This window comes from Microbulbifer variabilis (genome assembly GCF_052467165.1).
The window spans coordinates 1,744,214-2,205,586 of sequence record NZ_CP174301.1 but is presented as its reverse complement, the minus strand read 5'-3'; the positions used below and the strand labels follow the sequence as shown (position 1 = coordinate 2,205,586).

368 protein-coding genes, 5 tRNA genes and 16 pseudogenes (1 of these 389 running past the window's edge) are annotated in these 461,373 nt (G+C 47.7%); 154 read left to right on the top strand and 235 right to left on the bottom strand.

Features of this window, described 5'->3' with window-relative positions:
* Window positions 1-147 precede the first annotated feature (147 nt).
* A complete protein-coding gene (locus tag ACJJIP_RS09810) occupies window positions 148-636 on the top strand; it encodes an SRPBCC family protein (protein WP_444946786.1) in 489 nt (162 codons plus the stop codon).
* A 339-nt stretch (window positions 637-975) separates the two neighbouring features.
* Here the strand turns inward: ACJJIP_RS09810 and ACJJIP_RS09805 are convergent, their stop codons facing one another.
* The gene (locus ACJJIP_RS09805; RefSeq protein ID WP_444946785.1) at window positions 976-1,749 is read right to left on the bottom strand and encodes an SDR family NAD(P)-dependent oxidoreductase; all 774 of its coding nucleotides are present in this window, start codon (window positions 1,747-1,749) and stop codon (window positions 976-978) included.
* Window positions 1,750-2,183: 434 nt separating this feature from the next.
* Here ACJJIP_RS09805 and ACJJIP_RS09800 point away from each other — a divergent pair, with 434 nt between their 5' ends.
* Entirely contained in the window at window positions 2,184-3,401 is a 1,218-nt protein-coding gene (locus tag ACJJIP_RS09800) for a M12 family metallo-peptidase (protein ID WP_169337102.1), read from the top strand.
* A 227-nt stretch (window positions 3,402-3,628) separates the two neighbouring features.
* On the opposite strand, the gene ACJJIP_RS09795 is transcribed toward ACJJIP_RS09800, so the two are convergent.
* Window positions 3,629-6,361 (bottom strand): cation-transporting P-type ATPase, encoded by a 2,733-nt coding sequence (locus tag ACJJIP_RS09795; protein ID WP_444946784.1) that lies wholly within the window; start codon window positions 6,359-6,361, stop codon window positions 3,629-3,631.
* Between the two features lie 113 nt (window positions 6,362-6,474).
* The gene (locus ACJJIP_RS09790) at window positions 6,475-7,197 is read right to left on the bottom strand and encodes a hypothetical protein (RefSeq protein WP_444946783.1); all 723 of its coding nucleotides are present in this window, start codon (window positions 7,195-7,197) and stop codon (window positions 6,475-6,477) included.
* Between the two features lie 538 nt (window positions 7,198-7,735).
* On the opposite strand from ACJJIP_RS09790, the gene ACJJIP_RS09785 reads away from it, so the two are divergent.
* Entirely contained in the window at window positions 7,736-9,088 is a 1,353-nt protein-coding gene (locus tag ACJJIP_RS09785; RefSeq protein WP_444946782.1) for a hypothetical protein, read from the top strand.
* A 184-nt stretch (window positions 9,089-9,272) separates the two neighbouring features.
* On the top strand, window positions 9,273-9,842 hold the full coding sequence (locus tag ACJJIP_RS09780) for a carboxymuconolactone decarboxylase family protein (protein ID WP_020412778.1): 570 nt from the start codon (window positions 9,273-9,275) through the stop codon (window positions 9,840-9,842).
* A 3-nt stretch (window positions 9,843-9,845) separates the two neighbouring features.
* Here the strand turns inward: ACJJIP_RS09780 and ACJJIP_RS09775 are convergent, their stop codons facing one another.
* The 13 genes from ACJJIP_RS09775 to ACJJIP_RS09715 all read right to left on the bottom strand — a co-directional run bounded on the left by ACJJIP_RS09775 (window position 9,846) and on the right by ACJJIP_RS09715 (window position 21,954).
* Window positions 9,846-10,478: a LysE family translocator gene (locus ACJJIP_RS09775; RefSeq protein ID WP_020412779.1), complete on the bottom strand. Its 633-nt coding sequence runs from the start codon at window positions 10,476-10,478 to the stop codon at window positions 9,846-9,848.
* Window positions 10,479-10,523: 45 nt separating this feature from the next.
* A complete protein-coding gene (gene hypE, locus ACJJIP_RS09770; protein ID WP_026305020.1) occupies window positions 10,524-11,561 on the bottom strand; it encodes a hydrogenase expression/formation protein HypE in 1,038 nt (345 codons plus the stop codon).
* Window positions 11,524-12,654: a hydrogenase formation protein HypD gene (gene hypD / locus ACJJIP_RS09765; protein WP_444946781.1), complete on the bottom strand. Its 1,131-nt coding sequence runs from the start codon at window positions 12,652-12,654 to the stop codon at window positions 11,524-11,526. The genes hypE and hypD overlap by 38 nt, the downstream gene beginning before the upstream one ends.
* Window positions 12,651-12,899, bottom strand: coding sequence for a HypC/HybG/HupF family hydrogenase formation chaperone (locus tag ACJJIP_RS09760; protein WP_020412782.1), 249 nt, complete (start codon window positions 12,897-12,899; stop codon window positions 12,651-12,653). Before ACJJIP_RS09760 ends, hypD begins: the two co-directional genes overlap by 4 nt.
* Before the next feature lie 5 nt (window positions 12,900-12,904).
* A complete protein-coding gene (hypF, locus tag ACJJIP_RS09755) occupies window positions 12,905-15,211 on the bottom strand; it encodes a carbamoyltransferase HypF (RefSeq protein ID WP_444901577.1) in 2,307 nt (768 codons plus the stop codon).
* Window positions 15,201-15,473, bottom strand: a complete 273-nt coding sequence (locus ACJJIP_RS09750; RefSeq protein WP_282953498.1) for a hydrogenase/urease maturation nickel metallochaperone HypA — start codon at window positions 15,471-15,473, stop codon at window positions 15,201-15,203. The genes hypF and ACJJIP_RS09750 overlap by 11 nt, the downstream gene beginning before the upstream one ends.
* Window positions 15,455-15,958, bottom strand: coding sequence for a hydrogenase maturation protease (locus ACJJIP_RS09745; protein ID WP_444901576.1), 504 nt, complete (start codon window positions 15,956-15,958; stop codon window positions 15,455-15,457). Before ACJJIP_RS09745 ends, ACJJIP_RS09750 begins: the two co-directional genes overlap by 19 nt.
* Window positions 15,936-17,246 carry a Ni/Fe hydrogenase subunit alpha gene (locus ACJJIP_RS09740; RefSeq protein WP_444946780.1) on the bottom strand — a complete coding sequence of 437 codons (1,311 nt, stop codon included), beginning with the start codon at window positions 17,244-17,246 and terminating at the stop codon, window positions 15,936-15,938. The genes ACJJIP_RS09745 and ACJJIP_RS09740 overlap by 23 nt, the downstream gene beginning before the upstream one ends.
* A 15-nt stretch (window positions 17,247-17,261) precedes the next feature.
* Window positions 17,262-18,086 (bottom strand): NADH-quinone oxidoreductase subunit B family protein, encoded by an 825-nt coding sequence (locus ACJJIP_RS09735; RefSeq protein ID WP_444946779.1) that lies wholly within the window; start codon window positions 18,084-18,086, stop codon window positions 17,262-17,264.
* Window positions 18,062-18,868: an FAD/NAD(P)-binding protein gene (locus tag ACJJIP_RS09730; RefSeq protein WP_444946778.1), complete on the bottom strand. Its 807-nt coding sequence runs from the start codon at window positions 18,866-18,868 to the stop codon at window positions 18,062-18,064. The genes ACJJIP_RS09735 and ACJJIP_RS09730 overlap by 25 nt, the downstream gene beginning before the upstream one ends.
* The gene (locus ACJJIP_RS09725; RefSeq protein ID WP_444946777.1) at window positions 18,865-19,347 is read right to left on the bottom strand and encodes a cyclic nucleotide-binding domain-containing protein; all 483 of its coding nucleotides are present in this window, start codon (window positions 19,345-19,347) and stop codon (window positions 18,865-18,867) included. The genes ACJJIP_RS09730 and ACJJIP_RS09725 overlap by 4 nt, the downstream gene beginning before the upstream one ends.
* A complete protein-coding gene (locus tag ACJJIP_RS09720; RefSeq protein ID WP_444946776.1) occupies window positions 19,344-20,519 on the bottom strand; it encodes a 4Fe-4S dicluster domain-containing protein in 1,176 nt (391 codons plus the stop codon). Before ACJJIP_RS09720 ends, ACJJIP_RS09725 begins: the two co-directional genes overlap by 4 nt.
* 343 nt (window positions 20,520-20,862) lie before the next feature.
* On the bottom strand, window positions 20,863-21,954 hold the full coding sequence (locus ACJJIP_RS09715) for a hypothetical protein (RefSeq protein ID WP_444946775.1): 1,092 nt from the start codon (window positions 21,952-21,954) through the stop codon (window positions 20,863-20,865).
* A 454-nt stretch (window positions 21,955-22,408) separates the two neighbouring features.
* Here ACJJIP_RS09715 and ACJJIP_RS09710 point away from each other — a divergent pair, with 454 nt between their 5' ends.
* Together ACJJIP_RS09710 and ACJJIP_RS09705 are read left to right on the top strand one after the other, a co-directional pair.
* A complete protein-coding gene (locus tag ACJJIP_RS09710; RefSeq protein WP_020412792.1) occupies window positions 22,409-22,825 on the top strand; it encodes a YbaN family protein in 417 nt (138 codons plus the stop codon).
* Between the two features lie 406 nt (window positions 22,826-23,231).
* Window positions 23,232-23,663: a hypothetical protein gene (locus ACJJIP_RS09705; RefSeq protein ID WP_444946774.1), complete on the top strand. Its 432-nt coding sequence runs from the start codon at window positions 23,232-23,234 to the stop codon at window positions 23,661-23,663.
* 78 nt (window positions 23,664-23,741) lie between these two features.
* Here ACJJIP_RS09705 and ACJJIP_RS09700 read toward each other — a convergent pair whose 3' ends face one another.
* Window positions 23,742-24,887 (bottom strand): hypothetical protein, encoded by a 1,146-nt coding sequence (locus ACJJIP_RS09700; protein WP_444946773.1) that lies wholly within the window; start codon window positions 24,885-24,887, stop codon window positions 23,742-23,744.
* A 459-nt stretch (window positions 24,888-25,346) separates the two neighbouring features.
* Here ACJJIP_RS09700 and ACJJIP_RS09695 point away from each other — a divergent pair, with 459 nt between their 5' ends.
* Both ACJJIP_RS09695 and ACJJIP_RS09690 read left to right on the top strand, forming a co-directional pair.
* Window positions 25,347-27,005 carry a VRR-NUC domain-containing protein gene (locus ACJJIP_RS09695; protein WP_444946772.1) on the top strand — a complete coding sequence of 553 codons (1,659 nt, stop codon included), beginning with the start codon at window positions 25,347-25,349 and terminating at the stop codon, window positions 27,003-27,005.
* Window positions 26,996-29,521, top strand: coding sequence for an ATP-dependent DNA helicase (locus ACJJIP_RS09690; RefSeq protein ID WP_444946771.1), 2,526 nt, complete (start codon window positions 26,996-26,998; stop codon window positions 29,519-29,521). Before ACJJIP_RS09695 ends, ACJJIP_RS09690 begins: the two co-directional genes overlap by 10 nt.
* A 53-nt stretch (window positions 29,522-29,574) precedes the next feature.
* Here ACJJIP_RS09690 and ACJJIP_RS09685 read toward each other — a convergent pair whose 3' ends face one another.
* From ACJJIP_RS09685 to ACJJIP_RS09675, 3 genes are all read right to left on the bottom strand, one after another.
* Window positions 29,575-31,542, bottom strand: a complete 1,968-nt coding sequence (locus tag ACJJIP_RS09685; protein ID WP_444946770.1) for a hypothetical protein — start codon at window positions 31,540-31,542, stop codon at window positions 29,575-29,577.
* A 362-nt stretch (window positions 31,543-31,904) separates the two neighbouring features.
* Window positions 31,905-35,015 (bottom strand): efflux RND transporter permease subunit, encoded by a 3,111-nt coding sequence (locus ACJJIP_RS09680; protein WP_444946769.1) that lies wholly within the window; start codon window positions 35,013-35,015, stop codon window positions 31,905-31,907.
* 9 nt (window positions 35,016-35,024) lie between these two features.
* Window positions 35,025-36,137, bottom strand: coding sequence for an efflux RND transporter periplasmic adaptor subunit (locus tag ACJJIP_RS09675; protein ID WP_444946768.1), 1,113 nt, complete (start codon window positions 36,135-36,137; stop codon window positions 35,025-35,027).
* Window positions 36,138-36,241: 104 nt separating this feature from the next.
* Here ACJJIP_RS09675 and ACJJIP_RS09670 point away from each other — a divergent pair, with 104 nt between their 5' ends.
* Together ACJJIP_RS09670 and ACJJIP_RS09665 are read left to right on the top strand one after the other, a co-directional pair.
* Window positions 36,242-36,808 carry a TetR/AcrR family transcriptional regulator gene (locus tag ACJJIP_RS09670; protein ID WP_444885122.1) on the top strand — a complete coding sequence of 189 codons (567 nt, stop codon included), beginning with the start codon at window positions 36,242-36,244 and terminating at the stop codon, window positions 36,806-36,808.
* Between the two features lie 19 nt (window positions 36,809-36,827).
* Window positions 36,828-37,727 carry an ABC transporter six-transmembrane domain-containing protein gene (locus ACJJIP_RS09665; RefSeq protein ID WP_444946767.1) on the top strand — a complete coding sequence of 300 codons (900 nt, stop codon included), beginning with the start codon at window positions 36,828-36,830 and terminating at the stop codon, window positions 37,725-37,727.
* 1,067 nt (window positions 37,728-38,794) lie between these two features.
* Here the strand turns inward: ACJJIP_RS09665 and ACJJIP_RS09660 are convergent.
* On the bottom strand, window positions 38,795-39,280 hold the full coding sequence (locus ACJJIP_RS09660; protein WP_444924944.1) for a hypothetical protein: 486 nt from the start codon (window positions 39,278-39,280) through the stop codon (window positions 38,795-38,797).
* Window positions 39,281-39,740: 460 nt separating this feature from the next.
* Between ACJJIP_RS09660 and ACJJIP_RS09655 the strand changes: the two are divergent.
* The 3 genes and pseudogenes from ACJJIP_RS09655 (at window position 39,741) to ACJJIP_RS09645 (ending at window position 43,527) form a co-directional block, all read left to right on the top strand.
* Window positions 39,741-41,981, top strand: a pseudogene (locus ACJJIP_RS09655) (ribonucleoside triphosphate reductase).
* A 2-nt stretch (window positions 41,982-41,983) separates the two neighbouring features.
* Entirely contained in the window at window positions 41,984-42,610 is a 627-nt protein-coding gene (locus ACJJIP_RS09650; RefSeq protein ID WP_444946766.1) for an anaerobic ribonucleoside-triphosphate reductase activating protein, read from the top strand.
* Between the two features lie 128 nt (window positions 42,611-42,738).
* A complete protein-coding gene (locus tag ACJJIP_RS09645; RefSeq protein ID WP_353376189.1) occupies window positions 42,739-43,527 on the top strand; it encodes a CLCA_X family protein in 789 nt (262 codons plus the stop codon).
* Here the strand turns inward: ACJJIP_RS09645 and ACJJIP_RS09640 are convergent.
* Window positions 43,454-44,227, bottom strand: coding sequence for an FMN-dependent NADH-azoreductase (locus ACJJIP_RS09640; protein WP_444946765.1), 774 nt, complete (start codon window positions 44,225-44,227; stop codon window positions 43,454-43,456). The genes ACJJIP_RS09645 and ACJJIP_RS09640 overlap by 74 nt on opposite strands.
* A 121-nt stretch (window positions 44,228-44,348) precedes the next feature.
* Here ACJJIP_RS09640 and ACJJIP_RS09635 point away from each other — a divergent pair, with 121 nt between their 5' ends.
* A complete protein-coding gene (locus ACJJIP_RS09635; RefSeq protein ID WP_444946764.1) occupies window positions 44,349-45,227 on the top strand; it encodes a LysR family transcriptional regulator in 879 nt (292 codons plus the stop codon).
* A gap of 85 nt (window positions 45,228-45,312) precedes the next feature.
* Here the strand turns inward: ACJJIP_RS09635 and ACJJIP_RS09630 are convergent, their stop codons facing one another.
* The 4 genes from ACJJIP_RS09630 to ACJJIP_RS09615 all read right to left on the bottom strand — a co-directional run bounded on the left by ACJJIP_RS09630 (window position 45,313) and on the right by ACJJIP_RS09615 (window position 48,977).
* On the bottom strand, window positions 45,313-45,522 hold the full coding sequence (locus tag ACJJIP_RS09630) for a cold-shock protein (RefSeq protein WP_020412807.1): 210 nt from the start codon (window positions 45,520-45,522) through the stop codon (window positions 45,313-45,315).
* Between the two features lie 300 nt (window positions 45,523-45,822).
* Entirely contained in the window at window positions 45,823-46,650 is an 828-nt protein-coding gene (locus tag ACJJIP_RS09625) for an SDR family NAD(P)-dependent oxidoreductase (protein ID WP_444946763.1), read from the bottom strand.
* A 1-nt stretch (window position 46,651) separates the two neighbouring features.
* Complete coding sequence (locus ACJJIP_RS09620; protein WP_020412809.1) at window positions 46,652-47,620, bottom strand: SDR family oxidoreductase; 969 nt, start codon at window positions 47,618-47,620, stop codon at window positions 46,652-46,654.
* A gap of 13 nt (window positions 47,621-47,633) precedes the next feature.
* A complete protein-coding gene (locus ACJJIP_RS09615; protein WP_444946762.1) occupies window positions 47,634-48,977 on the bottom strand; it encodes a flavin-containing monooxygenase in 1,344 nt (447 codons plus the stop codon).
* Between the two features lie 117 nt (window positions 48,978-49,094).
* Between ACJJIP_RS09615 and ACJJIP_RS09610 the strand changes: the two genes are divergently transcribed.
* The 3 genes from ACJJIP_RS09610 to ACJJIP_RS09600 all read left to right on the top strand — a co-directional run bounded on the left by ACJJIP_RS09610 (window position 49,095) and on the right by ACJJIP_RS09600 (window position 55,522).
* A complete protein-coding gene (locus ACJJIP_RS09610; RefSeq protein WP_444946761.1) occupies window positions 49,095-50,099 on the top strand; it encodes an AraC family transcriptional regulator in 1,005 nt (334 codons plus the stop codon).
* 294 nt (window positions 50,100-50,393) lie between these two features.
* The gene (locus tag ACJJIP_RS09605; RefSeq protein ID WP_444946760.1) at window positions 50,394-52,877 is read left to right on the top strand and encodes a radical SAM protein; all 2,484 of its coding nucleotides are present in this window, start codon (window positions 50,394-50,396) and stop codon (window positions 52,875-52,877) included.
* Window positions 52,878-53,284: 407 nt separating this feature from the next.
* The gene (locus ACJJIP_RS09600; protein WP_444946759.1) at window positions 53,285-55,522 is read left to right on the top strand and encodes a multicopper oxidase family protein; all 2,238 of its coding nucleotides are present in this window, start codon (window positions 53,285-53,287) and stop codon (window positions 55,520-55,522) included.
* A gap of 216 nt (window positions 55,523-55,738) precedes the next feature.
* Here the strand turns inward: ACJJIP_RS09600 and ACJJIP_RS09595 are convergent, their stop codons facing one another.
* The 4 genes from ACJJIP_RS09595 to ACJJIP_RS09580 all read right to left on the bottom strand — a co-directional run bounded on the left by ACJJIP_RS09595 (window position 55,739) and on the right by ACJJIP_RS09580 (window position 59,419).
* A complete protein-coding gene (locus ACJJIP_RS09595) occupies window positions 55,739-56,173 on the bottom strand; it encodes a MarR family winged helix-turn-helix transcriptional regulator (RefSeq protein ID WP_282953471.1) in 435 nt (144 codons plus the stop codon).
* A 258-nt stretch (window positions 56,174-56,431) separates the two neighbouring features.
* Complete coding sequence (locus tag ACJJIP_RS09590) at window positions 56,432-57,241, bottom strand: MipA/OmpV family protein (RefSeq protein ID WP_444946758.1); 810 nt, start codon at window positions 57,239-57,241, stop codon at window positions 56,432-56,434.
* Window positions 57,242-57,566: 325 nt separating this feature from the next.
* A complete protein-coding gene (locus ACJJIP_RS09585) occupies window positions 57,567-58,631 on the bottom strand; it encodes an FAD-dependent oxidoreductase (protein ID WP_282953469.1) in 1,065 nt (354 codons plus the stop codon).
* A 242-nt stretch (window positions 58,632-58,873) separates the two neighbouring features.
* On the bottom strand, window positions 58,874-59,419 hold the full coding sequence (locus tag ACJJIP_RS09580; protein ID WP_444901558.1) for a MarR family winged helix-turn-helix transcriptional regulator: 546 nt from the start codon (window positions 59,417-59,419) through the stop codon (window positions 58,874-58,876).
* A 486-nt stretch (window positions 59,420-59,905) separates the two neighbouring features.
* Between ACJJIP_RS09580 and ectA the strand changes: the two are divergent.
* From ectA to ACJJIP_RS09525, 11 genes and pseudogenes are all read left to right on the top strand, one after another.
* A pseudogene (ectA, locus tag ACJJIP_RS09575) lies at window positions 59,906-60,355 on the top strand (diaminobutyrate acetyltransferase); the annotation flags it as partial.
* 42 nt (window positions 60,356-60,397) lie between these two features.
* Window positions 60,398-61,693, top strand: coding sequence for a diaminobutyrate--2-oxoglutarate transaminase (gene ectB, locus ACJJIP_RS09570; protein ID WP_413665775.1), 1,296 nt, complete (start codon window positions 60,398-60,400; stop codon window positions 61,691-61,693).
* 111 nt (window positions 61,694-61,804) lie between these two features.
* Window positions 61,805-62,209, top strand: a complete 405-nt coding sequence (locus ACJJIP_RS09565) for an ectoine synthase (protein WP_444927789.1) — start codon at window positions 61,805-61,807, stop codon at window positions 62,207-62,209.
* Window positions 62,210-62,233: 24 nt separating this feature from the next.
* Window positions 62,234-63,151 carry an ectoine hydroxylase gene (thpD, locus tag ACJJIP_RS09560; RefSeq protein ID WP_444946757.1) on the top strand — a complete coding sequence of 306 codons (918 nt, stop codon included), beginning with the start codon at window positions 62,234-62,236 and terminating at the stop codon, window positions 63,149-63,151.
* Window positions 63,152-63,213: 62 nt separating this feature from the next.
* Window positions 63,214-64,644, top strand: a complete 1,431-nt coding sequence (locus tag ACJJIP_RS09555) for an aspartate kinase (RefSeq protein ID WP_444946756.1) — start codon at window positions 63,214-63,216, stop codon at window positions 64,642-64,644.
* Window positions 64,629-65,546: a TPR end-of-group domain-containing protein gene (locus ACJJIP_RS09550; protein WP_444946755.1), complete on the top strand. Its 918-nt coding sequence runs from the start codon at window positions 64,629-64,631 to the stop codon at window positions 65,544-65,546. Before ACJJIP_RS09555 ends, ACJJIP_RS09550 begins: the two co-directional genes overlap by 16 nt.
* Window positions 65,547-65,612: 66 nt before the next feature.
* A complete protein-coding gene (locus ACJJIP_RS09545) occupies window positions 65,613-67,031 on the top strand; it encodes a sodium/proline symporter (RefSeq protein ID WP_444946754.1) in 1,419 nt (472 codons plus the stop codon).
* A 528-nt stretch (window positions 67,032-67,559) separates the two neighbouring features.
* Window positions 67,560-69,023, top strand: a complete 1,464-nt coding sequence (gene betB, locus ACJJIP_RS09540; RefSeq protein WP_444946753.1) for a betaine-aldehyde dehydrogenase — start codon at window positions 67,560-67,562, stop codon at window positions 69,021-69,023.
* 12 nt (window positions 69,024-69,035) lie between these two features.
* Complete coding sequence (betA, locus tag ACJJIP_RS09535; protein ID WP_282953462.1) at window positions 69,036-70,709, top strand: choline dehydrogenase; 1,674 nt, start codon at window positions 69,036-69,038, stop codon at window positions 70,707-70,709.
* A 123-nt stretch (window positions 70,710-70,832) separates the two neighbouring features.
* Window positions 70,833-72,050 (top strand): BCCT family transporter, encoded by a 1,218-nt coding sequence (locus tag ACJJIP_RS09530; RefSeq protein WP_282953461.1) that lies wholly within the window; start codon window positions 70,833-70,835, stop codon window positions 72,048-72,050.
* A gap of 63 nt (window positions 72,051-72,113) precedes the next feature.
* Complete coding sequence (locus ACJJIP_RS09525; RefSeq protein WP_282953460.1) at window positions 72,114-72,827, top strand: TorF family putative porin; 714 nt, start codon at window positions 72,114-72,116, stop codon at window positions 72,825-72,827.
* 56 nt (window positions 72,828-72,883) lie between these two features.
* Here the strand turns inward: ACJJIP_RS09525 and ACJJIP_RS09520 are convergent, their stop codons facing one another.
* A complete protein-coding gene (locus tag ACJJIP_RS09520) occupies window positions 72,884-74,515 on the bottom strand; it encodes a BCCT family transporter (protein WP_444946921.1) in 1,632 nt (543 codons plus the stop codon).
* A 317-nt stretch (window positions 74,516-74,832) separates the two neighbouring features.
* Between ACJJIP_RS09520 and ACJJIP_RS09515 the strand changes: the two genes are divergently transcribed.
* The 3 genes from ACJJIP_RS09515 to ACJJIP_RS09505 all read left to right on the top strand — a co-directional run bounded on the left by ACJJIP_RS09515 (window position 74,833) and on the right by ACJJIP_RS09505 (window position 79,341).
* The gene (locus ACJJIP_RS09515; protein ID WP_282953459.1) at window positions 74,833-75,777 is read left to right on the top strand and encodes a M15 family metallopeptidase; all 945 of its coding nucleotides are present in this window, start codon (window positions 74,833-74,835) and stop codon (window positions 75,775-75,777) included.
* Window positions 75,778-75,998: 221 nt separating this feature from the next.
* Window positions 75,999-77,300 (top strand): diaminobutyrate--2-oxoglutarate transaminase, encoded by a 1,302-nt coding sequence (ectB, locus tag ACJJIP_RS09510; protein WP_444946752.1) that lies wholly within the window; start codon window positions 75,999-76,001, stop codon window positions 77,298-77,300.
* A gap of 64 nt (window positions 77,301-77,364) precedes the next feature.
* Window positions 77,365-79,341, top strand: coding sequence for an acylphosphatase (locus ACJJIP_RS09505; protein ID WP_444946751.1), 1,977 nt, complete (start codon window positions 77,365-77,367; stop codon window positions 79,339-79,341).
* An 87-nt stretch (window positions 79,342-79,428) separates the two neighbouring features.
* On the opposite strand, the gene ACJJIP_RS09500 is transcribed toward ACJJIP_RS09505, so the two are convergent.
* Both ACJJIP_RS09500 and ACJJIP_RS09495 read right to left on the bottom strand, forming a co-directional pair.
* Window positions 79,429-81,126, bottom strand: a complete 1,698-nt coding sequence (locus ACJJIP_RS09500) for a BCCT family transporter (RefSeq protein ID WP_444946750.1) — start codon at window positions 81,124-81,126, stop codon at window positions 79,429-79,431.
* Window positions 81,127-81,418: 292 nt separating this feature from the next.
* Complete coding sequence (locus ACJJIP_RS09495) at window positions 81,419-82,480, bottom strand: DNA-binding protein (protein ID WP_444946749.1); 1,062 nt, start codon at window positions 82,478-82,480, stop codon at window positions 81,419-81,421.
* A 193-nt stretch (window positions 82,481-82,673) separates the two neighbouring features.
* On the opposite strand from ACJJIP_RS09495, the gene ACJJIP_RS09490 reads away from it, so the two are divergent.
* The 5 genes from ACJJIP_RS09490 (at window position 82,674) to ACJJIP_RS09470 (ending at window position 89,093) form a co-directional block, all read left to right on the top strand.
* Window positions 82,674-83,681, top strand: a complete 1,008-nt coding sequence (locus tag ACJJIP_RS09490) for a site-specific integrase (protein WP_020412830.1) — start codon at window positions 82,674-82,676, stop codon at window positions 83,679-83,681.
* A 335-nt stretch (window positions 83,682-84,016) separates the two neighbouring features.
* A complete protein-coding gene (locus tag ACJJIP_RS09485; RefSeq protein ID WP_282953453.1) occupies window positions 84,017-84,715 on the top strand; it encodes an SDR family NAD(P)-dependent oxidoreductase in 699 nt (232 codons plus the stop codon).
* Between the two features lie 69 nt (window positions 84,716-84,784).
* Window positions 84,785-85,531, top strand: coding sequence for a flavodoxin family protein (locus tag ACJJIP_RS09480; protein ID WP_444946748.1), 747 nt, complete (start codon window positions 84,785-84,787; stop codon window positions 85,529-85,531).
* Window positions 85,532-86,198: 667 nt separating this feature from the next.
* On the top strand, window positions 86,199-87,905 hold the full coding sequence (locus ACJJIP_RS09475; RefSeq protein ID WP_444946747.1) for a thiamine pyrophosphate-dependent enzyme: 1,707 nt from the start codon (window positions 86,199-86,201) through the stop codon (window positions 87,903-87,905).
* A 342-nt stretch (window positions 87,906-88,247) separates the two neighbouring features.
* Window positions 88,248-89,093: a mechanosensitive ion channel family protein gene (locus ACJJIP_RS09470; RefSeq protein WP_020412834.1), complete on the top strand. Its 846-nt coding sequence runs from the start codon at window positions 88,248-88,250 to the stop codon at window positions 89,091-89,093.
* A gap of 68 nt (window positions 89,094-89,161) precedes the next feature.
* Here ACJJIP_RS09470 and ACJJIP_RS09465 read toward each other — a convergent pair whose 3' ends face one another.
* Window positions 89,162-90,049 (bottom strand): LysR family transcriptional regulator, encoded by an 888-nt coding sequence (locus ACJJIP_RS09465; RefSeq protein ID WP_444946746.1) that lies wholly within the window; start codon window positions 90,047-90,049, stop codon window positions 89,162-89,164.
* Window positions 90,050-90,186: 137 nt separating this feature from the next.
* On the opposite strand from ACJJIP_RS09465, the gene ACJJIP_RS09460 reads away from it, so the two are divergent.
* The gene (locus tag ACJJIP_RS09460) at window positions 90,187-90,915 is read left to right on the top strand and encodes an SDR family oxidoreductase (RefSeq protein WP_444946745.1); all 729 of its coding nucleotides are present in this window, start codon (window positions 90,187-90,189) and stop codon (window positions 90,913-90,915) included.
* Between the two features lie 91 nt (window positions 90,916-91,006).
* Window positions 91,007-91,504, top strand: a complete 498-nt coding sequence (locus tag ACJJIP_RS09455) for a DUF1097 domain-containing protein (protein WP_083922701.1) — start codon at window positions 91,007-91,009, stop codon at window positions 91,502-91,504.
* Here the strand turns inward: ACJJIP_RS09455 and ACJJIP_RS09450 are convergent.
* The gene (locus ACJJIP_RS09450) at window positions 91,501-92,427 is read right to left on the bottom strand and encodes a LysR family transcriptional regulator (protein ID WP_282953446.1); all 927 of its coding nucleotides are present in this window, start codon (window positions 92,425-92,427) and stop codon (window positions 91,501-91,503) included. The genes ACJJIP_RS09455 and ACJJIP_RS09450 overlap by 4 nt on opposite strands.
* Window positions 92,428-92,530: 103 nt before the next feature.
* On the opposite strand from ACJJIP_RS09450, the gene ACJJIP_RS09445 reads away from it, so the two are divergent.
* The gene (locus ACJJIP_RS09445) at window positions 92,531-93,124 is read left to right on the top strand and encodes an FMN-dependent NADH-azoreductase (protein WP_444946744.1); all 594 of its coding nucleotides are present in this window, start codon (window positions 92,531-92,533) and stop codon (window positions 93,122-93,124) included.
* Window positions 93,125-93,202: 78 nt separating this feature from the next.
* Here ACJJIP_RS09445 and ACJJIP_RS09440 read toward each other — a convergent pair whose 3' ends face one another.
* A complete protein-coding gene (locus ACJJIP_RS09440) occupies window positions 93,203-96,373 on the bottom strand; it encodes an efflux RND transporter permease subunit (RefSeq protein WP_444946743.1) in 3,171 nt (1,056 codons plus the stop codon).
* An 11-nt stretch (window positions 96,374-96,384) separates the two neighbouring features.
* Window positions 96,385-97,560: an efflux RND transporter periplasmic adaptor subunit gene (locus ACJJIP_RS09435; protein WP_444946742.1), complete on the bottom strand. Its 1,176-nt coding sequence runs from the start codon at window positions 97,558-97,560 to the stop codon at window positions 96,385-96,387.
* A 249-nt stretch (window positions 97,561-97,809) separates the two neighbouring features.
* On the opposite strand from ACJJIP_RS09435, the gene ACJJIP_RS09430 reads away from it, so the two are divergent.
* Window positions 97,810-98,493 (top strand): TetR family transcriptional regulator, encoded by a 684-nt coding sequence (locus tag ACJJIP_RS09430; protein ID WP_353376214.1) that lies wholly within the window; start codon window positions 97,810-97,812, stop codon window positions 98,491-98,493.
* 1,139 nt (window positions 98,494-99,632) lie between these two features.
* Here ACJJIP_RS09430 and ACJJIP_RS09425 read toward each other — a convergent pair.
* From ACJJIP_RS09425 to ACJJIP_RS09350, 16 genes are all read right to left on the bottom strand, one after another.
* Window positions 99,633-99,977, bottom strand: a complete 345-nt coding sequence (locus tag ACJJIP_RS09425) for a hypothetical protein (RefSeq protein ID WP_020412844.1) — start codon at window positions 99,975-99,977, stop codon at window positions 99,633-99,635.
* 211 nt (window positions 99,978-100,188) lie between these two features.
* Window positions 100,189-100,539, bottom strand: coding sequence for a hypothetical protein (locus ACJJIP_RS09420; RefSeq protein WP_444946741.1), 351 nt, complete (start codon window positions 100,537-100,539; stop codon window positions 100,189-100,191).
* A gap of 646 nt (window positions 100,540-101,185) precedes the next feature.
* A complete protein-coding gene (locus tag ACJJIP_RS09415) occupies window positions 101,186-101,434 on the bottom strand; it encodes a hypothetical protein (RefSeq protein WP_353376218.1) in 249 nt (82 codons plus the stop codon).
* A 1-nt stretch (window position 101,435) separates the two neighbouring features.
* The gene (locus ACJJIP_RS09410) at window positions 101,436-108,467 is read right to left on the bottom strand and encodes an RHS repeat-associated core domain-containing protein (protein ID WP_444946740.1); all 7,032 of its coding nucleotides are present in this window, start codon (window positions 108,465-108,467) and stop codon (window positions 101,436-101,438) included.
* Window positions 108,468-109,336: 869 nt separating this feature from the next.
* Window positions 109,337-110,311, bottom strand: a complete 975-nt coding sequence (locus ACJJIP_RS09405; protein ID WP_282953438.1) for an isoaspartyl peptidase/L-asparaginase family protein — start codon at window positions 110,309-110,311, stop codon at window positions 109,337-109,339.
* 68 nt (window positions 110,312-110,379) lie between these two features.
* A complete protein-coding gene (locus tag ACJJIP_RS09400; protein ID WP_444946739.1) occupies window positions 110,380-113,139 on the bottom strand; it encodes a TonB-dependent receptor in 2,760 nt (919 codons plus the stop codon).
* Window positions 113,140-113,302: 163 nt separating this feature from the next.
* Complete coding sequence (locus ACJJIP_RS09395; protein ID WP_444946738.1) at window positions 113,303-113,998, bottom strand: gluconate 2-dehydrogenase subunit 3 family protein; 696 nt, start codon at window positions 113,996-113,998, stop codon at window positions 113,303-113,305.
* Window positions 113,998-115,794: a GMC oxidoreductase gene (locus ACJJIP_RS09390; RefSeq protein ID WP_282953435.1), complete on the bottom strand. Its 1,797-nt coding sequence runs from the start codon at window positions 115,792-115,794 to the stop codon at window positions 113,998-114,000. Before ACJJIP_RS09390 ends, ACJJIP_RS09395 begins: the two co-directional genes overlap by 1 nt.
* A gap of 266 nt (window positions 115,795-116,060) precedes the next feature.
* Entirely contained in the window at window positions 116,061-116,975 is a 915-nt protein-coding gene (locus tag ACJJIP_RS09385) for a sugar phosphate isomerase/epimerase family protein (RefSeq protein WP_444946737.1), read from the bottom strand.
* Window positions 116,975-117,190 (bottom strand): twin-arginine translocase TatA/TatE family subunit, encoded by a 216-nt coding sequence (locus ACJJIP_RS09380; protein WP_020412851.1) that lies wholly within the window; start codon window positions 117,188-117,190, stop codon window positions 116,975-116,977. The genes ACJJIP_RS09385 and ACJJIP_RS09380 overlap by 1 nt, the downstream gene beginning before the upstream one ends.
* A 4-nt stretch (window positions 117,191-117,194) precedes the next feature.
* Window positions 117,195-117,908, bottom strand: coding sequence for a 3-keto-disaccharide hydrolase (locus ACJJIP_RS09375; protein WP_353376224.1), 714 nt, complete (start codon window positions 117,906-117,908; stop codon window positions 117,195-117,197).
* 79 nt (window positions 117,909-117,987) lie between these two features.
* Window positions 117,988-118,998, bottom strand: a complete 1,011-nt coding sequence (locus ACJJIP_RS09370; protein WP_444946736.1) for a LacI family DNA-binding transcriptional regulator — start codon at window positions 118,996-118,998, stop codon at window positions 117,988-117,990.
* A gap of 56 nt (window positions 118,999-119,054) precedes the next feature.
* Entirely contained in the window at window positions 119,055-120,374 is a 1,320-nt protein-coding gene (locus ACJJIP_RS09365) for an MFS transporter (RefSeq protein WP_353376225.1), read from the bottom strand.
* Window positions 120,375-120,430: 56 nt separating this feature from the next.
* Window positions 120,431-121,492, bottom strand: a complete 1,062-nt coding sequence (locus tag ACJJIP_RS09360) for a sugar phosphate isomerase/epimerase family protein (protein ID WP_444946735.1) — start codon at window positions 121,490-121,492, stop codon at window positions 120,431-120,433.
* Window positions 121,493-121,715: 223 nt separating this feature from the next.
* Window positions 121,716-122,885, bottom strand: a complete 1,170-nt coding sequence (locus ACJJIP_RS09355) for a Gfo/Idh/MocA family protein (protein ID WP_444946734.1) — start codon at window positions 122,883-122,885, stop codon at window positions 121,716-121,718.
* A gap of 275 nt (window positions 122,886-123,160) precedes the next feature.
* The gene (locus ACJJIP_RS09350; RefSeq protein WP_444946733.1) at window positions 123,161-124,417 is read right to left on the bottom strand and encodes an FAD-dependent oxidoreductase; all 1,257 of its coding nucleotides are present in this window, start codon (window positions 124,415-124,417) and stop codon (window positions 123,161-123,163) included.
* 268 nt (window positions 124,418-124,685) lie between these two features.
* On the opposite strand from ACJJIP_RS09350, the gene ACJJIP_RS09345 reads away from it, so the two are divergent.
* From ACJJIP_RS09345 to arsJ, 7 genes are all read left to right on the top strand, one after another.
* Complete coding sequence (locus tag ACJJIP_RS09345; protein ID WP_444946732.1) at window positions 124,686-125,228, top strand: lipocalin family protein; 543 nt, start codon at window positions 124,686-124,688, stop codon at window positions 125,226-125,228.
* Between the two features lie 785 nt (window positions 125,229-126,013).
* The gene (locus tag ACJJIP_RS09340) at window positions 126,014-128,113 is read left to right on the top strand and encodes a carboxy terminal-processing peptidase (RefSeq protein ID WP_020412860.1); all 2,100 of its coding nucleotides are present in this window, start codon (window positions 126,014-126,016) and stop codon (window positions 128,111-128,113) included.
* A gap of 85 nt (window positions 128,114-128,198) precedes the next feature.
* On the top strand, window positions 128,199-129,014 hold the full coding sequence (gene xthA / locus ACJJIP_RS09335; RefSeq protein ID WP_020412861.1) for an exodeoxyribonuclease III: 816 nt from the start codon (window positions 128,199-128,201) through the stop codon (window positions 129,012-129,014).
* Window positions 129,015-129,118: 104 nt separating this feature from the next.
* Window positions 129,119-129,538: an arsenate reductase ArsC gene (locus tag ACJJIP_RS09330; protein WP_353376228.1), complete on the top strand. Its 420-nt coding sequence runs from the start codon at window positions 129,119-129,121 to the stop codon at window positions 129,536-129,538.
* Between the two features lie 19 nt (window positions 129,539-129,557).
* Window positions 129,558-129,902 (top strand): metalloregulator ArsR/SmtB family transcription factor, encoded by a 345-nt coding sequence (locus tag ACJJIP_RS09325; RefSeq protein ID WP_020412863.1) that lies wholly within the window; start codon window positions 129,558-129,560, stop codon window positions 129,900-129,902.
* Between the two features lie 85 nt (window positions 129,903-129,987).
* Window positions 129,988-130,995, top strand: coding sequence for an ArsJ-associated glyceraldehyde-3-phosphate dehydrogenase (locus tag ACJJIP_RS09320; protein ID WP_282953424.1), 1,008 nt, complete (start codon window positions 129,988-129,990; stop codon window positions 130,993-130,995).
* A 57-nt stretch (window positions 130,996-131,052) separates the two neighbouring features.
* Window positions 131,053-132,297, top strand: coding sequence for an organoarsenical effux MFS transporter ArsJ (arsJ, locus tag ACJJIP_RS09315; protein ID WP_444946731.1), 1,245 nt, complete (start codon window positions 131,053-131,055; stop codon window positions 132,295-132,297).
* A gap of 457 nt (window positions 132,298-132,754) precedes the next feature.
* Here the strand turns inward: arsJ and ACJJIP_RS09310 are convergent, their stop codons facing one another.
* Window positions 132,755-133,360 (bottom strand): cytochrome b, encoded by a 606-nt coding sequence (locus ACJJIP_RS09310; protein ID WP_444946730.1) that lies wholly within the window; start codon window positions 133,358-133,360, stop codon window positions 132,755-132,757.
* Window positions 133,361-133,598: 238 nt separating this feature from the next.
* Between ACJJIP_RS09310 and ACJJIP_RS09305 the strand changes: the two genes are divergently transcribed.
* The 3 genes from ACJJIP_RS09305 (at window position 133,599) to ACJJIP_RS09295 (ending at window position 136,918) form a co-directional block, all read left to right on the top strand.
* Window positions 133,599-135,038, top strand: a complete 1,440-nt coding sequence (locus ACJJIP_RS09305; protein WP_444946729.1) for an alpha/beta hydrolase family protein — start codon at window positions 133,599-133,601, stop codon at window positions 135,036-135,038.
* Between the two features lie 92 nt (window positions 135,039-135,130).
* Window positions 135,131-136,186: a sensor histidine kinase gene (locus tag ACJJIP_RS09300; protein WP_444946728.1), complete on the top strand. Its 1,056-nt coding sequence runs from the start codon at window positions 135,131-135,133 to the stop codon at window positions 136,184-136,186.
* A gap of 15 nt (window positions 136,187-136,201) precedes the next feature.
* Window positions 136,202-136,918, top strand: coding sequence for a LytR/AlgR family response regulator transcription factor (locus ACJJIP_RS09295; RefSeq protein WP_282953420.1), 717 nt, complete (start codon window positions 136,202-136,204; stop codon window positions 136,916-136,918).
* Between the two features lie 118 nt (window positions 136,919-137,036).
* On the opposite strand, the gene ACJJIP_RS09290 is transcribed toward ACJJIP_RS09295, so the two are convergent.
* The 6 genes from ACJJIP_RS09290 to ACJJIP_RS09265 form a co-directional block, all read right to left on the bottom strand.
* Window positions 137,037-138,440 (bottom strand): FAD-binding oxidoreductase, encoded by a 1,404-nt coding sequence (locus tag ACJJIP_RS09290; RefSeq protein WP_444946727.1) that lies wholly within the window; start codon window positions 138,438-138,440, stop codon window positions 137,037-137,039.
* 214 nt (window positions 138,441-138,654) lie between these two features.
* Window positions 138,655-139,308: a DUF6962 family protein gene (locus tag ACJJIP_RS09285; RefSeq protein ID WP_444946726.1), complete on the bottom strand. Its 654-nt coding sequence runs from the start codon at window positions 139,306-139,308 to the stop codon at window positions 138,655-138,657.
* Between the two features lie 313 nt (window positions 139,309-139,621).
* The gene (locus ACJJIP_RS09280) at window positions 139,622-140,047 is read right to left on the bottom strand and encodes a hypothetical protein (RefSeq protein WP_020412873.1); all 426 of its coding nucleotides are present in this window, start codon (window positions 140,045-140,047) and stop codon (window positions 139,622-139,624) included.
* Window positions 140,048-140,136: 89 nt separating this feature from the next.
* Window positions 140,137-141,426: a DSD1 family PLP-dependent enzyme gene (locus ACJJIP_RS09275; protein WP_444946725.1), complete on the bottom strand. Its 1,290-nt coding sequence runs from the start codon at window positions 141,424-141,426 to the stop codon at window positions 140,137-140,139.
* Window positions 141,427-141,524: 98 nt separating this feature from the next.
* Window positions 141,525-142,916 (bottom strand): FAD-linked oxidoreductase, L-gulonolactone oxidase family, encoded by a 1,392-nt coding sequence (locus tag ACJJIP_RS09270; RefSeq protein ID WP_444946724.1) that lies wholly within the window; start codon window positions 142,914-142,916, stop codon window positions 141,525-141,527.
* Between the two features lie 6 nt (window positions 142,917-142,922).
* The gene (locus ACJJIP_RS09265) at window positions 142,923-143,312 is read right to left on the bottom strand and encodes a c-type cytochrome (RefSeq protein ID WP_282953413.1); all 390 of its coding nucleotides are present in this window, start codon (window positions 143,310-143,312) and stop codon (window positions 142,923-142,925) included.
* Window positions 143,313-144,336: 1,024 nt separating this feature from the next.
* On the opposite strand from ACJJIP_RS09265, the gene ACJJIP_RS09260 reads away from it, so the two are divergent.
* Window positions 144,337-144,750, top strand: a complete 414-nt coding sequence (locus ACJJIP_RS09260; protein WP_353376238.1) for a hypothetical protein — start codon at window positions 144,337-144,339, stop codon at window positions 144,748-144,750.
* 485 nt (window positions 144,751-145,235) lie between these two features.
* On the opposite strand, the gene ACJJIP_RS09255 is transcribed toward ACJJIP_RS09260, so the two are convergent.
* Window positions 145,236-145,805 (bottom strand): DJ-1 family glyoxalase III, encoded by a 570-nt coding sequence (locus tag ACJJIP_RS09255; protein WP_353376239.1) that lies wholly within the window; start codon window positions 145,803-145,805, stop codon window positions 145,236-145,238.
* Between the two features lie 241 nt (window positions 145,806-146,046).
* On the opposite strand from ACJJIP_RS09255, the gene ACJJIP_RS09250 reads away from it, so the two are divergent.
* Entirely contained in the window at window positions 146,047-146,952 is a 906-nt protein-coding gene (locus ACJJIP_RS09250) for an aldo/keto reductase (protein ID WP_444901532.1), read from the top strand.
* A gap of 14 nt (window positions 146,953-146,966) precedes the next feature.
* Here ACJJIP_RS09250 and ACJJIP_RS09245 read toward each other — a convergent pair whose 3' ends face one another.
* A complete protein-coding gene (locus ACJJIP_RS09245) occupies window positions 146,967-147,263 on the bottom strand; it encodes a hypothetical protein (RefSeq protein WP_157533442.1) in 297 nt (98 codons plus the stop codon).
* A 262-nt stretch (window positions 147,264-147,525) separates the two neighbouring features.
* A complete protein-coding gene (locus ACJJIP_RS09240; protein ID WP_444901531.1) occupies window positions 147,526-148,353 on the bottom strand; it encodes a S1/P1 nuclease in 828 nt (275 codons plus the stop codon).
* A 239-nt stretch (window positions 148,354-148,592) separates the two neighbouring features.
* On the opposite strand from ACJJIP_RS09240, the gene ACJJIP_RS09235 reads away from it, so the two are divergent.
* Entirely contained in the window at window positions 148,593-151,730 is a 3,138-nt protein-coding gene (locus ACJJIP_RS09235) for a TonB-dependent receptor (protein WP_444946723.1), read from the top strand.
* A 79-nt stretch (window positions 151,731-151,809) separates the two neighbouring features.
* Here ACJJIP_RS09235 and ACJJIP_RS09230 read toward each other — a convergent pair whose 3' ends face one another.
* The 16 genes from ACJJIP_RS09230 to ACJJIP_RS09155 all read right to left on the bottom strand — a co-directional run bounded on the left by ACJJIP_RS09230 (window position 151,810) and on the right by ACJJIP_RS09155 (window position 167,439).
* Window positions 151,810-154,020 (bottom strand): hybrid sensor histidine kinase/response regulator, encoded by a 2,211-nt coding sequence (locus tag ACJJIP_RS09230; RefSeq protein ID WP_020412886.1) that lies wholly within the window; start codon window positions 154,018-154,020, stop codon window positions 151,810-151,812.
* A gap of 45 nt (window positions 154,021-154,065) precedes the next feature.
* Window positions 154,066-154,269, bottom strand: coding sequence for a DUF2788 domain-containing protein (locus ACJJIP_RS09225; protein ID WP_020412887.1), 204 nt, complete (start codon window positions 154,267-154,269; stop codon window positions 154,066-154,068).
* Window positions 154,270-154,378: 109 nt separating this feature from the next.
* Complete coding sequence (locus tag ACJJIP_RS09220; protein WP_020412888.1) at window positions 154,379-154,651, bottom strand: hypothetical protein; 273 nt, start codon at window positions 154,649-154,651, stop codon at window positions 154,379-154,381.
* Window positions 154,652-154,855: 204 nt separating this feature from the next.
* A complete protein-coding gene (locus ACJJIP_RS09215) occupies window positions 154,856-155,341 on the bottom strand; it encodes a type II secretion system protein M (RefSeq protein WP_020412889.1) in 486 nt (161 codons plus the stop codon).
* A gap of 45 nt (window positions 155,342-155,386) precedes the next feature.
* Entirely contained in the window at window positions 155,387-156,721 is a 1,335-nt protein-coding gene (gspL, locus tag ACJJIP_RS09210) for a type II secretion system protein GspL (RefSeq protein WP_444946722.1), read from the bottom strand.
* Between the two features lie 17 nt (window positions 156,722-156,738).
* Entirely contained in the window at window positions 156,739-157,728 is a 990-nt protein-coding gene (gene gspK / locus ACJJIP_RS09205) for a type II secretion system minor pseudopilin GspK (RefSeq protein WP_444946721.1), read from the bottom strand.
* Between the two features lie 22 nt (window positions 157,729-157,750).
* Window positions 157,751-158,464, bottom strand: a complete 714-nt coding sequence (gspJ, locus tag ACJJIP_RS09200) for a type II secretion system minor pseudopilin GspJ (RefSeq protein ID WP_444946720.1) — start codon at window positions 158,462-158,464, stop codon at window positions 157,751-157,753.
* A gap of 5 nt (window positions 158,465-158,469) precedes the next feature.
* On the bottom strand, window positions 158,470-158,853 hold the full coding sequence (gene gspI, locus ACJJIP_RS09195) for a type II secretion system minor pseudopilin GspI (protein WP_020412893.1): 384 nt from the start codon (window positions 158,851-158,853) through the stop codon (window positions 158,470-158,472).
* Window positions 158,843-159,430 carry a type II secretion system minor pseudopilin GspH gene (gene gspH, locus ACJJIP_RS09190; protein ID WP_020412894.1) on the bottom strand — a complete coding sequence of 196 codons (588 nt, stop codon included), beginning with the start codon at window positions 159,428-159,430 and terminating at the stop codon, window positions 158,843-158,845. Before gspH ends, gspI begins: the two co-directional genes overlap by 11 nt.
* A gap of 21 nt (window positions 159,431-159,451) precedes the next feature.
* A complete protein-coding gene (gspG, locus tag ACJJIP_RS09185; RefSeq protein ID WP_020412895.1) occupies window positions 159,452-159,880 on the bottom strand; it encodes a type II secretion system major pseudopilin GspG in 429 nt (142 codons plus the stop codon).
* A gap of 187 nt (window positions 159,881-160,067) precedes the next feature.
* Window positions 160,068-161,285 (bottom strand): type II secretion system inner membrane protein GspF, encoded by a 1,218-nt coding sequence (gspF, locus tag ACJJIP_RS09180; protein WP_020412896.1) that lies wholly within the window; start codon window positions 161,283-161,285, stop codon window positions 160,068-160,070.
* 2 nt (window positions 161,286-161,287) lie between these two features.
* Window positions 161,288-162,784, bottom strand: coding sequence for a type II secretion system ATPase GspE (gene gspE, locus ACJJIP_RS09175; RefSeq protein ID WP_444946719.1), 1,497 nt, complete (start codon window positions 162,782-162,784; stop codon window positions 161,288-161,290).
* Window positions 162,781-164,808: a type II secretion system secretin GspD gene (gene gspD, locus ACJJIP_RS09170; RefSeq protein ID WP_020412898.1), complete on the bottom strand. Its 2,028-nt coding sequence runs from the start codon at window positions 164,806-164,808 to the stop codon at window positions 162,781-162,783. The genes gspE and gspD overlap by 4 nt, the downstream gene beginning before the upstream one ends.
* Before the next feature lie 58 nt (window positions 164,809-164,866).
* Window positions 164,867-165,550 (bottom strand): type II secretion system protein N, encoded by a 684-nt coding sequence (locus ACJJIP_RS09165; protein ID WP_353376246.1) that lies wholly within the window; start codon window positions 165,548-165,550, stop codon window positions 164,867-164,869.
* A gap of 210 nt (window positions 165,551-165,760) precedes the next feature.
* Window positions 165,761-166,690, bottom strand: coding sequence for an electron transfer flavoprotein subunit alpha/FixB family protein (locus tag ACJJIP_RS09160; RefSeq protein WP_444901527.1), 930 nt, complete (start codon window positions 166,688-166,690; stop codon window positions 165,761-165,763).
* Window positions 166,690-167,439 carry an electron transfer flavoprotein subunit beta/FixA family protein gene (locus ACJJIP_RS09155; RefSeq protein WP_444901526.1) on the bottom strand — a complete coding sequence of 250 codons (750 nt, stop codon included), beginning with the start codon at window positions 167,437-167,439 and terminating at the stop codon, window positions 166,690-166,692. Before ACJJIP_RS09155 ends, ACJJIP_RS09160 begins: the two co-directional genes overlap by 1 nt.
* A gap of 353 nt (window positions 167,440-167,792) precedes the next feature.
* On the opposite strand from ACJJIP_RS09155, the gene ACJJIP_RS09150 reads away from it, so the two are divergent.
* Complete coding sequence (locus ACJJIP_RS09150) at window positions 167,793-169,430, top strand: electron transfer flavoprotein-ubiquinone oxidoreductase (protein WP_444946718.1); 1,638 nt, start codon at window positions 167,793-167,795, stop codon at window positions 169,428-169,430.
* Window positions 169,431-169,564: 134 nt separating this feature from the next.
* Here ACJJIP_RS09150 and ACJJIP_RS09145 read toward each other — a convergent pair whose 3' ends face one another.
* From ACJJIP_RS09145 to ACJJIP_RS09125, 5 genes are all read right to left on the bottom strand, one after another.
* Window positions 169,565-172,294, bottom strand: a complete 2,730-nt coding sequence (locus ACJJIP_RS09145) for a TonB-dependent receptor domain-containing protein (protein ID WP_444946717.1) — start codon at window positions 172,292-172,294, stop codon at window positions 169,565-169,567.
* Between the two features lie 121 nt (window positions 172,295-172,415).
* Complete coding sequence (locus ACJJIP_RS09140) at window positions 172,416-174,065, bottom strand: beta-helix domain-containing protein (RefSeq protein WP_353376250.1); 1,650 nt, start codon at window positions 174,063-174,065, stop codon at window positions 172,416-172,418.
* Window positions 174,066-174,532: 467 nt separating this feature from the next.
* Window positions 174,533-175,096 (bottom strand): DUF1285 domain-containing protein, encoded by a 564-nt coding sequence (locus ACJJIP_RS09135; protein ID WP_353376251.1) that lies wholly within the window; start codon window positions 175,094-175,096, stop codon window positions 174,533-174,535.
* A complete protein-coding gene (locus ACJJIP_RS09130) occupies window positions 175,089-175,772 on the bottom strand; it encodes a TetR/AcrR family transcriptional regulator (RefSeq protein WP_020412906.1) in 684 nt (227 codons plus the stop codon). Before ACJJIP_RS09130 ends, ACJJIP_RS09135 begins: the two co-directional genes overlap by 8 nt.
* 541 nt (window positions 175,773-176,313) lie before the next feature.
* Window positions 176,314-176,799 (bottom strand): hypothetical protein, encoded by a 486-nt coding sequence (locus tag ACJJIP_RS09125; RefSeq protein WP_444946716.1) that lies wholly within the window; start codon window positions 176,797-176,799, stop codon window positions 176,314-176,316.
* A 346-nt stretch (window positions 176,800-177,145) separates the two neighbouring features.
* On the opposite strand from ACJJIP_RS09125, the gene ACJJIP_RS09120 reads away from it, so the two are divergent.
* The 6 genes from ACJJIP_RS09120 to ACJJIP_RS09095 all read left to right on the top strand — a co-directional run bounded on the left by ACJJIP_RS09120 (window position 177,146) and on the right by ACJJIP_RS09095 (window position 181,089).
* Window positions 177,146-177,994: an acyl-CoA thioesterase gene (locus tag ACJJIP_RS09120; protein WP_444946715.1), complete on the top strand. Its 849-nt coding sequence runs from the start codon at window positions 177,146-177,148 to the stop codon at window positions 177,992-177,994.
* 72 nt (window positions 177,995-178,066) lie between these two features.
* Window positions 178,067-178,143 (top strand) — tRNA-Pro (locus ACJJIP_RS09115).
* Between the two features lie 232 nt (window positions 178,144-178,375).
* Window positions 178,376-178,825 (top strand): phosphate-starvation-inducible PsiE family protein, encoded by a 450-nt coding sequence (locus tag ACJJIP_RS09110; protein ID WP_020412909.1) that lies wholly within the window; start codon window positions 178,376-178,378, stop codon window positions 178,823-178,825.
* Between the two features lie 306 nt (window positions 178,826-179,131).
* Window positions 179,132-180,346, top strand: a complete 1,215-nt coding sequence (locus ACJJIP_RS09105) for a hypothetical protein (protein WP_444946714.1) — start codon at window positions 179,132-179,134, stop codon at window positions 180,344-180,346.
* A 491-nt stretch (window positions 180,347-180,837) separates the two neighbouring features.
* Window positions 180,838-180,911 (top strand) — tRNA-Cys (locus ACJJIP_RS09100).
* Window positions 180,912-181,002: 91 nt separating this feature from the next.
* Window positions 181,003-181,089: transfer RNA gene (locus tag ACJJIP_RS09095), tRNA-Leu, on the top strand.
* A 360-nt stretch (window positions 181,090-181,449) separates the two neighbouring features.
* Here ACJJIP_RS09095 and lepB read toward each other — a convergent pair.
* Together lepB and ACJJIP_RS09085 are read right to left on the bottom strand one after the other, a co-directional pair.
* Window positions 181,450-182,100: a signal peptidase I gene (gene lepB, locus ACJJIP_RS09090; RefSeq protein WP_282953392.1), complete on the bottom strand. Its 651-nt coding sequence runs from the start codon at window positions 182,098-182,100 to the stop codon at window positions 181,450-181,452.
* A gap of 194 nt (window positions 182,101-182,294) precedes the next feature.
* Complete coding sequence (locus ACJJIP_RS09085) at window positions 182,295-182,843, bottom strand: NADPH-dependent FMN reductase (protein WP_282953391.1); 549 nt, start codon at window positions 182,841-182,843, stop codon at window positions 182,295-182,297.
* Window positions 182,844-183,090: 247 nt separating this feature from the next.
* Here ACJJIP_RS09085 and ACJJIP_RS09080 point away from each other — a divergent pair, with 247 nt between their 5' ends.
* The 3 genes from ACJJIP_RS09080 (at window position 183,091) to ACJJIP_RS09070 (ending at window position 185,463) form a co-directional block, all read left to right on the top strand.
* A complete protein-coding gene (locus tag ACJJIP_RS09080; protein WP_020412931.1) occupies window positions 183,091-183,630 on the top strand; it encodes a Dps family protein in 540 nt (179 codons plus the stop codon).
* Between the two features lie 523 nt (window positions 183,631-184,153).
* Window positions 184,154-184,696, top strand: coding sequence for an RNA polymerase sigma factor SigZ (gene sigZ / locus ACJJIP_RS09075; protein ID WP_444946713.1), 543 nt, complete (start codon window positions 184,154-184,156; stop codon window positions 184,694-184,696).
* Window positions 184,697-184,761: 65 nt separating this feature from the next.
* The gene (locus ACJJIP_RS09070; protein ID WP_444946712.1) at window positions 184,762-185,463 is read left to right on the top strand and encodes a glutathione S-transferase family protein; all 702 of its coding nucleotides are present in this window, start codon (window positions 184,762-184,764) and stop codon (window positions 185,461-185,463) included.
* Window positions 185,464-185,545: 82 nt separating this feature from the next.
* Here the strand turns inward: ACJJIP_RS09070 and ACJJIP_RS09065 are convergent, their stop codons facing one another.
* Together ACJJIP_RS09065 and ACJJIP_RS09060 are read right to left on the bottom strand one after the other, a co-directional pair.
* Entirely contained in the window at window positions 185,546-185,965 is a 420-nt protein-coding gene (locus ACJJIP_RS09065; protein WP_353376256.1) for a GFA family protein, read from the bottom strand.
* A gap of 148 nt (window positions 185,966-186,113) precedes the next feature.
* Complete coding sequence (locus tag ACJJIP_RS09060; protein WP_502914806.1) at window positions 186,114-187,277, bottom strand: dipeptidase; 1,164 nt, start codon at window positions 187,275-187,277, stop codon at window positions 186,114-186,116.
* A 187-nt stretch (window positions 187,278-187,464) separates the two neighbouring features.
* Between ACJJIP_RS09060 and ACJJIP_RS09055 the strand changes: the two genes are divergently transcribed.
* Window positions 187,465-187,938 (top strand): LEA/WHy family protein, encoded by a 474-nt coding sequence (locus ACJJIP_RS09055; protein WP_353376258.1) that lies wholly within the window; start codon window positions 187,465-187,467, stop codon window positions 187,936-187,938.
* 116 nt (window positions 187,939-188,054) lie between these two features.
* On the opposite strand, the gene ACJJIP_RS09050 is transcribed toward ACJJIP_RS09055, so the two are convergent.
* From ACJJIP_RS09050 to ACJJIP_RS08995, 12 genes are all read right to left on the bottom strand, one after another.
* Window positions 188,055-189,011 (bottom strand): lipid A-modifier LpxR family protein, encoded by a 957-nt coding sequence (locus tag ACJJIP_RS09050; RefSeq protein WP_444946711.1) that lies wholly within the window; start codon window positions 189,009-189,011, stop codon window positions 188,055-188,057.
* Window positions 189,012-189,067: 56 nt separating this feature from the next.
* A complete protein-coding gene (locus tag ACJJIP_RS09045) occupies window positions 189,068-190,777 on the bottom strand; it encodes a sulfatase-like hydrolase/transferase (protein ID WP_444946710.1) in 1,710 nt (569 codons plus the stop codon).
* A gap of 257 nt (window positions 190,778-191,034) precedes the next feature.
* Window positions 191,035-191,601, bottom strand: coding sequence for a CDP-diacylglycerol--glycerol-3-phosphate 3-phosphatidyltransferase (gene pgsA / locus ACJJIP_RS09040; protein WP_020412939.1), 567 nt, complete (start codon window positions 191,599-191,601; stop codon window positions 191,035-191,037).
* A 104-nt stretch (window positions 191,602-191,705) separates the two neighbouring features.
* Window positions 191,706-193,520 (bottom strand): excinuclease ABC subunit UvrC, encoded by a 1,815-nt coding sequence (uvrC, locus tag ACJJIP_RS09035; RefSeq protein ID WP_444946709.1) that lies wholly within the window; start codon window positions 193,518-193,520, stop codon window positions 191,706-191,708.
* A 41-nt stretch (window positions 193,521-193,561) separates the two neighbouring features.
* Window positions 193,562-194,215 (bottom strand): response regulator, encoded by a 654-nt coding sequence (locus ACJJIP_RS09030; protein WP_026305042.1) that lies wholly within the window; start codon window positions 194,213-194,215, stop codon window positions 193,562-193,564.
* Window positions 194,216-194,816: 601 nt separating this feature from the next.
* Window positions 194,817-195,833 (bottom strand): UDP-N-acetylmuramate dehydrogenase, encoded by a 1,017-nt coding sequence (gene murB / locus ACJJIP_RS09025; protein WP_353376262.1) that lies wholly within the window; start codon window positions 195,831-195,833, stop codon window positions 194,817-194,819.
* A 12-nt stretch (window positions 195,834-195,845) separates the two neighbouring features.
* Window positions 195,846-196,613 (bottom strand): 3-deoxy-manno-octulosonate cytidylyltransferase, encoded by a 768-nt coding sequence (kdsB, locus tag ACJJIP_RS09020; protein ID WP_353376263.1) that lies wholly within the window; start codon window positions 196,611-196,613, stop codon window positions 195,846-195,848.
* A complete protein-coding gene (gene lpxK, locus ACJJIP_RS09015) occupies window positions 196,603-197,637 on the bottom strand; it encodes a tetraacyldisaccharide 4'-kinase (RefSeq protein WP_282953383.1) in 1,035 nt (344 codons plus the stop codon). The genes kdsB and lpxK overlap by 11 nt, the downstream gene beginning before the upstream one ends.
* A 9-nt stretch (window positions 197,638-197,646) precedes the next feature.
* Window positions 197,647-199,476, bottom strand: a complete 1,830-nt coding sequence (gene msbA / locus ACJJIP_RS09010; RefSeq protein ID WP_020412946.1) for a lipid A export permease/ATP-binding protein MsbA — start codon at window positions 199,474-199,476, stop codon at window positions 197,647-197,649.
* Window positions 199,477-199,564: 88 nt separating this feature from the next.
* The gene (locus tag ACJJIP_RS09005) at window positions 199,565-199,984 is read right to left on the bottom strand and encodes an ExbD/TolR family protein (protein ID WP_020412947.1); all 420 of its coding nucleotides are present in this window, start codon (window positions 199,982-199,984) and stop codon (window positions 199,565-199,567) included.
* A gap of 15 nt (window positions 199,985-199,999) precedes the next feature.
* A complete protein-coding gene (locus ACJJIP_RS09000; protein WP_020412948.1) occupies window positions 200,000-200,623 on the bottom strand; it encodes a MotA/TolQ/ExbB proton channel family protein in 624 nt (207 codons plus the stop codon).
* A 79-nt stretch (window positions 200,624-200,702) separates the two neighbouring features.
* A complete protein-coding gene (locus ACJJIP_RS08995; protein WP_444946708.1) occupies window positions 200,703-203,156 on the bottom strand; it encodes a DNA internalization-related competence protein ComEC/Rec2 in 2,454 nt (817 codons plus the stop codon).
* Between the two features lie 372 nt (window positions 203,157-203,528).
* On the opposite strand from ACJJIP_RS08995, the gene ACJJIP_RS08990 reads away from it, so the two are divergent.
* Window positions 203,529-204,467, top strand: coding sequence for a porin (locus ACJJIP_RS08990; protein ID WP_282953379.1), 939 nt, complete (start codon window positions 203,529-203,531; stop codon window positions 204,465-204,467).
* Between the two features lie 133 nt (window positions 204,468-204,600).
* On the opposite strand, the gene ACJJIP_RS08985 is transcribed toward ACJJIP_RS08990, so the two are convergent.
* Window positions 204,601-206,085 (bottom strand): bifunctional 2-methylcitrate dehydratase/aconitate hydratase, encoded by a 1,485-nt coding sequence (locus ACJJIP_RS08985; protein ID WP_444946707.1) that lies wholly within the window; start codon window positions 206,083-206,085, stop codon window positions 204,601-204,603.
* A 342-nt stretch (window positions 206,086-206,427) separates the two neighbouring features.
* Here ACJJIP_RS08985 and ACJJIP_RS08980 point away from each other — a divergent pair, with 342 nt between their 5' ends.
* From ACJJIP_RS08980 to ACJJIP_RS08925, 12 genes are all read left to right on the top strand, one after another.
* Complete coding sequence (locus ACJJIP_RS08980; RefSeq protein ID WP_020412953.1) at window positions 206,428-207,045, top strand: Crp/Fnr family transcriptional regulator; 618 nt, start codon at window positions 206,428-206,430, stop codon at window positions 207,043-207,045.
* 118 nt (window positions 207,046-207,163) lie between these two features.
* On the top strand, window positions 207,164-207,724 hold the full coding sequence (locus ACJJIP_RS08975) for a cytochrome P460 family protein (protein ID WP_444946706.1): 561 nt from the start codon (window positions 207,164-207,166) through the stop codon (window positions 207,722-207,724).
* A gap of 188 nt (window positions 207,725-207,912) precedes the next feature.
* Entirely contained in the window at window positions 207,913-209,244 is a 1,332-nt protein-coding gene (trhP, locus tag ACJJIP_RS08970) for a prephenate-dependent tRNA uridine(34) hydroxylase TrhP (RefSeq protein WP_444946705.1), read from the top strand.
* A 497-nt stretch (window positions 209,245-209,741) separates the two neighbouring features.
* Window positions 209,742-210,992 carry an efflux RND transporter periplasmic adaptor subunit gene (locus tag ACJJIP_RS08965; RefSeq protein WP_444946704.1) on the top strand — a complete coding sequence of 417 codons (1,251 nt, stop codon included), beginning with the start codon at window positions 209,742-209,744 and terminating at the stop codon, window positions 210,990-210,992.
* A 35-nt stretch (window positions 210,993-211,027) separates the two neighbouring features.
* Complete coding sequence (locus ACJJIP_RS08960; RefSeq protein WP_020412957.1) at window positions 211,028-211,744, top strand: ABC transporter ATP-binding protein; 717 nt, start codon at window positions 211,028-211,030, stop codon at window positions 211,742-211,744.
* Window positions 211,741-214,176: an ABC transporter permease gene (locus ACJJIP_RS08955; protein WP_444946703.1), complete on the top strand. Its 2,436-nt coding sequence runs from the start codon at window positions 211,741-211,743 to the stop codon at window positions 214,174-214,176. Before ACJJIP_RS08960 ends, ACJJIP_RS08955 begins: the two co-directional genes overlap by 4 nt.
* 93 nt (window positions 214,177-214,269) lie before the next feature.
* A complete protein-coding gene (locus ACJJIP_RS08950; RefSeq protein ID WP_444946702.1) occupies window positions 214,270-215,169 on the top strand; it encodes an alpha/beta fold hydrolase in 900 nt (299 codons plus the stop codon).
* A 51-nt stretch (window positions 215,170-215,220) separates the two neighbouring features.
* Window positions 215,221-215,496, top strand: coding sequence for a TehB family protein (locus ACJJIP_RS08945; protein WP_444946701.1), 276 nt, complete (start codon window positions 215,221-215,223; stop codon window positions 215,494-215,496).
* Between the two features lie 204 nt (window positions 215,497-215,700).
* The gene (locus ACJJIP_RS08940) at window positions 215,701-216,159 is read left to right on the top strand and encodes a nuclear transport factor 2 family protein (RefSeq protein ID WP_020412961.1); all 459 of its coding nucleotides are present in this window, start codon (window positions 215,701-215,703) and stop codon (window positions 216,157-216,159) included.
* 546 nt (window positions 216,160-216,705) lie between these two features.
* Window positions 216,706-217,314, top strand: a complete 609-nt coding sequence (locus ACJJIP_RS08935; protein ID WP_444946700.1) for a hypothetical protein — start codon at window positions 216,706-216,708, stop codon at window positions 217,312-217,314.
* A gap of 50 nt (window positions 217,315-217,364) precedes the next feature.
* Complete coding sequence (locus tag ACJJIP_RS08930) at window positions 217,365-217,862, top strand: arsinothricin resistance N-acetyltransferase ArsN1 family B (protein WP_444946699.1); 498 nt, start codon at window positions 217,365-217,367, stop codon at window positions 217,860-217,862.
* A gap of 84 nt (window positions 217,863-217,946) precedes the next feature.
* On the top strand, window positions 217,947-218,264 hold the full coding sequence (locus ACJJIP_RS08925) for a heavy metal-binding domain-containing protein (RefSeq protein WP_444946698.1): 318 nt from the start codon (window positions 217,947-217,949) through the stop codon (window positions 218,262-218,264).
* Between the two features lie 93 nt (window positions 218,265-218,357).
* Here ACJJIP_RS08925 and ACJJIP_RS08920 read toward each other — a convergent pair whose 3' ends face one another.
* Window positions 218,358-219,419, bottom strand: a complete 1,062-nt coding sequence (locus ACJJIP_RS08920; protein ID WP_444946697.1) for an FAD-dependent oxidoreductase — start codon at window positions 219,417-219,419, stop codon at window positions 218,358-218,360.
* 523 nt (window positions 219,420-219,942) lie between these two features.
* On the opposite strand from ACJJIP_RS08920, the gene ACJJIP_RS08915 reads away from it, so the two are divergent.
* Together ACJJIP_RS08915 and ACJJIP_RS08910 are read left to right on the top strand one after the other, a co-directional pair.
* Window positions 219,943-221,058, top strand: a complete 1,116-nt coding sequence (locus ACJJIP_RS08915) for an agmatine deiminase family protein (protein WP_444946696.1) — start codon at window positions 219,943-219,945, stop codon at window positions 221,056-221,058.
* An 18-nt stretch (window positions 221,059-221,076) separates the two neighbouring features.
* Window positions 221,077-221,598 carry an EamA family transporter gene (locus ACJJIP_RS08910; RefSeq protein ID WP_444946920.1) on the top strand — a complete coding sequence of 174 codons (522 nt, stop codon included), beginning with the start codon at window positions 221,077-221,079 and terminating at the stop codon, window positions 221,596-221,598.
* A gap of 119 nt (window positions 221,599-221,717) precedes the next feature.
* Here ACJJIP_RS08910 and ACJJIP_RS08905 read toward each other — a convergent pair whose 3' ends face one another.
* From ACJJIP_RS08905 to ACJJIP_RS08875, 7 genes are all read right to left on the bottom strand, one after another.
* Window positions 221,718-221,963, bottom strand: a complete 246-nt coding sequence (locus ACJJIP_RS08905) for a DUF2164 domain-containing protein (RefSeq protein WP_020412969.1) — start codon at window positions 221,961-221,963, stop codon at window positions 221,718-221,720.
* A 173-nt stretch (window positions 221,964-222,136) separates the two neighbouring features.
* Window positions 222,137-224,764, bottom strand: coding sequence for a TonB-dependent receptor (locus tag ACJJIP_RS08900; protein WP_444946695.1), 2,628 nt, complete (start codon window positions 224,762-224,764; stop codon window positions 222,137-222,139).
* 444 nt (window positions 224,765-225,208) lie between these two features.
* The gene (gene prpF / locus ACJJIP_RS08895; protein WP_444946694.1) at window positions 225,209-226,387 is read right to left on the bottom strand and encodes a 2-methylaconitate cis-trans isomerase PrpF; all 1,179 of its coding nucleotides are present in this window, start codon (window positions 226,385-226,387) and stop codon (window positions 225,209-225,211) included.
* Between the two features lie 3 nt (window positions 226,388-226,390).
* The gene (gene acnD / locus ACJJIP_RS08890; RefSeq protein WP_444946693.1) at window positions 226,391-228,988 is read right to left on the bottom strand and encodes a Fe/S-dependent 2-methylisocitrate dehydratase AcnD; all 2,598 of its coding nucleotides are present in this window, start codon (window positions 228,986-228,988) and stop codon (window positions 226,391-226,393) included.
* Between the two features lie 128 nt (window positions 228,989-229,116).
* On the bottom strand, window positions 229,117-230,244 hold the full coding sequence (gene prpC, locus ACJJIP_RS08885) for a bifunctional 2-methylcitrate synthase/citrate synthase (protein WP_353376279.1): 1,128 nt from the start codon (window positions 230,242-230,244) through the stop codon (window positions 229,117-229,119).
* A gap of 84 nt (window positions 230,245-230,328) precedes the next feature.
* Window positions 230,329-231,207: a methylisocitrate lyase gene (prpB, locus tag ACJJIP_RS08880; protein ID WP_020412974.1), complete on the bottom strand. Its 879-nt coding sequence runs from the start codon at window positions 231,205-231,207 to the stop codon at window positions 230,329-230,331.
* A gap of 3 nt (window positions 231,208-231,210) precedes the next feature.
* Entirely contained in the window at window positions 231,211-231,876 is a 666-nt protein-coding gene (locus ACJJIP_RS08875; RefSeq protein ID WP_026305046.1) for a GntR family transcriptional regulator, read from the bottom strand.
* A gap of 319 nt (window positions 231,877-232,195) precedes the next feature.
* Here ACJJIP_RS08875 and ACJJIP_RS08870 point away from each other — a divergent pair, with 319 nt between their 5' ends.
* Window positions 232,196-232,720 (top strand): DUF2062 domain-containing protein, encoded by a 525-nt coding sequence (locus tag ACJJIP_RS08870; RefSeq protein ID WP_020412976.1) that lies wholly within the window; start codon window positions 232,196-232,198, stop codon window positions 232,718-232,720.
* Here ACJJIP_RS08870 and ACJJIP_RS08865 read toward each other — a convergent pair.
* From ACJJIP_RS08865 to ACJJIP_RS08840, 6 genes are all read right to left on the bottom strand, one after another.
* Window positions 232,713-233,126: a hypothetical protein gene (locus tag ACJJIP_RS08865; protein ID WP_157533447.1), complete on the bottom strand. Its 414-nt coding sequence runs from the start codon at window positions 233,124-233,126 to the stop codon at window positions 232,713-232,715. The two genes, ACJJIP_RS08870 and ACJJIP_RS08865, sit on opposite strands and share 8 nt — an antisense overlap.
* A gap of 11 nt (window positions 233,127-233,137) precedes the next feature.
* Entirely contained in the window at window positions 233,138-234,397 is a 1,260-nt protein-coding gene (locus tag ACJJIP_RS08860; protein ID WP_444946692.1) for a lipoprotein-releasing ABC transporter permease subunit, read from the bottom strand.
* A complete protein-coding gene (gene lolD, locus ACJJIP_RS08855) occupies window positions 234,390-235,142 on the bottom strand; it encodes a lipoprotein-releasing ABC transporter ATP-binding protein LolD (protein ID WP_444946691.1) in 753 nt (250 codons plus the stop codon). Before lolD ends, ACJJIP_RS08860 begins: the two co-directional genes overlap by 8 nt.
* Before the next feature lie 72 nt (window positions 235,143-235,214).
* Window positions 235,215-236,456: a lipoprotein-releasing ABC transporter permease subunit gene (locus ACJJIP_RS08850; RefSeq protein WP_020412980.1), complete on the bottom strand. Its 1,242-nt coding sequence runs from the start codon at window positions 236,454-236,456 to the stop codon at window positions 235,215-235,217.
* Between the two features lie 51 nt (window positions 236,457-236,507).
* A complete protein-coding gene (locus ACJJIP_RS08845; RefSeq protein WP_444946690.1) occupies window positions 236,508-238,145 on the bottom strand; it encodes an alpha/beta hydrolase in 1,638 nt (545 codons plus the stop codon).
* A gap of 131 nt (window positions 238,146-238,276) precedes the next feature.
* Window positions 238,277-239,911: an alpha/beta hydrolase gene (locus ACJJIP_RS08840; RefSeq protein ID WP_020412982.1), complete on the bottom strand. Its 1,635-nt coding sequence runs from the start codon at window positions 239,909-239,911 to the stop codon at window positions 238,277-238,279.
* A gap of 174 nt (window positions 239,912-240,085) precedes the next feature.
* On the opposite strand from ACJJIP_RS08840, the gene ACJJIP_RS08835 reads away from it, so the two are divergent.
* From ACJJIP_RS08835 to asnS, 3 genes are all read left to right on the top strand, one after another.
* Window positions 240,086-240,382: a hypothetical protein gene (locus ACJJIP_RS08835; protein WP_020412983.1), complete on the top strand. Its 297-nt coding sequence runs from the start codon at window positions 240,086-240,088 to the stop codon at window positions 240,380-240,382.
* A gap of 417 nt (window positions 240,383-240,799) precedes the next feature.
* On the top strand, window positions 240,800-241,273 hold the full coding sequence (locus tag ACJJIP_RS08830) for a L,D-transpeptidase family protein (protein WP_444946689.1): 474 nt from the start codon (window positions 240,800-240,802) through the stop codon (window positions 241,271-241,273).
* 156 nt (window positions 241,274-241,429) lie between these two features.
* Complete coding sequence (asnS, locus tag ACJJIP_RS08825; protein WP_020412985.1) at window positions 241,430-242,836, top strand: asparagine--tRNA ligase; 1,407 nt, start codon at window positions 241,430-241,432, stop codon at window positions 242,834-242,836.
* A gap of 60 nt (window positions 242,837-242,896) precedes the next feature.
* Here the strand turns inward: asnS and ACJJIP_RS08820 are convergent, their stop codons facing one another.
* Window positions 242,897-244,858, bottom strand: coding sequence for a GMC family oxidoreductase (locus ACJJIP_RS08820; RefSeq protein WP_444901516.1), 1,962 nt, complete (start codon window positions 244,856-244,858; stop codon window positions 242,897-242,899).
* A 709-nt stretch (window positions 244,859-245,567) separates the two neighbouring features.
* On the opposite strand from ACJJIP_RS08820, the gene ACJJIP_RS08815 reads away from it, so the two are divergent.
* From ACJJIP_RS08815 to ACJJIP_RS08805, 3 genes are all read left to right on the top strand, one after another.
* On the top strand, window positions 245,568-245,951 hold the full coding sequence (locus ACJJIP_RS08815) for a hypothetical protein (RefSeq protein ID WP_282953349.1): 384 nt from the start codon (window positions 245,568-245,570) through the stop codon (window positions 245,949-245,951).
* A gap of 287 nt (window positions 245,952-246,238) precedes the next feature.
* The gene (locus ACJJIP_RS08810) at window positions 246,239-246,880 is read left to right on the top strand and encodes a hypothetical protein (RefSeq protein ID WP_020412988.1); all 642 of its coding nucleotides are present in this window, start codon (window positions 246,239-246,241) and stop codon (window positions 246,878-246,880) included.
* 183 nt (window positions 246,881-247,063) lie between these two features.
* A complete protein-coding gene (locus ACJJIP_RS08805) occupies window positions 247,064-247,333 on the top strand; it encodes a DUF1330 domain-containing protein (RefSeq protein WP_444946688.1) in 270 nt (89 codons plus the stop codon).
* Between the two features lie 134 nt (window positions 247,334-247,467).
* On the opposite strand, the gene ACJJIP_RS08800 is transcribed toward ACJJIP_RS08805, so the two are convergent.
* The 13 genes from ACJJIP_RS08800 to ACJJIP_RS08740 form a co-directional block, all read right to left on the bottom strand.
* Complete coding sequence (locus ACJJIP_RS08800) at window positions 247,468-248,340, bottom strand: alpha/beta hydrolase (protein ID WP_444946687.1); 873 nt, start codon at window positions 248,338-248,340, stop codon at window positions 247,468-247,470.
* A gap of 182 nt (window positions 248,341-248,522) precedes the next feature.
* Window positions 248,523-249,875 carry a M23 family metallopeptidase gene (locus ACJJIP_RS08795; RefSeq protein WP_444946686.1) on the bottom strand — a complete coding sequence of 451 codons (1,353 nt, stop codon included), beginning with the start codon at window positions 249,873-249,875 and terminating at the stop codon, window positions 248,523-248,525.
* Window positions 249,876-249,893: 18 nt separating this feature from the next.
* On the bottom strand, window positions 249,894-251,390 hold the full coding sequence (locus ACJJIP_RS08790; RefSeq protein ID WP_444946685.1) for a peptidoglycan DD-metalloendopeptidase family protein: 1,497 nt from the start codon (window positions 251,388-251,390) through the stop codon (window positions 249,894-249,896).
* A gap of 21 nt (window positions 251,391-251,411) precedes the next feature.
* Window positions 251,412-251,789, bottom strand: coding sequence for a BlaI/MecI/CopY family transcriptional regulator (locus ACJJIP_RS08785; RefSeq protein ID WP_020412993.1), 378 nt, complete (start codon window positions 251,787-251,789; stop codon window positions 251,412-251,414).
* A 461-nt stretch (window positions 251,790-252,250) separates the two neighbouring features.
* Window positions 252,251-252,415, bottom strand: coding sequence for a GNAT family N-acetyltransferase (locus ACJJIP_RS08780; RefSeq protein ID WP_083922707.1), 165 nt, complete (start codon window positions 252,413-252,415; stop codon window positions 252,251-252,253).
* Complete coding sequence (locus ACJJIP_RS08775; protein ID WP_444946684.1) at window positions 252,416-252,601, bottom strand: hypothetical protein; 186 nt, start codon at window positions 252,599-252,601, stop codon at window positions 252,416-252,418. It abuts the gene before it with no gap.
* Window positions 252,602-253,087: 486 nt separating this feature from the next.
* Window positions 253,088-253,681: a L,D-transpeptidase family protein gene (locus tag ACJJIP_RS08770; RefSeq protein ID WP_444946683.1), complete on the bottom strand. Its 594-nt coding sequence runs from the start codon at window positions 253,679-253,681 to the stop codon at window positions 253,088-253,090.
* 513 nt (window positions 253,682-254,194) lie between these two features.
* The gene (locus ACJJIP_RS08765; RefSeq protein WP_444946682.1) at window positions 254,195-257,323 is read right to left on the bottom strand and encodes an efflux RND transporter permease subunit; all 3,129 of its coding nucleotides are present in this window, start codon (window positions 257,321-257,323) and stop codon (window positions 254,195-254,197) included.
* Window positions 257,320-258,681 carry an efflux RND transporter periplasmic adaptor subunit gene (locus ACJJIP_RS08760; RefSeq protein WP_353376291.1) on the bottom strand — a complete coding sequence of 454 codons (1,362 nt, stop codon included), beginning with the start codon at window positions 258,679-258,681 and terminating at the stop codon, window positions 257,320-257,322. Before ACJJIP_RS08760 ends, ACJJIP_RS08765 begins: the two co-directional genes overlap by 4 nt.
* Window positions 258,671-259,363 carry a TetR/AcrR family transcriptional regulator gene (locus tag ACJJIP_RS08755; RefSeq protein WP_444946681.1) on the bottom strand — a complete coding sequence of 231 codons (693 nt, stop codon included), beginning with the start codon at window positions 259,361-259,363 and terminating at the stop codon, window positions 258,671-258,673. Before ACJJIP_RS08755 ends, ACJJIP_RS08760 begins: the two co-directional genes overlap by 11 nt.
* Window positions 259,364-259,652: 289 nt before the next feature.
* Complete coding sequence (locus ACJJIP_RS08750) at window positions 259,653-261,050, bottom strand: tryptophanase (RefSeq protein ID WP_020412999.1); 1,398 nt, start codon at window positions 261,048-261,050, stop codon at window positions 259,653-259,655.
* Window positions 261,051-261,881: 831 nt separating this feature from the next.
* Window positions 261,882-262,247: a VOC family protein gene (locus ACJJIP_RS08745; RefSeq protein WP_020413000.1), complete on the bottom strand. Its 366-nt coding sequence runs from the start codon at window positions 262,245-262,247 to the stop codon at window positions 261,882-261,884.
* Between the two features lie 107 nt (window positions 262,248-262,354).
* Window positions 262,355-263,578, bottom strand: a complete 1,224-nt coding sequence (locus ACJJIP_RS08740) for a CaiB/BaiF CoA transferase family protein (RefSeq protein ID WP_444946680.1) — start codon at window positions 263,576-263,578, stop codon at window positions 262,355-262,357.
* A gap of 143 nt (window positions 263,579-263,721) precedes the next feature.
* Here ACJJIP_RS08740 and ACJJIP_RS08735 point away from each other — a divergent pair, with 143 nt between their 5' ends.
* Window positions 263,722-264,039, top strand: a complete 318-nt coding sequence (locus ACJJIP_RS08735) for an Mpo1-like protein (RefSeq protein WP_353376295.1) — start codon at window positions 263,722-263,724, stop codon at window positions 264,037-264,039.
* A gap of 7 nt (window positions 264,040-264,046) precedes the next feature.
* Here the strand turns inward: ACJJIP_RS08735 and ACJJIP_RS08730 are convergent, their stop codons facing one another.
* Entirely contained in the window at window positions 264,047-265,471 is a 1,425-nt protein-coding gene (locus tag ACJJIP_RS08730; RefSeq protein ID WP_444946679.1) for a TyrR/PhhR family helix-turn-helix DNA-binding protein, read from the bottom strand.
* A gap of 195 nt (window positions 265,472-265,666) precedes the next feature.
* On the opposite strand from ACJJIP_RS08730, the gene phhA reads away from it, so the two are divergent.
* From phhA to ACJJIP_RS08715, 3 genes are all read left to right on the top strand, one after another.
* Window positions 265,667-266,473 (top strand): phenylalanine 4-monooxygenase, encoded by an 807-nt coding sequence (gene phhA / locus ACJJIP_RS08725; protein ID WP_020413004.1) that lies wholly within the window; start codon window positions 265,667-265,669, stop codon window positions 266,471-266,473.
* A 302-nt stretch (window positions 266,474-266,775) separates the two neighbouring features.
* Window positions 266,776-267,252 carry an Lrp/AsnC family transcriptional regulator gene (locus ACJJIP_RS08720; RefSeq protein ID WP_020413005.1) on the top strand — a complete coding sequence of 159 codons (477 nt, stop codon included), beginning with the start codon at window positions 266,776-266,778 and terminating at the stop codon, window positions 267,250-267,252.
* 86 nt (window positions 267,253-267,338) lie between these two features.
* The gene (locus tag ACJJIP_RS08715; RefSeq protein WP_020413006.1) at window positions 267,339-268,508 is read left to right on the top strand and encodes a cation:proton antiporter; all 1,170 of its coding nucleotides are present in this window, start codon (window positions 267,339-267,341) and stop codon (window positions 268,506-268,508) included.
* A 21-nt stretch (window positions 268,509-268,529) separates the two neighbouring features.
* Here ACJJIP_RS08715 and ACJJIP_RS08710 read toward each other — a convergent pair whose 3' ends face one another.
* Genes ACJJIP_RS08710 through ACJJIP_RS08700 form a run of 3 tightly spaced genes read right to left on the bottom strand, consistent with a single transcriptional unit; the run spans window position 268,530 to window position 274,342 of the window.
* Window positions 268,530-271,685, bottom strand: coding sequence for an efflux RND transporter permease subunit (locus ACJJIP_RS08710; protein ID WP_444946678.1), 3,156 nt, complete (start codon window positions 271,683-271,685; stop codon window positions 268,530-268,532).
* A complete protein-coding gene (locus tag ACJJIP_RS08705; RefSeq protein ID WP_444946677.1) occupies window positions 271,678-272,907 on the bottom strand; it encodes an efflux RND transporter periplasmic adaptor subunit in 1,230 nt (409 codons plus the stop codon). Before ACJJIP_RS08705 ends, ACJJIP_RS08710 begins: the two co-directional genes overlap by 8 nt.
* Window positions 272,897-274,342 carry an efflux transporter outer membrane subunit gene (locus ACJJIP_RS08700; RefSeq protein WP_444946676.1) on the bottom strand — a complete coding sequence of 482 codons (1,446 nt, stop codon included), beginning with the start codon at window positions 274,340-274,342 and terminating at the stop codon, window positions 272,897-272,899. Before ACJJIP_RS08700 ends, ACJJIP_RS08705 begins: the two co-directional genes overlap by 11 nt.
* A 320-nt stretch (window positions 274,343-274,662) precedes the next feature.
* Between ACJJIP_RS08700 and ACJJIP_RS08695 the strand changes: the two genes are divergently transcribed.
* The 4 genes from ACJJIP_RS08695 to ACJJIP_RS08680 all read left to right on the top strand — a co-directional run bounded on the left by ACJJIP_RS08695 (window position 274,663) and on the right by ACJJIP_RS08680 (window position 279,389).
* Window positions 274,663-275,847 carry an acyl-CoA dehydrogenase gene (locus ACJJIP_RS08695; protein ID WP_020413010.1) on the top strand — a complete coding sequence of 395 codons (1,185 nt, stop codon included), beginning with the start codon at window positions 274,663-274,665 and terminating at the stop codon, window positions 275,845-275,847.
* Window positions 275,848-276,068: 221 nt separating this feature from the next.
* Window positions 276,069-276,686 carry a trimeric intracellular cation channel family protein gene (locus ACJJIP_RS08690; RefSeq protein ID WP_020413011.1) on the top strand — a complete coding sequence of 206 codons (618 nt, stop codon included), beginning with the start codon at window positions 276,069-276,071 and terminating at the stop codon, window positions 276,684-276,686.
* A gap of 60 nt (window positions 276,687-276,746) precedes the next feature.
* Window positions 276,747-278,426 (top strand): alpha/beta hydrolase, encoded by a 1,680-nt coding sequence (locus tag ACJJIP_RS08685; RefSeq protein ID WP_444946675.1) that lies wholly within the window; start codon window positions 276,747-276,749, stop codon window positions 278,424-278,426.
* A gap of 129 nt (window positions 278,427-278,555) precedes the next feature.
* A complete protein-coding gene (locus tag ACJJIP_RS08680) occupies window positions 278,556-279,389 on the top strand; it encodes a sulfurtransferase (protein ID WP_444946674.1) in 834 nt (277 codons plus the stop codon).
* Window positions 279,390-279,540: 151 nt separating this feature from the next.
* Here the strand turns inward: ACJJIP_RS08680 and ACJJIP_RS08675 are convergent, their stop codons facing one another.
* Both ACJJIP_RS08675 and msrA read right to left on the bottom strand, forming a co-directional pair.
* Window positions 279,541-280,281, bottom strand: a complete 741-nt coding sequence (locus ACJJIP_RS08675) for a YopT-type cysteine protease domain-containing protein (protein WP_444946673.1) — start codon at window positions 280,279-280,281, stop codon at window positions 279,541-279,543.
* Between the two features lie 325 nt (window positions 280,282-280,606).
* Window positions 280,607-281,230 carry a peptide-methionine (S)-S-oxide reductase MsrA gene (gene msrA, locus ACJJIP_RS08670; RefSeq protein WP_020413015.1) on the bottom strand — a complete coding sequence of 208 codons (624 nt, stop codon included), beginning with the start codon at window positions 281,228-281,230 and terminating at the stop codon, window positions 280,607-280,609.
* Window positions 281,231-281,394: 164 nt separating this feature from the next.
* Between msrA and ACJJIP_RS08665 the strand changes: the two genes are divergently transcribed.
* Window positions 281,395-281,922 carry a DnaJ domain-containing protein gene (locus ACJJIP_RS08665; protein WP_282953331.1) on the top strand — a complete coding sequence of 176 codons (528 nt, stop codon included), beginning with the start codon at window positions 281,395-281,397 and terminating at the stop codon, window positions 281,920-281,922.
* On the opposite strand, the gene ACJJIP_RS08660 is transcribed toward ACJJIP_RS08665, so the two are convergent.
* Genes ACJJIP_RS08660 through ACJJIP_RS08650 form a run of 3 tightly spaced genes read right to left on the bottom strand, consistent with a single transcriptional unit; the run spans window position 281,923 to window position 283,763 of the window.
* Complete coding sequence (locus ACJJIP_RS08660; protein ID WP_444946672.1) at window positions 281,923-282,717, bottom strand: methyltransferase domain-containing protein; 795 nt, start codon at window positions 282,715-282,717, stop codon at window positions 281,923-281,925.
* Window positions 282,707-283,045, bottom strand: coding sequence for a nucleotide pyrophosphohydrolase (locus ACJJIP_RS08655; protein ID WP_444946671.1), 339 nt, complete (start codon window positions 283,043-283,045; stop codon window positions 282,707-282,709). The genes ACJJIP_RS08660 and ACJJIP_RS08655 overlap by 11 nt, the downstream gene beginning before the upstream one ends.
* Window positions 283,032-283,763 carry a DUF599 domain-containing protein gene (locus ACJJIP_RS08650; RefSeq protein WP_444946670.1) on the bottom strand — a complete coding sequence of 244 codons (732 nt, stop codon included), beginning with the start codon at window positions 283,761-283,763 and terminating at the stop codon, window positions 283,032-283,034. Before ACJJIP_RS08650 ends, ACJJIP_RS08655 begins: the two co-directional genes overlap by 14 nt.
* 175 nt (window positions 283,764-283,938) lie before the next feature.
* On the opposite strand from ACJJIP_RS08650, the gene ACJJIP_RS08645 reads away from it, so the two are divergent.
* From ACJJIP_RS08645 to ACJJIP_RS08630, 4 genes are all read left to right on the top strand, one after another.
* Window positions 283,939-286,848, top strand: a complete 2,910-nt coding sequence (locus tag ACJJIP_RS08645) for an insulinase family protein (protein ID WP_444946669.1) — start codon at window positions 283,939-283,941, stop codon at window positions 286,846-286,848.
* 119 nt (window positions 286,849-286,967) lie between these two features.
* Window positions 286,968-287,711 (top strand): carboxy-S-adenosyl-L-methionine synthase CmoA, encoded by a 744-nt coding sequence (gene cmoA, locus ACJJIP_RS08640; protein WP_353376307.1) that lies wholly within the window; start codon window positions 286,968-286,970, stop codon window positions 287,709-287,711.
* A gap of 6 nt (window positions 287,712-287,717) precedes the next feature.
* Complete coding sequence (cmoB, locus tag ACJJIP_RS08635) at window positions 287,718-288,695, top strand: tRNA 5-methoxyuridine(34)/uridine 5-oxyacetic acid(34) synthase CmoB (protein ID WP_444946668.1); 978 nt, start codon at window positions 287,718-287,720, stop codon at window positions 288,693-288,695.
* 187 nt (window positions 288,696-288,882) lie between these two features.
* On the top strand, window positions 288,883-290,268 hold the full coding sequence (locus tag ACJJIP_RS08630) for an L-serine ammonia-lyase (protein ID WP_353376309.1): 1,386 nt from the start codon (window positions 288,883-288,885) through the stop codon (window positions 290,266-290,268).
* A gap of 121 nt (window positions 290,269-290,389) precedes the next feature.
* Here ACJJIP_RS08630 and ACJJIP_RS08625 read toward each other — a convergent pair whose 3' ends face one another.
* The gene (locus tag ACJJIP_RS08625; RefSeq protein WP_282953325.1) at window positions 290,390-291,289 is read right to left on the bottom strand and encodes an NAD(P)/FAD-dependent oxidoreductase; all 900 of its coding nucleotides are present in this window, start codon (window positions 291,287-291,289) and stop codon (window positions 290,390-290,392) included.
* A gap of 116 nt (window positions 291,290-291,405) precedes the next feature.
* On the opposite strand from ACJJIP_RS08625, the gene ACJJIP_RS08620 reads away from it, so the two are divergent.
* Window positions 291,406-291,819 carry an Rrf2 family transcriptional regulator gene (locus ACJJIP_RS08620; protein ID WP_282953324.1) on the top strand — a complete coding sequence of 138 codons (414 nt, stop codon included), beginning with the start codon at window positions 291,406-291,408 and terminating at the stop codon, window positions 291,817-291,819.
* A 302-nt stretch (window positions 291,820-292,121) separates the two neighbouring features.
* Here ACJJIP_RS08620 and ACJJIP_RS08615 read toward each other — a convergent pair whose 3' ends face one another.
* The 10 genes from ACJJIP_RS08615 to ACJJIP_RS08570 form a co-directional block, all read right to left on the bottom strand.
* Window positions 292,122-293,045, bottom strand: coding sequence for a DMT family transporter (locus ACJJIP_RS08615; protein ID WP_282953323.1), 924 nt, complete (start codon window positions 293,043-293,045; stop codon window positions 292,122-292,124).
* A 173-nt stretch (window positions 293,046-293,218) separates the two neighbouring features.
* Window positions 293,219-293,422: a Sec-independent protein translocase family protein gene (locus tag ACJJIP_RS08610; RefSeq protein ID WP_020413028.1), complete on the bottom strand. Its 204-nt coding sequence runs from the start codon at window positions 293,420-293,422 to the stop codon at window positions 293,219-293,221.
* A 276-nt stretch (window positions 293,423-293,698) separates the two neighbouring features.
* Window positions 293,699-294,352, bottom strand: a complete 654-nt coding sequence (locus ACJJIP_RS08605) for a hypothetical protein (protein ID WP_020413030.1) — start codon at window positions 294,350-294,352, stop codon at window positions 293,699-293,701.
* A 1,027-nt stretch (window positions 294,353-295,379) separates the two neighbouring features.
* Window positions 295,380-295,838, bottom strand: a complete 459-nt coding sequence (locus tag ACJJIP_RS08600) for a hypothetical protein (protein WP_020413032.1) — start codon at window positions 295,836-295,838, stop codon at window positions 295,380-295,382.
* A gap of 218 nt (window positions 295,839-296,056) precedes the next feature.
* Window positions 296,057-296,527, bottom strand: a complete 471-nt coding sequence (locus tag ACJJIP_RS08595) for a DUF3592 domain-containing protein (RefSeq protein ID WP_444946667.1) — start codon at window positions 296,525-296,527, stop codon at window positions 296,057-296,059.
* Window positions 296,528-296,675: 148 nt separating this feature from the next.
* Window positions 296,676-297,008 (bottom strand): hypothetical protein, encoded by a 333-nt coding sequence (locus ACJJIP_RS08590; RefSeq protein WP_282953322.1) that lies wholly within the window; start codon window positions 297,006-297,008, stop codon window positions 296,676-296,678.
* A 125-nt stretch (window positions 297,009-297,133) separates the two neighbouring features.
* Entirely contained in the window at window positions 297,134-297,337 is a 204-nt protein-coding gene (locus tag ACJJIP_RS08585) for a hypothetical protein (protein ID WP_444946666.1), read from the bottom strand.
* Window positions 297,338-297,691: 354 nt separating this feature from the next.
* Entirely contained in the window at window positions 297,692-298,156 is a 465-nt protein-coding gene (locus ACJJIP_RS08580) for a DUF2489 domain-containing protein (RefSeq protein WP_282953321.1), read from the bottom strand.
* Complete coding sequence (locus ACJJIP_RS08575) at window positions 298,156-299,085, bottom strand: AEC family transporter (RefSeq protein WP_444946665.1); 930 nt, start codon at window positions 299,083-299,085, stop codon at window positions 298,156-298,158. Before ACJJIP_RS08575 ends, ACJJIP_RS08580 begins: the two co-directional genes overlap by 1 nt.
* A 6-nt stretch (window positions 299,086-299,091) precedes the next feature.
* Window positions 299,092-300,468, bottom strand: coding sequence for a DNA recombination protein RmuC (locus ACJJIP_RS08570; RefSeq protein WP_353376320.1), 1,377 nt, complete (start codon window positions 300,466-300,468; stop codon window positions 299,092-299,094).
* A gap of 228 nt (window positions 300,469-300,696) precedes the next feature.
* Between ACJJIP_RS08570 and murI the strand changes: the two genes are divergently transcribed.
* From murI to ACJJIP_RS08555, 3 genes are all read left to right on the top strand, one after another.
* On the top strand, window positions 300,697-301,530 hold the full coding sequence (gene murI / locus ACJJIP_RS08565; RefSeq protein WP_413665597.1) for a glutamate racemase: 834 nt from the start codon (window positions 300,697-300,699) through the stop codon (window positions 301,528-301,530).
* A 98-nt stretch (window positions 301,531-301,628) separates the two neighbouring features.
* A complete protein-coding gene (locus ACJJIP_RS08560) occupies window positions 301,629-304,328 on the top strand; it encodes a PD-(D/E)XK nuclease family protein (protein ID WP_444946664.1) in 2,700 nt (899 codons plus the stop codon).
* Entirely contained in the window at window positions 304,325-307,783 is a 3,459-nt protein-coding gene (locus ACJJIP_RS08555; protein ID WP_444946663.1) for a UvrD-helicase domain-containing protein, read from the top strand. The genes ACJJIP_RS08560 and ACJJIP_RS08555 overlap by 4 nt, the downstream gene beginning before the upstream one ends.
* Window positions 307,784-308,170: 387 nt before the next feature.
* On the opposite strand, the gene ACJJIP_RS08550 is transcribed toward ACJJIP_RS08555, so the two are convergent.
* Both ACJJIP_RS08550 and ACJJIP_RS08545 read right to left on the bottom strand, forming a co-directional pair.
* Window positions 308,171-309,274 (bottom strand): nucleotidyltransferase family protein, encoded by a 1,104-nt coding sequence (locus ACJJIP_RS08550; protein WP_444946662.1) that lies wholly within the window; start codon window positions 309,272-309,274, stop codon window positions 308,171-308,173.
* A gap of 1 nt (window position 309,275) precedes the next feature.
* Window positions 309,276-309,884, bottom strand: coding sequence for a Cap15 family cyclic dinucleotide receptor domain-containing protein (locus ACJJIP_RS08545; protein WP_444946661.1), 609 nt, complete (start codon window positions 309,882-309,884; stop codon window positions 309,276-309,278).
* 660 nt (window positions 309,885-310,544) lie between these two features.
* Here ACJJIP_RS08545 and csrA point away from each other — a divergent pair.
* Complete coding sequence (gene csrA, locus ACJJIP_RS08540) at window positions 310,545-310,733, top strand: carbon storage regulator CsrA (RefSeq protein WP_444946660.1); 189 nt, start codon at window positions 310,545-310,547, stop codon at window positions 310,731-310,733.
* Window positions 310,734-310,921: 188 nt separating this feature from the next.
* Here csrA and ACJJIP_RS08535 read toward each other — a convergent pair whose 3' ends face one another.
* Window positions 310,922-312,472, bottom strand: a complete 1,551-nt coding sequence (locus tag ACJJIP_RS08535; protein WP_444946659.1) for an MAC/perforin domain-containing protein — start codon at window positions 312,470-312,472, stop codon at window positions 310,922-310,924.
* Window positions 312,473-312,937: 465 nt separating this feature from the next.
* Between ACJJIP_RS08535 and ACJJIP_RS08530 the strand changes: the two genes are divergently transcribed.
* Together ACJJIP_RS08530 and ACJJIP_RS08525 are read left to right on the top strand one after the other, a co-directional pair.
* On the top strand, window positions 312,938-313,477 hold the full coding sequence (locus ACJJIP_RS08530; RefSeq protein ID WP_444946658.1) for an IS5 family transposase: 540 nt from the start codon (window positions 312,938-312,940) through the stop codon (window positions 313,475-313,477).
* A 571-nt stretch (window positions 313,478-314,048) separates the two neighbouring features.
* A pseudogene (locus tag ACJJIP_RS08525) lies at window positions 314,049-314,258 on the top strand (IS481 family transposase); the annotation flags it as partial.
* A 138-nt stretch (window positions 314,259-314,396) separates the two neighbouring features.
* Here the strand turns inward: ACJJIP_RS08525 and ACJJIP_RS08520 are convergent.
* From ACJJIP_RS08520 to ACJJIP_RS21810, 4 genes are all read right to left on the bottom strand, one after another.
* The gene (locus ACJJIP_RS08520) at window positions 314,397-314,780 is read right to left on the bottom strand and encodes a hypothetical protein (RefSeq protein ID WP_444946657.1); all 384 of its coding nucleotides are present in this window, start codon (window positions 314,778-314,780) and stop codon (window positions 314,397-314,399) included.
* A 796-nt stretch (window positions 314,781-315,576) separates the two neighbouring features.
* Complete coding sequence (locus ACJJIP_RS08515; protein WP_444946656.1) at window positions 315,577-315,966, bottom strand: GFA family protein; 390 nt, start codon at window positions 315,964-315,966, stop codon at window positions 315,577-315,579.
* 90 nt (window positions 315,967-316,056) lie between these two features.
* Window positions 316,057-316,500, bottom strand: a complete 444-nt coding sequence (locus tag ACJJIP_RS08510) for a hypothetical protein (protein ID WP_444946655.1) — start codon at window positions 316,498-316,500, stop codon at window positions 316,057-316,059.
* 956 nt (window positions 316,501-317,456) lie between these two features.
* The gene (locus tag ACJJIP_RS21810) at window positions 317,457-317,810 is read right to left on the bottom strand and encodes a DUF6559 family protein (RefSeq protein WP_507016621.1); all 354 of its coding nucleotides are present in this window, start codon (window positions 317,808-317,810) and stop codon (window positions 317,457-317,459) included.
* Window positions 317,811-318,536: 726 nt separating this feature from the next.
* Between ACJJIP_RS21810 and tnpA the strand changes: the two genes are divergently transcribed.
* Both tnpA and tnpB read left to right on the top strand, forming a co-directional pair.
* Entirely contained in the window at window positions 318,537-318,827 is a 291-nt protein-coding gene (gene tnpA / locus ACJJIP_RS08505) for an IS66 family insertion sequence element accessory protein TnpA (RefSeq protein WP_444946654.1), read from the top strand.
* A 5-nt stretch (window positions 318,828-318,832) separates the two neighbouring features.
* Window positions 318,833-319,251: pseudogene (tnpB, locus tag ACJJIP_RS08500) on the top strand (IS66 family insertion sequence element accessory protein TnpB).
* A 468-nt stretch (window positions 319,252-319,719) separates the two neighbouring features.
* Here tnpB and ACJJIP_RS08495 read toward each other — a convergent pair.
* The 4 genes and pseudogenes from ACJJIP_RS08495 to ahpF all read right to left on the bottom strand — a co-directional run.
* On the bottom strand, window positions 319,720-320,235 hold the full coding sequence (locus ACJJIP_RS08495; RefSeq protein WP_444946653.1) for a MaoC/PaaZ C-terminal domain-containing protein: 516 nt from the start codon (window positions 320,233-320,235) through the stop codon (window positions 319,720-319,722).
* Between the two features lie 14 nt (window positions 320,236-320,249).
* Window positions 320,250-321,101 (bottom strand): HpcH/HpaI aldolase/citrate lyase family protein, encoded by an 852-nt coding sequence (locus ACJJIP_RS08490; RefSeq protein WP_444946652.1) that lies wholly within the window; start codon window positions 321,099-321,101, stop codon window positions 320,250-320,252.
* An 8-nt stretch (window positions 321,102-321,109) separates the two neighbouring features.
* Window positions 321,110-322,423, bottom strand: a complete 1,314-nt coding sequence (locus ACJJIP_RS08485) for an acetyl-CoA hydrolase/transferase family protein (protein ID WP_444946651.1) — start codon at window positions 322,421-322,423, stop codon at window positions 321,110-321,112.
* A 422-nt stretch (window positions 322,424-322,845) separates the two neighbouring features.
* Window positions 322,846-324,094, bottom strand: a pseudogene (gene ahpF, locus ACJJIP_RS08480) (alkyl hydroperoxide reductase subunit F); the annotation flags it as partial.
* 680 nt (window positions 324,095-324,774) lie between these two features.
* Between ahpF and ACJJIP_RS08475 the strand changes: the two are divergent.
* Window positions 324,775-325,656 (top strand): SDR family oxidoreductase, encoded by an 882-nt coding sequence (locus ACJJIP_RS08475; RefSeq protein WP_444946650.1) that lies wholly within the window; start codon window positions 324,775-324,777, stop codon window positions 325,654-325,656.
* Here ACJJIP_RS08475 and ACJJIP_RS08470 read toward each other — a convergent pair.
* Window positions 325,651-326,556 (bottom strand): LysR family transcriptional regulator, encoded by a 906-nt coding sequence (locus ACJJIP_RS08470; RefSeq protein WP_444946649.1) that lies wholly within the window; start codon window positions 326,554-326,556, stop codon window positions 325,651-325,653. The genes ACJJIP_RS08475 and ACJJIP_RS08470 overlap by 6 nt on opposite strands.
* Window positions 326,557-326,657: 101 nt before the next feature.
* Here ACJJIP_RS08470 and ACJJIP_RS08465 point away from each other — a divergent pair, with 101 nt between their 5' ends.
* The gene (locus tag ACJJIP_RS08465) at window positions 326,658-327,092 is read left to right on the top strand and encodes a PACE efflux transporter (RefSeq protein ID WP_444946648.1); all 435 of its coding nucleotides are present in this window, start codon (window positions 326,658-326,660) and stop codon (window positions 327,090-327,092) included.
* Window positions 327,093-327,187: 95 nt separating this feature from the next.
* On the opposite strand, the gene ACJJIP_RS08460 is transcribed toward ACJJIP_RS08465, so the two are convergent.
* Both ACJJIP_RS08460 and ACJJIP_RS08455 read right to left on the bottom strand, forming a co-directional pair.
* On the bottom strand, window positions 327,188-327,526 hold the full coding sequence (locus ACJJIP_RS08460; protein ID WP_444946647.1) for a hypothetical protein: 339 nt from the start codon (window positions 327,524-327,526) through the stop codon (window positions 327,188-327,190).
* Window positions 327,527-327,640: 114 nt separating this feature from the next.
* Window positions 327,641-328,549: pseudogene (locus tag ACJJIP_RS08455) on the bottom strand (IS1595 family transposase).
* Window positions 328,550-329,138: 589 nt separating this feature from the next.
* Here ACJJIP_RS08455 and ACJJIP_RS08450 point away from each other — a divergent pair.
* The 6 genes from ACJJIP_RS08450 (at window position 329,139) to ACJJIP_RS08425 (ending at window position 342,488) form a co-directional block, all read left to right on the top strand.
* On the top strand, window positions 329,139-329,495 hold the full coding sequence (locus tag ACJJIP_RS08450) for a hypothetical protein (protein ID WP_444946646.1): 357 nt from the start codon (window positions 329,139-329,141) through the stop codon (window positions 329,493-329,495).
* Window positions 329,496-329,892: 397 nt separating this feature from the next.
* Complete coding sequence (locus tag ACJJIP_RS08445) at window positions 329,893-330,330, top strand: hypothetical protein (RefSeq protein WP_444946645.1); 438 nt, start codon at window positions 329,893-329,895, stop codon at window positions 330,328-330,330.
* A gap of 1,096 nt (window positions 330,331-331,426) precedes the next feature.
* Window positions 331,427-334,315 (top strand): hypothetical protein, encoded by a 2,889-nt coding sequence (locus ACJJIP_RS08440; RefSeq protein WP_444946644.1) that lies wholly within the window; start codon window positions 331,427-331,429, stop codon window positions 334,313-334,315.
* A 2-nt stretch (window positions 334,316-334,317) separates the two neighbouring features.
* Window positions 334,318-334,566: a hypothetical protein gene (locus ACJJIP_RS08435; RefSeq protein ID WP_444901463.1), complete on the top strand. Its 249-nt coding sequence runs from the start codon at window positions 334,318-334,320 to the stop codon at window positions 334,564-334,566.
* A 193-nt stretch (window positions 334,567-334,759) separates the two neighbouring features.
* The gene (locus ACJJIP_RS08430; RefSeq protein WP_444901462.1) at window positions 334,760-335,242 is read left to right on the top strand and encodes a hypothetical protein; all 483 of its coding nucleotides are present in this window, start codon (window positions 334,760-334,762) and stop codon (window positions 335,240-335,242) included.
* 121 nt (window positions 335,243-335,363) lie between these two features.
* Window positions 335,364-342,488, top strand: coding sequence for a hypothetical protein (locus tag ACJJIP_RS08425; protein WP_444946643.1), 7,125 nt, complete (start codon window positions 335,364-335,366; stop codon window positions 342,486-342,488).
* A gap of 72 nt (window positions 342,489-342,560) precedes the next feature.
* Here ACJJIP_RS08425 and ACJJIP_RS08420 read toward each other — a convergent pair whose 3' ends face one another.
* Window positions 342,561-343,235 (bottom strand): hypothetical protein, encoded by a 675-nt coding sequence (locus ACJJIP_RS08420; RefSeq protein ID WP_444901460.1) that lies wholly within the window; start codon window positions 343,233-343,235, stop codon window positions 342,561-342,563.
* A gap of 260 nt (window positions 343,236-343,495) precedes the next feature.
* Window positions 343,496-345,283, bottom strand: a complete 1,788-nt coding sequence (locus ACJJIP_RS08415; RefSeq protein WP_444946642.1) for a C1 family peptidase — start codon at window positions 345,281-345,283, stop codon at window positions 343,496-343,498.
* An 840-nt stretch (window positions 345,284-346,123) separates the two neighbouring features.
* Between ACJJIP_RS08415 and ACJJIP_RS08410 the strand changes: the two genes are divergently transcribed.
* Both ACJJIP_RS08410 and ACJJIP_RS08405 read left to right on the top strand, forming a co-directional pair.
* Complete coding sequence (locus ACJJIP_RS08410) at window positions 346,124-347,491, top strand: hypothetical protein (RefSeq protein WP_444946641.1); 1,368 nt, start codon at window positions 346,124-346,126, stop codon at window positions 347,489-347,491.
* Window positions 347,491-347,940 (top strand): hypothetical protein, encoded by a 450-nt coding sequence (locus ACJJIP_RS08405; protein WP_444946640.1) that lies wholly within the window; start codon window positions 347,491-347,493, stop codon window positions 347,938-347,940. The genes ACJJIP_RS08410 and ACJJIP_RS08405 overlap by 1 nt, the downstream gene beginning before the upstream one ends.
* A gap of 3 nt (window positions 347,941-347,943) precedes the next feature.
* Here the strand turns inward: ACJJIP_RS08405 and ACJJIP_RS08400 are convergent.
* Window positions 347,944-348,807: pseudogene (locus tag ACJJIP_RS08400) on the bottom strand (IS30 family transposase); the annotation flags it as partial.
* A gap of 18 nt (window positions 348,808-348,825) precedes the next feature.
* Window positions 348,826-350,166 carry an IS4 family transposase gene (locus ACJJIP_RS08395; protein WP_444946639.1) on the bottom strand — a complete coding sequence of 447 codons (1,341 nt, stop codon included), beginning with the start codon at window positions 350,164-350,166 and terminating at the stop codon, window positions 348,826-348,828.
* Window positions 350,167-350,619: 453 nt separating this feature from the next.
* Between ACJJIP_RS08395 and ACJJIP_RS08390 the strand changes: the two are divergent.
* Window positions 350,620-350,937 (top strand): annotated as a pseudogene (locus ACJJIP_RS08390) (transposase); the annotation flags it as partial.
* A gap of 140 nt (window positions 350,938-351,077) precedes the next feature.
* On the opposite strand, the pseudogene ACJJIP_RS08385 reads toward ACJJIP_RS08390, so the two are convergent.
* Window positions 351,078-352,171: pseudogene (locus ACJJIP_RS08385) on the bottom strand (IS5 family transposase).
* 195 nt (window positions 352,172-352,366) lie between these two features.
* A pseudogene (locus ACJJIP_RS08380) lies at window positions 352,367-352,501 on the bottom strand (helix-turn-helix domain-containing protein); the annotation flags it as partial.
* A gap of 321 nt (window positions 352,502-352,822) precedes the next feature.
* On the opposite strand from ACJJIP_RS08380, the gene ACJJIP_RS08375 reads away from it, so the two are divergent.
* The 7 genes from ACJJIP_RS08375 to ACJJIP_RS08345 all read left to right on the top strand — a co-directional run bounded on the left by ACJJIP_RS08375 (window position 352,823) and on the right by ACJJIP_RS08345 (window position 358,721).
* A complete protein-coding gene (locus ACJJIP_RS08375; RefSeq protein WP_444946638.1) occupies window positions 352,823-355,078 on the top strand; it encodes a hypothetical protein in 2,256 nt (751 codons plus the stop codon).
* 242 nt (window positions 355,079-355,320) lie between these two features.
* Window positions 355,321-355,956, top strand: coding sequence for a hypothetical protein (locus tag ACJJIP_RS08370; protein ID WP_444946637.1), 636 nt, complete (start codon window positions 355,321-355,323; stop codon window positions 355,954-355,956).
* 27 nt (window positions 355,957-355,983) lie between these two features.
* The gene (locus ACJJIP_RS08365) at window positions 355,984-356,655 is read left to right on the top strand and encodes a hypothetical protein (RefSeq protein WP_444946636.1); all 672 of its coding nucleotides are present in this window, start codon (window positions 355,984-355,986) and stop codon (window positions 356,653-356,655) included.
* 25 nt (window positions 356,656-356,680) lie between these two features.
* A complete protein-coding gene (locus ACJJIP_RS08360; protein WP_444946635.1) occupies window positions 356,681-357,349 on the top strand; it encodes a hypothetical protein in 669 nt (222 codons plus the stop codon).
* Between the two features lie 369 nt (window positions 357,350-357,718).
* Window positions 357,719-358,048 carry a hypothetical protein gene (locus tag ACJJIP_RS08355; RefSeq protein ID WP_353376361.1) on the top strand — a complete coding sequence of 110 codons (330 nt, stop codon included), beginning with the start codon at window positions 357,719-357,721 and terminating at the stop codon, window positions 358,046-358,048.
* Window positions 358,049-358,103: 55 nt separating this feature from the next.
* On the top strand, window positions 358,104-358,478 hold the full coding sequence (locus tag ACJJIP_RS08350; RefSeq protein WP_444946634.1) for a YchJ family metal-binding protein: 375 nt from the start codon (window positions 358,104-358,106) through the stop codon (window positions 358,476-358,478).
* Between the two features lie 105 nt (window positions 358,479-358,583).
* The gene (locus tag ACJJIP_RS08345; protein ID WP_353376364.1) at window positions 358,584-358,721 is read left to right on the top strand and encodes a transposase; all 138 of its coding nucleotides are present in this window, start codon (window positions 358,584-358,586) and stop codon (window positions 358,719-358,721) included.
* Window positions 358,722-358,853: 132 nt separating this feature from the next.
* Here ACJJIP_RS08345 and ACJJIP_RS08340 read toward each other — a convergent pair.
* From ACJJIP_RS08340 to ACJJIP_RS08330, 3 genes and pseudogenes are all read right to left on the bottom strand, one after another.
* Window positions 358,854-359,227, bottom strand: a pseudogene (locus tag ACJJIP_RS08340) (IS30 family transposase); the annotation flags it as partial.
* Window positions 359,228-359,249: 22 nt separating this feature from the next.
* Window positions 359,250-359,906 (bottom strand): N-acetylmuramidase family protein, encoded by a 657-nt coding sequence (locus tag ACJJIP_RS08335; RefSeq protein ID WP_444946633.1) that lies wholly within the window; start codon window positions 359,904-359,906, stop codon window positions 359,250-359,252.
* A gap of 109 nt (window positions 359,907-360,015) precedes the next feature.
* Window positions 360,016-360,267: a winged helix-turn-helix domain-containing protein gene (locus ACJJIP_RS08330; protein WP_444946632.1), complete on the bottom strand. Its 252-nt coding sequence runs from the start codon at window positions 360,265-360,267 to the stop codon at window positions 360,016-360,018.
* Window positions 360,268-360,502: 235 nt separating this feature from the next.
* Here ACJJIP_RS08330 and ACJJIP_RS08325 point away from each other — a divergent pair.
* A pseudogene (locus ACJJIP_RS08325) lies at window positions 360,503-361,730 on the top strand (IS256 family transposase).
* A gap of 115 nt (window positions 361,731-361,845) precedes the next feature.
* Window positions 361,846-362,109, top strand: a pseudogene (locus ACJJIP_RS08320) (transposase); the annotation flags it as partial.
* 273 nt (window positions 362,110-362,382) lie between these two features.
* Here ACJJIP_RS08320 and ACJJIP_RS08315 read toward each other — a convergent pair.
* Complete coding sequence (locus ACJJIP_RS08315) at window positions 362,383-363,210, bottom strand: hypothetical protein (RefSeq protein ID WP_444946631.1); 828 nt, start codon at window positions 363,208-363,210, stop codon at window positions 362,383-362,385.
* A 126-nt stretch (window positions 363,211-363,336) separates the two neighbouring features.
* Entirely contained in the window at window positions 363,337-364,656 is a 1,320-nt protein-coding gene (locus ACJJIP_RS08310; protein ID WP_444946630.1) for a helix-turn-helix domain-containing protein, read from the bottom strand.
* A gap of 520 nt (window positions 364,657-365,176) precedes the next feature.
* On the opposite strand from ACJJIP_RS08310, the gene ACJJIP_RS08305 reads away from it, so the two are divergent.
* Window positions 365,177-365,647, top strand: coding sequence for a helix-turn-helix domain-containing protein (locus ACJJIP_RS08305; protein ID WP_444946629.1), 471 nt, complete (start codon window positions 365,177-365,179; stop codon window positions 365,645-365,647).
* Here the strand turns inward: ACJJIP_RS08305 and ACJJIP_RS08300 are convergent.
* From ACJJIP_RS08300 to ACJJIP_RS08270, 7 genes and pseudogenes are all read right to left on the bottom strand, one after another.
* Window positions 365,552-365,994, bottom strand: a pseudogene (locus tag ACJJIP_RS08300) (integrase core domain-containing protein); the annotation flags it as partial. The gene ACJJIP_RS08305 and the pseudogene ACJJIP_RS08300 overlap by 96 nt on opposite strands.
* 42 nt (window positions 365,995-366,036) lie before the next feature.
* Window positions 366,037-367,263, bottom strand: a pseudogene (locus ACJJIP_RS08295) (IS256 family transposase).
* A 267-nt stretch (window positions 367,264-367,530) separates the two neighbouring features.
* Window positions 367,531-368,055, bottom strand: coding sequence for a hypothetical protein (locus ACJJIP_RS08290; RefSeq protein WP_444946628.1), 525 nt, complete (start codon window positions 368,053-368,055; stop codon window positions 367,531-367,533).
* A gap of 74 nt (window positions 368,056-368,129) precedes the next feature.
* Window positions 368,130-368,552 carry a hypothetical protein gene (locus tag ACJJIP_RS08285; protein WP_444946627.1) on the bottom strand — a complete coding sequence of 141 codons (423 nt, stop codon included), beginning with the start codon at window positions 368,550-368,552 and terminating at the stop codon, window positions 368,130-368,132.
* Between the two features lie 588 nt (window positions 368,553-369,140).
* Window positions 369,141-369,593 carry a hypothetical protein gene (locus tag ACJJIP_RS08280; RefSeq protein WP_444946626.1) on the bottom strand — a complete coding sequence of 151 codons (453 nt, stop codon included), beginning with the start codon at window positions 369,591-369,593 and terminating at the stop codon, window positions 369,141-369,143.
* Complete coding sequence (locus ACJJIP_RS08275) at window positions 369,580-370,242, bottom strand: response regulator (protein ID WP_444946919.1); 663 nt, start codon at window positions 370,240-370,242, stop codon at window positions 369,580-369,582. Before ACJJIP_RS08275 ends, ACJJIP_RS08280 begins: the two co-directional genes overlap by 14 nt.
* 11 nt (window positions 370,243-370,253) lie before the next feature.
* A complete protein-coding gene (locus ACJJIP_RS08270; protein WP_444946625.1) occupies window positions 370,254-371,525 on the bottom strand; it encodes a sensor histidine kinase in 1,272 nt (423 codons plus the stop codon).
* A 189-nt stretch (window positions 371,526-371,714) separates the two neighbouring features.
* Between ACJJIP_RS08270 and ACJJIP_RS08265 the strand changes: the two genes are divergently transcribed.
* Window positions 371,715-372,542: a DUF2306 domain-containing protein gene (locus tag ACJJIP_RS08265; RefSeq protein WP_444946624.1), complete on the top strand. Its 828-nt coding sequence runs from the start codon at window positions 371,715-371,717 to the stop codon at window positions 372,540-372,542.
* 357 nt (window positions 372,543-372,899) lie between these two features.
* Here the strand turns inward: ACJJIP_RS08265 and ACJJIP_RS08260 are convergent, their stop codons facing one another.
* The 3 genes from ACJJIP_RS08260 to ACJJIP_RS08250 form a co-directional block, all read right to left on the bottom strand.
* Window positions 372,900-373,664, bottom strand: a complete 765-nt coding sequence (locus ACJJIP_RS08260; protein WP_444946623.1) for a hypothetical protein — start codon at window positions 373,662-373,664, stop codon at window positions 372,900-372,902.
* A gap of 90 nt (window positions 373,665-373,754) precedes the next feature.
* Window positions 373,755-374,261: a GNAT family N-acetyltransferase gene (locus ACJJIP_RS08255; RefSeq protein WP_444946622.1), complete on the bottom strand. Its 507-nt coding sequence runs from the start codon at window positions 374,259-374,261 to the stop codon at window positions 373,755-373,757.
* Window positions 374,262-374,393: 132 nt separating this feature from the next.
* On the bottom strand, window positions 374,394-374,636 hold the full coding sequence (locus ACJJIP_RS08250; protein ID WP_444946621.1) for a hypothetical protein: 243 nt from the start codon (window positions 374,634-374,636) through the stop codon (window positions 374,394-374,396).
* Between the two features lie 684 nt (window positions 374,637-375,320).
* Between ACJJIP_RS08250 and ACJJIP_RS08245 the strand changes: the two genes are divergently transcribed.
* On the top strand, window positions 375,321-375,815 hold the full coding sequence (locus ACJJIP_RS08245) for a DoxX family protein (protein WP_020413077.1): 495 nt from the start codon (window positions 375,321-375,323) through the stop codon (window positions 375,813-375,815).
* Between the two features lie 437 nt (window positions 375,816-376,252).
* On the opposite strand, the gene ACJJIP_RS08240 is transcribed toward ACJJIP_RS08245, so the two are convergent.
* The 14 genes from ACJJIP_RS08240 to ACJJIP_RS08175 form a co-directional block, all read right to left on the bottom strand.
* Entirely contained in the window at window positions 376,253-376,645 is a 393-nt protein-coding gene (locus tag ACJJIP_RS08240; protein WP_444946918.1) for a VOC family protein, read from the bottom strand.
* Between the two features lie 986 nt (window positions 376,646-377,631).
* Complete coding sequence (locus tag ACJJIP_RS08235; protein ID WP_020413079.1) at window positions 377,632-378,078, bottom strand: GNAT family N-acetyltransferase; 447 nt, start codon at window positions 378,076-378,078, stop codon at window positions 377,632-377,634.
* A gap of 46 nt (window positions 378,079-378,124) precedes the next feature.
* Complete coding sequence (locus ACJJIP_RS08230) at window positions 378,125-378,760, bottom strand: LysE family translocator (RefSeq protein ID WP_444946620.1); 636 nt, start codon at window positions 378,758-378,760, stop codon at window positions 378,125-378,127.
* A gap of 76 nt (window positions 378,761-378,836) precedes the next feature.
* A complete protein-coding gene (locus ACJJIP_RS08225; RefSeq protein ID WP_020413081.1) occupies window positions 378,837-379,301 on the bottom strand; it encodes a thioesterase family protein in 465 nt (154 codons plus the stop codon).
* A complete protein-coding gene (sthA, locus tag ACJJIP_RS08220) occupies window positions 379,298-380,755 on the bottom strand; it encodes a Si-specific NAD(P)(+) transhydrogenase (protein WP_444946619.1) in 1,458 nt (485 codons plus the stop codon). Before sthA ends, ACJJIP_RS08225 begins: the two co-directional genes overlap by 4 nt.
* 84 nt (window positions 380,756-380,839) lie before the next feature.
* Window positions 380,840-381,082 (bottom strand): (Na+)-NQR maturation NqrM, encoded by a 243-nt coding sequence (gene nqrM / locus ACJJIP_RS08215; RefSeq protein ID WP_020413083.1) that lies wholly within the window; start codon window positions 381,080-381,082, stop codon window positions 380,840-380,842.
* A complete protein-coding gene (locus ACJJIP_RS08210; protein ID WP_444946618.1) occupies window positions 381,082-382,140 on the bottom strand; it encodes an FAD:protein FMN transferase in 1,059 nt (352 codons plus the stop codon). The genes nqrM and ACJJIP_RS08210 overlap by 1 nt, the downstream gene beginning before the upstream one ends.
* 14 nt (window positions 382,141-382,154) lie before the next feature.
* On the bottom strand, window positions 382,155-383,378 hold the full coding sequence (gene nqrF / locus ACJJIP_RS08205; RefSeq protein ID WP_020413085.1) for an NADH:ubiquinone reductase (Na(+)-transporting) subunit F: 1,224 nt from the start codon (window positions 383,376-383,378) through the stop codon (window positions 382,155-382,157).
* 17 nt (window positions 383,379-383,395) lie between these two features.
* Window positions 383,396-384,004: an NADH:ubiquinone reductase (Na(+)-transporting) subunit E gene (nqrE, locus tag ACJJIP_RS08200; RefSeq protein WP_020413086.1), complete on the bottom strand. Its 609-nt coding sequence runs from the start codon at window positions 384,002-384,004 to the stop codon at window positions 383,396-383,398.
* A gap of 3 nt (window positions 384,005-384,007) precedes the next feature.
* On the bottom strand, window positions 384,008-384,664 hold the full coding sequence (locus ACJJIP_RS08195) for an NADH:ubiquinone reductase (Na(+)-transporting) subunit D (protein ID WP_020413087.1): 657 nt from the start codon (window positions 384,662-384,664) through the stop codon (window positions 384,008-384,010).
* Between the two features lie 2 nt (window positions 384,665-384,666).
* A complete protein-coding gene (locus ACJJIP_RS08190) occupies window positions 384,667-385,449 on the bottom strand; it encodes a Na(+)-translocating NADH-quinone reductase subunit C (RefSeq protein WP_020413088.1) in 783 nt (260 codons plus the stop codon).
* Window positions 385,442-386,653 (bottom strand): NADH:ubiquinone reductase (Na(+)-transporting) subunit B, encoded by a 1,212-nt coding sequence (locus ACJJIP_RS08185; RefSeq protein WP_020413089.1) that lies wholly within the window; start codon window positions 386,651-386,653, stop codon window positions 385,442-385,444. The genes ACJJIP_RS08190 and ACJJIP_RS08185 overlap by 8 nt, the downstream gene beginning before the upstream one ends.
* Window positions 386,654-386,655: 2 nt before the next feature.
* Window positions 386,656-387,996 (bottom strand): Na(+)-translocating NADH-quinone reductase subunit A, encoded by a 1,341-nt coding sequence (locus tag ACJJIP_RS08180; RefSeq protein ID WP_026305059.1) that lies wholly within the window; start codon window positions 387,994-387,996, stop codon window positions 386,656-386,658.
* Between the two features lie 394 nt (window positions 387,997-388,390).
* Window positions 388,391-389,854, bottom strand: a complete 1,464-nt coding sequence (locus ACJJIP_RS08175; protein WP_040628710.1) for a glyceraldehyde-3-phosphate dehydrogenase — start codon at window positions 389,852-389,854, stop codon at window positions 388,391-388,393.
* Window positions 389,855-390,156: 302 nt separating this feature from the next.
* Here ACJJIP_RS08175 and mfd point away from each other — a divergent pair, with 302 nt between their 5' ends.
* Together mfd and ACJJIP_RS08165 are read left to right on the top strand one after the other, a co-directional pair.
* Entirely contained in the window at window positions 390,157-393,636 is a 3,480-nt protein-coding gene (gene mfd / locus ACJJIP_RS08170) for a transcription-repair coupling factor (RefSeq protein WP_444946617.1), read from the top strand.
* A gap of 130 nt (window positions 393,637-393,766) precedes the next feature.
* Window positions 393,767-394,738 (top strand): CsiV family protein, encoded by a 972-nt coding sequence (locus ACJJIP_RS08165; RefSeq protein WP_444946616.1) that lies wholly within the window; start codon window positions 393,767-393,769, stop codon window positions 394,736-394,738.
* Window positions 394,739-395,361: 623 nt separating this feature from the next.
* Here the strand turns inward: ACJJIP_RS08165 and ACJJIP_RS08160 are convergent.
* The 6 genes from ACJJIP_RS08160 to ACJJIP_RS08135 form a co-directional block, all read right to left on the bottom strand.
* Entirely contained in the window at window positions 395,362-395,577 is a 216-nt protein-coding gene (locus ACJJIP_RS08160; RefSeq protein WP_020413094.1) for a cold-shock protein, read from the bottom strand.
* A 299-nt stretch (window positions 395,578-395,876) separates the two neighbouring features.
* A complete protein-coding gene (locus ACJJIP_RS08155; RefSeq protein ID WP_020413095.1) occupies window positions 395,877-396,959 on the bottom strand; it encodes a mechanosensitive ion channel family protein in 1,083 nt (360 codons plus the stop codon).
* A gap of 112 nt (window positions 396,960-397,071) precedes the next feature.
* Window positions 397,072-398,088 (bottom strand): beta-N-acetylhexosaminidase, encoded by a 1,017-nt coding sequence (gene nagZ, locus ACJJIP_RS08150; protein ID WP_444946615.1) that lies wholly within the window; start codon window positions 398,086-398,088, stop codon window positions 397,072-397,074.
* 41 nt (window positions 398,089-398,129) lie between these two features.
* Window positions 398,130-398,762, bottom strand: a complete 633-nt coding sequence (locus tag ACJJIP_RS08145) for a TetR/AcrR family transcriptional regulator (RefSeq protein WP_020413097.1) — start codon at window positions 398,760-398,762, stop codon at window positions 398,130-398,132.
* A gap of 277 nt (window positions 398,763-399,039) precedes the next feature.
* Window positions 399,040-400,602: a class I adenylate-forming enzyme family protein gene (locus ACJJIP_RS08140; protein ID WP_444946614.1), complete on the bottom strand. Its 1,563-nt coding sequence runs from the start codon at window positions 400,600-400,602 to the stop codon at window positions 399,040-399,042.
* 324 nt (window positions 400,603-400,926) lie between these two features.
* Complete coding sequence (locus tag ACJJIP_RS08135) at window positions 400,927-401,565, bottom strand: LOG family protein (protein WP_020413099.1); 639 nt, start codon at window positions 401,563-401,565, stop codon at window positions 400,927-400,929.
* Between the two features lie 164 nt (window positions 401,566-401,729).
* On the opposite strand from ACJJIP_RS08135, the gene lexA reads away from it, so the two are divergent.
* Window positions 401,730-402,335, top strand: a complete 606-nt coding sequence (gene lexA, locus ACJJIP_RS08130; protein WP_444946613.1) for a transcriptional repressor LexA — start codon at window positions 401,730-401,732, stop codon at window positions 402,333-402,335.
* A gap of 77 nt (window positions 402,336-402,412) precedes the next feature.
* Here lexA and ACJJIP_RS08125 read toward each other — a convergent pair whose 3' ends face one another.
* From ACJJIP_RS08125 to ACJJIP_RS08110, 4 genes are all read right to left on the bottom strand, one after another.
* The gene (locus ACJJIP_RS08125; protein ID WP_020413100.1) at window positions 402,413-402,670 is read right to left on the bottom strand and encodes a hypothetical protein; all 258 of its coding nucleotides are present in this window, start codon (window positions 402,668-402,670) and stop codon (window positions 402,413-402,415) included.
* A 105-nt stretch (window positions 402,671-402,775) separates the two neighbouring features.
* Window positions 402,776-403,264, bottom strand: a complete 489-nt coding sequence (locus ACJJIP_RS08120) for a DUF6586 family protein (protein ID WP_020413101.1) — start codon at window positions 403,262-403,264, stop codon at window positions 402,776-402,778.
* Window positions 403,265-405,949 carry a type I DNA topoisomerase gene (gene topA / locus ACJJIP_RS08115; RefSeq protein ID WP_444901443.1) on the bottom strand — a complete coding sequence of 895 codons (2,685 nt, stop codon included), beginning with the start codon at window positions 405,947-405,949 and terminating at the stop codon, window positions 403,265-403,267. It abuts the gene before it with no gap.
* Window positions 405,950-406,164: 215 nt separating this feature from the next.
* Window positions 406,165-406,689, bottom strand: coding sequence for a hypothetical protein (locus ACJJIP_RS08110; protein ID WP_444946612.1), 525 nt, complete (start codon window positions 406,687-406,689; stop codon window positions 406,165-406,167).
* 143 nt (window positions 406,690-406,832) lie between these two features.
* Here ACJJIP_RS08110 and ACJJIP_RS08105 point away from each other — a divergent pair, with 143 nt between their 5' ends.
* Window positions 406,833-407,276 carry a universal stress protein gene (locus tag ACJJIP_RS08105; protein ID WP_020413104.1) on the top strand — a complete coding sequence of 148 codons (444 nt, stop codon included), beginning with the start codon at window positions 406,833-406,835 and terminating at the stop codon, window positions 407,274-407,276.
* A gap of 40 nt (window positions 407,277-407,316) precedes the next feature.
* Here ACJJIP_RS08105 and ACJJIP_RS08100 read toward each other — a convergent pair whose 3' ends face one another.
* Window positions 407,317-409,188, bottom strand: a complete 1,872-nt coding sequence (locus ACJJIP_RS08100; protein WP_020413105.1) for an ATP-binding cassette domain-containing protein — start codon at window positions 409,186-409,188, stop codon at window positions 407,317-407,319.
* Window positions 409,189-409,346: 158 nt separating this feature from the next.
* Here ACJJIP_RS08100 and ACJJIP_RS08095 point away from each other — a divergent pair, with 158 nt between their 5' ends.
* Window positions 409,347-411,359, top strand: a complete 2,013-nt coding sequence (locus tag ACJJIP_RS08095; protein WP_444946611.1) for a transglycosylase SLT domain-containing protein — start codon at window positions 409,347-409,349, stop codon at window positions 411,357-411,359.
* Here ACJJIP_RS08095 and ACJJIP_RS08090 read toward each other — a convergent pair whose 3' ends face one another.
* Both ACJJIP_RS08090 and ACJJIP_RS08085 read right to left on the bottom strand, forming a co-directional pair.
* Entirely contained in the window at window positions 411,360-411,617 is a 258-nt protein-coding gene (locus ACJJIP_RS08090; protein ID WP_020413107.1) for a glutaredoxin family protein, read from the bottom strand. It lies immediately after the preceding gene.
* Window positions 411,617-412,480, bottom strand: a complete 864-nt coding sequence (locus tag ACJJIP_RS08085; RefSeq protein WP_444946610.1) for an FHA domain-containing protein — start codon at window positions 412,478-412,480, stop codon at window positions 411,617-411,619. Before ACJJIP_RS08085 ends, ACJJIP_RS08090 begins: the two co-directional genes overlap by 1 nt.
* Before the next feature lie 334 nt (window positions 412,481-412,814).
* On the opposite strand from ACJJIP_RS08085, the gene ACJJIP_RS08080 reads away from it, so the two are divergent.
* Both ACJJIP_RS08080 and ACJJIP_RS08075 read left to right on the top strand, forming a co-directional pair.
* Window positions 412,815-413,747 carry a PP2C family protein-serine/threonine phosphatase gene (locus ACJJIP_RS08080; protein ID WP_444946609.1) on the top strand — a complete coding sequence of 311 codons (933 nt, stop codon included), beginning with the start codon at window positions 412,815-412,817 and terminating at the stop codon, window positions 413,745-413,747.
* A gap of 17 nt (window positions 413,748-413,764) precedes the next feature.
* On the top strand, window positions 413,765-416,143 hold the full coding sequence (locus ACJJIP_RS08075) for a bifunctional serine/threonine-protein kinase/formylglycine-generating enzyme family protein (RefSeq protein ID WP_353376401.1): 2,379 nt from the start codon (window positions 413,765-413,767) through the stop codon (window positions 416,141-416,143).
* 82 nt (window positions 416,144-416,225) lie between these two features.
* Here ACJJIP_RS08075 and rlmKL read toward each other — a convergent pair whose 3' ends face one another.
* Window positions 416,226-418,415: a bifunctional 23S rRNA (guanine(2069)-N(7))-methyltransferase RlmK/23S rRNA (guanine(2445)-N(2))-methyltransferase RlmL gene (gene rlmKL / locus ACJJIP_RS08070; RefSeq protein WP_353376402.1), complete on the bottom strand. Its 2,190-nt coding sequence runs from the start codon at window positions 418,413-418,415 to the stop codon at window positions 416,226-416,228.
* 447 nt (window positions 418,416-418,862) lie between these two features.
* Here rlmKL and rmf point away from each other — a divergent pair, with 447 nt between their 5' ends.
* Window positions 418,863-419,114, top strand: a complete 252-nt coding sequence (rmf, locus tag ACJJIP_RS08065; RefSeq protein WP_020413112.1) for a ribosome modulation factor — start codon at window positions 418,863-418,865, stop codon at window positions 419,112-419,114.
* 128 nt (window positions 419,115-419,242) lie between these two features.
* Here the strand turns inward: rmf and ACJJIP_RS08060 are convergent, their stop codons facing one another.
* Window positions 419,243-420,283, bottom strand: a complete 1,041-nt coding sequence (locus ACJJIP_RS08060) for a quinone-dependent dihydroorotate dehydrogenase (RefSeq protein ID WP_020413113.1) — start codon at window positions 420,281-420,283, stop codon at window positions 419,243-419,245.
* Window positions 420,284-420,399: 116 nt separating this feature from the next.
* On the bottom strand, window positions 420,400-425,316 hold the full coding sequence (locus ACJJIP_RS08055; RefSeq protein WP_444946917.1) for an NAD-glutamate dehydrogenase: 4,917 nt from the start codon (window positions 425,314-425,316) through the stop codon (window positions 420,400-420,402).
* Between the two features lie 316 nt (window positions 425,317-425,632).
* Between ACJJIP_RS08055 and ACJJIP_RS08050 the strand changes: the two genes are divergently transcribed.
* The 6 genes from ACJJIP_RS08050 to ACJJIP_RS08025 all read left to right on the top strand — a co-directional run bounded on the left by ACJJIP_RS08050 (window position 425,633) and on the right by ACJJIP_RS08025 (window position 432,865).
* Complete coding sequence (locus ACJJIP_RS08050) at window positions 425,633-426,604, top strand: AAA family ATPase (protein ID WP_020413115.1); 972 nt, start codon at window positions 425,633-425,635, stop codon at window positions 426,602-426,604.
* On the top strand, window positions 426,604-427,575 hold the full coding sequence (locus ACJJIP_RS08045) for a DUF58 domain-containing protein (RefSeq protein ID WP_353376406.1): 972 nt from the start codon (window positions 426,604-426,606) through the stop codon (window positions 427,573-427,575). The genes ACJJIP_RS08050 and ACJJIP_RS08045 overlap by 1 nt, the downstream gene beginning before the upstream one ends.
* A gap of 85 nt (window positions 427,576-427,660) precedes the next feature.
* Window positions 427,661-428,212: a DUF4381 domain-containing protein gene (locus ACJJIP_RS08040; RefSeq protein WP_020413117.1), complete on the top strand. Its 552-nt coding sequence runs from the start codon at window positions 427,661-427,663 to the stop codon at window positions 428,210-428,212.
* A complete protein-coding gene (locus tag ACJJIP_RS08035) occupies window positions 428,205-429,245 on the top strand; it encodes a vWA domain-containing protein (protein WP_020413118.1) in 1,041 nt (346 codons plus the stop codon). Before ACJJIP_RS08040 ends, ACJJIP_RS08035 begins: the two co-directional genes overlap by 8 nt.
* Entirely contained in the window at window positions 429,242-431,113 is a 1,872-nt protein-coding gene (locus ACJJIP_RS08030) for a VWA domain-containing protein (RefSeq protein ID WP_020413119.1), read from the top strand. The genes ACJJIP_RS08035 and ACJJIP_RS08030 overlap by 4 nt, the downstream gene beginning before the upstream one ends.
* A gap of 72 nt (window positions 431,114-431,185) precedes the next feature.
* Window positions 431,186-432,865, top strand: coding sequence for a BatD family protein (locus ACJJIP_RS08025; protein ID WP_444946608.1), 1,680 nt, complete (start codon window positions 431,186-431,188; stop codon window positions 432,863-432,865).
* A 537-nt stretch (window positions 432,866-433,402) separates the two neighbouring features.
* Here ACJJIP_RS08025 and ACJJIP_RS08020 read toward each other — a convergent pair.
* From ACJJIP_RS08020 to cysC, 6 genes are all read right to left on the bottom strand, one after another.
* The gene (locus ACJJIP_RS08020; RefSeq protein ID WP_026305068.1) at window positions 433,403-434,278 is read right to left on the bottom strand and encodes an NAD(+) kinase; all 876 of its coding nucleotides are present in this window, start codon (window positions 434,276-434,278) and stop codon (window positions 433,403-433,405) included.
* Between the two features lie 245 nt (window positions 434,279-434,523).
* Window positions 434,524-435,510, bottom strand: a complete 987-nt coding sequence (locus ACJJIP_RS08015; RefSeq protein ID WP_444946916.1) for a 1-aminocyclopropane-1-carboxylate deaminase/D-cysteine desulfhydrase — start codon at window positions 435,508-435,510, stop codon at window positions 434,524-434,526.
* An 871-nt stretch (window positions 435,511-436,381) separates the two neighbouring features.
* Window positions 436,382-436,458: transfer RNA gene (locus tag ACJJIP_RS08010), tRNA-Asp, on the bottom strand.
* 27 nt (window positions 436,459-436,485) lie between these two features.
* A tRNA-Val gene (locus tag ACJJIP_RS08005) sits at window positions 436,486-436,561 on the bottom strand.
* A 98-nt stretch (window positions 436,562-436,659) separates the two neighbouring features.
* Entirely contained in the window at window positions 436,660-439,029 is a 2,370-nt protein-coding gene (locus ACJJIP_RS08000; protein ID WP_020413123.1) for a DUF6351 family protein, read from the bottom strand.
* A gap of 219 nt (window positions 439,030-439,248) precedes the next feature.
* Window positions 439,249-439,878, bottom strand: coding sequence for an adenylyl-sulfate kinase (gene cysC, locus ACJJIP_RS07995; protein WP_020413124.1), 630 nt, complete (start codon window positions 439,876-439,878; stop codon window positions 439,249-439,251).
* Window positions 439,879-440,228: 350 nt separating this feature from the next.
* On the opposite strand from cysC, the gene ACJJIP_RS07990 reads away from it, so the two are divergent.
* The 3 genes from ACJJIP_RS07990 to nhaA all read left to right on the top strand — a co-directional run bounded on the left by ACJJIP_RS07990 (window position 440,229) and on the right by nhaA (window position 443,603).
* Window positions 440,229-440,807: a DJ-1/PfpI family protein gene (locus ACJJIP_RS07990; RefSeq protein ID WP_444946607.1), complete on the top strand. Its 579-nt coding sequence runs from the start codon at window positions 440,229-440,231 to the stop codon at window positions 440,805-440,807.
* 391 nt (window positions 440,808-441,198) lie between these two features.
* Window positions 441,199-441,540, top strand: a complete 342-nt coding sequence (locus tag ACJJIP_RS07985) for a DUF805 domain-containing protein (protein ID WP_353376416.1) — start codon at window positions 441,199-441,201, stop codon at window positions 441,538-441,540.
* A 623-nt stretch (window positions 441,541-442,163) separates the two neighbouring features.
* Window positions 442,164-443,603, top strand: a complete 1,440-nt coding sequence (gene nhaA, locus ACJJIP_RS07980) for a Na+/H+ antiporter NhaA (RefSeq protein ID WP_444946606.1) — start codon at window positions 442,164-442,166, stop codon at window positions 443,601-443,603.
* A 303-nt stretch (window positions 443,604-443,906) separates the two neighbouring features.
* On the opposite strand, the gene ACJJIP_RS07975 is transcribed toward nhaA, so the two are convergent.
* The gene (locus ACJJIP_RS07975; RefSeq protein WP_020413128.1) at window positions 443,907-444,302 is read right to left on the bottom strand and encodes a universal stress protein; all 396 of its coding nucleotides are present in this window, start codon (window positions 444,300-444,302) and stop codon (window positions 443,907-443,909) included.
* A gap of 1,964 nt (window positions 444,303-446,266) precedes the next feature.
* Between ACJJIP_RS07975 and ACJJIP_RS07970 the strand changes: the two genes are divergently transcribed.
* The 4 genes from ACJJIP_RS07970 to ACJJIP_RS07955 all read left to right on the top strand — a co-directional run bounded on the left by ACJJIP_RS07970 (window position 446,267) and on the right by ACJJIP_RS07955 (window position 449,316).
* Window positions 446,267-446,590 (top strand): hypothetical protein, encoded by a 324-nt coding sequence (locus tag ACJJIP_RS07970; protein WP_353376417.1) that lies wholly within the window; start codon window positions 446,267-446,269, stop codon window positions 446,588-446,590.
* A gap of 1,626 nt (window positions 446,591-448,216) precedes the next feature.
* On the top strand, window positions 448,217-448,552 hold the full coding sequence (locus ACJJIP_RS07965) for a hypothetical protein (RefSeq protein WP_444946605.1): 336 nt from the start codon (window positions 448,217-448,219) through the stop codon (window positions 448,550-448,552).
* Between the two features lie 53 nt (window positions 448,553-448,605).
* A complete protein-coding gene (locus ACJJIP_RS07960) occupies window positions 448,606-448,935 on the top strand; it encodes a hypothetical protein (protein ID WP_282953242.1) in 330 nt (109 codons plus the stop codon).
* A 75-nt stretch (window positions 448,936-449,010) separates the two neighbouring features.
* Window positions 449,011-449,316: a hypothetical protein gene (locus ACJJIP_RS07955; protein ID WP_444946604.1), complete on the top strand. Its 306-nt coding sequence runs from the start codon at window positions 449,011-449,013 to the stop codon at window positions 449,314-449,316.
* A 200-nt stretch (window positions 449,317-449,516) separates the two neighbouring features.
* Here ACJJIP_RS07955 and ACJJIP_RS07950 read toward each other — a convergent pair.
* The 5 genes and pseudogenes from ACJJIP_RS07950 to ACJJIP_RS07930 form a co-directional block, all read right to left on the bottom strand.
* Window positions 449,517-449,849, bottom strand: a pseudogene (locus tag ACJJIP_RS07950) (IS3 family transposase); the annotation flags it as partial.
* Window positions 449,850-449,988: 139 nt separating this feature from the next.
* Window positions 449,989-450,180 carry a hypothetical protein gene (locus tag ACJJIP_RS07945; protein ID WP_353376419.1) on the bottom strand — a complete coding sequence of 64 codons (192 nt, stop codon included), beginning with the start codon at window positions 450,178-450,180 and terminating at the stop codon, window positions 449,989-449,991.
* Between the two features lie 24 nt (window positions 450,181-450,204).
* Window positions 450,205-450,354, bottom strand: a complete 150-nt coding sequence (locus ACJJIP_RS07940) for a transposase (protein ID WP_020411064.1) — start codon at window positions 450,352-450,354, stop codon at window positions 450,205-450,207.
* Between the two features lie 79 nt (window positions 450,355-450,433).
* Window positions 450,434-450,856: a YwqG family protein gene (locus ACJJIP_RS07935; RefSeq protein ID WP_020411225.1), complete on the bottom strand. Its 423-nt coding sequence runs from the start codon at window positions 450,854-450,856 to the stop codon at window positions 450,434-450,436.
* Between the two features lie 488 nt (window positions 450,857-451,344).
* A complete protein-coding gene (locus ACJJIP_RS07930; RefSeq protein WP_245556637.1) occupies window positions 451,345-452,217 on the bottom strand; it encodes an RbmA family biofilm matrix protein in 873 nt (290 codons plus the stop codon).
* Window positions 452,218-452,672: 455 nt separating this feature from the next.
* Here ACJJIP_RS07930 and ACJJIP_RS07925 point away from each other — a divergent pair, with 455 nt between their 5' ends.
* Complete coding sequence (locus tag ACJJIP_RS07925) at window positions 452,673-452,981, top strand: hypothetical protein (protein WP_444946603.1); 309 nt, start codon at window positions 452,673-452,675, stop codon at window positions 452,979-452,981.
* A 393-nt stretch (window positions 452,982-453,374) separates the two neighbouring features.
* On the opposite strand, the gene ACJJIP_RS07920 is transcribed toward ACJJIP_RS07925, so the two are convergent.
* Window positions 453,375-453,746, bottom strand: a complete 372-nt coding sequence (locus ACJJIP_RS07920; protein WP_444946602.1) for a hypothetical protein — start codon at window positions 453,744-453,746, stop codon at window positions 453,375-453,377.
* A 358-nt stretch (window positions 453,747-454,104) separates the two neighbouring features.
* On the opposite strand from ACJJIP_RS07920, the gene ACJJIP_RS07915 reads away from it, so the two are divergent.
* The gene (locus tag ACJJIP_RS07915; RefSeq protein WP_353376423.1) at window positions 454,105-454,785 is read left to right on the top strand and encodes a hypothetical protein; all 681 of its coding nucleotides are present in this window, start codon (window positions 454,105-454,107) and stop codon (window positions 454,783-454,785) included.
* A gap of 311 nt (window positions 454,786-455,096) precedes the next feature.
* Here the strand turns inward: ACJJIP_RS07915 and ACJJIP_RS07910 are convergent, their stop codons facing one another.
* From ACJJIP_RS07910 to ACJJIP_RS07875, 8 genes are all read right to left on the bottom strand, one after another.
* Window positions 455,097-455,225 carry a hypothetical protein gene (locus ACJJIP_RS07910; protein ID WP_020411232.1) on the bottom strand — a complete coding sequence of 43 codons (129 nt, stop codon included), beginning with the start codon at window positions 455,223-455,225 and terminating at the stop codon, window positions 455,097-455,099.
* A gap of 100 nt (window positions 455,226-455,325) precedes the next feature.
* Complete coding sequence (locus ACJJIP_RS07905) at window positions 455,326-455,553, bottom strand: D-Ala-D-Ala carboxypeptidase family metallohydrolase (protein WP_444946915.1); 228 nt, start codon at window positions 455,551-455,553, stop codon at window positions 455,326-455,328.
* Window positions 455,554-455,681: 128 nt separating this feature from the next.
* Window positions 455,682-456,434, bottom strand: coding sequence for a hypothetical protein (locus ACJJIP_RS07900; protein WP_020411233.1), 753 nt, complete (start codon window positions 456,432-456,434; stop codon window positions 455,682-455,684).
* A gap of 371 nt (window positions 456,435-456,805) precedes the next feature.
* On the bottom strand, window positions 456,806-457,000 hold the full coding sequence (locus ACJJIP_RS07895) for a S24/S26 family peptidase (protein WP_353376425.1): 195 nt from the start codon (window positions 456,998-457,000) through the stop codon (window positions 456,806-456,808).
* Window positions 457,001-457,102: 102 nt separating this feature from the next.
* On the bottom strand, window positions 457,103-458,065 hold the full coding sequence (locus tag ACJJIP_RS07890; RefSeq protein WP_444946601.1) for a hypothetical protein: 963 nt from the start codon (window positions 458,063-458,065) through the stop codon (window positions 457,103-457,105).
* A 1,012-nt stretch (window positions 458,066-459,077) separates the two neighbouring features.
* Window positions 459,078-460,055, bottom strand: a complete 978-nt coding sequence (locus ACJJIP_RS07885) for a hypothetical protein (RefSeq protein ID WP_444946600.1) — start codon at window positions 460,053-460,055, stop codon at window positions 459,078-459,080.
* Between the two features lie 393 nt (window positions 460,056-460,448).
* Window positions 460,449-460,865: a hypothetical protein gene (locus tag ACJJIP_RS07880; RefSeq protein ID WP_444946599.1), complete on the bottom strand. Its 417-nt coding sequence runs from the start codon at window positions 460,863-460,865 to the stop codon at window positions 460,449-460,451.
* A 281-nt stretch (window positions 460,866-461,146) separates the two neighbouring features.
* Window positions 461,147-461,373, bottom strand: partial view of a ribonuclease E inhibitor RraB gene (locus ACJJIP_RS07875; RefSeq protein WP_353376429.1) — the 3' portion only. It continues 217 nt past the right edge of the window; the window shows 227 of its 444 coding nt (coding positions 218-444); its start codon lies off the right edge, out of view — the gene reads right to left on this strand; the stop codon is at window positions 461,147-461,149.

Sequence of the window (461,373 nt, the reverse complement as noted above, 5' to 3'; positions counted from 1 at the left end):
CAAAATTAGGTCAACATGTCACTATTTACGGCCGAATATAGGAGGATAAGCCCCAAGTAGCCATGATATCTCTGGAGCGCAGTAAAGATATGTTTTAGTGTTAACAGAAAGCAGGCCCCCCCCTGATAAAAAGAACAAGGTATCATCGTGAGCGATTTTTCCTATCAAGCGGGTATTCGAACCAAACCTATCTCCTACACGGTCAGGGCAACACCGGAAGCGGTCTTTACTGCCTGGGTTACGCCGAGCATGGTTGAAAAATGGTGGGGCCCCGACGGTTTCACTACGCGCGTGCTCAATCTCACGGCAGAGGTTGGCGGGAGTTTTGCTTTTGAGATGACAGCTCCAGACGACAGCTCTTGCGTAATGTCTGGAGTATATCGTTGCGTCGACAGACCGAAGTTACTGAGCTTTGAGGTCCATGAACATTGCAATCTCAGCTTGCCACATGGCACCGAACCGCAAAAGAATTCGTCATTGGTCGAAGTTGTGTTCAGAAGCAGTGAACTTGGCACTGTCGTTTCGCTTACGCATACACTTCTTAACCCTGACTACGCAGAGTTGGCGGTGGTCAGCTGGGCCCAATCACTTCGAAGTATGGACGCCCAATTTTCCGGATCGGTAAATCTGATCTGAGATGGCAAGGTATATTGATGGCAGTCATGAGTCTGTACACAACTTACCACGCTCACTAATTCTTAGACTAAACGCAAGTCAGCGTACTGCAGTGGTCAGTTTACACAATTGTTCAGCCGTTCTTACTTTCCATCCCTACGGCTGGAATTAAGGTTGGCTGTCTCTCAGCACATTGAAAAGAGCTAATAGCTTTGACTTCTTGTAATGTTCCCACTTTGGGCATCATTTCTAAAGGGCCCTTAGTTTTGGGTTAACTGGTTCGGTTCCACTTTATTTCGATCTCAGCGCCCTATCCATCACAATAGTGAGTAGCTAGCATCAGACTCAACTTAATTGCTTTCAAGTATTAGAAAGAGCATTAAAAGCCGGTATTGAAAGGCCAGCACTATAACCACCATCTACATTAATGGCTTGACCATTTATAAATCCACAGTCACTTGCTGCTAAGAAGTGTATAAGCGCTGCGATTTCTTCAGGTTTTGCTATGCGTTGCAAAGGAACCGCGGTTTTTTCCATTGCAAGCTGTTGCTTCCCTCCTCTTGCATGAGCCATTGGTGTATCAACTGAAGTAGGGCATATTGCATTAACTCTAATATTCCTGTCTCCCAATTCGAGCGCTGCCGTTTTGGTAATACCAATGATCGCCGACTTTGAAGCAACATATGGCCCCAAATAAGGTACTCCTGATATTCCGGCAACTGACGCGATATTAATAATTGCCCCACCTTTTTTCATATATGGCGCGGAATACTTAATACTATAGAAAACCCCTAAAGTATTAACCTTAAAATTCTTCATAAAATAGCTATAACTACTATTGCATAGTGAACCGTAGCCCTCATTAATTCCTGCGCAATTAACTACGATATCAATCCTCCCATATTTCTTTTCTGTCATTTTCATTAGCTCTTCAACTTGGGGCTCTATAGAAACATCTGTTTGTATATAATGCCCTCCCCCAACCTCCTGCAATACTTCTTCTCCTCTTCTGCGTGCTGCAATAACAATTGTTGCGCCTGCCAAATAAAAACGTTTTGCTGTGCTCAAACCTATCCCAGAGCTTCCTCCCGTAATAACAGCAACTTTATTCTCCAAGCTAAAAAAATTACTCATAATGTTTGGGTCCTACCAAAATATAATTTCAGACACATTAATCGAGAGCAGCTCGAATATATATGTTCAGTATTATTGATCAAGCAGAAATTCTGAGGTGCCTCTTAATTAAATTCATTTGAAAAATAAGTGGTTGACCTATCATATGCCAATAAGCTTCACGTATTAAACTAAGTGCATTCAAGTCTGGCCCTGTGTGACTTAGCGAATCACCTCAATTGACATAACCCTATAAAGATGATGGCAATATAGGGCTGACTATAAAATTGGTTCACATTAAGAAGCATGTGGCTCTATGCTTTTTGGGAATTTATTGCAATTTTATATTGCGATTCATAATATCTGGTGAGGCTTAATGCCGGACTGAAAAATAAAACGACAACACGAACCACCTATAAATATTAAACATTATTAGAATAATGTGGAGAGGACCTGTGAGAAGTTATTTAATATCCATTTTTTGTTTGCTGTTAACGTTACCTCTTTATTTGCCGGCAGATGACGGTAGAAAATATCGTTTGATGGAGGAAATCAATTCCGATCAAGTAGATTTCAAAGATTCTCAGAAAAATAGAAAATCAATAGTAAAAAGAGGAAGGTTTAATGGTGAGTTGCGAAAAATAGTAACTGGTGATGAGTTGGAGGTTCTCATAGATGGTAAGTTATCACGATTTAAAACCAAGAATGTTAATAGGAAAAAAAATAGAATCTCTTTTGCTGCATTTGGTCAGAGGAAAGGGGATTTTGTAACGATTGCTGAGAATAATGGTAATGTTGTAGGGTCTATACAAATGTCCGGAAAGCTATACAAAGTTAGGCCGGGTGAAGGTAATACTACAGATATCATAGAGGTGCCTACCGCTACCCTGATTGATCACGATATTAATTATTACGAAGATTTCCCCATGGATGTAGGCGAAAGACCTTCAAATATTGATTCTAGCTTGGGGTCTTTGGATTCAGCCGAAAAAATTACTGTTATTGTCGCATATACCAGTAATTTTGAGAGTGACGCTGGTGATGTTGTCGCTTATATGGATCTATTGGAAGAGGAAACAAATATTTCCTTCTTAAATAGTAATGTAAATACATCCGTTGAAATTGTACACTCATACAAAACAAGTTATGAAGGTAGTGGTGACTTTTATGTTGATAGAGATTTTTTCTCTAACTCAGAAAACCCAGAAACATCTGAGTTACTTCGCCTGAGAGAAACATATAAGGCGGACATCATGATGGTATTGACCGGGAACTCTGGTTATTTCTATTGTGGCGTAGCCAGAGAGATTGGTGCAACCGAATCTACAGCTTTAGCCTTAGCCAGAGAAGGATGTGCAGCTGGATACTTCAGCTTTGCACATGAGATTGGCCATCTATTCGGAGCAAGGCATATTATAACACGTGACCCCAGTATGGAGCCTTTTTCATATGGCCACGGATATTGCAACTCTACGCCATCTACATGGAGAACAGTAATGGCTTATGGTTGCCCATCAAATACTGGAGGTCCAAGGATCCAGCAGTGGTCTAATCCAGGTGTATTTATCAATGGTGAAACCACTGGTTCTATTAATGTGGAAGATAATGCCCGGGTTTTAAATGAACGAGCATTAGAAGTTGCTAACTTCAGGGTATCTGAGGCTTCTGAGTAATATCTAAAGCGTTCAAAGTTATTTTCGCGGGTAGTTTGGCAGCTCGGTTTGTATTTTCAATGAGAACTGAGCTGTCATATCCTACCCTCTCCTATCCCACCTGAGCTGGATGGAGATAAGCATCACTCAGAGAAAATTACTGCATATACATTGACCATATCAATCAATTCCAATCGAAAGCAGATTTTAGATAAGATAAAGCCCATTGACCAACGTCATTTCTGATATCACGATTCGAGCTCGGGTCCTTGATGAGAACCACCGGTATCCAAGGGACGGGATAGGCGTATTCGAATCTGTTTCTCAATCTCGATAATTGCAAACAGCGCAACACCTACACTAACGATAAGTATCCCATCCTGTAGAGATACGGCTTCGGTGGAGAAGATGCCTTGCAAAGGCGTGAAGTAGGTGATGGCGAACTGACCTATGGTAACTACGATCACCGCTAACCATATGACCCTGGTTCCGCATACCGCTTTCCATGTTAAGGAAGTACCGTACATATTGCGGATAAAGAAAAGGTGGAATATTTCCATTACCACCAGTGTATTCATTGCCATAGTACGAGCTAGGTCGAGGGAATACTGCCGCTCAATTGCATAGGTGTAGACCCCGAATACGCCGCAAAGAAACAGGATGCTCACCAGTGCGATATGCCATATCAGTACGCCTGTGAGCAGTGGCTGGCTGCGAGGACGAGGTGGGCGGCACATGGTATTTTCTTCGGTCGGCTCGAAAGCGAGGGCAATACCGAGAGTGACCGCAGTGATAAGGTTCACCCACAGAATCTGAATAGGTGTTATCGGCAGCACCATACCAAACATCAGCGCCACAATAATGGTTGAGGCCTCCCCAGCGTTGGTTGGAAGGGTCCAACTGATTACCTTTTTGATATTGTCATAAACCGTACGCCCCTCACGTATGGCGGCGTCAATTGAAGCGAAATTGTCATCGGCCAACACCATTTCCGCAGCTTCCTTGGCTGCCTCACTCCCTTTTTTGCCCATCGCAATGCCGACTTCGGCACGCTTCAGTGCGGGCGCATCGTTAACACCATCACCGGTCATGGCAACGGTCATTCCGTGGGCCTGCAGGGCAGTTACCAGTCGCAATTTGTGTTCGGGACTGGTGCGGGCAAAGATGTCGACGTTCAACACTTCTGTTCCCAGTACCGTATCGTCGAGATTATCAATATCCACACCGGTCAGCGCATTTTCAGTGTTTTGCAGACCTATCTGTTGCCCAATAGCTATGGCGGTCGCCTTGTGGTCACCAGTGATCATCTTCACTCGGATACCGGCCCCTTGGCATTCCGCTACTGCCAGAATCGCCTCCTGGCGGGGTGGGTCAATCAAGCCAACCAGGCCGAGAAAGATCAGCGCATTATCCAGGTCAGTTTGTTCCAATACGGTATGTTCAGGTTTTACGGGCTTGGTGGCCAAGGCCAGCACCCGATAGCCTTGTGCTGCAAGTTCATTTACCCATTCCTGCCAATAAGCCTCATTCAGCGGAGCAGTGCCTCCCTCAGCGGTACGACTGCTTTCACACATCCCCAGAATCTGTTCTGGTGCCCCTTTTACTGCGATTAGCGCATGGTTTTCATGGTTATGGTCCAGGGTGGCCATGAACTTGTGTGCGGAATCAAAGGGAATGATATCTGTGCGAGTCCATTGATGGCGCGCCTCCCCGCCATCCATTCCTGCCTTGGCGGCAAACGCCAGAAGCGCACCCTCCATAGGGTCACCTTCAACAGTCCAGACACCTTCGAGTTTTCTAAGCTCTGCGTCGTTACATAGGGTTGCTACGCGGGCCAACTCGAGCAAAGGCGAAGGGCCTGATATGGAGGTCGGACTATTCTCGTTTGAGATATCCCCTAGTGGCTCATAACCAACGCCCTCTACGGTATACCGGTGCTGAAGCGTGATCACCGATACGATGTTCATCTCGTTGCGTGTAAGGGTTCCGGTTTTATCTGTGCAGATCACCGAAACCGAGCCCAACGTCTCAATGGCTGGAAGACGGCGGACGATGGCATTTCGTCTCGCCATGGCCTGCACGCCAACTGCCAGCGTAATGGTCAATACTGCCGGCAGGCCCGCCGGTATGGCTGCCACCGATAGACTCACGACGGCCATAAACAATTCGGAAAAATCGTGATGTAAAACAAATAGCCCGAAGGCGAAGATGAGCGCGGCAACTGCCAGGATAAAGAATGCGAGCCATTTGGCGAATATTCCCATCTGCTCCACTAATGGGGTTGTCAGGGTTTCGACCCTGGCAAGCATACTGCTGATACGCCCGACTTCAGTTTGGGCTCCGGTCGCTACTACCACGCCCATGCCCTGCCCGCTGGTAACATTGGTACCGCTGTAGGCCAAACAGGTACGATCACCTAGTGCAGTTTCGATGCCAACCGGATTGGTTCGTTTTTCTACGGCGAGAGACTCCCCTGTCAGTATTGCCTCCTGGATCTGCAAACCGTGAGTCTTCAACAGCCGAAGATCCGCTGGTACTTTATCACCAGCTTCAAGTAATACTATGTCGCCGGGAACCAGCTTCTCGCTATCAACGGTATATCTCTGGTTACCACGCAATACCCCGGCCCGCGGTGCCAGCATATGCCGGATAGCATCCATCGCCTTTTCAGCCTTGCCTTCCTGAATAAAGCCGATAATGGCATTGACGACAACCACGGCGAGAATTACCCCGGTATCCACCCAGTGTTGAAGCAGGCTGGTGATAAACGCCGCCCCCAGAAGGACGTAGATCAGTATATTGTCGAAGTGCGAGAAAAAACGTCGCAGCAGCCCCTTCCTCGGTGGTGCTGGCAAGCGATTGGCCCCATAGATTTTGAGCCTTGCGAGTGCTTCACTTTCGCTAATACCTGCTGAAGTCGTCTTCAGTTCGGAAAGGACTTCATTTTGTGGCAACGCATGCCAATTCTTCTCAGGTCTCATCTCGAATCCCTGGTGGATTCCATTTTATCTCCGGCTGAGAATAGCAATAACCTGAAGCCTTCTGGGCTGTGCAACATACAGGGTGCATGAGCTAGAGTTGTCTATCTGCAGATTTAAGGAATTCCATATTTCTCTGCCAGCCGATCAATTTCTGCCTTGGACCTGGAATTATCGGGGCATTTAGCCCGAAACCATGGATTTAAGTCGCTATTTGTGTTTCCAGGTGGCAAGTCTTTAACATTAAAACATCGGTCCCCAACCTCAACAAAAGTGCCTGTAGTCGTTGTATACATGGCTTCTGTGCGTTCAAGCCGCCGAACTCTATTGCGTTGCTGCGCTAACTTTCTCTCTAAAACCGGATCAAAAACTGCGGGTTGGCTTCTGGTTTCAGAGTCGCCAGATGCTTCTAATGTTGGCGTCGGCTTTTCCATACCTAGGTGATCAGGATTCTGCGGCTGATCGATTTGCTTACTGATTGTTGAAGAGGAATCTGCATTGGTTATTGATCCGCCATTGATATTAGGTGTCGAAGGCGCTTCCTCTATTACATTGTTGCCGATTGTTTCCGCGGTATAACCCTCAAGCTCCTGGGATTTTATATGGGAAGGAGGTAGTTCGGTGTCATCCGTTCTGGGTACTTCTATTTTCTTATTCACCGACAAGTTGATTTCAAGCGGAGATGCAATGCCTGGTGACGTATCTGGTGCAATTGACATCGGTATAATGAGCAGCCCTATATGCACAGCAACAGCAATAACCAATGATATAGCCAGTCGCCGGACATTTATTGTTGTCTTGCTATTGCTGCACAAAGAAGCCGTTATGTTTAAATCCATTTACTTCGTGGACCAAATACTCAGTAAATTTGATCAAAATCCTTGTTTCAAAAGGCAACTGATGATCGGTAAGCTTGGAGATAGGACTCTTTAAAGGCTCGAAAGTTCTAACTCTAATTATAAGATTACAATTTGCCTGCCGACAAAACTAATGTTCAACCTTACGTTCAACCACTATTTACTTATTGAGAACCAAAGACTGAGTGATAGAGGGAAGGCTTTCCAGATTAGACTGACGGAGAGTTTTTATTGAAAGCGAAGCTTGGTTATTACTCATATTCTCTTTTTATATATTAATTTTGCGAAATAGTTCTCACGAAAACCTAAAAACCTTCCAGGGTGAGTTAATCTTTTTGCAGACTCTTTTAGATATTATCTCAGTTGTAGGTATCGACTTGTTAAGGCAGTTGTACTTTCGGTCATACAGTATGACATTTCGAATGTTACCGATAGCAAATACCTATAAGCATTTAATAGTCATATGAGACAGCACAGTAAGAGCTGTTTAGAAATTACTAATAAAATAACAGGAATAATAATGAAAAATATCCGCATAATATGGTTGTTTCGACGCTTGCAATCGGTTTGCTTGGCATTAATGGTCAGTACTGTTTTTATGGGTTCGCCACTTGTAGCGGAAACTGATCCGTACACAATGTTGGTGCAGTTCAATCTCTATTACGATTATGAAACTGAACAACGCACCGATGATCATGCTAAATACGCCTTAGAGCTTCAGCGACGTCTTACATACTCAACACCCATTCGCTACACCCAGGTATTGGCGACACATAATAGTTATAACTCTGATGCTTATGGTGCAATCTGGGTCGGTGCAGAACAATCCCTTAGGGTAAAAGATCAGATTGATGTTGGGGCGGAAATTATAGAATTGGATTTACATCAATTCAGTGGTGAACAGGTTTTTTGTCATGGATCATTTTATTGTAACTTCTGGTTCGACCCTCAGCGTGTCCCCATTGCAACAGTACTGGGAGATTTGAGAGACTGGGCCTATAAGCAAGATCAACACGGCACTAATCGAACAGTAATAGTACATATAGAAAATGCAGTATCATCTGGTGCTCAAACCACTTTTAAAAATCATCTTATCAGCCAAATTGGCCTGGATTATATTTACACACCGGAAGACTATAAAGAGGACTTTCCCAACGGCCTTGAAGTGGCTAAATACAAGCGAACCTCACTTCCTTCCCGTGAGTTATCAAGAGAAAAAATTCGGCAGCATGATGGTCTGAATGGCAAGAAAAGATTCGTATTTTTCTGGACAAAAAATGACAGCGATACCGATGATAATCATGAAACATTCGATGTAGTATTTGATGGCTGGGGCGGATTGAACCGGCACTGGAAAAGTGGCGACGATGATAGCCTGGACAATTGGGATGATGGCATCAACACGGTAGAGCACTACGATGTCAGTGCCACAGATAGCCGGTTTCAAAATAAAGGCCTATGGTCTTGGGGCGAGGGTGAGCCCAATGACCATGGCACAGGTGAGGACTGCGCCGCTATTAGAAGTGATGGGCGCTTCAATGACCGCCGGTGCGACCGAACCAGTGTATTTGCCTGCAAAAGACGTTTAAATGGCGCCTTGCATGCAGACGATCTAAAGGATGATGGTGCCGCAGACTATCCCCTTATGTGGTCACTGACAACAACAAAAGGCGCATGGCCAGATGGAGAGAGTGAGTGTCAGGCACTGGGCTCCCAATGGCATTTTGACGTGCCGCGCAATATGGTGGAATCCCTAACATTAAAGGATAAGTTAGCGGCTGCTGGTGAAACGGTTGCCTGGATTGCTTACACCGACCAGGATAGCGAGGGTACGTCGGAAGGTGACTTCGTTATAACAACTGTCGACTACTAATAACTTTATGTTCTTCGCCTAGCCACCACCATGTGGTTAGGCTCTCTAACCCCTCCCCCCTTCTTTCACCCTCATATGCGAGAGAGTTAAGAGGCGAGATATTTGTCGTTATCCTTAAAATTCGCCAGCTAGACTTTATCCAATCAAAATTAAGGACTAGGCACGACTTCTAAGGAACTCATCTATGCGTATTCCCGCTATCTCTCCAGATGATCTTAACGAAGAGCAGATACCTCTCTACGACGACATGAGCGATGAAATGAGTGGCTACTTCTCTGGATTCGTCAAAAAACGTAGGGATGGTGCTCTGCTTGGCCCTTGGGCACCGGCTCTCTACTATCCGCAATTTGGCAAACCCTGGTGGGAAAATATCAAAGCCATTGCCGCTAAACCCAAGCTTCCAAAGTTGGCTCGGGAAGTTGCCATCCTAGCCACCGGCGCTCACTTTAAGGCGGGATATGAACTCTATTCTCACACTGCTATCGGTGAAAGCCTTCACTTGGATTCGGATAAAATTGCCACCATTACTGCAGGGCAGCGTCCCCACGACCTGACCCGGGATGAAGGGATCGCCTACAGCATTGCTACCTCGCTTGCCTCTGGAGGCAGGCTTCCTGAGGCCACCTGGATAATGGCAGTGGACGAATTTGGGGAAGATGGGGCTGCAGAGCTGATCTTCCTGATAGCTGGATATCACCAGTTGTCAGCGATTCTAAATGGCTTTGATGTTGCTATTCCCAGTGAAGATACTTAGGTCTTAGCCTCTGGCTGCAACAAAAATTCCACTACTAATCAATAAAGCTCCTGAACCACACTTCAGAGCAGGCGCCTTGTTTGAATTTCCGAATGAGAGCTTTGCCTTGATGGAAAAGTAGGCATAACCTGCCATAACACTGCCCACTGACAATGTTGCTATCGTGAAGATAGCGAAGATATCGGTTGAAGTAACACTGGTCAGGTCGAGAAATGCTGGGAAAAAGCTCGCATAGAAAAGGATAGCCTTCGGGTTGCCCAAGGTTGTTAGCAGGCCTAACAAAAAGCTCGAAAAGATACCGCCACCACTTGATTCTGGTACTTTCTCTTCATTTTTGATGGCCTTCCCTTTACCAGAAGTGAGAATCAGGTTCACTCCGAGCCAGATAAGGAATGCCGCTCCCGCATATTTAATGATGACAAAGAGGCTACCCATGGCCTCGGCCAATGTGCTTAGCCCTAGTAGAGCCAATAGGATAAATAAATAATCGCCTGCAACAATTCCGGCTGCAGCGATCAGGCCCTGACGCAGGCCTAATGTAAGGCTGCGGGATATCACTGCCAACACGCCAGGCCCTGGAATAAGGGCTAGCACCAGCATTGAAGCGAATAAAGCAAAGGAAGCTGAGATAGTCATTGTGCGTTATCAGTTGGCAATTTTCCCTGCCAGCGATTCTAGCGTTTAACAAATCCTCGGCAACTGTTCTCCGGGTAATCGCTGTAACAAACGGTCACAACCCAGGCTGTTCCGCAGTATTACCTGGGCGTAGCCCTCGCCTTCAACACGACCTATGATTTCGCAAGACGTACCCACGTCAGTTTCCCGCAGGGTTGCGATAGCCAATTCGGAAGCGCTTTCGGGAATGATGGCTACAAAGCGCCCTTCATTGGCAACATAAAGTGGATCTAACCCCAGTATTTCACAGGCTCCCTGCACTGCCTCACTAATGGGGATGCTGCTTTCCTCCAATACAAAGCTCCTGTTGGAACTCTCCGCCAATTCAACCAGTGCAGTAGCCAATCCGCCACGAGTAAGATCCCTCAGGCAGTGGATTTCAACCCCGGCCCGCAGCAGTTTGGATACAGCGCCGTTGAGGGGAGCACAATCACTCGCCAGGCTGCTTTCGAATTCAAGGCCTTCGCGGCTGGCCATTATGGAGATTCCATGACGACCAATATCTCCCGAAAGCAGAATCAGATCCCCACTGCGGATACGACTGGGGTCTATAGATTGATTGCTCTCCAGGACGCCGACTCCACTGGTATTGATGTAGATACCGTCACCTTTGCCTCTTTCCACCACTTTGGTATCGCCGGTAACCAGCTTCACTCCGGTTTTACTGGCTGCTTCTGCCATTGATATCAGCACCCTTTCCAGTATTGCCAATGGCAGTCCCTCTTCCAAAATGAGCCCACAGCTGAGGAACTTCGCTTCAGCTCCTCCCATTGCCAGGTCATTTACGGTGCCATACACCGCTAGCTCACCGATGTTGCCGCCGGGGAAAAATAGTGGAGTGATTACAAAGGAATCGGTGGTAAAGACCAACCTATCGGCATCCCAGGGAAGAGTTGCGCTGTCATGGGCTTGCGATACCCAGGAATTATTAAATAATGGCTGGATATAGTTTTTAAGCAGACGCTGCGTCATCTCTCCGCCACTGCCGTGGCCAAGCTTGACGATCTCATCCGTTTTTGTGGGCAACGGACACTGGATGTTCACGGGGTTTTTCCTGTTGGCTGTAGCGATAATAGGCGGAGCAGGCGCCCTCTGAAGAGACCATTGGAGCACCCAGAGGCTGCTCCGGGCGGCACCCCTTTCCAAAGTGGGGGCAATCTTTGGGTTTTTTCTGGCCCAACATAATTTCGCCACTGATACATTGATGACACTCGGCAGTGCTAATGCGTATGAGATCAAATTTTGACTTGGCATCCAGTGCGGCGAACGCATCATTAAACACAAGGCCGCTCTGGGGAATCCAGCCAACACCACGCCATTGCTGCGCTGAAACCTTAAAAACTCTCCTTATCAGTTCCTGTGCTTGCCGGTTGCCAGCTTGCTCTACCGCGCGCAGATATTGGTTTTGTACGCGGTAAGCACCCTGCTCCAGTTGGCTGATGCACATCAGGATTCCCTCAAGGATATCAAGAGGTTCAAATCCGGTAACAACAATGGGGATATGGTGCTTCTGTACGAGTGGCAGGTATCGCTCATAACCGGTGATTGAGCAAACATGGCCCGCTGCGAGAAAAGCCTGCACACGCGATTCTGGTGAGGAGCAAATGGAATCAATTGCTGGTGTAACCAGAAATTGCGACACAAGCATGGAAAAATTATCCAGTGCTTTATGTAGGGCTTGGGAAGCCGCTATCGCATTGGCTGCTGCAGTGGTTTCAAATCCTACCGCGAAAAAGACCACTTCCCTGGATGGATTTTGCTCGGCAATCTGCACTGCTTGTAGTGGTGAGTAGACAATTCTGACATCGCCACCCCGGGCTTTGACTGCAAGCAGATCACTTTCTGAACCCGGCACGCGCAACATGTCTCCAAATGAGCAGAAGATAACTTCAGGTATGGATGCAATGGCAATTGCGCGATCGACCATTTCAAGAGGGGTCACACAAACCGGGCAGCCGGGACCATGAACCAGCTCCAGCTCTTTGGGGAGTAGTTGGTCCAAACGATGTCTGACGATCGCATGGGTCTGGCCACCGCAGACCTCCATTAGCGTCCAGGGCTTTGTGGTGACTTTGCGGATTTCTGTAGCTATTTTCCGAATGTTATCGCTTTGGCGATACTCATCAAGGAATTTCATGGCCTCTCCAGGGTGCCTGACTCGTCCAGAGCATCCAGGTAACGAAACACCCGCTCGGCTTCTGCTTCCTGAATCTGGCTGATAGCGATTCCCACATGGACAATCACGTAGTCACCGACTTGTGCATCGGGCACCAGCGATAAGTTGATTTCCCGTGCTATACCGCCGAATCGTACCTTGCCCATGCGTTCCAGCGGCGAGTTGCCGGTGATTGCTTCTACCAGGCCGGGGACTCCCAGGCACATAGTGCTTAACCTCCCAGTGGTTGGCCGGCAGCGGCCATACAGTGGGCGTAGTACACCTGGCCAAGGGCAATACCTCCGTCATTTGGAGGTACCTGGCTGTGTGAGTGCACCGTAAAGTTGTACCGCTGAAGCAGAGAGGTAACCGTTTCTGTCAGCCGCTTGTTTTGGAAAACCCCACCCGACAAAAAAATTTGCGGCTCAGCAACTTCTCCAGCTACAGACAGGATCATCTGGGCCAAGGTATTGTGAAATGCCACTGCGCGCTGCGGTAAGGATCTTCCTTCATCATAAATTAACGCACTGACACTGGGTGCCCAGTCTAGTTGCCAGCGGTTGCCCCGTTTTTGCAGGTCAAATGGATAGGCATCCCGGCTTTGGATACCGCGAGCCGAGTGCTCCAATGCCTGTGCAGCCTGCCCTTCATAACTGGTATGGCTTCTGAGACCAAGCAGAGCGGCAACAGCATCAAATAAACGGCCGGCACTGCTACATTGTGGGCTGTTAATTTCCCCTTTCAACATAGTGACCAGGTTTTGCCGCTCACCGCGGGAAAAACAACGTTTGATTAAATCGTGCTGCAGGGCCACGAAGCCGGATATTTCGTACAATAGCCCGGCTGCGGACCGTCGTGGTTCACGTACGGCTTTCTCACCACCAGGCAAAGGAAAAGTCCGCAGGCTGGCAATATTTTTGACGTCAGAATCGCCATTCCAGTAAAGGAACTCGCCTCCGCGAACCACACCGTCAATATCATAACCAGTGCCATCCCAACAAATACCAAGTGCGGGGCCACTGTGGTTATGCTCTGCCATACAGGAGAAAAAGTGCGCAATATGATGTTGCACACCGAGTTTTGGGGTTGGCTTACTAAGCGCCCAGCGATGAGAGTTAAAGCCGGGGTGCAAGTCGTGAACCAGGGTATGTGGCTCGCACTGCTGAAAGGCAGTCAGATCCTCGATGGTTTTGTCGAAGCGCTCAACACTGGTGGCGTTCTCCAAGTCACCAATGTGTTGGCTGGAATAGATCCAACCGGAATGAGATAGGGCCACTGTATTTTTTTGATCTGCTCCCAACCCCAGATAAATGGCTGGGTGCTCAGTACTTTCCTGCGTAATTTGTGGGCGCATGAGTGGAAGAGGCGCAAAACCACGGGCTCGGCGCAGCATGACAGGACGATTATCAATCACCCTGAGTACGGAATCATCAAGGTGGCGCAAAATCCCGCGATTATGCATAAGGAAACAATCGGCAATTTTGCCAAGCCGGGTCAGTGCTTCATTATTTTCAGTACAGATTGGCTCATCGGCCAGATTTCCACTGGTAGCAACCAGCGGTGCACCATATGTCTGGACCAAGAGCTGATGCAAAGGCGAAGCAGGAAGCATCACCCCCAATTCTGGGGAATCAGGAGCTACCAGGTTATGTATTCGCTGCCCGGCATCAGCTTTTGCCGCTAGTAGAACAATCGGCCTTTCGGGAGACGTAAGTAAGTCGGCTTCCACTTTGGAAACCTCGCAATCCCGGTGTACGGCTTCCAGTGAAGGATATAAAAGCGCAAAGGGTTTGTGTGGACGCTGTTTCCTTTTACGCAGCTTCTCCAGTGCTGCGCCATCAGCTGCATCTACAAGCAATTGGAAGCCACCAACACCTTTTAACGCAACGATCTGTCCGCTGGATATCTCCGTCACGGCTCGTTCCAGAGCGTGCTCATTTGGAGCCAGCACTTTGCCTGTGCCATCAGATAATTCCAGTTGCGGGCCACATTCCGGGCAGGCATTGGGCTCAGCATGAAAACGGCGATCGGAAGGGTCTGTATATTCTTTGTGGCAACTGTGACAAAGGGGAAATGCAGACATGGTGGTATTGGCCCGATCATAGGGGAGCTTATCGATAATACTGAAGCGTGGGCCGCACAGGGTGCAGTTGATAAACGGATAGTTATAACGCCGGTCGTTGGGGTTTGCCAATTCGGCCAGGCAGTGATTGCACGGCGCTAGATCCGGAAGGATAAGGGTGGACTTTTCTGCATGCTTTGCACTTGCACGTATCTCAAACCCGCTGTCCCCTTTTATAGGAACGAGTTTGGTGAGGACACTAAGGATTTGACTGTGAGGTGGTTTTTCCTCCGGGACCCTGCGCAAAAAATCCGCTATATTCAGGGGATCGCCTTCTACCTCTAGCCGTACGCCACCACTATGGTTGACCACCCAACCATTGAGTTTACATTCCCTGGCCAAGCGATAGATAAATGGACGGAACCCAACCCCCTGCACCAAACCTGTAATTTCTACTTGCTGGCGTTCATTGTCCATCCTTGGCCTCGAACTGAAGATTCTCCAGGATAATGTCCTGGGCCTCGGCATGATGGATATCAGTGAGTACTTCAATTTCCAGGCGCAAACCTTCCAGGGCAGTACCGAAAATTTCCTGCTCGAAGTGCTCGCGAAGGTGTGTTGGTGAAATATGTGCCAGTGCCCCAAGGCGCAACTTAGCCCCAACGACCTTGCCATCTTCATCGGCGGAAAGCTGTTGAATCTTTTCGATCAAGTTCTTAATCAGTGATTGTTCGTGCATTGCTGACCTCCATTGTCAGCCTGTACAAGTTCAGTGATTTGTTGCTCCGCCAGAACTGCCCCCCTCTTTACTTCAGCCGAGAGGCGATTACCGCAGGTAAAGTTCTCTGCGCATATAGCGAAAATCTCCAGCCGTCGGGGCAGTAACCGCACATTCTTTCCCAGCTCTATGGCCTCTTTCAGGTTGAAGCCATGACTGGAGGTATTGCACAAGCTGGGGGCCAGCAAGTCTGCCAATCCATTGGCACGGATTAAATCTCCCTGCTTCCGCCCACTCACTTGAACCGCATCTACCAGACAAACCCGGCGATCTTTCCACTGCCCCAGTAGACCAACCATATCCCCGCCGCTTTCATAGAAATCTGCAGCATGGCCTAGGGATGCTTTTAACTTTTGAAGTAAAAAGGGCCCTACTCCATCATCACTGCGAAAGCGATTGCCCAGGCTGATGAGTAACCAGCGTTCAGAGACTTCCTGGTTGGTCATGTTGCAAATGTAGCTGCAGGAAGTGGGTTGAGCAGGAAATACAGGGGTCATAGTTACGAATGGCGCGCTCACATAAACCTTGTAACTGGTCCTCGGGCAAGTGCATAAACTTTGGCAGCATCAGGCGCAGGTCTTGCTCGATTGTTTTCTGGTTTTGTGAAGTGGGAGCAACAATTTTTGCGTGGGTTATCTTGCCCTGTGCGTTGATGCCGTAGCGGTGGTACAAAAGTCCACGTGGAGCTTCGGTAGCGGCGCAGCCACTGGCCTTCCGTGGTTTGACGGTGAGGTAGGGATGGGCTAGAGGCTGGTAATTCTCGATAATCCGCAGTGCCTCATCGAAGGCATAAAGCACTTCCAGGCAACGCACCACAATGCTCTTGAATGGGTTGGTGCAGGGCGGCCTAAAATCCAGCTCTTCTGCCACTTGCTTGACCCTCGAAGAGAGGCGGGAATAGTTAAGGTTGAAGCGCGCCATTGGCCCGACCAGGTAGGCGCCGCGTTCGATCAGAATACTGTGAAGAGCGGTGCTGTGCGGTACCTGCTCTTCACGAAAATATTGCTCATAGTCACCTGCTGAAATATCCAGTCCTCTACTCGATTGAATGCGACCTTCATTCATCGGGTATTCGTCTGGATTGACTAAGGAAACAAACTCAAACTCCTGGTTGTTTTCCGGGAATGGCAATCTAGCTGACCATCGACACATTTGCTCGGCTAAATCACGAGCGGCCAATAGCTGCTCGCGCAAGCTCTCGAATTGCTCCGGAATAGGTGTTCGATAGAAGCCTCCAACCCGGACATTGATCGGGTGGACCTCCCGCCCTCCAAGCAGTCGCAGCAGCGCATTGCCTGCTTTCTTTATCTCGAGAGCTTGGCGGACTATCTCCGGGTGATCCTTGGCCATAGCTACAGCACTGGGGTAACCGAGGAAGTCTGGCGCATGCAGCATACTGACATGCAACATGTGGCTCTCAATCCATTCCCCGCAGTAGAGCAACCGGCGCAGGGTCCTTAGCTCTGGCGTGGGCACCAAGTCCAGAGCATCTTCCATAGCATGTAGGGCACTCATCTGGTAGGCCACTGGGCAGATGCCACATATGCGGGCAGTAATGTCGGGAGCCTCAGTGTAATCACGTCCGCGCAAGAAGGCTTCAAAAAAACGCGGAGGCTCAAAGATCTTCAGCTGAACATCGTGCACTTGATCATCATCGTATCGAATAAAGAGCGCCCCCTCGCCTTCAACCCGCGCAAGATAATCAACTTTGATGGTTTTGCCTTTACCCGACACTCTTCATAAACTCCTTTAAGTAGTACGTTTTTTATTCACTTCCAGAATTTCACCTATTTTCTTAAAAGAACCTGCTAATGCATTGTAATTTCTAATATTTTCAATAATTGTTGCTTTGTCTGTACCCAGTTTTTCTGCCCACCAGTGGCAAAGAGATTCTCCATTAGGGTTTTCCTTTGGGCCATAGCAGGCATAGCAGCCACGGTTATAGCTTGGACATAGCGCGCCACAACCTGCATGGGTGATTGGCCCCATACAGGGGGTACCGTGAGCCACCCAGACACAGACATTGCCTTTCAACTTGCACTCAATACAAACGGAGTGTGCAGAAACCTGCGGTGCCCGTTGATTCAAAAATGCACTGATTACTTCCAACAATTGGAGCTTGTTGATTGGGCAACCCTGTAACTCAAAGTCCACCGGAACATGCGCAGAGACAGGTGTGGAATCTTTCAGGGTTGCTATGTAATCAGGCCGGGCATACACAACGGATGTAAATTCAGTGACATCGGCAAAATTGCGCAGAGACTGGATGCCCCCAGCTGTGGCACAGGCGCCAATAGAAACCAGGAACCTGGATTGCTTTCTAACCTTCTGAATCCTTTGTACATCATCAGGTGTGGTGATTGAGCCCTCCACCAGGGAAATATCATAGGGTCCCTCTTCCACCTTGCTGGACGCTTCCAGGAAGTAGGCAATCTCCACTTCCTCAGCAAGCAATAGGAGTTCGTCTTCACAGTCAAGCAGACTCAGTTGGCAGCCGTCGCAGGAAGTAAACTTCCATACCGCCAGCTTGGGTTTCCCCTTTTCGGTTGCTATAAGCCGTGGATCTGGAACCATGCGCGGATATCCTGGTAGCAGAATACGGGGCCGTCCTTACAGATAAAGTTTGGCCCCCATTGGCAGTGTCCGCAGAGACCAATGGCGCATTTCATATTACGCTCCATAGAAAGGTAGATAGCAGATTCAGGAACCCCTTTGCGCAGCAGCACCTGAATGCAAAAGCGCATCATAATTTCCGGCCCACACAGGAAAGCGACCGTATTGGCGCCGTCGATATCAGAAGCCTGTAGAGGATCAGTAATGACGCCAATATGCCCAGGCCAGGCGTTGTCGCCGTGATCAACAGACATCACCACATCCAGCTTTGCTATCCAGTGTGGAATTTCATCTCCATAAAGAAGCTCTGTTGGGCGACGTGCACCGTAGAAAAGCCGGGCCCGACTGGCCTTCAGTTTCCCTTGCCAAGCCCTGTAAACGACAGGTCGCAAAGGTGCCAGGCCCAGGCCACCTGCTATAAGCAGCAGCTCCTTGCCCTCAATGCCCTGTAGTGGCCAACCTCTTCCAAACGGGCCGCGAACTCCCAGTGAATCCCCTTTCTTTAATCGCTCCAGTGCTCGAGTCACAGTCCCTTGTGCCCGAATGGTATGAACCAACAGACCCTCCTCCACTTCCAGACCACTGAATGAAATAGCAGATTCACCAGTACCAAAGGCATAGAGCATATTGAACTGGCCTGGCCCATAGACCATGGGGGGTGATGCCGGACTTTCTAGATGCAAGGTGAAGGTTCCCGGGTACTCTTCCTGCCTGTGAATCACCTTGTAGACTTCGGGGATCACGGAGTCTTACCCGGCTCAGGTGGGGTGGAGCCATAGATATCGAGTAATTGAATACGAGCGGACTGCAATCGCTCGGTTGCAATCCGGGCAAAGCGCTTCATCAATTCGAAGCCGAGACGAGGTTCTGTTTCGCACTTTTCCCGCAAGCAGGCGCCACCGAGGCGTATGCTGCGAACTTCCTCCAGAGCACGTGCATCGAAGGCTGAAATGTAAGGTGGAAAGAGCCAGGACCAGCCGAAAATATCGCCGCCGTGTAGGGTCAGCAGGCATAAGGCGCCGCGGTTAGGCACAAAGGTTTCTACCGCCACCCGCCCACTGCGGATCAGAAAGAAATGATTGGCCGGCGTATCCTCCTTAGCGAGATGTTCTCCCTCGTGGTAGACGCAGTTTTCCGCACATGAGGCAAGAAACTGCAGATCGCTTTCTGGCAAACCATGAAAGAAAGGGTGCTCATGCAGCAGGTTGGCAATAGTCTTCATGGCTGTTCCAGGTTGCGAATAGTCCTGACTTCCTCTGTCAGGTCGATACCCACCGGACACCAGGTGATACAGCGGCCGCAGCCTACACACCCAGAGCTATCAAACTGGTCATGCCAGGTAGCAAGCTTATGTGTCATCCACTGCCGATAGCGTGAGCGCGTGTCTGCGCGCACCGAGCCCCCGGTGATATGGCTGAAGTCCGACGTAAAGCATGAGTCCCAGCGCTCCCAGCGCTCGGCATTTTCTCCGCTGAGGTCTGTAGTATCTTCAACGGTAGAACAGAAACAGGTAGGGCAGGCCATGGTGCAGTTGGCACAGGATAAACACCGTTCTGCCACTTTATCCCAACTGGGGCTCTCAAAATTGCGGTACAGTAACTCCTTTAGATCAGAGCTATCGAAGTGACGCGGTCCCTGTCGCATTTGAGTTTCAGCGCTTTCTATGCCCTTCTGTGCCTGCTGCTTCTCCTCTACCGTGGAGGGCTTGAGTGGTAACTGCGCCAGGATCTGCGCTCCTAACTCGGTACCGCTTTCAATCAAAAAGAAGTGGCGCTTACCATCCAATACTTCTGTCATCGTTAGATCACTGGTAAGAGTCACGGCAGGACCTGTTTGCATAGCCGTGCAAAAGCATGTGGGAGCCGCAGTGGTACAGTTTACTGCTACGGTAAATAGCCCTTTTCTTCTGTCTCGATAATTACTGTTGGGGTAGTCACTCTCTATCAGGACACGATCTTGGATAGCAATGGCATGTAGCTCGCAGCTACGCACACCGAGGAATGCCAGCTTGGGGACGTCCTCCTTGATTTCGATAATTTGAACTTCTTGTTCCTGACGAGAGGATTTCCAAATGGGTCGATGAGGTAATTGCAGGTATTTTTTCCACGAGTGGGGCCCCACGACATAGCCAAAGTAGGCATTGTCCGTACGGCGCTTTACCCGGTAATGCCCCCCTTCTTGTTCATCAGTCCAACCTTGGGGTAGATCGGCCGACGAGAGAATCTTGCCATAAGTGATGGCCTTATCGACCAATGTAGGACCATACACCTCATATCCATGCTCAAGGATCGCTTGAATTAAGTCATCCAGGTCGGCAGCTTGTAACAGGTGTTCATAGCTATCCATATTTGCTGAATCAATTTGGCCCAGGTTAGCCATGCTGCCAACTCTCATCTTACTCACCACTGAAGCGAATAGCGCTTAGGCTTGCAATTGAGAGTAGATTGATAAGGAACTCAGCTGAACAGCTAATTAGGCGGAGAATGCTTTCAAATCTTTGTCGTTAAAGTTGAAGTGGAGTCACCTCTACAGCATTTCATCCTTAGAGAGTTCCTACTGCTTGTCTGGCTTTCTAGGTAAAATAGAGGTGACACTGGAAGTATAGCGCTGGGTTGCGGAAGTTATCTTTAGGAAGAAGGTCTCAAAAAGCTGGGAATAAAGTTTAAACATATAGGGGTAACCAGCTTAGTAAGAAATTCCTATATTTCTATTGTTCATAGTTAACTAAATAATACTGCTATTGCGAAACTACGATGATATTTCCCGTTCCATCCTGAGTAGTGTAAACAGTATTACCATTAGTAGCCTGGTTGATATTTAATGCATTCGATGCGCCAGCCTGAATGGCCACTACAACATTCGATGCTCCAAGCTGGTTAATTGTTGCCGTATTTAGCGAACCGGTTTGGTTGGCTACGACAGAATGAGAACTCCCTACCTGGGTGATAGACAAGGAATTATTTGCACCTTCTTGGCTCAAATAAGCTTGAATGTAGGAACCTGTTTGTAAGAGTGAGACAACATTTGTATCACCAGCTTGATTAATCTCAGCAATACCGTTGGAAAGTAGTTCCTGCTCGATTATCGCGGTGTTTGATTGTCCGGTTTGTGTCGTTGAGGCAACGCTGTTAGAAATAGACCTTTGTGACGTTGTTGCGTTATTGCTGTCTCCATCCTGGCTAATTGACAACGTATTCGCTAGACCCAAGGTTTGCAGAAACTCTGCTGAATTGGAGTTACCTTTTTGAGAGACCGCCACTTTACTGGAGCTTTCTTTTATCTGGCCTCCTTCTGCACTATTGTTATTCCCATGCTGATTAAATACGATCGTATTGTTTGTTGTCGTTTTCTGAACAACTGAAACCAGGTTCGAGGATTCCTTTTGACTGATTAGTAGACTGTCATTATTTGAATTTACCTGCGAGCTATAAGATTGGTTTCCACTTCCCTCCTGTAAAAAAGTTATTGAGCTGGATACAGTATTATTTTGTAGCGTTTCTGCCAGATTGTCGTCACCAACTTGATGAATTTTAACTGAAGCTTCATTACTACTGTTTTGCTCAATGACTGGAATCAAATTACCAGTTCCGCTCTGTGTAGTGGAAATTGTATTATTTAAGCTGTTATTCACTTGATAAGTGGTAACAGAGTTACTGGTCCCGTTTTGGATTAATGTACTGATATTTCCATTTGTATTTGCGCCCGTTTGAATAGAGCTTGCAATATTCTCCCATCCGGTTTGATACAGATCTACCGAATTGTTAGCGGCAAAAACATTTCCATTGAACATAAGTGCGGCTATAGTCAGGAATTGAGCGTGAGATTTCATATTAACGACCTTTGTATAAAAGGGCTTTGTTTGTTCTGGCATGCTTAAAGCAAGTTCTAAAATCTGAAATGCAGCCGAATGGGTAATCGGGCGGGAAATACTTTGTAAATTTCCTTAAGATCGATCAGGAACTTCCATGCCGATTGACGCATAATGGCATTAATTCGTTAGGTATGGAGACAATAAATAAAGATTAGTGCCAGTGGCGCTTGTATGCTGTAGGAAGAAAATCCTATTTACATGAGAAGAAAGTTTGGAAATAAGAAATGACTGATAGGCCGCCCTGGATCCTGTATTGAGCTGGATTGTAGCGCCACTCTCCCTTAGTATTGGGTCAATCAAGGAGGTGGAGGTCCTATTTAATACTGGGCTTAATCAGGAAAAATCAGGGTTCTATTTGAATAGACACCTGGATTATCTTCCTTGTTCAAAATAGGGGTCAGGAGATATAACTTTGAAACAGAGCAGCGATGATATCGCTTATACATCGACGCCCCCATTGGCTAAAGGGTGGCTGCGCTGGTTGTGGGGTGCCCTAGCCTGTTTCTTTTTGATAGTGGGGATAATTGGGGTTATATTGCCGGGCTTGCCTGCAGCCGTTTTTATTGTTCTAAGTGCCTGGGCAGCTTCACGTAGCTCAGAGCGTTTGCATCAATGGATTGAGGATCACCATCTATTTGGGAACCTGATAAAAACCTGGCGGAGCGGCCATATCAGTCGTAGAACCAAGTGGCTGGCAACATTAACAATGCTATTGTCCATGGCCGTTGCCCTTCATCATTTCAGTAATCTCTACTTATTAATCTTTATCGTGGGTGGCATTGGTTGCGCAATGCTTTGGATATGGACGAGGCCTGAACCCAAAAAGTGAACAAGCATTATTCAGTGGCCTTTATAGTTTTTGGTTTCCTAACTTGTAAATGGGATATTTGTACCGAATAGATTGTGACACCTGACTCTTTATGACAAATAAAATCTTCAACTTATTACCATTAGGCGACTACCCCAAAGTAGGTATTTACCTCGTCAAAAACCACTTCAAACAGTATGAATTTGAATAAAAACAACAAAGTTAAAGATTAATGTCTCAATGTGGTTAAATTGGTGTTGTAAGCGGTTGACATTGACGTTGAGAGGAATATCCTCTGCGCCCTTCTGTTGATTGGGACGCCTGGTGTGCCCCGGCGCTCTTTATAATGGAAAAGCATCGAGAAGATCTGGCTACAAGAGCAATTTAATAAACTTTGCTCACTAGGCAATAACAACAAGGATGTTTTATGCAGGATGTGTATCAGGCAACGGAAAATACTCTGAGTGATGAAACATATATCTATAAATCCAGTTTCACCTGGAAGATATTGTTTTTTTTGCTGCTACCTATTGAAATCTTGTCTCAATATGAAGCATTCGTACTGAATGAATACAATCAATCGGTTTGGTGGTTGATTGCCAGCTTCATTATCTATAGCACCTATTTTGTTGGCTTTTATGGTTTGGCCTTTGCAAGGCGAATCGCCACACCGAGATTTTGGGGGTTCTTTCTGCCACTCATAATGGTGACAGATATTTATGAAATAGGGACGGTAGTTGCCACTATGAATATGGCAGTGTTGAGAAACCAGTTAATCCTGTTGTGTATTTCCCCAATTGTACTTTTTTTGTGGTTTATTATTTTTAGGTATCGCAAAGTCCTACGATACATGAAGTAAAAGCCAGCGCGTATAGTCACAAATGTCTTAGTGATTACATGGCTGGCTATTATTCAATAATAGAAACGTGGCACAAAGCTATTGCAAGTGCGTTCCCATATTGCCGGTGCCAAGTTGAGTAACGCTGATTGATTCATTTGTACCAGATTGCACGGCTGTTTCCATATTGGATGTGCCAATTTGTGTAACTATAAGACTGCTGCTAACAGTACCATTCTGGGAAAGGCTGACATCATTGAGTTCACCAATCTGATTTGCGATTAGCACACTAAAAAAGACAGAATCTGATATGCCTTGATCCACGTCTGCTGTATTTGAGGTTCCAGTTTGAGCCAAGGACGCAAAACTAGAAAGGGTTGTTAATGGCACATTTTCATTGCCCTGATCCAGGTCGGCAAAGTTAGAGGTCCCAGATTGAATAATCTGGCTTGTCGAGGAAGTTGTTGCCTCCTGGTCTACGCGTCCAGTGTTTGAATCTCCAGTTTGCACCACTACCGCCACACTGGAAACTACGGCACCCTGATCGCCCTCCTGTTCTATATCCCCAAAGTTTGATGTGCCATTCTGGTCAATGATTGCAATACTGGAAGTAACGATTTCATCCTGTTCCATGGAAGCACTGTTTGAGCTACCGACCTGGGATACTGATGCCAGGCTTGTGGTTACATCCCTGTCCTGGTCAAAATTTACAAAGTTTGAATCACCGATTTGATTCACAATAGAGATACTACTATCCACCCTTTGAAGCTGGTCTAGAAATATGTCGTTGGAATTGCCTTGCTGATTGATAAGGATAATGCCTCCGTTTATATCGTCATTTTGATTTACGACTGCACTATTCATTTCGCCACCTTGGATAATTGTGGCTGAGCTCAACGTGGCATCAGCTTGCAAAAAATCCAGGATATTGTTGTTTCCAGCCTGAGTGGCAATTACTGTACTGGTAGTTGTGCCATCTTGCTGAGTAGACACTACTGTATTCAGTGAGCCAATCTGGGTTAGGAAGGCAGAACTTCCGTTAGTATTAGTTGTTTGGGTTGCGGTAGAGGTATTGCTATTACCAATTTGGGTTTGAACAATCAGGCTATTGCTGACAGTAGGATCACTTTGATCGGGAGTTGCGGTATTTCCATTACCTATCTGGTTAATAATGGAAGTGTTGGCGACTGCAATATTGCCAACAGCGAATAGTACTGTGGCTGCGATCGGTCTTAACGTCTTCATAGTAACTCCTTTTACAATATTTTGACGCTAATAAAGGGGATACCAATCAAAAGGGGTGGACTGACCGGTGAATTGGGGCTGGTGGTAACTCCAGATTCTGAATTCAATCAGGAATAGAGCTTTCAATGGATGGGTGGCTCCCGTAACTGCTAACTTCTTGAGGCATTAGATTTGCTCAAAGCCGCACGTACAGCAGAACCATTGCGAATTTGTTTATAAATCGTGCAGTAAGCCTGGACGATCTCACCTCTCCCGACCATAGGAAAGAAGGACCGTTTTACTGAGAAAAAAGCCTGGAGTTTGGCAGTTAACCCCCTTGGACACAGCTTGACTCTAAACCCTCTCCAAATAGCTATGCGCATGTGGTGAACGGATGGTGATTGGTGGGTCAGCCGAGGGATTTGTCCATCCAATCAACTTGCTGTATAACCATACAGTTTTTTGGTTGCCCATATCCCGATGACTGTCGCCGCAGAGCTTCCTGCTGATTACTACTTGACCAACTTCTTAACCTTGATGAAGTTTGTCACAGCCCGTTATAAATCATTGCTGTCAGCAGAAGAGGATCAATTTTACGAGCGCTTTATGTCACTTGGCATCAATGGCCAAAAACTATATGTAAGACTTTTGCCTCGCAAAGGTGCCCCCTCATCAGCTGGGGCCTTGTTCCGTCTCAGTAAACTGCAATATGCAGAAATAGAAGATCTGGAGCATGCATGTCGGGAACTGGAGGTAAGTGGATTATTGCGACTAAACCCTCAGATATCTAACCAGGAGTTGTTACCTCTTTTCACCAAGCCTGAACTATTCAGAGCGAGTAACAAGCCTCTACCAAAAGCACTTAAGCGAGCTGACCTGATAGCTGCCCTCATGGAACAGGGCGTGGATTCTGGCCTACATAAATTATTGGCCGCTGATACTCTATTAGCTGTTCAGCACGCCAGTTGCTTCGAAACCTTCAAGCTTTGCTTCTTTGGCAATCTTAACCAGGACCTGACAGATTATGTTCTGCGGGATCTGGGGCTTTTCCGTTACGAAGATTATCCATTGGATCGACAAAATCTGCCTTTCCAGAACCGGGAACAGATAGATCAGCACTTGAACTATTACCATTGTCTGGATCTGGCCGAACAGGCGTTGACAGGCGAGACATCTGATATCCTCACCCTGGCAGAGCAGCTGCCATCAGGAATAACGGGGGATGCAGCGCTTCACCGGCGCCTGGATCGCCTGCGTTTAAAACTGGCCCGTCAGCTAGAGCGTATGGGTGAACTAGCGGCAGCAGATCGGCTATACAAAATGTGCCAACGGCCACCGGCTAGAGAGAGGCGCGCACGTATTGCAATTAAGAATGGTGATACTGGCAAAGGGCTTGGACTTTGTCAGCAGATTCTTGAAGCGCCTCTGGATGAAGCAGAAAAAATATTTGCCGAGAGTTTTGGCCACCGTACAGCCAAAGACCTGGATTGCGCTAAAGAATGGCCAGCGCCGAAGCGCTATCGCCCTCCTACGGAAACGATAGTCCTGCCCCAGAGTCCTGAGCGAGTTGAGATTCAGGTTGCCTTACATCTGGAACAGTTGTCAGAGGGCAATTGTTACTATGTTGAGAACTGCTTGCTAAACGGCATTCTTGGTCTCTATATCTGGGACATCTTGTTTGCATCGATACCAGGGGCTTTCTTTAACCCCTTCCAGTCTGCTCCCAGTGACTTCAGGACAGCTGACTTCTATCTTTCCCGCCGTACCCTACTTGATCAGAGGTTGGCTGAACTAGATAAAGATACCCTGCGAGAGAGGGTATGGTGTAGCTATCGCGATAAGTGGGGGATTTCCAATCCGCTGGTTGCCTGGGATGCTCTGCCCAAGGAATTAGTAACTACCGCAATGGAAAGAATACCAACCTCCCATTGGCGCTCCCTCTTCCAACGGATACTGAGTGATATTGCCCATCACCGCAACGGACTGCCGGATCTTATCCTGTTTCCTGCAGCTGGGGACTACGAACTGATAGAAGTGAAAGGGCCCGGAGATCGGCTGCAACAAAACCAGCAACGCTGGCTTACATTTTTTGCCAGCCAGCGGGTGCCCCATAGGGTAATTCACGTGGAGTGGCAATAGTCTTGAATGAAGCGGCCACAGAACTCCACTCAACGACAACCATTAGTGCTACTAAACAGGCCTCGTTCCTGCGCCTTTCGGTTGGTGAGCTGGTCGCATTTTCCTGTCGTAGCGGCGACCTGATTAATGACGCAGGTTCCGGCCCCTCCGCCCAAGAGGGCATTCGCACACACCAGAAACTGCAAAAGAAGCGCCCCAAAGGCAGTGAAGCTGAATATCCATTGCAAGTTCAAGTACGATGTGAAGGCTATGATGTGGTTCTTACTGGCAGGGTGGATATCTTTCACCCGCAGGCAGATCTGCATACCCCTGTACAGATCGATGAGATCAAAACCACTTACTGCCCTCCTTCCAAATTACCAGAGGCTATTCGGCAGTTGCAGTGGGCTCAGCTAAAAGTCTACGGATTCTGTTACCTGTTCCAGCAAAGGCATGGGCAAGGAGGCACCGGTGAGGGCAGCGATCGTGTGGCACTGCAAATGCTCTGGTACAACCTTAAAGAGAAGAAGCCTTACCCGGAATTGCAGGAGTTCAACTGGGAAGCACTGGAGAGTTTCACCCTCGCTGCGCTTGCAGATTATATCCAATGGCACAAGAGCTGGCAGGAACATCGTCAACAGGTGGCTACCAGTGCCCAAGCCCTGGCATTCCCCTTTCCCAAGTATCGGCCAGGCCAACGTCAGCTAGCCGTAGCCACCTATCGTTGTTTGAGAGATGGTGGCGAGTTGGTCGCAGAGGCGCCCACGGGAATCGGTAAAACCATCAGTACCCTATTCCCTGCCATCAAGGCCCTGGGAGAAAAGCAGCTAGACCAGCTGGTTTACCTTACTGCAAAAAACTCAGGGCGGCAGGTGGTCAGGGAAACCGTAGAGAGCCTACATAAGCGTGGCCTAGAGTTATCCCTGCTGGAAATACAGGCCAGGGATAAAACCTGTGCCTGTAGTCTTGGTATGTGTAGCCGCGACCAGGAGGGTGTTTGCCCACGCACAATAGGTTTTTTTGACCGATTGCCGGCTGCGCGCAAGAAACTTCTAGGCTCACCTCTTCTCTCTCCGCAAGTGCTGGCAAAAGTCGCAGAAGAAATGCAGCTGTGCCCCTTCGAGCTGTCCCTGCAAATGCTGCCTTGGGCAGACCTCATAGTATGCGATTTCAACTATGTATTTGATCCCCTAGTGCGACTGACGGCTCTACAGGAGCAGAGCCAGCGCCGTGCGCTACTTGTGGATGAAGCCCACAATCTCAGTGACCGCGCCTGTGATATGTACAGTGTGACCCTGAGCCGCAAGGAAACCCGCCGTGCCGCGGCAAGCTGTAAAGGAAGTCACCCCAAGCTGCAGCGCAGCATCCAGGCACTGGTGAGGGCGATTGACCGGTGGGTTAAACAGCTTAGAGATCCTGAAGCCACCAGCAAAAGCCACGCTCAATTAAACAAATCAGGCTCCGAAGTGTGGGTGACTTCTCTCACATCGCCAGAAAACCAGCCGGTGACCGTTTCCAGGGCAGCCCATAAAGTGCTCTTAACAGTCAGTGAGCTATGGGAGAGCTCTCAATCGCCGCCAGAGGAAATTAGCGAATGGCTAAAGTCCATTTACCGCTATGTATGTATTGAGCAAGACTTATCTGAACAACATCAAGCTCTCACTCGGGTATTTGACGCGGGCACGCCCTGGCAGGAGCAGCAGTTCAAGCTGCTTTGTTTGAATGCCGCTGGATATATCCAGCAAACTATTCGCCAGTTTCATGGAGCTATCTTATTTTCTGCCACCTTGCGCCCGGCAAATTATATCTTTCAGCAACTGGGGGTGAACAGCTCGGCTCCATACATGAAGCTACCCTCTCCCTTTCTTCCATCACAGCAAGGCGTCTTCCTCTGTCCATATGTTGATACCCGCTATAAATCACGTAATCAGGCTACAGAAAACTTGGTAGAGATCATCGCTCGTACTTACCAGGGCCATCCAGGTAACTATCTGGTGTTTTTCCCCTCGTATCGATTCCTCCAACAAGTGGCAGTCGCATTTGAGCAAAGCTTTCCTGAAGTGGATTTATTGCAGCAGGAACCTGGGGCCAGTGAAAGCCAGCGCGCAGCATTCCTGGCAGCCTTCACTGAAGGTTCCCGTACTTTGGGCTTTGCAATTATGGGGGGAGTTTTTGGAGAAGGCGTAGACTATGTGGGTAATAAACTGATCGGTACCATCATTGTGGGTACCGGCCTGCCACAAGTTAATGAAGAGCAGGAGTTGATCCGCAAGGGTTTTGATAATGGAACCCCAACCACGGTGGGTGCTGGTTTTGATATTGCCTACCGCTATCCAGGGTTAACCAGGGTTTTGCAAACAGCAGGGCGAGTAATTCGCTCAGAATCGGATCGTGGAGTGATTGTCCTGGCTGATTATCGCTTCACTGACAGGTTTTATCAGTCACTTTATCCGGAACACTGGAATCTCGAAATATGCAGTAACGGTACAGCACTTTCGAAAAGTCTGGAGGCTTTTTGGCATAGCTGGCTGAAATAGGCAGTTTCACGAAAAAACTGGGGCAAGTAAAACCTTGCCCCAGCCGATCAGGACTAGTTCACACTTTTTGAGTGGTAAACAATCGCTTGCCAGACGTTCTGCTGCCCGCCGATGTAGTTCTCAAAGGTGGGGTTCTTGATATAGTTCCAGGCAACTTTACCGTTACCCAGATACATTGGCTCATCCAGTCCGCCCCACCCGTAATCGGTGAGTTTTACCGGCCCCTCGAGCACATTCAAATCCGCATCAATCTCCATCACATAGTAGGCTTTAGGTACCAGCATACGCATGGCCTCGCCTTTCTTGTTATAGCTACGATTGTATGGGAGGTTATCGGAAATACACTGGAATTGTGCATAGCCAAACAGGTAGCGTCCATTCTTCAGGTCGACCAGTTGCGGGTCGCTAATCTGGCAATCTGAGTCTTCAGCCAGCCATTTGATACCAACCCCCTCAATATTGCCTTCCCAATCAACCTTGGCGATACCCACGCGAGTTAAGGAAGATTTATCCAGGGCGCCGCCAGAATAGAGTCCTTGCCTTGGTATCAGTGAATAGTCACCCTCATCATATTCGATTTCCTCGAGATACGAGAAGAAGCAATTCTTATTGGCCTTATCAGCACATTGATCATCAAAGGGACCATCTCCACTGGTATCAATACCGAGTGTATCCTGTAAGAACCTATCCATATCCTCATCTTCGATGTACTTCGGTGAAACGATAACAGATAAATTAGTATTAGCATCAACTGGGACTACTGTGTGCCCTCCCCCGTTGGAAATCATTGCACTTGTTGTAGGAACCACGTGATTGTAGGTTCCTTCAAGGACAGAGGAGCCATCATCTTCCATTTTGATGGCAATTGCATTCAAGCCAGGAGAGGGATGATATTTATTCCCATCACTGGTACAGAGCGCACCAAACATTTCGTTGCCAGGGTTATAGAAAGCCCGGATATTCAGTACATGACCATGTCCACATAGCCAATACCACCCCCTACGCTCGTCCCCCGTCATGGTCATTGACCAGTCATCCCGGTCGATCACTGTAAGTCCCGCAGAATAGTGAGAACCGCTAACCAGTACTCGAGCAGTCACGGAAAATGCATAACTGGTTCGTCCCTTACTGTCATCCTCAACATATAATAGTTCTTGGGTGCCAAGATGAGTGCCACCATGCATTTTATTAACGACGTAAGCATCAGGTACTTCGGACAAAGGCTTGTTATCCCACTCCATCAGCCAAATCTGATCGTTATACTTCTTCTCATTATCGGTACCTGCAACAGCGTCAAGATTGTCCTCAATCTTCATCCAGCCAATACCGTGCTCTTCAATTAGATCTTTCTTAACATCGTATCGCTCACTAGCCTTATATTCTGTGTTACACAAAACAGCAACCCTGGAGCAGTCTGCGCTAGCGGTTATACCGTGAGACTCATAACACTGTTTCAGAATCGTGGTATTGCCAGTTTGATCAAAACTTGAAGTTTCAGGGTTGTATTGGAGTTCATAGACGGAGCCATAGGTTGGATTTGAGGCACTTTGTCCTTCAGATAAGGTCGTGGATACAAACATCCTAGGCTTATCTGTATCAGTCGCGCAGGTCGCAGTGTAGCTACGAATAGGGATATCGATATTTTCTTCATCTTGCTCACTATCAGTTCGGCCAATATAGTGTGCAAGCTGGTAAACTTCCTGGGCGTTTACCATTGCATCAGGCAGGGTGATATCTGTAGCAGTTATTGTGGCAAACCCCAGATCGGAAGTAGAAACATCTCCGACCGTTACGGTTGAGGGATCATTATCTGGAGGCGGAGTGTTACTCCCAGTATCGCCGGACCCACTACCACCTCCCTGGTCTCCGCTACCCTGATCACCACCATTGTTGCTGCCACCATCCCCTACGGCTGGTGTCTCAGGTTCGGGGTCTGAAGAGCCCCCACCCCCTCCACCGCAAGCTGCCAACGCCGCGGTTAATGCCAGTACTAATAGTTTCTTGCTAAATAACTTGTCCATAAACGCCTGAGGTATCGTGTTTTTTTGATTTTGAAGTTAGGTGGAGATTAAGAGATTAGTTCCAGTTAAGTCGCGAAATGAAAATACGAAAATAATTTTATTTTTTCGTGAATTATTTTCTGTGTCGCATTTAAAAAAATGAAGAAACTAAAGCCTGCCTATATCGGTGCTTTTCTGACGATATTTGTCACCTATATACAAATTGGGTGAAAAATGCACTCCGCTAACAAAAAGGCTCATGAAAGCAGCTGATCATACTCACGTAGCTACTTTCCAAAGTTGACCTAAAGGGATTCCAATTTTGATTCTTACCAAGTAACCGGTAAGCTTAACGGTCAGACAATGAGCATTTAGTGATGGATCTAATAAGCACTTAGTAATGAAGCGCTATCACTCCTAGGTGTATTTTTGTACTGCCCAAAAGAAAGCAACAAAGGGATTAAGATTAGGGTAATCGGTGTAGCAAATAGCTCTCCGAATACCAGGGATATAGCCGCTGGCTTTAAATATTGGGCTTGCTCGCTGGTTTCGGCTAATAAGGGTAGCAACCCACAGATAGTAGTCACCGTAGTTAAGAAAATTGCTCTTACGCGACTTTTCCCAGCTTGAAGTAGCGCTGTTTTTACTGGTACGCCCTGCGCGTAGAGCTGATTAAATCGGCTCATTAATACCAGGGAATCGTTAATCACTACCCCAGTCATTGCCATCATTCCAAATAGGGATAATAAGCTTACTGGGAAGCCCAACAGGCCGTGTCCAATAATTGCCCCTGCAAAGCCCATTGGAATCACCGACATAATAATCAAAGGTTGCCAATAGGATTTTAGTGGTATCGCCAACAAAACGTAGATAAGTAAAAGCGTCAGCAACATGGACTTTTTAAATCCAGCCTGTACTTCTACTATTTCGGCGAATTCACCAACGGCTTTAATTTGGACACCCGGATAAAGGCGCTCCAGCTCTGGCACCAGCTCTTCTTTTAACCGCTCCCAGTTTTTTTCCGGTGAACTGACAGAGCGATTCTGACGCCAGTAGATACTGACCACTTCATCGCGATTACGTCGATAAATAACCTCGGGTTCACGCTCATACTTAAGCTGGGCGATTTCGCCTAAGCTTACGTAGCTGTTGTTATCCAAGTTAATAGGAGTAGCTTTTAACTGCTCAAGTGTTTTAGTTTCTGTTTGAGGAAAGCGAGCCAACACTAGAGTTTCTTCACCTTTATCCAACAGACGATGTATCTCAATCTGACCGAATGCTCCCCCTATCAGCACTGCCAGATGACTTTGATCAATTCCCAGGCTGGCTCCCCGCTCATTGACCGTAATTTTCAGCTGTCTTTTGGCAAGTTGGCTATCATCGTATACATCGTTCACACCGGGTAACTCTGCGAGTAGAGCCTTGAGGCGGCCAGCCACTTGTTTCGCCTGATCTCGATTGCTGGCAGAAACCGCAATGGCAGTATCCCCCGCCGGCTCTTCCGTAAGGCTAAACTTCACTGCATAGCTTCCCTCCAGGATACCTGTTTGCAGCCGCAGCTCCTCTAAAAAGCGGTTGCTCTCTACTCTGGCCAGGGCATCATGTGTTAATTCCGCTGTCAACTCTATGGTCTTGGTGCCTTCCTTTGACACGATATACTTGCTAACAGGTGACTCCGGCAACCCATACTCCTGTTGCAACCTATTTGCGGTGCGCTTGATGGCCTGTTCAAGTTGATCGGTATTACGTTCCGTTAAAGTACTTGCAGCTCCATGCTGCATAGTGACTTTAACCGTGGCATAGCGTCCTGGAATTTCAGGGAAGAATACTGAGGCGATATGCCCCTTGAACATAGCGCCATAGGCCAGCAGCAGAAAGGTGGCAAATAGACTAATGCTTATTTTCCGGTTTGCCAGGCTCAATGACAAAAGCGGAATATATATCTTATCCGAAAATCGATTTAATAAACGGTTAAATTTCTCTCTGGCAATCTCAATCCATCGTTTTATTGCGCCACTAGTTTGAGTATGTGTATTTGGATAGCTTAAATGCGCAGGTAATATAAATTTGCTCTCAATTAATGAAAATATCAGTGCAAATATCACTACAGCAGAGAATCCTGACAGCACCTTTGCCAACTCATTTTCAATCCATAGCATCGGTGAGAAGGCCGCGATTGTAGTCAATACGCCAAAAACTGTGGGCACGGCTACGGCTTCAACCCCCTTCCAGGCAGCTTCTTTGGTGTCAGTTGTATTTTGTCTCGCCTGGTGAATACTTTCACCGACCACAACGGCATCATCTACCAATATCCCCAGTACCAAAATCATACCGAATAAAGTGATATCGTTGATGCTGTAATCCAGGGAAGGAAAACCCATCAATGTAATCGCACCAGCCAGGGATATGGGAATACCTAAGGCAACCCAAAAGGCCAGCCGCGTATCTAAAAAAAGCACCAATAGCAATAAGACGATTAATAATCCCTGCAAGGCGTTGGAACTTAGCAAGTCTAATTGCTCGGAAATATAGGGAGACATATCCGCCATTACATCCAACTGCATGTTCCTGGGTAATGTCGATTCCAATGATTCTAATACTGATTTTGTGGCTTCATGGATATGAAACAGGTTGTCTTTTTGGCTGGTGGATACCATCAGTGCGACTGCAGGTTGCCCTTGATATCGAACAATACTGTCGGTTTGCTCATAATCTCGCTTAACAGTAGCGATATCACTGAGTCTCACTCGTGCCGTCGATGTAGTGATAATGGGGATATTCCTCAGTTCCGCCAAGTTGTCAGCCAGGGAACTGCCCTGCAGCACAATATTTCCATTGGCCGTTCTTAATTCACCACTGCGATATTCCACTGACCACTGGCGAATACGTTCCGTTAGGTTCTCAAGAGACAAACCGTAGCGTTGAAGTTTCCTGAGGTCTGGCTCTATAGCCAATAGTTGCTTTCTTTTCCCCAGATTTGTCACTTTGGAAATAGCAGGATGTTTCTTAAGCACTCGCTCTACTCGTGAGGATACCTGCTGAAGCGAATCATTATTGTCACCACCGTAGACCATGACAAACGCCGCAAGATTCGTATATTCACTGCGATAAATACGCGGCCGCTCCGCCAATGCGGGAAAGCCTTCGATACTTTCAACTTGATTGCGAATATCTTCAATCAAACGATCCAGCTTCACATTAGTATTTTTTTTCACTACCAATGAAGCGTAACCTTTGCTTGATTGGCTGGTTATGCGCTTTATTCCTGCAACACCACTAATAGCTTCCTCAATACGCTGTGTAATGCTCTCATCGACCTGGCGGGCAGTGCCGCCGGGGTAGACAACGGAGATTTCGACTTCCGTAGGTGGAATTTGTGGAAAGCTTTCCACCCGCAGATTTTGAAAGGTCAGCAAGCCTGCAACCAGAATGAAAGCCATGAGAAGGTTAGCGGCAACTGGGTTATCCAGGAACCAGCGTGAGAGTGTTTTCATTTCCAGGCCTTAGTGGATAGTCATTGCAACCGCTTGACCTTCTACAAAGTTGGTCAAAGGAAAGCGAATAAGCTGACGATTCTGCTGGGGTCGATTCTTGTAACGAAATAGAACCGAATCCGGCCGCATATCCAGTAGCTCTATCTCTTCCAAAAGGAGTGATTGTTCAGAAACGCTCCATACTTTCCCATCTTCTGTAAGAACCGATGCTGGTGCACTGACAACATAGCTCTGCGTGTTGCCTCCAAACACTACATCGACCTGTTGATCAGCAAGCAAAGGGGCCTCGCGCTGAAAGGGGTTAGCCACCTGCAACATAAGGCTGCGCTGACGGGTGTCCGCATTCATAATTGGGCTTAGGTAACGGATCGAGGCCTGCCATTGTTGTCCATCAGGCGCCTCTATTGTGATTTTGTCGGGGCCTTGCTGAAGTCCGTTTAAGCGCTGCCAGGTCTGCTCGGAAAGCTCAACTTTGACATCCAGGTAGTCACTGGCTGCTACTCGAAAGAGTACATCCCCCTCATTTATCCATTGGCCAGGATGGATTAAATCGGCAATAACCACCGAGTCAAAAGGTGCTTTAATTTGTGTATCAGCCAGCCTCCGCTGGGAGGATGCTAGAGCTCCCCTCGCCGCTTCTCGATTTGCCTCTGCGGCTTTGACATGCGGCTCCAGTCGGCCAAATGATGACTTCGCTTTATCCCCGCGTTTTGCCACGTATTGACGCATGAGTATTTCGGCCAAGTTGAGTTCAGCCTCTGACACTCTGGCTTGAGCAGCACGGATTTCAGCCTGGTAAAAAGTATCCTGTAGCGACGCCAGTATTTCTCCCTTCCTAATGAGACTGCCCGGCATTACGTGGTTAGCAATATGGGTGACACGCCCGCTCACTGATGCGATAACCTCAGTCGCCCAGCGGGGTTGTGTTATGCCTGTTGTTTTGACTTCAAGCTGAGCATCCGCCGGTACTGCCTCCACGACAGTAACAGTAAGGCCAGACTCTTTGGGCTTTTCCACCATGGCTGCAGGCTGCTGCTCAGCCATAAGCCACAGCCCTACCAAGACCAGCAAGCTGGTGGCAACAATACCTGCAGCCCGCCGCTTTAACCAGATTCCCGCCATTTTCATCATGCCTAGGCAACTTACATTTTATGGAACACACTTGAACCATAACTAATAGCAGATTATGATACAAGCATGTTCCATAAAGTTCAGGTAATAACTCCATGGCAGATCACCTAGATGCGCGTATTCAGAAGTCACAAACTGCGATCATGAAGGCGGGTATGGAACTCCTGAGCAAAAATAGAGAGGCATCCTTTAGCGATATTGCCCGGGCGGCCGGAGTTGGGCGCACTACCCTTTACCGTCTTTATGACACGAGAGAAAAGCTGATTAAGGCGGTTGCGATTCACTGCCTGGAGGCATTTGATAAAGCCACCGAACACTTGGAAAGCGAGGCTGAATCGGCTCTGCAAGCCTTCCACCTGATGTTCAAAGCGATTTTTCCGCTGTCGGCCGAAATGGAGTTTTTAATGAAGTTGGGAGACTTTGATGAAGATGACCCAGAGCTCACCGCTATCTATGAGAAACAAGAGAGTGAAATCGCTACATTGGTGGAATACGCAAAATCTGAAGGCAGCCTGTCCAAGAAACTTCCTACTTCCTGGGTGGTAAACCTGGTGGAGGGCCTGCTTTATACATCCTGGCTAACAAAAAATGCAGAATCCATAGATCACGATACGCTGGCCGATTTAGCGTTTCACACATTTTGCAATGGCGTTGCTCGTTAAGCATTGAGAGAGTTGTTAAATGACTCAGCCAGTTACCACTGTTTCAAAATCAACAGATGATGATTATACGAAAGGCAAGCACAAACATTCTTTACTTTCGATTTTTACCCGATTTAAGTGGCGAGTATCTCTGACCCTATCGCTGGTCGTTATTGAAACACTCCTCGAACTACTTTTTCCACTTGCCATCGGCTGGGCTATCAATAGTCTATTAGAACAGTCCTATGATGGCATTTATTTATTGGCAATCTTGGGCACTATCTCTGTCCTCATGGGAAGTGTTCGAAGGTTTTACGATACACGAATCTATGCACATATTTACCAGGTAGTTACATCGGAAATGGTGGCCCGTGAAAAAGCAAAGAAACAGTCTGTATCGACTATTACTGCGCGCTCCAGTTTATTAACTGAAATTGTCGAATTCTTTGAAAATAGCCTGCCAGAAGTTATTACCGTTTCTATTGGTATGGTGGGTTTGCTCATTATCATCAGTGCTATCAATCTCAACGTCTTTCTGGCTTGCCTGGCAATTCTCGCTTTGATTATCCTGATCTATTGCGTAATCGGAAATACCAATTACCGGCTGAATGAATCTTATAATAATGAGCTGGAATATCAGGTTGATGCGCTTAAACAACCAAATGTTGAGCATGCAAAAGCACACTTCCGGCGCCTTATGCGGTGGAATATTGAATTGAGCGACCTGGAAACAGGCACCTACTTTATATTGTGGGCTGGCATAGTCGCTTTGTTTGTTTACGCTCCCATAGCAGCAATCGATGGGGGCCTGGTTAACTATGGATTGATCGTTGCCTTATTAATGTACGTTTTCGACTTTATTGGGAAGGTATCTGCGTTACCACTCTATGTTCAGCAGGTTATTCGTTTGAAGGAGATTTCTAATCGGGTTGGATCATAAGGAATAGGAGACCATTGGCCTCCTCTTTCTCCTCATGATCGGTTACAAAAAAGCATATGCAAAAAATCTGGTTTGGATTTGGGTTCTCCAATCACTGGGCCTCCAGAAATGAATCTAATGTAATGGGATTTACCTTTGGATATTAACTCTTTCTCAGCTGCATCGGTGAAATCTGCCTTAGGCAGCTGCGGGGGTTAGCGAAGGTGATGGCTTTTATCTGTTTGTGAGTTTACAGACGTCAGAGGTGGTATTGGCTGTATTATTATAGAGGCTTTCTTTTTTACCTTTTGCTTTCTAGCTAGGGTTGGTCAGTTGATGCTAGGTGCTTTTTGATCTTTTTTATGCGATGCGGTCTTGGTAACTGGCCACTATTCCTGATTACTTTTCTATTTACTATCAGTAACAGGAAAGAGATAACCAATAGAGCCGGTGTGCGATCTTTTTTGTTGCGGTGATCATTTTGGAGTTAGAGGGCCGGGGTGGCCGATATTTGGGGCTCGGAAGGTGAGGTTTTATTGCCGAAATCGCCTCCCCTATTCTATAAAGCTGAGCGACTCACCCAATACTGATTTTATCTCAGGTGAAAATTTAAAAGATGCTTTAAAGGCTTAGAGGAGTAAGCGGCGGCTGTAAGACATACCTGTTTCCAACTCGACAAACGCTGGGTACACGGCATAAGCGACTGTCGACACTACCTTTCTGCCATACCCTGCTATTTCCTACCCATTCTCTCGATACTACTTTCCACTTTTTCTCCAAAGTCACAGTTTTCTAAGCCCAAGCATAGATATTCAGCATTGCACTTCCCCTTAACTATAAAGTAGAAAGAAATCGTACCGAAACTAGCGCCAGTAACGCTGGCTATCGCCTCTTTCTAATCTATGGATGTCCTAGATTGAGGACCTTGAGCCTGTACCGACCTCTGTCAACATTTAACGCTGGCCGTTACCGAACAACGCCCATGACTCGGGATCCCAGCGGCTTGCTAAACCTTACCGGACAGAGGGCTTTCACCTCCATTTTTTTGTCGATTTAGCTCGGCGCACTAGGTGTTCAGAATTTTATTCTTAAAACATACCAGCAAGAAATGCACAAAAGAAAACATACCAAATAGCTAAAAGCCCTGAGAAAAATCTATTGACTACAGTCCTAACACCAGAAATAAACATCCACTTAAAAACCACAACCGAAACCATGCGATAAATCACTATTTCTCCAAAGTTCAAATCACCATAAGAGACATTGCTATTTCTATCTGCCTTCTCTATAAAATCGCTAAAACAGTTCACCACACATACAAACCCAACCAATAGAAAAAACCAAAGCCATCTCTCTACGGGAGAGGTTATCGACATAGACATAAAGTAGAGAATTGGCTGAAATAGCAACCACAAAAGTGGAGCAGCCAATATTGAAACCGATAATAAAAATGCCGTCCAAAATGTCGACGCGACATTAAAATGTATGTGATTTTTATGCCAAACACTTTGTGGTAGCTTTTTCTCCTGAATAATCGCTAAAACTGCACGTCTAACCGCATCACCAAATCTCACTTATGCCCTCCAAATCACAACCAGGCATATCTACATCCCCTCCAAAATAAACTCGCATAATCATCATATTTGGTTTTTGAAAAAATGGAGCCCAAATAAAATATTGACATAAAAATAACATCCTTGTGGCTCCTCAGAAAGAGCAAAGGCTCAGCATTCTAGTCATTTTCTTATAGTGCCAATCACTTGATATGAAAATATCAATGACATATTGATATCTGGCGCCAAGTACCAAATAGATTATTTCTTATACGAAGCATCTGAAAATCCTATGCTCCTACCCCCATTACCCCTGTGCCGACATCTTGAAGACACAGTATTTTTCAGCTAGGCACCCCAGCCAATAGATACAATATAATGTGCCAGGAATTATCGGAAGACACTATATATAGTGATCCAGATCAAGTGCTTCTCCCCTGGACTTTTATAAGCTTCCCGCACAATCTGTGAAGGAAAGCCCATGACCAGTACCTCTACCCCAGAAATTGACAGTGACGCATCTCCTACTCAAAACCTAAGCAGTTTTCTGGTACGAAAGCGGGATGGTCGCGCTGTGGCTTTTGATCCTCAACGTATTACTTCGGCACTTGTGCGGGCCGGGCAGGCTACTGGTGAATTTGGTGAGGATGAAGTTGATTGGCTAACCCAGGGCATCTTGAAGGTGATTAATCATCGCTTTGATGCAACGACACCAGTCGATATTGAGGAAATCCAAAATATCGCCGAGCAAATATTAATCAATTGCGATTATATAGATACTGCTCGGGCCTATATCGCCTATCGTGAGCGACATGCGCGCATACGCAATGACCGACAAACTCTGGTAGATGTTGGGGCTTCCATTGAAGAATATCTGGAGCAGGCGGACTGGCGTGTCGCTGCCAATGCCAACCAGGGCTACTCCCTCGGCGGCCTGATTTTAAATAGTGCCGGTAAAATGATTGCCAATTACTGGCTAAATCATGTCTATTCCCCGGAGATTGGTGCAGCCCACCGGGATGGCGATTTACACATCCATGACCTGGATATGTTGGCCGGCTATTGCGCAGGCTGGTCACTTCGCACCCTGCTGCACGAGGGGTTGAATGGGGTTCCCGGCAAAGTGGAGTCTGCACCGCCCGCCCACTTGACCAGTGCAGTTGGGCAGATCGTTAACTTTCTTGGCACATTGCAAAACGAATGGGCTGGGGCCCAGGCATTTAGCTCCTTCGATACTTATCTCGCACCCTTTGTACGCAAGGATCAGCTGGATTACGCCAGTGTGCGCCAGTGTATGCAAGAGCTGATTTTTAACCTGAACGTGCCATCCCGCTGGGGCACCCAGACCCCCTTTACCAACCTCACTTTCGATTGGGTTTGTCCTCAAGACTTGCGAGAGCAGGTGCCGGTGATTGCCGGCAAAGAAATGCCATTCACTTATGGTGACCTGCAGGTGGAAATGGACCTGATTAACCGCGCCTATATTGAGGTGATGAGTAAAGGGGACGCGCGCGGCAGGGTCTTCACTTTCCCAATTCCAACTTACAATATCAGTGAGGACTTTCCCTGGGAGAGCGAAAATGCGGAGCGGCTATTTGCCATGACTGCCCGCTATGGACTGCCCTACTTCCAAAACTTTATTAACTCAGACCTCAGTCCAAACATGGTGCGCTCCATGTGCTGCCGCCTACAACTGGACCTTCGAGAGCTGCTTAAACGTGGCAATGGATTATTTGGCTCCGCGGAACAGACCGGCTCTCTCGGTGTAGTAACGATCAACTGTGCACGTCTGGGCTATTTGTATAAGGGGGACTGGGACCTCCTGCTCGCCCAGTTAGATAAACTACTGCTACTTGCACGGGATTCCCTGGAAGTGAAACGCAAAGTGATTCAGCGGCATATGGACGCCGGCCTGTTTCCCTACACGCGTCGATATCTTGGTACTCTGCGTAACCACTTCTCCACCATTGGCGTTAACGGCATTAATGAAATGCTGCGAAACTTTAGTGAAGACCGTGAAAGTATCGTCACAGAGCCTGGTAAAAAGCTTGCCGAGCAGTTGCTCGATCATATTCGTTTGCGAATGACAGAGTTCCAGGAACAAACCGGCCACCTCTATAATCTCGAAGCCACACCGGCTGAGGGAACTACTTACCGTTTTGCCCGCGAAGACCAAAAGCGCTATGAGGGCATTATTCAGGCTGGCAGCACGGAAGCACCTTACTATACCAACTCATCCCAGCTGCCAGTCGGCTTTACCGATGATCCTTTCGAAGCGTTGGCTCGGCAGGAATCCCTACAATCCCGTTATACGGGTGGCACTGTGCTGCACCTATACCTGGGCGAACAACTGCCAGATGCCGATAGCTGCCGCCGCTTATTACAGCGCGCCCTGAAAAATTATCGGCTGCCCTATATCACAGTAACTCCCAGCTTTTCTATATGCCCAGTACACGGCTACCTGAGCGGCGAACACGAATTCTGTCCCCGCTGCGATGAGGCTCTGCTCGCTCGTGAGCAATCTTGCTGCAGCGATTAAAACCAACCACCAAGGAGAAACATCATGAATAAACCAACCTCACCACTCAAAAATGAAGAGCGCACCCGCTGTGAAGTCTGGAGCCGGGTGATGGGCTATCACCGCCCAGTTTCCTTCTGGAATCCAGGCAAACAATCGGAACACAAGGAGCGCCGCTTTTTTGTTGCTGGTAGTGACAAATAACCATGGCTGAAAAGCTGCGCATTGGCGGTTTTACACCATTTACCGCTATCGACTTCCCTGGTGAATTGGCCGCGGTGGTCTTTTGCCAGGGATGTCCCTGGCGTTGCCGCTACTGCCATAATGGTGATCTGTTGCCGGCCCGCGCGCCCAGTACCTACGACTGGGACCAGATATTGGGGTTCCTCGCCAGCCGGCAAGGACTGCTGGATGCGGTGGTATTTTCTGGCGGAGAGCCAACTGCCCAAGGGGCACTGGAAGCAGCCATTGCCCAAGCCCGAAGCCTGGGGTTTAAGATAGGTTTACATACTGCCGGGATCTACCCTCGGAAACTGAGTCGCTTGATCCCCAGTTTGGACTGGATTGGGCTGGATATAAAAGCGTTGCCGGAAAATTACCCTGCCATTACCGGGGTAGATGGTAGCGGTACAGCACCCTGGCAATGTGTAGAGCTACTAGTCGAGGCGGGAACAGCAATGCAAGTACGCCTTACCAGGCATCCTCGCCTCACCAGCGATGAGGAGCTAGCTCAAATTCAGGAGAAGCTTCGCAAATGCGGTGTTCATCATTTAGAGGTGCAGCGCTGCAATACCGAGCAAGCGCTTGACCAAACTCTGAAGTTTATTTCATAGGGCTAACAAGTTTGGCAGGCGCTTGCTGAATTGGCCTGACCTGACAAGCATCACTCGCTGCCTTGTTGATGGAACAGAGGCTGTATTAATATCCAAACTTCCCCAATAGACCCCTGCCCTAATCCACTATGGTGTTGTCCCGACAGTTCTATCGCCAAGGCCCCAGCCGGCGGGATAATTCACTGGTCTCTTTTGCCGATGTCAGAAGGCGCTTTGGCTTCAGATCTATAGCAGTTGGGCGCTGGGTAACCGATAAAGAGCGAGATCGAGCTGCGGGCCTATTTTACGATGCCCTTGTTGATTTAATGGCCATCCTCAAGGGGCCAGAAGCACTTATATCCCTAAGAGGCAGCTTGTCTTTTCAATATGGAATCGGCGGTCGGCCAGGCATGTCGGCTTTTTATGACCCTTCTGCACGTAGCTTTTCACTAGCTAAAAACGCCGGACCCGGATCTATCGCCCACGAATGGTTCCACGCGCTGGATCACTACCTTGCCCAGAAGGCATTCAGTGATACTTCTCAAAGTATGTATGCCTCAGACGCCTGGCTCCGCGGTGCGACTCCCGAACCCCACCCGCTAAATGATCTTCTTTTCGCATGCTTTAAAACCATTATGTTAGACGAGGAAGGCAGCAATCCCAGCGATCTGGTTACTGCATCCGTAAAGGCTGATAAGACAAACGGTTCCATCTATTACAGTGAGCCAGTTGAACTTTGTGCCCGTGCCTTCGAGGCCTTTATCCAGGATTCCAGTATCAGCAACAACTTTCTGGTGGCGGGCTCAAAGGCCAGTAAAGAGGCCAAGCTTGGCCTCTACCCGATAGGACACCAGCGCCAGCAGATCAATCTTGCATTTGAGCAATACTTTGCTTTCTTAGGGCGAGCGCTTTGGGCTGAGTTGAATGAGAGTGAGTAAGTTGGCTTTTGAGTTTAGTAGCAAGCTCTTCGGCCAATGACTGACTTTGCAATAAAGCCTGGTTTACCGAATTTCGATGCCGTTCATCCGCAAACTCCTGGAATTCCGCATTGATTTCATGGATTTGATCGACCCCCAGGTAATGGCTCAGTGTCCTGATATGAGGACCCAAGTGATTCATGTTCTCGCGTATTCCCCCCTCTGCAAAGCCAAACTCTCCGGCAGAAGTAATTAGCACCAGAACCTTCCCCGACATAATGGGCTCAAGCGGATAGTCTCCACGGGCCAAGTCAAAGGTGAAGGTCTTGTTGATGCGTATCACCTGGTCGAACCAGGCTTTTAAAGCCGCCGGCATACCGTAGTTATACATTGGGGAGGACATTACTATGACATCCGCCTGGTCGAGTTCATTGATCAAAGTATCCGATAATGTAACCAACGATTTTTGCTCTTCACTACGCTGATCTTCTGGAGTGAATACAGAGGCAATCCAATCCTGGGTAATGAATCCTGGCGGGGTCTGGCCAACATCCCTATAGATGAGTTTATCTTTTGGTCTTAGCCCAAGCCAACGCTTCACAAAACTTGCGGCAACGGCCTTGGAGATAGAGGAGTGTTTTGGTATGTCCCTATACTCCTCCGGTACCTGAATAGTCCCGAAAATCTGGGCGCTGGCTTCAATATGAAGAAGGGTTTTCATTTACTAGACCTCGAAAAATTCATCATTTGGTCCAGCGATAGTGCAGTCTACAAGCATTCTTGACAAATGAGATATTTTTCCTTATAGATGAATTAATTTCATCTATAAGGAAGAGTAGTCCATGTATCCAAGCCTACCCTCCCTCAATTCCTTAAAGGTTTTTGATGCAGCTGCGAGGCTCGGTAGCTTCAAGAAAGCTGCAGAGGAACTCTTTATCACTCCTACAGCAGTATCCCATCAGATAAAAAGCCTGGAAGAAACGCTAGACAGCCAGCTGTTTGAGCGTAAAACCCGCGCAATACAATTAACAGAAGAAGGAAGGCTACTCGCAGAAACAACTTCACGAGTTTTTCAGCAACTTGCCGCAGCAATAGGTGAAATCGCTAACTCAAATAGTGTGATTGCTGTCAGTACAACTTCATCTTTTGCTGCACTGTGGCTGGTTCCCCACCTGGAGCGCTTTTATCAGAAGTATCCTGGTATCGAGATATCCATTTCGACCGGTGAACAGATAGATGATATTGAGCGCGACCGACACATTGATGTAGCTATTCGCTATGGTGAATTTGATCCAAAAGCCAAAAATAGCACAAGGCTTATTACTGAATCAGTGGGTATGTATGCTACGCGGAACTACTTATCAAACATAACCGACCTCGAGCAGGCGCAGCTATTAGAAACCAAATGGATCAACCAATCTTTAACCCCATTCAGTTGGAAATCCTTACTTGGCGACTTCAATAAAAACCTTACCATTCGTCAATATGATCAGGAGTATCATGTCATACAAGCCGCACTAGCGAGCCAGGGGATTGCATTAGTCAGTTCCCTACTGATTCAGAATGCCTTACAGAACGAATGGTTGGTGCCATATAAAAGCGCAGCAGCTACAAAGCAAAAGGCTGAAGGGCTTTCATACTGCGCAGTAATCCCAGACCGCAATATAAATAACAAGCAGGTTAGTGTGTTTCTTGATTGGCTACTTGAAGAAATAGAATAAACTATGTATACGATATCGCCCTTACGAGCAAAGCTCGAAAGGGCGATAAACAAGCCATCACTAAAAAGCAATAAGACTTAAAAATTTAGAGGCAAATAATATTTTCTGCCTGAGGGCCCTTGGCACCCTGGGTAACTGTAAACTCTACAGCTTGCCCTTCCTGCAATGTTTTAAAGCCACTGCTGGCAATGTTGCTGAAGTGTGCAAAAACATCGGGGCCGGATTTTTGTGCAATGAAGCCAAAACCTTTGGCTTCATCGAACCACTTAACAGTACCAGTCGTTGTGTTAGACATAATAAATATCCTGAGAAAATAAATTGATCATAGTTGACCTGTTGGTCGAGCGGGCAAAAACTGAGAATTTAAAAGAGACAGAACGAAGGATTATGACTAAAACCACGAGTTGAACTAAAATAAAAACTGGGCGTTTATACCAGCTATCGGGATAGTAGCACCTAGAGCTAACTCGTGTCTATAAAAATAGAAATTAAGGATAGGAATGAAGCAGATAACTCAATAACTGTATTATAAATGGCCTATTTTAAAGATTTTCCGCTCTAGCTATAGTTCACTCAGTGTCCTAGAGAGCTCTCACTAGGGAGTGCTACCTAGCTCCATACGAAAACGCCTTCTTAATTGTTTGAGAAAGGTCATCGGGGCCAGCCTGTACAAGTAGGCTCCAATCAGGCTTATATCTTTTGGAAACCAACGCTCCCTGCCCTTTTCCAATGCCGTCATAATCTGATTGGCCATCCACTCAGGGCTACGCACCGCTCCCACGGTGCTCCTTTGGTGCCGCGCCTGCCCACCATCTCCAGCTAAAGCGTTCTGCTCAATCGTTGTAGCCAGGAAACTTGGGTAAACCATTAATACACTAACTCCATCGTTCCGCACTTCCTCACGGAATACCTCAAAATACTGGTGCAATGCACTCTTGGCTGCGCAATAGCCCGCCCGCCCCAATACCGGCATCCATCCAGCCATTGAACTGATATTTACCACACAGCCTGATGCCGCTTTTAGCTCCGTAAACAAGCCTTGAGTAAGCTCTACCGGGACATGGTAATTCACCGCCATCACCTTGCGAATAACCGCGCTGGACGTCTGTGTAGAGAGGCTTCGGTGTGTAATGCCAGCATTGTTTACCAGCAGATCGACTCTTGAATGCTCATTCCGTAAGGATTGAGCCAGCTCCTCTAATGCCAAGCAGTTTGATAGGTCAACGGTATATATCCTGACTCGAACATCGATAGCCCTGAGTTGGGCCTCTCTTTGACGAAGTTTTTCAGCTGAAATATCGACCAGAACAAATTCAGCTCTATATTTTTTTGCAAGGCACAGGGTAATCGCCCAACCCAAGCCTTCGGCAGCCCCTGTAATCACAAAAGTCTTCTGTAAATTTTCCGACTGATTTGTGTCCATCTCAACTCTCCTCCACAGACAAGGGAGTTTTACTGGAGAGTGCTACTATGCCGAGTGCCCTTTCTGCAAACAGGTGAAAAACCTCTTTTGAAGTCTTCTCCGGAATAAACCCCAACTCTTCTTTTAAACGGCGATTATCCAGTACCGGCCTGTATTGCAAAAATGCCACGTGGTCTGGGTGGGTATCCGTTAGGTGGAGGCTGTAACCCAGCCAGAGAACCGCTTTTATCAGCCATACTGGTGGTCTCATCAGTGGTTTGGACAGAATTTGACCTATTTCCTTGGGGCTGAGACTGCCATCACCGGTTAGATTGAATATGCCACTGTTCCCAGTACTCACACCAAGCGTGAGTGCGCGGATCACATCCTGGTCCCAGATAAAGACAAAGGGGGAATTATGCCCACCGGGGTCCAGAAGTACTTTTCGGCTAAAGAGTGCGCTGATCTTATTATTGGTGTTGGCACCTAAAACGGAAGACACGCGAAATACCAGTTGCTTGAGATACGGATACCGCTCACGGTATTCAGCCAGCAGCTTCTCAACTTTGCGCTTGTTATTGGAGTATCCAAATTCAGGGTTCCCCCTCAAAGGGTGATGCTCCTCGAGTTTGGGTGGATTATCCGGATAATAACCATAGGCGGCGCCACTGCTTGTTACAGTGATATGTTCAACTCCCGCGTAGAGACAGGCCTCCAATACATTTCTTGTGCCTTCCACATCTATACGGTATTCAGCAGCGTGGTCACGTCCCGCAGCCATCACTGATGCTAGATGAATCACATGGGTTATAGATTCGTTCTGAATTATCTTACCCAGGTCTTTATCACAGATATCATGAGCAAGAATTGGAAAACTCGCGATTCTAGTTCGGATATCAATCCCGGTCACAGGAAAAGTCTTACTCAACTGCTCCCCAAGCTGGAGACCTATATATCCCGCCGCCCCAGTAATCAAAATCCGCTTGTTCATTCTGAGGCTCCTATCAGGAAGTTGCTTCTGGCCTGCTTGTGCAGAAAACCTCATCTTGTGGTAGGAGATCTTTTTGTAAATCTGCCTTATGTGTTCTGAGTGCCCTTAAATAGGCGTCTTTGTGTACATAATACGCCATGCGCTCAAGTTCCAGATAACGTATACCGCCGTTTACACGTTTTGCCGATCTCTGCTGGATGATTTTCCTAAATCTACTAGCAGACGGTGCGCCAGAAATTAACTGACGAATAAAAAGTGCAACAAGTTCCGCTTGCTTATTGCGTCCTTCCCATCCCAATCCAGCCGCCTCTACCATACCCATCATAAAGAGGTTGTCGGACTCCGGATGGAATACATTCAGATACAGGCTTGGTGCATGACCACCCCAGTTCAGCTCGCTGCTATCCAAGAACGGGTAATGCAATTTGTAACCGGTAGCTTGCACGATCAGGTCATACGCTCCGCAACTTCCATCTGCGAATCTCACCTTATTCTCATTGACTGATTTGATATCAGGCCTGGGATTGATATCTCCATGGCCAATATGATGCAGGAGCAAGGAGTTGACTACTGGGTGAGATTCAAAGAATTGATAATCAGGCTCTGGCAAGCCGTATTGAGATGGGCGACCCAATGAAAATTGGGTCAACGCCTTTGTAAGGCGCCGCTTAACAAAGAGAGGTAACTGTAGTTTGCCGCCCAGCTGATCGATAGGTTTGCCGGCAATGTACTTCGGCAGAAAGTAATAGCCACGGCGCAAGCTGATATCAACGCTTTTCGCTCTATGTGTTGCGTCTACAGCAATATCCGCCCCACTGTTACCACAGCCAATCAACAGGACTTTTTTCCCGGCAAAGATTTCAGAGGACTGATATTGCGCAGAATGTAGTAACTCTCCAGCAAATTGGCCCGGAAGTTCAGGCTGGTTGGGGTGATGCAATGTTCCGCTGGCAATGAGTAGTCCGCTAAACTCCCGAGTTCTTTCTTGCCATTTTCTACGAGTGGTAATCAGCCAGTTTGGCCCGCTACGTTCACATCTCAAGACTTCTGTGTCGAACTCGTAATGGCCATAAAGACCAAATTTTCTCGCATAGGATCGGAAGTAATCACGCATCTCCCTGTGACTTGGGTAGTCAGCGACGCCCTCCCCCATCGGAAACTCAGCAAATTCGGTCATCTTCTTGGAGGAAATAAGGTGCGCCGATTCATACATTGTGCTGGTGGGGTTATCGATATCCCATAACCCCCCGACATCACTGTGCAGCTCAAAGCCAATACAAGGAATTCCATGCTTGAGTAAATTTCGAACGGTACAAAGGCCCATAGGACCGGCACCAATCACTGCATAGGGTTTCACGGTAGCTCCCTTTCCCTGTTTATTCGTTATAGCGCCAAGATAAAAGGAATATACCGTGACAAATCAATTACAGATCGTCATTATCGGGCATGTACTGGTTAATTTGGGACATTTTTGATGGATTTGACCGACACCAGAAGTGTAAACCTTCACTATACCAGGGCCTTATTCGAGGCCCTGACCAGCTTGGGTCTCACCATACCAGAGGGAGCGAGCAACTTACTGTCCCAAATAAACCAGGAAGAACGTATTCCAATTTACCTGCAGGACCTGTTGTGGGAGTCGGTAATCGAGAGTTATCACGACCCTTTATTGGGGGTAAGGCTTGGGCTTGCCATGCAAGCGAGCCAAATCGGCATAGTGGGTTACCTCCTGATGACCCAAAAAAATTTGGGAGAGGCGATAGAGCAATTGATTACCTACCATCCGTTGCTGGGCGAAGGTGGTCACTTTGAAATGCGTCGCGATGCATTTGCTGTAAATCTGTGTTACCACCCCAGCTTTTTAAGCTTTGCAAAAATCCGTGTAGAAACAGTGCTCACTGCTTGTATTGCTCAAACACGAATCTTGACTGGCGGAAAGTTTCAACCCCTCAAACTACTTCTCTCGTACCCTGCGCCTAGCCTTGCCCTACAGCAATGTTATCAGGAACTTTTACAACTACCGCTTGAGTTCAATGCCAAGGTATCAGCGATTCAATTCACAGCTAAAGACTTAGCTCTACCGTTAATCGCGGCGGATAAAGAAGTCGTGGCTTGCTTAAAACCCAAAGCAGATGTTCTCTTACAGACGTTTGCCGCAAAGACCCTACACCGAAAGGTAACACTTTTACTTCAGCAGGCCCCAGGTTTAACACGTGAGAAAGTCGCCAAGCATCTTTGCCTAAGCCCTAGGCATTTGGGTCGTAAGCTGCAGGAAGAACAGATCAGCTTTCGTGCTCTTCAGGATGAAGTGCGTAGTCACTATGCGAAACAATGGCTTAAAGAAGGGGAAAAAACAATTGTCGAAATTGCCTCGACCCTAGGATACTCCGATGAAAGTGCCTTCGGTAAAGCATTCCGGCGCTGGGAGAGCATTTCTCCTGGCTCTTATAGACAGAGTCTTAAACACAAGACAATTTGATTCTTCAATAGTAGAAGCCGATCTGTTCACTAATACTGGCCTTCTTGTAGCCAATTTCTTCCTCATACTCCCTCAAAAGTAAGGGCGCGCTCCATATTTGGGCGGCTATATCCCGATCATTCCGTTTAACCAGAGCAGGCGCTACAAACATCTCCATTGAAAGCGCTAAATCTAACCTCCCAAGAATAGTTAATAAACACAAGCGGCACTTTATCCGACAAAGACCCGGCCACTACACAGAGGCTATGATCAAAATTCGAACACTAGATTTTTTTTGTAAGGAGTTCGATATCAATGAAAGGCGGAATTTTTTCTAGGGCGCAATTTAGCAACTTAGGTGATTACAACTCAACTGATCCTTTTATTAAACGATTTCATGCCATCAATAAAGATATTCGGACCAGAACTTATGGCAATTTTCCACCCTTGAGGGGAAATTACGAAGACTGGAAGAGCTTTATTGAGGACGCTGTGGCCGAGGATGCCAAAGCAAGTTTTGAATTGATTGAAGCCAACCAGATACTTGCGGCCTGGGAAACTGCACTGGGTATTGGAAAAGTTTCATCATTTCCAATCAGTATCAGTGCGAGTATTACTGACATCTGTAACGCCCGGTGCAACTTTTGTGCATACCTGCCTGAACGGGTATCAAATCAGAAACTGTCATTTGATCAATTTCAAAAAGCCAACTGGCTTAAATTTTGTCGTGCTTTCAGGCCCAATGGCGGAGGACTTGGTGAACCTTTTGCCCACCCAAAAATTCTGGAGATACTGGAACAGCTTAGGGAAACTGCACCATATTTGTCTCTAGGGTCTGTCACTAATGGCTCAATTATGCGTCCAGAGGTGGCAGATATTGTCGCGCAGTATTTTTCATACCTCTATGTATCGGTAAATGCCGCGCGCAAGGAAACTTATGAATGGACCATGGCCCCATTAAAGTGGGAGCGGTTCGTAGACAATATGGATCGACTTAATGACTTAAAGCAACGACACGGCAGAGAGCGCCCATGGCTAAGGGCTGGATATGTTGTTCATAGCGGCAACCTTGATGAACTTCCGGAATTACCAGCTTTGCTACGCAGGTTTGGCTTCAAGGATTTGAACGTTAATCCAATGGTTCCGCCACCCCAGTATGGCCGCAACCAATTGCTGACTGAGGAAGCCAGTATTTTCAAGATTCCTCATAGGGCAGATCATGTTTTCCGGCAGCTTGAACAAGAGTGCGCTATCCACGGCATTGCACTTTCAAAAGCTCTTCCTAGTTTGAAGAAACTGCTTGGTGCGGCAGAAGGCGATAGAGTATGTCCACAGCAGAATAACCCCTCAATCGTAGCTACTGATAGAGAGTATCACATCACACCCAGCAGTCATAAAGTACCAGGCATGCTGAGCAATACCCCAAAGCCGCTAGTAATAACCAACAGGTTATCCAAGAAACCGATTGACAAGAAAGTTAATACTGCCAATGCCGCATTGAGAGCGAGTAAACCCAAAATCAGGCCAGTCATGGTCTCCATGCCTCAGGCGACAGGCTTAAACCTAGCAAAGGTAGTGGTAAGTAACAGTGACCTGGAGGCTATGGCGGAGACTGGTGATGGTGTGTCCTACAGCTACGAGTGGTCTGTTTTTGAGAACCAGAACCTAATTCCTATCTGCTGGGCCCCATGGAGAGCTCTCAAGATAGATATCTTTGAACGTACTCAAGTCTGCTGTAACTTTTTCCGGAAATTACCAAAATTTAAATGGACCAACGCCAAGGACTTCCATAGCGAAAAAAACATGTGGAATCACCCTTATATGCAGCATCTGCGAGAAACAATGGGTACACCTGAGGAGGTACCTTTTTGCACATTATGCAAGTCAACTGATAAAAGGCATTTAAAGAACGACAAAGAAAAACGTTCAATAATGCTGAAAAGCCAAAAAAAGTATTATGAGATTGTAGCCAAAGTATCTGGTGTAGAGCTATGTGGCAAACTTGACTCTGTAAAGTCTCCACTACCTGATTGGAGCATCAAAAGTTCATTGCCCGATCAAAGGCCAATTTCACCATACACAAAGGGGATTGATTATTACAGGTACTCAGTCTTTCAACATGGATTCCATAACATTGGTAAAGTGTTGATGCTTGCAAGAGTCCCTGCAGTCTGGGCCCCCTTTCTCGCAGAAGTCAATGAATCGGTACATATCCTAAGCCCGCGACGAGGCCAGTGTGTTATCGCTGAGGATGTGTTAAAAGCATTTCAATTTAGTAATTACAAATTCACTTGTCTCGAGCAGCAACTTCTCGTAGCTGCCCCAAGTAAGTTAGATTTGTATGATGCGGTCTGGCTTGATGGGCTTATTTTTGAAGCCTTCAGCCGTGACGAGGTACTCTTGTGGGTACGTAAGATGCTAAAAAATGGCGGGAGACTTAGAGTAATTGGAGCTCCAGGCATTGGCAAAGTTGCAGAATCAATTCTTTCTAATCCTGAAAGCTCATCAGGAAAATTAGAAACGTTACGAGCTGGCATCCAGTTTTCTGGTAAGGGCAGCTATTTCACTCAGGATGGTGTTCTAGGTGCACTCAAAAAGTATAATCTTGCTCTAGATCGCCTGATGCCGCCCTCTGGTAGCCGTATTGTGCTTGCAGATGGTGTAAAAGGCACCGAAAAACTGAGTGAAACAGAGTTGATCAAAAAACTGGAGCTATTTGTCAGCGGCGGTGAATTAAGCCCCCAAAAGTACTTGGCAGGTATGGACCGAACAGTATCTTTTGCAGCACTAGCGGTCTAACTGCAGAAAAACTGACCTGACAAAGGCCGCCTAAATAGCTGTAAAGAGGCGGCCTTTTTCAACCGCTAGAGATTGGCAATACTGACATGCATCTGGATTAATGATGCGAATTTTTTAATGACATATTATAGGGTGACAAATTAGGTGAAATTACTTAATTTTTTTCTTTTCTTTTAAAGAAAATTTCAGATTTAGAATTTCTACTGCTAGTGTTATTCATAAACCTGAGAACCATAGAGATCACCAATTTGAACCATGGATACGTCAGGGTCGAAAATAGACGAAGTTAATTCGTCAGGTTTTACCTGCACATGAAAAACAAAGGGCCTTATAGGTAATTAAGGGAACAACGCATTAAACACCGGCGCCAACATTGTACATAGAATATGGATATTGAGAGGCAATTCATGAGACGAGGAAATATACATTTACTGATGGTAGCCGCTGGGGCCTGCTCACTCTTGGTCAGTAGTCTCGGGGCTGCGAATGTGGATGAGAGTGACGGCGATACGAGTAACGAAGTCACTTATTTCCAGACTAAGCTGGTAAAAGCCGAAAAAGTTTGCAAATTTGAGAATGATCTACCAATCCCAGCCACTATTGATGTTCGTGACGCTATACCGCCTTTCAATAGAGTCAACCTTACCGTTGAAAAGACTCAGGCTGATTTGGGGCTAAAATATTGTGATGGCTCCAATCAGGTGTTCCCCAAGGCAACAGTCTACGGTTTCAGATTGGAGGGAGAAAGTGAGGTACATTCCCCTGGCCCAACATTTCTAGCGAAAGAAGGTTACCCTATTTCTGTTGCCTTCGATAATAAATTGCAAGGGCCCCACTTATTCCCTGTTGACACTTCCATACATGTTCCATATGTAGTCCGGAAAGATCCTGATGCGCGCCCCATTGTAATTCATCTACATGGTGGGCATACAGAACCTCGCAGTGATGGTCATCCTGAAGCTTGGTACACAAAGAATTTTGCATTTACAGGGAAAACATTTGATCTTGATAACTTCCGCTACAATTATTCGAATACTCAGGATGCCACAACATTATGGTATCACGATCACACAGTTGGGCTCACCCGACTCAATAATTATGCGGGTACTGCTGGCTTCTATCTAATTACAGATGACAATGAACAGGAGTTGATTGCCGAAGGAAGGCTTCCAGACGATAAACATACTATCCCAATTATGGTGCAGGACAAACTGTTTAGCACTGACGGACAACTCTACTACCCAGGGGTACATGGTGAACCCTTATCACCGTTTCCCAATGTTGACATACGGCCGGAATGGCCCAACCCAACGATTCTCGATGAATTCTTTGGCAATATTATCTTGGTAAATGGGAAGGTATGGCCGAAGCACCAGGTAAGCCCTACGGTATACCGACTTCGCTTGCTTAACGCATCAGATACGCGAACCTATGTGTTTAAGTTTGAAACTGAATCCAATGATGCGGTGGAATTTTATGTAATTGGGTCTGATGGAGGGTTATTAGAGCATCCTACTAAGGTCGATCAACTGGTGATGTCTCCAGCTGAGCGGTATGATATTTTGGTGGATTTTTCGCCTTATAAAGGCAGTCGTGTTTTCTTGCGCAATGAGGGGGCAGATAGCATGTTTAAGGGATATTTTAATCCCGAATTGCCAGCTCCAAACGGCCAGACCGAACTGCTGGTCTTTAAGAAAGATGAAAGCTGGTTCTTGCTTAGGAAAGACGATGAAATAGCTCCGCCTACAGAGGTTGCCAGGGATATCTTGCGCTTCGATGTAGGAAATGATCTTGATCAGAGAGACCGTTATTTTGAAGAAGACTGTAAGCCTAACTGCATAGGGAATTTAAACCTATCCGCTGACACTCAACTAGGCAACCCGCCAATCCTGCCTCAAGTAGTCGACCGGCGCCGGAGACTATCTCTATTTCGAGTTTCGGACAACGAGGGGGACACATTAGATCACGGCCGCAGCTTGCTTATGCTAGGTACTTTTGAATTTGGCAGCCTCTCTTTTCAGGATCCGCTAACAGAGATCGTCCAGGTAGGTGCAACAGAAATCTGGGAGTTCCACAATACTACTCGCGCAGCACATCCGATTCATGTACATCTCGTAGAGTTCAATATACTGAACCGGCAGCAAGCTCTTTACGAGCTGATTGATAGGCCGCAAGTGGACCCCTCTGATCCTTTCGGACAATTAATTACTGGCGCGATTATCAACCCATCAACATTCAAGCTTACGGGGGACGAGGTGCTGCCCCAACCCAATGAGTCCGGCCGTAAAGACACTGTCATCACTCTTCCTGGCTATGTTACTCGGATCAAAGCAAATTTTGACTGTACGGGAATCGATTGTACTAACGGAGAGTATGTGTGGCATTGTCATTTGCTGTCCCATGAGGACAGCGACATGATGCGCCCTATGAAAATGTATGGCAGAACTTTAGGAGATAAAAAAAGACCTACTCCTTATCCGCTGAGTTCGAGAGAGCAGGATTCAAACTTCAGCTTTCTTGAAACTCTCTTAGGTAAAAATGACGAGCCGACCTGGCCTTTCTACACCAAGAGTTTCAAGCAAAGCTTGAAAACCAGCGATGCAGGCAGCCACCTCACCTGTGAACTCACCAAGAGAAAGATGTAAGAATAGATCAATGGATGGCGGTCACGTGGCGTTCCGACTGACTGATAAATGAGACTGACAAGCATGATTTCTTAAGTATATATTATTAAGCAATATACAAACACTTTTTACATAGTGAGCGTCGCAATTGTGACGCTCTTTTTTAGAAATCCCGCTATTTGGAGCGGCACTCAACCCCACAATCAAGCAAGTCTTCCGTAAGAACAAATGACATGCTTAACCCACATTGCATAAATTTTCTGAAAGTTGATCAGCTACTGAGAAGAATACTTTCAAGTCTTCCTTGCTAATACCTTTAGTTAATTGCTGTGAGAATTCAGCTTCTATTTCTTCTATGGTTTCGAAGAATTTGTAACCTTTCTTGGTAAGTTTTAGCAACTTACTGCGACCATCATTAGGGTTGGGTACTCTCTTTACCATATCCAAACTACAAAGTTCATCTACAAGTCGGGTGACCTGTCCTTTGTCGCGTTTCAGCGTAGCACTCAGTTCAGCCAGGGTGGACTCTTCCTTAGTCCAAATTTGCCGCATGGCCCTCAGTTGTTGGGGAGCAAGCTTCATGCTCAGGCGGCCAAGTTCTGGGGCTATCTGCAAGCTTAAGTCATAGCTCAAACGAAATGCAGCTTCATGAACCGTTCTGTTTTTTGCCATTGGCACAACTCCATATTCAATGGTGAGTACAGCAGGTGCGAAGCACCCGGCTCCATTATTCCTTAACTCCGTTCGTTGACAAGCAGCAATCGCTTCAATATAGATGACATATATCAACCAGATTGATTTAGAGAAGATATTGCAGAGTAAAACACCAGTAAATTTGCAGGAAGTATTAGCGGCCGTATAATCAGAATCTGACCCTCCTTCAAAGAGGTGGTTAGTTAGATAGCACTAATATGCCCCGGAAGAGTATGGCTAAAACCAGTAGTTCAACATAAGTGAAACCTGGCTCGCACTGTTCACTGCCACTATAGGGCTATTACTAATCTCATCACCATACCAAGCATGTTGAACTCTCCCCAATAGCATCAATCTGGGAGTAAAGCCATAGCCGACTTGCAAGCCTAATTTAGAGACAATGCCGGCATCCGCTTTATATGCAGCCCTATTTAAAGTGGCTTCATCGGTATTCACGCCATAGTAATAATCCAAGGTCTTCTCACTCTGCCAACTGGTATTTAATTCAGGCTTGATAATCCAATTTCCATGCTTATAAGGTAGGCTGTAGCCAGTAGATAGACTGTATCCGTCGTGGATACCGCTAATATCCTGAGACAATCCCACCTTCCAAAGACCCACTGAGCCGCGGTACTCCATAGACAAACGCGCAAGGATAGCGATATCCAACTCCTCCATATCAGCGAGTTCATCACTATCACCGCGGTCTTTATCGCCTACAAAGTCGCCCCCAACCCCGAATTTCACATTAATTCCGTGATTGCGATACAAATTAGCTCCTAGCTCAAAGCCCTGGAAATAAAAACGTTTATAATGGGCGGAAAGCAAAGGAAATATGCGATTTTGGCTCTCGCCCCCTACGTAGATAGACTCTGAACTAAAGGCACCAATCCCCAGCGAATAGCCAGCTTCAGCCTGCCTTGGGGACTGTTCAACTTCTTCTTTGGCCCAAACGGACTGTGACAGAATCGCGCTACAAAGTACGAAGCAGGTCCGAAAGGCCGGCGAAGTTGAAAAATGTCTGCACTTATCTCGCGTAATTGTCATGAGTTGATACCTTAATTATTATTAGTTGCAAACCCTTGTGAGCATTGTATCCATGGCAAGTGAACATTTCACAACCAGCGTCACTTCCAAGGCAAGTTCATCGTTAAGAATTGTTTACCTGAATACGAGTCCAATACCTATTTTTGCTGATTATTGATATGGGCAGGTCCAGATGCACTTAGCATATTAAATTGTGTATAGGTTGATCTTTAGCGGCCTTCACAAAAGTTGGCAACCCAAACAGGCAAAATTTAAATTTTTTTCAGCAAATCTTAAGGCTGGCTGGCATATTTACTTAACCTTCGCACAATCAGAGAACTGCTACTTAAACTGAAGTCCACTGCTTCATAAATGCGCGATGGAGAGGAGGTATAGATGATATGCATTTGGCGGAGAACCAAAATAAAGATTTTGCCAGCGGGTTCTCAGAGGATATCAGGTATCTTGCGATTTCTGTTTTCTTAACAACAGAAGCGCCCACCTTACGACGCGTATAAGAATATTGATCAACATTTCCATAGACTATAGACATTGCGGCAGCAATAGCATCTGCCATACCCAGGTTCATCCCTTTCCCGCCTACTGGAGAATGGCAGTGGGCAGCATCGCCAGCCAATAGAACACGGTTTTTACGATAGGTTTCCGCCTGCCTGATAGAAATTTGAAAGGTTCCGGTGCGCCGGACACTGCCAATATTCAGCGGTAATCGCATATTTCCCAGAGCGTCCTCAGTTGATGAGGCAATACGGGCACGATACTTCTCAATTGGCAGGATTAATGTAAATTGGCAATCTCTACCATAGAGATCAAGAGTAATCTCCTCGGAATCAAAATCTCCAACAATATCTACATCCGCAATAGACCACTTTCCTGGTAGATCTATTCCAGGGTATCCGATCTGTAGCTGCTCCCGGACGGTAGACTGGATACCATCTGCCGCAATAACCCAGTCAAACTCACCGCTGGTATTATCTGAAAAATGCACTTCTGCTTTGTCTGCACTGGTAGAGATTTTCGTTACAGAAAGATCATATTCCACCTGTACACCTTTATCCATCAAGGCATCCCTTAAAATACCCTCCGTTCGATTCTGAGGCAGCCCCAGCGGAACCCGGTCTCTATATTCGTTTCCACTATTATCCAGATAAACCAGAGTCTTCTCATCGCGCAGGACATGCATCTTTCGCAATGGCATGGCTTCTGCCAGAAACGCATCTGCAACTCCCAGGGATTTCAAAGCATCAATCGTTACCGGCATTATGCCAACGGCACGAGACAACTCTGAGGGCTCACTTTTACGCTCTACAACACGACAAATGATTCCCTTGGAGGCCAAAGCTGTCGCAGCTGTTAACCCGGTGGGACCCGCACCTATAATTAATACGTCCATATTCACGATTTTCAACCGGAAAAGTCTAGAGAAAAGGTAAATGGAAAGGATCGACAGGTATCAAGTTCGACCCGCTCTAAGAGGTTCTAGTTGAAAGCTTAGACGAATGTCCATGGGGAGTTACAGCCATAATAAGATCCATGGTTATCTATAAAATCTTGACCAGTTGCTACGATCAACCGGCAATTTCCTGATTCAAAGTAAGGCTAACTGTGCGAAACAAGAGTTTCGCACAGTTAGCCTTACTTTTTATCTTCGGATTCATTAGAAGCTTCACTGTAGCCCAGTGCAACCCCCTGCTTATCCAAAGCTGCTCCCTGCCGATCCAATACGCCGATATCCAATACTGGTGAAGCATCGATATGTTGCGCATCCATCATTTGAGCAACTCGCTGCAGCGATGCGATGATCATGCTTTGCTCCCAATCCTTCAGGTCACCAAACTGGCGAGCAAACTGGTCTTGGAGTGGGATGGGGGCATCGCGCAAAGTTTCGGCAGCCTCTTCTGTAAGGTAGGCATGCACTTTGCGCTTATCTGCTTGAGAGCGCTGCCGGTATACAAACCCCCTCTTCTCCAAGCGATCCAATATATTAGTCACTGTGGCCTGACTGAGGCTGACTTCATTCGCAAGCTCGCCAATTGTCACCTCACCCTTATTTCGAATGGCTTGTAGCAGTAAAACTTGTGGAGCGGTCAGACCTGTGGTTTTAGCCAAGTGCTTAGAGTGTAAATCTGTTGCTCTTATCACGCGCCGCAAGGCCACTAACACTTGTTCAATACTGTTCAAAGCTACCTCTCAATCTCAGAGTTAGGGTAATCCGGCAGATTATATAGGTCCGCACCATATTCACTAAGAACTTCTGATATTGCAGCGAAATGGCATCTTCTCAACATGGAGAAAACTATAAGACCGCTCCTTTCGTGTTCATTTTTTATACAAAACTGATTTCACTTGGAACTTTTCATCGCTAATCGATGGGATAAATTGAAGTCAATTTCGCACAGCAATAGGCCAAAAATCCCAAGAAACTGCACTTTCTTAGGGTAAATATTGTGACCAGCTTCGCTAAAGCAGCCCTAGACTTTAAATTTAATTTGTGTACGATGTTTAGCACTCAAAACAATTTAATCTAGATTTTGAAGAAAAAACACCGATATAGAGTGATATATAAACAAGTTGAGTAATTTTCAAGCAAATAAATATTTAGAAGTGAAATTATAATTTACTGGTAGGGAAGGTTTTTTGTCTACTCCAGAAAGTATTTTGTTAAGAATGCCATCCCTTGAGGATGGAATGGATGTTCATCGGCTGATTGAGAGCTGCCCACCATTAGATACCAACTCCAGCTATTGCAACCTTCTTCAGTGTGATCACTTTGCCAATACCTCGGTGATCGCAGAGATAGATGGAGAAGTGATGGGCTTTATTTCGGGATATATCATTCCCGACCGAACAGACACTCTTTTTGTTTGGCAGGTTGCGGTATCCCAAGTAGCGAGGGGGTTGGGGCTCGCCTCCCGTATGCTGAGAGATATTGTCGATCGCCCCCAATGCGAGTCGATTAAATTTATCGAGACAACAATCACGGAGCACAACCTACCCTCCTGGGCTCTTTTTCAGAGTGCAGCAGAGAATCTCTCTACCAATCTCCATTCCTCACCCTGGATGGACTCTATGGCTCACTTTGATGGGCAGCATGATTCCGAAATCCTCGTCCGCATCGGACCCATTACTCGAATAACTAAACTTCACAAAGAGAAGAGAATGAAAATTTTTGATGAGATTGAATCAGAAGTGCAAAGCTATGCCCGCTCCTTTCCGCGAGTTTTCAATCGCGCAAAAGGCGAGCTGATGTGGGATGAGGAGGGAAATCAGTATCTGGATTTCCTGGCGGGTGCCGGCACACTCAACTACGGGCACAACAACCCGCTGTTCAAGCAAGCACTGCAAGATTACATTGAGGCCGATGGAATTACTCACGGCCTCGATATGCACACCAGGGCCAAGGGTGAATTTCTACAGGCACTGAATGAGAAAATTCTCAAGCCGCGGAATATGGAGTACGTGGTGCAGTTTACCGGTCCGACTGGGACGAATGCGGTAGAGGCGGCGATGAAAATTGCCCGCAATGTAACCGGGCAGCAGAACATCGTCACCTTTACCAACGGTTTCCATGGCGTAAGCCTTGGCTCGCTGGCCGCCACCGGCAACTCGCATCACAGGGATGCTGCCGGTGTCAGCCTCAATGGTACGCACCGCATGCCCTTTGACGACTACCTGGGCAAAAATATCGATACCACAGAATACCTCGATAAAGTCCTCTCAGATTCCAGCAGCGGTATTAATTCTCCCGCAGCAGTGATTGTTGAGACAGTTCAAGGGGAAGGTGGTATCAATGCGGCCAGTATCGAGTGGCTAAGAAACCTTCAATCCGTCTGCAAAAAACACGGCTTACTTTTTATTGTCGATGATATCCAGGCTGGCTGCGGCCGCACGGGCAACTTTTTCAGCTTTGAAGAGGCCGGTATCGAACCCGATATCATTACGCTATCCAAATCCCTTAGTGGCTATGGGCTGCCATTTGCGCTGGTGCTAATGAAACCAGAGCTGGATCAGTGGAAGCCCGGTGAGCACAACGGCACTTTCCGTGGCAACAATCTGGCTTTTGTAACTGCGAAAGCCGCTATCGATCATTACTGGTCTGACGAAAACTTCTCACGGGAGATTAAACGCAAGGGCAAATACATTTCCGAGCGTTTGAATGAAATTGTCAGCCGATATGGTGAGGGCAACTTCACCACCAAAGGCCGGGGTATGTTTCAGGGTATCGACTGCATCAGCGGCGAACTTGCAGGAAAGATCACCAAACTCGCATTCAAGCAGGGGCTGATTATTGAAACCAGCGGAGCCGATGACCAGATCGTTAAGCTCCTTTGCCCACTGATAATCACCGATCAAAACCTTAAAAAAGGGATCGACATTATTGAATCCGCTATCCGGGAAGTCTGTGCCGGAGAGCGGGATATGCCTGAGGAAAGAGTCTTTTTTGAAGCCTGCTAGACTTTAAGGGCCTCTGAAAAGGTTCACGCAAAAGATCCAACTGTGCAGGCTGCAAACTAAGAATATTGCTGACCAGCCAGACTCGAACACACACGAAACAGCGAAATACTAATGATTGTCAGAAGTTTACAGGAAGCTAACAAATCCGGCCGCCGGGTTGTTTCACCGGATAACAACTGGGAGAGCACCCGACTCCTGCTTAAAGATGATGAAATGGGTTTTTCTTTCCATATCACCACTATTTATGCCGGTGCTGATTTCCAAATGCACTATCAAAACCACTTGGAAGCGGTTTACTGCATTTCCGGCAGAGGTGAGGTAGAAACTCTTGAGGATGGCAAGAAGCATCCTATCGAACCTGGAACTATCTATATTCTCGATAAGCATGACCGGCACATTTTAAGAGCCTTTGAAGAAATGACTATGGCCTGTGTATTTAACCCCCCTTTGAATGGCAAGGAAGTACACAATGCTGAGGGAGCCTACGAACTTGAAGCTGACAAGATTGATGAATAACTAGTCAGTCATAGGGCAGTATCCATGAAGTACCTTCCAGATAGCTCAAGTGTTACCAGGGAAGACTGCTACCCCTCCCGAAAACCGGGCCTTCTGGGTGGTGCCATGGTGCGCAAAGATCCAATTGTGTATGGGGACTGCCAGCCCCTCTCCCCACTGACACCATCGAAACTCAAGCGCTACGCAGAACAGGGCTTTGTTGTACTGGAGAATTTGTTTTCCCAGGCGGAGATTAACTTTTTTACGCAAGAGTTGGCGGAGATTAAACAACGCGGTCACACTGACAAGTCGGAAGAAATTATCACCGAGCCTGAAAGTAACGAAGTGCGCTCAGTCTTTCGTATCCACAAAAGCAGCCAAATTTTTAACCGGCTTTCCAGGGATCAGCGGCTATCAAGTATTGCGAAATGTATTTTGGGTGATGAGGTTTATATCCATCAGTCTCGCGCAAACTACAAACCTGGTTTTCGCGGGAAAGATTTTTATTGGCACTCCGATTTTGAGACATGGCATGTCGAGGACGGCATGCCCCGTATGCGGGCACTCAGCATCTCCATTACCTTAACAGAGAATCATCATTTTAATGGTCCGTTGATGCTGATTCCCAAGTCCCACCGCCATTACATTGCTTGCGATGGGGAAACACCAAAAAAGAACTACCTCAGCTCACTGAAAAAGCAAGAGCTTGGTATTCCCTCAGATAGCCAATTGAGGGCTCTGGTATCCAATGGTGGGATATCAGCTATTACAGGCAAGCCCGGCAGCATTGTTGTGTTTGACTGCAACTTAATGCACGGCTCCAGCAGCAATATCAGCCCCGATCCGAGATCTAATTTGTTTTTTGTTTTTAATGCCTTGAGCAACAAGGTGGAGGCTCCGTTTTGCGACTTGCCTCCCAGGCCAGAATACATCTGTGCGAGGAAATCAATTTCTATTATCTGAAGCAAATCTCAACTCAAAACACTCACCCAGTTTTTAAAAGAAAGAAGGACCATTAAGAGACGATGCATACGATAGAAAAGATTGGCGGCACCTCTATGACGGACTACGAAGCGGTCCGGGATAATATTATCAAAGGTGACTCCAAGGGGATCTACAATCGTGTTTTTGTAGTCTCTGCCTACGGCGGTATTACTGACCTGCTTCTAGAGCACAAGAAAAGTGGCCAACCCGGCATCTATGCCCTCTTCTCCAGCAGTATTGAGGACGATAGCTGGCTGGTTAAGTTTGATGAGCTTCGAGCAGCACTGCGGCAAATCAATGAGCGCCTTTTTGGGCATGGTGATCTTCTCGCGGAAGCGAACCTGTTTTTGGATGAAAGGCTGGAGAGCGCCAAAAAGTGCCTGAGAGACCTGCAAAGCCTCTGCCAGCACGGCCACTTCGCCCTCGACGCCCACTTGGGTACGGTAAGGGAGATGTTAGCCAGCCTCGGTGAGGCCCACAGCGCATGGAATACTTCGAAACTGTTGCAGCGGGATGGTGTAAATGCCTGCTTTGTCGACCTGACTGGCTGGCGCACCAACAAGCACATTCCCCTGGATGAGCGTATCCGGGATGCCTTTGCCACTATCGATTTAAGCAGACAGCTGCCTATTGTTACCGGCTATGCCCATAGCGATAAGGGCCTGCTGATCTCGTTTGATCGGGGCTATAGCGAGATGACTTTCAGTCGTCTCGCCGTCCTCACCGGGGCAAAGGAGGCGGTGATTCACAAAGAGTTTCACCTGAGCAGTGCAGACCCCCGCCTGGTGGGAGAGGGAAATGCAGTGCCCATCGGCCGCACCAACTACGATGTGGCCGACCAGTTGGCCAATCTGGGGATGGAAGCGATTCACCCCAAAGCCGCCAAGGGGCTGCGCCAGCAAAATATCCCTCTCAGGGTAAAAAACACCTTCGAGCCTGAGCACGCCGGCACCCTGATTACCGGTGACTACATCAGCGATTCTCCACGAGTGGAAATTATTGCCGGCTGTAAAGGGGTTTACGCCCTGGAGTTGTTTGACCAGGATATGGCGGGCAGCATCCACGATTACGATCGCGAAGTGCTATTGGTTATCAAGCGCTTCAAAGCCCATATTATTTCCAAAAACACTAATGCCAATACCCTTACCCATTTTCTATCCACCAACCTGAAAACAATTAAGCGGATTCAGGCTGCTTTGGAAGAGCATTTTCCCGAAGCCGAATTGAACCAGCGCAAAGTCGCCATAGTTTCTGCCATCGGTAGCGATATGCAAATCCCCGGCGTGCTGGCCAAAGCGGTGCAGTCGATGTCCAAAAGCAATATCCGCGTGCTCGCCATGCACCAGTCCCTGCGTCATGTGGATATGCAGTTCATCGTTAACGAGCCAGACTATGATGCAGCTGTTCGTACGCTACATGAGGCACTGGTAGAGATTTACAATCACGGGACGGCGATATGCCTCGCATCCTGAGCCTTTGTGCCCTTCTCTTTTTATTTACTTCCGCCACCTCTATTTCCCAGGAAGCGGAAGAAAAGAAAAAAGACAGTGCGCAAAGCGAGGTCGACACCCTTGAGAAGCCCTTGTACACACCCTTCGTCGAGCGCTATATGCTCGACGAAATTAAGCAGCTGCGAATCGATCAGGCTAATGCCAAGCAGGAATTGATTCAGCAAATTGTTGATCGTGAACACAACTCTGTCGATCGGGCCGTAGCCTACGCAACCGATACGGTTACCTACTTTTTCTACTTGATAGCCGCCGCCACTTCAATTTTGGTTTTAGTTGGCTGGCGGTCATTCCAGGACATTAAAGAGCGGGTGCACTCCCTGGCCGATGAGGAGATCTCAAAGCTGGTCCAGGAATACGAAAAGCGCTTGGAAGTTATAGAGAAGCAGCTTCAGCAGAAAACACAGCATATTGAAGAAAACCGCGAGGAAATCGAGCTAACCCAGGAAGTGCAGTCCCTGTGGCTGCGCGCCCAACAGGAATCCTCAGTGGCAAATAAAATTGCCATTTACGACGAGATTCTGCGCCTCCGCCATGAAGATGTAGAAGCTCTTACCTATAAAGCTGATGCAGTGCTGGAGCTTAATGAACCCCAGTGGGCCGCCAATCTTTGTCACCAGGCCCTGGGTATTGATCCAGATAACAGCCATGCCTTCTACCAACTGGCATGCGCCCATACTGCCATGGGTCAATTTGATGAAGCGCTGCGTTATCTGGCCGAAGCCATCAAAAGGCGGGAAAGCTACCGCGATGAGATCCTGGTTGATAGCGCCTTACAGCCTTTAGCGGAAAGTGAAGTTTTTGAGGAGCTCGACCAGGTTATTGCCAATACCCCCTCGCCGCAAGGTGGTGGCAAGGGAGGCTAGAAATATTCGGATAACCTCTGAAGACCAACCCATTAAATAATACGGGATAAAAATAATAGGATTGCCATGATCTATTCATTTCTTGGTTTTTTACTTTTGTTCACTCTAGTCGGTCTCTCTTCTGCGATGTTCAGCCGTCAAACCAAAGCCGACTATTACCTTGCCAGCAGTGGCGTCTCCCCTTGGCTGGTAGGCTTGTCTGCCGTGGCAACGAACAATAGCGGTTATATGTTTATCGGGGTTATCGGCTATACCTACACCACCGGGTTGGCCTCCATCTGGTTGATGGTGGGGTGGATTGCCGGTGATTTTCTGGCTTCCCTCTATGTACACAAGCGATTGAGGACCGCTACCAGTTCAAGTGGTGAAGTCAGCTACGCAGGTGTTCTCAGTAACTGGCACGGACAGAAGTACTCAGCCCTGCAGCGCCTGATCGGCATCATTTCCCTGCTGTTTTTACTAACTTATGCCTCTGCCCAAATGGTTGCCGGAAGCAAAGCCCTGCACGTACTGCTGGATTGGCCTCTCTGGTCCGGTGCAGTAGTTGGAGCTGTGCTTGTATGCCTTTACTGTTTAGCTGGCGGCATCCGCGCGTCCATTTGGACTGATGCGGCCCAATCCATCGTTATGATGGGGGCTATGGCAGCACTTCTAGCCGTCGCCCTTGCCAACTTGGGCGGCATCACCAGTGCGGCGATACAAATGCAGGCTATTGAAGGTTTTACCCATTGGTTTCCCGAGGGGCTCGCGTTTGCGGGCTGGGGCGGGGTGATACTCTTTGTGATCAGTTGGGGGTTTGCCGGATTGTCTGTGATTGGACAGCCCCACGTTATGGTTCGATTTATGACCCTGAGGGATTCCAGCAAGATGAACCGGGCGAGGGCCTGGTACTATCTGTGGTTTATCCTTTTCTATTGTATGGCCACCGGGGTCGGCCTGCTATCCAGAGTGTTTATTGCTGACACAGGGAGCTTTGATGCGGAGCTTGCTCTTCCCACCATGGCTATGGATTTGTTGCCCCCTGTTTTTGTTGGGCTGATCCTGGCTGGTATCTTTGCCGCAACCATGTCCACCGCAGACTCCCTGCTTCTCAGCTGCTCCGCAGCCATTACCCACGATATTCTTCCGCAAAAGATTGAAAAAACCTGGTTCCTCAAGCTTGTCACAGTTGCCATAACCGGCGGCGCATTGCTACTGGCGCTCGCCAATAGCCAAAGTGTGTTCAGCCTAGTTATTTTCGCATGGTCGGGACTTGCCAGCGCATTTGGCCCCCTACTCCTGGTATTGTGCTTTGGGGGCAAGCCATCCCAGTCAACCTCTATCGCAGCAGTAATTATCGGCTTTACAGCAGCGATTACCTGGCGGCTACTGGGGTATCACGGCGTGATCTATGAGGGATTGCCGGGTATTGCAGCTGGGTTAGCAGTGCTATATCTGGCCAGCCTGAACCGCCAAACCTCCACTTTACGCGAGGCAAACAGTTAAATTCACTCAAAGTAATTCTGGGGAGGTAGAGCCTCCCCACCTGCCAGACCTTCACCAGCTAGAGCCTCCTCCCCCAAAAGCGACAAATTCTATCTCCTGCCGCCCAAAGCCCCTCCTTACGGGCACCTGACTTGATCCCGAGATCGTCAGATTGAGCAAAATTCATACAGTACTTTTTATAGAGTTCAAATGAGATTTTTGGCCCAACCCAGCCCACTTTTAACCTTTGAAAATGCGGATTAACTCTGTAGTCGCTGAAAAATAAATCCTCCTACGAATCCGCCAGCTTTGTTGCATTGAGTGCTAACAATTAGAGTTCAAATTAAAAATATGTTACATTTTGTGTCATATCGCTCGATAAACGACTATCGAGCCTGGGCTGGAATCTGACGATTAGGGACAAATGTCTTCGTCAGACCGGCCCTTTTTTATGATGACTGGACCTTCACGATCGGCCCATTGCGCCCTTCAAGTCCATCGCCAATGAACAACCGACTGACCCTCTGTTAAAGCAGTATGGAGAGACAGATGTCACTGGACAAGCAACGGAATTTTGTAGACGGCCGCTATCTGTCGAATGAGAGCGGCGAGTGCTTTGATGTATATAACCCGGCTACCAACGAGGTCAGCTATCAGGTTGAGGTTGCCGACGAAAAGGTACTCGCAGAAACCATCGAGAGCGCCAAGCGTGGTTTTGCCCAGTGGTCAGCGATGATGCCGGTCGAACGCGGTCGCATCCTGCTGAAAGCAGTAGCACTGTTGCGCGAGCGCAACGACGAATTGGCAGCTATCGAAGTGGCTGATACCGGCAAGCCCTGGCAGGAAGCCAGTGTTGTCGATGTGGTGACTGGGGCCGACTCTATCGAATTCTTTGCCGGCCTGGCCGCAGGCATTGAGGGCAATCAACAGCAAGTCGGTGAGGACTTTTACTACACCCGCCGCGAGCCCCTGGGCATCTGCGCTGGAATCGGTGCCTGGAACTACCCCTTACAAATCGCCTGCTGGAAAGCCGCCCCGGCCCTGGCCTGCGGTAACGCCATGATCTTCAAACCTTCCGAAGAGACCCCCAAAGGCGCTTTGAAGCTGGCTGAAATCTTTATTGAAGCGGGCATGCCCCCGGGTGTTTTCAACGTAATCCAGGGCGATGGCGCCGTGGGTGCCTGGCTCACTAACCACCCGGATGTCGCCAAGGTTTCCTTTACCGGCGAAGTGGGTACCGGCAAGAAAGTAATGGCCGCAGCGGCTTCCAACCTGAAAGAAGTCACCATGGAGCTGGGAGGCAAGTCCCCGCTAGTGATTTTTGATGATGCCGACATGGAGCAAGCCGTTTCTGCTGCCATGCTGGGCAACTTCTACACCCAGGGCGAAATCTGCACCAACGGCACCCGGGTATTTGTACACCGCAGCATCCACGATCAGTTCCTCGCTCGCCTGAAAGAGCGTGTTGAGCAAAACATTATTGCCGGTGATCCGATGAATCCGAACACCAACTTTGGCGCGCTGATTTCTGCCAAGCACCAGCAACTGGTGATGGACTACATCAGCAAGGGTAAAGAGGAAGGCGCGACTTTGTTCTGCGGCGGCCACACCCTCTCCCCGGAGAATTCACCTAACGGTTACTTCGTTGCTCCCACCGTATTCACCGACTGTCATGACGATATGACCATCTGCCGCGAAGAGATCTTCGGCCCGGTAATGTCGGTACTGGTTTTTGATGATGAAGACGAAGTGATCCGCCGCGCTAACGATACCCGTTTGGGCCTCGCCGCCGGCGTATTTACCCGTGATATCACTCGCGCCCACCGTGTGATCCACCAGATGCAAGCGGGTATCTGCTGGATCAATGCCTACGGTGCTTCGCCGGCAGAAATGCCGGTGGGCGGATACAAATTGTCCGGAATCGGACGCGAAAATGGACTTGCGACCCTGAATCATTACACCCAGCTAAAAGCGGTGTATGTGGGCCTGGCACCACTGGAAAGTCCATTTTAAGCGGTACCCTGTATGAGTGAGTTTGACTATATCATTGTCGGCGCCGGGTCTGCCGGCTGCGTTCTGGCCAACCGCCTGTCTGCCCAGGAAGATAAAAAAGTCCTCCTGGTAGAAACCGGCGGTAGCGATCGCAGTATCTTTATCCAGATGCCCACCGCACTATCCATTCCGATGAATACCGACAAGTATGCCTGGCAGTTTATGACTGAGCCAGAGCCGTACCTGGACAACCGCAGCATGCATTGCCCCAGAGGCAAGGTGCTCGGGGGTTCATCCTCGATTAACGGGATGGTTTACGTGCGCGGGCACGCCAAAGACTTTGATGAGTGGGCACAGCACGGCGCCGAAGGCTGGGACTACGCGCACTGTCTGCCCTACTTCAAACGCTCTGAGACCTGGGCTTTCGGCGGTGACGATTACCGTGGCGACGAAGGTCCACTGGGGGTCAATAACGGCAATGAAATGGCCAACCCCCTTTATGGAGCCTTTATCGAAGCTGGCAAAGAAGCTGGCTACGACTACACCGCAGATTACAACGGTGAGCAGCAAGAGGGCTTTGGTCCCATGCATATGACGGTAAAAGATGGAAAGCGCTGGTCTACCGCCAACGCTTACCTGAAACCGGCCATGCAGCGCCCCAATTTGACGGTATTGACCCACGCCACTGTGCATAAGGTGATTCTGGAAGGTAAACGGGCAGTCGGAATCAAACTTGAACGCAAGGGAAAGATCCTGGAATTCAAGGCGCGGCAGGAAGTCATCCTCAGCGCAGGTCCCATCGGCTCCCCTCACCTTCTTCAGCTCTCCGGAATCGGAGACCCCGACACACTGGCAGAAGCCGGTATCGAACTCCAACACGAACTCCCCGGCGTCGGCCAAAACCTGCAGGACCACCTGGAGTTCTATTTCCAGTTCCGCTGTAACCAGCCGATTTCCCTGAATGGCAAGCTCGACCCCTGGAATAAATTCCTGATCGGCGCTCGTTGGATACTGAAGAAGGATGGCCTTGGAGCCACCAACCATTTCGAGTCCTGCGGTTTTATTCGCTCCAAGGAAAACGTGGAGTGGCCGGACCTGCAATATCACTTCCTGCCGGCAGCCATGCGCTATGACGGCCGCGAAGCTTTCGATGGCCACGGCTTCCAGGTACATATCGGGCACAACAAGCCCAAGAGTCGCGGCAGGGTCAAAGTGGTGAGCAGTGATCCCAGGCAATCCCCTTCCATCCTGTTTAATTATTTACAGGAGAAAGAGGATATCGAGGGTTTCCGCGCTTGTGTGCGACTGACTCGCGAGATTATCAATCAGCCGGCTTTCGACGAGTACCGAGGCGATGAAATCCAGCCCGGCACCGATATCCAGACTGATGAACAAATTGACGCTTTCGTACGGGAATCCGTCGAGAGTGCTTACCACCCATCCTGCTCCTGCAAGATGGGCACTGATCCAATGGCAGTGGTAGACCCGGAAACCCGTGTACACGGTTTGCAGGGTTTGAGAGTTGTAGATTCCTCCATCTTTCCAACCATTCCCAACGGCAACCTGAATGCGCCCACCATTATGGTGGCGGAGCGGGCTGCTGACCTGATTTTAGGGCGCCCCGTATTGGCGCCCTCCGAGGCACCGGTAGCGACCAAGGCTACCAGCACTCAGCGACCTGGCCGCCCTGCGCGCTCTGTGAGCTGAATTTACGTCGGCGCTCTGGCAGAGATTTGACTGCCCCCTTCAAACGCGACGGGGATATTCAAATCTCGCACAGCAATGCCCTTTGGGGGCGCCGGCATACCAATAACTAGCTGGAGACTCAGCATGACAGCTTGGCTTTCCGCGGGATTATTGTTTACCTTCACGGCAATAATTTTCTCGCTGATTAAATGGGGAAATGTGAAGATGGTCGGGGTAACCCCGGTCAAAACCTTCACTTTTATAGCGATCCTTTTCACCTCCGGCCTTGATGTAGGCCTGATCATGTTCCCCCTCACCGAGTTCGGTGGCTACGCAGACTTAGCCAATAGCCCAGAATATGGTTTCACCAACCCACTCGCGATTGAGTTTGGTTTTTGGGCCTTCCTGATCTGGGGCTTCTACTTCCTCACCTGTTTTTACTTCTGCATTATCGAGCCCAAAGTTAAATTCTTTGAGTTGGGCCCAGTAAAGCTGATCAACAATGTGGTGATTATCGGAACCTGTGCTTTTACCGCCTACTTGCTGCTCAGCAACCTGCCCTGGTACCTGCCGCAAGTTGGCGATGGTGAAACCATTGTTGGCACCTTCTACCTGATCGTCTTTGCAGTGATCGCCGCTGCGGTCTACTCATCCACTAGCCTGCGCTATGTACGCTTCCTCAGCCTGGCGACTACCTGGATGTTTATTGGCCTGATCGCGGTCATGTGGGTAGGCGCCTTTACCGGTGAGAATGGCAACGTTGGAGACTTTGCTTCCACCTTTGCACTGCTCGGCGGTTACTTCGGCAATATCCACCAGTTCGTGCTGCCGTTAAATGACTACCACGAGTTCTACCTGTTCTGGTGGTTTGCCTGGAGCATTATGATTGGCCAGTTTACCTCCCGCTTTGTGGGCGGCCTGCGCACTTACCAAGTACTGGCGGCGATGCTGATCTTCCCATCTATCCCCATCGCGCTCTGGTTCACCGTGCTCTACTACTACTCCAGCCAAGGCCTGGATACCAGCGGCTTCTACAACCTGGCTATGGTGATTGTGGGTATTACCTTCGTGATCAACTCGCTGGATTCCCTGATTCGCCTGTACACCGATAATCTGGGCATGACCGTTGCGCGCCTGGGCAAGTGGAAGTACTTCGTGCTGAACCTGGCTGCAATGAGCCTGCTCACCCTATTGTTCAAGCTGGACTTCCTGCAAATCCAGTGGATCGGCGCTCTGGTGATCGGCATCTTCTTCTGCTGTCTGGGTTACATCCTGGTGAAGCGCTTTAGAGCGGTAGCAGCTATCGACTCCTCGCCTAAAGAAAATAAAGTCGACTTTAACAAGATCGAACTGGCGAGCTAACTGTTGAAATCCCCCGCCTAGTTTGGCGGGGGCTACAAAATATAAATAAGTGGTAATTGAACAATGAAATCGACGTTGAAACTTTCTGCACTCACTTGTGCTTCCCTACTGGTACTTGCTCAGCAATCCCAAGCGGAGCTGTCTTCTACTGTAAATCTGACCACCGACTACACCTTTAACGGTGTTAGCCAGACCCAGAATGACCCAGCACTGCAGGCTAGCCTGGACTACGGCTTTGATAACGGTTGGTATATTGGTACCTGGGCTTCCAACGTGGACTTTGGCAAAGGTGATGACACTAACCTGGAGTGGGACTTCTACGCAGGTAAGTTCATGCAACTTACCGACAAAGTGAGCCTGGACACCGGAATCGCTTATTACACCTATCACGGTGATAATGATTTCTCTGAAGAGTACGCTTACCCGGAAGCTTATGCCAAGTTTGGCTACAGCTCTGCACTGGGCGATTCCGAAGTCAACGGTTGGTACAGCTGGGATTACTTTGGCCAGGGTGGTGGCCACTACATTATGATGCTGGCCCATACCTTTGAGCTTGCAGAGGGTCACAATATTCGCTTCAGTGCTGACCGCTCCACCAGCGTCAATAAAGATAACTGGACCTGGGAAGGTAAAAAAGCCTACAACCACTACCGTGTAGAGTACATGACCTCCCTGAACGGCTTCGACCTCAATGTTGCAGCAGAAAACACTACTCTCGATTCTGAGAATGCCGACGAACGTATTGTTTTCTCTGTTGCCCGCACCTTTAACTTTTAAGTTAAGAATGCAAGCCGGGGCCTAAAACGGCCCCGGGGTTCCTCGCCAGGCAACTCCTAAGGCAACTCCCCTTCACTTCCCTTGCCGAGCTTCTCAGCAGATTTCATCATCACTTGTTCTTGCGCAGGCGCCCCATTTGAGTTCCGGTGTTCTTCTTTTGGCAGGCCCTCTAAAACGATTTCCTTTTCAGCCAAGGCCGGATGTAAAGCCAAGTCGTGCCGGGCAACTTTGACGATTGAGATACAAAGTAAAAGTGCGATTAGCAGTAAAGGTACACCGGCAATAATACTTGCGGCCTGCAGTGCTTCGAGCCCACCGATAAACAGCAAGGCGATTGGCATTACTGCCAGAGCAAATGCCCAGAAAATTCGATTCCACCGAAGAGGCTCACCATCGACCTCCTTCTGCACAACGGCCGCAAGAATGTGAGAAATGGAGTCAAAAGTAATAACCGTGAAGACCAGTGCGATCAGTGTGTATAGCAACACAACCAACTGGCTTGCCGGGAGCGTATCCAAAATCGCAAAGATCGTGCTATTAGCACCTTGCTGATTCAGCATTTGCACCAAATCCAACTGACCCGAGAAATGCAGGTAAACCCCGTAGTTGCCCAGCACCATAAAGAACAAGAAGCATCCGAGAGTACCAAATAATATTGAACCAAGGATCATTTCCTTGATGGTCCTGCCTCGGGAAATACGCGCAATAAAAAGGCCAATACTCGGCGCAAAAACCAGCCACCAAGCCCAATAGAAAACGGTCCACTCCTGGGGAAAACGGGTGTTGGGAAACTGCTGGAAATGAGAGAAGGATTCAGTCCAAGTGGCCATCTGCAAAAAGTTATGCAGGGCCCTGCCCAGAGAGTCCAGCCCGCTGTTAAGCATAAATAGCGTTGGGCCAACGACAAATACAAAGAATAGCAGTGCAAGGGACAGAAAAATAGTGAAGTTCGAGAGTGCGCCAATTCCCCGTTTCAAACCTGCAAGGGCACTGTAGCCAAACAACAGTGCACATATCACAAGTACGCCAACCTGAACCCCCAGTCCGGTAGGCATGCCAAATATCTTATAAAGCCCCAAAGTAATCAGCGGCGCAGCAATACCAAGTCGCGTAGCGGCACCTCCGAGCATCCCAAACACCAGGGAAATATCTATAGCCTTGCCAATGGGCCCATTTGCTCTCCCCTCTCCCAGCACAGGCGCAAGTGCTTGGCTAAATTTCAGGACTTTACGCTGGCGTACATAATAGAAGTAAGCAATAGGCACCGCAGGGATCAAATAAATGGACCAGGCTAATGGCCCCCAGTGAAAAATTCCGTAAGAAACGGCCCAACGGGCGGCTTCGACTGAGCTCGCTTGAACTTGGAACGGCGGCTGTTGGTAGTAGTAGATCCATTCAACCATCGACCAATATAAAATCGAAGCGCCAATGCCAGAAGAAAACAGCATGGCAGCCCAGGACACAGTTGAGAACTCTGGAGCTTCCTTTTGGCCTCCCAGTTTTATCCGGCCGATATCGCTAAATGCGACATATAGCACAAACAGCATCGCCCCTATGCCAAGTAGAAGATAAAAAACACCTAACTTTTCTGTTACCAGGTCTTTCACTGCCAAGAGCCACATAGAGCCAGCCTCGGGATATAAGATCAGAGGCAGTGTTGTCACTAGCAATATTGCCAGAGCGCCCAAAAAGGTGGGCCAGTCTATTAGATCTTCCGATCCCCTATTCAATAAATCTCTCCGTATTAATTGATATTGGTGGTCAAAAGAAAAATAACATACACCAGTATCACTATTATGACTTGAGCCTTTTATAAACCCCCTACGCAACACTACCGAACATTAATACGCCAATCTTTTAGGAAGACAATGTGATGCCAAAAAGTATACTGATATGACATTCATATGGCGAAATTCACTACTAACTTTCCTTACCAAACACAGATCGGCACATATTCAAACAGCTTTGAAAGTTAAAAATTTCAAAATAAAAGAGAAGGATCGATATGTATAAATTGGCGATCACCATTCTATTTGGCTTAGCTCTGTGGGCGTGTACAAAAAGTCCTTTAAGCGATATTGATATCTATGACTTCAGGCCTGAATCCGAAATAGGTGTTTATGATGTCTCCCAAAAGGATTGTGAGCTAATGGGATATAGGCAAGTTATCAGAAGTGATTCTCCTATCGGCTGTGGACGTCTAAAGAGAGTAGTTTTTAATTTCTATCCACTCTTACCTAACCCGACAGAAAAAAGTAATGCAACCAGTAGTAATAAAGGTGCCACAAGTATCAATCAAACAAGTACTATTAAGACCCCTGAAAAAGGGGCAATTATTGTACTTGATGTCGTTGCCGCTGAAGTATTGGATCTTTTTACAGAGCTATACCAATTGCATTTTCCGATAGAATCAGCAATACCAATTGAGTATTTCACGAAGAAAGAGCGTCTTGCAGATGATATGAATAACACGCTCGCCTTTGATTCCCGGCCCATCACCGGCGGAAATAAGTGGTCTGAGCATGCTTATGGTGTTGCCATTGATATCAACCCCCTACAGAATCCCTATCTACATATAGATAAACACTCAAAAGCAGTGGTAATCCCGAAGGATGCAGCAGAGGGTTATTTAAACCGAGCAAAATACCGGGCAGGAAAGCCGATACGCAAAGGAATGTCTGAAGATATAACTACAGTTTTTGCCAAGCATGGCTTTGCTGTCTGGGGAGGAGATTGGAATGCTCCGATTGATTATATGCACTTCCAGGTTGGTACCCGCCAGTTTATTAACCGGCTCGTTTCTTTACCGGTAAAGGAAGCAAAGCTGCTATTCAACCAGTATGTGAGCCTGCTTAATCAGTGTTTCAAAGAGAACACGCTTATCAATAACCCCACTCACCTCAGAAAATACTGTGTAGATCGGGTGACGCCTGCATTTGGTTCTCAATAATGTAACTGTGGTAAATAGCGGCTAAATTGGCGCCATATTTTTAGTAGCATATCTAAGACGTCATCTTAGAGGTACGAATCGCAAAATATCACGCCTTTATAATACAAGCTAGAAGATCCAGGCAGCGTTGTATCAAATGGCAATTTTAGCTCCCATATAAGTACCCTATTTGGGATACCACTACACTCATTTAAATAGCCAAACTTCATTAAGAGTACAGAATGAAGATTTTCGATGAGGTTGAATCGGAAGTGCAAAGCTATGCACGATCCTTCCCAAAGGTGTTCTGTCGCGCAAAAGGTGAATTATTGTGGGACCTGGATGGAAACCAGTATTTAGATTTTCTGGCTGGAGCAGGTGCACTCAATTATGGGCACAATAACGCACTATTCAAAGGGGCTCTATTGGATTACATCCGGGCCGACGGTATTACACACGGTCTGGATCTACACACCAAGGCCAAGGGAGAGTTTCTCCAAACCTTTAGTGACAATATCCTTGCCCCCAGGGGCATGGAATACATCATCCAATTTACAGGACCTACAGGTACTAATGCAGTAGAAGCCGCCATGAAGGTTGCCCGCAAGGTCACTGGACGGCAAGCCATTATTGCCTTTACCAATGGTTTTCATGGTGTAAGTCTTGGTTCCCTCACAGCAACGGGAAACTCCTATCACAGAGATGCGGCAGGTATTCTACTAAGTGGTACCCATCGAATGCCTTATGACGGCTACTTGGGGAACGGCATTGACACAACGGAGTACCTGGATAAGGCACTATCGGACTCCAGTAGTGGTATCGGCTCACCAGCTGCCGTTATTGTGGAAACAATTCAAGGTGAAGGCGGTATTAATAGTGCCAGTATCGGATGGTTAAGAAATCTACAGAGTGTTTGCAGAAAACATGAATTGCTTTTGATAGTTGACGATATCCAGGCTGGCTGTGGACGAACAGGCGATTTCTTCAGTTTCGAAGAGGCGGGAATTGAGCCCGATATTATCACTCTTTCCAAGTCGCTTGGAGGTTATGGATTACCGATCGCACTAGTCTTAATGAAACCCAAGCTGGATCAATGGAAGCCAGGGGAACACAATGGTACCTTCCGCGGTAACAGCCTGGCATTTGTAACCGCAAAAGCGGCAATTGACCACTACTGGTCAGACCCTAGCTTCTCTGAAGATATAAAGCGAAAAGGCAGCTATATCTCCTCACGTCTTAACAGCATTATTAATCAATACGGCGAGGGCCTACTGAAAAGTAAAGGCCGTGGTATGTTTCAAGGCATCGACTGCGTAACAGGCTATCTGGCCAAAAGGGTATCCGAGTATGCGTTTGAACATCAGCTGATTATTGAGACCAGTGGCGCCGATGACCAGGTTCTTAAACTGCTTTGCCCCCTAACTACCAGTGATCAAAACCTTCAAGGCGGTATCGATATTATTGAAAAAGCACTTCAGGAAGTCTTTGCCAGGGAAGAAAATATACTGCAGACAATGACCAACATTGACACCTGCCGAATATAATTTATCCAGCGGACCAAGAATAGAAAACACCTAGAGCCTATAACATACATGGATGTATATATTTATGTTGAATGAGAAACAGATAAATTTAAGTAATATTCTCACTGAAGAGAATGACTATTCCAACTCCCCTTTTCTTAAAGTAAAGGAGAGAGATCTTAGCCTGCCAATAATAACTGCAGAAGCTGAAAGGTTAGGATGCACTTTCAAGTTTCATGAAAAATCTATTTACGAGATCATCAATGGGGACCTGCGAGTCCCATTCTTGAGCAACTCCCCATCAAGCTCCTGTGTTCATAGCTACTGTGCAAGAATCAAGAACATTGCAAAGAAGATGTTAACTGAGAATGGAGTGCCGGTTCCGGAGGGGAATGTTTTCAAGGATATTAAGAGCGCTCTTGCCTATTTCAAGAACTTTAATGGCAAGGTTGCCATCAAACCAAACAATGCTTCCATGGCCAGAGGTGTTACCACCGGTATTTGCACCGAAGAAGAATTCATTAGCGGCTGGGAATTTGCAGCAAAGTACAGTAAGGAAATTATTGTTGAGAAAAGCATTGACGGATATGATTTAAGGGTCTGGGTAATTGGAGGCAAAGCCGTAACAGCATTTGTTAGAATTCCTGCAAATGTAGTTGGCGACGGAATAAGCAGTATCAGGCATTTGATAGAAAAGAAAAATGAACGCAGAAAGCTCAATCCTAATCTGATTCATGACCCGATCAATCGGTTTGACTTGATCGATAGGAAGGGCCTCACTTTAGATTATGTCCCCGAGCATAATGAGCGAGTATGGCTTACAAGCGTAGCAACAGTTGGGGGGGAAATAGTCAATTTTATTGACCACGTAGATAAGGCAACACTTGAAATTGCAGAGAGGGCAGCCGCTACTTTTCCTGGAATTATACAGGCAGGCGTTGACTTGATTGTGGATACAGAAAAGGAAAATGCCAGGGCCGTTGTCCTTGAGGTTAACTCCAATCCAGATATATCTTCCCCTACATTTCCGGGATACGGCGATCAGATTAACACCCCTAAAGCACTACTTGAATATGTTTTAAAACACCCATCTGCGGCCACTGGAAACAAAAAGGCTAGCTACAATCCAGCCCCTCAATACTCTTACACCATAAGTGATAATGCATCACTTAGAGAGCTTGGAAACTCAATAAAATTTATCAAACAGGCTGCCCTAAGGAAAGGAATCAAAACTGAGGATGTAGATGACAATGTGTTTATTGCCAAAAATAAAAAACAATCGCACCTATTTCTTGGCTGCATGCCAGAAAGCACATCTTTAGTATCGCGAATAATATGCAATGATAAAAGTTTTCTCTCAAGCTTCCTGAAGTACAAAAAAATACCTTACTTCAGTAAAAATGATGTAGGTGAAAAACTAAAGATATACAGGCTGGTACTAATAGATGGTGCGGTAGTGTCCGTACTTCATAGCATTCATGAAGGATACAAGCTAAATACAGAGCTTGGAGTAAACCATAGATGGCAGGAAGTAACCAGGGAGATACATTGCAAATTCACGGAGATTGCGAGTCATGTTATATCAGAGTTGTTCCACCCCTACCTTTCCGGGGTAACTATTATTGCCGAAGATATATCTGCATCTCCTAAAGACCAGGAATGGGCAATTAGAGATGTCACATACAAGCCCTTTCTGGCTTGGCATCACCATCCAGATATTGGTATTGGTCGAGATGTAGCTGGCGCTTTACTGGACTCTTTATTTGAAAGTGAAGATCAAACTATAACCATTCAAAAATCTATACATATCCAACTAGGTAAAGAGGTATCTTTTAAAGATCTTGCTGAAAAAATACAAAAAAGTGCGGCAAGATTTGGCATTTCAGGGTGGGCGAAAAACACCCAAAATGAAACCTTGGAAATGCTTTTAGAGGGGGCGCCCAGAGCTCTTAATGACTTTCTTACCACCTGCCAAGACCTCATGAGAGCAAACTATGGAGATATAATTCGAATTGAAGAATATAGTAAAATTCAACATTCAAGCTTTGTGGTGGTTAGCTAATGGCAACTCCTTGATTTTTTAAGAGTGATCTAGAAGGCACCTCTAGAAAAAAGTGCCTTAGAGCGCTCACCAGGGCATTTCCTGTTCTTATAGCCTGGACGGATGGCTTCCAGGGTCACCTTCAATATGGGGCTTATCGTCATGTGATATCCCATGGGTGCCATGACTGGGTATCTCCCAGTCCCCTTCCTTAGTCCAGGGGTCTTCCTTCGGGAAGTCTTCGATATAAATTTCCTTTTCCTCATAATCAGGCTGGTAGCGCAAATCATAATCAGCAGCTTTAACGATCGATATGCAAAGCAGGAGGGCAACAATAAGCAATGGGACTCCACCAATAACGCTGGCAGTCTGCAGAGTGTCTAATCCACCGAGAAACATCAAAGTCACCGGCATCACAGACAAAGCAAAAGCCCAAAATAGGCGATTCCATCGCGCTGGTTCCTCATCTACTTCCTTCTGCACCACAGCAGCGAGAATATAAGAGATGGAGTCAAAGGTAGTTGCTGTAAAGATAAGCGCGAGTATGGTGTAAACCAGGATGACCAGCTTACTGGCGGGAAGTGTTTTAAGCGTAGCAAAGATAGCCTCTGTAGCCCCCTGCTCATTTAATATCTGTACAACATCCAATTCACCGGAAAATTGAAGATAAACTCCGTAGTTACCCAACACCATAAAGAACAGAAAGCAACCCAGGGTACCAAAGAAGATAGAACCGACTACCATCGTCTTGATAGTCCTGCCGCGAGAAATGCGAGCAATAAATAAACCAACACTGGGTGCAAAAACCAACCACCAGGCCCAGTAAAAGATGGTCCAGTCTTGCGGGAAGTGTGTATCCGGGAACTGCTCAAACCTGGCAAATGGCTCAGTCCAGGATGCCATATGGAAGATGTTGTCCAGCACACGGCCCAAGGCATCTAACCCGGTATTTAGCATAAACAGGGTTGGACCAACAAGAAAAACAAATACCAGCAGAGAGATCGAAAGCCACATGTTCACATTGGAAAGCGCCCGAATACCCTTCTTCAGGCCTACAAATGCGCTATAGCCAAAGATCAGCGTACAGATCATTAGTACGGTTACCTGGGTACCCAGCCCGGTTGGCACACCTAGCAATTCATGAGCGCCTTGGGTAATCAAAGGAGCGGCAATCCCTAAGGTAGTGGCACCACCTCCAAGCATGCCAAACACAAACAAGACGTCAATCAGCTTGCCAATACCCCCTTGTGCCCGCTGTTCCCCCAAAACCGGCATCAGTGCTTCACTGATCTTCAATACACTGTGATTGCGTACATAGTAGAAATAGGCAATAGGTAGTGCCGGTATCAAATAAATAGACCACGCCAAGGGCCCCCAATGAAATATGCCGTAAGCGACCGCCCAGCGTGCAGCCTCAGGCGTTCCCCCTTCAACCTGAAAGGGCGGAGACTGGTAGTAGTAGATCCACTCGACCATGGACCAATAGAGGATTGAGGCCCCAATGCCCGCGCAAAAAAGCATGGAAGCCCAGGATAGTGTTGAAAATTCAGGGTTCTCTTCAGGGCTACCCAGTTTGATCTGACCTATATCGCTAAATACGATGTAGACCATAAACAGAATCGCCCCAACTCCCAGCAGCAAATAAAAGACCCCTAATTTGTCAGTAACAAAATTCTTAGCCACCAGTACCCAGGCTGCACCGACCTCAGGGTAAAGCACCAAAGGCACAGTCACCGTTATCAGCAGCGCCAGCGCTCCAAAGAAAGTGGGCTTATCAATAATCTCTCTAAAGTTACTGGACAACACTTGCCTCCTGTTTGCCATAAAAAACTGCGGCAAAATAAAAGCAAGTGAGACTGTATATAAAGAACTGAAAATAAGGCGATGTTATTGAGCTAGAACTTATATAGAAGAAGGAATCAGAATGAATTGCTTTTTAGTTTTGCTTTTATGTTGGTGGATTTTATCAACATCTCACTGAAGTTCAATGCAGACTCCACTTTCTCCTCGTATATATAATCTGGACCACGAGAGCCAACGCCTGTTTTCAGCCCGCTTCTCTCATAACCTCAACGACTTAATCGTTGCCACAAGACTTTCACTTCTGAATCTTCAGGGAGTTCTCCAGCTGGGTGAACTGCCCTTGTATCATCGCCTTTTCCTGCAGCAGGATACGATTTTCATCCGCCAGCTGCTCTATGCGGTCCTTGGATAAAGTCAAATCTATTTCGAGCTTTTCCATGGACTGATATTGTAACTGTGCCTCTTTGGCGAGAGCTGAGTAGTCACTTTGCAGTTGGGCTAACTGGTTCTGTAAGCTGGTTATCTCCGTAGCTCTAGCTATATCCAGCTTGCCCTGATCTTCAGCCTGCCTTCTAAGCACTTCCACTTCCGCTTGAGATGCTCCAATCTGTTCACATAGATCATGCTTTTCTCGATTAACTTCTGCCACCAGTGCCTGCCCGTGTTTATTCAGCAGCTCCTGCTCACTTAACTTGCGCTCGGTCAGTGCCAACTGCTCAGTAAGTATGGCGACTTGACCTTTCAACTGCTCATTTGCGGAGCGGAACTGATCCCTTTCATGCTGACGATCGCTGGCAGTTCGTTGCTGGAAATGCTCGAAGTGCTCACGAATATCACGGTTCTCGAGCCTCATTTCCTCAATGGACTCTTTCTGCTCCTGAATGCGGCCCAAAGCCTCTTCACGTTGAAATTCGCTCTTCTCAACCGCTTTCTGCGTATCATCCAGAGCCCGCTTTAGCTGGCGCTTTTCGGTTTCCGCAATCGCCAGCTTCCGCTCCAGCTCACAAACACTGGCCGCCTGCTTGGAGTTTTTCTCCTGAACCTCGCTGAGTTGGGCGGCTATTGATTCTTCCTGGGCACTAAATTCCTGCTGAACCTCTTCAACTCTTTGGTCCGCCTGCCCCTGGATGCGCTGGTGTAACCCTTTGAGAGCCTCCACCAGGTCCCTAGGGAGGCCGCTAACATCTGTGTCATTGGCAATCTCGCTACGCCAACGCTTTAACAGTGGCGCGATAGTGCTTTTGCTGCCAGTTCCCAGGTGAGATCGCACCCGATCTACCGTTGGCTCTTCCCCCAGGGCCTTTACCGCTTTCGCAGCCTCAACAATATCGAAATAAGTAACCCCTGCACGTGCCATTAGCCTTTCCTTAGATTATTTCGTTACAAATTACGTAATACGTAATATTACATAATAATTTACAATTAACCAATTCTTGAATTTACCTTTATAACCTTCGATAATGATTCTTATCGAAGGTTATATTCATAAGAAAGCCCGTATTTCCCGTACCACCAGTACAAACAATACTTCCTAAGGTGTCTTGAAAATCATGGGAATCCAGCCCTCCCCGCCCGGGATACCCCCGCTAAAAACCAGCTCTCTTAGTACAACTGGACAGGCTGACGCTCTGCTATCAGAGGAGGACATCCAGAAATACCTGCGCGCGGCCACCTCTGACAGCACGCGCAAGGCTTACCGCTCAGCCATCCGCCAGTTCGAACGCTGGGGTGGCAGGCTGCCTACCGATGGCCACTCACTAGTGAGCTATCTGATGAGCCGGGCAGACAAGTTGAACCCTCGCACATTGGATCTGCACCTTACCGCCATTGGCCAATGGCATCTGTATCAGGGAATTCCAAATCCAGTCACCGAACCCTTGGTACAAAAGACTATGCGCGGCATTCGCCGCACGCATGGCAAGCCCAAACAAAAAGCCAAGGCTTTGAGCCTCCAACACATTGCCACTATGGCTAATCAGTTGCGCTCGCAACCGGATTCAAATAAGAAGGCAAGGGATCTCGCTCTGATTCTAATTGGCTTCTTTGGGGCATTTCGGCGTAGCGAGCTGGTAGCGATCCAGGTGGAAGACCTGGTCTGGGAAGAGGAAGGCCTGATTGTGCGTCTACCTAAATCCAAAACAGATCAAAACGGTCAAGGAATTATGCGTGCCCTCCCCTTCGGTAAACCAGAATCCTGCCCAGCTCAAGCCCTCAAAACCTGGCTAAAAGTAAGTGGTATTGTTCGTGGGCCGGTATTCAGAGCGGTTAACCGCTGGGATACAGTTCAGGACCGGCAATTAAATCCCACTGCCATCAATGACCTACTGAAGAAGCTTGGGGCAGATTGTGGATTTGACTTCATCAATGAACTCAGCAGCCATAGCTTCCGCCGCGGACTGTCTACATCTGCAGCCCGGGAAAAGGTTGGTTTTGAGCTGATCAAAAAGCAAGGTGGCTGGAAAAGTGATGCCACAGTTTGGGAGTACATTGAGGAAGGGCAACAATTCACCGAAAACGCCTCAGCAATTCTTATGAAGAAGATGGCAGAATTACTTTAGCTGCTATGGGAGCCCGGAATCTGCCTCAGGCTCCCGAAAAAAAGCCTGCTAAATCTGTAAGCTTGAGTTGAATCGCCCTATGGGAGCACTAATACCTACCCTGCCGATCCACTTTCCATCTATCTCAGGCTGTCTACACTGACAAGCTCATAAAATCAGCCACGCTCACCAATAAACACCTGGGACCAACTAAACTCTCCGGGCAGCAACGGGCAATATCTACTAACTAACCCTAATTACCACAGCACTCTTGTACCCAGGCGCCAAAATAGTTCTTTTTGAGCCGTAAATTGGCCCGGGTCAGGACTCACCAGCTTTTCCTGGAGACACCAACCATGGCTAAACACACCTGCGTCGTTGTAGGCGTCGGGCCTGGAAATGGGGCCGCCTTTGCCAAGAAGTTTAATCACGAAGGCTACCAGGTGGCGCTTCTTGCCCGAAATAAAAGTTACCTAGATAAATTGCAGGCTGAGCTGCGCCAGGCAAAGAGTTACATCTGTGACGTTACCAAACCTGATCAAATTGCCGATGTATTCAGCCGTATCCAAGCTGAAATGGCCCCAATCGAAACATTGATCTACAACGCTGGCTCTGGCCACTCCTGCACCATTGAAAATCTCGATATCTATGAATATGAATCGGATTGGAAGATAAATTGCCGGGGCTGCGCTCTATTCGGCCAACTGGTGACTACTGAGATGATCCAGCATGGCAAAGGAAACATCATTATTGTGGGGGCAACCGCCTCCCTCCGCGGCGGAGCGAACTTTGCTTCTTTTGCATCAGCAAAGGCTGCGCAGCGCAGTCTTGCCCAATCGATGGCCAGGCATCTTTGGCCCAAAGGGGTACATGTAGCCTACCTGATCATTGATGGGCCGGTAAGTAAAAGTCGCACACTAGATGGAAGCACAAGAGATAATCAAACATTTTTGCAGCCACCAGATATCGCCGACACGGCCTTTTTCCTGACAACCCAGGCCAAATCCGCCTGGACTTTCGAGGTGGATCTTAGGCCCCATGTGGAGAAATGGTAACAACTATCAGCTAAGTTAAAACTGCTCATTCTGATTTGCCGGGAACCAGATTTTGCAAGGAGGCCAATAATGACCCTTAACAAGAAACAAATTGAAGAGTGTGAATCCAGCCGTTGGGACTTTTCTGACCTGAAAGCTGTATTTCTTAACTGCACTCTGAAGCCTACGCCGGAACTATCCCATACGGATGGACTGGTTACTATCTCCCGAGAAATCATGCAAAGAAACGGTATATCGGTACAGGTACTGAGACCAGTTGACCACGATATTGCCTTCGGCGTTTACCCAGATATGACTAAACACGGCTGGGAGAACGATGACTGGCCACAGATATTTCAACAAGTGATTGAGGCCAATATCCTGGTTATAACAACACCTATTTGGCTGGGGGAAAAATCATCCGTATGCACCCAGGTTATAGAAAGGCTTTATGCCAATTCATCTGATCTGAATGACCAGGGACAATACGCCTATTATGGGCGAGTCGGGGGCTGCCTTATTACTGGCAATGAAGACGGAGCCAAACACTGTTCGATGAATATCCTCTACTCCTTGCAACATCTTGGCTATGTTATCCCACCCCAAGCAGATGCGGCCTGGGTTGGTGAAGCAGGCCCTGGCCCCTCATATCTGGACCCAGGTTCTGGCGGCCCGCAAAATGACTTCACCAACCGCAACACCACCTTTATGACATGGAATTTGATGCACCTTGCGAGAATAATAAAAGATGCCGGTGGTATCCCCGCCCATGGAAATCAGCGCTCGGCATGGGATGCAGGCTGCAAGCCCGATTTTCCCAACCCCGATTATCGATAGGGACGCCCTCCCCCGTTGATCAATCTGTGTCCATCGATTGGCGGGGAAGTGTAAATAAATCGAAGCATGATGTATCAATGCCTTACCTTGGCTCTAAGTCAGAAAGTAATAGCCTTTTGCTGAGGATATATCTAACCATTTCGTATCTCTATTGATCGGCACTATTGAAAGTTGCCCTCAGAACTTGCCACATAGAAACCAGATAGCGGTACTGCCAGTCTTATGACCAAGAAACCCAATGTGTCTGCTTCATGTCATAGGTAGTTTCACGCGCAAAAGCCAGTGGTCAATTTGCGCATTATCCATTTCGCGCTGGAGCATTCATTCTCGAAACTTAATACCATCATACTAAATATCTAACGCTCATCGCCTTAGCCTCAGCCAAATCACTCTTTCAGGAGCTCATCACTGCCCATAGAAAACTCAATCGGACACGACTCACTGACTGATAAAAAGGCACTCACAAGCAGGTGCTATTTGAAAAAACAATAGTGTAAAGCCCCAATAAAAATAACAGTTACTTTCTTTGAATTAAGGTTCATAACCATGATGGCCTATTAGCCTTTATAGCAACTTAAAAATAGAAACGAACTAAGCTATAAGAAACAAACGCAGAAAATCGATCAATATGAACATGCAAACAGGGATATAGAAGGCAAACTTATTTATGAGCCATTCTACAACACATCCAATATACAATGGCGCTTATGCCATAATTGATCAATTAGATGCAAACAAAGTAGATTGTATTTTTGCCTCGCCCATCGCCATTATGGCGCCAGTGTGGGAAGTATTCGCTGCTAGAGAAAATAAAATAAACATACGCTATTTTCGTTGTCGTCATGAACTATTGGCTGTCAGCCTTGCCTATGGATACTTTAAGGTTAAGGGAAAGCCGCAGGCTGTTTTTCTCCCTTCCAGTCTGGGAGTATTAAACGGCTCTATGGCACTAAGGTCCTCATTACAAGAACGAATCCCGATGCTCGTTATATCACCTGATTCATTAACCTACGGTGAGGATGCTACAACCGATCCAGGTCCGGAATGGCCCTCTTTACTTGTTGATTTTGCAGGCCCAGCAATAGAGGGAGAAAGAGTCGTCAAATGGTCAAAAAAAGCAATAACTTCTTCTGATCTAGTACAAGAGCTTAATCGGGCCCAATTTATTGCAAATGCTGTCCCGCGAGGGCCCGTTTTACTTGAAGTATCTTTCGATATATTACTACATGAAGCACCCAAGTCTCTGCCTCCCATTCTGGCTTCAAGTCCGGTAGTGGCTACAAAAAGCCAAATAGAAGAAATAACAAATCTGTTAGCAAGTGCATCATTACCTATTATTATCACAGAATATGGTGGACGAACAAAAGCTGAAAAAGAACAACTAATCCATATCGCTGAAACTCTTGCAGCTCCTGTTTTCGAGTTCATGATGCCTGCGTATCATAACTTCCCCAGGTCTCACCCGCTGTATGGGTTTGAAATTACAAGTGAAATCCTCAATAAAACTGACGTCATTCTGCTCATTGGCTGTAATGCCCCCTGGCATCCTCCCCACCGGGCATTAATGCCTGATTGCACTGTCATTCATCTTGAAGAAGATCCATTAAGGCCTCGTGCGCCCTATTGGGGTTACAAAACAACCCATACTATTGCAGGTGACCGCTTTCTCAATATGAAGCAAATATCAGCCTCACTGGAAGACAAAAAAATTGATAACAAAAAGCGTGCTAATGATTGGTCACGTTATTCAAACTCAATACGGGAAAAAAACCGTAAAGATGCACAAGAAGTGTTACAAGCAACGAAACAAGGTATTCCGGCTTCAGAATTATTCCGAGTTTTACATGATACTTTACCCGAAAACTGCGCATGCATCGATGAGATTGTTGCCCAGGTTCCTCAGATGCTGAATCATTTGTACAGTGCTAAATTATTTCAACAATTTAGAGGCTGGTGTGGTGCATTAGGAACCGGACTGGGCACAGCATTAGGGGTAAAACTTGCGAGCCCCGACAGGCTCGTCGTTTGTATTATTGGTGATGGCGCCTGGCACTATAATCCTATTCCCGCTGCGCTGGGATTCTCTCAGGAATATGGATTACCGCTTTTCATCGTCTTATGTAACAACAACCAGTACTTATCGCAAACTTGGAATATACAAAAGTACTTCCCAAATGGTGCAGCAGTTAAAAATAATCATTTTGTTGGCAATCTTATACAGCCTGAACCTGATTATTGTAAAACGGTCGAATCTTACGGAGGGCAAGGCCTGCGAGTAAAAGAGATAAGCGAGTTAAAAAAAGCTATCAACAAAGGATTGCAAAGTATTCAGACCGGGAAAACATTTTTGCTCGATGTTAAAGTTGTGCCATAAACTAGAGAACCTGTATCAACTCAGACCTGGACATGTGTCTAATTCATCTAATAATGTTAACCAACGGATGAGATGTTTCGATAACTCTCCCCGACTCTAGCTATCGATAGAGATATCCTATACTTGGTCTTTTTTGGGTGTCTATAGCCTAAAAATATGGGTATTTGGCCAATCCTATCCACACTTTTAGCAAGCTATTTACAAGATTCACAACCAAGGATAGATTGCCCGCCTTCGTGATTTTTACCAGTCCCCACCACTATGACTTTGTATGCCCGCCTTCATCGAGAAGTCGAGCGTTGATATGGTGGCTTACCCATCTCCGTGAGGTCCCTTTTCCGAATGAAACCAGAGTTCTTGGAACACATCCTGGATAGCAAACTATTTGTCACTGTATGCCTAGTTACAGCCATTATGCTGTTGCGCGGCTTGCTTACGCTAGCCATTGCCCGAAGTAGCTGGCAGAAAGCTGATAAACGTCGCCGCATCAATACTGTACATAATATCGGCAACTTATTGCTGGTAGTCGGTTTAATGGTGATTTGGGTAAGTGAACTTCGGGATTTTGCCCTGTCTATTGCCGCTTTCTCTGTGGCAATTGTTCTGGCACTTCGTGAGGCTGTACAGTGCTTGGTTGGCGGTCTATATCAAGCCAATATGCGCTCTTTCACCGTTGGGGACTGGATTAAAGTTGGCGACCAGTTTGGTGAGGTCACCGACAGTGATTGGTTAAGCACCACACTTTTGGAAATCGACCCTCACGGACTTGGCAATGGTTATACTGGAACCACCCTTTACATTCCCAATAATGCGTTCTTCACCCAACCGGTAAAGAACCTGAACTTCATGCGTCGCTATATCGAGCACACTTTCTCAATAACTCGCGAACGCAGTGAAATAAACCCTTTTGAGGCCAAGAAGTTTATTGCAGAACGCTTGAAGGAACACTGCGATTCATTCCGGGAAGTTGCCGAGCGCTACTGCAAGCTGATTGAGAGTCGTATGGGCGTGGAGCTATCTGGCCCTGATGCGAAAGTGAGTGTTACAACCAATGATCTTGGTCATGATGTGATCACCGCTACAATATTTTGCCCTCGTGAAGAGGCAACAAATATCGAACAGCTAGTGACCGAAGATTTTTATAATTTCTGGTTTGAGAAAACAAAAAATTTGAAGGCTGGAAACTAACAGCGGCATTCTATCTCAAGCGCTGGTGGATAGCTTTTCCCAGTGCTTGGGTTGCTCCCACCTACGTCCTAATGATCAGCAAAAATTTCTGTTAGCCATTCAATAAAAGTCCTGACTCTAGGCGACAGGAAACGATTCTGAGTAAAAACTACAGAAACCGGTTCACTTGGTGGGCGAATGTTAGGTAACACTTCTATTAGATTGCCCTCAGTTAGATCCTTTTCAACATGAAACCTGGGGAACTGGGCCAGGCCAATCCCTAATTTAACGGCATCCCGATAACTCTCCGTACCCGTTACCGTGATAGGCGCTATAGCTTCCATGGTTTCAACCTTGTCCCCGACGCAAAATGATAGCGGCGTAGACTTCCCCGTTGTTATCGAGCGGAGGGCCACTGCCCGGTGATGGCTCAAGTCACGTAGGGATTTCGGGGTGCCGTAGCGCTCAAGATAACCCGGTGAAGCACAGGTGAGTCTGTCCAGCATTGTCAGACGCCTCGCGATCAACTCACTATCGGCTAAATGACCATATCTGATCGCACAGTCCACTCCTTCCTGGACCAAATCAACCCAGCGATCCCCTTCGCTCATCACCAAAGTAATATCGGGGTAACGTTCAAAAAATTGCGGAAGCTTAGGCATAACGAAGTGGCGAGCAATTGTTCCCTGTACATCGACACGAACCTCCCCTTTCGGCAACGAGCCCTTAAATGCACCTTCCGCTTCTTCTACATCCGAAAGTATCGATAGACATCGCTGGTAATACAGCTCCCCATCCAGCGTTGCTTTTACCTTGCGTGTAGATCTCTGTAACAACCTCACACCAAGCTGCTTTTCAAGCTTATTGATCACTTGTGTAGAGGTAGATCGGGGAATGTCCAAGTCGCTAGAGGCCGCGGTAAAGCTGCCACGCTCAACGATTCGAACATAGAGTCGCATTGCATCCAGCTTATCCATATTAAGCCCATTGTTTATCTAGTTAGAACAATAGGTTCCATTTTAGCTAGATTATCTACTCAAACCACGAGCTTATTCTCTTCGGGAACATTACTCATAGAGTCACAGCTGTGACTCCAATCAGCTTGGAGGTCATTTTGGAAAAAGTTGCACTAGTCACCGGCGCTTCCAGAGGCATAGGTGCGGCTATTGCCACCCGACTGGCAAAGGACAACTTCACAATCTTGGTTAACTTCGTTGGCAGCTTCAATGCCGCTGAAAAGCTGGTCAATCAGATTGAAGCGGCCGGAGGAAAGGCCGTCACTGTTCAGGCAGACGTCAGTGATTCCAACGCAGTTACTAGATTATTTGAATCTGTGGAAGCCACCTTTGGTGGTATTGATGCTGTTATCAATAGTGCTGGCATCATGAAGTTAGCGACTTTAGCCGAAAGTAAAGAAGAAGTCTTCGACACCATGGTTGCAGTCAACCTTAAAGGTACATTCAACACAATGCGGGAGGCCAGTAAACGCCTTAGACAAGGTGGGCGAATTATCAACTTGTCCTCAAGCGTTGTAGGCCTATATATGCCCACCTACAGTATCTACGCAGCAACCAAAGCAGCCATTGAGGCGATGACACAGGTAATGTCCAAAGAGATGCGAGGACGAAATATTACCGTTAATGCTGTTGCCCCGGGACCAACAGCAACCGAACTTTTCCTGGATGGCAAAACTGATGAGATGGTGAACAGCCTCGCCAACTTGTCTCCACTGGAGCGACTGGGAAGCCCGGAAGATATTGCAAACACGGTCGCCTTTTTGGCCGGGGAGCAAGGGGGATGGATCAATGGGCAGGTGATTCGGGTTAATGGTGGGATTATATAAATCCACCCCTAAGCCCGGCTCATTACTCGCAGCAGTTTAAGAAACTTTAGCTGCTGCTATTGGTTATTTTTCTGACTTGGAAAGAAAGCCGATGTCCTCACTAATCCAGGCGTTAAACCTAAAGCACAGCAGAGATACCTTTATTGCTGCAACTATTGCCAGTGCCGCCGCCTTTACCTGCCTTGCAACAAATTTACCTCCGTGGGCAATGTTTGTCGGCTGGGTTGTCTTTTTCACCAGGCCCACCTCTATATCGAACACATTAACCAGTAGTATTTGTGTCACTTTGGGAATTTTACTCGGCGTAATTGCTTCTGTAATAAACAGTGTGTTACTGCCTGTAATGGGTAAGGCTGCCTTCGCTGCGACAGTATTTATTGTAGCTTTTATCGTGGTTTTCCTCAGAGGAAAGCCCATTATCGGCAATATTGCCGCTTGGTTTCTGGGGTTAATTACCTTTTTTGCTGCACATGCCGAGACCACTTATATAGGAATAGCCTCACTGATCGCCCCTGTTCTCCTGGGAATATCCTCAGGCCATTTATGTACCTATACACAATCCCTACCAGGAAAAAATAAAGCGGATTAATCTGCTTCCAATTCTCTTAGGCGCAGGCGAATAATTTCAGCCAGCCTTCTTGCTCCTGGGCCTGTAGTCTCGCGATCGGCAAATATCAGGTACATAGACACCTGCCTTTCATTGCCACCGCGTAAGGGCAGTGGCTTCAAGGTGCCCTCTTCCAGTTCCTGTCTAATTTTCTCCTCCGGCAGCCAAGCAAAACCATAGCCACGGCAGGCCGCGCCAATGGAGGTGGCCATATTGCTGACAGTCCAGCGTTGGGCCACATCTACCGTATGGGTCCGACTGGTTCTCTGTGAGCCTGTATCCCGCACCACCAGGTGGCGATGATTGCGTAAGTCTCGCAAGGTCAGCTCTCGCCCCAATTGGTGTAAAGGATGATCCGGGTGGGCAACGGGAATGATTCGTACCGGGCTGTAGAGCAGCTCACCATTGAAGCCTTTGGGAATATGTGGGCTGATAGCGAAGTCGATCTTGCCCTGCTGCAGTGCTTCAGGCCCACCGCCGATAACGGTTTCATAAACTTCAATACGGGTCTGCGGGCTTTCCTCGCCAAACTGGTCAAGGCACTCCAATAATAACCAAGTGGGAAAAAAGACCTCTATGCCGATAGCAATTTCTGACTCCCAGCCAGCAGAAGCCTTACAGGCTGCAGCCTCTAAAGATGCGGCATCCTCCAGCAGCTGCCGTGCATGGCGGTACAGCATATCGCCCGCTTTTGTCAGCACTGCTTTGCGGCCACTGATAGTGAATGCGGCCACACCCAGCACAGACTCCAGTTTTTGCACCGCATAGCTTACGGAGGACTGGCTCTTATGCAGGCGTTCCGCCGCCTGGGCGTATCCTCCGCCCTCAACAACCGCTACCAAACACCGCCATTGCTCGAGCGTAATTTTCGGGTTTGAAGATGATCTGGCAAACTGATTAGTCATAAATCGGATATTTCGATAGATTTCAGTGAAATTTTCTAATTTTTAATCGATTTAACCAATGTTTCAATAGTGTTCAAGCTAATTGATTCACTAGGAACCAGTCATGACAAAGTTGCTCAATATCCAATCCAGCATGTTCCAAGCCGGAGGACAGACCTCCCAGCTGGCTGCAAAGTATATCGAGAGCTGGAAAACGAATAATCCGGATGGCGAAGTAATTCAGCGTGATCTGGTGGCAGAGCCGGTGCCCCACCTGTCTCTGGAGCGCTTCCAGGCCTTCACTACCCCGGCTGAGCAGCGCACCGCAGATCAGCAAGCTATTGTTGATTTTTCGGACAAACTTATTGAAGAGATTACTTCGGCAGATGTGCTGGTACTGGGTGTACCTATGTACAATTTCACAATCCCCTCCACCCTGCACACCTACTTCGACCATATCGCCCGAGCCGGCATCACCTTCCGCTACACAGCGAATGGTCCTGAAGGATTGCTGAAGAACAAGAAAGCAATCGCCTTTGTCGCTCGAGGTGGCTATCACGGTGACGATCATGCGCAGAGTGCCTTTCTACGTCAGTTCCTCGGCTTTGTAGGTATCACCAATGTTGAGCTTGTTTACACGGAGGGGCTTGCGACCGGTGAAGAGGCAAAAGAAAAAGCCGTCGCAGCTGCAAATGAACGTATTACTGAGCTTGCTTAAACCTGCAAGTACTACCGCATTCATTGGAAATAAAAAAGCCAGGCCCTATTATCCGGCCTGGCTTTTTCAGATATAAATTTATACAGCTTCTACAGCCTCAGTCTCATTGCGTTCAGGAGCATCAGCCTGAGATGACTCTTTATTATTAGCCTTTCTCCCAAACAGCCTCTGCACCACCACAAAGAACAAAGGAATAAAGAAGATTCCCAGCAGCGTGCCCACAACCATTCCCCCCAGTACCCCGGTTCCAATTGCGCGTTGCGCGCCGGAACCTGCACCAGTGGCTATCGCCAGTGGAAGAACTCCCAAACCAAAAGCCAAAGAAGTCATCAGGATAGGACGCAGGCGATCGCGTACTGCACGCATAGTAGCCTGCACCAGCTCCATACCATCCTCTAAGTTTTGCTTGGCAAACTCCACAATCAAAATGGCGTTCTTACTGGTTAAGCCCACAGTGGTCAACATGGCCACCTGGAAATAGATATCCCTTTCCATCCCCCGCAAGCTATTCGCCAGCACCGCGCCAAGAATACCTAGAGGCGCCATTAACAATACGGCTGTTGGTACTGTCCAGCTCTCATAAAGTGCGGCAAGGCACAGGAAAACAATCAGTAATGACAGGGTATAAAGCAGTGGTGTTTGTGCTCCGGCGGCACGCTCCTGATAAGAAAGGCCACTCCACTCAATACCAACACCCGCCGGCAACTGAGCTACCAGTCTCTCCACTTCTGCCATGGCCTCACCAGAGCTGACTCCTGGAGCTGCCTGGCCGTTGATTTGCATGGATGGCACGCCGTTGTAGCGCTCCAGGCGAGGAGATCCGTACTCCCAGGAGAAGCTGGCAAATGAAGATAGAGGCACCATATCGCCTTTATCATTGCGCACAGACCAAAGCTGGAAGTCTTCCGGCACCATGCGATATGGCGCATCCGCCTGCATATAAACCCGCTTCACCCGGCCGCGGTCGATAAAATCATCGATGTACGAGCCTCCCCAAGCGGTACTTAATGCACTGTTAATATCGGCGATAGACAAACCTAGTGCCGCAGCCTTGGCGTTGTCAATTTTCACCCGGAACTGCGGCGTATCCTCCTGGCCATTGGGTCGCACGTTGGACAGTAATTTGCTCTGTCCAGCCATTCCCAAGAATTGGTTGCGCGCAGCGGTCAGCGCTTCGTGCCCCAGGTTGCCGTTATCTTTTAAGTAAAAGTTAAAGCCACCAGAAGAACCCAACTCTGGCAGAGGCGGCGGCGCAAAGGCAAAAGCCATGGCATCTTTGATTTGCATCAGCGCGCCCATTGCGCGCATGGCTACCGCTCCGGCACTTTGCGATTCCTCTTCCCGGTCGGACCAGTCTTCCATATTTACAAAGGCGATACCGGTATTCTGGCCGCTACCGGCAAAACTAAAGCCCTGTACCGAAAATACCGACTTCACGATACCCTGCTCGTTGTCCAGAAACTGATCTTCCACTTTGCGGATAGATGCCATGGTGCGTTCCTGGGTCGCGCCCACGGGTGCCTGCACCATAGAGAAGAGCACGCCCTGGTCTTCATCCGGCAGGAAGGAGCTGGGTAAGCGCAGAAACAGGAAGGCCATCACGGCCGAAAGGGCCACAAACAACAGCATAAAACGGCCGCTGCGTTTTAGAATGCCCTGCACTCCGCCCTGGTAACGCTGGCTGCCGCGCTCAAAGTTCCGATTAAACCAACCGAAGAAGCCTTTCTCACCGTGGCTTTCCCCTTTTGAAAGTGGTTTCAGCAAGGTGGCACATAGTGCGGGGGTCAGGATAATCGCCACTAATACGGACAAGGCCATGGCAGCAACAATGGTTGCTGAGAACTGCCGGTAAATTACGCCAGTGGCGCCATCCATAAATGCCATAGGCACAAACACTGCCGAGAGCACCACGCCGATACCTATCAGTGCCGCAGTAATCTGCTTCATGGATTTTTTAGTTGCTTCCTTTGGTGACAACCCCTCTTCACGCATCACCCTTTCTACGTTCTCCACAACCACAATGGCATCGTCCACCAGCAGGCCGATGGCCAACACCATGGCGAACATAGTGAGCATATTGACCGAAAATCCCAATGCCGCGAGAACCGCAAAGGTTCCCAGCAGTACTACTGGCACTGCAATCGTGGGAATTAAGGTTGCACGGAAGTTTTGCAGGAACAGATACATCACCAGGAAGACCAGCACAATGGCTTCAATCAAAGTACTGATCACACCTTTGATGGAGACCTCAACGAAGGGCGTGGTATCAAAAGGTACGACCGAGGTAAGTCCCCGCGGGAAGAAAGGCTCCAGCTCCTTGAGCTTTGCTTTAACGCCCTCTGCGGTATCTAACGCATTGGCACCAGTAGCCAGGTTAATGGCAATACCCGTTGCCGGTTGGCGGTTGTAGCGGGAGATAAACTCGTAGTTCTCTGCCCCCAATTCAACACGGGCGATATCGCCAAGCCGCAGCAGGGAGCCATCATCATTGGCACGGACCACAATTTCCCGGAATTGCTCCGGGGTTTGCAGGCGTCCCTGTGAGGTAATGGAGGCATTGAGTTGTTGCCCCGGCACTGCCGGCGCACCTCCAAGGCTGCCCACGGTAACCTGGGCATTCTGTGCCCGCACTGCTGCGGCGACATCATTCGGTGTCAGGTCGTAAGTGGTCAGCTTATTGGGGTCAAGCCAAATACGCAGTGCATACTTGGAGCCGAATACCTGCACGTTTCCAACGCCCGGTACCCGGCTAACCGGGTCCACAATGGCTGAATTAATATAATCGGCAATATCGTTGCGATTCATACTGCCGTCTTCAGATACAAAGCCCGCAACCATCAGGAAACCGCCGCGGGACTTACTGACGTTGACCCCCTGTAGCTGTACCTCTTGGGGCAACAATGGCATTGCCAACTGCACCTTGTTCTGGACCTGTACCTGCGCGGTATCTGGATCGGTACCATTCTCAAATGTCAAAGCAATGGAAGCACCACCGTTGGATTGACTGGTAGCAGACATATATAGAAGGCCATCCAGGCCTTTCATATTCCGTTCCAGGATCTGTGTAACGGAGTCCTCGACCACCTTGGCAGAAGCGCCCGGGTAGTTCGCCTCAATATTGATAGAGGGCGGTGCAATATTGGGATAACGCTCCACCGCCAGCTTGCTGATGGACAATGCACCAGCCAGCATTGTGATAATTGCCAGAACCCAGGCAAAGATGGGTCGGTTGATAAAGAAACTCGCCATAACCCCTACCCTCAGGAACCCTGCTCAGCTGTGGTTTTTTCATCGCCAATTGCTGCAGGTGGCTGTTTGTCCTCACGCTCACTCGGCTGCACCGGGGCGCCGGGGCGGATTTTCTGCAATCCAGCCACCACGACACGGTCGCCGGGCTCAAGCCCCTCTTCTACCAGCCATCGATTGCCAACTGTGCGGCTTACCCGTACTGAGCGCTGAGCAACGATATTCTCTTCATTGACCACCATGGCTGACGTATTGCCTTTCGGGTCCCGCGCAATACCTTGCTGAGGCACCAAAATAGCGTTATCGCGTACACCGCTGCCCACTATTGCACGCACATACATGCCCGGCAGCAACATATTATCCGGGTTGGGTACAACTACCCGTAGCAATACGCTACCAGTTGAGGGATCAACACTTGCTTCGGCAAACTCGAGTTTGCCCTGGTGTTCAAACTCACCGCCATCTTCCAGCAGGATCTTGACCGGCAGATGAGTGGCATCTGCCAGTGTGCCGGCCTGGAGAGCCCGGCGAAGGCTTACCAACTCCGCAGCCGACTGAGTAACATCCACATAGATGGGGTCCAGCTGTTGCACTGTGGCCAAAGTTGCGGCCTGATTGGCCGTCACTAGTGCCCCCTGGGTCACAGAGGATTTACCAATTCGGCCCGTAATCGGGGAAGTAATTTGGGCGTAGTCCAGCTGGATCTCAGCCCGGTGCAGCTCCGCTTTAGCCTCGGCTACATCTGCACGAGATTCCTGCAAATCCGCCTCAGCCGCATCATTTTCCTGCTTGCTAACGGCTCCATTACTTATTAAGCCTCTAGTCCGTACCGCCTTCAATCGCGCGATATTCATGGCGGCGTTGGCACGCTGTAACTTCGCGCGGGCACTGTCCACATCCGCTCGGTAAATGGCATCATCCAGCTGATAGAGCGGCTGATTTGCATCGACACGGCCACCTTCACGGAACAATTGCTGTTTTATGATGCCATTAACTTGCGGGCGAACTTCCGCCACCTTGAAAGGGGAAGTGCGCCCCGGCAACTCCCTTGTGAGGGTCACTGGCTCAGATTCCAGCGTGACAACTGTAACCTGAGGCGCCATCATCGGCGGTGTAGCGGCCTTTTCATCGCAGGCCGCAAGAACAGAGGATGCGACCAGAAGACTGATTAGCGCTTTTTTATTGAACATGGTTACCTCAATAAGGGCTGACTACCGGTATTGCGGGTCAGTTGCGGGGAAACATGAAAAGAGACAGGAAAGTCTAGTTCTAGTTGCTTGACATTTTATGTGCACGCATGAAATTCAATCAACTGTTCATCAGCGCGTAATAATCGACTAAGATGCACTTTCACCCAGTGTTTTCAAGGGTTTGCACGAATATCTCATTTAGCTACCGTGCGGCGAAATGCGGTGAGTATGCGGTCAGATGAGACAAACATGATTAGAAAAGAAGCTGCAGTCCCCATGACCAAACTCAGAAAAGAGCAAACAGCGGCAACTCGTGAGCGTATTCTGGACGCCGCGATGAATGTATTTCATGAATTCGGGGTATCACATGCCTCCCTTGCAGAGGTGGCTGAACTGGCCGGGGTAACCCGTGGCTCGATCTACGACCATTTCCGCAGTAAAGCTGGATTGCTTAATGCCTTGACAGAGCGCATGGAACTTCCCGGTGAGAGACTATGTGAGACTGCCGGGAAAGAGCTGAAGGAAAACCCTTTGGGAACCTTGCGTACCCGCTGGGTTTGGTTGTTCCATGATATTGCCTGCAATGAACAGTGGCAGCGGGTCCTCGAGATTATCTTCCTACCATGTGAGGCTGTCAGTGAAGTGTGTGAATCAACCCAGCGTATCAAGCAGGGCCGTACTGCTGGCTTAGAACGCATGGCCAACTTAATGAAGATGGCAGTTACTGCAGGGCAGTTGCCTACAGATTTAGATGTAGATCTGGCGCAACAGATGCTACATGGTGGTCTTTTTGGTGTATTGGAAGACTGGCTGCAGTCTCCACGAATTGAGGATTTGGGTGAACTGGGCGAGCGTTACATCGACACGCTACTAGATATGATTCGCTTTTCTTCTACTATGCGTTTGGACAGGCAGCAGCGAACCTTGCACTGATCCTGCCTTAAATACTATAAGTTTTATGCGGTTTTTAGCTGCTAACCACATGTAGGCAGATTCCCACACCATGATTGCAAGTATCATTTCTCCTTTCCCCCCGTGAGTAGTTAAATAGCAGCCCGGTACTCTCCGGGTTTGCACACATTAGTAGAGTGAGTTTCTAAGCTTCCTCAGTGGCAGAGTCTTTAAATATTCTTGATAAGAAATAAATAGGGTAAATATCATCTCCAACAATTTCGACGGATACTTGAGTAATACCGCAATGTTCTTTCCTAGTAAGCTCAAGAAGCCTTGAGTGTAGTCGTCAACTGTTTTCTGACAGTAAGTTAAGTTTTTCTTCCGCCTTTGCGAGAGGTAAATCATAGTGATGTTGGTGAGGGCGCTCTCCTTTGTTGATGGGAAGGGTCAGAAATGCATAAAAACCCGGAATCTTTTTTGAGTTAGTTCAGGCTTGATCTTATAGGCAGTGTAAGATCGTATTGAAACCTTGAATCAGAACTAGCCTTTAAGTCAGTGATCAACCAAATCAATCTTCAACTCTCTCCTCTCAGTCAAGAGCAAATTATGTGCCCACAGGGTTTACTCTTGACTGAGAGGGTTGAAGCTGGAACCCACTGCAGAAAGATTCAAATGTTAAACCTAAGCCAATCTGAGCGACTACGCATTATTACTACCAAATGATTTCAAAAAGTGCCCAGAATTCTGAGAATAATAAACGCTGGGTGTATGGTTTGCATGATTGTCAGCAGTTGCTTTCTCCTAATTACAACTAAACTGAAATTCATAGAATTACCTGCCGATTTTCTCCCTACCTAGATATAGAATCGGTCCAATATTGTTAGACAATCAGCACAGGTTCCCTCTCCCTCCCTTCTTCTGACCATAAGCCAAGTATAAAGACAATCACTGATCTGCTTTTGATTCACTTCTTAATATATGGGTGTCCTGGGTTCTCTGTTTGAGCCTACCACCATAATTAGCATAGCGCCTCTGGGGAAGCTGCTTGAAGATTACCAAGTTTATCTGCTATCACAGAAAATATACTTGTAGAACCTCCACCCATTTTTTCCGCCAAGATAACTATAGTTCGATTTGCTGTACACGCCTGGGAATTATGGCTAACCCCTTTGTCCCAACTAATTCGAAAAGAGAGGTGGATGACTTTCAGGATATTCCTTTTTTTCCAAAAACTGCTCTGCATACCCCATTATCACTTTAGCCCAAGGGCTACTACCCAACCCTTCAAAGTTAGCGGATTGGTTTTCCGGTGTGGCGAACTCACTAGGATAACCACATGTATCAGACCACAACATCGTAGGTATGTATTGATACTTAGCATTTAACTTATCAAAATTAAGTTCACCTAATGATTGCCAGACTTTGTCCTGATTACGTTTATTGAAGTCAATTGACTGGACATCGTAAATAGCTTCTTCCTGTGCATCGTAAGTACGTATCAATCGTAGGTGAACAAGACTCATATTAATTCCTTATACTTGGGTGAAACAGGTCCAGGGATTCAACATTTCGCCACTTGAGTGCTCTTTCGTGAGCAGGCATCAACTCTCCAGTTTTTCTAAACTGTGCAGACTCTTTCAGCTCATGTAGATAAAATTCAATATCATACTTAGTTGTATTTCCATTTTGCAATCGTTCAAGCATTGATCGTTCCCATTTCTGAAATTCAAGTTGTTACTTTCGAGTAAATTCTGGAAACTGATCCTTTAAAACACTATCCAAGTGACTTTCAACACGATTCAGACCCTTTTCTGTTATTCTCGGTATCCCCTTTGTAGCATCAAGTGCATCCTCTACCTTATCCTCAAGAGTCTTTCCTCCAGGTACCCTACGCGCAAGAATGCCAACAACAGCCCCTGTGACATCACCATCCAAAACATCTCCTACAGAATCTACAACTCCGCCAGGAACATCAGCATACTCAATCAATGCTTCACCGAGAGTACTATCCCCCAAATATTGTTCATTAGTCTGCTGTTTAGATAGATCCCATAGGTCACCCATGTTGTTATACGTATAGGTCATGAAATCCCAAAAAGTAAAGTCTCCTGGCCCGTAACAAACTACAGCCACACCGGAGCAACTTTCTTGTGATCCAATACCTAAAACGATAACTTCTTCAACTTGTCTCTATTTGATTGAGCCGTCCCCAGTGTCACACTCCTAAAGTTGGCACCTACTGTATTTCAAGTACTCTACAATAACTAGATCTTAACCCTATTCTCAAACGACTGAGCTTCTCACCAAAGCTTGAGCCCTATCTCAACTAAAATATTGAAAGCCACTTTTAAAGTTTGGCAGATTCAATAGAAGCTATACGACAAGCCAGCGCACCACTGAAAAGTGCTAGACACACGGTATTAGCGACTCGCCTTCCTTCTAAAAACATGCTCACTCCCACCCAACTTCTTAGTACTATTTCTTTCGGCTTTTATCAAAAATCAATATTTTGAAACTCCAAGCATCATTTCTCAGTGCATCAAAATTCCTCAGCATTATTCCAGAAAGCAACTCCGCTAGAGCGAGTGCCAGCACCGCTGCTAACACCTCAAATCTATGGGTTTTCTGAATTAGTTTCTCCCTAAGATTGAGGTTTCAAGCGGCCAGCTGGCATTGATCGCTGAGCAAAAAACGAATAGCCCCCAACAGCATTAGCTAACCGGGAGTATAGTCACATATCAATCGAGGTATTAACAACTTCTCTCTTTGCAATTTCAATTGCTTTTTCCATGTCTTCTAATGTTATCGCAACATGGTTTTCATTAGAAAAAAAGCGAAACCATTGCACACCATTTTCATCAACTCTAACCTCAAGGAAAGCTGGCTCCTCACCTTTGGAAATCTCTAAAACCAGTCCTTCACTATCCGGCACAGAACACAATTGAAAATTTGCTTTTTCTATAATCTCTGTATTTTTCAATTTACAATCCTCTACCTAAAAATCCGATAAATTCATTCGTATCCGAGTTAAAACGTGCTCCTATTCCATTATCTAATTTAAACTCCGTAACATTACCATAAGCCTTGTGTGGCTTATCAGACCTAGTGCCATTGCGCATAATATTTTTAAGAGCATCTGCCGCAGCCCGGTTCACACCTGCTTGACTACCAAATTTCTCAATCAAAGCCTTTTGAACCTGAGCTTTTGGTACATTAACTCCTAAAACATTTGGATGTTTGGTTGCGGCTCTTCCTGCATGTGTCCACCCCGCACGCTTAAACTGTGATACTGCATGCTTAAACATTGGGTTTCCAGCTAATCCACTTGTAGCTACTGTAGCTCTGCTGACAAATAAGAAAGTCCCAACTTTGATTGCCCCCCCAACAATTTGACCTTCACCGGGTATCGCTTGGAGCAATTTTAAAACTTCCCTACCGGTATTTTTTAATGCGTACCTTGAGTAATCTATAGTGCTAGGTTCATTGCCCGTAGGTAACGTAGGAATATCATCATATGGAGGGCCATCATTTAGGTAGATGGTGTCATTAATACCACCATTCTGTTCAGATAAACTAATCTGCCCAGATGAGCTAATCTCCCCCCAACCTCCACCTCCTGAAGAAGCAAACCCAGATGCACTAGGCGACTGACCCAATGAAATTACTGAATTAATATAAGTCTGGCCAGTGAAAGTTCTTCCACCCGGTCCGGTTGGGCAGGACCCGCCTTCAGCACAGGGTGGTAGACAACCTCTACTTTCTAGATTACACCTACTTCCGAAATTTACGGACATATACCCTGTCGGGTCTACAAGAGAAAGAGGGTTATTTAAAACGTAAGAATAACGGTTATAACTTTGCGAATTTTTTGGGCTTTGAATAAATGGATCAGGACTCAAAAATCTGCCAAGACTTGGATCATATACACGCCCATTCATATGAATGAGCTGAACACCATCCAAATGCTCATGATCCGTATAGCCTCGAGCCGTAACAAAGGGCACATAGTCTTCACCCTCTTCTGCGCCATTCCATAATGTATCACGCCTCTTTCCCCAGGGGCCATTTGACATCCACTGCACATCATCATTACTGTCAGCGTTAGCTCCAGATTTTGCCACTATAGAGCCAATGTGATCACGATGTTGGTAAAGGTAATAACCAGATGAAGCATCACCTTCTTGTATATATAACGCATAATCCCCTACATAATGAATTTTTTGCAGGATTCCGTTAAAGGTGGTTTCTTCATAAACACCGAGGCTCGCATAGATAGTTGAGCGGCCGCTACTATCAGTACGCTTAACACGACTCTGATCTGGGCCATACGTGATTTCGGACCAACGGGTTACACCATTAACAGTATTTTCTATGCGGGTAGGCTTGTTAAATGCAGCATAATCTACAGCACGGTGATTGTTACTGTCCTTAATTGAGCTGGTCAAACTACCATTCTGATTATAATAGTTGGTATATCCACGAGCGCTGGTTACCGCATTAGGACCCGCCCCGTTTTGACCGTATTGATAAATATCAGAATTATCATACAGTGTTTTTACATTACCCAAAACATCATAGCTAAAGTCGTTGGGTGCGCCAATACAATTGGTAAAACATGATTTTGACAGGCGATTCACAGAGTCATAATAAAAGCTCTGGGTTAAGCCGTTCTTATTATCTCTGCGCTGGTCCAGATTACCTAAACTATCAAAATCATACTCATGACTCTGAATAAGGAAACTCCCCTTTTTTGCTACAACACTATCAATATATCCATTCGTTGGCTTGTATATTTGCTTGGTTACAACTCCGTTCCCTAAGGTGAACTCTGTTAGGTTTCCGCGAGCATCTTGCGAGTTCGCACTCCATAACACTTGACCATCCTGAGCATTTTTTACTTTAACCATATGTCCATGGCTATTGTAATGATTTGCGATCGTATATCCTGTTGGATAGGTGGTAGCAAATGCCCTATTAAATGAATCATAGTGTTGACGAGTTATATAGCTTTTACCGTCAATAACCTGTTCAACTGACTCTGGTTGTGAAAAAGACGAATAACTATAATTTTCTGTATAGGCCGAGCCGTCTGAATTATAGCCACTGAGCGTTCCCAGTAGCCCAATACCATAAAGTTTATCGTCATAGGTCCAGCTGTGAGTAAGACCTGATGAGCCGTGAACCGCTGTAGCATTGTCAGTTCGCGCAATAGTACGCTCCAATTTATCGTAACTAAACCGAGTAACATAGCCTTCTGCATCAGTTTGAGCTGCTATTAAACCTAGCGGGTTATAATCATATAAGACTGTACCTGTGTTCGGATCACTCAGTAATGTTTTTCGCCCCAATATATCGTACTCAATATTAATCAGAGTGTTATTATCATTATCAACCTTGGTTGACTGTAAATCTCCAAATGGCCAATAAGTATAGTCAACTTGAGTTCCTGCATTGTCCAAAGTTTTCATTGTCCAACCAGCGCCATTCACAAACAACTTGGTTGTTTGTACTTCCGACAGACTATGCTCTGATAGAACAGTTTTGGCAACTACTGTTTCAAGACCTTTATAGGTTGTTTTAACAGTGGATGAGTCCGCTTTTGTCTTTAGTTCTTCTCGGCCAAGCAAATCATACTTAGTGCTAACTTTATACTGTGGATCGTTATTATAAAAGGGAGCAATCTCAGAAGTAATGAGTCCTTGCCCATTATAGGCCTGATAACTGTAAATAAAAGCGCCCAGCATATCCTTTGTTCTGTTCCCTAGCTCTCGCTCGAAACTGTCAAAGTATGTCCTAACAGAAGGCGACCCTGTCGTTTTGCTTTGAATATAAAACTCAACATTTGGGTTATAGCTAAAACAGCTATTGCCACAATTTCGATAATCAAAGTCTGTACGAGTATTATCAGGATGATCTATATGGTCCACCCGCCCAACACTATCATATGATATTTTTGTAATAAGATTATTTAGATCCTGAATTTCAAATGGCAAACCAAAATCTGCACTAAATTTAGTGATTACACTTTGGCCTTTAGGGTTGGTATGGGTTACTTTGCGTATACCATTGGCATCAAAGTTTTCAATATAACTCTCCGCACGAACGGTAAAATTCAGACCATCATAAGCGAAGCTATTAAAGCTTTCAGCGATACTGCTTATGGAGCCATAGTTGTTATAACCATACGTTGTAATTAGTTTTAATGAAGCAGAGCCCTCAGGTTCAATTGTTTTTGTTTTTATTGTTCCGTTGTTATTATAGGAGTAATCCGTAGTTCGTTTTTTGCTGCTAACTGAAGTGCTACTGGCACCCACTGATGCAGTATCCTCTACTCTCTCAGGCAAACCCAGTATCCAGCTATCGTCTGACTTTGTACTGAATATTTGGCTTTTTTGTTTATGATGTGCAGTCACACTAGCCTGGCTAGCATAGGTATCACAGATTACCTTATGGGAATTGAGCAACACACCATCGGTATGATAATCCACATCACTAGTTGTAGTGAGTACAACATCAATATTTTCTACAGGACTACAAGAAAAGCTTGCAGAATTATGGTTTCGAATAATTGTATCGGAAATTTTACTACCATTATATAGGCTATTTCTTACCGTACTTTGCTCGTATACATAAGGAAAATAATGCGGACTACTAAAACCAGCATCCACATCATCACTATAGGTACGAATTTTCCACCGATACTTAGTGTCACTTAGCACATCTAACGTACAAGTGGAAGTATCAGCGGAATTAGAGCAGTTCTTGAAACAGTCTACATAGGAGCCATCTACCGCACAGACTTGCTGTCTTTTAAGTTGACCGGCCAAAAGATAATTATCTTGAGCCACCTGATGGAATTCTGACACTGTACGTATTTTTTTAGCCTGCCCCTCGTGGCTCACAGTTTCTATAACTCTGGAAAAACCCAAAGAACCATAGCCTGTGCGGTGCCTAACAGGAGACTCATATTTATATTCTGCGACTGTGGTACCACCAATACCATTACTTTCCTCTAGTATGGTTACAACATACGGTAAACTAGACACGGGGACTGTATTTTTGGGGCCAGCACCATCAGGCGCTATATCCTCATTATCGTGAGAATCGTAAACTTGCCTAATACCCAGCAAATTACAGGAGACATTCCCTTTGATCGCCAGATCACACGCTGTATCTAGAGGTCGATATTGAACCTCCAATTGTTCGCGGCCATCAAAATTAACACTTTCAATACGAGGCTTTCGAATATTATTGCTAGTAGTAGTTAGCCCCTGTGTATCATTAGCAGTAGAGCTACCATCATGATCAGCAAAAAAATCGACCATACCGTCACGGTCTAGATCCAGCCATGCGCTAGTTCGCCAATCGGGAACGGCATTAATATGTTCGTAGTTTTTAGGTGAGCTATGAAGTAATTGACAACTGGAGAAAGATTCTCCCTTATTAAAGCGCACAGCTAAGTATGCAGATTTTTTATCTTCTCGCTCAGTGAGATATTCACAATTAGCATTAACTATATACAACTTATCAGTTAACCCGTCACCATTATAGTCAACGAGAAATCTTCCAAGAGTGCTCTTACGTTGCTCTTTGGGTACTTGAGTTGTTGCGCTCTCAATTCCGGGGTCTGCCGGAGCAGCAACCCAATCATCCCCTGTAGAATACAGGATCCGATTGTAACTAAACACCATATCTGCCAAGCCATCCCCATTCATATCCTGCAGCTGCAGGTTATCTATTATATCGGGAAAAGGCTGAGCGGGTCCAAAGCGGGTAAACTCACCATCATAAGAATAGTCTTCTGGTGATTTTAAAATAAATCCATTACCGGTATTAATCGAGACATTTCCCAATACATCAGCCATATCGGGTAAGCCATCACCATTAATATCCCCTATCCGTGTTGAGGGGTGAGATGACTCTCCATGCCACCATTGCGCAAACTCCGAAAATCCACTACCCGTATTCAAGGCTACCGAGCGATCTTTTAATGGACCCTTTAAATAATTTCGATAACGCCCGTCAGTCGATAAAGTGTAACGACCAATACCGTATCGAAAAACATCAACCAAGCCATCACCATTCATATCCTTAAATACTAGGCGATAAGGCTCAGGGGCTGTGACACTTTGTATTAATGTTTCTGGCCAAAGATGCGATTGCGAACCTGGACTTCCTGTATGCAGGGTGATTTGCTCAGAAGTAAGGGAGTAAGCTCCACTATAAACGTAACCACTACCAGTATTGAGAAAAGCTTTAGTGCCAGCAAGCCCCATCCAAGAGTTTGCTATGAGATCAAGTTTACCATCTCCGTTTATATCCAAAGGGATGAAACCAAAATATCTTAGATCTCTTGTTGTCGGGATAAGTGACTCCGAGAAACTTCTATTATATTGATAATAAGTAATAGTTCCCGGTGAGCTTACATCACCTACTTTCACCAAAGTGCCCGTTGCATCTTTAACGTAAAGAGTGTCATTTCGGACAACAGGGTAATCTACTTTATAATCGCCATTAAAGTCAGCTAACCATTCTGGAAATACTACTTCATCAAGAACCCAGCGATATTCACTACCCAAAGGTTTATTGGCATATGTGCTACTCGATGAGGAACTCCAATCAAAAGATAACGGCTGCCCGCAATCTGTGGTCGACCCTCCATAGCATAATGTGACATTTTGCAGCTTACTGGTACTGGTTGGATCAGCATTGATATTTCCATCAACAGCTTGGTAGTTGAGACTATAACGGCGAACTATATGACTGGCGCTACTCTTTACTGTTATAGTTTTTAGGCGCTTATCTACTCTATGCTTTCTACCTGCTATATAGCTTTCGCGAACATCTACTCTGGGTTCATAGGTGAAAATCAGCGCATTATTAGTCCCTTGTGCAACATTGTGCTTGGTATAATCAATCTGACTGATTCGATGGACACCTGCAGAGGTATCTTTTTCATAGGTATACACCATGTAATTGCCGAAGACGTCCTCACGCTTAGCAATCCGCCAGTGAAGTGTTTTATTATAACCGTCTTCAAATTCAGTATTGGCCGAGCCCTTCGCACCATAATGAATTTTTCCCCCATCCCTTGACTCAACTCGCCAATAGTCTGGTACCGCAGCCTCCCCCCCATAAGCTCTCAGGCGCTGAAATGACTCTGATTCGGTACGATATTCACGATAACTTATTCCCCCGTGAGAACCTGAACCAGTCTGAACAAGACGGTGTCCATCCAGACAGAATTTATAAGCATCTCCCTTATTAATGCCGCTTATCGCACCATCTCTCACTTTACTAGCGCGACATCGTGATATCTTTGACTGGCCACCAATATCCCATCCCCAACCCACTACGCCATTTCGACGATTACTGTTGTAATTCAAATTGACTTGGGGCTGCAGGCCATTAATACCAGGTGGAACCTCAATAGGGATCGTATAGTTAAACGATCCATCTTTACCCACCAAATGCTGACCGGTGAGTTTACCTCTGTATAAAGATTCGGTCATCAGGTCATTCGCCGGGTCTGTCTGCGTGATCGATAGATTACCTATCTTATCAATGAAGACATTGGTAGCGATTATATCCGGCGTAATTGCATCGCCCCCTGCAATTACAGCGTTATATAGCATACTGCCAACCTTGGCAATATAAAGATCTGTATTACCATCGCCACTGTAGTCCAGATATTGCAAACTTGTCGGCGGTACTTTTTTCAGTAAACTGATATCAATATTTTCACTGACAACCGGAGAGCCATAACTACCGCCTTGAGAAGCATATAAATAACTAGGGTTTATCGGGGGCAGTACGAGAGGTACAACAACCTCTCCATGGATCATTACATAAAGGTCTCTGGCTTTGAGATAAATATCATCTACCCCATCACCATTGACATCACCATAGTAAACATCGTAGTACGAATCATCGATATTCTCCGCAATTAAACTTCCTGCTGAGAATAGTAAAATAAGCAATAAAAGCCTGGATACTAAAGGAACACCCTTCATATAACATCCTAATTATAATCTTATATAATAATTTTTATGTCTATACGCACAAATGAAGCTTAATATTCAGCACCTAAACTAAGCTTTCCCTAAGCTGTATGCTCGCACCATCTAACTCTTAGCCGAAGTAATAACGTGGGTACGCATTCTACACGGCAACGTCAAAATTATCGTTTTGCACCACCAAACACCTCCCATCATTTTCGCTGTTATGACTTCACTTTGGAAGCCCTCCATGTCAATAAGTTAACAACTTCAACTGAAAATTCAGCTTAACTAGCACTACCCTTCCAACTACACATTTATCCAAGCTCTTTCCTGCTAAAGAGTAGCCATCAAGATGCAGACTATGCGTTTACTTGAAACTACGCGAAAGATGCAATTAGGCATACGATGTCAGTGTTGCTTTCACTCACAATAGAAAGAATGGAACTTTTTTCACACCTTACTCATAGCCCATAAAAAGCTAGCAGATGTCAAATACAACTAGGCACTAAAACCAATTAAAGGGGCATAGAGGGGCGAGGCATCATAAGCCTAAAGCTTAAATAACGATCGCTTAATAAAAATATGAATTAAGAGGTACAAAAGTACATAAATACTATACGTTGGGCAGGATACTATTTGCCTTGTTTAGTAACAGGTTTAAGAACTCGGCTTGACTAGTTCCAATATCACCCAAAAGCCTACCAAGAAAAATCCTCTAAGTTTTAGTATCACATTGATGAGCGACCAGCTTTCTGAGAGCCATTATTACTAGCTTTAATAGCCAGTGATTTACAGCACCCAGCTATAGTTTGGGTTTTTCTGCCGCAAGAAATGACCGGCAAATCAGAACGAAGTTAATATAGGCAGCTTATTTCAAAGAGTCACCCTAACTTACTTTCTGAGTCAATCATTCGCGCACCATCCACATCACGCACCGCATAATTAAAACCCGGGTGAATACAGTGAGCACCATAATTACCGGCTTTATCTAAAGCCAGGAAACCCACCTGGAACTTCTTATAGTCCCCAAGCTTGCGTGCAATACGCTCCACCGCCTCACGACAGGCTTCTTCCGGTGTATAGCCATGACGCATCAGCTCCACCACTTGATGGCAACCGACAGTTTTGATCATTAGCTCACCCATGCCGGTGGCGGTAGCCGCACCAACTTCATTGTCGACATAGAGCCCGGCACCAATAATTGGTGAGTCCCCTACCCTCCCATGCATCTTGAAAGCAGCGCCGCTGGTAGTACAAGCACCTGAAAGATTGCCGTCCTGATCCAAGGCTAAGATGCCGATAGTATCGTGGTTTTCAATGTTGATTACCGGCTGGTAACGGGACTCGCGCTTCCACTCACGCCAGGCGGCTTCGGCTTTCGGGGTTAGCAGGTTCTCAATTTCAAATCCCTGTTCAACGGCAAAACGTTGCGCACCCTCTCCAACCAACATCACATGTGGAGTTTCCTCCATCACCTTTCGCGCAACCGAGATGGGATGCTTGATACCCTGTAAAAAAGCCACTGAACCACAATCTTGTTTGTCATCCATAATGCAGGCATCAAGAGTCACTACACCATCGCGATCGGGAAAACCACCATAGCCAACGCTGGTTACCTCAGGATCACCTTCCGGCACTCGCGCACCGGCCTCGACGGCATCCAAAGCCCTGCCACCCCCAGTGAGAACCTGCCAAGCTGCCTCATTGGCAGGGCCCCCATGGTTCCAGGTTGATATGACTACCGGCTTTTTTCCCTTCTTCGTATAACGCCTTGCCATAGCTGCCACTGAAGATGTTGCCAGAGCACCAGCAGTGCCCAGGAAGGAATATTTCAGGAATTTTCTTTTGCTGATCACGATAATTTATCTCAAATGGAAAGCGCACAGATACAGTAATGTATCTGTGCGCCGTAGTTATGGCGAGATCAGAAGCTGTAAGTCAGCCCCATGTAGGCGCGGCGGCCTGAGTAGGAGGAACCCAAGACCCTGTTTTCCTCGCCCCAATACCTATCCACCTTCTCTTCGGTGAGATTAATAATGGAGGCAGTGAGAGTAAGATTTTCCATCAAACTATAAGAAGCATTTACATCAAGTTGATCATACTCATCAGTAAATGTATTCACGCCGTTGCTATAGCCATCCGCATAGGCGCTGCGATAGTTGTAGGAAGCTCTCACACTGAAAAGGTCATTCTCGTAGTACACCGATAGGTTGTATTGATCTTTAGAAGTGCCCGCAATTTCTGTTTTGATTGTTTCACCGCTTTCGAGGTCGAGGTTGGCCAGTTCGGTATCCGTATAGGTGTAGTTGGCTAAAACCCCAAAACCGTTATCAAAGGCATATTGCACAAACAGCTCGGCACCCTGGGCGGTGGCATCGGTGCCATTAACAGGCATCGACATGTTGACATTCCAAGTGTCACCATCGATTTCCCTGGTAACCAGGGAGCTGCCGTTAATTACGAATGATGCAATATCCTTCCTGAACAAGGTCACTCCCATTGCGGAAGCATCGTCAAAGTACCACTCCAGGCCTAAATCAAACTGATCTGCCTTATAGGGTTCTAATTCGGAGTTCCCCGCAAATCCATCTCTCACAGTCGCTCCTGGCAATGGAGCGTGTATGGATTCAGAGCCACCGAGGTCATCATAATTCACTCGGGCAACAACCCTTGCGAGGGCTGCACGCATTACCAAATCATCGTTAATATCCCAAGCAATATTGGCGCTTGGCAGAAAATCGGTGTTACTGCTGTCGCGAATATTGGGCTCATCTTGCAAAACCCCGTCAATATTGTCATAAGTGCGGGCATATTGTTTGGTTTTTACCGCGCGAACACCAAAATTACCGCGCAAAGTGGCAGAGGTAAAATTCTGCTGTACATAGGCTGCAATAACTTCCTCACCGATACGATAATCCTGGTCCCGCTCTACGATAACTGTAGGATCACCATAAGTCTCATAGAGAAACTCTTTTAGCTTCTCAAACTCCAGGTAGGCAAAGTTGGGCACTTTTACGCCACCAATAATATTGTCGAGTGGGCCACTGGAAAGGATATCAATCGTATCCGGAACGCCATTAGGGTCAGTGTGGAAAGAATCATCCGGCCACCAGGGATAACAGGCCCCCTCAACTCCGCCCCAATTAATAGTAGGGCACGGTAGGTTATCGTCGTCCCAGGATTGTTTGGTGATCCTACGATTAATTTCGTGATCGCGGTATTTAAGTCCTACATCAAGGGAAGTCAGCCAGCCGTAATCCATATCAATAGAAACATCTAGCTGGTAATAGTTTTCATCATCCTCACTGCTGGTCCAATGAGAAGAGAACCAGTCGTATAAGGGGTAAGTATTGGGATCTCCCAGATCCGCACTGGTATCAATCTCTGCTGTACCACTGCTTAGATCCCAGCTCCAGTCAGTCACAGTGCCATAGCGAGAGTTTACTGAGGCAAACAATTTCTCGGAAGGGCCGCCTTCCGCACTTGTGCTGCCCACAACCATTCGCACGCTATAGCCATCCCCTTGGTAAATAGCATTAAAGTCCAAGGTATCTGATACATACTCTGCTCGCGTGTAGTCACCGGCTACCTGAGGAGACTGCAATTCTGCCTGCCCTCTATCCAGCATACCAATACCGAGTAAGGTATCGCCATCTTCATCAAATTTAAGGCTGCCGGGAGCAATTGCATTACCGTAGTTCCACTCAGGAAAAACAATACGATAATTCTCCGAATTACCACCCTGTTCAAAGCGAAAATAATTGACACCAAGCTCAAGTTGCTCAACCGGACGCCACTGGGCACTGAGCTGAATTCCCTCTCGGGTACGCTCCTCCTCAAAGACACTACCTACTACTGCTCTGGGTGCATAGAAATCTCGGTACTCATTACCATCGATATCTACCATAGCCCCCCTGGCCTCTACGCCATCGTGCGGCTTTTCATCACCTTGCCATCCCCAGTTTTCTGTAGTGGTGCTAATCACCCGGTTCTGACGATCCTGCTTGGAATAACCGACTAATACACCAAAGGTTTCCTGATCATTTTTCCATGAGTAAAAGCCGGTGTATTGTGGCTCATACTTTTCAGTGACATCCGCATAGGTTGTCTCAACTGATAGCATGCCCTCCCCCGCATCTAGATCCAGAGGTTTGCGGGTGTGCAAAATGACAGTCCCGCCGATTCCGCCTTCATCCAGCTTTGCCTCAGGGCTCTTATAAACATCTGTACGAGCAATCATTGTTGCTGGCAACAAAGAATAATCTAGTGAGCGTGACGGCTCATCTCCCGGAGTGGCAATGTAGTTACCATTAAGTTGAGTAAAAGTAAGTTCAGGGGCCGTACCACGAATACTTACCCGGGCACCCTCACCGCCACTACGGACAATAGAAACTCCCGGCACTCGCTGCAAGGCATCGGCTACGTTTTTATCGGGGAACTTGCCAATATCCTCAGCAGTAATTGAATCCACCACAGCATTAGAAAAACGCTTCACATCGAGGTTTTTCTCCATACTCTGGCGAATACCCATCACCTCTACTTCTTCGAGAACCAAGCTTTCCTCTTTTGCTTGCTCCGTATTCTGTGCTTGCGCCATACCAACAACACTAAATAACACCAGTGCGCTGGCAGATGTGCGTAATAGTTCCGCCCTACGATTTGTATAAAGGGTTTTCTCTTTCATTGCTGAGCATCTCTTTTATTATAATTCTCGAGCTTTCCGTACACCCTCTTGACTCGGCATATCCACATACCAAGCTCTCGGAATAACCCGGGTTTTAGGTCTGCCTGTCCCTGGCTTATTTTTTTGAGCCCCCTTCCCTAGGGGTTAAGGCCATGTACCGCTATCAGCTATCCAGGCCAAGTCGCTTTAGTACTTCAGGCGGTGCTCCAGGGAAGCTGGCCATAGGTCTGTTACCCACATAGCCGATATCCGCCATACCTTCCTCGGTGGTATAGAAAGCGGTAGATGCAAGAACCCTCACTTTGGCAAAGAAACGCGCACCGGCCTGGTATTCTGGCTTCGCGGTGCGAGTCCATTTGATGTCCTCACAGATGGCCGTTTTTTGAGATTCATTCAACTCGACAAATGAGCCTTGAAATCTGCGCCTGGACTCTCCCTCGAGCCAGACAATCCCACCGCGAATCGTGACAAGATCTGCTTTATTATTGGAATAAGGCGCACTCACGTATTCATTGATGTAATGCTGAGCACCAACAGAAGAGGCGCTCGGGGAAATTGCATCCGCGGGAATAATGACATCACAGAGCGCAGCCAGTACCGCTAATTCATTCTCATCTAGCTGCATTTCCCAAGGCACAACTGGATTAAGAAGATCTGGATCCGTGGGCGTCCCCCTGGCTAGCGTTTGTTTCGGAGCATCCAGGTTTTTAACTGCAGGCTTTGCCGCAGGTTTGTCCTCCCTCACTACAACCTTTTCAGCAACTTTCTCAGAGCAGCCAATTACCGGAACTGCAGCGGCGGTGGTAGCAATCAAACGCAGGGCATTACGGCGACCAAGGTTGGTTTTTTCCTCGCTCATCAGATATTCCTCTTCTTGAATTGGTCCACGATGTAGTCACAGGTACGCCAAGCCAGGGCCATAATGGTCAGGGTTGGGTTTTTATCGGCATTAGAAACAAAGGGGGCGCCGTCAGTTAGGAAGAGGTTGGGAACCTCCCAGGACTGGCAGTAAGGGTTGAGCACAGAATCTTTTGGGTTGGAGCCCATGCGCGCGGTGCCGACCTCATGAATGATGGCACCACCGTTGATAATTGCCTTGGCACCATCAGTCTGTACAGTTGTGGTCACATTGCCGCCCATACCTTCGATAATTTCGGCAAAGGTTTTGTGCATGTGGGCAGCCTGATTAAGTTCCTGGTCACTCCATTTCCAGTGGAATTTCAGAACCGGGATACCCCACTGGTCGACCTGGTCCTTATCAATTTCACAGTAGCTGTCATCATTGGGGATCATTTCCCCACGACCGTCGAACCAGACAAAGGAACCGTAATAGCGTCGGCAGGCCTCTTTTAAATCCTTACCGTAGGCACCTTCGGTGAAATCACCCATACCGCCGAAGGCACCAGCTCCAGGCATACTGCGGCCACCACCGAATTCAATGTGATAACCCCGAGCAAAATCCAAGTCTCCGCGCAACTGCTCTTTGTACAGCCACCAAGGCATATACATATGCATTGCCGACGCGCCATCTTCGTTATGAGCGGGCATGTTTTCCAGGGCTGGAATCTGGCCACCTACTCCCGCGCCCACAGTATCCATCAGGTATTTGCCTACAACACCACTGCCGTTGGCGAGACCATCTGGGAATAAAGTGCTTTTTGAATTGAGAAGAATGCGTGATGTCTCGGCGGCACTGGCCGCAACGACAACTGCGCGGGCACTGGCAAACTTTTCCTGACGGGTGTTTTTATCAATGTAAACAACCCCGTTGGCTTTGCCTTTCTTATCAACGGTAACTTCGCGCACCATTGCGTCAGTTATGATGTCAAGGTTGCCTGTGGCCAACGCAGGAGGCAGCAGTACTGTGGTGGACTGGAAGTTCGCCTTAATGGAACAACCGCGACCACAGGGCGTGGCCCAAAAACAGGCAGCACGGGATTTCATCGATTCACGGGTTACATCCTGGGCAAGCTTGTTATCGGGGAACAGTTTCTGCGGAATATTTTCATGGTCGAGGCGCTCACTGAGAATGGCCAAGTGTGAAGGGATCACGGGGATACCCAACTTGTCACAAGCTTTTTTCGCTAGCAGTTCATAAGCGCGAGGGTTGGGGGGCGGCAATAATACGCCGTCGGAAGAATCCGGGGTATTTTCCAATCCCTCATTGGTGCCGTAGACACCAATGAGCATCTCGGTTTTATCGTAGTACGGAGCCAGATCTTGATAGCTGATAGGCCAGTCAAAACCGAGTCCATCCCTTGAGTACGGCTTAAAGTCGTATTCCCCCATGCGCAGCGAAATACGCCCCCAGTGGTTCGTGCGGCCACCTAGCATACGCGCTCGCCACCAGTCGAAACGCCGGCCTCTCTCCCGGGATCCCTGGGTATAGGGCTCGCCTGGCACCTGCCAGCCACCATCCACTGTCGCATCGTAAAAACCGAATGGTTTTTCCGGCGTGCTACCACCGCGCAGGGGGGCGTCTTTGGGCAGATTAAACATAGGGGTTTCCTTGACCGGGTCATAGGACCGCCCCGCTTCCAGCAAAAGTACCTTTAAACCTGCTGTGGCCAGCACATAGGCAGCCATACCGCCCCCTGCACCAGAGCCGACTATTAAGGCGTCGTACTCTTTATTCTCAATATCTTCACTCGCCATAACATCTCTCCTGCATGACCATTTATTTTTCTTCTGACCGGCTAAATTCCATCAATTGGGAACATTTTCCTGTAACCGGTTACATTATTAGAATATTTTTCTCTTTGGATGAACAACTATCAAGTCTGAATTTTTAATTTATCGGTGTTAAAGACTGATTTCTTGAAGAAAGCAGACATTAAAGTACATATTTTCAGGTTAGGTAAAATTAAAAATATGTAACCGGTTACATCTGTAAGTAAATTTTATCAATTATTTTCATTTAATTACGTGGACACCTCCATCTTCCTACCAAGATGTTCTAGCAACTGTTTTGTTGCCATAATTCCGTGGTCCTCATCTCCCGGCCCTTCAAATTCAATCCCAACATAACCCCGATAACCCGCATCGCGAATGATCCGTAACATTCGAGCAAAGTCCGTGTTGATTTCACTTCCCGCTGAATCGAACTCAAAGCTTTTGGCACTGATACCCTGGGCAAAGGGCATAAGTTGCTGAACTCCCAAATAGCGATCGTAATCTCCGAAGTTTCCAAAGTCCGGCAAACTGCCACAGTTGGGCATATCTACACGGTGAAGGACCTGTGACAGCCACTCCCCGTTAGATGAGTAGCCACCATGGTTCTCAACAATCACATTAATATTAAAATCCTGGGCAAATTCCGAAAGCGCGCGCAGCCCCTCAACAGATGCTTTAGCCACCTCTTCGCGACTCCCCTGTCCCGCGGCATTTACTCGTACAGAATGACAATCGAGATGTTTAGCCGCTTCGATCCATTTGTAATGGTTCTCTATCGCCTGCTTTCTCCTGCCTTTATCAGGATCACCCAGGTCGCCCTCTCCATCAACCATAATTAACAGACTGCGAACATTATGGTCTTCTGCCCTAGCCTTCATTGCGGTGAGAAACTTCAAGTCCTTTGCCTGATCTTTAAAGAACTGATTTACATACTCAACCGCTCCAATTCCAAAGACTTTGCGCGTTTTAACCGGAAAGTCCAGAACCTTGAGAGTACCACTTCGCAGTTGCCGATGCAGGGACCACTGAGCCAAGGAAATCTTAAAAAATCTTTCACTTCCCGCGCTGTGGCTACGACCAACAAACCCCATAAAAGGGGCAGCCAGTCCCAAAGCTGCCAGCCTTGTGCTATTTGCCAAAAACCGCCTTCTATTGATAGTCATTACCGCTCTCCTATTTGGGAAAACTCTGCAATGGGTTTCGAGGGGTTATCGGTTGAAGCGCTACCCTCCCGGTTTCCTTGCAAAGAACGGCGAAAGCCACTGATTGCTCCCCCCAGATCTTCGCCCAAACGGCGAATCTTGCCGCTGCCAAACAATAAAACTGCAAGCACCAGTACTATCAGGATTTGCCAGAGACTGATTCCTGAAATACCCATTAGCTTATAGCTCCCGGATTTTTATATTGCGATACCAGACTTTATCGCCATGGTCCTGCAAAGCGATATAGCCACTTTCAGACCGCGCAAAATCAGGATAATTTGAGAACTTGCTGCCCGCCAAACGCTTGCCCCAATCTTCTGACCAAAGCTCGTAGCTAACAATCTTGTTGCCATTTAACCAATGTTCTACCTTGCCGTTCTCTACACGAATACGAGTTTGATTAAACTCTCCCGCAGGCTTAACGCTCTCTTCACTGGGCGCATACATATCAAATACTGAGCCGGCGCTGTGGCTTGGCTTTTCCAGATTGGGAAACGCGGCATTGTCCAACACCTGGTATTCCATGCCACTCATCCAAACTGGTGCATCTCCATCAGCGACGCGATAAATAATGCCGCTGTTACCGCCCTCAGAAATTTTCCACTCCAGCTGCAATTCAAAATCTGCAAACTGCTCAGCGGTTACCAGGTCCCCAGCCCCTCCCGCGGTCAATACCAGATTGCCATTAACAACCTGCCAGGCACCGCCAATCTGTGAGCCATTTGTTCCAGTCCAACCCTGTAATGTCTCACCATCAAACAGGTAACGCCACTCTCCATCCGCTTGTTGGATGCTCGACTCGGGCACCCGCTCGCAACCTGCAGCACCCAGCATCACTGCTGCTGCAATCGCTACGGATATTTTGGATCTGGTTTTAGTAAAGTTTTTCATCATTATTATCTCCACACCTATTGGCTGTTATCTAATCAGTGCCATACTTTTCAGGGCAACGGTCCTTGGGAGCCTGCAATTCTCAGTTGTCCCGACAAGAGGCTGTGCTTTCCCGCTCCACTAGCTCAAATGGCAAAATAGTCCGGCTGGATTTCAATGGCTTACCATCGATAATCAATCGCAGCGTTTCCATTGCGTAGCGGCCTAACTCCTCCGCGGGCTGGTTAATCGTGGTCAAAGGCGGATCTGTAAATTGGGAGAATTCAATATTATCGAACCCGGTAACAGACACATCTTCCGGCACCCTGAGGCCCATCCTCTTCACCTGATGCACTGCACCAATAGCCATCTCATCGTTCATACAAAAAATGGCAGTTGGCCGACGGGGAGTAGATAGCAAAGTCTCTGCGCCTTCCTGTCCAGATGTCATAGTGAATTCCCCATGAACAACCATTTCAGGATCAAGTCCTAACCCACGTTTTTTTAGTGCATCAGAAAACCCAGACAGTCTGTCTCGGACTATGGGGCTTTGCGAGGGCCCGGTAATAACCCCGATGCGGCGGTGCCCCATCTCCATCAAGTGACGCGCAACCTCCTGTGCCGCGCCATGGTTATCCAACTCCACCACCGGATACCGATCATCTTCTACTATGCGCTCACAGGCATTCACCAACGGAACAGATGCAGCCAGGTTCGCATCCTTCTCTGCAAACGGATAACGACTACCAAGCTGGATAACACCGTCCGCTTGGTTGGTTAACGCCATACCTGCATAAAATTGTTCATTGGTGGAATCCCCTTTTGTATCCCCCAGCAGCACCGAATAGCCTTGATCCTGCGCCGCTTTCTCAATTCCGCGAATGACCCGGGAAAAGAATGGATTGGCTATATTGGGAACTAATACCATCACTGCGAATGACTTTCCCGAACTGAAGTTCCGCGCAAGGAGGTTCGGCCGGTATCCGGCCTCCTCCACGGCTTTAAGCACCCGCTCTCTGGTTCGCGGAGAAACCATCTGCGGATCTTTTAACGCCCGGGATACGGTCGCGACCGATACACCGGAGCGACGTGCAACTTCGCGAATATTTGACATAGTTTCCTGCTAATTTCTTATTAGTAGGGGGTTATTTTCGCACAGACGGATATCATCTACTGGTTACCCGTAACTGCTGCTTCCGTTTTATTGGCTGTTTGCCTTCGATCCCACAGCCAAATAAAGGCAAAAATAGGGAGCAGGATAAGTGGGACTACTGCCAAAGACTGGAATGACTCTACAGAAGCGGTTGCCAATACCGCATCCAACTCATCCCCACTCAGCTTTTCAAAGGCCTCCAAGCCCCCCGCTGCCTCAATCTTGGCATTGTCAAAAATAGCTCCAAGCTTTGGCAGAACAAATTGGATAGACATACCACCGGCAAAACCCAGCAACCCCAGAAACAATGCCCCTCCGCGCACAAAACGCTCGGAGACTGTGGCCAGCATAGTGGGCCACATATAACAAACACCAATGCCCCAGACAGTCGCTGCCAAAAATGCAGTTACTGGCGTCCTAGCCATACCCAGGCAATAGAGCCCAATTGCGGCAAGGAGACTGCTTAACCATAGAAGTCCGATAGGAGACAGTTTCTTTGCCAACTGCCCTGCAAAGTGGCGCATCACAAACATCAACATACTGACATAAACAAGGATAAGGATACCCTTCATGCCAACTACTCGGGATAGGGTCAGGTCTACCCACTGCCCAGGGGCCAGCTCGGTTGCGGCGGTCAGCCACATACACACCCACAGCAGGATAAACATCGGCTGCTTGAATACCTCTTTAAACATTTCGCCATAACTGATACCGGAAGAAACCCGTTCAGTAACTGGGAAATCTGTTTTAGCCACAAGCCAGGCCATAACAACAGCCGGCAGTGCCAACACGACAAGGTTCAACTGCCAGGGAAGCTCGAGGGCAGAGATTGACAACCCCAGTAATCCTCCAACCACAATGCCCGCAGGCCACCAGGCATGTAGTACGTTTAAACGTTGCGTTTTATTATCTGGGTCGACTGCAGCAACCATAGGATTACTGGCTGCCTCCACGGCACCCCAGCCCAAGCCTGTCAGTAACAGGCCAGCTAGAACCAGACTCTCTACCCCCTCCCCTGGAGTCACCATAGATGCCGCAATAATAAGCAAACTGCCCAATACATAACCTATAGATGAGAGCATCAACATTCGCTTGATGCCGACCAAGTCCACAAGTGCGCTTCCAAATAGAAGTGTGAAAGCAAATCCAGCAAAGGTAATACCAATTGCTTCACCGAGCATAGTGGTGGAGTTAGCTAGGTCTATATGGTTATAGATATCTTCCTGCAAGTTAGTGGCTATCACCGTCCGCACAGCCATGCCCAAGCCAATCATAAAAATGGAGAGATTACCCACCAAGAATATTCTCTTGTTCTGGGGCGTTATCATCGTACTCATCTATCCAGTCTCCGCATGATTTATTGTTATTAATTGTTCACTTGGTTTGGCAAAATTTAATCCAACCCCAAAATCCGACGATTTCGCGCGCGATCTGTTTCTGCACCAGCAAAATCATCAAAGGCCTTCCCTGCCACAGTAATCAGGTGATCCTGAATAAATGGTGCACCCTCACTGGCCCCCTGCTGTTGATCCTTAATACAACACTCCCATTCAAGTACTGCCCAGCGATCGTAACCGTATTGGGTCAAGCGGCTGAAAATCCCGCGGAAGTCCACCTGACCATCGCCCAGGGAACGAAAACGGCCAGGTCTTTCAATCCAGGGAGCATACCCACCATAAACTCCAGCCCTACCACTCGGATTGAATTCAGCATCTTTCACGTGAAACGCCTTGATTCGTTCGTGATAGATGTCGATAAAAGCCAGGTAGTCCATCTGCTGCAAAAGCAGGTGACTGGGGTCATAGAGAATATTCGCTCTTGGATGGTCCTCCACTTCGTAGAGAAAACGTTCAAAAGTCAGCCCATCGTGCAGATCTTCACCGGGGTGGAGTTCATAACAAACATCAACCCCAGCACTGTCAAACGCATCCAATATGGGGCGCCACAGCCGACCCAATTCGCGAAAACCTTCTTCAACCAGCATTGTCGGGCGCTGGGGCCAGGGATAAAAAGTATGCCAAAGCAGTGCGCCAGAAAATGTAGCATGGGACTTTAGCTTTAGGTTCGCACTGGCCCGAGCAGCCAACATCAGTTGATTGCTTGCCCACTCGGCACGGGCTGGCAAGTTGCCTCGCACTTCCTCCGGGGAAAAAATATCCAGCATCTCTTTATACGCGGGATGCGCTGCAACCAGCTGGCCCTGCAAATGCGTGGACAGTTCTGAGATTTCCACCCCCGCCTTCTCACAGACCCCCAGAATATCGTCACAGTAAGCCTGACTATCGCTGGCCAGCTCGAGATCAAAGATGCGCTTGTCCCAAGTGGGAACCTGAATGCCTTTGTAACCCAGATCCGATGCCCAGCGGGCCATGGACTCCAGCGAAGCTGGTTGATCGCTCGGAGGGAGGAACTGGGCGAGAAATATTCCGGGCCCCTGAATTCTGGGTGCCTTCATTTATTCTTATCCTTTTTACTGCTGTACTTATTTACCTCTGCAACCAATCAATCCTTCCTGGGTGATCAGCTTGCTCCTTTTGAAAAAACACAGTGCTGCCTTTTCAAAAGTGGACTGGCACTGGGCCGACATCGACACCTCCCTGTGCCGTACTAACTGCCGGACTTCCACCCTGCCAGAGGCTCCTAACTTGTTTGAAAATGAATCGGTACGATTTAGCTGTCTATTCCCAATACGGTGCCAGAGACACCCAAGAAGAGTTCGCGCGACTGCTTTCCAATGCACCGCGTACAAATGCCATAGCTCGGACACCCGCATCAATATTCCCAACGACAGAACTATTTTTAATGGGCAGTTCTTGCCGGCGGCATCGAACCTGGGCTGCAAAGTCGCGGTAAATATTCGCAAAGGCCTCTATATAACCTTCGGGATGCCCCTGCGGGGTACGGCAAAGAGCTCGGACATCGTCATCCAGATATTCACAGTCAGCACCAGCCTTCAAAAAGGCCACTGGCTGACCCCTACGCTTTAACTGCAATTGGTTAGGAGATTCCTGCTCCCAGAACAGTGAGCCATGTTCGCAATAAACACTGATATTCAGGTTATTCCCTTCCCCACCACAGACTTGGCTGGCTGTAAGGGTGCCGCGCGCACCCTGATCTAATTTAAATAGCGCCGCGCCATCATCATCCAGCGCCCTTTTGTCGACTACCGATTGCAAGTCCGCACAGACCTCAGAGATACGCTGACCGGTAAAAAATTCGACCAGGTGGTGAGCGTGGGTACCAATATCGGCAAAACAGCCACTTTCTCCCGAGCGTGTGGGATCTGTTCGCCAACTGGCTTGTTTACTTCCGCTGGAGTCACCAGCCAATGCCAACCAGCCTTGTGGATAGGCAACAGTTACCCGGCGGACTTGCCCAAGCTCTCCCCTGGCTAAGATTGCCCTGGCCTGCGTCACAAGAGGATAAGCTGCATAGGTATGAGTCAAACCGTAGAGATGGCCACTCCGCACGACCTCGTTTTTGAGCGCAAGAGTTTCCTCAAGAGTGGAAGCGGCCGGCTTATCGGAAAGAACATGAAACCCCGCCCGCAGTGCAGCAATAGAGACTGGTAGATGTAAATCATTGGGTGTTACCACGGAAACAAACTCTATGCGCTCATCAACAGCACGCTGGGATTCCTCCAGAAACATCTGCTCATAACTCTGGTAAACGCGCTCGGGGTTAAGGCCCAACTTCTCTCCGCTGCTACGGCCACGCTCGGGATTACTGCTAAAACATCCCGCCACCAGCTCTATTTCACCGTCAAGGGAAGCAGCCATACGGTGGATTGCGCCAATAAAGGCACCCTCTCCACCACCAACCATGCCCATTCTTATTTTTTTTCCCATACCACTTCCCATATAGCTGCCTCTGGCAACCTGGTTCTTATTGTTTTGGGTTTCTACCCGGCCAAATACCTTGCCTCCATACTCAGGTCTTGTACTTCTTCCAAGAACCCTTTCAGAAAATGTAACCGGTTACATTTGTTTTTAAGATACAGAAAAAACTTACAGTTGCAAGCGACAGTTTCATTGCATGTTGTTTATTTTCCCCAGAGATCAGGGTACCAATATCCACGAGTGCAGAGGAGTTACACTGGTTTACTCATTCGAGGTGTTAATAATCAGTCGTGGTAACCCACTTTTCGGGCGAAGTCTTCCCAGGATTGCCAATTAAGCTCCTGGCTCTGCCACCTATTCTCTATCGGGTGGCCGATCCCCGGGCCTGGGGGTAATCCACTATCGGCGCCCGGCTGGGGGTGGCAGCTTTTGAGCTTGGTACGCACCCACCTCCCAGCATCTTCAGCGACGTTAGCGGCCAATCCCCAATGGTTTGGCCACACTGCAAGGAAGTTTTGCAGACCAAAATCGTCCAGTTGATACGGAGTGGGATACTCCAACTGCACCAACAGATCACCATCTGGCCCTGGTGCATCAGTTTTCCAGCCTGCATATACCGACCACTGGCAGCCCTGCGCCCAGGCCTCAAAGGCCACCATCGCACTGGAAAGGCGCTCAAAAGATGCACAAAGTAGATCATTCTCTATTTCTGGTGGGATGCACATATCGACAACACCCGCTTTGAACTTGGGAACTTCTGGGTTAAGTGTAAGAACCCAAAGCCCCTCCCCACCTTCCAGCGGGTGGTACATCACTATCAAGTCGATCAAGAAAGCTGAAACCGGGGGAATATTGGGACCGCGAGCCAAAAGCATATGCAGAGGCCGTACTAGCTGCGCATTTTGTACCTGCTCTTCTGCCACACCCAACTGCCGAATCACCTCTGCATTGCCCGCACCGCAGGCGGAAATCACAAGCTCTGGCCTTACTTCGCAAGAGCGGCCACCGATATCCAGGGTTACCTGTTCAATACCTGAGCCCGCGAGCTGAAATGATGCCAGCCGTCCACTATAAATATGTTTTCTCATGGGCTCGCTGACACTGAGGTAGGCTGCGGCTCCATCGAAAACAAGATCATCAGGAAATCTGAACCTGCGATTTGGTGGTAAACCGTCCGGATCAAAGATCTCCGGCAATTCCACCTCCTCTGAGGGAATAGCCGCTCCAGCCCAGTTACCTTCAACTGTCTTTAGAAAGTCTGGAGTCAGCGCTGCATGGAAATCTGTTATTCGACTATTCACACCGCTATTAGCAAGTTCTTTGTGCCAATGCTGCGCGGCTGTCCTATAAATCTCAGCAGCTTGGGGGTTCGCGGCGTTCCAACCAGAGGAGAAATAACCGTGGAAATGCAGAGATTCGGCATCACCCAACTCGTCATCGACCAGTATCACCGAATACTCTGGTATCAGCTGTCTCATCAGGGTTACTCCCTGAATCCCTCCACCAAGAATCAAAACATCAACAGGGATAGTCTGTGACATAGGTGAATCCATTTGAGTTGAAAGGAGTGGCCTCAATAAGCCTTTTAAACTCTCTGTTGCTGGGTAAATAGTAGCCTGCCCCCTCCCTATCAATACTGAGTTCCCGCCCTTCTTTCGGCCTATTACGAAGAATCTGTGAACTTAATGTGAAAAGTTCACCCCACTAGCAAATTAGTTAATCCGTTCCAGTTAACCCTCCGTAAAGAGGGGGTCGCTACGGCACTACAGCAGTAGTGACTGAACAAGCAATCAACAAGGAAGCGTAACTATGAATGGCTTTGCAAAAGGTTTGGGAATCGCTCTATTGGCTTTTGCTGCTCAGCTCTCTTGGGCAGAGGGGGATTCAGAGCTTGAGACAGTACCCTACGTGGATGTTCATCAGTATGTCGGTAAGTGGTACGAAATTGCCAGGCTTCCCCAGATATTCCAACCCGCATGCACCGCTGTAACCGCGGACTATGGGCTGAATGATGACGGCAGTATCAGCGTGTTCAACTTCTGTCGAATCCTGCACCCGAAATACGGGTTCCCTATTAGCGTGCAAGGTACTGGTGTTCCTATTGATGAAACCAATAGCAAACTTGCCATCTCATTCTTTAACGGCCAGTCCACTGGCGACTACTGGATATTGGAGCTGGACCCGAATTATCAGTGGTCACTGGTAGGTGATCCCGATCGCAGCAGCCTTTATCTCCTGAGTCGATCTCCCCAGCTGGATGAATCAATTATTGATGAGCTGCTTGATCTTGCTGTCACTAAGCATGGCTACAACATCGATCACATCATAATGACTAAACAGCCAGCACATTAGGCTCTCTTTCATTAGCGCGTGGGCTTCTCCTGCTCACGCGCCCCATTAATTTAATAAATTACATTAACTTTATTTAATTTATAATATTCATATAGTTACGATGTATATTGAAAGTAATTTATAGAAAATAAAGGCTTAATTTTCCCTGGCTACCAGACTGACAGGTGGCACCCTACCCCCAGGAAATAGTCCTCCCCCCCTGCAGAGAAGACAAACTTCCCGACTAAAAAATGATCAACCAAGACCCATCCTGCGGATAGCCGTATGGCTCATCAGCTGCCAATCGACTGGAGTTCTGTGGGTGCACTAAAACTGGAGCTCGAGAGGGGTGGCAGCAATCGCTGTCAGTTCAACACTATGTTTTACGCCCCAGTGCCCAGTTCCACTGGACACCCGCGCACCAGAAGATGTATCAGAGCGGGACTATTAGCTGATCAACCCTGCGGCTCTTTTCTGACGCCTCCCGGGAGTTACTCCAGTTGACGTTCAGCGTGTACAACCGGGCGGTCAGATAGATCAGATTGACTATTTAGTGGTCGAAGTCAGCAGTGATTATGGTGATGACCATACATATCTGTTGTTCATAATTGAGAAAAAATGCCCTACGCGACAAGAAAAAGGGAAATCTATTTTGCTAAATCTGCCCAAAGCGGGAAGGATCCATCTCTGAATAGAGGTATTTCATGCCCTTCGGAGCTTTCAGCCTTTATACTTGTCCTAAGCTATAGGTCGCCAAGCCATAAAGGCTGGCCTCCTATGAAGTAGGACGTATAAAGAGACTCCCTATGCTTACCAATCGGATCGCCGCACTATTTTCCGGCTTCTTGGTCATTGGCCTGCTTTCCACAACCGCTCTGGCAGAGGCCGAGCGCCTGGCTCCAGAAAAGGACCAGGGCAGCACCGCCAGAGAGATAGTCAGCAAACTCGAAATGCTGCACTACAACAAAATAAAGGTCGGAGACGAAATGTCAGAAGACCTCTGGAATGAATACATTGATGCTTTGGACCCCACCAAAAGCTACTTCCTCAACTCAGACATCAATGAGTTTCGTGAGTGGCAAACCAGGATGGACGACCAGTTGCGCGCTGGTGACGTAAAAGCGGGCTTTGAGATTTACAATCGCTTCCGCCTGCGCATGGGCGATCGCCTCGACAATATTTTGTCCCAACTGGAGAAAGGCCTCCCAGACTTTGACTTCACTCGCGATGAGTCACTGGAGCTTGATCGAGAGAAAAGTGAATGGCCGAAATCAATCAGCGCTGCCGATGACCTGTGGCGTAAACGCCTGAAAAGCAGCGTTCTGAACCTGCGTCTCACAGGAAAAACCGACGAGGAGATACGCGATCTTCTGGAGCGCCGCTATAAAGGCCAGAAGAAGCGTCTCGAGCAGCAGAATAGCGATGATGTATTTGAGCTCTATATGAACTCACTCACACGCCTCTATGATCCTCACAGTAATTACCTGTCCCCGCGCTCATTGGAAAACTTCAATATGAGCATGTCCCTCTCGTTGGAGGGCATCGGTGCTGTACTTCAGGCAGACGAGGAGTACACCAAGGTGGCCCGCTTGGTTGCAGGTGGCCCGGCTGATCGCACTGGCAAAATAAAGCCCAACGACAAGATCGTGGGTGTTGGCCAGGACAAAGAAGGTGAGATGGTCGATGTCGTAGGCTGGCGCCTGGATGATGTGGTTGACCTGATCCGCGGTAAGGCCGGCACTTTTGTTCGTCTCGAAACGATCCCGACGGGCGGTGACGGTACTCACAAGACCATCCTGATCAAACGCAGCAAAGTGAAGCTCGAAGATCAGGCGGCTAAGAAAGCTGTGTTTGAATTCTCCGACGGTAGCCAAAACTACAAGATTGGCGTGATCAACCTGCCGACCTTCTATATAGACTTTGATGCCTATCGCCGCCGTGACCCCAACTATAAAAGTACCACTCGTGATGTGGCCAGGCTGTTGAGTGAGCTGAAAGAGGAGAATGTCGATGGCATTATCCTCGATCTGCGCAACAACGGCGGTGGCTCGCTGCAAGAAGCCACCATGCTCACCGACCTGTTTATTGACCAGGGACCGGTGGTGCAGATCCGCCATGCCAATGAGCAAATTTCGCGGCATAACCGCTCACGCTCCCGTGCTATGTACCGCGGCCCGCTGATGGTATTGATCAACCGCCTGTCAGCTTCTGCCTCTGAGATTTTTGCCGGGGCTATCCAGGACTACAACCGCGGCCTGGTTGTCGGCAACCAGTCGTTCGGTAAAGGTACGGTTCAAACCATGGCACCTCTGAAAGAGGGACAGCTCAAGATTACCCAGTCCAAGTTTTACCGCGTATCCGGTGACAGCACCCAACACGCCGGGGTAAAACCGGATATCCCCATGCCACAGCTGATTGACGCTGAAAGCGTTGGGGAGAGCGCTTACGATACCGCTCTACCCTGGGATCGCATCCATGCCGTGCCTCATGCAAAGTACTTCAACCTGAAGACTCTGATTCCAAATTTGATGACCAAGCACAACAAGCGTACGGCATCTGATCCGGACTTTATCTTCCTGCGCGACCAGTTCGAATTTGAGAGCGAGCGCGCTGATAAGAAGTACCTTTCTCTCAATGAGGTAATGCGCGAACAGGAACGTGAGAACGTAAACCAGCGCCTGCTCTCTATGGAAAACCGCCGCCGCAATGCGAAGGGTCTTGAACCCTACGAGAATTTCGAAGCTTACGAAGAAAGTGAGTCAGAAGATGTCGCAGCTATCGGTGGTCCGGTTGAGATCAAGCTCGAAAAAGATCCAATCTTGAATGAAGCCGGCTATATAATGGCGGACTTTATCGGGCTAGCCACTAAGGCCAGCAAGGCCCCGCCTCAAGTAGCGAACTTCTAATTTGTAGCAGGTGCGCCTTGCGTGCCTGCTCCGCTAGTAACTCCAGGTCGGGCAAGCCCGGCCTTTTTTATTTTTGGGGGAATAAATGAAAGTCGTTTCCTTTAACGTCAACAGCATTCGTACACGCCTGCATCAGATGGAGGCACTGGTAGACAGCCATAAGCCGGACATAATCGGCTTGCAGGAAACCAAAGTTACCGATGAAGATTTTCCGGTAGATGCGATCCGGGACCTTGGCTATGAGCTGATCTACTTTGGCCAGAAAACCCACTACGGCGTCGCCCTACTCTCACGCCTTCCCTTTGTCGATCGAGAGTACGGCTTCCCCACTGATGATGAAAATGCCCAACGCCGTATGGTTATGGGTAAATTTGATATCGGTGGCAAGGAGCCGCTGACAGTGATTAATGGCTATTTTCCCCAGGGTGAAAACCGCGAGCATCCGGTAAAATTCCCGGCCAAGCAAAAGTACTACGCAGACCTTGATACCTTTTTGCAGACCACCTGCAAACCCAATGCTCCAGTACTGGTAATTGGAGATATGAATATTTCCCCCAGTGATCTCGACATCGGTATTGGCGAGCCCAATCGCAAGCGTTGGCTTCGCGACGGCAAGTGCAGCTTTCTGCCAGAGGAGCGCGAGTGGCTGCAGAAAATCGAGGCATGGGGATTGGTGGACACTTTTCGTGCACTTAATCCAGAAACTAACGATGTGTTTAGCTGGTTTGATTACCGCAGCCGCGGGTTTGATCGCGATCCCAAGCGTGGTCTGCGTATCGACCTGATCATGGCTAGCAACCCTCTCATGGAAAAGTGCATCGCTACTGGAGTAGATTACGATATACGCGCTATGGAGCGCCCTTCTGACCACGCCCCGGTTTGGGCCGAATTTAAGCTCTAACCACCTTCTAATGAAAACCGGGATCTGTTCCCGGTTCTTTTCCTCTTTGAATATATGATTTTCCATATATAATAGAAAGAGATAAAGCTGGCAGGTGCAACGCTGTGAAGAAGCGGGTTTTGTTTATCTGTGCTGGGAACTCAGCCCGATCGATTATTGCTGAGGCGCTACTGCGTTATCACTCCGGGGTCTTCTTCGAAGTTGCTAGTGCAGGTACCAGCCCAGAACCCGTGGATATTCGGGCAATCAGCGCCTTGAAACGCTTTGGGATACCCATACAAGGATTGTATTCCAAGTCTCTGGATGAAGTATCCAACCAGAGTTTTGACTTGGTGATTACCCTGTGTGACAAAAGCCAAAGAGAGTATGTACCTTCGCCCACCCATAGCAAAATAATCGCTTGGGACTTTGAAGACCCGGCCACGCGCCATTGCTTCAAGCCATTTTACACAACGGTGAGAGAGCTAAGCACTCGCATTAAATTGTTTGCCTTGGTGCAAACCAAAACTGCCAAAGCGGCCTGACAGAAGCCCGGGGAAAACTTTGAATCCAGTTCAGTTTTACAAGTGCCTTGCTGACGATACCCGCCTTCGCACCCTTCTATTAATCGCTTATGAAGGTGAGCTTTGCGTGTGTGAGTTGACCGCTGCCCTAGGCCTTAGTCAACCGAAAATTTCCCGGCACCTGGCCCTTTTACGCAGCGCGGATCTTTTACAAGACCGGCGTCAGGGACAGTGGGTTTTCTACCGTATCAATCCAGCTCTAAGCGACTGGACAAAAAATATCCTTCAAGACACTTTACAAGCAAACCAGCAGTTCATCGCCAAGGATCTACGGAATCTGTTCCAGATGGGGGAAAGGCCCGAACGTGCGAGTCTGTGTTGTTGATGGCCCTAACAGTACCCTATTAACTGTAAAAATTTGTCTGTATATATATGAATTTCCATATATATGGATTCAAGGAGAAATATAGATGACGATAAAAGTCGGAATCAATGGTTTTGGCCGTATTGGTCGATTGGTACTGCGCGCAGCATGGGACTGGCCGGACATAGAGTTTATTCAGATTAATGACCCCTCAGGCGACGCCCATACCCTGGCCCACCTCCTGAATTTCGACTCTGTCCATGGCCGCTGGCACAACACAGCGAAATCCACTGATCACACTATTGAAATAGATGGCCTCAAAGTAGCGTGCAGTGCGAATACCGAAATCTCCAAGACCGATTGGAGCCGCTGCGATCTTGTCATTGAAGCCTCTGGTAAAATGAAAACCTCTGCAATTTTGCAAGCGTACCTTGATCAAGGCGTAAAACGGGTGCTTGTCTCCGCTCCTGTTAAAGAGGCCGGTGTGCCCAATATTGTCCTGGGGGTGAATCAGCATATTTACGATCCCGACAAACACCCTATTGCTACTGCCGCTTCCTGTACCACTAACTGTCTAGCGCCAGTTGTGAAAGTCATTCACGAAAACCTGGGTATTAAACATGGCTCCATCACGACCATTCACGATATTACCAATACCCAAACAATACTTGATGCCCCCCACGCAGATCTGCGCCGGGCCAGGGCTTGTGGAGCCAGCCTGATCCCGACAACTACAGGATCAGCCACAGCTATAACTGCGATTTTCCCTGAGTTGACTGGCCGGTTAAATGGCCACGCCGTACGTGTACCCCTGGCAAACGCCTCGTTGACCGACTGCGTTTTCGAAGTCGAACGCCCCACCACAGCCGAGGAAGTTAACCTGTTACTGCAAACCGCCTCGAAAAGAGAGCTGAAAGATATTCTCGGCTATGAGGAGCGCCCTCTGGTATCGGTGGATTACAAAACCGACCCACGCTCCAGCATTGTCGACGCTCTCTCGACCATGGTGATCAATGGTACCCAGGTTAAAATTTATACCTGGTATGACAACGAGTGGGGGTACGCAAATCGTACCGCGGAACTAGCCCGGATGATCGGAAACATGGATCGCTGATTAAATCTGGGGAGCCTAGAAGCCAGCAATATTACAATATTGGTAAAGTTCATTTCGATGCAGTTACTTTCCTCTTTGCCCCTGCCAGTTCGCCAGTATTTGCTGGTAACTGGCAACTATTGGTCATTTACCTTGACCGATGGCGCCCTGCGAATGCTGGTGTTAATGCATTTCCACAAATTAGGCTATGCCCCGCTGGAAATCGCATTGCTCTTTCTTTTCTATGAATTGTTCGGGGTGATCACCAATCTTGTTGGAGGTTGGCTGGGTGCCCGCCTCGGCCTCAACCGCACCATGAACACAGGGTTAATGCTGCAGGTAATAGCTTTACTAATGCTGCTGGTACCCTCAAATCTGCTCTCTGTCCCCTGGGTGATGGGTGCCCAGGCCCTGTCAGGCATCGCCAAGGACCTCAACAAGATGAGTGCGAAAAGTGCTATCAAGTTGTTGCTCCCGGCACATGCCCAAGGTCCGCTCTACCGTTGGGTAGCCCTGCTTACCGGCTCCAAGAACGCCCTTAAGGGATTGGGATTTTTTCTGGGTGGGGTCCTGCTCGCTCTGGCGGGATTTCGCGGTGCTATCCTGATCATGGCCATATGCCTGGCAGGGGTTTGGATTCTCAGCAAGAAATTTCTACGCAGGGATTTAGGAAAGGCTAAAGCCAAGAAGCGCTTTCGCGACGTATTTTCCAAGAGCCGAGCAGTAAACGCCTTAGCTGCCGCTCGGCTATTCCTTTTTGCTTCCCGTGATACCTGGTTTGTCATTGCCCTGCCAGTTTTCCTGGCGAGCCAATTTGGCTGGGGGCATTGGCAGATAGGCACTTTCCTAGCGGTCTGGATAATCGGCTATGGAGCTGTACAAGCATTAGCCCCAAAAATCACAGCCAGTATTTCCCCGAAAGCCCCAGATGGCAGGACCGCCTTATACTGGTCAGCTGCACTGGCAATGGTCCCAGCAACAATAGCCTTGGCATTGCACTCCGGTATTCATCCCCTGCTTACAATCCTGTCGGGACTGATGGTTTTTGCCTTCGTATTCGCAATCAATTCCTCACTACACAGCTATCTGATTGTCTCCTATGCGCGAGAAGATGGAGTTTCAATGGATGTAGGCTTCTACTATATGGCAAACGCCATGGGGCGCCTACTTGGAACCCTATTGTCCGGGTGGATTTTTCAGATAGCAGGAATTGAAGCCTGCCTGATAATTTCTTCTATATTCTTAATGGCAACTGCGCTGATATCCCTGGCTCTGCCAAAACAGGGAGATGAAGATAGCCCTGCCGCCACTGTTGTCAGCTAAGTGCAAATTGATTCCTCAAAGCCGACTAATTCAGCAACGGGATAGATCCTTCCCGCTGAATCACAGCCAGTGATCATCACCAAGGCACCAAACAAAGTAACTTTTGATGTTATCTGGATCCAACTCCACATACATCCCCCTGCAAAACACAAGCTCCAGACTTGCTCTGGGCAAAATCAATCCATAAATCCGCAACTCTCCCAACGGATACCTAATCCATGGAAACTTTATTCATTAAAAGCCATTGAGCCTAAAAGGAAAGGACTTTATCGGGGCCAATTCTGACCAAGGAACAGTTGCCCCAACAGGCAATAAACCTGCAAGAGGGACACCTGGCGGATAAAGCTTCCACGTGTAGGGTAGGAAATCGGCCCGTATCTTTCCATGCCAAGTTAGCACCAATTTCTGCCATTGGCGGACATCAGCCTAAACTTCCCAAATCATCTACTCAGTGGGACTACTCCCTTCCCCGGCTATCTCTATCAATCGTCATACGTAATAGAGTTCGATCTTTCTTGATAAAGTGATGATACAAAGCGGCCAATACATGCCCGAGGATTAGCAGCCAAACCAGCCACTCACCCAAGACCTCCTTATGGATAAAGTCCACGGGCTCCTCAAATTGTTCAAAAGTCATACCAAGACCATTCTGTACCCATGAACCAAAGAGCCAAGTATCAGCAAACTTGGGGATTTCAAACAAGAAGAAGTAATCCGTGTTGACCCCCGTACCCAGATAGCCGGTCAATGGAGTGATGATCATTATCAGATATAAAGCAAAATGGCCAATATGTGCTGCTACATGTTCCAAGCGAGAGCCGGGCTCCAGTAATGGTGCTGGATTCATCAACCTCCATAAAATACGGAGAACAACCAGTGTACCTATGGTTACTCCAATAGACAGGTGAAACTGCAAAGCGACCAAGTTCTCAGGGGTTTCCTCTTGAGTGAACCATTGTCGATAGTAAACGCTGATATAGGAGCCAAGGAATAAAAGGGCAATGGACCAGTGAAGCCACTTGGCTATTGAGCCGTAGCTATGATCGCTGTTTCTAAGGGGCATCAATCACTACCTATCACAGAGTAATTCTCACAAGATAGTAGTTCGTACTACCCAATAGCAACTGGAGAATTTAGGACAAGATATTCAAATTTTTGAATAGATAGGAGCATCCAGTTCCTTCCCCACTCCCTGTTACCGTTCGCCAGCTATATAAGCCATTCATCCTACTTTTATCACAGGAAAAAAATCCGCCCCTAGAATGCCACTCATTCAGTGAAACAGCACAGGCAAAACACTTATGCAAATTCTGCAATCTGGAATAAATAGCGTTAAATTGGGATTAAAATCTCTTATCCTCGCTACAAGCCTATCTTCCACTTACGTCATGGCTGGAGGTATCGATGGTATCTGGAAAGCAACTTTTCAGATTGCTAATGAAGAAACGCTACCAGTAGTAATTCATATTGACCAAGAAAATGGCGATTGGACAGGCGTATTGGATAGCCCCTCCCAAGGTAAATATGGAATGGAGATGTCTACGTTAGAGATAAGATCGAATAGTATCGCATTCGAAGTGGAAGACTTACATATCAAGTATGAAGGTGCATACAATAATGACGTTGACCTGATCTTTGGTACCCTCACTCAAAGAAAATCATTGCCTCTAAACTTTAGAAGGGCAGCTGACGGTACCAGTGATACACCTAAAAACCGTCCCCAGACACCAAAACTTCCTTTTCCATACGCTGTCGAGGAGGTTAGTTTTAAAAATAAAACTGCCAATATCACCCTGTCTGGAACACTGACAAAGCCTACATCCACTGTTAAAGCAACTGCGGTTCTTATTAGCGGTTCCGGCCCCCAGGATCGGGACGAAACTCTATTCGGGCATAAACCATTTGCAGTAATCGCCGATTACTTGACACGCCAGGGTTACGCAGTCTTAAGGTATGATGACCGTGGAATTGGTGAGTCTACCGGGGATTTTTTTACGGCAACTAGCGCAGACTTCGCCAGCGATACCAGCGCTGCAGTTGACTACCTCAACAGCCGCAGCGATCTTCCCAAGGGCAAAGTCGGTTTAATTGGACATAGCGAGGGAGGCATGATAGCTCCCATTGTTGCCAGCAACCGTGAAGATATCGCATTTGCTATCTTGCTTGCCGGCCCAGGTGTTAAAATACCACAACTTCTCGTGGATCAGTGGTATAAGGATAGGAAATTTAATGGTTTAGATAAACAAAAGCTCAAAAAACTCCGCGAGTTAGACAAAGAAATTTTCAGCCTGATTAGCCAGCTAGAGGAGAAAGAGACTATCAGCGGGGAGATTCACCAACTCCTCCTCAAGAGCGCCAGACTCAAGGGAAACCAGGATGACGAACTGGAGGCAGAAGTTGAGCAATTAAAGAGGCAATACTCTACACCTTGGTTTCGGTATTTTCTCAAGTTCAACCCTGAGCCCTATTTAGAGCAAACAAAGGCCCCATTACTGGCTCTCAATGGCTCTCTGGATTTTCAAGTAAATGCGAAGATGAACTTGAACAATATGCATAGAGTTTTAAGCAGGACAGGTCACCCCGACTTTCAAACTTTCGAGCTCGAACAGATGAACCACCTGTTTCAAATTGCAAATAAAGGCTCCTCTTCTGAATATGCTGAAATAGAGGAAAGCTTCTCTCCAAAAGCCCTGAAGATAATGTCTTCATGGTTAAACGAGCGCTTTGGCTTAAATCCTTAGTAGTAAAATGCGGCTCCTGCTTAAGGAGCCGCATTGCCAATATGTAAAATTTTATGAAATTTCTCAGGTCCCCTACTCCAACAGCAAAATTTTTGACCTACCACTTTGGTGGCTGGTTAATATTCGCTTTGGTAAATACTTTTTCACTTGGATTACTTACCCAGCACAATTTTGAAAAAAATGCCATACAAGTAGCGACTGTAGTAATAAGCCTTGGCTTATCCACTTTATTCATCCGAGAAATCATATATCGTTTCGATCTTATCAATACAAGCTGGCGTAAGCAGTGGATATATTTCCTCACCACTTCAATCCCTCTTGGGTTCATATGCGCCTTTATTGCCATTGGCTTTGTATATGCATATTACATCCATGCCGGATACGCAGTTCCGCCATCTTTCTGGGGAACTGTTCTTGACAACTGGCTTTTCCTTGTCCTTCTTATGATCGCTTGGACTTTTATTTACATTACAACTGTTAATAAAGATCGATTACACAAAGCTGAGCAGGAAGCTATACAGCTCAAACTGCAGCTCAATGAAGTCAAAATGAGTGCCCTAATGGGACAGCTCAACCCCCACTTTCTTTTTAATGGCTTAAATAATATCCGCGCATTAATCCTAGAAGACGCTGCGAAATCCAGAGAGATGCTAACAAACCTATCTGGCTTGTTACGTTATACGTTAGTGGCTCATAAACAGAAAACGGTACCCTTAAGAGATGAGCTGGAAATTGTATCCCAGTACGCTGAGCTCTTAAAAATACAATATGAAGATCGTCTACGCTTCAACCTGGAAGTTGATCCGGCTTTAATGGAAGAGTCAATACCGCCACTTTTAATACAGTTACTTGCTGAGAATGCAGTGCGCCATGGAATTGATAAATCCAGGATGGGAGGTGAACTATTGATTAAAATTTTCAAAGAGAAAGACCATATATCGATCACAGTAACGAATCCTGGAACTTTAGAAAACCTTAACTCTGAAGTAACAACAACCGGTGAAAGGAAAGTCCAAAATACCGGACTTGGATTGATCAATATTAAAAAACGTCTATCTCTACAATATGGAAATAGAGCCTCCTTTAATCTACAACAACAAGGTTTACTAGTTGTTGCCCAATGTAGCATACCCTCTTCTGCTTTTTAACTGACGGTATAAGAAGTGAAAGCCATTATCATTGAAGACTCACGACTCGCACGTAACGAATTGAGAGAATTACTTAAGCCCTATAAAGATATTAATTTGGTTGCAGAGGCCCAAGATTGTGAGCAGGCCGTTACACTTATTTCCAAGGAACAGCCAGATTTGATTTTTCTGGATATCAACTTACCGGATGGAAGCGGTTTTGATATCCTGGATAAACTAGACTCTATCCCTAATATCATTTTTACAACGGCCTACGACGAATATGCAATTCAGGCTTTCGAAGTAAACGCTCTGGATTACCTGCTGAAACCAATTCATCCGGAGAAGTTAGAACGCGCTATCAATAAGGCCGTAAGTGATACCTTACCAGCTGCCAGCTCCAGCCAGGAAACCTATTTAAACACTAACAATAAAATCTTTATTAAAGACGGCGAGCGCTGCTGGCTTATTGAGCTTGGACGTATAAGATACTTTGAAAACTGTGGCAATCATGCACAGGTCTTCTTTGATAATGATAAGGCTTTTATCTATAAGTCACTGGTTAAAGTTGAACAGCGCCTAAACCCGGAAACCTTTTTCCGCGTAAATCGACAACAAATTATCAATCTTAACTTCATTAAGGATATTCAACCCTGGATAAGTAACGGACTACTTGTAACCATGACAGATGGGAAAGAAGTAGAAGTCGCCAGGCGTCCCGCTACCCGCTTAAGGGATATGTTAAGTTTTTAGTCAACTTTTAACATATCCCACTTTAGAAGCAGGTGTTTCAGGTTATGGCAATATCAAAGTTAAATTTTTACTTTACTGTGATGTTGCCGTATTCGAACTCTTAATTTGTAAAATAGCCCTATGCTCTTTCAATACTCTGTGGATAGTTAAACCGATTACCTGGATCAAGTACACTTTTTAAACGCTGTAATCGGTCATAGGAATCCCCATAGTAGGCATTTTCATAATTCTTGATATTAATATCAGGATAATTCACATAGTGCTTAGTTATACCACTTTTGTGGAGCAACTCTTGAAGGTGAGCCATACTCTCCAGTCTTTGCACTTCATCAGCAGGTTTTTCCCAGTAACACTGAGCTTCTCCCAAATAATTGGCGTCCCTATGGACATAGGCCCCCTCATTTTCTTGGTGCAAACGACTTATCTCACCCCCCAATGTATTAATTTGAAAAACCGCTCCGGGGGTTTTACCCACGAGGGTAAAAATTTCCTCTATAGACCTACTGATATCATTAAAGCCACTATAATAACCAGCACTAAAATTCTTAAAGTACATAGCATTGGAACGGCCATAGTAATACTGAATACCCACCTCCAGAGGATCCGGCTTTAACTGGGCATTTTCATCCATTCTTTGGTCAAATGTTGACAAGATCCTTGTCATTACTCGATCATGATCTGTCGATGTTAGCATTACTGTCAATGTATTGCGGTTCAAGACAAAGGCAGAAAAGGCGTGGTCTGGTAATAACTCACACTGGTCAAACCAAAATCTTGCCAAATCAGCTGCGGCTCTCGGCGAGAGCTTATAAGACCTAAATCGGTGCTGATAAAGTGTTGTTGGTGCGGGAACCGTATCAAAACGCATTTCCGTTATCACGCCAAAATTACCATTACCACCTCCACGACAAGCCCAAAGCAGTTCTGGAACCTCATCTGAATCTACGGCGATACCCTTGGCATCTATCAGGCGCACGCCTTTCAAGTGGTCACATGTCAGCCCAAACTCCCGCGCAAACAGCCCATAACCCCCACCTAGCGTGATACCTGAAAGCCCTACTGTCGCACAAGAGCCCGATGGAAGCAGGCGTCCCTTTGGTAGGCAATAGCTATATAATTGAACAAGCCTAACTCCAGGACCCGCTATCAACCTATTATCCGCTCTCAGCTCCAACCCACTCATAAGGGAAACATCAATAACCAAACCATCATTATTTAAAGAAAAACCCTCGAAACTATGGCCTCCACTTTTGATATTGATGTCCAGGCTGTGTGTATTTGCGTAATGCACCGCTTGCTGAACACCCTTCTCGTTTTTGCATAACGCAATAATTCTTGGAAGGAAATCGATTCGCTTGTTAAATAGGCGTCGATAGAGATCAAATACAGCACTATCTCGCTGGAGGAACTCTACATCATCTTTAGAGTAATCCCCATATACAGTTCCAATTGGCAGGTACCCTGCAGGAATGCCCATTCCCAAGGTTTTGACAAAGTCTCTGCGGCCTATTGTTTGCTTCATTCTATTTCCAACGACGTTCATGGGCTCTGCTACTTATGCCGTATAATACAGAGATCAACTTCAACAGGAAACTTTAGCTGTTAACATACGAAGCACCTAACCTCTTGAGCAATAGGCCGCTATACATAGAGACAATATCAACCAAAACGGTATCTCTTCCAAAGCTCTGCTCGCTCAAATAAGGCAATCAACTATATACAATACTTTGAAGAACCTACTGGTTATTTAGGAGTGCCCTTCTAACACCTAAAAAGAAGAGAATAACCGCTACGCTTTGCACCATATGATAAATCCCATTATGGTCAAAATCCCAGATTAACGTAATATATAGTGAATCTTTTGTTTGAATATATATGGCAATTAATGAAAGCAAGCCACCCAGTGCCATATACCAACTTCCATTTAACTTATTCAGCCAGGCTAACCTGCCATATCCAAATATAATAATAAATGTAATAGAGAATTGATAAATCACGTAAGCAAGAAACCCTTCAGGCCACAATAAAGTAACAACATAGAAGGCAATCCCGATGAGCGGAATATAAGGTAAAACTTTTTGCGTTGCCTTCTCGCCTAATAGATCAAAGCAAATTGCAGTGGTAAATGCTATTAGAAATAAACCAAGAAAGAAAAATAAGACTCTCCAGAGCCTCTGACTTAGCTGCACCGACAACTCTAAACCATGAATTGTTGCGGCCAATACAGTGACAACAATTGTCAGAAAGAAAAAAAATTTCCAGGCCAGATACTTCCTACCGCCCTTTGGGCTATATCGAACCAAATAAATCAGTGCCACTAATGCGATCAGGGCCAATATAATGTCCGTTGCGGCCGACGTCAGCTCTGTTTGCAGACTACTCAGTTTCATTGCTTTCTCAGGGCCCACTGATACCCATAGTTAATGATATATTGAACGGAAGATTAGTGATCCTAAGACTCTATATCACAATTCAAGATTATAGGTTGATACTGGTATGACTTTGGCCATACTGGCATCAATTACGACAGCTATCCAGTAGCTTTTCTCGGTTTAATAGTGTCACACTCATATCCCTGATCCATGACCCATAGTTATTCTATATAATCTAACCAACCGTATATTTACCAGAATTAGGAACTACAACTCCTCCGTTAATAGAATCTCATCCAACAAGAAAACCTCCTTTACTCAAATATACAAGTTATAAGTAATACCAAATCGCGACAAAGAAGTTTAGCAGCATCATTAGAAAGTCAACAATAAAAATAAAGCGCATTACCCCTTTAACCTGCCAGGCTCCTCCACCACTACGATTTTGAAGAGCAACAGGCACGTTATAAATAAACTGTGAGCCATGCGTGACTGCAAAAGCAAGTAACAGTACTGCCCTCTGAATATCACCTGAAAAAGTAGAGAGATTAATTAACAACAAAATATTGAGAAAGGCCAGGGAAAAGTTGAAACCACCGAGAAACTTTCCAGATTCAGCTAAGATACCAAAGACGGGGGTATCCCTATGCTCCCTGGGCACTACCAGCTTGGCAAAGATCTTTCCTCGTAATGAAAAAACATTAAATCCCATAAGAAACCAGATGGTATTTAATACTAAAACTATTACAAATATCATGTAAATTCTCCGATAATTATTTTTATAAAGATCTGCTAAAAATTAGCTATCTACACATAGCTAAATATATTCTAATCAATTATTAAGGTTTAGCTGTTACTCAATACAGGCCAGCGATCCACTATCTCTCCCCTGTCATATACTGCAATATCACCGAACTGAAGAAATACTGATTCACTTTGAGTTGGGCGCAGGAAAACCCAGTCATCTTCCACTAAGGTCACCCTGTCAGAGGCATTTAGCATTTCCTGATTTGTAGAGCGGCCATAAATAGGGTTTATTGATAATCCAGCAGGAGACTCAGGTAGTGCTTTCCAGTAACCCCCCGAAATAAAAAAGGTCTGAGCACGATTTGGGTTCAACCAACGCATTGCACCGGTAAGGTTTTCTATTCCCGGTATCTGGGTATGAGGTAACCTTTTGAGCACTGGGCTCGCAATAAACGCTGCAGGGATATGATCCGATAGTGTGGGAATATCAAAATCCGTTGGCTTGACCAGACAAGAGCCAGCCGCAAGCTCGGTGCAGGGAGCAGTATTTCTTCTGGACTTGTACAGCTGGTAAGTCGGACTCCCCGCGCCATTTAACGTGAGTTCCGATGGAAATACAGCACCTAGCTGCCGTTTTGCTTGCTCCAATCTCTGCGAGTAGATATTGAGCCCCCGATCTATTGCCTTATCAGGGCCACCCAGTAAACCCGGCATCTTGGCAGCATGGGCGTCATAGCCCATAAACCCCGCAAGCTCCAATCCCTGCTCTATCTGGATAATATTGAGCATTTCAGTAAGAGCTTGATCACTAGAAACCCCTCCCCTGTGCAAGCCAACGTCCAGTTCAATATTGATACGCAGTGATTGCCCAAGGCTATTGGCCAGCTCAGCATACTGCTGTAATCGGCGGGGGCTATCAATCAACCACTGCAACTGTTTACTAGGATCAAAACTGTTGCCTGTCGGTTTCGCATAAAAATCCTTGGCAGCAGCTATCGGTAAGGGTTTACCCAGCAGGATATCCGCCGATGGCTGGGCCTGAGCAAGCTGCCGTAAGAATGGCAAGTGAAATACCATGATCCGCTGTGTACCGGTTCGCCTGGCTACTGTTTCCAGTAAGCCAAGTGCGGGCAATGACTTTGCAACAATACGGAAATCATAATTCCCCTGAAGGTGGCTCGACAATGTATCGGCATTGTTCTTTAATCGATCGAGGTCAACCACCATGGTCGGACTCGACATGCCAGCTTTGTGCAGGGCTCTGGAAATTGATTCGAAATACTCACTATGCCCACCCTGCCCCAAGGCTTTTGGCCGCAACATGGGTACCGCTGCGGCAGCTCCCAGAACCACTCCCCCAAGCAACAATTTTCGGCGCTTGCTATCCAAAATATTTTCCTTTTGGGCTTTAGGGCAATCGCTACAAGATCATTTAATAAAAATAATTTATCAGCATTTTGCCCGAATAGAAGAGTTGTCAAAAAACATCAAGCAATTAGTGATTTTAAGTAGGAATTCAGGAACTTTCCGCTGGGGTCCAATTCTTGGCGAACTTTCATAAAGTCCTGCCAGCGTGGATAAAGCTTAGCGAAGTCCCCCCCCTCCAAAGTGTTTAACTTTCCCCAGTGCGGCCTGCCCCCATACTTACGCATAATTGGCTCCAGCACTTTGAACAGTGGCTGGTGATCCTCTTCAAAGTAACGGTGAACGGCTATCGAAATAGAATCCTGCTGATAGAAAGGACTCAGCCAGATATCATCCTGCTTAACGAAGCGGACCTCGATAGGAAAGAAAACATTAAGGTTGTTTTCTTCGATAGAGCTTTGAATCTCAGCAAATGCCGCTAAGCCTGCCTCCCTGGGCAGGTGGTATTCCATCTCATTAAAGCGGACATTGCGTTCGCTAGCATAGTTACGCCAGGAGGACTCCACTACTACTTCCTTTTCAATGTCTTCCATGGCGGACTGCAAGGCAAATCGGCGCAACTTGGGGGACCAGCCCAGCCAGTCTCTTACACTCTTAAGAGTCATCACTGCTTCATTGGTATCCTCACGCTCAGTGGAAAAGATATCCTCTTCTGTGAGCTGATGAGAATCAGCCATGCACATCCCGGAGAAAGGGATGTAATAGAACTCAAAGTTTCGATTAGAGTTCGCCAGCGATTCAGCTTGATCCAAAATCTCTTGCATAGGCGCCACCCAGGACTCACGGCGTAAGCGATAGCTGGGCTGATTTTGCATACGCACCTTGGTCACCAAGCCAAGGCACCCCAGGGAAACCTTGGCCGCAGAAAACACCTCCGGGTTATTCTCTGCATCGCACCAGAGGATATCACCATCGGCCATTACCATTTCCAGACCAGTAACATTACTGGACATGCAACCCAAATTCGCACCGGTGCCATGGGTGGCGGTTGCCAGGCATCCGCCAAGGGTTTGCTCATCGATATCTGGCTGGTTAATCAAGGCCTGCCCTACTTCCTCCAGAGGCTGGCCAATATCTGCTATCCGTGTGCCCGCATAGACCGTGGCTTGGGAGTTTTCGGCATTGTGGTCAGATAGTCCGCTAATACGACCGAGAGAAACTATCGTATCTTCTGTTGGCACCAGCGCAGTGAAAGAGTGACCAGCACCCACTGCACGCACAGTACCACTAGCCTCCGCCACTATTTCCTGTAATTCAGTAATATTTTTTGGTGCCAGGCGCCTATCGGGTATGCACTCCTGGGACCCCGACCAGTTTCGCCAGCGAATCTTACGGGGTTTAGCAGCATCAGCTGCCTGGACTAAAGTACGCGCTATTGATGATATTGGGGATGCTGCAAAAGCTGCAGATCCGGCAGCCAGGGTAGTGACGAAACGGCGACGTGATTGATGCATACTTCCCTACTCCGCCGTAGCCATAAAAGCGATCAACTGCTCAAACTGCTCTGGTGAGCATTCAAAGCAAAGGCCTAGCGGGGGCATCCCCTGAAAACCATTGATAGCATTATCTACCAATATATCCATTCCCTTATCCATACGTGGCTTCCAGTTATCCAAGTCGCCGGTTAAAGGCGCGGCACTAGCGCCGGTACCATGACAGCTACGACAGGTCCGAATATATATTTCTGCAAGATCAGAATCAGCTGGTGTCAGGGAAAGTGCGCGCTCACCCAGAGCTGCACGATTGGCAACTGTGCTCTCTGGTGATTTAGAGCATCCACTTGTAAGGAGGGCCAAAATTAGAAAGATGCCGACTAACCCAAGGCTTCGGCGCAGGCTTACCAATTCCATGTATGTACACCGACTACATTATTGTTAATTATCACTCAGAGATATAAATCTGAGAGGGTTTGTGTACTTAATTTTGTCACCATTGTTAAACAGACTGACCTCTAAAACAACTAGCGGAACTGGCCGGTCTGATAAGGGGGCGTTAGCCCAATTTTGTTGCGTACCAATTAAAGAAACTTTTACCGCTAGATATCATTACTCTCGCAACTTATCAAACCCCAATCGATACCTCACGGGTTTGTGCCCTTTCAAGAGGTCAGAAGTACTGGAACTTAAGTTGCCATAACCTCACGGTTTTTAGTGAAGCTCCTGAAAGCCAAGCAAAATAATTATTATTGAAAGAAATTCCTGTGCAAAATTATAACCATACCAAAATTAAAATACCGGGAAAGCAACCATTCATTTATAGCCTACATAAATAAGCTTTTAACTATTTTGAATCCACTGATAGGAACCTGCCTCTAGAACCACCTACCTATACAAAAAGATAGAAACCACCTAGCAACTACCTCAAAATTGACCTTTTGGTCAAGCCAGGCTTTGAACGCAAACAGCAATATGTGGCAAGACTACACTCTACTGACTACACATCCATCGTTATCCCAAACACCTTGTTTGTTACAACAAACGAAAACGGTAAGAAAGCCCTTAAGATTTTAGTTGACATATATCAACCTTATGTCTTTAATGGGGCTCTACAGTACAGAAGACAGCCATGAAAATCTTGGGGTCCATCGATATAGAACGTATTAACAAAGAGAATTCAAAAAGTCTTCGCCAAGGTTTTTAGCCATGGCAAAAAATTACTGAGTATTATTTATGTTCTCTTATTGTGAGCGGCGAAAGCCAAATCAGCCAGCCAAGTATCCGTCATTTTTTAGATACGCTATTTGTACAGTAAGAACACGTGGCCCGCACCAACACTGCACAAGAAACATGAAGGAACTCAATATTTATACTTAAGGAAAATAACAGACATAGCAGACCAAGTCGTTTTTCGTTTACATACTATAAAGGAAGCACCGTGATACGCTTTGCACAAATAATTTCTACAATTTTTGTTTTTATCTTCACCTCTGCAGCTATAGCCTGTATATTTTTTCCCGGCTCAATTAGCGAAGCCAGTGGGTTTAATGCCGTCTCAGACTATGGCCTGACTAATGTGCGCACACTCGGTGCTCCTCTACTTATGTTAGCTGTGGTTACGGCAATAGGAACTTTCCGCCGGGATTGGATAATTCTTGTACCAGCCTCACTTTATTTCCTCTTTAATGGGCTAACTCGTGTTCTCTCTCTTTTCCAGGAGCAATACGATCCTATTATGATACGAGGGCTGATACTGACCTTTGTATTATTTTCTCTCTCTCTGGTTGTTATTTATATTTTCCGAAAATCAAAAACTAACTTAAAGCAAACCAACCAATTAGTCTCAGCATAAAGGGACGGGAACACAGAGTCCTTCAGGGGTTTTCAATGGGAGGATTTGGGGCAACGAAAATTGGTTTCAAATTTCTGAGTATTTCTCTAAGATAATCTCCTGGGATGGCGCCATCCACAGCCGAAGTACCCTTAAGAGCACCCGCCCCAGCATCGTCGAGCAAATGTTTGTCTCTGAAACTGACTTCAACAGCCACTCCCCTGGTTCCAGGTAAGCCAGTGGTCTAAAAAACGCGAAGAAATGCCTATGGATTTAGTATTCTTTACAGGTACCATGGATGCACCTGCAAATTACACCACTAGCTTTCTGCGAGAATTACAAAGCCTGGATATCCCTTTTCAGCACATTGAAACCAGTTGTCTCCACAGCCCTTTCTGCTTTTTTAGTGAAGACCGCATAAAAATAGCGTATGGCAGCAAGTAATCATGAGATACGAATATACCATCTCAATAAAAAGCTATGTGCACAAACTAAAATCGATGCAGTTATTCCGGCGGTAGATAAACATTCACAGTTTGAGCAATCGATTTTGATTGCTCCTCCCCAAACAAGCAGGTGACTAGTTGAAAAGCAAACTCTATCGCAGTACCTGGAGATTGACTAGTGATTAGATTTCGATCAACCACCACTCGTTGGTCGCTAGTCTCCCTCACATATTGACTGAGTTCACGACGGAAAGTCCTATAACAAGTTGCTTTGAAATCAGTTATTAGGCCATGTCTACCAAGTACGATTACAGGAGCGGTACAGATTGCTCCTAACCAGCGCCCAGACTCAATTTGCTTTTGGATTAGCCTCATTAGAGGCTCCGAGTCATGCATATGCTCCGCCCCCTCCTTGCCTCCCGGTAGCGCAATTAAATCCCAAGTAGTATCCAGGCATTCCTCTAGGCTGCTGGGTGCCTCAATGACAAGGTCACGCAGGGTGGTTACACGCCTACTCGGCATAATTGATGCCAAAGTCAGTTTCGCGTCAGTTCGGCTCAAAATGTCGTAGATGGCAATAGCCTCGATATCTTCGTTACCATCAGCGATTGGAATCAGTATTTTTGACACAGTTACAGCTCCCATAAATACAGGGCTTAAGTATTTATAGACCTAACGTTTACAATCCACACACTTGAACCAACTCTTGACCATAAGGCTACTCCCGGTTCTCCAGATGTACGCAGTGGCCTACTCTACCGATGGGAAATTGTGCCCTGGTGACACTACTGGCTTAATGCCGCTCTGGATTCCTGTTAAGCATGCATAGTTCAGGCATAATCAAGATTTTTGATCTTTGACAGGAATGCTGATGGCTGAAAGTATCACACGCCCCCAGGGCCCATACCTCTCCGAACTGGTTCAGGGCTATTGGAGATTGGCTGACTGGGAAATGAAACCCCAGCAACGCCTTAGCTTCCTTGAACAACACGTAGACTTGGGAATTACTACCATAGATCACGCCAACATCTATGGTGACTATGAATGTGAGCAACTCTTTGGCGAAACATTAAAACTGCAGCCGGGTATGCGAGGGCAGATTCAAATAGTGACCAAGTGCAATATCAAGTTGTGCTCAGCCAAATTCCCCCTTCGAAAGGTTAACCACTACGATACCAGCTCTACACACATAATAGAGTCCGTTGATAACTCCCTTTCCCTACTGGGGACAGACTACCTTGATGTTCTTCTGCTCCACCGACCGGATGTCTTGATGAAAGCTGAAGAAGTTGCAGAAACTTTTACCAAGCTCCGAAAAGCTGGCAAGGTCCTGCATTTCGGAGTATCCAACTTTTCACCGAGCCAGTTTGCCTTGCTGCAGTCACGGCTGGAAGTGCCATTAGTAACCAATCAGGTTGAAATAAATCCGCTTAACTTTTCCGTGGCCCATGATGGCACCCTGGATCAATTGCAAATGCATCGGATACGCCCTATGGCTTGGTCCTGTCTCGCAGGGGGACGATTACTCAGTGGAGGCGATATACAGGCTCAAAGAGTGCTTAGTGAACTTGAATTACTCAAGGAAGAAATTGGTGCCAAAAGTCTCGACCAGGTGATTTACGCCTGGGTTAGACAACTGCCAGCCAATCCATTGGTTATTATCGGCTCAGGAAAAATAGCTCGCTTGAAAGCTGCTGTGGATTCACTAAAACTCGAATTATCCCGGGAACAGTGGTATCGGATATGGGTTGCATCCAAGGGACATAATGTCCCCTAGTTAAAAAGGGGCGCCTAACTATCCCCTTCTCCTGCAGCACGAGACTTACGCCACTCTGAGTGTGCGGCAAGTATTGCGATGAGAATGAAAATGTTGATCGCGATCATCACCCATGGCCGGACTGCCAACGGAAACCAACTTGCGACAAATGGTATTAGGGGTATCGAAAAACCTATGGTGGCAAGCAGGGCAAAGCAATAAAAGACAAGGAAACCCCACCCCTTGTATGCCAGTAGGCCCACAGCGCTAAAGATAGCGAGTGCCAGCAGCAGTAACCCCAAACTGGCCACGCCGGGTGATGTTCCGAACATACTGATGCTTATGAAAAAAGACTTCCAGTGCACGATCGAAGTTAAAATAACAAGTACCCCGACTATTCGGGCCAGGTTTCTCGCCTGAGTTTTCATAATCACTTTAACTCCACCTTGTTGTGCTTGGCCAGCTCCCCAGCTGACAATTGCAGGGGAGCTGTATTACTAGATTATTAGCATAATCAAACAGGAACAATCAGTTCACGATCAAAACTAAGGCAATGGGAAGTGCTGATAGCCAAGCTTTACAACATTTCAAGCATTAATTGTCTGCGATGTTAATACCTCTCTCACCAAGGGCTTTATTCAACACTGCGGCCAAACGCACTCCACCTTGTTGCAAGCGCATTTCCACAGATTCCTGGCAACGCAGGAAGTACTTTTCTCCTAATTCGTATTCACTCGTATAAGCGAGTTTGTGGGCTAACTGGTGGGATTCCCGAGCCCACTGGGCCTCTGTTGTGGATTGCCACAAGTGGCGCTGGGCTGCGCTTATCTTTTCTGTTTGCTCTTTTGCATAACTGTGCCAATCGGAAACTATCCTGGATACTAAATGTATGTCCCATAGGGCATGTAAATTAGTGTCAATACCTAAAAACCGGACTTGGACATCATTGCCACCTTTATCTGAATACAGGCCTGTATGGAGTGGCTGATGCAGATCGCCGACAAAGTGAGCGATAAACATTAAGGCTTCTGCACGCTCCTCTGGTTTTCGGTTTCGATCACCCAAAATCTGCGAGAACTGCTTGATTGCCTTGAGGATGCAGCCCGCAGGCGGGCAATCCCTGGCCTCAACATAACTGGTCCACTCTTTGGACAAATTAATGTAGTGCATTGGAGCGGCCCAGTCGTATTGTTCATTAGAGCGGATACGATCCGCCCAAGTTGCTGACTCAGCCAAGTCCGGCTCATTTGCTCTTTGCAAAAGCAGCTGAACTTCACCAGCCACCTGTGGCTCCAGGTAGTGCCAGGCAATCTCACCCACTACCCGATGCCCATCATCCCCCCAGGCAACAGCCTTATTATTCAGCCCGAGAGTACTGAGCAGGAGTAGCGCTACTCGAAAGACATTAACCAGCCCGTTCATTGATTTTTCCATTGCAGTATTTTGTCGCTAACTTTAATGAGAGTTTGTGACAACTTGGCATCTATAGCCAACCTCTTCCGTAATCGTTACAGAACTGCAACAAATCGTTAACCAGTCCTTAAATATCACCCGCTAAAAAGCTCACTGGCCGGGACCTGGGGAAAGTGTCTCGGGAGCCGATTACAACCAGTACTCTCAAAGCCACTTTGTTGGCTCTTTTTTAAGACCAGGACTTAGTTATGAAACCTTCCATTTTCCGGCGCATGTGCCTATCCGCTGCAATTATCTCCGCGATTGGCACTTCACATGTTTCCCATGCACAGGAAACAGCCGCAGCTATTCGCGGCTCTATTACTGGCAGCGGTGGCGAAGTAATAAGCGATGCGAAAGTAACGGTGATTCATACTCCGTCTAACAGCCGTCGCGTAGCGCAAGTGGGGGAGTCCGGTCAGTTTAATTTGAGTGGTCTGCGTGTTGGCGGCCCTTACACGGTGACCGTTGAATCCGGCCAAGGCAAACGGGTACTCGAGAACATTTACTTATCGGTAGGCGATACCCTGCCGCTAATGCTAACCCTGGGTTCATCCAATCTTGAGGAGGTGAGCGTGCTTGGCCAAGCTTTGAGCAGTTCACGGCTTGCAGTAGGTCCCTCTTCCCACTTCAACAGCGACGACCTGAAAAGTGCGCCTGCTGGCGGTCGTGACATCAAGGACCTGCTGCGCCTAGACCCTCGTGTTTATATAGACGAGGCCAACGCAGATTCAGTCCAATGCGCCGGCGCCAACCCACGCTTCAACAGCCTGACTGTTGACGGCGTGCGTATGAATGACAATTTCGGCTTGAACAGTAATGGCTACCCAACCGAGCGCATGCCCTTCTCCTATGACGCTATCGACCAGGTGGCCGTAGAGCTCGCACCGTTTGATGTACAGTACGGAGGCTTCAGCGCTTGTAACATTAATGCTGTGACCAAGTCTGGCACTAATGAATGGCACGGTTCCTTTTTCTATGACTACACCGATGATGGCTTTCGTGGGGACTCCCTGGAAGGTGAGGACATTAACGTAGCCGAGTTTGATGAGAAGCGTTACAACGCTACTCTAGGTGGCGCCATTATTGAGGACAAACTGTTCTTCTTTGCTGCTTATGAGAAGCTTGAAGGCGTAGCTACTTTTGACCGGGGGCCCGCTGGAAGCAGTGCCGCAACTGAAGTCCAGGGCGTATCCCAAGCCCAACTGGATGAAATTGTGCGTATATCCAACGAAGTCTACGGCTACAACCCAGGTGGTCTGCCCAGCAGCCTTCCAGAGGAGGACGAGAAGCTGCTGGTTAAGTTCGACTGGAACATCTCTGAAAACCATCGCGCAGCATTTACTTACAACTACAACGATGGCTTTTCTATCGCTGAGGCCGATGGAGATCCAGATGAGCTGGAGCTGTCCAATCACTACTATGAGCGCGGCGCAGAGCTGAACGCCTATGTAGTACAGCTCTTCTCAGACTGGAGCGATATCTTCTCTACTGAAATGAAGATTGGTTATTCCGAACTGGATAACCGCCAAAATTCCCTGGGAGGTACCGATTTTGGTGAAGTACAGATCAGCACCTCCTATGACCATGACAACGATGGCAGTGATACAGATGCAACCGTTTATCTGGGTGCTGATGATTCCCGCCACGCAAATAAACTGAGCTATGACAACTTGACCTTTAAGCTCGCCGGCAAGCTCCTTTTAGGTGAACACAACCTTACAGCTGGCTACGAGCACGAAAACTTCGATATTTACAACCTGTTCATCCAGGAGGCCGCTGGTGAATATCGCTTCAGTAGCATTGAAAATTTTGAGCAGGGCGTTGCCGACTTGATCATCTACGAGAATGCCACGGGTACCAATAATATCTTGGATGCCGCAGCTGAATTTGCTTACAGCATCGACACTCTCTATGTGCAGGATGAATACACTTTTGCTGACGCTGACCTCACAGTTGTAGCCGGCCTGCGCTACGATCGCTACAGTAGTGACGACAGACCTGTCGCTAATACAGATTTCGCAGCAGCCTATGGCTTTTCCAACCAACACACCATGGACGGCCTCGACCTTCTGCAACCCCGACTGGGCTTGAGCTGGAATGTTGATGATAACCTGGAGCTACATGGTGGAATTGGCCTTTACTCTGGCGGCAATCCGAATGTATGGATTTCCAATAATTACTCCAACAATGGCGTTATACAAATTGAAGCGAGTGATGGCAGCGGCACGCCATTATTTGATATGGACTGGGCTGGCAACGGCGCCCCAATTTTTGATGTACCACAGTCCCTATATGATCAGGTAGCCAGTGGAGATGGCACTTTAGGTGGTGTGAATATGATGGATCCGGATTTTGAAGTTCCATCGGTTTGGAAATATGCAATTGGCGGTAGCTATGAGTTTGAATCTGGCTATTTGCTCTCTGCCGATTACCTCTATAGTGATTATAAGGATGCAGCCATTATTCGGGACCTGTCACTGGAGCAGGTGAGTAGTACCGTCGATGGCCGTGCGGTTTACGCTAACACCAATGGTCGCAGGGGCGACTATATGCTCACCAATGTTGACGGCGATTCTGGCTACTCCAGCGTCTTCTCATTAGGACTCAGTAAATCTTTCGATTTCGGCCTGAATGTAGCAGTGGGTTACGCCTATACCGATGCTGAAGACGTAAACCCCATGACCAGCTCTGTAGCCTACTCAAACTACACCACCATCGCCACGGTAGATGCCCAGGACCCGGGTACGGCTACTTCAAACTATGTAGTTCCGCACCGATTCACTTTGAAGCTGGATTACGCCCAGGAGTTTTTCTCTGGGTATGAGACTCGCTTTACCCTCTTCGGTAGCGCTAACGAAGGTGTGCCCTATTCCTATACTTTCTCTGACCGTATCTTCGGTGATGGCGGCAGGGGCCGTGGGCTACTCTACGTTCCAACAGGCATGGGCGATGCGAATGTTGTCTTTGGGGATGACTTCGATACAGAGGCATTCTTCGCCTGGGTCGACTCTGAAGACCTGGACAGCGGTACTATGGAGCGCAACTCCCTCAGCAGCGATTGGTGGACTAAGTTCGATCTGCGTATTGACCAGGAGTTGCCTGGCTGGCGCGCTGACAACCGACTCAATGCTTTCTTTGTTATCGAGAACCTGGGCAACTTACTGAACGATGATTGGGGAGTAATGTACGAGGGTGCCTTCCCCCGCTTCCAAGCTGCCGTTGATGCCAGCATAGATGATCAGGGGCGTTTTGTTTTCAATGAATTCAATGATCCTGCTGGCCAAACCCGAGTCGCCGACGCCTCGCTGTGGAGTGCACGCATGGGAATTCGCTACGAATTCTAATCATAAAAAAGCCGCGGCAGTTGCCGCGGCTTTTTTACTTCCAGCCTGCTTAACAAACCGCAGCTGGATTTTTTTAGACTTACGCACTCCCAAGCCAACGGGCTAAGGTTTCTCTCAGTAAATCTTTACTTAAAGGCTTTGTCAGGTAGTCGTCCATTCCGGCGGCTAAGCAGCGCCCTTCAAACTGCTCTTCAGTAGTACTGGTCAGGGCAACAATTGGCAATCGATCGTCGGGCCGGTGTTCAGTTTCCCAGCGGCGCAACATCTCAATAATTTCCGCGCTGTGGTCAGTATTTTGCTGGCAATCTACCAACACCAGGTCATAGTGGCCTTCGGAGAGGCGAATAAGGGCCTCATCCCCATTGCCTGCAACATCCACCTGATAGCCTAAGGCCTGCAGCATTTCCTCTGTCACCCACTGGTGTGGACGGGACTCCTCTACCAATAACAGTGAATATTGACGTGGCTGATCAGCCCCCCCAGTTACTACTCTGCGTGTAGTTTTTTTAATTCCACCAAATATGCGCTCGACAATTACGTCATGTAACTCTTTGCGAGTCACTGGACGGCCGAGGTACTGAGCAGCAGGTACTGCGTGCTGTAGCTGGGCAAAGGAGGACTTCTGGCCAAACCCACCCAGGCAGATCACCGGACACTCCTTGCCTTCAGTGTGTGCCTTGTACATATACGGCGTTAACGAGTTAAAGAGCGTGTCATCTCCCATCGCCGGCACCAGGATTACCAGCTGATTGCGCTCCAAAGCCAGCTTAAGCAGCTTCTGTACCTCGCACTCGCAACCTTCACACCAACGCAGGGATTTCACATCCATACCAAACGAGCGCAATACCTGCACCAGCCCGGAAATAAACAGGCCCTTCTGGTGAATCAGCAATACTTCGCTATCCTGCAGACGGCGATCCGGGGTCAGGTAAGTGCGCTGGTTCGGCTCCATATCGAATTTGATTACCACTTGATAGCGATTGCCATCGGGAGTCGAGTGCAATTGCAGGTAGCCTCCCATCGCTTCTGCCAGCCCTTTGGCAATCGATAAACCCAGGCCGGTCGTAACCTGAGTGGTGTCCATTCGTGAGAAAGCACCGAACAATTCGCTTTCATCAGGGAGAATCTCACCACGCCCGTCATCCATCAGGGTAATATTCAACTGGCCTTCCACTGTCGTGATTGGCGTAAAGCTAACTTCCCCCCATAACTCACCGCGCTGGGCAATACCTGTTGCTGAATCTACCAAATTACGAATTAGCTGGGCCGTCTTGCGGTTATCCCCGGTAACCATTACTGGCAGATTGTCATCAATCTGGAAATTGAACTCCAAATCCTGGCCGTGGGCGGAGCGGGCGGCAAACTTAAAAGATTTCTCGATGGTTTTGACCAGATTAAAAGGTCCCTGGCGCAGGCGGATATCCTTTCGCGCCACTCGAGTGAATAACCCAACATTATCCACCAGCTTGAGCTGCTGACTATTGGCGGTTTTGGCAAGCTCAACCCACTCCCGCTGGCGGTCGCTGAGAGGCTCCGCTTCCAATAATGCCATTGCGCCAAGAGCATCTGATAGCTGGCTGCGAAACTCCTGACCGATATTAACGATAAACTCGTTAGTCAATTCCACCGCAGCTTCTGAGTGCTTGCGCGCGGCAGCCAGACTGCTGGCACGCTGCTGTAGCTCCTGCATGGCCGACAGTCGCTCCCAGTAATTTTCTGATTCGCGCCGCCCCTGGTGTGCAGTAAGCCAAATAAAAGCAAGGGTCAGGGTGCCGTAAATTGTGCCGAGGACCATTCCCGAGAACAGAGCCATCAGAGCGGCCGGCAGCAGAGAAGTGGCTGTAAACCAGGTGAGAAAACGATGATATGGAGAAAATACCGTAGTCACACTTGAGCAGAATATAACCGAGTAGATCCACAGAAAGTGCGTTTCAGGCGCAAAGCCCATCAGGTAGACAAAGTAAAACAGTGTCAAACCCCACCAAATGGAGCCAAGAATAGAGACGAAGAAATAATGGTTTCGCCAGCGGTTCGGTCCCGCGCTGTAAAGGGAGTCGAAGCGGAATACGTAGTAGCCCCTGATCAGGGTGAGTATCACCAAGCCCCCACCCAGGATCAGTAAAAGGCGCGGTGCTTCCAGGCGCATATCCCCGATTGTGGCGGCAATCAGGAAGGCACAGAGGGAGAGCAGCATACCCCGCCGGCTGTATTTAGCGATACGCATATCAGTGGCGCGACAAATACGTCGGTCTTTCTGAACCTTCAGTTCAGGGCGATCAAATAGTGGCATTGCGACCTTCCCTGGGAGATTGGGTATATAGTGACATAAAAGTCCCTACCCTATCCCAAGCACTTCAACCAGTACTGTTTTTATAATAAATCCAAGCAATCCGAGACCCAGTGCCAAAAACAGGATAAAGGTTCCGAACCTCCCCGCCTTGGAATCCTTAGCGAGGTTCCAGACGATAAACACCATAAACATGATAAGTGCGCCGATTCCCAACCACAGGGAATACTCTTCAAACTGCTCAAAAGTCATGCGGATCTTCACTTAAAAAATTGGCGCGCATTGTACAGTGCTTAGTGACTACTGGTAAGGCTTGCCAGAATACGGTCAGCCGGCGCTCCCCCCGGACATGACTAACTATTCACGCCCCTTGATAGTAGTCACCATCCTCCTGGGCGTGAGTGCCACAGCGCAAACGGCGCACCTCCTTCTCACGATAACGACTATCGTGCCAGCAACGAGGCAGCGGCTCACCAGACAGAAAGCACAGGTCAGTTTTGTCGAAAACCTCTGGATCCTGGATCTCCTCACCCCAGAGATAGCGGCCAACCACAGTTAACTCATAGGGATTTGAAAGCGTGACAACGTCAGCCACCTCAACCAAATGCTTGGTAGTTACATCTTTAAAAAGCATAGTGGCACCTATTTCCTCTTCCACACTTCAGTATAGGGCCTTTAGCGGCTATTCCGGCTAAATCTATATGCTTGTGGGCCGAAAATCTGGGATGAGGAGCAGAGCGCCCTACCCAAAAGGTATTCATTACAGAGGTATGCTGGGAAAGTCTTCCCGCTAAAAACCGACAGTGATCACTGGCAGCTTAAGCGGGAGCAGATAGGATTACCCTTCTATTGTCAGGCGAGCGGAGACCATACCTTGCTCAGCGAGCGCATCCAGATTGATAGTACGCACCGATAGCTTCTCTTTCATCAGCTGGTTGAGCCATGGCTGCAGATCCTGGTAACGCACCTCCTCAATCCAGAGGCGGATACGATTCTCCCCCTCCGGCTCAAAGCGCTTAATGGTAATCCGGTTGTTCTTTGCCGCAGTGGTCACCCTTTGCAAAAGAGTGCCCGACGCATTGCCAGCGGAACTATTAGGCTTGATCCGGGCAAGTACCGGACGCTGGGACTCCATCCATTGCACTAGCTCCTGGGCTTCTTCAGCGCGACTGCGAGACTCCTCAAAAAAGCCCTTGGCAGGACTGTAGAGGCCATAGACTATAAACAGGCCCCCAGCAAAAACAGCGAGAAGAGCGAGAGCGCGCTGGTCACTGGAAGACAGTGCCTGCCACTTCTGTTTCCACTGTTCAATTTGTTCTTTCATGCTTCAATAACTACCAATCTTATTCTGCACATCAATATGTCACTATCAGCGCACGCGCACCCGTCCGGATACACCTTTCTTCAGTTCATTGGCCCCGAGTAAGTCAGCTTTTAAGCCGTTACCAGACAACTTACTAACAAATGTATCAAGATCCGCCAGGTTAGAGGCCTGTAACTGCAACACCATTTCACCCCGCTGGCCATCAAAACGCAGGGATTGCAACTTGAGTTCCTTACCCCGTTGCTCTGTCCACACCTTACTCAGCTGTTGCATCTGTGTGGTAAAGGCGCCGCCTTGACTGCCCGCACTCTTAAGAAAACCATCCAACTGACGGCGCATTTGCGCGGAGGGTCGGGTATTGGGAAACAATTCAGTAAACATGGTGCGCGCCTGCTCTTCGGCCTTCCCAGCCTGCCACTGAAAATAAGCCCCTGCCCCCACAAAGAACAGCAGTTGGGCGGCAAAACAAAAAGTGGCAACTTTTGCTGGTTTCAGCCACCAGGCTCCTTCAACTTCTCCCCCTGAAAGCTGGTAGTCGCCGCTCAATAAACTACTGAGCTTGCCAGCTTTAAAGCGCTCCAGAAAAAGCTCTTCCGGGGCTCGCTGGTTGCGCTGTAGACGATCAGCAAATAGCGTCTCCAGTTCGCCTACAATCAGGTTATCACTCTCTTGCGCTCCCAAGAGCAGCAGGCTTTTCTCCTCAGCTTCATCCTCTACCTGCTCAGATTCTTCTAAGGTTTCGCTTTCCCCCAGTAAGGAACTGAGCATCGGCTGCAGGTATTCACGGCGAATTGAAAGCCCCTGCCCACTGTCTTGCCAGATATGCGCCTGTTCTCCATCTAGCCATAGAGCAAGATCGCCCTCGAGCAGACCGAGTAGCTGATATTCAGCAACCGCAGCCACCAGCGGCCACTGCAAGCGCTCAACCTGGCTGTGCAGCGCTTCCATTTTATCTTTGGCTATGGCATAGACACTGCAGAGATCACCATTCTGTGGCGTACAGACAAAATGCAAATCTTCAACGTCCTCCGCCAGATGCTCTTCCACCATATAGCCAATAGCATTGGCCTGCCGTCGTGCAGCTTTGGGAATAGTTTCCACACCGCTCCACACCCAGTTGCCAGGTAATAACAACAAGGCCTTGGCCCCATCGGCAAAGCTCAAGGGAGCAGTTTCCTGAGAGAACTCTGAAGTTTCAAATTCAGGGGTAAAAGCCGCAATAAATTCATCATCTAATGCAGCAGGCTGCCAGGCACCCCCCTGCCACTGATGGAGTGTGAGCTTTCTATCCGCATTTTCAGTGAGTCTCAGCATTACCAGCGATGGCTTTGGTGGATCCGCAGGCATGCCTATTTCATTCAGGCTTTTCTTTTTAAACATACGATCTTATTGACTACCTACTCTCGTTCTTCTGCCGTGCCGTCATAGTCGAGTAGCTCCTGCATCATTGCACCGGAAAATGTCCGGCGTTGGCGCTGCACTACTTTCACCGTTACTTCTCCGCCTTCCTCAAGCCGGAGCACAGTCTCCCAGTACTGGCGGTGGTCTTCGCCATCTCCCAATTGGACAGCGATACGCGCCAGAAAGTGCTGACTATGGAATACAAACGAATCTGTCTTGGTGATATTGATTGAGGATAAGTCCCCAGAGTTACTAAAGACCTCTCCCGATTCACGAAGCTGTTCCAGTTTCGAAATACTTGCTGAAGGGTCAATCGCCTCTACCAGTTCTTGGGAGGCAAAATTGATATTGATCTTGGATCCGGTTTCCGGCAATGCACATAGAAAAGGAGCAAGTTTTTGCCAATCCTCGGCTTCTATTCCCTGTACTGAAGACAATTCAGAAACATCACTGATCGAGGTATCCGGAGTACGGTGTGAGATATCCCTACCGAGATAGCCGTCATCTTCGGTTGCGGATGAGCGCGGTGTATCGTCGTCATCCACCCAATCGGCAATAATCACCGCCAACTCCGGTTTACCAGTGACATTACTCACCAATCTACGAAAAATATCAAACTGGTCATTAGCCGACCTATCAACAAGATTATTGACATTAAAACATGAATTTAAGCCTTTGATATTAATACGAATTTTTCCGTTATCGGGATTGAATTGCAACGCTGGAGAAGCCCAGGCCTCCAGAGCGTGGTCCGCTGCTTCCTCGGCTTCCTTATCCTCTTCAAAGTCTTTCAGCAGTGCCACTCGGCTCCAGGCTTCGGCCCCCTCAACAAACTCGGCCAGCTGGGTATTGGCAAGCAATGCGCCACTGCGATTAATGGATATTTGATCTCGAACGATCGCATGAGAGACCAAGGCAATAGCAATCACCATCACCAACAAGACAGTAATAAGTGCAACACCTCGCTGGCCACCAAGGATCTTCACAGTCGCCTCTCTTCGCACATGATTAATCGCCTCTACCAGGTTGAGAACCAGGGGGCTCTACGGTGGAGAAAGGAAATATCCGGCGAATCTCACCGTACTGCCTGGTGAGTAAGACAAACTCAATGGCCTTAGGTAAGCGGGGGTCTGCGCCATTAGGTGGGTTATTGTCATTGGAAGCCGGGGGCCATTGCGAAACCCACGCTTCGCTCTCTGGGTCGAAATAGCGCAGAGTAAGGCTCTCAACCCCCATCATCAGGGGCTCAACAATAGGCTCGGAATCCGGCCCCCGATCCAGCACCTGCCAGCGGCTTCGCAGCAGTAGCGCGCCTGGATCTTCCTCCTCCGCAGTGCTGAAAGAATCGCGCTCATCGGATTCCGGGTAGCCAATGCTGTACCCAAGGCGCTGCAGTTCCCCTCTGGGCTCAGCAGTCAGGTTGGCCGCGCCCAGTCGGGTAAACTCGAATTCATCTTCATCCCCGCGCAGTGCTGGCTCATAGCCACTGTAGGCATTCTTGATCGGCCTTGCCGTCAGCTGGCGAAGATCATCTTCCAGGCGGTATAAAGCCATAGAAAAGCGGCGTAATTCCTCCGCACGCTGCTCAACTACATGGTCTGTACTTCTAAAAATATCCAGCAGGGAGAAGGAGCCGACGCTGATAATAGCTACCAATACCAGCACAACCATTACTTCGACCAGGGTGAAACCAGACTGCGCTTTTAGTTGGCGGATCATCATTGCAGCTACTCCTGTGCCGCCCAGGCATCCAGTGTCAGAGTCGGGTTCTCCGCATCGGGATAGCCCACTTCGATGGTGATATGGCGAAGGCGCTCTTCACTGGTTGCTTCAACTCTTGCGGTCACTTCCCATTCCCGCTCAGCAAAGGTCACCTCCTCCTTTTGCTCACCGACGGGTGGCCAGGGTGTTTGCAATCGCACTTGGGAAAGTATTTGTTGTGCCACCCAGTTGGCAGCGAGCCGCTCTTCCATAATGCGTTGCTGGCGCACACTGCGCTGCATGGCCTGCAACACACTGGCTGCGATTACCCCAAATATCACTAATGCAACCAGGACCTCCACCAGGGTAAATCCCCGCTGGGCAGAAAATCGTTGCGCACTAAAATTCATCAGCCTGCCATTCCAGCTGTAAACCGTAGAGGCTGTTGTAAGTAATTGTCGCGCCACGAGCGAAGTCACCCTCATCAACCAGGTACATCACCAGTTCCACAGGCAGGACCTCACCACTGGACAAGGCGACAAAATGTGGCTTCGCGCTTTCCTCATCCGAACTCTCCTCCTCGGCAAACTCGGTAGACTCTGTCGATGGAAGTTCTGCCCCGGCAATCACCTCAAGGCGTACATTGGGAGGGAGCTCGTGAAGCGCGAAGCGCTGGCTGCGCTTACCGGCAGCAGCATCCGGCGCCTGCCAGGTCATGGTGGCGGGATTAAAGCGCACCACAGTGTAGGATTCCGGTTCCAAAACCACGCCATAGTGGCTCTTATCGATCAAGGCGCGATCTGAGATCAACTGTAGCAAAGCGGAGAGACGCCTAACCTCACCTTCCCATACGCGCACGCCGGAGCTACCCAAAGACATAACCGCCATCCCGGCAAGAGAGGCGATGATCACAATCACCACCAGGATCTCCACCAGGGTAAAGCCCCGGTTACGCGTGAATTTCAGTTGATTTTTCCGGCTGTACATCAGTTGTCGCTTGAACCGGATTTACAGGTCAGCGGCAAAAATATCAGCGTACTCACCTTCACCACCCGGTTTGCCATCGGCACCCAGGGAGAACAGGTCGAAGGGACCAGAGCTGCCGGGGCTGATGTACTGGTATTCATTACCCCAAGGATCTTTCGGCGATTTCTTCAGGTAAGGCTCAGTCCAGTTCTTGGCCTCCGGGAAACCTGACGGACGGGAAACCAGTGCCTGCAAGCCCTGATCAGAGCTGGGGTAAACGAAGTTATCCATACGGTACATATCGAGCGCTGTCTCGATTGCTCGCAGATCAACGCGAGCTGCTTTCATACGCGCCTCACCAGTCTTGCCGAGTACACTGGGCACGACCATGGCGCCAAGGACACCGAGGATTACGATCACTACCATGACCTCAATCAGAGTGAAGCCGCGATTTTTGCTTAGGTTTTGCATTTTTTTCTCCAAGTTCAGCCGTAAGCTGGGAACCCCAAGGGCCACAATATCCTTCGTGACCCCACTCTAAAATATTGACTCACTTCAAGGAAGGCATCCCCCTTCACCCGAGTCAGCAGGTATCAGAGAAACCCCGACAGAATCAGGATTAACAGGAGACACTGCCCCTAAGGCTTCTCTTTGAGCCTTACATGGCCAGTTCGTTCATGCCCATAATCGGCATCATAATAGCCATCACGATAAATAGTACGATAGCGGCCATCACCAGCAACATCAGGGGCTCGAACAAACTCACAAAAGCGGTAACCGCACCCTGTAAATCCTGCTCCTGGGACTCTGCCGCCCTTTGCAGCATCTCATCGAGGGTACCGGAGGATTCACCACTGGCAATCATGTAAACCATCATTGGTGGGAAATACCCGATATCTTCCAGCGCTCTGTGCAGGCTACCACCCTCGCGCACAGATTTCTGCGCGCCTTCCAATCTATCTTTCAGAAAATCATTGCTCATTACTCCGCCGGCAATGCCCATGGCCTGTACCAGCGGTACGCTACTCCCCGTTAAGATGGCCAGGGTTCCCACGTAGCGAGCGCTCTGGGCACCACGTACCATCCACCCTATTACCGGTAAATCCAGTAAGCGATGGTGGAAACGGTAACGTATTGCCGGGCGCTTGAGCAGAAAGACTATGCCTATGATGATGGCGCCTAATACCGGGGGCACCAACCAGCCCCAGGCAGAGATGAAGTCACTCAGGGTAACCAGGATTCTGGTAGGTACTGGCAATTCCTGGCCGGTACCAGTAAATACCTCGATCACATCGGGTACCACATACACCATCAGGCCGGTCACCACCAAGACACAAATAAACACCAGCACCGCTGGGTAGATCAGTGCCAGCTGAACTTTTTGCCGAAACTGCTGCTGGCCTTCCGTGTAGTCACCGAGGCGCTCCAGAACTGCATCGAGATGGCCAGAGTGTTCACCAGCCTCTACCGTGGCGCGGTAGAGCTTTGGAAAAGCGCGTGGGAAGCTCGCCAGGGCGAGAGCAAAACTATGCCCCTCAAGGATCTTGCCTCGAACCGCCAGAACAACCCTGCGAATTTTTTGGTTACGAGTTTGATTGGCGATTGCCCCGAGCGTCTCCTCAAGGGGAATACCGGCACGCAGCAAAGTGGCAATCTGACGTGTTAGCAGCGCCAAATTTTTAATGCTGAGGCCTGGGCTACCAGACATAAGTCCACCGGCACTCTTTTCAGATTGCTCAGTAGCAGGAGCCACATCCAGGGGTACCATCCCCTTGGCACGCAATTGTTGGCGCGCGGAACGGGCACTATCCGCCTCAAGGGTTCCCTTGCTCTTCCGACCGGATGCCGCAAGGGCTGTATACTCAAAAGCTGCCACTTTCAGGACTCCTGGGTAACTCGCATCACTTCCTCAAGGGAAGTCCTACCCGCCAGAATCTTGGCGATACCATCATCACGGATGCTCGGCCCCAATTTACGCGCTTCGGCCACCAGTTTGCTTTCCGACGCACGATCGTGAATAAGCTGGCGCATCACCTCATTCAACGGTACCAGCTCATAGATGCCAATACGGCCGACATAACCGCTATGGTTACACTCCTCACAACCGTTGGGGCGATAAATAATGGTTTCCGCATTTGGGTCCACACCGAGCACTTGCCGCTCGTTTTCATCGGCCACATGGGGCTGCTTACACTCTGGGCAAAGTACCCGCACCAAGCGCTGCGCGAGCACACCAATCACGCTCGATGACAGCAAAAAGGGCTCGATTCCCATATCCACAAGTCGGGTCACTGCGCCAAGCGCGGTATTGGTATGCAGCGTGGATAATACCAAGTGGCCAGTCAAACTTGCCTGAATGGCGATTTGCATTGTTTCGAGGTCACGGATCTCACCCACCATCACCACATCGGGATCCTGGCGCAGAATTGCCCGCAAACCGCGAGCAAAAGTCATATCCGCCTTGGTATTCACCTGGGTTTGGCCCACACCTTCCAGGTTGTATTCCACTGGGTCTTCAACCGTAAGGATATTTTTCTCACGGCTGTTAATACTGCCAAGGCCAGCATATAAGGTTGTGGTTTTACCTGAGCCTGTAGGTCCGGTTACCAAAATAATGCCGTGGGGATGGGAAAGCAGTTCCGACATTACACTGAGATCGCGCTGCGCCATTCCCAGCTTGCTCAGGTCCATCTTACCAGCCTGCTTATCCAGAAGACGCATAACCACACGCTCCCCCGCAGAAGAAGGCATGGTGGATACACGTACATCCACTTCGCGTCCAGCCATCAAAAGAGAAATACGGCCATCCTGGGGAACACGCTTTTCCGCGATATCCAGCTTGGCCATAACCTTAATCCGGGAGACCAGTAAAGGCGCTAGTGCACGGCGAGGCTGCAGTACCTCCCGCAGAACGCCATCAACCCTAAAGCGCACAACCAGCCGCTTCTCAAATGTCTCAATATGGATATCCGAGGCGCCCTGTTTAAGCGACTCGGCGAAAATTGCGTTGATCAGCTTAACGATAGGTGCATCGTCTTCCTGCTCCAACAGATCTTCAGTTTCCGGCAACGAATCTGCAACCGCGGCAAGATCCAAATCCTCACCAAGCCCCTCCACTTCCGAGAGGTTTCCTCCTTCACGGTTTTCATACAGTCGCTGTAGAGCAACCTGGAAAGCCTCTTCCTCGACGGCCTCCAGGCTCACCACAGCACCATTGATTCGCTGTACCTCGGCAACAGCCGAGGGATTCAACGGGGCCACATACTGGCATATAGGCTGGCCTTCCTGCTCCACTAACAGAACCCTGTGACGCTTGGCGAAAGCGTATGGAAGGCGGCGAATTATTGGAGTTCCTGTTCCTAGTTCAGCCGTCATTTAGATTCTTCGACCTCCAGCACCTCAACATCAACCTCACCTGGCACCCCCTCCAGGGCTTCCTCCAGGTTATCAACGGCATTGATAGAACCATCTACCGGGGCCGGGCTTTCGTTATAGGTTCCTGTTGGCGGCATTAAGTCAGGCAATGCATCTCCACGGTGCCAATCCCACAGCAGGCTTGTACGATCTTTGATATAGATCTGCTTCTGCTGCAGATCCATGTAACGTTTGCGGGTCTCCTCGTAACCTGCCACTTGCGTACTCAGGATCTTCGGCTTCAGGAACACCATCAAATTAGTTTTGAAGACTTCCTTTTTATTATTGCGGAACAGGCGGCCTATCCCTGGGATATCCCCTAACAGGGGTACCTTTTGCACAGAGTCTTTAACGGTATCTTCAATTAATCCACCCAGTACAAGTATTGCACCATCGTCGATGAGTACCTTGGTGCGTATTTCCCGCTTGCTAGTAATAATATCCGAAGCCCCGACAGCAGCATCAGCCGCGGCCGAAGCAAGGTTTTCAACTTTTTGCTCAATTTCCAGGGTTACAGAGTTGTTATTATTTACCCTTGGAGTCACTTTGAGTGTGGTACCAATATCCTCACGCTGAATGGTGGTAAAGGGATCATCATTACTACCCGACAACAGCTGTTCACCGGTGATAAAAGGCACATTTTGACCAACGAGGATCTCAGCCTCCTCATTATCCAAAGCCATAATTGTTGGAGTGGAGAGGATATTCGTGTTGCCTGCAGTGGCAAGAGCATTCACTGCGACACGAAGGTCGGTGCCACTCAGGTAACCTAAATGTAATGCATTCGCCCCAGTTAGACTTTCAAGAGGTAGTGAGAAAGGGTTGATATTTCCATCGGCATCTTTAGCCGGAAGGTTATTCCAGCCGGCAACAACATTATCATCCGCCCCAGCAATCCAGCTGATACCCAGCTCGTTATTGGTATTTTCATTAACCTCAACAATAATCGCTTCGATCAACACCTGAGCACGACGCACATCCAGACGAGCGATAACACCTTTCATGGTTTCCAGCAGTGCTGGAGGGGCAGTAAGAACCAAAGCATTGAGTGATTCATTGACTTGGATACTGACTTCAACATTCGCCGCCTGCTGATCTTTCTCAGTGTTCTGAATACTGCCACTCATACCTTCCAGGATTGGCTTGAGGTCTGCAGCATTAGAGTACTGGATATAAACCACCGCAGTATTGCCATCTCCATCCAGCGGCTGGTCAAGGCGAGCAATAACAGACCTGATCTGCTGGCGAGTTACCGGGTCACCGGTCAACAAAATACTATTGGAGCGTTCATCCACGGCAATACGCAACGGTTGTACTTCCTTACCAGCCCCTTTACCACCACCCGACTGCAAAAGATCGGTGAGAATCTGCTTGACCTCTTTTGCGGAGGCAAACATCAAGGGCACGACTTCAATATCAATTGCACCAGCACGGTCCAATTGATTAACCAACCTTACGATCTGGTCAATATTAGCTGCGCGATCCGCAATAATCAGGGTATTGGTATCAGCGTAAGCCGCTAGATGGCCAGTCTGAGGAATCAGGGGGCGCAGCATGGCAATCAATTGCGATGCGGAAATATTTTCCACCCGCACAGTACGGACTACCAGAGACTCAGCCGGCGCACGGGTGTTGGCATCAGCTACAGGAATCGCTTGCTGTTTTGCTAATGCATCAGGCACTACTTTCCAGGTTCCGCCCTGCTCTACAAGACTAAAACCATTTACCTGAAGCACCGACATAAAAACATCGAAGGCTTCTTCATGGGTCATGGGATCACCGGCAACAACGGTGACTTTTCCCTTGACATTGGGGTGAACAATAATATTTTTTCCGGTGAAATCCGCAGCCCAGTTAATCAGGTCACGAACATCCGCATTATCGAGAGAAAGGGTTACCCTCTCCGGGCCTTGAGCCAGCGTTGCAGTAGACACAAAAAAACCAAATCCGACCGCAATCAGCCGTCGATAAAACATCTTCATCATTATTTATCTGGCTCTAGTAAATGTTCAAAAAACTCAAAACAATCTAGGTTGACAGTTTTTATTGGGGCTGACGTTGCGCTCGCCGTTCGCGAGCAAGTTCACGCAGCTTTTCCATCCGCTCCCGAATACTCTGCTGATTTTCTCCACGCTGCGCAGTATTACTGCTTCGGCTACTCTTGCGAGCAAGGCTGGAGTAATTCTTAAGCGGAACATTCGGTCGACCATCCACTTCTGGATAGGTCAGTTTTTCCATCCTGCCATTACGACGAAGAACTACATGATCTACCTCAACAGAATAAAGTTCTGCGCCACCCGGCAGAGAATCCCCTACATACAAACGCTTCGCAGGTTTTCCTTTTTCGGCCACAAGTGCGCTAGCTTTTTTCTTGTCACTACTGTCTAAAACGCCAGATAAGACAATATTCAATTGGGTGATAGGGAGATTGGAAAGATCGACTTCAGGGACGTCTACTTTTTCCTTGGCATCGGCGAGGCCAAAGAAAGGGGTATTTGGTATCGAAGCGGCCTGGGGCGCACTCACTCTGGAGTTCTTGCGCTCAGCCAGCAGAGATTCTTCAGTTTCTGCAGGAATAAACAGGGAACCATAGGCGAACAGGTTGCCAGAGACCCAAAGCAGACCCACTGCGGATGCCGCCATGGTGCCGCGGGAAATCGCCTTTCGCGACTCACCCTGGCCAAAACCGGTGCCAACTGAGCCAAAGGCTCGCTTTAATGGGGACATGAACATACCCACATACAAGTTCAACTTTTTTTAGGTTATTGGTTTTTGACGCCTATTTTGTTGCCTAAGTCTTTGAAAGGCAACGCTCCTGCCCAGTTAAACGCTGCAAACCTTAAATTCGTCCCCGAAATTGCACACTAGTTCCGCCTCAAATAAAAAAGGCGGCTACCCGCCGCCTTTTCCAGTACTGGTCAGTATAGTAATCAAGGATTACAGCTTTGCTTCAAGCTCGGGAACAGCTTCAAACAAATCAGCGACCAGACCGTAATCGGCAACGGAGAAGATCGGGGCTTCTTCGTCTTTGTTGATCGCAACAATAACCTTGGAATCCTTCATACCTGCCAGGTGCTGGATAGCGCCGGAGATACCGACAGCAATGTACAAATCGGGAGCGACGATCTTACCGGTTTGACCAACCTGCATATCGTTGGGAACAAAACCGGCATCTACCGCAGCGCGAGAGGCACCAACGGCTGCACCAAGCTTGTCAGCCAGCTTGTACAACATCTCAAAGTTGTCACCATTCTGCATTCCGCGCCCACCAGAAATGACCACGCTAGCGGCAGTTAGTTCCGGACGATCGGATTTGGCGAGCTCTTCGCCGACAAAAGTTGAGACACCGGCATCATCAGTAATATCAACTGACTCAACGGCCGCACTACCACCTTCTACTGCAACAGCATCAAAAGCAGTGGTGCGAACAGAGATCACTTTGATAGCATCTGAACTCTGAACGGTTGCAATAACATTCCCTGCGTAGATCGGACGCTTGAATGTGTCAGCACTCTCTACAGCGATAATGTCGGAGATTGGCTGAACATCCAGAAGTGCGGCAGCACGCGGCAGCATGTTCTTGCCAGTGGTGGTGGCGGGAGCCAGGATGTGGCTGTAATCCTTACCTAGATCAGCTACTAATTTGGCAACATTTTCAGCCAGTTGGTGCTCATAGGCGGAATTATCAGCCAGCAGCACTTTACTTACACCTTCTACCTTTGCTGCAGCTTCTGCTACGGCAGCACAACCAGCGCCGGCAACCAGCACTGCGATATCACCACCAATGGCTTTGGCTGCGGCTACAGTGTTCAGCGTAGCGCCCTTCAGCTCGGCGTTGTCATGTTCAGCAATAACCAGGATGCTCATCAGATTACCTTCGCCTCGTTTTTCAGTTTCTCTACCAGTTCCGCAACGTCGGCTACTTTAACGCCTGCCTGACGCTCAGCCGGCGGCTCAACATTCAGGGTTTTGGTGCGAGGAGTAATATCTACACCCAGCTCATCTGGAGTAGTAGTATCGAGGGGCTTCTTCTTGGCCTTCATGATATTCGGCAGAGAAGCGTAGCGCGGCTCATTCAAGCGCAAGTCGGTGGTAACGATCGCAGGCAACTTCAGTTCAACCGTCTGCAGCCCGCCATCAATCTCACGGGTAACCTTAACGGCATCACCCTGCACAGTCACTTCAGAAGCGAAGGTGCCCTGCCCCATTCCAGTCAATGCGCCCAGCATTTGCCCGGTCTGGTTATTGTCACCATCGATGGATTGCTTACCCAGGATGACCATTTGAGGCTCTTCCTTATCAACAATCGCCTTCAGGCACTTGGCCACGGCCAGAGGCTGCAGCTCGGCATCGGTTTCTACCAATATGCCGCGGTCAGCACCCAGGGCCAGCGCAGTACGAATTTGCTCTTGGCATTGCTTGGAGCCCATGGAAACGGCGACTATCTCGCTGACAACGCCTTTTTCCTTCAAGCGTACCGCCTCTTCAACTGCGATTTCGCAAAAGGGGTTGATAGACATTTTGACGTTGGCTGTATCAACGTCAGTGCCGTCCGCCTTAGGGCGAACCTTGACGTTGTAGTCAACAACGCGTTTCACAGCTACAAGAACTTTCATGGAAATCCCGTCTTAAATAAGCTTTTTAACAGCCGCGACTGACGATTCACATCGCGAACGGATACGGTGTTCTGGTCAAACAAGTGTTTGAACGGCGTGTATGGTGGCGGTTCTATACGGCAAAATCAATAGTCAAATAGAAGTCATCACTGCCATTCACAAAATCTATTTCCAACCATTGGGGTAGTCTATCCCCTATTCCTAACCTGTTGAAATACAGCGCATTTGCCATAGCAAATGAATAGTCATGCAATTGGTAGGGTTGATTAAACGCCTATATAATCAGCCACCAATATAAATGATAAGGCCGGAATGGCCGCAAAAAGTTGAATGCAACTGCTGAGGAGAGTGCCGTGGAACGCGAATCAATGGAATACGATGTAGTGATCGTGGGTGCCGGCCCCGCCGGATTGGCAGCGGCCTGCCGTATTCGCCAGCTCAATGAAGACATCTCAGTATGTGTCGTGGAGAAGGGTTCCGAGGTCGGTGCCCACATTCTTTCGGGCGCAGTTTTTGAACCTACTGCCCTGAATGAACTTTTCCCTGATTGGAAAGAGCGCGACGCCCCACTGAACACCGAAGTCAAGGGCGATGACATCTACGTCCTGCGCAGCGATGAAAACTCCATTAAAGTGCCCAATATGTTTGTGCCCAGCACCATGCACAACGAAGGCAACTACATCATCAGCCTTGGAAATCTATGCCGCTGGCTGGCGGAGCAAGCAGAAAATCTGGGAGTGGAAATCTTCCCTGGGTTCGCCGCATCTGAAGTGCTTTATAATGAAGACGGATCCGTAAAAGGCATTGCTACAGGTGATATGGGAATCGGCCTGAATGGGGAGCAGAAAGACTCCTACATGCCCGGCATGGAACTGCACGCAAAGTACACACTTTTTGCCGAAGGCTGCCGTGGCCACCTGGGCAAACAGTTGATTGAGCGCTTCAAACTGGATGCCGATACCGACCCACAACACTACGGCATAGGCATAAAGGAAATCTGGAAAGTACCTGCTGAAAAACACCAACAGGGCTTGGTAGTTCACACCGCAGGCTGGCCTCTGGATCAAAGCAACACCCACGGTGGCGGCTTCCTTTACCACCTCGAGGACAACCAGGTAGTGGTCGGCCTGATTACTGATCTGGCCTACAGTAACCCACATGTCAGCCCCTTTGATGAGTTCCAGCGCTACAAGCACCACCCGGTGATTAAGCAATACCTGGAAGGTGGCGAGCGCGTGGCCTATGGCGCCCGAGCTATTGTTAAAGGCGGCCTACAGTCTCAGCCAAAAATGACTTTTCCCGGCGGGCTTCTAATAGGAGATAACGCCGGCACCCTGAACTTTGCCAAGATCAAGGGAAATCACACTGCGATGAAGTCTGGCATGATTGCTGCAGAATCCGTAGTGGAAGCTATTGCCGCAGACCGCAACAGCGAGGAGCTGACCGATTATACCTCCAGGTATCGTGAAAGCTGGGCCTGGAAAGAGCTACATATGCAGCGCAACTTCGGCCCTGCCCAACACAAGTGGGGCAACATCCTTGGCTCCGCTTATGCCTTTGTGGATATCAACCTGTTCAAAGGCAAGTTGCCCTGGACCTTGCGCGATACTAAGGCAGATCACGCTCAGCTCAAACCCGCAGCAGACTGTGCAAAAATTGACTACCCCAAACCCGACGGTGTACTTAGTTTTGATAAGCTGTCCTCTGTATTTATTTCCAACACAAATCACGAGGAAGATCAGCCCTGCCATCTGATCCTGAAGGATGCGGAGATTCCGCTGAACCACAACCTGCCAATCTATGACGAACCGGCACAGCGCTACTGCCCCGCCGGCGTATACGAAGTTGTTGAGGATGCCAACGGCAAGCGATTCCAGATAAATGCACAGAACTGTGTTCACTGTAAGACCTGTGACATTAAAGACCCAACCCAGAATATTGTTTGGGTTACTCCGGAAGGTGGCGGCGGTCCCAACTACCCAAATATGTGAACCCATCGACTTAAATGGCGCCTTCCGGCGCCATTTTTATATCTACTTTTTCACTTGAACTCTCTGCAACGTGAAAAAGTAGAGAAAATTCCTGCGGGCGAAAAAGAGGCAGCAGAAATTATTGAGAGAGAAGATCAGAATTTATATTGAGCGTTTATGGCAAAGGTCTGGCCCGGCTTTTCTTCAAAGACAATAACGCCATCTCGCTCAATCTCAATTGATTCATCCAGAAGGTTTTGCATCTTGGCCTTTATCGTCACCTCCTCAGTAGGGTGCCAGGAGTAAGTTAGGTCAAGCGAATGGAAAGGTTGCTCGTAAGAATCTGGATCCAAGTTACGGCCAGCCAGATGCAGGCGCTCTCCAAAAACGTTGTAACCCAGCGTCGCAGAGTGATTGCCATCAGGGCTGTCGAAACCCATCAACATATTCACAACGTATTCGGATGCTCCTGTCATTTCACGCACCGGATTCGTCGGAGCATCAGCCTCATCTCCAGCAACCAACTCGGTTTCCTGCAAGGTTACATTGCCCTGCACAAAGAAGCTCTCCATATTATCGCCAAGGAAACCAAGTTGCTTCATGCCTTCGATTTCAATACCGATAATCTTTCCAGACTCGGCATTAATAATCTCGCGAGCCACATTGGTATCACTGGAGGCAGCCTCGAAAAACTCAATTGGGTCAACCACATCCTTATAAAAAGCAGAAACTGTCAAACTGTCCCCGCTGTCAAAGAACCACTCAGCACGTAAATCATAATTGTTGATTTCTGAAGGCCTGACATCGGGGTTCCCTTTCACCTGCTCATCGGTAATAGGGTCAATATAGAACGCATCGGTAATTTCGCGAAGATCAGGCCGCACGGCTGTTTTTGAAACCCCCAAACGAAGCTGGAACGTCTCCGCCCAAAAAGACCCCATATAAGTCAGAGAGAAAGATGGGTAAATGTCATCTTCAGCATAAACAGCCTCCAGCAACTCATCCGGGTCAGGTGTTACTTGCGGGTCATCTATCGTGTAGCCATATGGGTTCCACTCAAGTGCCACCTGGCTGTAATCCTCCCAGCGTGCCCCTGCCGAAATTCGCCAAGCTTCATTGAACGTCCAATCGAATTTACCAAACACTGCATCTGTTGCCGTTGCAGCTAAATAGCTTTGCTTGTTGCTCCCCGCCAAGTCAAAAACAAAGTCATTATCGCCGCTGATAATATTACCATCACTAAATACTTCATCTAGGGGGCTGCCCAACACATCCTCATCGTTCACACTGAAAATATCCAAGCGTAGCTCAGTTTGCCTGTATGAGCGTCCCTTCTCTATCCTGGCAAAACCACCGCTTAACTCCAGGCTGGAAGTGGAAAATTCCAAAGGTAAGGTGGCCGACCAACCATAATTTTTAACGTCATCCTCAAGCTCTGTGAAGCGGAACCCCGCGCTTCGCGAGCCTGTACTGACCTTCGAACTCAACACTTCGCCTGTCGCAGGATCAGTAACCGTATCGGAAATAACATCCACCTGATTAGGAATATCCGTGGTCGCTGTCGCGTCCGAATAGAACCAGTCGAAAACCACCTCTTCCGGAACCCAGTTGAAAAAATCAAAAGGAAGGATAGCTTTGGTCTCAGGCCCCAAGGAGTGGCTACCCTTGACCTGATTCAGGGCCAACTCCCTCTCTTCATATTTCAACAAATACTCACGATAGCCAGAACCATCTGATACCTGACGATTTTCATTAAAGTAATCGGTGATAGAAGTTTCATCATCAGTGTTACGTAGAAAGAGGCTTGTATTTTCGATTACATGCTCATCCGCAAAACGCAAACCTAAATTTAAGTTTCCGCTGATATCCACTGAGTATGTAGACTTGCTACGGTTGTTTAATTGCTCATTGGGAGCCCCGAAATTGCGCAGAGTTCTCTCAGACTCTCTCCACTCGCTTTTATATGAGGCACCAGCCAGAAGCCCCAACTCCCATTTATCACCGAGATAAAAACGATTACCTACACTCGCTTTCACATCACCATCAGGATCGCTGGACTCCTCTTCGATGGCAATATCACGATTAAGGTTTAGGGACAGCTCACGATTTAGCCCCCGGGCTGCAGCATCAGCTTCCTGCGCACTGGAATACTGCTTTCCTTCCTCAATCAGAATTTTTCTAATATCAGAAATTCCCAAACCACCCCTGAAGCGCTTTAGCGCAACAGAGATTTCGCCCGGTAGCGCCCTGGTTCCGTCATCGGTTCCGAAGTGATCATTACCCCCTCCCCGATAGCTCAGAACTTCACCGCTGGTTTCTGAGTTGGCTCCTGTCCCCAATTCAATTGAATACGTAAGATCATCTGGAATCCCCTTTGTCCGAATATCCACATTTCCACCGCCAAAACTCGCGGCCTGGTCAGCAGAGTAACTTTTCTGTACAGCCAGCGAATCCACGATAGAGGTGGGAAATAGATCGAGGGGAATCACATTTCTCGTCAAGTCCGGTGAAGGTACCGTAGCGCCATTCAGCGTGGTACTGGAGTAACGCTCTCCCAATCCCCGCACATAAACAAATTTATCGCTCACTAGCGATAGTCCCGACACCCTGCGTAACGCCGCAGCCACCGTTGAGTCCCCTACCCGACCAATCATCTCAGCACCGAGGATGTCGGTGACCACCTCCTCTTCCAGGCGCTCACTAACCAGAGATTCCGCCGAGTCCCTTAAACGCCCCTGGACCATTACTTCTTCAAGACTTTGTATCGAACCGGTCTCTTTTTCCACAAGATCTGCATCCTGGGCAATTACACCAGGAGCAATAGCAGTGGCCGCGGCAATAGCCATTACCAGCGGCACCCTCTGAAAATTTTCATATTTAGCCATCACATAGGCCTCTTATCATTCCCATTATTGGGTGTCTAAACCAAGCAGGGCGCCGACTCCATCAGCGAAGGCGGCGCCCTGCAAGATCAGGAGAGCTTCCCCTAACCACATCTTTGGCTAATTATTCAAACCAGAGAGGCTGTGCACGGCTGCCTTGATGTAAGCCATAAGTCCAGCCTTGAGTCCAATCAGTACCGTTGATATCAAGTGCACCCAAATAAGCACGCTCAAACGCGGTGACAGCGGGTTCCGCGTCGTTGATTCGCTGCTGGTCGGCGCCCACGGTATAGATTGCTGGAGTGCCGTCTAGCAGAATAAAGTTAGTATCAATGCCGATAGTTGGGCTCAACGCTCCTGAAATTGGAGCAAACTGATTGCCGCTATCTACAGCCCACGCCTCCAGATCAAAGGTATCTTCATCTGTCTTGGTGCGATCCTCACAAGCAAAGATGTTGGAGGTCAGGGCTACTTCCGTACCAGAGGTTGCTTCATTGCGCGTTTGAACACTCTCCATACGCAGACAGTAATTGCTACCATCATCTGACGTTTCATCAGCTTTAAAAGAAGCAACAATTATGGAATTGGTAATCATCGGATAGATACCTTCACGCAGACGCCAACCTGCACCCGGATCGTGAGTACCTTCTTTTTGAGCAGAAACGATACAAGTCAGGCCATCAATTATTGGACGGCTGTTCAGACCCTGATCAATCAGAGCGGTATAATCAATCGTATCTTTGTAAGAACCGATTCCATCTGCCTCAATACAGTGGTTCCCATCATTTTCACTCTGTACAACCAAGGCATTGGTGATCCTTCCACGATAACCTTCATCAATATCGATTGAATCATCTCGCACATAGAGAGCAACATAATTGCTAACGTCTACTGCACCACCAAAGAACTCAATTCCATCATCAAAAGTGGAATAAGTTTGCAGGTTATTTATCACTGTGCCGCTGCCAACTGCATCAAAAGAGATGCCATTTAATTCATCACCACTAGCAACCAGGGCACCCGTGTGCTTTACAACAACATAGGAAAGCTCGCCAGAGTTATCTCCATTGTTGTCTCCACCGTAGTATGAGGTGTTATCGTCAGTGGAACCTTCAGCGGCAACATGACACTCGCCATCCAAAGTGAGATCTCCACCGGCAATTGAGCCTGAGTATTTGCACTTATTGGTTACACCAAAACCGTTGATAACCATTCCACCCCACTGGGATACGGCATCTGCAGTTACAGTGCCGCGGACATCTGTTTCAGAGGTAAATGTAATTGGTGCGGATTCAGTACCACGGGCAAAAACCTGTGAACCACGATTTACAACCATAAAGGCTGAGTTATCCTTAAAGGCAACGGTTGCACCGGCTTGTATTTCCAATTTGACGCCATCACCGCCCTGGGCAACACCGGCAGCCTGTAAGTCAACATCACTGGAGTAGTTTTCACCAACAAAGAGACTACCGTCAAAAATGTGCGCGCCATCATCTGGAAGCGCAGGAAGATACAAGTCCTCGGTTAAAGGATTAGACGCGGAAACAAAGTCGGCTCCATATCGACAGTTACCGCTTTCAAAAGAGCCTTGTACCCCCGTACTTTGGATCGCTGCGCAGGGATTTTCAGAAGATCCACCACCAGAATTATCGACAGAGTTGTCTACTGAATTATCAACAGTCTTAGGCTCAACACTCACTCCACCACCGTCACAACCCGCCAGTAAAGCTGTAATGGCGGCAGCCAGAATGATCTGATTTTGTATGCGTTTCATATCTCCCCCCACAGGAATGTAATCCTTGAAAAACAGTCAATCAGCACGAAAAGCTATTGGAGAGCCCTACTAAGCCAAACAACACACTGTTGACTGCCTAAATTTCTGTTTAATTTATTCGCCTAAGCGGTTAGGACGCGGGGGAGTGTAGAAACGCCGTGTTGCGAACTTGTTAACTTTTTGTATATTTTCAGTAATTTTTGCAATAAAACATCCAGCTTTACACTTTTTGGAATGTTTTATTGCCTTCAAATTTCATTCAGCTTTCAAGCAAATGAATAAAATATGGATATTTAATAAATCCGTATCAATTAAGTAATACGTGCAACATTCAGTACATATAGAAAACCAGCAAGGAGAGAAATCAGGAAAAGCCATCCCGCTTAATATAAGACTAAGTAATAAGGCAAAGAAAAGAAGCTTAGAGCCAGCAGAACGCTGGCCCTGAAATGGCAGTTTTTCAAAAATCAATTATAAGAACCGAGCAGAAAATCCTTACCGGCACTACGCACAAAAAGTTTCCCGGTATCACTGGGGCCATGATTAGCTTCTTGAGCCCAATCGACCAGCTGGTAGAACACATCACGGGAAACCCTGGCTTGAAGGCCACCACGAAGCTCCAGGTAAGGAATTAGTTGCGGGGGGGCGCCAAACTCCTTTAAGTGCCAATTGCGGTCTTCGTCTAGCGCGATCACATCACCCACATTGGTTGTGAAAAGTAAGGTCTGAGCATCACTATTCGGATTACGTGCCACCTGTGTCGCCACAAAAGGTACATCTTCCACCAGTATGCGCAGCTTCTCCACTGGAGTCACCAGGAAATATTCATCCCCTTCCCGCTTGAGGATGCTCGCAAACAGCTTAACCAGTGTGTGCCGCTTTATTTCTGTCCCTTCATGAATCCAGCGACCATCATGCTTGATGACCATATCCATGTCGCCACAGAGGTCTGGGTTCCACTTTTCAACCGGAGGATATCCGTGGAACTCCCTCTGTAGTTTTTGCAGCTGCTCGAAAAGTGGCTCAGCCAAAGGACGGCCCCGCAGCTTGACCAGTGGTATGACTGCTTGCCGGTGGCTTGCGGGAGGAAATATCTCCGATATGGACCCCCACGTCCATGATGAACTCCATCAGGCCCTCTCGGTCCTCAATCACGTCAGCAAACGACTTGGAGTGATAAAGCTCTACTGCACCCTGAACCAGGGCCCAATAGGTTGAATAGTAATAGTAGGCAGGCACCTTCTTCAGCATGCCCTGCTCCATCCTTCGTTCAAACACCCGGTTCAGGGCAGAAGCATTGGAGTTGCGAATGGCATGTAGCTCAGAAATCATCTCCGGAGCTAAATTGAGGGTGATTATTTTCTCTTCCAACCGCTGGAAGAGCCTGTCCTTGCCCGGATCAGCCATACGGGACTCAAAATAGGCTCTGGCTGGAGCTGTGATATCGCCTTTTTCTTCAGCATTCTCAACAGCTACCTTCAGGCGTTCAGCGAGGGACCTCTCGTAGTCCATCAGCAAACGCATGTAAATCTCTGTCTTTGAAATGAAGTGCTTGTAGATGGTGCCCTTACCAATATCTACCCGCTCGGCGATCTGCTCTACCGTGACCTTTTCTTCACCGTGCTCCAGCAGAAGCTCCAGAGCCGCATCCAGGATGCGCTGCTCTCTCGCGCGAAACCTCTGAACCTTCTCTTTTGCCTTATCCATACTTCCGACCTTCTCTGCCCGTAATAATGGGGACTGAAATTGACTATTCATTCATGAATGATAGGCAATTCAACTCGGTTGGAAAAGTGAATCGAGAAATTAGACACTCAAATATTAAAAATTTTAGCCTATTTTGCTCAATTTTTGTGCTATTAGTGCAAGATACAGAGTGTGGAGGGGAACGTCACCCGAAAAAGTTGGCGCCAGTTATCGAAGACCTAGAATTCTCAGAGTAGGAGCTTACGGGAATAAAAAACGTTGGAGCTATCAAAAATTTTGGCAGGTAGTCCATTACCCACCCGCAAGCAGGTGCTTTCCCAAAACAGCGCTTTAAGCACCTGCCCCCTAAACCGACTTCATCTTAAGCTCCAGTAAGGGAGCTACGACATCGTTGTCCTGAGTACGAATCCAAAGCATCTCTTCCTCACTATAAAGCTCCGCCACAATAGCGTTTGCCAACTCACAGTCATGGGATATGAGGTGCTGAGCCAGCCATTCGGCGGCAAATGTGCGCTTCTTGCCAAGAGTCCCTTGGGCGCGCTTATATAGATTCTTTATCGCTTTGCGGCTGTACTCTAAAGTGGAAACTCCCCGGGGTGGCTTCTACCATCTTGCGGTGCAGCTTTTTCGTCTTTTGCTCAATAATATAGGGCAGTACCTGCCCCGAAATATAATCGTGTGCAACAGAGCCCTTACATGTACATTCAAAAGATTTTCTTTCTTGAAAGATCTTTTTAAGACCATTGAGGTGGTTGTGAGTTTTGTATGCTGACCTGGCGGCCAAGCCAGCGTAACCGACAGAGAGCGCCGTCCCGGCAACGATTAAGCCTACGCCCGTAGCCGAAGTGGCTACAGCAGCCCCGGTTGCAAGGCCTGTAAGTGTTGCACCCGTAGCGGTTTGTGCACCCCAGGTGCCATAGTAAGCTGCGGACCCTACCACTCCAGCCACCGCCTTTGCAGTACGATGTCTGCTAACTACCTTGCCAAAGTTTTGCGGTGGACGAATATCAATATCGTGATGTGGCATCTGGCAACATTCCTTTCCCGTTATTGCATTTTTATCGGTAATTAATCGGCCGGGGTTACGCCTCAAGACATCTCTCCCAGGCACTATATGGCGCGTTATATCACATCAATAAGCACACAATCGACAAATTGAAAAAATCAAGAGCATATTTTTTCAAATTTAATGGGTTATATGATTTGGCCATACACAACTGCGATTCGGTATTGGAGTGACCAGTCGATCGAATTCGTTCAAAATGTGAATGGAGATAGTACATTTGGCTGCTATCATCGCCGCTTCGGGCAAGATTGAAATGCCTGCCCGGATTATTCCGACTATCACTATTAGGTAACAGGTAGAGTCGTCCATGTTGGAAAAGCTGAGCAAACTACTCGACGTAGAAGAGCTGGATCGCAATCTCTTTCGCAGTCGTCACCACGTCGAAAATTATCGAAAAGTACTATTTGGAGGCCAGGTGCTTGGGCAAGCACTGATGGCCGCTACACGCACTGTTGAAGATCGTTTGCCACACTCCCTGCACTCCTATTTTTTGCGCCCCGGCTCCAGCGAACTACCGGTGATCTATGAGGTGGACCCTATCCGCGATGGAGGTAGCTTCACCACTCGCCGCGTTGTCGCAAAGCAACGAGGTCGGGCAATTTTCAACATGTCTGCTTCGTTCCAGATCAAGGAGCCCGGATTCGATCACCAGGCTGATATGCCATGCGAAGGGATTCCTGCCCCAGAGAACCTAAAGAATACGCAGCAACTGGCGCTTGAGGCAGGCTTAGTCAGCCCACAATATGATCAGCGCCGCTATATGATTGACTTCCGCCCGGTAGATCCTAAAAGCTACTTTGGTGCCGAGCTAAGTGAAGCGAAGTGCATGTTCTGGCTCCGCGCCGAGGGTGAGATGTCTGATGACCCTATGGAGCACCGCGCTGCGCTCTGTTACGCATCGGACATGGGATTGCTTGGAACCTCCTTACAGCCACACCATATTTCTTTGTTCGACCCCCACTTAATGCCGGCCAGCGTCGATCATGCGATGTGGTTCCACCGGGACTTCCGCCTGGACCAATGGCTCCTCTATGTAACCGACAGCCCTTCCGCTACTGGCGCACGCGGATTTGCCCGTGGCCAGATTTTTACCCGCGACGGCGTACTGGTAGCCTCCACTGCGCAAGAGGGCCTAATTCGAAAAATTAAAAGTTAAATCAATGGTTTACAGTAAAAAAAAGGTTGCTATAATGCCGCCCACTTCGCTGATGAAGCGAGACCAATAAGTCGGTGAGTAGCGCAGCCTGGTAGCGCACTTCGTTCGGGACGAAGGGGTCGGAGGTTCGAATCCTCTCTCACCGACCAGATCTCAAAACCCGCACTAAGCGGGTTTTTTTGCGTCTGGATGACATCTATTTTCATCGCATAGTGGATTGATAGCTCTTTTCATCCAGATAACTCTTCTACCCACAACTTCCTGCTATTTTTCAACCACTCTCCCTTCAATCCACTGAAGTAGTCCAAATAGCTGACCTGGTGGTTTTGACATATATTCAAGCTAAAGCATCACCCTGCCACCAGGGAAAGAGAAAGGCCCATGAAATACGAAGAAATTCATGAGGAACATGACGACCCCCTGATCAATCAGCTGCACCGGGCGATCAAGGCCGCGGTTAGATTTCTAGCCATTCTTATGGTCATGGTTATTTTTTGGACCATTGCCGATGTGATTTATGTGCTTTATGAGAAACTCAAGTCTCCCCCATTCCTCCTGCTCGACATGGAGGACATCCTCGCAACATTCGGAGCCTTTCTGGCTGTCCTGATCGCAATCGAGATTTTTACCAATATACGCTTGTATCTGGGCACCAATGTCGTACCCGTTCAGTTAGTTCTGGCTACTGCCCTTATGGCTGTGGCCCGTAAAGTAATTGTTCTCGACCTTGGCCTGGTAAGCTCTGAACAGATCATAGGTATCGCCATGGTCACTATCGCACTGGGCGTTTCCTATTGGTTAGTACAGGAAAAAATCAAACGTTCAGCGTAAAACCCACTACCGGTTCCTTTACACACATGGTTCAAGACCTCGTTAATCAGGGCTCATAGCCCTTCTCCCCCCGTTATTGATTAACAAAGAATGGGGTTATTTCTGGTGTTTGAAGATTTTTATATTGATAACGACTTTATAAGTGTATACTTTTTATTAGTGTTTAATGCTAATTGATAACTTCAGTCACCGGGAGCTGGTAGACACAGGTGCCTTACTCTCGCCAATTTGCTTGAAGGTGACACTTGGGCACCTGTAGGCTTGGAAGCTGTCCAAATCTCAACTTGTTGGATTTCCTGCCAAAAAATGATGCTTACAAGACTGTTTACTCTCTCCATACTCCTCCTTTCTATCACCCCGGCCACCTGGGCTTATGACTTGCTTTACACAGCGAAAATAGACCCGGAAACCAAACTCGCACGGGTGGAATTGGCACTTAGCGGGAAGAGTATCCCCAGTAAACTCACGATCAATTTAAGTTCGGGTCGCTACAAAGATCTTAAAAGTACAGACCCTCTTGAGATTAAAGGTGACAAGGCAGTCTGGCGCCCTAAAGGCCGTCAGGCAAAGCTCAGCTACAGCTTTGTGATAGACAACCAGAGGAGCAATGGCGGGTATGACTCCAGAATTACCGAAGACTGGGCAATCCTCCGCAGTGACAAGTTAATAGCCCCCATCTCTGCGACCAGCCGTGGACGTTCAAATGCACGCCTAAAGCTAGACATGCCCAAAGGCTGGTCATCTGCCCTGCCCTATCCAAAGATTGAAAATAATCTATACCGGCTATCTGATCCTAAACGTCGCTTTGTAAGGCCCAAAGGGTGGATGATCGTGGGCAAGATTGGCAGCCGCCAGGATATCATCGCGGGAACCGAAACCCGGATTTCCGGCCCCAAAGACCAAAATATACACCGCCAGGATATCCTCGCCTTCCTTAACTGGAACCTGCCGGAGTTAAAGAAAATTTTTCCGCTTTTTCCCGATCACTTATTGATCGTTACAGCAGATGATCCAATGTGGCGTGGCGGCTTATCAGGTACCCGATCATTATTTATGCATGCTGATCGACCACTAATCAGTGGAAACCGTACCAGTAGCATGATCCATGAGCTGGTACACGTCGGTACAGGCATCCATGGGGACGATCGGAGCGATTGGATTGTTGAAGGCTTGGCTGAATTTTACTCGCTTGAAATCCTGCGTCGCACCGGCGGAATTAGTGAGGATCGCTACCGGGAGGCTATGGATAAACTAGCACGCTGGGGCAAAAAGGCCCCCTCTCTTTTGGTTAAACGCTCTTCGGGCCCAGTCACTGCCCGTGCTGCCGTAGTTATGCTGGAGCTGGATAATGAAATTCGAAAGGCTAGCGGCGGAAAAGCCAGTATTGATAATGTAGCGCGGGAGCTGGCAAGCACCCGGGGAGAAGTGACCCTGGAACGATTCCGTGAGCTATCCGAACAAGCTGCGGGCCAACCTATAAAAACCCTGGCGGTGGAAAACCTTACCGACGAGGGTCGGTAAAACGCCAAAACGCAAATAAAAAAAAGCCCTGACGACGGGGGGGGAGAGCGTCAGGGCCAAGACCATTAGGAGTGAAACTTGGAGGATTTCATCCTTGCTACACAGAGAGCAAGCCATTTCAGTCTGCTCTACCGGCGCTACTAAACACGTTTTGGGGGAGACGTGCTAGCCAGATAAAGACAGTATCGAACACACATGAAAGATTGCCAGCAACGCTGAAAATAAATTTAGAACAAATGGAAATAGGTTCATTGGGAGCAGTGCTAAAAGTTATTACGCCTTCTGCCTAACCGTTCCACAGGAACTTTCCCGACTTTTTCACCTTTCTTTTTCACAATGTTGAAATCAACGCTTGACTAATCTCCGGGAGTCCATAGAATAGCGGCCTCTTACGCAGCCAAGTGCACGTAAGTATAAGAAAACGCTAGGATTTTTCAGATTTATCAGATAGAATTCGCAGCGTTCCATTTCGCACTAAGTGTGAAATAAAAGGCTAGGTGGCAGAGTGGTCATGCAGCGGACTGCAACTCCGTGTACGCCGGTTCGATTCCGACCCTAGCCTCCATTTTCCTTTTCATCGCAAAGTCCTGTGAATTGCGCTGGAAGTGAGGATGAAGGACAGAGCAAAAAGCTATGGTCCCCCTCGCAAAGGAACTGCCCGGGTGGTGGAATTGGTAGACACAGGAGACTTAAAATCTCCCGGCTTCACGGCCGTGCCGGTTCAAGTCCGGCCCCGGGCACCACACAGCACTTCAAAGTTAGATAGTTATTGTCCCCTCTAGTAGAAACGCTTCTCTATATTTTTTTCCTCAGAATTTGAAGCCCCAGCCCCACTTCAACTCAGTTTTAACTGGATCAAAAAGTTGGCAGCTTACATAAGAAACTCATCACTCAATGAAGAGTCAAGCAACCCTTCGGTAGATCCGGCCATACCAGTCATAAATTCCCTCAAGTGATTTACTAAATATGACCCAACAATACGCATTGGGGTTAAGTTACTGGCGAACCCCTACTCCACGCACTTACTAATTACGATTAAATATACTCCTCAGTTCCAAACCCCTCCCTTGAAGTTTATGCCTCTTCCAGGTTGCCCTTAAAATTTACAACGACTTCAAAAAACGCGCTTCACGAGGAAGAAAGCGATTCTCATAGTCCAGAGAAAAAACAACACGACTTGCCCTGCCGACTATTTCCTTTCGGGGAATAAGACCTATGACCCTGGAATCAGCGCTGTTATCTCTGTTATCCCCAAGGGCTAAGTAATGACCTGAGGGGATAGTGCCAGCGCTAAAACTCGACATTGGGGAAGAGTGTTTGTCAACTCTGACGAAGTGCTCAACACCTAGCAGATTTTCTATTTTATCCAGGCTATCACCATCAGCTTTAACAAGCTCATAATCAAGCCGCCGCCCATTAATTGTTAAAATATTATTTTTCATCCTAACATTATCCCCTGGAACACCAACAACACGTTTTACTAGCCTCTTTCCGGAAACTTTAGAATCAAAAACTACTATATCCCCCCTATCTGGGTTGGAAAGTTGATAAAGGGAAAAATGTGTAAACGGTACACGAACATCGTAAGCCATTTTATTGACAAGGATTCGATCACCTTCAACAATTGTCGGCCTCATAGAACCTGTTGGCACATCGCTCCAATCAGCTACAGCACTTCTGAAAATTAACATTAAAGCCAAAAATAATAAGATTGATTTATTCGATCCCCAAGCTCTAACCATAAAATTCTTCATCGCAATTCCTTTTTGCCTGACTCACATAATATCTAGCATCCAGAGACTAGAGATGATAAATATCGAATGCAAGACACCCCATCGCAATAGGCATATCTACTCAGCGCAAATCAAGATAATATCTATCTAAATGGATCATATTTATGAATGTATGTAATTCTTATAAACGAAGACGGAATTTACCACCCTGCTCCTCATCCCCGGTGGACCATTCTGGATAAGTTCTGCATCTGGCTTTGCACGAGCTTTTCAACCCTATCATCGACCAATCGCCCATACTGATCGAAAGCCCTGGAGGCATCACTTACCATAATTTCTGGCTCATTGAGAACCCACGCTTTCAAAAACACCATCACCTGCCGCAAATGATACTGACACCGACAAGTACCCATACGGCCAGGGCTAGCCCCCATGATTGCAACCGGCTTATTATAAAACCCTTGTGGTTCATACCGAGACAACCAATCAATCGTATTCTTTAACACCCCAGGCATTGAATAATTATATTCTGGCGTGACAATCAGCACGGCATCAGAAGCAAAGAGAAGCTGATTTAATTGATCAACACTTTTTGGAAAACCAACATTCTTTACATCTTCATTGTACAAAGGAATATCATCAATTTTCCTAAGGTAAAATTCTAATTCCTTCGGCGCTAACTGAATGGCTTGATGCATCAGCTTTTTATTAAAAGATTCTGTTCTGAGACTACCACACAAAGCCAACACATTGATGGGAGCCATATAAATTCCTCTAACAGCCTTCTTGTGCCAACCTTAACCAGAAGATCGATACCTTTTAATATACTATAGGTACCTTGCACTACTGTTATTAACGCTTAGGATTTGACACCCGCCCAGATACCAACCTGCTTCTTGAATATCGCGAATGGCTAGTCACGTCACCACTGTCTACCCTTAGCCTGATTGGCATATTTTTCTTCATTTTGGTTTCTCTCCTTTTCTGAACGTGAAAGACACGAGGTTTACTATGAGGAAGTCAGCAAGAGAAACGCTGCGTACTAAAGAGCTCGCACAACTCAATACCCCAACAGACTTGAGTGAGAGCGCGCGTGAAGACATTACCAGCGCAGTGAATACATTGCTGGCAGATACCTTCGGGCTGTTTATGAAAACCAAGAATTTCCACTGGCATGTGAGCGGCCCACACTTTCGCGACTACCACTTGCTGTTCGATGATCAGTCAGAAGAAGTATTGGACATGACCGACGCGCTGGCTGAACGTGTGCGCAAGCTGGGAGGCACCACATTGCGTTCCATAAGTCATATCGCCAAATTGCAACGCTCAACTGATAACAACTCCGACTTTGTAGACCCACAAGACATGCTAGCGGAATTATGCGAAGACAATCAGGAGCTTGTTGCTTTTATGCGTGAAGTGCATGAGTTGTGTGATGACCATCATGATGTTGCAACAGCGAGTTTACTGGAAGAATTTATTGATCAGTCGGAAAAACGGGCTTGGTTCCTGTTTGAAGCAAGCCGGAGATCAGGTCTAACACGGCATTAGATTTCTCATGTCCCTAGACTTTAGAGCGGATTACATCCTATGGCACTTTAGGAAATATATCGTATTACAGGCCCGCTAGGATTAACATGACAACTTCAGTTCATAATCGGCGGGTCTCCAACCTATCAAGCTCATCATTATCCAGAAAAAGAAGAATTAGATTAAGATCATCACTTCTGTAAAATGCTTTACTTTTATACACCGCGCTTTGCATTTAGCATTTAGGAAAGTCACATTTCTAAATGCGCTCTCAAGACATTATGCTACTATCCCCCACCACCCCAAACCGCATGCCTTCCAATAATTGCTGACACATAGGATTCTAATATTGTTTGCAATCGAGAATACGAACGGCGGCTACCAGTTTCACTAGGCTATATGGCCTTTAAATATGATTGACAGCGTAACATTGCTAAAATCATATGGTTCAATTAAATGCCGCTAGTATTGCGGCAACTATAATTTTTATTGCTCCGTGAAGCTTATGACCCTCTGCGGAGAGACTGAAAAGCAGTAATGAAATATGACCATTGATTCTATCTGGAAGAAATACAGCGCAGCCCTCAAAGCTTTCCTCCATTCCAGGATCTCATCACCCGATATGGTGGATGATATTCTTCAGGAGATTCTGATCAGAACCCACAAGAATATCCATACGATCAGAGACCAAAAGAGTATCAAGTCCTGGTTATTTCAGGTCGCCAATCACGCGGTGATTGACTTCTATCGTAAGAAAGGAAGAGTAAAAGAGGTGACCCTAGACGATTCTTTTACGATAGAGGAAGACACCAATACACAACAAAGTTTATCGGCATGTATAGAACCCTTCATTAAAGGGCTGCCACCTCAATCGGCAGAACTGCTGATAGCAATCGAGCTAAATGGCCAGTCGCAAAAGACTTATTCTGAGGAACATGGGATCCCCTACTCTACTGTCAAGTCCCGGGTACAAAAAAGTAGAAGGGAACTGCGCAGTCTATTTGAGGATTGCTGCCACCTGACACTCGATAGTCACGGAGCCGTGATTGACTACGTTCCTAAGTCCAATAAATACAGAAATTGTTGAAATCTTATCGTCCTTTTTAAGAGTGGCCCGTCTTATAGATATATACACTAGAGATGAGGATCAAAATGCTTGAGGTCATTAGCTTTAAAATTTGCCCCTTTGTACAACGGGTGACCGCTCTTCTTGAGGCCAAAAAGATTCCCTACAAAATCCAATACATCCGGCTTAAGGACAAACCACAGTGGTTCCTGGATGTGTCTCCGAACGGGCAAGTGCCAGTACTCATAACGGAAAGTGGCATAGCTCTATTTGAGTCCGACGCAATCGTTGAATACCTAAATGACATCTACCCCCGCCTGGAACCAGACATCAGCCCTGAACAGCGCGCTCTTGATAGGGCCTGGAGTTACCTGGCCGCAAAGCATTACCTGGTGCAATGTTCAGCTCAACGTAGCGCCGATAAGCAGACCTTGGAGGAACGTAGCAACAAACTTGACAAAGCCTTTGAGAAAGTCGAAAAAACTATTGGAAATGGGCCTTTCTTTAAAGACGCAAGGCTAAGTGACGTCGATATCGCATGGCTACCAATACTACATCGTGCCGCCATTATTGAGCTCCATTCGGGATATGATTTCCTGGCGGACTTTCCGAAAATGAAGGCTTGGCAGGCCAAGATGCTGCAGACGGGGCTCGCAGAAAAATCGGTGCCTGAAGATTTTGAGCAGCAATTTGTAGATTTCTATCTATCAGAAAATACTTACTTAGGTACTGGTAAAATTAGTATCAACAATCAAGATAACTCCTGCGCGAATCGCAGTTGTTGTTAAAGAACTTTGTTGTGCCCCCTTCTTGGGGGCACAGACAATCGCTAATCAGCCTGACCCCTAATATCAAAGTAATGGATGTATTCTAATCTGCCCCTCCCTTACGTCTACTCGGCTCATGGGCCTCATAGCGAGGCAAGATATCCAGACTGTCCCAGTTTGCCCTTGAAGTTACAAAGTTGTGAGAAATTGGGCGCTCCTGAATATCTGAATCAAGAATGCCAAGGCGAAGGCGGAACCTTGAAGGGTCTTCAGAATTTGAGCTGTAGATCGGCGATGCACATACCTTACAAAAGTGCCGACTCTTTCCCGGGCGAAGCTCGAATGAGCCGATCAGCTGCCTCCCTTGATCAATTGTTAATCCGCCTGCGTCTACGAAGCCATTGGTAGCAAAGGCAGTTCCGCTAGACTTACGACAAAGGGAACAATGGCAGTGAATAATATCCTTCACTCCACCACGGATAGAAATCTTAACGCCTCCACAAAGGCAGCTCCCTTTGTACATAACATCTCCATTAGTTATTAATAGAATTGACCATACGTGCCGAAAGGACAACCTGAAGCCATTGCACACATCTTCCACGTGTAATAAACACACAACTTCGCCATTACACCCCACCCTATAGCCACTTCAGGAAGCAAATTAAAACGCTTTAGGGCAGATACTTCAGGAAAAACTCTTGTATATTTTCTCCCATAACCTTGCGGATTTCTCTCACTGTAAATCCTTGATTCAACATTTCCCCAGTCAACAGATCCAGGTCGCCAACATCAAACGAAACCTCAACACTACCGTCATAATCTGATCCTAAAGCAACATGATCCACTCCCAACAACTCTACGGCATAGCGAATTGTTTTAACAATATTATGGGGGCTGTTATCGCAAACTGCCCCTTTCCAAAAACCGATACCTACTAAGCCTCCACGCTCAGCTATCTCCTTCATAAGGTCATCGCTAATATTTCGTGGCGAGTTACAGCTGCCTTTCAATCCTGTATGAGAAACAATCAAAGGCCGTTCTGTCAGTGCCAACACATCTCTAACAACGGTTTCAGAAGAATGGGCTACATCAATAATAATCGAACGACGATCCATCTCCTGAACAGCCAGGCTTCCAAACTCCGTTAAACCGCCTTCACTTTGCCCATGAAGCGATCCACCCAACTCATTATCAAAAAAATGCTGTAATCCCATCACCCGAAAACCAGCATCGTATAAGCGATCTATGTTAGATAATTTACCCTCCAGTGGATGGGCTCCTTCAATACCGAGAATTGCCGCGAGAGTGCTGGCTCCTCGCTCCCGGGCCTGAAGGACTTGGCGCAGATCTTCAGCGGTGTGTACAATGCGAAACTGCTCCGGGAAAGATTCCTGTAGAGCAGTGGCCCTTTCGGAGTGGAAGAGCGCACGCTCTAAAAGGCTATTCCAGGTTCTCGGTGGCCAACCTTGAGCGACCGCTAATAGCGTTATGTTGTCTCCGGCATCAGCAGAATTTTCACGATAGTTTTGCCCTCTGGGAGACTTGGTGACTGAAGTAAAAACCTGTATTCCGAGATTGCCGCGCCGGGCTCTGGGTAAATCAAGATGACCATAACTGGCGTCATTTGATAAATCTCTCGCCCAGAGGAAGCTATCCGCGTGCAGGTCACCAACAATAAGTGATCTATGCAATGTTCTAGCCTGCTCGGAGGTCTCAGAATAACCAGCAGAACCTATTTTGTTTAAATTTCGTTCGACCTCTGGAAGTAAAAACCACCTCCAACTCGAGAACAATATCAGTGCCAGTGCTGTCAAACTTGCAAGCCACGTCTTCATAATGAGTCTCGGTAGTCAATAATGTTGCGTAAAGTTGCCGTTATAACCTAAGAAGTTGTGGTATGTCAGGAACTTTAGGGGTCAATTAGTAATCACTGGGCAAATGAACCGGAAAGCTCGAACTAATTACGCTAAGGTTCAGCAGCCCAGTGTAATAACTAGCAGATAGGAAGACTAAGGAATAACAGTGACAAAATACTATCGACTCACTCTGTTAATACTGATTACGGCACTATTCACTGGTTGTGCAGCACTTTCGCCTAACTTTCAAAAACCCGAGGTAGAAGTGATCGCAGTAGAACCACTGCCCGCAAGAACTGGCAACAACCTGAAGTTTCGAATACACCTCAGGGTCTTTAACCCAAACAATAGTGAGCTGGCACTATCAGGACTTTATTACACCTTACGCTTAGGAGGACATAAAGTGCTGACAGGCACCTCCAACAACCTCATGCCCATTGCTCCCTACGGTCAGGATGATATTGCTGTGGATGCTACTGCCAGCCTGGTTGGGTCTATCTTTGCTGCTGTCGACCTTATTAATCAAAATCAAGATTCCATACCTTATGAGCTGGAAGCAAAAATAGGCTTGAGTAAATCGCTGCTCCCTTCAATCAGGGTGAATAGAAGTGGTGTGATTAGCTTAAATCAGTATCAATAAGTCTTCTCCAGGGTTCATTACTCAGCATTACTACTTCAGTGCCGTGTCTTAATTAAAGCTTGTAGCGCAGCTATTCAGGAGGGCAAGTAGATATCGTCCTCCTGACAATGAAAAACTCATAATTGCTTAGTGACAATCAAAGACATTACAAAGTTACCCATCGGGGCACCATTGTGGCTCAGAAAGCCCTCATCAGGACGAACCTGGGAAGTATAAATTTTCGTGTTGTACCTGATATTGAAGCCAAATTCATAGGTATTACGCCCCCAAAAAGCCCCGATATTTGCGAGGATCACTTCTTTCTCTGGGACTACACCATAACTGAAAACTTTTACTCCCCTCTTAATCTCGGAGTTTCCCTCCATTAATACATTTCTCTGAACTGCTTTATGTTCCATCCCCAGCTTAAAATACCAGTATTGATTCCCTACTCGCGGTAAAGATATCGCACTGAAAGCTGGTAAAGAACTACCCAATAATAAGGTGATTCCGGCAGCATAATCTCGGACTATGTTGCCGGTTTTCCAGCGTAAGTAAGGGACCAAGCGATAGTTCATGCCTCCAAGATTCACTTTAGGTAATCGGTAATCCAGCTTAAGCTCCGGCATTAGCCCCCAATCATTAAAAATCTGGGAGTCCCACCCATGTGGAGGTGGCGAGGAGACAATCCAGTGTAGAAAAGTCTGTGTGAGACGAGCACCAGACCTAGGACCAATAGTCCCCGCATCAAGAGTGAAATCAACAATCCAGCGATTAGAGAACTGATATTTGTAGCTTGCGCCTAAATAGCTCCAACCAGCATATGGATGTTCATCATTGATTGGTGCAGATCTACCGAGATGGTCCGGGGTATAGATCTCCTGGCCAAGCCTTAAAGTGTAGGCTTTGCCTAGAGGACTCCAACGGATAAAGAGACCACCGGTATAGTCCCTATCAGTTTGGAAAAATGCATCATTGACCAATTCCAGCTGGAGTTTCCCCCTCGGAGAGTCATTCGCATTGGCCAATGAGTGATAACAGGCAGTAACCAAACTAACAATAAAAATCGGGAGTTTTTTTATATTCCTCAGCACCCTTAACCCGCCCCTTCATCCGTTGAAACCGGTACATCAAGTTAGTAGTCCTGTGATTAATTGCCCCAGTCACCAACTTTATCAGCCCCAGGAATTTCAAACTCAAGGTACTCCTGAATGCTAAATGGCATTTCTTCCATAACCGCTCTAACCCGCTGCCCAATGGCTTTGGTTTCGGGGCGCGCATTGGCCAGTCCGGTGTAGGGGATACCCTTCCCACTGGGCACATCCGGGTACTTCTTTTTAAAGAGCCGGTGCCGAGCTACCATGTGATTGAACTGCCCCTGGGTATAAATTAAGGGCACTAATTGCGGATACTCTTCACGGGGGTCCATATATAGGTCGTAGTAAGCCTCCGGCATTCCTGAAGATGCGACCTCACCAGCACCAATCCAGTGACGCTTATATCTCCCTTTTACCGTAGCCCCCAGATTGTGACCGGCATAGATAAAAACATAATCCCGACGGCTGTAGGTGTCACCATTTAGCAGCAGCGCTGTCTGGTCCAGACCATCCACTACCCTATCGGTGGGAATATGCTCAGTCGCACCGCCAAGCCTTGCAAATGTGGTGTATAGGTCCGTGATATGAATGATGTCCCCAACTGCCTGACCGGGCTGAATCATGCCCGGCCACCAAGCAAAAGCCGGTACTCTCACACCTCCCTCAGTAAAATCCCCTTTCCCCCCCCGATATAACATTGGGAGCATGCCCCAACCTGCCGGCGGGCTATGCACCATGGGACCATTGTCTGCCATGGCGACAAAAAGGGTATTCTCCGCAATACCCAGCTCTTGCAGCTCTGCCATCAATTGGCCAGTGAAGTCATCGACTGCGGGGAATGAGTCTGCCACCATCAGACCAGAAACTGAGGGTTTGGGCATAAAGGCAGCCATAAAATTCAGAAAATTGGGCCAGTAAGCCACAAAAAACGGCTTTTTGGCTTCGGCATTCTTACGGATGAATGCCATGGTGCGACGCTCCGCCTCCGGGTCAAACTTGCTAAAACACTCGTTGGAAGTACCGCACCACTCCCTACCCTGCTGCCCTTTCTCACCCTCAATGTTCATTACCCAACCGGAGGGAATCAGGCCTGGATTGTCTAGGCGATAAGGATCGGGAGGGTATATCTCAGGAAACATACCAAGTACTGCATTTACAGCATTGGCCTGGGGATTGAAGAGAGAGGTTATCTGGTTCATGGGAGTAAATAACGCCTCATCAAATCCCTGGTTATGCAGATAGCTCTCCTCGATATCTCCCAAGTGGCCCTTCCCAAAGAATCCCGTGGCATAGCCGGCCTTTGACAGTACCTCCGCAATGGTTACCTCTTCAGCGCGAAGACCGGAAAATTCGTGGGGCATTCCCACAGCCCCCATGCCATACCGCACCGGATGACGACCGGTAAGCACAGCTGCTCGGGTAGGCGTACAGGAGGGTTCGGTATACATACGTGTAAAGTTGATACCCTCTGCCGCCATCTTGTTTAAATTGGGTGTTGTGTAACCAAAGTTCTTTTGAAGTACAGGAAAGCCAACAGCACCAAAGGCGGTATCATCCCAAAGTAGGAAAATGATATTGGGTGGCTGCCCATGCTTTTCCCGCAGGGCCTGCAAGCGTTTGGCTATTTCAGAATCTTCTTTTTGCCAGCGCCCACCATTTTGCATCTTCAGCACGTAATATTCGGCATCATGCACCACCTGCGCCTGCGGTAACATTGAGCACAGCAGCGCCAGTAGCCCTGCCAGAGATTGCCTCACTAACACACCCACCCTCCTATATTTATTTTGGCTGGGACAGCAATACTTTGATGAATTGAGTTACAAACCCAATTCATCACTCTAGAAGAACGACCCAATGGCAGCGCTATATGTGACGACAAATAGAGAGTTTTTGTAAATGGTTGGACGTTACAAGCTCAGTAATTACGTCAGGAAGGGTAGACTTTGAGATGTGGAGAGCCCCCGCCTCAAGCAGGGGGACACCTATAAATAATAAGACCGGTAATATGAAGGGATTTAGGTCATGGAGACTTATGATTGTCCGCCATTAACACCGGCCAAGCTGCGCGCAGGTACATCACCATGGTCCATAGAGTGAGCGCTGCGGCAACATACAGCAACAGGTAGCCCAGTGTTTCCATCACTGGAAAGTCTCGGACATCAAAAGCGAGAAGGACTATGATCGCTGCCATTTGTGCGGTCGTTTTTATCTTGCCTACATAAGAAACTGCAACGCTGCTACGCTGGCCCAACTCTGCCATCCATTCCCGCAACCCAGAAACAGCGATCTCACGACAAATTATTACTGCGGCCGCCACCGTAAACCAGGCGCTCTTATGCAGCCCAACAAGTAACACTAGAGCAGTGGCCACCATCAACTTATCTGCAACCGGATCAAGGAAGGCGCCAAAGGCTGTACTTTGGTTTAGTTTTCTCGCCAGGTAACCATCCAACCAATCTGTGGCTGCAGCGGCAGCAAAAATCACGGCAGAGGCGATATAGCTCCACTTATAAGGTAAATAGAAAACCAAAACCAGGACCGGAATCAGTGCAACGCGAAGCAGTGTCAGTTGATTGGCGAGTGTCATACTTTTCTCTGTTCTTGTGGAGGGCGTACGTTAACAAGCCATCGCACAAAATGAAACGCTCAGTAGGAAAGCCGGATAATTTTTTCGACAACTTCAGCTGTTTATCATTCGTGATGTAAGGCCGAATATATATCTTGTGCGAGTTTGCGACTTATTCCTTCCACGCTGGCAATTTCTGTCACCGTAGCCTTCTTAATTTCCTGCAAACCACCAAAGTGGCGCAGCAATGCTCGCCGACGCGCAGGCCCTACCCCACCAATGCCTTCGAGTGGGGACTCTCGCCTCTTTTTATCCCGCCGAGCTCTATGCCCCGTAATAGCAAATCTATGGGCCTCATCTCGAACTTGTTGAATCAGGTGCAATGCAGCTGAATCAGCGGAGAGCACGAGTTCTTTATTGCTAGAAACAACATGCAGAGTTTCAAATCCAGCCTTGCGAGTGGTGCCCTTAGCCACACCTATAATTTGTACGCCAACAACCCCAAGCTGATTGAGGGATTCAACAGCCTGGCTCACCTGGCCTTTACCCCCATCGATTAACAGGATATTTGGAAACTTACCCTCCCCATCAGACAGTCTTGTATAACGTCGCTTAAGGGCCTGTCCCATTGCGGCATAGTCATCCCCGGCCTGTATTCCCTTGATGTTAAACAGACGATAATCCGTTTTAACAGGGCCGCCGGTATCGAACACAACACAAGATGCGACCGTTGCTTCACCGGATGAATGGCTGATATCAAAACACTCCAGTCTTTCTGGCAGCTGCTCTAACCCAAGTACCTCCTGAAGAGACTCAAAACGACCAATTAACTTTTGCTGGGCAGCTGTACGGCTGCTTAAATTCTGTTGTGCCGCCTGCTGTGCCATTTCTACCCAGGTAGCTCTTCTGCCTCGCAAACGATATACGATCGCAACGTCCCTTCCTGCCTGTACCCCGAGAGCCTGCTGTAAAGGCTGCATATCTTCAAGCGCTTCCGAGACCAATATCTCGCGAGGAATTTCACGAGGATTGCCAATATAGAATTGGGGTACAAAAGCAGAAAGCAGCTCCACGGGGCTCAAGCCGAGACGTTCACTGGGGAAGTAACTGCGACTGCCCAAGATACGCCCCTGTCGAATAAACAGAACGTGTACACAGCAACTTCCCCCTTCACTTGCCACCCCGAGCACATCGACATCGCCACTATCACCCTCTACCACCTGATCGGCCTGGAGGCGGCGCAAAGCAGAGATCTGATCCCGCAGGCGCGCAGCTTTTTCAAACTCCAAGGCTCTGGAGGCATCATCCATTTGGTCGGCAAGTTCGCGGATTATATTGTCGCTCTTGCCGGTGAGAAACATTTCCGCATGCCTCACATCCTGTCGATACTCATCCTCACCGATAAAATTCACACAGGGCGCAGTACAGCGCTCAATTTGGTATTGAAGACAGGGCCGGGAGCGATTGCGGAAGACGCTGTCTTCACAAGAACGGATACGAAATGTCTTCTGTAGGAAATTCAGGCTATCGCGAACCGATGAGGCATTAGGGAAAGGGCCGAAGTAGCGTCCCTTCTTACGCTTGGCTCCACGATGCAAAGCAATACGTGGGAAAGTATCGCTGCTCGAGAGAAAAATGTAAGGATAGCCCTTATCGTCTTTCAACATCACATTGTAAGGTGGATGCTGGGACTTGATCAGGCTTTGCTCAAGTACTAAGGCCTCTGTCTCGCTACGGGTGACAGTGACTTCAATATTGCCAATACGCTGCACCAACGCCATGGTCTTTGTGGTAAGGCCTGAGCTTCGAAAATAACTAGAAAGCCGGTTGCGAAGGTTTTTCGCTTTACCCACATAAAGGATCCGGTTATCCGCATCAAACATCTGGTAAACGCCAGGCTTGCGGGTAACCGAGGATAAAAAACGCTTGCTATCAAACATCTGGCAATCGGTACAGTGGGTTCATCAGGTTCCCACAGAAATTAAAGAGCCGCTTCTGGGTCAAGTATCTGGTACTTAACGGCAAGCAAAGTTAGCTCCACATCGCTGTTAATATTCAGCTTCTCAAATATCCGGTAGCGATAGCTATTTACGGTTTTCGGGCTTACGGAAAGCGACTGGGCAATCTCTGCGACTTTAGCACCGTTAACAATCATATCAGCGGTCTGTAATTCACGTTTGGATAGTTTCTCGAAAGGAGACAGGTTTTCCGCTTGGCCAGAGACATTCCGCAAAGCCATTTTGGTGGCCATGGAGTTACTGATAAAGACACCACCACTGACAACAGTACGAATAGCGCGAACCATCTCCTCCAGGTCTGCCCCCTTAGTGACATAACCCATGGCGCCGGCCTGCATTAATCGACCAGGGAATAGGTCATCATCTAGGGCACTAACCGCGATCACCTTGGCCCCTGGACAGCGGCCGAGCAACTTTCGCGTTGCCTCAAGACCACCCATTCCAGGCATTTTAACGTCCATCAGGATGACATCGACCTCAGACTGGCGCACAAACTCCAAGGCTTCTTCGCCACAGTTTGCCTCGCCAACAACCTCTATATCCGCGACGTCACTCAGCATGCGCGAAATCCCCATTCGCACAAGATCGTGATCATCCACCACTAAGACTTTGATCAAATTATCCCCAACTACGGATAAGTGCAGCGGCTGCGCAGCGTATTAGTCCCCATCGCGCGCTCCCTCAAACTGCGTTCTTCTTTTTACTCACGAGGAAACTACCCCGTGTAGATCCACCCCAAGAATCCTGTCGCAACATACCAGACAAAAACGCTACTGCAAAGCAATACTGCCGTTTCAAATGCTGCCGAAAAGACATTTGGCCACAGGATCTTGCTGCCTTTATAACCATTTATTATACCGTAAAAACGTACCAAGTTATTTTTCTGCGATCAACATTCTCCTTTCCGCACTATTTGCGTCCTTCGATACGGATATGTGAAGAAAATGTTTATGGTACAAATAGAAATATATGAATCGTGTTGCATTACTTTTGGTTATATAGTTACAGTTTGGAAAGGGCAGCATAAAGCCCTGTTGGGGATGATAGTTTTCTGGCAGTCAAACTCAACTGGCCCGGGAGCTTTTGATCAGAGTAACTACGACCAACAAAAGATTGACTCTGCGCACGATTAACTGTGCTTAAGGAGCAGCCCCCAAATGAAGAACCTATGAAAGAAAAAAGAGTCCGTGAGCTGCAAGCAAAAGCACCGAAGAGATGTTAGGGGTAGTAACGGGGTTCCGGCTCCAGGGATACACCAAATTTAGCATGGACATCTTCAGCAATATCTTCAGCCAATCGCGTCACTTCAGCACCGGCTCCTCTACCTGGATTTACCAGTACCAGAGCCTGCAACTCATGAACCCCGACAGCGTCACGCCTGACACCGCGCCAACCAGCCCGATCTATTAACCAGCCTGCAGCTAACTTCCAACAATCCCCGGCAGCAAATGCAACGAGATCCGGGTGCTCTGCCTTGAGATTCAGATAGCTATGGGTATCGACAATAGGATTCTTAAAAAAGCTGCCGGCATTTGGGATTTTATCCGGCAACGGCAGCTTACTGTTGCGAATATCAATTACCGCCTGAGCAACCTGTGAGGGTGTAAGCCTATCAACATTCCAATTTTGTCCAGCTACATACTGGCTTAGTGCGGGGTAATCAATATGCGCTTGCCATTTCTTGGGAAGGCACAAGTTCACCTGGGTAATAATATATTTGTCCCGGAGTTTCCCCTTAAAAACACTGTCACGATAAGCGAAACTACAATCTTTTGCTGCAAAGTTTCGCAATTCACCGCTTGCGATCTCCATTGCCTGGAGACTCACGAAGCGATCACACAACTCAACTCCGTAGGCACCAATATTCTGGATTGGTGCAGCACCTATCTTGCCAGGAATAAGGGCAAGATTCTCAAGCCCCCCCAACTCCCCTTGCACCGTAGCCATTACTATTCGGTGCCAATTTTCACCAGCCGCCGCTTCTAGAATATGGCCCGAATTGTCAGACCTAATAGAAAAACCACGAAGGTCGACCTGAATGACCAGGCCCGGATAATCACCTGTTAAAACTATATTACTACCACCACCAAGGGGCAATATTGGCAGGGAGCGCTCGCGGGCAAATGCTAATGCCTCTCGCAACTGCTCCAACGTTTCCACCCTGGCAAAGAATGCACTGTGCGCAGAAATTGCCAGAGTATTATGCGGTTGCAGATCAATATCATTCTCTATCATTGAAGTTCAGCTTTAGCCGAGCAGTGAGCGCATGCGCTGAAGATCCTGTTCAGTATCTACACCGCCAGGTACCTCTGCACAAGCATTAGCCACATGAATATTCTCATCGTGGTACAAAAAGCGCAGCTGCTCCAGAGCTTCAAATTTCTCCAAAGGGGCCATTGGCCAAGTCACAAAACTTTGTAGCTGCGCCACTCGATAAGCATAGATTCCAATATGCCTACGTGGTTCCAGGCCTGCAGGTAGGTCGCTGCTATCCTGAGCAAAAGCATCCCTGGGCCAGGGAATGGGAGCACGTGAAAAATAGCGGGCCAAACCGGATTCTGCAGTTACAACCTTAACGATATTCGGGTTATGGAAATCCTCCAGGGTAAGAATTGGCTCTGCCAGAGTAGCAACGCCCGCATCGGTATTTTGCGCGAGATTGGAAGCTACCTGATCGATAACCTGAGGCGGAATCAAGGGTTCATCCCCTTGTACATTTACCAGGATACGATCGTCGGACAACCCCAGGTTTGCTGCCACTTCTTGTAAGCGATCAGTTCCTGACGCATGCTCCGTGGATGTCATACACACTTCACCACCAAAAGAACGTACAGTCTCCGCCACGCGCATATCATCAGTAGCGACAAAAATCCGCTCTGCACTGCTCTCACTGGCACGCTCGTAAACATGCTGAATCATAGGCTTGCCGGCAATATCAGCCAGGGGTTTACCAGGTAACCGGCTTGAACCGAATCGAGCAGGAATAATTACGTCAAAAGAGAAACTATTTTTCATGTTGGCAAAACTGTTGCAGGTGCTGATGCACCTTCTGATAGAAAAGGTCTGGTAATTTCGCTCGCACCTCAAGTGCCCACCAATGGCTCTCCCAGAAATCCCGGCATTTCACCGCGTCTTTCATAGTCATTAGCACTGGGGTTTCGCCATCAAAATGCAGCTCCTGTGGACTGAACTGATGATGGTCCGCAAAGGGCTGCTCCATCACCTTGTAGCCAAGTTTCTGCAGTTCGCGGAAAAATCGCTGGGGATTACCTATTGCAGCAACTCCATGACAGGGGCCGATCTCTGGTCCGGAAGTCAGTCGCAGGGTGGAGGTCTGGTCTAGATTGAACTGGTGCCAACAAGATGGCTCCAGTGTCATTTGGAATTCGAGCAAATCACCACACTGCTGCTTTACCTTGGGTTCTGGCTCGCCATTACTAACCACAATATCCACACTTTGCAGACGGGTGGCGGGTTCCCGTAGCGGGCCCCGCGGCAACATATGGCCGTTGCCTAGGCCACGATGGCCATCCACTACGCAAATTTCCAGGCTCCGCCAGAGACTGTAATGCTGTAAACCATCATCCGAGAGAATCACATCGCACTGGTGGTAGTCGATCAGGGCCTGGGCGGCTTCAGTGCGTTGTGGGGAAACCATCACTGGAACTCCAGTGATCAGGTGCAGCATCAAAGGCTCATCGCCAGACTCCAATGGATGTGATTGCGCTGTAACCTGATAGGGGTAACGCTCAGCTCGCCCGCCATAACCGCGACTGATAATACCGGGGTTGTGGCCCCGCTCTTTAAGCCAGCGCGCGAGCTCTGCCACAAGTGGTGTCTTGCCAGCACCACCAACGGTAATATTCCCAACCACAATAACCGGTACTGAAAGAGGTTCCGGTGGCGTACGTGAGTTTAATACCCGACGCCGCCTACTCACTCCACCGTAGAGCATTTCCAGTGGCGTCAACAGGGAGAGGGAGCGCCCCTTCCCTTTCTCCGGATACCAGCGCTTGTTAAACCAGTCTTCCAGTGACATCCAAGTGCCCTATCCCATAGTCTGCTGTTGCAACAAAGTGGCGTAACGCCCCCCGCGAGCGAGTAACTCTACGTGGTTACCACTCTCTACGATGTGTCCTTTCTCCATTACCAAAATACGATCGGCATTCTCGATGGTAGTTAAGCGGTGAGCAATAACAAACGTAGTGCGATTTTTCATCACTTCTGCCAAGGCAGCCTGGATATGCCGCTCCGATTCATTATCCAATGCAGAGGTTGCTTCATCCAAAATCAAAATTGGCGCATCCTTAAGCAGGGCCCGAGCAATTGACAACCGCTGGCGTTGGCCACCAGAAAGCATCTGCGCATTATCACCCAGAACAGTTTCCAGTCCCTGAGACAGCTCTTCAATAAAGTCTGCTGCGTGCGCCTGCTCAATTGCACGCAATACATTTTCCTTTGGCGCATGTTCAAGCTCACCGTAAGCAATATTTCGATAAACTGTGTCGTTAAACAGCACAATATTTTGCGACACCATACTGATATGCCTGCGGAGATCTTGCAAAGGTACCGATGAAATATCGGTACCATCCACCAGAATACGGCCACCTGTTGGCTCGTAGAAACGTGCCAGCAGGCTCACCAAAGTACTTTTACCGGAACCGGAGGCGCCGACCAATGCAATAGTCTCACCCGGCTCTACTGAAAAGCTGATATCAGATAGCACCTGGGGCGCGGATTCATCGTAGCTAAAGTCAAGTGCCTCAAAGGAAACCGAGCCACGAACTGGCTTGGGCAAATCCACATTTCCGCCTTGCGACTCCTTCGGCGCATCCATCACTTCGAAAATACTCTCCGCCGCAGCAATACCCTTCTGGATATCAGCAAAGACTTCCGACAGACTGCGCACCGGTTTTGCCAGGGAAGCCGCCGCGCCAATGTAGGCTGCGAAAACACCGGCAGTCATCGCCTCCACCATACCCGGGGCCAACGCCAGCCATACGATAGTGGCAGTTGAGAGCCCTACCAGGATTTGGATCACAGATACACTGGCGTTGTTGGCTACCACCAGTTTCATAAACTGCCTGCGATTGTTATCGCTGGCAGACTGGAATCGCGAATTTTCGTATTCCTGACCACCATACATGCGTACTACTTGATAGCCATTAATTGCCTCTTGGGTAACATGTGTTACGTCACCCATGGAGTTTTGTATCCTGTGGCTCAACTTGCGAAAACGCTTGCCCACCGTACGCACAATCAGAGCAATAAACGGCGCAAACAAGAAAAAAGTCAGTGTCAGCTTCCAGTTCACTAGCAACAGGTATGCCAGCAAACCAATAGTGGTAAAAGACTCACGAAATAAAACCTTTACGGCCTTAGTGATAGAGTTAGTTACTTGCTCGACGTTATAGGAAACTTTGGAGATGAGGTAGGCGCCCGTGTAGCGATCAAAATAAGCACTGGGCAGCTGGCCAATCTTCTCAAACAGCTGGGCTCGCAGCTCGTGAATCACCGCACGACCCACATAAGCCAAGCCGTAGCTGCCGACAAAGTTTCCAATTGCTCTCAACACAATGATCAAAAGCATCGCAAGAGGTACCAACCAGCGAGCAGTCTCCTGGGGCATAACCCCCCCGGGATAATGGGATGCTACAAACTTGGATAGGAACCCCCTGCTCTCCTGAATACCTGCACCAACAGCGTCGAGCAATAGCTCAGTAACAGCAATCAGGCTCACGCCCATGATGGAGAACAGGAAAAATCCCAGTACCGCAACAGCAAAAATGGCCAGATGCGGTCGGGCGTAGGCGAGCAGGCGTCGATAAGTGTGCGCCCCGCGCTGTGGTGTGCTCGGGGGCAAGGTTACTTTCTTCATACAGACCAATGACTGGACCCACCCCCTAAGGAGCGGGATCGCACACAAAACCTACAACCAATCGCAGTACCGAGGCAGGCTTTGCGCGCTAGTTCTCTTCCGGTTGCCGTGTAGTAATGCTTAGGTTGACAAAGCCCAGCTGTCCAGCGGCATCCATTGCACGAACCACGGCCTGGTGGTGGGCTGTGGCGTCGGCGGTTATCACAAGCGGGCGATTGTACTCGCCTGCGGATACTTCCGACAGCGCAGATTTCAAAGTGGTCAGTTTTTTATTGATCAGTGCCTGACCATCCACCGAATAGGAGCCATCTGCACTGATCAGAATTTCTACAGCTTGCGGTTGATCCGCTGCCTGAGGGCCCGCGGCCTCAGGCAGGTTCAACTTGAGATGGCTCTCTTTGGTGAAAGTAGTAGACACCATAAAAAATATGAGGAGCAGAAAGACCACATCGATCAATGGCGTTAGGTTTACCCCATCCTGCTCTTTGGTTTGGCGGCGAAACTGCATGGATTGCTACCTCGCTCAGGCCGCATCTTCGATTTTGCGGTCACTGTGTAAAGCATCCACGAGTTTTACCGCTTCCTGCTCCATAGTCACTACGATGGTATCTACCCGGCGCTGAAAGTACCTGTGTGCCATCAGTGCAGGAATCGCGACAGTCAAACCGGCGGCAGTGGTAATCAGAGCCTGGCTGATACCTCCGGCCAGTACACCCGCGTTTCCGGTGCCTTCAAGCATAATTGCCGTAAACACCTGGATCATACCGATAACAGTACCCAATAAACCAATCAAAGGGGCAACAGCAGCAATCGTGCCCAATGCACCCAGGAAACGCTCCAGGTCGTGGACCACTTGGCTCGCAGTTTCCTCAATACTGTCTTTCATAACTTCCCGTCCATGACGGGAATTGGAAAGCCCGGCAGCAAAAATGCGCCCTAAAGGACTGGAGTCACGTAACTCTTTTAACTTGTCGGCGTTTACCTGGTTGCTTTTCAGCCACCCCCAAACATCTCCTAGCAAAGTACGCGGTGCAATACGCTGGGGATTCAAAGTCCAAAGGCGCTCAATACAAATTGCAATTACGGCAACAGAACAAAGCAGGATCGGCAACATCAGCCAGCCGCCAGATTTTATTATTTCAAACACTTTTTTGGCCCCAAACAGCGAGAGGGATTTTCGTAATTTTCTTCTGCACTTGAGATGCAGGAAGGGCACTTTATCACAGCTACTCCCGGCGGCTAAGTCTTCCAGGTAATCCTTCGCTGTCAGTGTGACTCGCATACCAAAATCGCGGAGCCGACCGCGCGATAAAAATTTCAGGTTCTAGAGCGTTTTCCCCCCAGAAAAATTCAACCGCGCCACTGTCGGCAGTATTGAAAATTCGCGCACCAACTTCGTGATACCGCGCAACCACATCGGAGTGTGGATGACCAAAGTGATGACGAAATCCCGCACTGAAAACAACATGTCTGGGCTTTGCCCAGTTCAACAAAGCCATGGATGATGAAGTCTTTGAACCATGGTGAGGTGCCACCAGTACATCCACTGGAACAAACTGCGGATAAGTTATTAGCAGGCGGCGTTCTACTGCAGCACTGATATCACCGGTTAGCAATATCCGTACCTCACCCCATTTAACCAGGGCAACACAGCTGTGGTCATTCTCCTCACCAGTAACTGTTACTTGCTCGGGCCAAAGCCAGCGGATATTAATATCACCAAATTTTTCTTCTTTGCCCGCAACGCAAGTTTTGGAGAATACATCCAAGCCAGCCGCTAATTTTTGCCCTAACTTTCCTGGTGCGTACAGGTTGCTAACAGATTTACCAGACAACACCCCCTCAACGCCCCCAGCGTGATCCTGATCACCATGGCTGACAATCAGCGCATCCAGTTGATCAATTCCTCTACCACTGAGAAACGGTGCAACAATTGTATTTCCCGCACTCCATCCGGAATTCGAAACCGGCCCGGCATCAACTACCAGCTTACCCCGTGAAGAATAAAGAACTAAAGCCAGGCCCTGCCCTACATCCAACACAGCAAATGTGAGCCCCTCACGCTCAGTTGCAGGTAGAGGCAATACCGGTTGAATCAGAGGTAACAGGAATAGCCACCCCAGGTTTCTTCCCGGCATTCCCCTCGGCATCAGTAACATCAGCAGGCACCCCGCGACAACTGATAACATCAACACACCCTGGGGAGGGCTCAGAGCCTGCCAGGTGGGCAAGTATCTGTCAGCTCTCTCCAATAGCTGCAAGAGAAGGTCCAGCTGCCATCCGGCAAAACTGAGAAACAAATGCCCCAACGCCGTGTTTATTAACAAAGCCCCCGACATCAAAGCTGGCAGGATTAGCAAGCCCAACCACGGAATAGCGAGTAAGTTAAGCAGTAATCCGCCGCTGCTGTAACCGGAAAAGTAGACAACTGAAGGTAGTATCAAGCCCAGCGCGACCAGCCATTGGCTACGTAGCAGCTGAAGAAAAGCATTGAGAGTATCTGCAACCCTGGGTAACGACCGCCAACCCCCTTCCCTACCTTGGTCCTGGTGTCCCTTCCCAATCACCTGTCGCCCACCGAAGCCGAGGAGCAACGCCGCTACTGCAGCGAATGACAGCCAGAATCCAGCTTCGTAAAAGGCAAGAGGCTGAATCACCAGTACAAGCGTCAAAGCCAGAGCGAAAGCAAATCCCGCACCTATCCTACGGCGCCACTGCCAGGCGAGTAGCAACACCCATGTCATTACCATCGCCCTCTGGGCTGATAGCGGTGCGCCAGCCAGCAGGGTGTAAACCAAGACCCCGGAAGACGCCAAGATGACCGGAAGTAACCGCAGGCTAGCGCCAATAAACACACCAGCACTTCGACTAATCATATTACCGATCAGCAGTAGAAAGCCCGCAACCATCCCAACGTGAAGTCCAGAAATGGCCAACAAGTGCGCTGTCCCCGTCCGCTGCAATATTTCACGTTCCTCTCCACTGAGCCCACTGCGATCCCCTAGTAGCAGCGCAGCCGCCAGTGCAGGCCTTTCAATCGGCAGTTCTCGAAGAGCTTCACGAAACACATCGCGTATTTTCGCCAGTCCCCAGCCCTGCCCCAACCATTCTGGATTTAGATCTTTCGGGCGAACATAGCCAGTTGCATACACACCACGACGCAATAACCAGCCCTCGTAGTCAAACCCATAGGGGTTTACACTACCCCGCGGTCGCTTTAGACGGACGGGCAACCTCCAATGACTGTTACCTCGCAATTGAACAAGAGCGCTCGGAGTTACTCGGTACCAGGTGAGATAGAGAAGACTCCCAGAGACAATATCTTCATTCGTAGAGACCACTTTAGCCTGAAAGCGTATATTGACACCCGGATCTCGCTGCCAGCTCCCTCCGTCTACTGAGCGGATTTCTGGCAAAGAAGTGACTTCTATATCCAAGAAATGATCTGACCCATGAGCCCAAAGAGGCAATCGTTGATCCAGGACTGCCTGGTTGGAAAATAGTGCCCAGGACGACCCAGCAAAGGACACTAAAAGAATGCCCCATAGACTGATACGCTGCGAAGACGGTGCCACAACAAGGCTTACTACCAAGTAGCCACCCAATAGCTCTGTGGGCCGGGGCAATACGGGAAGTAGCCCAACCAATACAATTGACAGGGAAAACACCCATAGCCACACAATCGGCCCGCCAAGTATCGGTACCCTAGATCCACCAGCTCTTCTTTCTCCTTTGGCGACAGGGGAGCCTGTCAGCCTGCGGCCCATTGCTATCAATAAGAAATACTCCCTGTAAGGAATCCACACAAAGGCTTCATCTACAAAAGATATACAGCTGCACCACTCAAGGCTTAAAACGACGTGATTTACAATTTTCAGGCTGCCTTAACTGTTATTAATGGCACCGCCTGGTCATATTTTTTTAAGAAAAGTGCCATCTTTAACATGTTTGTAATATTCAAGTCGCAAAATCCGCACCAAATAGAGGGACAGCCAACAAACAGAACGGAAGGCCACCCCTCAACCCAAAACCATAAACTGTGCGAGACGACTATGAATAAGACCGCTCTCTCTCTGGCCATCGTTGCCATGATTCCTACAATGGCCAACGCCCAAGATGAAGGCGATGTACTCGACTTTTACGGCAAAGCCAATGTCACCTTCCAGGCTGCTGATGAGGGTGATGGCTCTGAAACTGACGTTCAGAGCAACGCTTCCCGCCTGGGCGTTAAGGGTGAAATCGCCCTGACCGACGGCATCAAGGGTATCTACCGTATGGAATACGAAGTAGATATGGACGGAGACGCCGATGACACCTTCTCCCAACGCAACATCTACGCTGGCCTGGAAGGCGGCTTTGGTCAGGTTATCGCGGGTAAATTTGACACCCCGCTGAAAGTTGCGCAGAAGAAAGTTGACCTGTTCAACGACCTGGAAGGCGATATCAAAAGCCTGATTACCAGCAGCGACAACCGCGAAGAAGATGCCCTGCAGTACACTACTCCTTCTTTCGCTGGCTTCAAAGCTTCTGCTGCTTATATCAGCAATAAAGGCGAAGTCATTAACGAAGAAACTGGCGAAGAGCGCAACAACGGTATCTCTGCTTCTGTTGCCTACGATAACAATGGCGTTTTCATGGCCTATGCATTCGACCAGGATGTTGAAGGCCAGGACATCGACGTTCAACGCTTTGTAGCCCAGTACAACATCGGCCCTGTACAGGTAGGTGCGTTGTTCGAAGACCAGGAAGACGCTGCTGGCAACAGCACCGACGGCTGGATGGGCTCTGTAGCCTACAAAATCGAACAGTGGACTATGAAGGCTCAGTACGGCCAGTCTGATATTAAAAAGGAAGGTGGTGAGACCTACAGCCTGGGCCTTGACTACAAGTTCAACAGCTCTGCCAAAGTATTCGGTTTCTACACCGACGAAACTGCTGATGGCGACTACGACCGCAGCTATGCCGGTATCGGTGCTGAGTACAAGTTCTAATTATTGCTTTATAGGGCAGTCATCCAAATTGGGTTTGGGTTGAGCAGTTTGGCTGTCATATATCTTTAGAACTTAAGAAAAGGCGGCCTCTGGCCGCCTTTTCTGTATCCACTTTAAGCGAAAATTGAATTGGTCAAATTACCAATAAATCCATAAATCTATTTACCGGCGTCTCCTCAAATTTCTTTTGTGCTTTGAAGAGACCTATGATTTTTTCCGCCCGATGAGGAGGAAAACGCGAGAGCAGGTTTGACCTGAACTTTTCCTCTAGCAACGGCATACCCTCCTGACGTCGGCGTCTGTGCCCCAACGGATATTCCACTTCAATCTTTTCTGTCTCGCTACCATTCCTGAAAAATACCTGGACCGCGCTGGCAATAGATCGCTTGTTCGGGTCGAGATACTCATCGCTATAACGCTTATCCTCAACAACTTCAATTTTTTTACGTAACTCATCTATTTCCGGATGATCCTGGTGAAAATCATTCTCATAACACCCGGCGGACAAATCTCCAAACAGCAGGCCGACTGCAACAATATATTGAAGACAATGATCTCTATCCGCGGCATTAGCCAAGTGACCTGTTTTGGAAATAATCCGAATTGCCGACTCATGAGTAGTGACTACAACCTTATCAATATCTGCGAAACGTCCTTCAATCTTTGAATGCAGGATAATCGCCGCCTCACAAGCTGTTTGACTATGGAACTCGGCTGGGTAAGAAATTTTGAACAAAATATTTTCAATAACATAGGAGCCGTACTCCCGGGAGAAGTGAAATTGGCGATTTACCGGCGCTTTTATTTTCTGATCGGCATTGGTTTTACTGAAAGAAACATCATAAAACCCCCACTGCTTTGCTGTCAGCGCGCTAGGTACCCCCATTTCCCCACCCAAAGCCATTTCAGCCAGACGCACTCCCCGGGATGTGGCATCTCCTGCAGCCCAGGACTTACGGGAACCAGTATTAGGCGCATGTCGATAGGTACGTAAAGCACTGCCATCCACCCATGCCAGAGAGACTGCAGCCATCACCTCTTCCCGGCTCCCCCCTTTTAACCAGGCCGTCACTGCCGCCGAAGCTACCCGCACAAGTAAAACATGATCGAGTCCCACACGATTAAAGCTGTTAGCCAGTGCCAATACACCCTGGATCTCATAGGCTTTAACCATTGCCTCCAGGACTGTTCGCATCTTTAGCGGGGGCTCCCCAACGGATATCTTCTTCCGGGAAAGATAATCACTGACCGCCAATATGGCCCCCAGATTATCAGATGGATGCCCCCACTCTGCCGCAAGCCATGTATCGTTGTAATCCAGCCAGCGAATGGTAGCGCCTATATCCCAGGCGCTCTTTACCGGGTCCATACGGAATTGGGTACCCGGCACACGGGCCCCATTAGGCACCACAGTGCCCTCTGCCAGAGGACCCAATAATTTAGTGCATTCAGGAAAACCTAATGCCAGACACGCACAACCCAGAGAATCCATCAAGCAATAGCGAGATGTTCGCCAAGCCTCATTAGAATCAACCTGGAATTTGAGAACATAATCAGCAATATCCTGTATCACCTGATCATAATCTGGGCGGTCAGCCCGGCTTGAATCAGAACACATAGCTAAGAGCCTGATGCAAAAAACAAAAGGAAATTACACAAGTTTAGCTGTTTTCGACAACGCCACTAATCAGTTTGAAGTGAGATCCTCGACCCGAAGCTTGATAATCGAGAAAAATATCTTGATGATACTGGCTCCTGGAATTTACGACCGCCACATTAAGTCGGCCTGCCAGACCATTACTATTTAAGACACCAGCTTGTGAGGGATTTAGGGTGCACCCGACGCGATATTGTTTGAAATTAGACATTAGGCTAAGGGTTCAATTCCCCCCCCAAAAAAACTAACTCGCTCGAAACAAAGAGACCTAACTTTAAGAGCCTCCAGCAGGATTATGTTAAATTGCAAGAAATAGCCGCTAAAACAAAAAGAATATACTGCGCTAAAGAAACAGTATTATTCCGCCAGGGACAAGAATCCAGAAAAATCTATTTTATTCATACAGGCTATGTTCTTATCCATAAAGTGGATTTTCAAGGCAATTCTGGGCTTGTAGACTTATATGGACCAGGCTCCTGGTTTGGCCCCGGCCTAGGCGGGAATTCACAAGATATCGAAGCAATTGCCAAAATAGGCTGTGAGCTAGAGGTAACCTTTCCAGAAAATCTCAATACACTGATGCTTTCTCTGTCACAAACCCCAGAAGACCTTATAGAGCATTTAGCCAACAGGGAATCCCTGTTGCAGCAGCGTATATTTCAGCATATCACCGCACCACTGCCTGTAAGATTAGCAAGCTTGTTATCTCAACTCTTTTATTTTCGGGGGCAACCCTGCGCCCACGGGCATGAACTGGACGTTAGGCTTTCCCAGTCTGAGTTAGCGGCTATGGCCGGCGGCAGTAGACAAACTGTCAGCCAGCTACTTAACCGTTGGAAACAGGAAGGCGTAATCGATTACACACGCCAACATATATGTTTACTTAACAAAAACGCCCTCAAAGACTTAGCTCAAGGCTAAATCCAATTTTTTTGTCAGCTAGCTGACAGTTCATCACCCCTCGCCTCCCTATACTTTCAAAATATTGAGGGCCAGAGTTAATCCTCATCTCTATTGAATCAACATAGGAAGAGACGTCATGCGGACCATCTGTTTAGCGACACTGGGAATTCTCTTTAGCTTGCAGGCCATAGCCCAGGAAAACCTAAAGTCCACATTCAGTAATTTCGTCGATCCACGCGGAAATATCACCTTGCCTAAGGATTACCGCCAAAACTGGACCTTTCTCGGCTCTTATCAGGTAAAGTCCTCGAATGGCGAGGGATGGGATACCCACAATGTTTACACCCAACCTGCGGCAGTTAAAGCCTTTCGTAACACCGGAAAATTCCCGGATGGCGCAGTACTGGTAAAAGACGTCAACAGCACCAAATCAGAACCACTTACTACTGGTTTGGCATACTACTCCTCTGATCTCCAGTTCACATTTATGATGGTAAAGGACACTGAAGGGCGATTTCCCAAAAACGAGACCTGGGCCGAAGGTTGGGGATGGGCTTTATTTAAGCCAGGAATAACAGAAAGTGAAACCAAAACCTGGAAGGGCAGCGGGCTTAACAACTGTTTTGGATGCCACTTGCCAGCCAAGAATAATGACTGGGTATATACGCAAGGTTATCAACGGGTCCTACAGAATTAACAAGTAAGCAACATAAATCAGAGGTCAGAGGTCAGAGGTCAGAGGTCAGAGGTCAACTATTCGGCTAGAAAAACAAGCATAGCCCCGTCCAAATCAGCTTATCACTTCCACCCCGGCACTAATTGATTTATATCAATTAGTGCAACCTTGATTACCGTTAACATGCGGCCGCGTCCAACTATTCCACTATGAGTTTTTCCGTGTTTAAACCTGAGTTACTGTCCCCCGCAGGGACTTTAAAAAATATGCGATATGCGTTTGCCTATGGTGCCGATGCCGTTTATGCCGGCCAGCCCCGCTACAGCTTGCGTGTGCGCAATAATGAATTCAAAAATATTGAAACCCTGCGCCTAGGCATAGAAGAAGCACACCAGCAGGGAAAACAGTTCTATATCGCCTCTAACATCGCCGCTCACAACGACAAAGTTCGCAGTTACCTGCGGGACCTGGAAGAAATTGTCGAAATGAGGCCTGACGCCCTGATTATGTCCGACCCGGGCCTGATCATGATGGTAAGGGAGCGTTGGCCTGATCTGCCAGTCCACCTATCCGTTCAGGCCAATGCGGTAAACTACGCAACCGTAAAGTTCTGGCATCGCCAGGGGTTATCTCGGGTGATACTTTCCCGGGAACTGTCCCTGGATGAGATTGAAGAAATTCGCCAGAGAGTGCCTGAGATGGAGCTGGAAGTCTTTGTCCACGGTGCACTCTGTATCGCCTATTCCGGGCGCTGCTTGCTGTCCGGTTATATGACCCATAGAGATGCCAACCAGGGCGCCTGCACCAACTCCTGCCGCTGGCAATACCAAGCTCATGAAGCCAAAGAGAATGAAGTTGGCGAGTTGATTCATGTGCAAACCCAGCAACCCACCTCCGCCAGTGACAGTACTTCCCAGGCCTTTTTACTGCAGGAAGAAGGTCGTCCTGGAGAATATATGCCGGCCTACGAAGATGAGCACGGTACCTACATCATGAACTCCAAAGATCTACGGGCCGTACAGCATGTCAAGCGCCTCACGGAAATGGGGGTTCACTCTTTAAAAATCGAAGGTCGCACCAAATCCCACTACTATGTGGCTCGTACTGCCCAGATCTATCGTCGCGCGATAGACGATGCTGCAGCAGGAAAAGACTTTGACATGAAGATGATGGACGAATTGGAAACCCTCTCAAATAGGGGCTACACGGAAGGTTTCTACCGTCGCCATCCACCAGCAGAATACCAGCAATATGAAAAGGGATTGATATCAACTCCGGGCCAACAGTTCGTAGGCGAGCTTATTGACGGAAGTCCTGAGTATTTGACGATTGATGTTAAAAATCGCTTTGAACGCGGTGATCAATTGGAGTTAATGACTCCCAGCGGTAGCTTGTTCTTCCCCTTGAAGCAAATGGAGAATACGGAAGGCAAAGCGATCGATGTAGCTCCGGGATCCGGGCATATCGTGCAGATACCCCGACCAGAGGGGGTTGATGACGATCAACTTCAACAGGCGCTATTGGTCAAAGCTCTGGGATAACCCCCGGCCTGTAATTTGCACTAAGGCTTATCAAGCCCTTCTTTTTACAAACCTATTTTGTTAACGGTGTAGTGGTTTAGACAAACCACCGGATTCACTAAGCCACGACACCTTATTTCCATCATATCTCTTCCTTTTAACTTGTGAGTTGATCCTCAAAATTCATTGGGTAATCGTTAAATTTCTCAAGTGACTGCCCACCTCACAATATTCAAACCGTCCTGTATTTCCCTACCATTCACCGCAAGCAACTGGTTCTTGCACCAATTTTCCTGCATTTTCAGCCTTACCTAAAACCCTTATACAGCCTAAGTTTTGATCATAAAAATATGCTCGACAGTACTAATTACAAGATAAAAACCCGCCCTCCCTCGGAGTTCCAACAGGAATACCACCCTTTTTAATCGCTATGGTTTTCCACCTCTAACTCGCCTCCACATCAAGGTTTCACAGCAGAAAAGCGTGCAACGATTGCTTAACCAAGGAAATGCCGCAATATGGATATTATTAAACCTAAGAAACGCCCCCTGATTAAGCACCCTTTAATGCTGGGTGGTGCTGCTCTAGCTTTTGTGGCATTCACCAGCACTCTCCTCTTACTTCCTGATAGCGCCTACAAAGTTCAGCGGGAACAGCTGATGTTGGGTACCGTCCAACGGGGAGACCTGCAGGTTGTGGTAGATGGCTATGGTAGGCTGCGTTCAGACAAGCAGACGTTAATTACCGCTCTAACCGCAGCGAATGTTGAAAAAATTATGTTGCGTCCCGGTGCAGAAGTACAAAGTGATAGCATCATTATGCAGCTGAGTAATCCAGAGTTAATACGCGATCTGGATGGAGCCGAAACCTCCCTGGAACAGGAGGAAGCTAATCTGCGCCGGCTTGTTCTGAACAACCAGCGCGATGTGCTCGCGGAGGAAGCCATACTCGCGGAGCTGAACTCCAATTACCAGGTGATCAAGTTGCGTCGCGAAGCTGAGGACGAGCTGGTAAAAAGTGGAGTGGTTTCCCAGCTCACCTACCAAACCACCGTCTTACGCCAAGAGCAGATGAAAAAACGTGTGGACCTGCAAAAACAGCGTATCAATCACCTGCGCAAAGTCGCCGTCGAATCAGAGTTAATCCAGCGCGAGCAAATCAACCAAGCCCAGACCCAACTGCAAAGTATCCAGCAACGAACAGAGCGACTGACGGTACGCGCCGGCCTGGACGGCATACTACAAAGACTACCAGTAGAGCTGGGGCAAGGTGTCGATCCCGGCCAGGAGCTGGCGTTGATCGGCAGCGAGACAGATCTACTCGCCCTGGTTCAAGTACCACAATCCAAAGCAGAGCAACTGGAGGTTGGCCAGCCCGCTGAAATTGATACCCGCAGGGAAAAAGTCGAGGGCGTGGTAACCCGTATTACTCCTGAGGTTCGGGACGGCAATATTGAAGTGGAAATTGCTTTTAGCGCGGGCGCCCCGGAGTCTGCCAGGCCACAGCTCAACGTCGATGCCCGGATCTTCACCGCTACGATGGAAGATACACTGTTCGTCGAGAGACCTATCAATGTACAGAGGCACAGTGAGACCAACCTCTTCCTGATTAATGAAAACGGGGAGGAAGCGGCACTCCAGCCCATCAGCTTCGGTGAGGAGTCGGGCCGATATATCCAGATCACCCAAGGCGCCAATGAAGCGGACCGTATCATCCTCTCGGATATGGCCAATTTTAATGAAGCTGAGCATATCCAGATTGTTGACTAAAGCCTGAAACCCAAAGCGAGAACAGGGAGTTCGCTATGTCCAAGCCAATCCTCCATATGGCCGGGATCACTAAGGTGTTCAGCACCGAAGAAATGGAAACTCACGCCCTGCGGGGCGTTGACCTGAGTATTTACTCGGGGGAATTTGTTTCTATCTGCGGCCCCTCGGGTTGCGGTAAATCCACACTTCTCTCGATCCTCGGCCTGCTGGACCTCCCCACCAGCGGCAGCTATCAGATTGAAGGCACTGAAGTCGCTCAATTGTCGCTGCGTGAGGCGGCGACTATTCGCAACGAGAAAGTAGGCTTTATCTTCCAGTCCTTTAACCTGATTGACGAACTCTCAGTCTACGACAATATCGCCCTGCCCCTGCGATACCGACGCAATCCAATTGCCAAGTCTGAAGCCGACAAAAAAGTGAAACATTGCCTGGAGAAGGTAGGGATGGGTCACAGGGCCTCTCACAAACCTAACCAGTTGTCCGGTGGCCAACAGCAGCGAATCGCCATAGCCCGGGCGCTAGTTGGCAATCCGTCCCTGCTGCTGGTAGACGAGCCCACCGGCAATTTGGATTCCCACAATGGCGATGCGGTAATGGAAATGCTGCGGCAGCTCAACAATGAAGGGACCACCCTGTGCATGGTGACCCATGACCCTCGTTATGCAGACATGGCCAGCCGCCAATTGCATCTGCTGGATGGAAAAATCTCAACGCCGCAGCCCATAAAAGAGCCACACGAGATGGCCCTATGATCACCACAAAGGACCTGTCCATTGCCCTCCAGTCCCTCAATCGGGCGCGGAGCTACGCCACCACTATTATTCTGACCCTGGGTATCACCCTCGGCGCCCTGGTAACGCTATTTAATCTCAACTACCAACTGCTAGCCGAGCCCCTACCCTACCCGGACGAAGATCGGCTGTATGTCGTGAATGGTAATCTCTACCAGAACAAGCAGCTGCGGCTGGAAAACAACAGCCAATACCCCGCCCTGGTTGAAATCTATAAGAACGACAGTTTCTTCGAATCCAGCGCCCTGGTGTACTTCTGGGAAGATGTGGTTCGCAACTTATCCGGATCACCACGGGTTAATGTTTCCTATGTCTCTCCGGAATATCTCCAGCTGGCTGGAGCACCCCTGGCCTTGGGCAGACAATTCAATACCGATGAAGGGCTCGACAGCCGGGTTCCCGTGGCGGTTATCAGCTATCAAACCTGGGAGCAGATGTTCCGGCGCAGCCCAAATGTCTTGGAGCAAAGCCTGCAATTTGGGGAGGTGGACTTTCGTATTGTCGGCGTCACCGCCAAAGACTTCATTGAACCCCAGATCTATAAGCAGGGCCGACAAACGGCGGTCTGGCTGCCCTGGGACTTTAACGATACACAAGTAGAGCGCAGAAATAATTGGAGAGGCTTCCTGCCTTTTCGCATGCTCACAGGAAAGCTGAAGCCGGGCATTGACCCCGCCAGTGCGGGGCATGAATTAAGCACATTAATGGATGCCCAGTATCAAGCGGCCCTAGCGGGAAGATCCTCTTCGGTAGAAAGGTCCGTTGAATACCCACTCACCCCCTTCGCCAATAAAATACTTGGCGACAGTGCCACGCGAACTCTAATGGTAATGGGCGGTACACTGGTGCTTCTGTTAATTGCCTGCGCCAATGTTACCAACCTGATTCTTTCTCGCGCAGCCAAACAACAACGCAATATGGCGATACAGGTCGCGTTGGGCGCACACAAAAAACATATCTTTTTGGCCCTGCTGTGTGAAATCGGCCTACTTATGTTAGGGGCTGCATTACTTTCTCTACTTTTAGCCCTGGGGTCGACGGAAGTATTAAAGGTGATGGCTACGGAACAAATTCCTCGCATTCAAGAGCTCACCTTAAACTGGCAGACACTGGTTTTTGCACTGTTGTGTGCCTTACTTCTCGCCCTGTTCTTCTCAGCCATAGTCAGTCGCCAGGTTAATTACCGCGCACTGAATCAAATGCTGCAGAGCAGCGGCAAAGGTTCCGGCGTACAGATCTCGCCTCTAATCCGCAAGGTACTCATCAGTAGCCAAGTGGCAATGACCAGCTTACTCATAGTCGCCAGTTTACAGATATTCCTGCAAGCCAATCGCCTGATTAACCAACCATTTGGTTTCCCTTTGGACAACGTTCAGGTAATGACTCTGAATATCGGCAATCTTAGGAGCGCCCCCACTACCGAGCGAGAGAGTTATCTGAAGGCCATCAGGCAAAGATTGCTGGAGCACCCTAAAGTACAAAATGCCAGCCTGAGCTTAAACACTCCTATCTCTATCAGCCGGCCACTCTGGACCACATCCCTGAGTCAGGATGCCAGCCGACAAAACCCGGTGATGGCCAAGACCACAGTAGTCGACGAAAACTACCTTTCCATTTTGCGTATGCCACTGGTAGCTGGCCGCCATATCAGTGCGGCTGAGTTTTCCGATAACAATCGCATGATGCTCGTTAACGAAACCCTGGCCCAGCAGCTGGAACCGGATGGAGAAGTATTAGGTAAGCGCTACTACTGGCGAGGTGATTTGCCCTACCAAGTGGTCGGCATAGTGCGCAACGCAAGCCTGCCCGGCAAAAAGGAACCCGCCCGCTTATTTGTGCGCGGTATCAATGTGAGCTATCCCCTACTCGTACTCAGACATAAGCCTCACCAACCACTCAGCACCACAGAAATCAATCGGGAATTTGCCGGAGTAAACAGGCAGTACAAAGTTTCCGAGCTATTCTCCCTGGAGCAGGCGCGAGACCTACTCCTAAGCAATGACCGGGTCTCAGTTTGGGTAACCACCGCCCTCACATTACTGGCACTCAGCCTTGCTGCCATCGGTATCTTTGGAGTGCTCAGTTACAGTGTACAACTGCGGCGTACCGAGCTTGGCGTGCGCATGGCAATCGGCGCCCGCCCAGCGACGATTTTCTATCACACCCTGATCGATAGCTTGATTCCCGTAATTATCGGTATCGCTGTAGCGACTTTGGTAGTGGTCCCACTGGCACTTTGGCTTGAGCAAAGCGAGTTCAGCATTGAAACCAGCCTCTGGGGCTGGCTGCTGCCACCACTACTTATTATCGGCCTAACCGCCTCGGTTACCCTGCTTTCTGTATGGAAGGTAATCAACAAGCCCGCGATTTACGCCCTGCGTGGCACAGGGTAGTTACTCTTTACGCCAATATCCGACACTGCTTGAGATTGTACTCGCTTCATGCAATCTTTGCTGCGAATACAACGATAAGAAATGGAAGAACCAATGCAGCCTCAACAGTGGTTATCAAGTGGCCAATACTTCAGCTACCAAAATCACCGGTTATTCTATATCGACAGCGATCCAAATAACCTTCAGAAGCCAATACTATTGATGGTTCACGGCTTCCCAACAAGTAGCTATGACTGGCATAAAGTTTGGCCACAACTTACGGAAAATTTCCGGTGTATTGCCATGGATATGCTGGGCTTTGGGTATTCTGACAAACCAAAACAACACCGGTATAGCATCCATGAGCAAGCCGACTTACAAGAAGAGCTTCTACATCGCCTAGAAATCACTTCATTACATCTATTGGCACACGACTACGGCGATACCGTTGCCCAGGAACTGCTCGCTAGAGACAATAGCCGGGAAAAGAAGCTTTTCCGTTCTACGTGCTTACTGAATGGTGGTCTCTTTCCTGAAACGCACAAAGCACGACCCATCCAGAAGTTACTGATTTCCCCCATCGGCCCCCTGATCAACTTGCTAGTGAACTATCGTCAATTCTGCCGCAGTTTCAAGGTGCTGTTTGGACCTGCCACCAAGCCCACAGAGACCGAATTGCGTGAACTCTGGCAAATTATCCAGTACAACGGCGGCAAATACCGTTTCCACAAACTGATAAATTACATGCAAGAACGACTCGAATACCGCCAGCGATGGCTGGATGCCCTAAACCAGTACCCTGGCCCACTGCAGCTCATAAATGGCTCATATGACCCGGTTTCAGGCGCACATATGGTAGCCCGGTTCCGCGAACTGATAGAGCGGCCAGCTGGCATCGTAGAACTGGCAAAAGTGGGACACTATCCGCAGTGGGAAGCACCAGATCTTCTCGCATCAACCTACCTAGGGTTTATTGAGAACCATTCAAAAAAAGTGACTCCAATCAGCCTATAACCAAAGGCTAGATTGCCAAAATTCTATCCAAACAATAAAAGATTGCCGTCAATGAAAGAGTTGCCCCCAGGTATAACCCCCTATAAGAAAACCCCTGAATTCACTGAAGAAGACATCCCTCCAGGACTACTGAAAGATCACAATACCAAGGAGGGAGTATGGGGGAAAATTGTAATCCTCTCCGGATCACTGGAATATACGATTCAAGAGCCTGAAGTGGAGATTGTTGAGTTGAATCCTCAAAAATTTGGCGTAGTAGAACCAACTATAAGGCACCACATAAAACCGCTAGGGGACGTAAAATTTTATGTTGAGTTCTATCGATAAAAATCATCCAATCCAGCTATCTTGATAGATAGATCTGGTACAGCCCTGCTTCCTCAAGTCAAAGAAGGCAGATAGACACAGGATACATTTCAGCCACCTATATAAAAGGACAAGATCAACTTCAATGATAAGTAACGTGGATAGTTAGACAGATATTCTCAACCAGAATATAAAATAAACCACAAAAAATCCAAGGAAGTATTTATGTATCGGATTGCATTGCTCACTTTATCTTTCCTGATCGCCAATGCTGTAACTGCAAATTCACCCGATGATAAGAAAAGCATAGAGAGGGCTGTACTCGACTATATTGAATCACAACACCAGGTTAAGCCCAAATTAATGGGTAGGGGTTTAGATAAAAAATTAGCCAAAAGAACCTATTGGAAAACTAAGGATGGTTCAGAGTTCATAATGGAGACAGATTATGAAACCATGCTTTGGATAGCCGAAAACTACAATAAGGATGGAGATAAGTTTCCACCTTCCCCTAGAATTGATATAGATATCCTTGATATTGATAATCGAGCTGCATCGGTAAAATTATCTGTAGATGAGTGGATTGACTACATGCACTTATATAAAAATGATAGAGACGAATGGAAGATAATCAACGTTCTCTGGCAATACCATGACAACAATAGACATGTAAGCAAGAAATAAACTGGGGCAATACGGGCCTAAAGCAAATGGACACTTCTGTATATCATGTGATTTCAAAATGCACTCAAACCCAAGACAGAAAATCACAACTTCCTGCCTCTCAGAAAACTATCAGTTTAAAATCACTATTTGCTGGTTTGGACCTTGGAGCATTTTAACTACAGCTGGTAAATTAAGATATCCGAGGTCACATAATGCTTAAGCAGAATACCAAGATGACAAAGAGATTCATATCATCAGCATTTCTACTTATTGCTCTCGTTGGGTGCGCACACCAGGAAGACACCCTGAATAATGAATTGTGGCCAGGGGATCTAAACATGTATCAACTTAGCTACTCAAATGAGCCTCAGCCAGGTAATACCCAATCTCTATACACGCAACCTGAATATAATGAAAATAAGAACAAGCAAAAGCTTATTTCTGACTCTATAAACTGGCATATAAGAGCTGGATACCTAACATTTATCCTACGATAGCGATATAAAGAAGTAGTATGGGGCTATCAGCCCCATACTTCACCATTAACAGCACAAAAGTAATTGCATGAAAAAGACCCTGATTAAAATTCTAATTTATACTTGCTGTATTACAATTCATGATTCGCTTGCAGATCACGGAACAGGTATAGATAAGGCATCTGAGAGCCGACACCCACAGGAAAATGAGCAGCTAACCCGTTTATTTAACCAGGATCAGATTGCACGCAAGCTATCACACGACGAAATCGACTGGAATGTACTTAATCATAAAGACAAGAATCGACGTGAAAAAGTACTAAAGATGCTAGCAGAGGGCCGAATTAAGACTTCAAAAGACTTCTACCATGCAGCACTTATTTTCCAGCATGGCAATAATGCGGAAGATATTAGGCTAGCTCACGCACTTACCACCATAGCAGCCACCCTTGCTGAGGACAAAAGCAAGGCAAATTGGTTAAAAGCAGCTACATGGGATCGATTAATGATGAACCTAAACCAACCACAATGGTATGGCACCCAGTTTGTGAAAGACCCATCGGGAAACTGGAGCCTGTATGATATAGATCCTGATATAATCTCTGATCAGCAACGAATAGACTGGTCAGTTCGAGTAATAGAAGAATCGAAGGCTTTAGAGAAATCACTGAACAACACCAAGGAAGGCAAGCATTAATTAAGCTGACCATTTTTCTTATTACGACGAGGGAAGAACTAAGAATAAGCATGATAAGACCAGTTACTACTTTAGACTCCGCAGAGATTGCTGAAATCTACAATTACTATATAGAAAGTACTTTTATTACTTTTGAGACCGAGCCTGTTTCAACTGAAATTATCACCAACAGGATCGAAGAATGCTCCAGAAACAACCTCCCCTGGCTTGTCGCAGAAAATGAAGGTCGCATAGTTGGCTATTGTTATGCCAGTAAATGGAAGAGGCGCTGTGCATATCAGCACTCAGTAGAAGCTACCGTATATTTAGATACAAATTCAATATCCAAAGGCTGGGGTTCGAAGATTTACGCAGAATTATTAAAGCAGTTGATACAGCTTGATGTTCATGCAGTTATCTGCGGTATAGCACTACCCAATGCAAGTAGCATCGCACTTCATGAGAAATTTGGCATGAAGAAAGTCGCTCATTTTAAGGAAGTGGGATACAAGTTTGGGCAGTGGGTGGATGTTGGTTATTGGCAATGCTTACTTTCCTCAGGAAAATAATTAAGATATATAACCATTCGATTACGATAACCACGTATTAGATATATACTTTTACACTAGCTTTCGCCATAAGAAGGAAGTCAAATGATTTTTTCAACTACAGAAACAGTACCAGGAAAGGAAATCTCAGAGGTGCTGGATATCGTCACTGGCAATGTTGTTCAGTCAAAACATATCGGTCGTGACTTAATGGCAGGGATCAAGAGTATTGTCGGTGGAGAGATCCGCGGCTATACCGAAATGCTGACCGAAGCGAGAAAAAAAGCCTTTCAAAGACTGAGCGATAGCGCAGCACAGAAAGGTGCTGACGCCGTAGTGGGTATTCGCTTTACTACAAGTGCTATTATGGACGGCTCCTCAGAGATCCTGGTTTTTGGTACAGCAGTTAAGTTAAAAAGATAGGCTGTTGGCATCAAAAAATTTGAACAATTTCCCTGTATAGACTTAACCCAAGCTAGAAGCTGCTACTTATTTTTACTCTACTAATTTACACGACTAAAGCTCTACCGCAAACTGCCCCAACTTTCTCCGCACCGCCGGCAAAGAGTTGGCGGCAGCTATAAGGGCCCTGAATTCAAATCTTGCCTTAAGGGATTGCCCAGTGACTATTTTGCGGCCATGCTCGGTAACGTCAATAACCTTCTTGTCCTCCCTGTGACGCAATTCTGAGTACCCAGTGAGCCGCCCTGCTACAACCCGCGCTGCTAGCTCAGCAGCATCGGCAATCCCCAAGTTCATACCGCGGCCGCCTACAGGAGAATGACAGTGGGCTGCATCTCCAGCAAGATGTATTCTGCCTTTCGAGTAGGTCTCAGCCTGGCGAACAGAAATATTAAAGGTTCCCTGACGACGAACTCTCTTGATATCCAATGCCATTGGGAAAGCCCCTATGGCATCGTCACAGCTTGCCACCAAACGATGGCGCCCCTCCCCTAAAGGCACTGCAACAGCTACCACTCCGGACTCCATTTTTACCAATGTGAACTTTCTTTTTGGGGGCCAACCATCGGTATCGACATCGGCAATCGACCATTCTTCCTTCAGGTCAAACCCAGGATAATTAATACCTGCAGCCTCACGAACAGTGCTGTGGATACCATCCGCTCCAATCACAAGATCGAAACGCTCCTCCTCACCCGCATTAAACTGGGCTATCACTCCGCCTTCAGATTCAGTAAGAAATGTAAGCTCTTTCTGATATTCGACCTCAACACCCATACCTGATAGTACCTGGGCCATAAGGGATTCGGTCCTGTCTTGAGGCAATCCGAGAATAGTGGGGAAATAGGTGCGATCGGAGTGAAGGGGGAATTCAAGCGCTAGTCGCGTATCCAGATAGATACAGGCAGCTTGAACAGCAATACCTTCAGCTATCAATTTCTCTGAAACACCTGACTTCGAAAGCAATTCAAGACTGCGGGAAGTAATACCCACAGCCCTACTTAGAGTGGATGCGCTGTCCCGACGGTCAATAATCCTTGGTGACAAACCAAGGCGGGTAAGCTCAATGGCAGCGGTAAGACCAGTAGGTCCCGCCCCAACAACCAATACTTTCACAAGCCACCTCGAATAACTTCACTATCAGGCCACTGCTATCTGCGTAAAGTATAAACATGAACTCTCGGTTTCACCCCTATACATAAAGCTCAGGTGGTTATCGATACAAAGGGTACAATCCACCAATGAAAGGAGTAATTATGCTCCCTTACAACTAAAAAGAGTGCTGAAATCAGGAAGCTTTAGCTACTAAATCCAGGACATTATCATAACCACCCCGTGATATGTAGCGACTAATACGAACCGAGCACTGCAGAAATAAATTATTTATTCATTTTAATATTTTATTAATTATATCTTAAATTAATAAAAAAATTATAAAAATATAGACCGCCAACCCACAGGATAAACCCTCCCCTTAGACGCAGCAAATCCACCTAAAAAGAAAGAATCAGCAAGCCCCTTAAACTATCACTTTCCACAGAAATATCACATAAATATGTAGCCTAAGACGCAAAAGAATATTAAACTCAACTCCATGAAACTGCAAAAAAGCAACAATCTGAAATAACAGAAAACCACCATGATTGACCGAAGACTATTTATTAAGATTAGCAGCCTTTTACTTGCAGCCCCGATATTCGCAAAAAAATCATTAGCCATGCAGGACTTAACCTTCAGCTCGCTGCACATGCCAGATGAAAGCGATCAACACAAGAGAACATGGATGGCTTTTGTTGCCAATGATTATATTTGGTCACATAAGCAAATTCCTGAGGTAAAAAGGAATCTGGCATTAATTGCAAATACAATTGCCAAATATGAGCCCGTATCTCTCCTTGTGAGCAGAAAAAATTTACATGAAGCAGAAGAGCTACTGGATATAGATAATTCAAATTTTAAAATCGAGCTTCATACTTTTGAAGTCGATGATCTATGGCTTCGTGACACTGCCCCTATCTTTGTAAGATCCACCTATGGGGAGAAAATTGCACTGAATTTCAATTTCAATGGTTGGGGCAACAAACAGGAACACTCGTTAGACAAACAAGTCGCCAGGTATATTGCCAATACATCTGGAGCAATCCATGAGAGAGCCAACATTGTACTAGAGGGTGGGTGCTTTGAGGTTGATGGAAATGGCACAGCGATTATGACTGAGAGCTGCATCCTCAATAAAAACCGCAATCCAGGATGGTCAAAAATAGATATTGAGAAGGAACTCAAGACACTGCTCGGATTACGTAAAATTATTTGGCTCAAAGGCATTAAGGGAATGGATATCACAGACGGCCATACCGATTTTTACGCACGTTTTATCAAACCAGGGGAAGTTATAGTCAGCAGGGATAATTATCAATCCTCCTATGACTATGAGGTTACTCGCGAAAATATCAACACATTAAGCAATAGTGTCGACGCAAATGGAAATCCGCTAAACCTACACGTCCTGGATACACCAGAAATTATTAATGAGAGATTTGGTACTAAAGACTTTGCCGCAGGCTATATTGGTTACTATGTTTGTAACGGCGCAATAATTGCTCAAAAATTTGGCGATAGAAATGCAGATGAGAAAGCCAGAGCTGTTTTGCAAAGCGCCTTCCCCAATCATATAATTGAGCAAATAGCAATTGATGGAATTGCTTCAGGTGGAGGCAGCGTCCACTGTTCTACACAGCAAGAGATTATTGTTTGATTCTGCTTTTCTTTAAAAATTTTCTGCATCACTTGCAAAACTTTCCATAAGTACCCAGAAAATTATTGGGTTATTTCTGGGAACCCTGGGTGCAGCCTGGATAGGCTTCAAGAGAAATATGGCTGCATTAACACTGGACCTAAACCGGGGGCGAGCTGGATCTTCTTATCAGGTGCAATTTCACTTAGCCTGTATAACCCACTGGTTAAGCGGGTTCACTCTGATGAACCTACAGAGGTCATGGCCTATTGGGTAATTTTATTCGGTGCACTCTGGTTATTGTTTTTTACCCTCCCCCTCTTAGGCACCATAAACTGGCAAAATACATCTTTTCAACTCAATGGCAGCTTACTTTATTTAGCGCTATTCACCACACTAGTGAGTTTCTTTCTGCTGCAGTTCGACACGGTAAAAATTGGTCCCACCAAAGTAGCCGCTTATGGATTCTTGAACCCGATTTTTGTACTGGCACTAACCCTGCTTCTGGAAATGTCAGAATTCAGTAGTTCCTTTTTCCAAGTATTATTCTGGTCTTCTTGACTATGTTATTTATTCAGGCAGAAAAGACAGCATAAAAGGCACCCCAAATATTGAACTACAGATCACTGCTGTACCCTCTTAACCCTCCCCTTACCCACACTGCAGGAGGAGTGATAGATCTAATTCACAGGCTTCTCAATCTCATAAATTGCATCAGATATATCTTCCAGTTTTGAAGATACAATAGCCAGTGCATCATGCAGCCCTTGATTGTAGAAGCCAGCCCCCATCTCCCTTGCAAGAAAATCGATCAAGAACTCCACCTCAAAGCCACCAGCTTCGAGATCAAACTCCTCAGAAAGGTATTTCCTTATCTTCTCCACCAATACAGATTTACGTTCTTTTTCAAGTACAATTTCTGGCATAAGAATAACCCTGTCATTACTTCATTTTTACCCGGAAAAGCTATTAAACATATACTGGGATATATTAGTAAACAAAGACTACGATGACTTCCATAGGTATACAAGACAGAATGAAAAAAATCCGAGCAGCCCAGGGCTTCTCGGATTTGAGGGGCTCTTATTGGGAACTTTACTTAAAAATTGTAGTTGAAACGTACTCCGTAGCTCACAGGTGTGGAGAATGGACCGGATACCAGGCCATCACTTCCATCTGCGTAGTACGGAACAATTTCATCGGTAATATTGTTACCATAAGCTTCAACATTCCACTGATCATCTGGGCTTATATACTTGATGGACGCATTGATCATCCAGAAAGAATCTCGGCCATCATCATAAGCCGAAGTATCACCAGCCGGGAAATCATGCTTATCAACATTCCAGTAGGTCAGATAAGACTCATCTTCCCAGTGGATGCCTATAAACGGAATAATTGCACCGCCGTGGACCAACTCAAAGGTGTGATCATAATTGATTGTGAAGCTGAATTCAGGAGATACAGGCAGCTCGTTACCCTTCAAATTTCGGAAGAGCTCTTCATTAGTATTGTCATGAGCTAAACCGTAATCCGAAATTTCGAATAACGCTTGGTTATTGAAATTCCAGCGGTTCTGAAAATCAGAGGTGATTTCTGTTTGCATCCAGGTAGCAAAACCACTGATTCGGCCATTCGGATAGGGGGCCCAGTCAAACTCTAACTCTAACCCCATAATCTCTGCGCTAGCAGCATTCTTAGTAAGGTAAATAACGACGGGCTCGGTCGTAATTTCACCTGCGTTCTCACCTTCTCGCTCTACCGCATAGTACGAGTATGCAGTATCAGGTGCAGCTAGCTGCATATCCTTATAGTCGGAGAAAAAGAAGGTACTAGCCAGATTTAGTCGACCATCCAAGAAGGTACCTTTTGCTCCTAGCTCCCAAGTAATGACCTTCTCCTCATCATAGCTAGTGTCAATTACCTGTTGAACAACCCGATTTCCCTCATCATCGTAGATGTACTCAGCCGTGTCCGGGTCTTGCTCATATTGGATGACAACATCACCCAAACCACCGGACTTAAATCCACTTGCAACATATGCATACAGCATGACTTCATCTGTCAGGTCATAATCGAGACCAATTCGAAAGTCGGATGAATCCCAGCTCTTGCTGACATCATTGTAAGTATCAATTGTATAAATTGAGCTGTCAGCAAAGTGGTTGGTAGAGAAGCTATTAAAGGTGCCCTGTAAATAGGCAGGGAAGCAGCCATACTCTTCATCTGATTCAGTGGACCAGTCTCGAGTGCAACTCAGGTTGTTACCACCTACATCACTCTTCTTATCTTCCGTATATCGACCACCAACAGTTAGGTGGAGGGTATCAGTAAGGTCATAGGTAGCCTGAGCAAATACTGCGCTGGCTTCTATAGTTCTATCTGGCTGCCTCCAGAATACGGCATTATCTAATGAGGCCAGAAAGTAACCATTCAGATCAGTGGTCTCGTGGAAATAAAACAAACCTGTAATCCACTGTAGGGGACCATCACCTGTAGATTGTAACTGTAACTCATGGGAGTAAGAGACATTTTCTGAGTCTGTAATGCTCATACTCATATCCCAGGTATTGCGACCAGCATCAATATCAATCAGGTTGCTTCGTTCCTGAACTGCATACCCGGTGTTATACACAAACGCCATGGTATCGCTGAAATCCCAGCGGAAGTTAGAACGGAATGAAGTCATGGTGAGATCAAGTTCACCTGGTACATTCACCGCTACGGTGTACTCATCAGCACCGGAGCCGTAGTAGGTTTCACAAGTTGTTCCATCTTCGCGCTGCTCAGCCTTTTCACAGTCGATAGTGTTGATGCCGCCTGCACTACTATCCTGATAGTGTTCCGCTACGGCATACCAAGAAATATCGTCAGTCGGTTCCCATAACGCACCTATACGCACCGCTTGCTGATCAACATTCCCATAAAAATCTTCAGCATCCGCCCTGACCAGCTGATAGTCTGTGGCTCCTTCAGCGTTATTCGCCTGAATAAAAGTTGTGATTGCGTTATCAGCTAATACACCCGCACCTACAGAGTCAGCATCAATATAGCGATTATCCCACTGGTTAACGTCATAAAACCCGGTAAGGTAGGAATCCCGTGTCTCATCCATAAAGGACGCACGAAGAGCAAAGGTGTCTGAAACTGGAATATTGATAACACCTTTTACCAGCTCTTGATTCCAGCGACCGAACTCAACTCCGACTGAACCTTCGAACTCATTAATTACCGGTCTTTTTGAAATAACATTAATGGCACCAACGGTAGAGTTACGCCCATAAAGGGTGCCCTGCGGCCCACGCATGGCTTCAACCCTTTCGGAGTCAAACATCATTGCCATAGCAGACTGGGGGCGTGATGAGTAAATACCATCGAAGTGCAAACCAACAGCTGGGTCACCAAACTCAGTGGTGTTAGTAGAGCGCACGCCCCGCATAGAAATTACAGGGGAGGACTGGGAGGCATCATAGCCAATATCCACATTAGGGATAGTGTTGCCCAAATCCTTTACGTTCTTTATCCCTTGTCGATCCAGCTCTTCTTGAGTAAATGCACTGATCGCTACCGGGGTTTCCATCAGGTTGGTTTCGCGCTTGGTTGCGGTAACCGTTACTTCTTCTAGTACCCAATCATCATCCTGTTGGCTTTCTTCCTGAGCCCAAGCCGACACTACCGCAACATTTGCCATTGCAATCGCAAGGGTAAGTGGTTTTTTAATTCTCATTGATGTCTCTCCAATCTGCTGTAAAAGGAAAGCCAAATTTGATTGTTATACGTGGCTAACCCTAAAGGCCGTCGGCTATACGGCGACTAGATTAAAATCTCAGAAAGGAGAGCTCTGTGAAACCAAGATACGACGGGAGGGATCGCGATTAGGACAAATCGGACCAATCTGCTTTAAGCCAGGATATCAGCCAACTACTTAAATATTTGGAGGAATGGAAGCAGACTCTAGAAATATTTTTTTATTTTACATAAATTAAGGAGACAAATTCCCACAGAAAGCGGTGAAATTTTTTACACCAGCCAGAGAGAAAAATGTCTTGGCTTCAGATCAAGCTTACTCAATTGGAAAAAGCACTTATTAAATAACTAGAAGTAAAGGAGATAAGAAGTGAAAAATAGCGGGAACCTTACAGGGCCCCCGCCAAAGTGACGCCAATTAACCCTAGAAACTATCGCCAGGCACCCTTACCCACCCCTCCATCAGGATCCGGGCACTGCGACTCATAATGGCTTTGGTGGCCACCCACTGGCCACCAACAACTTTCGCATGGGCTCCAACCCGCAATGTGCCTGAAGGATGGCCAAAGCAAATGGAATTACGATCCCCCCCACCGGCGGCGAGGTTTACCAGGGTGCCGGGAATCGCAGCTGCAGTACCGATAGCTACAGCAGCGGTACCCATCATGGCGTGGTGCAGCTTACCCATGGAGAGGGCTCGCACGAGCAAATCAATATCTTGCGCCGCTACCTTTTTTCCACTGGAGGCGATGTAGCCCTGTGGCTTGGCGACAAAGGCAATCTTCGGTGTGTGCTGCCGGGCCGCGGCCTCCTCCACAGAGGAAATCAGGCCCATCTTCACTGCACCGTAGGCACGGATGGTCTCGAACATGGCGAGTGCCTTGCTATCGCCATTAATGGCATCCTGAAGCTCAGTGCCGGTATAGCCAATATCTTCCGCATTGACGAAGATGGTGGGGATACCGGCACTGATCATGGTCGCCTTGAGCACACCGATCCCGGGCACGTCCAGATCATCGACGGGGTTACCGGTGGGAAGCATGGCACCCTCACCGTCCGAGGGGTCCATAAACTCAATTTCCACTTCGGCTGCCGGGAAAGTTACACCATCCAGCTCGAAATCTCCGGTTTCCTGGACTTCACCGTTGGTAATAGGCACATGGGCGATAATGGTTTGGCCAATATTGGCCTGCCAAATGCGCACTGTACAAATACCATTCTCTGGAATCCGCGCAGCATCCACAAAGCCGCTATTAATCGCAAAGGCTCCAACAGCCGCAGTGAGATTACCGCAGTTGCCGCTCCAATCGACCATGGGCTTATCGATGGAAACCTGGCCAAATAGGTAGTTCACATCGTGATTGGGCTTATCACAGGCAGACAGGATCACCGTTTTGCTGGTGCTCGAAGTGGCGCCACCCATACCATCGGTTTGCTTACCGTAGGGGTCCGGACTGCCGATTACCCGCAACAGTAAATTATCACGGGCCTCTCCTGGAACCTGCGCAACTTCGGGTAGATCCTGTAAACGGAAGAAAACACCCTTGCTGGTTCCCCCGCGCATGTAAGTCGCGGGGATTTTTACTTGAGGAATAAACTTCATAACTCAGGCCGTCGCTTCTGCTTCGAGGAAATCTTTAGCAAAGCGCTGCAAAACACCCCCAGCCTCATAAATGGAAACTTCTTCTGCGGTATCCAGGCGGCATGTAACTGGAGCCTCAACTGTCTCACCGTTGGCGCGGTGGATCAGCAAGGTCAGCGTGGCATGGGGAGTGCGCCCACCAACCACATCGAAAGTTTCAGTACCGTCGATACCCAGGGTTTCACGGGTAGTGCCCGGCTTAAACTCCAGCGGCAACACGCCCATACCGATCAGGTTAGTGCGGTGAATACGCTCGAAGCCTTCGGCGGCAATCGCCTCCACGCCGGCCAGGCGTACACCTTTCGCAGCCCAGTCACGGGAAGAGCCCTGGCCGTAGTCGGCACCGGCAATGATAATCAGCGGCTGCTTGCGATCCATATAAGTCTCGATCGCCTCCCACATACGGGTAACCTGCCCTTCCGGCTCGACACGAGCCAGAGAGCCCTGGCGAATCTCGCCCTTATCATTGCGTACCATTTCGTTGAGCAGCTTCGGGTTGGCGAAAGTTGCACGCTGGGCAGTGAGGTGGTCACCACGGTGGGTTGCGTAGGAGTTAAAGTCCTCTTCCGGCAATCCCATCTTCGCCAGGTATTCACCGGCAGCACTGCTGGCCAGAATGGCATTGGAGGGAGACAAGTGGTCGGTAGTGATATTGTCACCCAGCAACGCCAGCGGGCGCATGCCCTTCAAGCTGCGCTCGCCTGCCAGGGCACCTTCCCAATAAGGTGGACGGCGAATATAGGTGCTCGTTGGACGCCAGTCATAGAGTGCGTGACCCTGCTCTTCTGCGGCATCCCGCTCTTCAAACATGGGAATATACACATCGCGGAACTGCTGCGGTTTCACGCTCTGACGTACGATCGCATCGATCTCTTCGTCGCTGGGCCAGATGTCTTTCAGGGTAATCGGGTTGCCATCGGCATCGTATCCCAGCGCATCTTTTTCGATGTCGAAACGGATGGTACCGGCAATAGCGTAGGCAACGACCAGCGGAGGTGAAGCCAGGAAAGCCTGCTTGGCATAGGGGTGAATACGACCGTCGAAGTTGCGGTTTCCGGACAGGACAGCGGTTGCATACAGGTCGCGGTCGATCACTTCCTGCTGGATTTTCGGGTCCAGGGCACCGCTCATGCCGTTACAGGTAGTGCAGGCGAAAGCCACTACGCCAAAGCCCATCTGCTCCAAATCCGGTAGCAGGTCGGCCTCTTCCAGATACATTTTTACCGTTTTGGAGCCCGGTGCCAGGGAGGATTTCACCCAGGATTTGCGGGTCAGGCCAAGCTTGTTGGCATTACGGGCAATCAGGCCTGCGGCAATCATATTGCGCGGGTTACTGGTATTGGTGCAGCTGGTAATCGCGGCAATAATCACAGCACCATCGGGCATCTCACCGGCTTTCTCTTCCCAGGCCTTGGCGATACCGCGATTGGCCAGTTCCGAGGCCGGCAGCAGCGCGTGAGGGTTGGAGGGGCCAGCAAGGTTACGACCTACTGTGTCCAGATCGAACTCCAGTACGCGCTCGTATTCGGCATCCTTCAAGGTGTCGGACCAGAGGCCCGTTTCCTTGGCAAACTTCTCTACCAGGGCTACCTGCTCATCATCGCGGCCGGTGAGCTTGAGGTAGTCGATGGTCTGCTCATCGATAGAGAACATGGCCGCAGTAGCGCCATACTCCGGAGTCATATTGGAAATAGTGGCGCGATCGCCCAGGGTCAGGTTGGAAGCCCCTTCGCCGTAGAACTCCAGGTAGGCACCAACCACGCGCTCGCGGCGCAGGAATTCAGTGAGAGCCAATACCAAATCGGTACCGGTAATACCCGGCTGCAACTTTCCGGTGAGCTCCACCCCAACAATATTCGGCAGACGCATATAAGAGGCGCGGCCAAGCATCACGCTCTCAGCTTCCAGGCCGCCAACACCCACAGAAATCACACCCAGGGCATCTACCATCGGCGTGTGGCTGTCGGTACCGACACAGGTATCCGGGAAGGCCACGCCCTCGCGCACCTGCACCACCGGAGACATTTTCTCCAGATTGATCTGGTGCATGATGCCGTTACCGGGTGGAATCACATCGACGTTTTCAAATGCGGTTTTGGTCCAGTTGATAAAGTGGAAGCGGTCTTCGTTACGACGCTCCTCTACCGCACGATTTTTTTCAAAAGCATCCTTCTCAAATCCGGGGTGCTCTACCGCGAGGGAGTGATCCACAATCAACTGGGTGGGAACAACTGGATTTACCTTGGCGGGATCACCGCCTTTATCGGCAATGGCATCGCGCAGACCGGCCAGGTCTACCAGTGCGGTTTGACCAAGAATATCGTGGCATACCACCCGGGCTGGAAACCATGGGAAGTCCAGTTCGCGCTTGCGTTCGATAATCTGTTTCAGGGAGTCGGACAGTTTTTCCGGCTCGCAGCGACGCACCAGGTTTTCCGCCAGAATACGTGAGGTATACGGCAGTTTGGCATAGGCTCCGGGCTGGATCGCGTCAACGGCGGCGCGGGTATCGAAAAAATCGAGGTCCGTACCGGGCAGTGATTTGCGGTAATCAGTATTCATAGCAGGTAAATCAGTTCAGTCGAATCTTTTTAAAATCATATCTCTTCCGAGAGTGGCTCCAGATCACCCCAAAAGGCAACCTGAAGCCGGCACACTGGGTGTGCTTCACTTCAATAATGAAATGAAAATTAACCACGCTCGGCGATTGGAGTGACTGTACGAGGCTCAACACCTACGTACTCTGCACTCGGGCGAATAATGCGATTGTCAGCGCGCTGTTCAAATACATGTGCAGCCCAGCCAGTAACGCGGGACATTACAAAAATCGGTGTGAACAACTTTGTGGGAATCCCCATAAAGTGATACGCGGAAGCGTGGAAGAAGTCTGCATTGCAGAATAATTTTTTCTCGCGCCACATCACTTCTTCACAACGGACTGATACTGGGTAAAGCACAGTATCACCCACATCTTCAGCCAGCTTTTCAGACCAGGCCTTGATGATCACATTGCGCGGATCGGACTCGCGATAAATAGCGTGCCCAAAGCCCATAATTTTTTCTTTACGCTCCAGCATTCCCAGCAGTTCTTTTTCTGCCTCATCAGGGCTGGAGAAACGCTCGATCATTTCCATCGCCGCTTCATTAGCACCACCGTGCAAGGGCCCGCGCAGGGTACCGATCGCTCCAGTAATACAGCTAAACAGGTCTGACAGAGTAGATGCACAAACACGTGCGGTAAAAGTAGATGCGTTGAACTCGTGCTCTGCATACAGGATCAGGGAAACGTTCATAACCTGCTCATGCAGCGCGTTAGGTTTTTCGCCACGCAGCATATGCAGGAAGTGACCGCCGATGCTGTCATCATCGGTTTCAGTTTCAATACGCACATTGTCGTGGGTGAAACGGTACCAATAGCAAATAATGGATGGGAAAGCGGCCAACAGGCGGTTGGCTTTCTCCAGTTGCTGCGCGAAAGACTCTTCACCTTCCAGGTTACCCAGCATGGAGCAACCGGTACGCATGACATCCATCGGGTGGGCATCAGCGGGGATGCGCTCAAGAACTTCTTTCAGCGCTTGCGGCAGGCCGCGCATGCTTTTTAACACCGCCTTGTACTCAGCAAGCTGACCGCTAGTAGGTAACTCTCCGTAGAAAATCAGGTAAGCCACTTCTTCAAACTGACAGTGCTCAGCCAGATCTTTGATATCGTAACCACGGTAAGTCAGGCCGGAACCGGATTTGCCCACTGTAGACAGTGCAGTTTTACCCGCAACCTGGCCGCGCAGACCGGCACCACCCAATGCTTTCTCTACCATCTTCTTATCTCCCCTTTTTAAATACGCAGTTTCTTTATTCGTTGAGTAAATACCACGCTGGTATCTACTCGAAACGAAAATCCGTTACTTCTTGAACAGCTCGTCGAGTTTCTGCTCAAACACGTGATAATTGAGGTAGTCGTACAGCTCCTCACGGGTTTGCATGGTATCCACAACCGCTTTTTGGTCGCCATTTTGCAGAATGCTGGTGTACACATTTTCCGCAGCACGATTCATAGCGCGGAACGCCGACAACGGATACAGTACGATATCTGCACCGGCGTCACCCAACTCTTTGGTGTTATACAGTTCGGTTTTACCGAACTCGGTAATATTTGCCAAAATCGGCACGTTCAATGCCTCTTTAAACGCTCTGTAGTGCTCTAATTCAGTGACTGCTTCAGCAAAGATACCGTCGGCACCGGCCTCAATGCATGCCTGGGCACGCTCAATGGCCGCATCCAGCCCTTCCTGAGCAAAGGCATCGGTGCGGGCCATAATAAAGAAGTCATCATCGGTACGGGCATCTACTGCAGCCTTGATACGATCCACCATTTCCTGCTTGGAAACGATTTCCTTATTTGGGCGATGGCCGCAACGCTTTTGTGCAACCTGATCTTCAATATGCACTGCACCTGCGCCTGCACGAATCATCTCTTTAATGGTGCGAGCGATATTGAAAGCACCGCCCCAGCCAGTATCTATATCTACCAACAGCGGCAGGTCACTGGCAGCGGTAATACGGCGAACATCCTCGAGTACATTGTCGAGGCTCGTCATACCCAGGTCGGGCAGACCATAGGAGGCGTTGGCAACACCTGCACCGGAAAGGTAAATTGCCTTGTGGCCAATACGTTCGGCCATGATCGCGGAATACGCATTAATGGTACCGACTACCTGTAACGGTGAATTTTCTGCTAGTGCGGTGCGAAAACGCGCGCCGGCGGAAGGCTTTTTGCTCATACTCTACCTCAGTTTATTTTCAATATTCTGCCTGGAAGCGCGGATATGCCGGCGCATTAATAACTCTGCCAGCTCCCCATCCCCCGCTTCTATGGCTTCGATGATATGGCTGTGTTCGCGAAACGCACGCTGGGCCCTGGGACTGGCCATACCCAACTGGTAGCGATACATACGAACACGGTAGTAAAGACGATTGCATAGCGTGTCGATCAGTAAATCATTTTTGGACGCCTGCACTATGCGAAAATGAAAGTCGAAATCCCCTTCCGGTTGGAAATAGGCCTTGCCAGCCTGCAGCTCCTCCTGTTGCTCGTGGCCCGCAAGCATTCTGCGCAAAGCCACCAAGTCCTCGTCACTGCGCTGTTCAGCTGCCAGCCTACAGGCCATGCCCTCAAGGGCTTCACGCACCTCATAGAGCTCCAATAGGCCCCGCTCACTCAGCTCGACCACACGGGCGCCCACATTCACTCTGCGCTCCAACAAACCCAGGGACTCCAGGCGCATTAGAGCCTCGCGCAGGCTCCCCCGGCTTGCATTGAAACGCCGGGCAAGCTCAGGCTCACTAATTTTGCTGCCCGCAGCGATGCGCCCCTCTACAATCTCACCGCGCAGTGTCAAAAAAAGACGCTCAGCCAGACTCTGATGGGCTTCACGTATCGGGACGTTCATACCAATAGTAGCCATTTGCCCTTAACATTGTCGACAATCTCAAAATCCCGCAGACCTTAAAACACTACGACCTGAGCGTCAACTAATGTACTTAAGACAGATTGTTGACAATTTGTAGTGAAGAATGACTTTTGCGGCAGCAGTAGTCTTGCAACACCGAAGTGGGCATAATAGCGCCCGCGCCAGATACGCCATGCTCCACTACCGGGGGCGCTCTATGCTTATCTGGGGTGGGAAAAAATCCCTACGCAAGAATTTCCAAACCCCGGTACAGCGCTCATTTAAAAAGGCTGCCAGCACCCAGGTTTCAGACAGAGTTATGCCGAAGAGTATTATCAGGCGATGGCTGCCAAGCCCCGAAGAAATCCGAGCCAAGAACGGGCTCAAGTTTCTGGGGACTCTTCTCCACGATCCCAACCTATTTCATCTGAATAGGCACTCGGTTTCAGTTGCATTCGCAGTTGGCGTATTTACCAGCTTCCTGCCCTTGCCCGGACAGATGATTATTGCCGCACTGTTAGCCCTATGGCTGCGCTGCAATTTGCCGCTATCGATAATTCTGGTGTGGATTAGCAATCCTCTCACCATGCCGGCTATCTTCTACAGCACCTATAAACTGGGTGCCTGGATTCTGGGCACCCCACCAGTGGACTTTGATATCGAGCTATCCTGGGAGTGGCTCACGGAAGAAGTAGGAAAGATTTGGATGCCGCTATTTTTCGGCTCACTATTGGCGGGTATTTTCTTTGCTACCCTGGCCTATTTTTCTATGCGCGCCCTTTGGCGCTGGCACGTGGTAAAACGCTGGAAACTGCGCCTGGAACGGCGCTCCGCTGTCAGCTAGCACCCCTACGGCAAAACTGCCTGACACTCCATAAAGCCCCTGCGCCCACACCAACAGCTACTAGCGCGGGTAGAGAGTAGTCGGTAGCGATACCCAGCCCCAGTGCAGCAAGAGCCCCAAACAGGAAAGCTATGGTTGCCGCCTTTGCACGATCTCCGCTGGCAGAAAGTGCAACGACCCAAATAACCGCAAGGGCAGAAAGGGCGGCTCCCATACTCACCAACCAGAGAGGGTGCATCTCCCACCCCTCCGCATAACAGACGGAACCTTCACGCAAGCCAGGTGGACAGAAGGTTTTCACCCGCCACTCATCAAACCACAAAGTACCGAACAATACTGCTACCCACGCTGTGGCCGCCAAAGGAACAGGTAATAATTTACGCATCACTCCGGCAACGCTTCTCACGCTTGGGCCCTCTACTCATTGCGTAACGCCGCGGCTGGCTGCACACGGCTAGCCTGCAACGCAGGGTAGAGAGTAGCCAGGAGACTGAGCAGGAACCCTGCACCTACGACTAACGCTACATCTGCCCAGGATAATTCCGAGGGCAGGTAGTCCACCGGATAGACATCAGACTTGAGGAACTGGATACCAAAGAGTGACTCAAGGCCCGCCACCAGGTCTGTCACTGTGAGCGAACCCAAGACCCCAAGGGCACCGCCAACTAGAGCCCCGACCAGGCCGACTAATGCGCCCTGGCTAACAAAAGTGAGCAGGATCTGGCGGGTGCTGGCACCCATGGTACGCAGAATGGCGATATCCGTGTGCTTATCTATCACCACCATTACCAGTGTGGAAACCACATTGAAGGCAGCGATGGCAATTATCAGCAAGACCAGCAGCCCCACCAGATTGCGGGACATCTGGATCGCCTGGTAAAGATTGCCATGGGTTCGACTCCAGTCCGTGCCATAGAAACCCTCCCTGGGCAGCTCCTGCAGCAGTCGGCGCATAATCCAATTGGCCTCCAGCATCTCTGTAACGCGCAACTGCACCCCTGCTCCGCCCTTACTGCCTGCCAGTGCCTTGGCCTGGTCCCAAGAGACCAGAGCCAGCGTTTGGTCAAGGGCGGTTCCAGAGTGAAACACCTCCGCAACCCTAAAACCAGCCACCCTGGCAGCACGGCGACCACCAGAGGCCGCATCGTTGTTTGGCACAATCAGGGAGAGGTAATCGCCCTTTTCCACCCCTAGCTTCTCGGCGATACCACGCCCGAGCACTACGCCGGGCTCAACAGTATTAAGCATTGCCGGAAATGCCTCGGGGCTCAGAAACTCGCTGATATTCGAAACTTCAACAATGGTTTCGGGGTTAACCCCCTGGACCAGCAGTGGTGTTACCTCGGCGCCACGCCGAGCTAGTGCGTTTACCTGCCAAACCTCAGCCGCAGACAATACCTGAGCATCGGCAGCCAGCTTTTTTCGCATCGCTGCCCAATCTACCTCGGAGTTGGCGTTGTAAATGGTTGCATGGGGCATAATGCCGAGAATTCTGTCGCGCAGCTCACGATCGAAACCGTTCATCACCGACATCACCACAATCATCAGAGCGACGCCGAGGACTAGGCCGATCATCGACAAGCCGGAAATAAAGGAAACCAGTCCGGCGGAGTCATCACTTCGCCGCTGGGCGCCGGCATAACGCAGGCCAATAAATGCGGGAAGCGGCTTAAACATGGTCACCCTGATGCCAGTCGCTGAGAAGTTCGCCATCTATCAAGTGCAAACAGCGATCCAGTGCTGCAGCAAGGTCCGGGTCATGGGTAACGATTACAAAACTGATACCCATATCCTGGTTGAGTTGATCCATCAGCCTGTGAATTTCCTGGGCTGTTGCCCTATCCAGGTTGCCAGTAGGCTCGTCCATTAACACGCAGGCTGGACGGGTAACCAGCGCACGCGCGATAGCCACACGCTGGCGCTCACCACCGGAAAGCTGCGAGGGCTTATGGCCAATTCGCTCACCTAGACCCACTGCCTCCAACATGGCTTTTGCCTCGGCACGGGCATCCGCCACACTGTGCTTTCCAATCAGCAGTGGCATAGCCACATTTTCCAGGGCGGTGAATTCATTAAGGAGATGGTGAAACTGGTAGACGAAGCCAAGACTGGTATTGCGCAGCCAGCCGCGTTCATTGGCATTCAAGTCCGCCAGATTTTGGCCCGCCACCCGCACTTCGCCAGAGCTTGGCGTATCCAGGCCGCCCAACAGATTGAGCAGAGTGGATTTACCAGACCCGGAAGCACCAACAATTGCCAGCTTTTCGCCACGCTTCACTTCCAGCTCAACACCTCGCAAGACTGCGAGATCCCTACCCCCCTGTCGGTAGCTCTTGCACAGCTTATGACAGGCCAGCACGGCATCATGGGTATCCGGTGCCGGACGAGCTTGCTCGGTATCTATTTCCACTCGGCTATTCATCAATCTATTCGTCGTCTCTCAATTCGTATAAATCATGTCAACAATCATTACTAATCAATTGATTTTTGACATTTATTCGTAGCGCAAAGCTTCTGCAGGCTCGATCTGAGCCGCGCGCCAAGCTGGAAAAAGGGTCGCCAGAAGACTCATGCAAATAGCCACGGAAAGCACAACAACGGCGTCACCAACTCGGAATTCTGATGGCAGATAACTGACAAAAAATACCCGCGGGTCAAATATTTTGGCCCCCAGCAGGTTCTCAACCCAAGTAACCATCTCGGTCAGGTTGAGTGCTATCAATATCCCCAATACCGCGCCACTAAAAGCACCTATCAGGCCGATTGCACTGCCCTGCACCACGAACACCGCCATAATCTGCCGGGATGTAAGTCCCAGGGTCCTAAGCACTGCGATATCAGAGCGCTTATCTGCCACCATCAAGACTAGGGCCGATACGATATTAAAAGCAGCGACGGCAACGATAATCATCAGCATCAATGTGACTACCGTCTTCTCCATCTTCACCGCCTGGAACAGGTTGCCCTGGGAATGGCTCCAGTCTTCACCGCTAAAACCCTCTCCCAACTCGCTGGCATACAGGGGAACCCTACCTAAAGCGTTATCCATATCATCGAAGCGCAGCTGCAGCCCCTGGACCTTGCCCGGTATGCGCATTAGACGGGCCGCATCTTCAATATTCATCAGGGCAATATTTTGATCCACCTGGGCACCAACGGAAAATACGCCAGCTACTGTAAAACGTTTAGTACGGGGAAAAATACCGGCAGGGGTTACCGAAACTTGAGGCAGAGTGAGTATCACAGACTCACCGGGCATCACATTCAACTGCTGAGCCAGGATACGGCCAAGCACAATGCGATAGCTACGCGGCTTCAACTCATCCAGGCTGCCCAAAATCATGTTCTCGCCCACTTGGGAGACATTGCGCAAGGCAGCCGGTTCCACTCCCTGAAACTGCACTCCATGACTGTCACCATAGGCGCTCAACAGAGCAAAACCCTTAACGAAGGGGCTGACCGCCTCAACGTGGGGCTGCTGCTCAATCTGCTCTGCCACCCCTTGCCAGTTCTGTAGTCCCCCTTCACGCTCAATAAAACCGTGGGGAACCACACTGAGAATCCGTGTTTTAAGCTCACGATCGAAGCCATTCATTACAGAAGTCACAACGATCAGCGCAAGAACGCCCAGCGCCATGCCCACCAAAGAGAAGCCATTGATAAAGGAAATGAACTGCTGCCGACGCCGGGCAGCCACATACCTCAGGCCGATAAATAGGGGTACAGGTTTTAACATAGAGCCGATTTAAACGGAAAAGGACTAAGAAATCCAAGCATTTACACAACATCAGCGCTTTGACTGAGTTTTTAGCGTCATCCGCAGGCGTTTGAGTTCCGCTTCACTCCAATCGGGAGGCTCCGTCAGGGCTATCCAAGCGAGGGTGTATCCAGCCGGTGAATAGCGATGCCCAAAATCCCGCGGTGTTACCCCCACATTAAAGTCCGCGATCAACTGCAGCATGGTAACTACAGGAAACCACCGAAGATCCGGGGACACATCCGGTCCTCTGGGGCGCTCCAGCCAATCAGGCCTTCGGAACATCCAGCGTAAATCAAAGAAGACTATTGGATCACTGGCGTGCTGAAGGAATGCAATGCGGAACCTACCCCAGGGTTCTTGCCCCAAGTAGCCACCGTATTGATTGCCAAAGCGCACTACCTCACCACCCTTAAACTGAGGTAACCAGGCGGGCGTGCCTGGATCACGATTATCGGTAATCATTCGCCAGACGCCCATTCCAAATGGAGGCCCTGCCCAAAGCGCACCGTCGATGGGATTGTCGATAATATCGTAGAACTCAAATGAATCCTCGGAAAGCTGTGCACCCAAACTAAGTCCAAATAGATAAAGCCTTGGGCGCGTACTGGCAGGCAAAGTCTCCCAATAATCATAAATCACCTTAAACAGCCAGCGAGCCGACATTCGGATATATTTGTCATCCGTCAGCAATGCGATCGGACCCGGCAAGTATGAGTACTGAGCCGCTATCGTGGCCACATCACCCCGATATAGGAATTCGAGGGAATTCACCGCACCCGGATCAACCCAACCATCCCCTACCGGAGTTGCAATCAGCAAAATTTCCCTTTCAAACGCTTTGAGTCGCTTCAATTCCTCGAGCGCCAAGAGAGCGCGCTGCTTAGGAGTTTCAGCAGAGTGCAGCCCCACATAAACCCTAATAGGATCTATTCCCTCTCCGGCAATCTCCTTGATTTCCTCAGCGGTAGGTCCCAGCGTCAGAAATCGGCGCCCCTGGTGTCCCATGCTGTCCCAAGACAAAAACGAATTTGCCCCACCTGTCTGGTTGGGATCTTCCGGCGGAGGCAGATCGTCGGCAATAACCTCATCTAACTGTTCATAAACAACTGAAATTGTATGCAGACCCGACTGCAGAAGTACTCCGTTTAAAATGCCCCAGTAAAGCAACAGGGCCACCAGCAGCCCAGCAAGAATTGCCACCCGCTCAGGAATCCTTTTTCCCAGCCGTGCCGATACTGCAAGAACTATCTTGTGGAAGCCTTTACCTAGCTGCCTGAAGAATACAAATATAGCGAATGCCACAACCCCAATCGTAATAAGGCCGGTACTAGATACCGCAGGCATACCCATCAATGAGCGCACAGAGTTCTGCCAGTAGGTACCCTGCCAGAGAAACCCTGAAATCAGGAAAAAACCAAAAACAATTACCCAGCGCTTCAGTATTTGCCGCTGCCGATTATTTAGTGGAATATCCGGAATATCTAAGTACTTCCAAAGTCGGCGAAAAAGTACACCAAAGGAATAGCCGACGGTAAAAGACACTCCAGAAAGGATGCCTTGGACAATAGCACTGCGCGGAATCAGTGAAGGGGTCAGGCTCAGAGCAAAAAAAATCGCGCCCAGCAGCAGGCCAGAAACTGAAAAAGCGACTACTGTTGTTCGCATCCATGCCTGCCTGCTAGACCAAGCTTAACGTCAGCCTAGCATAGAGCCCCGCAACTTAAGGCGGGTAGATCTTTAAGCCACAAACTGCTTTTAACAAGAAAAACCCACGGACTCATGGCGTCTGGGAAATCTCACCGCACCGGATAGGATCTCAGTTTTACGCGCAGACGCTTTAATTCCTCTTCACTCCAATCCGGGGGTTCGGTCAACGCCATCCAGGCCAATATATACCCGGCAGGGGAATATCGATGTCCAAACTCCAGGGGGGCTATACCCACATTCAGGTCCGCCAACAGTTGTAACATTGTTACTACAGGGAACCATTGCAGATCCGGCGATACATCAGGCCCCCTGGGGCGCTCCAGCCAATCGGGTTTACGAAACATCCAGCGCAAGTCGAAAAAGACTATGGGATCGCTGGCATGTTGCAAAAACGCAATACGGAACCGGCCCCACGGCTCCTGCCCCAAATAACCACCATACTGATTGCCAAAACGTACTACCTCCCCCCCTTTAAACTGGGGTAACCATGCCGGGGTTCCAGGATCGCGATTATCGGTGATTATGCGCCAAATGCCTGTACCGAAGGGAGGGCCTGCCCAGAGAGCGCCATCCAGGGGATCATCGATAATGTCATAGAAGTCAAATGAATCTTCAGATAACTGCGCACCCAGGCTAAGACCGAATAAGTAGAGCCGAGGGCGGGTCTCTACGGGAAGGTTCTCCCAATACTCATATATCACTTTGAACAGCGCCCTGGCGGACGTCAATCCATACTGATCATCAGTAAGCAGAGCCACCGGACTGGGCAGATAGGAATACTGGGCAGCAACCGTCGCCACATCCCCCCGATATAAAAACTCCAGTGAGTTGACCGCACCTGGATCGATCCAGCCAGCCCCCGTGGGCGTAGCAATCAGGAGTATCTCCCTGTCGAAGGCCTGAAGGCGTTTCAGCTCTTCCAGGGCCAGGTATGCTCGCTGCATCGGGGTTTCGGCTGCATTCAGCCCCACAAACACACGTATTGGTTCAATGCCTCGCCCTGCTACTTCCCTGATATCCTCTTTAGTTGGGCCGAGCGAAAGGAAGCGCCGCCCCTGGTGCCCAACACTGTCCCAAGACAAAAGGGAATGTGCTCCACCAGTCTTATTTGGGTCCTTTGGTGGTGGTAAACCCTCGGCAACTGCGGTATCGACTCTCTCAGATATCAGCGCAATCGTATGCAGCCCCGCGTTAAGGAGTACGCCATTTAAAACACTCCAATATAGTATTAGGGCCACAAATAACCCCGTGAGCAAGGCTACCCGCTCAGGGATATATTTTTCCAAACGGACCGTGACTACCCGAATAATCCTACGGAACCCTTTACCCAACAACCAAAAGATTAGAAAGACCAGGAGGGCAACCACTCCTACGGTCACAGGCCCAACTCCAGATACTGGCGCCATCCCCATCAATGCACGAATTGAGTTCTGCCAATGAGTTCCCTGCCAAAGAAAACCGATGATCAGACAGATGCAAAAAACTAAAGCTCCACGTTTCAATATACGCCGCTGCCACTGATTAACCGGGATATCAGGAATCTCCAGGTAATTCCATAACCAGTGCACAAACAGACCGAAGATATAACCAAAGGTGAAAGCCGTACCAGCCAGAATGCCCTGCATAAATGCACTGCGGGGAATCAGGGAGGGCGTAAGGGACAGCGCAAAAAATATAGCGCCAATCAGCAAGCCGAAAACCGAAAATATTCTTGTAAGTCGCATCCGAGCCTGCTCGCAGGACCAAGCGTACTAGTCAGCCTAGCACACCCTATCCATCCCTTTTCTTTGGTCAAAATGCTTTTTGACAATGAAAAACGTGAAGAAAGCCAAGTGTTTTGGCATTATTTCTGTTCTAATGAGGTGGCGTAATCGAACACCAAAATTGGAGAACAATAAATGTTCAGCAGAAATCGCAACGGGGTCGCCCATATTGCTGGTACCGTCGCACTGCTTTTTGCATTCGGCGCCCAGGCAAAGCCCATCGAGATGCCAGTGGGCACTCAGGGTGGCGAATCCTCCTTCGAGGAAGTTCGCGGAATGAAGAAAAATGACGTAACCACAAGACTGGGTGAGCCCCTGAGCATCAAGGGCCCTATCGGTGAGCCAGCTATCACACGCTGGGAATACACCGATTTTTACGTTTTTTTTGAGCAGGATACCGTTTTACATACGGTAGTTAAGCCCCGAGGCTAAGCTAAAGCTCCCATAAGCTACACCGGGCAGGATTCCCTGCCTGGCTCCCAACGAACCTCAAGCAGGCTCCCTCAAAATTAACCCAACTCAAAAACACAGTTAACTACAGACCTGAAAACCGGGAGAGGCCAGCGACTACTAGCTTCAATATCAGTCAGCTGGTTGGTTTACTTAAGAACATCGACACTGCCCAACACTGGCATCTCAACTGAAAAAACTGGCAGCCAATATCAACGGCTTTGCTCGCATTCCCCTCTCCACTAGATTTCTGGCCCATGCAATTTCTCCAGGGACATCGGTCAGCAAAAAATATAAATCTCCCAGAAAGCCCCCGCAGACCACTCATGGTCAAACGACCTACTTACCACTCCTTTCCTCTTTATTTCTGCAAACATTAAATAACCAGAGAGCCCAGGAATGAAACCTATTGCAATTTTACTCCTGCTTTTAACTAGCTTTGCCAGAGCCGAAGTCACTCTGGTTCGAGTTATTAAGTCGGAAAACAAGATGTTACTTATGGATGGACTGGGGGTAGTAAATACCTACCGGGTCGCCTTTGGTGCATCCCCTAAGGGGCACAAGTCAGAAGAGGGAGATGAGAAAACGCCTGAAGGACGTTACATACTGAATCATAAAAAAGAGGACTCTTCCTACTACCGCGCTATGCATATCTCCTGCCCCAACGCTCAAGACAAGGCCCAGGCCCTGCAACGAGGCGTTTCTCCAAGAGGCTTTATCATGGTGCATGGCCAGCGTAATGGTCTGGGCTGGCTTGCGGCACTCGCCCAACGGATTAACTGGACGGATGGCTGTATCGCTCTCAGCAACGATGAAAAGGATGAGTTTATGGCCCTGGTACCAACCGGAACACCCATAGAGATTTCCTGGTAACCCCCTGCCCTCTGGGCACCCAAATGGTCAAGGGACTGGATTTCCCCTCGGCAACAGGTCAATATGCCCGCCGTAACTTCAGCTTGGTGGATTGTACAACTTTTAGGCAAGTTGGCGATATTCCACCTTTTAGGACCAGCGAGAAACCGATAGAAAATGACAGTAAAAGTCGAATCCGTAGATAGCCTATTGAAGTCCAGCGGCCGCGAAGGAGAACAAGTTCGCGTGCAGGGCTGGATCAGAACCCGCCGCGACTCCAAGGCCGGCCTATCCTTCCTGGCCGTGCATGATGGCAGCTGCTTTGACCCGATCCAGGTAGTCGCTGAGAATCACCTGCACAATTATCAGTCAGAAGTGCAGCGCCTGACTACCGGCTGTGCAGTGGATATCCTCGGTACCATCAAACCTTCTGAGGGTAAGGGACAATCCATCGAGCTGCTGGCCACAGAAGTTCGAGTTGTAGGCTGGGTTGAAGACCCGGATACCTACCCTATGTCGCCAAAGCGCCACACCATGGAGCACCTGCGGGAGCACGCCCACCTGCGCCCACGCACCAACGTTAGCGGTGCCGTAGCCCGCGTACGTAACTGTATCGCCCAGGCTATTCATCGTTTCTATCACGAGAACGGCTTCCTCTACGTGCATACTCCAATCCTCACCGCTTCTGACTGTGAAGGCGCCGGGGAAATGTTCCGGGTCAGTACCCTGGATATGGAAAACCTACCGCGCACTGATAAGGGCGCTGTGGATTACAGCAAGGATTTCTTCGGCGAGGAGAGCTTCCTCACCGTATCCGGCCAGTTAAACGTGGAAAGCTACTGTCTGGCCATGTCCAAGGTATACACCTTTGGCCCTACTTTCCGCGCAGAAAACTCCAACACCACTCGCCACCTGGCGGAGTTCTGGATGGTTGAGCCAGAAGTCGCCTTTGCGGATCTGGCAGATGTAGCCGATCTCTCCGAGCAAATGCTGAAGTACGTTTTCAAAGCGGTACTGGAAGAGCGTGCCGATGACATGGCCTTTTTCGCCCAGCGTATCGACAAAGAGGCTATCAGCCGCCTGGAGAACATCGTTGATAATGACTTTGCCCGCATCAACTACTCCGAAGCAATCGAAATCCTGGAGAAGTGCAAGGAGAAGTTTGAATTCCCTGTATCCTGGGGTATCGACCTGGCTTCCGAACACGAGCGCTACCTGGCCGAGAAACACTTCAAGAAGCCGGTTATCGTGATGAACTACCCGAAGGATATCAAAGCCTTCTACATGCGCATGAATGACGACGGTAAGACCGTTGCCGCCATGGACGTACTGGCACCGGGAATCGGCGAGATAATCGGCGGTGCCCAACGGGAAGAGCGCCTGGAGAAACTCGATGAACGCATGGATGAAATGGAAGTTCCCAAGGAGCACCTGGACTGGTACCGCGATCTGCGCCGCTACGGCACTGTGCCCCACGCCGGCTTTGGCCTGGGCTTTGACCGCATCGTATCCTATGTTACCGGGATGGGTAATATCCGCGATGTGATCCCCTTCCCGCGCACGCCAAAGAACATCTCGTTCTGATGCAATAAAGCCCCGCACGCGGGGCTTTTTCTTTTCCTGCTTTTATTTAAACGGGATACCTCAGGCAATTTGCCCCGTAGCCGTTGCGATAATGTCATCGCTGGCCTTCTCGCTGATCATATAGACCGGCACTACGATAAAGAATCCGGGGATCCGAGGGAACACAGAAGCATCCACAACCCTCAGATTATTGGTACCGTGAACTCGGAACTTGCTATCAACCACCGCCATGGGATCACTGGCAGGCCCCATTTTGTTTGAGCAGGAGGCGTGATGCCCCCAGGATTGGTTTTTAACGAAGTCACCAATCTGTTGATCTGATTGGATGTCAGCCCCAGGTAATAATTCTCTTGATACCTTCTTGCCAACAACGGGACCAGACATTATATCTCTGGAGATCTTCACCCCCTCGATAACAGCCGCAAGATCATCACCCGAAGCATCATTACCCTCACCGAAATAGTGGAAATTGATATCCGGTGTATCTCGTGGATCAGCAGAGCGCAACGTCACCCGCCCAGCCGTATTGTTTGTATGCCCTTTCAACACAATCCAGGAGAAACGGTCCTTGTAATTCCTTAGCGCCTCTGAGTAACCGGGGAAATAACCATGGAAATCTGAAGGTACTCCAAAGATAAACAGATCTGGATCTTCCAAATCAGGTTTTGAACGTTTCACCAGGGATAGCACTGGGCCATTGCCACTATAGGGGCCCTTATTCAACCAGCCATAGCGATATCGGTTCAAGCAGGGATCACCCTCCTCCCCCCAAGTGCAGTCTTTCAGCAGAGCCAGGTCTTCTGTCATCTCACTGACCACACCCACCTCATAACGATCCTGAAGGTTCTCACCTACCCCGGGTAAATCAACAACCGGCTCAATCCCGTAATCTCGCAGCTCACTCGCAGGACCAACACCGGAGAGCTTCAGTAACTGAGGGCTGTTGAAGGCCCCTCCCGACAGTATTACCTCGCGAGTGGCACGCACTTGCCGCAAAGTACCAGCGGAGCCGCTTTCATTGTAATAAGGGTCTGCTTTATACAAGCTTGCCCCATCAAGAAACTCTACACCCACCGCAGTTTTGCCTTCAAACAGCACCCGTGTAGCCAGGGCATTAGTGCGTATGTGCAATAAGTTGGGATAAATCGCCTGTGTATCCAGCAAATGCTCACGTACACCGCTGCGCCGACTCTTACTATCAGCCGCCATGGGTGCAATAAACGGCCCCTCTAAACCGCTGGCCACATCCCAATGATTGATATCAAGGTTCAAGCTGCCCGTAACTATCTGGTCGATAGCTCCTTCCAAGCCATATTTGGCCAAGGCCGCCTTAAAAATTTTCAGTATTGCGGGGTCTTCCAGTAACAAAGCCGGATTACCCCGATTGGTAGGTAACCAACCATCAAACCCATGCCGTGAAGGGTTAGAGAAAACCGGACGGGACACATACTCGCAGCGCTCTATACGCTGGAAATATCGCCGCATATTCCAGCTTTCCCAAGAGCTGTCCCCGGTACTCTCTGCAATACGATCAAAGTCATTATTGTGGGGATAGACGGTGATCAGCGCATGGTGGGTAGTACATCCACCTATAGTGGCTGCTCTGGGATACAGAATACCTTTGCCAGGTATATATTTACTATCCAGTTTTTGCTGGCTTAGATCTGCATAGTGCTTAACGAAAAAATCCCAGCTGAGCTTACGGTCCTCTGATGCGAAGGGATGCCAGGCAGGGATATTATGTGTGTTATCACTAGGATCATTGGCACCCGCTTCCAGCACCAGAACCCTGAAGCCGGCTCTCGCTAAGTTTGCAGCCAGTGGGCCACCCCCCGCACCGGACCCCACTATCACATAGTCATATTCATCATAGAACTGATTTGACGTATCAGACAGTGCCGAGCTAACACCTGTAGCTACAGCTCCTGTTGCCAAACCGACTTGTAAAGCTCGCTTGGCGAAAGTTCTCCGACTAACGCTTTCTATTTCATTTTTTTTATCCGGTGTTTTTTTACTATCCATACTGATTGTTCACCCTAATAGTTTGAGGATCGCATTGCGCGCTATGAGAGGATGTAAACAGCACAACCTTAAACAGCCACTGGAATTTACAACTAAAACGTCTCAAACTTAATGCTCCCGGCTTCTTTAGCAACAAGAAACTTCTCGCTTTTCAACAGACATCTCAAAAAAACAGCAGAAAAAATAATTCACTCTCCCCATTTTTCAATTACATAAACCAGCCAATCACAATGAACCGTCGGCCCGCCAGCTCCAACCATCCTGAAAACGATCGGTTATAAAACCACAACAGGAAAAAATGAAGGAGTGATTTGTGCACTCAATAAGCCTACCTAGGTTCTTATTAAGTACTTACTCCAGCCACGCCCTCACCACGAGCACTCACTGCTTATTAAAAAATATTTATATAGATAATTTTTGATTAACCCTCAACAAAAAGTGCCAGCCAGTTACAAAAAGCGACGAATTGATACAAGGTGTGAAATTTACACCCGCCCTTCCTCAAATTATCTAAAATATTACTGTTATACAGTTGTACTTGTTGCACCAAAGAACTTGGCACAGTTATGATTCACCAAAAGAAGTTAAATAAAAACAAAAAAATATCTTCCATTTTGAAGCCAGGTAGAAACCGGGAATTGACCCTTAAACATTAGATTACCAACAACATAAAAGCCTATTGACCGAGCTATTTTTCAGGGAGATCAAAATGCCCCTCAGCGAAATTTATATAGCCTCAGATTCCCTACCTAAATATGGTCTCCACAAAAGCGAGAAAACTTCTGAGCTCTTGACAGCCAACCTTGACACAACCTTGCTGAACGACAGGAAAATCATTATTGCAAATGGCAAAGGAGTGAGGATTTTTAACCAAGAAAGGATCAATCAGTTAATCCAAGATGGCTGGATTTGCCGATTTCCCGCCGGGACAACTCTTCCAGAAGGCCTAAAAATTGTCGAGCAATCTCCGGGAGAGTTTTATATTTCTCCAGAAAAAAATATGGCCGAGAGGCAGTTTATCGCACTATTAAAAGAAATGTCTCTCAGAGCAATAACGATATTTAAGAGAGCTGATAGAGCCGTACAAATATGAATTTGCACACGCTAAGAGCACCCACATCTAGCCAAAGCAGAACATAGATATTGATTACAGCAAAAAATAAAACCCTCACAAGGGTGCTCCGATAGAATAGCTCCCTATTTCAATTCTGGGGAATTACTCTTAGCTCCGAGCAATGATCATTAGGCAGACCTTATAGAGATCAATATGTAAGCGACCAATATAACTCAAAGCTAACTTCAATAAATCGCTAAAGAGAAAACCTATTAAAAAACCACCTTAAATTTCACCCCCCCATATGCAAGAAAGGAGAGCAAGCAATGCCTAACCTTGTACGGAGCCGCACCGTTGCGACCAGCTGTAATGACCTGCTGGCTGATCTAAGCGCCGCGCTTGATGTAACCCCAGCCAATATGCGCTGTGTCGGTGTAATGATACAAGCGGGAAAAACACTAACTTCACTTAGCAATATAAAAAAGACCATGGGTGGCGGACACGTTTCTCCATTTGTAGTGAATGCGAATGGACTTCAAAGCTGGGACGAAGTCTGTGACAGCAGTTGGCAAACTTGGGCGCAAAATTCAGCTTCCGGTGAAACTCATGGCACAGTGAATGATGTGATGTTCTACCCAAGCTCAGCAAATGACATAACTGTCTATGTCCACCCGGCAAGTGACACCGAAGTAGCCACCGTAGTAACCAGAGCCCAACAACTCTTGAATGCCACCAATCTCGTGTACAATCATAACCCTACCCTAACATCCAGCTTCCCAACCAAAGGGGACTGTGTAACAAAGAGCGCATGGGTAATGGGATCCTTCTCCTATTCTAAGCCCATGCAAGGAGCTGTGACGCCCTGGGGTCAAGCGGTTATCTATGAAGCCTACACATCGCCAGTCAACTTTATGAGCAAATGGGTAAAGATTAAAAACAAGGGCTGCAAACTTGGTGTGATGAACTAGTCTTCTCCCGTAAGAAAAATTTCACATCAGGCAACCTAGCTTTCGTAACCCGGCAATGAAATAGATGAACTCTTATTCTCTACTTGCCGGGTTCATAGCACCTCACCTCATAACCAAGTTATTCAATGCTATAGTTAAATCGATTGACAGCACGGACTTAAAAATCCAACTGAGAGACATAAAATGATCTATCTATTTATGCATGCCGAGGTAGAAGATTTTAATAGATGGCAGGAAATACTTACAGATTTTAAACCGATACTGAATCAAATGGGGGCCACCAAGACCTCGATATATCAGGAGATAGGTAACCTCAATAATATTACTGTGATTCATGAGTTCCCCTCAAAAGAAAAAGCCGAAGCTTTCGTCAATAGCAGTGAACTCCACAAGGCAAGAAAAAAGGCCGGGGTCATTGGCGCGCCTAGAGTTTGGTTTACTGAAAAACTGTAGTTACATTACCTTCAAGCACGATAAATCACCACTCAAGGAACAATCAACTAGATCAAGAAACAGACAAGTAACTCAACGCATATCAGAGCAAATCATAACTTCATTGACTCACTTCAGGTTATACTTTTTAACTGCTAAGGCAGGTTCCATTGGTCCTGATAAATCCACCTGAGGCCTTTTGCCAAACCAATGGGAAAGGTCGAGTAATGATCAGCTCCACTTACTATCTCATCGTTGATAGATATGCCTGTATACTTTCGCAATCGTAAAATCTCGACAAACCTCTTATGACCATCCACCATGTCATTACTCATTCGGCCATCTTCTTTGGTTTCCAGAGCTCCGGTAGCCAAGTAAACATTGGCATTTAACGATTTATACTTCTTTGAATACTCTTCCTCAACATCAAAAATCATTTCATTCTTATACCAAAGTGACGGACTCGTCAGGACATAGCTGGAAAACAATTCCGGCTTGCTCAACAGCACCCAGACGCCAAATGATCCGCCTAAAGATTGGCCAGCCAAAATTCTCTTCGCAGGATTTGCACGATAATTTACCTCAACAAACGGTATCACTTCTTCTTCGATAAATCTCAGGTACTCCGGAGCACCTCCAGTCCTATAGCGCTTCCAGCTCTCATCAAGTACAGGAGTAAGGTCACGCACTCGACTAAACTGCCCATTCTCTCCATGGGCAAAAGAGATACCAACCAAAATAGCCTTATTCATACTTTTTAGGTGTGTAACACCTGCAGCAACTTTAAAGGCATAAGGCCCATCATTAAGATATAGAACCGGATACTTTAATTTCTCCGCAGCCTTATCATTATATCCTGCGGGGGTTTTGATATATAAATCATATTTTCGCCCCAGAATCTTTGAATAAACTGTAAAAATTTCAGAGCCTTTTATATTAAATTCCCCAGAAGTCTCAACAACAAGTTCTTCTGCCACGGCAAAATCAAAAGATAATAATATTGTTAACAAAAAAGTGAACCTACGCAAACCCCACCCCTCTATATATCCTAAATAGTCGAAAACTATATTCCTGGAAGATTGTATTCTGCCCACAATATTGAATCCCTATTAGCACTGAAATTTCATAGATAAGAAATCTATAAGGACATTGGGGATGAAATCACATTAAACTCATGGAGCTGGATATTACAAAGAGCTACAACCCGTTATTACTTTACAGCTCTGTGGACATCCAAATCTTTATCTACCGCTTTAACATATTCAAAAAAACGATCCAAAGCCCTCCCCGATAAATTATTAGAAGCTGGGAGATCTAATCTGAGAGGATCAACTGGCCTTCCATTTTTATGTATTTCGTAATGCAAATGCCGCCCTTGAACCCTACCTGTAGCGCCCAGATAGCCTATAACCTGCCCCTGCTCTACTCTCACACCTGCCTTTATACCTTTGGCATAACCTCTTAGGTGTGAATAAATGGTTTGGACTCCCGATTGATGACCAATTCGAATATAGTTACCAAAACTACCAAAATATGAAGCCCTCTCAATAATACCATCACCTGCAGCCAGTATAGGAGTGCCTAGAGGCGCTCCAAAATCTAGTCCTTTATGCATCCTGGTAAAACCCAGTACCGGATGCTTACGTCTACCAAAATATGAGGATAACTGAGCATTCTCTAGAGGGGTTTTCATTAGGAAACTTCTTGAACTTTTCCCATCAGGGTGGAAATAATCAACCACTCCTGAATCGCCATCCTGATAGCGATAAAGAGATATCACGTCATTCGACAATGACACTTCTGCAAAATGTATCGATTGAAAAACTTCGTCACCCTTTAACTCATCCCGACGAGTACTATAAAAAACAGAGAAGCTATCTCCAGATCTAATCTCGCGCTGAAAGTCTACTTCATAGCTCAATATTTCATTCAATTTAACCAGTACCGCATTATTTAGACCAAAGTTTAGTCCTGTATTATATAAACTACCGCTGATCTCTCCCTCGACATAGTAATTTTGTAAGGTCGTTGGATTTTGTTGTTTTACAGAAATCAATTCTTGGCCATCTTTCTTTATTTCCAAACTCTCAGCAAATGCTAAATTTACACTAAGGCTTTGAAACCGTGACTCTTCATCGAAGGCCAATAGAAACTTCTTCCCAACCGCTACTGCATTGATATCGAGGTACTCTGATAAGAGCTTTACAATCATTAAAGATTCTTCTTTCCCTATTGAGTTTTCAGCCAGTAACGAAAGCACTCCTTGATTTTTTGAAAGAGATACCTCTTTTACCCTGACAACCATGCTCTCTAAGGCAGAAGAACCCTCTTGATTTACACCTACTATTGGCCCGTTTCCTAGCCTCAAAGGCATTTGACTGGGCTTTGAAGAGAAAAAAATTGTCAAGATATCATTATTGATCTTAAAAAAACCTTCATGCTGAGATAAACCCTTTGCTTCCATCACCGTTAACGGGGATATCACCACCAACAAAATAGAGATACACTTAAGAATCGTTTTACTACAGGAGCTAAAAAACCCACCGGATGTGACATTACTCATTAGAACCCCGGCCATAAATCAACCAAACCACAACTTCAGTAAGTATTCAGGATTTACTCTCTCACCTTGTTTTATCAGCTCAAAGTGAAGATGAGGGCCTGTTACTTTTCCAGTAATACCAACTGTTCCAATCTTCTGCCCCATTTTTATACTTTGTCCTACCTTTACTTCCCTAGTATCTAAATGTGAGTAAAGTGTTTGGATGTTTTGCCCATGATCAATGATAATAATCTTTCCATAATTTTTGTGCCTATAGTGATCAGTTGAAACGATAACAACTCCTCCAGCAGGAGCTACTATCGCTGTACCGAGCGGCGCGGCAAAATCAGTGCCTCGATGTGAATTATTTCTAACTTTATTTAAATCGCCAAATAGGCTACTGATACGAGCATTTTGAATTGGCACTATCCAATTCTCTACTTCAGGATTAACTATCGACAAGCTTGGTTTTGCCATAGCCCCCACAACTGTAAAAAACACTGTAAAGAATATAAGTGATACCCTTAAAACTCCCATTTTAAACTTGTTAGATGAAGCACTCTCTTGAGCAGCATCTCTAATATTTAACATTCTCTTTTTAATCAAGGATAACTGGCTGGTCTTATCAAACATTGAGAAAGCCACAACACCATTGCGATTATCTGGCCCCGAACACTCCTGTAGTGTGCGAAGCATTGCTTGAGCGTATACTTTGCCTAAACCCATACCAGCGGTCCTCAAAACCTCTCGATCGCAACTTAGCTCAATAGCCCACGACAATTGTTCTTTAAACCACTTCAAAAATGGAATAAACCATAAAAAACAGCCCAATATATGAGCAGCCATAATCAACATCGGGTCATGTCTTCTTATATGTGTTAGCTCATGCTCCATTACTAGCTGCTTTTGTCCTGCATCCATCGATAATAAGTAACTAGGCAAAACGAGATTCAACTTGAAAAGACCGAAAACAAATGGAGAGCACTTAGCCTCTGTAACAATCACTCGTACATTGTTCTTAGACAAGTATTCATATTGCGCGCTAGTTAATAGGCTACCAATGACTTTTTTCTTAATCACTGTTTTAGCCGTTATCTCTAAGCCTCTAAGCAGCCGATAATGCCTTCGAAACATCAATGATAGGCTCAGTAATGTTCCACTAATATAAAAAATCAACCAGCCGCTGGCCAAAATATCGATATCACTTAACTTTCGCGCTCCATCCTCCAATAAAGGGCTTGCTCCCAGACGATGGCCAAGATTTACATCGAGTGGAGCGACTTCATAACTGACTTCCGGTACCAACCCTGTTGGTGAGATATCCAACAATTGCGAAAGGAAGAATGGCAAGCTAATCACGCATAAAGTACATATCCAGAAGCTACGCCAGTAGTAAACAATCTTAATCCTGGTGCTAACCAGAGAGGATATTCCCCTTACAACGATATATATGAGGCATGCCCAAAGAAAAGAAAATATAGATACAACCAGAAGATTGAAGGCAAAGGGTGACAAAGAGGATATTAATTCCAACATATTACTTCACGCCTCTTGCCTTCAATCTGCATCTGGCCAGCTATTCAACATTTCTTGCAGTTCTTCCAGTTCCTTTTCATCCACTAGCTTACTGTTAGCAAACATGGCTATAGGAAGAGGGCCATCCAGCTCAAGAACCCGCGTTGCAAAGTCAGTAGCATAGTGAGCTAGTGTTTCAACCTTATCGAGAGCCGCCTTATAGACCTGAATACCATGCACCTCAGACTGAATCACAAGTGATTTATCACGCATTCTGTCCAGCGTTTTTCGGGTGGATGAATAGGACCATTGGAGTTCAGATTTCACCTTTTCATGTATTTCTCTTGCACTAAGGGGACTTTGCTTCCAGAGCGCTTTCAGCAGAGCCAACTCAGTGGGGGAAGGTTTAATTTCTTTCATTTATTTTATTCTCGCGACACTTGGTGTATTTTCGCTACACAGAAGGTAAGTATGCGACAAGTGTCGCACTGCGTCAAATCTCAAGTTATGACAAATGTCTGCCTGCCTTTGATTAACTTTTAACCAAAGGCAGGCAATAGTGAGGACTCTTAATAAAAGTTACTACGCATAAAATATTTAGAGGCGCTGACCCAGCGACTAAAAGGAGTAGTGCAAAAGAGAAGTAACAGGCTAAAAAGAGCAGCTATGCATAAGCATTCATAAAGGCGATACAAAACAATCTGATTAACTCCGCTTCACGGTTTTTAGAACTAACCCCAATGGAGAGGAATCGGGATACCTACCGCCCCTAGGGTAACCATGGTTTAAACCTGCCGTTAGAATTTTATTTTTGCATATCGGAATTCATCTGTGTACTTCCCATATTTAAAGATAGCCTTTTTAAAAACGCCTTCTAATTCCTAACCAGATTTTTCCAAAACTCTTATCGACGCTCTATTTTCAGGTGCTACTGAAGCAAACAGCCCAACGATGGGTCCCTTTGAAAAGATATAATTAATAAATTTATCAAGGGCTGTAGATCCAATTCCCTTTCCCCAGAAATCACGAGCAATCCAGCACCCCATTTATGCAGAGTGAACATGCTCATCAGCTTGACTATTAGCAATAATTACCCCGCAAAAAATTCCTTCAAACTCAATAACTTTTACAACCCCAATTTCTTTACTTCCGGTACGTACCCACCATTCAGTATCTTTAAGTATATAGGGTTGAGGTATTTTGGATGATAGATATTTAACCGTTATTGACATTCAAGTATTGGACTAGCATTGCTTCGTCCGCTTCGCTCAAACCTCTAAGCTTAATCATCTATCACGCGCCAGCGTGTTTAATTGCTCCAGACTGTTCCCGCCGAGCCCTACGTTTATCAAGAGTCATCATCAGAGCGCACCTGATCCAATTGCCCAAGTGCAAATTTGCCCCTCTCAGATACGGAATCTAACTTATCACTAGCAAAATGCTCAGCTAATCTCCGTCCCACTTGTCCTAACTTATCAAAGCCCCTGATAGGAATTCAGCTGAAACACGCCTTACAAAGGAAGAGGGATCTAATGCAGTTTTTTTAACAAGGAAAGCACTGCTATAGCTCTATTTAACTTCCTCTCTGCAACAACAGCTTGCACTCCACCTTCCCAGTAACGAATATCCGTCTATACCCACTACTTTGGAAGTAAAAGGCCTATAGCTTGTTTAGTGAGTGCTTGAGTTTGCATCTTACTTGAATCCACAAACCCAAATTATACCCCAAAAACATATTTACCTTTCTCCACCTCAACATTTGGTGGCCTGCCATGAACCAGGAAGTACTTATAACCACCTTGCAAATTTCTCCAAAATTCATACCACCTATGATCCCGATACTTATCTAAATTTTCATCTGTCAATTTGAACGGAAAAGCATGCACCCTGAAGAACGGCTGCCCCCCTTTGAGAGCTTCTGTTGCCAATGTATATATTTCATTAATATTAGTATCTGTCATGGCATAACAACCAATAGAAACGCAATCACCATGAACCATTAAAGCGCTGCCTGTCCTACCCTGCAAACGGTCATATTTATTCGGGTAGCCCAGGTTGAATGACAGGTGAAATTGACTCCAAGGATTTAAGCGACCTGCGTTAACAAAGTAAAACCCTTCAGGGCTTTGTAGATCCCCCTCCTGTTCTTTTGGCCCCAAATCTCCGGAGTAGGCACATATCTCATACTCTTTGAATAGCTTGAACTTTCCATCATTAGACTCCATCCAAAGCTCCAAAGTGCTTGACCCTTTGAAAATCCTGATGAAAATCGGGGCGCCATACTCCAAGTTTTGTGCAGTCAGCTCACTCATGAGCCTACTCTTTACACTCTTAGTAGCAGCTTCAGATCGCTCACTCGAGGGAAGCGTGGAAGCCCCTACTTCTCCAACTAAGAAGCTAAAAACCAAAAATAAAGTTAAGTTATTCATTTTCCTAAACAAGTAAAAACAAGAATCTGTGGCTTTGAAAAAATCGCATCAAGAATTTTCAGTTATCCAATTGTTACTATTTTGATAGGCATTACCAGGTCAAAGAACTAATCACTGTACATATTTTCTAGTGAAGGCCAATTTCGGGCAATCACTTTATTCAATTTCACTGGCACGGCATTTACTGATAGATAAATAGTCAATCTGTTAACATTCTGAATGCCTACCGTTTACTTCAACTTTATCTGACAATTCAAAGGGCGCCTCAATTTATTCTTTGAGTTCATGACACTTATTGCACGCAAAGCCCTATAAAAAAGCCAAATGATCTCTCACGCGGCTATCTGCAGATATAAAGCGCCTGGAAACCACTAACTATACTTAAGCATATAGTCACTATGCCACTACAACTGTTCCCTTGTGAGACGAATCTGCTTTTTCTTCCTCTTCTTGTGGCTCAGTAAACCCAAAGTCTTCCAATATCCCATACAGTGCTGGAAGCACCAGCAATATTAAAATGGTTGAGCTGCTGATACCAAATACAATACTGGTTACCAGAGGCACTAACACCTGGGCCTGTAAACTCGTTTCAAACAGCAGGGGTAAAAGGCCAGCAATAGTTGTAAGCGAGGTTAGGAAGATTGCCCGGAAGCGGTCGCGACTGGCCTGGCTTGCAGCACTATGCACGGCCATACCCTCACGTACTCGCCGTTTTACAAATTCCACCAACAAGATGGAATCATTCACCACTATGCCAGCAAGGGAAACAAATCCCATCATGCTGGGCATAGACATATTCTGCCCCATTAGCAGGTGCCCCCAGATTACGCCGATCAGCGCCAAAGGAATCGCAACCAATACGATAAAGGGCTCCACATAGCTGCGGAATTGCAAAGACAAAATCAGGTATATGCCAATAGCACCTATCAGGAGTGCGCGCCCTATGGATTTACCGGTTACTTCACTGTTCTTCAACTCCCCCTGTATATCCACACGCAGACCGGGGAACTCTTGCGTGAGCTCTTCCAGAAATTTTTGCTTGGTATCCCCAAGTACCTGCCCTGCGTTAGCCTTCTCGGTGAAAACATCGGCGTACACGCTCACAACACGTTCACCATCTACGCGCTGAATGCGCGCATAATCCCGATTCATTTCAATATCTGCAACGGCTATCAAAGGGACCCGCTGCTTGGTAACCGGGTGAATAATTACCAGTTCATCGAAGCGACTAAGAGCTCCACGGGAATCCACATCCATACGCACTTGAATCTCATAGGTTTCCCCAAGGTATTGAACTTCATCGATCTCCATACCCTGGTAAGCAGCACGTAGCTGGTTCGCAACATTGCTGGCATCTAACCCGGAAGCGTATGCACCTTCACGCATTTTTACAGTTAATTGCGGCTTCCCTGGGCGCAAGTCATCCACTACATTCACCACACCGTCGTATCCGCTCAGCCAGTTTTGCAGACGGATAGAGGCTGCTTTCAGTTGATCCAGTTCCAGCCCGGCAAGGCGCAAGTGGATGGCACGACCTGCGGGACCGAGAGCGGGCTCTTTGTAAAGTATGGCGATGGCTCCCGGTGTTTCACCAGCAGCCTCTCGCCAGGCGCGGCGCAATTCATCCATACTGGTATTGCGCCCCTCTGCTGCAAGTAGGTCCACATTAATAGTGGCCACATGAGGCCCAGTTTCAAAAGCATCGCCATTTACGCCGAAGGTTACGCTGGTATGATTTACAAGGGGTGCGCTTTCATTTCCAGAAAGTTCATTGGCAACCCGGTCTAAAGCATCTAACTGCCTTTCAACCAGGCTTTCCATATCTACCAGAGAAGTCCCCTGGGGCATCAGAATACGGGCCTGTAAAAGATCCCCCTCAAGAGTTGGAAACCCCTGAAACTTTACAACCCCGGCAGGCAGCAAGCTTACCGTTAAAAAGAACAGGCCCAGCACACCACCAACAAAGGCGTAGCGATATTTAACAGCCCAGTCTGCCGCGCGGCCCATGCTCTCACGCCAGCCTTCAAAGCGCTGAGCGAAAGCCTGTTTCCAGGCTGGCGTACGGCTTTCTTGGTCGAGTGCATGGCGCAGGTGCGCCGGTAAAATTAAGAAGGCTTCCACCAGGCTCACAAGCAGAACAGAAATCAGGACAATCGGCAGTACCTTAAGCACCTGCCCCATATCTCCCTTAATAAAAATCAGCCCACCAAATACCATCACAGTAGTAGCGAAGGAGGACAACACCCCGCGAGCTACACGCTTGGTACCATTGACAACTGCTTCGAGCGGAGAAAGACCATCGCGGTGTTCACTAGCGATGCTTTCCGAGAGCACGATGGCATCATCCATCAAAATACCGATGGCAATCAGTAAACCTACCAGGCTGATCATATTAATGGACACACCCATGGCAGTAATCAGCGCAAAAGAGCCGAGGAAAGATACCGGTAACCCCATCACCACCCAAAATACATAGCGGCCACTAAAGAAAAGATACAAGGCGAGAGCCACCAGGATCAGGCCCTGCCAGGCATTAGAGATGATCATTTGCAGGCGATCTGCGACGATGGAAGCACTATCTTGGGTGAGGGTCATCTTCATACCCTCTGGCAACTTTTCATTTTCGCGATCAACAAAAGTGCTTACGGCTTCCAGTACGCGCAGGCTGTCATCTACGCTGTTCTTTTCAACATTGAGCAATGCTGCGCGGTGGCCATCGAAAGTAATCTTGTCTTCCGCCAATTCAAAATCATCATAAATTTTCGCAATATCACCGAGACGCACTTCTGCTCTATCATCACCTTTAATAACAACCAGGTTTTCCAGCTCTTCCACAGTGCGGCGTTCTTCAGTAAAGCGCACCTGATATTCACGATCCGGTGTAGATACTTTGCCGGCTGGCATATCGACCGCTTGCTGATCGATAATATTGGCCAGTTCCATCACACTGAGCCCGTACTGGCGCAGGTTGTAATCAGAGATTTCGATCTGTAGTTGGTGGTCCGAGAAACCCGAGATTCGGACGATCGGTATAGCAGGGTCACGCAGTAATTCACGGCGGTAGTGCTCTGCCATCTGGTTCAGTTGCGGCAATGGCAAGTCAGCACTAATAGCAATACTGACAACCCCTTGAGTACGCCCCAGCTCTTCAATTACCGGGCGCTCGCTCTCTGCTGGCAGGGAGTCGATGCCGTCTACCGCAGATTCAACATCCGCAAGAAACTGGTTCATATCACCAGTTTCTTGCATTTTTAGGGTCATCAGGCCTAGGTTGTCTTTCGCTTCACACAAACGCTCATCAACAAAGCTAATCCCATCGGTGGCCTCTTCCAATGGAAGACAAATACTATCTTCCACCCCAGCAGCTGCAGCACCGGCATAAGGAACAGAAACCTGCACCTCAAACTTATCGATTTCCGGCATGGTTTCGCGTTTCATACTGGGCAGGACAAACAGGCCACTCAACATCAGCGCTACCATCAGCAAGTTGGCCGCAGTAGGGTGGCCGGCAAAAAAACGAATCACTGCTGCGTACCTCTTGGACTCAGCGCCACTGGCTGCTGACCGCCGGCTACAGAAACCGCCATGCCATTAATCGCCGGAATTACATCGGTGACAATTACCTGCTCACCGGGGTTCAAACCGGCACGAATCACTGAGGTATCTCCCTGATGATAATCCACCTGCACAGGACGAGCGCGCAATTGGCCATTTTCAACCAGGTACACCCTACCCTCGTGCAATGCCCGACGAGGAATAGCCAGTGCCGACGCAGCAGGAGCAAGCAACTCTACGCGGGCATACATACCGCGAAATAGCGGTGGTTTTTCACCCGCAAGGGCTTCGCCATAGGGATCGTCAACTGCAACAACAACGGAAAGGGTGCGACTGGTACTGTCAAGAGTTCCGCCCAATCGAACAACCCTGCCCTGCCACTCGTTTTCCCCTGGGCCACCGACCAGGGTGATGCGGGCCTCTAAGCCCAGCAGCATTTTGGGCAGATCATCCGGCGTCGGAGCACTGCCTTCTCCCGGCCTGAGGTTTCGCAACAGTGGGGCCACATGAACCATAGGAAGCTCTGCGGCAATCTCCACCTGCGCGAGGCCACTGGCGTCAAACAAGCGCGCGTTACCGGCTACATACTGATTTTCCTCCACATGGACGTCTCCAATACGTGCATCGAAAGGCAGGGTCACTTGGGTTCGTCCCAGGTTGTACTTACTATCACGCACCTGGGCCTCAGAGCGTGCTATTTGGGCTTCGATTACTTTGCGGCGCGTGGGAAAGAGTGACAGCTGACTGGTCTGGTTCTGCACTTCCTGGCGTAGGCGCAGCATGTTTTGCTCTTCAAGATCTACTGTGGAGCGGGAGACAGTGCCGTTGGCTACCAGCTTCTGCTTGCGCGCCAGTTCTTTTTCACCCAGCTTTAGCGCACGCTCGGCAATTTCCAGAGAGCGCTGACTATTGGCTTCTTCTACATCTAACTCCTGTAAATTAGCCCGGTTAGCCGCCAGATCACTCTCAGCCTGGGCCAGGGCCAACTGATAACTGGTGTCATCAATCTTCAGAACCAGAGTACCCGCAGGAATAATATTTCCGCGCTCCAATTCTGGGGCTATGTAAACTACCCGACCGCTAATTTCAGCATTCGCCTCCAGAAATGTACTGGGCTTTACCTCGCCGTAAGCGACAGCCTTAGCTCGCAACTGCTGTTCCTGCACCTCCACCACCTTAACCGGCGTTATCAGTGCTTCTATCCCATCGTGTTTCGGTGGGCGCTTGCTCATCACCACCGCCGCAGCCAAAAACATACCAATGGTAATCAGCGCAGGTAGTGCCAGGCGACGGCTCATCTGTTTTTCCAGTTGGGCTTTAATTCTCACCGCCTGTCTCCTGCTGTTCAGCTATAGAAGTATTTGCTACTCCGTGGAGCAGCAACTGTACTGTGTGATCAACCCACTTCTCGCTGTTATCCCCATCTACCATAAAGGCGAACACTTTCTTCAGGGGGTCTCCCGCTATAAACGGGAATGCAATCAGGCTGATAAAAGAAATGGGCATCAAGTTGATATCGAGATCTTGACGCAGACAACCGGCTGTCTTGAGAACACCCAGTAATTCACGAAGCTTGGGCCCCAGCTGGGATGCCAGCCTATCTGCAAACAAGTCACGCATACGGCCCGGTTTAGACGCCACTTCGTCAACAATAAGCCTGGGAATCCAGGGCTCACGAGTGTAAAGGCGAATCATTCTGGCCATCGCCTCCTTCAGCATATCTAAGGAAGGTTCTTTTCCATCCAGCCCCACATTAAGGAATGCAGGGCCGTACTGCAGGAATTGGCTTCGCATTACCTCAATAATCAACCCTTCCTTGCCGCCAAAGTGGTAGCTGATCATTGCGGAATTCACCCCTGCCCCTTTGGCAATCTCGCGGATAGAAATATCGCGAAAGGCCTTCTCACGCAGGAGCACATAGGCAGACTGTATCAAGGCCTCGCGCACCTGCATTTCACGTTCCGGATCCCTGGGCCGTCCGCGGCCACGGCTGGATATGGATTCACTCACCTTAAATAACAGACCTCAAATAAGAACAAGCTAAAAAATCGACCTAATAGTCATATTTTTGGGCTGCACAAGGCAATTAACCCTTTGGGTGGCACACTAGGCTTGCTTCCCTTTTTTGGTCAGTCGCCCTTTTGCAGGCTTGAGAGCGTTGGCCACGATATCTCGCGGCACTATGAAGATCTAAGCGATTTTGTAAGAAAAGAAAAAAGGCCCGCAAGGGGCCTTTTAAGAGGGGAGAGGCTTAATAAAGGCAACAAGGTCCTATCCCCTGCTGAGCACAAGCCATATATCAGAGAGATTTAAATCTCGCCGTGAAATGTCGTAAAACCGGCGGCTCATACTCAAAGGTCAAACCCTTCAATTCATGGGCTCGATTTTGCAGCTCAATAATGGCATCAGCGATATAATCCATATGATCATTGGTATACACACGGCGCGGAATGGTTAAGCGCATTAACTCCAAATCCGCCTTCTTCTGCTCACCTGTTTCCGGATCACGCCCCAACAGTAAAGAACCAATCTCCACCGCGCGAATACCCGCCTCCAAGTACAGTGCATTAGTTAAAACCTGGGCAGGAAATTGCTCCGGCGGAATATGTGGCAGAATTTTGGCAGCATCTACAAACACTGCATGGCCACCTGTCGGGTACTGGATAGGCACTCCACCCTCTCGCAAACGCTCACCGAGATACGCCACCTGGCTAATACGGTAGTGTAGGAAGCTCTCATCAGCTGCCTCATAAAGACCTCGGGCCAAAGCCTCCATATCCCGCCCAGCCATACCACCATAGGTAACAAAGCCTTCCATAGGTACACAGCGTGTGCGTACGGCCTGGAACAGCTCTTCATGATCGCGAATACAGCACAGACCTCCGATATTAACCATTGGATCTTTTTTAGCAGACATAGTCAGCATATCGCCGTACTGATACATCTCGCGAATAATTTCCAGGATCGACTTATTCTGGTAGCCCTCTTCCCGCTGCTTGATAAAGTAGGCATTCTCACAATAACGAGCGGAGTCAATCACCACAGGGATATCATATTTTGTGGCTATCTCATAGACTGCGCGCATATTCGCCATGGAAACCGGCTGCCCACCAGAACTGTTACAAGTTACCGTAGTGATAATTGCACAAATATTGTTCGGCCCATGCTCTTCAATCGTTTCAACCAACTTTTCCAGGTTGAAATTTCCTTTCCAGTCATAGGCAGTAGTGGTATCAAAGGCCCGCTCATCCACCACATTGATCGCTTTACCACCATTCAGCTCAATGTGACCAGCAGTTGTGTCAAAGTGATAGTTGGAAATAAAAACCGGCGTAGTGCCGCCACGCACTTGGCGCATACGCTCGATCAACGCAGGGAACAGGATTTGCTCAGCACCACGCCCCTGATGTGCGGGAACGGTTAATTTATAACCAAAAAAATGTTCAACCGCTTTACACAGATTGTAATAGTTGCGGCTACCTGCATAAGATTCGTCACCCAACATCAAGCCTGCCCACTGGTTATCGCTCATGGCGCCTGTACCGGAGTCAGTCAGCAGATCGATGTACACATCATCACTACGTAATAAGAAGGGGTTCAAACCAGCTTCCGCCAAAGCCTCTTCCCGGTCGGCCAAGGTTGTCATTTTGATCGGCTCAACCATCTTGATACGGAATGGTTCAGGAATACGCTTCATCGTTATTTTCCTTATAAGTCCTGACAGCGGGAACTAAATCTTGGACCTTAGTCACACCGCACACTGTTTTAACGCGGGTATAGTACAGAGGAAGGGGGAAATAGGCGAATGAGGAGCTCGCCATCACGGAAAACTATTCTTGTAGCCGGCTATCAGGCATAAATTATGTTCATTTTATATACCCGATACCGCCAGCTCTTTTCTGAATTAGCTCAAAGCAAATTCAATTTCCACGAGAACAGCTGCTAGCTCTAAAGCGCCTCCCCTTCTGCCCCACGGTTTGAGTTAGCCCCCAATTCCAGTAAACCCAAAACTCCAGTATAATTCAGCTTGGCAATAACCTACATTATTAAAAGAGTCATACTTTCTGCTTCCAAGCTATATAAATCTACACTTTGTCTAACAAACAAACCTCTTTATTTCTGTAAAGTTATCAGAAAAAAATATAGCTAACGAGCGCTGTATTTTTTATCGAAAAAAAATATTCAACGTTCATAATTCAAGCTCATATTGAGTAAAATCCTTATCATTTAGGCCATTACAGTCAAAGAAAATAACCGCAAAATAAAAACCGGATTATCTAAAACTTTAAAATGGAGCGCCCGACTAGAGCATACCCATTAATCGACATGGGATATCATCCTGCCAGTTATCTTGCTGCTAAAAAATGATAAATTCTAAGGATAGAATAAGACTGAAGCGCAATAGCATTAAATATAATCGGAAAAAATCTTCTGTAAAAGCCACCAAGATAACTAAAAAAGGAAATTATCGACTAGTTGAGAAAACAGCCTTCATCCCGCTCCTATCAACTACCTATTTACCCTCGATCTATATTCTTGCATTCACCTCAATCTTAATTCCCACCGGATCAAAAAACACCAGCTGCCGCATATCTCGCCCCGGGATATCCATTTGCTTACTATCGACTCCCAAAGAGTCCAACTTGGCCTTAATAGGTTGAAGATCATCCGTATGGAAAGCTACATGATCAAGATGCGGCTTAGCCGGTTGTTCACTAGCAACCTCTCCCTCAATCAAATGGAGAATAGGTTTCCCATTCCCATATAACCAAAACCCCTTACGATTGAAGTTTGGGCGCTCACCCTCGATCAGACCGAGAACCTCGGTATAGAAATCCCGCACGCGGATCAATTGCTCCATAGGTGCGGTAATGTTGAAGTGATCCAATTGCATAACGCTTCCCTGTATTAACCAGCTGACTGAAAAGCGGCGCAAAAATGCACCGCTTTGCTATGCGAGCCCCAATTCCGAAGGGTGTACTACCGGCCAATTAGGAGGCTCTACACAATCCCTTTTTGGCGCAGAGCACCAATCTGGTCTTCGTCTTTACCTAAGAAGTCCCTCAGAACTCCTTCAGTATGCTCACCCAATACGGGGGGGGCTTGCCGATAGTCGAGGGCAGTCTCAGAAAAGATAACCGGGTTACGCACGGTTTTTACCTTACCGGCTTCCGGGTGATCCTGCTCAATCACCATGCCACGGGCTTGAACCTGAGGGTCGGTAAAGACCTCTTCCAATGTATTAATCGGTCCACAAGGTACATGATCATCGCTGAGTTTTTTGAGCCACCAGGCAGAGCTTTGCTGGCGAGTCGCCTCCTCTATTTGCGGTATCAGTTCCTCACGGGCAATCACTCGCGCAGAGTTGGTGGCATAGGCAGGATTATCTGCTAGCTGCTCAATGCCAGCGATCGCACAGAAGCGTTTGAACTGATCGTCGTTGCCTACCGCCAACATAAAATAGCCGTCTTTTGAGGGTACTGCTTGGTAAGGCACGATATTGGGGTGGCCAGTGCCCTGCCGCTCCGGGCTTTTACCAGAGGTGAGATAGTTTTGCGCTTGGTTGGCAAGCCAGGCCACTTGGGTATCCAATAAGGCCAAATCGATATGCTGTCCCACTCCGGTCTGTTGGCGATGCACCACCGCCGCTAGCACGGAGGACACGGCATACATACCAGTCATCAGGTCGGCAACCGCCACCCCCACTTTTTGCGGACCGGCACCGGGCTGGCCTTCCGGCACTCCGGTAATGCTCATCAGGCCACCCATACCCTGGATCATGGCATCATAACCAGCACGATTCTTGTAGGGGCCAGTCTGGCCGAAGCCGGTGATGGAGCAATAAATGACACCAGGGTTAATTACCTTGATGGATTCATAATCCAGACCGTACTTTTTAAGTCCGCCAACTTTGTAGTTTTCCAGCAGGATATCGCAACGTGCTGCCATTTGCTTAATCAGCTCCTGGCCCTCTTCCGTGGTGATATCCACTGTGACGGATTTTTTGCCACGATTGGCGCTCAGGTAGTAAGCCGCATCGGCAGTATCATTACCCTGCCCATCTTTCAGGTAGGGAGGGCCCCAGTGACGGGTATCATCCCCTCGTTCAGGGCGCTCCACCTTGATCACTTCTGCGCCAAAATCGGCGAAAACCTGCCCCGCCCAGGGCCCAGCAAGAATCCGACTGAGATCAAGTACCTTTAAATGCGCGAGCGGACCTGCCATAACTTCCTCGTTTCGCTAATACAGGGAATAAACCGGAAAAATTTTTGCGGCAGCCTAACAGATATTTAACGCTCACGCCCAACTTGGAAGCTGGCAAAATTCGCCGTACACTGAGGTGCGCAATAAAAATAAGGAGGCGCAGCATGGCCGCTATAGAAGCCCAAAAATTTGAATCTTTTCGCGACTTTTATCCTTTCTACTTACAAGAACATAGCAATCTCACTTGCAGAAGGCTTCACTTCCTGGGCACCACCCTGGTTTTTGCAACCGTGATTGCAGCGATCATTTCCGCTAACCCTATGTGGTTCGCGGCTACCCCCATTGCAGGTTATGGATTTGCCTGGATCGGACATTTCTTTTTTGAGCACAACCGTCCGGCCACTTTTAAGTATCCCTTTTACAGCTTTTTGGGAGACTTTGTGATGTTTAAGGACATGCTCCTGGGCCGTATTGAGCGCTGACCTACGCTTATTTTTTGTCCGCCGACAAGCCATATTTACGCAGCTTGTTGGCTACAGCGGTGTGGGAGATTCCCAGTTCTTTGGCAAGCCCTCGTGTTGAAGGACGCCCGGCAATCAGCTCTCTGAGCAATGCTCGCTCCATGTGCTCCATCATTTCCTTATAGCTGAGTCCTCGCCCCCAGTCTTTCCAAGGCAACTGGGCTTGCACGGTCAAGTCTGGCAAATGCTGCAAGGCGATGCTGTCCATACCGTGCCTCCGGCAATTCCCAGCAGCAGCCACAAAGTAATCACGTAATCCGTTGAAGTTATCCGGCCAGTCGTGGCGGCAAATCAAGTTCTCGACTTCTTGATCCAAAGCCAAGTCCGCCTCGTCCGGGCACTCCTGTCGCAGCAGTGTCTTGGCAAAACGTGAGATGGCGGGGCGCATATTACGTAGTGGCGGCAAAGTTATAGAAAGCGAAGAGAATAGTTGAGCCAGGGCAGGATGCAGGGTTTTAGGGGTACAACAGGTGGCCACCAACCGAATGGAAGGAGGCAGAGAGCGCAAACGGCGCAAGAGTAAAACTTGTGCCTCACTGCTCAAACGATGAAGATCCTCAAGGATCAGAGTTCCACTGGAACGTAAGTGCAACGGGACTTCCATCCGGCCTTCTTGGGGGACAACCCGGTAGCAATCTGCTCGGGCAGCAGCTGGGGAGAGGTAATGTACCGCACCCGCAAAAGTGCTCTTGCCAGTACCCCGCTCGCCGGTGATCAATAACGGGGAGGCCAGCTCAGCAATATCTTGCAACTGCAGGCAACTGTCTCTGCGCAGGTCGAAATCCCATAAGGCCACAGGCCTGGGCAGCTCAGCATTAAACACACTCCTATCCCAGGATTGCATGCGCAATACTGCCCCCGCGAGGGAATCTACATCACTGGGACTATCCAACGCTAAAGGCGACCAGTCCACTCGAAAATTTTGCCCACGCACCACTACTGGCAGACCAAAGCGGGGAACGGCAAAATCCCTCAACAGCTCTGCCACCTGCATTAATGGAAGAAAGCGCTGTAACTGCAAACCAGGCACCTTATCCAGGCTTACGCCGAAAGCTCGTGCCGCTGCCAGATTTGCAGCCACCACCCTGCCCTCACGGTCCACACTCAAAACCGGGTCGGTCACATGTTGAAGCAGTGTATCAAGCTCAAAATAACGCCTTTCTAATGGCAGCAGTGAGATGCGGCGAACTCTCTGCACCCCTGGAACCCTGTAGAGGGACTTCTCTATGGTCTGGTACTGAGTGCCAAGCATCCCCGGCGCGAGCAGATATACCTTGTCGCCACTATCACCACCGAGCTCCCCAGAGGTAACGTTTATACGATATTCGCCGAATATTTGCATAATTTCATGCAAAATGCCGACTCGATTAGCACAAGTTATTTCAATCCTCACCGGTCCACCTGTAAAGATAACTTTACAAGAAGTGTAAATTGACTGCCACAAGCGGCGCAATACAGCCCTCTCCACTCTCCCCTCCAGGCATCTGCCTGACTAAAAATAGAGGAGAGACATAACAACAAGGTTCAGCGGCAGGGCCAGGCTTACCCGGTACTTATTGGGAACTGGTGGACCGCAGGAGACGAGCGCATGAAAAAAGAAGCAGCCAAGAAGGGCACCAAGTACGTAGCACGCGAACCCAATGAGCAGGGTTTTATCGAATATACGGATCTGGAACACCAGACCTGGCAGCGCCTGATAGAGCGCCAGTTGGAAGTACTGCCCGGTCGCGCCTGCGATGAATATATGCACGGCCTGGATCTCCTGGACCTTCCCCGCGATCGCATCCCCCAACTGGAGGAAGTTTCCAGCGTTTTACGCCGTGAAACTGGCTGGGAAGTGGCTCGGGTTCCCGCTCTGATCGGTTTTGAAACATTCTTCGGTCTGCTCGCCGACCGCAAATTCCCGGTAGCTACCTTTATTCGCACTCCGGAGGAGTTTGACTACCTGCAGGAGCCGGATATCTTCCATGAGATTTTCGGCCACTGCGCCATGCTCACCAATCCCGCATTCGCCAATTTCACTGAGAAATACGGGCAGCTTGGGCTACAAGCCACTCCCAAAGAGCGCGCGTACTTAGCCCGTCTCTATTGGTTCACCGTAGAATTTGGACTACTCAATACCAAAGATGGCCTGCGGATTTACGGTGGCGGCATCCTGTCCTCCCCAAAAGAAACACTGTACGCGTTGAGTAATCAACCAGAGCGTTACGACTTCTCTGCGATTGATGCCCTGCGTACACCTTACCGGATCGACATCGTACAGCCGATTTATTACGTACTGGATGGCTTGCAACAGTTACAGGACCTCACAGAAATTGACCTGATGTCCAAGGTACGCGAAGCCATAGAGCTTGGCCTGTTCGAACCACGCTTCCCGCCAAAAGACGCCGCCTAAGCACTACTTTACCGGGCTGTAAACTGCAGCCCGGTAAAGCCCTCCCCGCCCCGTTATTTCCTGCATATGGAAAATTTACTCAAACCACTCTCATAAACATTGCACTTGGGGAAAATTCCACTACCGGCACAATCGGCCTGAGCCTATCGTTACAGCAGGTTGTGTAGTGGGAGGCCAACTACCTTTCAGCTCTGCCTACACCCGGAACGCCAAACTAACATTCGGGGCGGCATGCCAGCGGACGGCTTTAAAAATGCGTGCAAGGACACAGAACCCCGTAGTTTTGGGAGCGCTGTAGCACTATGTCCTCACTTGACGCGATTGATAGACAACTTCTTGCTATCCTCCAATCCGACGTCAGCCTTTCAATTGAGGAGCTGGCGGAGCGTGTTGGTCTAACCAAAACCCCCTGCTGGCGCCGGGTGCAAAAGCTGGAGAAAAGCGGCATTATCCGCCGCAAAGTTGCATTGTTAAATGCGGAGATCCTGGGCCTACCTGTCTCGGTATTCGCCCAGGTAAAGACTGACCAGCACACACCGGAGTGGGCGGATGCTTTTGCCGAGCATGTGGCCCAACTGCCAGAGGTGGTAGACTGCTACCGAATGGCCGGTGATTACGATTACCTGCTCAGGGTAGTCGTCAGTGATATCGCCGCTTACGACCGCTTCTATAAGGAGCTGATCAGGCGTGTAGGTATCAGTGATATTATTTCGAACTTTGCCCTGGAGCAGATTAAGAGCACTACTGAACTGCCGATCCCTGCAGAAAACAAGGATTAATACACGGGAGATAATCGGCGAACACTACCGGCTGTCCACACAACTATGGATAATGATGGAATCTCGCTCACTCGCAAGGATGACATGTGGCGGACAGCTCTCTCTTCCAGTCTTTCTTTCTAATTTTTAGTGGCGCGGCGATATTCGCCACCCTGGCTCTCTTCGGCCGCCAGCCGCTATTGGTCGCCTATATCGCCCTGGGTGTATTGCTCGGGCCCTCCGGGCTTGCAGTGATTGATAACCTGCGTCTGCTTTCTGATATGTCCAGCGTGGGCATTATATTTTTGCTGTTCCTGCTTGGATTAGACATGCAGCCGCAGGCCCTGATCTCAGTACTGCGCAAAGCTACCTTCGTTGGAATTGTGAGTTGCGCAATCTTTCTCGGACTGGGCTTTTGTATCGGTGAGCTATTTGGTTTTACCACCACAGAGAGCTGGGTAATCGGCATGGCCCTGATGTTTTCCAGCACCATTATCGGTATCAAGCTACTGCCCACAACAGTACTGCACCATAAACACTTGGGTGAGTTGATGGTGGGGCTGCTACTTTTCCAGGATTTTGTCGCCATCGTCTGCTTAATGATCCTGCTCAGCGACAGCACCGGGGATATGCATCTGGGACAAATTGCACTCTCTTTTGGCTCACTGCCTCTGATGGTGCTATTCGCCTGGGTAGTTGTGAAATATCTTTTACTACCGCTGTTCAGCCGTTTCGATCGATTCCACGAGTATATTTTCCTGATGGCCCTGGGCTGGTGCATGGGGATGGCTGAGCTGGGGGAGTCACTAGGGTTATCGCGAGAAATTGGTGCCTTTATTGCCGGTATTACTCTTGCTGCCAGCCGGATTTCCCAATATATCGCCCTAAACCTGAAACCATTACGGGACTTCTTTCTAATCCTATTCTTCTTCAGCCTTGGGGCTCAATTCAAACTGGCCATGCTGCCGGAAATCCTGGTGCCGGCAATAGTCACTGCTACGGTAGTTTTATTGGCAAAACCGGTGATTTTCCGCTATTTGCTAGGCAACCAGAGCGAGCTTAAAGTTCTGGCCTGGGATATTGGCTTCCGCCTGGGGCAAATCAGCGAGTTTTCCCTACTCATCGCCTTACTTGCCTATAGCCAGAACCTAATCGGCAGCGCTGCCTCTCACTTAATTCAAGCTACGGCAATTATTACCTTCCTGGTTTCCTCTTATATCGTGGTGATGAATTTTCCCAATCCCATCGCAATCAAAGACGAGCTGCGCAGGGATTAACCTTGCGCAGCTGGCTTGTATTTAATTTCCGGCTCGAGCGGTGCCAGTAAATGACTCAAGGGCGTTTTTCAGGGCGCTAAATAGACGGGGGATGTCTTTCCCAAACATCAGGTACAAGCAGGGCACCAATAAAAGTGAAATGGCCGTAGCTGCAAGGATTCCATAGCCCAGGGAAATGGCCATTGGAATCATAAATTTCGCCTGTACCGAGGTTTCAAAAATCATCGGCATTAAGCCACAGAAAGTGGTTACCGTGGTTAAAACAATCGGTCGGAAACGGCGCGCTGCCGCACGCTTGATTGCAGTCTCAGCATCAACGCCTTCCTCTCGCAGGCGATTACTGTACTCGATCATTACCAGGGTATCGTTAATCACAACACCAGCAAGAGCGACCATCCCCAACAAGCTCACCATGCTCATGCCATACCCCATGACCAAGTGCCCCAGAATCGCACCAATAACTCCAAAGGGAATCGCCACCATCACAATTAATGGCTGCATATAGCTTTTCAAGGGAATTGCCAGCAACAGATAAAGCACAGCCATAGCCAGCAGGAATGTCAGGCCAAGGGAAGCGAGGCCTTCGCGCTCATCCGCCTGACGCCCTTCGTACGAAATAGTAAGACCGGGAAATTCTGCTTGCAGCTGCGGAATAACACTGCGATCCAGCTCATTGATGACCAGTGCCGCCTGATCACTGGGCTCTACATTGGCAGAGGCAGTCAGCACCCGGCGCCCAGCACGACGGTTAATAGTTGCATAAGCGCGCCCCTTATCGATAACCACGAGATCCGTAAGAGGCATCCATAGGCCGCTGCCCGCGCGAATCATAATGTTATTGACGTCATCCATACTGACACGCTCGCTCTCCGGCAAACGCACCATGACCTTGACCTGATCTCGGCCGCGCTGTTGCCGCAGCGCCTCATCACCATAGAGAGCCGCACGTATCTGCCGGCCAATCTCCTCAGCCGACAAGCCCAGACTCTTGGCGGTTTCAGTAAGCGTCAGGTCAAGCTGGGTTTTTCCCAGGGTAACGCCCGCATCGATATCGCTGACATTGGGAAATTTTGCCAGCTCGGCACCCAATCGCGCCGCCGCCTGATCCAGGACTGCTGTATCGATATGGCGCAGCTCAACCGTGAGAGAAGAACCTGCGCCGGGCCCTCCCCGATCGGAGGCCGTAGTCGCACTTAAAGCTCCGGCAATTACACCAACTTCTTTCCGCCAGGCACGGACAAACTCACCGGTGGAAAATTCTCGCTGATCCGATGGCACGAAGAAAAAGTCCACCTGGACTGAGTCATCTCCCATCAAACCGCGATTCCCGAGAAATACAGCGTCGCGATCGTATTGCTCCAGAACCTTGTTGCCACCGGCAATAATCTGGGATCTGGCTTTCTCCAGCTGGTGTTGCGCTGTTCCCGTGGGGAAAGTCACCGCAAAGCGACCGGAATCCCGCTCTACCCTGGGCATCAACGTAAAGCCCATACGACCACTGGCGGCATAGCCACCAACTACCAGCAACGTGGAAATGGCAATAGCGATAGTGGTGTATCGGTGTCGCACACAGGCTTCAAGCAACGGGCGGAATCGCTCCTGTACAAATCGATCCAGGCCACGAGCCAATCTCTCCTGGCGGGCTGCAAAACGTTGCGCCCGCGGACTGTTATAGCCTCGGCGCGAATGGGCCAGATGCGCGGGAAGAATAAACAGTGCTTCAACCCAGGAGATAATAAATACCGAGCCCACAACGAAGGGAATAACGCCAAAGATTTTGCCCATAAATCCGGGCAGCGCCATCAACGGGATAAAAGCGACAATATTGGTGAGGATGGCGAATGTCAGGGGAACGGCCACCTGCCTGGCACCAGCAATTGCCGCCTGTAAATTGCTATAACCCTTCTGGCGCCACTCGTGAATATTTTCGCCGGCAATAATTGCATCATCCACCACAATACCCAGGGCGATGATAAAGGCGAACATACTCACCATACTGATAGAAATATCCAACCCGGGCAGGAAAAGCAACGCGCCGAGGAAACTAATTGGAATACCCAGTGTTACCCAGAAAGCCAGGCGCAATTCCAGGAAAGCTCCAAGTACAACAAAAACCAGTAACAAACCGATAAAGCCGTTTTTTAGTAACAGCGACAAGCGCTCCTTAAAAATCTCGGAATCATCATCGCGGATAGTGAGGCTCACTCCCTGCGGCAACGACGCCCGAACCTCATCAATAACTTCCCTTGCAGCATCGCTCACACTCAGTGGAGTCTGGTCTCCCACCCGATAAATTTTGATACCAACGGCCGGCTCACCGTTAAACACCATATTGCGGGCCTCATCCTCGAGAGCATCGCTGACAGTAGCGATATCACGCAAATAAACCGCGCCACCGCCACCACCCTGGGTAACAACAATATCGCCAAATTCCCGCGCCCAATCACGCCGTTCGGTAACCCGCACCAGAATTTCACCGGCATCGGTTTTAACACTACCGGTGGGAATATCCACTGCAGCGTTTTGAACAATTGTGGCCACCTGGGCCAGGGTCAGGTCATAGCGGCGCAGGTCGTCACGGTGTATTTCCACCGCCACTTCCAAATCGCGGACGCCCTGGGCCTCCAGCTGGGTTATGCCACTGTGGGCCTCCAATTTGTCATATACCTGCATGGCAAGTGCGCGCAGGCTCCGCTCATCCAGGTTGCCATGGAGGACCAGATCCAATACATCGCGCTTGCGTTCGGCCAGGTTCACCTGGGGCCGCTCAATATCGGCGGGAAATGTCGTTACCGAATCGATCGCCTGTTGGATATTTTGATAGACAAGATTGGCGTCGGCATCACCTTCCAGCTCCAGGTTGAGTACGGCAGAGCCTTCCCGGGCACTGCCACGCATCTCCTTAATACCCACCAAGCCCTGCACTGCCTGCTCGGCCGCTACCAGCACCCCGCGTTCAACTTCCTCCGGACTGGCGCCAGGATAAGAAATGGAAACGCTGACCAAGTCCAAACTGAATTCAGGAAAAACCTCTTTCTTGACGATCACGGAAAATATCAGCCCGCCGACAAGAAACACCAGCATCAGCAAGTTTGCGGTGACATGATTTCGCGCCATCCAGGCGATGGCGCCCGTTTTGGTATCGATATCTCCGTCTTCCACTCTCAGCTCATTCATTCGCGCCTCCGCCACTAGGGCCTTTTCTAGTGGAATTTTCGGCTGAGGCCGCTGCATCTGCCGGTGGCAGACGGGACAGGTTAATCTCTCCAGCGATCCGCACGGGCATTCCCTCGGTCACTGTAATCAGGCGCGTAGTCACCAGAGTTTCACCCCCACTGAGACCTTTCTCCAGTACTGCGTAATCCCCGCTGGTATAAGCCACTTCAACCGGCAAAACCGCAGTGCGGTTATCCCGCACTACCCATACGTTATCGCCGTCCTGTAGTGCGCTTAACGGAATCCGCACACGCTCCTGCGCACTTTGGGAAACAATCTCGACCCGCGCGAGATCATTCAGTAACAACTGGGGCAGCGATGGGTCCTGAACAGATAGAGGGTCGTCTAATTCCACCAACACACTGGCAAGCCTGCCCTGCTCTTCCAACACTGGAATCACGCGAACGAATTCACCACGACGATAAATACCTGCGGGCCACTGGCTGCCATAAATACGCACTTCAATATCACTGCTATTCAGGCGATACAGCTGAGAGGCTGGCACTTCCACAGCAATCTGGAAGCGATCGGCACTGGCCAGGCTATAAAGCGTATCCCCGGGAGATACCCGATCACCCACATCCACACTGCGACTCACTACAAGTGCATCGAAAGGCGCTCGGACCTGAGTGAGACGGAGGTTGCGCTGGGCAAGTGCGACATCGGCCTCTGCAGCCTCCACGCCAGCCTCGGCAGCGGCCTGCTGGGGTTCACGTAGCACCAGTGCGCGGTCGGCATCTGAGAGAGTTGTGCCAAGCAGCTCATATTCCTCCAAAGCCACCTGCTGCTGGCCACGCTCCTGCTGGAGTTCCGCTCGGCTTTTGGCAAGGGTACTTTGAGCAGTTTTTAGCGCCAGCTGATAGGGTTCCTGCTCTATACGAAGCAACACCTTACCTTTTGGCAGAACCGCACCTGGCCCCAGGTCGTAATCAAGCCATTCAACCTGACCATCCACCTGCGGTTCCAACTCCGCCTGTTCGCGCGCCGCCACTGTTCCCAGGGCACTCAGGGTAAAAGAAAAACGCCCCTGCTCTGCCAGGGCAACATCCACCGCCGGTGCTGACACCTTGCGCTCACCACGTCCCACGGTGGGTTTCTCACGGATCAACCAGCTGGAAAGCAAAAATGCCAAAACCAGCAAAACTACAGGCATCAGCAAGCGCCAATTGAATTTATTCAGCATTAAGATTTCCCTCCAGGTACAGCTCCAGATCCACTGGCTCAGGTACGGGGAGGTCCTCCTGAGGAAGCCCCCCGGAAAGTGCGCGGTAAAGTGTCACTCGGTTTTCAATCAACTGGCGTTCAGCGGAAAGCACCTCACGCGCCAGATTTTGGTAATCGGTCGTCGCAGTTAGAACATTGAGGAAGTCCACAGTGCCATTGATATAGGCGCGACTGCGCCGCTGGGCAATCAATTCCGACAGGCGCTCACGCTCCCGCAGGTGCCCAAGCTCCTGTTCAATGGCGCGCTCGCGAATTAAGGCCTGTTCAACTTCTGATAGCGCTTCATTCACCGTACTGCGATACAGCGCCCAGCTCTCCTGCAAGACCGCACCCTGCTGATCTCGCTTGGAAGCCAGTGCCCCACCATCAAAAATGACACCCTCAATAGACGCGGCAATCGCAATCAGCCAGTTCTCGGTAATATCGCTTATCAGACTTGTGCCATTACTGGCGACAGCGGACAAACTGAGCACAGGAAGCCGATCCGCCCAGGACTGGTCCGCCAAGTGGTAATCCTGAAGCAGGTTGCGCTGGGCCTCACGCACATCCGGGCGGCGCAACAATAACTGGGAGGGAATACCGGTATCCGGCAGTCCTGGCAATACAGGCAAGCTTGCCACCTCTTGGATATAGCCTTCCAATTGGGGCTCATTGGTCCCAAGCAGAGCAGCTAACTGTACCTTGAGCGTTTCGATATCGGATTCGGTCTGCTCCAGTTCCTGCTCAGACCTCTGAACAAGCTGGCGTTGCTGCAACACATCGGCAGCATCTGTGACACCGCGACCAAATCGCAACTCCAATACCTTCAGACTCTTGCGATTGGTCTCAAGTTGCTGCTCCAGCAAATCGCGCTGCCCCCACTGCTCGCGCAGCTGTAACCAGGTAGCAGACACTTCAGAAGCCAAACTGAGAGCCGCAGTCTGAAGGTTTTGTTCCTGTGCCAGGAAGTTCGCCTCAGCAGCACTGGCACCGGAGCGTACGCGCCCCCACAAATCCACTTCATAACTGGCAGCGATACGGGTGCTCCAGCTGTTGCCCTCGTTAGACGGATCAGTAAATTCACCGGATGAATAGCGCTGCTCGGTATTTTCCACCTGGGCGGTCACGCTGGGCCAGAATCCCGAGCGCGCTCCCCGGGCCGCGGCGGCAGCTTGCTCAAGACGCCAGTAACTGGCCTGCAGGCTCGGATTGTCCTGCAGGGCCAAGTGAACCAGTTGATCTAATTGGGGGTCATTAAAACTACGCCACCAGCGCAATTCCGGAGCCACACTGCCGGAAGCACCAAAAGTTTGCGGCAGCCCTAAAATTTCCTGCGATTGAGGGGGTTCGACAGGTTGCGAAGAACAGCTGGCAAGCAAGGGAATACAAATTGCCAAAACGCGGTAAAAGCACAAGGAATATCACCGAAAAAGAGTTTTAAGCCATTAAAAGTAGAGATTTATTGCGTGCATTATCTCCCCGAAAAAATGCCCGGCAAGGCGTTTTACTCTTGTTTACAAACCGCGGGGAAAATCCTGTGAAATTTTGCCGTCCGTAAGAGTGCCCCAACGCAACTACTTAGGTATGATGCGCCACACTAAACTGAATGGTCACCGGGATTTGCCGCGGGATTCTTCGATAGTCCCCATGACAATCGGTGTTGGCCAGGCATCCATTAAGCCTGACCAGCTGGACATCCGGTGCAGATTAATAACGGAAGTAGAAGAGACAAGCCATGAGTAAACATCAGCCCCTCGCCCATTGGGACGACATTTTGCTGCTGGATCAGCAGCTGACCGACGAAGAGCGTATGGTGCGCGACGCCGCGCGCGAGTACTGTCAGGACAAGCTGATGCCCAGAGTCCTCGAGGCAAACCGCCACGAAATCTTTGACCGGGAAATCATGAGCGAAATGGGTCAACTTGGCCTGCTCGGTTCCACGATCGAGGGCTACGGCTGTGCCGGTCTCAACTACGTTTCCTACGGCCTGGTAGCGCGCGAAGTAGAGCGCGTGGACTCCGGTTACCGCTCCGCCATGAGCGTACAGTCCAGCCTGGTTATGCACCCCATCTACGCCTACGGCAGCGAAGAGCAAAAGCAAAAGTACCTGCCCAAGCTGGCCACCGGTGAATGGGTTGGCTGCTTTGGCCTGACCGAGCCAGATGCAGGCTCCGATCCCGGCGGCATGAAAACCCGCGCCAAGAAGGTTGACGGCGGCTACCGCCTGAGCGGTTCCAAGATGTGGATCACCAACAGCCCGATTGCCGATGTATTCGTAGTCTGGGCAAAAGACGATGAAGACATTATCCGCGGCTTCGTACTGGAAAAAGGTATGGAAGGCCTGTCGGCTCCTAAGATCGAAGGCAAGTTCTCCCTGCGTGCCTCCATCACTGGTGAAATCGTGATGGATAATGTTTTTGTACCGGAAGAAAACAAATTCCCGGAAATCGGCGGCCTGCGCGGCCCCTTCGGCTGTCTGAACCGCGCCCGTTACGGTATTTCCTGGGGCGCCATGGGTGCCGGTGAGTTCTGCTGGCACGCCGCTCGCCAGTACGGCCTGGATCGTAAACAGTTCAACCGTCCGCTGGCTCAAACCCAACTGTTCCAGAAGAAACTGGCAGACATGCAAACTGAGATCACCCTGGGCTTGCAGGCCTCCCTGCGCGTTGGCCGCATCATGGACGAGAATAAGCAATTCGACCCCACCATGATCTCCCTGGTGAAGCGCAACAACTGTGGCAAGGCCCTGGAAATCGCCCGTATCTCCCGCGACATGCACGGCGGCAACGGTATCTCCGACGAGTTCCACGTAATTCGCCACGTGATGAACCTGGAAGCGGTAAACACCTACGAGGGCACCCACGACGTACACGCCCTGATCCTCGGTCGCGCCCAGACCGGGCTACAGGCTTTCGTTTAAGGCCCGCATACAGGCGCCCCCCGGCACTTGCCGGCGGGTGCGCCAATACCCGTTTCTCTGCTCTTTCCCGCTTTTTAGCTCGGTATCTCAATATTCGATTTCAATACGGTTCTCTCTCCGTACCAGTTGATTCTGTCACACACTGTCGACCCCTCTCTCCCCATGCCAAATAAGGAGTGCTATCCTCCCCTGCTTTGCGAGTCTGTGGATTTAAAGACACTATGGATCAACTGCTGCATTGGTTCGACCTGATCGGCATAGCGGTATTTGCCTTCAGCGGAGTGCTTGCCGCGGGACACAAACAAATGGACCTGTTCGGCGCCGTAGTACTCGCCTGCGTCACCTCGACGGGTGGAGGCACCATCCGCGACATCATCCTCAACATCCCGGTTTTCTGGCTACAGGAACCTTACTACCTGTGGATTGCCGTAATCACCGGTGTGGTCAGCTTTTACCTGATACGCTATTTACAGGTACCCATGCGCCTACTGATGTTTGCCGATGCTATTGGCCTCGCAGTATTTGTGGTGATCGGTACCCAGAAGGGCCTCGAAATGGGTTATTCCGCCACTATCGCCATAGTAATGGGAATGATGACAGGCACCTTTGGTGGTGTTATCCGCGACGTGCTGTCTGGGGATATTCCCTTGCTGTTGCGCAGGGAAATATATGCTACTGCAGCCCTCACTGGCGCAGCCGTTTTGGTTGCTTTAGATGCCAATGGCAAACTGCCAGGCGATTTGGTGGTGGCCATTGCAGTGCTTGTCACCCTGTCTATCAGGCTGGCTGCCATACGCTGGAATCTTTCCGCCCCCATAGCCCGGTTTGGTAATCATTGACTTTGGCCAACTCCGAAACCCAAACATCAGTATTCGACACTGCTCACAGGAATAGACCCAGTGCGTAACTTTCGCCCGCTCTCCACCCTACTTTGCTTTCTCTGCCTGGTGCTGAGCGCCTGTGAGCGATCAGACCCGGACGCGAAACCAGGTAAAGAGAAGGAGCCCAAGAGCCATACTCGCTTGATCTCCAAGCCCTGCTGGTTTGAAACCGACGACAGCTGGCCCTTTACCCAGTGCTTTATGATGGAAGTCCCAGAGGATTATGCCCATCCAACACGGCGGAAAATCCGCTTTCCGGTTATCCGTTTCCGCGCCAAAGAGCCCGATGCCAGCAAACCGCCCCTCCTTCACTTAGGAGCCGGCGGCCCCGGCGCAAGCATGGGTCTGGAACCAGAGAATGCCAGCGACTGGCTATGGCTAAACTACGCCGCCATGACGGTCGAAGACGGCCGGGATCTTATTGTGATCGACCCCCGGGGCACCGGCATGGCGCGGCCACGCCTCACTTGCAGTGAATTTATTGATGATGCCCAGACCGCTTTCCAGCGCAAGCTTTCACCGGAGGAGGAGGCGCGTGTTTTCGCTTTCAGTATGGAGCGTTGCTACAGTCGCCTGAGTAAAGGCGCCGATATGGCCCAATATAACAGTACAGTGGTAGCGCGGGATGTGGATGAGCTGCGCAAGCTACTGAAGCTCGATGAACTCGACCTATACGGTGTTTCCTATTCAACCCGGTACGCACTCACCTATGCCCGGGATTATCCTGAGTCTGTACGCGCACTGGTACTTAACAGCGCGGTATTTCCCAACATCGCCTACACCCAGCAGCTAGCCCAGGATTCGCTGGCAGCTTATGAGCGCGGCCTCAAACATTGTACTGAGGATAAAAAATGCAATAGCCGCTACCCGGATCTCCGTCGCAGACTGGAAAACCTGGTGCAAACCCTCGATGAGGAGCCCCGCACCATCCATATCAAACACCGCTATTCAAAACAGACCTACCCGTTCGTTCTGAACGGACAGCGTTTGCTGCGAGTGCTTTTCCAGGCACTGTACAACGAGAATTTCTACAGTGAACTGCCAAAAATGATCGAAGGACTGGAGAGCAGCGGCGATGAAGGACTTAAACCTGTACAAAAAGCCATCGGTCACTTTATGGAAATTGTGCTTGACCCCTATTTTGGCGATGCTGCCGGAGTCAGCCATTTCTGCTATGAAGAAGCGCCTTTCGTGGATTTTGACCAAGCCCGCGCCAGTGCCGAAAATACCGGAATCCTTGGTGGCGCCGTACGCTCAGACCTGAGCCTGCTACAGCTGCAGTGCCGTATTTGGGCGATTCCCTCAGCACCACTACTGGAATCTGAGGCCATTGAAACTCCCGCACCGGTAATGGTGCTGCACGGAGGTCTCGACCCGGTATTGGCTGCGGAGGATGTAGATGCTGCACGCAAAGCCCTACCCAATCATCAGTGGCTACTTTTCCCCAAATTGGCACACGATATTATTTCCGCCAGCAGCTGCGCCGAGAAAGCTGCCGGCCGCTTCCTGGACAATCCACTAAAAGATCAAACTCAGGCCACCATGACTTGCCGTAAGCAGGAACTCGCCGAGCAGGAGGCAAATAAAGAAGAGGATCAGCAGGCAGAATCCAGTGAGGCTGAAAACCAGACTTCCGAACCCCCGGTGGCATCGCCAACACAACCACCAGCAGCCTCGGAAAGTGGCCAGCTGAATTAACAACAGCATGGCTTTCCACCTACTCAACCAGCCAGGCCTGTACATACTCAGAACAGCTGGCAAAAACCAAGAATACAGGCTGAGCTAATTTGCCAACCTGGAGTCAGGCAAACCAAGGGAATTGAGCAGATGCAAACGGATGACAATACTGCACTGATTGAAGTAGCTGACCTGGTAACACTTCAAAAAAGTTCTGACCCCGTAATCCTTGACTGCCGTTATGAGCTGGCTGACCCGGAGAGTGGTGCTCGAGATTACGCTGCGGGACATATTCCTGGGGCCCACTACGCCAGTCTACACCGGGATCTCTCAGCCCCAACGCAACGTTTTGGCGGGCGGCATCCCATGCCCACCAGCGGCCAGTTCCAGGAATATGCCCGCAGCCTTGGTATCAATGACGATACACCTGTCATCGTCTATGATGACAACCGGCTGGGTTTCGCCGCGCGAGCCTGGTTCCTGTTTTATTTTTTTGGTCACAAGCCTGTCAGCATCCTAAATGGGGGGCTGAAGGCTTGGCTTGATGCTGGAGAGGCGCTTAGCACCATTAAACCCATTGCCCCGAAATCTGGAACCTTTACTGCAAGACCCAAAGAAAATCTGTTGGTGCACTATGAGGCGGTCAAGGAAGGTTTAAACGGCGCGTCATGGCAGCTTGTTGATGCGCGGGATAGCCAGCGTTTCAACGGGATTCAGGAGCCCATTGATTCTATAGCCGGTCATATCCCTTCAGCTATCAATCAACCCTGGCAGAATGTCACGGACAAAAATACCGGAAAAGTAAAGTCAACTAAGGAACTGCAAGCTCAGTTTGGCAGTCTGGGAGAAGGTAAACCGCTGCTTAACTATTGTGGTTCCGGTGTCACTGCCTGCGTGAATTTCTTTGGGCAATACCTGGCCGGTCGAAAAGATTCTCTGCTCTATCCCGGCAGCTGGAGCGACTGGTGTGCGCACCAACAATGAGTGAGTCGCTCGTGTTTACCTATCCGGTCCAGGTGCGAAGGAAGGCGGTAAATGGGGACCCTAGTCCCGGAGTGTTGCCGGAAAATACATTGCTGTGAGGGCAGCTATATCTACCCTCACACCTATTCAATGGCAACAATCACTCAAAGCGTCACCACACCCTGTTGATGTAGGCATCAACAGACCAATCACTACGAAATTGTATCCAACCACGCATATAGGCATGCCGGTAATACGCATCGAAAAAGTTAAGGAAGTCTCCTTTTGTCGCAAAACGGTACTCTCCATAGTTTGGATCGAAAAAGAGCGCACCTATATCAGAGTTCACCCTGTCATCTGCAACCCAGGCTGCAACAGCGTGCCCTGCTCTGCGGCCAGAGAAAGTAATATATCCATACGCATCTCGTAAACTGCGCAGCGCATTTACCAGGCTCGTATTAATTGGCGGAATTGGCTGAACTGGAGGTACTGGCTGGCCCGGTTGAATAACAACCATATTGTTCAATGCAACAGCAATTGCACTTGAACTCCAGCGATCTTCTTTATGCAAACCCTGATTTATTAGCCAGTTTTCGATATTTAATCCCTGTCTACCACCTCCATAAGTCCAGGTACGAAAATCCCGCCCCACCTTTATTAGCTCGCCAATATTTAGGGACCGATATGTGCGAAAACTAAAAGCACCAGCATTATGGACCCGGGGAGTTAAGCCTAATTTATCCGGCAAACTTTTATCGTCCAGTGCGTTGGTCTTTATCCAGTGCGCAGCTAGAGATGCGCAAATTCCAAACTTACCAAATCTGAAATAATGAATATAAGCCCGTGGTGAGGACTGGGAGAAGCCCCAGGTTTTTACACCATTGTTACGCTTGGCTATACGATCAACCCCCATAACAGTATTCCTCCTGAATGGATAGTTTATTAATCATGACAAACACGAGTGATACACCTACCTTCCAGTGGAGATGAGGCTCTCTTGTAGCTCATGTCATGAGCCAGACTTTACGAGAGCGCATAGCCTTCCGCTTTAGATCCTGAGCGTATTTTTTTAGGTTTTGGTCTTAATTGATTTTTTAAGGAAAGTACTGGCAGTATTTGAGCACCGGAACGTTTATTGGGAGGGTTTTTATAAAGGCAGGGAAATGAGGGGGGACGTAAATCACATCAAAAAATAGGCGGCACTTTTCATGCCACCTATTACTGATTCAATATGGGGTCTAATCGTGCATTGGATTGCGCAGGATCGGACAAATCGCTTCCTTATTTTTCGCCATATACTGCTGGTGATACTCCTCAGCGTAATAAAACGGCTGCGCCATGCTGATCTCAGTAGTCACCTCGCCACGCTGTTTTTCATCCAGCGCCGCCTGCACGGCATCCCTGCTGGCCTCTGCTTCTTTCTTCTGCTCTTCACTGGTGCAGAATATGCATGAGCGATACTGGGAACCAATGTCATTACCCTGGCGCATACCCTGGGTTGGATCATGCATGTCCCAAAACAGCTTTAGAAGCTCCGCATAGCTGACAACCTTGGGATCGTAAACCACCTTAACCACTTCAGCGTGCCCGGTGCGCCCGCTGCATACCTCGTCGTAATTCGGGTTTTCTGTCGCCCCGTCGGAGTAACCAACGGCGGTGGCAAAAACACCATCAGTTTCCCAAAATATACGTTCGGCGCCCCAGAAACAGCCCATACCAAACATGGCAACTTCCATATCTTCCGGGAACGGCTCTTTGATAGAGTTACCATTAACGAAGTGGACGCCAGTGATTTCCATCGGCTGCGGCCGACCAGGCAAAATCTGATCCGCATCCGGTATCTGGAATTTGTCGTATTGCATACTGTTATCTCAAGTGCTGAAATTTTCTTCAAACAGGATAGCCATAAGCTGCTAATCCGCCCAGAGCCATACTTAGGCCAGTTTAACCCAGTGATCAAACAGGTCAGAGAGATATTTGATCACTGAGTTAAAAATTGGCAGATCAACAATAAAAGGAGTCGCCATTGGCACGCTTAATCTTACTACTGCTTATCTTGATTGGAGTCTGGTATGCATGGCAGAAAATCAAGGCCAGCTCACCTGAAAACAAGCGCAAGCAGATTTTTCTGGCCACAGTTTTAGCGGCTGCGGTAGTCGTCGTTTTACTCGCACTGAGTGGCCGCCTGCACTGGGTTGGCGCCGCTGTGCTTCTGATCCTGCCGGTGCTCGGCCGCCTGCTTAACCAACTCACCCGTTTATTGCCCTGGATGGCACCGTTCTTTGAGCGATATTCCCGCAACCGACAGCAACAAAATCAACAACAGGGCGAGGAAAACTGGCAGGGTCAAAAAGCAGCTCAAAAGGATCAGGGCCCACCTCTCACCGAGCATGAAGCCCGGCGAATCCTGGGAGTGAGCGCCAATGCGGGAAAAGATGAAATTATTGGCGCACACCGTAAGCTGATTCAGAAATTACACCCGGATCGTGGCGGCAATGACTACTTGGCATCCCGGGTAAACGCCGCCAAAGAGTTATTGTTGCGTATTTTGTAATCAGGGCACCCTGCAGAGGAAGTGTATATAGCGAGCCAGCTGCCGATATGGGTCGAGCTGAGAGTACTCCAGCTCCTTTTGCACAATCGCCGCCGCTGGCAATTTTTCTCGAATTGAGGGCGTCATAAAATCGTGGAAACAGCGAATGCCACTGTGACACTTAACATCAAAGCCAACTTCTCCCAACCACCCCTCCACCCACTCTGATAACAAGGGGTTTTGCGGGGTGAGACTGCCCGGATGCCCTCCCCAGTAGTCCTCTCCAATGTTGCGTTCAAGCTGGCGAAAGCTACCGCGCTGCAGCAGGCGAAACTCCAGCGCACGGCGATTGTAAAATGTCAGTGACAGGTATCCGCCGGGCTTCAGCAATCGGCGCAAATGCTGCAGCGCCTGCTGCGGTTCTTCCAGCCACTCCAGCACTGCATGGCAGATCACCAGGTCCGCCTCGCGCAGCTCTGCCTGTTCAGGCAATGCCTGTAACGGCTTATGCAGGAGTGTCACCTGCTTTTGCAGTTGTCGCTCTTCGACCTCAGCTGCGGCATGCTCTAGCATCTGTGCAGAAATATCGGCCAGGAAAACCCTGTGTCCAGCCTGCGCCAGATCCATAGCGAAATGCCCCTGGCCACCACCGGCATCCACCACTTTTAAAGAGTCTGACCTTCCATTGAGCAGCGGCGCCAGATCCCTGTTCAGCACCGCCAGGCGAATATCCCCCTTGAGCCCCCCATAGATACGGTTGCGAAAACGGTGTGCCAGGTCATCAAAGTTGCGATCGCTAAAACGACTAGCGCTCATCGGCTTCCTCATTACACAAAGCTATCTCACAGCGGCGACGATTCTCATCAATTTTGTCGCGTAGGGCGGCATCCAAATCCACCCCCAATACCGCAGCCAGCTTGATGAGATACATCTGGATGTCCGCAAGCTCCGCGGCGATCCCCATCGAACCTTCAGTTTGCATCAGAGCCTGTATTTCGCTGTTATCTTTCCACTGAAAACATCGCCCAAGCTCAGCAACCTCTACCGACAGTGCCATTGCCAGGTTTTTAGGAGAATGTAACGGTTGCCAACCGCGCGCTTCGGCCACTGCGTCGAAGGCCGCCAGGATTTCACGATGGGTCATCAAATTTCTTCCTCTGCTGACGTTCCAGACCGCCCTCACGCGCTGCCAAAATGGAGTTCAGTGCCTTGGACAAGAACTCACGCCGATACAGTACGCAGACCACAAAGAGGTAACTCGCAATAAAGAGCAGCGGATGGATAAACCAGCTCAACACTGACATAGAAAAGTAATAGGAACGCAGGCCGTAATTGTAACTGTGGCCCGCGTGATCGATCACCTTGGCAATGCTGATCGCAAATCTGCGGCGCTCTTCCTCAGAGAGATCACCGGTTTCCGGCGGCGGCGCAGCGCCAATCAGGACGTTGGCAAAGGAGTACTGGCGCAAAGACCAGGTGAAATTAAAAAAGGCATAGATAAAAATCAGGATCAGCAGCATCACCTTGAGCTCAAACTGCTCGACGGAGGTTGGCTCAGCAAAAGGCAGGCTCGTAATCACTTCGATAGCGGCCTTATTTGCGGTTAGGGCTGTTACCAAACCCGCCAGGATCAGGATACTGGTAGAAGCGAAGAAGCCAATCACCCGCTCCAGGTTACTCATGATCGCCGTGTCGGCCATACGCATATCCCTGTCAAGCATGCGCAGCATCCACTCCACCCGGTACCATTGCAGCGAGGACGTCAGGCACCAGGTTTCCTTGGCTTTTTTTCGCGCAAATATGGTGTAGCCGACCCAAGTAATAAAAAAGCCAGTGACGCTGGCGAAATCCAACCAGGACAACCTCTATCTCCCTGTTCGTCTACATTTATGCCGGGGCTTTGGAAGGCGAAGTCTTCGCCTTGCTGGCATCCTTGTCAACACTGTCTTTCCGGTGTGTGCAAGCGGTAGAATAGCGCCCTTTCGCCAGCGACAGAGGCTGGCTAGAAAATTTCCTATAACTCCAGGGAGCTGTCTTTTGAGCAACTCACATCCTGCATTCAAACTGGTTACCAGCGCAGAAATCGATTCTCTCGGCGTGCGAGTCGAGGAATACCGCCACAATACTACCGGTGCACAGCACTTACATATCGCCGCAGACAACCCGGAAAATGTTTTCCTGGTCGCCTTGCGCACTGTGCCGGAAGACTCCACCGGTGTGGCACATATCCTTGAGCACACCGCATTGTGCGGCAGTGACAAGTACCCGGTGCGGGACCCGTTCTTTATGATGATCCGGCGTTCGCTCAACACGTTTATGAACGCCTTTACCAGTTCCGACTGGACCGCCTACCCCTTTGCCAGCCAGAACCGCAAGGATTTTGACAATCTACTGGATGTCTACCTGGATGCTGTATTTTTTGCGCGCCTGGACCCACTGGATTTTGCCCAGGAGGGACATCGCCTGGAGTTTGCCGAGGCAGATAATCCCAAAAGTGAACTTGTTTACAAGGGCGTAGTGTTTAATGAAATGAAAGGCGCCATGAGTTCTGTCAGTTCACAGCTGTGGCATACGCTGAGTAAATACCTGTTCCCTACTTCCACTTACCACTATAACTCCGGTGGTGAACCTACTGATATTCCCAAGCTCAGTTACGAGCAGCTGGTGGCCTTTTACCGCAGCCATTATCACCCGAGCAATGCCATCTTTATGACCTTTGGCGATATTCCCGCCGCAGAGCACCAGGCAGCGTTCGAAGAAAAGGCCCTGCACAAGTTCGACCAGCTGGAAAAAACGATTGCCGTTGGGCGCGAGGACCGTTACCAGGCGCCGCTCAAAGTTGAGGAGCACTATCCGCTGAACGGAGAGGCACTGCAGGGTAAAACCCATATTGTCCTGAGCTGGCTGCTGGGTGACGTCACCGACTTGGAAGAAGCCCTTACTGCTCATCTACTTGCAGGTGTGCTACTAGACAATAGCGCCTCCCCACTGATGAAGCTGCTGGAAACTACCGACCTGGGTACTTCCCCATCCCCGCTTGTAGGCCTGGACGATTCCCAACGCGAGCTGGTCTTTGTCTGCGGTATTGAAGGCAGCGAGCGCGAGAGCGCCGACGAACTGGAAAAGCAAGTACTGGCAGTGCTGCAGGAAGTTGCGGAAAAAGGGATTCCCTACGAACAGGTTGCCGCCAGCCTGCACCAACTAGAGCTGCAACAGCGCGAGATTGGTGGCGACGGCTACCCCTACGGCCTGCAGCTAATCCTCACGGCCCTCACTGGCGCCACCCACCGCGGCGACCCCATCGGCCTGTTAAACATTGATGCCACTTTGGAAAAACTGCGCGAGCAGATTAAAGATCCCAGGTTTATCGCCGACAAAACCCGCGAACTGCTGCTGGATAATCAACACCGTGTGCGTCTGGTAATGAGCCCTGACGACCAACTGGCTGAACGCCGGGAGCAGGCGGAAAAAGACCAGCTGGCGCAGATCAAATCCCGCCTCAATGAAAAAGACAGGGAGCAAATTGTCGAAACCGCCAAGGCCCTGGCCGACCGGCAAAATCGTGAAGACGACGCTTCTATTCTGCCAAAAGTTGGCATCGAGGATATTCCGGCAGAACTGCCAGATGTAGAGGGAGAACAAACCTCTCTCGGCAACCAGACATTAACCCGCTACAGCGCCGGCACCAATGGCCTGGTCTACCAACAGATGGTCAGCGCACTGCCGGAGTTCACTGAAGAAGAAAAACAGTTACTGCCTTACTACTGCCAAGTACTGAGTGAAGTTGGCCTGGGAGACAAGGACTATCTGGAAGTACAACAGTGGCAGACACGCGTAGCCGGAGCCTTACATGGTTTCACCAGCAGCCGCACTGCCATTGATAACCTCGATCATCTTTCCGGCCACTTTATCCTGTCCGGCAAGGCGTTATCGCGCAACCAGGAGGAGCTGACTGAACTAATGCAGGCCACCATGGAGCAGGTCCGCTTCGACGAGCATGCCCGCATCAAGGAATTATTACTACAGACCCTGGCCCGCCGCGAGCAGGGCGTAGTTGGTAATGGTCATGCCCTGGCAATGGCCGCAGCGAGTGCCGGCTTTAACCGCGCCGCCTGGGAAAGTCATGCCACAGGCGGCCTGCTGGGCCTGCGCGACTTAAAAGCACTGGTCGCCAACCTGGACAAAGAGGAAGGCCTGCAGAAACTTACCGCGCAGTTCCAGGCTATTCACCAAAAGATCCTGGCTGCACCACGTCAATTCCTGCTGGTAGGTGAAGAAGATAAAATTGACAGCTTCAGCCAAGCGCTGTCGCCACTCACTTCCAACCCCAGTACCACCGCGGCAAATCCGGAAGCACCTTTCGAACAAAAGCGGGTTGAGGAACTTTGGATTGCCAACAGCCAGGTGAATTTCTGTGCCAAGGCCTACCCAACTGTGCCCATGTCACACCCGGACGCGGCACCACTGTCTGTTCTGAGTGGCTTCCTCCGCAATGGCTTCCTGCACCGCACCATCCGCGAACAGGGCGGCGCCTACGGCGGCGGCGCGGCACACGACAGCAATATTGGAGTGTTTCGCTTTTATTCCTATCGCGATCCACGTATGGGAGAAACTCTGCAAGACTTCGATGCCTCTCTACAGTGGCTGGCTGAAGAAAAACACAAGGAAGAACAGGTTGAAGAAGCCGTTCTCGGTGTCGTCGGCGGACTGGACAAGCCAGGCTCCCCCGCCGGCGAAGCCAAGAAGAACTTCCACTCGGGCCTTTACGGTCGAACCCACGCAGTACGCCAGCAATTCCGCAAACAGGTAACAGAAGTGACCTTGCAGGATCTTCAGCGAGTGGGCGCCACTTATCTGGACCAGAGCAAGGCGAGTACCGCTGTAGTGACAGGTCCCCAAGGCCAGGCTGCCGCAGCAAACCTCAACTTGCAGGAAGAAAAACTCTGACAGAGTCCTGTGCTCTATCCCCGGTAAAGTTATTGCCGGGGATAGATCCCGCAGCCGACGCGCATCCGGCAGGCCCCAAGCCTGCCTGTTAATCGCAGTAACCCTTCAGCGAAATTCAGATGAGTAAACACGACAATATTTACGCGAGTCCTCTGGGCCAGGTAGCCGGTTTTGAGTTCGATCGCCAGGTAGTGCAAGTATTTCCCGATATGATTAAGCGCTCGGTTCCGGGCTATACCACCATCGTCGCCATGATCGGCACCTTGGCTGAGCGCTATGCCCAGGCAGGCAGCCGCTGTTACGATCTCGGCAGCTCTTTATGCGCCGCAACCTTAGCCATGCGTCACCGCATCCCCGCAGCAGATTGCGAAATTATTGCCGTAGATAACTCCAAAGCCATGACAGATCAGGCGCGCACCGTGCTCGAAGCCGATAGCGGCGAAATACCTGTACAGCTTATCTGCGACAACCTGCAAAACGTCATTATTGAAAACGCATCTGTAGTCGTACTCAATTTCACCTTGCAGTTTATACCGGTGGAAGAGCGCGAGGAGATCCTAAGAAAAATTCACGATGGTCTACGCCCCGGCGGCATCCTGATTATTTCAGAAAAAGTGGACTTCGCCGATAAAGCCCATAATGAATTAATGATTGAACTGCATCATTCCTTCAAGGCTGCCAACGGTTACAGTGCATTGGAAATTGCCCAAAAGCGCTCAGCCCTGGAAAATGTGCTGATCCCGGAAACTCTGGATACCCATCGCAAGCGGCTAAAGAACGTCGGCTTTACCAGTGTTGATGTCTGGTTCCAGTGTTTTAATTTCGCCTCACTCATTGCCATTAAAGGCAGCCCCGAAAAGTAAGTACCCGTGATCGACTACTCCCAACTCTACCAAGGCCTGCAACATATCCCTGATCTGCGCTCCTGGCTCGCGCAGCTACCCGATCAGGTGGCCGAAAACCTGAGCCCCCATCGCTGGGGTGACCTGCCCGACTGGCGCGCAGCCATGGAAGCCTTACCGGATATCAAACCCTCAGATATAGAGCTTGTGAAAAGCGTCCGCATTGGCAGCGCCAGTGATGCAAGCTCTGAACAACTGCAGTTACTGGAACAGGAACTGAGAAAACTACACCCCTGGCGCAAGGGCCCATGGGAAATTTTTGGCCTGCCTATTGATACCGAATGGCGCTCAGATTGGAAATGGGATCGCGTATTACCCCATCTGGCCCCTATGGAAAATAGATTGGTACTGGATGTGGGATGCGGCAACGGCTACCATTGCTGGCGCTCTTATGGTGCTGGCGCCCGGCGCGTGATCGGCATAGATCCATCGGCAAAATTTGTTGCCCAGTTTTATGCCCTGAAAAAATACCTCGGCAAAGAAAAACCGGTAGACCTGTTGCCCCTGGGTATTGAAGCCCTGCCATCCAATTTACGAGCCTTCGATACCACTTTCTCTATGGGCGTGCTCTATCACCGCCGCTCACCCATGGACCATCTGCGCGAGCTCCGGGAAACCTTGCGCCCCGGAGGCCAGTTAGTTTTGGAAACTCTGGTGATCGATGGTGGCCTGGGGGATTGCCTGGTGCCGGAGGGCCGCTATGCAAAAATGCGCAATGTTTGGTTTTTCCCCAGTTGCGCCACCCTGGAAAGCTGGTTGCGCAAATGCGGATTCCGCAATCCAAGAACAGTGGACCTAAATGTCACCAGCCAGGAGGAACAGCGCCGCACTGACTGGATGCATTTTGAATCACTGGAGGATTTCCTGGACCCACAATCACCAGATAAAACCATCGAAGGTCACCCCGCGCCCAAACGTGCCGTTCTGGTCGCGGAAGCGCCGTAGCTTCTCTTACGCTACGAATCAGGAAGATCATAAATTCCGCAAAATCCGTAACAAATAGAATTTTGTACGGAATGCTGGCTGCCACCTTGATTGTTGCGCCTTGTAAGGCAAAGTGCGCCCCCAATTGGTGCAACTATATCCTTAAGGGAGGGCTGTGAAAGTAGACAGCCCAGCGCAGAGAAAATTTATGAGCATTAGTGTTTTTGAACTCTTCAAAATTGGTGTCGGCCCTTCCAGTTCCCACACTGTGGGCCCTATGGTCGCCGCCCGCCAGTTTGTGCAGGATCTGCGCTCTCGCTCCCAGCTAGCCAGCACTGATCGTGTACAGGTGCACCTGTATGGCTCCCTGGCGCTAACCGGTGTGGGCCATGGTACTGATATGGCCGTACTGATGGGCCTTCTGGGGCAGGCTCCAGATACGATTGATGTGGATAGCATCGAAGACAAGATGGCTGCGATACAGAGTGATCGCACCCTTGTGCTAAACAATGACCACAATATCGAATTCGTTCGCGAACGTGACCTGGTCTTCCATATGGAAGAGTTCCTGCCGCAACACTCAAACGGGATGACCTGCCAGGCATATTCCGGATCTGAACTACTGTTCGAGCGCAGCTATTTTTCCATTGGCGGTGGCTTTGTACTGTCCGAGGAAGATTTTGCTCACAAAGAAGAGATAGCCACCCTGCTTCCCTATGATTTCAGCAATGCTGAGCAATTAATGAAAACCTGCGAGCAGCACGGCTGGACCATTGCCGAACTGGCAATGGAAAACGAGAAAGCCTTTCGCAGTGAGCAGGAAGTAAAAGATCGCCTGTGGAATATCTGGAAAGTCATGGACGCTTCTATCAAGCGAGGCTGCCACCAGGACGGAATCCTACCCGGAGGCCTGAATGTACGCCGCCGTGCAGCCGAACTCTATCGTGAATTGAATAAGCAGAGCCCGGAAGAACGCAACCACGGCCTCGCTATCCTCGATTGGGTCAGCCTGTTCGCCCTGGCCGTAAACGAAGAGAATGCTGCACGCGGACGTATCGTGACCGCCCCCACTAACGGAGCTGCCGGTGTTATTCCCGCGGTAATTGCCTATTACGTAGAGTTCGTACACAACCCGGATATTCACGGAGAGCTGAAAGACCAGGTAGTAAAATTCCTGCTCACCGCTGGCGCCATTGGCATGCTATTTAAAAAGAATGCTTCTATTTCCGCTGCTGAAGTCGGCTGCCAGGGAGAGATCGGCGTAGCCTGCTCCATGGCATCTGCAGGGCTGGCAGCAGTAGAAGGCGGTACTAATCAGCAAATTGAAAACGCCGCCGAGATCGGTATGGAGCACAACCTAGGGCTCACCTGCGACCCTATTGGCGGACTGGTACAAGTACCCTGTATTGAGCGCAATACCATGGGTGCAGTAAAAGCCATCAATGGAGCACGCCTGGCTCTGCGCGGTGATGGTGCCCATATAGTTCCACTCGACAGTGTGATTGAAACCATGCGCCAGACCGGTATCGATATGCAAAGCAAATACAAGGAAACCTCTCTCGGAGGGCTCGCTGTAAACGCGGTTAACTGCTGAGTTTTTAAGGCCGGGGCAAGTAACTGCCTCGGCCACAACACAACTCCCCCTACATCAGCTCTTAGCCCATTGCTCCCACCTAGAAATAAGGGATTTTGATAACTCTCACACGGTGCATTTACTAGTTATTAAATATCAGTGAACGATGTGCAGCGACACCAGCCATAGTACCGGACGCGATCGCAAATGTTCCGCTCTGCATTGGGTTGGACAGGTCCCCCGCAACAAACACCCCATTAACAGAACTTTCTTTAAAAGCATCAACTTTCACAATACTGCCAACTAGAGAGTCTTCCAGTGCTAAATCCAGCATTCTTATAAGCGGCGAAGCCAGCATAGCCTTTGGAGAAACATAAAGACCCTCCAGAGGTATTTCCCTCCCATCAGCTAACAAGACAGCTTGCAACTGCCCTTTTGCTCCCAGCAAATTGGTAATCGGTGTCTCCTCTAGTACTACACCTCGATCAATCAAGTGCCCCAGTACTTCTCCCTCTGGGTTGAATTGCCCCTGAGTAAAAAGGGTTGTCGCCCCCCAATCTGGAATCATTGCCGCCTGATGAAAAGACAATTCACTGGTCGCAAACACACCCAAGGGGCGATCACTTAGCTCATAACCATGGCAATAGGGGCAGTGAATAACGCTTTTACCCCAGAACTCTTTTACACCTGGAAGATCTGGCAACTGGTCTGTGATACCACTGGCAAGAATCAGTTTCTTTGCGCGGTAAACGGCATCACTCTCTGCCGCTACCTCAAACCCGCCTCGCAATTTCTCAACACCTACAGCCGCATCCTCAACCAGCTGAAAACCGGGATAGAGCGCAAGCTGGGATAGTGCGGTAGCCCGAATCTCGGCGGGGCTTTTTCCATCCAAACCAAATACACCGTGAGACGCACGAGCAAAGCGATTGCGTGGTTGGTTTGTATCCAACACCACTACTTTACGCCGCCCACGAACAAGCTGCATCGCGGCAGACAAACCTGCAAAACTACCGCCAACAATCAAAACATCGATATCCATGGTCACCTCCCAATCATCATGTAACTTTAATTGTTACACAATATTTTTAAAAATGACAACACACGTAACACCAAATGTTTCATGATATACTACGAGCTCAATGACTAAGGTGAACTATGCGAAAGGACAGTCGGCTTTCCCGGGTGCTACATGTACTCATCCATCTTGAAATGACTGATCAGCCAGTCACATCAGATAAAATGGCTGAAATGCTTTCCACCAATCCAGTAGTGGTTAGGCGTACCATGGCTCTGTTACGCGATCGGGGATATGTACGGTCGAGCAAGGGGCATAACGGAGGTTGGTCACTGGCCAAGCCCCTAGATGAAATCACACTATTGGATATCCATAAGGCTCTGGGTGAAGCATCGGTTTTCACTATTGGGCTAACTGACGAGCATACCAACTGCCCCATTGAGCATGCGGTAAACGCCTCCTTAAAAGACGTTATGAATGAAGCTGAGAAACTGATGCTGAAGCGTTTCGGAGAAATCACTTTGGATTTACTAGGAGCGGAATTTAAGACCTGAACTTTTCCATACTGTGCGCTATTTCTTCTTGACCCAAGATTGAATTCGCCATAATGATCGAACGCCCAATTCCTGAGCCGCCGAAACAGATCTGGATGCGCAGGGTTAGTGCATCCAGATCCTCAATTACATTATTTACGATACAAATTTAACTGCCGACTTCTTCACCCCGTAGGCCACCTTCCCGCTCTTTTCCTAACAGCAAAAGGTCCGAATTTACGGATGCTATTTTTGAGTACCTGCTTATTCAGAAGCTGCGAGCGATTTCCTGCTCCCAAACAGAAACCACTACAGTGCAGAGACTAATTCACAGATTTAGACTCACGCTGGATACCCCGCCACCTCCTTTTGAACGCAACCGATAGAGAGCCACTCAATGAGCGACCTGCGTCCGAAGCATAGAACCCTGCTCCCAATACTACGGCAGCACCAAGTAGCGTGAGTCCATCGGGTAGATCACCAAAGATAATAAAACCAATCACGATGGCCCAAAACAACAAGGCATAGCTGAAGGGCTGTAAAACTGTTGCGGGCGCATAGGAAAGGGCCTTGATGAGCAAATAGTGACCCATTGCACCCAATAGTCCATTCAACATCAATAATTGCCAACCTGTTGAGGTCGGTTCTACCCAGTAAAAGGGTGCTAATCCGCCGAAGACAATCAGACCAATGAAAGCCGTATAGAAGGCCGTTGTACTGGAGCTATCGAACTGCGCGACACGGCGTGAAAGAACTTGATATGCAGCCCACAGAATTGCCCCAGCTATCGGTATCAAAGTGTGCCAACTCATTACCCCCAATCCAGGCCGAATGATGATCAAAGCACCTATAAAGCCTATAGCAACACCCACCCAACTTCTCGTGTCTATCTCTTCACCCAGGTACCATCCCGCCATCAATATTGCAAACAGCGGTGCCGTTGCAGCGATTGCATGGACATCAGCTAACGGCATCATACTGAATGCAAAGATAAATACTGTCACCTCGATCAAAAGCACAAGAGATCGAAGTATTTGGGTACCGAGAATCTTACTTCGAACTTGTTTGAGCTTGCCTGTTAATCCAGCCGTGACGATCACGATGAAAAAAAACATCGCAAAGCGGACTGCCATAATTTGAACAATGGGATAGGTTTGGACGAGTAGCTTACCGGTTGCATCCATACCGGCTAAACAAAGCATCGCCATAATGCTCAAAAGTATTCCGCGACCACTTTTTACATTCAATTTTTCAGTTCCTGAAGATAGAGCCCGGCCAACCCTGGGTCCTGGTAAAACCATTATGATCAGGTAAGGAACACCTTATGCAATCCGGCTTCCCAACCTGCATTCAGGGGGTGAAAGAAGTATAAATACAATAGAGATTTAACCAACTTCGCTGAGAATAACGCTCAACGTTATTAAGAAGCCTCTTCCACTGGCCACTTGACGAATGCAAGCACCCACACCAAGACTATATTGACAACAGGAACTATAAGTAACAAGCCCCACCATCTGGAAAAGCCAGCCTTCTTAGCTACAGAACCAAAGATTAGCAGCGGGCCGAGAAGGATTACAAAAATGATGATGAGTTGCCAAAGACTAATTCCGCCAACGCCCATCATTGTACCTCCTCAGTTTTGGTGCTGACACTCCACCTAGATGCAGCCAAAACAGCACCAGCTACCAGAAACCCTAAAACTGGTATGAACAACGTAAGACTATAAATTGGATTCAGTCCAACACGCTTAAATATTCGCCACACTGGGTATAAGAGAAACAAGGCCACAACTAACGCTTCCACCACAAAGCTACCCATGAACTCTCCTTTTGATGAAGCCCAATCCCAAGATCAGTAGAGCACTAAACTAATGGCATTATGAGTCAACAGTACTCTCTGGTTAGGCGGGCAAGTCTATGCGCGGTATCGCCCAACGCACAACCCCCGCAACCCAAATAAATCCAATAAGACCTCCAAGATAAACATTCATAGTTCCACCTGGGGCTATAAAGCCACTGTATCCGAATACAGTGATAGTTTCGATTGCCTGCTCAAGAAAGAAAATAACACTGAGCGACTTAAGCCAGCGTGGGACCTCAACAGATGTGCCAGGCCCTATAGCTAAAAACGCTACCGCCATCGCTGTTGTTGACCCATTCACCAGAGGCCCCCAATAAGAAGATATGCCGAAGATTGTGCGAGCAACTGCTGGCTCCAGCCCTTCTGGATGAAGTGCTAACCCCGCCCATAGCCAAGCTTGAACCTGGGCTGTGATGGCAAATCCAAGCACGCCTGCAAGAAAAATATACCGACTCGGCTTCGGTAACAATGTAGAAATCTGCCCACCAAAGATGGCGAGGCCAAGTGAGAAAAAAGCCGCTGTCCAAGCATAAAACCGGGCGCTCAGTTCGTTAATTGAAAACCAATGAACAATCTGCTCGCCACTTGAATCGATAGTTGGATACGAACTGCCTAGTGCGACAAAACCGGCCACATAAAATGCAGCAGTCATCAGAATATTTATTAATAAAATTCGTGATGGTTTTATGCTCATACGAGGCAAACCTTTATGAAGCTTTCAGCACCACTTAATGTAGACCTTGGTGGTTGGTATTTCACATCTCTATCTGAACTTGCCAGGGTATCCCGATATTAGAAATACTAAGCAAACAACTGTAGCTAAGCACAAGAAACTCTCCCTCGGGGAAGGACAACAACAGCTTAAAATATCAAGATTCTCCGGGAAGATGAATCTCTTTCAAGCTTAAGCCACAAGGTTCGCAGATAGCGACATAGCTAAACTTAAAGTTAACAAACTTTCCAAAGAATACGTATACTTTATGCCCAATACGGTAATACCAGTACCCAACTACTAATAGGCTTGGCAGCCCAATAAAGACTATTTGAGTCATACCTTCAAAAGCAAATACTTCCTCTAAGAAAGATTCAGGATATAGGGTTATAATGCATAAGTATGTCATGAAGCCTATAGGGGCCATTAAAGCGACAGACAAAAAAATAAAACCGATTGGATCTTCACCTGCAACCCATAGCTTGATCTTAGACTTTCCTCTTTTCCCACATCTATCACAAATATACATTCTCAGTAGTTACCTATAATATAGCCTAATAGAAGTGCACCCTAAATTGGGGTTGTCACCTTCCAAATTTTTACGCATCCAAAGATTACATCTTTCACCATTTTAAAGGGTCCATGATATCTTCTAGAAATGCTTATCTTTGGCCATTCTGCCGTCGAGCAAGCCAAAGTCTACGAAAACAAGAAAAATGTGCGACTCCTCATCTCACTTTAACACTTCAATGCCTCAATGCTTGGATGAAATGTAGCCATGAAGAAGAGCCCCTAAGCGTAGACACTAGTCGAATTACCAGGAGACTTAACTCTAATGATTATATTGTAACTGCTGAGTAGTCAGGTACTTGATCATCTATGCTATTTAGATACTTGACCATGAAGTAAATATTAAGCGTTTTCTCTTAAGTTAAGCTCAGCAGTCATGGCAAGCTAAATTAATAAAGTCCGGTGAAGACTGCTAGCTAGGACATACTACAACCCTTTATCAGCATGTCGCATGGGCCTGCAAATCCTCATTATATTTTTCAATTCGTCTGGATGCAGCAGCTATCCCATTTTCGTACCTATTGATATCCCCCTTCTGCTCACCCCACTCTTTCAAATTAGCTATACGCTGCTCCTCGCGATCAATCAGCGCTGTAATTGCTGCTACCTTTGCAGTTTTCAACTGTTCTTCGATACTTTTATTTATAATTTCTATTTGTTTAGACTGTTGATCAAGAGCAGTTAAAGTATACTTTTCAAACTGATCATTTTGCTTCTGTTGCAACACCATAGAATAAATTGCTAAGGCCAGAGCAAAGCTGGAAAACAGAGATGAGATCGCACCAAAACTTTCTCCAAAGTTACTCGCCTGATCCAGACTCTCAAAACCATAAAATGCAATGATTCCTGAAATAACCCACAATACGATCGATATGAATATCAAAATTCCCAGCCTCATACTCCCTCCCTAGATTAATGCTAAAGCTAAAAGCAATACTATGCATTCAATGCATTGGATTATTAAGCCAACCGCTTATCCTTCTATGCGTTTAATTAATGTATAAACTCCACTCAGGCTTAAACCATTCATGACGAAAACGATATTCATAAAACTTCAAATAGAGAAGCTTTTCCTCTACAGCATCATATTACACCATTTATACTAACAATACGTTACTAGCGTGTCACTGCCGCAGTCACCAACCATCCATAGCCGAATACAGCCAAACTATAAATAACTATAAGTACTGGAATCACAACTGCAGACAACTTACTGAACCGTTCCATTTCTATAAATGCATTTTTTGGGGAGCTGGGCATTACACGCACCGCCACGCTTCCCCCCTCTTTATATCGACTCAGTAGATCATGCTCGATATTGTTATTTTTAAACAATTGGGGGGACCTGAGTAATGGAGTATCTGAACTATACTTGACGCCCATGTACTCATACTCAAACTCGATTTGTGCCTCGTATACCCTTTGCCCCTCCGCATTCGTAAAATTTTTTAATTTTGAGGTTTTTATTTTTGCATCAACTACAGGGAGAGAATTCCATTTTTTCTTTACTCTTTGATAAACAAAGGTTTGACCAAACCCCAAACTTACGATTATCACAAGTCCAATATACTTCAAAATTCCAAACATCGTATTTTCTCACTAGATAACTTAATCCCCGTTAAAGAGGCTATCGATACTACTCATTTATCATGCAAACTGAGAGCACAGAAATCAAACAAAGCGTAAGGTGTTCTGCCCGGAGCTGCACTATCTATCTTTATTATGTCAATTTACTTTATGGAGCCGCCCTATAAATACCAGACCCATTGATTAATACGCCATTAGATAACATGTATACAAAAACCACCACAGATAAAACTACTACAGCCCAATGAAATATGACAGCTAAGCTTATATATTTTGAAAAATAGCTCATACTATTTTCTGAGCCCGCCACTGCAGCAGCAAATGGCAAGAGTACAATTACTGCAAGCCCTGCCAGGAAAAAATAAGAAAGGTATTCCTCATAGTAGTAGGGAAACCATGACTCATAAAATGCCGAAAACGTAAGAAAATATGCAGCAACCGCAAAAAAGAGCGAGACAAAGTATATTAATAATTTCTTCAATTTAGACACCAAAACTTTTAACGTATGCGCAAAGCTTCAAAGGAAAGTCAATCAGCTTATTTAAGTGTGCTAACGACTTGACGTAGCATCAAGTTTCTTACTTTCTTGTTTAGAGCATTTTGTTGCTACTTAAGGATAAGCCCTGTTAACAAGTTCACATTCAGGCCAATATGACGGACGCTCCGATAGCGATCAAAAACGCGATCCAGTACCAAGCTCCAGCCCCCCTCAAGATGATCAAGCAGCTTGAATACACCTAACGCGGTGACAAATGAAATTACGGTGCCAATGAGTACATTCAAATGGAAACCACCAAAAATAAAGTTCAACGAAAGTACACCGGCACCCCAAAAATTGCCGAATAAAGCTAATTTGATGAACGTGCGAAGTATGTCAGCACAGCGATAAGCAGGACTACTTTTAAAATCACTTACTAATTCTCACTGAATACTGCCAGTAGAGTCAGTAAATTTTGATTTCATTTTGCGAAAAAATGGGATCAATAAGTTCCGCGCAAATGCAGTATGCATAAAAAATAAATTTTAAGGCGGGTTAGCACCTACAAAGTAACCTTTGCAAAAAGCTAGAAATAAAAGAATTAAACTCTCCAAACAACGGGCAGATTACTACCCGTTGACTAACAAATAAAGAGCTATCCTAGCCAATCATCTGGCTACCCAACTTCAAAAAGTACGGCCAAGGATACGTTTAGCGGCATCTATCGCAAAGTCTTTATAATCTGCCTCTATTTGTGCCATTTCTAACTCATATTGAAATTGTTCTTTACGCGGCAATGCCTTCCAGTCTTTTAGAATTGGGATATGACTGGTTTTCTCTGCGATGGTATAAAAAGCAACAAACTCTTCACGTACTTTGTCTTCCACCTGAAGCGCATCCAAAAGAACGCGAATACGAATCGAAGCTTCGGTAAGCCCTACTCCATCATCCAACAAGGTGCGGGCAATAATCTGGATGCTGTCGTTTACTCTTTGGCGCTGATCTTCGGCAGCTTGCTCCAGCTCCGCCAGTTGTTCGGCCTGTTTCTTTTGCGCTACTGATAGTTTGCGAAGATAGTAGCCAGCCACAATAGCGAGAGCAAAAATGATTACTGCTGCAAGAATAAGCAACCAGATTGGGAAAACGGTCATTAAAAATACACCTTAAGCAATGCCAGCCCGATACTGGCAGTAACAACAGAGAGCAATGTGCTGAGCCCCACAATATTGGCCGTAAGCTGGCTGTTCCCACCCATAGCATGGGCCATTACAAAGGCCGAAATCGCACAGGGAGCACCCGCCATCAGGATCAAATATCCCAAGTACTCAGGGCTCATGCCCAATGCCAAACCAATCAACAGGCAGACAATCGGGGCAACAACCAGTTTAAGTAATGAGGCCGCCAGCGCCGTAGGGGAACTGCGCATCAGTGTTCGCATTTTCATGCTGGCACCAATACAAATAAGCCCCAATGGCAAGCCCACAGATGCAAGATACTGAATGGTATCGTGCAGTACTTCCGGCAGCCTTACAGCCAATAAACGGCACACAATGGCTGCAATGACACCGAGGATTAGAGGGTTCTTGACCAGCTCCCACAGCATCACCCGCCAGCCAAATTTTCTGTCCTTATTGTAAAGCACGAAAAGAGCGACGGCGATAACATTAAACTGAATCGTAAGTGCCGCGACCAACCCTGCGGAATTGGAAACACCCTCACTTCCGTAGGCTTTTTCGATCCAGGCAAGGCCGACAATCGCCACATTTCCACGAAAGGCGCCCTGGATAAATGCACTGCGATCCATTGGTGATACCGGCCGCGCCAGCAACCATGCCAAAGGGAGCATCACAAAAGTGCCGAGAACCCCTGCTACAAGCAGGTCTATTTCTTGCGCGGGGTTGGCATCCGAGGAATAGATATTAATAAAAAGCAGTGCTGGTAATGCCACGTGGAAAACAAGCCTGGAGGCATCATCAATAAAGTTGTCTCGTACTATCCCTTTATACTTGAGCAGGTATCCGCCAATAATCATCAGGAAAATCGGCCCTGTGACTGATAGCGCGAATACAAGATTTTCCATAAAAAATTATTCTTCCGTGGCGGCTTCCTCAGCCTGTGGCAGTCCCTTTACCTCAGGCTGATCCGCTCGTTCCCTTAAATCCGCAGAGATCTGCTTACGGGTTTTAGCACCCAGCTTACGCAGACTATCAATCCGCTTCACCGCGTTGCCACGGCCTGTCGCCAGTCGTTTGTAGGTCTGCTGGTAAGCGTCATCTGCCTGACGCAGGCGATCACCAAGAACATCCAGTGACTCCAGCACCATAGCAAACTGATCGTGCAGCTTGCCGGCCTCGTCGGCGATTTTTTCCGCGTTCTTGTTTTGTTTCTCGTAGCGCCAGATATTCTCGACGGTGCGCAGAGTCGCCATCAGGCTGGTAGGGCTTACCAGGACAATTTGCTTCTCATAAGCAAAACGGAACAAATCCGGGTCCGCCTGCATAGCCAACATATACGCAGCCTCAATGGGCACGAAAATAAAGACGAAATCCAGGGTGCGCACACCCTCCAGCTGTTCGTAGGCCTTCTTGTTAAGGCCGGTGATATGGGCGCGCAGGGAATTCACATGCTGTTTCAGGGCTTGGGTGCGCTCCTCATCGGTTTCCGCCGAGCTATAGCGCTCGTAGTCCACCAGGGAGACCTTGGAATCGATAATCAGGTCTTTGTTTTCCGGCAGGCGCACAATCACATCTGGCTGGCGCCTGCGGCCATCGCTCGTCAGGGTTACCTGGGTTTCGTACTCGCGCCCCTTCTGCAGGCCGGATTCCTCCAGCAAACGCTCCAGCACCACTTCACCCCAGTTACCCTGAATCTTGCGGTCACCTTTTAGGGCCGAAGTCAGGTTCAGGGCCTCATCACTGATGCGCTGGGTTTGCTCGCGCAACGCTTTAATCTGCCCCAGCAGGCTGTTGCGCTCAGCATTTTCGCGATCGTAGACATGCTCTACTCGCTTGCGGAAATCCCCCAACTGGCGCTCAAGCGGATCGAGACTTTTGCGCAGGCTGTCTTCACTGCGGCGCACGAAGCTCTGCTGCTTCTCTTCAAAAATCCGGTTGGCCAGATTCTCGAACTGCTCACCCATGGCAATACGCATTTGCTCCATCAGCTTGCGCTGCTCCGCCAGGGCCGCCTCCCCTTTCTCTACCAGCACTTGGCTTCGCGTGAGTTGTTGCAGCTTGTCCGCCAGCTCGGTACGCAGGGATTCCACATCAACTCCAAGTTGAGATTCCCGCTCGCGGCTGCTATCGATCCGCGCCTGAGCCACCTGTAAAGCGGCTTGGCTCTGCAATAAAGCGCGGCGGCTACTGGCTCGCGCCAACCAAAACACCAAGCCCAACAGAAACAAGATGGCAACAGCCGCCATCACCGCATGATCGGCATTCAATTGCAGCGGGAACGCTGGCATAGAGTGGTACTCCCAGACCCGGAAAGAGATGGATAAATCAGGATTTTGCCAGGGGCCTATCCCCAATGGCTTGCCTAGATAGAGGCGAAACCACCATTCTACCAGTTTGACTATGGAAAGTGCGTCCGCCAGAGGATGCTATTGCTCCCTGATACCTGCAATGGGAATTTTCGTGGAGTTTTGAGGTATTCTTGGAGGATTGGTTTCGATGTTGGTACTCCAGAACGCATGCACAAACACAGCGCCCACCCAGACAGCCCAGCCCCCAGCGCCCTGATCTTTGATTCCGGCGTGGGCGCCGTCAGCATTGCGCGGGAGATCCGCCGCCTGATGCCGGGCCTGACCTTGCACCTGGGTGTGGACAACGGCTTTTACCCCTACGGCAATAAAAGCGAAGAAGAACTGCGCCCCCGGATCGTCCAGCAGGCCCAAGCCATGATGGAGCACTGCGGTGCCGATATTTTAGTGGTGGGCTGCAACACCGCCAGCACCCTGGCCTTGCCCCAGCTGCGCGAATCCCTGAAGAAACCCGTAGTGGGCGTTGTACCCGCTGTGAAACCCGCCGCTGCCGCCAGCCGTTCCCGCACTATTGCCCTGATTGCCACCGAGGGCACCGTCAATCGCCGCTACACCCGCGAGCTTATTGAGCAATTTGCCAACGGCAACCGGGTAATTAATGTGCCCGCACCGGAGTTGGTGCATCTGGCGGAAAGCAAACTGCGCGGCGAAGCCATCACCGCAGAGGATTTGGAGCCGGTCTTGCACCGCGTATTCCACACCGCCGGCGGCGATCAAGTGGATATTGCCGTATTGGCCTGCACTCACTTTCCCCTGCTGCGGGAAGAACTGGACCAGTTCGCCCCTCGCTCAATCCAGTGGCTGGATTCCGGTGAAGCCATCGCCCGGCGAGTGCGCTGGTGGCTGGAAGAACTCGAGCTGATGCTGCCGGATGCGCCAAACACTGGCCGCCTGATCACCAGCACGGTTGACCTAACCGGCAATATAGAACAGGCCTTCAGCGAGTTCGCCCCTGTTGCCGAACCCCTCGAACCCAACACCTAAGATCGCCAAAATGATGAGAACCGCGCAACAGAGTTGACAGCTCCGTCACAAACCGCGACCGTTCCCCGAATAACAAGCCCTAACCGGTACCCGAATTCATGCTGAAGCCGGCATTTCCCGCTCTCGAAATATTTGCGCAGCTGCCCCCTGGCGGACTGCTGCTCACCCCCAACAACCGTTTGCGCAACCGTTGCCAACAGGTGTTTGCCGCGCAGCAGTCGCCCGGTGCCTGCTGGATGCCGCCGCCGGTGGAATCCCTGCGAAGCTGGCTGGACAAGCTCTGGTTCCAGCTGCAACAGCGCAACTGGCAGCCCGCCTTGCAGCAGGTATTGAATCGTGAGCAACGGCAATTACTTTGGCAGCGTGCCCTGGATGAATCCCTGGATCGGCAACTACTCAACAGTCAGCAACTATGCCGGGATGCCGATAGCGCCCTGGCGCAGCTGCTCCAATGGCAGCTGATCTCCGATCTATCGCAAATAGATGAAGCGCTAACTCCCCTACTGGAACAGTTCGCACTCTCTATGCGCAGCGACGAACTGCCGCTATGCGCCATGATCAAAGCCTTTGCCACTGAGCTTCAGGCCCACAGCGCCATCACGCCAGACCAGCGCGATCAATTGATCCTGCGCGCATTCCAGGAAGGCATTCTGGAACCCGTCGCGCAAATTGATACCGCCGGCTTTGCCCAGATTTCGCCCCTCGCCAATGCCCTGATCCACGCAGGTGCCGCAAGCGTTTTCGAAAGACCGGGAATCTCCCAGCAGAGTGAATTATCCGTAGCCGCCTGCGCCGATTTGGATGAAGAACTCTATCAGGCAGCCCTTTGGGCCGGGCAAAAGCTCGCCGAAAACCCCGGCCACAGCGTAGGCATCGTGGTAAACAATCTGGGCCAATGCCGCGCCCAGGTGGAAGCGGTATTTTCCCGCGTGCTCGAACCCCAATACCTGGACCCACAGCAACCACGCTACACACTGCCGTTTAACTTCTCCGCCGGTACGCCACTGGCGCAAACACCAGTCGGCAGCGCCGCCTTACAATTACTATCGCTACTGCAAGACGAATGGGATTACCCTCAACTGCAAAACATCCTGTTCAGCCCCTTCTGGGGTGACGACAGTGAAACCTGGCTGCGCAGCGCCCTGTTCCGCCGTTTACAAAAACTGGAACTTCGCCGCATCGACGGCGCAACCTTGCGCTACTGGGCCGAGCGCACCGCAGAAGCCCTCCACTTGGAATCACCGCAACTGCCCCGCCAGCTGGAGCAAATGGCCGAACGCGCCCGGCGCTGGCAGCGAGCGCCCGCTGAAATTTGGGCCGCGCGTTTTTCCGAAATACTGACAGCATTAAATTGGCCCGGCAACCGCAACCCGGACAGCCAGGAATACCAGCAGCTGATGCAGTGGGAATCCATCCTGGAAGAGTTCGCCGCACTCAGCGCCTGCGGTGGCAACCTTACTCTCACCCAGGCCCTGCAATTGCTGCGTCAGATTGCCAGCCGCACCCCCTTCCAAGCGGAAACCCGCGATGGCCCCCTGCAAATTCTCGGGGTACTGGAAGCCGGCGGCCTCGCTTTCGATCACCTGCGCCTGGTCGGCTTTGGCCAACAGCAGTGGCCGCCGGCACCAGCGCCCAATCCGCTGCTGCCGATTCAATGGCAGAAACACTGGAAGATGCCCCGCGCCAGCGCCGAGCGGGAATTGGAACTGGCCCGCGAACTCACCGCCGACCTGCAGAATGCCAGCGGCGATATCGTCGTGAGTTACACCTGTGAAGAAGACGGTGTGCAGCAGGGACTGAGCAGCTTGTTTGAAAGCCCGCAAGAAGCCCAGCACATTGCCGAAGGCGCCCTGCACAATCACTACAGCCAACTGGCGCAAGCCTGTCAGCTGGAAAAAATCGAAGACAAAAAGCTACCACCACTCACCCCCGCCGAATGCGAACGGGTGCGCGGCGGTGCCTCAGTGCTCAAGGCCCAGGCCCTGTCCCCGTTAAATGCGCAATTGCGCTTCCGCCTCGGCGCCAGCAGTTTTACCCAACCGGATATCGGCCTCGGCCCCGCCGAGCGCGGCAATGTGGTACACCAGGTGCTGGCGGAATTCTGGCAACAGTGCGGCACCCTCGCACAACTGCAAGCTATGGACGACGAGCAACGCCAAGCGCAAATCGAGCGCGCGGTGGAACGGTCCCTCGGCAGTGTGCGCAAAAAATACAATCACCTGCCGATCGGATTTTGGGCCATGGAAAAGCAGCGCCTGGAGCGCCTGCTGCAACAATGGCTGTCCGTGGAACTGGACAGGCCCAATTTCTCCGTAGAGAAAGTGGAATGGCAACAAGCCGTGGAAATCGGCGGGCTGCACTTTAACCTGCGCCTGGACCGATTGGACCAACTCGCCAGCGGCGAGCAACTGGTAATCGATTACAAAACCGGCGTCCCCAGTATTCGCGACTGGCTTACCCAGCGCATCCGCGAACCCCAGCTGCCACTCTACGCCCTCTTCCAACCGGACGCCCACGCCATCGCCTTCGGCCAGGTGCGCAACGGCGACTGCAAATGGAATGGCTGCGGAGACCTGGAGCACCCCATCACCGGCATTAAAGCCGTGGGCGATACGGAAAAAGAATCCCCTTACGGCACCTGGAGCAATCTGGTGGAGCACTGGCGCTACAGCCTGGAATCCCTCGCCACCGAATATCGCAGTGGTGTAGCCACCCTCGCCTTTGATCGCCCCACCGACAACAACAGTGAACTCTGGCCCCTAAACCGCTGGCCGGAAAGGGAGCAAATAACCGAATGAACGAAGTTGTGACCACTCCCGCCCTGCGCCGCCCCATCGATGCCGACGCCCGCAGCCAAGCCCTGGATATCAGCCGCAGCTTTGCCGTGTCTGCCCCGGCGGGCTCTGGTAAAACCGGCCTGCTCACCCAGCGCGTATTAAAGTTGCTCGCCGCCTGCCAGCAACCGGAAGAAGTGTTGGCCATTACCTTCACCCGCAAAGCTGCCGGTGAAATGCGCGAGCGCCTGATCGACGCCCTGCACAGCGCCCGCGACCAAGCCCGGCCAGATAACCCCCACGATGCCATCACCTGGGATTTAGCCCGCGCCCTGCTGGAGCGGGATCGCGAGCTGGAATGGGAACTGCTGCAAACACCCCAGCGCCTGCGTATTCAAACCATCGACGGCCTCTGCCGCAGCCTCGCCAGCCAACTGCCAATCGAAAGCGGCCTGGGCGCACCGGGTGAACCCCTGGAGCGCACCCAAATTGCCTTCGAACTGGCCGTGGTGAACCTGCTCAAACACCTCGATGGCGAAACCCCAGACGCAGACCTACAGCAGCTACTGCTCCACCTGGACAACGACCTGGGCCAGCTCAATAAATTGCTGCGTATTTTGCTGGATAAGCGCGAGCAATGGCTCGGCCCCCTCTTGAGCGTCAACTTCGACGGAGCCCAGGACTATTTTCATTTTGTTATCGACGAACTGGTAGCAGAAAAGCTGCAAGACCTCTCCACAGCCCTCGGCAGTTACGCCGGGGAACTGCTGGAGCTGGCCAGTTATGCCGGCAGCAATTTACAAAAGGAAAACCCCAGCCACAGCCTGTGCCTCTTCGCCGAACTGGACGATTTCCCCAGCACAGACAGCAGCGGCCTGCCCGCCTGGCTCGCCCTCGGCAGCCTGCTCCTCACCACCACTGGTGATCTGCGCAAAGGCGGCGGCATCAATAAAAAACTCGGTTTTGGCCTGCCGGATAAAAAAGATCCCGAGCGCCCCATCGCCGAAGAATACAAACAGCGCATGAAAGACCTGCTGGCAGAACTGGCCGGCAACGAACCACTGCTCTCCGCCCTGCGGGAAGTGGGCAAGCTCCCCAGCGGACTGCAACAGAGCCAATGGCAACTGCTGCAAGGGCTCGCCCAGGTACTGCCCAAATTGGTCGCAGAATTAAAGTTGGTTTTCCAACAGCTGGGCGCCACCGACTATACCGAAGTGGCCCAAGCCGCATTGATTGCCCTGGGCGATAGCGACAACCCCACAGACCTGGCCCTGAAACTGGACCTGCAAACCCAGCATATTCTGGTGGACGAGTTCCAGGACACCTCCCACACCCAGCTACAACTGCTGGAAAAACTCACTGCCGGCTGGCAGCAGGGAGACGGCCGCACCCTATTTATTGTCGGCGATGGCATGCAATCCTGTTACGGCTTCCGCAATGCCAACGTGGGTATTTTCCTGGATGCGCGCGAACGCGGTATCGGTGAAGTGCCCCTGGAAGCCCTCGACCTCCAGGTAAATTTCCGCTCCGAAAGCGCAGTGGTGAACTGGGTCAACGAGACTTTCCAAAGGGCTTTTCCGCAAGCGGATAATATCGGGCGCGGCGCCGTGCGCTATCTACAATCCGAAGCGTTTAAAGGCAGCAAATGGGCCGAGCCCTCGGTGAATTTCTACGGCTGCATTGATGACGAAGACCGCAACCGCGAATCCACCCAAGCAGTTGAACTGGTGCAGCAATTACAAGCGCAAGATCCGGAGAGCCGTATCGCCATTCTGGTGCGCAAGAAAAAACACCTGCAAAAAGTTCTGCCGGCCCTAAGCGCCGCCAAAATCGCCTTCCAGGCCCCAGAGCTGGCGCCACTCGCCAGTAAAATGGTGGTGTTGGATTTACTCAGTCTCACCCGCGCCCTGCTCGACCCCAGCGACCGAATCAGCTGGCTGGCCGTACTCCGCGCCCCCTGGTGCGGACTGCAACTGCCGGACCTTTACACCCTGGTCAACTGGGGCAATGGGGATATCACCGTAACCGATACCAGCGCACGTCCACTATTAATGGCCTTGCAGGAAGTAGACGATATCGCCCTGCTCAGCGATGAAGGGCGCGCGCGCCTGGCCCAAGTGGCCCCCAAACTGCTACACGCCTGGCAACAGCGCGGCCGCAAACCCCTGCGCACCTGGATTGAAGGCCTCTGGCTGGAACTGGGCGGCCCCGCCACCGTTGCGCAAAAATCTGACCTGAATAATGTGCAGGATTTTCTGCAATTATTAGAAGCCTTCGATACCGGCGGCGCCATTACCGACTGGCAACAGTTCACCCTGGCCCTGGAACAGCTCTACGCCCGCCCCGCCCAGGATGCCAAAGTGCAGGTGATGACCATTCACAAATCCAAAGGGCTCGAGTTCGAACACGTACTGATCCCAGGCCTAGACCAAGGCGGCAAACCCGGCAGCGACCAACTACTGCGCTGGAGCGAATGGCTCAACCGCGAAGGTGAAAGCCGCTTCCTGCTCGCCCCCAAAAATGCGCGCGGCGGCCGCGACCCGGTTTTTGAATACCTGAAGCACGACAACAGCGAACGCGAACGTCTGGAAGGCACCCGCCTGTTGTATGTAGGCTGCACCCGCGCCATCCGCTCGCTGCATCTTTTGGCCTGCATCAACCGGGATGAAAAAAAGGGCCACCTAAAAGCCCCCGGCAGCGCCGCCCTACTCGCCGGTATCTGGCCCAGTGTTTTGCACCACCAGGAAAGCGACTGGTGCCACTGGCTGGAAGCGGAAGAACCCCTGCTAAACCAAGACGAAGCCAGCAGAGATTACGACTACCTACTGCGCCTACCCAACCAATGGCAACCCCAAGCCATGCCCCGGCAGGAATGGCTGGCCCAATACCGCATGCCAGACTACCAACCCAAAACAGAGGAAGAAGACAATATTCCCGAACTGGGCCAGGTAGCCCTGCGCTGGCTCAAACACGCCGGCACCGTAGCCCACGAAACCCTCGCCACCATTGCCGAGACCAATATCAACGACTGGACACCCAGCAAACTGGAAGCCCAACGCCCCCTATGGCAACTGCGCCTGAAACAATTGGGGCTATCCTCCACCAGCCTGGACCGCGCCGCCGAGAAAGTGGAAATCGCCGTACGCAACAGCCTCAACTGCCCAACCGGCCGTTGGCTATTGGATGGATCATTAAGGGAATCCGCCTGCGAACTGGAACTGCACAGCGGTGGCCGACAATTAAGACGTTCTATTGTGGACCGCACTTTTATCGATAACGAAGGCACCCGTTGGATTGTCGATTACAAAACGGCTGAGCCCAGTGGTGAGGAAAGGCAGGAAGAGTTTATTGCGGCTCAGCTAGAGCAGTATCGGAATCAGTTGGAGAATTACCGCAAGCTTTTTTATGCGCGGGGGGAGCGGAATATTCGGTGTGCGCTGTATTTTCCGTTGATGCGGAGGTTGGTAGAGTTAGATTAGAGCGGCCATGGCTTAGTCGTGATGTACTAATGCCTACGGGCAATTCGCTAAGCTGGTAGACGAAGTGAAGTATGATACTAAAAGGTGCAGTCGGGTCGGAGTTCAAGAAAGACTCGTGGGCCCATGCCTAAATGGAAGATTCGATTTCTAGGGCTGCAGAGGTTGTGGCAGCCACTACCAGCAATCTGCGAGTAAAGGTGGGGCGAATCAGTCAAGTTAACTGGAAATCTCTTCTCTATTCAGCAAGGGAGGGGGCTATATCAGGAGAGAGCCCATATCTCTTACTACAACTAATGATGAATCCATACAACGATAACTCCTTTAGTATTTGAGAAATATACTTAGAGAGTTGCCCAATTAGACTTGACCACTACATTTCTTACAAACTCAGATATACACCGGTCTAGTGTCTAAGTGCTTCCTACCCACACTTTCATTTAGCCCCGGGGCAATGTCTTGTAATAGATCTTTATAGACAGAGTTTATCTCTAGAGTCAGCGCCATAGCACCTGCTTGTCGCTCCATATTATCCAAAATAAGACGGCTACCATCTGGAGTTAGAAACTGCTTACCTAATTCACAATCATTTGAGCAAATTTCAATCATAAAATCATTAACCCTCCCCAACAAACCTAGATCGTAGTAACTTGGCATACTAAGGTGACGATCCATATGATAAGCCAAACTAGCAATATCATAGCTGCTAAGGTTTTTTAGAAACTTAACTCTACTTGAGGATGCATCTGCCTTTATATTTTTTAGTAGCCTACAAACTTTTTTGAGATTACCTGAATAAATTCTATCTCTTTGGTTAATTTGGTGAATATGCTTGAACGGCCAATTCCCAAAAGTCTCTCGTTTATCTTTATTGTATATTCTTACTTCTCTGTCTTTAATTTCATTACTATGTTGATAATCCAAAGTGTCATGCCAGTGTGACGGTACAATGTCAATCTTTCGCTGTAATGAACCGCCTTCCATTGCAATAGACTTTGCACCTGTTACGTCAACATAAACAGCTGGAAAATTACTTTTTAATATACGCTCTGACTGAATTCTAAGCTCATGCATCCTTGTAATCATCGATATACCCTCGCTAGAAGGTGTATACGATTTATGAGACGCAGTAGGTCGCTCCCATGTTAGGTAGCTATGTATCAGCAACACATCCACATCACTTGCACCCTTAATATGGATATCTAATGGAACTGACCCTTGAAATTCATGAAAGGAATTGATTCCATTTTGTTTCAAGCTTTGCTTAAGAGAGCTAGCTACTCTATCTCCCTCCTCAAAGCAAATTTCAGTATATCGTTGATTTACGGGCTGCATTGAGCCAAGTACATATTTTATTACACTGCTCTCATTTAATATGGAATAACTTTCTTGAATCGATTGAGGTACCCCTCCATCAAGCGCATGTGCTTTCTGTAAAAGCTGAGGCAAGGAGCGCCTTGAGTTCAAGTTACCTAGCTTAGTATCATAATTCATATTATTTCCCTTGATCTCTCTTTAGCTCCATATTTCCCCGAGTTCGTCGGCCATGAGAATTGAAATAGGTCCCATTCGCCACCCCTGATTTCAAATCAAAGACAAGCTCACAAAAACCTCTGTGAAAGCTCAAATCATGCTCTTGTTCAAGATTTGGTTGATTACTATAGCTATAAGAGAGCTGCCATGATTCATCAGGCAGTTTTGAAGCCGTTGCTGTATAGCTATAGCTTTGGCTTTGGGATGTCGTTAGCTGAATAGAAATTTCATTCCATGTTTGAAAAATGTTTAACTGTGCATCCCATTCATACCCGATGCTTCCAGAATCAGTTATAGTTTTTCCTTTCACAGACCATTGACCTGAAAAGTTTGGAATAGAAAGCAACTTTCCAACAATTTCCAATTTCCAAACTAAATGATCAAATAGTTTATCTAGAGCCAAATAGATTAAGCTAGACGTAATGACGAATGAGCCAATAAACTGTAAATCTGTAAGCTCTGAAAGCCCAACTATTGCGTTACCTAAAATTGGGCTTGCAACAAAAGAAACAATACCTAAGAACCTTCCAACAACCTGCCTTTTGTGGTCAAAAACTGCATAAGGATGCACTGATCGTCTCATTAAACAATGATTCTTTTTATAAATTCATAATGCAAGGTGCAACCCTGGGCACCAACCAATTATAAAGTATAACCCGCCAAACCTATCGAAGAAAGCAAGAGATAACACCAAATACCAAACACTTAGAAAACAACCGAGGAAATTGAACTTCCAATGCAATTACTCAACAAAATAAAGGCGTTCAAATTGCCCTACTGGAATTAATAAAGTTTTATTCAGTATCAAGACTAAGTAAAATCGGCTGATATCAATTAGTAAGGTGGCTACATTAATACAAGTTCCACTTAACCCTATCACCAACAAAATTTCTAAAACCCGACCAATAGGAGAAGGGTACGTGATGTAAGAGTAAAGAAAGGGCGCTGACCCAAGGTGCTGCAACACCAGGGGCCAGCTAACCAAATTGATAAGATAAGTATCAAGATGGCTGTATGCATACTACGCTAGAAACCCGCTCGTCTTCAATAAAGTGGAGCACAACCAGCAGCTTGGAGCAATTCCCCAAGCTATGGGAGCCTAGCGCGCGCCTTTTCCTATTCTGCGCCCACCGCCCCCGCGCCCCACCCTACTCTTCCACCAAGTATCACTTACCAAGCTTCCCCACCAAGTAATGCCCACCCACAGTTTGAGTATCGCTAGGAAACAAACATGTTGATCCTAAAGCGCCGAACAGGCGAGAACCTAAGAATTGGAACGAGTGTCTCGATCACAGTACTGGAAGTGAAGGGAAATCAAGTAAAGATAGGCATCCACGCCCCCAAATCCCTTCCCGTTCATCGTGAAGAAATCTATGTGCGTATCGAGAGAGAACAAAAAATAAGCAATGGAAGGCATTGAGAGAAGGTTTTCCAAGGAAGGAGGCTCCAGCCACGCCTTCTTAACAGCTATTATATTTTATTAGACAGCAAGTGCCGATATCGCACTAATACTCGCAGTGGCCAGGATGGACACAGAAAAAATAAAAAGGAATGAAATCCACCCAGCAGGACTGGGTGGATTTCTTAGCTTGGACTAACGGAAGTGGGTCACAGCTCAATTTCAATTAAATAATTAATATCGCTTTCAGACTTCATTAAATGCCCATCTAACATGGCTGGGCTATTACTACCCGTATCAAGCAAACTATATACACCGGAATCAAAATCTCCTGGCACACCGATCATACAAAATGGCTGGCGCCAATCAAACTCTAAGTCTGGTGAAATTAGATCACTTGCACCACACCTCTCTAGTGCATATATTAAATCACTAAGAATATTTGATCCACCAGGCAGACCCCAACCAGAATCATAACTAACAATAATTACAATCTTATCTGAATTTATACTGTTTAGGTAGTTAGCCAGTCTTTTCTGTTCACTTTCATCATTCCAAGTGAAGTATTGCCTAGTCGTCTTCTTACCTCCAATAGTTTCTTCAGGAGCAGCCTGAAGAGTTAATCTATTCAGAGTAAGGACATATAGCCCTATTAAATCATCCTCAGACTTATACACCTTATCACCAAGGTGAATATTTCCTTCTTTTATAGTCCATTTTGCTCCCCCTCTTAACTGAAACTTAACTGACATTTTGGCCATATATTCTTCAAAATGTCTTTTCATTACCTCCCGCTTTTTATCATCTTTTTCTAGCCGCCAAATTTCTTGTAATGGGGAATTCACTCCGATCTCATCTTCTTCCAGAGTATTTTTATATGACCTGAACCCAATGATATCTGGGTAACTCTGCACAGTATCTCTCCAAGCATTCAAGGCCTCGCCGTTGACTTTAATGAGCGCAGCTTTAGACGTATCACCTCCAATACAGCTAGTATTCCAACTTGCATAGGACATAAACTCATCACTAACGTCTTTATAATCTACTTTCCCCTTCGCCTCGGCAGCCTTTGAGATAGCGTTGTACACCGCTTTAACCTCAGCACCAAACTCCAATACAGAGGTAATGGATTTCTGAGATGCTAAGCTAGTAATATCGCATCGACCACCCAATACAGCGTGATTGGGATAGTGGGTTCCCCACTCATTAAACAACTTATCATAATCTTCAGATTCATGGGCTGCTTCAAAAGCTTGCTTTGCTTTTTCCGTCAGAAATTCCGATGGATCTTTCTCCCCAAAACTCAACTCAATGGTAAAGTCTTGATGAATTTCAGAGTATAGAGAGTAATAATTCTTAGTTTTCCCAGAAATATTACGATTAAAGTAGGCATTAAACTGCATACTAAAGGCACCATATGTACCTGACGCCCCCATTGATGAAGAGAATTTGTTCTGAAATTCTAATCTAGACTCCGTAACTATATCTTCGGTTTCTGCATATTGATCTTGCTCGTTAACCTTTACATATTTTGGCACACGATAGACCTTTCCACCTATTGTAACTTCTCTGTACTCGTTAACACCCAAATCAAACAATAGGTCCCTAGAGCTAATCTGAAGATCACCAAACACATTAAATGCGTGACCTATCACTCTTATACCCGGAATGAATGAATAATCTTCCTCAGTGTGTTTTTTAGCGCCACTTGATTTTTTTTCCTCTTCATTCAATTCACTTATGTCGCTCAGTTCATTCATTTTTCACGTCCATGATCAATATGTTAAAGATAATGATTTAAATAAATACCATCTTGTAAGTGCTCACCGAAATCGCGTGTACAAATAAGTCGTGAGCTAGCAATTAGCTTTTTATCGATTTCCACCACAGGAAGCGAGCACTCAAATTTTATTAAACTCTTTATTCCTACTCCATAATTGTACTTCTGTTAGTTACCGCGAACCACAGCAGGACACGAATTATAGCTATAGCAAGTTGCATATAACGTCAGTTTTTCCTCAAATCCTAACTCACCATCTTCGCCCTATCAGCTAAAAAACTAATTATCTTAGCTATAGCCAATAGCAATGAGAAAATACCCAAAGCACGACACTATCGAAATTCGATCTACAAATCCCATATGGTTATTATTTATCTAAGGAACCTCTGAATAATTCCGAGCTAATTTGGTAGTGTTCACCTATCCGTCAAGACTATGATGAATCATGCACCAAGTCACCTTTGCCGAAGCAGAATACAATCTGAAGCGCCGTAAAACTCGTCGAGAGAAGTTTCTTTCTCAGATAAATATCCTCATTCCATGGCAGCGACTGGAAGCTCGGATAGCCCCTTGTTATCCACGCGGCAAGCGTGGCCGACAACCTTACCCATTGAGGGTCATGTTGCGCGTTCATTGCATGCAGTTGTTTTACAATCTCAGTGATCCAGTTATGGAAGATGCGCTATACGAGATTGAATCTATGCGTAATTTTGCAGAATTGACTTTGAACGGCCCAATTCCCGATGAGACAACAATTCTTAACTTTCGTCAATTGCTGGGGTCAAATCAGCTTGGCACAACTCTATTTGAGGAAATCAATCAGTATCTTGTCGAGGATTGCATGGTATTGCGTGAAGGCACCATTGTAGATGCCACTATTATCTCAGCTCCATCTTCGACTAAGAATATAAAGAAGAAACGTGATCCTGAAAAAAAAGCAATTTTGGACACCCACCAAGTAGGGTCATTAGCAGAGCAGCAGTAGCTAAATGTTAAAGTTGGCAATGTAGCTATAAAAGCGATTTAGATTCAACAAGTTACAGTCGTGCGCCAGCTTAGGAAAACTAGCCTTAACACGTCCCTATTCTGCTCCACCACGGCCGTTCCTCATCTAAATCTCCCCTACCAAAAAAACTCCACCTACGGCTTGAGAATCAGCAGGAAGTAAACAGGTTGACTATAAAGCAGCAAACCAGAGAAAGCCTAAGAGCCGGGACGAATGTCTTAGTCACAGCACTGGAAGTGAAGGGACATCAAGTAAAGATAGGCATCCGCGCCCCACATCCCTCCCCGTCCACGGAAAAGAGATCTATACGCGCATCAAAAGAGAATAAAAAGCAAGCACTGAAAGACGGTGGGAACAGATTTACAATGGAGGGGCCCCCACCCAAACCTCCCCCTCTCTTTCATCATCATAGTAGCACCTTTGAGCGCACACCATCTCTAAGATGGGTAATGTCGCAACCCTATATTTATCTTCACATGTATCAGAAAGCAACTCCCCACCCTCTATAACTGAAAAATCAAAAATCGCTGGCATGATCAGCTGTGAATGATTCCATAAAACAATTTTTCAGAAGTTCTACCAACCATCATTACGTCGCAAGATTTATGGATCTGTAGAGGAGCTTCAAAAGGATCAAGACGAATGGCTCGTATATTACAATAATGATCGGACCCATCAGGGTAAGAAGTGTTGCGGCCGCACTTCGATGGCAACACTTGAAGATGGAAAAGGCACCTGGAAGGAAAAACTCGTAAACTGAATTTGACCTGACCGAACACCTTCTGAAAAACCGGTAACTGTCAGACCAAATCTGAACTACTACATCTAATCCTTCCGGGCACTTCGTTTGTTAGTTTTACTCTCTTATAGAAGTGTCCGGAAGTTATAGACCACTATACTATGGAGTTGACAACCATATTCGGTCAATCTTCAAATACCCCCCCTGAAGCCCCCTCATTTGTATAGTTACATCGCGCCCAGAGGCTTGGGCAGCCAAAGCTGTTGAATAGAACATTTTGGCGAACTCAGGGTTTTCATCGGCAGCGAAAGCAGCAGCAAAGTCATATACTGCACTTAGTCCAGCGCTTTCTGGAATATTTAGCGCTACAGGTGTATCAAAATATAACAATATAAGATTATCTTTATTCACATAGATACGTTCGACTTTGCCTATGTATTGGCAATACACATCACTCCCTGAGTGGCAAGTTGGCGTCCCTGCCTGAACACCACCAACAAACATCAAAGCCATTACTGTTATAAGTACACTAAAACTCTTCACTTTATCCCTCTACATTTAACAATCAATTTATACGAAACCTTAACATATTCCCCAGAATTAAGCTCAAACCTAATCAAAAACCAAAGCTCTTAAAGAAGCAAAGAGGTTATTATAGGAGCCACCGCCTCCATCCCATATACAAATACTCTAGCGGTGTCAGAGTCTTGATTTCCTTCACTATCCGTCACTAACAGTGCAACACTGTACTCTCTTTGTCTCGAATAAGTATGATTAACAGATTTGTAAGCGATCTTACCAGATCGTAGGTGAGGCTTGTATTAGAGAACTGGGATAGCACCGCTGAATGCCAAGCCATGGAAGGCTTTAAGGGTTGTGTCATCAACGGATAAATATGACTGCTCAACAGACGTCCGTCTTCTTGCGGACAGCGCAGTATATCATGCGGCTGTGGCCACCCCAACTCTCTCAAGTTGGATGTTCCAGGATAACAGTACCTCATAATCTTCAACGGATTGACAGTGAGGAATCTGTTTAAGCACCTCCACATAATACCTCATGAGTAATTCCTTTTTATTTCTGAATCGTAAGGGACATAACAGTAAATTCAAAAGCAGCACCTATATACCATTCTTTTCTATAATTCCAAAGCCCTTCAGCCCGAAGATACAGAGGATCAAGATATCTTTAGTTGGCACAAGTGTTCAAAGAAAGATATAGATCAATATATCTATATATCTGTAGTTTCCCTGCCCTATATCTTTTGAGGAAAGAGTAGTGTTACTGCGGGTTTCTATGAATACTCTGCGCAACCCTCGCAACAAACCTAACCACCTTGCTAGGTCCACCATTTTTCACTAATTTCTTCCCAAACTGCTTTTGAATCCAAAAATAAATGCTGCTTTACTTTTAGCCTCTCAAAGCCAGTGTCAAGCAAGCTTACAGGAACGTACATAGCCTTATCATCGTTCTTCCCAGGTAAGGATGATCCACATTCTGAGCAAAAACTTGTTTGCCAATCATGATTTGGCTTTATCCATGTTTTTATATGATCTTGACCAGAAGCCCACTCAAAACTTTCATTAGGAATCACCGTTACGGCTATTCCGCCTCCGCCTGTAGCTTTACGACAAATAGAGCAATGACATATATATACATCTTCGGGGATTACGCTAATTCTGAAATTTACGGCTCCGCAATTGCAAGAACCTTCTGCTAATTCATTCAACTTTATATCCTCTAAATTTTACACACATAGCATGAGTAAAGCTAAAACGTAGCGTTTACTTTCTCGCCATGCCTAAGCTTAGCAACCTCCTTACCTTGCCGCATACTTTAGCTCTATCGTATCTGTGTATATTGATTTGAAATTCTCAGCCATCGCTGGATTTATCCCTATTAATATTGTGGCACTGCTGTCCCAGCAGGCTATTTCAAAAATAGCTTTTTCTAACTGAGGTTTTGGTTCAGAGGCATTCCAGTAATTAGGGTTTCCATCAACGTACGGTGGTTCAGCAACCGCAAATCGGGTGCCGATAGGAAAAGCGCTGAATACTGCCCAAATGAACTGGACATCATTGCTAGTTATTGTTTTTTCTAGCTCAAATCCAGAGTGCCAACCCTCTGATATAACCAAATCGTTAGTTTCTATGTCGCTGACAAACCAATCATAGTCATGGCATGAAATATTGAGGGCAGAGAAAACTTCCTTTATGTTCGTGAAGAACTTTACCTGATCTGTTCCTTCAAGAATAAGATTCATACGATTTAAAAGTTAACTGTCAATTCAAAAGTAACATCTATATATCACGCTTCTCCACAACTCTAAAGCTCGTCAGCCCTACAAGGCGAAAAGTCAGTAGCTCAAATCAACTCACTGAGCTACAGCTGCCTAGGATTCACATTTTTTATTCTATACATTGTCTCCGTACCTCGCCTTTGCTATTTATCATTTACCAAGCTTCCACATCAAGGAATGATCCTACCCACATGCGTGAGTTTTACTGTAAACAAGCATGTTGACGATAAAACATCTAACAGGTGAAAAACTAAGAATTGAGACAATCGTCTCAATTGCAGTACTGAAAGAGAAAGGTGATCAAGTAAAGATGGGCATTCACTCCACCAGTTGAGGGATCAATGTCTACATTAAAAGCGAACAAAAATTAGGCAATGGTGGTCGTTCAGGTCAGGCTCCCTAAGGAAGAAGGCCCTACCCCCTCTGTAGCAGTTAAACTTTATTTGGCAACGAGATGCATATCTACACGCTCTGCTCCAGCCTTTTCTTGAGTAAACTGTGCAAAATGTACATAAAGTAAGTCATTCCAAAAAGGCCCGAAGAGCCGTAGCATACTTCTTGTGCTTGTTAGGCACCGGGCTCACCAGAAAGAAGGGAGTACGCTGTGTAGCGCTAATCCAGCTACTAACAACCAAAATGACATACTGACAATCACCACCAGAAACCTATTTGGCTCTCTCCCTTTCTTTGTGAAAGGTTTACAAATGAGATTGCCAGGAAAGTGGAACATGACCTCGACAATGATTGTAAATATAGTCTCAACAATAAATCGACCGAGAAACCTAAATACACCACCTATTACTTCTTCCACTAACCCTCTCTCCGAACTCAGGATTTTTGACGCCTAAAGTACTTACGGTAAAATCATATCGAAGCAACGGTTTTTTTACACCGTATGCTTTTTCGTTTTAAACGTGAGTTCAATCCGAACCTCCTGAGTCAGAAAATTCGTTGCTACAATTGGATTCTACTAGGGATGAATCACTTCTATTCATAGAAATCACAACAGAATTAATTTCTTTCCTGGCCTCGATTGAGCTAAAACTTACGCCAGATTCTGTACAATATTTATCAAACTGCTTTTTATCTGACCACATGTATATTGCGTACATTTGATACTTAGTCAGTTTGGGATAGTGGTTTTGAACACTATTAGCCACCTCAGAGGCTAAATACTTTCTCTTATTCCCCCAATCATTTGATAATTTACGCCTTAAATCCCTTTTGAAGATCCGTATGGCCTTGCGTTTACTTGACAATTTTAAAAACCACACGATCGGATACCTTTACCGATTAATTCAAAAGCTACATCTGTATATCATGCTTCTCTCTAATTCTAAAGCTCATATATACTACAACACAAAAAGATGCAGAGAGTCAAGAAACCACCTTTAACCGATACGTATGTCAAATAAAGATATAGAGCAACCTCTTTATATTTCTGTACTTTCTTTGCTCTGTATATTTTTAGAAATGCTTTATGAGTCAATGAGTTATTGCTTATCTTCAAGAAATAAGAAAAGCTGCTTTTCAATTCTGATATACAGAACAATGCAAAAACATCTTACTTGCCTATTTTGGAAGATTTAGATAAAAAGTCACTCCTACCCTCTCCAGCACCCACCGACTTCCCACCCAAAAAAGGTCACTTAGTGCCCTGTTAAAGAATACCCCCACGGCTTGAGCACCAGTAGAAAGCAATGAGTTTACCCACAAGCCCCGAACTGGCAAAAACCAAAAAATTGTTACGAATTCCTCACACACATTGCTGGAGGTGACGGGAAATCAAGTAAAGATATGCCTTCCACCCCAAATCCCTTGTCGTCCATCGAGGAGGGATCTACGTGCGCGTCAAACATGAACAAAAAGCAGGCACTAGAAGGCCCTGCTGTAGTATCTATTTGATAGATGGTACGTAAGCGGTACATGAACCACATTATTCAACTTGCTCTGACGGGCTTGCCATGATACCCCCTCCATCAACTTCGGAGGAAAGCCCTATGAATCAGCAGCAGCGGCAAACCCATGTCAGGGCCTACGAGAGAAGCTCTCAATCCAAGCGCGCCTATACCCGTAAGCACAACCTAAACTACAGCCAGTTCCTCTACTGGCACCAAAAACTAACTGAACAAACTGCGGTCTCTGATACCCCTGACTTTGTTCCCGTGGATATCAAGTCTTCCACAGCTACTATGAGAAACCGGGGTATATTGGAGTTCCCGAATGGCATAAAGCTGGTGATCAATAGCCTGGTGTTGTTGGCACAAATTCCTGGCCTTATGGACCTGTAAATACGATGTGGCTATCGTTTAACAGCAAAGTCTGGTTTTACCGTCAGCCGATCGATTTTCGCAAGCAGATGGATGGTATTGTGCTGCTGGTGGCTGATACGTTACACAAAGATCCGACATCCGGTCAGCTCCTTGTCTTTTGCAATAAAAAGGCCGATAAATTCGTGTGCTCTACTGGGAAGATAATGGATTCTGGCTCCTTTATAAGCGAAATGAGAAGTCGAGGTTTACCTTTCCTGGCATTTCAAATGACGCAATAGAGTTGTCGATTTCACAGCTACAGTGTCTGCTTTCTGGGTTGGACTTTACTCAGCAAAAAGAACCAGAAAAACTCTATTTTTCACGCTTTTCCGTTGAGGATTATGAGGCACCGCTACCCTGGAATATCCAACTTGATAAAGTTGGGATGGCCGCAGCCGCATGATATAACGGCGCTGTCCGCAAGAAGGTGGACCTCTGTCGAATGCCACCATATTTGTCTGTTGATAGCACAACCCTTTAAGGCGTCCATGACTTGGCATTCAGCGGTGCTATCCCGGCACTTTAAATAAAACCCTCTCCTACGATCTGGTAAGATCGCTTACTTTATGATTGATGGGCGGTAGAGAAAGATGGTGAGTGGCTAGACCCTGCGCATGCATAAGCTGATTCTATAGTACCATTGGTTTTGAGGCATACCTGTCGCTTCTTTGTAGGCTAGGCAGGGGCTTCGGTGCAGATAGCCGTTAAGTACACAGCACATTCGGCCTTCAAAGTTCGCAATACAGAGTTTTAGAGCGATTGGCATCCTGCGTTGCAACTTATGGAAAGGTCTGGATATTCCTACAAAGCTTTGTCTTGATTGTGAGCAGCTCTGAAAGTAATTGAAATTATGGCGTTATTAAGTGCTCCCCTAAATGCCGTAAGTTGGTGAGTGCCCTTTCTTGTACACCAATACTGTTCTCAGAAAACTCATAAATAGTTCACCATCTTGATTGAAGCCACGAGTTTCAACCGTCACTATTCCCTGAGTAGGGCGGGAACGTGATTCCCGTTTAGATAGGATTTCACTCTCAGCGTAGATGGTGTCCCCCTCAAAAACAGGTTTTAGTAGCTTTACCTTATCCCATTCTAAATTAGCTACTACCTTCTTACTGATAGTGTTTACGGTCATTCCAGTTACAATCGCCAGGGTTAGAGTGCTATCTACTAGCGGTAACTTCCATTCAGTGTTTTGTGCATAGTGTGCGTCAAAATGTAATTGTGCCGTATTCATTGTAAGTAACGTCATCCAGGTATTGTCTGTTCGAGTCAATGTCCTACCTGGACGATGCTCAATGATCATACCCTCTGTGAAGTCTTCGAAGTAAAATCCAAAGTCTTCCCGATAGCGGTTATCGTTGATTTTTTTATAGGGTTGGAATTGCATGACTACCATTTCCCTTACGGCTTCAGTTTAATTTGTTGAAGATAGAGATGATTTGCTTTGGAATAGACAGGTACATCAATCATCTCACCCTGGTATTGACAGGTCTTGCCCTTTGAATTGTTATAAATCTCTACGATTTTTTCTGCTTTTTCATACTCTTCTTGAGTAGGCTTGAAAGAAGACTTGATTGCTGAGATTTGTTTGGGGTGGATAGCGGCTTTGCCATTGAATCCCATTGCCTTAACGATATTCAGCTCTTTCAGTAGCCCACCTTCATTATTGAAATCAAAATAAGGTGAGTCATAGCAGGCCAGATTCTTTGTCGCTGATGCTTCTACGATTTTACTGCGAGCAGAACTCAGGGCGTTAATGGAGTTATCACAGTTCAGGTCGTTGGCGTAGTCTGCAGCACCAAACATCAAGGCCTGGAGTTTATGTGGGCCGTTATTAACAATATTGTGGACGTTAATTGTTCCATTGGCTGTTTCGATTAAGGCAATTATTGCTAAGTCCTCATAAGTTTGAGAGAGAAGTTCACTAAGCTGCTGAATATCATTAGGGGACTCTGTCTTGGGGTAAAGTACAGCATCGATCTGTAATTTGGCTCTAGTAATAGCAAGTATGTCTTTTAGCCCTTCATTGCTTGTTAGGTGGTTGATTCGAATAATATTGGCTGTGGTGTGGCTGGTGTTCTTGGAAAGATATTGAAATGCATTGTCTCGGGCTAATTGCTTGTCACTTTTGGGTACACTATCTTCGAGATCAATAATAACGGCACTGGCTTCTACTTCTGCGGCTTTCTGAAAAAGATTGGGTTTATTACCTGGCGTGAAAAGCAGTGCAGGATGAATGTGTAGGTTGATCATAGGGTTAGTTAGATAAAATTGTGCTCTTTAGCTTCTTTTAGCAGGCTTTCCCTAAAGTCTGGGTGTGCAATATTAATTAGGGCATGGGTACGTTCTGTGGTTGATTTCCCCATCAGCTGGCAGCAGCCGTATTCAGTAACTACATAATCAACATCAAGCCTGGAATCTGTTGTGATTGTATTTAATCGCGGTACCACTCGAGAAATATTTCCGCCCTTTGCTGTAGAACTGCTTGCCAATATGGTCTTACCGTTTTTCGAGTAATAGACACCTCTAATGAAATCCAGTTGTCCACCCACTCCTGAGAATTGATGGTCAGTGAATTCTGCGTTTACCTGACCAGCGAAATCGATCTCAATAAAGGAATTGACCGAGATCATGTTGTCAATAAGGGCAATAGTCTGTGGTTCATTGACGTAAGAGACTGGGAGGCAGGCCATTGAAGGATTTTCATCAATAAAGTCATACAGTACCCTGTCACCTATTGCAAAGGTGAAAACATTGAGATGGGTATTAAGCGTTTTTCGTGAATTATTAACAGCGCCAGATTTGATCAGGTTTATCATGCCCGAGGTGATAACCTCAGTATGTATCCCAAGATCTTTCTTACCAACCAATTGCTCACATACTGCATTGGGAACACCACCAATCCCCATTTGAATGGTGGAACCATCAGGTATTAGTGGCGCAATATAGTCGCTTATCTTTTTATCCAGTTCAGAGGTTTCTCTTTGTGGCTCTTCGATTAATGGGGTGTCGTTTTCTATGATTGCATCCACTTCGTTAATATGAAGTAATGTTTGCCCAGAAGTTCTCGGCATATTTTTATTGACTTCAACAATCAATCGCTCCGCGTGCCTGGATAGCTCAATCGCATAATCCCCGCTAGTGCCAAAATTGAAGTATCCATATTTATCCATTGGGGATACGGTAACGAGAAAGGCATCCAAATTAACTTGCTTTTTAATGATTTCAGGGTAGCGACTGAAGGAAATAGGCACATAGTTAATATATTTTTTACCCTCAGCGAAACCTTTCTTGGCGAGCTTGACCTCGTCTTTGGTGAGCATGGACGAAAAAGGTCTAACGCGGTCTAGTAAATCTTCCTGAAAAATGGTTTTCATTGCGATGCCACCGCAGCGCATGTAGTACACCTTAAGCTTCTTTATGTCGTCTGCTCGAACTCGATTTTCTAAAGCTTTTAGTAAGGCCGGTGGCGTGGCTACACGCATGCCCATAGAGATGATACTTTCGCTGGGTATTGCGGATATGGCATTATCGGCTTTGGTCAATTTTCTATGATATTGGGCTTCGTAGTTCATAATACGCTAAATTCACCGTTATCTTAGTTGTCTTCTCTCTCGGCCCTTAGGCGCTTTATGGCCTACTATCACTGAACTTAAAATAGATTATTTTTCCAGTTTCGATAGTGAAGTATGGGCTTCGATAGTATTCTCAGCTAATACTAGGGTTTCTCTATAGTGGTTGTTTTATATTGTCGTGATTTGTTGCTATTTATTGAGAAATTGAAAGGTTATTTACGGCGATAATGTTTAAGCCCCGCAGGCCAAAATGAACAGGGAGTGTCGGTGGGATAAAGGAGAGGTTGCGAGGCAGGAAGAGAACTAAAGAATCCCATTGACCTTGACTACAAATTCTTAAGAGGGCTGGAATGGCGGCATATTTCGTGCAGTACATAAGTAAAAAAGGCCGGTCTAAGACCGGCCTTGAGAAGTACCTATTTTTATTCCACTGAGGAGCGGATCAGGTAATTAAACGCGCCCAATGCTCCTGTGGCACCTGCGCCCTGGCATCGCCGGCAGCGTAGACCCCGGGTACAGATGTTGCGCCACGCTCGTTGATAACGATCTCTCCCATGCGATTCATTTCAACATCGGTTTCCTTGAGAAACTCTGTATTGGGTACCAACCCAATTTGCACAAAGATTCCTGCCAGATCGAGTTTTTTATTTTTTCCAGATTCACGATCGGTGTAGGCGAGTCCATTTACCTAGTTACCATCGCCTAGGACTTCAGTGGTTTGCGAGTTGACGATAATGTTATCCATCTGCTGAGCTTTGCGCACTAAAACGTCATCTGCTCGCAGCTTGTCGGCAAATTCCAATACGGTGACATACTCGACAATTCCGGCCAGGTCGATGGCAGCCTCAATACCGGAGTTACCACCGCCAATTACCGCTAGACGCCAGCCTTTAAAGAAAGGACCGTCGCAGTGGGGGCAGTAGGCCACGCCCTTAGTGCAGTATTCCGCTTCACCCGGCACGCCGAGTTCTCTACAGCGGGCTCCTGTGGCCAGTATGATTGAGCGACTGGATAGGGTGGCGCCGCTTTGCAGTTCTATATCCACCAGCTCGTTGCGCTGTAAATTGGCTGCACGTTGGTCGGTAATAATATCTACGCCGTACTCTTTAACGTGTTGTTCCAGACTGGCTGAAAGCTTCGGGCCCTCGGTGTAAGGGACTGAGATAAAGTTTTCGATACCCACGGTATCCATCACCTGTCCGCCAAAGCGCTCAGCCACGAGGCCTGTTCGAATACCCTTGCGTGCGGCATAAATGGCTGCTGCAGCACCGGCGGGTCCACCACCCACTACCCACTACCCACTACCCACTACCAGCAAGTGTAAGGGGCTTTTTCATTGAGTTCTTCAGTTTTGCGTTCTGCGGCGCCGCTATCCAGTTTACTGACGATTTCTTCCAGAGACATTCTCCCCTGGTCGAAGTGTTCGCCGTTCAGGTAGACCGCTGGTACTGCCATGACAATGCGCTGCTCAACTTCATCTTGGAATAGGCCGCCGTCGATCATCTCGTGGGTGATGTTGGGGTTGAGGGTAGCCATCAGGTTCAGTGCTTGAACCACATCCGGGCAGTTCTGGCAGGAAAGCGATATATAAGTTTCAGAATGAAATTCGCCTTTTAGATTGCGCACCTACTCAAGTAGTTCTGGGTTCGCCTTGGAGGGATGGCCGCCCGCTTGCCTAAAACCGCAGATAAACAAACATGTTGACTTTAAGGACAAAACAGACACAAACCAGACAATTGGAACTCCTGTCTCAATCAAATTTCTAGGCGTAAAGGGACATCAGCCAAAGATAGGCATCCCCCCCCCTCAAACCCCTCCACATTCGCCGCGAGGAGATCTATGTACGTATTGAAGAGGAGTGAAAAGTAGGCAACAGAAGGAGATTAGCCAAGGAAGGAGGCCCGCCAGCGCTTCCCGATTAAGGTTTAACTTGACTAGACGGCAAGGTGCGTCAAGCTTCAATTTTCGCACCAATACTATGCTAAGTCGCGCTTACCATGCGCCTGCTTAAGCGACTTTTTGGGTGCAGGTTGTAAATAGGTAGAAATATTAAATTGAATGTCCTATATCGGTTGATACCCCTATCCAGAATTGGATGGCCATACTCTCAGACGGCGGTTTCAGAAAATACAAAGTCGATGCAGACGATACTTCAATAATCTGCACAAATAAACAGTCAGTCATAAGCCACCCTAGGTTAATTACCCCATATATCATGTTCGGTCGCTTAGATACATTTATGCAATGAAACCTGCTGTAGTATCTATTTGATAGATGGTACATAACTGTAAGATTTTTTAGATCTTGAGCAAAGTATGGGCTACCTCATTCATTGCTTTAAAGGTTGAACCATGCAGAAAACTATTACGATTATTGGCGCCACAGGCCATTTAGGTCGTCAGGTAGCACGAAAACTGGATAATAAAGGTGTCCAGGTAACTGCGATCGTGAGGGACATAATTAGTGCTCGCACTATCCTCCCAGAGAGTATCCAGCTTGTCGAAGCAGATGTCTCGGATAAAGAGAGCCTGGTGTCTGCACTAGTTGGTACCAAAACACTTTATATCACCCTGAATACCACGTCACTCGACCCGACTTTACCCTTTCATAGTGAGCGTGAAGGTGTGATTAATATCGTGGAGGCTGCAAAGATCAATGGTGTGCAACACATCATGCAGATTGCTGGTATTGATTATCTCCACCCAGAGTTTGCGGACAAGGGGCTTGAGTACAAGACCAATGTAATCCGTAAGCCAGGGATAGAGGCCATTAAAAGTTCGGGCATTGATTTCACCTTCTTCTTCTGCTCGTTCTTCCTGGACTCTTTCCCCACATTTATAGAGAACGGTCAATTTTCTATCATCGGCGATCATGTCCACCCTATCTACTACACCAATACAACAGATCTGGCAGAGATGATCGGTAATGCTATCGGTAATGAGATGGCCTACAACCAGAGTTTTTCAGTTCAGGGTACTGAGGGGATGTCTTTACCAGAGGCGGCCAGAACGTTTGTAGAGGCATATTCTCCGGGAACAGAAATTGCCGTTCACCCTATCGCGGCCATTGCAGAAATGGGCCTGCCCGAGGAGCAGGCAGTATTTATGGAACATATGCTGACTTACGTAGAACAGCTAAAGGAGCAACCAGTGAGTCAAAAAACTTGGCAGGTGTTAGGTAAGCCAGATACAACTATCACAGATTTTGCCCGAGGTCTGTCAAACGCTTCATAGCGACTGATCCTTGTTCAGTATTGCGTCCTCTGTGCTCAACCGCTTCATCAAGTCAGTGGCTGCAGGACCCAGTGGACGCTTACTGGACCAGATAATATCTACACCGTGTGACAACTCTTTCTCCTGCTCAAATACTAGCGGGAGCTGCATCAGTTTTTTCGCCGCTATCCCTTTCGCAACCACGTGTAGTGGCAATACTGCCCAGCCCAAATTGGCGTTGACAAGGTCAAGTGCATCATCGACACGTGACACACTCCACACGTCGGGAGACACCAGCCAGCGAGTTTGGCTGGATATCTCAAACTCCTGCAATAAGATTTGTCGGTATTGTTTCAGGTCTTCCCAGGTAACTTCAGTGAGTCTCGCAATCGGGTGATCCACGCAGGCGATGCCTGTAAGCTTCAGATGGCCCAGGGCTCTGAAATCGTACCCAGTGGGCACATCTTCTTGCTGCGTAATAATCCCGAGTTGGGCCACATCCCGTTCGACCCAGGTCTGTACATCCTGAACACTTCCCGCTCTGAGCGTAATTTGAACATGTGGATATTTGGTCTGAAACCCTTGAAAGAGTCCACCCAGGTTTTTAATACGAACATGCTGGGCAATAGCCAACGTCAACCGGGCCTCAACATCCAGAGACAAACCCTGTGCGATCGCCATCAAACGCTCGCGTTGCTCGATAAGACTCCGTGCGCGTTCCAGAAGTGACTGACCCGCGTCCGTCAATCGCGGGTATCGTTGACTTCGATCAAATAGATTGACTCCCAAGTCAACCTCCAGATTCGATACCAGTGAGCTGATTACCGACTGTGCCTTTCCACATTTACGTGCAGCCGCTGAGAACGAGCCAGCCTGCTCGGTTGCTACAAATGCTTCCAGTTGCTCAATAGAAACTGCCACGCGCCCAACCTATCTGTTTAAGGTATAGTATCTAACTTATCCCACCTAAAATAACTATATATCATTCAGGCATATTTTCTCAACCAGAGTGAGTATGGCTGATGACTAAATCATTGAAGAATCGTTTATTCCATGCGGTTTCCTACGAGTTTTTTCTGCTGCTGACAGGTGGCTTACTGGTGGTGCCAGTGTTTGATCTGGAGGTACACCAATCGCTAGTACTTGCGGCTGGACTATCACTGTTTGCGCTGGTCTGGAATATGGTTTTCAATCACGCTTTTGACTGGTACTTATTGAATATACGTAAAAACCCGGAGAAGACATTTATCGTTAGAGCCATACATGCGTTATTGTTTGAAGGGGGTATGTTGGTACTGACGTTGCCAGTAATCGCCTGGGGCTTTAATCTGACTATCCTAGAAGCATTTATGCTTGAGATAGTCATGGTGATTTACATCGTGATATATACCTATGTATTCAACTATTGGTTCGATAGGCTGCATAGCTCGTTTCGAGTTACTGAACACAAACGTTAAAGGTCTTCTCCACTTTCTGTTTTAGATGAAATGTAAGACCAGTTAAAACACACAACGCCGTAATCACCCAACAGGGGGTCAGGTACATGCTTTTACTATGTGTTTAGCTCAATACCGATACACCTCAAATTTGTTAACAGTTCTTTATATTGATCGGACTTGGAGGATAAGTATTGTAACTTACGATGCCTTTTAACTTCCCAATTACCAATGACAGAGTCAATTTTTGCACCGGATGCCGATGGTTCATCGTCGAAACCAAACTCAAAGCCGCAGCTACATATTTGAAAAGAGCCACTACCATCCTCTAAGTAAGCAGGAGATCCCAGCTCAGGACTACCACATACAGGACAATGCCAATATCCATTGGCATGCTTGAACATGGTAGCTTTTTCACCATTTCTAAATGTGACATCTTTTATGATCTTACCCATCAACGACGAACACTCTCTTAAGCGATAAACTACGCATTGAAGCATATATCTCAATAAAAGTACTAAAGGAGGCCTGCCCCCTACTTTCTCTATAAAGGTTTACCTAATTACCACTTATGCTAAGCCAATTTTTAGCAACCTTTCCGGCATCGGTGAAGTCCGAAGAGAGACGTAAACCACGTCTTGGAATGAGTGCCGATAAATCAAACCTTCGATTAAAGCGATATTGAAATTCTGCCAAATAGCACTGTGCATATTTCGGCCTAATAGCATGGTAAGTACTACGCCGCGCACTCTTTAAATCATCAAGTACCATATTTACCCAATAGAACTCAGGCTCTTCAACAGAAGCTCGGCCACCACCACAAACACTTTTTTCATGCACACAACCGGCCTCCTTAATGGCATTGAAGCATGGAAAGCCATCTGAGATGACTGTGCTGCCACTACAAAGGGAATTTTTACTCCAGGTTGAAATTTCACTGCTTTTGAAGCCCATAATAATTGAGAGCTTAATACGGGTTGGATGTCCCTCCTTGGTTGTTTCAACGGCAGCTACAAAGGAAGTTTTACCCTTGGCTCCGCGCCCCGGCTTGCATCCAGCACGCTCACCACCGAGATAGGCATCATCCAGTTCAATAAAACCGAACAGTTTGTATCGCTAGTCCCGCTCCATCATCACTTGCATGAGTTTCTGCTTCATACGCCATGCTGCGTTGTAAGAGATACCCAGATATCGAGATAGCTCCAAACAGGAAACACCCTTCTTATCTTGAGTAATCAGGAAGATACCGAGAAACCAGGTGGTGAGGGAAAGCTTCGTGGAGTCAAAAATCGTACGGGAGGTAATCGATGTCTGACGTCGACACTGGTTACACTGCTTAGGCTTACGATAAGCGAGCTCGCGATGCTTGTCATATCCGCAGTAAGGACAACTAAAGCCATTGGACCAACGCCATCACGACAGCGCATCGAAGCACTGTTCCTCGCTGCCGTACATGTTGAGGAATTGGTCAAACCAATCCCCTTCTGAAACTATACCTTGTTGCGAGCCATGGTGTATTCCCTTGCAGATCAACGAGATAACTGTATTTATATAGAGCTAGGCTTAACTTAGCAAGAGTGGTAATTAGGAAATCCTTTATTTTAAACGCTGTACCATCTTCTTTAACTAGCTTAAGCAAAAAGGTCAGCCTTTTATCATTTAACTTGGTCTCTAGATGTGAAATAAATCAGTCAAACTCACCATTAAAGCCACCATCCTTAAAAACCTTTGCCCCAAACTCCTTATGTTTCGCATTCCCTATTGATGATACAAAGTTAATTTCCCCCATAGACGCCCTTCATTAAACTCAATTTCTTCATCAAAGGTTGCAAAGTGCTTTTGTGAATTTTTTCATAGACAGTTAAATTATTCTTGTTGCAAATATAGTTATAAACCACTTCTATACTGAAAAATACAGGGGAGTCATATGCAACCTAATCTAAACCAGGATTATACTTTTCTTTATTTAACAACACTTCGGACAGTTTTAAGAGGTGAAATGGGTGGAAACCATGGACAGGTATGGAAAAATAAGGTTCTCAGATCAAATTGACGCAGTACCTGCCTATGGAAGACGGAATTCAAGCTATTTTCGTTCGAATGTCCAATGTCAAAAAACCACGAAGAAATTTCATACTCACGCTATTTGCTGTACTGATGGTTTTTCAGGGGAAGGCGACATTTCTGAACATGGAGCGATACAGTTTAGCCAGTGAAAAGCGCTATTGTCGATGGTCTCGTCGGAATTTTGACTTCGTTAAGTTAAATGCAGAATTATTTATGCAGACATTCCCAAACAACGATGAATGTGTGGCGGCTATAGATGCTAGTTTTATCAATAAACCAGGAAAACAACAGAGGAAGTTGGCTGGTATTACAATGGTCGTGCCGGAGCCTCACAACGTGGCCTTGAAATCTCTATAATCAGCATCACTGACCTGAAGTCGAATACTGCCTATGCCATGGATGCGCAGCAGACAATAGACGAAGAAGGCCGATCCCGAATTGAGCAATATGCTCACCATGCTGTCGAGCTTGCACCAACACTCCTTGATCTCGGCATTAAGTATCCTGCTGCAGATACCTAGTATAGCAAGGTGAAATTTGGTTCGGCCAACATTCCAACGGAGTTACACATCGTTGGCAAGTTACGATCTGATGTAAACCTGCTATGGCTATATGAAGGCGTTTACAGCGGCACTGGACGCCCCAAAAATACGATGGAAAAGTTGACTTTATAGCTGGCCTGAACCGTTTTGATCATGTTGGCGCTCTGAATGATACGACTGAGGTTTATACAAAGGCTGTCTATGCAAGTTTTTTGAAAAGAGTTATTCGCGTTGTGATGCCGAGGTCTACTAACGGCGACAAAGATGGGCATGCACCGCTGTATTCGACAGATACAGAGCTAGATGCAATGAAACTGATCGCCTATTACAGGTCAAGATTTCAAATAGAGTTTTTGTCCTGGGATGCCAAACAGTACACAGGTCTAACCCACTGCCAGTCAACTCGAAAAGAAGCTATCGGTCTACAAGTAAATGCAACACTGACAGCCCTAAATTTACTGAAAGCTGAGGACAGAAAAGCGAAGAAAACGGATAAAGCAACGGTTATTTCAATTTCCAGCTGGAAGCGCCGCAAGTTCAATCAGCACCTTATGAATAGACTTTTTGACGAGTTAGATCTGGACCAAAGTTGTGGAAAGGATGCCAGCATTTACGAGCGGTATAGTGACTACGGTACTATAGCTGCGTAAAACTGCTCGAAGTATTGTTGGGATATAACACCCAATAATTAATCTATAAATTAATATATGATTTTTTAATATGCCAGCAAAGGGTACTGATCCCCAGTAAAGAATGCTGGTAGTATCGACTAAGGCTGTGAAAATATCTTTAGGTGGCGTTATATATAACCACCAAGGTATCAAATGTTTTTAAGGGGTAAAAATCATATCGAGACAGCTTTTATGCGGCCGTAAATATCGCCTACGAGGTGATGAACGTTAATTTGGTGTTTGTGCACCGCTATGGCGAAAGTTGTTTTCTGTTAATTTCGGATAATAGAATATGAGTGAAAAGCATGGAGCAAAAAGTTTTGCCGGCGTCTTATCAGAAGAGTTAACGGAAATTTGCCAAGGATTATACTTAATTTCAGCGCCACCAGAGAACCGCCCTTATATTGGCGAGCAGTCACTGTGGGTATACTTTTTACTTTCACCACCCTCTTTAATTCTTGCCCAGCATAGCTCCCAACATTCGCCAAAACATGCGAAAGTTACACTCGAACACACTTGGAATGAAATGTCAGGTTGGTATATTTTTATAGGCGTAGAAGTGAGTCAACAAGAAGCGCCTGACTTTATCGAGAAAGCTAAAACCTGTTTTCCCGACCTTACCGGTACTATACAACCTGAACATGCACTTGTATGGCTGCAAAATCAATCATTACCAAAGGATATACCAGCTATCAGCATACTAAACACAGGGTTTAATTTTCAAGTACGATGCTCTGAAAACTTATATTGGTCGCAACTTAAATTAGAGTTTATACCAGGAAGTAAGGCTGAGCTCATTGGGGTGGAAGAAGGTTCTCCTGTTCTGAGGTTTTCGTTACCGGGAACTATATCACCATTCCAGCTATTTCATTACGATTCAGATAAAGAGCTCTATGTTGCGTGGCCGGATCTATCCCCCATAGGTTCGGCAATACAGCTGTACTTTTCTGGACTGGCTGCCGGTAGCTTGAATTTTCCATTTGGATTGAGTGATTGCCACCTGCGTAAACTAGTAGCCGCAACTGGCTGTCATTTTAAATATATCCCTGAAATCTCCTCGAATGGCAGGAAATCCGTGTCGGATGAGATCCAATTTCCTATGTTCGATTTTACAGATGTAAAAGGAACAGTCGGTTTTGATTTTTGGTTAAACCCCGTTCTTCCTACGAATTTCTTCGCTACACGCTTACAGTTGGATGTCACAAATCGTTCTGATAATCAGGAATGGGCAACCGAAGCCAAAGCCATTGCTTCCAGCTATTTTTTCACTACCGAAGGTGCTCCGGTAAAATTATCACCCTATGATCCGGGTACAGTTTTACCCGTCAACGGCGAAATCGGTGCTGGATTTGGCTTTTCAAAAATGCAGGATCAAGATATAAGTGGCTTGCCCGCTCACTTTCCCAGCAACTTATATCTTTCGCCCGTAGGGATTTTTACACTTGAAAATATAGAAGCTGATGGCAAGAACTCGATAATAGAGCTTATGCCCGGGCTTTATTCACAGGAATTCCTGCGAATTTCTGAGGGTACTAAAATACAGTTTATCAACGATCAGCCTGCCTATGCGCGATCATTCTCGGTTAGCGGATCTCCATCTGACTCACCACCCAGTAATTTGGATTTACTTCAGAACGACTACACCACATCCTGGATGCAGGTACTGACTGAAGAGGGGCACTACTTTGGCAAACCTAGCTCTGGAAGCTTTTTTGTTGAACAGGATGGTGGCCCCTTTTCAAATAGCGTCGATGCTCGCCTGGCAACTTTATCTAACAGTACCGCATTCCCCTGTGTGCCATTGGGCGGTATTTTCTCCGCTCCTTCCCCTTTAAACAGCGAACAAATCAGTCGCTTTGAGGCGACCATTCTCAGCAGTGCCCGCCATGGTCAATTGACTTTACATTCTGAGGGACCAGTATTTCTCCCTGGGGGCAGTCTGCTGGGCCCTTCAAGTATGCTTAGCTCTACTACGCCCCAAGGGCTGCTAATTGAGCTCAATGACGATGGTAGTTGGAACAAAGTGGTGCTGGCCAAGCAGCCAGCTATGCTGAATGCCGACCCTCCGATTCCGGAGACCCAGCTGCAGTTTTTATCCTATGGTTCCCCTCCAAAATTCCCTGCAGACCTGTCGCTGATACTGACACAAAATCAGCTTTTTTTTATCGTAACTGAACCCTCTGAATGCTGGAGCTTTGACTCGACGATTTTTCTCAGTGGTTTTCAATTTGAGCTGGGTTTTGATAGTGAAAATCCGGACGCACAGCTCATTATGATTTTTAAGTTTAATACTACAGCCAGTGTCGCAGAGCTGGTTGCTAATCCGGGGCTATGGACCGGTGCAGAGCATTATAATAGTGATCCAGAGGCGACCTCAGCACTGATCGATGACTATATTACCTTTGCTCAGCAACGAGTGCCCGGCGATCCTTTCGAACACTTTAATAACCTGGTGAATGATCCAGCCTGGACAGGAGTGTTATTTCTCAACACAGGTATTAATGGCAATGGCATGCCGGCAGATTTACAAATGCTCCTGGGAGGCGTTAACGGGCCCCTGCGTGCGCACCATTTGGGTATTCAGGGTAATATGATGGATGTTGAGGCCAAGTCTGGGAAATTAGAGATCGATCAATCGTCCTTATTTGGAGTTATATTTTATAACGGCAATGGCCAGCCTTCGAACCCTGATTTGTGTGATACACCAGTGGATTACGAAACAGAAACACTGGTGGTGGTGTTTAGTAATTCCAGTATTACACAGTTTAATACCAGCGTTGGGCTCACCCTCAACCAATTGATGGGTAGAGATGTTCAATTGATCCATCCCCCAGTCGATTCCAAACTGAACACCATAAGTATCAAAGGGCAGTATCAGGCCGGTAGTGATGGTGTCGGCCGGATGACATTTATTAGTGAACAGAAGTTTAAATACAAATTTATAGTAAATGATCCCAATATTGATCCAGTAGTGCCCAACGTAAGAGTGTTGGAGAAAGTAGAATTTAATCAGGCAAGTCTGGTACCGGTGAGCAGCCAGCCGGTACAAGAAAAAGATACAACCGAGGTCAGTGCGCGCTTCAGTTTAAGTGGTGCCTTGTGGTTTTGTCCCAACCCGTTCCCAGACAGTGATCAGCTGGATTTGTTTTCCTATGGGTGCAAGGATGGGCCCGATGTAGGTTTGGCAATCTCAAATCTTTCTGTTGATGTAGATTTTACTCTTAATGAAGTGGGTATAACGGTGCCTGATAGTAAACGAGTCACTCTGGACTTGACGGCTATGACTGCAGATCCGAGTACTGATGCCATTCGCCCTAATAGTCTGCTGTTCAGCATTCCGCTAAAATTCAGCCGTTTTATTGTTGGCGAAGAAGAGGCAATTAATGCCACCAATACCGGATCTACCGCTGTGAATATCTTGCAGCTGGAATCCAACCCAATCAATGCGGATTCACTTGTACAGCCAGCATTGCTGGATTCTCCCGACCAAGCCGCTAGTCCGCCTAGCACTTACGTTACCAGCGCGCCGAGATATGCTTTGGAGTACGACATGTTACTCGGCTCGCTCGGTGCTCTTGGTGCGGATGCCAAGCTGGAAGCTAAGGTGCTTTTGGCCTGGGGGCCTTCATCCACCATACCGGATAACGACGCCGCCGCACTTTTTATCCAGTTGCCACAATTATCCGCCGGTGCAGGTGGTTTTGAACTCGAAGGTGTACTGAAGACAGTATTTGGTGATGCCAACCTGCTTAAAGTCGACCTGGAAAACGGTAGTCAAACCGTGTATGGCATATTGTTCAATAATGTTCAATTGAGCGCTTTTGGCTACAGTTTCCCCCCGGGGGTAATGGTCGACTTCACGGTTTTTGCGGGAACAACAACACCGGAAACACCGGAGCATGTCATTCCCACCTATGCTAATAACTTGGCATGGTTTTTATCAGTTAAACCGGAGAATGATTAATCATGAGTTCTTCTAGCAAAATCGTCGACGATCTAATGCTAAGGCTCAATCAAATCTACGGCTTGTCATTGCCACTACTGCCGTTGACAGGTTGGCCAGCTGCTGTTGTTACCCTGTGGAATAAAGTCGTCGACTGGCTGCCCGCAGAAGGCCCACCCCCGCAGACTGTGGTAGTGGAAGGTACCTGGAAACCTTTTGGAAGTGGAAACTTTGTATTTGAAGATCTGAGGATCAATATTTACAGAGATTAGCCTGCTTACGTAGAGGCAAATTACGATTAACTTAGCCAACTAACCAGTTAATGGGTTAATGCGGCACAAGGGTGTACCGCCCTTGGGATAGACCGATGCGAATCCGTGAAATAGGTGATGATTTATTGATTTTATTGTCCGTTTTGTAAATTGAAAATTTCCACAACAAGCAATAACATAAAAGGTAAATGCCATGAATACTCCAGCTCTTAGGAATGATGACCCGCCTACAGGCCTTACTGTCAGTGCCACGTTCGATTACAAGGGTCAGAAAATTCCCATCAACAGCCAGGACATTAAAAATATTAGTGAAACCTCAGGGATCAAATTTAGCCTTTCCCAACCGGTGGTGCTTGGTAATATCGCTGAATTCATGGCATGGCTAAAAGACACTCTAGGCATACCGATTGACGAGGGAGATATTGGCAGTGCGATCAACAATCTCCCTGGCGATAACGAAAATGACCCTAAGATACTGAAAAATATAAAAAATGCTTTAAATGATTTTCTCCGCGCGAACATTACGATCACGGTATTATCCGTGGACACAGCCAACGGGAACTATAGCTTCGGTGTCACTGTAACTCCGGAAGCTCCAATCACCATCCTCGGTGACATAGCATTGGACTCTATCGGGGTAGAAATAGCTTCCAATAAGGATCCCGAACCCGATTAGCTTGATCCTATCACTCGTATCAACTCGTAAACTTCATAACTAGAATAATTCTAATAAGGCTATGACCAACCTCCTTTTGAAGGCGACAGGTAGCGCATTTGATGTTCCCCTAGAATTAGATATGCAGTTGTTGGGGGGACCTCTTTCTTTAACTCTCGCAACAACTCAGTCACTATCTATCAATGATGTCTGGAATCTTTTTAGCTGCCAACTGGAGTCGGCGACGGGGATTTCGCTTCCGGACATCCCTGCCGGGCCTTGGCAGGCAATCATGGATCGGGACATCAAACCCTCGCTTAGTGTGACACCCAGCACAGCGCATGGCAATACTGCCGCCTATCTTCAGTTGGCACTCGATCAGCCACTGGAAATTGGCGGTACCGGCCGTTATGGTCCCGTTGAGATTACTTTTGAGCCCAATATACAAGTATTCGCTATATTAATTGGCTATGACGGTGATGGTGACGGCTTGACAGTAAAGGCAAAAATCAAAACGCCCACAACGCCATCAACTTCGGGCAAAACTATTAGTCCGGATGCTGGCGCTACTGAACAACTGGTTAATTTTCCCTTCCCGATACCTTCCCAGAATTCAATTTCGGCTTTCAAGCTGCACTATTTAGGCATCGGTCAGCGGGTAGGTCCCAGGCTTCAAGTTGCCGAATCTGCTAACCCCATGGAGGAAATATTCCACCAACTGGAAAATCAGTTGGTGGGTGATGATCCGGCTACCATCATCACAGAGCTGGCTAAAGAGTTTTATCAGCCCGATCGAGACTGGTTTATTGCTGTAGATCTTTCGCTGCGTGAATTCCGCTTGAGAGTTCTTTTCAATGATCCAGTTATGTATGGCCTCGAAATTTCGGTGCCTATGTCCACACCACCTTCGTTTTTCAGTGGCCTGCTGTTTGAAATTCTCTACCAGAAGCTAGGACCAAATCTCGGCGTTTACTATGGCTCCCTGACGTTGCCCTATGCGATGCGTCGAATTCCGCTTAATGGGTTTATTCTTATACTACCTAGCTTTTCCATTTGGGTTTACACCAATGGTGATTTTCGGATAAATGTAGGCTGGCCCGTGAGCCCGGAGCGGTCTATTGGTATCTCTGTCAGCGTTCTTACCGGTTGGGCTGGATTCTATTTTGCGAAGTTGCGCAGCGGAAATAACCCAGGTGCAACTCCGAGTGTCAATTACAATCCTATTCTTGAATTTGGTATCGGCATTCAGGTAAGTGCGGGATTGAGTATCAAGGCCGGGCCATTGAGTGCGTCCTTAGCTGCTACAGTGGCGGTCTCAATGCAGGGCTTGCTGGCTTGGCGAGCCAATGAAAATGGTTCGGGGAATTCCTTAGCCAAACCGCCAGATCACTATTGGTTTGCCGGCGCCGCCAGTATTGCAGTGCTGTTAAAAGGCTCCGTGAACCTGGGAATTATTAAGGCCACTGTGACAGTGAGCTTCACTGCCACTGCAGGTATTGCCTTTGAAACGGGCTATCAAACAGTCATTCCTGTCTCGGCTTCTGTGAGGGTGAGTGTCTCGGTTAAAGTGGTATTTATACGTATCCACTTGTCATTCCATACTACAGTGACCCACACTTTTTATGTGGGAAGTGGTACTCCGGCATCTATTGACGGTCCTTCGGCACCTGGTCTCAGTTTCCCCGAATTTAGTGTAACGGACATACTAGCAGAACGGGCCAAAAACGCCTCCCTACGTATACGTAGAGAAATGAAACAGCCTGTCCAGCTTTTACATAATTTCAGTGTTCCAACTCGTTTTATACGTGAAGGTTTTGAAAAAGAACAGTTTACTGATGCACCCATAAAATCAAGTCTAGCGGAGCTGGAAGTGGTTTTCCTGCTTCAACCTACTGTGGTTTATAGCGAGAATACAGCATCAATCAAACTTATTGGTTCGCTGGTGATGGAGAGCCCGGCGCCCGGTGAAGTGCCATTAAAGTCGCCTGGGACGGCTACCGGCTATGAACAACTCATTATTAAACTGGTACACTGGTTATTGACATTTGTCCCTCCAACACCTGTTGAAATACCGCTTTCACAAACCTTACAAAGGCTTTCTGATAATCTCGGTACCGGAACAGAAGAGCCCGGTCCACTATTCGGCGGCACTGATGGTTTTGTGGAAAAACTCAAAGCTTATTTTGAAGAGAATCTGGTTTTTAGTATCAGCAGCTTTCAACAGGTTTCTGAAGAAACTCTGCAAACAGCAGCCATATTACCCATGTTCGATGAATTACGTCTGCAGAGCGGTGACAATGGTGTAGATTTCAGTGAATTTAATCGCACCCCGGCCAATTACCTAGAGGCCATCGACATGTATTTTGACAATCTGGGCCTTACCGGTTCAGAAGTGCCGGGGGTCGGCTCAGAAATTCTCGAAACAGCAGAGACCTCGCCGTTAACAGGTCCCAGCATGGCGAGCTTTTTGTTTACAGATTACTTTGTTTTGATCGCGCGTTATGTGGTTTCATTGTTGATTCCGGCAGCTCAACAGTATGAGCAAGATATCGATCAAAGGCTGCAAAAAGATATTGCCATTGCCTCTGCAGCTTTGTCGGAAGACCCTTTCCGGTATGTCGATTTAGTCAGCGCCCATGCCGCTGCCAGTGATCCAGGGCAGGAACTCAGTACTTTGCTGGATGAACTTGACTATGCCAGTGTTGCGGGGTTCGGTTCACGTTATCTGATGTCAGGCTTGCAATTACCTGAGCCAGATAAGGTGCCGCCTCAATTGAGCCCCGAAATCATCGCTGATTTTCCCGTGGCTTCCCTATTCGAATTGTCTGGCCAGCAATTTTCGGCCAGTGAAGGGAGCGCTACAGAGGAAGCCTGTTTGAGCTTCTCACCGGGCCAGTCGGCCGCTTGGATTAGCTTTAATGGTGTTAGTCCCGATAGGGTGCAAACGGAGATTGAATTACCTACTGAACTACCTTCGGCCCCAAACCCTAACTGGCAGGCGGTTAGATCATCAACTCAACCCACCAGTCCCGCAGAAAACACCATTGATTTCCGTGCACTGCCACCGCTGACAGCTACGCCCTTGGGGTTCAACTTAAAAAACAGCCTTGCTTGGGACGCGCCGGATGAAGCGCGTACCCTGTATACCCTACCTCAGCCGCTGATGAATCTAGTTGCGCAGAAGCAGGGCGTGCAGCTCGCACTGGAAAGGGTCGACAGCGGAGCAGCTATTCTCGGAGCGGATGTAGAAGCGATTCCAAGTTTGGCTATTCCGCTGTCACTGCGTCAAGTTCAAAGCTCTACAGAGAGCGCTATGGGCCGCTCATCGGGGTTACTCGCGGAAGCTGACTCCTCAGCGAATATCTACCAACTAAACGGCACTGATGAAGCCACCCGGGATTTGATTGAACAGGCGTTGAAAAGTGATTTGTCCAATGCAAGCATCAGTTTGCTCTACCAGTGCCCCGGCAGTGACAAACTGCGTTCGGACGATTTGGACCCCAGTGTACTACTGGCCAAATTGAACCTCTCGACTTTAAATCAAGTAGAACAAGTCAGTGCCTTCCACGCCCACACGTTTAACGTTTTATCAGGAGCAGATAATTCCGACTTCGCTCCCTTAAGTGATGTGAAAAATTTCCTGCGTCTAATATGGGAGCTGAGCGTTGTTCGGGCCCAAGGCTTTTATCTCTATTATAAAACTAGCTCGGGTGGGGGCTTGCCCGATGATCTGTTTGCGGATACCGCCAACGCTACTGACTCTCCGACTGACCCCAACCAAGGCACTGTTCTAGGCACTTCTGGTGGAACCGCTGATTTTACTATTTTGGTTCAGTGTCAGAATGCTGGGAACAATAGGGTGGCTTTTGCCCCCTATGAAAACTCCTTGTGGGTGGAATGTGACAGTCCGGCTCCCACCCTGACTGCCGAAGTATTCGATATGAATGGTGTGCCCCTCACCAATTATCAGCCCACCTATGAAGCCGGCAATATAGGCTTTGCCATCAATTGGACACCTGTTAGTGATGATGATTTGATCCAGATTCCGGCGAACGGTAATCTGCCGCAGATTCGGGTCAATGAACTTTACCACCTGCTTCAGTATCAGCTAATAGGCAACGGCACTTATCGTGCTTCGGTCTGGAGTTTACCAGTGGGCCCCACCCAGAGCGAGGATGAGGTTTCCCCACAGGCAGATGGTTGTTTGCAACTGCGCCAGGTCATTCCGGTGTTTGCCTTCCTTCAGGAAACATGGCCAGAGGTGGATTCCCCAATAATGGCCAATCGCTACGATATTATCGGCCAGCAAACAGATTTGGCATTCCGGATTTGTGATTTATACGGCAACCCGCTGAACACACAATACAGAGATACGATTACGCCGCTCTATAATGATCCCCTTATCAGCCCCGGAGAGTGGCCGGGGGTGGAGACTGGATTCTTTTTTATTGATCATAACGACAATACGGCTCTGCTGAAACTGTCTATGGAGTTTAATCCAGGCATAGTCAGCGCTACACACTCACCAGAATTTTCCTCACTTGCTGCTGATGAGAAGCAGCAGTGGCAAGCTATTCAAACGCGCTATCGTTTGATCATTGACCAACTTACCGACTGCAATACCTCTCTAACGGTTACCACCAGCCTGACCGGAACCGTGAGTATTGGTAACCCTCAAAGGGAACTGCTTAACTTTGCAGAGCAGGTACTGGAATATATCAACCAGCAAGTCAATGATGCTGTTTTCAGTGCGGTGCCCTCATTGACTGAGCCTATGATTAGCACACAATTTAACTTTCCTGTCGCCTTTAGAGATGTCTTGGAGCAACCAGATGATATTGTTGAGATCACGGCATGTCTGACGATGAAGCGCGACAGCTCACTGGTTTATCCGCCGGCAATAACATGCTTGCCCGCAGCCGCTGAACTGCAATTTCAGATCCCGGCAAAACTTAACTTACCCCCTTTCCCTGTTGCTCAGGAAATGGCTACAGACTGGATCTCGGAGGACAGTAATCGAATCACTAACTTTGCCCGTTATTTCGAAGCAGCGTTTGCTGATTTTGATCAGGCTGGAGGCGTATTGAAACTGGCGCAGAAATCAGTCCAACAAGTGGCCGATGACAGTAATCAAGTTCCTGATTTATGGGCCGTTCGCTTCAGTGAAATTAAAGGCTTTGATATAAGCTTTTGCAGCGATCCGGTTTATTTTGCGCTTCGGCCACTGAATACGACACCACGCAGCGGTATGGTCAATGATATCCAGTACAATGATATCGATATGGATGCATGGGCCCAAAGCTTTTTGATGGCTGTGGAAGCATTTCTAACGGCAGAATTTGGTATCGCAGTGGCGCTGCTGGATCAGCGTTATAACACTGATTACTACGATCAGTTAATGGCGAGCAAACAAACTCTTGCGACATCAATACCTAGCGGACTGGTGTCGATTTTAGAGAAGGATGAAGGACAGGGTGATATCGGAGAAGCTCAGGAGCGGTTGCGGCAAGCGCTATTAGTAAACCTTACCAGTGCCTACACCATTTCCACTGTTGTTCAGGTGCCCGCTGATATTAATGCATCAGAAATTATAGATGGCACTCACCCACAAAAGGCACCACAACTGTTTGGCAGCATTGTCCAACCTAATGATGATGCACTGAATAAAAGCGACGCTGATATCGACAAGTTATACCAGTTCTCAGCGGTTTATCTGAGCCTTGATACAGGCCAGCAGTGGGCAACTTCTTTGCTGAGTGTTACCACACCGGAGGATCACTCCAGTATTCAGCTACCACTGCAATACAATGTCAGCTACTTGCAACATAACTTTGAAGAAGGTAGCAAATTTCTCGGCTACGTACCCAGTTCCTGGATAAAATTTGCACTGCCCGAAGAGGCGCCCCTGCTGATGCCTATCACTGCCCAGGCGTCACTCAATACGAATGCTATCATCCCGATCCCCCTGCCTTTTGAGCCAGCCTTGCCAACACTGTTGTCCCACAGTGGCACTGGAGCCAAACAGTTAACGGAGTTATCCGGCTCTTCAGAGCTTCGCGATGAAATTCTCGATGCGATGGAGTGGACCTATACGGTGCAAATAAGCACCGATATTGCCAGTCAAGATGACCTGTATTTTGATATTATCCGCAACCAACCGATCGCGCCGGGGCAACGGCGAATCACTGAGGCCAGAAAAAATCTAGGAGTTACTGATGCCTTATTTACAGCTCTTGCAGAATTTCACCAAGAGTATCCGGCCTTGTCGGCCCAATTAAATAATATTTTGTCTGAAGCCTATAGTAGTGGTACCGCTTCCCAGGGTAACACTAGTGGGGAAGCATCCGAGCTTGTTTCAAGTTTTGTCACACTGGTAAATAATGTTGCAGAGTCTTGGCCCACCAATTGGGATATCGCCGAAGACTTGTTAGTTGAAGATAATGAGATCGACCATTTCCATCTCACTCTGAGCGGAGACCCTGGTGTCAACACCGCACTGAATACGCTGACACTGCAAGGGCAAACTGATCGGGATAACGAGAATCCTGCTATCTGGCCTTCTCTCTCCTTTAAGGATCTTATGAATGAAGATAACCTTTGGGAGCCGGATTCTAGCCAGGCTACGGAAAAATACGGATGGTGGGAGCTTCAACACAGTATTCCAGCTGCCCCCCTGTTTAGTCCTCTAACTTTAACTTGGACACCCCTAGATATACTGGCTTATCAGTCTGCCAATTTCACTTCATGGATTGTTCGCAACGCCGAGTTAGTACCCAATGAGAAAACCAATCCACTGTTTATTTACACAACGGACGAAACCTCCTTTGTAAATGCAACTATTCCGTTAGTTGAACGGGAATCACTTAATCCCGTCGCTGCTGGACCGATGAGTGAGGCTACTTTACAGCAAGTGATGGAAGATATTATCGAGCCTATTTCTTCGGTCAACTTCGCTGCTATTAATCCCAGGATTAATTTGCGAATTAGTTACGCCTACTCGCTGGTAAGTGATAACAGCGGTAGTAGCCATTTGATGGCGGAAGCTTCCGTTTTGTTAGCCAACGCGCTTGAGTTAGACACGTTGTCTCCATCGACGACAGCGCGGAGTGTTGCGTCACAAGTCTGGCAGTGGTTCCAGAATAGCCAGCTCCCTTCCGATAATGCACGGCTCAATATTGGATTTACCTTATTTGGCACAGTTAATGGGCAGCAACTACCACTGGTGCAAATTAATAAGATTACAGTGTTATTTGGAAGTACTTACTAAAAAGGGGGAAGGAATACACTGTGCTCGGGACCGTATGTTGATAATAAAATCATCTGCAATAACCCGAGTGGGTTAGAACAATAGAACCTGGATGTCCCCCCGGCGTAAAGAGACTGGATTCGAGTCTATCTCAAAGCGGATATCTGTTGTTGATTGGGATAAAATTCTTCTAACTTCAGGAAGTATCCTTTCCCCTCGTTCTGTGTAAACCACCCATGCTACATTGGTTGGAAATTGTTGTTTTGCTTCCTCTAGATCAGTCTCAGTTGCAGAAGTTTTAAATCCGGCTTCAAGTAAATCTTTAGTAATAGTCTTTGCATTTTCCTGCTGTGCGGCCTTGTTGAATATGAGGATAGAGTAATGCGAATTTCTTTCAAATTTTTCCCGAGTTGCCCTTCTTTCTTTTTCTTGCGCTGGGCTAATAGTTGCACGTGGAATATGTTCGGCCATTCTGTCAATATCTTTTCTATTGGTGGTCAATCTTAAACGCAGCTCTTCCAGTTGGTTATTGAGTTCCGCTTTCTCTGCACCAAAATCCTCCTTAAGTTGAAATTTTGCTCCAGAATCTCCTATCCATATTTCCACGGATCCCCAGATAGATAAAGCAAGTAGCATCGAGCCAAACATTACAAGTACGACACCTCCCAACCCGAAATTTTGATGCTTAATGTGGTTGTATACCGCAGCGAGGAGGCAGATTCCTCCCAAGATGATCCCCACTATCATTGTGGCATTTTCAATGATCATGTATGTCACCTCGCTTTCTCATTTAATATTAATGCTAGGGTCGACTAAGTACAGCTGAAGGTGTTCCAGGAGTCACTTAATGGAATCTTAATCGGTGAAGTGGGTCGTATAGTCAGAAAATAGTATGCGGTAGATATGGTTGCTCCAACAAATGTAATTTATTCAGGTTGAATTCGTCGAATGTCTCATCATCCTGCTGTGCATGGATGACATAAAGTGATTTCTATAAATGCCTTCAAGCTACTAGAGTACCTTTCCAGTCAATATTCCAAATCTCCAGTAGTGAATGGTCGTGGCGGTTTTTTACCTAAAACTTTGCGTAGCAGACTATTCATCGTTGCCGGATCTTCATCGAACCCGCCATGTGTTTTACTCTTGGTGGCATTGGAAGGACTGTAATGGATTTTTACCTCGTTCATTGGAATCTGATCGTTGTAGATCTGCATGCCCATGAGTGCTTCTCCACGCTTTTCCTCAAAAGCATTGGAGACCAGATATAAGAGAGATTTACCATAGACTCGAGCGACATTGTCATCTTCTTCCTCTTCTGCGGACAGATTGTAAATGGTGGTTGATTCTAATTTTTGATTCTTAATCAGTGGTTTGTAAATATGCTGGTAGAGGTCATAATTGGCGGCCGGTGCCAGCAGGGAGCAGCTGGATACTTTGTTGAACATATTACCTCTAAATAAACGTTTTAACAGGTGTGCTTGAAGTATTGCTCCGGCACTGTGACCAGCCACATGTACCTGCTTATTGCCTATTTCATTCAGCGTGTTCAATATGTGTTTTAGTGTGCGTGAGCCATGGCTATCTTGACTTTCAAAAGGTTTCGCCGCATTTTGTTTCATTTCATCCCATATAGCTCGACCCGGAAAACGAGTCATATTTTCAATTCGACGATCGAACCAGTCTCGTATGCCTCCTGCAATGCGCTCGGCACGGGCAGATTTATCAGTCAGAATACTCTTCATAATCTCAAGAAGGCCAGTGTCCCACATAAAATGAAAGGGGTAGATGCGGTTCTCAATAAAAACATTTTTCATCGCTGCGATACGACGCGCCGAGTCCTTCGCAGTATTTAAGCCACCATGTGCATAAAAAAGTAAATGATCGAAATTTGTTTTCTCTCGGTGTAGGTTATCTGCTATAGCCGCGATATGAGATTCATTGCTCCAGTATTTACCGCCGTCACGGAAATTACCATCATTAAGATGTACAAAGTGTCTCCATATCTCATTGCGGCTTGGTGTAGCGGATGCTGCGAGATTGGCAGTGGACCGGGTACCGGCTCGGCGTAATTGGTCAAATATCTGCGGCGTGGGCAGGGCAATTTGTACCACCCAGGCATCCAGTACTGAGTTTAACCAGTCTTCGTAAGGCCAGAGGGCTTTCCCATTGTCCCCCCAATCCCTGCCCCAGGAATTCTGAACCCAAAATCCCTCGGTGTTATATCCAACTATGGCGAAAGCATGCCCGCCTATCTGTTGTTTATTGGCTGGTATAACGTATTCGCCGTTAGGGTTTCTGCGAAGTTTAAACCAACCATCATGGATCATTGCTGATACGTATATGATGTAGGTCTCCTGAAGTGCATAGTGCATCTCAGTAATATCCGGGCGTATTCGATAGTAGGCGCCGATAGTTCGAGACTTAGCATCTTCCAGTTGTTCAAAATTTGGGGTGTCGCCATCTTCTTTCTTGTAAAGGGAATCGAGACAAACACCGGTATTCAACCACCCCTTAATCGCTCCCCGACAACTTGACCCCTCATAGGTTTCCCCAGGCCACTCGTCGTATCTGCGCGCCATGTTGTAAATCATCCAGGGGCTGACTAAGACATTTTGATTCTGTTGTTGATACAAACGATTAATTACAGCAGCCAAACCAAATCCGGTACAGGCTCCATCCTGCCCCTGATTGAGAATAGTGAGGTCTTGGGGAGGGGGCATCAGGCAGGGTATGGGAGACAGGCGGGGCTCATAATAGCGATCCCGTAGATCCAGGGCGTCACTAATGACATTAAATTGCTCGCTCAGCTTCTTCATGGCAATTTCTCGGTCTATTAAGCGGACATTCCTTCACTGAGGATAATTCGGGAGTAGCACGATTCCAGCTATTGGTAAGAATAGTAGTTAAATTCTATATCTACTTTATTATCATGATTAATACAGGATAAACTACCGACTTGGATACTGATATTTTACTGATCTCTACTATTCCAACGCATAAGATGAGAATAGGAGATTAAAGGCTGGCTAGCGCTATTCAAAGAACGCTTTTGTGAGGTTGCCAATGCCAAACTGACACCAAAAATTATCAAGCTTGCGGCAGTGTGTTTTTAACTGAATTTATGAAATAGTTCCTTTTTGAGAAGCTTTACCATAAGTTTTGGTAGAATATCGAGATTGGGCCATCAATAGACAATTGTGGTGCTGAAAACACTACGAAGTTGATTCTCAACTACGATAAGTGAGCTTGGAACATTTGCGCAGGTGATTCTTAAAAGCTTCTCCTTAAAAGGGTTTTTAAACCGCTCCAATGAGTTTCTGTCTAAGTAATGAGGTATTCTGTCGTCAATTTTCGGCTTTAAAATCGCGATAATAATATTGGCGACACGGTTAATTTATCGGAACCATGGGTGTGGAAATAGATGCCTGATTAGCTGCCAGCCACTGTAAGCAAAGCAATCCATAGACCACAGTTACTTTGAGGAAAGGTAAAGTTACTACTGGGTCAGAAGGAAAGAATACACAGCGCTCGAGGCGCGCTATGAATACATCCCTGTATGCTCGTAATCGGCATCCATGCTTCATACGGTCCAAGCGCAGTGTATTCTTTCCTTCCCCTTTTTTATTACTTACTAAAAATTTTTAGGGAGGCTTTTTATGGATCGTGCAATATTCTACGACGGTATTCGTGAAGATCTATTCGAGGGACGCCTGAATCTTGAACAGGTTGAAGGAATGGAGGCGATCCTTAATTTCTGGGAAGCCCCGCCCGTTCAGCCGACTGGGGATTTGAAGGCTCACTGGGAGGTTCGCCATATCGGTTGGCTAGCTTATATGCTTGCAACGGTTTTTCATGAAACGGCATTCACTATGCAACCGGGCACAGAGTTTGGCAGTAATGAACGCTTTACTCAGTTATATGAAGGCCGCAAAGATCTGGGCAATACCAAGGAAGGTGATGGTGTAAAGTTTAAAGGGCGCGGCTATTTACCGTTAACCGGGCGCCGTAATTACGAGCAAATGACCTTAGTCGTTCGTGAATTTTACCCGAATTGCCCTGATTTTACCACGGACCCCGAAGCGGTAAGAGATGTACGGTATGCGACGGTAATACTGTTTTACAGTATGATTTTGGGATTCTTTAACGATAAAACACTGAAACAATATATTGGTAACCCAGATAAAGGACAGATAGTCGATTACTTCCATGCACGTAAAGTCACTGGCAGCATGCATAAGGCACGTAGTATTGAAATCTATGCTAAGGAGTTCGAACAAGCGTTACTACAAGCCGAGACCAGTCAGGCGTCACCACTACCTATAGAACCACAACCGGCCCCATCGGTACCCGAAAAGCCCCCAGGAACTGCTCTTCAAATGGAAAGGTCAACCTTCTACGAAGATATACACAAAGGCATCTTCAAAGGTAGCTTGACCCAGGAACAGGTTAATGGAATGGAGGTTATTCTGAATTTCTGGGAAAACCCGCCGACTCAGCCGAGCGGAAATTTCAAAATTCAGTGGGAAATTCGTAGTATTGGTTGGCTGGCTTATATGCTCGCAACGACTTTTCACGAAACGGCATACACTATGCAACCAATTACAGAATATGGCTCTAAATCTTATTTTACCAGGTACGACTTCCGAAAAGACCTGGGGAATACTGAGCCGGGCGATGGGTATAAATTCCGGGGTCGCGGCTTTGTGCAGCTAACCGGGCGTCGCAACTACGAGAAGCTGACGCCAGTAGTACGTGAACATTACCCTCAGTGCCCAGACTTTACCCAAGACCCCGATGCTGTGAAAGTTCCAAAATATGCAACGATCATCCTTTTTTACGGCATGTTCCTAGGAATCTTCACCGGAAAAGCACTAAGGCATTCCATCGGCGATCCAGAGAAGGGACAGATGGTCGATTACCGCTATGCGCGACAAATTATCAACGCTATGGATAAAGCGGACAATATAGCACGCTACGCTGAGGAGTTTGAGCAGGCACTGGTCAATGCCGGAGCTACAGCCTAATGCAAAAAGCGGCATGTGCGCTCATTGTATCGGCTCTTATTGGCTGCGACCAATCACTAGATAATTATCGAGAAGTACCGACACAATTCGCGAACTCTTCGAAAAATGCTGTCTCAGCTGAATCCCCAGCTGATTGCGACCAAATAAAGAGGCCTCTTAATCCATCGGGAAAGCCATCCCGTGGGGAAAAGGAACTGGATAAGCATTTCCGCCTCGCTTTCTATTACGAATCTGCTGGCAACTTTGATAGCGCTATAGAACATTACCGGGCAGCTGAACATTTAGCCATCTGTGATTGTGACCGCGCTCATGCCTTAGCCGGTATAACGGCAGCCGCAGAAGCGAAAGAAATATTTCAGCAAGAAGGTATAAATGCCAAGCCAACGCAGTATTTTTGGGGGCGCCTGCAGGATTTGACCCAAGATCTTCCTTGTGTAGACGTCCAGTAAAACCTAGATTGCCAACATAAATGACACACGCCTGCCCGCTAGAAATTCCAGCGGACTCAAGTAATTTAACACCTTTCTTGGACGAGTATTAATTCGGAACACTGCATCATCGATATGGCTTTTTGGTATCTTGCCAATTTCTATACCCTTCGGGAAGAAACGCCTCAGTAGACCATTCGTGTTTTCGTTCAATACACGCTCCCAAGAGTGATAAGGTTTTGCAAAATATATTTTGCATCCCAGTTTCCGCGCAATCAACTGGTGGCCCGCAAATTCGGCTCCATTATCGAAGGTTATTGTTTTACATATTGCCTGATACGGCTTTAGCATCTGCTTGATTGCACGACTTACTGTCTTCTTACTCTTATTGGGTACCCTACGAGTGAGTAACAATTTAGAAACTCGCTCAACTAATGTCACAAGATAGCTATCCTGACCATAAACCGTATCGCCCTCCCAATGGCCAAGCTCTGTGTTTTCATCAACAATCGTTGGTCGCTCTTCAATGTCAATACGCTCCGGAATGAGCTTTACTCCTGCCTCGGAGTCTGTACGCTTCCGATAAAGTTTGCCTTTCCGTGGCAGCCGCAGCCTCCAATTAAGCCGACCTATCCAGCGATAAATTGTTGAGCAACTGGCCCTTTTTTCACATTTCTCAAGCCTCATTCTCCCAGCAATTTGTTCTGGGCTAGCGTTTTTTAGCTGATGGTCGATTTGCACTTTCATGGCGAAATCAAACTTGGTGTGCTTACGAGCCCCATGCCGCCTCTGCAGAGCCTTTTGGTGAGCGCTCTCGGCACAGTATGGATAAAAGCGGGTAAGCTCTCGCGAGATGGTTTTGTTGGAACGATTGAGCTGTAACGCTATCGCTGTGTTTTATACACATCATTTAAGTCCATTTAAAGCCTCCGCTGCTTCCATATAATGGAGAAGTTTAGTGTACCCCTGCCAAACGGTTTTAACTCCAGGCTCACCATCGCCGCCCCGCCCCAGAAAGCCTCCAAGTCCTGCCAACATACGAGTTATATCTCTCATACATGGAGCTTCATTTGGTGGGGAGGTTTTAGCTTGCATTATCCATATCATACGCCACTCTTTTTCAGAGTAGACTTTCGTACACGACGTATCAGGAAGCGTTCGTGCTCGTGTTGTCATGGAGTGTAGACGCCACCCAATAATCATATAGATTGCAATACAGTTCAGCATTCGCTGCTCAGTTCTAAAGCGATTACTTTCTATCTGGCATCCGCCTTTCACCACTCTAAAATAGGTTTCAATTTCCCATCGACTTCGATACCACTCAATAATAATCCTCGCTTGCTTAAAGTCCTCAACGGCAAGATCGGTCAGCAGCATCCATTCAATATCTTTTTTCCCTTCTCGTGGGCTTAATTCCTTAGCAAAGACTGCGTAGAGAGAAAGAGGTCGTTTTGATTTTCCTTTTCCCTGCAATCTTACTTCTGCAATGGATACACTGACCTTAGCTTCCCTTCCTGGCTCTCCATTCCTTTTGGGGATACTTACTGAGTATTTCCCGATAGACTTCTGTTTGGTCATATAGTCCCAAAGTAAAGTCGTATCTTCTCCTTCGATCTCTAAACTACGATTAGCCTTAGCTCGAGCAATATAGCTTGCACGCCGCTGTTCATTTTGATCTTCAGCTAATTGAAACCACTCATGAATATCCCCCTCTCTATCTGCGATGCTCACAATCGTGGTTTCAGGGCAGTGCTCTTGTATCTCACAAGCTGATTCATAATGGTCTAGCCAACGTCGACTCTCTTTATCTTGTATCGACTTGGTATAGCGAGAATTAGCTCTAGATTCTTTATCTCGCTGCCACATACTACCCTCAATAATGCCCAGATTATCTCTGGATGGCGATATAGCGATAGACGTATGCAGGAGCTGCTGATTAGTCTCTTTACGTCGGAGTGTTCCCATTTCCTTGCTTTCTAAATCGGTAGCAAAATTTAGGAAAGTGGTATCCTGAGGGATAAGAACAACTGGTTGAACCTTGATTCTTTCAAGAGTGGCTGATTTATGACCACTCATAATGGAGTCAAAGCTGACTTTATCATTTTCGATAAATCGATAGGCTGCAAAGGTTTCTGCCCAAGACTTGTTTGCACAGGGAATACTACTCTTTGGGTCAGAACTTAAATTACTGAGAATATTGGACAAGCGCTTATTCAATCGTGTGTCACCCATAACCTGATTTTTCACTTCGTGCCTGACCTAGTCCTGCATAATTATCTAGCCAAATTTGTAGCTCCTATACCGTGAAAACTGTAACTCATTGATTTTTATAACAAAACTGAAAAAACTTGTGTATATAACTTAGCGCTATCGCTCGAGCCGAATAGTTCTGTCCGCTGAGGACTTCGATCTGGTATCGTTCTTTCAGTGTCAGCTGGTTGGTATTGGTTCCCATAGGGTTCCTGGCTTGTTTGTGTGGAAGCTAACCAACCTACAGCCAGCTGGCCTCCTTCGCTATCGCCAAGTGTGTCGGTTATTGTGGGAATCTAGGAGGAAATCAATAAGCATCTCGCGGGGAATGACATGGCACTGCGTGAAGGTACCATTGTAGATGCCACGATTATCTCCGCGCCAACTTCGACGAAGAATAAAAAGAAGGAGCGCGAACCAGAAATGCATCAAACTTAAAAAGGGAATCAGTGGCATTTTGGTATGAAGATACACATTGGTACAGATGATACCCTTGGGCTCATCCATAACCTCGACATAACAGCCGCTAACCAGCACGACATTACCGCAACAGGTAAATTGCTACATGGTAAAGAGAAACGCATTTGGGGAGACTCTGACTACACGGGTGCGGAAAAGCGCGAAGAGCTTAAATCTAAAGAGGTGGAGTGGCACATTGCAGAGAAGCGAAGTCGTTTGAAGCATCGACCGGGCCGTGCTGAATTGCGAATCATGGGGTTTATCCTTGGTTTTGTTTATAGGTTTAGGCACCTTCATCAAAACCGGTAAATCCCTCTTTTTCAAGAGTATGTGTCAGATTTGGTCTGAACTAATCCATATGATTTCCCCCAAATAATATTGTTCTATTCATTTTTCGCCCAAAAACTATTAAATCAACTAGGATTCGCGCGTTTTTGCCCTACTTGCATTCATAAAACAGATTGATTCTGTAAATTTTTCATTCGAGTAAGATTCCACCCAATAAATGTCATGTTGAAAACTTCGTTAACACGATCTAGGCTGCGCACTTTGATCTGTCGAATCAGCCCTATGTTTTTTCCCCAACCAAAACCCTCTTCAATTCGTTTATGAACTTTCATACTGGCCTGGTACCCAGTATGACGAGTTATCCTCCCATCAATCGCGGACCCTCCTGGACATTTACCATTCTGAGCAACATGAGGCGTGACTCCCAAACCTCTGCAGGACTCTACAAATCCACGAGTGTCATAACCTTTATCCGCACCAACTGTCTTGGGTTTTGAGCCCGGTAGTTCCGAAAGCACATCAAGCGCTGTTTCCCTCTCTGCGGTTCCCGTGGCTAAACTGACCTTTGCATTCACAATTAAACCATTTCAGTTTTCCATTGTGGTATGCCCCAAGTAACCCAATTTTGCTTCTGAGCCCCGTGATTTTTTATAGATTCTTGAATCTGGGTCAGTGGTCGAGGCGTGCGTATCATTAGTACGTTTCTCTCCACGAAAATCTCGCTCCTTGTTACGACCACCCCCTGGTTTTTCGTCGTCATCACCGACTTTTTTCGGCCGAAAACTTTTCCGGGAAGCCCATGCTTGAATCAAGGTGCCATCAACACTGAAATGTTCATAGTTAAGCAGATTTTTCTTGTGAGCCATCTCTACAATTTCTTTAAAAAGCGCCGGAATAACCTCATGTTCAAGTAACCGATCTCGGTTTTTACTGAAGGTAGAGTGGTTCCATACGATATCGTCTACTGAAAGTCCAACAAACCAGAGAAATAGTAAGTTGTAATTCACATGTTCCATTAACTGCCTTTCACTGCGAATCGTATACAGAACCTGTAATAGTTGGGCTCTTAATAAGCGTTCTGGTTGGATAGATTCACGGCAGTATTCACGTATGCAGAGTCCAGCAGCCAGTCTATACGCTTGAGCGCGAGGTTAAAGAGAGTCCGGATCGCGCGTAATGGATGCTTCTTAGGTACGAAAGATTCAAGATGAATCGTTGTGAATAAAGCTTCTTGGGTGATATTGGCGCCGCGAATTATCGTAGAGCTTCCAGAGTTTATCTTGTGGATATTCTACCAAAACCAGTACCTATGCGGTCGTATTTCAACAGCCTGCTAGGGTGTGTATTTGTTGCCACACACCATCAATCGCTTTCTGTGTCTTATACGCTTGCTGGCGTAGTAGCTCTGCAAGCTTATGTGCTTGCCTTGGGCGATTCCTCGAAAGCCTGTATTGCATCGCAGCTCTTGGGTGATCGTTGAGGGATGCCTCTCAAACAATTCTGCAATTGCTTTCTGAGAATGTCCGGCTTTTCTTAGACTGGAAATCTGGTATCGTTCGTTCTCGCTCAGTTGATAGTAGCTCATCAGTGTCTTTCTCCTGGTCGGGAGAGGTGCTGACTCTACCAGCTGGGCCCTCCGTTACCAATTGCACTTTTTATCCGAAACCAAGATGTAGAAAAACAATTCTCCCGTCACATATTTTTTAATCTGTATAAAACTAATTAAAAATATAGTAACTGCAAATCAAGAAATTTGAAGTTAATCGCGACATAATTACATCGAAAGTGCAAGTTATTACCTACAAGTTGCCGCCTGCAAACCCAAACTTGTAAAGATTAAGATTCAAATATATATAAATTTACTGTTGTTTTTAGTCTACACCTTCTAAATATTGAGGATCTTAATATGTCAAGTGTTATTCCAACAGACTATGAATTCGGCCAAGCACAAAATGACCCTCAATGGCTCATATCTCTGCTTAGGCAAGATGAAGAGATTAATTTTCACTTAAATTCATTAGCTAATTTCTTAATACAAAATGAAACACAGATAAACGATATTTACAACTTTGTTGGTAGTACTGTACATTCAGAGAAATCAAAAGAAGTGCAGGAGGCTATATTAAATCTATTACGTGACCCCGGTGACGCCAACTTAAAAATAGTTAAAGATGCTGTGTTTGAAGTTAATAATCAATTTCCCCTAATTGTAGATCAATTAATCAGCAAGCTTAAATATGATGAAAATCTTGGAATTAATGTAAATAGCGGGATTTGGTTTCCTCCACAAGCAGTTGGGTTCGGATTTGATGCCGGAGCTGAATTGTGGGGCATAACTGTGAATGGAAAAAAGCTCAGTGAATGGGCTGGTGCAGAGTTTGTTGGGGTACCATCGTCAGATGCAGCTGTTGTTCAGCAAGGTTTTCAAACGATGTATGACTTCTTTCGCCTGACCAATTCGCGACGCTCAGGGGACTATTTGGGAGCGAAATTAACCTGTGGTCTTACCTTATGGAATAATATTCCTAGGACGACAACCAAGAAAAAAAATCCGAATCCTCCTCCCCAAACACTTCCAGGTACGTACCATGGGGTGGATATTTTTTCAACTTTTTTCCCTATAAGTGTGCAAGAACCAAAAAGAATGGGTATAGGATTAGAATTGCTTGGATGGACATTCCCAGATCCTGATACACCTTCACAATTAGTGCAGGATTTAACTATTGATTGGGAAAATGATGATGTCCAGAAGTCGCATTCTAAATTTTTAATTGCATTAAAGACCTTATTTGTCTTATTCCATGGAATAAGATTCTCAGCCAATCTAGATTATAATTATGGCAGGTTTATTCTTGAAATAATATATGTATTAGCAGAAGCCGCAAAAGGTAAAAAGCCTAGCGAGTTTATGATTAAGTTTATTAACGCTTTCCCAAACAGTGATACCTGGCTTAATCAGCAGCAATGGGTTGAGGGTATGAAGCAGAGCAAGCCAAGGTTAACCGTTGATCCTATTAAAGTCTATCTTGAAGATAAAAGTACAGCGCTTACATATACAGTTACTTGGCCCTCAATTGGAAGTATTATAGCGGGAAAAACTTTTTATAATAACCATCCTGTTAAACAAATTAATGGGCCAGACGAAAACGTTACAACCCAGGTTAAATTGGAGATCCCGCTCTTCTATCAAAATTGTGTTGTACCTGGCACCTTAAACAATATGAGTAAAAATGGTGCCTATATCGAAATATTGAACCCTGGTAACGATGAACAACAACAATATGATCTTACTATTAATACTCCAAATGGAACTATGACAAATCTCCCCTCATATCCATGGAAATACATTTGGGATGGGTCAGGTCAAGCGTCTAGCGGAAATGTGATCGTACTTGAATATGTAGGACAAGATAATGCTTCATGGATTAACGATTATGTTATTAGGATTAATAATCTGTGGCCGAATGCAAATACTAAAACAGGAACCGCTGCAGCACAGTTGAATTTTTCAGATCTAGGTTATGGTGCTGATACTACATGGACTAAGCCTCTAAGCTTAAATACAAAAACTATAACTTTAGATTCGCAAGAGTACAAAGCAAGCTTCGACTTAACTATTGACTTTGACGCCAGTGGTAATGATGGTCAGAATGGCTTAATGTGGAAGTTTTGGTGGCTTTATGATTCAGAAACCGATCCTGTACGAGTTACCTTTACTAATAATCAATTTTCTTTCAATGCAATTCCATGCTCAACAGCATGTGCTCCATATATAAAAGCACCTGCAGCTTATGTAATACGAAATCCAAAGTTAGCGGACACAGACGGAAATCAACCCTATTTAGTTGCGCAGTACTATGAAAACGATGGCAGTGGTAATTATGTGCCTATGGCTACTTATCCTATTGGATATACATTTAATGAAGCCAACTCCAATGGTACATATGTCGGCCAAATCCAAGCTGGATATTGGAAAAATACCGGTCCGCAAAAGACTCCGCAATGGCAAGGACCGGTAACCATATCAACCAACCAGCCCAAGTCAATAAAAGTTGTATTTGCGCCTACACGATCGAACACTCAGTTTGCTACATTTAATTTCAATAGCATTCTATCGGAACCTGAATCAACAGTTGCGTGCTTCCCACCTGAAAGCAGCTAATTATATTTTGATATGGATACTTGCTTATTGTTCGATTCGCAAGCTACACATATTAATATATACCAATTAGTTTTTAAATATAAAATACACCTATCTAGTTTGTCAACCTTATGATCGACTATGAAATTTTTTCATATTTAGCTGTCTAGATAGATTTTAATTAGACCTAAATTAATGGAGGGACAATTATTGATAGAAATTTTTTAAATCATTATCTTAAAATTTCATAGGAAAATGTACCGATGAATGAGTATCAACTAAGTAAAATGCTTTCTAAATCACCAGAATTCAATTCAATTTTTGAGGAAATCATTAAACATATAATTTTACCTGCAACTAAAGCAGGAAATAATTTATTTGACCGAGAGCATGGCAATAACCATATTCCCACTTCTGGATTTTCTAAAAGTGAATTTGATCAAACATTTCAAAACTATAAAGAAAAAGATCCTTCAGCGTTAAATATATTTCTGAATGAGGATAAGAACTTAATCCCTTTCGGCAGTATAATTGCAGTCGCAGACAGGATTGTTTCTCATCTTGCAAACTTAAAAGAAGAGCTCCCTCTTTCCTTTGCAGATATGGATAGAAAGGAAATTGCTAAAGTCATTAAGGATCAGATATCTGATTCAGAGCCAGAACAAATAGCCATCGAGCAATTGGAATTGCCTGTGGTTCAAATTTGCAAGGCCATCCTGGGTGTTGATATCGTCTCCATTCTCTTTGGATTTATTGAACTACTTTTAGTTGACGTCATGTTACTTAAGGCGTTTGATGAGAAATTACCGGAAATAATATTATTTGTGGTTTTCGAGATAATTGGTCTTGTATTATCAGTAATTAATACTGCATACAACTATCGCAGCTGCATTGCATAATTAACTCACTAGAATGGAAATATTTGTATGTCTAATTCACTAGTTACCAGAAAAATAGCACAAGAATTGTCAAGCCACTCGCAATCTATGTCCATTGTCAATTCAACACTGGAATATATGATTAAGGTAGTAAGAAGTTTGACTTCTGATGTATTGGATTCAACGTCGAATTTGGGAAGTGATGAATTATATTCACTAAATGAAAATATAAAGCGTGGTGAATTTACTGCAATTTTAGATCTGTTTCATAAGTTTGAAGGGGATGAAAGCTCCCCATTACATATGAAAAATTTTCTTAAATTCGTGATGGACCTTGAAAAATTAAGAGAGAATTTTTTAACAAACTTACCAGCTGGAGCGCTTTACCAGGATAAAGATGTCTTAAAAGGTGCAATTATTTTACTCTTGTCTGACACCAACTATGAGCAAGAGGTAGTTAACATACTAAATGACAGCTCAGCCTCTGTCGGTCATGTAATACCTGCCCCTCCTTCTTGTATTAAAGCTTTTCTTACGTCTTTCGGTGGCCAATGGGTAGAGCTTGTGAAAGAATGTATGGCTATAGCATTTATAGAAGGAAGTCAATTTAAAAAATTAGATCAAAAGGAGTTAATGGCTGCACTTCTTGGTGTGTGCCTTCAAATGTTGTTTGGTGTGATTGCAGACGCAACGAATTTTAAAATGTGCATGGAATCTTAGTAACTTAATCTAACGAGTATTTATCATGGAAAATATTTCTATTGTAAACCCCTCCTTTCTTCATTCAGATTCTTTTCTAAAATTTGTTCGGGAGTTAGAAGAGTTAGCGAATTCTATTATTTTAGACCTTACTAAAGATGATAATTCCAACGAAGATCTAGAAGGAGATATAGAACCCTATCTTCTTGGGCTATCCCAAGGTAGATTATCCGATTTTTCCGCACTAGGAAATAAATATCGTTCTCTCAGTTCAGAAAAATTACTCGCCAAAATGCTTAGACTGAATGAATTCTTACATTCTACACTTACGGAGATTCCGGCTAGTTTACTCTTACAAAGCCCAGAATCATTTAGGAGAAATATCGAGGATTCAGTTCGTAGAGCTATTTCTGGTACTGTATCTATTCCAGGTAAAACTAATAAGGATTGTGATACAATACTAGCGGGCCAAATATTGGCTTGGCTCGTTCAAATTGCAGCCACACTTTTTGCTGATTATGCAGTCTATGTACGGGAAAAAGCGAGGATTCAACCAAGTCAGGCCCCTTTTTGGACAAAAAAGGGGCCTAAAACTTTTAGTCTTGAAAATTGGAGGCAGCTTGCGACATTCGTAGGGCTCGCATCTGAAGTACTTTCTGCTATTTTTCAGTTAATCTCATATGCTTTATCGTTCAGAAAATGTAATTTTAGTTAAACTTAGCATCAACAGCTTAATTGTTTATTGTAGTAATTGCGCACTCTTGAAAACTTTTCTAACTGAGTTATTCAAGAGTGCTTATTTGCATCTGGCGATTCTTGGTTGCCCAGATAATGCTCTATCATTTAAGGTCGAAACTACTATGATTAGAAGCTATTTCATAACTTCTTTAATGTAATTAATGGGCATGTATTTTAGAGCGAAGCTCAGTAAGTGGATCAATAGTGATCTTGCCTAACGACCAAACCACGATAATTTTTAACTATGAAAAAACTTTCTTAACTTACCAGTGTTCTATACATCTTAAAAACAGCCTGCCATTACGTCCCTAAGTTTTCTTACTGTTTCGTTAGGTAAGATATATTTGTGGGGCTGCAAGATAATCTGCTTGCAGCATATAGGGATTGCAGTTATTACTTGAAACCAAGAGAGATTAATATGACTCCTCCTAAAAATGAAGAATCCTCTAGATTGGGTGACGAAGAAATAAAATTGAATGCTGGGTTTTTAGGGAAATTGTTTGGAGATAAAAATAATGCTCCATCTAATATTGCCGGGTGTATCCTTTTATTACTTATTGGTATGAGTATTTATGGAACTTTATTTGAACTTAAAGGCGTGGATTCATCTGAATTGTGGAAGTTCACTGTTCCGGTAATAAACCTAATTTTAGGTTACTTATTTGGGAAGGGCTAACTTGTTATTGACACCATTAAAGCTACTAATCATATAGTTAACTGAGGTTTTTGTAATGGAAGAAAAAACATGCCCTTGCTGCAGTGGGAAGTTATTTAAGAGCTGTTGTAAGATATATGTTACCGGAATGGCTTACCCTCTAGATCCAGGGTCACTTACACGAAGTAGGCATGTAGCTGAATTATTGGGTTGCAAAGAGTATATAAAGGATACATGGCACCCAGAGACTTTCCCTGGAGTTGATAAAATTAATATTAATAATGTTCAGTGGTTAGATCTAAAAATTATAAATATATTTGGAGGTGAAAATGAAGCTGTAGTTTACGTTAAAAAAACATATTTAGAAAACAACTGTGAGCATTATGTAGATAATAATCTATTATTCATAAAGCTGGACGGACGGCTAGTATTTTACTATTCACTGGAGTAAAAAAACTTACTTTATTGTCTGCTTGTGTCATTGAATAATGTTTGTAGTGGTTTAATTCTTCCGGACACTTTGCTAAGATGGTAAAATTACCAATCGAGGTGAAGTATGACAACAAAAGGTACACGTCGGCAATTCAAGCCGAAGTTCAAGAAAGACGCCGTAGCCCTTGTCTCCGAGCAAGGGTATTCGATTTCTAAGGCAGCTGAAGCTGTTGGAACCACTACCAATAATCTACGACGCTAGATAAAAGACCTGAAGCAGGAAGAGAGCGGAGAAAGACCGGATACCAGCGAGCGTGCTGAATTGGATCGGTTGCGACGCGAAATCAAGTAATAGCGGATGGAGAAAGAAATCCTAAAAAATGCCAGTGTAGGTTCAACCTGTCAAGGCAACACCCTGTTTAATAACCTGCTTTGGTGTCGCAAAGTTCAGTGTTTTTCTTGGCCTGCTATTAAGCTCGTTAGCAACTTGATTGAGTTTCCTCTGAGTATGCTGCGCCAAGCATGTCTTTTTTGGAAAGTACTGACGGATTAAACTGTTGGTATTCTCATTCGTTCCCCTTTGCCAAGGGCTCTGAGGATCGCAGAAGAAGACAGGAACACCTGTATTTTCCTTAAATTCAGCGTGCTTCGCCAACTCCATTCCTCGGTCCCACGTCAGTGATTGGCAAAGCTCTTTTGGCAGTTTTTAGACCTAGCAACAAGCACCTGGTTCACAGAAGTCGCATCTTTCCCTTTCAATTTAAGTAAGGTACCTATGCCTATAATCCCCCTATTTGGAAGGAAGAAGGCTATCTAATGTATAGTTACTTGGAGGAGAAGGAATTACCTTTTCTGAAGCCGGTAGTCGGCTATAAGTATGTTCCAATTTTATTTCATAGTGGTTTAAAGCATAAGCTGGCCCATTATAGCGATGTGCGAATTCAGACCATGCCAGATTTCTTAAATACACTTGCAAATGATCCGCTGCTATAAACTTAGCCATTGCATAAAGCTGTGATGCCCCTGAATACTTCATCGATTCAATAAAATCTAAAATTGTTGAAAACCCACAGATTTTATAGTTTATACCAAGTACCTGCCCCAACCCCCAAGAGCAAGAGGAAAGTGCAGCTTCTTGATTAATTTCCATAGCTTTATCAAGCCATAAATATCTCATATTTTGTGTAGTAGGGTATGGCTTTGTTCCCCACTTTGGATATGCTAGCCCCTGTTTTGATGCTTGTAAGCGCTGTGATGGAATTTTAAGCTCATGATAAAATATATGTGGCTCACATAGCATAATTGGCCGATTGTCAGGGCCAAAGCCCTTACCAGTTGTCTCTACTATGATAACCGAATGTAAAGCTGCGACTTGACATCCTAAATAGCCAGCAATAATTTCAATGTCACTATCCGTTAAAGGTAAGGCTTCACCTCGAAAATTCATGAGATTATCCTTTAGTATCTACCACACATACTTAAATTTTAGCATTAATTTTCATTAACTGTTAAACTTTGACCAGAATTTAATAATGATTTCATGGAAATAGAATTTACTATTCAATCATTAACATATAACCTTTATTTCTGATTGTTTTTATGCTTAATGGACTTGTCGGTTTATCGCCTACTTTTGACCTTATGTTGGATATACTTATATCTATAGATCTATTAATAGCATCATAATTTGTTCCTTTTATCTTTTTATATGTAATTTCTTGAGAAAGAATCTGACCTGGAAATTTTTCCAAAAATGTTAGTAAGTCATATTTATTTGAGGAAAGCTTCAATTCACCTGTATTTATCATTATTTTCCTGACATTTGATTTATTCCAGGGTCACCAATTTCTATTTGGACGCTTATTTTATCTTCATTCGAAATTTTTTCTTTCCGCTTTACTAGAGAGTTAACTTTTAACAAAAAAATATAGGGGTCTGTTTTTAGAGTTATAATCAAATCTGGTGTTTGAGGGTTTGAAAGAAAGCAGCGTATCTGGTTGATTTGTTGTCGCCAAACAGTCAACCAACCAAGAGTACGCCGCTATGGACAAGAATACCGTTATTGAATTTACAAATCGACAGGAGACAATTGACCCACTGACAGAACTGCTACGCCGGGGCGCACGAGAGCTACTTCAGCAGGCAGTGAAAGCAGAGCTGTCGACCTTTATGAAGGCTTTTCAAGATTGCCGCTTGGACGACGGCCGAGCAGCTATAGTTCGCAACGGCTACCTGCCGGAACGCGAGGTTCAGACTGGAATTGGTCTGGTGAAGGTCAAGATACCGAAGGTCCGAAGTAAAGATAGCAAGCCGGTCACCTTCCACTCAGCATTGGTGCCGCCATACGTTCGCAAGGCTCGCTCTCTGGAGGCGGCACTGCCGTGGCTCTATCTGAAAGGTGTTTCAACGGGTGAAATGGAGGATGCTCTATCGATATTGGTTGGCCCGGAAACGAAGGGCCTATCGGCCAGCACGGTGGCTCGCCTGAAAGGGCAGTGGAAAAATGAATATGATACTTGGCGAAGCCAACGCTTAGGGGGTTATATCTGGGTAGACGGCATATACAGTGGCCTACGCTCGGAAAAAAGCAAGCTCTGTGCGCTGGTTGTCATTGGTGTGAACGAGGGTGGAGAAAAGCACTTTCTGGCCATTGAGGATGGAGAACGTGAATCAACGCTTAGCTGGAAAGGTGTATTGGGAAAGCTGAAAGAGCGCGGAATGTACGCCCCAGAGCTGGCGATTGGTGATGGTGCCATGGGTTTCTGGGCAGGAATGGAAGAGATCTACCCGGAGACACGTCAACAGCGATGTTGGGTACACAAGTCGGCCAACGTGCTTAATAAACTGCCCAAGTCGAGCCAGCCGAAAGCCAAGCAGTTTCTACACGACATCTGGCAGGCTGAGACAAGGGCCAATGCGGAGAGACACCTTCATCAAGACATATGAAGCCAAATTCCCGAAAGTTGCCGAGTGCCTGTTAAAGGACCACGAAGAGCTGATGAGCTTTTACAACTTTCCGGCAAAACACTGGCAGAGTATTCGGACAACGAACCCAATTGAGTCGATGTTCGAAAAAATACGACATAGGACGAAGCGCTCCAAAGGCTGTCTATCGCGAGAAGGCATGCTGCACATGTTGTTCAAGTTGGAAGTATGTGCAGAAAGAAAATGGAGAAAACTCTGTGGCTTTGACTACCTCGCCAAGGTCATCACCGGAGTGAAATTCTACGATAGAGAGGAGGCACCAACAGCTGACCAGAGCGCAGCTTGATCAGGCTTGTTGAACACCAGAATTAACAATAACTCGTCATAGGACACCCCTGCTGCGTAGTTTATCGCTTAAGAGAGTGTCCGTCGTTGGTGGGTAGGATCAAACCTCTGCCGAAGTACATGATTCACAGGTGTTCACTGAATTACTGGGTGACAACAGTTCGAAAGATGTTTGGGCGGACAGAGCCTATTATAGCGAAGAACTTGAGATTACATTGGAAGCGATGGGCTACCGCAGTCATGTACACAAAAAGGTCTGTAGAAGTAAGCTCCTTAGCGACCGGGATACAAAAACCAATCGTCAGAAATCCAAAATTAGGGCCAGAGTTGAGCATGTATTTGGCTCTATGGAAAATGAGCAGGGCGGAATGTTCGTTTGAGCTATTGGACTAGCGCGGGCCAGCGCCAAGGTTGGCATGATGAATTTAGTTTACAACATGCGCCGCTTTGTCAGTATTTACAGTCGAGTTGCGCCTGCAACATGAAGAAGGGAATAAAATGGCAATGAGTCTTCCTTGGAATGACGATAAAACACACTGGCTATCAATATTTTTTGAATAAACTTAGTTTTACAACTAAAAATCAACCATAAAATAGCACATTAGTAGTCCGTAAATTTGCCTCCAAATTTATAGAGGCGCCTTAAATATTTTTTAATTATTCCTTTTCTTAACCTTTTTATAATTTTTTTTAAATTTAATACTCCCTATCATATCAAGCAGACTCTTTAATAATGGAAATAGAAAATGACTGGAAAAACCACCTATCATTGCAGATGCAGGGCGCCCAATTTCATTAAGAGTTTTATCACCTAAAGGAGTAGCATGTACCAGTAAGGTACATGCTAGTAGTCCAAAAATTACACTGAAAATATATCTTACCCAGTAAGACGAGTTATAAATGGGGTCAAACAAGCCCTTTTCCAAGTAATGCCCTACTACTAAGAGACAGGCCAACGAGCCGCCTAGTGATGCCGCAGAGAGCAGAAAAATTAATATTTTTAATAATGACAGCCCTGATAACTCTAAGAATATAAATTTAGTACGTGTTTCCATATCAATTTCTGGCGAAATTCCAAAAAAGATAAAAATTGCCATTGATATTAGAACAACTAATAATATATTTCTGAAAATGCTAGCATTAAAGAACATATTTATATGTAATGGATCTTTAGTAGCATCCATCATTAATATGGCTGTTCGTGGGGTTGCAGGACTTATCACCTCAACCAATAAACTATGTATTCTTACTATTTTTTTAAGGGAGCCTACTTCTTTATCCGTTAAAGGAAGGCCTTTATTTTTTTTATTATTATAGTAACTACATTGTTTGATTTCTACGATCAAGTCGAAAGCCGAACTAGGTATGTCATATCCAGATGACAAACTGAAGTTAACCATCGCAATAGATTCTTTCAATAACCTATTAAACGTTTCAGTGGTTAAGCTCTCAATCAACTGAATATTTATTTCATTTTTCACAATTTAACAGATAATATTAATCAGTTGGTTAAATAATAGCTAAACTTCACTTTGATGTTTATCTTAGTTGATCATTTTTTGTACCTGTTAGTTACTAATCGTCTGAGATTTTTAGGTCAACTAACTTTAATACGCCATTTTTCTGTTACATCTAGTAATATACTCAGATGGTGGCATCCCATATTGCTTTCTAAAGTTCCTACTAAAGTGGGCGCAGCTTTTAAAGCCTACACTATGGGATATCCACGAAACATTTATCTCTCCTTTTTTAAATAGTTCAGCTGCTACTTTAACTCTCAACCAAAAAATAAGTGCTTGCGGTGAAATACCTATGTATTTTTTCACCTTCCTAAATAGCTGTGATCTACTTGAAAAAGATAGTTTTGATAGCTCATCCACTGAAAAATTTTTATTATCAATATTTTTCATAATTGCTGTGTAGATACGCTCAAATGATGATTCTTTTATTCTGGCTCTCTCAATTCGACTAGATATATTTGTATTTGTCGCACTCGGCGCGGATTCCCACACAAACCTTTCATACTGGCTTTTCTTGATTTTTGATAGCTTTTTATTAAATTCAATAGTTGGCAATGAGATTTGGAGATATATTCCGTCGTCTAGAAATTCATTTAGATATACTGTCGCGTTATGTAACTCCAAGACATTTTTTGCTATGAGTAGACCTAAGTGATCTCTACTTTCAACTTCTTTTTTTTCCCCCACAAGGTATTTATAAATAAATTTTATAGCCTCATTATAATTACCACTTAATCCTACCCCTTCATTCTCTAGCTCACTTTTACTATTTTCTGAATTCAATTTTTCACTATTAACACCCCTTAATTTCATAAGCCCTCCTTCTACAGGGGAGTATATAAATAAATTCAATAAATCCTTGTCATTACATACTTTTATGCCAATCGATCCATCTTCCGTTATATTGGCTATCAAATGATTTAGAATTACTATGAACGCCTTATGCATTAAATTTTTATGTAATGGCCATAATAATTGATAAACTTCATTTTCATTTACTTTTAAACGAATCTTTCTCTCTCTTGCGGTCGATTTAACGCTTGAAAACACTTCATTTATTAGTTCGTCAACTCTTTGTAGGCTTAAATCATTATCTAGTGTTTGTTTTTTATAAATATCCTCGTAGACCATTATTTCACTAATAATTGGGTATAGGTTTTTCGCACTCTCTATTATATTGTCTACATCAACAAATTTACGGTTACACTTTATTTCAGATTTTCCATTTCCACCATATATTTTTACTTCATTAAATAATAGTGATAATGGGGAGTTTCGGTCTTCAAGTTCTTCTGTAATTGCTTTGATATATAAAGCTTGTAACTCTTCAATTTGATTTGAAGCTTGTGATTCTTTTTTCAAGCCAACGGCATACTTACCTTTAATCTTTTTTTCTGAAGAGTTCATTGTCCTTTCACTTTGCAATTGTTTGTAGGAGCAACATCTAAACTAATATTAGACTGTGAGTACCAACTATATTTAACCACAAGTGCCACTTAATTGTCCCCTTGTTTCAATTATTATTATTATCAAATATGTGATTTAATCATTAGAAATTTCATCTATTTTTTGGCAAATATTTTTTTAGCTTTGAGTCACATTTTATTCATAAGTTTTAATGGCACTCAGAATGAGTGGTCTAGACCATTTATAGAGAAATGGCTAATTGCATTAATCGTAAGCAACTATATCTGGAACTTAAAAAATTAAAAGCATATTGTTACTAATGTAACAATATCAGTATCGGGTTTCATAAAAATACAATGACCACTAAGTTACCTCTGAATGCTCTGAAAAACCAACCTTTAGCCTTGTATCACGCTTCCCACAGCTAAAAATGTCTATTTATTACTCGAAATCCTACTTGATCTTACCCACCAACGACGGACACTCTCTTAAGCGATAAACTACGCAGCAGAGGTGCCCTATGACACGAGCAAGTAAATCTTTTCAATTTTCTGGCAGTGACACGGCTATTCTAAACAAGTGGTGCCGGTCAACAACTCTTCCACATGGACAAATTATGCGAGCGAAGATTATTCTTCAGCTCATTGAAGGAATAACTCCTACAAATGTAGCTACCGCGCAGCAAACTTCACCGAAGACTGTTTATCGCTGGCGAAACCGTTTTGAACAGGAAGGTATTGAAGGGCTGCGAGAGCGTGCTCGTACTGGACGGCCAACTGTTATCGAAAAGGACGTTGTAGATCGTGTATTGTTTTTAACAACAAAGCGTATACCCGAAGAAGCGACACACTGGAGTATTGAGCTAATGGCTAAATACGCAGCAGTGACACCATGGCAAGTTCGGCAGATATGGGCGGCCACAACACTTCTTATCTTGATGGGTGCGATCATTATTATAATAGATGAGCCATTCGTCCAGATCCTTTTGTAGCTCTTCTATTGATCATAGATCTTGCGACGTAATGATGGTTGGTAGAATTCCTGTAAAATAGTTTTATGGAATCGCTCACAGATACCATTAGTTTGTGGATCCCTCGCTTTTGTCTTGGTGTGTTCTATTTCGTTCACACTTAGATATAACTGATAATCATGTTGCTCCAGCTTGCCACAATATTCTTTACCACGGTCAGTCAGGATACGTAACACCGCTAGATCATGCATGGCATAAAACGGTAATACACGGTCATTCAGAAGGTCTGCTGCAGTGATTGGTGTTTTGGTGGTATAAAGCTTGCAGTGAGCCACTTTTGCATAGGTATCGACATAGGTTTGCTGGTAAGAGAGTGTAAATAATTCTGTGTAACTGCCCATGCCAGTTGGTTATTGGTAATCGGTGAGTCGCTCACCAAACTCGATCATAAACCTGTTTAAGGCTGGCTTCCAATTGCGGATTGGCATTGTCCATTTTTTCGAGGCGCCTTGCATAGCCAAGTACACCACCTTCATGGCTGATTCATCAGAAGGGAACACTTTACGTTGTTTCGTCGCTTTGCGAATCACGCTGTTGAGGGACTCTATTGCATTAGTCGTGTAGATCACTTTGCGGATCTCAGGTGGATACTCGAACAACGTGATTAGGTTAGCCCAGTGTGTAGCCCAGGATTTGCTGATCTGTGGGTAGATGTCATCCCAGCTTTCCGAAAAACGCTCTCGTGCTGCTTGTGCAGCCGGCTCTGTAGCAGCGGTATAAATTTCCTTTAGGCCGGCTGTAACCGCCTTATAGTCCTTCCAAGAAACATATTTCAGTGAGTTGCGTATCATATGCACGATACACAACTGAACCTTTGCATCTGGGTATTCTGCAGCAATCGCTTCGGGGAAGCCTTTCAGGCCGTCTACGCACACGATTAGAATATCTTCCAGGCCGCGATTCTTCAGTTCCGTGAGTACAGACAGCCAGAACTTGGCGCCCTCTGTTTCAGCAAGCCATAGGCCTAGTAGCTCTTTTTGCCCCTCCATATTAACGCCCAGAGCAACATACATCGCCTTGTTGATTACCCGCTTATTTTGGCGGATCTTCAGGACGATACAGTCTAAGTAGACAATGGGGTAGACCTGATCCAAAGAGCGATTCTGCCACTCTGTCACAGCACCAAGAACCTGCTCTGTAACCTTGGATACCAAGGTTGCTGAGACGTCGGCACCGTACATTTCTTTGAAGGTATCGACGATATCGCGGGTGCTCATGCCCTTTGCGTACAAGGAAAGTATCTGATCGTCCATCTGCGTAAGGCGGGTCTGACCTTTGCGTATAAAGTGAGGCTCAAATGAACCGGCTCGATCACGGGGAACACTAATTTCGACCTCTCCATGCTGACCTTTTAGGCGTTTGGAGCTCGTGCCATTGCGGCTGTTACCAGAGCCACGTCCGGCGGCATCATTCTTGGGCTAGCCAAGGTGTTCATTCAGCTCTGCTCCCAGGGCAGCTTCTACCGTCATCTTTACCAGCTTTTGCGTAAGGCTGTTAAGATCGGCCTCAGATTTAACCTCCTTGGCTAATTCGGTCACCTGTGCTTTGAGTTGCTGTTCGAGGTTCTTATTATCCATTGCTCTGCTCATGTTATCCTCCAATACAGAGTACGGAGACAGGAGCAGTTACACAATTAAATTTACAGTCTCAATTGTGCCTATAGCTATATTTCTTCTAGATAGTTAGTTCAATTGGTTTCCCTAAACAAGGGAGGCTATAACTACCTTGGCATAACAGTTACCTTGAACTCTATCCATCCTTCTATACAATTACTCAGTGCTTCAATAGGGTGATTTGGCTATCCAATCCCAAGGAACGCTGTTTATGTACCTTGTAATATCTATTCATGGCAAAGCTCCCCTAAGCGCCAACCAATCTGTAAAAAATTCGTTTTCTATATCTATGTCTTTAAGCAGGGAGATGGGGCCTAGTAGGTTTTTAAAACTCCTTAATCTCGCGATATCTTCGCATGATTGCAACTCTCGCCAGTTCTCGGATATATCTGATGGGTCAGTGCTACAAAGTTTTGACTTAACAGCTAAAAATATATAGTCAAGGTCTAGTAGTCCGCCTCCTACGCCATAAATTTTTATAAGACGCACTCTTAGATTTAACTCCTGCACTAAAAATGAATTCATATTTGAGGAATTCTCACCTTGTAAGTGAGAAAGTATTTCGACGGCAGCTTCAGCATAACTAAGGTCTGTCGTTTCTGAGTCCCCTATTCGCGCATAAAGCATTTCATATAGATAGAGCCATTCATTGGTGCTCATATTGTGAGCGCAAACCCCTTCTAGTATGGATCGAACTAAGCTAAATGATTCATCTGGACTAACATTCTTTATTTGCTCTCCTAGTTCTCTGTTCATAGCTGGATTACTTATAATGCTAAGTAAAAAAGTGAAGTACGCAGCACTTTGTCCCACATGCGCGCTTTGTTAGCTCATTCGCAGGCACCGGCTATATCTCCGATTTTTAGTGCCGCATTAATCCAAGGGGTAGCGTAACTACTATTTGCTCCACCCTCAAGGGTGATTGAGCCACTTATTCTATCGGAGTAATACTCCAATCGGTAGCTGGGGCCATCCATCACGATGATCTCTAACTCAGCAGGCTGTTTAATACCAGCAAAAATCTCTGATGTTTTAAATATTGCACGTTGTAGATCTCTGATGCCGGTTTCTATTTGAGGGCAATCTGAAATTTTGACAATGTGCTTATCGTGACCATCTTCAGAGACATGAGCTATATAGACCGTACCATCATTAATATGGTAACCGTACTCAAAGCCCGGCGCATACCAAGGGCCTGTTAAAAAGGTGATGCCACCGAAGTAATCGAGGTTATCCCCGTATGCAGACTGCAATATATCCTCTTTCTTCTTTTGTGACGCGCAAGAAGACAAGAACGTTATCAGCAGTAATGTAAATACTCGAATATTCATAGAGAGCTAGTAGTTAATTCAAAAGCAGCATCTATATATCACGCTTCTCTGTAACTCCAAAGCGTGTCAGCCCGGCGATAATAAATGATGCAGAGGTTCAAGAGTCCACCTTTAATTGACATACATATTCAAAGAAAGATTTCGATAGAAACCTGAGTAAGGATATGCTGGTCTAAACGTTAATAATCATGCAGGCAGATTTTGTTTCTGAAGAATTTACGCATGAATCAATCGATCAAGCTTCGGCGAATAGCAACACGCTTATCGGGAAGATTCGATTCGAGTCACTTTGTGATAGCACTAGTGTACAGATGTTTCACTTTAGAATTTTTGATGGTGAGCAAAATCATTTAGATGGGGAGAGTTGTTTTTCAAAAAAAATGACCTAGTCAGGACTTCAAAGGTACAACGATAAATCTATTTATCTGACTTCAGAAAGAAACTAGCAAGTTAAAAAACAACCTTGGGGTTAAGATATCGGATAGCTAGTGCAATCCCCGAGTGTATACATTACTGCATGCCCTTCCCAACCGATGCTTCTGTTACCGCAGGCCAGACCAGTCCCGCCCTTGTTGCTACGAGCAGTAATACAAAAGACATCTCCAATGCGAGAAAAACGCCTATAGGGTGATTGGGCACGCCGCGTATCATCAGGTAGAACAAGTAGCACATAGCAAGCAGATTACCCGCAAGCGTAACGTTGAGGGCGTAGCCACGTACTTGCCAGAGTGGTTTGCAGAGCAGGAAGTTCAACACCGCTGTGCCGGCGAGCATCACGCCGGGCAGCATCAACAGCAAGCGACGGGATAAACCCATTCCGTCACTGGCTACCAGTGGCCAAACGGCAGTAAAGTGACCTTGAGCTCCGAGGGTGAGGAACAGCCCCAGAATTACTGCGCTGATGGCAGCAAGCCGATACAGTGCATTGCGTTGCAAAGCGCGTATTGATCTAGAAACCAACATCGCGCTCCCCTACTGTGGCCAGGCCACATTCGTATGCGAACACCACCGCCTGCGCACGATCGCGTAGCCCCAGCTTGGAGAGCAGGCTTGAAACGTGGGTTTTAACGGTGGCGGGGCCAATAAACAGGGCCTCCGCAATCTCGGCATTGCTTTTACCGGCGGCGATGGCCTCCAGTACTTCGCACTCCCGAGTAGTGAGGCGCTCCAGGCGTTCTGACAGGTTGCGCCCTGCCCCCAATTTCTGTGCGAACTGGCTGATCAGGCGTTGGGTGATGCCCGGTGCAAGCATGGCACCGCCCTCAGCTACGATGCGTACTGCCTGCACCAGCGCCTCTGGGGGAATATCCTTGAGCACAAAGCCACTAGCCCCTGCCCTCAGCGCACGAAACACGTATTCATCGGGATCGAACGTGGTCAAAATAATGACACGGCAAGCTGTATCACTAGCTTCCAGGATGCGTGCCGTGGCTTCCAGCCCGTCCATCTCCGGCATGCGGATATCCATCAGGATAATATCCGGCTGATGCGCTCGTGCAGCTTCAACTGCCTCAATGCCGGTACCGGCCTCGGCGACCACCTCGATATCGGGCTCGTTGTTCAGGATCAGGGCAAAACCGCGCCGCACCAAAGCCTGGTCATCCACCACCATCACTTGCAACATTATGTTTTCACCATTCCTGTAGGCAGTTGTGCATATACCTCAAAACCACCACCATCGACCGCGCCCGCATACAGATGGCCGCCGAGCAATTCCGCGCGCTCGCGCATGCCTGCAATGCCGTGCCCACCGCCAGGCTGCTCGTCAATAGTTGTTTCCACCATGGGCCTGTCGCCAGTGGTGTTGCCATCATCGCCTACATGAATCGCCAGAGTGTCATGGTCTACGCGCAGGCTCACTTGAACCCGCGCAGCGGCTCCAACGTGCTTGATGACATTAGTGAGGGATTCCTGAACGATACGATAAGCGGTGAGCGCGACGCTTGTCGGTACATTCTCCAGCGTGCCGTGGGTTTCGTAGTCGACCTCGGTTAACACCTGCCGGACCTTTTCAATCAGAGCTGGTAAATCATTGAGACCCGGTTGCGGCGTGAGGGCAGTGTCGCTGCTGGTCGGGCGCAGTACGCCCAGTAAATGGCGCATTTCTGTCATGGCCTGACGGCCAGCAGCCTCCACAGAAACCATGGCTTCACTGGCGGCTTGCGGGTTATTGCGGCTGATGGCCCTGGCGGCACCAGCCTGCACGGTCATAAGGCTCACCTGGTGCGCCACCACATCATGCATCTCGCGGGCGATTCGGGTGCGCTCAGCCGCAACCGCGCGCTCGGATTCGGCATTGCGTTCGCGCTCCAAATACTTGGCTCTCTCTTCCAGCAAGCGCAGATATTCACCGCGAAAGCGCAGCCGGCGACCGATATACCACAGCGCCCATACCAGCATCACCGTTACGGTGCCTGCCGCGGTTGGTTTAACCGGAAGACTCTGATCAATCGCCACAAAAACCAGCGTTGCGATGACTCCGATAAAACTGGCCCGGGTGTTGGCCTCGTAGCGGCCAAGGCTATACAGCGAAACCGCCATGGCAACGATGCCATCCGCCGGTAAACCCAATTCCAGCAATATTGTTGCGCCGAGAATAATGGCCTGTACCTGCCAGGGGTGTGTGCGACGCCACAACAGAGCGAAGGACCCGATGAACGCACACTGGAAAGCAATAACATCCCCCAGATTTTGCATGGCCAGCACTTCCCGCGCCTCGTCGCGCGACCACATCAGTAGCGTCAGCAAAAACATGAGCAGGGCGATGAGCAGATCAGTCAGGTGCGGCCAGCGTTCGAATGGCCCGCGGAAGGGCTGCCACACCGGAAGCTTGGGTAATTCCGAGCTGGTGTTGAGCGGGTTCGACGCAGGCGTATTTAGGGACGACGATTTCATTTCCGCATGCTAAACCAGGCGCAACCAGCTGTCATGGGACTTTCGGAGGATGCGGAAGCAGGCGCATCTCCGTCTTTTGGGGGAGGTCCGATTCCTGCCTGTGGCCGATGTGCGTGTGCCCGAAAAAGCCGAACATGCTCGGCAAGCACATTCAGACCTTATACGGACCATAATCGCCTGGAGAAACCCATGAACAACGCTGTACTCAGCCAAACATTACCGCGACCATTCGATACCCGGCGAGCAGTTAACCTGTCGGTAAAAACCTGGTTCTGCATCGCGGCCATCGGCCATGCGATCTTCTTTGCCTATATCCTGGCCGTCTTCTACCCACCCATTGCCGAATCGGGGGTGCACGGCTTGAAAGGACTGCACCTTCCGGCAGGCTTCCGCGAGGGAGATACACTGGGTAATCTCGCTTCGGTGAGCCACGTGCTATTGGCCGCAATTGTGATCGGCGGTGGGCCCCTGCAGCTGATCCCTTCGGTGCGACGGCATGCCCCCAACTTCCATCGCTGGTTGGGACGCAGCTATCTGCTGACTGCCGTCATCGGCAGTATTGCGGGGCTCTACATGACCTGGACGCGGCACACTATTGGTAATTTAGTGTCGCAAATCAGCATCACCATGGATGGCATACTAATTTTGGCGTTTGCCTTTCTGGCGGTGCGTACCGCGATGGCCAGACGCTTTGCTGAGCACCGTCACTGGGCCTTGCGCCTATTTATGGCTGCCAGTGCGGTGTGGTTCTTCCGCGTGGCCTTGATGGGCTGGGCAATGCTCACCGGCGGCTGGGGGGTCGACTGGGAATCTTTTACCGGGCCATTCCTGTATGCACTGGGCTTCGGTCAATACCTGCTCCCGCTGGCCATGCTGGAATGGTATTTTCACTGTCAAAAGCGTGGAACCTCACAAGGTACCCAGATTGCTTTTGTCAGTACCCTGATACCTCTGACTGTGTTTATGGCCATTGGTATTTTTGCCGCTACGATGGGCATGTGGTTGCCACGGATCTAAGGTTACATAGCCAAATTATCGTGAATGATGCTCTTCCGTTAGTTTGGCTGTAGAAGTCCAGGGTTTGTGAATCTAGCTGTTGCAGAGATACTCAAGTTACTGACTGCACTGCGAGAGCTAAACAAAACACTATGAGCCAGCTAACTAAATGGAAGTAGAGACTTACTACTAAAAACTCGTGGGGATCTCCTTATCATCCACAGTATAAGAAAGCAGCTTCAACCACCTTGTACGACAGCAAAAAAAACTGTAAGGATTGGTAGCTTAAAAGCTTGAAAAAGTAGCAACGTCAATTTTTATACTAATTCAGATAAAGCTTTATGATGAATATTAATCAGACTGTGCTATGAGACATAGTTAACTAGCAGCTTTCAAATTATCCCAATAATCTGCGCTGTTATCTGTCCAAAAGAAGCGATCTGGATTCGATTGGCTTCGCTCATATGTATAATTTTTAACCACTCTTTTATTAAATAAGAGTTTTACTGACTTTAATTCATTATGAATCCTATAATCAGCCGAATCTGGACCTGAGCATAATTTGTTATAAAATATTGACTCAAATACTTCTAAGTCTCCATCAATAATTTTAATTTCGGAGCTATCTGACTCACCAATGATTGAGGTTTGATCAACCTCCACAACACCATTCTCATCCCACAACCTTATATAGTTACTCGCTTTAAAAGTGGAGGAGATATCACACAGCAACGTATTCTCAGAGGTTAGTAAACTATCATTACACCTTTCACCAAGTAATTTCTTAATAAAACCATGTAACTTGTATATATTTCCGTTAATTAATATTTGGTTTGCAGAATATACGGCAGGCCTGTAGCTATCTTGGACATTAAGGTGAGCAAAGCAATCATGAAAACCACCTTCGTCTGACGTCAATAGCCAAACATCATTATGGCTGAGTATCTTATCCAAATTAGGAGGGTCAAAAGGTCGCCGTGAACAAAATACAAAATCAGTAAAGTTTCTGCCGGTGCCAACGGAGTATAAAATTTTCCCGTAGCTAAAATGGTTAATTTCAAATAAAAGCATCTCAATTAAAGATTTGCTTATCTTATTGTTTTTTGGGGAAACACGTATCCGATTTGTAATAACATTTGTCAATTTAAAGCCTCCTTGACAAGCTGATAGAAAAAGACTTAAAAAAACGGCAAGGCTTAACAAGGCTAAGTAGCCAATCAACGTGGCCGATTCTTAACCTTGTACCCAGAATGCCTCGTGGTACGCAACCTCTCCCTGCGGAAAATTGCCACCAAATGACAGTACCTGGAAGTACTCTGGTGGAACCCCTGGCAAAACCAATCCATCGATCACCTTGAAGCCAAAGCGCCCATAATAATTAGGATCCCCAAGTACTACACAACCCTCTGCCCCCTTTTCTTTAAGGTCTGCAAGAGCTTTCTCCATAAGTTTCGAGCCAACTCCCCTTCCTTGATACTCTGGCAATACCGAGATCGGCCCAAGTCCAAACCAGTTGGTCGAGTTATCAGAAATGTTTACTGCTGAAATGGCAACGTGACCTACAATTTCTCCACCTGACTCAGCCACCAGAGATAAAGATAATGCACCTGCCTTGCGAAGACTCTCCACAATAAGCTGCTCAGTGTGATCACTATGTGGAGCATCCCGAAATGCTAGGGCTGTAACTCGGTGGATTGTCTCAGCATCTCCACCACTTTCATTACGAATTTTAATATTCAATTTATGATCTCTTAAAGAGGTTAACAGTTAATTCAAAAATAGCTGTTCTATATTATGTATCTTTATATTTACAAAATTTATCATACCTACTATAAAAAGAACACAACCCTGGCCCTACCTTACCTTCCGGCTTTAAGCCACTTTCCAAACGAACTCATCAAGGAATGCCCACCGCAGTTTGAGCACCGGTAGAAAAGAAAGAGATTGGTCCAAAATACCGAAACGGTAAAGAATAACAATTGGGGATAATATTTCGGTTACAGAAGTGGAAGGAAAAGGGGCAAACCTTTGAAGAAGAAAGAGTATGCTTTTTTGCGCTTGTTTTTGTCCGAGTTTCTTATAAATTCTTGAATTAGACCAGGCGGCATTTTTCATTTGTACATTTCTCCCCATTAAAACCTCTCTCCTTGATATAGCCACTCACTGTTTCCTGTTCCTTACCAATTTTTTATTCACCACGATTGCAAAAGGACTACAGGATATTCTGATCCATCTCCACGCTTGACCATGAGTGAGTTCCGGCAAAAATTAGAAATAGCACCAAAGCTTCCATTGGATAAGGAGGTCTGTGGGCTTCCTAACCACAAACACGTCATATGGCGCGGAAAAGGTCAACCATCGATTTGATTTGCCCTGACATTTAAATAGGCTAAGATGGTGGAAGCATTGCGAATTGTATTGCATTTGTCGTGTTTTTTAATATCTCTCTAGCTTTCGTATCCGAAGGTGAGTGCGCAGCCAAGATAAATCGCTTGCATTTAGGATATGCGCAATCATGCCGATTCGATGTATAACGAGTAAGGCAATTTGCGTCTGCGCCAGCTAATTTAGCTGCGCTTAATACCTAAATAAAAATAATTTATTGACGACGCAATATTAATGACTGAGATGATTACTTGTTAGCAAACGGCCCCAATAAAAAAGACGTTAAAACATACGCACCTCTGAGTAAGAATGAAAAAGGTGAGAATGAAAATACTCCAACATTTGGTACAGGCTGCAGGGAAGACTTTAAAATTAAAACTAACAGTTAGAATATAGCTATATAAGAGGGCGCTTATGTTTACACAAGATTCTCCACTGACAAAGAAAATACTTGTTGGTGCTCATAGCTGGGAATGGATACCTATCTTGGTGGCACGTGTGTCATTGGGATTATTCTTCTCAGTATCTGGGTATAACAAGCTATTTGTACCCGAGAGGCATGCAGATCTAATAAATTTAATGAAAGAAATAGGAGTGCCCTTTCATGAATTTATGGCTATATTTTTAGCTTCTGTAGAATTTTTTGGTGGATTACTATTAATAGTAGGGCTTTTTTCAACAATTGTTGCGATTGTATTAATTATCGTAATGATTGTCGCTATCACCACCGTTGAAATTGAGCAGGTCATTCCCAAAGACATAGGGCCATTGGATTGGCTGAGCTGGTTTATTTACTTACCTCAAGTTTTATATATTATTTTATTTGTATGGTTAATAACTACAGGTCCCGGTCGATTTAGCTTAGATTATCTAATCGCTGATAAGTTAGGCATTAATAACCACAATTAAGGAAATTGGGCTGCTGTCATAGTTAGTACAGTTATTTATTCAATCTTAATCAGAATCTGGCAACCCTATTGAAAACATGTACCCCTGGACACCTACAAAACAGAAGTACAAATCGTCTAGTCTAATGGCCGAATAGAATACTTAGAAAAATTGAGAATCAGCTACATCCTTTAATATGAAATTCGAGCACCCTGAATAAATTGAAAAGCCCCCAAGCTTTAAGAGCCTATTGCCCGCCTTCCCCATTAAAGCCCATCACTTACTCTGCCGCCAGGCACCAGGCATCGCTCACAATGCTTCCCCACCGGGAAACACCTCGAATTGATCTTCAATAAAGATAAACAGGTTGAACTTGATTAGACTGCAAGATGCATCAAGTCTGGATTGTCGAACTAACTTGCTAAGTAATACACAGCTATAGCTATTAGCTGTCTTTTTTATTTATTGTTACCAGCCACAGTGCCTGAAAAATTATTGTAGTATTTAAACTCAAGTAAATTGCCCGCCGGATCTTTAACCACAAATTTACCAGCCTCACTTTCAGAATCCTCACCTCTCACTAGTGGTTCCAGTACAAATGGGATCGAATTGTCTTTGAGTAAAGCTAATATTTCACTCCACTGTTTTTTCTCTAGTAATGGGCCAAAGTGATCTATAGGCTTGGCTACCATTCCATCCTTTTCTTGATGTATAGTAATTTGATGCCCATAGAATATTATATCAATCCATTCTCCTGTATCTCGGCCTACAGCACAGCCAAGTAGGTTTACGTAGAACTCCCTTGCCTTTTCTAGGTCTGGAACAACGAACGATAGATGAAACGGCTTGATATCTAGCTCTCCTTCCTCAAAAGTATAATCGCGGTAACCATGGACTACCCACTAGTAAAAGTATAAACCACCAAGACTATTGGCTGAAGAGGAGAGCTAAACAAAACACCAAGAGCCAGCTAGCCAAATTGGTACGACATAAAAGAGTAAAGTATATTCAACACCCCAGAATAACTCCTCAATCACCAGAAGCCTAGCTCCCACCTTTCCCTACTCTGAATCCACTGCCCTTGCGCTGACCAAACTGCGACTACAAGCATCACTTACCAAGATATCCCCACTTACTTAATACGGCTTCCGCTGCCTGGTTCAGCCTTAATATTGAAAACTTCGGCACAAACGCTGCCCGAGGAAAGTAGCAACCAAATATATAATAGAATTTTTTCATCGCCCACTCCAAACTAAAAATTAGCTCCTATTGTGTTGAAATTGGGCCGGATGAATATGTTCGATATTACCAGATTGTAGTTAAGATTCGTAATTAGAGTGCAGGAATAGCGCCATGAAATGCCAAGCCTTGAGAAACTTAAAGGACTGTGTCACTAATAGCCAGGCATGAATACATTTAAGTGGCGAAAGTAGACTATGAGTGAGCGGAGCCAAAAGTTAATACACCCCTGAAACACACGCAAGATCAATAACAAGTAAAATTATTGTGCTTGCCACTTAAATCAAACCCAACTTTAGCTGCTCAGTGGAATCGTGAAAAATATTGAAAGCAATTTTTTAGCTAGACATGCCTTACCATTAACCCAAAAACAGAATCTTCAATTGATATTAACCCATAATCTTAAAATGAAGTAAAACCTGAAAAAATATATCAACTCTACAAAGACCTAAGGGCAATGCTACATTTACTTATCTCGCTATTCTTCCCTAACTTAATATTAAAAAACAAATTCAGCCCAAACAATGGATCAGACACCTATTAAGAACTCATTATTTTTGGTGCACATTACATATGTGATTAAAGAAGCAATAGACCTTTAACAAGGTACTCTGTAGTACACATTATCATGATCGATTTCGAAGCCTAAGGAGTGATATAACTGCCTTGCACGGCTATTTCCTATCTCTGTTTTAAGCTCAATACGAATGGCTTTTGTTTCCTTTGCAAAATTTATCGCAGTCTGAATGAGTTGCTTAGACACTCCTCTTCCTCTAAAGCGGCTTGATACTCCTAAATCATTAAGAATCCACAAGCGCGAGAGTGCAAGGGAAGAATAGCTTGGATAGAGATTTACAAAACCCATTATCCCTGCAGTCTTCAAATCTACGGCGATAAAAAGAGCGGAGGCTTTGCTAGATAACAATTTACCTAGAAATTTCTCTGTTCTCACCAAATCCGATGTGTAGCCACAAAACACTCTATATTCGTCAAAAATGGAAGCCAAATCTGATACGTAGCTTTCATCGCACTGAATAATTTTCAAAGCTTATTCCCTGTTAGAAACTCATATACCCAAAGTAAAGTATTTCTCAAGCATCCTGACGAACAACCAAGCCACCAAAACCTATGAGCAAACTCCCACTTAAGCGTAAAATCCAGCGTTGAAACTTGCCTCTGACTGAGGACTGCTTCCATTTAGACAGCACCAAAGCCATTCCTAAAAACCATAGAAATATAATAGAGGCATGAACAGAAACCAGCAGGAATGCCTGATAATAACTTGTTGTTTCCACCTGGATAAACTGGGGGAAAGCTGCAAGATAAAACATTGATACTTTGGGATTGAGGATCTGGGTTAAAAAGCCTTCAACAAAATTTATATGGGAGCCTTGTTGAGCTGCTCCTAGCTTTGGTCTATTTGTAAGACTGTGCTTCGCCTCCTTCGAGAAAGTAGAGACAATTGTCTTTACACCCAAATAAACTAGGTATGCTGCACCGAGGTATTTTATTACAGTATAAAGCTCAGCTGACTGGACAATAATCGCCGACAAGCCGAGAATGGAAATAGCTCCGTGAGCGAAGGTGGCTGAGACCAGTCCAAGAATATTATCCAGGCCCGGCCTTAACCCCTGGCCTGTTACAGTCTTGAGTATGAGGACGCTATTTGGCCCCGGAGATATAACCAATAAAAGCGATATAACGGCAAAAGCGAGTATCTCACTCATGGTACAAGGCGTCCTTTAAAAGAATAAGTGGCTAGACAGCTTGGTTGACCAAACCTATCTCTGGCTCAGCCGCCATTCAATATAAAAAGGTTGCTGTGCCAGTAGCAATCAACTCTTCCTTATCATTACTTAGCTCCATACGTGCAACTACCAGCTTGTTGCCAGTACGTAGGATAGAACCTTCACAGAGGAAGTGCTCCCCCCTGCCTGGTTTTAGGTAGTCCACACGCATATCCACGGTACCGAGCTTAGATAAGCGATCAGCTTTTTCCTTCCAATGTACGTCACCCATACGCTGGTAAGCGGCTACCATAGCAGTAAGACCACCGACGGTATCCAGGGCGGTGGCGATTACGCCACCGTGAAGAATTTTTTTCCAGACATTGCCAATCAGTTCCGGGCGCAGATCAAACCCCGCTGAAAGTGTGAGTGCCTCCAGGTCCAGGGAGCGCATTTCAAGTCCGATTTGTTGGTTAAAAGGAATCTTTTCAAAGAACCCTTTCACCAGTTCCTGAAACTCATGTGGTGAGGGCTCTGTCATAGTCGTGCAACCCGATTAAGCCCATCCAATGCAGCACTGCGGTACGCTTCTGCCATGGTGGGGTAGTTAAAGGTGGTGTTTACGAAATAATCAATCGTATTATGCGGTGAAGGCTGCTTCATTATGGCCTGGCCAATATGCACAATTTCTGCAGCCTCAGCACCAAAGCAGTGAATACCCAGAATTTCATGGGTTTCAATATGGAACAGGATTTTGAGCATACCCACCCGCTCACCGGAGATCTGCGCACGTGCTGTGTGCTTGAAGAGAGCACGGCCGACTTCATAGGGTACTTTAGCAGCAGTCAGCTCAGATTCCGTTTTACCGACCGAGGAAATTTCTGGAAGCGTGTAAATACCTGTAGGTGCATCTTCGATTACACGGTGACCACGCCCTGCAATGGCAGCCGCCACAGCCCGCCCCTGGTCATATGAAGCACTAGCGAGGCTCGGCCAGCCAATCACATCCCCTACCGCGTAAATATTTTCCACTTCTGTACAGTAATGGTCATCAACACTTAGCTGGCCGCGGTGATTGGCTTCTAGGCCAACATTTTCCAGGCCCAAGGAGTTGGTATTACCAGTACGGCCGTTACACCAAAGCAATGCGTCAGCGTGGATACGCTTACCGGATTGCATCTCCATAATTACGCCCTGCTCGTTGGGCAGTACTTGTGCATACTCTTCCTGATGGCGAACGGTTACGCCCATATCTCGCAAGTGGTAGCTCAATGCATCTGAGATTTCATCATCCAGAAATTCCAGCAAACTGCTGCGGGTATTAATCAGGTCCACCTTTACACCCAAGCCGGCGAAAATTGAGGCGTATTCACAGCCAATCACTCCCGCACCATAAATCATGATGGAATGCGGGGTATGCTGCATATCCAAAATCATATCGCTATCGTAGACACGCTCGTGACCAAAATTCACATCTGCCGGGCGATACGGACGGGAGCCAGTAGCAATAATAAATTTCTTTGCGGTGACAATTTCTTTGGCACCATCCGGCAGCTGCACTTCCACACTGTTAGCATCGCGGAATTTGGCTTCACCAACAATCAACTCAACACGATTACGCGCATAAAAAGAAGTGTGCATTTCCACTTGGTAGGAAATGACCTTGTTGACCGTTTGCATCACCTGCGGGAAAGTAAGGCGACGAGGCTCACCCAGTGCGCGAAACACGCTTTGAGTGTTGTAACGCATCAGCTGTTTGACCGAATGGCGCAAGGCCTTGGAAGGGATGGTGCCCTTATGAGTACAGTTGCCACCTACTACTTGGCGCTTTTCAATAACTGCTGCGCGCATACCCTTCTTAGCGGCACTCATCGCGGCGGCCTCACCTGCAGGGCCCGAACCAATTACAACCAGATCAAACTTTTGCTCTGCCATCAAATGCTCTAATTCTGTTTTCCAAACGGAGCGAGATACGCGAGAGCGCTGCTCACTCATTATTTAATTACGATTATCAGCACCAGTTGTGCCAATAACATAAAACAACAAGCCCGTTGATCACGGGCTTGGGAGGGAAGCTGCTTACTTGCGCTTGGTTGCGTCATAAGCGAGATCTTCAGTAGCCATGCCTTTTTGGCGCTGGCGCTCTTGCTCTTTTTCGCACTCATCATCGTTGCCACCACAAATGGTGCAGTCCTGCTTCATACCGATATTATTCAGCCCGCCACAGGAACCCTTCAGGGGTTTGTTTTGAACCATGGCACCAAGGGCCATCCCTGCAACGACCAGTAGCATGGCAACAAATGCAAATATAAATATTGTCACTACTCAGACCTCTCAAGGTAAGGGGCAAAAGCAGCGCTATACCGCTCTTCAAACCCCTTGTCAGTTTTCACCAGCATAAAGACAGCCAGCTTTTCACGCTCTGCCAAAGCCATTCCCGCTTCGGCCCCAAGTACATTCAGTGCAGTGGCCAGGCCATCTGCCTCAGCACAGGTATCCGCTATAACAGTCACCGACGCCAATCGGTGCTTTAGCGGGCGACCAGTACGCGGATCTATGCTATGTGCATAACGTACCCCGTCGCGCTCGTAATAATTGCGATAATCACCACTGGTGGCCACTGCTTTACCACTCACAGCAATTGATTCCTGAACCATTTGACCCATTGAGTCAGGCGCCTCAATGCCAATTCGCCAAGCCTTACCTTTTGGATTCATACCAAGGGTACGCAGTTCACCACCGATTTCGACCAGATAGTTAAGAATTCCCTGCCGCTCCAACAACATCGCAACCCGATCCACGCCGTGCCCTTTGGCGATGGCCGATAGGTCAATCTCTACTGGACGATTGCGGGTGATGGTATCCGGTTCACGAGTCACCTCGAGTGCATCAGAGCCCACTACCTGCTGCAAACGGGCAATATCCGCATCGGTGGGAATCCGCTCTGGTTCTGGTTGAGGGCCGAAACCCCACAAGTTAACCAGGGGTCCCACAGTCACCTCAAAGGCGCCTTCGCTGCGACGATAGATATCCAGAGACATCTGCACAATATCGGCGAGCGGTTCGCTAACCGGAATGGCCTCACCCACAGGACTGCGATTAAAACGCATCAACTCGGAATCATTGATGTAAGTGGACATCTCCTGGTTGACCTGTTGCAGCTCACTATCGATTAGCGTCTGCAACTGGCTGTGCTCAACACCTCGGGGAACATCGACAACCGTGATGTGATAAGTGGTGCCCATGGTGCGGCCACTGAGTTGCCAGTTCTCAGGTGTCGGTGTACAAGCAGAAAAAATTACAGCCACACAAAGCAAAAACAGGGCCGGAAGAACGGGCCCTGTTTTTGCTTTTTTCGGGGCTTTGATTGCGTTTAGCAAACTAAGCTCCCCGTTTAACCACCGAAGTCATCGAGGAGGATATTTTCATCCTCCACGCCCAAGTCTTTGAGCATATTGATTACTGCGGCGTTCATCATGGGCGGCCCACACATGTAGTACTCACAATCTTCCGGAGCCGGGTGGTCTTTCAGGTAGTTTTCATACACTACGTTGTGAATGAATCCTGTGTAACCAGTCCAGTTGTCCTCAGGTTGTGGGTCGGACAGAGCCACGTGCCACTGGAAATTGTCAAACTCAGAAGCCAGGCCGTTGTAGTCATCTTCATAGAACATTTCGCGCAGGGAGCGAGCGCCATACCAGAAGCTGATCTTGCGCTTGGAGTGCAAGCGCTTGAGCTGGTCGAAGATGTGTGAACGCATCGGTGCCATACCGGCACCACCACCGATAAAGACCATCTCGTTATCGGTTTCCTTGGCGAAGAATTCACCGAAGGGTCCGTATACCTTGATCTTGTCACCCGGCTTGAGGCTGAACACGTAGGAAGACATCTGGCCAGGGGGCACACCTTCCGTGCGCGGCGGCGGAGTCGCGATACGGATGTTGAATTTAACAACACCCTTCTCTTCCGGGTAGTTGGCCATAGAGTAGGCACGTACCACAGGCTCAGTAACCTTGGACTCCAGCTTGAAGAAGCCGAAATGCTCCCAGTCACCGCGGTATTGGTCTTCTACTTCGAAGTCAGCAAATTTTACGTGGTGGGGCGGAGCCTCCAACTGCACGTAACCACCCGCACGGAAGTCAACGTTTTCACCTTCAGGCAGACGCAGGGTCAGCTCTTTAATAAAGGTGGCTACGTTTGGATTGGATTCCACAGTGCACTCCCACTGTTTCACACCAAATACCTCTTCCGGTACTTCGATTTCCATATCCTGCTTAACAGCAACTTGACAGGAAAGACGCTTACCTTCCTTTGCATCTCGCGGAGTAAAGTGTGCCGCTTCGGTGGGCAGCATATCACCACCACCCGCAGTCACTTTACATACACATTGCGCACAGCTGCCGCCGCCACCACAGGCGGAGGCCAGGAACAGGTTATTAGCAGCCAGGGTTTGCAGCAGCTTGCCGCCGGCCGGTACGGTGAGAGTCTTCTCACCATTAACCAGGATATTGACGTTGCCGGTGTTTACCAGGCGCGAGCGGGCCGCAAGGATCACCGCTACCAGCGCCAGTACGATAACGGTAAACATCGCTACGCCGAGGATAATTTCAATACTCATTCTATTGTTTTCCCCGCTTAGATATCGATGCCGCCGAAGGACATGAAGCCCAGGGACATCAGACCAACGGTTACGAAGGTGATACCCAGGCCTTTCAGGCCATCCGGTACGTCACTGTACTTCAGCTTTTCACGAATACCGGCCAGTGCGGTAATCGCCAGTGCCCAGCCGAGGCCAGCACCGAAGCCATAGGCAACACTCTCACCAAACGCATATTCCCGTTCAACCATGAACAGAGAGGCACCCATGATGGCGCAGTTCACGGTAATCAGCGGCAGGAATACACCCAAAGCGTTGTAGAGCGCCGGTACGTATTTATCCAGGAACATCTCCAGGATCTGAACCAGTGCTGCAATTACGCCGATGTAAGACAGCAGGCCGAGGAAGCTCAGGTCCACGTCGGGGTAGCCGGCCCAGGCCAGCGCACCGTCTTTCAGCAGGTAGGTGTAGATCAGGTTGTTCACCGGTACTGTCAAAGTCAGTACCACAATAACCGCAACACCCAGGCCAATAGCGGCCTCAATCTTCTTCGATACCGCCAGAAAGGTACACATACCGAGGAAGAAGGCCAACGCCATGTTTTCAACGAAAACGGCGCGGATAATCAAAGAAATATAATGTTCCACGGATTAGGCCTCCTGCGCTTGGGAATTAGGCGCAATCTTGAACTCATCCTGCTCAACCTGGGCAGGCTTCCAGGCGCGAATTGCCCAAATGAACAAGCCGATCAGGAAGAATGCACTCGGCGGCAATAACAGTAGGCCGTTAGGGATGTACCAACCACCATTGCTCACGGTAGTCAGGATATCCACACCAAACAGTTTACCGGCACCGAAGAGTTCACGGATTACCGCGAGACCGATCAGGATTACGCTATAACCCAGACCGTTTCCAAGACCATCAAAAAAGCTGGGCAGTGGCGGGTTCTTCATAGCGAAGGCTTCCGCACGGCCCATTACGATACAGTTGGTAATGATCAGGCCAACGAATACGGACAGCTGCTTGGAGATGTCGTAAGCCAGGGCCTTGATCAGCTGGTCAACCAGGATTACCAGGGAGGCAATCACGGTCATCTGTACAATGATACGGATGCTGTTCGGGATCTGGCTGCGGATCAGAGATACCGCAACGTTGGAACAGGCCACAACCGAGGTCAGAGCGATACACATTACCAGGGTAACCTGCAGTGAGCTGGTAACAGCTAGTGCAGAACAGATACCCAGGATCTGCAGCGCGATCGGGTTGTTGTTAAAAATCGGCTCTAGCAGAGTCTCTTTGATTTTCATGCTTATGCCTCCCCTGCTTTCAGGTTTTTCAGGAAGGGACCATAACCCTGGTTACCCAACCAGAAGTTCACCAGGTTATCAACACCCTTACTGGTCAGAGTCGCACCAGACAAACCATCTACTTCGTGAATCGCATCTGGGCTGTCAGGGTTTACCTGTCCCTTGATCACGTTGATGTCAACGTTGCCATCGGTATCGAAGACCTTTTTGCCAATCCACTGGGCTTTCCAGTTGGGATTGTCCACTTCGCCACCGAGTCCGGGAGTTTCCTTATGCTCGTAGAAGCCGAGGCCTGCTACGGTGTCGAGATTGCTCTCGAGTGCGAGAAAGCCATACAGGGTGCCCCATAGGCCGTAACCACGGATAGGCAGAATGATCTTATCCAGCTTGCCGTCTTTCTCTACCAGGTATACCTCTTTAGTATTTTCCCGACGGATAATTTTGGCCGTGTCCTCATCAGCGGGCAGCTTCTCGCTGGCAGAGGCAATTTTGGAAGCGGCACGACCGCTACCACCAGCCGGAGCCTGATCGGTGAACTTGCCGGTATTCAGGTCAACATATTTGATCTGAATATCCGCGAAGGCCTTCTCAACCTCAGCTTTGCTAGCGTGGGAATCCTTTAGCAGGCCCCCTGCCATCAGTACATTGCGCTTCATGTCCAGCTCGGCATTCGCCTGCTGGGCAGGCTTCAGCATTACCGCCGCAGTGGAAACCACCACGGAGCACACCAGGCACATTACCAGCGCGACAATCAGAGTACCGGTTACGGAATCTTTATTAGCCACGTGCCAACCTCCGTTTGATATTGGACTGCACCACAAAGTGGTCAAACAGCGGAGCGAACAGGTTGGCGAACAGGATCGCCAGCATCATGCCTTCCGGGAAGGCCGGGTTCACCACACGAATCAGGACAACCATCACCCCAATCAGGATGCCGTACCACCAGCGGCCGATATTGGTCATCGCTGCAGATACAGGGTCAGTGGTCATAAAGATCAGACCGAAGGCGAAACCACCCACTACCAGGTGCCAGTACCAGGGTACCTGGAACATTGGGTTGGTTTCGGAACCGATCATGTTGAACATAAACGCAGTGGCCATCATGCCCAGCAGAGTGCCGGCTACGATGCGCCAGCTGGCGATCTTCATGCCCATCAGGATTACGCCGGCAATCAGGATGGCCAGGGTAGAAGTTTCACCAATGGAACCATGGATCTGACCGAAGAAAGCGTCGAACCAGGTTACCTGGCCAACAGCAGCATTGACGATACCGTTCTGGATACCTTCGCTGGCCATAACAGACAGCGCAGTAGCACCGGTATAGCCGTCAACCGCAGTCCATACTGCATCGCCAGACATTGCTGCCGGATAGGCAAAGAATACGAAGGCACGGCCGGTAAGAGCCGGGTTGAGGAAGTTCTTGCCGGTACCACCGAATACTTCCTTACCGATAACCACACCGAAGCTGATGCCCATAGCCACCATCCACAGAGGCAGATCCGGCGGACAGGTCAAGGCGAACAGGATGGAGGTTACGAAGAAGCCTTCGTTCACTTCGTGACCGCGCACAGCGGCGAACAACACTTCCCAGATACCACCCACAATAAAGGTGACCGCATAAATCGGCAGGAAGTACATGGCTCCGTAGACAAAGTTGTCCCACAGGCTAGCTGGGTTGTAGGAGGTCAAAGCACCAATAATGGCGTGGCGCCAGCCGGACAGATCCGGATTGGTCATACCTTCGAGAATGGTGTTGGCCTGGAAGCCGATATTCCACATACCATAGAAGGCAGGGATCATCGCACAAGCCCAAACCGTGATCATAATACGCTTCAGGTCGATACCATCGCGCACATGAGCAGTAGTTTTGGTCTTGTCTGCCGGCTGAAACAGACCGGTGTCAATCGCTTCAAACAGGGCGTAGAACTTTTCGAACTTACCGCCTTTATGAAATTTTGGTTCGATTGAATCGAGGAATTTACGCAGCATACTTACCCCTCCTTCTCAATACGGGTCAGGTTGTCCCGCAAAATGGGGCCGTATTCGTACTTGCCCGGACACACAAAGGTGCACAGCGCCAGATCTTCCTCATCCAACTCCAGAGCACCCAGTTTCTGGGCCATAGCGGTATCACCCACGATCAGGGAGCGCAGTAGCTGGGTCGGCAGTACGTCCAGCGGCATGACCTTCTCATAAGTGCCAACCGGTACCATGGCACGCTCGGAACCGTTGGTACTGGTAGTGAAATTGAACAGCCTGTTCTTGAAAAGGCGCGAGAGGTAAATCGGGAATACGGAGAAACGCTTGTTACCGGCACGCAGGTAGTGCAGGAATGGGCGCTCATCGCCCTCTTCCAGAACAGAAATCTGGTTGTGGTAACGGCCCAGGTAACCCAAAGGACCTTCAGCAGTACGACCGCCAAATACCGAGCCGGAAATAACGCGGTCGTTATCACCTTTCAACTCACCGGAAGTCAAAGTTTCCAGGCTGGCGCCGAGACGAGTGCGCAGAAGACGCGGCTGCTTGACTTGAGGGCCGGCCAGGGAAACAACGCGATCGGTGAACAGTTTACCGGTGGCAAATAGTTTGCCTACGGCAATCACATCCTGGTAATTAATGGTGAATACACTGCGAGAACCGGAAACCGGGTTCAAGTAGTGGATATGGGTACCGGACAGACCTGCCGGATGGGGGCCGGCAAAAGCTTCGCGGCGAATATTCGCAGCGCTCGGTACGGGGATATCTGCATCAGGGGCGGTACAGACGTAAGTGGTTTCCGCCAGCTTGGAAAGAATCTCAACGCCCTGAGAGAAGGCTTTGGGGTTCTCGGCAATGACCACTTCTGGGTTGGCAGCCAGAGGATTGGTGTCCATCGCATTGATAAACACCGCTTCCGGTTTAGCGTCCAGGGCGGGAACGCGGCTGAACGGGCGGGTGCGCAGTGCGGTCCACATACCGGATTCAACCAGGTTCTCAACGACCTGTTCGCGCGTCAGACCAGACAGTTTATCTGCGCTATAGCTTTGGAACTGTTCTGCTGCATCGCCGTCAATGCCAATCACAACGGATTGCAGAACACGGCGGGCACCGCGATTAATAGCAACAATACGACCAGCGGCCGGCGCTGTGTAGCGCACACCTTCGGTTTTTTTGTCACTGAACAGTAGCTGACCAAGATTGACGCGATCCCCTACAGCCACCGCCATTGTCGGTTTCATCCCGTGATAATCGGGACCGAGAACAGCAACGGTCTTGATCGCAGGCCCTTTGTGGATGACCTGCTCGGGCGCGCCGGATATGGGTAAGTCCAATCCCCGACGGATCTTTCTCATACGCCTATGCCTAAGTTTCTAGTTTATAAAATTGCAATACGGCCCACCGTTCCGGGTTCAAACTGACAAACAGTCGATCCCAGACTGGCGAGCCATACTGTGGAATTCCATGTAGCGAGGGCTTATGCCGTTTCACCCGTAGACCGGGCGGAAGGAAGCTAACTAAAAGGTTGTGCGCGCTAACTTCTCGGCGCACGGCCGCCCCGCAAAATCGCGCGCATTATAAAGATGGGACAGAGGCTTTACCAGCCTGGGAAGTCTCTAACTAACACTAAGTTGAGAAATTTTTACTGGAAAAACAGGGATTTGGAGAGATCCGGGCGGACGGCTACGAGAGCCGCCTCACCCCACTGGCCGGCCCCTGAGACCGACCTGGAGACTTTCAGCTGACGCCTCAGTCTTTCTTGGGGAACAACTCGTAACGAACGCCGGCCATATCTTCCAGGCAGCGAACCACCTGACAGCTGTAACCGAACTCATTATCGTACCAGCAGTAAAGCACCGCATTCTTACCGTCAACGATTGTTGCATTGGAATCGAATACGCAGGCACGACGGGAGCCAACAAAATCGCTGGACACTACTTCCGGAGAGTTGGTGTAGTCGATCTGCTGACGCAGCGGAGAGTGCAGAGCCACTTCGCGCATGTACTCATTCAGCTCTTCCTTGGTGGCCTCTTTGCCCAAATTCAGGTTGAGGATCGCCATGGAAACGTTCGGGGTCGGAACACGAATCGCATTACCAGTGAGCTTGCCCTTTAGCTCTGGCAGCGCCTTGGCGACAGCTTTGGCAGCGCCGGTCTCAGTCAGAACCATATTCAACGCAGCTGCGCGACCGCGACGCTCACCCTTGTGGTAGTTGTCGATCAGGTTCTGGTCATTGGTATATGCATGCACGGTTTCCACGTGGCCATGCTCAACACCGTAGCCGTCCATCATAGCCTTCAGTACCGGCACGATAGCGTTAGTGGTACAGGATGCTGCGGAAAGGATCTTGTCTTCTGGCTTGATGTCACCGTTGTTGATACCGTAAACGATATTCTTGATATCGCCTTTACCCGGAGCGGTCAGGATCACTTTGGAAGCACCTGGGCTTTCCAGGTGCTGACTCAGGCCATCTTCGTCACGCCATACACCGGTGCTATCCACGATGATTGCATCGTTAATACCGTGCTCGGTGTAATCCACCTCCTGCGGAGAGTTGGCATAGATGACCTTGATCTCATTACCGTTGCAGATCAAGGAGCTAGTCTCCTCATCCACGCGGATAGTGCCCTGGAAGGCGCCGTGTACGGAATCGCGACGCAGCAGGGAGGCGCGCTTCACCAGATCATTCGGGGCCTTGCCCTTACGCAGCACAATTGCGCGCAGGCGCAGGACGTCGCCGCTGCCAGCTTTGTCAACCAGCAAACGAGCAACCAAGCGACCGATACGGCCAAAGCCGTAGATCACTACATCCTTGGGCTCAGGCAAAGGCTTGCCAGCACCACTGGCATCCGCCAGTTCCTCACGCACGAAATCGTCTACAGACAGATTGCGATCGTCGCGCATAAATTTATTGGTCAGGGTTCCCAGGTCAATGTGTACAGGACCCAGGTCCAATTTGCAGATAGCTTCCAACACAGGGAAGGTTTCAAACTCGGAGAGTTCATTCTCCTCAACCTGACGCACGAAACGGTGCGCTTTCATAATGCTCAGAACTGAGCGATTTACCAGGTTGCGGCCGTACATATAAATACCGACGTTTTGCTCGCGGTTGAGCTTTCCGATCATCGGGATCATGGATTCGGCCAGCGCTTCACGCTGCTTCCAGTCCTTGAAAAAGTCCGCGGGCTTCGGTCGCTTCTGAGTCACTGTCAGACACCTCTGCAAAATATTAATAGGCAGGAAATCACGGCCTGATACCTCACCAGGGCCATGTGGCTGCGCATTATCAGTATTCACCTATGCCTACGCAACTGGGCAAAAAAAAGTCAAAAAAATGTAGTAAAACTACCTTTTCGCTAGCCCGCTGCCGGATGTAGTGCAATATCAAAAAAAGCGTAGCCGTTCGCAACCCAAAGCACAGGCACGGTTAACATAGACTGCAGCCAGACCCTTTCACGGCTACAATAGCCGCCCCTGGCACTACAGCAGATGAAAGCGCGGATATATAAGGAAAGATGACCGATATACAGCCCCTGACTCCACCAAAGTTTCTCAACAGCAATGACCGGCAATTCTGGGGGCAGCTGCATGGCGCAGCGGCCGCGCTCGCCGTATTAAACGCAGCTCGCAACAGCAAATCCCCGACACTGCTGATCACTGGAGATAGCCTTGAGGCGCACCGATTAGAGGTGCAATTGAAATTTTTTAACAAACCTCAGCGAGATGACGGCCCGGAACAGCCACTTGAGATCTTTCATTTCCCTGACTGGGAGATACTTCCCTACGATACTTTCTCACCTCACCAGGACATCATTTCCGACCGCCTTGCCACCCTTTATCGAATGCCCAAAATGGGCAGCGGCATTGTGATAGTGCCGGTAAGTACCCTGATGCACCGCCTACCCCCGTGCGACTATGTTGCCGGCAACGCCCTGATCCTGAGCGAGGGGCAACAATTTGATATCGACATCCAGCGGCGCTTATTGGAGCAGGCGGGCTATCACTGCGTGGACACCGTTTATGAGCATGGTGAATTTGCCGTGCGCGGCTCCTTAATGGATATATTTCCCATGGGCAGCCCGCTGCCCTATCGCATCGATTTGTTTGACGATGAAATCGAATCCTTGCGTACTTTTGACCCAGAAACCCAGCGCACTGTGGACAAGGTGGAAACGATTCATCTGCTCCCCGCGCGGGAATTTCCCATGCACAAAGCCGGACTTTCCGGCTTCCTGCAGAACTGGCATGAGCAATTCCAGGCCGACCCCAGCCTGGTACCTATCTACCAGGATATCAGCGCGGGCATAGCCCCAGCGGGTATTGAATACTACCTGCCGCTATTCTTCGATAATAAATGCGCGAACCTCTTCGACTACCTTCCCGAGAACAGCCAGGCATTCATTCAGGGGGATATCCAAGCAGCAATAGAAAGCTTCTGGCGTGAGGTCAGCAATCGCTATGAGAGCCGCTGCGGCGACCTGACTCGCCCTATACTACAACCCCGTCAGATCCTGCTCGATGTGGATGAATTCAACGGTGCCCTCAAGTCCATGCCGAGAGCCATTTTCTCCACCGATACTCTGCCGGATAGTCAGGGCAACTACAATTTTGCCACCCTGGTACCGCCGACCCTACCCGTAGATGGTAAAGCTGAACAACCCATGGCAGCTCTGGAAAGCTACCTGATGGAATGCTCTGGGCGGGTGCTTTTCTGCGCGGAAAGTGGCGGGCGCCGTGAGGCATTGCTGGAACTCCTTAAAGGCATTCGCCTGGCTCCCCCAGCCTTTGCCAGCTGGGAGGCGTTCCTGCACAGCGATGAAGCCATCGGCATCACCGTCGCCCCCCTTGACCAAGGGCTGCTACTTACTGACCCCTCCATTAATTTAATCGCTGAGCCGCAGCTATTCGGCGAACGGGTACTACAGCAGCGTCGCCGCAAGAAAGCTAAGGACGACGCAGACAATGCAGTTAAAAACCTGGCGGAACTGCGTATAGGCGCCCCGGTAGTACATATTGATCATGGCGTGGGTCGCTATCGCGGCTTGCAACACCTGGAGATCGACGGCCAACCCGCTGAATTCCTAACCTTGGAGTATGCCAATGAGGCCAAGCTCTATGTGCCCGTAGCCAGCCTGCATCTGATCAGCCGCTACTCTGGCGCTGATGAAGCCCTGGCTCCATTGCACAAAATGGGCAGTGAACAGTGGCAGAAAGCCAAGCGCAAAGCCGCTGAAAAAGTGCGCGATGCCGCCGCCGAACTCCTGGATATTTACGCTCGCCGGGAGGCACGTGTCGGCCATGCCTTTGCCGATCCCAAGCTGGCTTACCGAGAGTTCTCTGCGGCCTTCCCCTTCGAGGAAACGCCAGACCAGCAGCAGGCCATTGAATCCGTGATTGGCGATATGCTGTCGAAGAAACCCATGGACCGATTGGTCTGTGGCGACGTGGGCTTTGGCAAAACCGAAGTCGCCATGCGTGCGGCATTTGTCGCCGCTCATGCAGGCAAGCAAGTGGCCATGCTGGTGCCAACGACCCTACTCGCTCAGCAGCATTTTCAATCTTTCCAGGACCGATTTGCAGACTGGCCTATCAATATTGAGGTGATCTCACGCTTCCGATCAGGCAAGGAAGTGGACAGCGTGAAAGAAAAAGTAGCCAGTGGCAAAGTGGACATCCTGGTCGGCACCCATAAGCTGCTACAGAGTGACCTGGACTTTAAAAATCTGGGACTGCTGATTATTGATGAAGAACACCGCTTTGGCGTACGCCAGAAAGAACGCCTCAAGAGTTTGCGTGCAGAAGTCGATATTCTCAACCTGACTGCCACACCAATTCCTCGCACTTTAAATATGGCAATGGCCGGTATTCGCGACCTCTCGGTGATTGCCACTCCTCCGGCGCGCCGCCTATCGGTAAAGACCTTTGTACGTGAGCGCGATGACGCCCTGGTAAAGGAGGCCATACTCCGGGAAATTCTGCGTGGTGGCCAGGTATATTTCCTGCACAACGAAGTCAAGAGCATCGAGCGTATTGCCCGGGAACTGCAAGAGCTGATTCCTGAAGCGCGTATCGGTATTGGCCACGGGCAAATGCGCGAGCGCGAGCTGGAACAGGTCATGAGTGACTTCTACCACAAACGCTTTAACGTGCTGGTGTGTACCACCATAATTGAGACCGGTATCGACGTCCCCACCGCCAATACCATCCTGATTGAGCGCGCAGATAAGTTCGGGCTGGCTCAGCTTCATCAGCTGCGCGGCCGAGTAGGACGCTCCCACCACCAGGCCTACGCTTACCTGTTGACACCCAACAAGCGCTCCATGACCAGCGATGCTGTAAAGCGACTGGAAGCAATCAGTGAAGCCCAGGATCTGGGGGCAGGCTTTACTCTGGCCACTCACGATCTGGAAATTCGCGGTGCCGGTGAGCTACTTGGCGAAGAACAGAGCGGGCAGATCCAAAGTGTAGGCTTCAACCTGTATATGGAGATGCTCGACCGAGCAGTAAAGGCAATTCGCGAGGGGCGCACACCCAATATCGATGAACCTCTGGAGTCTCCTGCGGTTGATGTCAATCTGCGAGTGCCGGCACTCATCCCTGAAGACTACCTACCCGATGTGCACGGCCGCCTGATGATGTACAAGCGCATTGCCAACGCTGTCGATCGCCAACAACTCAAGGAGCTGCAAGTAGAGATGATAGATCGTTTTGGCCTGCTGCCGGAGTCGGTAAAGCACCTGTTCCGCACCACTGAAATCAAACTGAAGGCGGATAAAATGGGCATTCGCAAGCTGGAAGCCTCTGCCGCCCGCGGCAGAATAGAGTTTGCTGACACAACCCAGGTAGACCCTCTCACCCTGGTAAAGCTGGTTCAAACCCAACCTGGCCGCTATCAATTGGCAGGCGCCAACCAACTAAACTTCAGCCTTGATGAGGAAGGTCCAGATCGCAAGCTGCAGGAAATCAATGAAGTTTTGGAGCGGCTAGCGCAATGATAATATCTCGCAGCCAGTGAGGTGATCGATCGACACCAGCAATTCCTGCTGCCAAAATTACCGACACCAAAAACTGGCTTCGGCCGCTCCTCCAGGCACCGACCATAGAAAGATGAAAAGTGGTAACTCCATGACCGTGAAAAGGATAACTCGCCTCTGCTCCACCCTAGCCCTGGCGCTCGCTGCTGCAGGCACGCAAGCCGCCAACTATGCAGGGAACACTTTCGAAATCGAGATGATCATTTTCGAGCGCCCCCAAGGCATGGCGCAGACTAGTGAAAACTGGCCAGCAAATCCACGCCTGGAGTACCCTTCCAACTGGGTGGACTTCGAGACCCGCCAGGAAAACCCACAACCGATCCCCTCTCCAGAAGCGGTATCTCTAACAGAGCTGGCCGGGGAAGAAGTCAGCACCGATGAGCCGCTGGGATTTGAGCCGCTGGAAACCAATGGCGATAAGGTAGAGTCAGGAAGTCACTCCAGTTTACTCCTCTCGCCCACAGCAACACTACTGGGCAACAAGGCTACTGCCCTTGCAAGAGGTGGTGACCGGATTCTGTTTCACAAGGCATGGCGCCAAATATTGAAGCAAAAGCGAAACTCCCCCGCCATTCTGATCGACGGCGGCGACACCTTCCAAGGCCACAGCCAACTGGGAGGCTCGATCACCCTGAGCGTCTCCCGCTATCTCCACATCAGCACAGACCTCTGGCTAAATGATTTTTCCACCCCAGCTTCCGTTGATGGCGTATTGTTGCCACAACGACCAAGGGTCGCCGTCGAAGCTCCACTGGAAATAAAAAGCAGGGCACAGTCTGAAGAAAACTATAAGAGCGTTGCGCTACAGGATGTCCCAAATTCCTTGTCAGACTATGAACCTGTAACGCTAAGCGAGCCCCAGCTGGAAACTGAGCATATGGTTTATGCCGCTCACACTGCCCGCTTGCAACATGAACGCCGCTTACGTAGCGGACAATTACACTATATCGACCACCCCGCCTTCGGTATTCTGATTGAAGTCCGCACCGTAGCTAAACCGACAGAAGAAGATATAAAAGCAAGCAATACCATAGAGAATAATATTTCGAATACTGGAAACTGACTAATAAAACCTTAAGCTAGCCAACTTATCCCCCACAACAATGGGGGGTATTACTTTAATCCTTTACCTCGCCAATCTACACTCCCCAAGATACAACCAAATTTAAAGTCAGTTAATAAATTTCGAATTAAGTACATTGCATGCAAAAAGACTAAAGAATAATTTTTTATAAACTAAATGCAGAAATCAGCTCTTATAACAAACCACTTTTTTCAACATACGCTTAATTATCAATTTTCTTTCCTTACATCCTTTTGATTGGACAATACATTTTCACTAACCGCAGAATTTTGGGGCACAATTGGGAAAGAAGCCTATAACATTAAACAGGTTTCAAATTGATTAATTCTAAAAATTAATGAGAGGTTAATTCAACTGGATTAAGCGAGAGAATAAAACGAGAATCAAAATATACTGGCGGCGGGCATTTAGACCGTAGCAATACCAACAGTCACAAAATAGCCAACCTCTTAACCTACGGAAAAAAGGAACCAATCCAATGAAGGAAACGGAATAGAAAAGCGGACCTTTCAGCCCACTTTTCCAGAGGCGCTGGCAGAGCTGGCAGCAGGTATCTGCACAACCCTACACGACAACAGTTCTTTCAACGAGCGATCCGTAAATCACTCACAGGGAACAACATCTTCCGCCAGCAGTCCTTTGTCACCTTGTTGCATTTCGAACTCTACCGCCTGCCCCTCGTTAAGGGTTTTATAACCCTCGCCGCGAATGCTGCGATAATGAACAAAAATGTCTTCAGTTCCTTCTCCACAGGTGATGAAGCCATAACCCCGTGCGTTATTAAACCACTTCACAGTACCTGTAACGCGATCACTCATTGAGAAAACCTCATTATTGTTATTGCGCCTACCTCAATTACCTCAATACTACTTTCGGCAAGAGGGGCAAACGCCACCCCATTGTTAACAGACTGCTTCATGCAGAATGCTATCTTGCTTAATCCTTTAGGTAGATACCCAAAGGACGTACCCTGATTCTTAGATAAAACAGCGCCAGTGTCTAGGTTTCTATGTGAAATAAATACTACGTTTTTACCAGTATGGGTAATTAACCGTCAAAATATCACTTAGAGACCATATATAAACTAATCATTTGTACCTTATTGCACTCCCTATACTCAACTGTCTAACGCGGCCTCACGGGCTAATGAAGGAATATCGGCAATATGAATAGTCGAAGTCGGAAACGCACAGGAGGCACCGTGTTTTTCGACAATTTTTAGGATAGTTAACAGAACGTCCTGTTTGATTTCGTGATATCTCACCCAATCTGTTGTTCTGGTAAAGGTATATATAAAGAAATCCAACGACGATGCAGCAAAACTATTGAAATTGACTATAAGGGTTCGATTAGAGTCAATTTCAGGATGCTGCTGTAACATTTCTTTAACATCCGCCACTATTGAAGCCATTGAATGGGCATCTTCATAACGGATGCCGATGGTCTCAAAGATCCTGCGATTGAGCATTCGCGAGGGGTTCTCCACAGAAATCTGAGTGAAGATGCTATTGGGAACATACACAGGGCGCATATCAAAGGTGCGGATGCGTGTCAGGCGCCAGCCAATATCCTCAACGGTACCCTCAATTTCCTTATCCGGAGAGCGTATCCAGTCGCCCACGGCAAATGGGCGATCCAAGTAAATCATCAGCCCGCCAAAGAAGTTGGCCAACAGGTCCTTGGCTGCAAAACCCACTGCCAACCCACCAATGCCGCCAAACGCTAACACGCCACTGACGCTATAGCCAAGAAACTGCATGATGACTATGCCGGCAGTGATAGCAATGGAGGCCCGCACCAACTTTCCGATTGCCCGCACTGTAGTGGCATCCATCGGCTTGCCAATATAGCGAGGGTTACACAGGTTGTGCTCAGCGCTATGGGAAAATCGCCAGGCAAACCAGGATAAAACCAGGATAAGCCCTATCTCCCGTATTGGTTCAGCCAGAGAGAAAATCTCAGCCCCGGTAGCCTGCCCTGCCCGCTGCGCGGCAACAGTCAATCCCACAAGCCAAACAAGCACTGGTCCAGGTGGTGACATGGCCCCAACAAGAGCATCATCCCACGGATTAACCGTCTTCTCGGCTCTTGCCGCTAATCGCTGTACAAAGCGCCCAAAGGCCCAGGCTCCCAAAGCTGAAGCCAGCACAATAAGGAAAACCCATACTATCCAAACCCGGTTCTCACCGAGCCAAGACATTAGAATGCTATCTACGGATTCCACGAATACCCCCTCCGCTCATCTAAATCTGAGCTCGACAATCTTTCTGATACTCCCAGATAATTTGGGCGGGCATCAAAATTTCGAGCCCTTAATGCATTATCGACGCCAACCAGCCACGGGCTCTATGCCAACGCGCACTCTTTTCAAGTTCCGACCAGGATGTTATCAAGGGCCTGCCACGCATAGCTTTCAAACGCTCGCTGGATTCTCTCTGGGGTATGTAATCCTGCAGGGCGGCCAGCGCCTCCAAGGCGCCGTCTCGGTTGTTACAAATAACCCCCATATCACATCCCGCCTCCAGCGCTGCACGAACTCTCCCTCCATAACCGCCTGCAGCACCAGCCCCCTCCATCGACAGGTCGTCACTAAAGATAACACCGCCAAAACCCAATCGCCCTCGCAAGATGTCTTGTAGCCAGTAACGGGAAAATCCGACCGGCTGACTGTCAATATTCACGAAACGAATATGTGCTGGCATTATTGCATCCAATTGAGAGGAGGCGATGCAGTCCACAAAAGGTAAGGCATCGGACTCCATTACCTGCTCCAGTGAACGCTTGTCTTCAGGAAGCTCTACATGGCTATCTTCTAGTACATGGCCATGACCAGGGAAATGCTTACCCGTTGTCGCCATGCCTGCTTCGTGCATTCCTCGCATAAATGGACGTGCGAATAGCTCCAAACGCTTGGGATCTGCACAAAAGCTGCGGTCGCCGATCACTCGGCTGTGTTGATCATCAGCATCCAATACCGGGGCGAAGCTGAAGTCCACCCCTACCGCCAGCAATTCAGTGGCCAATAGCCAACCCACGTCCTGCAACTGCTCCTCGCTGGCCTTCGCTGCCAATACTTGCATAGATGGCAAACGGGTAAACTCGCAACGAAAGCGTTGAACCCTGCCCCCCTCCTGATCAACAGCTACTAAAATCTCAGGGCGTACAGCTCTAATATCCGCTATCAAGCCTTGCAGCTGCGCGCGATCCCGGTAATTACGTGCGAAGAAAATCAACCCGCCAACAAGGGGATGACGCAGAAGCTCGCAGTCCGCATCGGTAAGCTCTAATCCCTCAATATCAACCATGACCGGTCCCAAGGGTGCAGACATATTCTATTCCTCTGTTATCAGCCAATAAGAGCCACTTAAAACTAGATAGCCTCCACCTTCAACATTGCAGAGGCCGCCGGAACCAACCGCTCAAGGGTCTCCGGCAGGCTGCTCTGTGCACCAAAATCCTCTCTCAGGATAGCTTCTATGGCATCGTAACTCGACAGGGTGAAGATCGTAGCCCCCAGCATAAAGTACAGGCGCCAATAAAAGGTTACAGGGTCCACACCCGGTAAGGCCTCAGCCAACAAGCCTGCAAAACGGCGATAACTATCCCCGTATCGAGACACTATAAAGCGACGTAAGTGCCCCTGGAACTGCGTATAGGCCAGCCCCAATAGGCGCATAAAACGCTGTGGATCGAGCCCTCTGTCACTCAAACCACCGAGGCCCACTCGATAGAGGCTCTCTAATAATCCCTCCACGTGCAGCTCTTGGCCGGTGGCGATACGACGATCTAACTCGGCCTCAAGGTCTTCGGTAAAGGGGGTCAAGAATCGCTCAAAAACCGCCTGGATCAACTCTTTCTTTGAACCAAAGTGATAGTTAACCGCAGCCAGGTTAACCCCTGCAGTACTCGTAATTGTGCGCAGGGAAGTCTCAGTAAAACCACGTTCTGCAAACAGGGCCTCGGCTGCATCCAGAATGCGGCTGACAGTATCCGTCTGGCTCATATCTCTCAAACCATCATTTAAAACAGTTGTTTAACTCTGGCCAGAGTAGCACATTCCATTGCTCAGCCAACGGCACTCATCTCCTTCATCAGCTGGAAGCGGTTACAGTGCTTCACCCTAAGTCACATTACCCAGGTATATAGAGGACGGCTCGGAAAAATATCGGAGGGCTTCTCGATTCATCCTATAGAGCAAATAAGCCAGATCTGAGATTTTGATTTGCTGGAAGCACAAATACGGAGGTGCCTTCGCCTGTGACACTAGGCCCCAAATATATTCACTTTTCCTTGCCTTGAACCAACTGGGCTTCGGCAAGCCTCTTTAAGGCCACCCTGTCAATTTTTCCCGTTGGATTAATTGGCATATCCGCCAGAATTTCGACTACCTCCGGAGCCTTGTATCCAATACGTTTTTTTGCAAAACGAATAACTTCACTGACACTTGGCATAGGTACATTTTTTTTCAAGGTGATAAAAGCCCAAACGCTCTCCCCGTGCGTGTCATCACGAATACCGATTACGCCTGCTAGATTTACAGACGGATGCGCCATGAGAGCTTCCTCTACTTCCTGAGGCGATATATTTGAGCCATCGTGGACAATAATTTGCTTCTTTCGACCGCGAAACCAAAAACAACCATCAGAGTCGACACGCATAACATCGCCCGTATCAAACCAACCATCAGATAACGCCTCCCTATTTGCCTGGGGGTTTTTCCAGTAGCCAGTCATAACTGGCGACCCACGGAGCCAGAGATTGCCATCAACATTAGGTGCCACTTCCTGGCCTTTCTCATCGCGCAGGCTAGCAACGTAGCCTGGAGCAACAGTACCTACAGATCCAGATTTATCTGGTGAGAGCGATTGATTGAAAAGGCAGTCGGGAGCTTCTGTCAGTCCATATCCTTCCTGGATTATATGGCCGGTTTTGTTGGTAAATTCTTTAGCAATATTTACTGGAAATTTATCTCCGCCGGTGAAGCACACTCGAAGAGATTCAAAATCTTCACGCCTGGCTCCCCGATTGCGTTCCATTGCAATAAATACTGCCGGAACCATAACCAAAATAGTTGGCCGGCTACTCCGCAATATCGACAGAATTTCCTCACCATCAAAACTTTGTGGAATAACTGTCTTCGCACCCACGGAGAGAGCTGCCAGGGCCGTTGAAAGCGACCCGACATGTGCGATTGAACCTCCAGGCAGAACGATATCGTCCCGAGTTAACTTCAGGGCAGCAACGAAACCAGCTACGATAGAACCAAAGGATAGCAAGCTGTGCACAACGGCTTTTGGCTTGCCAGTACTTCCAGATGTAAAAAATAAAAATGCAGGATCACTGATACTGGATACAGGAATTTCAGCAGGCTGCCCACCGGCATTGATTAGACCTTCATAACTTCTTGTATCTTCGAACACACCACCAAAGTAAAGAAACCCTTTTTTTAATTTACCAATAAATTTACTATCCTGAATATCCTCACTCCGCTCTGCACCTATAATTAGCGCAACTGCGCCACTCTTTTCAAGAGCGTAGTCAATCTCCAGAGTTGTGTACCTGTAGTTTAGCGGGACAACCACCAGCCCCACTTTCAAGCATGCGAGATAAAAAACGAGTATTTCACCCCGGTTAGGCATCAGGGTTGCGACCCGATCACTTTTGTGTAATCCCATTGTGATCAACCCCTTGGCCAGAGCATCAATATCCCTCTGCAACCCCCTCCAAGTCCATTCTCGACTTCCTGAAACTAATGCCTTTGTATCCGGCCTGCTATTCAGGGGCAGAGATAGCAGATCCCCCAAGTTCACAGGCCTCGACAATCGGGGGCCGAAAATTGGCACAATTCAATCTCCCAAAAAATAACCTTAAATAATCTAAGAAGCTGGAAGGAACTGAATAAAGAATAGACTCTATGGAAGTTCCAACGCTTTAAGAACTAATTTTGCACAATGAAAGAATTTGAATTATTGCAACTTCAACGAAAAGGCTACCGGGACCTTGCTTAAAGTAGCTACCATTTTTAGCAATAAAAACGCAAAGAGGGTTTATCTCTTATCAAGAAAATTTGAATTGAGCTGACTAGACTACAAAACCCATTAGATCACTGGCCAACTCATTGTGGAGCTTTCAGTATCAGATGTTGGCATTTATAGAGTCGCGTTTGATCAGTCCCTGGTCCGCATATATTTCATAATCAGGTCCGCTGTCTCTTCGACGGTATCCACGATATGAAATAAATCCAGGTCACTGGCATCAATACAATTTCGTTCAAGTACTGTATCTACCAACCAGTTGTAGAGTCCTGCCCAATAGCGCTTACCCACAAGCACGATGGGGAAGCGACGGACCTTTTGTGTCTGCACCAATGTCAGCGCTTCAAACAGTTCATCCAGCGTTCCGTAGCCACCAGGCAAGCCCACAAAGCCTACTGCGTGCTTAACAAACATAAATTTACGAACAAAGAAATAACGAAAATTTAAACTGATATCCTGGTATGGATTCGCCGCCTGCTCGAAGGGCAGCTCTATGTTTAACCCAATGGAGGTGCCTGGCTGATCGAAGGCTCCTCTATTACAGGCTTCCATAAGGCCGGGCCCTCCACCTGTAATCACGGGCACCCCCTCCGCAGCCAACAGCTCTCCCAGCTTTACCCCCTGTTGATATTCAGGGCTATCCTCGGTAAACCTCGCCCCTCCAAAAACTGTTACTGCTCCACTGAGCGCTACCAGGCGCTCTATTCCATCAACCAACTCGGACTGAATCCGCAGAACCCGCCATGCCTCTGGCATTTTCACATCTAACATTATTTTTTTCCCTCGTTGTCAGATCTTTCAACGATTACTCTCATTACTTGTTTTCATAAACAATGTAGCAGCTTATGAAGAGGCGGGTGTTAGGATTGCGTGAAGCTTAATTCTGTATATAATCCCAGCAACTGTATATAAATACAGAAAAGCTAGGTAAATCTATGACCAATCTCACCGCACGCCAGGCTCAGGTATTAGAGCTCATCAAAGCCTATCTCGATGATACTGGCTACCCTCCCACTCGAGCGGAAATCGCTCAGGAACTGGGGTTCCGCTCACCAAATGCAGCAGAAGAGCACCTGAAAGCACTGGCGCGAAAAGGGGCCATTGAGATGGTTGCCGGCGCCTCACGTGGAATTCGTATCCCCGATCACCAGTCGGGGCTTCCCATTATCGGGCGTGTAGCCGCAGGCAACCCAATTCTTGCTACAGAGCATATTGAGGATTACTGCGACCTTCCTGCCAGCTTCTTTCACCCCCCTGCAGACTTCCTATTGCGGGTTCATGGAATGAGTATGCGCAATGCGGGGATTCTGGATGGGGATTTGCTTGCAGTACAAAAAACTGAGCAAGTCAGGAATGGACAGATTGTCGTAGCGAGAATTGACGAGGAAGTAACTGTTAAGCGTTTCCGCCGCAAAGGTAATCAAGCGACTGTTCAACTGCTGCCAGAGAATGAAGACTTTGAAACTATCCAGGTGGATATGCGGGATAAGAACTTTGTGATCGAAGGCTTGGCAGTGGGCGTCATTCGTCAAACACCATAACCTGTATTAATCTCAAAGCTAAAACAACAACAGCGGCCAATGGCCGCTGTTGAATCATATCTCTATTAACCATTCAATCAATGGATAGTATGGTTAACCGGCATCGACTCATCTTCTTCTTCAAAGTAACCAGGCTCCAGATCATCCAAATTCTGTACAGTTTCTATACCTGCTTCCAGCATTGCACGCGCAACAGCCACTTTGTGTTTTCTCAGGAATTGTAGACTCTCAGCTGAGAAATGAATACTCACCAGAGGGTCCTCCTTGTGACCAGCACGACGCAATGCCACATCGCCATTGGCCAGCTCAATAATTTCGAAAGTTTCGGAGGACATTCGCTTTTCCTTCACTGCACATCAGTTTGCGCACAGTGTACCACAGGCAAATTAGAAGTATCAGGGGCCTAAAAGCTGAGAAACATGGTACGAAAGTACCTGCGACTAACACTCTTCCAGATTGGCCCGCTGCCTACGAATCAACTCAACCATAGATTTATGCCATTGCGTGAGCCCTTGAACGGTAATTGTTACCGGTTCCCGACCAACATTATGTATCGGTATCAAATTGGGCGCTTCGCGCTTAACCTCAGTATTTGACGGCAAAGACAATAGCAAAGTCCAGGCTTGCAGCAGCTGATTTAGCCAACTATCGGGCTGCTCATTCAATTGCTGTAACTCTTTCACCTCATTACTGGCCCTGCCCTGAGTCTCAAGGCTGTCAGCTATCATCTGAAGGGACTCCGGCTCAAAACCCAGCTGCAGCTGATGCGAAAGCTCAACAAGGAAAGCTCTGTATGCTTTCCAGAGCTGCAACACAACCGCCTCCTCAAGTGCGGCACTTTGCAGCGGTGACACATCACTGGTCAGCTGCAGTAACAGCTGGGCTTTGCGCAGAGCCGAGGCAACCTGCCCTGTAAAAGGATTACTCATTTACTTTTTTGCAGCTATTTTTTTACGCACTGGCTTGCGCTTCGCTGTGGTAGCCTTACTGCCGGCCTCAACCTGCCAATTACCATCGCGGTAGAAGGCTCGCCACCCCGTTGCCTTGCCCTCCTCCTCAGACTGTACATACTGCTCTTGGGTCTTGCGGCTAAAACGAATTACTGTATCCCGTCCCTGATCATCCTCAACAGGAGCAGAGAACAGAAAAGTGTATTTAGGATCAATCTCACTCTTATGCGGGAGCAACTCCCTCACCAGTGGTGCGCGAGTTTCACGATTTTTAGGGAACTGGCTGGCAGCAAGGAACAAACCCGAAGCCCCATCACGCAGGATATAGTGATCCTCCACTTTTAAGCAGGCCAACTCTGGCATAGATACCGGATCCATTTTCGGGGGAGCCGGTTGGCCATTTTTCAAAAGCTTACGGGTATTCTTACAAGCTTCATTGGTACAACCGAAGTATTTTCCAAAGCGACCGGACTTTAGCTGCATATCACTGCCGCATTTATCACACTCGATAATTGGGCCATCATAACCCTTGATTTTGAAAGTTCCCTGCTCCACTTCATAGCCACTGCAATCCGGATTGTTACCACAGATATGCAGCTTGCGGTGTTCATCGACAAGGTAACTATCCATCGCTGTACCACATATGGCACAACGGCGCTTCTCACGCAGCAGCCGGGATTCTGCTTCTTCATCTTTATCTGCATCCACCGCTTCATCACCAGAAACCAGATTCATGGTATTGGTGCAACGCTCCTTGGGTGGTAAAGCATAACCGGAGCACCCCAGGAAAACTCCTGTGGAGCCGGTTCGAATCTGCATATGGCGGCCGCACTTTGAGCACTCAATGTCCGTATCTGTCGGGGTATTGCGGCGCATGCCCTCGTCAGTTGACTGTGCCTTCTCAAGGCGCGAGGAAAAGTCCTGATAAAACTCATCAAGTAACTGTTTCCAACCCTTATCTCCATCGGCCACCGCATCCAAGGATTCCTCAAGATTCGCGGTAAACCCATAATCCATCAAGTTCTTGAAGCTCTCACTAAGGCGATCGGTAACGATATCGCCCATTTTTTCTGCATAAAAGCGACGGTTCTCCAACCGTACATATCCGCGATCCTGGATGGTGGAGATAATCGAAGCATACGTAGAGGGGCGGCCAATACCACGTTTTTCCAGCTCTTTTACCAGGGCTGCTTCGCTGAAACGGGCTGGGGGCTTGGTGAAGTGCTGTTTCGGGTCCAGCTTTTCCAAAGCCAACTTATCCCCGACCTTCACATCCGGCAACACAAGGTCTTCGTCTTTTTTGCCAGCGGGAGGAGCCACTTTAAGGAAGCCATCAAAGCGAATAACACGGCCTCGTGCGCGAAGCTCAAACTCCCCTGCTGTCACCACTATCGAGGTGGAGGTAAATTGAGCGGGTGTCATCTGGCAAGCAACAAACTGTTGCCAAATCAGGTTATAGAGTCGCTCCGCATCCCGTTCAGCTCCGGAAAGCATATTTGGCGCAATACGAACATCAGATGGACGAATTGCCTCGTGAGCTTCCTGGGCACCTTCCTTGCTGCTGTAGCTGTTCGGTGTGTCAGGAAGATACTTACCACCGTAATTTTCACCAATATATTCACGCGCCGATTCAACCGCCTCCTTACTGAGGTTGGTTGAATCAGTACGCATATAGGTGATGTGGCCGGCTTCATACAAGCGTTGGGCCAAGGTCATGGTCTTTTTGACACTAAAGCCCAGGCGATTACTCGCAGCCTGCTGCAGTGTCGAAGTAATAAAGGGAGCGCCAGGCTTGGAACTGGTTGGCTTATCATCACGACCACTGACTACAAACTCACTGGATTGCAGCTTCTGCGCAGCACTACTGGCATCAGTCTCGTTAGTGGGACGGAATACCTCGCCAGCCTGTTTTTTTACTTCAAGGCGCAGTTTGTTTGCTTTATGTGTCGCCGTATCTGCAAATAGGGTCCAATACTCTTCAGGAATAAATGCACGAATTTCACGTTCACGCTCAACTACCAAGCGCACAGCAACAGACTGTACGCGTCCAGCGGAGAGCCCCCGCGCTACCTTTTCCCAAAGCAGGGGCGACACCATATACCCAACTATACGATCGAGAAAGCGGCGAGCTTGCTGGGCATTAACCCGGTTGATATTTAAACGCCCAGGGTCTTTAAAAGCCTCCTGGATTGCCGACTTGGTAATCTCATTAAAAACTACACGTCGGTAGCGATCATCATTGCCGCCTATCGCCTCGCGCAAATGCCAGGCAATAGCCTCCCCTTCGCGATCCAAATCCGTCGCGAGGTAGATGTGGTCGGCACTCTCAGCAAGCTTCTGCAGCTCACTTACGACTTTTTCTTTGCCCGGTAGAATCTCATAGTGCGCCTGCCAACCGTGATCGGGATCGATGCCCATACGCTTGATAAGCTGCTCGCGGTTTTTCTTGCGCTTGTAAGCTTCCTTTGCCTCAGGGGAGAGCTTGCGAGTTTCAGCTGCACGCCGCGCACGCTCCTTCGCGTCTACGGGTTGCTTGTTACCCCCACCGGTTGGCAAATCGCGAATATGACCGACACTGGACTTCACAACGAAGTCCTTACCGAGGTATTTGTTGATCGTTTTCGCTTTGGCCGGTGATTCGACGATGACCAGTGATTTACCCATAAGCCTTTGATTTCAAATGAAAATTTTACTGCTATCCGAAGCCTTTCAGGTCCCTTCATCGGACCTGTGCTGCGCGAATATATAAGCCTCACTTCCTGCGGGGTCAAGCAAAGCTGACAATTTTCCGTACCAAGTCAGGATTAATTGCCCCTCAAAACCACTTGTGAGAGTGCCTTCCGACGCCAAATTTCGGCAGCCGTACCCCCCTTGAAGACCTAGTCTTCCGGGAGTTTTATCTGGCTCACTTTACGTATTGCTTCTTCTATATGGGGGGTGTATTCCGCCAAAGAGGTAGAGAGCTTTTCAAAGGCTTTATCACCTCCATTTTCACTCCACTGCACCCCCAATCCGATATCTGTAGCAATAACTGCATAGCTTCCGGAGGGTATCGCGTCGAGTAATTTGTGCAGATATTCCCATGCCGCCTTGGGTGCAGCACGACCATTACTCCAATCCCAACTCCCGGCAAAGTTCAGCTCATGCTCCACCCGCTGGCGCTGGAGGGTCCAACCAATTTGCAACCTCTTGCGGTCATTCCACCGGTAGTAATAAACCGCAGCAGTGCCTTTATCAAGCGCGGGGGGAAGTGCCTGGATCTGCACTGTAATCCCCTTCTGCGCCGCTCGACCGCGCAGATCAGCCAAGCGGGAGTCACGTTGATTGGGTTTTAGCCACATCACCGGCCCCAATACCAGCGCGATGGCAAAGCCAATAATAATCACCGGCAACCACTGGGACATAACGGCTCCTTAGAGGTAGAAATAAATGACTATTGTGCGGTGCCTTGTGTGATCTATGTCAATCAGTTTTTTTTACGGTAGACTGAAAATGTCTGTCGAAAAGTGCACCCAAAGAGCACGTATAAGGGACAGGAGTAAAAATTATGGCGAAATACCAACAAATTTTGGTTGGACTGGACCTCTCGGAGGAATCCTCCCAAGTACTGGATAAGGCCGCCGCACTGGCCGGAGCATTTGGAGCTGAGCTCAGTTTGGTTCATGCCATTGAGCCGCTGACTTTTGCCTATGGCGGGGATATCCCCATGGACCTGTCTGAAGTTCAGGACCAACTTCAAAGCCAAGCCAAGGAACAGCTACAAAAAGCCGCACAACCGCTCAACATTCCCTCCGAAAGACAGCATGTGATCCTGGGACAACCCTCGACTGAAATTCACCGCCTAGCCAAAGACCTGGAAGCTGACTTGATTATTATCGGCAGCCACGGCCGCCATGGGCTAGCACTCTTACTTGGCTCAACCGCTAACGGGGTTTTGCATGGTGCCAAGTGCGATGTGCTGGCTGTAAGAGTGCATATAGATGACGAGTAATTAAATAATGGGCTGTATCAAAAACAGCCCATTCCCTCGCTTATTCTTCACCACCTTCAAGTTCAGACCAACGCTCAAAAGCAGCTTCCAGCTCCGATTGCTTCTCTGCGAGCAAGTTGAGGCGCGCCTGAACCAGGGTTTGCTCCTGTTGATAAAATTGAGGTTCGGCCACCTCCATCTCAATAGCGCTAATTTCATCTTCAAGCTGGTCAATCAGAGCGGGCAGGCTATCCAACTCCCGTTGTAATTTATAACTCAGCTTCTTTTTCTTTGCTGGCGCCTTTTCCCTTACTGCAGACTTCGAGTCGGTCTCTACTGGCTTTGTCTCTTGTTTATCTACTTTTGCATCCGCCGCAAAATTGCCTCCCTGACGAATAAAATCTCCATAGCCACCCACATATTCACAAATTCGCCCATCACCTTCAAAAGCCAGGCAGGAATTCACCACATTATCCAGGAAAGCACGATCATGGCTCACCAGTAACACGGTACCACTGAACTCCAGCAACAACTTCTCCAGCAGCTCCAGGGTTTCTACATCCAAATCATTGGTAGGCTCATCAAGTACCAAGATATTGGCAGGCTGACTAAACAATTTTGCAAGAAGGGCTCGATTACGCTCTCCTCCACTTAAAGCGCCAACCTTTGTTCTGGCCTTAACTCCACTAAAGAGAAAATCCGACAAATAGGACATAACGTGACGACTTTTGCCGCCAACAGTTACGGAGTCCCGCCCCTCAGCAATGTTATCCAATACCGTAAGTTCAGGGTTGAGCTGATCACGGCGCTGATCAAAGTAAGCCACCTGCTGCTTGGTACCCAGGCGTACATGACCGGATTGCGGTTTCAAATCCCCTAGCAACACGCGAATCAAGGTACTCTTGCCGACACCATTGGGGCCGATCAAGCCGACTTTATCACCCCTCAACAGGGTGAAGGAGAGATCCTGAATCAGGGAGGGCTCACCTGGGTAAGCAAAGGAAACATCGGTTAACTCCGCCACCAGCTTGCCGGACATCTCCCCACTATCCAGGGACATCCGGGCAATACCCTGCTGGCTCCGGCGCGCCTCTCGTTGACGCCTCAGTGCTTGCAGAGCACGGACACGCCCCTCATTACGGGTTCGACGCGCCTTGATACCCTGGCGAATCCAAGCTTCCTCTTGAGCAAGCTTCTTGTCGAACAGGGCATCGTTTCTCGCTTCCTCTTCCAGAAGCTTCTCCTTTTCTTCCTGGTATCGCTCAAACTGACAGCGAAATACACGAAGATGACCACGGTCCAGATCCCATACTGCACTGGAAAGCCTCTGCGCCAGCGCCCGATCATGGCTGACGAAAAGCAGGGCGCCTCGATAGTTGGCCAGGAATCCTTCAAGCCACTCCACCGCAGCAATATCCAGATGGTTAGTGGGTTCATCCAAAATCAGTAAATCGGGTTCAGTCACCAGTGCTCGGGCCAGGGCTGCACGACGCTGCCACCCCCCCGAGAGGTCTGCTACCCGCTCATCTGCTGAAAGGCCCAAACGATCCAGGACACTGTCAATACGTGGTAATAGGTCCCATCCGTGGCCAGCTTCTATGCGCCCTTGCAATTCAGCAGTGGGGGTATCACGATAATCAGCCAACACTGTACCTATTCCACCCAACCCCTTAGCAACATAGCTGTAAACGGAGTCAGTACAGCCCACCGGCAACTCCTGCTCCAATGTCGCCATTACCATACCGCTAGCCCGGACGATTTCTCCGCCATCAGGGTCCACCTGCCCCGCTATCAATCGTAACAGGCTAGACTTTCCCTCCCCATTTCGGCCCACTAAACAAATGCGATCACCTCGCTCAATTTTTGCACTGACGTTGTCGGCAAGTACTTGGGTCCCATAGCGGAGACTAACCCCATCCAAAAGAAGCAACATAATTAGGCACTACAATTAACAAACCCGGAAAATGGATCCGCAAGATGAAATACGCGAAACTGTTATTACGGGTCCTGTGGAAAATCCGCTATTTTACGCTTTTTTACCGAGCCGTCTCGCAAACTTGCAAGGGCGCAAATTTTAACAGGGTAACTTTGATGACAGCCGACACAAAGCAATTGACCCTACTCATCTCACTTTTACTTGTTTGGAGCTGCCTTGCTATTCCAGTATCTGCTTTGACCGAAGTCCGTGAACAGGGGCGGGAGAAGGGATCAACTGAGCTACCGGTGGTCATTGCCAACCAGCGTGAGAAGCTGCGTAGCGCCCGGCTTGCGATCAAGCACAACAACCAGCATCAGCTACGAGAGTTGAAAAACCAACTAAAAAACTATCCGCTGGCTCCGTATCTTGAATATTGGGCCATCAGCAGAAAGTTACGCCAACTGCCCTTAAAAGAAATTGACCAATTTCTGACCGAAAATGAAAGCAGCGCTATAGGTGACTGGATGCGGGTCAGGCTACTTAAAGAGCTTGGCAAACAACGCAAATTTGACACTTTCTTAAACTACTACGAACCTGAGAAAAATAATCGCGCCAGTCTGCGCTGTTATTACGCCGATGCTCTAAGCCGTAACGGCAGCAAGGAAGAGGCCTACCGTCTTGTAGGAGAACTTTGGCTGGTTGGGCACTCCCAAGCTAAGGAGTGTGACCCAGTCTTTACCCGCTGGATACGAGATGGAGGCCTCACTCAGGATATGGCCTGGAAACGCCACCTACTCGCGATTAAAGAGGGGAACTTGCCGCTTGCAGCCTATATCTCCAGGAAGATGGAGAATTCCTATAGCCGCAAAGCAGCGCTATTACGCGAAGTGCACAAGTCCCCCAAACACTTGCTCAACTATTCCAAATTTCTAGGCAACCCAAAGCAAAATAAAGATATTATCCTGCACGGTTTACTCAGGTTGGCCCGCAAAGATGCAGCAAGCGCTGAACAAGCTTGGCAGCGCTACAGTGCCAGCCTTCTGTTCAGTGATGCGGAACAGAATGACATGCTCCGTCACTTGGCGCGTCAATATGCACGTCAAGAGGATATGCCCGGCCTGTTACGCCTGACAAAAAGACACACGATCAACGATAATCGCTCTATCGAGTGGCTAGCGCGGCAGTCGCTACGGGAGCTGGACTGGGAACAAGTCGCATTCTGGATCGACAGACTACCTCAAGAAACTCAACAGCATGACCGCTGGCTCTACTGGAAAGCCCGCTCATTGGATGAGCTCTATGGCAAAGAGCGATCAGAGGCTTCCTCAGTCCTATACCGCAAAGCCGCGCGGGAACGCAGTTATTATGGTTTTCTCGCCGCCGATGCTCTGGGACAGAATTACAGCTTCGTTCACCGTCCCGCCCCAATCACACCAGTGCAAGTAAAAGAGATGGCTAATCGCCCCGGCCTACAGCGTGCCCGCGAGTTACAAGCTATTGGTGAACTCTTTCACGCGCGCAGGGAGTGGAGTTATGCCACTAGAGCCATGAGTCATGAAGAGCTACTTGCAGCCGGCAAGGTCGCCAGTGCCTGGGGCTGGTATCACAAATCCATACAGTCAGTACTCGCGGCCGACTACTTAGATGACCTGGAATTGCGCTTCCCCCTGGCCTTTGCGGATATAGTGCGCGATGTCAGTGCCCAGATTGGTCAACAAAGCACGCCACTTGAGCCTTACATGATCTATGCAGTTGCACGCCAGGAAAGCCATTTTAGCCACGATGCAAAATCCAATTCCGGCGCCCTGGGACTAATGCAGTTACTCCCCTCCACCGCCCGTGCCACAGCACGGCGTGCCGGAGTGCGTTACCGTCGCAGTTGGGATTTACTGAGCCCCAGTACCAATATTGCTTTGGGTAGTTTTTACCTGAGCACCTTGCTCAACCGATTTGATAATAATCGATTCCTCGCTGCCGCTGCCTATAATGCGGGACCAACCCGGGTAGCGAAATGGCTGAAAGAAACCCGCAAACGCCTGCCTCACGATGTCTGGATTGAAACTATCCCCTACAGTGAAACGCGCAACTACGTACAAAATGTACTGGCTTATACGGTAATTTACGCTTATCGCAGCGGTACCAAATTGCAACTACTCAGGGAGAACGAGTCCCGGACCAAACTCTGATTAAATTAAGCGTTGCGCTAGCCACTCATCCAGTTGAGACTGGCTGAATGGCCAAGCGCGTACATCATCAGGGTTGCCAAGGCCAACGACTGGAATTGACAAACGAAATCGCTCAAAGAGTTCATCATCATCGGCGATATCAACCTCCTTCAGTCGCAACCCATACTGTTTAAGCAAAGGCCAAATTTCCAACTTGGCCTTTTCGCACAAGGTGCAACCAAGGGTGGTATAAAGCATCAACTCAGCAGATGCACTCATCAGATAACCCCCTGGGTATTCGCCCAATAATAAGCAGCCGCACTCGCTACCGATAATAAAATCAGGCCCAAAAATCGAATACCTGGCCTGCGATCGGTCTCATTACCTATGGGAATATCTTGCAGTTCACCGCCCGGAGTAACAAAAGAGGGCTGGGTAACATCTACAGCCTCCGAACCGCCAGAGGGCATTGCAACAGGCTTCATGATCTCCATTTCCGGGAGGGCCGGACGCACTGCAGTCCGATCAATATCATCTGTGGGCCCTACTACAGAAAAACTGAGGGTATCAAAGCGCAGATCATCGCCTCTGCGCACACGACACTCTGTGATTCTTCGGTTGTTAACATAAGTCCCATTCGCCGAACCAAGGTCGACAACAAACAGTAACCCCTCCCGCACTTCCAAACGAGCGTGGCGACGTGATAAATGGGATAGTGAAAAGGCGATATCGCACTCATCCGAGCGGCCAATAACCGAGCTGTCTTTCACCGGGAAAACCTTACCGGCAATAGCTCGGTGATTCGCCCGCAATGCCCAGGCCACATTTTTAGCCCCAGCAGATTTAAGCTTAGTCACTTTGGGGTCAATAATTTTAAGTATACGGGTACCAACTGTGATTTGATCATCAAGTTTTAACCGGCAAGCAGCCTCTATAGGTTTGCCGTTGACCAGAACCCGGGAGCCTCCAGAAGTGTTGCCGAGAGTTAATTGCTCTCCCTTTACCACGATTTTCAAGTGCAGCTTCGCTACGGAGTCGTCAGCAATAGAAAAGTCACAGCCTTGATCACGTCCTACAGTTACTCCAGGTGAAACCAGCCAAACACTCTGGCTCGGGTCTTTTACATCACAAAGTTTGAGCATTGTTATCGCTCCTCAGCCCGAAATAGACATTAAAAAATAGGCGCTATCCCAGTAAAATTGCTTTAAAACGAGGCACTGTAAGCAACTGTAATAAGCCCTTTTTAGAGTTGCTAATGATTTTAACATGGGCGATATCATTAGCGTGTGATTGGGTTTGCAGCTTACTGCGGCACAAAAGTCTAGTATTCAGCCAATACAGGGATGACCATTGTCGCTGTCACAGGTGTGGTTATTTAAAGTACACTTGCAGCATCATATGAAAGAGATAGTCGGCCTTAGAGCTGGCCATCACCATCGATCGAATTGAGAATACATTACAGGTAGTTGCACGCCAGTGAGTGAAGCCAAAGTACGCGAAGTATCGCGGCAAAGCGAAGTAGTTCAGCGCACACCAGGCACTATACGTAGTGCAGGCTCCACCCATCCTGGCTACCGGCGTGAACAGAATGAAGATGCCTACTGGGCAGATGAGCAGAAAGGCATTTGGGTTGTTGCTGATGGCCTCGGCGGCCATCATGCTGGAGAGCTTGCCAGTAAAACTGTCGTAGAGGAAATTGCCCAGTCCGCATCTACCGACCGCCACTACGAACGAGCGTTGCAGAAAGCCCACGCCCTACTCCTAGGCGACGAACATAGTACCGCCAATATGGGATCGACTGCTGTTGTTCTCGCCGAGGAAGGAGATTACTTTCATATTTACTGGGTAGGCGATAGTCGCGCCTATTTATGGACGCCAAATGAGCAAAATGGTGAGTTCAGCCAGTTAACCAGTGACCACTCCTATGTCCAGATGCTCATGGACTCAGGCGCAATAAATTCTGAAGAAGCAGCTAATCATCCTAACCGCCATGTAATCACACGATGTATCGGTGGCAGTACTAACCCCAAATTAGAAGTAGATCGAGTTTCCTATCGCTGGGCCGCGGGTCAAAAACTACTCCTCTGCAGCGATGGCCTGAGCTCGGAAGTGGCAAATGAGAAGATTACACGAATCATCGCAGAGAATACCGATAATCAACGGATAGTAGATCTTCTTATCAGCGCCGCCCTTGACGCTGGTGGCAAAGACAACATAACCGTACAAATTATAGACGCCCCTCCCCAAGCCCCCACTTTCATAACGAACCCCAACATTCTCCCAGAGGATTTCGACCAAGCCCGTGAAGTGGAGGCAAACAAGAAAAAAATCTGGCAAATTCTGTCAGCCTTACTTATTGCTGCGGGAACCATTGTTACCCTGGCAATTGGGCTTCCCCACCTGATGTGACTGAGCAGCAGCACATAATGGAAGCCATTAATGGCGGCAACTCGCCGCTGCAAATACCTGGCTATCGAATCGTCAGAAAAATAAATCAGGGCGGTATGTCCACAGTGTATTTGGCGATCCAACGTAGCGTAGGACGCCAGGTGGCCCTGAAGGTTATGTCACCGGTTTTGAATGCCGACCCCATTTTTAGCGAGCGCTTTCAGCGAGAAGCCAACATTGTCGGGCAACTGTCTCACCCCAATATTGTTGGCATTCACGATATCGGCCGCTATCGCAGTCTCAACTATATCGCCATGGACTATATGCCAGGCGGTTCAGTATCCGAACGACTTGCAAAAGGTCCACTGGATCCGCTGGAGGCCCTAAATGTCGTGCGACAGATCGCTATGGCATTAGACCACTCCCATAGCAAAGGCTACGTGCATCGGGATCTCAAGCCAGAGAATATCCTGTTTCGGGAGGACGGCTCTGCAGTACTGAGCGATTTCGGAGTAGCACGGGCTGTGGCTCACACCACTCGTATGACCAATAGCGGCATGGTGGTGGGAACACCCTATTATATGAGCCCAGAGCAGGCCCGCGGTGCTGCTATCGACGGCCGTGCAGACTTGTACAGTCTCGGTATAGTTTTTTACGAAATGTTAACCGGTGCAGTACCTTACCAAGCTGAAGAAGCCGTGGCCATTGCTATCAAGCACCTCACCGACCCTATTCCCAAATTGCCGGCGCGCCACGCGCTGTACCAACCGTTAATTGAACAATTCCTCGCTAAAGACCCCAGTAGACGATTTCAACGCGGGTTGGATGTGGCAGATGCCTCAGACCAATTGGTTGCTACGCTTGCTGGCAAACCAGGCCACCAAATTAGCCAATTGAATAATGCTTCCCTCGGCGTATCCAGCCTGGCTCGCGCCCTGCTACTCACTTTATTCAGCAGCCTCGGTGATCGTTTAACCAGCCTATTGCAAACGAAATCAAATCCAGAGAGTACAAACCCAGGGCGCACAGAGCAGGATACTCTGGTACGCCTACGTCAGCTACTCAGTGAACCTAGCAGGCATAGACGCCCCTGGCTTATGAGCGGAGTCCTCACTGCTTCCCTGATTATCTTTTTGGGTATTTTCAGTCTGATCAGCGCTAATACCCATTGGCGAACTGGGTTGCCATTTTTAGATGGGGCCGGCGATTTCTCAGCCAATCTCCTCGGAATCAATACTCTCGGAGACCAAAACACTAGCTTCGCCGAAAACGACACTGCCGAATCGGCAAGGGGGATCATCATGCCTACCGATTCACCCTCCCCGTCAGCAAGCTTTAGCCAGGAGCCGCACGGAACAAATCAAGTTTCGAAAACCTCCACGTCAGAGGCTTCCAGTGCATTAATTTTACCTGAGGGACCAGAAAACACTTTTACTGAAGAAGTACCACGCGAAAAACAAAACCCAAAATCTTTCGCTCTTAATGTCAATACAATTCCCACGGATACGCGTATTCGTATCATGAACATTGCTCCGCGCTATGAGCCGGGAATTCAGCTGGAACCAGGAAGATATGACCTGGAAATAAGTAAAAAAGGATTTACCAAGGTTCGCCGCTGGATCGAAATTGAGGATCGGGATATTGCACTATCGATAAAACTCAATAAAGCCTACTTTGCTGGCAAAAAAATTCGCTCCAATTTATCTTCAGGGGGCCAGGGCCCCAAAATGGTGGTTGTAGGCGCAGGCAGCTTTACTATGGGCAGCAATCGATATAGTTTCAGTAGCCCTGCTCACCAAGTGAAAATTGAAAAAGCATTTGCCATATCCACTCATGAAATTACCTTCGACGAGTATGATCGCTTTGCGCTTGCCACCGGTAACGCCCAACCAAATGATACTGGCTGGGGTCGCAAAGGCAGGCCGGTTATCAATGTGAGTTGGCAAGATGCCCAGAGATATGTCGAATGGCTATCCAGGGAGACAGGACTTAAATACCGGTTAGCCTCCGAAGCTGAATGGGAGTATGCAGCAAGAGGTAACAGCACTCAGCCACTCTGGTGGGGGAGCAGTGATGCACGCGGTAAGGCTAATTGTCGACGTGGTTGCAATAGCGAATTCAATAACCTGTTTAGTGCGAAAACAGGGCCAACAGGCCACTACCAGGCCAATCCATTTGGATTATTTGACACGGCAGGCAATGTTGCAGAATGGGTTCAGGACTGTTACCAACCTGGCTACGATATAAATCAGAACAGCGCCCGCCCACTGGAAATGGCCAATTGCAAGCTACGCAGTGTTCGCGGGGGATCAATGCGTGATCCGGCAAACAAAATTGGAGCAGATTACCGCAAGGGGCTTAATGACCACAGCCGCAACAAAGATGTTGGCATTCGAGTGGTAATGGAACTCAACTGAATAAATACCCTAAGAAATAAAAAAGCCCGAGTGATTTTCTCTCTCGGGCTTTAAGTAAAATTAGAGCTTCGCTGGCCACCTGCTACTGATGTGTAGACCGAATCTCCCACACATTATGAATCTTCGGATTTCTTTGGAAATCCTTATCCAGCAACTGCAGGCACTTAACAGAAAAGTCCCTGGTTACATCCTCATCCATCCTAAAGCTGCGCAGGTTATTAGAAAAAACCAAGGTTCCCCCCGGTGCCAGTAAAGCCATACATTGGCGTACCAGCTTCCCGTGGTCGCGCTGGACATCCAATACTCCACGCATCTTGGCAGAATTAGAGAAACTCGGGGGGTCAAGGAAGATAAGGTCGTAGTGTCCTTTACGATTTTGCTGTGCTGACATCAGCCACTGCAAGCAGTCCGCCTCTACCAGTTGGTGTTTGTAGGGGTCCATATTATTCGCACGGAAATTACGCGCAGCACAGGCTTGATATGTTCTAGACATATCCACACTAGTACTCTGCACACAGCCCCCCCTGGCTGCCTGTACAGTCGCACTGGCGGTGTAGCAGAACAAATTTAAAAACTTCTTACCAGAGGCTAGTTCACGCAGATACTTGCGCACAGGACGATGATCGAGGAACAGCCCAGTATCGAGATAGCTCCACAAGTCGACTTCAAACTCTGCACCATACTCTCGCACCCACAGAGTAGTTCCCGCTTTTGCCTGCTTCTGGTACTGGCCACCTCCCTTTTGTCCACTCTTGTGACTATGGCGACGTCTCTCTTTGATACTGATATTTGCACGGGGCAACTCCAGAACACACTGAACAGCTCGAAGCAAATCACGCAGTCGATTACGGGCTTTTCCTTCATCAATACTGGCCGGAGGGCGATACTCCTGAAGGTGCGCATACAGAGTTCCATCTATGGTTTTGTACAAATCCACCGCCGCTGAATACTCAGGTAAATCTGCATCGTAAAGGCGGTAGCAATCAACACCATTTCTGTTTGCCCATTTGCCGGTAGTTCGCAGATTTTTACGCAGGCGGTTGGCCACCATTTCAGCCTCGACGGACAGCTTACGCGCTCTGTCAGTCGCTTGGCCCGATTCACTCTGCTGGTGTACTTGGAATAGCAATAATTGGCTGGGGATACTGCCGTTATATAGCTGGTAATGTTTATGAGAACGCAACCCGGTGGAGTAGCCCAATTCGGGATTACCAGTGAAAACACCAACCTGCCAACCGGCAAATTCCGACTTTAGTTGGCGACCCAGCTCCGCATAAGTTTCGCGCAGGGCCTCTTGCTCACCCAGGCGCTCGCCATAGGGCGGGTTGGTCAGCACCAAACCGGGTTTAACCTCTCGATGGCTTGGCACCTTAAAGGACCCTACAGGGCGACAGCTAACTCTAACCTGGCGCTCAAGGCCCGCCCGGTCGATGTTAGCTTCGGCAGCAAATAGCACCTTCGCATCCGCATCATAGCCACGAATCTCCGGCAGTTTCTTTTCCATGCCTGCGGCGCGGCGCTGTAGTGCTTCCTCCCGCAGGTTATTCCAGATATCACTTTGATGATTGAGCCAACGCTCAAAACCAAAGCTCTCTCGAAAGAGCCCTGGAGCGATATCTGCCGCAATCATGGCTGCCTCAATCAGAATGGTGCCAGAACCACACATTGGATCCAGCAGAGCTCCCCCATCAGCTGCGATCTGAGGCCATCGAGAACGCAAAAGCAACGCCGCAGCCAGGTTTTCCTTCAAGGGTGCCGCGCCAATATGGGTTCTATAACCTCTTTTGTGCAAGCTATCACCACTGAGATCGACAGCAATATCTAACCTGTCGCGGTTGAGACGTAAAGCCACCGTGAGATCTGGATGATGTTTATCAATTGTTGGTCTGGCACCGGTCTGGTTACGCAGGCGATCGACAATGGCATCCTTGGTCTTTTGTGCGCCAAACTGGCTATTGCGAATCTCACGGTTTGTCCCCGAAAACTGCAGCCAAAGCTTGCCAGACGGCCGGATATGTTGTTCCCAGGGCTGTGCAGCAACGGCCCGATACAAGTCATCTGCACTGCTGATACGAACTTGCTCCAGTTGCAACAAAATACGATTCGCCAGGCGACTCCAGAGGCAACAACGATAGGCTACCTCAAGAGAGCCAGAGAAATGCACTGCCGCAGGCTGCTCCCGCCTGATATCAGCACCTAGAGTGCGCAATTCCCCGACAAGTAAGCTCTCCAAGCCTTTGGGACAAGTCGCAGTAAACTGAAATTCTTCCATATGAGGGTCTGTCAAAACTATTACTCAATTAACCCCGGCAAAATGGGGGATTTCGCACCTGTAGGTGCCAATTTGAAAAAGAGGTTGCGCAGCCATCAGAAAATTGGGGTCACCTTCCTCTCAGCTATTTAAAATCGCCACCTTTCTGGCGCGATTATCCCATTTTGGCTCGGCTCCGCCTACGCCAGGCGCCTCCTGGAACACAGTGTCCATTTAGTCATATGATTTTTTATGCCCAAATTAATACCACTCACAGGTTACTGAGTCAGATTTTCCGATCGCCCCACCTTCACAGTATTCTTGGAATGTGGAGGAGTGACAGGAATCGTACGTGGCTGCCCGAAGGAAAGATTCACTAGACTCAAAATATCGATGCAATAAAACTGTAACGAGCATCCATCACGCCGCGTAGCAATCCGAACATCTACAAGCAGAGGTGCCGTATTGATGAGACGCCAAAAACGCAATCACGCCGACAGGGCCTTCTACAAGGGTTATTTGGCCGCCCTAAACAATAAGTCCATTGACAGCTGCCCTTTTGTCGAAAGCGATCCCCATCAGGAATGGGTAAACGGCTGGCGTGAAGGGCGGGAAGACTACTGGAACGGCTTTGATAGGATTACAAAGGCGCAAAAATTGGAGATCTATGGCGCTATTTCCACCGATATTCAGTATCCCGATGGGTGGAGTACTATTTAGAACACATAACCTGAGCGTTTATCTACAAAACCAAGCCCAAAATAGATAGCGCGCCTCTATGCAGGCGCGCTAAACATTTGCTCACCACCCAGCTCAATCAGAATTTCTCAGGCTGGGCGCTTCGACCTCTAATCATCTTCCGAGCGACGGCGGCGCTCCAGCGCAATAGCCTCCACTGCCTCACGAATCAGCCTAGGCCCACGGTAAATAAATCCGGTATATACCTGTACAGCTGTAGCCCCAGCGCGAATTTTCTCAGCAGCACTATCCCCATCGAAAATGCCACCAACACCAATAATTGGTATCTGCTTTTCCAAGGCCTCGGATAGCTGGGCAATCACCTGGGTGGAACGCTGCTGCAGTGGCTTGCCACTAAGTCCCCCCTCCTCCGTACCATGCGGCAGATTGGAAACCAATGATTTATCGATAGTCGTATTGGTCGCGATTACACCGTCAATGCTGTATTCACACAGCGCTTCGGCAATCTGCGCAATGGCATCACCATCCATATCCGGAGCAATCTTCACAGCCACCGGCACATAGCGGTCACTCTTTTGAGCTAACTGCATCTGCTTGTCTTTGATACTTCCCAGTAACCGGTTGAGGCTGTCGCCAAACTGCAGGTCGCGCAGTCCCTTGGTATTGGGAGAGGATACATTGGCAGTAATGTAATCGGCATAGCGATAGACTTTCTCCATGCACAGACAGTAGTCATCTGCGGCCTTCTCCACCGGTGTATCGAAGTTCTTGCCCACATTGATACCCAGTACACCTTTGTAGCGGCGATGTTTTACACGCTCGATCAGGTAATCAACGCCAAGGTTATTGAACCCCATGCGATTAATAATGGCGTCAGCCTCTTCTACTCGAAACAATCGCGGTAGAGGGTTGCCGGGCTGTGGCCGGGGAGTCACAGTCCCCACCTCTACAAAACCAAAGCCCAAAGCCCCTAATCCGTTGAAAGCCTGCGCATTCTTGTCCAGACCTGCGGCCAGTCCCACAGGGTTGGGCAGGGTCAACCCCATCAGCTCTACCGGATCGTGCGCTATCGGCTTCTTAAACAGGGACATTAAGCCGAGGCGCTCGGCGGCACCGATCGCATCCAATGAGAGGTGGTGGGCCCGCTCAGGGTCGAGCGCAAACAAAGCTTTACGCAGAGTCGAATACATACCTTTCCTTAAATAGGAGCCAGCCCCACCCACCAGATGGCAACAAGTGGAGCCATGTGTTTTAGCATACAAACGAGAGGCCACCCAAGGGTGGCCTCTCAGCAAGCCTGGCTAGCTTACTCTGCCAGATCTTCGCGATCAGCAGTGGCATGGGCGAGGTACATTAACTCGCGCAGGGCCACGGTGAACATCGCAAAATCACTGACAGCGGAAGCCTTCAACTCGGCAATCATATTGTGCCAACGCTGAATAGCTGGCGCCATGATAGCGCTCCAGCGCGACATTGCACTATCTACATCCAATTTCTCATCGCCGGCCAAGCGCATAATGTTCACTGCCAGCGTCGAGAGTTGGCTATCCAGATCATCCATACTGGTTTCCCTGGCCTGTGCCTGCCAGAAACTATCCACCGGCAAATCCACGATCAGATTACCAAACCAGTGCAAATTCAACTCATCAGAGAGCCTGAAATAGACAGTGGCCACCTCTTCTACCGGTCTCTCGCTGGCGCGGGCCGACTCGGAAATACCGAGGGCTGAGTACAGATAAGTGGGTGATGCCGACAATAGCGCCAAAGATTCTGGTACCCCTGCCTCCAGCAGCTTCTGGTAACGCTGCTCCCATTCGGTGAGAGGGTCGCCGCTCAAGACTTTTGGCAAAGCCTTGATTACCCGCTGCACCGACTCCTGGAACAACTCGCAGTTTTGTGCAGGCTCCAGCTCACTGCGACGATTGCGCAGGAACCAGCGCGTAGCGCGTCGAACCCGGCCGATCATTGAATTCAGCAGTTCAGTTTGCAGCTCAGCGGGCACTTTGTAATCCAGTTCCGCCAGCTGCTCCTGAAACTCCGGCATTTTGTAGACATCGCGGGCACTGACATAAGCTGCTGCAACATCATTTACATCTGCGCCGGTAGCCGTACTGATGCGGTTATAAAAGGTAATACCCATACTGTTGACCAGTTCGTTGGCCACCTGGGTGGATACTATCTGGCGCAAGAGTGGATGCTCGTAAACCTGCTCTTTATAGCGCTTAACCAGCTCTGGCGGGAAGGCGGACTCTACAGCTTCGCGCACGCGGGGGTTGTCGGTAATCTCTGCGCCTTGCAATTCCTCTTTGAGCTTCACCTTCACATAGGAGATCAATACCGACAGTTCTGGCCTTGTTAGGGTCTGCCCTTTGTGCACGCGTTCAGAAATCTGTTCATTGTCAGGGATAAACTCCAATGCGCGATTCAGACGGCCATCATCCTCAAGCGTGTTAATCGTGCGGCGATATTCATCCAAGCGCTTGGAAACCTGGTACTCAGCCACGCTCAAGGCTCGAGTCTGATCATAGTTATTGTGCAGCACAAGATCGCTCACAGAGTCAGTCATGCCATGCAGCAACTGGTTTCGCTGTTTGTCGGTCAGGTCTCCACTAGCCACAACCTTATCGAGCAGAATCTTGATATTCACTTCGTGGTCCGAGCAGTCCACGCCGGCAGCATTGTCAATAAAGTCGGTATTACAGCGACCACCATTAAGCGCAAATTCAATTCGCCCGCGTTGGGTCATACCCAAATTACCACCCTCACCAAAGACCTTGGCACGCAGCTCAAGACCATTCACGCGCAAGTGGTCATTGGACTTGTCCCCAACTTCTGCATCTGATTCGGTAGCTGCTTTAACATAAGTGCCAATACCACCGTTCCAGATTAAATCTACCGGTGCTCGCAGCAGCGCACTAATCAACTCATTGGGTGTAAGTTGATTTTCTTTAATATCGAAGGCTTCCTTCATCTCCGGAGAAATCTTGATTGCCTTTACACGGCGCTCAAAGATACCGCCACCTTTTGAGATCAGGTCACGGTTATAATCGCGCCAACTTGAGCGCGGCAAATCAAATAAGCGCTTGCGCTCTTCAAAACTCGAGGCGGCATCCGGGCTTGGGTCAATAAAAATATGCATGTGGTTGAAAGCGGCTTTCAGGCGAATATGTTCAGACAGCAACATGCCATTACCGAACACATCCCCTCCCATATCACCGATTCCCACTACGGAAAAGTCCTCTCGCTGGACATCCACTCCCATTTCACGGAAGTGTCTCTGTACCGACACCCAGGCACCCCGGGCGGTGATTCCCATTTTCTTATGGTCATACCCCTGGCTACCACCTGAGGCAAAGGCATCGCCCAACCAAAAGCCATAATCCTCAGCGATGCCATTGGCAATATCAGAGAAAGTTGCAGTTCCCTTATCGGCAGCCACGACCAGGTAAGGATCATCCTCGTCTCGGCGCACCACCAGCTTAGGCGGCACTATCTCACCATCTTTCAGGTTATCGGTAATATCCAATAATCCACGGATAAATGTTTTGTAGCAGGCAATACCCTCTTCCATCAGAGCTTCGCGACTGCCGTCCGCCGGCGGACGACGCATCACAAAGCCTCCCTTCGCTCCGCTGGGCACAATCACTGCATTTTTTACTGCCTGGGCTTTAACCAGCCCTAGCACTTCTGTACGGAAATCTTCCAAGCGATCCGACCAGCGCAGGCCACCGCGCGCCACCTTACTGCCACGTAGATGCACCCCCTCTACCCTCGGCGAGTAGACAAAAATTTCAAATTCAGGACGTGGCTCCGGGATACCGGGAATATCCCGCGGGCTGAATTTAATTGAGATGTAATCTTTAGGCTCACCCTCTGCGTCAGTCTGGAAGAAGTTGGTACGCAAAGTCGCAAGTATCAGCTCCAGATAGCGGCGCAACACCAGGTCTTCATTCAGGTTTTCGACACTATCGAGATTGTCGTGAATCTTGCTAATCAAACGCTCAACCCGTGTCTGCTCCTGCTTGCCTGTGCTGAGTCGCGGATCAAACAGGGCACGGAAAAGAGCTACCAGGTTGCGGGTGATTTCCACGTGGTTGGCAAGAGTCGCGGCAATATAACTCTGACTGGCACTGGATTTGGTCTGCTTGAGGTAGCGAGCGTAAGCTCTCAGCATGGATACTTCGCGCCAGTTCAAACGCGCGGCAAGTACCAGGCGATTAAAGGCATCACTCTCGGCGGTATGATTCCAAATAGCGGCAAAGGCGTCCTGGAATAAACCCCGGGATGCCTGTGCATCAATCTTGGTGGGCAAACCGAACTCCAGGTGGAATTCGTGCATCCATACATCGGTCCCACCACAGGGACGAATGGTATAGGGGAATTCACCAATTACCCTTAAGCCGAGGTTCTCCAACACAGGGATTACATCGGAAAGAGTGAGGCCGCTACCCCAGTTAAACACTTTAAAACGCAGGCTGCCCTGGGCCGCACCAACCGGCTGGTAAAAACTCATTGCCACCCGATTATTTTCACTGAGCCCTTGGATCGCAGCTACATCCTGTACGGCAATTCGCGGCTCAAAATCCTCGCGGTAGCCAGCGGGGAAGGCACGGCCAAAGATGCGGAAAAGACGATTGCCCTCTTCCTCACCGCTGCTGTCAATAAGTGATCTCTGAAATACATCTTCCCAGGAGCGGGTTATATCCACAATCTGCGCCTCCAACAGCGCCACATCTATATCTACAGGCTCATCGGGTGAAACACGGAAAACAAAGTGCACCCGGGCGAGAATCGACTCGGAAAAAAAGGTAGTGAAGTCTGAATCCTTGGCCTTGATCGCCTTGGCAATATGGGAGCAAATCAGTTCACGTACACTACTGCTGAACTGCTCCCGCGGTACATACACTGTTGCAGTGACAAATTTGCCGAATGGATCGCGACGCATAAACAAGCGGATATGCGCGCGTTCATTTAAGCTCAGCACCCCCATGACTACATCGAATAACTCCTGGGTACTGCCCTGGAACAATTCATCGCGGGGAAAAGTATCCAGAATCCTACGCAGTGCCTTACCGTCGTGACCATGACCGGAAAGACCACTGGACTCAATCATAGAAGCCATCTTGCGGCGTATAATCGGTATTTTCGCCGGGCTTTCAGTGTAAACCGGAGAGGTATAGAGCCCCATAAAGGCAGACTCTCCAATCACCTCACCTTCAGCGTTATAGCGTTTGACCATCACATAGTCAGAATAAGCACTGCGATGCACTCGGGATTTAACTGAGGACTTGGCAAAAGTTAAGTAGTTGGGGCCTTGATAAAAGCGCTGCTTACCTTCGCTAAACGCTGTCTCAGGCATGGGGGCTGCAGCTTCTTCCAGCTTTTTGAAAATCCCCAGGCGGCGATCTTCCACCTCGCTGAGAATTTTCTTATCGCCTACCTGGCTAAACTCATATTCCCGATACCCAAGAAACGTGAAGTTGCCATCTCGCATCCATTGCATGAAGGCACAAGCCTCCAGCAAATTAGTTTCATCTTCGGATAGCCCCGCACGCAACTGGCCCTCCATCGCACTACAGGTCTCGAGCATTGGCGCGTAATCATCGACCACCAGCTCTACATCGCCAAGTATATCCTTTAATGCCGACGACAAACTGGAGGCAAACTCTGTTGAGGTATCGTGATTTACCTCAATATAAATCAGCGCCTCATTGAGCAACTTAGAGCCCTTGGCGGGTTTGTGCTCTTTTCCTGAAACGTGCTCATAAGAGAGATCGAGAGATTCATCGCGGGGCGGAAGCAAGTGCTTCAATTTACCGCCGGCATTGCGCTCAAGATGCAAGACTGTGCTCTTGATCGAGTGAATAACCGTATTTCTTTGGTTGACCTCCATACGTACCGAGTCAACCAGAAATGGCATATCTCGTACAAGGATGCCAATCACCGTATGTGAACACTCCCAGCCATCATCCTCCAGACGCGGATTGAAGATACGCACCTTAGGTAAATCATCTGAGCGCTGCTGAATAAAGTTCCACCAGGAATAGATGCAACCGTAAACATCCACCAAGCGCCGGCCTTCCAGGTCCTCCAGTGGATACTGGTGCAGGAACTGCTGCGCAAAAGCCACAACAGGCTCCGCTTCACTCGCCAGCTTGTCACGAATCAGCTCACAAATTTGTGCCACCAATTCCTCACGGCTATCGGTAATCACCGTCGCCATATTCACGGGGAACCTCCCAATCTCATTTTTGTCACATCGAATCCAAAGACTGTAGATCCGAAAAGATAGTCATCTCATCCCCTGTGTGCTGCAGGAGAGAGTCCTAAAAATTAAACTTTCACTTAGCCTTCGGGAAGGCACCAGAGCCTCCTCGAATTATGTCGCTTAACAAGTGTGTGCGTGCTCAGTGGTTGCCTCTTCATCTGATGCCGCTAAAATCGACGTGCCCCACCTTCTTGGCGGCGACTATATATAAAAGATGGTAGATAGCCACCCAAATCGACAGGGTAGGCGCAATCGCAAAAGAAGAGACGCTATGGAAGCAAACCGGAATTTCAGAGATCGCATTATCGCATTGGGCAACTGGCTGGAAGAGCAGATTATCGGTCAGGAGACACTGGTTAATCGCATATTGATTGCCTTGCTTGCGGATGGCCACCTGCTGGTTGAGGGCGCCCCAGGCCTCGCCAAAACCAAGGCGATTAAAACATTGGGTGAAGCTATTGAGGGAGACTTCCATCGCGTTCAATTTACGCCAGATCTGCTACCGGCAGATATTACCGGCACCGACATCTACAGGCCGGAAACCGGAGAGTTCCATTTTCAACCCGGACCGGTATTTCACAACCTGATCCTGGCCGATGAGATAAATCGCGCGCCGGCCAAAGTACAGTCGGCACTGCTGGAGGCCATGGCCGAGCGACAGATCAGTGTAGGCCGAAAAACCTATCCGCTACCGCAATTATTTTTGGTGATGGCCACCCAAAACCCTATTGAGCAGGAGGGGACTTATCCTCTACCTGAAGCCCAATTGGACAGATTCCTGATGCAGGTGAATCTTGCCTACCCCAACGCAGAGGCGGAAGCAAAAATCCTGCGGCTGGCCAGATCCGAGGCTACTCTTGGCGAAAATCGCCCCTCAGATATTATTAACCAGGAGACAATTTTCCAGGCCCGCAACCAGATTCTGGAAATGCAGATGGTTGAAGCTGTGGAGACCTATACTGTCCAACTTGTCATTGCTACGCGCGAACCGGCGAAGTATGACAGCGAGCTGGCTTCATGGCTAGATTTTGGTGCCAGTCCGCGAGCAACAATTGCTCTCGACCGCTGTGCACGCGCACGAGCATGGCTCGCAGGCCGAGATTATGTTACACCCGATGATGTTATGGACGTGGCACCAGATATTCTTCGTCACCGCTTGCTGCTTAGCTTTGAGGCCGAGGCCGCTGGTATCACGACCGACCATGTCATCCAACGCCTTCTGCAGCAGGTACCGGCAATCTAATGCACGCGGCAACCTCCCCAACGGAATTCGACTTACGCGGGGCTTACCCAGAGGTGGGCTCACTTGTACAAATGCGATATGTTGCACGCCAGCTGCAATTATTCAAGCCGCGCCTTGTACGTAGCGACCAAGCAGGCAACCTGCTGACTCGCTACCGCGGACGCGGGATGAATTTTGAAGAGGTGCGAGACTATCAGGCTGGCGATGATGTCCGCTCTATCGACTGGCGTGTAACAGCCCGCACAGGAAAAACCCACACCAAGCTTTATCAGGAGGAGAGAGAAAGGCCCGTTATAATCCTTTTGGATCTGCGTTCGCCAATGTTTTTTGGCAGCCATCGAGCCTTCAAGTCTGTCGCTGCAAGTGGAATTGCCGCAGCACTAGGCTGGGCTGGGCTCCAGCACAGCGACCGCATTGGCGCCCTACTTTTTTCCGACCGCGAAATAGATACAGTCAGACCGCGACGCAGTCACCACGCAGTGCTGTCAATGATACATAGTACCGTGGCCAGAGCTGCAGAATTGTGCAGTCCTGTAGCGGAAAGCGGCAGCCAAACCATGAAAAACCTTCTGGAAGAGGCTCGGCGTATCGCCCGCCCCGGTAGCGCTTTATTTCTGATTAGTGACTGCCATGATCTGGATGCCCACTGCTCTCAATCCCTATACCTACTATCGCGACATGCGGATTTACAAGTGATTCGGATTACCGATCCACTAGAGCTACATTTACCGACTCAATCACTCACGATATCCGATGGTCGCCAACGCACATTTCTGAATGCAGGCAACAAGCCCCTGCGCGATCATTTCGCAGAAAAGCAGGCGCAAATACGGACCGACGTCGAACAGCTTTGCCGCCGACACCGATTGCCATTGCTGGATTTTGATAACACCAAGCCCCTAGTGCCTGAGTTGATATCATTCTACGGCTCACGCCAACAAAATGGTTGGCATAAGAATAAAAGGCAGTAGCTGTGAAGGATAAGGATGCAAATGTGTTTTTGGTGCTAGAACTCTATTTCGCAGGTGAGATGGCAAAGCCTTCGATGGGGGAAGCATGTTGAGAAAACAGCAACAAATGCAAAGTCCTTCACCGGAAGCCCAGGAGCTATTGGCGCAACTTTACGATATTCAGGAACCGACCCCCATCAGCTGGTGGCCACCGGCTCCCGGTTGGTGGATTCTCGCCGCAATACTCTTGTTAAGCGTTTTGGGAATCACCCTGTTAGTCAGTTACCAACGTAAAAAAGCGGCGCGCAATCGTTACCGTATTGAGGCTATTAAACTGCTGGAAGCTGTAGATAATACTCAGGCAACAGCTACCGCAGAAATTAATGAGATCCTCAAGCGTGTTGCCGTAACTACCTTTGGTAGATCTCATTGTGGAAACCTCACCGGTGATCAATGGCTGAGCTTCCTGGAGAAATCTGCAGCCCATAAGTGCCCTCCAGATGCACGCCAAGCTCTACTGGAGCAACTCTACCGTGGAGTTTCTGACCCTCGAAATAACCAGGCACTACGCGAATATGCAATCACCTGGGTGAAAATACACGGTCTGCAGTCCCACCAGCCCTCTGCATTAGTACACAAGGAGGCTGCCGGTGTTTGAATTCGCTTGGCCGTGGGTTTTCATTCTCATACCTTTGCCATTACTTGCCCGCTGGCTACTCCCCAGAGCCAAGCCTATCAGCAGCGCTTTAAAGGTTCCTTTTTACGCTGACCTATCCCAGCGCAGTGGCGGCGAGCAGCGCAACTACTTCGGCTTACTATTACTCATTGTGATTTGGCTGCTACTAATAAGTGCCGCCGCTCGACCCCGGTGGTACGGCGAGCCAATCACCCAGACCAGTAGCGCCCGTGATCTTTTAGTCGCAGTAGACATCTCCGGCAGCATGGAAACCCCGGATATGATGCTGGGCGGCCGGCCAGCGATGCGCATAAACGCCGTCAAACAGGTAGTTGGAGATTTTGTAGAACGCCGCCAGGGAGACCGGTTGGGACTAGTGTTGTTTGGTACCCGCGCTTACCTCCAGGCACCTCTCACTTACGACCGGGAAACCGTGGGCACATTATTGCGCGAAGCCCAGATTGGTTTTGCAGGCCAGGGCACTGCTATCGGGGATGCAATAGGTTTATCTGTAAAAAGGCTTACACAGCGCCCCGCGGATCAAAGAGTCCTCATACTCCTAACCGATGGTGCCAATACCGCAGGAGAGGTATCGCCACTAAAAGCGGCAGAGCTGGCACAACAGGCCGGGATTACTGTCTATACCATTGGCGTTGGAGCGGAGGAGATGGTGCAGCCCGGGTTGCTCGGCAGTCGTTTTGGCAGTCGCCGTATTAACCCCTCCCGAGACTTGGATAGCAAAACCCTTCAAGCTATTGCAGATGAAACCGGAGGGCGCTATTTCCGAGCGCACAACCCTCAGGAGCTTGCCAAAATCTACGCTGAGCTGGACGAATTGGAGCCAGTTGAACAGGAAGCGGAAAGTTATCGACCGCTAAAATCGCTGTTTATTTGGCCTCTAGGAATAGCTCTACTGCTTGCAGGAACCTGGGCCATCCTCCCTTTAGCAACCAATATGAGAGAGCTGCAAAGCAGCACCAAACAGAGACTTAATACCGGAGGCAAGGCCCTGTGAGTATTCCAGACCTTCTCCAGACCTTTCATTTCCTACGCCCCTACTGGCTGTGGTTACTAATTCCTGCCGCTCTGATTTGTTGGGGATTGGGAAGGACCATTCTCAACAGCGCACAGTTACAAAAGATTATCGATGCCGATTTGCTACCGCATCTCTTAATGCGTGGCGGCACCAGGCGTCCGTGGCTGTTTGCCCTGATATTTGCCATATTGGCGGCAATGATCATCTCCTTGGCCGGGCCAACCTGGCGAAAATTACCAACGCCGGTATACAGCAGTCAGGATGCCCTAGTCATACTCCTGGACCTGTCTCCATCCATGATGGCGACAGATCTCTCCCCTAACCGCCTAACCAGGGCACGCTTGAAAATCCTGGATATCCTACGCGAGCGCCAGGATGGGCTGACAGCCCTGGTCGCCTATGCCGGCGAGGCCCATGTAGTAACACCGCTCACCGAAGATACTGCTACGATTGCCAACCTGGTGCCTGCCCTATCCCCAGCAATCATGCCTGTGCCTGGCAGTAATATAGAAATGGCAGTCACCACAGGCATTCAGTTATTAAAAGATGGCGCTACCGGGCGCGGTCAGCTCCTGGCTGTCACTGACGGCATTGACCCTATCGCAGCGGATGCTGTGGCAAAGTCTCTTTCGGAGGCCAACGTTGAGCTAAATATTCTCGCGGTCGGTAGCGGCGAAGGCAGCCCCATTCCCCGGGGAAATAGCGGCGGCTTTGTCACCGATAGTAAAGGGGCGATCGTCATTTCCAATTTCGACCCCCGTGAACTCCGCCAGCTCGCTCAAGATAGCGGGGGCCGCTATGCAAAAATCACCGTGAACGACTCTGATATCGAGCACCTTCTTCCCCACTCTGAGAGCCCCCAAAAAGCTGAACTGACCGAAAGGGAATTCGACCAGTGGCGGGATGAGGGCCCTCTGCTCATTCTGCTCATACTGCCATTTGCCGCGCTTTTATTTCGTAAGGGGGCCCTAGCCTGTGCTCTACCCTTTGCATTGCTAGTAGGCTTTCCCAGCGACAGCTATGCGCTGGAATGGAAGGATTTGTGGCAGCGGAAGGACCAGCAGGGCCAGAAACTGCTTAATGAGGGGGAGCCCGGCCAAGCGGCAGAAACTTTCCGCAACCCACAATGGCGCGGCGCCGCCAATTACCGGGCCGGAGACTACGCAGCCGCCCAAAAAGACTTCTCCTTAAATAGCGATCCTCAAGCGCTCTACAACCTCGGCAATAGTCTCGTCCAGCAGGGCAATTACCAGCAGGCAATCGAAGCTTACGATAAGGCTCTGGAACAGGCTCCTCAATTTGCCGACGCAGAGCATAATCGGGAGATCGCGAAAAAGCTGCAGGAGCTGCACGAACGCCAGCAACAACAAGCTCAGCAGCAATCCGGGGAACAACAAAAACAGGAACAACAAGAGCAAGAACAACAGTCCGGAAATCAACAACAGCAAAGTCAACAGGACCAGCAGCAGGAAGACCAGCAACAACCGTCAACTAGTGAATCCCAAGCCTCGCAGCAGGAATCCGAGGGACAGGAGCAAGAACAATCGGCACAGCAACAACAGACTGCAAGCGAGCAGCAGGAAAACCAGGAACAGGAACAACAAAAAGCTCAGCAGGATGAAAAGGAACAAGAAGAGGGGCGGGAACAAGAGCAACCCGCTAATGCGAAGGAAAACACCCTGGACCCAGAAACCCAGCAAGCGCTGGATCAGTGGCTGCGGCAAATCCCTGACGATCCCGCTGGTTTGATGCGTGAGAAATTCAAGTATGAAAGCCTGCAAAGACGCCGGGCCTATCGCAGTGGGGAGTGGGAGCCCCCAGAAAATGGCGCTACGCAGAGGTGGTAAAAGTTCACCACTTATGGATTTCTGAGTGCCCTAATTTCGGAAAAGTTAATGGTACACGTAAACGAAAAGCAAATGATAAACAGCGTATTCAGCCAACTTGGCCTCTATCACTTGTTCTTTTTTTTGCTGTTACTTGGTAGCAGCAACCTTAGTTTCGCCAGTGACCTAACAGCCACTGTCGACAGGAATAAAATAGGCATCGATGAAACTGTCAACTTACGTGTGCGCTACTCCGGCGATGAAAACGGCGGGCAGCCTGACCTTGAGCAACTTGAGCAGGATTTCGATATCCTCTCCAGACAGCAATCCAATCAATACCGGGTAATAAATGGCCGCGCAGAAAGCTTTGTAGAGTGGACGCTTACACTCGCGCCCAAGCGTGAAGGAAAACTGTTCGTACCATCTTTCCACTACAAAGGCCAAGTATCAGATGCGATTCCAGTCACGGTTAGTGAAGCAGGCAATACTCCTGATGGCACCAACCGCAAGGCATTTTTGGAAATTGAGCTGGATAAAGATAAAGCCTATGTACAAGAACAGATACTGGTCAAAGTACGCCTGTACACCACTATTGGCTTACACGATATAGCCACAGAGCCTCTCCAGGTTGCCGGTGCTCACGTAGAAAAAGTTGATGAACAGCGCTATGAGCGCAAGCTGGATGGTATTAGCCATGCGGTATACGAGCTTACTTATGCGGTCTTTCCAGATAGCTCCGGTCAACTCTCCATCCCTGCCCTGACTTATGTAGCCATTGCTGGGCGCAGAGATCCCTTCTCTCTGTTTAATCGAAATAGCCAACGCCTACGCCTGCGCTCACAAGCGAAAACAATAGAAGTGCTTCCGAAGCCGGATAGTTATAGTGGAATTGACTGGCTACCAGCTGCGAGCCTGGGGATCGTGCAGAGTTGGAGTCAGGACCCAGATACATTTACTGTCGGCGAGCCTATCACTCGCATCCTCACTATTCGCGCTGAAGGTCTGAGAGCCGCCCAACTCCCACCATTGCCCAAGCTTGACGTAGAAGGGCTTAAGACTTATCCAGACCAACCCCAACAAGAGGACCAGATTGGCCCAAATGGAGTAACCGGCAGCCGTATAGAAACCACTGCAATCGTTGCCACCCAGCCTGGTGACTACCAACTCCCCGCTATTACTGTTACCTGGTGGGACACCAAGAGTAAAAAACAGCGGGCCACTCAGTTACCAGCTTTTCGTTTTAATGTCAGTGGTACAGCAGCAACCTCACCGCAAAATCAAGAACCTGGTCAATTACTCTCCCCGGCCTCCAGCACTACAAGCCTAGAAATCCAGGACTACTTTTGGCGCAACTTGGCTATAGCGGCAATCGCATCACACTTACTGTGGGTTATCTATTTTTACCGAACTCGCTGGAACAGCCACAGGCCAAACAGCCACCAAACTCCGAGGAATACGACGGCACAGCGAGAATCAGCTCTAAGGAGGGCTGTGGATAGTGGAACACCGTCATACATCCAAAAAGCTCTTTTAGATTGGATTCATGTACGCTGGCCCCAGCTAAGAGGCAGCAACCTCACAGAAAGTACCCAACAATTAGCTTTTGAAGAGCTTGAAGAGCTTCATGGACTCTTAAGCGCAGCTATATATCAAGAACAGCCACGGCCGTTGAATCAACAGAAAGTCAAAGTTTTGGTGGAACGGTTGCTGGAAAAGCAATTGCCTTTTTCGGAAAGCACAGAAGAAGAATCTTTACCGAAATTATTTACCTAAGTAATACCTGCGCCCACAAAAAAGACTGCAAACATACACCCCTCCAAAAAGAGGGGTGAGCTCTACTATTATCACTTAATATTTTTTTGATAAAGGAAGTTTATCTACTCATAACATCAAGCAACAAGGAATCAAACCACTATAAAATCTCACCACTGGTGCGGACGCCCCCTAAACACACTCTTGACCTTAACGTTTAGAGTGACCTATCTAAGCACCAACAAAAAGAACTTATGTTAAAAGTGCACCTCTTTTCCTGTGGCATTTTCAATAATTTTTTGGAGTACAGAGATAAATCCCAATCAGGGAAATCTAATTAACTGAAAAAATACAGGACAGACCATACGAATCATAGCATCCATATTAAAAAGCTTACCACTGAGAAGTTGCTCAGGCCGCAACAAACAGAACCTCGGGATAACTTTCCATTGGTGCAAATCTTAAAAATCTATAGCCCATCACCCTACCTAGCTGAAAACCTTCTAACTCTATAACTATAAATAAATTAGAGTTCTAGACCCGCAGCTTAAATACACACTAACTAGTTTTTTGCCAATTTAATTTAGAGCGACAAATCTCATAAAAATTATGATCTAAAGGATGAATCAATGTTAATCGATGTGGCTTTTTATGAATTCTAATTACATCTCCAGGCCGCGTAATAACCTGATCATGTCCATCACAAGTGACATATGGCTTAGCAATATTATGTTCACCAATTATGAGTTTAAACTCACTGCTACCTTCCACAACTATAGGACGACTGCTTAGGGTATGAGGATTAAGAGGCACCAGGACAATTGCATCTAGCTTAGGGTGCATAATAGGCCCCCCACCAGAAAGCGCATAGGCTGTTGAGCCTGTTGGAGTGGAAACGATTAAACCATCCGATCTCTGTGTATATACGAACTGACCATCAATATACAAATCAAATTCAATCATCCGAATAAACTCACCCGGATGGAGCACCACATCATTGAGAGCAGCCCCCTTGCCAACTTGCTTTCCGGCTCTCGTGACAGACATATCTAATAAAAATCGACTCTCAGCCATATACTTCCCAGACAACACCTCCCCAACCTTTTCTTCGACCTGGCCTGGCATAATATCTGTTAAGAAACCTAAACGTCCCCGATTAACCCCCAATAGCGGAACACTATACTTAGCAAGCGCCCTCGCTGCCCCAAGAAGACTTCCGTCACCACCAACAACAATAACTAAATCACACAATTCGCCAAGCCGCTCCTTGGAAGACACTCTAACATTGTGCCCTGATAGCGCCTCTGCCGTATTAGTTTCCAGAACTATTGAATAACCTTCTTTTTGAAGGAATGACATTAAACGCTCGAGTGATATAACTGCACTCTCACTTTCTGTACGACCAATTAGACCTATATTTTGAAACTCAGTCACCATTCCCCCTATACATATTTAGTACCCCTCAACAGCCAGCTGAATACCCGCTCAGTCGATACTAACTGGCTAGGTGAAACCCCGAGAGCCCAAACCCCCATTATGCCGGAGACTAACTTTTCAGTCGAACTTGCAGAAGTCAGGAGAAAGCACAAAGTCATCATAGACTACGACGCACACTTTCCCGACAAACTTGTAGATTTATGAGGTTCACTACGTCACCTCACCTAATATTTGAGCAACTCCTATTCATAACCGCGCCTTCCCTGAAGGCCCCCGGAATGAACTATAAGAACACGCTCCCCATGAGAGATATTTCCACTATTATTAATCTTTTGAAGGGCATTAAATAACTTCACAATATAAACAGACTCAATCGGGATCCCAGAGTGATCTTCGAGTATACGCTGTAACTCTCTTAATTCCGCTGAGAGCTTCCCATAGCCTCCTCCATGATATCCCCCTAACAAACACCCCATTCTTTCATTAGACAAGAGGTGAGGCACTTGCACTCCGGCCTGGATACTCTTGTTAATCTCTGAAGATTGGCCAAGCACAGTAAGCCAATGTTGCGCGCTTTTCCGAACACTCTCCCCTGCTTTTAAAACCTCAACCCCAACAACAGACGATCTCTGAATACTTGAACTAAGCCCAGCAAAGGTAGCTCCAGTCCCACAGGCTACCCAAACTTGATCAAAATCTACTGGCGCCGTGCGCTCTATTACACGTCCCAATAATTGAGTACCTCGCACGCCAGCCAGATTAGCCCCCCCCTCAGGTACAAAGTAGACGCCTTGATTTTCAAGCCCCAACTCCTCTATAAAGCCCGATTCATAGCGTCGTCGATACTGCGCTCTTGTTACAAAAATTAATTTCATTCCAAGGCGTTCAGCATCCCGTAAAGTAGCACTAAGCACCGGCGGCCTTTCACCGCGAATAATACCTATAGTATTAAAGCCAAAGCGAGTTCCAGAGGCTGCAACTGAGTGTATATGGTTTGACCAAGCCCCGCCGCATGTAACAATTGTCTCAGCCCTTTGATTTCTGGCCTCAATCAAATTATGGATAAGTTTGTAAGCCTTATTTCCTGATATTAGTGGATCGATCAAATCGTCACGCCTGACCCAAACATCCAAACCAGGAAACAAGCCGCCTCTAACCTGCTGGTATGGAATTCGAAAAGCCGCATCAGTAAATACCTGAAGATCTAGTCGGTCTAAAAAATGGGGCATCATGGACAAACCTTATAAAAAACTATTATGCCTATTTGGGGGGCACCTATCAGATACATTAAACTTATTATCCGCTCTGCCAAGAGCATTTCCCCTTTACCAATTTAAACCAAAACATCAATATTCTAATTAGGCACACATCAATGTTTTTAAAACCATGAGGCGACAATTAATCCAAAAGAAATTGAGGTGTACTAAAGGACAAGCCTCTACATCATAACCAAGTCAGCCTATAGCCTGCATTTCAACTGAAAAAGGCTTCGGTACGAGTGGGCCAATATCACCATATCCAAAAAGCGGCTTCAATTTAAATGCAGTAGTTCATACAATAATTTTTCGAGCAGATGCCGTGCCTAACAATTGTCGGAATACATAAAAATAACTACAAAATGCAAAAGCTTCAGCCAGGTTCATGTGGTGCAGTAACGACAGCTAGCCTCGCAATGCGACTTCCGCATAAACCTACTTCCGGGGGAGACTGACCTGCAGCCCCTATCTTGCACCAGGTCCAATTCTGTAGTCACCTCAAATCAACAAGGAATATGAACCCACCTTAAGCCAGTAAAATGACTATATATCCATAACCATACACCTCAAAGCCCCCTGAAGGAACAATCTACCTAATAGGGGATGGGGGTGAAGATTGTCGGCAGGTATGATACTTCCGGCTAGCAGGCGGTATTTAACTAGAACTCAGGCCTTTATAGGCAGAGCAAGAAACTCAGAAGCTTGCCACATAACCGATATGACTTGTGAGTATATGAACAGCTGAAGGTCGAAAATTATTCAATATCGGCGACCACAGAAATGTTTCCCCAGCCTAAACAGCCACAAAAAAGGCCCGCACTTTCGTGCGGGCCTTTTTTTAATCTGGCGGACCGGACGGGACTCGAACCCGCGACCTCCGGCGTGACAGGCCGGCATTCTAACCAACTGAACTACCGGTCCTCGGTAGTAAACTTCTTAGAAAGAAGTTGGTGGGTGGTACAGGGGTCGAACCTGTGACCTACGGCTTGTAAGGCCGTCGCTCTCCCAACTGAGCTAACCACCCGATGCTCTTTTCTTTAAGGGCCTTGCCCCCTTGAGCGAGGCGCATATTACCGGATTGGAATTTATTGTCAACAATTTTCGCGCCAAAAGTAAGAGTTACTAATCTTGGGCCTCTTCAGAGGGAGCAGAAACCGGTGCAGCCATCACATCCACCTCATCCACACTCACCTCCTGCATAATTTTGCCCTGCCGATAGTCGGGATCAATCAAGTGACCAGCTATCTTCACAGGGATTTCCATTGGAATTAACTGCTCCTTAGGGCGCGCCAAATCCTGCTCATTGAAGTTACACACCCCAGTAGGAAAAATGCGCAGCAAATCATCAATTCGTCCAGTAATTTCTTCCGTGTGAGGACCATATACGCCTTTTGCCAAGGCTCTCTCTACAGGCTGTAATGCACACTTGAAAATATCATCAGTAATCGGTGCACCGGCCACCTGCCTGGAAGTGCTATGAATCGGGTACTCGCGCATACATTTCCCGGAAGCCAAGCCGTTCCATTCACCATTCCAAACTTCAGGACCAGCCGCTAGTACATTGCCCTCCCGGTCAAAGCAGCGGTCGTTGGCGCCTTCAGGCCGATTGCCTACCACACCCTTCGAAGGATTATTAATAATGTTCTGCATCCAGCGATCAACTATATCGAGCGCTTCATCCACTGGGTTGTGGTCCTTGTGACTCACCCAGATCAAGTGGTTGTCTGCATGACCCCGAGCACGGCGAATACGCTCACGTGCAGAAAAAGAAGCTGAGCTATGGTGCATATCGGGCTCTTTATCCAGATAGTGGCGCATATCCACTATCGGAATCTCAACATCTCCTAGAAAAACATGGCCCGACCGGTAGATCCCATTAATCGCCTCCATACTTGCGCGGCTCCGTTTTGCCGGCTTTGCAATTGTACCCAAGTTTAAATTTTGCTCGCTCCAAACAGATAGCTTCACTGGCAATAAGCCTCCGTTTAGAAACCACAACTTTTCATCACTCTGGTTTTCCTGTGCCTTCCACCCTCCAATAGATGCATTCACCTTTAAAAAGGTATCGATGCTTATATCCCCATTTACCAGTGCCTTTAAACCATACTGAACACCTTCATTATCCCAAGTACTATTGGCATAACCATTCTCTCCAGCGCCATAGAATTGACGCAGGTTCTCCCAATGAGTCCAGTGGACATTATCTACAACAGAGGTAGAAAAACTCTTAAAAAAATGTACAAAGTTAGGGTTATTAACCAAGGGCACTAGCCCTCGCCACCCTTCCACACACTCCGTTGCCCCTCGAGCTCGGTTCCTATAGCGGCTATCAAATAAAGAAGCTGCAACGTTGATCATGTGGAAGCGACTATTCACTTCAGGGTTAGCAGCGAGCCCCTGAAGAATTGAACGCTCCTCTACACTCTTCCAGCGAGGATTATCGGCATCCTGCACATCAAAGAAGTATTCCAGCGGCTCACAATCGAATGCGTAGATAGTCTGAGTGACCATATCCGGATACGAGTAGAGAGGGATTGCAGCATCCAATAAACCAGGGGCATTTTGGGCAAACAAGTACTGCTGGATAGCCCCCCCCGATCCACCTATACCCACTGTATACATTGGCTCGCCATAAAGGGCTTCGAACTGCTTCTTTAATCGACGCGCTGTATCCTCCGCCAGCCACATATTGTAGTGGTTGCGGGTTTGGTTTGCTGTCGAATAAACAATTGCATATCCACGCGCCAACTGATCCACTCGCCGCCTGGTTACATCGCCTTTATTGAGGTTACCTTGGCGCCCCCCAATACCGACACCTCCCCTAAATTGATAAATTAACCGCCGGTTCCAATTGCTGCCATTAGGTGCCTCTGCAGTTTCCCCATCCCCCCGCAAAGCAGCAATCGCATAGAAATGCCGATTAATAGTGCCTGTCTCTACGCGTATAATGAAATCCACTTGGCGCCCATTTACAGTCACTTTATCAATATCATTTCGCGCCTCAAACAGATAGCGAAACTTTCCATCAGTTGTACTGCGATAGAAATAGGTAACCTCAGTTGCATGACTACAGTCGCGACTATACCCAATAACTTCCTTTGTTTTTTCGCCTGCCTCATTCAGCGCAAAAACAGGTACCCCCTCTTTGACCTGGTTATCGACCAACGGCTGTTTATTCGTAATGGCATTTCTTCCGCAAAAGAATGGATACTTGGATGGACCGGTAAACAGGGTCTCCACAGGGCCAACTTCACCTATCGAGATCGGAAATGGAAAGTATTCTGGCGGGCGAGACATCATCCTCGGATGAGGGCCAGTATATGCAGGTGTAGGGTCATAATTTAGTGCGCCACTAGGCACCCCCAGTACAGGAGCATCTACTTTTCCATGTACTTTTGGCAGCTTCTCATACGCAACCCACGCAACTGCTCCCAACACAGCCAGCAAGAACAAGAAAAAAACTGAGAGAAACCATGCTCCCCTTGTCGACATAAACGCCTCCACAGCCGTCAACTTCTGTATCTGGTACAGGTTGATTATATGAAGGGATAAGCAAGGCAGCCGCTAGTTGGCGCCGGTGAGGACATCTAGGGCCAAAGTATCAGTAGCCGGAAGCAGATATCTTATCTATGGAAAGTCAAATCAAGTACTTATTGAAAGTTAAAAAGGAGGCGCTATGGCCCCCTCTCAAGACGAACTTAAGGAAATAAATTAGCCTTTAGTGATGACGCCTTTCTCCTGCAATGTAGAGATAATTATCTCCACTTCTTGTTCAAGAGTCATTTCAGCAGTGTTTAGGTGTAATTCAGGGGAGAGCGGGGCCTCATAGGGATCATCAATGCCTGTGAAACCTTTGATCTCTCCGGCTCTAGCCTTTTTGTATAACCCTTTCGGGTCCCGCGACTCAGCCTCTTCAAGAGGGCAATCCACAAAAACTTCTAGGTAAGGAAGATCGCCAGATTCGTGTATTTTTCTGACCATGTCACGATCATCACGGTATGGACTAATAAAGCTACTCAATACCACAACCCCGGTATCTGCAAAAAGCTTGGAGATCTCACCTACCCGACGGATGTTCTCCTGTCGATCTTCAGCAGAGAAGCCAAGGTTGGAGTTGATACCCAGGCGAATATTGTCCCCATCCAAGCGATAACTTAGCACGCCCCTAGCGGCCAGAGCCCTTTCTACAGCAACTGCCACAGTGCTCTTGCCAGAACCAGACAAACCAGTGAACCAAAGGGTCGCGCCTTTATGACCAAGGATTTTCGCCCTTTTCTCCCTAGTCACTTCACCCTCATGCCAATGAACATTGGTCGCTTTGCGTTCAACTGTAGTAGTCACCGATCACTCCAAGATTTCACATACCATTCCTATGCACCCCACCATTAGCACCAAGTACCAACTAGCGGGGAAGTTTGGGCGCCAATTATCAAGGATTCAAGGGGATGACGTAAAGGGATTGCTTATAGCTATTTTGGGGGCGGAGGTTCATCCAGTGAATAATAAATGACGAACTAAATTGCCCTAAAAGCCAAAAAAAAGGAAAAAACGACTACTTAGAAAGGGAGAAATTCCCCAACTCCATTGGATAGCCCCAAAATTACTCTCCCAGGCTCAGCCACCAACTCAGCTAGACTTCACCCACCTAATATAAGGTCGCAGTATCCATAAGCTATGGGGAGAGGTCCAAGATGGGGCGAATCATCATATTATGCGGTGATTTTACTGAAGATTATGAACTGGCAGTTCCATTCCATTGCCTGAAGATGCTTGGACATGAAGTGAAAACCACTAGCCCTGGCAAAGTTGACGGCCAATACATCACTACATGCATCCACGACTTCAACGATCGCTATCAAGCGGTTACAGAGTGGGAGGGGCACCGATTTATGGTTGATAGAGCATTAAATGGGGTAGATGCGAATGACTACGATGCTATCATACTTCCCGGAGGTCGCGCCTGCGAAACCTTGAGAAACGATCCACTCGTCAAATCACTAGTAATAGCTTTTGCAGAATCCCAGAAAGTCGTAGCGACAATCTGTCGCGGACTCCAGATTCTACTCGCCACGGGCCTAATGAAAGACCTATCAGTAACTGGTCACCCTGTATGCCAGGCTGAGGCAAGCTTAGCAGGGGCACACTGGAAAAAGTTGAGTTTTGATGAGACGCTTGTTAACAAGAATTTCGTGATGGGCACAGAATGGCCAGGGTTATACGCATGGCTTCGTGATATTCGGACAGCTCTAAAGAGTGAGTCTCCCAGCTAACAACTAGGTAAACCCATTTTAAGTATCTTTGTGAGTGCTAGAGAAAGCCTCTTATCTTATCTCTTGCTGACTGGCCATCGCTGCCCGATGAAAAGATCGAGCTACTCTCGAGCTTTTATAGAAATCAACTTATCCAACACGGACCCTGTAACAGCGTGTGTGGCTCGACCCATTGATTCTATCTGAAATATAATTACTATTGCGCGTCTGATCGAAGGTACTCTAAGCCATAACATGTTGAGCCAGCCCTCAGCTGGGCACCTCAAATAAGGTAGCTTCCAATTAGGAACTCGTAGCTTTATGTGGACAAATTTCGGCTACAGGTGAGGAAAAGAATTGCCTTTTGAGTCACCCAAAAAATTAAATAATCTATTATCAACGAAGGAATAAAATGAAGTACTTCCTAGATGCGCTTAGTAAATATGCAGACTTCTCTGGACGTGCCCGTCGCACTGAATTTTGGATGTTTACCCTGATTTATTTTGTACTTTCCATCGGTATAAGCATACTAGATGTTGTGCTTGGTATCGGGTTCCTTGCAATCTTATTTGCCCTTGCAATGCTAGTCCCAACTATCAGCATCACTGCACGCCGCCTACATGACACTGGTAGAAGTGGTTGGTGGCAGCTTTTGAGTCTGATACCACTTATTGGCGGAATAGTTCTAATTATTTTTCTAGTACTTGATAGTACAGAGGAGAATAAATGGGGTATCAGCCCAAAATTTGCATAATTGACATGTAGGCAAGTTAAATTATTGATGTGGCCTAGACTCAAATCGGCCACATCATTCCTCTCACTCTAGGCCTAGCCTTTACAAAAACTATTAAATTTCTTAAAAGTTATAGAATTTTGCATATCCTCGATATAGCTATGCAGACTCGAATCCCTCTTGAGCATCTTGCAATGCCTTGAACTAATAAAATAACCTGTGAGGTATGGTGGACTATAAACCAAAAGCGGCCCCTTCTAACATTCATCTATTTTCCAACCCCACCCCTGCCGCCTCCCACTGGATATTTAATTGGAATCCAAACCATCCGTAATCAATTAACCACTTATCACAAGGACAACACCGCCAAACCGGAGTTAATACAGCTCTAATCTCTTAAGCCCTGCATTATGTATGGGCTCTTTAAGGCTCCCATAGAGAAACTCGTAATCAGCCTTAAGCCGCCTATCCACGTCGTTGGAAATTAGAGCAATCATGCAATATGTCTTTCAAGCAAACAAGTGCAATAAAGCCCCGTTAATCTGGTTAAAGATATCGGGGTCGTGCTAACCTCTGACTCCTATAGGTAATTGAAAAACCCTACAATTCATGGGGTTTGGCTTTGAGAAAGGGGGTATTAGCCAATGGCAAAGAGCGTTTTGGATAGGTTCAAGATTCGCAAGGGAAAGGTTTTTGAGGCACCGCTGGAAGAAGCATTTGGCCGCTTGGTTACTCCATTTGAAGAGTTCATCCATCGCCAAAGCAGTAGTGGGATTTTGCTAATGCTATCAGCACTGGCAGCGCTTATTATCGCTAACTCCCCTCTTCAAGATACCTATAAACACCTACTACATATGCCTATCAGCTTAGGTACAGGTGATTGGGAGCTTTCTCTGTCTTTACACCACTGGATCAATGACGGCCTGATGGCCATCTTCTTTTTTCTAGTAGGGCTGGAGCTTAAACGTGAATTTCTTGTAGGAGAGCTCTCCGACCTGCGTCAAGCTGTATTGCCTGTAATGGCGGCTATCGGCGGCATGCTAGTACCTGCTTTAGTTTATACCTCTTTTAATATTGGCGGAGAGGCAGGGCGTGGATGGGGTATCCCCATGGCTACTGATATTGCTTTCGCAGTAGGATGCATTGCGTTACTAGGGAACAGAGTTCCCCGTGCAGTGGTCACTTTCCTGGTTGCCCTAGCTATTGTTGATGACCTCGGCGCAATCCTCGTGATCGCCATCTGGTATACCGAGCAGGTGAACGTTATAGCTCTAATCGCATCTGGAAGCCTAATTGTAATAATGGGGCTTCTTAACGCTGCCGGCGTACGTCGATCATCAGCCTACGTATTCCTTGGGATACTATTGTGGTATGGACTTTACTTAGCAGGCGTTCATGCCACGCTTGCAGGCGTCATTACCGCTATGGCATTACCTGCCAAGCCAAAATATGATCCTGTTGCTTTTAGCACATTTGTAAAGGATATTATCCGCAGCTTTGACCGCTGCTTCCGCCCAGGTGACAAGATTATTGCCAACGATGCACTACGCGCGCGTGTTATGGCCCTGGGTAATGGCGTGAGCCTCGCCCAATCCCCCCTGCAGCGTATGGAAACCCGTTTACATATCCCTGTTGGCTTTCTTGTAATCCCAATATTCGCCCTCGCTAATGCTGGCATCCCATTCGATAGCTTTAGTAGCTCAGCGGCAGTTTTTAACCCAGTGACTCTTGGAGCTATAGGAGGCTTGGTCTTTGGTAAGCTCGTGGGTATTGTGGGCGCAACCTGGATTGGCTGGAAGTTAGGATGGGGGAGATTACCCAAGGCAGCTAATTTTCAACATATAATCGGTGTGGCATTGCTCGCAGGTATCGGCTTTACCATGTCAATCTTTATCGCCGAGCTTGCGTTTAGCTCCCAGTATGAGCTACTAATTCAGGCCAAAGCTGGCATTCTACTAGCCTCTGTAATAGCTGGAACCGCGGGCTTTCTAGTATTACGCAATGCTCCTGCGACCACTACCACTGATGATGAAGAGGCTCAAGGCGACGACTTCGATTATCCAACTCAATCTTTATCCCAGTAAACATTAGCTTTAGCGCAACCTAGAAAAACTGAATCAAGCACTCCTTTGGCCGAGTAAATCCTTGTTACTCGGCCTTTCAATTCTACGTTCTGTAATAATTAACCATGATAACAAGCGCACGCTGAAGTTAATGATCGAGATCACCACTTAGCAAGGTTTAACCATAAAACCAGCATCGCTGCTTCCATAGTAGCATTCAGATTTTCCAAACCTGCCCAAAACCTTTCTACGTAAGGCCAAGCTAAACCAATAGATTAAACCCCGACAAAGCTATACGCACAGTATTTCTCTAGCTCCAGGAAGTTAAATTCTGACTAAAGTTACATCACAATGCGCATGATTCACTATACCATTTGCCGTAGATCCAATAATAGAACTCAACCCTTTCTTGGAATGAGTACCCAGCACGATTAAATCTACCTTCCTCTTCACAGATTCCTTACATATGATTTCGTAAGGTTTTCCTACCTTAAGAGCCCTGTTCTTTTTGGAAATACCAAAATCGGATACGATATCTTCAAATTTCGGCAGAGCACTCTCCTTTAACTCCTTCTGATAATCCCTCGGCAAGAAGCCATAAGGCAACACATTTAGAACAAACAATTTACTTTCAAATTTCTTCGAAAGCTCTACCGCTTTTGAAAGAACAAGCCTGCCTTCATGTGATGCCTCTATAGCACATAGAATGCTCTTATACATCTTTTAATCTCCTATGGTATATTAATGCTCTTCATGGAAAAAACACCTAAACAAAACCACAAAATCAAAATTACCAGTACATTAACCAGTCAAAATTTGACCGCCCCTCCCTCTATAACCCCCTTGGAAATCATGTAGAATTTATCATCATTAGATCAAAATCACGAGTTAATTAGCCAAAAACAATAAAACGACTTCAGCAATAAAATCATCGCTGCTTGGACATTCACCTCGAAACTAAAACCCCTATGAAACTTTTACTATCCTGAACCAAGAATATCATGTAGGCTTAAAACAGTATAAGCTTGTTAAAATTAGAGCAATAACAAAAAGTTACTCCCTGCTAAAAAACTGAGTTTTTAGCAATATAGAGAAGGGTAAGTTGGATGAGGCAATTATGATTAGAGCTTACAGCATTACTATTGAACGCAAAAGCCAAGCAGAGAAGTATTTATCGTCAAGAAAACTTATGCCTAGCCTAGGAGTTTTCCACTCTTAACTAGACTCTCTATTCACAAATATGAAATCAGATAAGCCGAGAGCGCTGACTTCATAAAGCCTGATATAGATAAGACCCGATTAAGATGCCGTACATCATCAAGGTTATATCGAGAGGCATAGTATATAGACTTGCGACCTTAAAGAAAGTAAATTTAAACCTAAAGGCAGCTTATAGCTTTAGGCATCTCGGCGTAATTAATGAGCCGCAAACCGCGAGAAAATATACCTCCTAGACCGGGAGCCAACAGCACCAAAATACCAATAAAACCACCTACCACTGCGTATCTATATTGCAAAGTGTACTCTCACCCATACAGACTTCTATGAAGATGGCCCGCTGATTTTACAACAACCATTGGCAATCAGGCTTCATGGATCAAAAGTTAAAGCTGCCAGTGATGTTAGAGATAGACCTCAGAAGGGAAGTGGCATAAAACCCATATCTATACAAAGAAATACAATCAACAGCTGATATGTTTATCATGCCTAAATCGAAAATATCCAGGGAAAGTAAATATTTTAGATTAACCTTCGCTCTTCCTGCCTTCCGGTTTCGAAAACATCGAAACACTCACTTCTATAAAATTCAAGCTTTTTGCCACCACCTGCTCTCACCTAAATCAAAACACTAAGATTTGTGAGCAATTTTTAACCAAGATCCCTCACAGCTTTTATCCCCTCACCTGCCATCTCAGTATCAACCCCAAACCCAAACATCTCGACAGGCTCTCTGTGCCGTCAATCTAACAGTCGTTCGCTAAATTCAGATCAAACTAATTGACATTTTAAACACTCTTAATTTCGTTTTACCATTAAAAATTAAACGTTACACCATCTTTCTGTAAGCATGATTCGCTCACCCCAAAATAGTGCAGACTTCCTAAATTTTGGAAAAAACTCAGGATCCCACCCCCGATATCATCAATTATCCAAGCCAGATGAATAATGTAAAAATATGTTTAGATAGCTTCCACAAGAGCAAGCTTGGCCAGTTAGCATGTCAATTTGGAAGATAGACTTAGAAATATCCAAAAAATCAGATTAAGTGCATACCGCCATAGATGGCTCAAGATCAAAAAAGGAACCACCCAATTCACCTTATTGATCAATTATCTTGGCTTAAGATGAATATAGTAAAGTCGAAGTAAAATCTACTTTTGATTACAGCTATGTGCAGTTGTTCAATCCCCTACATATCTGTTTCTCATATAATTGCCTGATTATTTGCACCTATTCACAACTCTGCATCGGAGTCTCAGGTAACCAAGCCAGAATCTAGCAGACCGGCACAGGCTTTTAATTAATGGAAATATTTCGAACTAACAACTACTTCCACTTGTCCAAATCACAAATAGCTTTTAAGTTTACATATAAATCTCAACCATAAAGATTGAAAGTTGGTAGAAAGTATGCTATCCATTTGTTAGCAGCTATAAAATTTTATCAATAGGAAGTATCATTCGATGAAAAATAGTAATATATTTTTACTGATTATAATCACTGCGATGGTTTCTAATTTTGCTACTGCTAATAAGCCCTCCCCATCGGAGGCTTTGGCTGCTCGGCCTCTACATTCAAACAACCTCTATAACAGTAAGCTGCCTAACAATGCCCTACCACTATCCTCTATAATTACCATTTTAGAGCAGCATGATTATACACCAATAGACATAGAGTTTATGGATGACCACTGGGCCATTAAAGCCTATAAAAACTACCAAAGATTTGAGCTGAAGGTAAACCTTTTTTCTGGAGCTATTCTCTACGAAAGAATTAGCAGCCATTAGGTTGCACTAAAAAAGGTGGGAGGTTATAAATATTCACCATTTTAAGTAAATTCAGGGTACGCCTCTTCAAAAAGCCTATATTTAGCTTATGATTACTGCGAGGTTTCAGCTAATTTTTAAGCACTTTTTTGCCCAAAATGCTATATTATCAAAGTGTTTCACTCTGCACTTGGTGAGAGTTCTATTTTTTAGCACACAAACAAACTGTATATATAAGCACCACTTAACTCAAAATTTAATCATCCATACCCCATCTTCCAATAACTGAAAGTTTAAGGTTGATTAATAAGATACTCTTAGGACCTCCCGGCATAGACAAACAACCCTGTATATTTATTAACCCAAAATACAGTGACGTACATATAGGGCTGATTGATACCTTAAGCAACCCCCACCCTTAATCAGCTGTCTGCATATTAAGTCATACAGATTACTATGGCGAAGCCGGTAAGGGTCTCCCACTAACCATGGATATTACTTCTTTAAAATCAAAAGAAACCTACTTAAAACCCCTTTCGCTAGATAGCCTTCACGAGCTTATTCACGTTATACTTCTGCCGTCCATATTCAGGGGTTTATGTGTGTCTAATTATAAATCGAGGGTAAATAGAGGTATGATGAAACTAGTTGGTAGCTCAATCGGAGCTTTGTCTTTTCTATTAGGCTCAAGCAATATACTAGCGTATGGAGATGGCGACGACCCTCTCTGCAAATATGGCTGCCTTATGTCGACTAGTGCAGAAGTTACTGAAATACGAACATACACTCACCAGGCTGAACTAGTCGTCGCCGTTGACACGGGGTTTGAAGAGTGTCCAGAAGGTGGGTTCGTTGCTAAAGACTCCATTAACCGTATGGAATTAACATCGCTACTTTTGAGTGCCTTTCATTCTAAAACTCCAGTAAAGCTTCAGGTCTATAAAAGCAATGAATGGTATGCTTCGGAAGGAAAGACACATTGTATGATTAGAGCTGTTAGGCTGTACCAGAAATAGTATTAGATGGCAGCTGTAGCTGCCCGCGATCCCAGGGGCGCTATATTTACAAATAGATATATCTATCTTTCAGTTATCTATGCCAGCATAAAAAATCATCATCGAGAGCTAATTTAAAGTATTTATAAAGTTTAAAAAGAAATTTTTTATTATTTCAATAATGACAACCCTTTCAGCTCTCTTTACACAATCATATGCATATTTAGAATGTGGCTACATCGATGTAAAAGGTATCACAGTGCAAGCAACTCGCGATAATGGTAGTGCTTTTGTAAATACATTACGTACACACGTAAATTATCAGGGAGATTGTAGCGGGGTTATGTATACCTACCTTAAAAATTCAAAAGCTTCTTACCCAAGGGTTTTATCTACAATATTATCTGCACAAGCTTCAGGAAAAAAGTAAGTGTAAATGTTAAAGAATCAAGCGATATATCTTCAAATGCACATGAAATTGAATGGATTAACAATTGGGAATGATGAAATTACCATTGGGTTAATTGGTATCATAAGCTGCGCATAGCAGACAGTTAAAATCAAGCAGCCCCAGATTAGGTCAGTGCTACTTTTCTGCTTAACAGCGCGGCACACGTGTAATCTCAAATTGTATACATTTAGGAATCTGAACATGTTAAAAAAATTAGTTTTTAGTTTTATGATTAGCGGGATATCTATGAGTTCTTTATCAGCTTCTCAGGATATTGAAATAACAGGTATAGGCATAAGTGAATCTACGAAAACTGTCTATATAGGCGTTTATCCAAGCATTTCTGATACCCCATGCAGTGGAAGCTCACAAGTAAGAATTTCTCTTGCCAGCAGCTTCACTGCTAAAGAAGTGTATTCAGCTGCATTAACTGCTTTTGCTAGCTCAAAAACAGTCAATATAGGATACGATGATTCAAGCTCAGCAGAGTGCCTGTTAAACAACCCAATAATACAGACGCTCTACATTAAAAAATAGCCCCGGAAATATTTGAAAATACGTTATCAAAACTAACAAATGGAGAAACACTGATGAGAAAGATTATTTTATTTAGCCTTTTCCTATCAATGGAAACCTTAGCAAATGGCTGGAGCGGAATTCGGGATATTGAAATGATACAGCAAAGGGAGTGCTCATCGGAGAATAAAGGCTTCGAGATTACGTTCAAAACTGATCACAAAAACCCTGACAGCTGCTCCAACCCTCGAATTGTTAATTTATCTTGCACACAGCCAGGTTATGAAACAATGGTTTCCATGGCGTTAACAGCATTGGCCACAGGAAAAGGAATTGATACCTGGGTTGCCGGTTGCGACTCAGAGGGACATGCAAGAGTAGCATCAATGACATTACGGCCATAGATTAACTAGGACAACTTTTGGTTATTGACTTCATTAGCTACCTCTCACGGTCAACCAAAATAAATAGGAGAAAATATGAAAATATCTATAATATTACCTTCAATTATTATAATGTTCACATCAGCACTGGCACATTCAGGGGCTTCGACAGAAGGGGGAATTGAACGCCTCTATTCCCAAGAAGAAGGTAATGTTGTATTCTGTTTAGAAGAAGGGTTTAACGATGCCGCGAAAAGTAAGCGCCTTACTTACAATGGTTTTACAGGTACATCCACTTCCGCTGACCCCATCTTAAAACCTACTTTACTGTCAGCTAGTATAGCAAAGAGAAAAGTAAAGTTACTTTTAGAAGGCTGCCAAGGCTCCTGGATAAAAAATTAAAGCCACCTACATAACCGAATAGCAAAACAAACCTCGACAACAGAGACTCTTTGAGCAGAGCGACTTGTATTGAGATCCAGTCGTCTCTGCCTAGAGTTAAATACTTATGAATATGGCCTACACTTAGCAATAAAGTCACCATCTTCAGGAAATCCTCAACTTATCTTTAAAGATAGGTCACACGAGAGGCTTCCAAATTTTCAATGTTTTCTTAGGACTATCAGTTCCTTGGTAGCTAAGAGTATTTGGCGAGAATACAAATCCATCACCACTGACAAGTACTGCCATTGACCCTTAACCTTAAGGTAAGTTATGTCAGGAACCCAAACTTGATTATTGCTTTTAGGCACAGCTCCTTCCGATCTAAGATTCTCCCCAGAGGCTAGGAAACGCTTTATGCCTGGTGCCCTACGTGTCACTCTCGTAACTCTGGCTACGACTCCTAATTCCTGCATCAGCCGGGCTACGCGCTTACGGCTAACTTCATAGCCCTTGGTCAGCAGGGCTTTCCAAATTCTTGGACTACCATAGCGCCCTGCAGAGTCATCCTAATCTTTTGAATCTGAACCTTTAGATCATCATCTTGGTGTTTTCGGTGCGATCGCGGCCTCTTCAGCCAATCATAATAGCCACTGCGCGATACTCCTAGCCACTGACAAGTTCTTTTGATACCTAGTTCTGATCCAAACCTCTGGATAAATCGATATCTTGCTGATGTTCCTCCGCAAGAAACCGTTGCCACTTTTTTAGCAAATCAAGCTCCTGCTTTAATTTACGATTCTCCGCCTCCAAACGCTTTACCCTAGAAAGTTCCTTTTCTTTTCTAGAGACTACATCAGTAAGCTTTCTTCGCTTATCTGCCAAAATCTTCCCTTCCTGAAACGCTTTTCACCATCGTGACAGCATGAAAGGGTGAATGTCGAGAGTTTTAGCCACTTCCTTAACTTGAATGCCCTCTATCAAGCTAAGCATTACCGCTTTCACTTTGAATTCGTTTGAATACTGCCAAGTCTTTCTAGGTTTGTTATATTTTGGCATAAGACACCTCGTCTATTTGACTTTGGTGTCCGTTAAAACGGGGCAAGATCACAGTCCGAGCAGTTGCACTTGTTAGCCATTATTGGCATCGTAGCTCCAGCTGGAATTGATTTTTATGCTCTGGACATCTAAAGAAATAAACCAGTCTAACGTATTTCCACCTGATACTCGCTTCATCTTCAGCATCCACTTGAGCGTAAAATATCATCTCTGAGTTACACTCAGTACAGAAACCTTGAACGAAGCGAGGGTAACCGCCTAAAAGCGTCGCATAGTCATTTAGGCAACCGGCTCTCTCTACAGCTTCTTCATACTCTCCCCAAGACGAATCGTCATTGATCTTGCAATATAAATCACTTACTTCTTCGGAGGCAGAATCAAGTCCTTCCCGGTCAGGGAGAACCTCAACAGATGAATATTTTACCTTACAGGGTGTGGGCGCGAACTCATCATTCTTAGTTCTAGTTATTTCGTTAATTAAAGATTCATTGTACAGCTTCACTAACCATTACCCCTTTTCTTCATCGCCAAGCTCCCATGGAAAGCATTCATTGCAATAATAGAAAACGAAGAGCTGTTGTTTTGCTTCACTGTGAATTTGGGCGATAAAAGTCAGCTCTTTCTTTCAGGTCGGGCATGACGGCCTAGTATCTCTTGTCTCAGCATAGGGTAACCCATCAGACTTAGTTTGACAGGAAACAACTGAAGTAGTCTCATCAATTATTTACAGCAGGTTATATATCTTTGTCTAAATAGTAACCAGAGATAGTGAGCCATTGACTAAAATCGGCTGGTTCAACTCCCCGCTCTTGAACACATTTTACCCATAATTAAATCAATAAATTAGAGGAGGGTCTTTCTGTCGATGTCAGCCATGGCTCCATAGTTTGGTCCTTCGTACCGGCGATACGGCCATTCCACCACTGAATACGACGGCCGGAAGGGAAGGCTGGGACACAAGGGCGCCCCAGCCTGCCAGCGGTTTAAAACTTAGTCAGCACTTTTTGTGAAATGCAGGCTGTCTTTCACCCGAACCCCGGTATTTGGGTCAGTTACATACCAAGTCAGCTCATAATCTCCAGCCTCAAACCAAGCAGGTATGTTTAAATAATTTCGAGTGTAGTCCTTTGCCTCAGAATAATTCAGCACGACATCCCGTGATTTATGAATGGGATAATTATCGCCGTCAGGAAATTTGAGCACACTCCATTGCTCAAGTGTCACCAACGATTGTGAAGAGTCTAAATTACGAATACTTGCATCATAATTGACTCTTCCTCCATAGGAAGGAACTGAAAATCCGGCAGGTTCATCAAGCACAATCGCCAACTGAGTGGCAGAGACATCACCCTCTATAACCAGCTCAAAATCCCAGAACTCCACATAACCACCGGACACATTGAATGTAAATTTACCTTCTCCATCAAGAAAATTTTTCGCCAAAATGCTAGTTTCACCTTCACAGAAGCTAATGTTTACCATCTGCTTGACAGGATTGGGGTTTTCCGGAGTTGGAGCATCGATAAAATAAAGGAGTGGCTGCGCATACGCTTGAGAGATAGGCATAGTGAAAGGTCCTGCTGGTTCACTTTCTACTCTGAAAAATGCTGCGCTTGCATCTCCATCTTTAACTTCCGTGTTGATACAAATTTTTTCAATACTATCGAATTGATAGCCAACATCTAATTTAACCTCGTATTCAATTCCATCTTCCATTTTAAATGGAAACGGCTCACCCAGGTCTATTTTTGTACTAATCGCTTCTGCCTGAACTAATGTCGATGTGCAGATTAAAGTGAAGCCAGCGATGGAATTTTTAAATACAGTCCTTTGCAAAGAACTGTTCTTATTTAGTTTTTTCAAAATTACAATCCATTACATACATTATAAGGTACGACAATATTTCGGACAGTTTTTTAGGACCAAATGCTGATAAATCAATACCTGTTCCTTGACAACCTATATTTTCCGTATGTCTTGGTAGCTCCAATCTGCGAAAAATTACTTTTATAGGTTTACTGGACTAATACTGTCGGAAGCATTGTATTTCACCCTTTCATACCCATCCAAAATTTTTTCCTCTTTAACCGTACCAAATAAAACAAAAATAAAGAAAACCTACTAATTAATCAGTTATTCCATTGAGTATTATTTAACGCGGATAACAATTGTGTAACCATCTCGGCTAATTCGCTAACCGTATCCCCGGTAAGACGATGCTTTTAATCACCCACTCAGATAGCCATAGCTGCAATTGAACTATATACAGCCAGACGATTTGCCACTTCGACAATGCAGTCAAATACCTGGCCTGCTACATGATCGGCAACATATACCGGCTGGCCTGCATCGGTCTGCAGAGTTTTGGTGGTTACATAAATGCTGAACATCAGATCACCGGCACCATCGGTCTGTACATTGTTCTGATCATCAATAACGGCAATGGTGCATTTAAGCACTGCATCCGCTTGAGCATCGCTATTGACGAGCTAGATGGACAGAGTTACCGTTTCGCGCACAATAGTGCCGGCACTGTGGCCGTCGCCGATGGTGTAGGCGAATTGCCAAGCCTGAAGATTTTGTACGGTTATTGGGGAAAGCTGGACATTATCTATTCCTTTGCTTAATCAGATTTATGCACGCCGTGAAGTGAGCTAGCTGCCCTGAACAGCCAACCCAGATCTTTCCAGACCCGGAACCTGCGACGTAAGCACTGCACTTATGCGGCAGGTTTAAAAACTGACCTTGCGGAACATTAATAGCCGCTCTCATTTCCCTCCCGCGTTCTTGCATCCTTGACCTCGAATACGAATTTGTCGGTGGCATGTAGGCACCGTCACTGGCTTGGTCAGGGTTTCGTTGCCGCTTTTCTCCTTGCCGGTTATGAAGCCAGGCTAAGCAAGCAGTTGTATCTGGTGGATAATGCTCAGTATATTCCTGAACAATGGGGTTGCCGTTGTGCTGCATTATCTTTACAGCTTCATGGCTATAGCCGCAGGCCCTTCGAAAGAGACTCTCCGTCACGTTAGAATCTGCCAAATTTTTCCCCTTTTTATGGACTCAAAAAATTCGGAATGCTTATTCTTCCAATTGTTGATTGTTTGCTCTGTTACCTCGAAGAATTCGCCTAACTCTTTGTCAGTCAGACCCAGCTTGCAGAGCTTCTCAGTCTTCTCAGCGAATTCCTCCCTATAACTGATTCGCCTTGCTACTATTCTCCCTCTCTCAATCAAACACTCCAACTTGCTATCAATGCGCTGGAGTCGGGTTCTGATTTCATCTTTGAATTCAGCTATATATTTTTGCTCCAGGGCGAGCATGGCTGGTTCATGTTCTATTGCCTGAGGATTTGCAGTTATACCTTTCTCAACATCAGAGCCCCATATGAACAAACCAGCCACCAATAAGATAATTCTGGTTATTTGGGTAATCGATATGTTTTTACTAAGGTGTCAATATTCTGCTGCTTGGGTCATAGGCTTTACCAGGTAGAATTAATTTTTAACAAAATCTGATCGATATAAGGCTTGTTTTGGGATCAAAGAGGGCCTCAATTGCAGGCCTTCAGATGTCGAAATTTCCGGCAGCTCTCGTTCTAAAACAAATGGCCAAACTCTAAAAATTTATGTCCAATTCATAAAATCAACTAAGCAATATCCAAGTACATTCCTCATGTTAGAGCTAGGTTTGGGAAGTAAGAGAGAAAGCCTACTATTGCCACTTAGTTTTGCTTTACATAGGAGAATTACTATGCCATTCAGCGAGCCATGGAGAAGATACTGTTCCGGAGACTTTTTTTATGGATTTTCGGGAAGTAGAGCGAGGCTAATTCAGCAGCTAACGCAAAGAACCATGCAGGGTTTTGCCAGTAACAACACGGTCGCATGGCTTGACCAATTACTAACCGGTACTGCTGTACACGATTGTCATTACTTAAATGAAGACTTTAATAATTTCTGTCGTAGTAAAGAGAAATATAAATGTGTTGTATCAGATGATTCCAGTATAGAGCCACCCCAAACAGGGGAGGAATCTGTAGACAACAAAAGGTTCAGAAGAAAGAGCAAAGCTGGAATCGAATTCTTAGTAAAACACCATCACTTCATACATTTTGCAATTGACTATGATATGGATTGGAATGCCGTAATTACCAAACCCGGACAGGGAGAAGGTATGGTAGAAGCAAAATTTCCATTTGAAAGAAAAACAATGTATCAGTATGACTTCGGTGAAGGTTTAAAAAACCGTGTTATTACATATGCAGAAATAAGATTTATCTTTAGAAACAGGAATGACGCAGATTTCATGAAACGAATACAGTTTTGGTATCGAGATACCGCTAACCCTGATAGCGCGTTCAGTCCTGAAGCCCCTCCTTGGGAAAGATACCCTGATATCTGGCAAAACTATAAACCAAAAAGTGAAGCCTGATTAACTGACAACCCTTAAAAATCACTATTTATGGTTTGTCCGTCTGAGTACCATGCGTTTTGTGATATGAACGCATGGCACCTATCCCGAGCATGGCCGTTATCATTGAGAACAGCCCACCAGTTTCTAGCACTGGCGGTCGAGTCACCCCAGTACGTATTGAGCCCTTAGCGCTGTAGATAGCCCAGCCCCAACAGAGCAATGGATATAAAACAAACTGATAAGCGAGAGCCAAGCCCCAACCCAGCCAATCCAGGGATGCCGGCCAGCGACAAATACGCTTTTGTGCTGGACTCCAGCTTTGTCGACCTCTAGCTGCCCTTTAGCTTGAGTTCCTCCAGCTTCCGCACTTTCTCAGTACGTTTAACCGGGTCAGGCCATATACGCTCAATAGCCAATGAGCCGGTTTCAAGAATTGCCGTTAGTGGGGCTAAAGCCATCAGTAGCTCCAGACAGTTAGTCGGGTTAGCTCGCCAGTTATTGCCTCATGGTCATCCAGGTGAAGAAGTCGCCTTTTAAACTGTCCCTTTTGCTTTACCCCTATACCAGTGAAGCCTTCCCCTGGGCGATTTGAATCAACCGGTAAGCTAGACCCAAGGCCACTTGAACATCAACAGCCTGCCCAGTGATATGGGTCATGGTGGCGTTTAACCAAGCGTTATGTGCTGGGCAGCGATAACCGGAATTGATAATCATTGGCTTACCAAAACGCTTCCTGACTCCAATCAGGCGCTTTAGCGTTTCATCTTTAAAATGATATCTCCACAACAACGACAATCTGATTCCGACACTGTGATGTAGCCGTTTTGGAACATGGGGCCTCAGGATTTTTCAGACACAAAAAAGCCCGCATTGAGCGGGCCTTGAGATTATAGGGATATTTAACTAGCCAAAGATTATTGCGGCCCTCCAAGCGCTGAGTAGGCGTTCGCTACAATCTTGCCATATTTTTCTCCGAGAGCCATACCAGTAAAAGTTTCCGCCACAAATTCAAGAGCATTCGTGGTCGCATATTGGCTTACATCAAAAGATGCATTTATCCATCCACAAGAGTTATAAGCTTGAGCTGTCGACTCTCTCTTCAAGTCCCAAAAAATTTCAGGATGAAAATGTTCATGCAATGCATGTCCCATTTCATGTATCACAACCGTTTTTATCATCGCAGATTCTTTAGGGTTTTTGAAAAGCTGTCGAGAAGTAACATCATACATATAGTCCGCAATACCACGAGCACGCCCCACTCCAGCGGTAACTCCACCTTTAACTGAAACAATTGGAGGTTTTTTGCTTGGCTTAGCTGCCGACATATGATTCTTGATTCTTGATCCTAGAAAAATAGTGATATTTTCACCGTTCATGAAGGCAATATTTTTTACCATTTTATGATCACTAAGATATATTATGATCTTCTTATTAAGACCTTTATGAAAATCAAATGAAGAAAGTATCTTAAAGGCATCACTGATAGCTGATACATACTGCCCCCTTGATCCTGAAATACTTCCTGTTTTTATAGTTACAGAGAAACCATGAAGGTTTTTAATTTCTGAAAGAACAGACACTCCCCCCTCATACACAAAGTGCCTCTGCTTTACAATTTCAGTAAGCTCATATTCTCGCCCACTTCTAATATCAGACAATCCTGCCATATTCACCACTTTCTATTTTTATTATCTAAATATACATCTCGGCAACACACATATTCAGTGTTTATACCGTGACCCATCATTCAATAACTATACATTTAAATTGGCAACACCCAGATTGCCATTTGGTGACACGCCAACCGTGAAAAGTGCTTACTTAGTTCCCAGCTCAGAAAGCACTGATGCCGGGGCAGACCTGAAGGAGGCTTTACTGAAGTGCCCTTTAGGCGCAAAGTCCCTAGAGTCAATCTTATTAGAGTGAATGACTAAGATATTCCAGATTAGATTTAGTCCACTTTCGCTACCATTTAGCTATAGAGAACAAGTTCAGACATAGAAATTAAGACATCATTTTTTCAGATGGATTTGATGCCTTACCCCCCCTCAACTATCAGCTCCTGGCCCTCCCAGATGGGAATTGGTGGGTATTTCTCATTTGCAGACAACAAGTGTCCTCGCCCTCTATCCAAGATTTTGCTTGCCAACTGCCCATCAAATACCACTACCAAAACGTTTCCTTCTACTCGTGCCAAAGATCCGTCAGCAGCACGAAAATGGCTATCGTCCATCTAACATCAGTCACCTACAGGAGTGCGCATAATTTATTCAGCGATAATTGTGGCCGATACAAGAGGCTGCTTAAAATACTTTTCAATATTTACTGCCACTTACTACTGCATCGTAGAGCCCATATTTAAACTGCCAATTTGAACGACAATAGCTGTTTGCCCTACTCCTGTCTGTGTAGTTAAATAACTATTATTACTACCTATTTGAGATGTTATCGCTGTACTCAAGGTAGCTCCCATTTGAGAAATTTCTGCAAAATTCACAAAACCAGTCTGATTGATAACAGCCGTACTGGCAGTGGTGTTCTGCTGTAGTACTTCTGCACCATTCATTACGCCTATCTGATTGGCCACGGCGCTACTTAAAGAGGTTAGCGACTGACCAATAATGACATCATTTCCTAAACCTATTTGACTACTCAAGGCACTAGCCCCAACTCCCCCCCCTTGAAAAATCGAACTAAAATTATCTGACCCTATTTGATTGCTAAAAGTACTGCCTGCACTAGCTTCAAGTTGTTGAGAGATGGAAATATTCATGGAGCCAAATTGATTTATTACATGACTACTTCCAACACTCAAAGTTTGTACAGTTTGAGCGGCGTTCATAAGACCGACCTGATTAGTAAAGGATCTTGTATCTAGAGACTCAAATTGGCCATTAGTAGAAAAATTCGTAGATCCCAGTTGGTTTACGAAAATAGAACCCAAAGTAGTATCAGTTTGAAGAGAAAACCCAATATTTCCTTGGCCCTGCTGGCTAATCGAACTAAGGCTAAAAAAGCTGTTATCTTGTTGGAGAGATTCTGAACTATTTAACTCCCCAACTTGTGTATGGTTTACTGTACTATTGTTGGTGCCTATGGTTTGAGATACATCCGAATCATTAGAAACACCAATCTGTGTTTGGGTAATGAGATTGTTATGAGTAGTTGGATCTGCTTGATCTGCGTTGGCTGTATTATTGGACCCAACTTGAATTAATATCGCTGTATTGTTTCCCGCAAAGGCATCTAGGCTAATTACAACAGATACGGCAGTAGCTAGAGAGATTAACTTCTTCATTAGTAATCCTTATACAACAGTTGCACACATATATACATCTTGTCGCCATCGTTGAGCACGGCAGTCATTTTCGTACAATTTTATACTACGTATCGAAATGATTGATTTAGTAGCCAGCGAACTAAATACTGTATTCATCAAACAGTAAAATCATATATTGCTATGGATACTATCAGCGCATAGAAAGAGTCTGGAAAGAGCAAAACCAACCCATACTTCAATTTATAAGGTTGGATAAATCTATCTCTGAGTTAACCAAGTAATTCTGACACCTAAAATCGTACTCAAACAAAACCAACGGGATAAGTCTTGCAGAGTACTAGGCTAGGAACCATAGGATAAAACTCTTAATTTACTAGGAAATAAGTTCATAAAAATAGTGGTTAAATAAGTATATTGATGGAAGCCTCATAAAAGCATAATTACAGCTAGAAGCGATATACTGCCACCAGCTTCCCTCAAGATAAAGGCGCTCTCACCATAAACTTCTGCACTTAGATGGCCTGAACGGGCTTATAGGCTGGCATCCACTCATCGGGGCTCTTGTCGCCTTTATTTTGGTTGCGACCATCATCGAGCAACTATAGATTCTTAGGGTCTTCTGTAAACTGACGCTTTAGCTCAACGGTCTAGTTGGCACCACCGTGCTCATGCGCCCATGAAAGTGGGACGATGTGTTCAACATCCAGGTCAGAAGCCAGGGTGTAAAAGTTGCCGGTGTATGGGTCTAGCCAGAGGCCTGTATCTACCATGCAGCGCTTTTCATTTGTGGAGGTAACCGGGGCGCCTGGGAGAACTGAACTAGCAGCTCATGGCGGGTGCTCTGGCAGTCGCCGTCAGTGTCGAACCACTTGGGTAGCCACTCGTGGCGATCATAACCGTGCTCCTCTTTGGCCTCAACTACGGGGCAGCCGGACAACAGCAACGGATAGGATGATAGGCAGAATCAGGCGTATGACGACCCCTCAGTTTGTATTGAGAGGTCGTACTTGAGGCGGGCAAAGGTAAGCTTCTATTGGGTAATCGTGCCCATATTACCGCTACCAATCTGTAGGACTATAGCGGTTTGACCAACACCGGTTTGAGTTGTTGTATGCATATTATTGCTACCTAGCTGGGTGGTAGAAGCAAGGGAAATAACAGCGCCCATTTGGGTAATATCTGCCATATTCATGGAGCCAGCCTGATTAATAGTGGCAATACTTAAGACGGTTCCATCGTCTTGATCGATGTCAGCATCATTCATTTCACCCAGCTGATTAATAATGGCAGTACTAAAGGCGGTTCCATCGCCTTGTTCAATGCCAGCATCATTCATTGTGCCCAGCTGATTAATAATGGCCATACTTGCGACAACAGGTCCATTTTCTTGTTCGATGTCAGCATCATTCATAGAGCCTGTTTGATTTATTATTGCCGTACTTGCAATAGTGTCATCTTGCTCAATGTCAGCTTCATTCATTTCACCTATCTGAGTAATAATGGCAACACTTGAGACAACACCATCGTCGTAATCAATGTCAGCGTCATTCATTTCACCTATCTGGTTAACAACGGCAATACTTAATACAGCCCCATCTTCTTGTTCGATATCAGCTTCATTCATAGTACCCATTTGATATAGTGTTGCTATATTTGCAGTGCCTCCTTCTTGATCAACATAACCATCGTTCATCGAACCTACTTGGTTGATCGTAAGGCTACTAAGTGAAGAATTATCATCCTGGATAGATCGCGAAACATTTAATTCGCCAATTTGTAAATGTGTTGCCAAATTGCGACTAGCGCCTAAAGCTTGAGAGGCTTCTGAGTCGTTAGAATCTCCAACTTGAACCTGTACAATTAAATTATTGTGAGTAGAGGGATCCTGGGTTGTGACGACCATATTATTAGAGCCAGCCTGAAACAATATCGCGGTATTATTATCCGCAAAGGTATTTCCGCTAAATGCTACCAACATAGCTACGGCGATGGAGGTTAATGCCTTCATAAGTAACTCCTTTACTTTCTACTGACAAGCCCTGACTGATCCCTGTAACAGCTTCTCATGCGAAACATCCTTATGTTTATACGCAAAAGGCAACAGAGGTATGACATTTAAAGCTTTGTTCTTAAAACGGCTACTAACTGGAGACTTAAGTTTTACCGCATGCTGATAAATTGCCATAAGATGAAATAACTAAACTACTAGGAGTAAAGTTTGAAAAACAACAATTGTTGCTTTTTACGATAAGAGGTACTTCTAGTTGAATCGATAAACTTGCAAAGCCTGACATCCTCCCCGCCTTCTCGGACTCAAGTGGGAGCTCCAATCACCCACTCGGAATCGCCATAGCCGCAATAGAACTATGAACGGCTAGGCGATTCAATAGCAAAGGTCTCTCTAACTCTCGGGCAAGTCCCATTTAACAGACTTGGTCGCACCAATAACCTCTATGCCTTTTTCACCCATATAGTTTTTAAGGCCTAAGCTAAGAGGGAATTTTTCCACGTTCTTTGAAGGAACATCACCTGAAGGAACTCCTATTACTTCTATTTCATAGTAATCAGGGTTTACTACGTATATATGCGGTTCTAGGGACGGTATTATATCAGGGTCGTTTTTACCCCATACAGTTAGTACGTAATCCCCTGAATGACCTTTGATAACTTTAAATTTAGTGAAGTCAATTAATTTGTGTTGCTCAGATTTATTCCCTGACTGAGTGATAGACTGACCAGATTTACCACCTTTAATTGGAAAAGGGCCATCGCCACCTTTTTTCGGTAAAGGATCTGTACCACCTTTTACATGGACCATAAGTACTTCCTAAATATGAACGATTTCAGCTCGACCTTAAGGGCCAAATCTTAATAGAGTGCACCTGGCCCCAAATGTACATCTCGCTTTTAGCCTAGACCAATCAAGCAAAAACCTGCCAAAAAAGATAAATTTATATCAATACCACAACAGTATGACTAAATTAACACCTTCATCCACATTCAGGCACTCGCTATGGTGCTACTTCATCTATTTTTTCGGAATTGCACCTTGGGCATTTTATTGTCTTTCATTTCTTCTTGCTTGATGCATAACGTCCGCTACAGTCGGGCCAAATGCGAAGCGGTTTTTGTGTTATTGTTTGAGCCCAGCAAGTAACGCAAAAAGTACGTAGTATTTGGCCTCGGCTGCAAGCGTTTGTTAGGTACCGTTCTGCGCGATGCATCACCAGCCTTCGACTTCAACACCATTAATTCACCAATGCGAGTCATAAAGCCTGATACGCAAAGCAGGATGTTTTGAGTTACAGGCATATCTATTAGTACTT

Bases quoted from the DNA above. Each gene is read 5' to 3' on its own strand.
- asnS (WP_020412985.1), top strand. From the start codon at position 241,430: ATGACAGTAAAAGTCGAATCCGTAGATAGCCTATTGAAGTCCAGCGGC.
- ACJJIP_RS08945 (WP_444946701.1), top strand. From the start codon at position 215,221: ATGAAAGAGTTGCCCCCAGGTATAACCCCCTATAAGAAAACCCCTGAA.
- ACJJIP_RS08875 (WP_026305046.1), bottom strand. From the start codon at position 231,876: ATGAACGTCCCGATACGTGAAGCCCATCAGAGTCTGGCTGAGCGTCTT.
- ACJJIP_RS08745 (WP_020413000.1), bottom strand. From the start codon at position 262,247: ATGCAATTGGATCACTTCAACATTACCGCACCTATGGAGCAATTGATC.
- ACJJIP_RS09720 (WP_444946776.1), bottom strand. From the start codon at position 20,519: ATGAGAGTTGGCAGCATGGCTAACCTGGGCCAAATTGATTCAGCAAAT.
- ACJJIP_RS09470 (WP_020412834.1), top strand. From the start codon at position 88,248: ATGAAACCAGAGTTCTTGGAACACATCCTGGATAGCAAACTATTTGTC.
- ACJJIP_RS09525 (WP_282953460.1), top strand. From the start codon at position 72,114: ATGAAATCGACGTTGAAACTTTCTGCACTCACTTGTGCTTCCCTACTG.
- ACJJIP_RS08950 (WP_444946702.1), top strand. From the start codon at position 214,270: ATGCAGCCTCAACAGTGGTTATCAAGTGGCCAATACTTCAGCTACCAA.
- sigZ (WP_444946713.1), top strand. From the start codon at position 184,154: ATGACCATTGATTCTATCTGGAAGAAATACAGCGCAGCCCTCAAAGCT.
- nqrF (WP_020413085.1), bottom strand. From the start codon at position 383,378: ATGAGTATTGAAATTATCCTCGGCGTAGCGATGTTTACCGTTATCGTA.
- ACJJIP_RS08530 (WP_444946658.1), top strand. From the start codon at position 312,938: ATGCACCAAGTCACCTTTGCCGAAGCAGAATACAATCTGAAGCGCCGT.
- ACJJIP_RS09635 (WP_444946764.1), top strand. From the start codon at position 44,349: ATGTATCCAAGCCTACCCTCCCTCAATTCCTTAAAGGTTTTTGATGCA.
- ACJJIP_RS08485 (WP_444946651.1), bottom strand. From the start codon at position 322,423: ATGAACTACGAAGCCCAATATCATAGAAAATTGACCAAAGCCGATAAT.
- ACJJIP_RS09130 (WP_020412906.1), bottom strand. From the start codon at position 175,772: ATGGATAAGGCAAAAGAGAAGGTTCAGAGGTTTCGCGCGAGAGAGCAG.
- ACJJIP_RS08815 (WP_282953349.1), top strand. From the start codon at position 245,568: ATGCCCCTCAGCGAAATTTATATAGCCTCAGATTCCCTACCTAAATAT.
- ACJJIP_RS08780 (WP_083922707.1), bottom strand. From the start codon at position 252,415: ATGGGGTGCTGGATTGCTCGTGATTTCTGGGGAAAGGGAATTGGATCT.
- ACJJIP_RS07985 (WP_353376416.1), top strand. From the start codon at position 441,199: ATGAAGTACTTCCTAGATGCGCTTAGTAAATATGCAGACTTCTCTGGA.
- ACJJIP_RS09395 (WP_444946738.1), bottom strand. From the start codon at position 113,998: ATGAGCGAGGAAAAAACCAACCTTGGTCGCCGTAATGCCCTGCGTTTG.
- ACJJIP_RS07885 (WP_444946600.1), bottom strand. From the start codon at position 460,055: ATGAAGGCATTAACCTCCATCGCCGTAGCTATGTTGGTAGCATTTAGC.
- ACJJIP_RS08900 (WP_444946695.1), bottom strand. From the start codon at position 224,764: ATGAGAATTAAAAAACCACTTACCCTTGCGATTGCAATGGCAAATGTT.
- ACJJIP_RS09285 (WP_444946726.1), bottom strand. From the start codon at position 139,308: ATGAAACTGAGTAGTCTGCAAACAGAGCTGACGTCGGCCGCAACGGAC.
- murI (WP_413665597.1), top strand. From the start codon at position 300,697: ATGCACAAACACAGCGCCCACCCAGACAGCCCAGCCCCCAGCGCCCTG.
- ACJJIP_RS09715 (WP_444946775.1), bottom strand. From the start codon at position 21,954: ATGAAATCTCACGCTCAATTCCTGACTATAGCCGCACTTATGTTCAAT.
- ACJJIP_RS09695 (WP_444946772.1), top strand. From the start codon at position 25,347: ATGACTGTCGCCGCAGAGCTTCCTGCTGATTACTACTTGACCAACTTC.
- ACJJIP_RS08145 (WP_020413097.1), bottom strand. From the start codon at position 398,762: ATGAGCCAGACGGATACTGTCAGCCGCATTCTGGATGCAGCCGAGGCC.
- ACJJIP_RS09215 (WP_020412889.1), bottom strand. From the start codon at position 155,341: ATGAAAGAACAAATTGAACAGTGGAAACAGAAGTGGCAGGCACTGTCT.
- ACJJIP_RS09440 (WP_444946743.1), bottom strand. From the start codon at position 96,373: ATGGCGAGTTTCTTTATCAACCGACCCATCTTTGCCTGGGTTCTGGCA.
- ACJJIP_RS08100 (WP_020413105.1), bottom strand. From the start codon at position 409,188: ATGTTGCTTCTTTTGGATGGGGTTAGTCTCCGCTATGGGACCCAAGTA.
- ACJJIP_RS09430 (WP_353376214.1), top strand. From the start codon at position 97,810: ATGATTAGAAAAGAAGCTGCAGTCCCCATGACCAAACTCAGAAAAGAG.
- ACJJIP_RS08990 (WP_282953379.1), top strand. From the start codon at position 203,529: ATGAATAAGACCGCTCTCTCTCTGGCCATCGTTGCCATGATTCCTACA.
- ACJJIP_RS08985 (WP_444946707.1), bottom strand. From the start codon at position 206,085: ATGTGTTCTGATTCAAGCCGGGCTGACCGCCCAGATTATGATCAGGTG.
- ACJJIP_RS09675 (WP_444946768.1), bottom strand. From the start codon at position 36,137: ATGGCGGGAATCTGGTTAAAGCGGCGGGCTGCAGGTATTGTTGCCACC.
- ACJJIP_RS09160 (WP_444901527.1), bottom strand. From the start codon at position 166,690: ATGAGCATCCTGGTTATTGCTGAACATGACAACGCCGAGCTGAAGGGC.
- ACJJIP_RS08925 (WP_444946698.1), top strand. From the start codon at position 217,947: ATGATTTTTTCAACTACAGAAACAGTACCAGGAAAGGAAATCTCAGAG.
- ACJJIP_RS08185 (WP_020413089.1), bottom strand. From the start codon at position 386,653: ATGCTGCGTAAATTCCTCGATTCAATCGAACCAAAATTTCATAAAGGC.
- ACJJIP_RS07970 (WP_353376417.1), top strand. From the start codon at position 446,267: ATGAAAAATAGTAATATATTTTTACTGATTATAATCACTGCGATGGTT.
- ACJJIP_RS09750 (WP_282953498.1), bottom strand. From the start codon at position 15,473: ATGCACGAACAATCACTGATTAAGAACTTGATCGAAAAGATTCAACAG.
- xthA (WP_020412861.1), top strand. From the start codon at position 128,199: ATGAAAGTCGTTTCCTTTAACGTCAACAGCATTCGTACACGCCTGCAT.
- ACJJIP_RS08000 (WP_020413123.1), bottom strand. From the start codon at position 439,029: ATGTCGACAAGGGGAGCATGGTTTCTCTCAGTTTTTTTCTTGTTCTTG.
- ACJJIP_RS08225 (WP_020413081.1), bottom strand. From the start codon at position 379,301: ATGACAGAGCCCTCACCACATGAGTTTCAGGAACTGGTGAAAGGGTTC.
- ACJJIP_RS08965 (WP_444946704.1), top strand. From the start codon at position 209,742: ATGGATATTATTAAACCTAAGAAACGCCCCCTGATTAAGCACCCTTTA.
- ACJJIP_RS08265 (WP_444946624.1), top strand. From the start codon at position 371,715: ATGAACAACGCTGTACTCAGCCAAACATTACCGCGACCATTCGATACC.
- ACJJIP_RS09005 (WP_020412947.1), bottom strand. From the start codon at position 199,984: ATGCAGTTTCGCCGCCAAACCAAAGAGCAGGATGGGGTAAACCTAACG.
- gspG (WP_020412895.1), bottom strand. From the start codon at position 159,880: ATGCAAAACCTAAGCAAAAATCGCGGCTTCACTCTGATTGAGGTCATG.
- ACJJIP_RS09320 (WP_282953424.1), top strand. From the start codon at position 129,988: ATGACGATAAAAGTCGGAATCAATGGTTTTGGCCGTATTGGTCGATTG.
- ACJJIP_RS09475 (WP_444946747.1), top strand. From the start codon at position 86,199: ATGAGCCATTCTACAACACATCCAATATACAATGGCGCTTATGCCATA.
- ACJJIP_RS08330 (WP_444946632.1), bottom strand. From the start codon at position 360,267: ATGATAAATACAGGTGAATTGAAGCTTTCCTCAAATAAATATGACTTA.
- ACJJIP_RS09085 (WP_282953391.1), bottom strand. From the start codon at position 182,843: ATGGCTCCCATCAATGTGTTGGCTTTGTGTGGTAGTCTCAGAACAGAA.
- murB (WP_353376262.1), bottom strand. From the start codon at position 195,833: ATGATAGAGAATGATATTGATCTGCAACCGCATAATACTCTGGCAATT.
- ACJJIP_RS09445 (WP_444946744.1), top strand. From the start codon at position 92,531: ATGACAAAGTTGCTCAATATCCAATCCAGCATGTTCCAAGCCGGAGGA.
- ACJJIP_RS09110 (WP_020412909.1), top strand. From the start codon at position 178,376: ATGAAATACGAAGAAATTCATGAGGAACATGACGACCCCCTGATCAAT.
- ACJJIP_RS08280 (WP_444946626.1), bottom strand. From the start codon at position 369,593: ATGTTGGTTTCTAGATCAATACGCGCTTTGCAACGCAATGCACTGTAT.
- ACJJIP_RS09790 (WP_444946783.1), bottom strand. From the start codon at position 7,197: ATGGATTTAAACATAACGGCTTCTTTGTGCAGCAATAGCAAGACAACA.
- ACJJIP_RS09165 (WP_353376246.1), bottom strand. From the start codon at position 165,550: ATGTCCCCATTAAAGCGAGCCTTTGGCTCAGTTGGCACCGGTTTTGGC.
- ACJJIP_RS08015 (WP_444946916.1), bottom strand. From the start codon at position 435,510: ATGCCCCATTTTTTAGACCGACTAGATCTTCAGGTATTTACTGATGCG.
- ACJJIP_RS09060 (WP_502914806.1), bottom strand. From the start codon at position 187,277: ATGAAGACGTGGCTTGCAAGTTTGACAGCACTGGCACTGATATTGTTC.
- ACJJIP_RS08180 (WP_026305059.1), bottom strand. From the start codon at position 387,996: ATGAGAAAGATCCGTCGGGGATTGGACTTACCCATATCCGGCGCGCCC.
- lpxK (WP_282953383.1), bottom strand. From the start codon at position 197,637: ATGTCACTGGAAGACTGGTTTAACAAGCGCTGGTATCCGGAGAAAGGG.
- ACJJIP_RS09125 (WP_444946716.1), bottom strand. From the start codon at position 176,799: ATGCCACATCACGATATTGATATTCGTCCACCGCAAAACTTTGGCAAG.
- ACJJIP_RS08375 (WP_444946638.1), top strand. From the start codon at position 352,823: ATGTCAAGTGTTATTCCAACAGACTATGAATTCGGCCAAGCACAAAAT.
- ACJJIP_RS08790 (WP_444946685.1), bottom strand. From the start codon at position 251,390: ATGTTGGAATTAATATCCTCTTTGTCACCCTTTGCCTTCAATCTTCTG.
- ACJJIP_RS09640 (WP_444946765.1), bottom strand. From the start codon at position 44,227: ATGAAAACCCTTCTTCATATTGAAGCCAGCGCCCAGATTTTCGGGACT.
- ACJJIP_RS08420 (WP_444901460.1), bottom strand. From the start codon at position 343,235: ATGATCATTGAAAATGCCACAATGATAGTGGGGATCATCTTGGGAGGA.
- acnD (WP_444946693.1), bottom strand. From the start codon at position 228,988: ATGAATACTGATTACCGCAAATCACTGCCCGGTACGGACCTCGATTTT.
- ACJJIP_RS08405 (WP_444946640.1), top strand. From the start codon at position 347,491: ATGCAAAAAGCGGCATGTGCGCTCATTGTATCGGCTCTTATTGGCTGC.
- ACJJIP_RS09380 (WP_020412851.1), bottom strand. From the start codon at position 117,190: ATGGGTATTTCAGGAATCAGTCTCTGGCAAATCCTGATAGTACTGGTG.
- gspI (WP_020412893.1), bottom strand. From the start codon at position 158,853: ATGAATTTTAGTGCGCAACGATTTTCTGCCCAGCGGGGATTTACCCTG.
- ACJJIP_RS09725 (WP_444946777.1), bottom strand. From the start codon at position 19,347: ATGAAGACTATTGCCAACCTGCTGCATGAGCACCCTTTCTTTCATGGT.
- ACJJIP_RS09250 (WP_444901532.1), top strand. From the start codon at position 146,047: ATGGCTGAAAGTATCACACGCCCCCAGGGCCCATACCTCTCCGAACTG.
- csrA (WP_444946660.1), top strand. From the start codon at position 310,545: ATGTTGATCCTAAAGCGCCGAACAGGCGAGAACCTAAGAATTGGAACG.
- ACJJIP_RS08775 (WP_444946684.1), bottom strand. From the start codon at position 252,601: ATGTCAATAACGGTTAAATATCTATCATCCAAAATACCTCAACCCTAT.
- ACJJIP_RS08850 (WP_020412980.1), bottom strand. From the start codon at position 236,456: ATGTTAAAACCTGTACCCCTATTTATCGGCCTGAGGTATGTGGCTGCC.
- ACJJIP_RS08785 (WP_020412993.1), bottom strand. From the start codon at position 251,789: ATGAAAGAAATTAAACCTTCCCCCACTGAGTTGGCTCTGCTGAAAGCG.
- ACJJIP_RS08935 (WP_444946700.1), top strand. From the start codon at position 216,706: ATGAAAAAGACCCTGATTAAAATTCTAATTTATACTTGCTGTATTACA.
- ACJJIP_RS08250 (WP_444946621.1), bottom strand. From the start codon at position 374,636: ATGAAAAATGCCGCCTGGTCTAATTCAAGAATTTATAAGAAACTCGGA.
- ACJJIP_RS09265 (WP_282953413.1), bottom strand. From the start codon at position 143,312: ATGGAATTGGTAAGCCTGCGCCGAAGCCTTGGGTTAGTCGGCATCTTT.
- ACJJIP_RS08040 (WP_020413117.1), top strand. From the start codon at position 427,661: ATGTTGAGAAAACAGCAACAAATGCAAAGTCCTTCACCGGAAGCCCAG.
- ACJJIP_RS08135 (WP_020413099.1), bottom strand. From the start codon at position 401,565: ATGTTAGATGTGAAAATGCCAGAGGCATGGCGGGTTCTGCGGATTCAG.
- ACJJIP_RS08655 (WP_444946671.1), bottom strand. From the start codon at position 283,045: ATGACCCATCGTGAAATCCTGGCGGCCTTCGACGCAGTGGCCGAAGCG.
- msbA (WP_020412946.1), bottom strand. From the start codon at position 199,476: ATGAAGAAAGTAACCTTGCCCCCGAGCACACCACAGCGCGGGGCGCAC.
- ACJJIP_RS08720 (WP_020413005.1), top strand. From the start codon at position 266,776: ATGTCCTCACTTGACGCGATTGATAGACAACTTCTTGCTATCCTCCAA.
- ACJJIP_RS08820 (WP_444901516.1), bottom strand. From the start codon at position 244,858: ATGGATAGTAAAAAAACACCGGATAAAAAAAATGAAATAGAAAGCGTT.
- trhP (WP_444946705.1), top strand. From the start codon at position 207,913: ATGAGTTTTTCCGTGTTTAAACCTGAGTTACTGTCCCCCGCAGGGACT.
- cmoA (WP_353376307.1), top strand. From the start codon at position 286,968: ATGAGTAAACACGACAATATTTACGCGAGTCCTCTGGGCCAGGTAGCC.
- ACJJIP_RS08860 (WP_444946692.1), bottom strand. From the start codon at position 234,397: ATGTTTAAGCCGCTTCCCGCATTTATTGGCCTGCGTTATGCCGGCGCC.
- ACJJIP_RS08370 (WP_444946637.1), top strand. From the start codon at position 355,321: ATGAATGAGTATCAACTAAGTAAAATGCTTTCTAAATCACCAGAATTC.
- ACJJIP_RS07925 (WP_444946603.1), top strand. From the start codon at position 452,673: ATGATCGGCAACATATACCGGCTGGCCTGCATCGGTCTGCAGAGTTTT.
- ACJJIP_RS09400 (WP_444946739.1), bottom strand. From the start codon at position 113,139: ATGAAAGAGAAAACCCTTTATACAAATCGTAGGGCGGAACTATTACGC.
- ACJJIP_RS07890 (WP_444946601.1), bottom strand. From the start codon at position 458,065: ATGAAGAAGTTAATCTCTCTAGCTACTGCCGTATCTGTTGTAATTAGC.
- ACJJIP_RS09455 (WP_083922701.1), top strand. From the start codon at position 91,007: ATGTCCTCACTAATCCAGGCGTTAAACCTAAAGCACAGCAGAGATACC.
- betA (WP_282953462.1), top strand. From the start codon at position 69,036: ATGAGTGAGTTTGACTATATCATTGTCGGCGCCGGGTCTGCCGGCTGC.
- ACJJIP_RS08705 (WP_444946677.1), bottom strand. From the start codon at position 272,907: ATGCTGAATAAATTCAATTGGCGCTTGCTGATGCCTGTAGTTTTGCTG.
- ACJJIP_RS08025 (WP_444946608.1), top strand. From the start codon at position 431,186: ATGATAAACAGCGTATTCAGCCAACTTGGCCTCTATCACTTGTTCTTT.
- ACJJIP_RS08090 (WP_020413107.1), bottom strand. From the start codon at position 411,617: ATGAGTGCATCTGCTGAGTTGATGCTTTATACCACCCTTGGTTGCACC.
- ACJJIP_RS09230 (WP_020412886.1), bottom strand. From the start codon at position 154,020: ATGCCACTATTTGATCGCCCTGAACTGAAGGTTCAGAAAGACCGACGT.
- ACJJIP_RS09105 (WP_444946714.1), top strand. From the start codon at position 179,132: ATGATGCTTACAAGACTGTTTACTCTCTCCATACTCCTCCTTTCTATC.
- ACJJIP_RS08560 (WP_444946664.1), top strand. From the start codon at position 301,629: ATGCTGAAGCCGGCATTTCCCGCTCTCGAAATATTTGCGCAGCTGCCC.
- ACJJIP_RS09290 (WP_444946727.1), bottom strand. From the start codon at position 138,440: ATGAAGCAAACAATAGGCCGCAGAGACTTTGTCAAAACCTTGGGAATG.
- topA (WP_444901443.1), bottom strand. From the start codon at position 405,949: ATGGGTAAATCACTGGTCATCGTCGAATCACCGGCCAAAGCGAAAACG.
- ACJJIP_RS08425 (WP_444946643.1), top strand. From the start codon at position 335,364: ATGCAGTTGTTGGGGGGACCTCTTTCTTTAACTCTCGCAACAACTCAG.
- prpC (WP_353376279.1), bottom strand. From the start codon at position 230,244: ATGGTAGAGAAAGCATTGGGTGGTGCCGGTCTGCGCGGCCAGGTTGCG.
- ACJJIP_RS08160 (WP_020413094.1), bottom strand. From the start codon at position 395,577: ATGAGTGATCGCGTTACAGGTACTGTGAAGTGGTTTAATAACGCACGG.
- ACJJIP_RS09140 (WP_353376250.1), bottom strand. From the start codon at position 174,065: ATGAAACGCATACAAAATCAGATCATTCTGGCTGCCGCCATTACAGCT.
- betB (WP_444946753.1), top strand. From the start codon at position 67,560: ATGTCACTGGACAAGCAACGGAATTTTGTAGACGGCCGCTATCTGTCG.
- ACJJIP_RS09700 (WP_444946773.1), bottom strand. From the start codon at position 24,887: ATGAAGACGTTAAGACCGATCGCAGCCACAGTACTATTCGCTGTTGGC.
- ACJJIP_RS09555 (WP_444946756.1), top strand. From the start codon at position 63,214: ATGCATACGATAGAAAAGATTGGCGGCACCTCTATGACGGACTACGAA.
- ACJJIP_RS07880 (WP_444946599.1), bottom strand. From the start codon at position 460,865: ATGGTCCATGTAAAAGGTGGTACAGATCCTTTACCGAAAAAAGGTGGC.
- ACJJIP_RS08710 (WP_444946678.1), bottom strand. From the start codon at position 271,685: ATGAATGAGCTGAGAGTGGAAGACGGAGATATCGATACCAAAACGGGC.
- ACJJIP_RS09600 (WP_444946759.1), top strand. From the start codon at position 53,285: ATGAGACGAGGAAATATACATTTACTGATGGTAGCCGCTGGGGCCTGC.
- ACJJIP_RS08930 (WP_444946699.1), top strand. From the start codon at position 217,365: ATGATAAGACCAGTTACTACTTTAGACTCCGCAGAGATTGCTGAAATC.
- uvrC (WP_444946709.1), bottom strand. From the start codon at position 193,520: ATGTTTGATAGCAAGCGTTTTTTATCCTCGGTTACCCGCAAGCCTGGC.
- ACJJIP_RS08610 (WP_020413028.1), bottom strand. From the start codon at position 293,422: ATGATGGGCGTTGGCGGAATTAGTCTTTGGCAACTCATCATCATTTTT.
- ACJJIP_RS09620 (WP_020412809.1), bottom strand. From the start codon at position 47,620: ATGAACAAGCGGATTTTGATTACTGGGGCGGCGGGATATATAGGTCTC.
- ACJJIP_RS08680 (WP_444946674.1), top strand. From the start codon at position 278,556: ATGCAAACGGATGACAATACTGCACTGATTGAAGTAGCTGACCTGGTA.
- ACJJIP_RS08580 (WP_282953321.1), bottom strand. From the start codon at position 298,156: ATGACCGTTTTCCCAATCTGGTTGCTTATTCTTGCAGCAGTAATCATT.
- ACJJIP_RS08600 (WP_020413032.1), bottom strand. From the start codon at position 295,838: ATGAGGCTGGGAATTTTGATATTCATATCGATCGTATTGTGGGTTATT.
- ACJJIP_RS09145 (WP_444946717.1), bottom strand. From the start codon at position 172,294: ATGGCTAAATATGAAAATTTTCAGAGGGTGCCGCTGGTAATGGCTATT.
- hypD (WP_444946781.1), bottom strand. From the start codon at position 12,654: ATGAAATTCCTTGATGAGTATCGCCAAAGCGATAACATTCGGAAAATA.
- ACJJIP_RS08075 (WP_353376401.1), top strand. From the start codon at position 413,765: ATGGAAGCCATTAATGGCGGCAACTCGCCGCTGCAAATACCTGGCTAT.
- ACJJIP_RS09270 (WP_444946724.1), bottom strand. From the start codon at position 142,916: ATGCATCAATCACGTCGCCGTTTCGTCACTACCCTGGCTGCCGGATCT.
- ACJJIP_RS08795 (WP_444946686.1), bottom strand. From the start codon at position 249,875: ATGAGTAATGTCACATCCGGTGGGTTTTTTAGCTCCTGTAGTAAAACG.
- ACJJIP_RS08045 (WP_353376406.1), top strand. From the start codon at position 426,604: ATGCACGCGGCAACCTCCCCAACGGAATTCGACTTACGCGGGGCTTAC.
- gspJ (WP_444946720.1), bottom strand. From the start codon at position 158,464: ATGATGATCCGCCAACTAAAAGCGCAGTCTGGTTTCACCCTGGTCGAA.
- lexA (WP_444946613.1), top strand. From the start codon at position 401,730: ATGACCAATCTCACCGCACGCCAGGCTCAGGTATTAGAGCTCATCAAA.
- ACJJIP_RS08495 (WP_444946653.1), bottom strand. From the start codon at position 320,235: ATGCAATTCCAACCCTATAAAAAAATCAACGATAACCGCTATCGGGAA.
- ACJJIP_RS09485 (WP_282953453.1), top strand. From the start codon at position 84,017: ATGGCTAAACACACCTGCGTCGTTGTAGGCGTCGGGCCTGGAAATGGG.
- ACJJIP_RS08535 (WP_444946659.1), bottom strand. From the start codon at position 312,472: ATGAATGAACTGAGCGACATAAGTGAATTGAATGAAGAGGAAAAAAAA.
- ACJJIP_RS08975 (WP_444946706.1), top strand. From the start codon at position 207,164: ATGCGGACCATCTGTTTAGCGACACTGGGAATTCTCTTTAGCTTGCAG.
- ACJJIP_RS08310 (WP_444946630.1), bottom strand. From the start codon at position 364,656: ATGAACTCTTCAGAAAAAAAGATTAAAGGTAAGTATGCCGTTGGCTTG.
- ACJJIP_RS08960 (WP_020412957.1), top strand. From the start codon at position 211,028: ATGTCCAAGCCAATCCTCCATATGGCCGGGATCACTAAGGTGTTCAGC.
- ACJJIP_RS08740 (WP_444946680.1), bottom strand. From the start codon at position 263,578: ATGGCAGGTCCGCTCGCGCATTTAAAGGTACTTGATCTCAGTCGGATT.
- ACJJIP_RS09650 (WP_444946766.1), top strand. From the start codon at position 41,984: ATGGCTGAAAAGCTGCGCATTGGCGGTTTTACACCATTTACCGCTATC.
- ACJJIP_RS07960 (WP_282953242.1), top strand. From the start codon at position 448,606: ATGAGAAAGATTATTTTATTTAGCCTTTTCCTATCAATGGAAACCTTA.
- ACJJIP_RS08625 (WP_282953325.1), bottom strand. From the start codon at position 291,289: ATGGATATCGATGTTTTGATTGTTGGCGGTAGTTTTGCAGGTTTGTCT.
- ACJJIP_RS09065 (WP_353376256.1), bottom strand. From the start codon at position 185,965: ATGTACAAAGGGAGCTGCCTTTGTGGAGGCGTTAAGATTTCTATCCGT.
- gspH (WP_020412894.1), bottom strand. From the start codon at position 159,430: ATGTACAGCCGGAAAAATCAACTGAAATTCACGCGTAACCGGGGCTTT.
- ACJJIP_RS08620 (WP_282953324.1), top strand. From the start codon at position 291,406: ATGCGAAAGGACAGTCGGCTTTCCCGGGTGCTACATGTACTCATCCAT.
- ACJJIP_RS09550 (WP_444946755.1), top strand. From the start codon at position 64,629: ATGCCTCGCATCCTGAGCCTTTGTGCCCTTCTCTTTTTATTTACTTCC.
- ACJJIP_RS08595 (WP_444946667.1), bottom strand. From the start codon at position 296,527: ATGTTTGGAATTTTGAAGTATATTGGACTTGTGATAATCGTAAGTTTG.
- ACJJIP_RS09435 (WP_444946742.1), bottom strand. From the start codon at position 97,560: ATGTTCAATAAAAAAGCGCTAATCAGTCTTCTGGTCGCATCCTCTGTT.
- rlmKL (WP_353376402.1), bottom strand. From the start codon at position 418,415: ATGGAAGAATTTCAGTTTACTGCGACTTGTCCCAAAGGCTTGGAGAGC.
- ACJJIP_RS09340 (WP_020412860.1), top strand. From the start codon at position 126,014: ATGCTTACCAATCGGATCGCCGCACTATTTTCCGGCTTCTTGGTCATT.
- ACJJIP_RS07910 (WP_020411232.1), bottom strand. From the start codon at position 455,225: ATGGCTTTAGCCCCACTAACGGCAATTCTTGAAACCGGCTCATTGGCT.
- ACJJIP_RS09225 (WP_020412887.1), bottom strand. From the start codon at position 154,269: ATGACTTTTGAGCAGTTTGAAGAGTATTCCCTGTGGTTGGGAATCGGC.
- ACJJIP_RS09355 (WP_444946734.1), bottom strand. From the start codon at position 122,885: ATGGGAAAAAAAATAAGAATGGGCATGGTTGGTGGTGGAGAGGGTGCC.
- ACJJIP_RS07965 (WP_444946605.1), top strand. From the start codon at position 448,217: ATGTTAAAAAAATTAGTTTTTAGTTTTATGATTAGCGGGATATCTATG.
- ACJJIP_RS09385 (WP_444946737.1), bottom strand. From the start codon at position 116,975: ATGACTATCAATAGAAGGCGGTTTTTGGCAAATAGCACAAGGCTGGCA.
- ACJJIP_RS08350 (WP_444946634.1), top strand. From the start codon at position 358,104: ATGGAAGAAAAAACATGCCCTTGCTGCAGTGGGAAGTTATTTAAGAGC.
- ACJJIP_RS08270 (WP_444946625.1), bottom strand. From the start codon at position 371,525: ATGAAATCGTCGTCCCTAAATACGCCTGCGTCGAACCCGCTCAACACC.
- ACJJIP_RS08550 (WP_444946662.1), bottom strand. From the start codon at position 309,274: ATGAATTATGATACTAAGCTAGGTAACTTGAACTCAAGGCGCTCCTTG.
- gspL (WP_444946722.1), bottom strand. From the start codon at position 156,721: ATGTTTAAAAAGAAAAGCCTGAATGAAATAGGCATGCCTGCGGATCCA.
- ACJJIP_RS07900 (WP_020411233.1), bottom strand. From the start codon at position 456,434: ATGGCAGGATTGTCTGATATTAGAAGTGGGCGAGAATATGAGCTTACT.
- ACJJIP_RS08905 (WP_020412969.1), bottom strand. From the start codon at position 221,963: ATGCCAGAAATTGTACTTGAAAAAGAACGTAAATCTGTATTGGTGGAG.
- nhaA (WP_444946606.1), top strand. From the start codon at position 442,164: ATGGCAAAGAGCGTTTTGGATAGGTTCAAGATTCGCAAGGGAAAGGTT.
- ACJJIP_RS09505 (WP_444946751.1), top strand. From the start codon at position 77,365: ATGTTGAATGAGAAACAGATAAATTTAAGTAATATTCTCACTGAAGAG.
- ACJJIP_RS08095 (WP_444946611.1), top strand. From the start codon at position 409,347: ATGACAGCCGACACAAAGCAATTGACCCTACTCATCTCACTTTTACTT.
- ACJJIP_RS08570 (WP_353376320.1), bottom strand. From the start codon at position 300,468: ATGCCAGCGTTCCCGCTGCAATTGAATGCCGATCATGCGGTGATGGCG.
- ACJJIP_RS09670 (WP_444885122.1), top strand. From the start codon at position 36,242: ATGGCAGATCACCTAGATGCGCGTATTCAGAAGTCACAAACTGCGATC.
- gspE (WP_444946719.1), bottom strand. From the start codon at position 162,784: ATGACGGCTGAACTAGGAACAGGAACTCCAATAATTCGCCGCCTTCCA.
- sthA (WP_444946619.1), bottom strand. From the start codon at position 380,755: ATGAGTGAGCAGCGCTCTCGCGTATCTCGCTCCGTTTGGAAAACAGAA.
- ACJJIP_RS07955 (WP_444946604.1), top strand. From the start codon at position 449,011: ATGAAAATATCTATAATATTACCTTCAATTATTATAATGTTCACATCA.
- ACJJIP_RS08630 (WP_353376309.1), top strand. From the start codon at position 288,883: ATGAGCATTAGTGTTTTTGAACTCTTCAAAATTGGTGTCGGCCCTTCC.
- ACJJIP_RS08955 (WP_444946703.1), top strand. From the start codon at position 211,741: ATGATCACCACAAAGGACCTGTCCATTGCCCTCCAGTCCCTCAATCGG.
- ACJJIP_RS09305 (WP_444946729.1), top strand. From the start codon at position 133,599: ATGCAAATTCTGCAATCTGGAATAAATAGCGTTAAATTGGGATTAAAA.
- ACJJIP_RS09235 (WP_444946723.1), top strand. From the start codon at position 148,593: ATGAAACCTTCCATTTTCCGGCGCATGTGCCTATCCGCTGCAATTATC.
- ACJJIP_RS09735 (WP_444946779.1), bottom strand. From the start codon at position 18,086: ATGGTTCCAGATCCACGGCTTATAGCAACCGAAAAGGGGAAACCCAAG.
- kdsB (WP_353376263.1), bottom strand. From the start codon at position 196,613: ATGAAAAATAGTTTCTCTTTTGACGTAATTATTCCTGCTCGATTCGGT.
- ACJJIP_RS08675 (WP_444946673.1), bottom strand. From the start codon at position 280,281: ATGGGGGTTGATCGTATAGCCAAGCGTAACAATGGTGTAAAAACCTGG.
- lolD (WP_444946691.1), bottom strand. From the start codon at position 235,142: ATGAATAGCCGAGTGGAAATAGATACCGAGCAAGCTCGTCCGGCACCG.
- ACJJIP_RS08940 (WP_020412961.1), top strand. From the start codon at position 215,701: ATGTATCGGATTGCATTGCTCACTTTATCTTTCCTGATCGCCAATGCT.
- ACJJIP_RS09080 (WP_020412931.1), top strand. From the start codon at position 183,091: ATGAGGAAGTCAGCAAGAGAAACGCTGCGTACTAAAGAGCTCGCACAA.
- ACJJIP_RS09310 (WP_444946730.1), bottom strand. From the start codon at position 133,360: ATGCCCCTTAGAAACAGCGATCATAGCTACGGCTCAATAGCCAAGTGG.
- phhA (WP_020413004.1), top strand. From the start codon at position 265,667: ATGAAAAAAGAAGCAGCCAAGAAGGGCACCAAGTACGTAGCACGCGAA.
- ACJJIP_RS08290 (WP_444946628.1), bottom strand. From the start codon at position 368,055: ATGAACAGAGAACTAGGAGAGCAAATAAAGAATGTTAGTCCAGATGAA.
- ACJJIP_RS07940 (WP_020411064.1), bottom strand. From the start codon at position 450,354: ATGCCAAAATATAACAAACCTAGAAAGACTTGGCAGTATTCAAACGAA.
- ACJJIP_RS08110 (WP_444946612.1), bottom strand. From the start codon at position 406,689: ATGTCCCAGTGGTTGCCGGTGATTATTATTGGCTTTGCCATCGCGCTG.
- ACJJIP_RS09785 (WP_444946782.1), top strand. From the start codon at position 7,736: ATGAAAAATATCCGCATAATATGGTTGTTTCGACGCTTGCAATCGGTT.
- ACJJIP_RS08660 (WP_444946672.1), bottom strand. From the start codon at position 282,717: ATGAGCGCTAGTCGTTTTAGCGATCGCAACTTTGATGACCTGGCACAC.
- ACJJIP_RS09745 (WP_444901576.1), bottom strand. From the start codon at position 15,958: ATGACCAACCAGGAAGTCTCTGAACGCTGGTTACTCATCAGCCTGGGC.
- ACJJIP_RS08055 (WP_444946917.1), bottom strand. From the start codon at position 425,316: ATGGCGACGGTGATTACCGATAGCCGTGAGGAATTGGTGGCACAAATT.
- ACJJIP_RS08230 (WP_444946620.1), bottom strand. From the start codon at position 378,760: ATGAGTGAGATACTCGCTTTTGCCGTTATATCGCTTTTATTGGTTATA.
- ACJJIP_RS09565 (WP_444927789.1), top strand. From the start codon at position 61,805: ATGATTGTCAGAAGTTTACAGGAAGCTAACAAATCCGGCCGCCGGGTT.
- ACJJIP_RS09805 (WP_444946785.1), bottom strand. From the start codon at position 1,749: ATGAGTAATTTTTTTAGCTTGGAGAATAAAGTTGCTGTTATTACGGGA.
- ACJJIP_RS08735 (WP_353376295.1), top strand. From the start codon at position 263,722: ATGGCCGCTATAGAAGCCCAAAAATTTGAATCTTTTCGCGACTTTTAT.
- ACJJIP_RS08555 (WP_444946663.1), top strand. From the start codon at position 304,325: ATGAACGAAGTTGTGACCACTCCCGCCCTGCGCCGCCCCATCGATGCC.
- ACJJIP_RS08125 (WP_020413100.1), bottom strand. From the start codon at position 402,670: ATGTCCTCCGAAACTTTCGAAATTATTGAGCTGGCCAATGGCGATGTG.
- ACJJIP_RS09370 (WP_444946736.1), bottom strand. From the start codon at position 118,998: ATGTCAAATATTCGCGAAGTTGCACGTCGCTCCGGTGTATCGGTCGCG.
- pgsA (WP_020412939.1), bottom strand. From the start codon at position 191,601: ATGACACTCGCCAATCAACTGACACTGCTTCGCGTTGCACTGATTCCG.
- arsJ (WP_444946731.1), top strand. From the start codon at position 131,053: ATGCAGTTACTTTCCTCTTTGCCCCTGCCAGTTCGCCAGTATTTGCTG.
- ACJJIP_RS07895 (WP_353376425.1), bottom strand. From the start codon at position 457,000: ATGGACGATAGCCATTTTCGTGCTGCTGACGGATCTTTGGCACGAGTA.
- ACJJIP_RS08475 (WP_444946650.1), top strand. From the start codon at position 324,775: ATGCAGAAAACTATTACGATTATTGGCGCCACAGGCCATTTAGGTCGT.
- ectB (WP_444946752.1), top strand. From the start codon at position 75,999: ATGAAGATTTTCGATGAGGTTGAATCGGAAGTGCAAAGCTATGCACGA.
- mfd (WP_444946617.1), top strand. From the start codon at position 390,157: ATGACCGATATACAGCCCCTGACTCCACCAAAGTTTCTCAACAGCAAT.
- ACJJIP_RS09490 (WP_020412830.1), top strand. From the start codon at position 82,674: ATGGGAATCCAGCCCTCCCCGCCCGGGATACCCCCGCTAAAAACCAGC.
- ectB (WP_413665775.1), top strand. From the start codon at position 60,398: ATGAAAATTTTTGATGAGATTGAATCAGAAGTGCAAAGCTATGCCCGC.
- ACJJIP_RS09605 (WP_444946760.1), top strand. From the start codon at position 50,394: ATGAAAGGCGGAATTTTTTCTAGGGCGCAATTTAGCAACTTAGGTGAT.
- ACJJIP_RS09365 (WP_353376225.1), bottom strand. From the start codon at position 120,374: ATGAGTACGATGATAACGCCCCAGAACAAGAGAATATTCTTGGTGGGT.
- ACJJIP_RS08830 (WP_444946689.1), top strand. From the start codon at position 240,800: ATGAAACCTATTGCAATTTTACTCCTGCTTTTAACTAGCTTTGCCAGA.
- ACJJIP_RS09630 (WP_020412807.1), bottom strand. From the start codon at position 45,522: ATGTCTAACACAACGACTGGTACTGTTAAGTGGTTCGATGAAGCCAAA.
- ACJJIP_RS08840 (WP_020412982.1), bottom strand. From the start codon at position 239,911: ATGCGACTTACAAGAATATTTTCGGTTTTCGGCTTGCTGATTGGCGCT.
- ACJJIP_RS09545 (WP_444946754.1), top strand. From the start codon at position 65,613: ATGATCTATTCATTTCTTGGTTTTTTACTTTTGTTCACTCTAGTCGGT.
- prpB (WP_020412974.1), bottom strand. From the start codon at position 231,207: ATGAGCAAAAAGCCTTCCGCCGGCGCGCGTTTTCGCACCGCACTAGCA.
- ACJJIP_RS08305 (WP_444946629.1), top strand. From the start codon at position 365,177: ATGACACGAGCAAGTAAATCTTTTCAATTTTCTGGCAGTGACACGGCT.
- ACJJIP_RS08835 (WP_020412983.1), top strand. From the start codon at position 240,086: ATGTTCAGCAGAAATCGCAACGGGGTCGCCCATATTGCTGGTACCGTC.
- ACJJIP_RS08915 (WP_444946696.1), top strand. From the start codon at position 219,943: ATGATTGACCGAAGACTATTTATTAAGATTAGCAGCCTTTTACTTGCA.
- ACJJIP_RS08435 (WP_444901463.1), top strand. From the start codon at position 334,318: ATGAGTTCTTCTAGCAAAATCGTCGACGATCTAATGCTAAGGCTCAAT.
- ACJJIP_RS09070 (WP_444946712.1), top strand. From the start codon at position 184,762: ATGCTTGAGGTCATTAGCTTTAAAATTTGCCCCTTTGTACAACGGGTG.
- ACJJIP_RS09760 (WP_020412782.1), bottom strand. From the start codon at position 12,899: ATGTGCCTGGGAGTCCCCGGCCTGGTAGAAGCAATCACCGGCAACTCG.
- ACJJIP_RS08490 (WP_444946652.1), bottom strand. From the start codon at position 321,101: ATGATCAACCTACACATTCATCCTGCACTGCTTTTCACGCCAGGTAAT.
- ACJJIP_RS07975 (WP_020413128.1), bottom strand. From the start codon at position 444,302: ATGTATAAGAGCATTCTATGTGCTATAGAGGCATCACATGAAGGCAGG.
- prpF (WP_444946694.1), bottom strand. From the start codon at position 226,387: ATGAAGTTTATTCCTCAAGTAAAAATCCCCGCGACTTACATGCGCGGG.
- ACJJIP_RS09530 (WP_282953461.1), top strand. From the start codon at position 70,833: ATGACAGCTTGGCTTTCCGCGGGATTATTGTTTACCTTCACGGCAATA.
- ACJJIP_RS08345 (WP_353376364.1), top strand. From the start codon at position 358,584: ATGACAACAAAAGGTACACGTCGGCAATTCAAGCCGAAGTTCAAGAAA.
- ACJJIP_RS08410 (WP_444946641.1), top strand. From the start codon at position 346,124: ATGGATCGTGCAATATTCTACGACGGTATTCGTGAAGATCTATTCGAG.
- ACJJIP_RS09410 (WP_444946740.1), bottom strand. From the start codon at position 108,467: ATGAAGGGTGTTCCTTTAGTATCCAGGCTTTTATTGCTTATTTTACTA.
- ACJJIP_RS08335 (WP_444946633.1), bottom strand. From the start codon at position 359,906: ATGAATTTTCGAGGTGAAGCCTTACCTTTAACGGATAGTGACATTGAA.
- ACJJIP_RS08605 (WP_020413030.1), bottom strand. From the start codon at position 294,352: ATGAGCATAAAACCATCACGAATTTTATTAATAAATATTCTGATGACT.
- ACJJIP_RS09585 (WP_282953469.1), bottom strand. From the start codon at position 58,631: ATGGACGTATTAATTATAGGTGCGGGTCCCACCGGGTTAACAGCTGCG.
- msrA (WP_020413015.1), bottom strand. From the start codon at position 281,230: ATGCAATACGACAAATTCCAGATACCGGATGCGGATCAGATTTTGCCT.
- nagZ (WP_444946615.1), bottom strand. From the start codon at position 398,088: ATGTCTGCACCCTTGGGACCGGTCATGGTTGATATTGAGGGATTAGAG.
- ACJJIP_RS08450 (WP_444946646.1), top strand. From the start codon at position 329,139: ATGGAAGACGGAATTCAAGCTATTTTCGTTCGAATGTCCAATGTCAAA.
- ACJJIP_RS08415 (WP_444946642.1), bottom strand. From the start codon at position 345,283: ATGAAGAAGCTGAGCGAGCAATTTAATGTCATTAGTGACGCCCTGGAT.
- ACJJIP_RS08195 (WP_020413087.1), bottom strand. From the start codon at position 384,664: ATGAAAATCAAAGAGACTCTGCTAGAGCCGATTTTTAACAACAACCCG.
- ACJJIP_RS09450 (WP_282953446.1), bottom strand. From the start codon at position 92,427: ATGACTAATCAGTTTGCCAGATCATCTTCAAACCCGAAAATTACGCTC.
- ACJJIP_RS08805 (WP_444946688.1), top strand. From the start codon at position 247,064: ATGATCTATCTATTTATGCATGCCGAGGTAGAAGATTTTAATAGATGG.
- ACJJIP_RS09480 (WP_444946748.1), top strand. From the start codon at position 84,785: ATGACCCTTAACAAGAAACAAATTGAAGAGTGTGAATCCAGCCGTTGG.
- ACJJIP_RS08155 (WP_020413095.1), bottom strand. From the start codon at position 396,959: ATGTCTTGGCTCGGTGAGAACCGGGTTTGGATAGTATGGGTTTTCCTT.
- tnpA (WP_444946654.1), top strand. From the start codon at position 318,537: ATGAATCAGCAGCAGCGGCAAACCCATGTCAGGGCCTACGAGAGAAGC.
- ACJJIP_RS09245 (WP_157533442.1), bottom strand. From the start codon at position 147,263: ATGTTCGGAACATCACCCGGCGTGGCCAGTTTGGGGTTACTGCTGCTG.
- gspD (WP_020412898.1), bottom strand. From the start codon at position 164,808: ATGATGAAGATGTTTTATCGACGGCTGATTGCGGTCGGATTTGGTTTT.
- ACJJIP_RS08750 (WP_020412999.1), bottom strand. From the start codon at position 261,050: ATGAAGCGTATTCCTGAACCATTCCGTATCAAGATGGTTGAGCCGATC.
- ACJJIP_RS09685 (WP_444946770.1), bottom strand. From the start codon at position 31,542: ATGGACAAGTTATTTAGCAAGAAACTATTAGTACTGGCATTAACCGCG.
- lepB (WP_282953392.1), bottom strand. From the start codon at position 182,100: ATGAAGAATTTTATGGTTAGAGCTTGGGGATCGAATAAATCAATCTTA.
- ACJJIP_RS09705 (WP_444946774.1), top strand. From the start codon at position 23,232: ATGCAGGATGTGTATCAGGCAACGGAAAATACTCTGAGTGATGAAACA.
- ACJJIP_RS08690 (WP_020413011.1), top strand. From the start codon at position 276,069: ATGGATCAACTGCTGCATTGGTTCGACCTGATCGGCATAGCGGTATTT.
- ACJJIP_RS09420 (WP_444946741.1), bottom strand. From the start codon at position 100,539: ATGACCTATACGTATAACAACATGGGTGACCTATGGGATCTATCTAAA.
- ACJJIP_RS09590 (WP_444946758.1), bottom strand. From the start codon at position 57,241: ATGACAATTACGCGAGATAAGTGCAGACATTTTTCAACTTCGCCGGCC.
- ACJJIP_RS08465 (WP_444946648.1), top strand. From the start codon at position 326,658: ATGACTAAATCATTGAAGAATCGTTTATTCCATGCGGTTTCCTACGAG.
- ACJJIP_RS09645 (WP_353376189.1), top strand. From the start codon at position 42,739: ATGGTGTTGTCCCGACAGTTCTATCGCCAAGGCCCCAGCCGGCGGGAT.
- ACJJIP_RS09390 (WP_282953435.1), bottom strand. From the start codon at position 115,794: ATGGCGAGTGAAGATATTGAGAATAAAGAGTACGACGCCTTAATAGTC.
- ACJJIP_RS08060 (WP_020413113.1), bottom strand. From the start codon at position 420,283: ATGTATTCGACTCTGCGTAAAGCTTTGTTTGCGCTCGACCCTGAGCGG.
- ACJJIP_RS09610 (WP_444946761.1), top strand. From the start codon at position 49,095: ATGGATTTGACCGACACCAGAAGTGTAAACCTTCACTATACCAGGGCC.
- ACJJIP_RS08575 (WP_444946665.1), bottom strand. From the start codon at position 299,085: ATGGAAAATCTTGTATTCGCGCTATCAGTCACAGGGCCGATTTTCCTG.
- ACJJIP_RS09425 (WP_020412844.1), bottom strand. From the start codon at position 99,977: ATGAGTCTTGTTCACCTACGATTGATACGTACTTACGATGCACAGGAA.
- ACJJIP_RS09360 (WP_444946735.1), bottom strand. From the start codon at position 121,492: ATGAAGGCACCCAGAATTCAGGGGCCCGGAATATTTCTCGCCCAGTTC.
- hypF (WP_444901577.1), bottom strand. From the start codon at position 15,211: ATGGACAATGAACGCCAGCAAGTAGAAATTACAGGTTTGGTGCAGGGG.
- ACJJIP_RS08510 (WP_444946655.1), bottom strand. From the start codon at position 316,500: ATGAATCTTATTCTTGAAGGAACAGATCAGGTAAAGTTCTTCACGAAC.
- ACJJIP_RS09665 (WP_444946767.1), top strand. From the start codon at position 36,828: ATGACTCAGCCAGTTACCACTGTTTCAAAATCAACAGATGATGATTAT.
- ACJJIP_RS08245 (WP_020413077.1), top strand. From the start codon at position 375,321: ATGTTTACACAAGATTCTCCACTGACAAAGAAAATACTTGTTGGTGCT.
- ACJJIP_RS09240 (WP_444901531.1), bottom strand. From the start codon at position 148,353: ATGAACGGGCTGGTTAATGTCTTTCGAGTAGCGCTACTCCTGCTCAGT.
- ACJJIP_RS09350 (WP_444946733.1), bottom strand. From the start codon at position 124,417: ATGTCACAGACTATCCCTGTTGATGTTTTGATTCTTGGTGGAGGGATT.
- ACJJIP_RS09680 (WP_444946769.1), bottom strand. From the start codon at position 35,015: ATGAAAACACTCTCACGCTGGTTCCTGGATAACCCAGTTGCCGCTAAC.
- ACJJIP_RS07915 (WP_353376423.1), top strand. From the start codon at position 454,105: ATGCCATTCAGCGAGCCATGGAGAAGATACTGTTCCGGAGACTTTTTT.
- ACJJIP_RS09625 (WP_444946763.1), bottom strand. From the start codon at position 46,650: ATGGACACAAATCAGTCGGAAAATTTACAGAAGACTTTTGTGATTACA.
- ACJJIP_RS08695 (WP_020413010.1), top strand. From the start codon at position 274,663: ATGAGTAAACATCAGCCCCTCGCCCATTGGGACGACATTTTGCTGCTG.
- ACJJIP_RS08275 (WP_444946919.1), bottom strand. From the start codon at position 370,242: ATGGTGGTGGATGACCAGGCTTTGGTGCGGCGCGGTTTTGCCCTGATC.
- ACJJIP_RS08460 (WP_444946647.1), bottom strand. From the start codon at position 327,526: ATGGGTAAGATCATAAAAGATGTCACATTTAGAAATGGTGAAAAAGCT.
- ACJJIP_RS09780 (WP_020412778.1), top strand. From the start codon at position 9,273: ATGCGTATTCCCGCTATCTCTCCAGATGATCTTAACGAAGAGCAGATA.
- ACJJIP_RS08430 (WP_444901462.1), top strand. From the start codon at position 334,760: ATGAATACTCCAGCTCTTAGGAATGATGACCCGCCTACAGGCCTTACT.
- ACJJIP_RS08120 (WP_020413101.1), bottom strand. From the start codon at position 403,264: ATGAGTAATCCTTTTACAGGGCAGGTTGCCTCGGCTCTGCGCAAAGCC.
- thpD (WP_444946757.1), top strand. From the start codon at position 62,234: ATGAAGTACCTTCCAGATAGCTCAAGTGTTACCAGGGAAGACTGCTAC.
- ACJJIP_RS09220 (WP_020412888.1), bottom strand. From the start codon at position 154,651: ATGCTTTTTAAAGATGTAACTACCAAGCATTTGGTTGAGGTGGCTGAC.
- rmf (WP_020413112.1), top strand. From the start codon at position 418,863: ATGAGACGCCAAAAACGCAATCACGCCGACAGGGCCTTCTACAAGGGT.
- ACJJIP_RS08810 (WP_020412988.1), top strand. From the start codon at position 246,239: ATGCCTAACCTTGTACGGAGCCGCACCGTTGCGACCAGCTGTAATGAC.
- ACJJIP_RS08050 (WP_020413115.1), top strand. From the start codon at position 425,633: ATGGAAGCAAACCGGAATTTCAGAGATCGCATTATCGCATTGGGCAAC.
- ACJJIP_RS09345 (WP_444946732.1), top strand. From the start codon at position 124,686: ATGAATGGCTTTGCAAAAGGTTTGGGAATCGCTCTATTGGCTTTTGCT.
- ACJJIP_RS09280 (WP_020412873.1), bottom strand. From the start codon at position 140,047: ATGATATTTGTAATAGTTTTAGTATTAAATACCATCTGGTTTCTTATG.
- ACJJIP_RS08845 (WP_444946690.1), bottom strand. From the start codon at position 238,145: ATGCGAACAACAGTAGTCGCTTTTTCAGTTTCTGGCCTGCTGCTGGGC.
- ACJJIP_RS08085 (WP_444946610.1), bottom strand. From the start codon at position 412,480: ATGCTCAAACTTTGTGATGTAAAAGACCCGAGCCAGAGTGTTTGGCTG.
- ACJJIP_RS09155 (WP_444901526.1), bottom strand. From the start codon at position 167,439: ATGAAAGTTCTTGTAGCTGTGAAACGCGTTGTTGACTACAACGTCAAG.
- ACJJIP_RS09375 (WP_353376224.1), bottom strand. From the start codon at position 117,908: ATGATGAAAAACTTTACTAAAACCAGATCCAAAATATCCGTAGCGATT.
- ACJJIP_RS09775 (WP_020412779.1), bottom strand. From the start codon at position 10,478: ATGACTATCTCAGCTTCCTTTGCTTTATTCGCTTCAATGCTGGTGCTA.
- ACJJIP_RS08165 (WP_444946616.1), top strand. From the start codon at position 393,767: ATGACCGTGAAAAGGATAACTCGCCTCTGCTCCACCCTAGCCCTGGCG.
- ACJJIP_RS08105 (WP_020413104.1), top strand. From the start codon at position 406,833: ATGGCGAAATACCAACAAATTTTGGTTGGACTGGACCTCTCGGAGGAA.
- ACJJIP_RS09595 (WP_282953471.1), bottom strand. From the start codon at position 56,173: ATGGCAAAAAACAGAACGGTTCATGAAGCTGCATTTCGTTTGAGCTAT.
- ACJJIP_RS09795 (WP_444946784.1), bottom strand. From the start codon at position 6,361: ATGAGACCTGAGAAGAATTGGCATGCGTTGCCACAAAATGAAGTCCTT.
- ACJJIP_RS09120 (WP_444946715.1), top strand. From the start codon at position 177,146: ATGTTGGAAAAGCTGAGCAAACTACTCGACGTAGAAGAGCTGGATCGC.
- ACJJIP_RS07990 (WP_444946607.1), top strand. From the start codon at position 440,229: ATGGGGCGAATCATCATATTATGCGGTGATTTTACTGAAGATTATGAA.
- ACJJIP_RS08870 (WP_020412976.1), top strand. From the start codon at position 232,196: ATGCCGAAGAGTATTATCAGGCGATGGCTGCCAAGCCCCGAAGAAATC.
- ACJJIP_RS09465 (WP_444946746.1), bottom strand. From the start codon at position 90,049: ATGGATAAGCTGGATGCAATGCGACTCTATGTTCGAATCGTTGAGCGT.
- ACJJIP_RS09495 (WP_444946749.1), bottom strand. From the start codon at position 82,480: ATGGCACGTGCAGGGGTTACTTATTTCGATATTGTTGAGGCTGCGAAA.
- ACJJIP_RS08360 (WP_444946635.1), top strand. From the start codon at position 356,681: ATGGAAAATATTTCTATTGTAAACCCCTCCTTTCTTCATTCAGATTCT.
- ACJJIP_RS08365 (WP_444946636.1), top strand. From the start codon at position 355,984: ATGTCTAATTCACTAGTTACCAGAAAAATAGCACAAGAATTGTCAAGC.
- ACJJIP_RS09515 (WP_282953459.1), top strand. From the start codon at position 74,833: ATGTATAAATTGGCGATCACCATTCTATTTGGCTTAGCTCTGTGGGCG.
- ACJJIP_RS08770 (WP_444946683.1), bottom strand. From the start codon at position 253,681: ATGAGTGAGCTGACTGCACAAAACTTGGAGTATGGCGCCCCGATTTTC.